A 458,968-nucleotide genomic window follows, 5' to 3' on the forward strand; every position below is an offset into this window, starting at 1 on the left:
CGCGCACTGCATCCCTGCCCGATATGCACTGCGCGATTTCGAATCGATCAGTCGACGCGCGCGCGATAGCGAACGAAGGCCGTCGAGCCCGGCGCGAATGACGCGGCGTAGCTCCAGCGAACCGCGCGGTACTCGTCAGGCTTCGCGGGTTGCACCGCGCCGTCGTGAGTCGACGTGAGCGCAGCGGCAGCCTTGAATTCCTTGCCGTCGACCGAGTAAGTGATATCGGTGCCCGTTCCCATCGCCGAGCTGGCGACATAGGTCATGTGCTCAGGCACGGGGTTCGCGATAACGACGTGCTCAACCGCTTTCGCGCACGTGTTCTTCGCCGTGATGGTCCAGACGACTTCACTGCCCGGCACCGGCTTGTCGAGCGGTACGAGACGCGTCGCCTTCTTCCCCTGCTCGTTGACGTACTGCTGCTCGCTCTCCGCGGTCGTCGTGAGCTCGATGCAGTTCTGCGCCCTGGCCGACGCCGACAGACACAACCCCAGCGTGACGGCCGCCATCAGTCCCTTCTGGCTCACGGCTCGCCGTTCGTCGCTCGTAGCTCTGCTCTTCATCTCGTTTCTCCTCTTCAATTGATCGTCACGGCGAACCGAATCGTCTGCGGCCCAGACGCCTGGGTGAGATCGCCGAGGTGGATGCGCACCTGTGAATCCGGTGCCGAAACGAACTCACCGACATCGCCGTCCGCGATGTCGCTGAGCACGGTACTGTTGAGTGCGAGCGTTCCCGGCACGTACGTCGTGTACGCGGGAATGGTGTCGCTGAAGATTGCGTCTGGCGCGGTGCCGCTGCCGTTCACGCTGACGACGATCTGGTAGTCGATGCGCGCCCCCGCTACTGGGCGCGAGCCTCCTGCCGGATCGACGATGGTCTGCGTCTTGACGGCGGCGACCTGCATTCTCGCGGCAACGTATTCGCCGAACACGATGCCTTGTGCCCCGCTCGTACCGACGAGTGCATCGACGCCGCCATCTCCTTGCGTCGCGAACAGCGATCCTGGTGTTCCCGTACCGGTACGCGCACGTGCAGTGAGCTGGCTTCGGCCGCGCGCTGTGTTCGCGACGTTTGCGGGAATGTCGTTGATCACCAGCACGCGAACGGCGGTATCAGGCGCGAGTGCCGGGTCATTGCTGCCGGCGACGTAGAGCGTGTCGGGAGGCGACAGGTCGTTGCTCGCATCGGTATCGAAGTAGATGTCGACGAGCGTCGGATCGAAGTCGTCGCCCACGATGCCGGCGCTCATCGCACCGAGATCGAACGTCTCCGTGCCGTTGCCGGTGTTCGTGATCGTGAAGACCAGTCCCCGGCGGGTCTCCCCGGCGGACACCGGAGTCGTCCCGCTGACTGTCACGACGACATCGAGAATCTCAGCGACGATCACCGTGACCGTGTTGGATGTCGCGGTCAGCGTCGGACCGCCAAACGTGTAGGTGGCCTGCGCTGTGCCCTGGATGCTGGTGCCGGCGTTGGTGCCAGCTGCGCGCACGGCAGCCGGAGCGGCGATGAACACCGCAACGAGCAGCCCAGCGAACAACCACGACCATCGCGAATGAACCACCAGAATCCTCCCCACTAGCCGGATCGGCCGGAGGCGACGATTCGATGGCTTCTTCCGTTCGCGTATGCGTCGGCTGCTACCCCTTGTGAATCGCCCCGGCAATCCCTGATGGCGCCGGATTCTGGTTAAGGGAATGACTGCCTTTGTGAGTGGGGTCGCACTTTGTCCGGCCCAGGCTCAAGTTTTGGAACGAACTGCCGAGCCCATCGCGCTTTAGGGCACGTTTCGAATGCGCTTACGCTCATCGCTCGAGCGGTTCTGAGAACTGGTTCGCGCTGCATTGTGTGTCGCATGCACGCCGATGCGCGTGATGCGCGCACACGAGACATAACATCGACGGTCTTCCGTCGCTTTCGCCATAACGGGCCGATTGGCGACGTGCATCGCGGACTCGGACGACGATCGACATAAGCGCGTCAATTTGTGAACGGTTCGGGGTGCGCCTGAGGGAAACGCTCAATAGGCTCCGCGCAATCCGGAATCTGCAGGATCATTCGTGCGCTCACCGTTCGCATCGCTTCTGATCTGTGTCCATTGCGCTGCCCTCGCCCTGCTGGGCTCGGCTGCGCATGCGGCAACGATCAGCGGGCGCGTGTTCGAGGACGTGAGTTATGGCGGCGGTGCCGGGCGTTCGCTCGCGGACGCCAGCGGTGTCGGCATCAACGGCGTTCGCGTCGAGCTGTACATACAGAGCGGCGCGAACTTCAACTACTCCACCGCGGCGACGACAGCGACGATCGCTGCGAATCCCGGCAGCTATTCGTTCACGGGCCTTTCGGCGGGCACTTATCGCGTTCGTGTCGTGAACGGCACGATCGATTCCTCGCGCGGTGGTTGCACCGCGAACTGCGTACCGGTGCAGACGTATCGTACCGACGCCAGCACGGGTACGGCGGCACCGGTGACGAATCGCGTCGGCGGTGAGAATCCTCTTCTTAGCGACGCACCGAACCGGACATCCGGCAATCTCGGCGCGCAGACCTCTGGTACGCAGACACCCCAATCCCTCGCGCCGGTCGCGCTGAGCTCCAGCTCCGCCGCGCTCGTCGTCGGCAATGTCGACTTCGGTTTCAACTTCAGCACGATCGTCAACACGAACGATCTGGCGAACTGCACACCTTCGGGGTCGTCGAGTTCCTTCTTCCCCTGCCAGGGAACGCTGCGCCAGTTTCTGATCAACTCCGATGTGCTCGGTGCGCTGGCTTCCCAGGCTGGCTCGGGGCAACTCGGCGGTGGCGCGACTTCATTGCCCGGGGGCAGCGAGTCGAGCATCTTCATGATTCCGTCGAGTCAGCTGACGAGCGGTGTCGCTGTCATCGCTCTCGCGGCGGCCCTGCCTGTCATCGATCGATCGAATGTTCGTCTGGATGCGACGACGCAGACAGTCAACATCGGCAACACCAACTCTGGCGTGTCCGGCACCGGCGGTATGGTCGGTGCGCTGAGCACGGCTTTTCCGCAGTTCGTTCGTCCGGAAGTGCAGATCGCTGACGCCACCTTCACACTGACGGGCAGCAACCAGGCGGTTCATGGCTTCGCGTTGCCGCGAGGCTCGATCGCCGTGTCCGGCGCGAACGCCATCGTTCGCGACAACTTCGTCGGTGTCGCGGCGAATGGCACAACGGACTCCGGCGACGCCATGGCGATCGTCTTCACCGGTGCGAATGCACAGATTCGCAGCAACTACGCAGCAGCCAACAATTCCGTGATCCGGGGCAACAGTCCCGGCGCGGGCTCGACTGTCAGTTTCAACGAAGTCATCCGCTCGTCTGTCACGCCCGGCAACACCTTCGACGGCATTCTTCTGATCGGCACCGCGACCGGCGTTCGCATCGAGAACAATCTCGCCCGCAACCAACCCGGTGCCGGCATCGAACTCGGCTTCGAAGGCGGCACGATGAGCAGCATCGTGATCACCAACAACACGGTTCGTCAGAACGGCTTCTCCGGATCGGGAGCTACACCGACGACGACACCGAGCGCGGAGCCCATCGGCATCGCGGCCTGGAACTACGTCGGCAGCAACGTAGAAATCTCACTGAACGTCATCGAAGAGAACGCGGGTCCCGGACTTCTGCTGAGCGACGTATCGAACACGCGCATTACGCGCAATCGCTTCGGCAACAATCGCGGCCTCGCGATCGATCTCAACGCGAACGACGCCGATCCGAACAGCGTCGGCAGCGGCCCGGGGCCGACGCTCAACGACACGAACGACTCCGACAGCGGCGCGAACGACCTGCTGAACTTCCCCGTAATCACCGCGGCGACGATCGCCAACGGCGAGTTCTCGCTCGCCGGCTTCGCTCAGCCCGGGGCAGCGATCGAGCTGTACGTCGCACAGCCCGACCCGACCGGCTTCGGCGAGGGACTCACCCATATAGGCACGTTCACCGAAGGCGTCGGCGATCTCGACAACGGCACCGGCAGCTATTCAGGGGCGATCAACGGCGTGAACCAGGGAGGCGATACCACGAACCGGTTTCTCTTCCGCGGTTCAGTTCCGGCAGGTATGACGGGCGGCCTCGTGCTGACGAGCACGGCGACACTGAGCGGGCGAACATCGGAGTTCGGCGGCAATGTCACAGTGACGACCGGCCCCAATCTCGTGACGCTGAAGACCGTGCAGGTCGATGCCGACCCGATCAACAACACAACCAATCCCAAGAGCATTCCAGGTGCGACCCAGCGCTACACGATCCGGCTGACCAACCAGGGCCCGGGAACCGTCGACAACAACACGGTGGAGATCGTCGACGCGATTCCGACGAATACGCTGTTCTGCAATCTCGCCGCGCCCGTCACGTTCACCAATGGCTCGCCCGTGAGCGGCCTGTCGTTCACATTCGCGACTCTCGGCAGCACGACGGACGACGTGGATTTCTCCAGCACCACGAGCGGCAATCCGGTCTGGAACTACACACCGGTCGCAAATGCCAACGGCTGCGACGCTGCGGTTCGCTACGTCAGAATCCGCCCCCGGGGCACGATGGCGGGCAGCAGCGGTTCGGGAAATCCTTACTTTGAAGTGCAGTTCAGGGTGAGGGTGCAGTGACGGAGGGTCTGGTGTCGGGTCGGCTCTCGTTGTGGGTCCGGCTTTAGCCGGACGTAATCGCCGGCAGGCGATGCTTCGCATGACGTCCGGCTAAAGCCGGACCCACAGCCGGAGTCGGCCACTGCCTCGTCATTCTTCCCCTCCCCGCCCATCGGGTATAGGCTAGCCCTCATCGATCCAGATGCGATGTCAACGAACATCGCACGATTGCGAGACGGGGGCGTGCGTAACGGTGGAACCGACCGATACCAGGAATCCTGACTACTTTCATCGCGTCGTCGATTGCCAATGGGCCTGTCCGGCCCACACCGACGTTCCCGAATACATCCGGCTCATCGCATTGGGAAAATTCACGGAGGCCTATATGGTCAACCGTGAGTCCAATGTTTTCCCCGGCATTCTCGGGCGGGTTTGCGACCGGCCCTGCGAACCGGCATGCCGGCGCGGACGCGTCGAGGAAAAGCCCGTCGCCATCTGCCGCCTGAAACGCGTTGCAGCGGATCACCGCGACGACGTCACGCAGTTCCTGCCTCGAGCCCCGCGACAGAAGAACGGCAAGCGCGTCGCCTGCATCGGTGCCGGTCCCGCGTCGCTCACCGTCGCGAACGACCTCATGCCGCTGGGCTATGACGTCACCATCTTCGAAAAGTGGGGAACGCCCGGCGGACTGATGCGCACGAACATTCCGTCGTTCCGCCTGCCCGCGAGCGTGCTGGCCGAAGAAATCGGCTACATCGTGGACATGGGCGTCGATCTTCGACTGGGGACACCGATCGAAAGTCTCAAAGCGCTGCTCGACTCGCGTGAGTTCGACGCCGTGTTCGTCGGCAGCGGTGCGCCAAAGGGCAAGGATCTGAGCCTCCCCGGCCGTCATGAAACCCAGGCAGTCGAAGACCATATCCACATCGGCATCGACTGGCTCGAATCCGTCGCCTTCGATCACATCAAGAGCATCGGCAAGCGGGTGTTGATCATCGGTGTCGGCAACACTGCCATGGACTGCTGCCGCTCTTCGCTGCGGCTCGGGGCCACCGAAGTGAAAGTGATGGCACGCAAGCCTCGCAACTTCTTCAAGGCTTCCGACTGGGAGCTCGAGGATGCGGAAGACGAGAACGTCGAGATCGTGATCAATCATGCGCCGAAGTCGTTCGTCGTCGAGAACGGCAAGCTCACGGGCATGATGTTCGACCGGATGGAGTACCAGCTCGACGGCAACAAGATCCTCTCGGAGAAGGTCGCGGGTGAAGTCTTCTTCCCCTGCGATGACGTGATTCTCGCGATCGGCCAGGAGAATGCCTTTCCCTGGATCGAGAACGATCTCGGCGTGGAGTTCGACAAGTGGCATGTGCCCAAAGTCGACAAGCTCACGTTCCAGTCATCGCGGCCCGATGTCTTCTTCGGTGGCGATGCGGCCTTCGGGCCGAAGAACATCATCTGGGCGGTCGAGCATGGTCACCAGGCGGCTATTTCGCTGCATCGATTCCTGCAGGGACAAAGCGTGCGCGAACGTCTGCCGGCGCTCCTCAATCTCTCCAGCCGCAAGATGGGCCTGCACGAGTGGTCGTACAAGAACGACTACAACCCGGTCGAGCGTCGGCTCATGCCGCACGTCGATCTCAAGGAGCGCTTCAAGAAGATCAACATCGAAGTGGAACTCGGCTTCAATGCCGAGCAGGCGGCTGCCGAAGTGCAGCGCTGCCTGAACTGCGACGTTCAAACGGTGTTCGACGCCAAGCTGTGCATCGAATGCGATGCGTGCATCGATATCTGCCCCGTCGATTGCCTGACGATGACTGCGAACCGGCCGGAAGAAGAACTGCGGCAGCACCTCAAGGCGCCGTCGCGCAACAAGACCCAGCCGCTGTTCGTGTCCTCTGCCTTGAAACATACAGCCCGCGTGATGGTCAAAGACGAAGACCTGTGCGTGCATTGCGGTCTATGCGCCGAGCGCTGCCCGACTGCCGCCTGGGACATGCAGAAGTCGACCATCAGTATCCCGCACGCGAGCGATGAGAGTCCTTCATGCACACCACCGCAAACGCTCAAGATCGCGTAAACGACTTCGTCCTCAAGCTCGCGAACGTCAATGGAACCGGCTCGGCCAGCGCGAATACGCTGCTGATGAAGTCCATGTTCCGGATGGGCATTCCGGTCATGGGCAAGAACTACTTCCCCTCGAACATCCAGGGCCTGCCGACCTGGTACGAGATCCGCGTCACCCGCGAGGCCTACGTCGCGCGATCCGGTCGCATCGACATCATGGTGGCGATGAATGCGGAGACGTATCAGCGCGACGTGCGCGAAGTGGATCCCGGCGGCTACCTGATCTACGACTCCAGCTGGCCGCGGCCGACGCTGCTGAAGCGGGACGACATCACAATTCTCGGCGTACCGCTCGCTCGCATGTGCAACGAGACGTTCAAGGGCGTGCGGGCCAGGATCTTGCTGAAGAACATCATGTACTCCGGCGTGCTCGCCGCACTGCTGGAGATCGATCTGGACGTAATGCGCGCGTTGCTGGCTGAGAGTTACTCGAGCAAAAAGTCGCTGCTCGACTCCAACACGCAGGCGCTCGAAATCGGCTACAACTACGCGCGCGAGCACTTCCCCTGTCCACTGCCGACGCGTGTCGCGCGCATGGACAAGACAGCGAATCACATTCTGATAGACGGCAATACGGCTGCGGCCCTCGGGTGTCTGTACGCAGGCGCGACCGTCGGCGCCTGGTATCCGATTACGCCTTCCACGTCCGTGATGGATGCCTTCAAGAGTTTCTGCCAGAAATGGCGGGTCGATCCCGAGACGGGCAAGAACAACTATCTCATCGTCCAGGCCGAGGACGAGCTCGCCGCGATCGGCGCGGTGATCGGCGCTTCATGGAACGGGGCGCGTGCATTCACGCCAACGAGCGGTCCCGGCATTTCGCTGATGAACGAGTTCATCGGCCTCGCCTACTACGCCGAGATCCCCGCAGTGCTGTTCGACATCCAACGTGTCGGCCCCTCGACGGGCATGCCGACACGGACTCAACAGGGCGACATCATGCTTGCTGCCTACGCGTCGCACGGCGATACGCGTCATGTGCTGCTCTTCCCCGCGAATCCAGAGGAATGCTTCCACCAGGCCATCGATGCCTTCGATCTCGCCGAGCGCCTGCAGACTCCTGTGTTCGTGCTGTCGGATCTCGACATCGGCATGAACGACTGGATGTGCCCGGTGCTCGACTGGGACGAGTCCTACAAGCCCGATCGCGGCAAAGTGCTGACGAAAGCGCAGATCGAGAACCTGCCGACGAAGTTTCATCGCTATCTCGATCTCGATGAAGACGCGATTCCCTATCGCACCCTGCCCGGGGTCCATCCGAAGGGCGCGTACTTCACTCGCGGTTCCGGCCACAACCAGTACGGCGGTTACACCGAAGACGCAGCGGAGTATCAGATCGTCCTGGATCGACTCCGTCGCAAGTTCGAGCGTGCGAAGTCACTGGTTCCGAAAGCCCTCATCGACGCCAGCGGCAACCAGGCCGCGATCGTGTCGGTCGGCAGCAGCGACGGCGCCGTCCGCGAAGCGCTCGACATCCTCAAGTCCCGCGGCGTCACGCTCGACTACATGCGTATCCGGGCGTTCCCGTTCGGCCCGGACGTCGAGAAGTTCCTCGCGTCCCACTCGCTGCTCTTCATCGTCGAACAGAATCGCGACGCCCAGCTGCGCAGCCTGCTGACCCTGGAAACCCCGATCGAGAAGCACAAACTGCGATCGATCCTCCACTACAGCGGCCTGCCGATCTCATCGAGCTGCATCGTGGATGGAGTGCTCGCCGAGCTCGGGAATGAGAAGCGGCTGGTGAACAGCGGCTGAGGACTGTGATGTTCCGCCTCCGTCATTCCGTGACTACTTCTGTCATTCCCGCTTTCGCGGGGATGACGGAACTCGCCTTCCTGGTCTTCTCTCGCCAACCGCTAACCGCCAACCGCTAACCGCTAACCGCTTCTCTCCTATGTCCTTCATCACCAAACCCAAAATCACCCACCCCGGCCTGCCGAAAAACGACATCGGCCTGACCCGGCGCGACTATGAAGGCGGCATGTCGACGTTGTGCGCCGGTTGTGGCCACGACTCCGTGACCGCAGCAGTCATCGAAGCGGTGTGGGGCCTGTCGATACGACCGGAGCAGCTGGCAAAACTCTCAGGTATCGGCTGCTCGTCGAAGACCACGGCCTATTTCGACAGCGGCGGTCACGGCTTCAACGGCGTTCACGGGCGCATGCCATCGATCGCAACGGGCGCGGCAGCGGCGAATCGCGATCTGTACTACGTCGGCATCTCCGGCGATGGCGACACGCTCTCGATCGGCTTCGGGCAGTTCGCGCACGCGATCCGCCGCAATGTGAACATGCTTTATCTCATCGAGAACAACGGCGTGTACGGCCTCACGAAGGGTCAGTTCTCCGCATCCGCCGACATCGGCTCGAAAGCGAAGCGCGGCGAGGAGAACAAGCAGCCGCCCGTCGACCCGGTGATGACTGCGCTCATGCTCGGCGCGACTTTCGTTGCCCGCAGTTTCTCCGGCGACAAGGAACAGCTCGTGCCGCTGATCAAGGCGGGACTGCGGCACAACGGATTCGCGCTGATCGATGTGCTGTCACCCTGTGTCACGTTCAACGATCACGAGGGATCGACGAAGAGCTACGAGTTCGTTCGCGACCACTACGATGAAGTCGTCCACGCCGACTTCGTTCCGCCCGCCACGGAGATTACGGCGCAGTATGCTGAAGGCCACGCGCTGCCGGTGACGTTGCACGACGGCAGCCGCATCCTCCTGCGCAAACTCGATCCTTCCTATGACCCGACCGACCGCACCCGTGCCATCGGCTATCTTCGCGAGAAGCTGCAGCAGGGAGAGCACGTCACAGGATTGATCTACGTCGACCAGAGCAGCAGCGATTTCCACGCCGTCAACAACACCACCGCGACGCCGCTCAACCAGATGGCGTACGAGAAGCTGACGCCGGGAAGGAAGGGGATGGAGAAGATCATGGGGCGGTATCGCTGACGTCGATTCACCGCCGCCGTACACTGTCCCCTCCGCCACACAGGACTGATCATGGACCGCAGGACTTCTATCTCGCTGATGACTGTTGGACTGGCTGCGGCAGGGGTCAGTACAACAGCAACTGCCCACGACAGCGGCGGAGTAAAGCTGATGGTTCTCTATGGTCATCCACCGAACGCCGAGGAATTCGAGAAGTACTACCTCGGCGTCCACATGCCGCTGGTCGCTGCCATGAAGGGCGCGCGCAGAATGGAAGCGGCCAGGTGTCTGCCCCAAGCTGATGGTTCCCCGCCGGCGTTCTACCGGGTGTTCGAGGCGTGGTTTGACAGCCCTGAACAGATGGCGGCTGTGTTCGATACGCCCGAGGGAAAAAAGGTGCGCGCGGACGTCCCCAACTTCGCTTCGGGAACCACCGTTACACGACTGGTCTGCAAGCTGGACTGAGCTGGAGGGCGTGCGTCCTCGTTAGACCTCGCCGGTATGTATCTCGCAGTCGTCACGGCACTGATGCTGGTGCTCGCAGTAGGGTCAATTGGGTTAGAGTCCTTCGTTGTCCTGCTCCTTTGACTCCCGTGAGCAACACGAATCTGAGCGTCGGTGCACGAGCAGCGTCCGGTGAACACACCTGCCGGCTCCTGCTTCGTCCGATTGGCGACATTCCAGGTGGACTCTGGTCCTGGTGGGTCTATGTCGATGGAAATGTGCACTCGAGGGGGCCGGGATCGCTGCGAAAGGATCCCGCCCATTGGTACGCATCCTTGTGTCCGGGCCCTCATCGTCTGGTGATCCGGAATGCACCTGGGACGGCCAACAGGATGGAGTCGAACGTCCTTGAGTTCCTCATCGAGGATCAAACCGAGATTGTTGTTGACGTGCGCTTCACGACGGAAGGAATACGGCTGAACTTTGCACAGGAAGGGATGTTGTCATCCACGGAGTAGTTCCGGACACTGTGCGTGCTCGCGCAGCGAATACCAGTAGATCAGCGCAGGCGACGCGCGGAGTGCAGGCGCCTGAGCACAAACGTTGGATATGACCAGTATGGAACGCGATCCTTCATTCGCCCGAGAGCTGTTGCTTCATGCGGAGCTGTCCGAGACGCTCCAGACTATCGAGATCGTCGTCTGGCTGATCTTTGCTCTGCTGCTGATCTCGAGAGTCCTTGCTTACATGGACGCGCGGAAGAAACAAGCGGAGAAAGAAAACACGGGTGTCGAATGGGGTACGCAGGTCGAGAGAGCCTACGACCGTGGGCGATATCAGGAGGCACTGGAGATCCTGGCCACCAGTGAACTGGTCTACCCAGGCTCCGCGCTCATCAAGTTCTGGCAGGGTCGGTGTCATTTTCGACTCGAAGCCTGGGAGAAGGCGGCGGAGAAGTTTCAGGAGTCCTGTCGCCTCGAGCCCTACTACCGCAAATCCGTGAAGGACTATATGGCCTTCATCGAGCTGAACGAACTTGTGCCCGGCGTTGAAGGCTATCTGGACAAGTAGCCGGAATGGACGCCACAGCGACGGCGCTGTGCGTCCGCCGCTCTGATTCGCAAGCAGAGAGAACCGGCCGTCCGCCGCTCGAAGTAGAATCGCGGGCAATCCCTGACAAGCGGACCAAGCCCGCACGCGGCGTGACGGAGGTGTAAGTGACGCATTCTCTCCTGGTGCCTGTCTTTGCCGCTTCGGTACTTCTCGCCTCGTGCAGCTCAACGAACGTCGCGCCTTCGCCTGATCCACGAGCGGAGTTGCTCGCCCTCCATGAGGAGGCCATGCGGGCTCATCGCGAGTCGAGCGCTGATCTGCTTCTGCGAGCAGACGCGCCTGACTATGTCTCCGCCAACCGGGGCCAGATCACGCAACCCAGTCTCGACGTGCGCCGGGAACGCTTCCGGCAGTACCTGGGAACGACTCGCTTCTCTGAGTACATCGATGTTGTTCCACCGATAGTGCGCGTATCCGACGATGGCAGCCTGGGCTGGGTCATCGTGCAAGTCCGGGCGACGGGAGTGCAAACCACGCAGGAGGGCGGCTCCAAACCGCTGGCGTTTGAATCAGCCTGGATAGAATTGTATGAACGCCGTGAAGGCAGTTGGTATCGGATCGGCAATGTCTCCAACTTCAGGCCCTAGACCCTCGAGCGGGTAGCACCATCGATGAGGGTCGACATTCCAGCGATCTACGAGAGCCTTCGCCCGATCCTGGTCGGGGTCCTCGGCAAGCGCACGGGAAATTCATAGCGGTATGTTCCCCGAACTCGACACTCCTCGGCTGCGGCTGACCCGCATCCACCCGGAAGATGCGAACGCCGTGTTCGAGTTGTTCTCGGACCCGAAAGTCGTGGAGTACTACGACCTCGAGCCTTTCTCCGCCATTGCCGAAGCAGAAAAGCTCATGGCGCTGTTTGAGTCCAGATACAGCTCGGGCTCGGGTATCCGCTGGGCTATCCGCGAACGCGAATCAGCCGATCTCATCGGCACGTGCGGCTTCAATACCTGGAGCCAGAAGATGCGCAACGGCGTCATCGGCTACGACCTGAGACCGTCGCATTGGGGCCGTGGCATGGTCACTGAAGCCATCGCGGCGATGTTGCATGCGGCTTTCACAGGTACGCTTCCGTGCGGGCCGCTGCACCGCATTCAAGCGGACACGATTCTCGGCAATACTGCCTCGGAGAGAGTCTTGCTGAAGCTTGGCTTCCGGGAAGAAGGCATTCGCCGGCATGCGGCATTCCTTCACGGCGCATACAAGGATATGAAATGCTTTGGGCTGCTTGCAGAGACTTGACCTGACACCTGAATCAGAATCCGTCGAGGGGAGAACCCATGTTCAATCATGTGATGATCGGATCGAACGACATCGAGCGTTCGAAGCGCTTCTATGATGCCGTGCTCGGCACGCTGGGAGCTGGCGAACCGCTGCGCAACACCGCGGCGTCGGGTCACGTGCGCATCTTCTATCGGCACGACGGAAGCACTTTCTGCGTGACTGAGCCCATCAATGGCGAAGAAGCGACGTATGCGAACGGCGGTACGATTGCGTTCAAATGCAGTTCTCCGGAGCAGGTCCGCGCGTTTCATGACACGGCGATTGCACACGGCGGCGCATCGATCGAAGACCCGCCGGGGCTGCGCGAAGGTGGTCTCGGCGCAATGCATCTCGCGTACGTGCGTGACCCGGACGGCAACAAGCTTTGCGCGATCTATCGCGTCAAGAAGGATCGCTGAGCTACTGCCCATCGCCTCATGACGAGCAAACACGACCTGATCCTGTTCGACCTCGACGGAACGCTGAGCGACCCGCTGGTCGGCTTTGCACGTTCCATGAACTACGCGCTCTCGCACTTCGGGCATGCGTCACTCGAGCTGTCGGCCTGCTCCGCCTACATCGGGCCGCCCCTCGAGGCGTCGTTCACGGCGATTACAGGAGTCACCTCGTCGAACCGGATCAGGGAGCTGATCGACAAGTATCGCGAACGTTACTCTGATATTGGCTTCTCGGAGAACACTCTCTACCCAGGTATCCAGGAAGCGATAAGGGAACTCGCAGAGTCGAATGTTCCTCTTGCCGTGTGCACGAGCAAGAGAAAGGACTTCGCGGAACGCATCCTCACGATGTTCGGACTTCGCGAGTACTTCATCTTCGTGAGCGGTGGTGATGTCGGCATCGAGAAGTGGCAGCAGATCGAGGGCATGTTGAAGCAAGGATCCGCCAGCGCGTCGAGCGTCATGGTGGGCGATCGATCCGTCGATATCACGTCCGCTCGCAGGAATGGCCTCTACTCCGGAGGCGTTCTCTGGGGCCATGGGTCGCGCACCGAGCTGGAGGACGAGCGGCCGAACTACTTGTTCTCTTCTCCGGCCGAGTTAGTGTCGCTCGTGTCGACTGACATTTGTCACGTTGGACTCTGATGCCGCGAAAGCGAAACCCGGTAGGTGTTGCCGCGGGGAGGCTGATCCTCGCCATCCAGAAGGAGCTGGAAGAATCCGTGAGCGAAACTGATGCGCGCCTCGCTCGCCAGGCCATGGATCGCGCCCATGTCCTGCTTCAGGCTTCTCAAAGCGCAGTCGTGTTCAATCTCCTCGATGGACGATCGGTTGAGGAGTACCTCGACGCGGCCTGGGTGGCAGCGCATCCAGCGGTCAAACTTGGCATCGAGGCGTTCGTGTCCGCGTTGAACGCGCATGAGGGCGTGTGAACAGCCGGCACGTTTGACCCCAGTGAGCTGACTAGAGCGTTAGCCACCATTTTGGGGAGGACTCATGCGCATCGTCAGCCATCACACTCTGGGGACCTGGGCTCTCGCGTTGGCCGCCACTTTCATCGCGGGCTGTGCCACCACCTATCAATCGCCGAGGCAACGGCTCTGGAAGAGCAGCGCGCCACTACCTGGTCAAGCCGGGCGGCCATGGATAGTGCGCGGTTGAAGACTGAAGCGGAGTCATTTCGTAAACTGCTTGCAGAGTTCGAGAAGCTGTGGAAAGGAGTCGTTGAGAATGAGGCTGGCAGGATCAGTAGCTGACGCTAGCTGGGCTGGACGGTCATCCGCTGCCGGCGCCGCGCTGCTGCTCGTGCTCCTGGGGTGCATCGCACAAGCTTCCGATGTCGATCTTGCTGCTTCAGCCATACCTGAAGAGGAATGCAACGCGTCCTCGCCTTGCCAACCGGCGAGCTTCCTGAAGTTCGGATCGTGGGTTCTCCAAAGCGCCAAGCTGATCGCCCGCTGCGACGGCTACCAGGCGATCGCCGTGCATGCGAATGGAACGGATATGCTGTTCCTGGATGAATCTGCCCGACCGGCGCCAGGCGCGACTCGCGCAGCTGAGCAGGGTATGCCGTTCGGTGAGTTCAACGAATATCACGCTGCCTATGACATCGAGTCAGTGTCCTGCGACGTGCTCGATCAGGGCAAAGTGAAGATCTCAGGAACGGCGTCGAACCATCATGACGACTCGAAGTTTCAGTTTCGTATCGTCGCCGACACGACGCGGCGCACTTACACGTATGAGGACACCACAGGACGAAGCAGCGCGGCGTATCGCTCGAACGAGCGGTGATGCCTCATGCGTGAACGCGCGGGTCGGGAGCAGGCTCGCCAGCACTTCAACGAAAGGATCGAGGTTACCCGATGCTCAAACGACTGCTGCTGATCATGACGATACTCATCTCGTGTGTCGGGTGCGATCAGGCCACCAAATCCATTGCGCGGACGCATTTGTCCGAAACACGGGCTGTGTCGCTCATGGGTGGCAGCGTCCGGCTTCAGCTCGCGAAGAACTACGGTGCATTTCTGAGCATTGGCGCGTCGATGCATGAAGACACGCGAAGCGCGATCTTGTCCGCCGGCGTAGCGACGATGCTTGTCGTGATGTTCGTGTACTGCCTCATCTCGACGCCCGGCAATCCACTGGTCGTGCCGGCATTGGCGATGGTCATCGGCGGTGGAGTGAGCAACCTCATCGATCGGCTGCTCCACGGGGGTTACGTGGTGGACTTCCTGAATCTCGGCGTGGGCTCGATCAGGACGGGCATATTCAACGTCGCTGATGTCTTCATCATGAGCGGCGTGTTGCTCCTGGTCGCGGGCGATTGGCTCACCAAGGGAATGCTGAAAAAGCACGTATGAGGACAAGCCAGGCTTGCACCGACCGTCGCGGGCAAACAATCTCGGCTGGAGCCAACGCTCGCATTCTCGTCATCCCCGATTGGCTGACACACGACGTTGCCACCGATGACGTTGCACGCCTGAAGGCGGCGGAAGGAACGGTCATGCGCATCCTCGAAATCGATACGCACGGCTATGTGTGGTTCGGGACGGACAATCTGGGTCGCTGGTTCTGTCTTCGACCCGAGGAAGTAGAGGTCGTGGCGTGACGCGCTCGCCGAACCGCGCTGTACGCAGCACGGACTGCACCGCGCTGGCCTGAGCGATGGGGCTCGATACTGTCGAACTGGTGATGGCAGTGGAGGATCATTTCCAGATCGAGATCCCTGACGACATCGCCACGACCCTCGATACGGTCGGGCTATTACACAAGTTCTTGGTATCGCAACTTCAGCGCAGGAGCCTTCTGCCCGTCGATCGGGCCAGAGTGTTCTGCGAGCTGCGCGACATCATCTGCCGTCAGTCTGGTGTCGAGCCCGAGAAAGTTGTGCCGGAAGCCTACTTCGTAAGAGATCTGCTTCTCGACTAGACGGCCTGAGAAAGACGAAACGTCGGACCGCGTGCAACTGCGAAAAAATGGGAGAGCAAGCCATGAAACGCGACAAATGGTTTGAGGCGAAATGGCGATATCTGCGGCGGTTCGGGCCGCTGGCGATCGCGGGACTGGTTGTGGCTGTGATCGGGTTTGCCATCAGTGCCCAATGGTTGGTGGCGATCGGCTTCCTGCTCACTGTGCCGTGGTTCCTCTGGGTCGTGCTGATCCCTATCTATCACTGGAAGGATCGCTATATTGGCGAGCGGACGACGCTCTGGGGCGCGCTCCTGGTCATCGAAACGTCTGGCTGGATGAAGATCGTGTACTGGTTTCGCCATGTGCTGCCGGACCGGAAGCGGGCCGGGAGATATGCGAATGTGGATTGAGCTCAGACGCCATGGATACCTTCGGAGATGGACATGGAATACGCATCGGCACTCGTGAAACTGAAGCCGGGATCGGATGACAAACTGGAGGAGTGGCGCCGCACGATCGCCTCACGACTCGAAGAGGCCGCAGCGACTTTGAAGGACGAGGACGTAAGCGTCGAGTCCTACTTCACTCTCGAGATCAACGGCGAGAAACACTTGCTCTGGTACCTGCGTGCGAAGTCGATCAGGCGCGTCTTCGAGCTGTCACGCCAGCTGAAGCACCCCATCGACAAATTCCACTACGAAATGATGGAGGCGATCACTGCTTCGGTGACCATGGCGAAGCCGCTGATCGACATTCCGCGTGACGCAGAGACATAGCGCGCGTGGGCGGACCGATAAATGCTGAAGCGTGGTATCGCTTGGCGTAAGGCATCCGATATTCGAGGAAAAGTCCGATGAAACGCACCTGGACGATCATTGGCGTCGCGGATGTGGCTCGCAGCTTCCGTTGGTATCAATCGCTGTTCGGGCAACCGCTGACTGCACCCGCGCATGATTTCTTCGGGCAGGTCCTGGATGCGGACGGGACGGTCCTGCTGTGCCTGCATCAATGGGGATCGCACGACCATCCGACCTTGAGCAGTCCTGATGTTGCCCAGCCGGGAAATGGTCTGCTGCTGTTCTTTCGCGTGGATGACTTCGCCGAAGCACTGAACAGGTCCCGGTCGCTTGCGGCGGCCCTCGAACTGGAACCGCAGCTGAATCCCAGCACTGGTACGAGAGAGTTCGCCCTGCGCGATCCGGACGGTTACTACGTCATGGTGAGTGCGCTGGCCGAGGGCTGATGTCGCCCAGCGTCATCGAGCGGTCATGCCTGCACGCCGAGTTCCCCTTGATCTCCACGCACTGAGCGGCCACGTCGAGCTGTTCCGGATTTCCGGGTCGGCGAAACGCGATGCCTCTGTCGAACGCTGGCTCGTCGGAGAGCCGACCGAGTTGCGATCCCTCGCAAAGCAGTGGTTCACCAGGATGCGTCGTTGCGGTGACGATGTCCGGGAAGGCATGCATGATGGCTGCCCCGTCGCCTGTGTCGAAGACGCTCCGTTCTGCTACGTCGATTCATTCACGCGGCACGTCAACGTCGGCTTCTTCTACGGCGCGATGCTCGAAGACGCCTCGGACCTCCTGGAGGGCGCAGGCAAGCGCATGCGGCATGTGAAGCTCAAAGCCGATCGTGAAGTGGATGTCGCAGCGCTGGGGAATCTGATCACGGCTGCGTATCTCGATCTCAAAGCGCGCCTGGCCGCGGAGCGCGATTCCACGACCGGGTAACATCAGCAGACGCCGAGATGGCCGCTTTGACCACGTGAGCCCGTCTCTAGAGTCGCGTACATGAGGAAACCAGATGAGCAGTCAGCGTATCCAGTCGATCCTGTCGATCTTTACGAGCCGCCTCGATACGTTGGGACACTTGCTTGTCAGAGCCGAGGAAACCTTCAAGGAGGCTTCATTCCTGCAACGTCGGCTCGCACCCGACATGGCGCCCTTCGGGACCCAGATCGCCTACACCTGCAACCAGCCCCGCAACTTCGCGCTCTGGGCACAAGGCAGGCCAGCAGACAACCTCGATCCCGACGTAGTGAGCATCGAGCAGGCGCGAATCTTCGTTCGCGAGACTCAGGCGCTGCTCGCGCAAGTTTCCTCGGAGGACTCGAAACTCGCTGAGCGGACGCGGATCGATCTCGCCCCGGGCCTCTACGCGCAGATGACGGGCCACGAATACGTCGACGATTTCCTGGTCCCGAACTTCTATTTCCACCTGGTCACCGCCTACGGCATTCTCAGAATGAGCGGAGTCGCGATCGGCAAGCGGGACTACATGCAGCACCTGCTGCCCTTGGTGAGGCAGGCCTAGGATCGATGGCGGGAGTGAACTCTTCCTTCGACAGTCTGCCGCGCGACTTCCCCGGCGGACGCCTTCGCAGGCTGCGAACGACCGATCTCGCCGCTTTCCAGGGTTACCGACAGATTCCCGACCTCGGTCGGTATCAGGGCTGGTCAGTGATGACCGATGCGGAGGCAACCGCATTCCTTGCAGAGATGAGCGCGGCGCCGATATTCACACCGGGCGAGTGGCTGCAACTTGGCATCGCCGAGCCCGAATCCGATGTTCTCATCGGGGACATCGGCATCCATGTCTCCGCCGACGGATTCACGGGGGAAATCGGTTTCACTCTTCAGCCCTCCGCACAGGGCCACGGAATCGCAACGGCTGCAGTACACGCAGCGTTGCAGATAGTGTTTGCAGCAACACCCGTTCAACGCGTTCTGGGCATCACTGACAGCAGGAATTCCGCGAGCGCTCGCCTGCTGGAGCGCACGGGCTTCAAACTTCAGGAGAGTCGCGGCGCGATGTTCCGCGGCGAGTCCTGCATCGAACAAGTGTACGTGCTGGCACGTGGCCGTCACTGACCACGGAACGGACTATCTACTCTATTCCTCGAACGAGCATTCATCCTCATGTCAAAGCTTCCCGAACGCGTCTACTTCGCGCTTGCCATCGTCGGCCTTGGGCTGACCTGGTACTTCAATTTTCTTTTCTTCGCGGGTGGCGGGAGCATCGCTCCTGACTCGTTCCTGCCCAGCGCGTTCGCGAATCCGTTGACCGCGTCGATCACCCTCGACGTGTACTGGTCGGCGCTGGTGTTCTCGATCTGGATCGTTACCGAGCGAAGCGCGCCGCTGGCGCCGGCACCGTGGATCTTCGTCGTGTTGTGCTTCGGTATCGGGCTGGCGTTTGCGCTTCCGTTGTATCTGGGGCGTCACGCGCAGCTGCGGCGTGTTGGAGCCGTAGCGTCCTAGCCGCCCCGGAGGATTTCCTCTTGCTGTGGGTCCGGCTTTAGCCGGACGGGATCCAAGGCATGGACTCCCGAGTGCGCGGGAGTGACGGAAGCAGAAATATTCATGATGTACTCTCGTCGCCCTTCGTGAGCGGAGCAACGCAGATTGAGCGCGGATATCACCGGGAGCGCAGAAGCAAGCGAGACGTCCGTCTCCTTCCGCGAGGCCCTGCGCTTCTGGGCCAAGCTCGGCTTCATCAGCTTCGGTGGACCCGCGGGCCAGATTGCGATCATGCATCGCGAACTGGTGGAGCTGAAACACTGGATCAGTGAAGAGCGATTCCTGCACGCACTGAATTTCTGCATGCTGCTGCCGGGTCCGGAGGCACAGCAACTCGCGACGTATATTGGCTGGCTGAAGCATGGGACGCGGGGCGGTATCGCGGCCGGTGTGCTCTTCGTGCTGCCCGGCTTCCTGTTGATCACGCTGATCAGCGTGCTGTACGTGAAGTTCCATTCCGTCGGCCCGGTCGAAGGCATCCTGTTCGGCTTGAAGGCCGCGGTGCTGGCCGTCGTGATCGAAGCGGTTGTGCGCATCGGGAGACGCGCTCTCAGGAATCGGTGCAGCTGGATCGTCGCTGGCCTGGCATTCCTTGGCATCTTTGTCTTTGCCGTCCCCTTCCCCGCCATCGTCTTCGCAGCTGCCATCGCCGGCTTTGCGCTGCATCGATGGCGACCGCAGTGGATCGCCGCTGATGCTTCCGCACCGGGGCCAACGATGCCAGTCGCACTCGCATCGCCCGGCCGAACGCTGCGCGTGCTGGTCGTGTGCATCACGCTGTGGGCAGCGCCTCTTCTCATCATTTACTCAGTGTTGGGAAGCTCCCACGTATTGATGCTCGAAGGACTCTTCTTCAGCAAGATGGCGGTCGTCACCTTCGGTGGCGCGTACGCGGTGCTTGCCTATGTGGCGCAGGAGGCCGTGACGGGTTATCGCTGGTTGTCGGCCGACGACATGCTGCAAGGCCTCGCGCTTGCAGAGACGACGCCTGGCCCATTGATTCTCGTGCTCACATTCGTCGGCTTTCTCGGCGCCTTCAATCATGCCGCACCCTTCGATCCGATCGTCGCCGGACTGCTTGGCGCATTCCTGACGACCTGGGTGACGTTCGTTCCGTGCTTCCTGTGGATCTTCCTCGGCGCTCCTCACATCGAGGGATTGCGTCGACGCCGTGCATTGTCTTCCGCACTCGCGATGGTCACGGCGGCCGTCGTGGGCGTCATCCTGAATCTCGCGATCTGGTTCGGCCTGCATGCGCTGTTCGGCAGCGTGCGAACGTGGAAGGGCTTCGGCATGACGGTTGCCTTGCCCGATGCTGCGTCGGTCGATCTCGCGGCCGTTGCCATTGCGGCGGCATCGGCAGTTGCCTTGTTGCGTCTGAGAGCTCCGATGCTGCTCGTCCTTGCAGCCAGCGCGGGCACCGGACTCATTCTCAAAGGCGGATAGGCACGCTCTCACGCGCGATGGCGTACACTCGATCGCATGGACAGTCAGTTCTGGATCGATCGCTGGGCGCGAAAAGAAATCGGCTTTCATCAGCGCGACTTCAATGGCTACCTGCGGAAGTACTGGCCATCACTGACCGTACCGCCCGCCGCGACGGTCTTCGTTCCTCTGTGCGGCAAGAGCCTCGACATGCACTGGCTGCATGAACGAGGTCATCCGGTCATCGGCATCGAGATCGCGAAGGAGGCCGTGGCGGATTTCTTCAAAGAATGGGGAGTCGACGCCCAGGTCACGCAATCCGGTCGATTCGAAAGCTGGCAAGCCGGAAAGATCACGATCCTGTGCGGCGATTTCTTCGATCTCACAGCTGCCGAGCTCGGTGATGTCCGCGCTGTGTTCGATCGCGCAGCGCTGATCGCGCTGCCGCCGTCGCTTCGCGAGGCTTATGCAAAGAAGCTGTGCGAAGTTCTTCCTCCCGGCACCGAGACCCTCCTGGTCACGGCGGACTATCCGCAACAGCAGATGTCAGGCCCGCCCTTCGCAGTGAGCGATGCGGAAGTGAGGAAGCTCTTCGCGGAAAGCAATATCCAGCAGCTGGACGATGTCGACGTGACGGACCTGCCCGACAACGCACGCTTCCGTCAGCGCGGCCTGACACGGCTCGTCGAACGGATCTATCGACTCGATTGATCACGGACAACAGCGCGACGCGAACCCATGAACGCGATCGCCGACGTTTGATGCGATAAGGGCGCCGTCCTGATCGGCGCAGAACAACAAGGGAGGATGATCCATGTCCGCACTTCGCATGGTGGCCGCTTCGCTGATCGCAGTCGTCGCGATCCCCGCGTGGGCAGTCGATGTTCCGGTGACTGCGCGCATCGATGAGGTAAAGGTCTACAGTGAAGGCGCGTCCGTCACCCGCAGATCCCAGATCACCATCCCGGCGGGAACGAATCGCCTGGTCTTCACCGGCTTGCCGGCGAGCATCGATACCGACACATTGCGGATCGCAGTCGCGAACCGCGACGTACGCCTCGGCGCGATCGAGGTCGAGCGCATCACCGACAAGGAGTTCGTGAATGCGCAGGAGCGGGAAATGCGCGAGCGCCTGCAGAAGCTGAACGATCAGGTCGCGGCCCTCCAGGACGACATCGCGACGGCCGAAACGCAACTCAAACTGATCGATTCGCTGGCGACGACGCCTGCCGGCACAGGCTCGAAGGCGGCTGTCGATGCAACCGCCCTCTCTTCCGTGCTGACGACGATGTCGACTTCGGCGGCCGCAGCGCGCAGCAAAGTCCGAGAGGCAAAGCTGCGCCAGCGCGAGATCAACAAGGACATCGAGAAGACGAACGCGGACCTGCAGAAGATCGCGACAGCTCGCAAGCAGACGTATGAGGTGCGCGCGTTCATCGAATCGCCGGCTGCTGTCGACGCTGCGGTCTCCGTCGAGTACGCAATGGAAGATGCTGAGTGGTCGTGGGTCTACGAGGCGAGACTCGACACCGTCGCGAAGCGAGTGACACTGTCGCGGCAGGCTTCCGTCGAGCAATCGAGCGGCGAGGACTGGAAGAATGCGACATTGACGCTGACTACCGCACGGCCCTCCGAGGACGCGGCGACGCCAGAAGTAGCATCGCTGTTTCTCGACCTCGCGGAGAAGGAAGCAAATCGGCGTCGGGCAGCGGCGCCTGCATCCGATGAAATGCAGGAGATTGTCGTGACGGGCACTCACCAACTGCACCGCGCGCCCGTAACGATTATCCAGACCGACTATCTTGCCGAGTACCGCATTCCCGGCCGCGTCACGCTCGATTCCGACGGCGAGCCGCGACTCTATCCCGTCGCGGAAGAGCAAGTGGATGTGACGCTTCGTGCCCGCATCGTCCCCACCGCAAGCCAGTCCGCGTTCCTGGAAGCTTTGTTCCGGTACGAAGGCAGTGCGCCGATCCAGGGCGGCGAATTGCAGCTCTATCGCGATGGCGCATTCGTCGGCAGAGCGTCCATCGAGTCGATGCTGCCGGGGGAGGACGTCCATCTTCCGTTCGGAGCCGACGAGCGCATCCAGGTCGTCGTGCGCGACGAGCCAAAGCAGTCGGGCGACCGCGGCCTCGTCAGCAAAACCCGTGTCGACGAACACAAACAGCGCTTCGAGATCACGAACTATCACTCGATGCCCATCGCCCTCGAAGTCGTCGATCGGATTCCGGTCGCGCAGAACAAGGACATTCGTGTCGAAGCGCTGAAAGGCGCAACAGACCCCACGACCCGCGATCTCGACGGGCAGTCCGGCGTGATGTTGTGGCAGATCACCGCGCAGCCGCGGCAGACGGCAACGATCCGGCACTACTATTCCGTCCGCTATCCGGCGGATCAGATCCTGTCGCGGCACGAATGACCGCATCGATTTTGTCGGCTGGCGTCACGTCCGATCGTCTTTGAGCGGCACCCCCAGCTCAAGAGGCCCTGCAATGCTGTACTCGATACTGATCTACGGCTCCGAGGATCGTGCCGCGGCCTGGACGGAGGCAGAGGAAAAGGAAGTCATGGATCGTCATGCCGCGCTGCGCGCTCAACTGCAATCGCAGGGGCGATTGGGACCCGTGATGCGGCTGGTGCCGCAGAAGGCCCGCACGGTTCGGCGCGGGCGCCCCACCAGCGAGATCACCGACGGACCGTACACCGAGACCAAGGAACAGCTGATGGGCTTGTATGTGATCGAGTGCGCTTCTTTCGAGGAAGCGCTGGCTGCCGTGAAACAGCTGGATTTCGACACGGGCGTGTTTGAGATTACACCGCTCGTTTACATGGATCCGGGCGCGTTGCCTGCCGTCACGCCGTAGCGCACGTCTGTCACTCAGGCGGGAGTCCATGCTTTGGCCCAGATGGATCCCCGCCCGCGCGGGGATGACGGAATTTCCCTTTCGGGATCACGTCCGGCTAAAGCCGGACCCACGGTACCTCGCCACAAGTAATACCATTGGCGCGAAGTGGCTTTGTGGGTGGGGATCGATGTCGATGAAGTCTGTCGCTCGTGCATGGCTGGCGTTCCTGTTGGTGTGGGTGCTCTCCTTCACCTCCTCTCAAACAGTAGCCGCCGCGTCTGCGAACACGCCTGCCCAAGCCATCCGCAACGACATCGACCTGTCGACCGAACGCATTCGCGATCCCTGCATCCTGGTCGATCGCGCATCGGGCACGTATTACATGGTCGCGACGAGCGATCGCGTCGGGCCGAACGGGCGCCCTGCGGTCGTGGCTTTCACCAGCAAGGATCTGAAGCGCTGGGCCGGCCCGCACGTCGTCTTCGAAATCCCTGAAGGGTTCTGGGCACAGAAAAGCATCTGGGCGCCCGAGCTTCACCACTACAACGGCAAGTACTATCTCTTCGCGACGTTCAGCAGCGACGAGTTGCTCCCCGAGCAGTGGCGCGACTGGCTGCCTCGCGTGAAGCGCGGCACGCAAGTGCTCGTGGCGGATTCTCCGCTCGGTCCCTTCAAGCCGTTCGCGAATGAATCGACGCTGCCGGCGGACATGATGACGCTCGATGGAACGCTGTGGGAGGAGGACGGCGTTCCCTACATGGTGTTCGCTCACGAATGGGTTCAGGTGAAGGACGGCACCATCGAATACGTGCCGATGAGAAAGGATCTGTCCGCGATCGCTGGCGAACCGAAGCGGCTCTTTCACGGCTCCGACGCACCGTGGGTAAGGAAGAACCTGGAGTTCGGATCGACGGTCACTGATGCGCCGTGGCTGTATCGCACGCGCACGGGCAAGCTGCTGATGCTCTGGTCGAGCTTCGGCACGGGGAACTACACGGTCGGTATCGCGACTTCGCAGTCAGGCAAGCTCGCTGGACCGTGGGTGCAGCAGGCGGAGCCGCTGTACTCGAAAGACGGCGGACATCCGATGCTTTTTCAGCGGCTTGATGGCCAGCTGATGATGATCCTGCACAGTCCGAACAAGCTGCGAGAGCGCGCATTGTTGTTCGAGGTCGCGGACCTCGGTGACACGCTGCGCCTCGAATCCTCGAAGTAGCACCACGAGCCTTAATACGATTCACGACGCCCGCGTTGATTCCGTGCGAATGACGAACTCTCTTAGGTGATCGCGCGTTGGGATACGTGCCGTGTCGCGGCACTTGGCCAATCACCGGAGGCGCTATGAACAAAGACACTCTTCAAGGCAACTTCACCCAGTTGAAGGGCAAGATCAAACAGCAGTGGGGCAAGCTCACTGACGATGAGATCGATCAGATGGAAGGTCACGCTGAAATCCTCGCCGGCAAGCTCCAGGAGCGCTACGGACTGGAACGCGAGGAAGCTGAGAAGCAGGCTAAGGAATTCCGCAAGACCAACAACTGGAACTGAGGCCGGCGCCCGAGTGGCGCTGCCTCAGGCGCGAGAGACACCCACGGATGGGTGTCCGCGCTTTGCACAACGATCGCATCGAGCATAGCCGAGCTGTTTGCGCATCCGATCCATCGAATCTTCTGGGTCGGCGTTCAACCGACTCCCCCGAGTGAAAGTGCCAGGAGATCGCCATGGCTGACATCAAGACGTTCACCACCACCCGTGGCGACGGCGGCGAGACGCATCAGCAAGTCCCGAAGCAGAGCAGCCATGATGCCGAAGGGCATCTGACGACGGACCAGGGCATCCGGATATCCGACAATCAGAACAGCCTGCGCTCCGGCGTTCGTGGCCCGACACTACTGGAGGACTTCGTCCTTCGGGAGAAGATCTTTCACTTCGATCACGAGCGCATTCCCGAACGCATCGTCCACGCACGCGGTAGCGGAGCGCATGGCTACTTCGAGACCTACGAATCCCTCTCCGATCTCACGCGAGCAGACCTGTTTCAAAAAGCTGGGCAGAAAACACCGGCCTTCGTCCGCTTCTCGACGGTGGCCGGTGGCGCCGGCTCGGTGGACACGCCGCGCGACGTGCGTGGGTTTGCCGTGAAGTTCTACACGGCGGCGGGCAACTTCGATCTCGTAGGCAACAATATCCCGGTGTTCTTCATCCAGGACGCGATGAAGTTCCCGGACCTGGTTCACTCCGTGAAGATGGAGTCCGATCGAGCCTTTCCGCAGGCAGCGAGCGCACACGACACCTTCTGGGATTTCGCGTCGCTGATGCCTGAAACTACCCACATGCTGATGTGGGCGATGTCCGATCGGACGCTGCCGCGGTCACTACGGACCATGCAGGGTTTCGGGGTTCACACATTCAAGCTGGTGAACGCCAGGGGCGGGGTGACATTCGTGAAATTTCACTGGAAGCCTCTCCTCGGAGTGCAGTCGACGCTGTGGGATGAGGCGCTCAAGCTCCAGGCAGCCGACAACGACTTCCATCGCCGTGATCTCTGGAACGCCATCGCGAAAGGCGACTTCCCTGAGTATGAGCTCGGCATTCAGACGTTCGACCAGAAGTTCGCCGACAGCCTGCCCTACGATGTCCTCGACGCCACCAAGATCATTCCGGAAGAACTGCGACCTGTGCGCCCCATTGGCAAACTCGTGCTCAATCGCAACCCGGACAACTTCTTCGCCGAGACCGAACAGGTCGCGTTCTGTCCAGCCAATATCGTTCCCGGCATCGACTTCACGAACGACCCGCTGCTGCAGGGCCGCCTCTTCAGTTATCTGGATACGCAGAAGTCGCGCCTCGGGACTGCCAACTTCCATCAGTTGCCGATCAATGCGCCGAAATGTCCGGTCATGAATTTCCAGCGGGACGGTCAGATGCAGATGAACGTCCCTACGGGTCGTGCCAACTATGAGCCCAACAGCCTCGGAGCTCATGGCGAAGACGGCGGACCACGAGAGTGCCCCGTCACAGGCTTCGTCTCTCACCGCGGCCGCGCCGAGGCGGATGAGCAAGGGGACAAGCTGCGGGTGCGCGCTGAACTTTTCGCCGATCACTACAGCCAGGCGCGTTTGTTCTGGCGATCATTGACCGACAACGAGCGCGCTCACGTCGCGTCCGCTTTCGTTTTCGAACTCTCCAAAGTGAAACTCGAGCAGATCCCCAGCCGTATGGTCGCGAACCTGCGCAACGTCGATGACGAGCTGGCGCAGCGGGTCGCGGACGGTTTGGGAATCGACTTGCCCCGGATGGCAAAGCCCGCACGCGAACCCATCGATCTCGATCCCAGCCCCGCACTCTCGATCCAGAGGAACATGATCGAAACGCTGAAAGGACGCAGCGTCGGGATCCTCTACGCGGACGGTTCCGACGGTGGGTCAGTCCAGCGCGTCGTCAAGGCCGTCAAGGATGCCGGTGGCACACCGGTCCTGATCGCACCAAAAATTGGCGGTGCCGAACTGTCCGACGGCAAGACACTCAAAGCCGACGGTCAGTTGGCAGGCACACCTTCCCAGACCGTTGACGCAGTCGCCATCGTCCTGTCCGAAGCGGGCTGCGCCGCGCTGATGAATGAGAGCGCCGCCGTACAGTTTGTCGCGGACGCCTTCGTACATCTCAAGGCGATCGGCGCGAGCATCGAGGCGAGACCATTGCTGGACAAAGCTGGTGTCGTTGCCGATGCGGGCGTATTGGGACTGGACAGGGCCTTCATAGCAGCGGCGAAGAAGCGCTTCTGGGAACGCGAGCCGCAAGTTCGAACATTGGCTTGAGCAGGAATCCCGAAGCGCTCAGTGCATGTGCAATCCGCCGTTCACCGAGAAGTCGGCGCCCGTTGCGAAGCCTGACTCATCTGACGCCAGCCACGCGACCATCGATGCGATCTCATCGGGCTCGCCGAGACGCTTCACTGGGATCGTACTGACGATCTTATCGAGCACTTCGGGGCGGATGGCGCGAACCATCGATGTGCCGATGTAGCCGGGCGATACGGTGTTCACCGTCACGCCCTTGCCCGCGACTTCCTGCGCGAGCGCCATCGTGAAGCCGTGAATGCCCGCTTTCGCGGTCGAGTAATTGGTCTGTCCGAACTGACCCTTCTGGCCGTTCACCGACGAGATGTTGATGATGCGGCCCCAGCGCCGCTCGAGCATGCCTTCGATGACCTGCTTAGTGACGTTGAACATGCTGTTGAGATTGGTGCCGATGACGTTCTCCCAATCCGCGCGCGACATCCTGTGGAACACAGAATCGCGCGTGATGCCGGCGTTGTTCACCAGCACATCGACGTGACCCACCTCGGCTTTCACTTTATCGAATGCCGCCTGTGTCGAATCCCAATCGGCGACGTTGCCCTCGGAGGCCACGATGTCATGGCCCTGCGCGCGCATTTCGGCGAGCCAGCTTTCTTTGCGCGCTGAATTGGGACCGCAGCCTGCGACTACGCGATAACCATCGCTCGCGAGACGTCTGCAGATTGCCGTGCCGATGCCGCCCATGCCCCCGGTGACGTATGCGATGCGCTGAACCATGCCGATGAACTCCGCGTGCGATTCCAGACCCCATGCGGAAGCTGCGACTCGCTCGCGTCCGTACCTTCCAGGGAGAGGGGATGGCCGCGGATTCGCGGCCGGCGCGCATCATACTTCGGTCGGGGACGCGGGTCGTGACGATCTGCTATTGCAATGCAGCGCGGTCCGTCATCCACCCTGAAGCAATCGCCGGAGTTTCAACAGAACGGCATCGGGCCGGTGGTACAGCTCGCGCCGGCTTACGATGACGATCCGATAGCCGAGCGATTCGAGAAACTTCGCCCTCGCCTGCGCCTCGGTCGCCGGCCGCGTCAGATCGACGACCAGCGCGTGCTCCGCGCAGACGTGATCGACAACGAAGGGACCGATCTCGCACTGGTTAGCGAAGCGGTAACTTCGCAGGCTTCGTGCCCGCAACAGTTGGGTGAGAGCCTCCTCGGAAGAATGGGCCGCGCGTTCGCGGACGAGGAGTTCAGTTCTGGGTCGATGTCGCAGTACGCCGGTGAGCATGCGGGGGAGAGTAGCCCCGTCGACGCGGCTGGGGATGCGGGAAAACTGGGATCAAACTAGAGAAAAGGACGCGAGTTTCACACGGAGTTCACGGAGTGCACGGAGGAACTCATTCTCGATCGTTCTTTTCTCTCCGTGAACTGCGTGATCTCCGTGTGAAATTCCGGAATCCGGCCGGCGCTTCTGTCACTCCCACGCGCGCCGGGTAGCGCCAGCCCACAATGCACACACCGGAGAAGAGCCCAGGCTCATCACGCGCCCTACGCGCCGATGACCCGAACCGTTCTGAATGCATCGCGGGTCGCGCGCCCACCGCAGCGCGTAGACGACCGGATCCATGCTCGATCCCATCAGGTTGTTCAGATGCTGCTGCCAGCGCTTCTTCGTGGTCATGATCGACTCCACAAGCCCAATCCTGTTCACCTTCGCAACGCCGTTCGGGCGAAGACGGTTCCTTCGTCCCTTGGTCAATCCATCGGCCTGACGAAGGGAGGGTTGAGGACAGCCCCCGATTCGTCTGGATTCGACGACAGAATCTGCGACCCACGTCGCACGGGGCGGCGCGGAACTTCAGAGAACCGCTGCCACTGGGGATGGGACCGCGGTTTGAGACGCAGGTTCAGCGATTGCTTGTCTGCTCTTACCGACGTGCTTAATCTAGCCGCAGAACAAGCACAATTTCAGCGGGTCGCACGATTGAACCAGGACGCAATCGCAGCGCTTATCGAGAAGCAATATGCAGGACTCCTTTCGTTGCTGCGCCGGAAACTCCGGGACGAGCAGCTGGCGCAGGATGCCCTGAATCAGGCCCTTGTGACCTCGCTCGAGCATGTGCAGGCGGGGCGAGTCGCCGACCCCTCGCTCATTGCCGGCTACGTGTTCCAGGTCGCCATGAACCAGATGCGCAACCATCGCCGCAAGATGGTCGAGCGCGCGGAGCGGCGGGCCGATCCGGAGATCGTCGATACCCTCCCCGACCTGCACACTTCGGCGGATAGCGAGATCGAGCCGGCCATGGCGGGCAAGGTACGGTCGGTGATCCAGTCGCTCCCGACCGCTCGCGACCGGGAGATCGTCAAGCGCTTCTATCTGGACGAGGAAGATAAGGACTCGATCTGCCGCGATCTGGGTCTGTCCGCGCTGCATTTCGACAAGGTGGTGTTCCGCGCCCGCCAGCGCATGCGAGCGCTGCTCGAGGCGGGCGGCATCCGGAAGCTGGATGTCTTTCCCAAGATTCTGCTGTGCCTGGCCGGATGACACTGGAGCGAAAGACCGGTGCGACGTCGGAGTCCTTTACAACAGATACCTTGCGGGGATGGGCAGCTTCCGAGGTGGTACACGAAGAGACAGGCGTACTGAAAGCTGATGGACCGTAAATACATCGATGATCATCACGTCGTGGCCCGGTACCTCGCCGACCAGCTGCCAGACGACGAACGCGCAGCCTTCGAGACGTACTATCTCGCGCACCCGGAAATCGTCCGGGAACTCGAGGCGACGGCCCGCTTCAAGGTCGGCCTCGGCCAGCTGCGGGAATCCGGCGAGCTGACCACCCTGCTGCAACACAAGCCCTGGTTTCGGCAGGAACGCTATCAGGCGCTCGCGGCATCCGTCGCCCTCGTTGCGATCGCGCTTTTTCTGTTCATCGGCCGCGCCCCTTCGCTTCAGCCGGTGCTCGTTGCTTCCGCAACGGCCCTGACGGACCGCCTGGGCGATCCGCTCGCGGTTGCGGCCAGCTACGACGTCATCCGTATGCGCAGCGCTTCCTCCGATCCCGACACCTATATCGAACTGCCCGCGTCCGCGCAGGTGATCCCGTTGCGCGTCGAGCCTCAGTTCGAAGCGCGGCCGGCCAGATATCGAATCAGGCTGCTCTCCGTCGGCAATCACGACTCGCTGTATGACGTCGGAACGATCGCGGGACTGACACCAGATCCATCCGATGGCTATATCTCCGTGTATCTGAACTCCGCGAGACTCGTGCACGGGCGCTACGCACTGATCCTTGCGGGCGATGCCGGCACCAGCGCGGAGAACGACGAGAGCTCGTTCCTCATTCAAGTCATCGATGGCACGCCATGAATGCCGCTCATGACCTGGTGCGCGCTGCTCCACGATCGGGCGAATAGAACGCGTCGAATCGTTTTCACGCTCGCTTCCTTCGACCTTCGTCGTGCACGTGACTGCATCGCAGCACGTCGCGCTCGCTTGCTCATTCTTTCGTGCGCGCCGCGAAGGGCTGCGGCTATGATCCGTGCCCCGCGTTCCGGCGAAATCACACACAGGGCATTTCCATGCAGTTCGAACACACAGAGAAAGTGAAGACGCTGATCGCGCGTCTCGAAGCGTTCTTCGAAGAACACATCTATCCGAACGAGCAGGCGGTTTCCGAATTCGTGAGGGGCCGCGAAGGCAAGGCGCGCTGGGAGCCGATTCCGATCGTCGAGAGCCTGAAGCCGAAGGCACGCGCCGCCGGCCTGTGGAACATGTTCCTGCCGCACTCCGACAGCGGTGCGGGTCTGACGAATCTCGAGTACTCGCCTCTGTGCGAGATCATGGGCCGTGTCGGCTGGTCGGGCGAAGTGTTCAACTGCTCCGCGCCCGACACCGGAAACATGGAGATTCTCGATCGCTTCGCCAGCGCCGCAAACAAGGAACGCTGGCTGAAGCCGCTGCTCAACGGTGAGATCCGTTCTGCGTTCTGCATGACCGAGCCGGCCGTCGCATCCTCCGACGCAACGAACATTTCCACGCGAATCGAACGCGACGGCGACTCCTATGTGATCAACGGCCGCAAGTGGTGGTCGTCGGGTGCGGGCGATACGCGCTGCGAAATCCTCGTCGTCATGGGCAAGAGCAATCCCGATGCGCCGAAGCACCAGCAGCAGTCGCAGATCCTCGTTCCAATGAAGACGCCTGGTGTGAAGGTGTTGCGCCAGTTGCCGGTGTTCGGCTTCGACGATGCTCCGCACGGCCATTCGGAGATCGTGTTCGAGAACGTGCGCGTCCCCGCGGACAACATCCTGCTCGGCGAAGGCCGCGGCTTCGAGATCGCACAGGCGCGCCTCGGGCCGGGCCGCATCCACCACTGCATGCGCAACATCGGTGTCGCTGAGCGTGTTCTGGAGAAAACGTGCAAGCGCCTGCTGTCGCGTGTCGCGTTCGGCAAGCCGATCGCGGATCAGTCGATCTGGCTCGAGCGCATCGCGAACTGCCGTGTCCAGATCGATCAGGCGCGCCTGCTCGTGCTGAATGCCGCCGACAAGATGGATCGACTCGGCAACAAGGCCGCGCGTCGCGAGATCGCGATGATCAAGGTTGCTGCACCGGCAATGCTGAACTTCGTCGTCGACTGGGCGATCCAGGCGCATGGTGCTGCCGGCGTAACGACGGACTTCGGCCTGGGTCACGTCGCGGCGAGCGCTCGCACAATGCGCATCGTCGACGGCCCGGATGAAGTCCATCGCAACCAGATCGGCAAGATGGAACTGGAAAAGTACAAACCCGCGAAGCAATAAGAGCCGAGAAAGGAGCCATCATGGCCGTTTCATCTTTGTTTGATCTGAAGGGCAAAGTCGCTGTCGTCACCGGCGCAACGCGCGGGATCGGGCTCGCGATTGCCGAACGAATGGCGGAGCACGGCGCGAAAGTCGTGGTCAGCAGCCGCAAGCTCGATGTCTGCGAGGAAGTCGTCAAAGGCATCAAGGCCAAGGGCGGCGAAGCGTTCGCGCACGCGTGCAACATCGGACGTAAGGAGGATCTGCAGGGTCTGGTGAATGCGACGATCCAGAAATGGGGCGGCATCGATGTGCTGGTCTGCAACGCCGCGGTGAATCCCTACTTCGGCCCGTCCATCGACATGCCGGATGACGCGTACGACAAGGTCATGAACTCCAACGTCCGCAGCAACTTCTGGCTGTGCAACATGGTGCTGCCGCAGATGGCGCAGCGCGGCGGCGGCTCGATCATCGTGATCTCGTCGATCGCAGGCTTGCTCGGCTCGCCGGCGCTCGGCGTCTACGGCATCTCAAAGGCGGCTGACATGGCGCTCGTGCGCAACCTCGCCGTCGAATGGGGTCCGAAGAACGTTCGCGCGAACTGCATCGCGCCGGGATTGGTGCGCACCGACTTTGCGAAGGCACTCTGGGAGAACCCGGAAACGTACGCGCACACCGTCAAGGCTTACCCGCTGCGTCGCATCGGTGAACCGGATGAAATCGCGGGCGCCGCGCTGTTCCTCGCGGGCCCGAGCGGGTCGTTCATGACGGGGCAGACGATCGTGATCGATGGCGGTGGAGTGATCGGGCGGGGATGAGAATCCGTCACTCCCGCGCACGCGGGAGTCCATGGCTTTGACGCTGATCGATGCAGATGGATTCCCGCGTGCGCGGGAATGACGGAATCCTCCCATGACCGACCCCACCCCAACTGGCGGCAGCGCCGTCCTCGTCCCCGTCCTCGAGAACAACCGCTTCGACGAGGACCTGTTGACGCGCTACCTCTCCCAGCGCGTCGACGGCTTCCGCGGCGAATGTCTCATTCGCCAGTTTCAGGGCGGCTTCTCCAATCCGACGTTTCATCTGCAGACCTCAGATCGTGCGTTCGTTCTTCGCAAGAAGCCGCCGGGGCAGCTGTTGCCATCGGCGCACGCCGTCGATCGCGAGTACAAGGTGATGAAGGCGTTGCAGGATACGGACGTGCCTGTGCCTCGTGTGCATCTGCTCTGCGAGGACGAGAGTGTCATCGGCACGATGTTTTACGTGATGGACTACGTCGAAGGACGCGTCTACACCGATCGCTTGCTGCCGGGCTGCTCCGCTGAGCAGCGAACGCAGATGTACGACGCGATGAACGATGTGCTCGCGAAACTGCATCGCGTGGACTATCGCGCGGTCGGACTCGATGACTTCGGCAAACCCAGCGGCTACGTGGCGCGCCAGGTCGCGCGCTGGTCGAAACAGTATCTGGCCTCGGCGATCGATGACACGCCGGCGATGAATCACCTGATGGAGTGGCTGCCCAAGCACTTGCCTTCGCAGGATGAGGCGACGATCGCGCACGGCGACTACCGTATCGGCAACCTGCTGTTTCATCCCACGCAGCCGCGCGTCGTCGCCGTGCTCGACTGGGAGCTGTCGACGATCGGCCATCCGCTCGGCGACCTGGCGTACTGCTGCAGCGCCTATCACCTTCCGGCAAGCAGTGGCCGCGGATTCGATGGCAATGACATCCAGGCGCTCGGCATTCCGACGGAAGCCCAGTTCCTGGAGGACTATCGTCGTCGCAGTGGCCGCGCCAACATCCCCGACTGGACGTTCTTCATCGTGTTCTCGCTGTTCCGCTCCGCCGGCATTCTCGCCGGCGTTTATCGGCGCAGCGTCGACGGCCAGGGTGTGGATGCACGCATGGCGCAGGCGAAAGCGGCGTATCAGGACATTGCAGCGAGGGCGTGGGAGATAGCGGAAGGAAGCTAGCTGGCCGGATGGCTGTTAGCCGGTGGCCAGAGATTCCGTCACTCCCGCGAGCGGGAGTCCACCTGAAGCAAAGGCATGGATTCCCGCCTTCGCGGGAATGACGTGTCAGGATGCTTCGCATGACGTCCGACTGAAGTCGGACCCACAGCAAGATGCGCCAGGCAGGCTCGCTCTGCGTCTGGCCAGTGACCAGCAGCCAGTCGCCAGCGGCCGCCTAGCCCTTGCTTCTTGGCACGAAGAAGAAGTCGCCCACTTCATGCCCAGCACCCTTGATCGATTTGAACTCGGGCTTCTGCACGAACTTGTTGGTTGCTGCAGCGACTTCCACGCGCTTGCTCAGACGGCTGAAGAGTTCGGGGCTCGAGAGAATGCCCGTGTTCGCTTCCAGCTCGTCGATGAATGCGCGAGCGAATACTGAGTTGCCACCGCCGCCGACATCGAGCACGGGAGCATCGCCGCCGGAAGTCAGCAGCAATCGCGCACGCTTCGGCAACTTGTAGGCGACGTAGTCCTTCGAGTAGCTGACCTTGTCGTTCATGAACAGATAACTCGGATCGGTCGAGAGCAATCCGGCATAGCAGGAGTCCGCAACCACCAGCACGCGCTTCGCCGGCAGACGACCGAGGTGGCCCGTGATCTGCTCATTCGGCACCCAGAAAGTGTCTTTCGGCGGAGCGTCCGCATTGACGGGCAGCCAGTAGCCGGCTTGTGCCTTGCCGCTGCCGCCGGCCAGTCTCTCGCCGTGACCTGCGTAGTAGATCAGCAGGTTGTCTTCGGGCTTCAGCACGGAGTTCAGGTCGTTGAGCGCCTTGAGCATCTGCACGTCGTCGGCGTCCTCGAGGATCTGCACATTGAAGCCGTATTTCTCCGCGAGGACGCGCGCGGCGCGCTGCACGTCCTGCTTCGGGGTCTGCAGACTCTCGACGGCCTGGTAGTTCTGGTTGCCGATGACGATTGCATAGTAGCGACCGAACTTCATGCCCGAAAGCGTGCGCTCATCGGCCACTGCCGGCAGCGGGGTGAGCTGCGTGCGCGTCTGCGGCGAACGCGTCGTCGGAATGCCTGCGAGGCGCTCCGCGCTCTTCTTCTTTTCAGCTTCGAGCTGCGCGATCCACTTCTTCAGTGCCTCGACTTCCTTGCTGTTGTCGGCCGTCTGTTGTGCAACGGGCTTCTTCGCGAGCTGCTCCTGGAGATCCTTCAGCTGCTTCTGCAGCAGCCCGAGCTGCGAGTCGCGCTCGCCGATCGCGGTTTCGAGTTCTTTGCGAAGCTCGTCCTGCTCGCGCTGCGCGGCGGACGTATAGATGAGACTGTCTTCGGACAGGCCCGATGCCTGCCGATACAGGTTGAGCGCCTTGAGCTGATCCTGCTGCACGCCCAAACCCTGCTCGTAAAGCGTGCCGAGATTGAAGATCGCGCGCGAGTAACCTTTGTCCGCAGCCTTCTGATACCACTCGGCGGCCTTCACGTAGTCCGGCTCGACGCCCATGCCGCGCTCGTAGATTTCACCGACGTTCGTCATCGCCTCGACGTCGCCGGTTTGCGCGGTGTCCATCCAGATGCGCAAGGCGGACTTGATGTCTGCGCGATCGTAAGCAACGTACTCGCCGCCGCGAATCGAACACTCCGATGCCGTGGTGCGGATGGGACGACGCTGAGTGAGGTATGTGGAGTTGCCGAGCTGGCGCACCTGGCCCGGCAGCAGGCAATCGACGATCTCGAGATCCGAGCGCTTGACCATGCCTTTGGTGGCCGCCGCTTTGTCCGAGGGCGTCGCCGCAGAGGCGACGACGAGAACGGCGGGCGCGAGCGTTACCACCGCGCGGAGCAGGAAATTCGTGAAGCGAGTCGGTCTCATCGAAGCCTCGTTCCCGTATGAGGATTACGTAAACCGGATGGCCCGGACTGGGCGCGGAGCCAGGTCCGTGACTGTCGACGTATTCGACGCCGATTGGCCAGCGATTTCAATGGAGACTGTGATCCAGGTCGCGCGTCATTGTCCTTTGGGACAGGCTGGCGATGAGCTGTGAGCGATGAGCAACGAGCCAGAACCAGAATGCAATTGGCTCATCGCTCGCAGCTCACAGCCAGCACGCCGCTGATTGACTTTGACCCCGCCGCAGGCGGCAATGGCAGGATGCTTCATCGACTTCTCCTCATTCCGATCGCACTGCTCCTTCATGCATGTGCGAGCCCCTCGCAACTCGTCGACCGCATCGCCAGCAAAGCCGAGCTTTCCCGCAGCGTAGTGATCGGTACCGGCTACCGGCACGTCGTGTACGCGAACGCGATCGCGACGACCGCAAGCGAAACAGTCTTCGTCTATATCGAAGGCGACGGTCGTCCCTGGAGGGGCACGCGGCCGGCGGCGGATCCGACGACTCGCAAACCTGTCGCACTGCAGCTGCTCGCGGAGACCCGCTTTCCGGGAATCTATGTGAGTCGTCCGTGCTACCAGGAAATGAACGACCCGGGATGCACGCCTTCCTCCTGGACCGACGCGCGCTACTCGGAGGCCATCGTGAGCAGCATGGCCAGCGCAATCGGCAAGGCATCCGGCGGCCGGAAACTCGTTCTGGTGGGCTACAGCGGCGGGGGCACACTCGCTCTGCTGCTCGCCGAACGGCTCGCTGACGTGCAGGGCGTGATCACGATCGGCGCCAACCTGGATACCGATGCGTGGACGACCAAACGCAACTTCCTGCCGCTCGCCGGTTCGATCAATCCCGCGATGAGCCAGCAGGCTCATCCGTGGCCGGAGATCCACCTGCAGGGTCAGCACGACATCATCGTTCCGCCTTCAACGACCGAACGCTACTTCGAAAGTTACCCCAGGGCCCAGCGCGAGCAGGTCGATGGGTTCGATCATGTGTGTTGTTGGGTGGAGGAATGGCGGCGGATGATCGAGGAAGCTGTTAGCCGGCTAGCCGCCAGCGGGTAGCCAGAGAACAGCGCAGCGATGCTGCTCGTCTTCATGTGGGTCCGGCTTCAGCCGGACGTCATGCCGAAGGCATGTCTCGTTGCCCGCCAGGGCAAGATCCGCAAACCAAGATCGCTGTCGCGATGACGTCCGGCTGAAGCCGGACCCACAGCCTGAGCCTCTGGCTAGCTAGCGGGCTAGCCGGCTTCTTGCTCCCACCGCCACATCGGGAAAATCCGAGAACACCGCATCGATCCCGAGTGCATAGAACTGCTGGTATTCATTCACCGGATCGTTGGCGTACTGCTTCGCGAGCGTCGCGGGCTCGCTGCGGAATGTGTAGGTGTGGACCTTGAGCCCCGCCTCGTGCGCCTGCTCGATGACGGTCGTCTGCAGCAGCGTGTCCTGCTGCACGTCGCGAAGGATCTGGCGTTTCCATGGCCCGATGGCAGTCGCATATTCCGCTACATCGCTGAACTGGCGCGGGACAGTGCCGCCTCGATCGTCCCGGTACTGCGGGATCTTCACTTCGATGACGCGCGTACCTGCAGTGTCGTAAACGAGCGCTCCATCATCCAGGAGCTGCACGAGCGGCAGTTTCGTCTTCGGCCGCAGGTACTGCAGGTTCGCGCTCTCGAAGGATTGAATGAACACCGGCCCGCCGGCGCGATCGAGCCCATGGCGGCGCAATGCGTCGAGGAGGCGGTCTTCGAGCGGTAGCTCCAGTGCGAGGTGATACGCGGGATGCTTCGTTTCCGGATAGACGCCGATGATTCTTCCGCGAGCCACGCTCTCCCGCTTTGCCAGCTCCAGAATTTCGTCGAACGTCGGAATCTGGAAGCGGCCATCGTATTCCTTCGATCGTGCGGGGTTCGACTGCACGGCCCGCAGCGACTTGATCTCCGCCAGCGTGAAATCGCTCGCGAAGAAAGCCGTCACCTGTGTGCCATCGAGATCGCGGGTCGAACGGCGCGCGGCGAACGCCGGTCGCGAACCAACGTCGGTCGTCGTGTCGAGCATCGGCTCGTGCCGCGCGATCAGATGTCCGTCTTTCGTTGCAACGAGATCCGGCTCGATGAAATCCGCCCCCTGCTCGATCGCGAGCAGGTACGACTCGAGCGTGTGCTCAGGCCGGTAACCCGACGCACCGCGATGTGCGATCACGAGCGGCGGCGCGCCATCCAGTGTTCGCCACTTCACGGGAGATTCACTCATGGCGACGGCGCTGAAGAGCCAGAGGCCGATCGCGATGCAGAGGCATGCTCGCATGCATGGGATATACAGAGAATCGGTGAAGGATTGGTTACGCGATCAGTCCACGAAAAAGTCCGGCAGGAACTCCTTGTTGCCCGGCGTCATCGCGTACTGATCGAGATTCGTTCCCGCCAGCACTTCATCGTCGATGAAGAAATTGCCGGTGGTTTCGCGCGCATCGCGCGTGAGCACCGCGTGCGCGGCATCCGCCATGATCTCCGGTTTGCGGCCGAGCTTGGGATTGGCCATGGGGATCACGTTGAGCGCGGCGGTTGCGATGACAGTGCGGGGCCAGAGCGCGTTCACGCCGATGCCGAACTGCTTCAGCTCGCCGGCCATGCCGAGCACGCACATGCTCATGCCGAACTTCGCCATCGTGTAAGCGACATGCGGCGCAAACCACCGCGTCTTCATGCTCAGCGGCGGTGAGAGATTCAGGATGTGCGGATTTCGGCCCGCCTGCGCGGACTGCTTCAGATACGGAATGCAGGCCTGCGAACACGCGAAGGTTCCGCGCACATTCACACCGAACATGAGATCGAAGCGCTTCATCGCCGTTTCCATCGTACCGGTCAGTTGGATGGCGCTGGCGTTGTTGACGAGGATGTCCACGCCGCCGAAATGCTCGGCGGTCTTCTTCACCGCTTCCGCGACTGCGTTCTCATCGCGGATGTCGACCTGCATGGGCAGTGCTTTGCCGCCCGCGGCTTCGATCTCCGCGGCTGCTGTGTGAATGGTGCCCGGCAGCTTCGGGTTCGGCTGATCCGTCTTGGAGGCAATGGCGATGTTGGCCCCGTCGCGGGCTGCGCGCAGAGCAATGGCGAGGCCGATGCCTCGGGAGGCGCCGGTGATGAAGAGAGTCTTTCCTTTGAGGGACATGGTCGCTCCGAAGGCCCTGCGGCTCGAGATGGGAAAGCTCGCAACCTACGCGCTTTCGTTTGGCATCGGCAATAGGGGCCGTTGCTTCCCGTCAGGGCCCGGCGAAGGCGGTCCAGGCGGTTCGCAGGATCAGCGCACTGACGACCACGATAAAGATCTTCCGCACCAGGACGCTGCCTCCGCGCAGCGCGAGCCGGGTTCCGGCCAGCGAACCGGCCACGTTGCAGATCGCCATGCCGAGCCCGACGTGCCAAAGCACATAACCGCGCGATGCGAAGTACGTGAGGGCCGCGGCGTTGGTCGCTACGTTCAGGACTCGGGCACACGCGGCTGCATTCAGAAAGTCAAATCCGTACAGGCGCACGAACACGAACATGAGGAAGCTGCCGGTGCCGGGTCCGAAGAATCCGTCATAGAAGCCGATTCCGGCGATCAGCAGTGCGCCGTGGAAATGATGGCGTCCTTCGAACGCCCGCGGTGCGTGATCGGCGCCGAGGTCCTTGCGTCGAATCAGGTAGATGAGAACGGCCACCAGCATGAGTGGGACCAGCGGCCGGAAGATCTCCGGCGCGACCCGAGTGGCAACCCACGCACCGAATAGCGAGGTGACGAGCACAGCCGCTGCAAGCGGAAGCAATGCGCGCCAGGGAATCGTGATCCGGCGGGCAAACCGCGCTACCGCGCTGGCCGTCCCGAAAATGCCGGAGAACTTGCTCGTGCCGAGCAGGTAAGGCGGCGGGACGTTGGGATAGACACCGAACAGCGCCGGCAACTGGATCAGACCACCGCCGCCCACCATCGAATCGATGAGTCCGGCACCGAAAGCGGCCACGAGCACGAGGGCCAGATCGGGGAAGGCGGACAGGTCGCTGATGGCGATCACATCGAAAAGCCGTGGGAGCAGGATTGTTCCGCTTCGCGAAAGCAATGGAAAGGTACAGTTGCGACGCAGGATCAACGACACGTCGGCTTCGATACCGCGTGTATCATCCGGACGCGAACGACACTCGCGCGAATCAAGCGCGACCATCCAGAAACGCGAAGGGGGATCCCATGCGAATCGCTCGATGCCACTGGCTCGCGGGCTTGCTGCTCGGTGCATTGCTGCCGGCAGCAGTTGCGATGGCGGCCGATACGCCCAAGGACATCTGGAACGACGTCGAACATCGCTACGCCGACTCCAGCGGTGTGCGCATCCACTACGCCGCTCTCGGCCAGGGACCCTTGGTGGTGATGATCCACGGCTTTCCGGACTTCTGGTATTCGTGGCGCGACCAGATGCAGGCGCTGGCGGCGAGCCAGTTCCGCGTTGTTGCAATCGACCAGCGCGGTTACAACCTCTCCGATAAACCGAAAGGTGTCGAAAGCTATCTGATGCCCAGGCTCGTCGACGATGTCGCTGCCGTCATCAAGGCAGAGCAGCAACCGAATGCAATCGTCGTTGGCCACGACTGGGGCGGCGCCGTCGCATGGAATGTCGCGATGAGCAAACCGGAGATCGTGCGACTGCTGGTGATTCTGAACCTGCCGCATCCCGCCGGTATCGGCCGCGAGATCGCAACGAACCCGGAACAGAAGAAGAACAGCGCATACGCTTTCAATTTCCAGAAGCCCGATGCGCACAAGCAGCTCACCGCGGAAGGACTCGCGCAGTGGGTGAAGAACCCGGCGGCACGCGTTCGCTATGTCGAAGCGTTCAAGCTCTCGGACTTCGAATCGATGCTCAACTACTACAAGGCCAACTATCCGCGACCCGACGCACCACCCGCGGCCACACCGCCCTCCTTTCCAAAAGTGAAGGCGCCGGTGCTCATGGTCCATGGCCTCGACGACAAGGCGCTCCTGCCCGGAGCATTGAGCGGCACATGGAACTGGGTCGAGAAGGATCTGACGCTGGTGACGATCCCGGGAGCGGGGCACTTCGTGCAGCAGGATGCAGCAGGAATGGTGAGCGAGACGATGGTGGATTGGCTGAGAAGAAGAGAGCCTGCTAGCCGGCTAGCTACTAGCCGGTAGCCAGAGGAGAGAGGAAGGAAACGGCTTCGTTGGCACCAAATGAAAAACGGCGCCGCAGTCACCCGCGGCGCCGTTCCTATTTCTGGCTAGCCGGCTAGCTGGCTACCAGCTAGCTGACTTCCTCAAAGCAATCCCGTGCGCCTCACGGCGCACGGGATTCTTCTCCCAACGATCAACTGGCCTATTAGTTGACCGTCTTGCTTGCAACGTTCGAGAGCGAGCTCTCGGCACCGCCCGACGTCAACGACTTCACTGCGAAGTAGTACGTCGCCGGCGACAGGTTCTCGATCACGTACGTCGACACGCTCGGGTTGTTGACCTGCACGGTCTGGTTCAACGAGTTCGAGCTCGTGCCGTAGTAGATACGGTAGCCGCTCAGATTGGTGAGCGACGAGCCGTCCGTGTTACGGGTCGGCGGCGTCCACGAGAGCGACGCAGTGCCGTTCGCCGTTGCGGTCACACTGATCGAGAAGGCCGACAGCGAAGCGGATGCTTTGCCATCGCTCACCTTGATCACGATGTTCGAGTACGTTCCGACCTGAGCGGCCGTCGGCGTGCCCGAGAGGCGACCGGTCGAAGCGCTGAACGTGGCCCACGACGGCTTGTTCGTGATGGTGAAGGTCAGCGAGTCGCCGTTGGCGTCGCTCGCGCTCGGCGTGAACGAATAGGCGCTGCCTGCCTTGATCGACGTCGTCGGCGTGCCGCTGATGCGCGGTGCCGTGTTAGACGAACCGGAGGACTTCACCTGGATCGTGAATGCCGGCAGCGATGCCGTCACCTTGCCGTCGCTCACCTTGATGACGATGTTCGAATACGTGCCCACGTGGCTGCTCGTCGGCGAACCCGACAGCTGGCCGGTGGACGTGCTGAAAGTCGCCCACGACGGACGGTTCGTGATCGTGAAGCCGAGCGAGTTGCCGTCCGGATCGGAAGCGGTCGGCCGGAAGCTGTAGGAACTGCCCACCGTCACCGACGTCGCCGGAGAACCTGAGATCGTCGGCGCACGATTCGAGCCGGACGACGACTTCACGGCGATCGAGAAGCGCGGCAGCGCTTTGGCATTCACGCCGTCCCACGCATAGATCTCGATGCTGGAGGAAGTACCCGCGCTCCTCGGCGTGCCGCTCAGCTTGCCGGTCGTGCGACTGAAAGTCGCCCACGACGGCTGGTTGCGGATACCGAAGCTCACGTACTTGCCTTCCGGATCGCGAGCCGAAGGCGTGAACGAATAAGCCTGACCGACGGTTGCTGTCGTCGACGGCGTGCCCGAGATCACGGGAGGTTTGTTGATTGCGGCATTGGCCAGGGGCATGAAGCCAGCGGCAGCGATGAACGCAAGAAGGAACCGTTGCACGCTGCCCGGTACGGTGCGCTGTGCGATAGACATGGAAGCGACCTCATCGTCTCAAGGACGCAGCCAGTCGCGGTGATCGGCTCCTGAAGGCTGCTGCGGAACTGCAGCAGCGGTTCGGGAGTTGCAGGGGACGTGATCGATACCGCAGCAGCGTGCACGCGCACGCCGATGGTGTTTCGGTAGCCCCGCCATCCTGCGCAACACTGCGCTGGACCGGTGGCTTTGCGTCCCCATCTCACGACGGGTTTGCCCTTTTCAAAACACGAAAGCTTCGCCAACCAACGAAGCACTCTTTGGTCCATGCAGGCGATTTGCGGCGAAGGTCCAGTGTTCCTTCGCGCCCGTGCAACCCGCTTGGTTGCGACGGCCGTCGTCTTTACCCCATCACTCCTGCATCTTCGTGAGATGCGCGCTGAACGTAGTGACGATCGGTTGCCTGCTTGGCGAGCGCGAGTAGACAAAGAAAAGCGTTATGTCGCAAATGTCTGAGTAGCCCGACAGACGGCTGAATTTTTTTCCGTCGCGTGCAGGACGCTTGACGGTGAATCGCGACAAGGTGTCTGAATCAGCAGGAATATCGATGTTCGGCAATTTCGCGCGTGCAGCGTCGTGCATGAAATCGATGCGCACTCAGGGAGTGTCTGATAAAAATTGCCGCGTGCAACTGAAGAAAAGATCACACGGCATGAATGTTCGCCGCGGGTGCGGTTACGAATCGGTCTGAAGGGATTCGTTGTATCGCGCGCAACTTCCTGCACGCGAGTCATCGCATTCGTCAGCCGAGAATCGCCTCGCGTCGATACAGACGGGTCGCGATCCAGATCAGGATGAGCCCCAGACCCAGAGTCGTTGCCACTGAGATCGCGACGTGAAGGGGATCGATGCCGTCGCCGCGCATCAGATCGGTCGCCAGCAGATGCTGGCTGAGACTCGGGATCGCCATGAGATTCGCGGTGGGCCGCGTGCCGTTCATCACGGCGAACATGATCGGCGCGAGCGGCACCATGAGCACGACGGACAACCATGTCTGCGCTTCGCGATTGCTGCGCGTAAACGACGCGACAACGGTCATGAGCCCAGCACCGAGCGGCACGAACGCGACCATCACGCCGAAGATCGCCAGCACGATCTTCGGGCCGAAGTTCGCCGACATGCCCAGCGCCTCCAGGGGCACGAACGACAGCGCGATGGCGGTCGCGACCAACGTCAGCAACAGCGACACGGCCATGAAGGCGCAGGTCGCCAGAATCTTCCCGACGATGAGCTGCGCGCGAGTGACCGGCAGTGACAGCAACGGCTCGAGCGAACCTCGTTCGCGTTCGCCGGCCGTGGTATCGATCGCCAGATAGAAGCCGCCTACCAGCATCGACATCAGGCAGAAGTAGGTCATCATGCCGAGGATCAGCACCGAGCGACCCGCCGGCGTCGCAACGTCGATGCCGCGCACTTCCACAGGCGTCATGACTTCCGGACCGATGCCACGCGCCAGCAGTCGCAGTGCCGCTGATTGCCGCCCATAGGCATCGAGGAGCCTTCTCGCACGTTCCGTCGTTCCGCCGGCCCGTGTATTCGCCGTATCCAGGACAAGATTCAGGGGCGCCGGTTCGCCGCGAGCGAGTTTCTCGCCATATGCGTCGGGCACGATGAGCACGAAGTTGTAGTCGCCGGAGCGCACTTTGGCGACTGCGTCGTCCGGGCCAAACGCCACGGATTCGATCTCGGCCCCGTGCTCGACGAGGAACTGCATCAGATTCGGTGCGCGCTCGGCACCGATCACCGGCAGCTTCAGCGGTTGCTCCTGATCGCGAACGGCGCGATTCGACGCGATGGTCGTCGTGAGCGCAAACAGCGCGGGGGCCAGCAGCACGCCGAAGAAGAAAGCGGAAAGCACCACGCGTCGGTCGCGCAGGTTCTCGAGCACTTCCTTGAGGAACACGGTGCCGAGGATGCTCATGCCGCATCCTCGGCAGCAGCCGCTGCCCGCACGAAGGCTTCCTCGAGATCGTTGGTTCCGAGTGCGGCGAGAATCTGCTCCGGTGTTCCCTGAGCTACGACACGCCCGCGCGCGATGATCACGATGTCGTCGCACAACGCGGCGACTTCCTGCATGACGTGACTGGAGAACAGCACACAACAACCGCTTTGCTTCAGTTCACGGATCATTTCGCGAAGCATGCGCACCGCGTTGACGTCGAGTCCGTTCGTCGGCTCATCGAGGATGACCGTCTTCGGCCGATGGATCAGTGCGCGGGCGAGAGCGACTTTCAATCGCTCACCCTGCGAGTAGCCCTTCGCGCGCCGGGAAGCGACGGCACTGATCCCCAACCGCTCGATCATCGCGTCGCACGCGTTCCTGAGCTCACTGCCTCTCAGGCCATGGAGTTTGCCGTAGTACTCGATGTTCTCGCGCCCGGTGAGCTGCACATAGAGTCCGCTCGAATGCGGCAGAACGCCAAGCGACTGCCGCACTGACAACGATTGCGTGGTGCAGTCATGTCCGTTCACGGTGGCTGAGCCGCTGTCGGCACGCATCACGGTGCTCAGAATGCGCAACGTCGTGGACTTGCCCGCTCCGTTGTGACCGAGCAGTCCCGTGATCCGACCGTCAGCCGCCGTGAAGGAAACATCATCGAGCGCCTGCACGGCACCGAAGTGTTTGCGGAGATTGGAGACGCGGATCATGGCCCCGCCCCCGTGAACGACAGCATGAACGGCGCAGGCTTCACACCGTCCAGGCACTTGGTCTCCACTGCCGTTGTGCCGCCACGTACGAATGCCGCCAACACGCGCGGCATGCACCCCGTGGCGAACTGGCCATGGCCCTGCCCCGCCAGCACAAGGTGCCGGCCGTTGGGATACGACGCGAGTGCACGCTGGCCGTACTCAGCAGGAGTCACGGGATCGTTGCTGCCCGAAAGAATCAGCACCGGCGCATCGCTCTTGAGCGGCGCGTTGAAATCGTCGTCGACGATGCCTCGCGGCCAGATATCGCAGACCGCACGCATGCCCACCATGAAGCTCGCTCCGAGGTAGGTTGCATCCAGCGATGCGGTCGAGACTTTCTCCAGGTCCCAGCGCGGAGCATCCTCGCTGCAGACGACAGCGAAGTGCATTCCATAAGAGAGCGCCTGCTCCATCGATCGCTTTACCATCATGTACTGCGCGACCATCGGCTCAGGCTGCTGCGCTGTCTGTGCCTGATGAATAAGAAGAGGCAGCAGCGATGCCGTCTCGTCGCTGTAGGTCAGCAGCCGGACGGCGGCATTGAGTTGCATCGGACCGAAGGAGGTCTGTTGCACTTGCGCGGTGAGCGGATCCGGCAGCTTCACCTGCAACGGCTGTCGTTGCAGTCGAGCGCGCAGCGCATCGAACTGCTCTTTCACGCTCGGGAAAGCCTTCGCGCAAAGCTTGTCATCCGCACAGTGCTGAAATACCGAGTCGAGCGCGTTCTGCGCGCGCAGGGCGATATCGGGACCGAGTGCCAGATCCACCGGAACGGCACCATCGAGAATCGCCGCGCGTACGCGCGACGGATAGCGACGCAGATAGTGCTGAGCGACCCGAGTGCCATACGACACCGAGTAGATCGAGAACGCCTCGTAGCCCAGGGCGGCGCGAACATCGTCGAGATCGCGTACAGCGACGCTCGTCGTATAGAAGCGAGGATCGCCCTGCAGCGTCGCAAGGCACTGGCGAGCGGCATCCTGCAGTTGCTGCGAGGCAGTGGTAAGAATTTCCGCGTCGTCGTCGAACGCGCAGTTCAACGCGTTGGACTGGCCGGTGCCGCGCTGATCGACGAGCACGATGTCGCGATCACGACGGATCGCCGCGAACGCCCCGCTTGCCGACGCATACACGTCGTTCGCTGCCTGACCCGGGCCGCCTGCAAGAATCACCAGAGCGTCTTTCTCCGGCTGCAATCGCAATGCAGGGATGACGGTCACACGCAATCTGATCCCGCGGCTGGCCGGATCGTCCCGATTCTCCGGCACCTCCATCCATCCGCAGCGGGCTGACGCAGTACCGCCCATCGCGCCGTCGATGCCGCATTCGGTCCAGTCAATCGGTCCGGCCGCGCCCGCTGCAAAACCGGAGGCGAGCAGCAGGCCTGCCGCGGCGCAAGAGAAAGCGGTATGGAATCGTCGACGTTTCTTCATGTTCGCCGGAGTACTTTCGACGCGTCGCAATGGTAGTCAGTAATGCCTGACCCTCGCTACTGGTGATTCTTTCGCCGAGCCGTTGGAACCAAGCGATGGGGTCATGGTCTTGTGCTGGCAGCGACACGCGGCTGAAGATACAGTCGCCGCGATTTCCAAGGGTCATTCTTCTCACCACGGAGTCCGCTCATGCGATTCATCAACGTGATTGCCGGTCTGGCGCTCGCGGCCGCGCCGCTGTCGGGAGCACTGGCGAAAGACGAGGCACTGGCCAAGGCCGTTGCGTCGCCCCATCGCACATCGACGCTGGTCGAACGCGACAAGGCCCGCAAGCCGCAGGAGGAACTCGAGTTCTTCGGCATCCGGCCCAACATGACAGTCGTCGAAATCGCACCAGGCGGCGGTTACTGGACCGAGATCCTGGCACCGTATCTGCACGACAAGGGCACGCTCTATATCGCGATCGCTCCCCGCGCCGCGAGCGAACGCGCCGCGACGCAGTACGACAACTGGAAGAAGAAAATCGACGAGAACGCGATCTACGGCAAAGTGAAGATCAGCGAGCTCGGCGGCGGCTCGTACAACATCGCCCCGGAGGGCTCCGCCGACATGGTCGTGACCTTCCGCAACGTCCACAACTGGATGGGTCAGGGAACGGCCGACCAGGTCTTCGCTTCGTTCTTCAAGGCGCTGAAGTCAGGCGGCGTGCTCGGCGTCGAGGAGCATCGGGCAAGCAACGACAAGCCGCAGGATCCGAAGGCGCAGAACGGCTACGTGCGCGAGGACTACACGATCGCGCTCGCCGAGAAGGCCGGCTTCAAGTACGTCGGCAAGTCCGAAATCCTGGCCAATCCGAAGGACACGAAGGACTGGGCACGTGGCGTCTGGACGCTGCCTCCGACCCTGGCGCTTGGCGATCAGGACCGCGAGAAGTACATTGCGATCGGCGAGGCGGACAACTTCGTGCTGAAGTTCGTGAAGCCCTGATGAAGCGTTGACGGTTGACGGTCGGAGAAAGAAGCCTGCTTCTGACCGTCGACAGTCCACCGTCAACCGGTTGCAGGAGGTCTCAATGCAAGACGACGTCAAAAAGTACCTCTGGTGGGGCATCCCCATCATTGTCGTGGCCGGCCTGGGAGCCGCGCTGTACTACGGGCGCAAGCACAAGGAAGCGCCCGTCGTTGCCGAGCAGGTGCGGACCGAGCCGGTCGCAACGGCACCCGATCAGCCGAGCAATCATCCGATCGACGCACCCTCAGCCGACAAGCCGCTGCCGTCCCTTGGCGAAAGCGACTCGGCCCTGCAGGAATCGCTCGCCGAAGTCTTTGGCCGGCCGCTCGAGCAGTTCCTCGTGCCGAAGAACATCGTTCGCCACGTCGTCGTCACCGTCGACAATCTCCCGCGCAAGAAGACGGCGATCCAGATGTGGCCGCTGCATCCGACCGGGGGGTTGCCACTGGTCGAAGGCCAGGACGATGCGCTCACACTGAGCGCACAGAATTCGACGCGCTACGCAACGCTGATGGCGATCGTACGCAACACCGACACACGCCAGGTGGCGGCGCTCTACAAGCGCTACTACCCGCTGTTCCAGGAGGCCTACACCGAGCTGGGCTACCCCGACGCTTACTTCAACAACAGGCTGGTCGAAGTCATCGACCATCTGTTGCAGACGCCGGAGGTCACGGGGCCCATCAAGCTCACGCAGCCCGGCGTCTTCTATCAGTATGCCGACCCGACACTCGAAGAACTCTCGGCGGGCCAGAAGCTGCTCATCCGCATGGGCAGCGAGAACGCATCGACGCTGAAGATGAAGCTGCGCGAATTGCGGCGAGAGGTAGCGAAGAGAGAGTGATGGACGGGTGTCATCCCCGCGCAGGCGGGTATTCATCTTTTTTCCAGTAGCGAGGGACGATGAGCAAAGCCCTCCTGACAATTGGCTTCCTGGCCGTGGGCTGCGCCACGGCAGCCGTGCATTTCCACGGCAAGATGAGCGACGCACAGACGCGCGTTCAGGAACTCGAAACACGCATCGCTGAACTCGAACGCACTGCAGGCAAACCCCGGCCTGCTCCCTTCGATGCGACCGCATCAGTACCGGCCGCCGAAGATGCGCCGGTCGCTCCCCCGCCGCCCGTTGCCAGTGCTCCGTCCCTCGTCGAGGCGAAACCCACAGCCGCCGATCCGGAGCGCAGGCAGGCCCGCGAGATGTTCATGCGCGAGCAGAAGATGCTGCTCAACGATCCCGAATACCGGGAGGCGATGCGAACGCGACATCGCATGAGCCTGAATCAGAACTACCCGGATCTCGCGGCGGACCTGGGCCTGACCCAGGAACAGACGGACGAGTTCATGGACCTGCTTGCCGATCAGCAGCTGCGCGCGACGAGCGGACTCGATCTCGCCGACGTCGACGGGTCCGATCCCGGTCGCCGCGAGCTTCTCCAGGCGAAGCTCGAGGAGCGCCGTCGCATGGACCAGGCCGAGCGGTTGCAGGTTCTCGGCGCGGATGGGATGCAGCGCTGGGAGGACTATCAGAAAACGATGGGCGCCCGCTTGCGGGTAAGCCAGCTCGACACCGCTTTCCAATCCGCCGGCATGCCGCTCTCCGATGATCAGCGCTCCCAGCTCAGGACTGCTTTGTCTGAACGCGAAAGACAGCGCGACGTTCGCGGATCGATGTTCGCGTCGAATGAGAGACCCACCTCTGAACAGATGACTCAGATGCGCGAGCAACAACTCGAACGAACGGAGCAGGAATTCGCCCGTTCGCGTGCCGCGGTCTCGCACATTCTCTCGACCGAGCAGATGCAGATTTACCAGCGCATGCACGAATCCGAGCTGACCTTGCAGCGGGCACAGCTGCGGCTGCAGCGCGCCAATGCCCAGTCCATGCAACGCGAAGGGTCCTAGTACCCGCCAGTGGCTGCTGAGTAAACGAACGTAAAGAAGCCGCTGCGCCGGTCTCCGCTCAGTACACTGCGGGGGCATGAAATTGCACCGCCTCATCCTCGCTTCCGGCACTGCGTCGCTCGGCGTGCTGTCGAGCGGCGCGTTCTCGAATACGCCTGCCCGCCCCGCCGATCAGATCTATCAAACCTATTGCGCGGTCTGTCATGCGACCGGCTGGAATGGCGCTCCCATCAACGGCATCAAGGACGATTGGGAATCACGCGCCGCCGCGGGCTTCGATTCAATGCTCAGGAACGTGAAGCAGGGTCTGAACACGATGCCGCCGATGGGCACCTGCATGGATTGCTCCGATGCGGAGTTGCAGGCGGCGATCGAAGAAATGATGAAGTTCTGAAGAAGAACGAGGGGGCCCGATGCGACACCGATCATTCGCACTACTCATCTGCGCGTGCGCGCTGCCCACGACAGCCTTCCCCGATACCGAATGGCGCTACTACGGCGGCAGCGCGGGCAGCGACAAATATTCGCCGGTGGCTCAGATCGACGCGTCGAACGTGAAACACCTCCAGCCGGCGTGGAGCTGGGTGAGTCCGGACGATGCGCTCGTGCCGACAGTAACGAAAGAGCGCCCCGGCTTCTTCAAGCCAACGCCCCTCATGATCGGCGGGGTGCTCTACACGAGCACCGGATTCAGTCAGGTCGCCGCGATCGACGCCGGCAGCGGCAAGACGATCTGGACGTTCGATCCGCAGGCGTATCTCGCCGGACGCAGGCCGGCGAACTCCGGCTGGCAGCATCGGGGCGTCGCGTATTGGGAAGGCCGCGTCGGCAATCGCACCGAGCGTCGCATCCTGATCGCAACGGGTACGGGCGAACTGATCGCGCTCGATGCGACCAGCGGTGCGCTGATCGATTCCTTCGGCAGGAACGGTCGCGTCGATGTGCAGGCCGCGCTGATTCGCCGCGAAGAGGATCGTCGCTTCGTCGGTTTCAATGCGCCGCCGATGATCGTGAATGACGTCGTCGTCCTCGGCTGTACGGTCTTCGATCGTCCCACCGCGCCGCAGATGCCCGCCGGACACATTCAGGCTTTCGACGTGCGCACCGGTGCTCCGAAGTGGATTTTCCACACCGTGCCCCAGGACAAGGAGCCCGGCGTCGAAACGTGGGGCAATGAGTCGTGGAAGTACTCCGGCAACACGAACGCGTGGGCGCCGATGAGCGCCGATCCCGAGCTCGGACTCGTGTATGTACCGGTCGGCACACCGACCAATGATTACTTCGGCGGCGATCGGCCCGGCAACAATCTCTACGCTGAGAGCCTGCTTGCTCTCGACGCCAGGACCGGCAAGCTCGCCTGGCATTTCCAGGGTGTGCATCACGGTCTGTGGGACTACGACTTCCCCGCGGCACCGACGCTCGCGGATATCACTGTCGACGGCAAGCGCATCAAAGCGATCGCGCAGATCAGCAAGCAGGGCTTCACGTATGTCTTCGATCGCGCGACCGGCAAGCCGGTATGGCCGATCGAGGAACGCGCGGTTCCTCAATCCACCGTTCCTGGCGAGAAGACCGCGGCGACGCAGCCCTTTCCGACGAAGCCGCCGCCTTTCGCCCGCCAGGGAATCACGACCGACGATCTCATCGACTTCACTCCGGAATTGCGGGCCGAGGCGATCAGGATCGCGAGCGAGTACACGATGGGCCCGCTCTTCACGCCGCCCACGATCGTTGGCGAGAACGGAAAGAAAGGCGTGTTGCAGGTACCGAGCGCCGCGGGCGGCGCGAACTGGGGCGGTTCGGCGTTCGATCCAGAACTCGGCTACCTGTATCTCGAGTCCGCGAACATCCTGTCGATGGCCGCTGTCGTAAAGGGCGATCCGGCGCGTCACAAGACGGCGTATCTGATCCAGAACCCGGTCGGCCCCTCAGGTCCGCAGGGATTGCCGTTGCTGAAGCCGCCTTATGGTGTCGTCACGGCAATCGATCTCAACAAGGGTGAGATCGCATGGCAGGTGGCACACGGCGACGGCCCACGCGATCACCCGTTGCTCAAGGCTCTGAACCTGCCGCCGCTCGGCGCATCGAGCCACACGTTCCTTTCGAGCGGCGGCCCGCTCGTAACGAAGTCGCTGTTGTTCGTGAACCAGGTGCAGACACGCAGCGACGGCCCGGGTTACTCCACGACCGAGTTCTTCATGCGGGCGTTCGACAAGAAAACCGGTGCCGTCGTGTGGGAACACAAAATGAAGGAGCCGCCGTTCGGCACGCCGATGACGTACGAGCTCAAAGGCAAGCAGTACGTCGTCGTTTCGACGGGTGGCGCGGGCGCGCCGGGGAAGCTGGTGGCGTTCGCGCTGCCGTGAGAAAAGAGGCAGAAGGATTCTCCACGGGGTAGGAGAAAAACAGTGAGAGAACGAGACCCTCTTCCTCAATGATCCGTTTCGTTTGTCTTACCCCGTGATCCCCGTGTACCCCGTGGAAAATCCTCTTCCACTCTTCCTTCCTCACTTCTTCCCACGCCGCAGCTCCGTCAACCGCTCCTCGAGGTACGACCCTGCCGTACAGCGATCGGACAGCACGACCTCCGGTCGCGGATGCAGGAACAGCGGCAACGATATGCGCGAGCGCCGTCGTGCTTCACCCGTAGGGTTCACGACGCGATGCGTCGTCGAACGGTAGTAGCCGCCCGATGCTTCCTGCAGCATATCGCCGAGATTGATGATCAGCGAACCCGGGTCGCAGGGAATGTCGACCCACTGCCCGCTCGAATCGAGCAACTGCAGGCCGCGCTCGTTCGAGGCCGGCAGCACCGTCAGCAGATTGATGTCCTCGTGCGCAGCCGCTCGCATCGCATCGTCGGTGCCATCGGGCAGCGGCGGGTAGCGCAGGATGCGCAGCAACGTATCCGGGCTGTTCGTGATCATCTGCGACAACGGCATGCGGAAACGCGAGCGGACTTCCGCGGGCGTGTGGCGCTCGACCCATTCGAGCAGTTCCGCCGCGAGCGTGCTGGCGAGCTGGAAATAGCGGCGCGCCGCATCCGACACTTCGGCCGGATATCGGCCCCATTCGTAGATGTGAAAGTATTCCTTCAGATCGCGGCGCGCATTTCCTTTCGCAGTCTCGGCGATCGCCTCCGAGAAGAACCCTTCACGACCCGCGCCTTCGACCAGGTAACTGAATTTCGCGTCGGTTCCGAAGAACGCGAGCCATTCGCGCATGATCTCTTCGATGAGCGAGTACGGCACCGGGTGATCGCGCAGCACGCCGAACCCCGTGCGTCGCAGCGATTCGGTGAACAACGCGGGTGCTTCAGGATCGGTGTAGGAAACGGCGACTAGAACAGGTTCCATGACGATTCCCTCTACGCGCCGAGCAGACCGCGGAGTCCGCGGCGGAACTGACTGACATCGACGCGCATCGCAATGCGCCAGTCGTGAAATCCTTCCGGACGTTGCTGCTGGGCCCCGCTCAGCTTCGCGAATGCGAGCGCCCTGAAGTCGACGATTGTCGCTCCCCAGCCGGGGCCCTGCGAAGTATCGATGGCCAGCGGCAGCAGTGGCGCCTCGACGATGAGATCTGGCGTCGAGAGTGCCATGACTGCGAGCAGGTCATGACAAGGGCATTGCGGCGCAGTGAAGGTCGAGCCGTACGTCCGGTAGAAACGCAGCGGCGCATCGAGAAAACGGGCTGCATGCGTCCGGTGCTGCGCGAGCAAATCGAACTCGGACTGAGTGAGCGTCGCCGCGTGAGTGACGTCGAGCCCGATCATCAACGGCGGATTCGTCCAGCCAGCGGCAACAACCATCGCCGCAGCCACCGGATCGCTCGCCACATTCGATTCGCCCGCAGGCAAAGCGTTGCCGCCCTCGCGCGCCGATCCCGCCATCGCAATGAGTTCGCGCACCTGGCCCGCCCAATCGGGATGACGCTCTACCGTGCGTGCGAGATTCGTCAGCGGTCCGATCGACACGACAGAAACGACGCCGGGCCGCGCCGCGCACAACCGGTACAGCAAACCATCGGCCGCTTCGAGTTTCGGTGTGGAAGCCGACTCGCCGGTCGTGGTGTCGCCGAGACCATCAGCGCCGTGAATGAAATCCGTGGAACGCAGCTTCGGAACGGGCCCGAGACGCGGGCCGCCGCCGACACCGACAGGGATATTGCTGCGACCCGCAGCCGCGAGCACCTTGAGCACGTTGCGTGCTGCAATCGCGGCGGGCACGACACCATCCACCGCAGTGACCGCAATCAGATCGATGCCCGGATCAGTGAGTGCCCACCACAACGCAGCCGCATCATCGACACCGCCATCGGTATCGATGATCACAGGCCGTGCAGTTGCTGAGCTCATTGGCAATCGGCTTCCTTGAGAGGGGAACGCTACGTGCCCTTGGCCTGTCATTCCCGCGAAAGCGGGAATCCGCGCCTTTCATCAGGATGGATCCCCGCTTTCGCGGGGATGACGGACGCCGAAGTTTACTTGCGCCGTCGGCATCGTGCAGCCGCACTCCTCTCTGGCTAGCCGGCTACCAGCTAGTGGCTAGCCGGCTTCTGCGTCAGCGATTGCCCGATCTTCCCTGATTCCTCGCCTGCCAGTTTCCGCCATCACGACGATTGCCATTGCGTCCCTGCTGCTGTCCCTGCCCCTGCTGGCCGCTACGCTGATTGCCATTGCCGCGGAAATCGCGCTGCTGCGAATTTCCGGAAGGCCGTCCGTCCCTCTGTCCGCCTCCCTGCGAATTGCCCTGCGGGCGACCCTGGCCGCGACGGCCCGATCGGTGACCGCCGTCGTTGGGACGTTGCGGCTGCTGCGGACGTGACTGCCGACGCGGATCTTGGTGCGGCGCGTATTCCTGCGATTCACGAGGAGCGACGCTGCGTCCGACCGGCGGTTCGGAAATCTGCGGGAGCTGGAGCTGCGGCACACGCTTGCCCAGCACGCGCTCGATGTCCTTGAGCAATCCCGACTCATCCGCCGAGACGAGCGACAGTGCAGCGCCGGTTGCGCCGGCACGGCCCGTGCGGCCGATACGATGCACGTAATCTTCCGGAACGTTCGGCAGTTCGTAGTTCACTACGTGCGGCAGCTCTTTGATATCGAGGCCGCGAGCAGCGACCTCTGTCGCCACGAGCGCGCGAATGTTGAATCCCTTGAAGTCCGCGAGCGCCTTCGTGCGCGCCGACTGACTTTTGTTGCCGTGGATCGCGGCCGCTTCGATGCCGTCGTCCTGCAACTGCTTGGTGAGGCGATTCGCACCGTGCTTCGTACGCGTGAATACGAGCACCTGCGACCAGTCGCCTTCGCGAATCAGGTGCGACAGCAATGCGCGCTTGCGATCCTTCTGCACGAGGTAGACGTTCTGCTCGACCGTGTCGACGGCCGCATTGCGACGTGCGACTTCGATCTCGACAGGCTGCTTGAGCAGGCCCTGCGCGAGCCGGCGAATGTCGTCCGAATACGTTGCCGAGAACAACAGGTTCTGGCGCTGCGAGGGCAGCAGCTTGATCACGCGACGGATGTCCGCGATGAATCCCATGTCGAGCATGCGATCGGCTTCATCGAGCACGAGCACCTGGACCTGCTTGAGATCCACGTTGCCCTGACCCGCGTGATCGAGGAGTCGACCCGGTGTCGCGACGAGGATGTCGGCACCGCGACGCAGCGCATCGATCTGGGGATTGATGCTCACTCCGCCGAAAATCGTGAGCGTGCGAAGGTTCAGGTACTTGCCGTAGCTCTTGATGCTGTCGGCGACCTGCGCTGCCAGTTCGCGCGTCGGCACGAGCACGACGGCCCGCGGTGAACGCGATGGATTCTGCGCGGCGTGAAGACGCTGCAGCAGCGGCAGTGTGAAACCGGCGGTCTTGCCGGTACCGGTCTGGGAACCGGCCAGGATGTCGCGCCCCGCGAGGATTTCCGGGATGACGCGCGCCTGAACGGGCGTGGGCTGCGTGTAGTTACGATCCGCGAGCGCACGGGTGAGTTCGGGCAGGAGCCCGAGAGAAGCAAATGGCATGACTTAAGGATTCCTCTACCGCACCTGCTCGCGAGCCGAAGCGTCGCGGGTCCAGTAAAGGCGGGAGACAAGTTCGAGACGGCCAGTGGGCCGTGAAATTCTCGACAAATGAACGAGCTGACCGGACGGCAGCTTGTATAGGCGGCGCGGACTCTACAGGGAATCGGAAAGGAATGCACTGAGGCATTCGCTCATACCGGAACATTTCCTACCGTCCGGGCATTTTTGGCACTGCTCAAGAATGCCGGCGCTGCTGTCGCGGCCCCCGGCAATGCAAGGTGCATCCGTTCGCCGGCGCGGCGGACCGGGGCATCGGGTCGGATTCATTCAGGCGGGTACGAACAACGCGATCAGTCGGCGAGGCAGCTGGAATGCGAGGCATCGCCGCTAACTAGTGCAAGCGACCATGTCATCGGTGCTGAAAACGCAACTGCCGCTCGATACTTGTGCCCAGGAGCCGATCCGGATTCCGGGGACGATCCAGCCTCACGGCGCGCTGATCGTCTGCCATCCGCAAAGCCTGACCGTGTTGCAGGCGAGCGTGAATTGCTCCGAGATCCTCGGCTGCGACGCACACATCATCGATCGACCGCTGCGCGAGATCTTCGGAGCTTCGCTGGCTGAAGAAGTCCGCCGCTGGCTCGACTCCCAGGACATCACTCTGCTGCGCACCACTTCGAGCGGCGCGAAGACGCTGCAGGTGCTCGGCCATCGAACGGCGCAAGGCATCATTCTCGAGTTCGAGGAACCGCCAGCGACGGAGAATGAAACGATCGGAGCGCTGTATCCGCGCATCGGCCGCTTCATGGACCAGCTGCAGGATCTGTCAGGCATTCAGGAAGCCTGCGCCGTGGCCGCGCGTGAATTCCGTCGCGTCAGCGGCTTCAACCGCATTCTCATCTATCGGTTCGATGCGGAATGGAATGGCGAAGTGCTCGCCGAAGACAGCGACGGTGTGCTGCCTTCGTATCTCGGGCTGCGATTTCCCGCATCCGACATTCCCGCGCAGGCGCGCGAGCTCTATCGCACCAACCGCTTGCGCCTGATTCCCGACGCGAACTACACGCCTGTGCCCGTTCATCCGAGCGCAAATCCTCTCGACAAGGCCTCGCTCGATCTGAGCCTCGCAGCGCTGCGCAGCGTCTCCCCCGTGCATCTGCAGTACATGCGAAACATGGGAACGCTCGCTTCCATGTCGATCTCGATCCTCGTCGAAGGGCGGCTCTGGGGACTGGTGTCGTGTCACAACGCGCAGCCGCGGCGAGTCAACGCGCAGATGCGGACTGCGTGCGATCTGCTGGGCACGATGCTCAGTCACCAGATCGCGTCGCGCGAACACAGTTCCTATGCGGCCGACCGCATCAGGCTCAAGCACCTGGAAGCGCAGCTGCTGGTCCATCTCACGACGGCGGAGTCGCCCTCTCGCGCGCTCGCGAGCCAGGGCCGGTTGTGGATGAACCTGACCGACGCGGCAGGCGCTGCCGTCATCACCGGCAACGAAGTCTTCGCATCCGGCGAGACACCTTCCGGGGACCGGCTGCGCAGCCTCGCTGACTGGATCGAAACGCAACACGGCGGCGATCAGTTCGTGACAGCCAATCTCGGCCAGCAGCAACCGGAGTTCGCGGACATTGCCGACGTGGCTAGCGGCGTGCTTGCCGTGTCGATCTCGCAGCTCCACCGCAGCTTCATTTTATGGTTCCGGCCGGAAGTGGTGCGCACCGTGCATTGGGCAGGTGATCCGCAGAAGGCCGTGCCGTCGACGACCGAACCGCTACGGCCGAGACACTCGTTCGCGAGCTGGGCCGAGCAGCAGCGATTGCGGGCGGAACCGTGGAGTCGCGCTCACATCGATGCCGCTCTCGATTTTCGCTCCGCGATGATCAACATCGTGCTACGACGTGCGGAAGAGCACGCCGCGCTGACCAGCCAGCTTCAGCGTACGAATCGCGAGCTCGAGTCGTTCTCGTACTCGATCAGCCACGATCTGCGTGCTCCATTCCGGCACATCGTCGGCTACACGCAATTGCTGCGGGATCGGGAAAAGAACCTGAGCGAGAAGGCGCAGCACTATCTCGAGAGCATCAATGAAGCGGCTGCCACAGCAGGCCAGCTCGTCGATGACCTGCTGAGCTTCTCGCATCTGGGACGCACTTCGCTCGCTCACGGCAACGTGGACATGAACAAGCTGCTGCAGGAAGTCCTGCGCACGGTCGAACCCGACATCCGCGAACGCCAGGTCGTATGGCAGCTCGAACGGCTTCCGTCCGCGTGGGGCGACGCAGCGATGCTGCGCCAGGCGCTGGTGAATCTGATCGGCAACGCAATCAAATACAGCCGTGACCGGACGCCCGCGACGATCAGCGTGCGCGGCGACGGCAACGAACGCGAATGCATCTACGAAGTCCGCGACAACGGCGTGGGCTTCGACATGCGGTACGTGCACAAACTGTTCGGCGTGTTCCAGCGCCTGCACCGGATGGAGGATTTCGAAGGCACCGGTATCGGTCTTGCCCTGACGAAACGCATCGTCGAACGCCACGGCGGCTGGATCAGCGCCGAGGGCGAAGTCGACCGCGGTGCCTGTTTCCGCTTTGCAATCCCAAGTCGGAAGGAGAGTTGAGCAATGGCTGACTTGCGACCGATCCTGCTGGTCGAAGACAACCCGAAAGACATCGAGCTGACGCTCGCCGCGCTCGCGAAATGTCAGCTCGCGAATTCCATCGTGCTGACCCGCGATGGCGCCGAAGCGCTGGACTACATCTATCGCCGCGGCGCTCATGCGGATCGCTACCCCGGTGATCCCGCAGTGGTGCTGCTCGACCTGAAGTTGCCGAAGGTCGACGGACTCGAGGTCCTCGAGCGGCTGAAGGGTGACGCGGACCATCGCCAGATTCCTGTCGTCATGCTGACGTCATCGCGGGAGGAAAGTGACCTCGTGCGCAGCTACGAGCTCGGCGTGAATGCGTTCGTGGTGAAGCCGGTCGATTTCAACGCGTTCTTCGAAGCGATCCAGGATCTCGGCATGTTCTGGGGCGTCCTGAACGAACCGCCGCCGCGCGGGCGCCATGGCAGCTGAAGCTCTCAATCTGCAGCGGCCGCTGCGCGTCCTCCTGCTGGAAGACAGCGACATCGACGCCGAGCTGCTGCTCGGCCATTTGTCGAAGGCTGGCATCGGCTGCGATCTCGAGCGCGCGACCAATCGCGAAGAGTTCCTGAACGCACTGCGTCCGGCGGAACTCGACATCATTCTCGCCGACTACTCGCTGCCGGATTTCGATGGCCTCACCGCACTCGACATGGTGCGCGAGCAGAGCCCGGATCTGCCGTTCATTTTTGTCTCCGGCGTCGTCGGCGAAGAGTTCGCCATCAATGCACTGCGTCGCGGCGCGACCGACTACGTGATGAAGCGAGGCCTGAACCGTCTCCCCGCCGCCGTCGATCGCGCCATCTCGGAAGCCCGCGAGAAGCAGGATCGCCTTCGCGCCGAACAGGCATTGCGGGTCAGCGAGTCGAGCACGCAGCTCGCGCTCGATGCAGCAGGGCTCGGCAAATGGGAGTACGACCCCGTTGCGGATACGTTGCACTGGGACGCGCGCTGCCGTGAGCTCTTCGGTCTCTCCACGTCAGAGAGCGTGGATCATGACCGCTTCTTCGCCCAGTGCCATGCGCTCGACCGTGAGCGCATCGAACGCGCATTGCGAGTTGCCATGGCGCCTGGCAGCACCGGCGAAGTCGCCGAAGAATGCCGGGTGATGCGCAGGACGGACGGCGACGAACGCTGGCTGTCGCTGGTCGGGCGCGCCTTCTTCGAAGACGGTGCCTGCACACGCTTTGTCGGCGTGGTTGCGGACATCACGCAACGCAAGCACCAGGAAGCCGACCTCCAGGAGCTCAACCAGACGCTCAAGGCGCGCGTCGCGCACCAGATCGCGGAACGTGACTACTTGTGGCAGCTGTCGCGGGATCTGCTTGCAGTGACAGATGCGGCCGGCGTACTGATCGAAATCAACCCGGCCTGGGAGTCGGCGCTCGGCTATCGACTGGATGCTGTGCCCGGCCGGCAGCTCGAATCATTCGTTCATCCGGACGATCTGTTCATCACTCGCGAAGCGATCGTGCGCACGATGCACGAGACGCTGCGACCGTTCGAGTGCCGCATGCGATCGGCCAATGGCACGTATCGCTCGATCTCGTGGTCCGCGACGCCGGGCCATGCCGGTATCTATCTGGTTGGTCGCGATGTAACCGAGGATCGCGAGGCGCAAGCCCGGCTTGCCCAGACCCAGGAAGCGTTACGGCAATCGCAGAAGATGGAAGCGGTGGGCCAGCTCACCGGAGGCGTTGCGCACGACTTCAACAACCTCCTGCAGATCGTCGTCGGCAATCTCGAAACGCTGCAGCGCAAGCTGCCCACGGAGTTGCCGCGTCTGCGCCGGGCAGCGGACCACGCAATGGCTGGCGCGCGACGTGCAGCGAACCTGACACAGCATCTGTTGGCGTTTTCGCGCCGCCAGCCGCTCGACCCGCGACCCGTTGCGATCAATCAGCTCGTCGAGAACATCTCCGAGATGCTGCGGCGAACGCTCGGCGAGCTCATCGAAGTTCACACCGAAATGGACACCGAGCTGTGGCTGGCCGAGATCGACGAGAACCAGCTCGAAGTAGCGCTCCTCAATCTCGCCGTCAATGCACGCGACGCCATGTCCGAAGGCGGCCGGCTGTCGATCGAAACGTTCAACGTCGATTTCAACGCGCTGCCCAACCTCTTCGATGCGGAGATCAGCGAAGGCGACTTCGTCGTGCTGCGAGTGCTCGATACGGGCAGCGGCATGACGCCGGAAGTGCTCGCGCATGCGTTCGAGCCGTTCTACACCACGAAGGGCATCGGCCAGGGGACCGGGCTCGGGCTCTCGCAGGTCTACGGATTCGTAACGCAATCCGGCGGCCAGGTGCGCATCACTTCGCAGGCCGGACTCGGAACGCAGATCACCATGTACTTCCCGCGCTATACGGGACCGATCGCGACAGCGGACGGGCCCATCGCAGCGACTGAGGATGAACAGCAAGTCACCGGCACGATCCTCGTCGTCGAAGACGATCCGGACGTGCGCGGCTACACCGTGGAAACCGTACGTGAGCTCGGCTACGAAGTGCTCGAAGCCCGCGATGGTCCCAGTGCATTGAAAGTGCTGAATCACGCGCCGCGAGGCACGGTGGACCTGCTCTTCACCGACGTCGTGCTTCCCGGTGGAATGGATGGCCAGCAGCTCGCCCGCGCCGCATCCGAACAGCATCCGTCGCTGAAGGTGCTGTTCGCGTCGGGCTATCCACGCGATGCCATCGTGCATCACGGCCGGCTCGATCCAGGCGTGCAGCTGATTCCGAAGCCGTTCGTGCAGGACGAGCTCGCTGCCCGCCTGCGACAGGTTCTCGATGACAACTCCGGCAATCGCTGAAATGAACGAACCCCACTCGCGTCGCAGCACCCTGAAGCAGGCCACCGATCATCTGCATCGCGAGCTCGACGGTATCGCATCGGGCTACGAACTGCGCGATGCCGATCACTACGCGGCGTTTCTCGAAGCGAGCGCGGGCCCCCTGATCGCACTCGAGCGCGTGCTCGAGTCCGCGGGAGTTGCCCAGTTGCTGCCCGATTGGTCGGAACGGCGGCGCGCTGACCTGCTGCTCGATGACCTGCGCCGCCTGGGGCGGCAGGCCACACCGCCGGTGCTGCGTCGTGCATCGCCGTCGCCATCGGAGATGTTCGGCGTTCTCTACGTGCTCGAAGGCTCCAGGCTTGGCGCACGGTGGCTCTATGCGCGTGTGTGCAGCAGCCCGGATGCGAAGGTCAGTGAAGCGCGCAGCTACCTCGCGGCTCACAATCCGTCGCTATGGCGTTCATTCCTCGAGATCCTCGAGTCGTCGCCGCACGCAACGGATGCGCAGGGAATGATCTCGGGCGCGCGCTATGCGTTCGTGTTGTTTCAGCGTTCGCTGGTGACGTTTGCGCCGGAGATCCCGAAGGGAAATTCCGTCACTCCCGCGTATGCGGGAGTCCATCCGGATCCGAGGCATGGACTCCCGCGTGCGCGGGAGTGACGGATGCTTCGCATAGCGCCCGGCTAGAGCCGGACCCTCGGCTGCTCACCGCTCGCAGCTCAGAGCCGGCGCCGCCAGGCGCCCCAGTATCCCTTCCAGCACCCGCCCCACTGCCAACAACTGCCTGTCCGCCCCAGTCACCGCAGCGAACTCCATTCCCACCGGCAGGCCACGCACCGTACCCGCAGGGAGCACGAGACTGGCGAGGCTCGCGACGCTGCCGAGTGCCGTATTCCTACCCATGACCTTGCGAATGGGCATCCGCTCTCCGGCCACCTCGAGTTCGAAGTTGTCGCCCAGGGGCGGCGGCGGTACCAGGATCGGCGGAAACGCGAGCGCGTCGATACGTTGCTCGGCGAAGAAGCCCTGCATGTCCGCGCGCAGCGCATCGCGCTGGCGAAGGGCCACTTCGTAGACCTCGTGACCTGGCGGCGCGGTTGTCTGGTAAAAAATCTTCAGATTGGGACTCATCTGATCGAGCAGTTGCTCGAACGAAATGCCGGTCGCCTGCTCGCGCAGGTACTTCGACATGCTGAGCATGTTCTCGTAGCCGATGATGATGCTCGCCGCTGTCAGCGCATGCTGCGCACTGGCCGGCAACTTCACATCGACGATCGATACGCCCGCTTCGCGCAAGCGTTGCAACGCCTGGTGAATCACGCGTTCGACCTCGCTATCGAGGCCGCCGAGAAGATCCGGCGCGACCCCCAGGCGCACATCGCCCGGCAAGCGAGTGGCCATCGACGAGAAGTCTCCCGTCACGACGCTGTCGAACAGTGTGAGATCCGCAACAGATCGCGCGAGTGGTCCAACCTGATCGAATTTGTCGAGCGTCAGCGCCATGATGCCCTGACCGGAATAGCGGCCGTAGGAAGGCCGGAAGCCCGCGATGCCGCACATGCTGGCAGGCACGCGGATCGAACCCAGCGTGTCCTCTGCAACAGCCAGTGGCGCGATGCGCGCCGCAACCGCAGCGCCGGAGCCGCCGCTGCTCCCACCCGGCACATGATCGACGTTGTGAGGATTGCGTACGGCACCGAAAGCGCCGTTGTTGCTCGTGTAACCGCGCGACAGTTCGTGGAGATTGGTCTTCCCCATGACGATCGCGCCGTGCGCCAGCAACGGCTTCAGTACCGCTGCATCGTCGAGTGGCCGGAAATCACGAAGAGCCCGCGTGCCGTTGGATGTCGGCAGCGAGGCTGTATCGACACTGTCCTTGACCGGAATCGGCAGGCCATGCAGCGCACCGCACGGCCGTCCGCCCGCTCGCGCGATATCGTGAGCACGAGCTGCTTCGAGGACCTGCTGAGCGTCGAGGGTTCGGAAGGCGTTAAGCGATTCCAGTCTGTGGGCCTGCGCTAGCAGTGCGTTTGCGTATCTCTCCGCGGAGACTTCACCGCGACTCATCGCCGCGACCGCGGCAGTTGCGTCGAGCTCGATCAGGCTGGCATCTTCGTTGCGCATGGTCCCGCTGAACTCCACGACCGCTCGTGACGAATCGTACGCCTTCCACTCAATGCCATGAACTCCACTTCAGACATCTTCGAGCCTGGATCCGCCGTTCGCATCGGCACATTGGCCGATATCAACGACGTCATCGGCAGCGCAATGAGCCAGGGCGGCCTGCTGCTGACCGAAGCGAATCTGACACCAGCCTTTCTGACGCTGCAGACGCGACTGGCCGGCGAACTGCTGCAGAAGTGCGTGAACTATGGAATCCGCATGGCGCTGGTGATGCCCGATCCCGCGGCGCATGGAGCACGCTGGGCAGAGCTTGCGCTCGAGCATCGCGTGCACCCGGTGATCAGGATGGTGGGGACGAGGGAGGAGGCGGTGCGGTGGCTGGTGGAACGAGCGTGAGCTCATCGTGGGTGCGGCATCTGGCTGTGGGTCCAGCCAAAGCCGGACCCACAGCCGGAACCGGATGGATTCCCGCTTTCGCGGGAATGACTCACAGCCGGAGCCTACTTCCGTGCCTGCGCCATGATCGCGAGCGGCCGGCCTTCCGGGTCCTTGAAGAATGCCATCCATTCCTCGGTGCCGTCGGCGTGCCTGTGGATCATGTGAGGCGCGGCGTCGAACTGGATGCCCCGTTCACCCAGTTCGCGATGGGCTGCCTGGATGTCCGGCACGCGAAGATACAGGATCGACTCGTCTGCCTTGACGCCGTGCTGGTCCGTCAGCATCAGTCGCGTGCCACCGCAATCGAAGAACGCGAGATGGCCGAACGTGTAGAGGTGCGGCAGGCCTAGCGTGCGACCGTACCAGTCGCTTGCTTCGCGAATGTCCCGGACCGTTCTTGCGATCTGCCCGATCGGACCGAGTTGCAGCGGTGCTTCCACGGGAATCTCCTTTGCAAGCGCACTGTCGCGCGGTGCACGGAACCAGCGGCGCATCTCGCTGCGGTCCGCGACACCAAGTTTCTCGCGAATGTTTCGAGCGTGATACTTCACTGCGTCGACGCTGACGCCCTGCCGCTTCGCGACGGCACGCTGAGTCATGCCATGCTGGATCGCATGCAGCGTGTGCCATTCCTTCGGCGTCAGCACGTCATCGTGAGCCGGGCGACCGCGGCGGGGACGCTTGTTCATGCGGCGATGCTAACGCCGGACGCTCTCATTTTCCCTACCCCGACGCCTTCTTCGTGGCCAGCGCGATCGGCAGGCCGACCAGGAACATGTGCACGAACAGGTTGATCGCAAAGAAGAGCGGCCGGAACACGAACGGATGCGGATACGCCGACAGCGGCAGCACGACCTGCGTCATGAACGGATACAGGATCGCACCGTAGATCAGGCCGGACACCACAGGCCGGCGAACGAGGAAGTCGAACCTGCGGCTGATGAGATAGAAGGCCGCGGCCATCATGAATGCGATGAGAAAGTGCAGCACGAAGCCCAGCACGGCAGTCGACGCACCTCCTTCATAGGCTCCCGGTCCGAGCAGGCCCGTTGCCACCGACTGCAGCAACCGCATCGGCGGCGTGCCCCGGAAAGCCGAGATCAGGATGGCGTAGGTGATATCGAGCGATCCCGCGATACCACCGCCAGCGAAAATGGCGAACAGTGCGGGATTCTTCCGTGTCTCACTATTCATGCCATCTCCTGGGTCACGCTCAGCCAGAGCCGGAGTTTCACACGGAGCTCACGGAGACCACGGAGAAGGAATTTTTCTCTCTCCGGAAACCTCCGTGAACTCCGTGAGCTCCGTGTGAAACTCCGGCTCTGTGAAACTCCGTCTCTGTGAATCTTCAGGCCTTCCGCCGGTACTGCACGAACGGCGAAAGAGTCGCGACTTTGTTGTAGAGCGCTTGCGCGGTGTGATTGTCATTCTCGGTATGCCAGTACACGCGCTTCACGCCGCGCGCATCGGCGGCTCGATAGACTGCTTCGATCAGCGCACGACCGGCACCAAGTCCGCGGACCGCCGGATCGACGAACAGGTCTTCGAGGTAGCAGTAGCCCTCGACGGACCAGGTCGACAGGTGGAAATGATAGTGGACGATCCCGATCACGCGATCGTCGCCATCGAGGGCGACGAATCCGTAGGGCTGCACCGACGGATCGATCAGCCGCTGCCACGTCGACTCCGTGATGTGAGCCGGAAGCTCGTAGCGGTAGAACTTGAGATAGCCGGCCCACAGCTCATCCCAGCGGGCGCGATCTGTGGCGCGCAGTTCACGAATTCGGGTCGCAGTCATCAGTGTTCCCAGCATCGGATTAGCGTGAAGGCATCGGATTCTGCGGCGGCTGCCCGCGCCGCACAACCTCGGCGCGCGTTTCGAAGACGCTTTGCGACAAACGCCCGTTTCGTAGCCCGCCAAACGCAGGCATGATCGGAGTTTCGTTCTACATGGAACGGTGGCTCCCGCATGACGCGCAATTCTTCCGGCCACATCCGCCTCACGTCGCATTCTTCCGGCGGACGGCCTAACAACTTCCCGATCACGTGGGGGGCACCGACCGCTCGCGAGCGTGGTCCCGTGATCGGCTCGATCGGCGGTAGTGCGGATCGCAACGTGATCGGCGCGCACGGCGGCGCGTATTCGATCTACCGTGCGCTCGCAGTCTCCGCCGGCGCATTGAAAGCAGGCATGCGTCCCGACCTGAAGGATACGGACCCCATCGTGCCGGTCGGCCCGCATCCGCAATGGGTCGGGAAGGAGAAGATCGTATCGCTCGATCCCTGGGGCCATCGCATCACCGAGGACTTCCGCGAAGAGATCGAACGCGGCGTCGACATTCGCCCGACGATCGCCATCACGAAGGCGCGACTGACATTGCCCGAGGTTCGCGAGGCGATCGCTGCCGGACGACTGCAGCAGGACGGAACGATCGTGCGCGACAACGCCGAAGTCGCGGTGATCAAGGCGGCGATAGAGCCCGTTTGGTATCTGCCGGGCGTGGCCGAACGCTTCGGCGTGAAAGAGTCGACGCTCCGGCGCACGCTGTTCGAACAGACGGGAGGCATGTATCCGGAGCTCGTGACGAGGCGCGACTTGCAGGTCTTCCTGCCGCCCATCGGCGGCATGACTCTATACATCTTCGGCGATCCGGCGGCGATTCACGACCCCGGACGGCGGCTCACCTGTCGAATCCACGACGAATGCAACGGTTCCGACGTGTTCGGCTCCGACATCTGCACGTGCCGGCCGTATCTCACTCACGGCATCGAGGAATGCATTCGCGAAGCGCAGGCGGGCGGCGCGGGGCTGATCGTCTACAACCGCAAGGAAGGTCGCGCACTCGGCGAGGTCACCAAGTTCCTTGTCTACAACGCGCGCAAACGTCAGCCGGGCGGCGACCAGGCATCGACGTACTTCGCGCGAACCGAATGCGTCGCGGGCGTGCAGGACGCCCGCTTTCAGCAGTTGATGCCCGATGTGCTCTACTGGCTCGGGATCACGCGCATCAACCGGCTCGTGTCGATGTCGAACATGAAGTACGACGCCCTGGTTGCAGCCGGCATCTCCGTCGATACGCGTGTGCCGATTCCGCCCGGACTCATTCCGCAGGATGCGAATGTGGAGATGGAAGCGAAGAAGGCCGCGGGCTACTTCGCGACCGACGAGGTCCCGCGCGATCCGGCGGAAGTCGTTGGGCGGGATCTGAAGGATTACTGAGACTTCGACTGTGAAAGCGACTGGAGCGAGACTCGCCTTTGGCGATGACGTCCGGCTAAAGCCGGACCCACAACCAGAGGCGGGCCACGGTTCTGGGTCGGACTCTGGCTGTGGGTCCGACTTCAGTCGGACGTCATCGCCGAAGGCGACGCTTCGCCTGGACTTACCCTCAGAAGCAGCCGGTGATCGGTGACTCACAAACAATCAGCACGTGAACTTCTTTCTGCCGCAGCGGTGCGTGACGCGGCGCGGCGCATGCTCCGGCATGCGCGAGAAGAACGGCTCATAGACTGGACTGTCGACGATGCACGCCTCGCACCCACTGCGGACTTCGTTGCCCGTGTGATCCGTGAACGTTACCCGACACTCGATGTCCCGTTTCACGCACGCTGGCGCCACTTCGTTTTCTCGGGACGAGATCTGTGGCGCGAGATCGAGTCGACTCATTCATGGCCTGATACCGCAGCGCGGGCACGCGCGGCGTTCGACCTCGCGATCACATCTGTGCTGCTCGATGCGGGCGCAGGTCCGGGCTGGCGATATCGCGATGCATTGACGGGCATCGAAGCCGCACGCTCCGAAGGTCTCGCGCTTGCGAGCCTGCGATGGTTCGCCGCGGGCGGTATGTCAGAGGCGGCGGACGATGCGTTGCGCGCCGATGCACATTCGCTGAAGAAGCTCGACGCCTCCGCGCTCCATGCCGCCTTTCAGGTCGATGCGACCAATCCTCTCGCCGGTGCCGAAGGGCGTGCGCAGCTGCTGAATCGGCTGGGGGCCGCTGCCGAGTCTCGACCCGATTTGTTTGCAACTGCGGATGTTCCGCGCCCGGGCGGGTTGTTCGATGCATTGGTCGCGCGGGCGGTGAACCGATCGCTGCCGGCATCGATGATCCTCGATGTGCTGCTCGACGCACTCGGCCCGATCTGGCGGAACCGACCGGCGCTGGAAGGAGTCTCGCTCGGCGATTGCTGGCCGCATCCGCAGGGTGGCTTCGTGCCGCTGCACAAATTGTCGCAATGGCTCGCCTATTCGCTCATCGAGCCGCTGCAGGCAGCAGGCATCGCTGTGCACGACATCGACGGACTCACGGGGCTCGCCGAGTATCGCAACGGCGGACTCTTTTTGGACATGGGCGCCCTCGTGCCGCGAGATGCGGACGCGATGACGGCGACTCACCAGGTCTCCGATCCCTTCGTCGTGGGCTGGCGCTCGCTGACCGTCGCGCTGCTGGATGAGCTCGCTCCGCTCGTGCGTTCGCGGCTGGGCGTCAGCGATGAAGCCTTCCCGCTCGCCAAACTGCTCGAAGGCGGCACCTGGGCCGCAGGTCGCGTGATCGCTCGCGAGCGACGCGCCGACGGCGGTCCACCTTTACGAATCGTCAGCGATGGAACGGTGTTCTGATGAATAACGTGACTGTGGTGGATCATCCGCTGGTGCAGCACAAGCTCGCACTGATGCGCGACAAGGACACCTCGACGAAGAGCTTCCGGCAGCTGACGCGCGAGATTGCGACTCTGCTGTGCTACGAAGTCACGCGCGATCTGTCGCTCGATGAGGTCGAGATCGAAACGCCGATCGCCGCGATGACCGCGCGGATGCTGTCCGGAAAGAAGCTCGTATTCGCACCGATCCTGCGTGCCGGCATGGGCTTGCTCGAAGGCATGCTCGAGCTCGTCCCCTCCGCTCGCGTCTCGCACATCGGCCTCTATCGCGACCCGGAAACGCTGGACGCCGTGGAGTACTACTTCAAAGCCCCGACGGACCTGCCCGACCGCCTCGTGATTACGATCGATCCCATGCTCGCGACCGGCAACACTGCGGTCGCCGCCATCGATCGATTGAAGGAACACGGTGCCGTCGACCTGCGCTACGTCTGCCTGCTCGCGACACCCACTGGACTAGCGAACCTGCAGCAACATCACCCGAATGTCCGCGTCTGGACCGCGGCAATCGACCACGGACTCAACGATCACGGCTACATCGTGCCGGGACTGGGAGATGCGGGGGATCGGTTGTATGGGACGAGATGAGCGAGCTGTGAGCGATGAGCGGCGAGCGAGACAAGAACAAGATTCGCCGGAGCGGCTCTGACCCTGACCCTGACTCTGGCTCGTAGCTCATCATCGCTCGTAGTTTCCTAGCTCATCACTTCCCCCAGCGGCAGCATCCCCTGCTGCAACTCAATCTGGCTCTGCCCCGCTGTGATCTTCTTGAACTCCGCGCGGCTCACGGACACGTAGCGATCATTGCCGCCGATCTCGACCTGGGGCCCCTCCGTCACGGCGCGGCCGTTGTCGTCCACGCGGACGACCATCGTCGCTTTGCGGCCGGTGTGGCAGATGGTTTTCAGCTCGACGAGATTGTCCGCCCATGCGAGCAGGTATCTGCTGCCTTCGAAGAGCTCGCCGCGGAAATCCGTCCGCAGGCCGTAGGCGAGCACGGGAATATTGAGGACATCGACGATATCGCTGAGCTGCCACACCTGGGCTTTGTTCAGGAACTGCGATTCGTCGACGAGGACGCAGTGCAGTGGGCCGCTGTGTTCGCGATCTTCGCGCACGATGGCGAGCAGATCGTCATCCGCACCGAACATGCGCCCGCGCGCGGAAATGCCGATACGGGATTTCACCGTGCCCGCCCCGAAGCGATCGTCGAGCCGCGGCGTCAGGATCAGCGTGCGCATGCCGCGCTCGTGATAGTTGTGCGCGCTCTGCAGCAGGTTGGTGGTCTTACCTGCATTCATCGTCGAATAGTAGAAGTACAGTTTGGCCATCGCGAGTTCGCCTCGATGTATGCCGACAGAGTACCTAGAAGAGGTCGGATTTCACACGGAGGCCACGGAGATCACGGAAATGCGAGCCCCGGAACGAGGTCGGAGCCGGGCTGCGGAGAGGATTTCCCGATGCCTTCTGCTCCGTGTTCCCCGTGAGCTCCGTGTGAAACCTCTTCTGCCGACTGCCACGTTCATGTGACACTTGGGCGAACTGGCACGCACAACAATCACACCTACATGACAGACATCCTCCGGGGTCTGCTGGGCCTGGCCGTTCTGCTCGCGATCGCCTACGCGCTCTCCATGAATCGAGGCGCGATCCGGCCGCGAGTCGTGTTTGCGGCGCTTGCGACGCAGATCGTGATCGGAGCGCTCGTGCTGTTCGTTCCCTGGGGCCGGGTTGCGCTCGCGGCGGCCGCGACGGGCGTGGGACACGTCATCGATTACGGCAACAAGGGCATCGAGTTCCTGTTCGGCGGGCTCGTGACCGCTCGGATGTTCGAAGTATTCGGTGACACTGGCTTCGTGTTCGCGTTCCGGGTACTGACCGCGATCATCTACGTGTCGGCACTGATCGCCGTGCTGTATCACCTGGGGATCATGCGCTGGATCGTGCTCGGCCTCGGCCTGCTGTTCCAGAAGCTGATCGGCGTCAGCAAGATCGAATCCTTCTCGGCCGTCACCACGATTTTCCTCGGGCAAAGCGAAATGCCGGCGGTGCTGAAGCCCTTCGCGAAGCAACTGCGCGGGCCGGAACTGTTCGCGATCATGAGCAGCGGCATGGCAGCCATCGCGGGCTCGCTGCTGGCGGGTTATTCGGGGCTGGGCGTGAAGCTGGAATACCTGCTCGCGGCCTCGTTCATGGCCATCCCCGGGGGATTGCTGTTCGCGAAGATCATCTGTCCGAGCACGGAGCCGAGCACGGTCCAGTTCGACAACATCCAGTTCGACGAGCATCCTTCGACGAACGTGATCGAGGCGGCAGCGTCGGGCGCGGCTGTCGGCATGCGCGTTGCGGTGAACGTAGGTGCCATGCTCGTCGCCTTCATCGGCCTGATCGCCCTGCTGAATGCGATGGTAGGCGGCGTGATGGGCTGGTTCGGTTATCCGGCGCTGAATCTCGAGACCCTGCTGGGCTACGCCTTCGCGCCCATCGCGTGGCTGATCGGCGTGCCGTGGGAGCACGCCGGCATCGCGGGCAACTTCATCGGCCAGAAGTTGATCCTCAACGAGTTCGTCGCGTACGTCTCGTTCGCGCCGTTCCTGAAAGATCCCGCCAGCGTCGTCGCCGCGGGACTCACGGTGCTCGATCCGAAAACGCTCGTCATCATTTCGTTCGCGCTCTGCGGCTTCGCGAACTTCTCCTCGATCGCGATCCTCGCGGGCGGCTTCGGTGCCGTGGCGCCCGAGCTGCGCCCGCAAGTCGCCCGATATGGCCTGCGCGTCGTCGCTGCCGCGACATTGTCGAACCTGGCGAGCGCGACGATCGCCGGCATCTTCCTCGGAGTGAGTCAGTGAAGACGATTCCGACCAAAGCGCTGGTCCGCGCCGCCAGGCACGCGCGCAAGCGCGCTTATGCGCCGTATTCCGGGTTCAAGGTCGGTGCTGCCGTCAGAACGCGGAACGGAAAAATTTTTGGCGGATGCAACGTCGAAAATGCGTCTTACGGTTTATGCAACTGCGCGGAACGCACCGCCCTCTTCTCGGCCATCGCCGCTGGATACAAGCGCGGCGACTTTACGCATCTCGCCGTCGTGGCGGCTACGGACGAACCTTGCGCGCCGTGTGGCGCATGCCGGCAGGTGATGTTCGAGCTCGGCGGCCCGAACCTGATCGTGGTGCAGTCGAATCTGAAGGGTGCGACGACTACCGCGAAGATGGATCAACTGCTGCCCAGTGCATTCGGTCCCGACTCGCTCACCTGAGCCGTACGGTCTGCACGGCGCGTCGCTCGCAACCGTATACATCTCTCGCCGCGGAGTGACCGCTCACATGTTGGTCGCGAGCAACAATCGCTGCGCGCTGCCGATTTGTCGCCGCGCCTGCGCCCATCCTTGCACTTTCATGACAGGGACTTTTGCCCCAACAGGATGCGTTTTGCGGTAGGGTACGCCCCGCGCGAAGCGATTCTGGCCACTTTCGATACGTCGCCGTCGCGCCTTCACCACGTAAACCCTTGAGATGAGCGCACGGATCGCCTTGTCATGAAGTTTGCATATGAGTGATGTGCAATTACAACGCGGCACGGCAAGACCCGTGACGCACAAAATCCATTCGCAGGTTCTCTGGAGGTTTGCCATGACGACGCCCCCCGGCATCGCTCGTGTTTCTGTTTCGACCGTTGGGTCGCGTATCGCATTTGTAGTCGCCGCGCTCGCCGCACCCTGTGGCGCCGCGTTTGCGCAGTCGACAGCCACGCGGATCGAGGAAGGCACGCTGACAGAGGTCGTCGTCTCCGCGACGCGAGTTCAGGGCACTGGCCTGATCCAGGCCGAAACCGCCCCCAAGGCGCGCACCACCGTCAGCGACGAATACATCGAGACGCAGATGGCGGGGCAGAGCGTGATCAACTCGCTCAACCTCGTTCCCGGCGTCAACTTCACCAACTCGGATCCCTACGGTTCGAGCGGCGGCAACCTGCGCATGCGCAGCTTCGACGGCAATCGTATTTCGCTGATGCTCGATGGCATCCAGCTGAACGACACCGGCAACTACGCCATGTACACGAACCAGCAGCTCGATCCGGAGATCATCGAGCGCGTCGCCGTGAACATGGGAACGACCGACGTCGACAGCCCGACGGCATCCGCAACGGGCGGCACGATCAACATCATCAGCGTACGGCCGAAGCACGATCCGGGCATGGCGGCGCAGGCTTCCTTCGGCAGCGACAGCTATCAGCGCTACTACCTGCGCGGTGACACTGGCGCGTTCGGTCCGTGGGATACCGAAGCACTGCTCGCGGTCTCCTACCAGCAGTACGACAAGTTCAAGGGCCCCGGCGAACTGGAGAAGACCCAGATCAATGGCCGCATCTATCAGGACCTGGGTGACGGCGACTTCATCAGCCTCGCCTTCCACGGCAACAAAAATCGCAACAACTTCTATCGCAACCTGAGCAAGGCCGAAATCGCAGCGAACGGCTACGATTTCGACAACGATCCGACGTGCACGCGGCCCGCACCGGGCGCCGGCGCGCAGAACGAAGCGACATCCGCCACCGGAACGACATCGCTCTGCACGAACTACTACAACGTGCGCAGCAATCCGTCGGACACGGCCAACATCCGCATGCAGTCGAGCTTCGGCCTGACCGACTCGCTGACCCTCACCGTCGATCCGTCGTTCCAGTACACGCTGGCCAACGGCGGCGGCATCACGGTGTTCGCGGAGAATGATCGGCGCCTGATCGGCACGGCGACGGGCGGCACGGATCTCAACGGCGACGGCGACCTGCTCGACCGCGTCAGCCTCTTCACGCCGAACAACACCAACACGCGCCGCTACAGCCTCAACTCGTCGCTGATCTGGGAGCTGAACGACACGAACATGCTGCGCCTCGGCTACACGCTCGACTACGGCAAGCATCGTCAGACCGGCCAGCACGGTCCGCTGCAGGCCGACGGCGATCCGGAGAACGTGTTTGCCGGCCGCCAGGGCCAGGCGATTCCGACTGCAGATGGCTCACAGCTGCGTGGCCGCGATCGCTACACGGTTGCGGAGTTGAACCAGGTATCGCTGAGCTACTCCGGCCGGTTGATGGACGAGAAGTTGCGCCTCAGCCTCGGCCTGCGCGCGCCGTTCTTCGAGCGCGAGCTGAACCAGTATTGCTTCACGCAGGTGTCCAACGGCACGCAGTACTGCACGACGCAGGTCCCCAATGCGGCGAATGCCCAGGGCTATGTGACCTTCCCGGGCGGCGGCACGACGACCTATCTCGCTCCGTACGATCGCACGGTGAAGTACGACAAGGTGCTCCCGAACGTGGGCCTGTCCTACGAGTTCGTGCCGGGCAACACCGTCTATACCAGCTACGCCAAGGGCTTCTCGGCGCCGCGCACCGACAACCTGTACAACGTGCAGATCCAGAACGTCGAGCCGGAGACGACCGATTCCATCGAGCTCGGCTATCGATATACGGGCAGCACGCTGATCGCCACCGCGGCCGCGTGGACCACGGATTTCCACAATCGCATCGTGTCCTCGTTCGATCCTGAGCTGGGCTACAGCGTGGATCGCAACGTCGGCGATGTGGATCTCTACGGCTTCGACGCTTCGCTGGGCTTCGACATCATCGAGAATCTGTCGCTGTACGGTTCCGCTTCGTACATTCACAGCGAAGTGCAGAACGACGTGCTGATCAGCCCCACCGTGGTCCTGCCGACGGAAGGCATGGAGCTCGTCGAGACGCCTGAATGGACGCTCGGCACCCGGCTGCAATACAAGATCGGCGGTGCCACCCTCGGCTTGCAGGGCAAATATGTCGCCGAGCGCTACGCCACGGACATCAACGATGAATCCGCACCGTCGTACACGGTGTTCGACGCCGATGCGCGCTACGACTTCGAGATGTTCGGCATGTCGTCGTTCATCCAGTTGAACGTGATCAACGTCGCCGACAAGGACTACCTGGGCAGCGTTGCGACGAGCCGCTTCGCATCGGCCACATCGCCGTTCGGTTCGGTGACACAGCCGCCGCTGTACTCGGTTGGTTCGCCTCGCACCTTCCAGGTGACGGTGAACGCGTCGTTCTGATGGAGTGCTGCTTGCGGCGGTCCGCGAGGATCGCCGCAAGCGCATTGTGCAGGTCGGCTACGCCGTCAGATTTCGGTACAGATGGATTCCCGCGTGCGCGGGAATGACGTCCGACTAAAGTCGGACCCACAGCAAGAATGCCGGATCATGCTTCGCTAACGCGAAGCATCCACCACGGGTTGGTACTTGCGGAAGTATTCGCTGCTCTCGAGAAGGTTGTTCGCGACGCTGTGGCGCATCTCCGTATCTTCCCCCGCCAGCCGCAACATCTCGTCGGCGGCACGACGCAGTCCCTTCACGGCGTCACGATTTCGCGGATGAAGGGCATACGCCGTGGCGTATTGGGTGACGGATTGCTCTATGGCCGGCGTCATTCCCTGCTTGTAGAACGCCCATTCCTTTTCGCCATCCTGCAGCGCCGCCGTTATCTGCTGCTGCGTCTCGGCCGGCAACTGCGCAAACGGAATCGCCGGGCTCGTCTCGAGATAGTTCTGGTACCAGAAGTATCCTGACGCGATTGCGAGCACGACCGCGGCCGCGAGCGACATCTTCTGCAGCATCGTGACGCCGCGGAAGAGCTTGAGGAATTCGCCCGCATCCTTCGGACGTTGTTTGCGATCGAAGGAAAGACAGCGCTCCAGCGCCTTCGCTTCGCGCAGCTTCAGCCCCTTCAGCGGTGGCGGCTTGATGCCGAGCTTGCGTGCTGAAGGCGCGCCGTGACGCTGATAGGGGTGATAGCCCGTGAGCAGTTCGTAGCCAATGATGCCGAGCGCGTACATGTCGTCCGCCGGATGCGGATCGACGCCGTCGATCATTTCATCGGTGGCGTACGCCTCGGTGTAGGCGCCCAGGCTGCCGGCGTCGAACACGTCCTTGTTCTCCGGCGTGACGGAGCTCGGCACGGCACGCGCGATACCGAAATCGAGAATCTTCGCCGTACCGTCTTCGGCAATGAATACGTTGCCCGGCTTCAGGTCCGAGTGAACGATGCCTTTGCGATGCGCGTACGCCAGACCTTCGGCGATGCCACGAATGATCGGCATCGCGATCTCCCGCTTGATGCCTTTGCCGCGTGCCTCGCGCACGATCGATTCGAGCGAGCGGCCCTTCAGCAGCTCCATCGTCATGTAGACGGTCTCGCCGTCGCGATCGAAGTCGAAGACAGTGACTACGTTCGGATGAGCGAGCGTCTGCGCCTTGCGTGCCTCGCGCTGCAGGGCGATGAACGATTGCGGATGCCGTTCGAAGTCCGCGTTCAGCACTTTCAGCGCGACGCGCGGATTCGGATCCTGGGCTTCTTCCTTGCGACGATCGATGGCGCCGAACACGAGGCCCATGCCGCCCTTGCCGAGCAGCATTTCGAGCACGAACCGTTTCTTCACGATCGAGCCAGGCTTGAGCTCGCCGCGACGCGGCTCGTCGGCCTCGTCCAGCGTCTGCACGAGACGCTCGCTGATGACCTCGGTCTTGTCGCTCGAATACTTGAGCGTTGCGGCGTAAGGGCTCAGTCCCTGGGTATCGACGTCAGCTTTCAGCGTGCGGGCGGCCGTCGGCGGAAACTGCTTCTGCGTTCTCACCGTCTCGTCCGCGTCGACAGCGCGCGTCGCGCTCGCACGGGTCTCGTCGGCGTCGGTGACCTCGATGCGGAGGGTGTCCGAAGGCGTCTGCAGCGTCTTGTCCGCCGCCGAGCGCATCTCCGTCGCGTCATCTTCGGTGGGCGCCGGGCGCACCAGCGTCTTGGCGACAAGTGGCTGCGCCATGCTGACCGTCCTTTCGACGGGCAAAACCTCGGTGGGCGAATGAACTTCGGTAGCGGAGTGAACGGCCGTGGGCGACGAAACCGCGGTGGGTTGCCGCATCGACGTTGCATCCGGATCGACGAGGGTCGAGTCCCCCATCGCCACCGTCTTGTCGGCTTCGACCTGCCGGATGGCGCGATCGATCGCGGCAAGCGCTGCGCGGGCCGCGGGATGCGGCAGTCGTCCGGCTGCGACGTCGGTCTGAACACGGGCAATGATCGCCGAACGCTGAAGCGGATTGGCGCGCGCAACGGCCTCGAGCTGCGCGGACGCGGCTTCCACAGTCAGTTGACCGCTCGCGAGCCCTGCAAGAATCTGATCGAGGGTTGAAGCCACTGCGCTGCGCTCTCCAAGGCCGATTGGTCGCCCGCCCGATCTCTTTTCAGCGGCTTCCCGCATCCGGCCGGTTGTTGTCTATCCCGCTTCGATCACGACGATCGTGACGTTGTCGCGCGCGCCCGCGGCGAGCGTCGCATCGAGCATAGCCTGAGCGGCCTCATGAACCGTGCCCTGCCCAAGCAGCCTCGCAATCTGCTCCGAGGACAACTCGCGCGTCAATCCGTCGGAACACAGCAGGTAGCGATCTCCCAGCCGGACGCGCTCGCGACGAACGTCGAGAACCAGGATGTCCTCCCCGCCCACGGCACGCATGATCGAGTGGTCTTCGTCGAGGTCGGTTTCGATATCCGCGAAGCGCGCGGCGATCTGCGCGGCCCAAGTGTGATCGACGGTCAGTTGGGCCAGCGTGCCGTGGCGCAATCGATAAGCGCGACTATCACCGGCCCACAGGATCGCGCACGACGTACGCTTCGCAACGAAGGCAACGACTGTGCTGCCGCTCTGCACCGGATTGATGGGGCGGACCGCTGCCGCATAGAGCACCGAATTGACGTGGCTCATGCGTCGCTGGATGTCGGTGACCGTCGCATCCATCGTGTCGCCGAACTTGAAGTTCGCGAGCGCCTCGCAGACCTTGCGGCTCGCGACATCACCTTCCATGTGGCCGCCCATGCCATCGGCGACGGCCCACAGATTCACGGCGGGACGGTCGACGAAGGCATCCTGGTTGGAGTTACGGACACGACCGGCGTGCGTGATCGCGGCCGAAACGTATTCGGGATGGATGTCTTCCTCGACGAGGGTATCTTCGAGCAATGCCGGTTTCCTTGAGCGTTGCCGGCGCTTAGCGGCGACCGCGCGACTTCAGTCGCTCGATCTGCTCTTCGTACGCTTTGGCGAATTCAGCGGCGAACAGCGTCTGAAAGCTCGTCTCGGCGTCCTTGGCGAGATCGGCATATTTGTCGCGATACAGGTCCCAGTAGCGCAGCTTGGCCGGCACGCCCAGGATCGAGCCCTTCTTCATCTGTCGATCGAAATCGTCCTGCAGGCGATTCGGATCGAACTTCGCGAGCATCGTTTCGAAAGCCAGGCGCATTGCGCTGAGCACGGCGGTCTGGTGATCGCGAACATCCTGCAACGCTTCCGCGAATGCCTCGGTCGGCTCGAGATAGGCGGAGTTCTGCCGCACCAGCAGGTTGTGGAACGCGTCGTCGGTGTTGGCCGAAAATTTGAGCGGGTTGTTGTTCGACGCTTTGAAGGTCGTGCTGCGAATGTGCAGCTCGTCCTTCAGCTGTTCGCGCGAACGCAGCACTTCCATCAGGCCGCCGACGGCCACACGCAGAATCTCGCCGCACGTTTGCGCGAGCTCGTCGGAGGGCTCGACGCCCTGCACCCCTGCGGCTGCAAGCAATTGCGCAAGCTGGCCGGAATCCTCGCTCTGCGCGGCATTCCGTGCGGGAGCCACGGACTTCTTCGGCGCACTCTGCGGCCTTTCTGGAATCGCGCGCGATGCCGGGCGCTCGTGCTGCGGCCGCGCTGCAACGACTTTCGGCTTCGGCGGTGGAGGCGGCTCGGGTGCCGACATCTCGCTCGCGCCGAACCATTGAGTCTCGTTCTTCGATTTCGGTGCCGCGGGCGGATCCGACATCTCGCTCATGCGGAACCACTGCGTTTCATTCGCGCGGCCCTCATCCGGACGATGGCGCGCCGGCATCGCTGCCGTCCGATCTTCCTCACCGGGCAGCGGGTCCGCGGATTCGATGAGCTCTTCGGGAGCCGGCATGCGCGGCGGCGGGCTGTCGCGCCGATCGGGCTTGCGCGGGCTGCGCTCGGCATGTCCCTGAAGAACCGCGAGCGGATCGTTCTTGGCCGCTTCGGCCACCGGCTCGTTCTCGATCGACACGGCGATCTGGTACGCGTCGATGAAGAGCACGTCGCCGTTCTTGAGTTGGTGCGCCTGGGTCCGCGAAAGCCGTGAGTCCGGCGAGTTGACGAAAACACCGTTCGTGCTGGTGTCCTCGACGAAGAAACGTCCGTTGAGATAGCGAATCAGCGCGTGCCGGCCCGAGACGTAAGGATCCGGAAAAACCCAGTCATTGTCGGGGAGGCGACCGATGGTGCCGCCAATGGCGTTGAACACCTTGCGCTTGGCGGCGCCGAGGTTCTGAGCCTGTTGCCCCATTACTTCCAATGTCAGGATCATGCGGGCTTACTAAACGAATATGGCTGGGCTTTCAACATGACGTCCGGATGCCACCTGGAAATCGAAAACCTGCCGGAACAAACGTTTTAAGGGGGTTCTATTGTTCGTTGCAGCGACCGGTCCGATGCAATGGACTAAAGCCGCAAGCGTGGCAGTATCGACTACAGCCGCGGCGCAATAATGCGCCCCAGCCCACAATTCATGCGGAGAAAGCCTGATGCCCCGACGCCCGAACCCGGTCCTGTCCCTGGCCGGCCTGGTCCTGGCCTGCTTTGTGGCGGGCGTCACATTCGGCGATGAGGCCCCAGGAAACCAGAGCGCAAGTGAGGCCACGCAGAGCCAGACCACGGAGGGCTACATCAACGCACCGCTGGCCGAGGTCTGGAGGATCTTCACGACCGCTGACGGGCTGCGTACAGCCGGTGTAGGACAGGCGGAGGTGGACCTGAGGGTGGGCGGCTCGATCCGCTCCCATGACGACCCCAGAGCGAAGCTGGGCGATCCGGAAACATGGGTCCGGGAGATCCTGGCCTACGACCCCCAGCGCATGCTGGCCTCCCACATACGACAGGCGCCGGCCCGTTTTCCCTACCGGAACGAGCTGGGCAATGTCTGGACGGTCACTTACTTCACCGCGTCGGGCGAGGACATGACCCACGTGAAGATCGTGGTCCTCGGCTATCGACCGGATGCGGCTTCGCAGGCCCTGAGGCAGTCGCTCGCGGAGGCGAATCGCCGTACCCTCGATACCGTGGCGAAGCGGTACTGGCCGAAGTGCAAACTGTGCACGACCGAACCGGCTGCCGACGCAGAAAAATAGACGGATTCCCGATATCAGCGGGCCTGGCACCATGGATCGCAAGTACATACAGAACGAGCACATCGTCGACCGCTACCTCGCGGGCGAGCTCACCGTCCGCGAAGCGCGCGACTTCGAGAAGTTCTGTCTCGAACATCCCGATTTCCTCAACAGCCTGCCGATCCCGGTGCGGCTGAAGGCGCGGCTGTCCCGGCGACCGCTCGAGGAAAGCGAAACCGGCATGTTCCCCGCCATTCCGTCGAGCGCGACGCGCGCCGCACTCGCTGCGAGCGATGAGGGCTTCGACGTTGACGAAGAGCAGGAGAAATGGGAGCGCAGCTCATCGAGCAGCGGCGGTGGCGTCAGTCGCACCGTGGTGATCGCGATGGGTGTGGCGTTGATCGCCGCGATCGGCGGCCTGATTGCTTACGCAATGCACGCCGGCGCGCTGTCGGACAAGCTGAAGCAGGCGCAGCGCGAACTGAAGGTGACGGAGATGCAGGCGCCGGCAAGCAAGCAGGCGTATCGCGTTCAACTCGCCCAATCGAAGCCGGGCCGCCCGACGCTGAGCCTGGGCTGGATGCAGCCGCCGCAGATGCTGGATCTGATCGTGCCCGTCGTCGAAGAGCCCTACGGCACGTTCCAGATCACGATCGACAAAGCCGACGGCACGCGCGTGATGCAGATCCATCGCATCGCCCGGGACTCCAACAAGGAGATCCGCCTCGGATTGAACTCGTCCGCCTTCGGGCCCGGCGACTATGTACTGAAGTTCGAGGGCTACACCTGGAAGGGCCAGTTGCAGCCGGCGGGATGGGTGGTTCTCGGGCTGGAGTGACAGCGCATCAGCCGCCTCTGAGGGTCGCAATCGGCGGATGATTCACCACCGATCTCGCCGCCCACGTCCCGCTCAATCCAACGAGCAACGCACCGCTGGCAAGACCGACGAGCCACACGAGCGGGTTCAAGGTGTACTTCAGATTGAACAGCTCTGTCGCGAGGAAATAGCCTGCGGCTGAAGCGCCGAACGCAGCCAGCGTTCCTGCGAGAAGACCGAGTGTCGTGAACTCCGCCGCCACGCCCTGGAGCACCGTCATGCGGCTCGCGCCCAGTGTGCGCAACATCGCGCTTTCATAGCGGCGTTCGTCGCGGGTCGACTGAATTGCCGCCAGCAGCACGGTGACGCCCGCGAGGAGCGTGAAGCCGAATACGTACTGGACCGCGAGCGTCGCTTTGTCCATCACGCCACGTACTTGCGCGAGGATCGCTTCGAGATCGATCGCAACGACTTCCGGAAACTGCCGGATGAAATCGTTGAGGATCGCGCGCTGGCCGGTGGGGATGTGCACGCTCGTGATCAACGTGCCGGTCGCCGCATCGAGCACGCCGGGCGAGAACACCATGAAGAAGTTGGGGCGGAAAGAATCCCACTTCACTTCGCGGAAGCTCGTGACTCTCGCTTTGACCGTCTCGCCGGCGACGTCGTAAGTCAGCTCGTCGCCGAGCTTGAGTCCCAGTGAGTTGGCGAGCTCGATCTCGACGGAAACCTGGGGGTCGGTCGTCGCATCGGTCCACCAGGTGCCCGCGACGATGCGGTTGTCCGTCTGCAGATCCTTGGCCCAGGTCAGATTGGCCTCGCGATCCAGGAAGTCGCGTCCGCGTTCATCCTTGATCGTCATGTTCGCGGTGTCGTCCTTGTTGATGCCTGTCAGTCGCGCACGAATCATCGGCACGAGCTGCGGCACCGCGACGTTGCGATCCGCCATGAACTGCTGGATCGCCGGCGCTTGGTCGGGGCGGATGTTGATCATGAAATGATTCGGCGCATCAGCGGGCAGGCTCGCGCGCCAGTCCTGCATCAGATCGTTGCGGACGAGCGCGAGCAGCAACAGCACCATGAGACCCAGTCCGAACGCGACGATCTGAATGATGCTGTCGCGGCCACGTCGCGCGATGTTCGCCATGCCGTAGCGCCATGCGACCCCAACACTGCCACGCAAGCCGCCAAGGACTCGCACGAGCAGCCAGCCGGCTGCGATCAGTACTGCGAACGTCGCTGCCGTCGCGGCGAGGACGTAGACAAGCAGCTTCGCATCGCGCAGCAGCCACGCGAGCAAGCCGACGAGTGCACCGATGGCCATGCCATACACAGTGATGTAGCGCAGGGGTGGCGGCTCGAGGTTGCGACGAAGCACGCGTGCCGGCGGAACGCTGCGCAATTGCAGCAACGGCGGCAATGCGAATCCCACCAGCATCAGAACCGACGTCATCAGACCGAGCCACATCGCATCGAGTGTCGGCGGCGGCAGGACGCCGCGCACGAGGTCCTTCACCAGGATCGCGATGCCAGCCTGAGCACCGAAGCCGATGGCGGTCCCGATCGCACCCGCGAGCAGGCCGATCATCAGCAGCTCGAGCACGCTGATCTGAAGCACGAGCGACTGCGGTGCGCCCATGCTCTTCATCAACGCCGCCGTGTCGAGATGCCGGACGACATAGCGTCGCGCCGCGATTGCGACGGCGATGGCCGCGAGCAGGATCGTGACAAGCGCGGACAGATTCAGGAAGCGACCGGCGCGATCGATGGCGGATCGGATCTGGGGACTCGCCTCCTCCAGGTCGACGATGCGCTCGCCGGCCTTCCGCCGCGTTTCGAGCTCCTGCTTGAGCGTCTTGATCGCGTTCGCATCCCCGGCGAACAACGCTGCGTAGGAGATCCGGCTTCCGGGCTGCACGAGACCCGTGGCGGGCAGATCCTCCATCCGCATCAGCATCGATGGCGCGAGATCGACGAACCCGGCGCCCTGGTCGGGGCGGTAATCGAGGATCTTCGTGATCGTGAACTCGGCGCTGCCGACGGTGATGCGATCACCCACGTTTGCGTTCAGCTGAGCAAGCATTCGCACCTCGGGCCACACCTCGCGCTCGCCCGGCATCGCATCGACTTCGTGCGCCTCGCCGAACGGAACGTCCGTGACCTTTACCCGACCGCGCAATGGGTATTTCGACGTCACTGCACGCAGCGCCGTCAGCGCCGTGTCGTCGCCTTTCAGCACGACACTCGGGAATGTTGCGAGCTCGGCGGTTACGAGCCCCCGCGAAGTCGCGAGCTCGAAGTACTCGCGATCGATCGGATTCGGCGATCGCACGCGCAGGTCCGCCGCAAGCACTTCACCCGCCTGCTGATCCACGGCGCCGCTTACGCGACTCGTGAAGAAGCCGACTGCCGTCAACGCCGACACGGCGACGAGCAGCGCGAGCGCGAGCACACCCAGCTCACCGGACTTGGCATCGCGGATCAGCGCCAGAAATGCGAGTCGTAGTGCTTTCATGTTCAGGCACGGATTCTTCGGAATGAAGAATCTCCACGGGGTACACGGGGAGCACGGGGCACTTCAGGAGATGACATCTTTCCGGTTCCGACCCCAGTGTTCCCCGTGTACCCCGTGGAAATTCCGAAACTCTTCAAGCCGCTGGCACGATGCGTCCCGCATCGATCCTGATCGTCCTGCCGCACCGACGCGCGATTGCAGGATCGTGCGTCACGACGACGAGCGTCGTCTGCGCGGCGCGGTTGAGATCGAACAGCAACTCGATGATGCGTTCACCCGTCGCTGCGTCGAGATTGCCGGTGGGCTCGTCGGCGAACAGCAGGGCCGGACGAGTCACGAAGGCGCGGGCGATCGCAACGCGTTGCTGCTCGCCGCCGGAAAGCTGCCGCGGATAGTGTTCTCGGCGAGCGGCGAGATTGACCTTGGCCAGTACGTCGGCGGCGGCTTCACGCGCGTTGCGCTGGCCGGCGAGCTCCAGCGGCAGCATCACGTTCTCGATCGCGGTGAGCGAGGGAACCAAGTGAAAGCTCTGGAACACAAATCCAACGTGACGAGCCCGAACCGCGGCGCGCCCATCTTCGTTCAGTGCGGTGAGCTCCGCGCCATTGAGCCAGACCTGCCCGCTCGAGGGTTCATCCAGACCCGCAAGCAGCGCCAGCAGCGTCGACTTTCCGGCACCAGAGGCGCCGATGATGGCGACGGTTTCTCCCGCTGCTATCGCCAGGTCGACTTCTGCCAGAATGGTCAGCGTCCCTTCGGGGCTGCTAACCTGCTTCGTGATTCGTTGTGCTCTGAGAACCGTGTCCGCAATGCTCATGCTGATTTTGAACGAGGCCGTTTGCGAAAGATGACTGGGGGTCAACTGTTACTTAGGTGCGCGGTCGCGATTTGGTTCGCACTCGTGCCGGGTGTCTTCGTGCAGGCGGCGGCGGACGCGGGTCCACAGCCTGTGATTCTCATCGTGGGGGACAGCCTCAGCGCCGGGTACGGCATCAGCGTCGACACCACGTGGGTGGCCCTGCTGCAGAAGCGCCTGTCCAGGGAAGGGTACGGTTATCGGGTGGTGAATGCCAGCGTGAGCGGCGAGACCACGGGCGGTGCCCGGACCCGGCTCGGGCGCGCACTCGAACTGCACAAGCCGGCACTCGTCATCCTCGAGCTCGGCGGCAACGACGGCCTGCGTGGTTTGCCGCTCAAACAGGTGCAGGGTAATTTTGCTGCGATGCTGGAGCAGGTCCGGGCCGCCAAGGCGCAATCTGTGCTCATCGCCATGCGCATTCCGTCCAACTACGGACCCGCTTATACCGAGCGCTTCCATGCGATCTACGGTGAGCTCGCGAAGATCTACTCCGTGCCCGTCGTGGACGGCTTCATGGAGAGCGTCGCGCTGAACGACAAGCTCATGCAGGCCGACGGCATTCATCCGAACGCGCAGGCGCAACCCATCCTGCTCGATGTCATATGGCCAACGCTCGAGCGCCAGCTCAAGAAATAGACGACGCCCTCGGGGGAACCATGAACAAGATCTGGCTCAAGAACTATCCCGCCGGTGTGCCCGCGCAGATCAATCCAGACGAATACCCGTCGCTCCAGGAGCTCATCGGCGAAGCGTGCCGCCAGTTCGCCGACCTGCCGGCCTATACGAGCATGGGGCGGACGCTCACCTACGGCGAGTACGCAAAGCAGGCAGAGTATTTCGCGGCCTGGCTGCAGCAGGGCGCCGGCCTGAAAAAGGGCGACCGGATCGCGCTGATGCTGCCGAACGTCCTGCAGTACCCCATCGCACTGTACGGAGCGATGCTCGCGGGACTGACGATCGTCAACACCAATCCGCTGTACACCGCCCGCGAGCTCGAGCATCAGCTCGTCGACTCCGGCGCGAAGGCGATCCTGATCCTCGAGAACTTCGCGCACACGCTCGATGAGGTCATCGAGCGCACGAATGTCGAAACGGTGATCACGACCGCGGTCGGCGATCGCCTGGGCTGGCCGAAGTCGGCGCTCGTGAATCTCGTGGTGCGTCATGTGCGCAAGCAGGTACCGAACTGGGAACTGCCCGGCTCGGTCCCTTTCAATTCGGCGCTCGAGCAGGGGCGCTACCTGCAGCTGACGCCAGTGCCGCTGACTCATGAAGACATCGCATTCCTGCAATACACGGGTGGCACGACCGGAGTTGCAAAGGGTGCGATGCTGACTCATCGCAACATGGTCGCGAACGTCCTGCAGTCAGCTGCGTGGATCGGCTCCGAAGCGCGGCCCGGCAAGGATGTCGTCATCACAGCGCTGCCGCTGTATCACATCTTCGCACTCACGGCGAACTGGATGGTCTTCGTGAAGTTCGGCGCGCACGGCATCCTCATCGCGAATCCGCGCGACTTCCCGTCGTTCGTGAAGGAGCTGAAGAAGTATCGCTTCAGCTACATGAGCGGTGTGAACACGCTTTTCAATGCGCTGCTGAACACGCCGGGATTCGAAAGCGTCGACTTCAGCGAGCTTCGCATCACGCTGGGGGGTGGCATGGCGGTGCAGAAGTCCGTTGCCGAACACTGGAAGAAGGTGACGGGCAACGTTCTGACCCAGGCGTGGGGTCTGACGGAGACATCGCCGGGTGCCTGCATCAATCCCTTCGGCATGGACTTCAATGGCTCGATCGGGCTGCCGATTCCTTCGACTGAGATCAGCATCCGCGACGACGACGGCAAGGAACTCGGCATCGGCGAGATCGGCGAGATCTGCGTGCGCGGACCCCAGGTCATGCGCGGTTATTGGAATCGCCCGGATGAGACGGCGAAGGTGATGATCGAGGAAGGACTCCTGCGCACGGGCGACATCGGACGGATAGACGACGAAGGTTTCGTCTACATCGAAGACCGCAAGAAGGACATGATCCTGGTCTCGGGCTTCAACGTGTATCCGAATGAAGTCGAAAGCGTCGCCGCGACCCATCCCGGTGTTCTCGAAGTCGCTGCGGTTGCGCAGCCGGACGAGCGATCCGGTGAAGTCGTCGCACTGTTCGTCGTTCGCAAGGATCCGAATCTGACCGAGCAGCAGCTGATCGATCATTGCAGGGCCGAGCTGACGGGCTACAAGGTGCCCAAGCACGTGTACTTCAGGAATGAGCTGCCGAAGACGAATGTGGGGAAGATCCTGCGCCGGGCATTGCGGGATGAGCTGCCGAAGGCGCCGAAGTAACACATAGACGTGAGCAGGCTGCGCGCCTCTTGCTGTAGGAAAGTACCCCCCGCGATCGGGTCACTCAGCGGTGATACTTCGGACTCAGCTCGTGCACGGCCGCGATCATCGCGCCGGCGTGCTCCGGGTTGATGGCCGGGTGAATCCCGTGGCCGAGATTGAAGACGTGCCCGTGCCCGTGCCCGTAGCTCTCCAGGACGCGGCCTACGTTTTCGCGGATCGTGGCGGGCGATGCGTAGAGCACGCTCGGATCGAGATTTCCCTGTAGTGCTTTTTGGTCGTTGACCGCGCGACGCGCGGTCGCGAGATCTGTTGTCCAGTCGACGCCCAGTGCATCGCAACCTGTCTGCGCCATCTCCGGCAACCACGCCCCACCGCCCTTCGTGAACAGGATAACCGGTACGCGCCGGCCCTCTCGCTCGCGCGTGAGCCCATCGACGATCTGTGCCATGTACTGCAGCGAGAATTCCCGATACAGCGCGGGCGTGAGCACTCCACCCCACGTATCGAAGATCATGACCGCTTGCGCGCCGGCCTCGATCTGCGCGTTCAGGTAGACGCGAGTCGAATCCGCGAGCAGCTTCAGCAATCGATGCAGTGTCTGAGGCTCCTCGAACATCATCGCTTTGATGCGGGCGAACTCGCGCGAGCTGCCGCCTTCGACGATGTAGGTACCGACCGTCCACGGACTGCCCGCGAAGCCGATCAGCGGCACGCGGCCCGCAAGCTCGCGCCGGATGAGGCTGACCGCATCGATCACGTAGCGCAGCTGTGTCGCCGGATCAGGGACGGCGAGCTTCGCAACATCCGCGGCGGAACGAACCGGTCGCTCGATGCGCGGTCCCTCTCCCGTCTCGAACTGAAGGCCAAGCCCCAGTGCGTGCGGAATCGTGAGGATATCGGAGAAGAGAATCGCCGCATCGAGCGGATAACGGGCGAGCGGCTGCAACGTGACCTCGCAGGCCAGCTCCGGTGTCATGCACAGCTTGAGGAAGCTTCCCGCCCGCTCGCGAGTAGCGCGGTACTCAGGGAGATAGCGCCCCGCCTGGCGCATCATCCAGACCGGCGTGCGGTCGACAGGCTGGCGCAACAGCGCGCGCAGGAAGACATCGTTCTTGAGATTCGTCATCGCATGTATCTCTGTCAGCTTCGCTTCGCCGGATCGAACAGGCGTTCGTACTCGACGATCGCGTAGCGGTCCGTCATGCCGGCAATGTAGTCGGCCACAGCACGGGCACGACCCGCATCTCCGGATTGCGCTTCCATGTCGCGCGCCGACTCGGCGTGCTCGGAGGGGAGCAGCTCCGGCCGCTTGAAGAAAGTATCGAACAAGCCCCGAATGACGGTGCTCGCCTTGTTCGTCATGCGCAGCACGCGATAGTGACGATAGACGTGATCGCGCAGATGCCGCTTCAGCTCGAGATGCTCGGCCCGCACGGCCTCGCTGAATCCAATGAGCGCGGTCGAATGATGGCGCACCGCGTCGACGTCGGCGGGCGCAGCTTCGCCGATCGCCGCTGACGATGTTTCGATCAGGTCCGTGACGACGTAGTTGATCATTCGCCGTACGACCTCGTGAATCAGGCGGCGATCGCTGACCTCAGGGTACGTCGCCAGGACGACATCGTGCTGGCGGCGGAAGACCGGCACTTCCCGCAGCTGTTCGATCGTGAGCAGCTGCGCGCGCAGACCATCGTCGAGATCGTGATTGTTGTAGGCGATCTCGTCCGCCAGGTTCGCTATCTGCGCTTCCAGCGACGGCTGCTCGCGACGGAGAAAGCGCTCGCCGACGTCGCCGAGCAACCGCGCATTATTGACGGAGCAGTGTTTGAGAATGCCCTCGCGCGTCTCGAACGTCAGATTCAGGCCGGGAAAAGCGGCGTAGCGCTCTTCGAGCTCATCGACGACGCGCAACGATTGGAGGTTGTGCTCGAAGCCACCGTAGTCGCGCATGCAATCGTTCAGTGCATCCTGCCCCGCGTGCCCGAACGGCGTGTGACCAAGATCGTGAGCAAGGCAGATCGCCTCGACCAGCGTCTCGTTCAACTGCAATGCGCGGGCGATCGTGCGGGCGATCTGCGCGACCTCGATCGAATGCGTCAGGCGCGTGCGGTACAGGTCGCCCTCGTGATTGACGAACACCTGCGTCTTGTAGACCAGGCGACGGAACGCGGTCGAATGAATGATGCGATCGCGGTCGCGCTGGAATTCGCCGCGAAACGACGGCGCAGGCTCCTTGAACCGGCGGCCCCGGGATTTCTCGTCGGAGGCGGCCCAGGCCGCGAGCTGCGTCGGTGTGGAATTCATGACCTGGCGATTCAGCCGAAGTGTTGCTTGAGCGTAGCTTCGAGCACTTCGTTTGGATAGTCGCTCACGATGTCGGCCTGGCCGAGCCGTCGCAGCAGCACCAGGCGCAGCTTGCGATCGAGCACTTTCTTGTCCATGCCCATGAGCTGGCGACCTTCGGCAGCGCCGATGCGAGGCGATTGCGTGGGCAACCCGAAGCGCGTGAGCAACTTGACCGTGCGGTCTCTGTCCGCGGCGGCGAGCCAGCCGAGTGCGGACGACATATCGGCCGCCATGACCATGCCGGCCGCGACTGCCTCGCCGTGCAGCCAGTTGCCGTAGCCCATGGCCGTTTCGATGGCGTGGCCGAACGTATGCCCGAGATTGAGGATTGCCCGCAATCCCTGTTCTCGCTCGTCGACACCTACTACTTCGGCTTTGATCTCGCACGACCGGCGGATCGCATGGATCAGCGCCGCATCAGCGCGCGAGAGCAGCGCTTCGACGTTGGCTTCCAGCCAGTCGAAGAACGCCGGGTCATAGATGAGCCCGTATTTGACGACTTCCGCGATGCCGGCGCGGTACTCGCGATCAGGCAACGTGGCCAGCGTCGAGGTATCGGCGATCACACAGCGCGGCTGATAGAACGCGCCGATCATGTTCTTGCCCTTCGGGTGATTGACGGCCGTCTTGCCGCCCACCGACGAATCGACCTGCGCCAGCAGCGTCGTCGGCACCTGCACGTAGTCGATACCGCGTTGATAACTGGCGGCTGCGAATCCCGCCATGTCGCCAACGACACCTCCACCGAGCGCGACGACTGCCGCATCTCGGTTCATCCGCGCGTCCATCAGCGCATCGAGAATCCGCGCATAGCTGTCGAGCGTCTTGAACTCCTCGCCATCGGGCAATGCCAGCGAAACGACCCGCTTGCCATCGAGAGCAGTCGTGAGCTTCGGGAGATAGAGCGACGCGATCGTCTCGTTCGTGACCACGAGGACATCCCGTGCGGTAACGTGCGAGCGCAGGAGCGAGGGATCGCTCAGCAGTCCCGGGCCGATCAGGATCGGATAGCTGCGGTCGCCCAGCTCGATGTCGACCTGTTCATGGCGTTGGGTCACGTCAGCACCGGGTCGCGAAGCAACTGCACGATTTCGTCGGCCACTGTGCGAACGTGGCGACCGTCGGTTTCCACTGTGATCGACGCGAGAGATTCATAGAGCGGAGCGCGTTGGGCCATGAGCTCCCGCAGACGGGTTTCCGGATCGTCGGTGTAGAGCAGCGGCCGCTGGCGGCCGTGACGCGTGCGCTCGAGCTGCTGGGCGATACCGGTCTTGAGATAGACGACGCGCCCCCGCTGCGCCAGGCAGGTGCGGTTCTGGTCGCGCAGAACAGCCCCGCCGCCCGTCGCCACGACCACGTTCTGCAGCTGGGTCAGGGAGTCGATCACCTCGCATTCGCGGTCACGGAATCCCGCCTCGCCTTCCTTTTCGAAGATGTACGGGATATCGACGCCGGTGCGGCGTTCGATCTCGACGTCACTGTCGTAAAAGCTCAAATGCAGCAGTCGCGCGAGCTGACGCCCGACGGCGGTTTTGCCGGAGCCCATCGGGCCGATGAGATAGACGTTGGAAATTTCGGACATACCAAAACAAAAGCGGCCGCATCACTGCGGCCGCTTATTGTCTGTCCAACGACTTGCGCGTGGCAAATCTTCGATCAGTACAGGTTCGTGCCCTCGCGCAGGATGCGCGGCGTCACGAAGATCAGCAGCTCGTCCTTGTTGTCGGTCTTCGAGGTCGACTTGAACAGGTAGCCCAGGCCCGGGATGTCACCCAGCCACGGCACTTTCTGTTCGACATCGCGACGTTCGGTCTCGAGGATGCCGCCGAGCACGACGGTCTGGCCGTCGTTGACCAGCACCTGGGTCGTGATCTCGCGCGTATCGATGCTGGGCACGAAGCCGCCCGTCGCGCTCGGAACCACCTGACCCACGCTGTCCTTGGCAACCACGAGGTCCAGGATCACGCGGTTGTCCGGAGTGATCTGCGGGGTCACCTTGAGGCTCAGGACGGCCTTCTTGAAAGTCGTCGTCGTGGCGCCGCTGGACGATGATTCCTGGTACGGAATTTCGACGCCCTGCTCGATGGACGCTTCACGCTGGTTGGCGGTCACGAGCGTCGGCTGCGAAACGATTTCGCCGCGGCCTTCGGCCTGCGCTGCCGACAGTTCGAGGTCGACGATGAAGTCCGAATCGAGGAAGGTCAGCGCCAGTGCGCCGGCCGGGTTTGCGACCGGCAGGTTCACCATGTAGCGCTCCGCGGCTTCGCCGATCGCGAGACCACCACGCGGATCGTTGGCGCCGGGGAACAGCACTGCCGTATCCGGAGCATCGAGGCCGCGATTGCTGATGAAGCCCTGGCCGTCGCTGCCGCCGACGTCCGTCGTCGTGGCGTTGACGCCGAACCGCACACCGAGGTCGCGGCTGAAGTCGTCGTTCACGATCACGATACGGGCTTCGATACGCACCTGGCGCACCGGGATATCCAGGGTCGCGACGAGGCGGCGGATGTCAGCCAGGCGATCAGACGTGTCCTGCAGCAGGAGCGTGTTGGTGCGCTCGTCGATCGTCACGCTGCCGCGCGGCGACAGGAGCGAGTTGTTGTTGCCGGACTTGATCAGGGCGGCGAGGTCGCCGGCCTTTGCATAGTTCACCTGCAGGAACTCGCTGCGCAGTGGTGCCAGCTCCTGGACTTCCTTGCGGGCCGCCAGGATTTCCTTCTCGCGGGCAGCGATTTCGGCGGCGGGGCCGACGAGCATCACGTTGCCTTCGCGGCGCATGTCGAGGCCCTTCGTGCGCATCACGATATCGAGGGCCTGATCCCACGGAACGTTCTGCAGGCGCAGCGTGACGTTGCCGGAGACCGTATCGGAAATGACCATGTTCTGGCCGCTGGTGTCAGCCAGCAGCTGCAGCACGGCGCGCGTCTCGATGTCCTGGAAGTTCAGCGTCAGGCGCTCACCCGTGTATTCCTTCTTCTCCTGCAGCTCGGGCGGGAGCTTCACGACCGGCTTCACTTCGATCGTGTAGACGTTGTCCGACTGGTAAGCGAGCTGCTCGTAGTCGCCCGTTGCAGCGATGACCAGGCGTGTGCCGTCACCTACCCGGAGTGCGTCCACGGAGTTGACCGGCGTCGCGAAGTCCACGACATCGAGGCGCTGCATCAGCGCTTCGGGCAACGTGGTCTTGGCGAAGTTGACGACGATGCGGCCGCCTTCCTGGCGCAGGTCGGCAGGCACCTTGGCGTCCGTCAGTTCGACGATGACGCGGCCCGAACCGTCCGAACCGCGGCGGAAATCGATGTTGTTCACGGCGCGGATGCCGCTCACGCCAGCTGCCGGACGGGTCGGAGCCACTGCCTGCGCCGTGGCGCTCGGGGAGTTGATCGAACCGCTGCGGCCCGGTGCGAGCGTGACCGTGATCGAGTTGCCTTGAACGCGCGTCTCGTAAGGAACGAGGCTGTCGACGTTAAGAACGACGCGGGTGCGGCCGTTGGCCTCCGCTACGTTTACCGTGTCGAGCGCACCCTGTTTCACGTCGATGCGACGCGACGACATGGCGACTGACGTGTCGGGCAGATCGAGCGCGATGCGCGCCGGATTGTCGACCGTGAACGTGAGCGGCTGCGGAGCGGTGTCGCTCAGACGCAGAGTCACCTCCACCTTGTTGCCGGCGAGGACGTTGGCCCGAATGTCTTCGAGACGATTCGAGCCCTGTGCCAGCGCGCTCTGGGCGGCTGCCAGGCCGAGCAGGACGCACGCGAGCCTGCGCAGGAACGCTGGGACTTCAGCCGTTGCAAGGCCGGCGCGAAGCGAAGATAGCGACAACATTCTTGATTTCTCCCTGAGACTCATTCGGTGAGCGCGAGCGCAGCCGGCCGCTCGATGTACCCGCCGACGCCGTCGGGCACGATCTCGATGACTGAAATTCGGGTGCCAGTAATGGAAATGACGCGACCGTCGTTCTGCCCCATGTAGTTTCCCGGCAGCACGCGGTGGACCAGTCCGTCCTTGCCTTGTACGAGTCCATAGTTCTTGCCGTCGAGCGCGAGCGTTCCGACCATCTTCATGCTGTCGATGGGGAACTGCTCCAGGAATTCCCGCGGACGCTTCGAATCCGGACGGATCGAGTTGGCGTCGGTCTGAGGAGCAGTCGGAACGAACGGCGAGCGCAGGCCGCCCGCGCTGTACGCGAAGGTTTCGTAAGGTTTGATCTCCGGCAGCGGCTCGATGCGCTCGCCGGGCTTGGCCTTGATCTCGGCGACTTTCTGCTGCAACTCATCCAGGTCGCCCGAGCATCCGCTCAGCCCCATGAGAATCGCGGCAGTGAGAAGTAACTTGTTGTGCGTCATGAGTGTGGCGCCTGTGATGTCCTTCGGTTACTTCTTTTTCTTCTTCGAGCTTTTCTTGCTCGCAGTTTCCGCCGGCTTCAATGCGGCCTGCTCTTCGTCGTCGAGATAGCGATACGTCTTCGCAGTCACGTCGAGCTGTAGCTGATCGGTGCCGCGTTCCCTGCCGACGGGGGCGATCGTCACGTTGTGCAGCGTCACGATGCGCGGGAGCGCCGCAATGCCGCTCACGAAAGCACCAATCGAGTGGAAGTTGCCGGTGAGGCGCATCCTGATCGGCAGCTCGGCATAGAAGTCCTTGTTCACCTGCGCGCCCGGCTGGAACAGCTTCTGGTCCAGACCCGCGCCGGCGCCCTGTTGGGAAATGTCGGTCAGCAGGTTCGGGACCTCGGTCTTGTTCGGCAGCTTTCGCAGCATGGCGCCGAAGGAGCGCTCGATTTCCTGCAACTGCGCCTTGTAGGCATCAAGGTTCGCGGCCTTGCGCGCCTTCTGCTCGAAGGTGGATGTCAGCGTGACCTCCTCGGCGCGCGCGCGATCGAGATCGGGCTTCTTCGACTTCCACACGAGGAAATAGACCATCAGGCACGCGGCAAGGATGAAGATGACGCCGATCGCGCCGAATCGGAAAGTCGCTGGCCAGCGGCCGACGTCGTTCGGATCGAGATTGCGGATGTCGTCCAGCACGTTGCTCATTTACCGGCCTCCTCGCGCGCCGGCGCGCGGTGCTGGCTCTGCGGCGTCAGCAGACGCCTTGAGATTGGGACTTTCCTGCGATGCGTTGAGCGTGAAATCCGATCCCGAGTCGCCGCTGCCCTTCGTCTCGAGGATGTCGAGCGCCGGATCGGCAAGCCAGTCCGAACCATCGAGGTTGCGCATGTAGTTCGAAACGCGCGAGCTCGACTGAGCCACGCCTTTCAACTGGATCTTGCGATTGTTCTGCGTGATCGACGTGAGATAGACGCCGTCAGGCAGCGTCTTCGCAATCTGGTCGAACAGGTGCACGACTTCGGCTCGGCTGCTTTCGAGCTGCTCGATGACCTGCATGCGCGCCACGAGGCGCTGCTTTTCCTGATCGAGGGCGAGGATTTCCGCGATCTGCTTGTCGAGCTTCGCGGTCTCGTCCTTGAGGTACTGGTTGCGCTCGTTCTGGCTGCTGATCGCGGAACTCATCTGCAAGTTCACGGCGAACGCGATCGCACCGGCGAATACGAGTGCGCCCACGGCGCCGACGCCGAATTCCTGGCGGCGCTGCTTGCGCTCGGCTTCACGCCACGGCAGTAGGTTGATTCTTGGCATATCAGTCGAAGCTCCGGAGCGCGAGGCCGCAGGCGGTCAGCAAGGCAGTGGCGTCCTTTTTCACGGATTGCGCCTTCGCCTTCTGGCTGACCTTCATCTGTCCGAGCGGATCGCCGCGCTGTGCGTCGATACCGACACGGCTCTGGATCATCTCCGCAGCGCCAGGAATGTTGGCGCAGCCGCCGCAGATCAGGATCTGTTCCGGCTGTTCGCGTCCTGCGCCCGAGGCGAGGAAGAACTGCAGCGAACGGCTGACCTGCTGACACATGTCATCGATGAACGGGCCGAGCACTTCGGTTTCATAGTTGCCGGGCAGTCCGCCTTCTTTCTTGGCGCGACCGGCTTCTTCCATGCTCAGGCCGTAGGTGCGCATCACTTCTTCGGTCAGCTGCTGACCGCCGAAAGCGAAGTCGCGGGTATAGATCACTTTGAGATCGCGCAGCACGCTGAACGTGGTGCTGCTGGCGCCGAAGTCGACGACCGCGAGCACGCGTCCCAAGCCGCCATCCGGCATCTGATGCGTGAGCAGGCGGCAGGCGTTTTCGAGCGCGAAGGCTTCGACGTCGACGATGCGGGCGGTCAGTCCGGCCGCCGCACAGGCCGCGATGCGCTGCTCGACGTTCTCCGAGCGCGTGGCGACCAGCAGGACATCGACCATTTCCGGATCTTTTTCCGACGGGCCGATCACTTCGTAATCGAAGCTCACTTCCTCCATCGGGAAGGGGATGTACTGGTCGGCCTGCATTTCGACCTGGCCCTCGAGCTCGTTTTCAGTGAGCGTCCGGGGCATCTGAATGACTTTGGTGATCGCTGCATCGCCGCTGATCGCGACGGCTGCTTCGCGGGCCCGCGCGCCTGAGCGCTTCACGGCACGCTTGATGGCATCGCCCACGGCGTTGGCATCGACGATCGCCTTCTCGTTGATCGAGTTCGGCGGAGTGGGCTCGGCGGCATAGGACTCCACTCGATACTGCCCACCGCTCATGCTGAGTTCGATCAGCTTGACCGAGGACGTGGTGATGTCCAGGCCCAGCAAGGGTCGCGATTTGGCTGTAAAGAGCACGCTAGTTCCCTTTGTCCATCAGATACTTAGGGGATGATCTGAGATTGCGCACGAAACACGGGTCGCAAATATATACAGCCGTGCGTTAAGTTGAATGTGAGGAGTCTCACGAAATACCATCGAGGCGAATGTGGAAGATTGTCGCGGTTATGTCGTTCTGACCCGGCCCGGCTGAGCTGTGTACGACAGCGGAACGAACGTAAACGCCGACGATCAAGGACTTGGAAGCGCGCTGAAGGACACCGCCAATGAATTGTCATTGTTGTACGGTGTGGAACGACCGGGCCTCCTCACTGCCTTAGCCCGTATCATCCCCCCGGCGACCCCGCTGTCCTGAGCCAGGACTCCCAAGAGCCCGAACCCGTAGACCGGAAGCTTTGCGTCCTCACCTTTCGATGAGTTTGCCCACTTGATCAGCGGCTACTATTGCATAGCCACCTTTTTGGTAGCAAGGACTTAGGTTCATTTGTTGTGATGCGACATTACCTTCCGGCCCCGCTTCGCTTCGGACTCGCCGCGCTCACCCTGGCCATCGCGGCGGCGGTGCTCGGCCTCTGCGGCGCCTATCAATATCTGCAGCCCGCACTGCCCGACGTCGCGGCGATCCGGGATATCCGGCTGCAAGTGCCGCTGCGTGTGTACAGCCGTGACGGCAAGCTGATCGCGCAGTTCGGCGAGCAGCGCCGCATCCCGCTCTCGTTCGAAGCGCTGCCGAAACAGATGGTCAACGCGGTGCTCGCGGCCGAGGACGACCGGTTCTTCCAGCACAGCGGCGTCGACTACCCCGGCCTCGCACGCGCGATCGTTCGCCACCTCATTTCCGGCGAGAAGGGCGAAGGCGGCAGCACGATCACGATGCAGCTGACGCGCGGCATCTTCCTCAGCCCGGAGAAGAGCTATCGCCGCAAGCTGCAGGAAATCTTTCTCACGCTGCGCATCGAGCAGCAGTTCAGCAAGCAGGAAATCCTGGCGCTGTACATGAACAAGATGTTCCTCGGTCAGCGCGCGTACGGTGTAGGCGCAGCATCCGAGGTGTACTTCGGCAAGACGGTCGATCAGCTCGACCTGCCGCAGATCGCGCTCATCGCGGGCACGTTCCGTCTGCCCTCGCGTGACAATCCCGTCGCGAATCCCGAACTCGCGAAGCATCGTCGCAGTTACGTGCTGCGACGCATGCGCGAGAAGAACTTCATCACCGCGGAAGAACAGCAGGCGGCGGATGCCTCGCCCGTCGAATCGAAGTTGCATGGGCCGGCGGTCGAAGTGGAAGCGCCCTACATCGCGGAGATGGTCCGCGCCGATCTCTACAACCGCCTCGGAACGGACGCATACACCGCAGGCTACGAGGTGGTGACGACGCTCGACAGCCGCCTGCAATCTTCCGCTGTTCGCTCTGTTCGTGCTGCGCTCGTCGAATACGATCAACGTCACGGCTATCGAGGTCCGTCGGGCCGCGTAACGGTGCCGGCGCAATCGAATGAAACGGAATGGTCGAAGCTGCTGGAGGATTTCCCCGAACGTGGCGGCCTGCATCCGGCGCTGATTCGCTCAGTCGAAGAACGAAGTGTGGTCGCGTGGTCGCGGGCGCACGGCCGGATCAATCTGCCGTGGACGGGACTCAGCTGGGCTCGTGCACCGCTGCCGGACGGCGGCGTTGGCCCCGCTCTGCAGCGAGCTTCCGACGTGCTTTCGGTCGGCGACATCGTCTACGTCGCGCAGGAACGCTCAGGCAGCTGGCGAATGGTTCAGGTGCCCGAAGCTCAGGGCGCCTTCGTTGCGATGGACCCGCAGGACGGCGGTATTTCCGCGCTCGTCGGCGGCTTCGACTATTTCTCGAGCAACTTCAATCGGGCCGTGCAGGCCAAGCGCCAGCCGGGATCGGCATTCAAACCGTTCCTCTACTCCGCTGCGCTCGAACATGGATTCACGCCGGCAAGCGTGATCAACGATGCGCCGCTCGTGATCGAGGATCCTTCGCTCGAAGCTGCGTGGCGACCGCAGAACAACACGCGCGAGTTCCGCGGACCGATGCGACTGCGCGAAGCGCTCGTCCGTTCGCGAAACCTCGTCTCGATTCGCGTCATGCACGCACTCGGTCCGGCCTACACGACGAAGTACATCGAGCGCTTCGGTTTTCCGGCGGAAAGCCTGCCGCGCAATCTGACGCTCGCACTTGGGACGGCGCAGGTGTCTCCGCTCGACATGGCGAGCGCTTATTCCGTCTTCGCCAACGGCGGCTATCGCGTCACGCCGTACTACATCGATCGCATCCTCGGCCCGGACGGCGGCACCGTGTACGAGTCGCAGCCGCGCATCGTCTGTCGCGAATGCGTCGAGCCGCCGCCCGATCCGAACGAGATGATCAACGTCAGCGCTGATGCGCCTGCTCCGGCGACGGTCGACGAGCGCAGCTGGGGCGGGTTGAGCTATCTGCCCGAGAAGCTCATCGCGCCACCGTCGATTTCTCCGCAGAACGATTTCCTGATGACCGACATGATGGCTGACGTTGTACGCCGGGGTACCGCCGTGCGCGCCATGCAGCTCAAGCGCAGCGATCTTGCGGGCAAGACGGGCACGACGAACGATCGTCGCGATGCCTGGTTCTGCGGCTACAACTCGCAGCTCGTCGGCGCCGCCTGGGTCGGTTTCGACCAGGAGCGTTCCCTCGGCCCGGGTGAAGAAGGCAGCCGCACGGCGCTCCCAATGTGGATCTATTTCATGAACGATGCGTTGCAAGGAGTGCCGGAGCTGCGACGCCCGCCGCCTCCGGGGCTCGTGACGATGCGCATCTCCGCCGATTCAGGCCTCGCGGCACGACCCGGCGAACCGAATGCCATCTTCGAGACCTTCATGGCTGGGCATCTGCCCGCGGAAGCGCAGGGCGAGGGCAATCCTGGCGACGGCACATCGCCAAGCGAACAAAGTAGTGACGAGCCGATCTTCTGACAGGTACTCTCGGTTCGTAAGCTCCGATCTGCTTTGCTGCGAGGATCGGAGCCCGACAGCATCGTGACGATGTGGCTGCTGCGGGAGGCGACATGAGCAAAAGAATGAATCCGCGTGCGGAGCAGCTGCGACAGGCGCTCGCGCAGGAAGCAGCCCGGATCATGTCGGAGCAAGGCATCGACGATTATCGCCTCGCGAAGCGCAAGGCAGCGGAGCGGTTGGGCGCCACGGATATCGCGGTGCTGCCCAAGAACACGGAGATCGAAGCCGCGCTCGCCGCGCATCAGCGGCTCTTCGAATCCGATCGACACTCCTCCGTCCTCGAGTCCGCGCGCAAGACGGCGCTGCAGGCGATGAAGTTGCTGAAGCAGTACGAGCCGCGGCTGGTGGGGCCGGTGCTCAGTGGCACCGCCTCCGCGCATTCAGAAGTGAACCTGCACCTCTTCGCCGATGGCGCCGAGACCGTCGCGCTCCATCTGATGGACCAGGGCATCCCGCACGAAATCCTGGAGCGACGGCTTCGATACGAGCCCGATCGCCTGGTGACGTATCCGGTGGTGCGATTCGTTGCCGGCAATCGCGAGATCGATGCGGTCGTGTTTCCCGTGAACGGCATTCGCCAATCGCCGGCGAGCCCGGTCGATGGCAAACCGATGCGTCGCGCTGATCGCGCCGAAGTGGAATCGCTGCTGAATGCCGATCCGCAGCCCGCGGGAGCAGGCTGGCTGTCCTGAGAAAAGACTGGAGTCCCGCGGTCTCTTACCGCTTGCTCATCTCGATGTAGTCACGACGTGCCGGACCCGTGTAGAGCTGACGGGGACGGCTGATCTTCATCGCCGGATCCGCAATCATCTCCTGCCAGTGCGCGACCCAGCCCACGGTGCGGGCGATCGCGAACATCACGGTGAACATCGACTGCGGAATGCCGATCGCGCTGTAGATGATGCCCGAGTAGAAATCCACGTTCGGATACAGCTTGCGCTCGACGAAGTACTCGTCCTTGAGTGCGATCTCTTCGAGCTTCAGCGCGAGCTCGAACAGCGGGTTGTCAGACTTGCCGAGCTTCGCGAGCACCTTGTGGCACATCGCGCGGATGATCGTCGCGCGCGGATCGAAGTTCTTGTAGACGCGATGACCGAAGCCCATGAGGCGGAAGTTGTCGTTCTTGTCCTTCGCCTTCGCGAGGAACTTCGGCACGTTCTCGACGGTGCCGATCTGCTCGAGCATCGCGAGCACCGCTTCGTTGGCACCGCCGTGAGCGGGACCCCACAGCGCGGAGATGCCCGAGGAAATCGCGGCGTACGGATTCGCGCCCGTGCTGCCCGCGAGACGAACGGTCGACGTGCTGGCGTTCTGCTCGTGATCCGCGTGCAGGATGAACAACAGATCGAGCGCCTGAGCCTGAACCGGATCGACGTTGTACTGTTCGCACGGCACGGCGAAGAACATGTGCAGCAGGTTCGAACAGTAGTCGAGATCATTGCGCGGATAGATGAACGGCTGGCCCAGTGAATGCTTGTAGGCCGCGGCTGCAATCGTTGGAATCTTCGCGATGATCCGGTGCGCGAAGATCTCCCGATGGCGCGGGTTATGGATGTCCATCGAGTCGTGATAGAACGCGGCCATCGAAGCGACGACGCCCGACAGCATCGCCATCGGATGCGCGTTGTACTGGAAGCCGTTGAAGAATCGCAGCAGCGATTCGTTGATCATCGTGTGATATTGGATCGCGTGCGTGAATTCGCCGATCTGATCGTTCGTCGGCAGCTCACCGTTGATCAGCAGATAGGCGACTTCGAGGAAGTTGCTCTTCTCCGCGAGCTGCTCGATCGGAATGCCCCGGTGCAGCAGGACGCCTTCGTCGCCGTCGATGAACGTGATCTTGCTCTCGCAGGCCGCGGTCGCCATGAACCCCGGGTCGAAGGTGAAGAGGCCGTGATCCTTGTGGAGATTCGCGACGCTGAGAACGTCAGGACCGAGCGTGCCGCTTCGCACTGCAGCGATCGATTTCTTGCCGGTGGAGAGGTCGGTCAGCTCGAACTTTTTCTCAGACATTTGCTTCGATTCCAGAACGCGAATGGGCGGCGCCAGGGCTTACGATTTTTGCAAGTGCAAACGGGAGGCGGAGACTTACACGAGCCCGCCGGCGAATCAAGCAGGGCGGCCCCGCCGGGGCCGCGCCATCCGCTGCTGGAATTTACTGAACGATCTTCAGCAACTGCCCGGTCTTCGGTTCCTTGTCCGGGTAGAGGTCGTTCAGCAGCCGCAGCTGCTGCGCTGGATACTTCTTGACGGGCGAATTCTTGGCCAACTCCTCGATCGATATGTTCGAGTTCACCCGGACCGTACGTATTTTGTATGGCTCCGCGAGGGCGAATTCATTGTCCTTCAAACGTCGGAAGGTCTTCGCGGTCGACATGAAGAGTGCGTCAGCAGTCGGCACATTCCCGGTCCCACGGCTCGCTCCCGCGAATATGTAAGCCAGGTTGTTGTAGTAGATGACCACGTAGCGGGCGGGCACGACCCCGAAGTCTGTTTTCGCGGAGCGGACCACGGCCGTGTAGCCCTGCAGTCCATTCACCTCGATCGCTTCACCCTGTCCCGCGTTCGAGCCGGACAGCAGGCGCGACAGAAATTCCTTCGGTCCCATGTTCGGCGGCGGCGCCTGGGTCTGCATCTGCAGAACGCTGTCCTTCTTTGGTGCAACCGCCATCACGCGGCGCGCCTGGTTCTCGACGGTCCAACCGGAGGGGAAGGCCACGGTGAAGCCGAAATTGGCGTGGTAGAACCGGTTGCCTTTCAGCACACCCTGCGCGCGGCTCGTGCCGACGGGCAGGCCTTCGATCATCTTCAGATAGCGCTCGCGACCCGGATCGACCTTGTCGCCTTCGCCCTTCAGCTTCTCCGCGGACTGCACCACTTCCCGCAGACGCTGGTCGTTGTCGGGATGCGTGGAGAACACGCCGTGATAGATGCGCGGCTCACGGTTCTCCTCGCGGGCACGCGCCATTTCGAACATCTCCTGGTTCTTGAGCAACCGGACCACGTCGATCATGTGCTCGGGTGCCAGTCCGGTTTTCTGCAGGTATTCCGCGCCGAGACGATCCGCTTCGAGTTCGTTGTCGCGGCCGTAACCACGAATGAGAGCGGCACCGGCGTAGCTGGCGAGGCCGGCGATGTCACCGCTGCCCGTGAAAATACCGACAGCCGCAGCACCGATGTTCGAGAGCGTCGACTGCGTCTGCTGCTTCACGGGATGCCGGGCCGTGATGTGGCCGACTTCATGACCGAGCACCGCGGCAAGCTCTGCCTCGGAGTTGAGGTAGTTCATGATGCCGCGAGTGATGTAGACGTAGCCGCCGCCGGTCGTGAACGCGTTGATCTCCTCGCTGTCCAGCACGGTGAACGTGTATTTCAACTCCGGCCGCTCGCCGGCTTTGGCGACTCGCTGGCCGACGTCGTTCACGTACTGCTGCAGGCGGATGTCGTCATAGGGCCCGCCGAACTGCTGCAGCATGAGCGGATGCACCTGCGCCGCCTTCTTCACCTCGGATTCCTCCGACGAAAAGACGAGATCGGGCCGGCCGCTGACGGGGTTCGTCGCGCACGACCCGAGCGTCATGACCGACGCAACGGCGAACAGTGCAGCGCGTGCAAGACGACTTGGTGACATGACGGCGACCCGCGGGTTGGAAGGCACCGGCGTTTTATAAACCGGTGTTCGAGGCCGTCACAAGCAGGGCGAGGGCTTTGCGATTCGCGCAGCGTGCGCGGTTGAAATGGCGGGAAAGTTCAGCGCAGGTTCAGCCGCCTTGCGGCCAAACGAAAAGGGCGCCGAAGCGCCCTTTCGTGTTCGATTGCTCGTCGGATCGCGCGACGCTCGGGCGTCGCGGCGGGATCAGCGGGCGTACTTCTTGCGGAACTTGTCGACGCGGCCGCCGGTGTCCACGATCTTCTGCTTGCCCGTGTAGAAGGGGTGGCAGTTCGAGCAGACTTCGATCTGCAGATCATGGCCGAGCGTCGAGCGCGTGACGAACGCGTTCCCGCAGCTGCAGGTCACGTTGGTGTCTTTGTACTCAGGATGAATTGCGGCTTTCATGATCCCATCGGGCGGTGCTCCGCCCCCTCGAAAAAAGGCGCGCAGTGTAGCGGCGCGCATTACAGGTCGCAAGGTAAATAGCGGCTCGATTGGCGAATTCAAGGACCCGGTCCGGGCGGCCTCCAGGTTATCCACAAAAGTTGTGGATAAGTCTGTGGATGGACCGATGCCGCAGGTGCAGCGTAAGCCACGGAAACGCCGCATCGTCACATTGGTTAAAATTTAGCCACCCATTTTCTAGTTGTTATATCAATGAGTTGCGTCTGTCATTTTACTTAGTGCTTGTAATGTCGTCATCAACGTGGCGCTGGCTCTGAGAAGGTTCCCGCGTGTGCATAACCCGCTTGTCACGTCCCCGGAAAAGCGGGTTACGTAAAAGGAAATTTGTGCGCCAGTTCACGAACTTGCGTGCTGGTTCAGACGACAGCAGGAGCCGATCCGGCCTCCGGCCCCGGGTTAGTCGGGCAGGAACAGACCGTGCAGCTCGTTGAGAAAGCGGGCGCCGAAATCCGTCGGCTTCCAGAAACCGGGGCTGACTTCCTCGAGCAGGCGCTTCTCGCCAGCGAGCTTGAGCGGCTGCGCAATCGCTGAGCGCGGCAAGCCCGTGCGCAACTCGAAGTGCGCGAGATCGAATCCGTCACGCAGTCTCAGCGCGTTGAGCATGTACTCGAAGGGCAATTCCGCAGCGGCAACGATCCGTCGCTCCACCAGGCGATCGGCAACAGCTCGCGACAGATACTCGCGCGGCTGACGATGCCGGGTGGTGCGTTCGACCGCACCCGCGTTAGTGAGCTTGCCGTGCGCGCCCGCACCCACGCCGATGTAGTCGCCGAATGTCCAGTAGTTCAGGTTGTGGGTGCAGCGTGAGCCAGCCTGCGCATAGGCCGAGACCTCGTACTGCTGGTAACCATGCGCGGCGAGGAGCGCCTGGCAATCCACCTGCATGTCCCAGGTCGCATCGTGATCCGGCAACGGCGGCGGCCGGTGATAGAACACGGTGCCCGGCTCGAGCGTGAGCTGATAGTGCGACAGATGACGCGGCCGCAGTTCGATCGCGGAACGCAGATCGGCCAGCGCTTCCTCGCGCGTCTGCTCCGGCAGGCCATACATGAGGTCGAGATTGAAATTTTCGAGCCCGGCCTGGGACAGCTCGTCGACGGCGCGAGCGATGTCATCGGTGCCGTGAATGCGTCCGAGAACCTTGAGGTGGCGGTCGTTGAAGCTCTGCGCACCCAGCGAGACTCGCGTGACGCCAGCGTCGCGATAGCCGCGAAATCGCCCGTGTTCGATCGTGCCGGGGTTCGCTTCGAGCGTGACCTCCAATCGACCGGTATCGCCGAATCGCGCCGCCACGCCTTCGAGGAAGCGACCGATTTCTTCCGGACTGAACAGGCTGGGCGTGCCCCCGCCGAAGAAGATCGACTCGAGCCGACGCCCGGCGACGACACTCAGATCGTGATCGAGATCTTCGAGAATCGCCTTCACGTAGTCGCGCTGCGGAATCTGATCGGGCGCGGTGTGCGAGTTGAAATCGCAGTACGGACACTTCCGCACGCACCACGGCAGATGCACATAGAGTGCGAGAGGAGGCGGCTGCAACACGGCGACCATCGTCAGATACCGTCGGAATCCGCGCCGGGATCCCGCTGCAGCTCCGCGACCAGCATTCGCAGCGCCTTGCCGCGATGACTGAGCAGATTCTTCTCGATGGCTGACAGCTCGGCGGCCGTCACGCCGGGTTTCACTTCGAAAATCGAGTCGTAGCCGAAACCACCCTCACCGCGCGGCGAATCGATGATCACACCTTCCCAGCTCGCCTGGCATATCACCGGTGATGCGTCGGTGTCCCATCGCATGAAGGCGAGCGCGCATCGATAACGCGCCGTGCGCTTTTCCGGTGGAACATCGCGCAGCTCATGCAGCAGTTTTTCGAGATTCTGCGTGTCGTTCGCGCCTTCGACCGCGTAGCGAGCGGAGTAGATGCCCGGCGCACCGCGCAATGCGTCGACCTCGATTCCTGAATCGTCGGCTATCGCAGGCAGACCCGACACGCGCGCCGCGTGACGTGCCTTGAGGATCGCGTTCTCGACGAACGACAGGCCGGTCTCATCGGCTGCCACACTCGTGAAGTGCGACTGCGGCAGCACTTCGACGCCGAGCGGTGCGAGCAACGCCTGAAGCTCACGGATTTTGCCGGCGTTGCCGGTTGCGAGGACGATGCGATTGGAGGCCATGAGCAGTGAGCCGCGAGCGTTGAGCCGGAGCGCTCAATCCTCGTTGAGTGCTTCCATCTGTTTTGCGAGCAACTGGCCGATGCCGTTTGCCGCGAGATTGAGCAATGCATCGAGCTCTTCGCGGCGAAACGCGTGGCCCTCCGCCGTGCCCTGGACTTCGATGAATCCGCCGCCGTTGTTCATGACGACATTCATGTCAGTCTCGGCGTCGGAGTCCTCGACGTAGTCGAGATCGAGCACCGGTACGCCTGCCCAGATACCGACGGAAACAGCAGCGACCTGGCCGTGAATCGGGCTTTCGCGCAGGACCCGCTTCTGGATGAGCGTGTTCACCGCATCGACCAGCGCCACGTAGCCGCCGGTAATCGAGGCCGTGCGCGTGCCGCCGTCCGCTTGCAGCACATCGCAATCGATCGTGATCGTGCGTTCGCCCAGCGCCTTCAGATCGACGACGGCTCGCAGCGCGCGGCCGATGAGACGCTGAATCTCCAGCGTGCGCCCGCCTTGTTTGCCTGTCGCCGCCTCTCGTCTTGCACGAGTGTGCGTCGCACGCGGCAGCATTCCGTATTCAGCCGTCACCCAGCCGCTGCCGCTGTTACGCAGGAATCCAGGAACGGTCTCTTCGACGCTCGCCGTGCACAACACGCGGGTATCGCCGAATTCCACCAGCACCGAACCTTCGGCGTGCCGGGTAAATTTTCGAGTGATGCGAACGGGCCGGAGCTGATCGCCCGTGCGGCCGCTGGGACGTGGTTTCATGTGGGGTCTCGAGGATTACGAATCGCGGGGGGTCGATGCGCCGCCGAATGGACGCATTGTCCATCCGCCATCCGCTATCCGCCATCCGCTTCTTTAGTTGCCGTTCCAGCGCAGAACGGCGGCTGTGGAGTTGTCGCTGAACGGGGCGGAAGCCTGAACAGCCCGGCGCCCGAGGGCTTCGAGCCATGCCCGCAGGTTCTCGGGGTCACTCTTGAAGAAAGCGGCGATGTCGCTGTCCTTCAGATTCGCCCAGATGCCGTCCGAGCACAGCAGGAGCACATCGCCCGACTGCAAAGCCTGGCGCCCGCTGATCGTCATTTCCGGAACCGCGGGATCTCCGCCCAGGCAGCATTCCACGAAATTGCGCATCGGATGCGTGGGAATCTCTTCTTCCGTGATCTTGCCTTCGCGCAGCAACAGCTCGACGTGGCTGTGGTCGCGGGTGCGTGTGTGAACGGCGCCGTTGCGGATCCAGTAGACCCGGCTGTCGCCGACATGAGCCCAGTAGGCAGCACCTTCCTGGACCAGGCAGATCGCGATCGTCGCTCGCGGGCGTGCATCGATGCTCTGGCCGCTGCCGAGCCGGGCCACATCGTCATGCGCCTTGCTCAGGGAGAGATGAAGGAAGCCGAGCGGGTCGAACAGCGGATGCTGCGACTGATGGAAGGAATCCAGCAGGCTCTTGAGCGCCGTGTCCGCCGCGCGACTGCCATCGGAATGGCCGCCCATTCCGTCGATCACGATCAGCAGCGCCGCCTTGTCGGTTGCCGCCACGGTGACGCGATCCTGGTTGTCCTCACGATCGCCGATCAGGCTTACTTCTGCGTGCTCAATCCGCAAGCGCGGGCTCCGGCCAAGAAGGCGGTTTGAAGCTGTTACACTTGGCGCCGCTTTATACACTGGCAAACGCTACCGCGTAAGACAGCTTTTGCCTTAATTCCCTCAGATCCCTCAGGAATTTTCGTCCAATGATTCGCAGCATGACAGGCTTCGCACGCCGCGAACGGCAGGGCCCGTGGGGCACGCTCGTCTGTGAACTGCGCACTGTCAATCACCGTTACCTTGAGATCTCGCTGCGCCTGCCCGACGACCTCAAGGCACTCGACAACGACGTGCGTCAAACCATTACGGCCGCGCTGCGTCGGGGCAAAGTCGACGCCAACCTCTATCTCAAATCGAGCGCCGGCACACAGCAATCCATCGAGATCGACACGGCGCTGCTCGATCAGCTCGCCGCTCGCGTGACAGAAGTGCGCTCGCGCCTCGCCGATACGGCGCAGCCGAATGCACTCGACCTGTTGCGCTGGCCCGGTGTGATTCGCAATGCGGATATCGATGCGAAACCCGTGCTGGCTGCGGCACTCGATGTTCTGAAAGAGGCCCTCACCGAACTCAACGACACGCGTCATCGTGAAGGCCAGCGCATCCGCGAGCTGCTGCTGAGCCGCTGCGTCGCGATGCGCGCCCAGGTGCAGAACGTGAAGACGCGCCTGCCGGAAATCTCGCAGCGCCTGCGCGATCGTATCGTCGAGCGGATCGCGCAGCTCGGCGTGACGCCCGACCAGGAACGACTCGAACAGGAACTCGTCCTGTACACGCACAAGATGGACGTGGACGAGGAAATGGACCGGCTCACCGCTCACCTCGACGAGGTCACCGGCGTCCTCGATTCTTCCGAACCCGCGGGACGGCGACTCGACTTCCTCATGCAGGAGCTCAATCGCGAAGCCAACACGCTTTCGTCGAAATCGCAGGACACCGAGACGACTCGGGCCGCGGTCGACATGAAGGTGATGATCGAGCAGATGCGGGAGCAGGTTCAGAATGTTGAATGAGAAGTGATCGGCGGTTGGCGGTTAGTGCGGATTCGGAAGCGCAAAGAGATGGGAAGCCAGGGGAAACTTTTTGTGGTTGCTGCGCCGTCGGGGGCGGGCAAGACGTCGCTCGTGAGGGCGTTGATGAAGCGCGTGCCCGATCTGCGGTTCTCGATTTCGTATACGACGCGCAGGCAGCGTGAGACCGAGAAGCACGAGCACGACTACTTCTTTGTCACGAGGGAACAGTTTCAGCAAAGGATCGATGCGGGTGACTTTCTCGAGCATGCGCAGGTGTTCGACAACTTCTACGGCACTTCACGTTCACAGGTGCAGGGCATCCTCGATTCGGGGCACAACGTGCTGCTGGAGATCGACTGGCAGGGAGCGCGGCAGATCCGTCGCGCGATGCCGCAGTCGCAATCGATCTTCATCCTGCCGCCTTCGCGGGCCGAGCTCGAGCGCCGGCTGCGGGATCGCAAGACCGACTCGGACGAGGTCATCGCCCGCCGGTTGCGCGATTCGATCGCGGACATGTCGCATTGGAACGAATTCGACTACGTAGTCGTTAACGATGACTTTGAACGGGCGGTGAACGACCTGCAGGCCATCGTCGAGGATCGGGGCGATGCTTTCCGCGCAACCCGATCCGAGCTGCAAACGCTGGTCCGTTCGCTGCTGGGTTAACCGCAACAGCATTTTTCGCCGGCGCGCACGATACTTCGTGATGCGCTGAACTCGCGGCCTCGCCATCGGACCAAGGTTACGACGGCGGTGCATCGTGCAACGCCGGTCGGAATCTTTCGATAAGGACCACGAGACATGAGCTGCACTCTGAACAACAGACTCCTTCGCAATGCCTTCCCCTGGTTGGGACTCACGCTGTGCGCATTCATCGTGCCGGCGGGTGCGTTCGCAGCCGAGGAGGCCAAACCACGCACGGTCGCTGTGTCGGGCCAGGGCGAAGTCCAGGCGGAACCCGACAAGGCCATCGTCACGCTCGGGGTGGAGTCGCGCAAACCGCGTCTCGAAGATGCCCGGGCGGAAGTGACGAAGACCGTCGAAGCCGTCCTCAAGCTGACCCGCGATCTGAAGATCGATCAGAAGAATGTGCGTGCGACGCGGATCAACGTGCAGCCGGAGTACAACTGGGACAACAACGCGCGCGAGCGCAACCTGATCGGCTACTACGTGTCGCGACAGGTCGAAGTCGATCTGCGCGATCTCGAGAAGCTGGGCACGCTGCTGGAGAAGTCCACGGATCTCGGCGTGAACCAGATGGGCGATCCGCGCCTCGATTCGAGCAAGCGCCGTGACCTCGAGCGCAGCGCACTCGCCAAGGCTGTCGAAGATGCGCGCCTGAATGCCGAGACGGTGGCCAAGGCTGCGGGTGCACGACTCGGCCCTGCCCGCACGATCTCCGCCAGCTCGGGCTTCGTCCCCGCGCCTGTCATGGAGCGCATGCAGAAGATGGCCATGTCCGCTGATTCGGGCGGCGCATCGCAGACATACCAGAGCGGCCAGATGACGTTCACCGGCAACGTCCAGGTCGAATACGACCTGATCGTCGGCCCGTGATCACGTTGTGATCGCATGAACGCCGGGCGCATTTCGATTCGGGCAGCACGCATCTCAGGCGTACTGCTCGCGTTGAATGCGCTCGTCGTCTACGGCATAGATATTCCGAAGCCGGCGGAGGCAGCTCCGCCGGCGGCACCTCCGCCCGCAAGCGTCGACGTGGCGCCGAGCGATGAGACTGCGTTCTACGAACGCCTCCAGTACGTCACGCACAAGCGCAACCTCGTCGGCCTCGGCATGGACGACGCGACGCTCAAATCGCTGGCCCTGGGATCGCCGGATACCACGATCGCCAGCCTGAGCTCGCGCAGCACCGGCGGCGACGTGAATGCGACCATCGCGCTCGTGCGCATCCAGCACTGGTGCAATCGCGTGTCTTCCGCCCGTCCAGGTAACGCGCAGGCGCAGGTGCAGAGACTCGCGTCGGTTCTGCCCGCGGAGCGGTTACCGAAGATGGCGGGTGTCTTCGCGGCCGAGCGCGCATACCAGGAAAAAGCCCGCGCCGGTTGCAGCAAGGCGCCGTTCGACTATCAGGGAATCGAGTCACGCCTGCGCGGCGCTGCGGAAGCAGGCGACCCCGCGAGCGCCACGGAACTCGCGCAGTTCGTCCGTGATCCTGCGAAACGCGAAGCGTTCCTCGAACAAGCCGCCGAGAAAAACTATCCGCCCGCGATGTATGCGCTCGCGACCAACCGGCTCGCAGCCGTGCAACGCAATCGATCGACCGAGAACGTGTCCTCGATCCGACTGTTGCTGAAACAGGCGGGACGCACGTTGCCGCGCGCGAAGGTCGATCTCGCGAATTGCATGGCGACGGGATGCGACGGTCATCCGGCGGATGGTCCTGGCGCCGCGCCGTTCGGCCTGGATGCGGCACGCGATGGCGAGCCGCTGGCTTTCACTTCGATGCTGCGCATGCCGTGGAGCGGCCGGCTCAACCGTGTGCAGATGCTGGGCTGGCAGTACTTCGGCAATCGTCTGAACGAAGAGGGCTGCACCGGCGACGGCTACGTCCAGAACGCGGTCGTCTTCGCGCAGTCGATCTCGATGCTCGAGAAAGGCGTACCGCCGAGCATGCTGCAGGAAGCCGCCGCGCAAGCAGAAACGCTCTGGCAGCAAAGCAGCGAGCGGGCGAAACGGGAACAGGGATGTGGTTGAAGAAGCTGTGAGCGATGAGCTGCGAGCGGTGAGCCGGAGGGCGGAACGGCGCGAACTCCTAGCTCCGGCTCACAGCTCGTAGCTCACAGCTCGTAGCTCACAGCTCGCCGCCTCTGCCTATGCCGCCACTCGATCAACGAGCAGAATCGTTCCATCCACTCCGGTGACCCTGGCCTTCGCCCCCGCCGGCAGATTCGGTCCCCGAACCGACCAGTCGCGATTGCCGAGACGGATCTTGCCCTGGCCGTTCTGCAGTGCCTGCTCCAGCACCACGACCTGACCAATGTGGCTGTGGCCCGTGCGATGGCTCGCGAGCGGGCTATCGAGCTCGCGTTGCCGCGCCCGGTACTGCATCCAGAAGTACACGGCGAAAACAGTCGTGGCGAAGATCGCAAACCAGATCATGGGGGTCCGTCAGGCAAAGCATCCGAAGGGTACGCAACCGCAGCGTAGCAAGCCCTGCAACCGGGAAACGATGAAGACAATCACAAACTTGCGACGTAACCCGCCGCGAACTTTACGGAATCCGAGCATCGGATCGAGGGGGCGCCAACGAGGTCAGCGGGCTTCCCTCAACCGGGGTCCGAGTCATCCCGCTCGCTGGGACCGGGCCGCTGCCGACTGGCGCTTCAGATGAACCAGCAAGAGCGAAATCGCAGCGGGGGTGACGCCCGGCACGCGGGCCGCCTGACCGATCGTCGATGGCCGCACGTCCCGCAGACGCTGCCGCACTTCGGTCGAAAGGCCGCGGACCTGCTCGAAATCCAGGCTAGCGGGCAGATGCGTCTCCTCGTGGCGGCGCTGCCGTTCGATCTCGTCCTGCTGGCGGTCGATGTAGCCCGTGTATTTGGCCTGCACTTCGAGCTGCTGCGTCACTTGTTCAATCAGGCGCTCATCCGCCTCGGGCAGCTTCATCCATTCCGGGCGGTCGACGCAGGGCAATTGCGCAAGCGCGCCGTACGACACTTCCGGCCGTCGCAGCAACGCATAAGCATGTGCTTCGCGCGGGAGCGCGGCGCCGAGCAGATCGATCGCCTGCGCTTCGGTGATCTGGTGCGGATGAATCACAGCGTCGTCGAGGCGCTGGGTCTCCTGCGCGATCAGCTCGCGCTTGCGTTCGAAGAACGTCCAGCGCTCGTCGTCGACGAGGCCCAGCTCGCGGCCCTTCTGCGTGAGGCGCAGATCGGCATTGTCTTCGCGCAGCAGCAAGCGGTACTCCGCGCGACTCGTGAACATGCGATAGGGCTCGCTCGTGCCCCGAGTGATCAGGTCGTCGACCAGCACGCCGATATACGCTTCATCGCGACGCGGCGACCAGGCTTCGCGTTCCTGAACCTGCAGCGACGCGTTGATGCCCGCGAGAATTCCCTGGGCCGCGGCTTCTTCGTAGCCTGTCGTGCCGTTGATCTGGCCGGCGAAGAACAATCCGCCGATGAACTTGGTTTCCAGGCTCGCCCGCAGGTCGCGCGGATCGAAGTAGTCGTACTCGATCGCGTAGCCGGGCCGCGTGATGTGCGCGTTCTCGAAGCCTCTGATCGAGCGCACCAGATCGAACTGCACGTCGAACGGCAGGCTCGTCGAAATGCCGTTCGGATAGATCTCGTGCGTCGTGAGCCCTTCCGGCTCGATGAAAATCTGATGCGAGGTCTTGTCCGCGAAACGATGGACCTTGTCTTCCACTGACGGGCAGTAGCGCGGACCGACGCCTTCGATCACACCCGTGAACATCGGCGAGCGATCGCAGCCCGCACGGATGATCTCGTGCGTGCGTTCATTGGTCGAGGTGATGTGACACGCGATCTGGCGCGGATGCTCGCTGCGTGTGCCCAGATAGGAAAACACAGGCGTTGGCGTATCGCCCGGCTGCTCGAGCAATCCTTCGTAGTTGATCGTGCGGCCATCGATGCGTGGCGGCGTACCCGTCTTCAGGCGTCCAACGCGGAACGGCAGTGCACGAAGCTTCTCCGCGAGCCGGTTCGACGGCGGATCGCCTGCGCGACCGCCCTGGTAATTCGTGAGGCCCACATGAATCTTTCCGCCGAGGAACGTGCCGACAGTGAGCACGACGGCGCGGGCACGAAACTCGATGCCCGTCTGCGTGATGACGCCGTGAACGCGATCCCCTTCGATGACGAGATCGGCCACTTCCTGCTGGAACAACGTGAGATTCGGCTGGTTCTCCAGCATCGAGCGAATCGCAGCCTTGTACAGCACTCGATCCGCTTGCGCGCGAGTGGCCCGCACCGCCGGCCCTTTGCTCGCATTCAGCGTACGAAACTGAATACCACCGCGATCCGCCGCGCGCGCCATGGCACCGCCCAGCGCATCGATTTCCTTTACGAGGTGACCCTTGCCGATCCCGCCGATCGCCGGATTGCAGCTCATCTGCCCCAGCGTCTCGATGCTCTGCGTCAGCAGCAGCGTGCGCGATCCCATCCGGGCAGCGGCAAGCGCAGCCTCGGTCCCGGCATGGCCGCCGCCGATGACGATGACGTCGAAATGGGAGGGGAAAAGCATGGGATAGAAGCGGTTAGCGGTTGGCGGTTGGCGGTTAGGCCGGAAAAAGAGGCGGGTATTCTAGGGCAGGTGGGGTGAGGGCCAAAATGAGGCGGAGCCGTAGGGACGGACTCCGCCGGCTCAGCGGGTACTCCGGCTAGTCACTTAGCCGATTCTGTCTCATGCCTGACGCGTTTGAGCAGGGCGAAGGACATGGCGACCAGCACGCCTACGCCGAGGATCAGCACGCCCCACAGGACGAACAGGCGTACTGGGGTCTTCTGGGGCAGGGGTTTGAACGCTACTTCGCCGCCCAGGGTATGGGGGGCACCGACACTGCCCTCGCCGATCATCTGGGACAGGTCCTTCTCGCTCACTCCCGCCAGAAGGCTGCCGCATTGCTGGATTGGCGCCGGCTCGGCGCGACGGCTGCCGAACGCCAGCGTGTAGGGCGAAGCGCCTTGTGCCAGGAATCGGACCTTTGCCGGCCGGTAGCCCAGTTCGAGGGATGGAGCGCGTGTGAGCGCCTGCGACGCGTCGGAGTAGACGACGCGCCAGTAGCGGTCGTGGTCGCCATCGATTTCCGCCGGCGGACTCGTGCGTCGCTCGCTTTCGGTCACGATCGAGTAGAACTCCCCGCTCCATCGATCCCGCCACGCGGCCTTCTCGTCCGCCCGGCTCTGAAGACTCACTCGCACCGAGGCGTTGTCGTGCGGTAGTACGAGTCGCGCGTAAGTCACCGGTGCGATGCGAGCCGCATCGAAGAGCAGCTCACCCGCATTGCCCGAGGCCACGGGATTCGCGTTGAACCACACTGGCTCCACCGACTGCGGTTGCTGCATCACTTCCGCGATGACCGCCGCGAGCTGCAGCGAAGGGCCGTCATCGGTGCGCACGACGCGCAGATACTGATAAGTCTGCAACGGCAGCGGGATGACCTTGCGCTGCAGTTGCTGGCCGTCTCGCGTCACACGCAACAGCGTCGTCGATGGAACGACGGATCGCCATTGATCGAGATCTTCGCTCGCCTCGATGCGCACGCTCGCCTGTGATGCGCCGTCCGGGCTCATCCAGTCGAACTCGATCGAGCGCAGCATGCCGCTCACGCTTCGGGCATCGATCACATGAGCCCATGTCTGCGTCTCGCCGGTCGTCGAGGGCGTCGCACCCTCTTCCTGCACGCGAACCTGCGTGCCCGAGGAGGTTTCCACTTCCACGGTCGCACCGTTCCCGCTGCCCGGTGCCGCTGCCTGCAGATCGAAGACCGGCAACGACGCGTTCATGATCACGGGCTGCACAGTTGCTGGCGATGCGCAGAATGCATGCGGCACCGCGGTGCCCTCGGCATTGAACACACGTACGTCGCCGAGATCGTCGCGAGTCGCCGTCTGGTACACGAAATCCGGCACCAGCACCTCAACAAGAGGCCGGCCTTCGTAGCTGAAGATGTCGACGCCCTGTGCGTAGTCGTCGGGCACTGGCGCCGCATTCGCACCAGCGCACAGCAGAGTGAAAGCAAGCAAGCCGACTTTCGATGTCATCGCGAGCGTCCTTTGATCTTTTCTATTCTCAGTCGCTGGGACGGATTGCAGGATCATTCAGTCGCCTCCCGACTCTCTCTCCTCGGCGGCAGCGGGGCGAAATAGCCCGTCACCAGGAACAGCACGCCGACGCTGAGGAACGACGCAATGCGGGCGATGGTGCCGATGCTCGAGAGATCGACAGCGAACAGCTTCACCACCACGACGGCCATCAGCCCCGCGCCGACGATCCACACGTAGCGCCACTTCTGGCGCGCGGCGACGGTCATGGCCGCGAAACCCAGCAATCCCCAGAAGATCGACAGCGACGCCTGGACGAGCGTCGAGTTGAGAATTCCAGTCAGCGTGGCCGGTGCGCCGAAGTTGTGATGCAGCGAACGAATCAGCGCCGCGTTCAGCCACAGGAAAACCAGTGCTGCGATCACGACGACCGGGCCTCGTTCATCGCTCCAGAGTTTCCCGCGTTCCAGGTGCCCGAGCGAAGTCCACCACAAGCCGATCGCGGCGAGACACAGCGCCACGCTCACATCGAGCGGATTCGCGAGCGGAATGTACGGCAGCCAGCCGGGGTCACCGATGTTCGTGAGATTCACGAACACGATCCACGCACTCACTACGACCACCAGCGGAATGGCAACGACGATGCGATAGGTCGATTCGTTCTGCGCCAGCGGCCACGGCGGAGCGAGCTGTTTGCGGCCCAGGAGCGCAAGCAATATCGCCGGCGCAAGCCCCCACGGCAGCACCGGCCAGACGCCGCTCGTGTGGTATTCGACCTGCCAGCTGACTTCCCATGCGGCTATCAGCGCGAGTGCCCAGAACGCACCGGCGTGCAGAGCCTGCTCGCCGATCCGCTGCGCATCGAGTCGGTCGCGATTGAGAAGGAACAACAATCCGTATTGGACCGCTAACAGCAGCAGCCAGCCGGATTCGCCCCATTCGCCGAACGGATGCCCGACGTGAGTCGCGTAGAGAAGGCAGAAGAGCGCTCCCAGCGCCGGCAGATACAGCGCGAAGGTTTGCGGCAGCGACCAACGGGCCTTGATGCCGATGAACGCCAGCAGCGCCGCAGTGAACGCCACGTAGATAAGCGTGCTGCCCATCACCGCGGTGGGCAGATAGCGGTCGATCTCATGCAGGCCGCCGAACAACCACCAGGCCAGCGCCCAGACCGCGAACAGCACTTCCGCACCGGCTTCGTAGACAGCCTGGCGTTCGCGATTGCGATGCCACCAGTAGCTGCTGAGCAAGCCTGATACCGCAAGCATCAGCGCGCCGAGATAGATGCTGTTGAACACGGCTTGCGTGCTCGTGAAGCGCGCCAGCCCCACGAAGAAGCCCAGTCCACCCACGATCTGGAGCAGCGCACCGAAGGCGCGTGGCAACCGGCGTTCCTGCCTCACGCCCAGCCAGAGCAATCCGACGCCCTCGACTGCCCACATCGCAGCAGTCGTCCGGGTGTCGAATGCGAGCGGGATCGCGAGGCTGGCGAAGACGACGCCCAGTGCGGCGAACGATTCGACCAGCAACCGGAACGTGTCGCGTCGCGTGCGCCACAACGTCCAGCCGAGAATCAAATAGAAGAACCCGAGAATCAAAGCGCTCCAGGCCAGCGCGTACTCGATCTTCGACACCAGCGTCGCATGCAGGGTGAATGCAACGACGGGCAGGCCGAACACCAGCGAGCCCGAGACGTAGCCCTTCAGGTTCGGCGGCTGACGCACGCAGTTGAGGATCGACACCGCGACATACATCAGGAAGAAGAGGATCAGGAAGAAATCAGTGGTGAAGAGATCGTTCGCCTCGTAGCCCGATGCTCGCCACAGGCCTGTGATCGTGAACGTGAACACGAAGCCGAGCACGTTGAGTACACGCCAGGTCCGGAACCACGCCACGGCGAACACGCCGAGATTCAGGATCGCGTAGTACGTGAACAGTGCGACGTGATTGCCGCTGCCGGTCGACACCATGATCGGCGCAAGGAATCCGCCCGCAGTACCGATGACCGCCAGCGCGAGTGCATTCTGCGCGACGGCCAGGATTGCGGCTGCCAGCGCGATCACGATCAGCAGGCCGAGGGCCAGGCTGAGTGGAATCAATCCATAAAGCCGGCTCGCGGCGAAAACCGTCAGATACAGACCGGCGACCGCACCGCCCTGAAGAAGCTGCGCATACGCCGGGCGTTTCTCGCGCAGGCGCCAGCCGAAGCCGAGCAGAACGAAGGCGCCGATCGCGAGACCGACGAATCGCAGCTCGATCGGAAACAGGCTGTTCTCCGCGGCGTACTTCGCGAGGAAGGCAGCTCCGAAAAAGAGAATGACGATGCCGATGCGGGCAAGCGGATTACCGCCTTTGAACCAGCGAATGAAATCGTTGATGCGCTCCTCGACGAACGAGGGCGGCGGCGGAGGCCTCGGTGTAGCGACAGGCCTCGCCGTAGGTGCGGGCGTCGTCGCTGCGACGCTCGCCGCGGGTGCGGGTTGAGCGGCGGGCGCGGGCATCACAGGTGAAACAGCTGTGTCGGACGCCTTGTCGAAGATCGGGGCACGACGCGGCTCGCTCGGACGCGGAGGCGCTTCCTGATGCGGCTGCTGTACCGGTTGCCTTGCTTTAGGCTCGCCCTCGAGCTCCGCGAGCCGCTCCGATTGCAGCTTCGTCACGGTACGCAGGTGCATCACCTGCGCCAGCAGGGCGCCGAGCATTGCGCCGATGATGAAGCCGGCGAAATCCTCCTGGATGCCCCCCACGAAGACGCCGAACACCAACGCCAGTACGAATGTCATTCCTTTCGATGAAGGCTTCTTGTCGGCCTGCATGTCGCCGCGTCCTCGCGTTGTTCTTCTAGGAGAGCAGTGTCACACAGAGCGCTCGGCGGAAGGAAATCCCGGCGGGCGGTATCAGGAGCCGATACGGAGAAGCTTGTGTCTTGCGACCCGCGGAGAGTGAATCACGCGGCCAGGGCAACCTGGACCCGATTGCGGCCAAACCGCTTCGCTGCGTACACCGCGGTATCCGCATGGGCGATCAGATGCTCGCCCCAGACGCCGAGCATGTCGCTCGTCGCGATGCCGATGCTGCAGGTGAGCTTGACCGGCTCGCCATAGCCTTCGACGCGAACTTCGGAGACGCGCTTGCGAATGCGCTCAGCGATCGGTTCGGCGGCCGATGCGTCCGCGCTGCTCAGGATCACGACGAACTCTTCGCCGCCATAACGGCCGACCACATCGGATTGCCGCAGCTCGGCCTGGATCGGCGCGATGATCGCGCGCAGGCACGCATCTCCCGCGAGATGTCCGTAGGAATCGTTGATCTGCTTGAAGTGATCGAGATCGATGAAGAGCAATGCGATCGGCAGGCCTCGCGCTTGTGCGCGCAGGCACGCGGCATCGAGGCGTTCGACGAGCGACCGGCGATTCAGGACACCGGTGAGCGGATCGGTCTGCGCACGCCGCTCCGCATCGCTCAGGGCCAGGCGCTGTTCGCGCAGTTTGTCCGCGACGCCCAATGCGATCAGCACCGCTGCGGCCACCATCGACAACGGCAGGCCATAGTAGAGCAGCCACTCCGCCCCTTCCGGATCGGTGACGAGCAGGCGGATCGACGTTGCGATCGTGAACGCTTCGAGCAATCCCCACGCAACGAGGAACCATCCCGCTGCCCGACTGCTCCTTCGCCACGCCAGGAACGCAACGACGAGCGTGAACACAGCAGCGAACAGGAACACGAGATTGCCGATCGCCGCCACGATCCCGCCGAGCCCGATGAGCTGAGCGAGGTTCGCGAACGCCAGCACGAAGAAGGTGCCGGCAAGCCACCCGAACGCAGTGTAAGCGCGCGGCAGGAATCGCTTCAGATCGGCGATCTCACGGACGAACAAGCACGCGACCGCGCCGCTCACCGCTGCAGTCACGTTCCATGTGTAACTCTGCACCGGCAAGAGCAACGACAGGCCTGGCCATTCGAATGCCTGTCCCGACAGGAACGCCATGTAGAGCGCCTGCAGCGAAAACAGCGACGCATAGAGCGCGAGCAGCTTGTCGGACAGCACGAACCAGATCAGGAAACCGGCGAGCGCCATCGCCATCAGGCCGCCGAACGTGATTGCAATCATGCGCGCGTGCTCGGCACCGCGGGCGAGCGTTGCGTCCAGCGTCGAGGCAGTGATGTGAAAGCCTTCCGAGCCCCGGCCTTGCGGATCCACTCTCAGATACAGCGCCCGCTGTCTGCTCAGCCCGTCGGGAAGAATGAAGACCGCTTCATGGGCCCCGCGGAAACCGGGCAGCGAGGTGGCTTGCGGCAGCGACGACACCTTGCCGTCGCGCTCGGACAAGAGCCGAAGGTGGAGATGCCGGCCCTTGTGAATGTTGAGCGTTGCGACCGCGTCAGGCGCGTAGTCGCTCGCCGGAACGAGCTTCAGCCAGAAGACGCCGCCGCCCTTGCGGGCTTCGCGATAGTCAAACGGCTTGAAATGGCTGTCGAGTGCGCCGCGCGCGACATCGTCGGCGCTGCGGTCTCCCGCTGCGTCGAGCATCTGAAGCTGGAATTCGGGTACGGAATCCGCGAACACAGTCGGGGACAGACCCGCGGCGAGGCATAACAGCCATACCGCAAGCAGGTGACGCACAGTTGCCTCCGGCGCGATGCCGCCGGGTCGCCCAACCCGTCGCGAATCGCGGCGCAGGAAAGTAGCGTACGGTGCGATTTCGGGCGAAGGCAAGACGTCAGGGTGTACGGGATTACCCATTGCACGCCGGGCGGCTTTGTGGTGACAGAATGCACCAGCACGGTGCCAGAACGGCCGGCCCCTACGTATATAAATGAATGGTCTCGCCCCCGGCGACCATCTGGACCGGCTTCTCGAAGCGCAGGCCCAGCTTCTCGAGCACGCGGATCGAGCCGCTGTTGTGCGGCGATACGATGGCAACGATTTTCCGCAGCCCAAGCTGCAGGCGGCCGTAGTCCATCACGGCCAGCGCCGCTTCGGTCGCGTAGCCCTTCGACCAGTACGCCGGCAGATAGGCGAATCCCACGTCGATCGCCTTCAGCGCCTCGCGGTTGATGAGCCCGCAGGTGCCGATCGGCTCCCCGGTCTGCCTGATCTCAACCATGTAGTGCCCGTAGCCGTTGCGCTCATAGCTCGCGATGTGACTGTCGAGCAGGAATTGGCGCGCTTGGTCGAGCGTTCGTACACCCTTGTCGCCGATGTTGGCGAAGAACGACGGATCGTTGAGCAGCGTCAGCATGAACGGCGCGTCGTCGACAGTGAGACGGCGCAGGATCAGACGCGGAGTTTCGAGAACGACGACGGCAGGCGGGCGAGAGAGATCGGATGTGCTCATGCCCAATCGTACGATGGCGCTGTTTGGGACGGAAATCCGCTTGCGGCGTGCACGCCCGCAATGCTATTTAGGTGCCTCCATTCTCACTGCAACCAGAGGGAGGCATCGATGAACACACCCATGCGCCTTCCGCACGTGGCCGGCACTCATTGAAGTCCGCGGGCCCGGGCGGGTCCGACACGTGTAGCTGACTCCGCTCACGCGGAGCGTATCCCTGGTTTGACAATGGAGCGGCGCGAGACTCGCGTCGGATCATCATGACGAGTTCGAAAGCCGAAGGCGCCAACGTCCTTCGCAAAGTCCTGTTCTTCACGTTTCGCCTGTGGAGCCGCCGCAAGGGGCTCACCGCAGCGATCGCTCTCGCGATGTCGTTCGCGACCCTGACGGAAATCTTCGTTCCGGTGTACGCGGGTCGGCTGATCGACGCGCTCGCGGGCGGCCCTGCGCAGGCGGACGCCGCCATGCTCGCTTTCGCCGCGATGGCTGCTCTGGGCCTGGTGATGGTGGGATTGCGCCACCTTGCATGGTGGTGCGTGGTACCACTGACGCTCAGCCTGATGAGCGAGGTCGCGCGCGATGCTTTCCACCGCGTGCAACGCTTCTCGACCGATTGGCATGCGAACAGCTTCGCGGGCTCGATCGTGCGCAAGATCACTCGAGGCATGTGGGCGCTCGATACGCTCGATGACGTTCTCCTGCTCGCGCTGTTGCCCTCGCTCGTCGTTCTCGTCGGCACGGTCGTGCTGCTTGGGATGCGCTGGCCTTTGATGGGCGTGGTGATGGCACTGGGTTCCATCGCGTACGTCGCAGTCACAGTCACTCTGGCGACCCGTGTCATCGCACCGGCCTCGCGGCTGTCGAATGCTCAGGACACGCGCATGGGCGGGGTGCTCGCGGATGCCCTTGGCTCGAACGCAGTCGTCAAAGCGTTCGGAGCGGAGCATCGGGAAGATGCCCGACTGGCGCGTGTGGTCGACAAGTGGTCGCGCCGTACCTGGCGTACCTGGATGCGTCACACGTGGAGCGGCAGCGGTCAGCTTCTGCTCCTGTGGGTCGTTCGCACAGCAGTGACTGCAACGGCGTTGTGGCTGTGGTGGAAAGGCCAGGCGACGCCGGGAGAGATCACGTACGTGCTCACGACCTACTTTGTGGTGCACGGCTACCTGCGCGAGATCGGCCAGCACGTGCATCACCTGCAGCGTGCGGTAAACGAGATGGAAGAGATGGTTCGTCTCTTCGATCAACCGCTGGGCGTCGCGGATGCGCCAGGTGCAAAACCGCTGCGTATCTCGGCAGGCGAAGTGCGCTTCGATCACGTGACTTTCGCTTACGCGGGTCATCACGTGCCGTTGTATCGCGATCTGACCGTGCGGATCGCCGCGGGTCAGCGCGTCGGTCTCGTCGGTCACTCCGGATCGGGCAAGACGACGTTCGTGAAGCTGATCCAGCGGCTGTACGACGTGAAGGACGGCCACGTGCTCATCGATGGCCAGGACGTTTCGCATGCGACGCAGGAGTCGCTGCGCACGCAGATCGCGATCGTGCAGCAGGAGCCGATCCTGTTTCATCGCAGCCTGGCGGAGAACATCGCGTACGCGCGACCGGACGCCACGCTGGCGCAGATCCAGCGCGCAGCCCGACTGGCGAACGCGCATGACTTCATCGAGCGCTTGCCTCGTGGCTATCAGACACTCGTGGGCGAACGTGGGGTGAAGCTGTCGGGCGGCGAGCGCCAGCGCGTCGCGCTCGCCCGTGCCTTCCTGGCGGATGCTCCCATCCTCATCCTCGATGAAGCGACGTCGAGTCTCGACTCGGAGTCCGAAGCGCTGATCCAGCAGGCGATGGAACGACTGATGGCGGGACGCACGTCGATCATCATTGCGCATCGCCTGTCGACGGTGCGCGCGGTGGATCGCATCCTCGTATTCGAACACGGACGCATCGTCGAAGACGGTGATCACGAGACGCTGCTCGAACGGCCGAACGGGCATTACCGGAGGTTGTTCGACCGGCAGTCGGGGGCGTTTGTGGGAGCAGAGGAGATGATTGGTTAGGAGGGGCCTCCTGGCCCTGTTGTCATTCCCGCGAAAGCGGGAATCCATGCTTCGGCAGGATGGATCCCCGCGTGTGCGGGGATGACGAGGGGTTAACGCTTCCGCCTGAAGCTCAGCGAGAACCCCTTCTCCTTCCCATCCGTCACCGCGACTTTCATCGTGTCCGCGCTCGTCGCGACGTACTCGAGGCGTTTCGGAAAGTCATGCGAAGCGTTCTCGAACACGAGCCGCTGCGGCTCGCACACGATGAGCTCGAACGCGATCGGCAAGCGGTTGTGCGCGACCTTCGAGATGTAGAACACGCCTTTCTCCATCCGCGCCAGCCGCAACGACTCACCGTCGATCTGCTTCCCGCCCTTCAGCGTCACGCCTTTGCCCTCGAAAGTCGCGTCGCTCAGCTGCCTCCAGGTTTCCGTGAAGGTCTTGTCGCCGTCGCGGCTTTCCCATTCGCCCAGCAACCAGTGGGCGACCTGCAATGAATCGCATGCGGCGGCGCCTGCCGTGTTCGAGAGCAGTACGCAGAACGTAAACGCGGCAATCGTTCGGAAAGCGGCTCGAATCATTTGTTTCTCCCTGTGCGCGGAGCCTACGACTGCATACGACGACCCGGCAATTCATTTCATCGCAGGCGGTTTGACTCCCGTCACGCGCTACGCCACTCTCGATCGCATCCAGAATTCGAATCGCGTCCTTCCCTCCGCGATCCAGCCTCGAGGTTTCCCGGTGCGTTTCATGCAACGTCTTCTTGCCGTCTTCGCTGTATTGCTCACCTTTACGGCGTTCGCCGCCGAGCCGGCTCGCCGGCCGCTCAACGCCGATGACATCAATGCGCTGCACGCTGTCGACGATCCGCAACTCTCGCCCGATGGCGATTGGGTCGCCTACACCGTTCGCACCGCCAACCTGGAAAAGGACAAGCGCACGACCCACGTCTGGATGACGAGTTGGGACGGCAAGCGCCAGATCCAGCTCACGAACTCCAAGGAGAGCGAACACACACCGCGCTGGAGCCCCGACGGGCGCTACGTCAGTTTCCTGTCGGCTCGAGGCGGGGAGGACGATCCCGATCAGCTCTGGCTGATGGATCGCAGCGGCGGCGAAGCGCAGGTCGTCACGTCGTTCAAGGGCGATGTCCTCGACTATGAATGGTCGCCCGACGGCAAGCGCATCGTGCTGGTGGTGATGGATGAAGATCCCTCAAGCGCGGCCGAAGCCAAGGACAAGACGGCGCCGCCGATCGTCATCGATCGCTTCTATTTCAAGGAGGACGAGACGGGCTATCTCGGCGCGCTTCGTCGGCACCTCTATCTCTTCGATGTCGCCACCCGCAAGACCGAAGCCCTGACTTCCGGTCGATTCGACGAAAGCTGGGCGACCTGGTCGCCGGATGGATCGCAGATTGCGTTCGTCAGCAAGCGCGGCCCGGATCCGGATCGCAGCAACGACAACGGTCTCTATGTCATCGCGCCGCGTGCCGGCAGCGAAGCGCGGCTCGTGACGACATTCCACGGCGATGCGGGCGATTCCGGTTGGATGACGACGCCTTCCTGGCGACCCGACGGTCGCTCCATCGTCCTGACCGTGGCGCGCGATCCGAAGCTCATCTATTACGCGAAGCAGGATCTCATGACCGTCTCGCTCGACGGCACCACGCGAGTGCTCACGAGCAATATCGATCGCAATCTGATTGCGCCGCGCTGGTCGCAGGACGGCAAGTCGATCTACGCGTTCATCGAAGACGATCGCAACCAGCACCTCGTGCGACTCGATCCGGCGACCGGCAAGCTCGATCGGATTCTCGAGGGCCGACGCGAAACGACGGCATTCGACCTCGGACCGAAGAATCGCATCGCGATCCTGGACAGCACGGTCGATCGTCCCGACGAAGTGTTTGCCGTCGAAAGCGGCAAGGCACGTGCACTCACTTCACACAACGATGCGTGGCTGAAGAGTGTGACGCTGGCTCGCACCGAGGAAGTGACCGTCCAGTCGAAGGACGGAACGCAGATCAGTGGCTTCATCGTGACACCGCCGGACTATGTCGCAGGGCGCCGCTATCCGACGATCCTGCAGATTCACGGCGGCCCTGTTTCGCAGTACGCGAATTCATTCATGCCGATGTGGCAGATCTTCGCCTCGCAAGGCTTTGTGGTCGTCGCAACGAATCCGCGCGGCAGTTCGGGACGCGGTGAGGCGTTCGCCGCCGCGATCTGGGCCGAGTGGGGCGGCAAGGACACCGATGACGTTCTTGCTGTGGTCGACTACGCCGTCAGCAAAGGGATCGCGGATCCGGCGCGGCTCGGCGTCGGCGGATGGAGCTACGGCGGCATTCTCACGAATTTCGTCATCACCAAGGATTCGCGCTTCAAGGCAGCAACGAGCGGTGCATCGATCGGCAACGCGCTCGCTGGCTACGGCACCGACATGTATGTGCGCGAGTACGAAGCGGAGCTCGGCACACCCTGGAAGAACCTCGACAACTATCTGCGCAATGCCTATCCGTTGCTGCATGCGGATCGGATCAAGACGCCGACGCTGTTCCTGTGCGGCGAAGCGGACTTCAACGTTCCTCTGCTGAACTCGGAGCAGATGTATCAGGCGCTGCGCAGCACCGGCATCGATACGCAGCTCATCATTTATCCCGGCCAGCATCATGGCTTGAGCAAGCCGAGCTACCTGAAGGATCGGATGCAGCGCTACCTGGGCTGGTTCGGCAAGTATCTGCGCGGCACGGAGTAATTTGTCGGACGGCGCCTACACCTCAACGATCGCCAAAGATCGGTACAAGTCCGAGGAACCGAAGCCTCGGGTGAGGTGTATTGAATGCAAACGAAGCAGCGGGCTTCGGTGTGTTTCGCGCGCGTATGTCAGATCCAACCACCGGGCAGACCAACTCAAAGGGGAACCACCTGCCGGCGAGTGCTGCCGCGTCCGATCCTGCAACAGTGCGACTGAGCGATCTGAAGATCGAGGCAACCGCCGACAGCGAGCCCATTACACAGGGTATCAATTCTCAGGGAATCAACGGCCAGGGCACTGACGGCGCAGCGAAGGAGAACGCCGACCTGCCGCCGCCTTCGATTGATGCGGTGCGCGAAATCGGCATGGCCACCGTGCTCAGCCGTCGCTACCTGATCGAACGGGCGATCGGCGCTGGCGGCACCTCGACCATCTTCAGCGCGCTCGATCGCCACCGCCTGCATGGCAACAGCGCCGATGCAATGGTCGCGGTGAAGGTCCTGCTTCCGGCGTATCGCTCGGATGACACGCGCATCCAGCGCCTCATCCGCGAGTTCCGCTACATGCAGCGACTCACGCACCCCGGCATCGCGCGAGTGTTCGATCTCGATTGCGACGACGGCGTGTGGTTCATGACGATGGAGCTGTTGCACGGCGAATCGCTGAGCCGGCGTCTGCATCATCAGCCGGAGAAGCGACTGGAGACGCAGGAAGCGCTGCGCATCCTGATCGAATGCAGCGAAGCGCTCCTTTGCGCTCATGAACACGGCGTCGTCCACGGCGACCTGAAGCCCGGCAATGTGTTCATCGATACGCGTGGCGCCGCGCACTTGCTCGACTTCGGCTCGGTTCCCGAGCAATCGGGGATGATCGTTCCCCTCCACGAAAGATTCGCGACACCGGCCTACGCCAGCCCGCAGATCCTGGAGGGCGAGATTGCGGAAGTGCGCGACGACCTGTTCAGCCTCGGGTGCCTCGCCTATCAGATCCTCAGCGGCCAGCATCCGTTCGCTCTCAAGTCCTCCCTCGACGTACGCGACGAGGGTGCGCGATTGACGTGGCTTCCGAGCATCCCCGCGCGTCATTTCGGCGTCATCGCGCGAATGCTTTCGTGGGAGCGGGACGAACGTCCCGCCAGCGCAAGGGAGTTCGTAGACTCCCTCAACGCCGCACAAGTACGTGCCAAGGCTGCGTATGCTCGTCAGCCTCGCACGCCGGAACCGGAGTATTCAGAGCCGGCTGCTGCAAGCGATGAGTCGTCGGCCGCTGATCCGTCGCCGTCGGCGCAACGCGAACATGAGTCAGAGTCGAAGCAACGCGAGAAGCGCCCGGCGACGTCGGAAGACATCGCGCGAGCGTTCGCGCAATTCGCGGGTGTCGTACCGGACAGCTGGGTCAGCCCAGATGAAAATCCGGCGCGGGTTGCATCGACAGCGGCTTCGGAGGAGGACCAGCCACGGGTGCGTTGGGGCAAGACGATTCCGCACGAACTGATCGATCCCAAGCCTCGCATCGACGGCTTTCAACCATCGGCCGCATCGCCTCCTGTCGGCGAACCCGAGACGATGGAAACGGAGCCGACGGAGGAGGTTCCAGAGCAGCCCCTCGCGAAACCGACCTGGCGCCATCGACTCTCGTGGTTGTCGCTGCGCCCCCGAACGCGCGAACGCATCGAGCCCGTTGTCGCCGCTGTGGTGGCGGAACCAATCAGCGAACCGCCGTCGATCGAGTCCGACAGCGAGCCGCAGGAAGAAGAGCCGCGGTCGGCGCCAACGCCCGAGCTGCAATGGCGCGGAGCGTGGCCTTCGAGCTGGGCAGCAATTGCAACACGGCTGCGGCAACTGCGACCGGCAACGAGCTTCCGGGTACGCAATGCGGCGCTCGCCTCAGCAACGCGGTCCGCTGCTCAACCGCGAAGCTCCGGGGCTCTGCCCGTTGCTCCCTCGTCCTGGATGCCGCAGGTCCGGATGGAGCAGCGCTTGTCCGTGCACTGGCCCGATCTGCATCTGATTCCTTCAGCGGCGTCGGAGCCGATCGTTCGATTCGACACGCGACTGCTGCCACAACCTCTTGTTGTCGCTGCAGCGGCCAGCCGGCGGGGGCCAGCGCCAGAACAGGCGGCGCCCATCGAGGAAACGCTGTCGACGCTCGAACCGGTTGTTGCTCTCGAACCATTCGTCGGACCGCGTCGCCCAAGTCGCGGTCGCAGAATCTTGTCCGCCGCAGCGGTCCAGGCACAGCGGTCGGGCACTCGCGTCCGCGATGGCTGGCGCACCGCCAGCGCGAGCACAGCAAGGATCGCCGCCTCGATTTCGGTGCCTCGAATTCCCTGGCGCCGCACGGTCGAGATGTGGCCCCACTGGCGTGAACTGCGCAGGAGTATCGGCTCGCTCTCCATCCAGCCGCGGCCGCAGTGGCGCGAAGCGATGCCGGTGTTGACGATCGCCGGCATCGCATTCTTCGCCGTGTTATTGCTGCAGCTATCCAGCGAAGTGCGATCGGATTTCAGTCTGCTTGCCGAACGCGAGCGGCAAAGCGAAGCGCGCCTGGCAGCGCTCGCGGACATGGAGATTTCCATCATCGAACCTGAGATCGTTGCATCGGCGGCGCCTGTCTTGCCGACCGCCGCTGTTGAACCCTCGCTGCCAGCCGCGTCCGGCGTGGTTTCGTTTCAATCGCGACGGGTGATCGTCGTTCATGGTCAGCAGATGGCTGCAATCAATCTGCTGCGAGAGCGCTCGACCGCGGGTGCCGCGCCCGTTCGATGGAGCATCGCACCCGGCACGGCAAAACCAGGCGTCGACTACGAGCTGCCGACACTTCAAACGGCGCGTTTCAACGACGGCCAGGACGTGCGCACGTTGTTCATTCCGATCAAGCCGTCGAGTTCGACCCGGGAACGACGCTTCACCATCAGGCTGCGAAAGACACCCGGAGCGCCAGCGTTCGGAGAGATTACGGAGACCGAAGTGGTGCTGAGAGGCAGCGCGGTGGTGTCGGTGGCGGCAAGATGACAGGAAACCCCTCGCGAGCTGGCTGTTAGCCAGCCAGAGAAGGAAGGCAGAGCATCCTGTTCTGGCTAGTGGCCAGCAGGCTAATGGCTAGCGGCTTCTGAGCTACGATCGCTGCATGGCGAGCGACAATCGGATTCTCATCGGTACCGCTTCCTGGACCGACGCGACCCTGCTCAAGAGCGGCAAGTTCTATCCCCGTGAAGTGAAGACTGCCGAGGCACGGCTTCGCTACTACTCCGCAGAGTTTCCGATCGTCGAGGTCGACAGCACTTACTACGCGATGCCGTCTGTTACGAACGCAGCGCTGTGGGCGGAGCGCACGCCCGACGACTTCGTGTTCAACATCAAAGTGTTTCGCCTCTTCACGCAGCACCAGACCGATCCAAAGGTGCTGCCTCCGAACGTGCGCGTCATGCTCGGCGAGTCGCAGTCCCGTCAGCTCTACTACAACGACCTTGGCGCAGAACTTCAGGATGAGCTGTGGCGGCAGTTCCACCTCTCGCTCGAGCCTCTGCGCAGTGCCGGCAAGCTGGGCGCGTTGCTGTTTCAGTTTCCAAAGTGGTTCCTGCCGAACCGCGGCAGCCGCGTCTACATGGAGCAGATTCGCCAGCGTCTCCCGGACCACACGATCGCGCTCGAGTTTCGCCACGAATCCTGGTTCGAGGGCAGACAACGCGACTCGATCCTGGCATTCGAACGCGAACTCGGCTTCTGCAACGTCATCGTGGACGAACCGCAACTCCCCGGCTCGATCCCGACGGTCTGGGAAGCCACGCTCCCCGGACTCGCCATGGTCCGGATGCACGGCCGCAACGCGGACACCTGGAATCTGAAGGGCCTCAAAGCCGCATCCGACCGATTCAACTACGACTACCGCGACGAAGAGCTGCGCGACTTCATCACTCCTGTCCGCCACCTCGGCGAGCAGGCCGAGAACGTCCACATGATCTTCAACAACAACATGGAGGATCAGGGCATCCGCAACGCCCGAACCATGCTCCGCCTCCTCTCGGATTCCCCCTAACCGCCAACCGCCAACCGCGAACCGCTGGCGTTATATACAGTCCCCGCTATCATCCCCGGGATGAACGCCCAGCTCGAAACCTCGCCCTCCTTCGGCCACCGCCTGAACGCAGAGCAATTGCGCGCCGCAACCCATGGCGCAGCGAATAGCCGCGGGGTCAGCGCCGGGCCATTGCTCATCATCGCCGGCGCCGGCACGGGCAAGACCAATACGCTCGCGCATCGCGTTGCGCATTTGCTCCTCAATCGGGTTTCGCCCGAGCGGATCCTGTTGCTCACGTTCACGCGACGCGCAGCGCAGGAAATGCTGCGACGCGCCGAGCTGATCGCCAACGAGACACTGCGGTCGCGGCCGACGATTTCCTTTCCGCCGAACGCAGCACGGCAACTCTGGTCCGGGACTTTTCACGCCATCGGCAATCGACTGTTGCGTGAACATGCGCACTCCCTGGGACTCGATCCCGCGTTCTCCGTGATCGATCGCGGCGATGCCGCGGATCTCATGGATTTTCTGCGCCAGGAACTTGGACTCACGAAAAAGGAGAAGCGCTTTCCGCGCAAGGACACCTGTCTTGCGATCTATTCGCACCGCGTGAATACACGCAATCCGCTGCAGAAGACGCTCGACGATATGTTCCCCTGGTGCAGCGAATGGGCTGAGGACCTGACGCGCCTCTATCGCAGATACGTCGAGACGAAGCAGGCGCAACAGCTCCTGGACTACGACGACCTGCTTCTCTACTGGCATGTGCTCGTGCAGGAGCCGCAGCTTGCCCGGGAAGTCGGCGACCGGTTCGATCATGTTCTGGTGGATGAATACCAGGATACGAACACGCTGCAGTCCGAGATCCTGCTCGCCATGAAACCCGAGGGCGCCGGTGTGTGTGTCGTCGGTGACGATGCCCAGGCAATCTATTCGTTCCGGGCCGCGACGGTGGACAACATCCTGGAGTTTCCGCAGCGGTTCTCGCCGCAGGCCGAGATCGTCACGCTCGAGCAGAACTATCGGTCCGTTCAGCCTGTGCTCGACGCAGCGAATGCGCTGATGCGCGATGCGGATCGGCAGTATCAGAAGGAGCTGCGTTCGGGGCATCGCTCACAACGCAAACCTCAGTACGTCACCGTCGAGGACGATCAGGCGCAGGCGTCCTACATCGTCGAGCAGATCCTGGCTGCACGAGAGCAGGGAACGTTGCTGCGCAAGCAGGCTGTACTCATGCGCAACTCGCATCACAGCGACGTCCTCGAACTGGAGCTCGTCCGGCGCAATATTCCCTATGCGAAGTACGGCGGACTCAAGTTCCTCGAGGCCGCGCATGTGAAGGATGTGCTCGCCGTGCTGCGCTGGCTCGACAATCCGCGCAATCGATTGGCCGCATTCCGTGTGCTGCAGCTCCTGCCGGGCTTCGGTCCGGCCCACGCCGATCGTTGCCTCAAAGTGTTCGAAGCGAGCGGCTACGCATTCGAAACCCTCGCGAAGTACCAGGTGCCTTCAGCCGCGAGCGAATGCTGGCCGAGCCTGATGTCGCTGATGGAGAAACTTAGCGGAACCACCGAATGGGCTGGCCAGATGCAGCAAGTGCGGCAATGGTATGAACCGCATCTGATGCGGCTCTACGACGCAGCGCCGGTTCGTGCGGGCGACGTCGATCAGCTCGAGAAAATTGCAACACAGTATGAAAGCCGCGAACGGTTCCTCACCGAGCTGACGCTCGATCCGCCTCAGGTCAGCAGCGATCTCTCCCGCGATCCGCTGCTCGACGAGGACTATCTCATTCTTTCCACGGTTCATTCGGCCAAGGGCCAGGAATGGGACAACGTATTCGTGCTGAATGTCGCCGACGGCAACTTCCCGAATGAACACGCAACGGGCAAGCCGGAAGCTATCGAGGAAGAGCGCCGCCTGCTCTACGTTGCGATGACGCGAGCCAAATTCGACCTGCACCTCATTGCGCCGCTGCGCTACTACGTCACGCAGCAGAGTCGCACTGGCGACAAGCACGTTTACGGCGCGCGCAGCCGCTTCATGACCGAAGATCTGTTGCGGAACTTTGAAATGAAGTCGTGGCCGCTGGCGACGGGGCGCGACGCTGGGCAGACGCAGTCGAAAGCGAAGATCGATGCGGGGCAGAAGTTGCGGGCGATGTGGGATTGAGAAGCCAGCTAGCGGGCCAGTACGGCGTCGATCTCCTGCTCGAACTCCTTCGCTCGCTCGTGGCCGACATGCATTTCGCCGATCGCGTCGGCTGCGATGCGGCCGTCAGGGCCGATGAGATAGAACGCCGGCCAGTAGAGATTCTTCATCGCGTTCCAGTACGAGTAGTCGGTGTCGAGCATGACGGGATGCGTGATGCCGAACTTCTCGACGGCCGCACGCACGTTCGCTGCGGAACGTTCCTGCGGCAACTCCGGTGTGTGCACGCTGATGACCACCAGTCCCTTGTCGGCGTAGCGCTCCTGCACACTCTTCACCCACGGAATCGAGCGCAGACAGTTGACGCATTCGAACGCCCAGAACTCCACCAGCACAGGCTTGCCTTTCAGATTTCTCAGGCGCAGCGGCTGCGAGTTGATCCAGTCCGCCGATCCGATATGCGTGAACTCCGGCGCGAGCGGCGCTCGTGCTTCCGCACTCGACAACGAAAGCGTGAGGAGAGCCATGAGCAACAACAGACGCATGTGCGAGCCCTGCAATGGTTCGATTCAATGAGGAAGACCGGCACAACCAAGGGTTTGTGACGGTCACCCTGACATTGTGGGCGCGGGATTGCGAACACAAGCGGCGGAGGTGGACACGATTGGCGGGTCCAAAGGGAGATGGATCCCCGCTTTCGCGGGGATGACGGTCCTTCGTTTCGTGCCGAGGCGTGGATCCCCGCTTTCGCGGGGATGACGTCGCTCGTATCCTCGCGACGTCAGCCTCTTGCGACGAAGCTGTCGATGATTCGTCCCAGTACGACCATCGGCACGCCGCCGCTCTTGACGACTGTGTCGTTGAACTGGCGCAGGTCGAACTTCGCGCCAAGCGACTTCTGCGCGCCGGCCCGCAGACGGTTGATCTCGCTGTGACCGACTTTGTAGCCGCACGCCTGGCCCGGCCATGCGCAGTAGCGATCCACTTCGCTGGTGACTTCTTCGACGCTCGAACCGTTCGTGGTCGCGAACCACTGGATCGCCTGCTCACGCGTCCAGCGCTTCGCGTGCAGGCCGGTATCGACGACGAGCCGGCAGGCGCGGAAAGCGATTGATTGCAGATAACCGAGGCGGCCGAACGGATCGTTGTCGTACACACCAAGCTCGTTCGCGAGCTGTTCGGCGTAAAGCGCCCAACCTTCCGAATACGCGTTGAACGCGAGGAGCGAACGGAAGAGCGGCATCTTGAACGTGTACTCGCCCTGCCACACGTGACCCGGAATCGATTCGTGGTACGTGAGCGTCGGCAGGTTGTACTTTGTCCAGATGGCGAGCGTATGCAGGTTGATCCAGAACTTGCCCGGCACCTTGCCGTCGATCGTGCCTGCGCCGCCGTACGCACCGGGAGCGCCGGGCTCGACCTCCGGAGGCATGCGCTTGATCTCGAGATTGCCCGGAACGAGCGTTGCGAATGCACGCGGCAACCGCTTTCGCATGTCCGCAACGCGCTCGTTGAGGAACTTCATCAGCTGCGCGCGGCCTTCGTCGCTCTCGGGGAAGCGGAACCGTTCCTGCTTGCCGAGCGCCGTCATCCGCTCGCCGACGGTGCCTTGCGTGAGGCCCTGCGCTTTCAGGATCGAGTCCATTTCCGATTGCAGCGCACGCAGTTCTTCCTGGCCGCGATCGTGAATCTGTTCCGGCGTCATCTGCGTCGTCGTCGCCGCCTTCAGCGTCCACGCGTAGTAAGCCTCGCCTTGCGGCAGCTTCCAGACACCTGCGTCGCTCGTGGCACGCTTGCGGTGCGCCTCAAGCTCAACGAACTGACGATTGAGGGCTGGCGAAACCTTGTCCGCGGCGATCTTCGACGCCTTCGCTGCGTAGTCGCCCGGCATCGCCTTCGTGCGCTTCGCCAATGCAGCAATCATCGACCAGTCCGACGGCTTGCCGTCGCGGGCGATCTTGAGTTGTCGCAGCGTCTTGTCGAGCAGGAAGTCCGGAGCGATCACGCCTTGCGCAGCGGCCGAGTGCAGACGTGCGGTCTCGCCATCGAGCTGACCCGCGTAGGCTTCCAGGCGAGCGAGGTACGCGTCGGCGTCTTCACGCGTGACGATCGTGTGCTGCTCCTCGAGCATCCCGGGGATCTCGAGAAAAGCGCCCGTGTTTTGCGCGACGACGTAGGGCGCATTGCGCCACGACCAGCTCAGATTGAGCAGCGCAACGTCACCGTAGGGAAACTTGAATCCTTCCGAAGCGAACTCGTGCGCCGTGCGCATCACATCGACATTGATGCGGGTGGCTTCGCTGAGACTCTTCGTGTCGATCGCTTTCAGGCGAGCGAGCCGATTCGCGACGCGTTGCGCGACTACTTGCTGACCAGCGGCGGACCGATCGGCGAGCTTCGCCTTCAGAGGAGCCCGCAGTCCGTTGTCGATACCCAGTCCCGTCGCGCTCTCGGGGTAATCGACCAGGAGTTCCTCGGCGAAGTCAGCCAGCAGCTTTTCCACCGACGCGTTGCTGTCCGCGGCAACTGCGGGCGCTGGCAGGTTCGCGGCAGCGATGGCGGCGCCCGTGCCCACGATGAATTCGCGGCGGCTGGTGGTCATCGAGAGAGCTCCTTCGATTCGGGAGCGCAATCATAGCCCCCGGACTCCGCCAAAGTGCGCCGGGACGGCCGCCAACGAAAAGAATTGCAATAGCCGACCCGCTGCGATTGCCCGAAGAGCTCGCGCTGCGCACGATTTGACCGGTCAACAGAAGAATGGCGCTCTTTCTACTAGGGGGATCCATGCGCAAGACAGCAGGATGGTCGCGTCGCGATGTTCTGGTGGGCGGCTCGGCGGCGATCGCGGGCTCGACGATGAGCCTGTTCGTGCCGCGTGCGGCCCGGGCAATCACCGAAGCGGAGATGTTCCCAACGGTCGAAACCCAGTACGGCAAAGTCCGCGGTGTCGAATGGAACGGCATCAAGACGTTCAAGGGCATCCGCTACGGTGCCTCGACCGCGGGCGCGAATCGATACCTGCCGCCCCGCGAACCGGCTTCGTGGACCGGTGTCTTCGATGCCTTCGACTATGGGCAGATCGCGCCGCAAACGCCGACCGATCGTCGCAGCCATTATTCAGGCCTGATCCTGTGGGATCGGCAGCCGGGCGGGATCGGCGAAGACTGTCTGGTATTGAATCTCTGGACGCCGAGCATCAACGACAACGCGAAGCGTGCGGTGCTCGTCGTGTTTCACGGCGGCGGTTTCGCCAGCGGTTCCGGCAACACGATCGGTTTCGATGGCGACCAGGCGGCGCGCTATGACGATGTCGTCGTCGTGAGCGTGAACCATCGCTTGTCTTCATTCGGCTTTCTTGGGCTCGGCGAGCTGGGTGCACCGCCCGAATTCAAGTACGCGGGCGTTGCCGGCGCACTCGATATGGTCGCCTCGCTGCGCTGGGTGAAGCAGAACATCGGCCGCTTCGGTGGCGATCCGGATCGCGTCATGGTCTTCGGTCAATCGGGCGGCGGCGCGAAGACCAGCACACTGCTCGCGATGCCCGGTGCGAAGGGACTCTTTCAGCGCGCGGGCGTGCAGAGTGGATCGGCGCTGCGTCTCATGACACAGGAAGCGGCCGTAACATCGGCGGAGAAGTTGCTCAACGTGCTTGGCATCGGCAAGGGCAACATCCGCGACTTGCAGAAACTGCCCTTCACGCAGTTGCTTGCGGCTCAAGCTACGGCTCAATCGGGATTCTCCCCCGTGATCGGCACCGACGCGTTGCCCCATCATCCGTTCGATCCGGTCGCGCCGCCGGAATCGGCCAACGTTCCGATCATCGTTGGCTACACACTCGACGATGCCGCGCTCAGCATGACGAACTTCGATCTCACCGAAGAGGGGCTGAAGGAACAGATCGGCAAGCAGCTCGGGCCGCAGGCGGATCGCGTCTACAAGATGTATCGCGATGCATTCCCGTCGGTGACGCCGTACCTGATCCAGGCACGCATCGCGACTGACCGGCGTTTCCGTCGCAGCGCGATCAAACAGGCCGAGCTGAAGGCGGCGCAGGGAACGGCACCTGTCTATTTCTACACGTGGGAATGGCCAGTCCCTGCATTCGACGGCAAATTCGGTGCGGTGCATGGCGTCGACGTGGGCGCCGCCATCCACGATTTCCGCGGCGCGATCAATGGCAGCGGCAGCAAGGATGGCAAGCAGCTCGTGGAGAGATTCGCCGCCGTGTGGACAGGCTTTGCGAAGGAGGGCGTACCGAAATCCGCACTCACCCCTGCATGGCCCGCTTACGATGCCGACAAGCGTGCCACGATGATCTTCGACGTCGACACCCGTGTCGCGAACGATCACCGGCGCGAGTTCCGCCTGCTGTGGGACGAGCTTGGCGCGACGACGGCGGGCGCTTAGTGCGCAGGCTCTGAACTCCTACTTGTGGGTCCGGCTTCAGCCGGACGTCATGCGAAGCATGCCTTCGGCGTGCGGCTAAAGTCGGACCCACAGCGGGAACCCCATCGTTACAGCAACGACGACGGCAGCGTCAGACCAGGACGCTCGTTGTCCCAGACGATGCTCATGATCTTCCACTGGCCACCCTCGTGGATGACGGTGAAGAAGTTCACGCCCCGGCCGTGACGCGTTTCCGTCGGGGATTTCCAGGTGAACTCATAAACGCTCGTGAGGCGAGCGACGTTACCGAAGATCAACGCCTCGTGAGTGAGCTCGACTTCCGAGAAGCGGACCTCCTGCAACAGCGATTCGACATTCGCGACGTACTCATCGAACGACATGATCTTCGCGAAGGGAGCGCCCGCTGCATCGAGCCCGGTGCGGACCACTCGCGCGTCCGTATGGTAGTAGTGCCGGATGCCCTGCCAATCGCGTTTTCCCGGCGCGGCGGAAACGACGGCATACAAGGCTCGCGTCATGTCGCGGAAATCGGTCGGTGCTGTCACGGTGATCAGGCTCCGGGCTGTCGGTTCTACACTATGCCGTGCGTCCTCCGGTCAGAGGTTAGAACAGCATGAAGCGAGCCCGCATCGTATTCGCGATCAGCACCGTGTTCTGCGCGACGATCTGCGTCGCGGCGGAGAGCATGCCTGCCGCGCCCCCCATTCAGACCGAGGATGTCGAGCGCTTCTTCCGCATCTACGAAGCAACCGAGGGTCGACCCACAGCCGAGGTGCTTCAGCGCGACTATCTGGATGCAGGATCGGAAGGATTGCATCAGCTCGCAAAGCTGCGGAATGTCACCGGCGTCCGCATCGCCGACATGATCGCCAAGAATCCGGCGATGTACGACAAGGCCCGCGAGTGCATGAAGGTGCTGCCACGCGTTCGCGAGCGGCTCACGGTCGCCCTAGGCTCGCTGGTGCGCCTGTATCCGCAGGCGCGAACACCACCGGTGACGATCGTCGTCGGGCGCGGTAAACCCGTGGGCGTCGCGGGTCCCGCGACGGGCATTCAGATCGGCCTGGAAGCGCTGTGCGCGACGGAATGGCTGAATCCCAATGTCGAGGATCGATTCGTGTTCGTGATCGCACACGAATACATTCACGTGCAGCAGTCAGCCGAGCTGGCCGAAAAGGCGAAGCCGACGGTTCTCGAGCTGTCGTTGCTGGAAGGGGCGGCGGAATTTGCTGCCGAACTGATCGCGGGTCGCGTTGCGTACTCGCAGGTCATGGCGTCGACAGCAGGCCGCGAGAAGGAGATCGAGACCGCATTCGTGGCCGAGATGGACAGCACGGATCTCTCCAACTGGCTGTACAACGGCACCGTCGAGAAGCCCGGCGATCTCGGGTACTGGGTCGGCTATCGGATCGCGCGAAGCTATTACCAGCACGCGACGGACAAACAGCAGGCGTTTCGGGAGATCCTGGAGATGGGCGATGCGAAGGCGTTGCTGGGGAAGAGTGGGTGGCGGCCGGGGATGAAGCTGTAGGCTCACCCCGTCATTCCCGCGCACGCGGGAATCCATCTTGCTCAAGGCATGGACTCCCGCGTGCGCGGGAGTAACGAAGTGGCCTAATCCTCGGGCCTCCGCCACAACCACACTGCAACGATGAACATCACTGCGGGTGCGCCGAATCGCAACCACGGCGATGTCACCGTGAATTGCAGAAAGACGGTACTCGCCGTCATCGCAAGCGTTGCGAAAATCTTTGCCCTGCGTGGCACGACTCCGCGCTCACGCCACGCCCGAATGTGGGGACCGTGAGTCGGATGGGCCAGGAGTCGCTGTTCGAGCGCGGGCCAGCCTCGCCCCGCAGCCCATGCCGCGAGGATGACGAACGGAACGGTCGGCAACACCGGCACAGCAATACCGATAACGCCGAGTGCCAGCGCAAGCACTGCACCGAGTCGCCAGAGAACGATCTGCGTCTGCCGGAGCATCCTGTTAGCGAGAATTCTTCTGTGAGTTCGACCTTGTGGGCGAACACCATACCAGCACTGCGCGCGGATTCCTTCGCCGCACGAAACACGCCATTTCGTTGACGAGGGATGGAGCCGCTCCCTACATTCACGACGCCAGCGGTGCCTGCTTTCGCGCAGGCTTGAAAGGGAATCCGGTGCGGTCTTTGACCTACTCCGGAGCTGCCCCGCAGCGGTAATCGGGAACGACCGGCGCCATCGCACTGGATCATGAGATCCGGGAAGCGGCGTCCAGTAGATCAACGATCCATTCGATCGTCCGCCCGTGAGTCCGAAGACCTGCCGCGGCCGTCACTGTCGGAATCGACAGCGGCGCACGGCTGTCGGGCTCTCTCGGGCGGAGCTGGCGGAACGCATGCGACATCCAGTCGCTGCGCTCTCCCTGCATTTTCCTGTGAAAGACCGATCCTGCTCGCGGGAGCGGAAGGCCACGATGCGCGCGTCGCTGGCAAGGCTCTCCGGCGGCATTGCGTCGTCGTGCCTTCACGTTCTCCGGGCGTTCTTTCCGGAGCAACGATCGTGTCAGTACGTTCGACCAATCTAGGCTTTCCGCGCATCGGCGCGCGACGTGAACTCAAGCAGGCGCTCGAACAGCATTGGAAGGGTGCGCTGTCCTTCCATCAGCTCGAGCAGATCGGAGCGCAACTGCGTGAGCGCCACTGGCGACTGCAGCAGGCACGCGGTCTCGATCACATCCCTTCGAACGACTTCTCATTCTACGATCACATCCTCGACCTGAGCTGCACGCTCGGTTGCGTGCCGCGCCGATACGGCTGGACCGGTGGGCCCGTCGATGCCGCCACTTACTTCGCAATGGCGCGCGGTCGCCAGATCGGTCGCGACGATGTCGTAGCGATGGAGATGTCGAAGTGGTTCGACACCAACTATCACTACCTCGTGCCGGAGTTCGGGCCCGACCAGACGTTTCGTCTCGCGTCGACCAAGGTCTTCGATGAGTACGCTCATGCGCGCAGCCTCGGCATCCAGACTCGCCCTGCAATCGTCGGTCCGCTGACGTACGCAATGATCGGCAAGACGGTGGACGGCGCTGACTACTGCCGCAGCTCGCTCATACCCGGCCTCGTCCCGGTGTACGCGGAGATCTTCGAACGCCTGCGATCGATGGGCGCGGACTGGGTGCAGATCGATGAGCCGGCGCTCTCGCTGGATCTGCCGCTGCCTTACCGGGAAGCGTGTACTGCGGCGTACGCGCAGTTGGCGACAGCCGCGCCCGGCTTGAGGATTCTGCTCGCGACCTACTTCGACAGTCTGCGCGACAATGCGCCGCTCGCCTTCTCGCTGCCTGTCGATGCTGTTCATATCGACCTGTGCCGGGGTTCGGGCCAGGCGAACACGGAGTCAAACGATCTCGAGCGCCTGCTGGAGGAAGCGCTCGCGCTCGTGGGGAGCAAGACGCTCTCGCTCGGACTCATCGATGGCCGCAATATCTGGAGGAACGACCTCGCCGCCTCCCTCAAGCACATCGAGTGGGCAGTTGCGCGACTCGGGGCGGATCGGGTGATGATCGCGCCGAGCTGTTCGCTGCTTCATACGCCGGTTGACCTCGAGGGTGAGGATCAGCTGGATCGCCAGGTCAAACGCTGGCTCGCCTTCGCCATCCAGAAGCTGGACGAGATCGCCACTCTGGCTAAGGGCGTGAATCGCGGGCGAGTGAGCATCGCTGCGGCACTGGCGGAAAGCGATGCCGTTGTCGAAGACCGCCGCACATCGGCACGAATTCACGACCCTCGCGTACAGCAGCGGTTGCGGGACATTGCTCCGTCGATGAAAGCGCGATCTTCATCGTTCGTGGAGCGCAATCCGGTGCAGCGCTCAGTGCTGAACCTGCCGCTGCTGCCGACAACGACGATCGGCTCGTTCCCGCAGACTGCCGTGATTCGCAAGGCCCGCGCGGCCTTCAAGCGCGGCGAGATGGATGAGGCAGAGTATCGGGACCAGATGCGAGCGGAGATCCGCGACGCAATCGATCGTCAGCATCGCCTCGGGCTCGACGTACTCGTGCACGGTGAGGCCGAGCGCAACGACATGGTGGAATACTTCGGCGAGCAGCTCGAAGGCTTCGCCTTCACGGGGAACGGCTGGGTTCAGTCGTACGGCTCGCGCTGTGTCAAACCGCCGATCATTTTCGGCGACGTTTCACGGCCGCGACCGATGACAGTCGAATGGACGACGTACGCGCAGAGCCTGACCAGGAAGGTCATGAAAGGCATGCTCAGCGGGCCGATCACGATTCTGCAGTGGTCGTTCGTGCGGGACGATCAGCCTCGCCGCATGACATCGCGGCAGATCGCGCTCGCGATCCGCGACGAAGTAGCCGACCTCGAGCGTGCTGGCATCCGCATCATTCAGATCGACGAAGCCGCATTGCGCGAAGGCCTGCCGCTGAGGCGCGCCGACTGGAAGCGATGGCTCGATGGAGCCGTCGATGATTTCCGACTGGCTGCCTGCGCGGTCGAGGACAGGACCCAGATCCACACGCACATGTGCTATTCCGAGTTCAACGACATCATGCCCGCGATTGCCGCGATGGATGCGGATGTCATTTCGATCGAGACTTCACGCTCTCACATGCAACTGCTCGATGCCTTCGTCGACTGGCGCTATCCGAACGAGATCGGCCCGGGTGTTTATGACATCCACTCCGCTCGCGTACCCACGGTCGATGAGATGGTTGCACTGCTTCGCAAAGCCCGCAGCGTGCTGACGGACGAGCAGCTCTGGATCAATCCGGATTGCGGCCTGAAGACGCGGGACTGGCCGGAAGTCGAGCAGGCGCTGGCGAACATGGTGGCGGCCGCGGAAGTGGTCAGGAAGGAGAGCTCTACAGCTCCAGCTCAACTTTTCCCGGCGAGCGCTCGACGATGACTTTTCCGTCCGCGGGGGACAGCTTGTACGTGAGATAGCAGACCGTGCGTGGATCTGTGAGAACGGACGGTGTGAACACTGCGACGACTTCTGATTTCTCGTGACGAGCCGAGTACGTGATCACACCGGGCATGCCGGCATCGCGCAGCTCCGCGCCTACGGACTGACAGTAGGAGTAGTTGTCGGAATGGAGCAGGTCGGGCTCAGTGCGGATTCGCGCGCGTAGATCGACGAGCAGCGCGTTGCATCGGATCAGATGCACGCGCCGCTCCTGGATGATCGGATCTTTGCTTTGCGCAGCAACCTCCGATGCCAGCGTGTTCTTGCGGAAGTGATGCACCGTTTCGCGAATCGATGTCTCGACGCAAGCAGCGCCGTACCACACCCCGTAGCGACCGGCTGAATAGCGGGAGCGCGAGGGATGCTCGAAGGGCCACTGGATGGCCGCGGCGATCGAGTCATTGATCGCCGCATCCTCGAAGGGCCGATGAATGATCGCCGGCTCCTGGTAGGGTTGCTTCGTGGTGAGCTCGTGGCGCACGAGCACTTGCGCATCGCGCGGATCGTCGACGAGGTCGGCGAACAGATCGATGCTCTTGCGCAGACTGACGATGTTGCGATGCCAGTCGCGTTGCGAATCCCGGGTGACTCGCAGTTCAGCGTCCCTGCCCCCGGTCATTCAGCCGCCGCGCATCCGATCGAGCGTGCCGCGAACCATGAGCAGGCCGGCGAAACCGAAACGGCGCACGACTTCCGTCGGCGTCGCGCCATCGAAGTTCGTGTTCGGCGAACCCATCCAGCCGCTCACGAGGTCCGGGTTGTGCGGATAGAGCAGCTTGAGCGACTTGTGAACACCGAGCAGGTGACCGACGCGTTCGAGGAGATCGCGGTTCGCCGCGAGCGCCTCGCCTCGTGCATAGCGTTGCAGTGCAATCCGATTGCTTTCGTTGAGACCCAGCAGCATGAGCTGGTCCGCGGCGGAGAGTTGCCACAGCTCGAAGAGCTTGGTGACGGCCCGAGCCAGGATCACCCTTTCATCGCGGGTCCGGGCCGGGTTACGAAGGTCGGCGTGCTGAGCATGCATGGAGGCAGCTCCCGTGTTAATTCACACGAGTAGGAATATAAATCACACACCGGTGGACTTTCAAGCCGGCAATCCGCAGGGAACCTGTCCTGACGGGCTTGCTTATGTGAAATAACTCATTCCAGCCGGGCCCCTGTGGCCATCAATGCATCCCGGCGCTCCCGGGGTCCGGGCGGCGTCCATTGATACATCCAGGTTTCCGTCAGCGGCTGGCCGTTCTTCTTGAGGAACAGCCGCAGGTCGATCGGGTCGGTGCTCTCGTCGGTGAGCCTGACGTCGAACATGGCCCGGAAACCGTCGATGGACCGCAACGGCCGGGCCGAGGTGATCTCGACCTGCCCGCGCGATGCACTGATCACGGGCTCCACGGTCGCGCCGGGAAGAATGGTCGCAAGCTCGCCGCCGTGGAAATCAATTGCGAATCGACCCGAGTAATAGCGACGCGGCTGACCGATGACGCCACCGATCCCGGTGCGCGTCGCCACGACGCGAGCGAGTGCCGACGAAAACGGTGTCTGCGTCGCCCAGTGCATGCGATACGCGAACAGCAGTTCACTCCCAGGCTGCAGCTTCGCGGCTGGATTCCAGAAGGCGACGATGTTGTCGTGCGTTTCATCCGGCGTTGGCAACTCGACGAGTTGCACCGCGCCCTTGCCCCACGCTCCTTTCGGTTCGATCCAGAGACTCGGGCGACGATCGTAGAACGCGCCATCGTCCTGGTAGTGCTCGAACACGCGATCCCGCTGCATGAGGCCGAAGCCGCGAGGATTCTCGTCCATGTACGAGCTCACCCGCACGCCCTGCGGGTTCACGACGGGGCGCCAGATCCATTCGCCGTTGCCCGTGAGAATCGACAGGCCATCGGAATCATGAATCTCGGGACGCCAGTCGTTGCTCATGCGTCGATCGTTCTCACCGCACTGGAACATGCTGGTGAGCGGTGCGATGCCTACGCGCTCGACGGGCTTGCGCGGATAGATCGCGGCGTCGACTTCCATGACCTGCGGCGATCCGGGTGTCACTTCGAAACGGTATGCACCTGCCGCGCTCGGTGAATCGAGCATTGCGTAGATCACGACGGTCCGCGCGTTCGAGGGCGGGCGCTCGAACCAGAACGACGTGAAGCGCGGGAACTCCTCGGGACCATTGATCGCAGTATCGAACGCGAGGGCGCGCGCAGAGATTCCATACTGCCGCGTGTCGTTGCTGATCGCACGAAAATAGCTTGCGCCCAGGAACGACATGACATCGGAGGCCCAGTTCGTCTGCGCCTGGATGTGAAAGCCCGCGTAGCTGAGATCGGCCGGTAGATCACGTGCCGTGATGCCGCTGCGTCCAAAATCGTAGTCCGCCGCGCGATAGAGCAGCTCGCGAGCCTCGCCATTCACGACTTCGTGCATGCGCACCGGTTCTTTGAAGGTGCGGCCGAGGTGATAGAACTGTACGCGAAAGCCGCCATCAGTATCGGCCCAGAGCGCGCGCTCGGGACGGAAGCGAAGCGACTGATACTGGTCGTAGTCGAGCCGCTGCAATTTCTCCGGCGCGAGTCTTCGAGGCGGCTCGTACGCGCTCGCAGCCAATGCACGAGCCTGACCTTTCAGCACGGCGTAGCTGAATGTCGCCGGTCGCGATTGCGCGGCGAGAAGGTGGGCAGTGGGCGAAACGGCGGAAAGCAGGAGGGCGGACTTGAGCAGGTCGCGGCGGTGAATCATCAGCAAGTGTCTTCGTGCGGCGGATAGGGGCGCGGATGGATATCCGCGAAGGGCAATAACCGCCACGGAGATGAAAGGTTCCCATCGCTTCGGTCGATCGACGAAGTTGTCGGGTGCTCGACGCCATGACGCGACAGTGATGTTGCGAACCCCTACTTCTCGCCGAATTCCTTCAAGTGCGACAACAACACGAGCACATCCTGTCGGTGAGTGGCCTTCGCGGTCAGCTTCGCGTAGTCGTTCAGCAGACGGGATGCCTCATTCAAGTGCAGCATGGCCAGGTTGTACTTCGCCTGCTCGTTGCGCGGATCGAGCCTCGTGGCAATTTCGAACCGCTCTCTTGCAGAGGAAACGTCGCCTTTGCGGTAAGCCAGAGCGCCGAGTCGCAGATGTCCCGGAACGAACCTCGGGTTCGCGGCGACCAGTCGCTCGTACTGCTGACGGGCGACATCGAACTTGCCGGATTGATAGTTGAGATCCGCCTGACGCGCGAGTTGCATGAGCTGCACACGCTCGCGATTCGGCGAACTGCTGCAGCTGGCGAGCAGTGCCAGCGCGGACAGCAGGAGCATTCGCGCGAAGATCGCCGTTCGGCCTCGACAGCTCACGACGCGTTCCGCAAGTTGAGTCGCAGCATGTCGCCCGCGTGGAGGTCGAATGCGCCAGCTCTTCCGGCCGCCAGTTCGAGCACGGCCTGAGTACCGCTCGGCGCGAGCGCGAGACAGTTGGGCCGGAGCCCATGAGCGATCTTCAGAATCCGTCCCTGGCCGTCGAGAAAGAGCGCATCGATGGGAAACCGCATGCACAGTGTGTGCACGCTGCCGCCCGGCTGCAGTAACAGCCCGTGATCGAGCGGCAGATCGCAATGGCCCAGCAATCCGACGAGCCGCCGGAAGAAGGTGCTCGCGATACACACATGATGCGCAATGGTGACGCCGCGATCTGATTCGACCGTTCCGGATTTCATGTGCATCCTCAGAAGATGTCGAACGCACCGGCCTCGATCAGTTGAATCACGATCGGAAAACCGATGATGATGAACGTGATCGGAAACAGCAGCGCGATCAGCGGGAACAACATCTTGACCGGCGCCTGATTCGCCAGCTTCTCGGCGCGCAGGAACCGTTCCTGTCGTCGCTGGCGGGCCTGATCGGCGAGAACATCACCCAGCGACCCACCGGTTTCCTCGGCCTGCGTCACTGACGCAACAAAGTTCGTCACTGCCGGGATCACGACGCGCGACGCGAGATGATCCAATGCGGCGCGGCGCGTCATGCCGGTGCGCGTCTCGCGCAGGTACCGCGAGAACTCCTGCCGCACGGGACCTTCGCGAAGCTGATCGATGGCTTGCTCCGCGGCGGCTGTGAACGTGAGACCCGCCTTCATCGCCAGGACGAGCACGTCGAGAAAGAAGGGAAACTCCTTCTCGAAGCGGCGCTGTCGTCGTCGGGTGGCATCGCGCAACCACAGATGGGGATACACGTAGGCGAAAGGGGCAACGCTGGCAGCTACGGCGATAAAGAAGGGATCGCGCACATCGAGTACGAAGATCACGCAGAGCGCGCCGGTAAGCCCTGCCACGAAAGTGAGACGTCGGACCACCAGAAACTCAGCGGGCGTGATGACATAGGCGAAACCCGCCGCATTGAGTTGTGTCTGCAGGACGTCGCGCTTGTGACCGGGCAGCGATTGATCCACTTCCGCGGCATACCAGCGGAAGGCTGGGCGCATCAGGCGCAGCAACAGAGGCAGTTCGTCACGCCAGGCTGCATCCCGATCCGCTGACTCCTTCGCATGACGTCGCAATGCGAGCGGCAGCAGCAGGAGCAGGCTGCATGCGAGGGCGGTGAAGGCTGGTGCGAGATAGGGCGACATGGTCGGATGGGATCGGCACTCAGACATCGATGTTCACAATCTTGCGGATCATCCACGCAGCGATGGCCATCATCACCGCAATCACGGCGAGCACGATCCAGCCGTACCACTGCGTGAAGAGCAGGCTCATCCGCTCTGGCTGCTGCTGATACAGAACGAAGCCGATGAAGATCGGCAGCATGCCGACGACCCAGCCCTGGGCGCGCCCCATCGAGGTCAGGGCATCGATCTTCCCCTCCATGTGTGCTTTCTCCTGCAGCGTGCGGGCGAGTGCTTCAAGCGTGTCCGCGAGATTGCCGCCGACCCGCCGCGATACATTGATCGCCGTGTTCATGAGATCGAGCTCCGGGGAATCGATGCGACCCCGCATCTCCGAGAGTGATTGCGCGAGAGGTCGTCCGATCCGATATTCGGCCAGTACGATCGTGAACTCCTGGGCGAGAGGAGCAGGCTGACGGGTGGAGAGCAGCTCGAGCCCCTTGGTCAGATTCGAGCCCGCACGAAGCGCCGATGACAGCGCGAGGAGGGCGTCCGGCAGCTGATACACGAAGGTTCGTGTGCGACGTCGCGCGAAGTAAGCCACAGCAAGGCGGGGTGCCACGACCGCAAATACCGTTCCCAGCAGTGCGCCCATGACCCCCATCAATCCATAGCCCGTCGACCCGAGGAGCGCCGTGAGCAGAAGGCTGCTGAGGAACAATCTCCCGGCATCGGCGACAACGAAGTTCTGCCGGAGGCTCGCTGTAGCGCGGAGGACGAAAGCGTTCTGGTAACTGACTGCCGCGCGACGCAACGCAAGCGTTGTCAGCAGCACGCTGAGGCAGACGCAGATGACCGCAGCAAGCCTCGCGCCCAACCCGCTTGCCGACAGCAGCGTGTTCATGCGAGTCCCCTTTGCGAAGCCGAAGCAGTTGCAAAGATCGATCGGTCGAGCGGGACACCCGCCTCGGCCAGCGCCTCATAGAACCGAGGCGCCTGGCCGCAACCGCGAAATGTTCCGACGATCTCACCGTTCGACCCGACACCTTGCTGTTTGAAAGCGAACAAGGGCTGCGTCAGGATGACGTCGCCTTCCATGCCATCGATCTCGATGATCGATGTGACGCGCCGACGCCCGTCGCTGAAGCGCGTCTGCTGGACGATGATGTCGACGGCTGATGCGATCTGCTCTCGGATCGCACGTACCGGCAGGTCCATGCCTGCCATCAACACCATCACTTCGAGGCGCGAAAGCAGATCACGGGGTGAGTTCGCATGCCCGGTCGTCATCGAACCGTCGTGTCCGGTGTTCATGGCCTGCAGCATGTCGAGTGCTTCGCCACCACGGCACTCGCCGACGATGATTCGATCCGGACGCATGCGCAGCGCGTTCCGCACCAGATCGCGGATCGTGATCTCGCCTCGGCCTTCCACGTTCGGCGGGCGTGCTTCGAGCGAGAGCACGTGAGGCTGTGCGAGCCGCAGCTCCGCCGCATCCTCGATCGTAACGATCCGTTCGCTGGCGCAGATCGATTCCGACAGAGCGTTGAGAAACGTGGTCTTGCCAGACCCCGTGCCACCTGAGACCAGAATATTCTTGCGATAGCGCACGCAGACCCGCAGGAACTCGCACATCGGTGGCGTAAGCGAACCCAGCTCGACCAGGCGATCCATCGACAACCGCTGGCGCGAGAACTTCCGGATCGTGAGGATCGGGCCTACCAGCGACAACGGCGGAATGATCGCGTTTACTCGTGACCCGTCGGGCAGTCGCGCATCCACCATCGGTACACCCTCATCGATGCGACGACCGAGGGGCGTGACGATCCGCTCGATCACGCGCATGAGTGATTCGTCGTTCGTGAATCGAGCTTGCGTTACGGCCAGCTGGCCGCGCCTTTCGATGTAGACCTGGCCTGGACCGTTCACCATCACTTCGGACACGGATTCATCCGACAGGAAGGGTTCGATGGGTCCATAGCCCATGATCTCCGCCGTCATCTCCGCGACAAATCGGGAGCGGTCGAGGTCGGGCGGCAGGGCCACGGCGCCGGATTCGATGATCGACTCGATCGCTTGCCGTGCTTCCCGGCGCAGATCCGCGCTCGCGAGTGTGTTGAGCGCAGTCCGGCGAAACAGGTCGAGCTCGCGCAGAACGAGCCGCTGCAGCTCCTCCTGCAGGACGCGCAACGATGCCACCGGCTCTGTGCATGATCGATCCGAGGCCACGGACGTGAGCGCCGCTGTCCGTATCACGACCGTCGTCTCCCCCTCCGTCACGGGCCTCTCGTCGATGAGGCTGCGCACGATCTTCAGTTCACAATCGCCGATCGAGAATGTGTCGCCGCCTCGCGCGGGCGCCGTGTCGGAAACGACAACGCCGTTGCGGCGAACAGAATCCGCGGCGCCGATATCGGTAAGAAGCGCTGCGTCCTCGGCGATACTGAGGAGGGCATGGCGCCGCGCCACGGAATCGTGACGCAAGCGAATGTCAGCACCGAATCCGCGGCCAATGCTGTAGCGGCCGACGTCGATCTGCCGCGTCTGCACAGGGCAGCCGGGAACTTGCAGCTGGATTTCGAGCACGGTCATCCCTGAGTGATGATTGTGAGTGCTGAGAATTGATCAGGCGTCAGTCCATCAACTTGAACTTGAGTGCCTCTTGCGACTTCTGCCTGAGCGACTCGTAGTGCTGCACGCCCGATCGGACCGCATCGGAATCCGTCGTGATGATCTGAGGCATCACGAGTACGACGAGCTCCGTTTCTCCGCGACGGAACTGGCGCGACTTGAACAGCTCACCGAGGATCGGGATCTGACCGAGGCCCGGCACTTTGACGACCGTCTTTGCATCCTCAGTGCTGAAAAGGCCGGCGATGACCATCGCCTCGCCGGACTGCACGTTCATCTCGGTGTTGGTCTTGCGCGTAGCGAATCCGGGAATGCCCAGCACTTCGATGCCCTTGTCCACGCTGCTGACTTCGACGTTGACCTTCGTGCGGATCAGGCCCGTCTCGTTGGTGCGCGGTTCGACATTCAGGATGATCCCGAACTCCTTGAAGATCACGTTGAGCGCGCCATCCTGGTTCTGGACCGGGATCGGTACTTCACCGCCGACGAGGAAATCTGCCTGACCACCGTCGATACACGTCAGTGTCGGCTCCGCCAGCAGTCGCGCATCGCCGCTGTTGACCAGCATGCGGATCACGGACTCCGCCGCAGTCGTCAGTGCGAAGTAGTTGTTCGAGGTCCCCAGCTCCAGCGGAAGCCCGTCGATGCCGTCGACGCCTGGAGGCACGATCCGGTAGTACGGATTGCTCACGAACTCCGACAAGGTCCCGAAGACTGGTCCGGGCACCACGTCCGCCCAGTCGATGCCGATGTCCTTCAGCGCTGACTTTTTGACTTCGATCAGCTTGGCCTTGATGAGGATCGTCGACTTCTGCTGGAGCGCCTCGCGTGGCACGAGCGCGGGTTCGGGAATGCCGAGGACTTTGACGAGGTAAGCGACACTGGAACCGTCGCGACTCCAGATCCGCAGATCCGTGAGCCCTTCTTGCTTGCCGAGCACGAGAATCTCCTGCGTATCGTCGAAGACTTTGATGTCGATGATCGCACCGTCGCCGGCAGCCACACGCCTCACGTTCGGATAGCGCATCAGCAAACTCTGGCCCGTGGGCAGGCTGAGCACACTGACCGGTGCGGTCTCGAGCGACGAGTCCGCGCGAACCATGGCACACGCGAGGAGATTCATGGCAAGAGGCGCGAGCACGCATTGTGATGAGTGCGGGTGATGCATCTCAGCCACCGCCCAGGATGATCTCGACGCGCTGTCTGGCGGGCGCAACCTTCGCTACCCGGTCGCCATGGATCAGCGAACGCTTGGTGATGCGTGCAATCTGGATCGATTGCTCATCCCGCGGCTGACGCAGCATGACGGTAATACGGCCGGCATCCTGTGCAAGCGTGATGCGCGCGGCGTTGTCCGGCGTAACAGACACGGTGACAGTGTTGAACTGGCGCGCGGGGCTCTTTTGATCGAGATACGCAGCATTGGTGAGCGTTCGAATACCCGTCGCGATCACTGGAACGTCGACGAGCAGCGGCATCGTGATGGCTTCGCTGCCGCTCGTCGTGGTGAAGAGAATATCGATGCGATCGCCCGGCGAGAGCATGCCGGAGATCGAGGCTTCGTCGTCGACCGGGAATGTCAGCGCTCGCATTCCGGGCGCGAGCTGCGACGAGAATCCCGCTGCAACATCCCGCGCCAGATGCGATTGCAGCACGGGCTCGCCGCTGCGCATGCCATGCGCCAGCACGCGCCCCGCCACATCGTTCCAATGACTTGCGAGGATGGCATCGGAGTGCAGGAAGTTGCGCGGTATCTCGCGAACCGCCACCGTCTGGCTCGAGAGGAACACACCAGGTCGCAGATCAGCGTTGGCGACTACCACTCGCAAGGGCTCATAGCGGGCATCGAGTTCCGATCGCCGTGCATTCACGGTGCCCTCTATATACCCATTGGCGAAGTACGCTGCCGCACCCCCGGCACCGAGCGCACCGACAACCATGAGCGTGGTGATCACGCTGCCTTTCATGGACTCATCCTCCCTGCATGGAACGCGTTCAGAACGGCACCATCAGTGCCCACGAGAACTCGGTGTGGTATTCCTGGATCAGGCGCAATACCGCGGGCGCGCCTTGCCATACAGCCATCAGTCCAAGCAGCACCGCGAGATACTCGGCTGCTCCCCAACCGCGCTGCTGTGTCTTGAAGGCTGCGAACGGTGCGATCACGATTTTCTCCACACGACAACGATGGCCGTCCTGGCCCGCTCGCTGCTATCCGGCTGAAACGTGACCAGTGCCTGTTGCGAACCGTACTGGGCTTCGATTACGACGCCGCGTCCCCGGCGCTCCATCGATTGCTGCCGCAGAATCTGCCAGCCTGCGCGCAGAAGCTCACCCGCGAACGCCTCCGCTTCGACGACCACCGTTCGTTGGCTCACGAAGCTCAGGTGCTCCGCCTCGATGCCTGCGTCTTCGTACTCCTGGCGACTCACCACTTGCGCGGTCGGAGGATGCGGGAACGCTGTTCGCCCCGGCGCAGTTGCGCTCTCAGGCAAGCCGCTCACCGTGATCGTCCCTTCGCATCCTCCGATCGTCGCGCGTGCCTCGATCGTGATGACGTGACTCACCGAACGGATTGCCAGCAGTCGATGAGTCCCGTTGGCCGTGCGGCGAAACTCACTGCGCCCCCAGCGGTGCGCCAGCGACTCGTAGTGGTCGAAGACGCGATCGGGATCGAGCCGCGATTGAAACGTCTTGAGCGTCATCGGCAATCCATTCATCCGCATGCTCGCGGCAACCCACTGGGCCTCACCCTGGGGTGGAGCCGGAACATCCGGCAGCGCTGCCGTGAGCTTCGCCAACATGCCGGCGTGCGACATCGGCATGAAGGCACAGCCGGCAAGCGACAGCATCAATAGCCGGGAGAGATGCTCGACCGATCCGCGCGCGGGCTTGTCGTTCTTCGATCTCATCGTTGTTCGACGTAGGCCGCAGGCAAATCGGATGATCGCGGACGCAGATCCGGTTCCCAGCCGAACTGACCCTCGCCGTACAAGGGCCGGCCTTTGCCGAGCGCCTGAAGTGCGATCGGTCGACCGGGCAGTTCGAACTGCTCCACGAGCTCGTTGACCGTGACTTCGTCGACGCGATGCCGCAGCTGCCGCTCGTCTCGAGCAGTCCAGGTGTCACTGAGGATCGCGCCGCGGGCTGTATGAACGACTTGTGATCGATCTCGGGCCTGCACATGAATGCGCTCACCGAGCGTCATCGGTCGACCAGCGAGCTCCCGCAATACCGGGCGGATACCGATCGCCACAGACGTCCCCGCATACGCGCGGCGGTTGAGGCTCAGGCTGTCGAGCCGCAGCAACCGCTGCAGTTCGCCGAGCAAGCCGTCGCCATAGGCGATCGCCGGCACGAACAGAACCCCGACATCGACCGGCGCGGGTTGGTCACTCGACTGATGCTCGATGGGAGCGCCTTCGTCGTTGTGATCGAGCAGGCGACGACGTTGCAGATCACGCCACAACGTGTTCTCCGTGACACCTTCGTCGCGGAGTTGTTCCACTGCCGTCAGCCCTGCGAGCGGATTGCCCAGAGTGCGATCCCGAGCTTCGAGCACGATGTCGTCCTCGCTCTTGCGATTCGATGTGCCGTCGCTGCGCCAGACCGTTCGCTCCCACAACGCGTAGCGCGCGGTATCAAATGTCTTGTGCTTGATGTCGAGCTGCTTTCCGAGCATCGGGATAGCGACGATGAACGGCGAGAGCGCGAGCAGAGACACGATGGTCTCCGCCATCGCATTCCCGCACTGAGTTCGCCAATGGCTGGCGCGGCTGCGTTTCATAGCCCGATCCCGGATTCGATCGGCACGAGTCGCGCATCCCAGAAGGGATTGAACAGGTTCGCATGCTCGCGTCGATTGGAACCCAGCGCTGCGAACGCGCTTCCCGTCGGACGGCGGAACGACACCTCCGCCATAGCAGCCACTGCGAGCGGTGACTCATTGGTGGCCAGTCCGAACTTGTCATGCGTGGCGACCCGCGACTGCTCCTTCGTCGCGAGCGCACCGATGCTCAGTACCGCGGCACTGGGGCGCCCCGCCACGTTGTAATACGACGGAACACCCTGGTAGTCCGAATCGAACTCGGAGGCGCGTGCTGTGCTGACTCGATCGCCGACACGCCTCCAGCTTCGCCACCCGAACACACCCAGGGTTCGATACTGCAGCTGATCGCGGGCTTGCCAGTCGGCGCCGTCTTCACTCTGTGATGTCGACGTGGAGCCCTGCTTGCGGATCTGGGCAGCGACGAGATTCTCCCGCCAGCCGCGCTCACCTGAAATCCAGCGGCGCAAGTCCGCGTTGGCTGCGAAACTCGTAGTGATGAGCTGGTTCACCGCGCCGCTGTCGTTGCTCGCTGTGTACCGCTCGACGAACGTCGGCACGTTGACGAGCTGCATCAGCACTTGCGCTTCGATCACGCGGCGCAGCGCGTCCGGCATCGCGCCGATCGCATCGCGGTCATTGATCCTGACATCGGGGTCCCACCGGCGCGCCGTCTGTTCCATCAGGTCGTTGAGATTGTTCAATGCCAGCGAGGCCTGCACCTCGACCTGCGCCGCGCGAAAATGGGTGTTCCAGCCGTCTATCGCGGGCACGAGCACTTGCGCGCCCTGCTCGGTGATCTCGCGGACTTCCTCGGCGACCTCTTCCACTGTGCTGACGTACTGGCCGACGTAGGGGATGTAGCGGGTGATCCTGTCCACATGCTGGATCGACTCATGGATGTAGCGGATCCAGCTGACGTACGAGACGAGGTGTCCGACGGCAGCATGATTGGCCACCATCGCGCGATTCGTGTACGCCATGAAGTTGAGATGGCGCGCCGTCCAGACTGCGCCACTGTAAGCAGCGGCGTCCGCGGCGTTCGCGACCTGAGACTTCTCCGTCACCTTCTGAGCCGTGTTGTACATCAGCACGAGCACCGCGCTCGCGATCAGCACACCGAACAGGGCGACCGGTGCAATCTGGCCGAGCTGGGGATGTCGCTCACGAAATGAAGTGCCTGAGGTGCGCGGGTCTGCCATGAACTCTCCTGGCGCTGCGCTCTGCCGAAAAAAGCCCTCCCCGCTTTCAGGGAGGGAATCGGGGAAACAGCGCTGCGAGTCGTGCCTAGGGGTTGCCACCTCCGCCGCCAGAATTCGTCTGCTGGTTGTACGTTGCGAGACTGTCTGCCTGCGCGGCGCGGGTCTGGGCTGTCGTCGCCGAGGATTGCGCGTCCTGGATATCCTGCGAGCCCGATTGCCCCGACATTTCCATGCTCATGCCGGCCATCTGGTTCTGCAGCGTGTCGCCGAACGCGGCGAACAGACCGATGCCGGCGACGGCCACGAGCGCCGTGATGATGATGTACTCACTCATGCCCTGGCCTCGCTGGTGTACAGCGCAAGCCTCCCTGTCCTGCCGAATCATGATGTCCTCCTTGACCGTGGCGCGTTGCTCAACGGTGCCGACCGTTGTGAGGCAAGCGTAGGCCGCCCGCGCCGGGACTCGACGGCCAATTTCTCTCCCGTTGATCCAGAAACGCATTCCGGTTGACGTCGCCCGTGCGGCATCGGTTATCGTCTCGCGATCCACTCTCCTGGAGCACAACAATGAAACCGATGAACCTCGTCGCAACGTTGCTCGCCGGCCTGGCGATCAGCTGCGTTGCGGGCGGAGCGGAAGAGCGTCCGATCGTTCTGAAGGCGAGTCATCTCTTCGACAGCAAGTCGGGCCGGCTGACCGATGGCGGTGTCGTCGTGATCCAGGGCGACCGCATCACCGCCATCGGTGGTGGCGCTACGCTTCCGGCGAATGCCCAGGTGATCGATCTCGGCAACGCGACGCTGCTGCCGGGCTTCATCGATGCGCACGTGCACCTCGGCAGCGAGCTGCAGAAGGATTTCTTCCGCGCGTTTCATACCAACATGTTTCGCTTTCCGGTCGAGCAGTCGCACTACGCAGCGCTGTATGCGAAGCGCACGCTCGATGCGGGCTTCACGACCGTGCGCAATCTCGGCGCATCCGATTTCGTCGACATCGGCCTGCGCAATGCGATCAATGCCGGTGTAACGCCCGGGCCGCGCATGATCACTGCCGCGCACTCGGTGGGTTCGACTGCCGGGCATTGCGACAACAGCCCCTTTCCGCCGGATCTCATCGAGCCTTCGGGCCCGATCGACGGTGTCTGCAACGGCGCCGACGAATGCCGGGCCGCCGTTCGCTATCAGATGAAGTGGGGCGCCGACGTCATCAAGATCTGTGCGTCGGGCGGCGTGTTGTCGGAGGCCGATCCGGTCGACGTGCCGCAGCTCACGACGGAAGAGCTCACCGCGATCATGTCCGAGGCGCACGCATGGAAGAAGAAGGTGGCCGCTCACAGCCACGGCGATGTCGCCGCGAAGCTGGCGATCGATGCCGGCGTCGACTCGATCGAGCATGCCAGCTTCCTGACCGAGCAGACGCTGCAGCTCATGAAGAGCAAGGGAACGTACCTGGTGCCCACCCGCCTCGCGGTCTATTGGGTGAACAAGGAAGCCGCGAACCTCCCGCCCGCGATCGCCGAAAAGGCACGGGCCGCGTACGCCGCGCATGAAAAGATGTTCCGCAGCGCACTAAAGATCGGGGTACCGATCGCGTTCGGTACCGACAGCGGCGTTTCTCCGCACGGCATGAATGCGAAGGAATTCGCATTGCTCACGGAAATCGGCATGACGCCGGCCGCGGCGCTGATCTCCGGTACCCGCGAATCCGCGAAGCTGCTCGGTGTCGACGCCGAAGTGGGCACACTCGAGACCGGCAAGTCCGCGGACATTGTCGCGGTTCCCGGCAACGTCCTCGAGAACATCGCGGCGACCGAAGCCCCGCTCTTCGTGATGAAGCGCGGCCAGATCGTCAAGCAACCCTGATCGCCCAGCAACCCGAGGCTGCCGATGAAGCTGCGTGCAATTGAATGGGCAATGCTCGCGCACTGTTGCGCGAGCCTGCTGCACTTCGCCCACAACGGCGTGTTCGTCGATGAGTATCCGAACCTGCCTGCATCGATCACGATCCCAGTCATCATCTGGACGTGGCTCGGCATCACTGCCATCGGCGTCGTTGGTTACATCGTGCTGAGGACAGGTCGAGAGATTGCGGGACTCGGGCTCATCGCCGCATACGCGGCATTCGGCTTCGACGGGTTTGCTCACTACAGTCTCGCGGCGATGGCCGCGCATACGGTCATGATGAACGTGACCATTTGGTCGGAGGCGATCACAGCGGTTGTGTTGCTACTCGTGGTGGGGAAGCGGTCGTTGAGGGTGTTTCACTCGCCGGTGGTGCGCTGAGAAATCCCCGGGGGGAAAGCCGGACCACAGGCGGAGGCTCCTATAGCAATGCGTTCGCTATCGGCACCGTAACGAACGCCAGCAGGATGCCAATCCCGAGCACCGTGTTCGCCAGCGTCGGCTCGAGATCGTTCTGAGTCGCCAGGATCGTCGCGGAGATCATCGGGGCCATCGCTGACTGCAGGACGGCGATCGTGAGGATCGCTCCTTCTACATGCAGCAACGAACCGGCGAGCCAGACGATCAGCGGCACCAGCAGCAGCTTCCAGCCCAGGCCCAGAGCAATCGCTCCCAGCTGACCCTTGCCGAAATGCAGTTTGAACTGCAGGCCGACCGAGAACAGCGCCAACGGCACCAGCGTCGCACCGATCCGCGCCAGGATTTCGTCGATCATCGTCGGCCAGCCGCCAGCCAGTGCAACGCAGATTCCTGCGAGCAGTGACATGAACGGTGGAAAGAACAGCACGCGGCGAACGATCGCGATCGGCGCGACGCTTTTGCCCGAGTACAGCGCCGCGACGATCGTGCCGCCGACGCCGAGCGCGAGGAACGTGCCGACCTGGTCGCCGAACAGAGCGAGCTTCAATCCTTCTTCGCCGCGCAGCGCTTCCACCATCGGGAAGCCGATGAAGGAAGTGTTGCCGAGACCGCAGACCAACGTCAGCGCACCGATGCGTCCCCGCGACCAATGCAGCGCCTTGCCGATGAGCGTGAAGAATCCCCAGGCGCCGAGGAACACGAACCACATCGCGGCAACGAGGAACCACAGATGCCAGTCGAGCCGCAGTTTCGGAATGAGATTCAGCACGAGCGCCGAGAACGCCACATTGATGACCCACCAGTTGAGACTGGGTGCGAGCGCCGCCGGCGGATTGGCAAAGCGGGCCACGAGCCAGCCCAGCAGCAGACACAATGCAAGAAGCAGCAGCGCGGACATGCAGCGTCGGTATTCGCGAGTGGACAGAAGCGGAGGCGCAGTCTATGGATGCCGGGATTCGCGCGTCCAGTCGCTGCGCGCCGCTGTCATTGGCTGCAGGAGATTGTCATGACCGTCCGCTACGAGATCTCGGGAACGACGGCGATCGTTGCTATCGATCGGCCCGCGCAGCGAAATGCCGTGGATCAGGAAACCGCCAGGCAACTCGCGGACGCGTTCCGGGCCTTCGACGCCGACGACGGCCTGCACGTGGCGATCCTGACAGGCTCTCAAGGTCACTTCTGCGCTGGCGCGGACCTCAAGGCGTACGCGGCAGGCGACCGCCGCAAGATCAGCGAACACGGCGATGGACCGATGGGCCCGACGCGCATGCGGTTGTCGAAGCCGGTGATCGCCGCGGTCGAGGGTTATGCGGTTGCCGGCGGCTGCGAGCTCGCCCTCTGGTGCGATCTGCGTGTTGCTTCCGAAACTGCCATCTTCGGCATCTTCTGTCGCCGCTTCGGCGTGCCGCTCATCGATCTCGGTACGGTGCGACTGCCGCGATTGATCGGACACAGCCGAGCGATGGATCTGATTCTCACGGGTCGCGAAGTGCATGCGCAGGAGGCGCTGGATATCGGTCTCGCGAATCGCCTCGTCCCGGCAGGCGACGCTCTCCGGGCAGCCCAGCAGCTCGCTTCACAGATCGCCGCGTTTCCGCAGAGCTGCATGCGCAACGATCGACGGTCGGCCATCGAGCAGTGGGGGCTCGATGAAGAAGGCGCGATGCGCAACGAGCTGCGACATGGGCTGGCAACCATCGAGTCGGGCGAATCCCGCTCCGGCGCCGCTGCCTTCGCTGCTGGTGCAGGAAGGCACGGAGGCGAACGCGGCAAGCCGTAGCGAGGCGCCAGAATCGCTATCAGGCCTCCAGCGTCGCAGAAGCCCGATAGACCGTCGCGATCGATACCGATGGCGTCCCCGCCGGCATCACCTTGGCCAGCACGGCTTCACGATGAACCTCATCGCGGGCGAGCCGCGTCAGCAGTGCAGAAGTTTCCGGACCGCTGAGACCGCGCGTGCGAACGGTGGCGAAGCATCGGCCCGGCCGCAGCAGCGCTTCGTCGATATCGCTGACGTTCGGCAGGTTCGTGGTGAAGATGATCTTCCTTCCCTGCGCGCGCACCACGCCATCCGCGATCGCCAGGAAGCGGTGCAGATCATGGTTGCCGTTGTTTCGCGCCAGCAGCAGGTGATCGGCATCCTCGATGACGAACGCGTCGTGCGAGCCGGTGATGAAGTCGACGAAGATTTCGTCGTTCTCCAGCGCCCGCTTGTCTCCCGTGTACATCACGTTCGCGCTCTTGTGCCGGCGCTTCGACATCTCGCCAAGAATCGCACGCACGAGCCGCGTCTTGCCGGTGCCCGGCGGCCCGAGCAGGATCAGCACCGTCTCGCTTGCATCGAGATAGCGACGAATGAAATTCTGCACCGGTTCCCGCAACGTCGGGTAGGCCTCATCGTAGATGGGCTCGACCGCGAGCTCATCGAACGAGGCGCTGCTCAGGCCCGAGCGGCTGTTCATGAAGTGCCAGTCGATCGTGAACATCTGGCTCGGTGAGTAGCGCTCACCGACGAGACGGAACAACGTATCACGCACTTCGTCCGCACGCGCCTTGCTCTCTGCCCAGATGCCGAAGGAGCAAGAGCAGTACTCCGCCTTGCGCCTGCCCTCCGCCTGCACGAAGACGCCCGGGCCGTCGAGCAACAGCGTTCCCTCGTCCATTCGCAACGCCGTCATACCCATGTGAAGCGCGAGATCGTCGAAGACGTCCTCGACCTTGCGACGGGTCGCGCATCGCACGGAGCGGCATATCGGGTAGCGCGCCGCAACGTTCTCGAGCGCACGAATCGCCCGCGTCTTGAGTACCGTATCCCCGAGATCGTAGAGCTCGTGGTGGAACGAGAGCCCCGCAGACAGAGAACGGCGGTCCTCCCGGCCGCACTCCGGATTCAGATTGTCGATGTCCATGTTGTTATCAGCCCTTGATGCAGATCACTTGCTTCAGCGTGTGAGCGACCTCGACCAGGTCGGTCTGGTTCGCCATCACCTCATCGATGTTCTTGTACGCCGCCGGGATCTCGTCCACGACGCCTCCGTCCTTGCGGCACTCCACCCCTTCGGTCTGCTTGGCCAGATCGAAGCGGTTGAAGCGTCGCTTCGCTTCCGTGCGACTCATGCGCCGGCCCGCTCCATGGGAACAGGAGCAGAACGACTCGGCATTGCCTTTGCCGCGGACGATGTACGAGCGAGCGCCCATGCTGCCCGGGATGATGCCGAGCTGGCCGTCGCGCGCACTGATCGCGCCCTTGCGGGTGATGAACAGCTTCTCGCCGAAATGCTGTTCGATCGCCACGTAGTTGTGATGGCAGTTGATCGCCTCGCCGTCCGTCCTGAACGGCGGAAGATGCTTCGCCAGCGCGTCCAGCACGAGCTTCATCATCATCGTGCGATTGAGCAGCGCGTAGTCCTGCGCCCAATCGACGGCTTCGACGTAGTCGTCGAACAGATCCGACCCCTCGCTGAAGTACGAAAGATCGCGGTCCGGCAGGTTCACCTGGTGACGGCGCATGTCCTTGCGCGCGGCTTCGATGAAGTAGCGCCCGAAGACATTGCCGATCCCTCGCGATCCCGAGTGCAGCATCACCCACACGCGCTGCGCCTCGTCGACACACAGTTCGATGAAGTGATTGCCGCCGCCCAGCGAGCCCAGCTGGCAGATCCACGTGCGCGCGAACTGGCGCTGCATCTTCATGATGCCGCCGTGCTTCTTCACGACGCTGTCGAGCCGATCACTCAGCGTGCGCGCCTGCCGCGCATGAGCGCTGCCGTGGACCTTGTCGGATTCGTGCTGATTGAATCCGACCGGTACCGCGCGCTCTATTTCACTGCGGATCTTCGCGAGATTGTCGGGAAGATCGGCGGCGGTGAGCGTCAGGCGCACGGCATTCATGCCGCAGCCGATGTCGACACCGACGGCCGCGGGAATAATGGCCTGCTTCGTTGCAATCACGCTGCCCACGGTCGCGCCGATGCCGTGATGCACATCGGGCATCGCAGCGACATGGCCGAACACGATCGGCAGTTGCGCGACATTGATCAGTTGCTGCATGGCGTCGTGCTCGATGTCTTTCGTGAAGACTTTGACGGGCACCCGGCCTTTGTTGAGAGTCAGTTGTACTGGCATGACAGAAAAATAGCCTTCTTGCGGCCAGCTGCTAACGGCTAGTCGCTGGTTTGCTGGCCCGCCAAAGACAAAACCCCTGGCAGGTTTCCCCGCCAGGGGTTTCGTGGAGCCATTCTGTCGCCAGAAGCGGCTTGTACACCTGACTTGGGGAGCGGACGCGCTCGTCCCAAGTCATCTCGTGAGAACTTTACGGCGCGTTGTTCAACTTGGTTTCGAGATTGTGCGGTGCAGACATTGTTGGCTCCAAGGCCGGGTTGAAGTATCCGGGGGCGCGCATGTTACTCAGCTTCGCCGATGAGTCAACCGGTAATTGACGATAGTCGTCCGGCGAATCGCGTTCAGGCGGGAGCGCCGAGCCGCGGCGCAGCGTTGCTGTGCGCTGAAATCACGTTCAGCAACTCGCGAGACACGCGCTCGTCGATCTCCGCGGCATGAGAGAGCTGTACGGGATATCTCACGACCGCTTCCACGCCATCCGGCGAGAAGCGCAGCTGGACCTGCGGCTGTGGGTCACCGGTTTCGTTCGACGAGGCGGCCTTCTGGATTTCCTGGCTCTGCCGCACGATGTCGTCACGGTAGTCGTTGAGCACGTCGTTCACTGCAGCCACCAGCTCATCCTTGATCACCGCGTAGTCGGCGCCCGGCGGGAGACTCAACGTAACGTCGTGCCACGCGAGGTTCACGCCCGCGATCTGTTTGAACAGGCCGCCCGATGCCTGGAAGATCACGGAATTCGCGAAAGCAACGACGCGGCCAGTCGGCGCTTGCAGCCCCTGACCGCCGAGCTCCATCAGATGCAGTCTCACCAGGCCCAGCTCGATGACTTCGCCGGTCACGCTACCGATCTGCACTCGATCACCGACGCGAATGCCGTACTTGCCGATGAGGAAGAAGTAGCCCACGACCGACACGAGCACGCTCTGCATGGCCACAGCCAGACCGGCCGTGATCAGGCCCGCGAAGGTTGCGAGCGAACCGAGCTCCGTCGCGAACGTCGATGCGGCGATGGCGACGACGAGGCACCAGATGACGATTCGTCTCAGCAGCAGGAAGCGTGAGCGCCGACGTGCATCGTGTACGTACCGGAAGACGGCGCGCTGCCACAGCTCGGCGGCACCGAACACGATCGCAAGCAACGCGGCGAAGAACAGAACTCGCATGCCGAGCGCTTTCAGTGCTTCGTAGTACTGGCGCTCCGTCGCGTCGCGCCAGCTCTTGAGGTTGTGGCGATACTGATCCAGAAGCACGCCGGCGCGGCTCAACGGGGTCAGCATCGACGAGGTCTGCTTGAACAGCCACGCGAGCGTGTCGTACTGATCGCGCATGGTCTTCAGGGTTGCGCTGTCGGTGTTGTCGGATTGCGCACCGAGCGCGTCGCCGCGTGCCGTCAAAGCTTTCAACTGCTCGAGGGGCGGGTTGCGGATCTGGGTGAACACTTCCTGCAGGTCCGCGGTGCGCTGATCGATCGCATCGATCGTTCGCATCTTTCCGGAAAGGCGGAAGACCGCAGCGGTCAGGTCCCAGATTCCGAACTGGCTGAACGACAGTGTTCCCGGCGTCGGAGTCGGCGCACTGGCCGCGGCAGCCGTCGCTGCGGCGGGCGTCGCGGCGCTCATGGAAGGAATCGAAGCGGCAATGGCGTCGATATGGGCCTTGAGCGTGTTCGCGCCAAACCCGCCGGCATCATTCTCGTGCTCGAACTGTTCCATGCTCGAGAGATAGTTGCGTCGCGCATTGAGCAGATCGAGTTCACGCTGGAGCACCGACACGCGGGTCGATGCGTTCTCTCTGTCATCGGCGGATGCGAGTTGACGCTTGGCTGCGTCCAGTTCGGCCTGCACCGACTGACGCTGCTCATCCAGGCGCCGCTGAATGCGGGCCAATGTCTGTGATCCCGAGTCCGTGTTCTGCTGCGCCTTGGCGCCCTCTTCGCTGCTGATGAGTTCGGCGTTCGCGCGCGCGATCTCGAAGGCGAGCGTCATGACTTTGTCCGCCGTCTGGCGATTGGCGTAGAGGATCAACAGGTCACTCGGCTGTGTCGACGCCTGCTGCTGCATGCCGAGCGTGCGATACCAGTCGACCGTTTCATCGAGCAGCTGGACGACCTGTTCGATCGTCATCACCGTCCGCGAATCCGCTGGCGCAGGCGGAGTTGGTGCCGTTTCTTCGGCAGCATGAACGCCGAGCGTCAGCAGCGCGATGGCGACGAGCAGTAACGGTTTTGCGGACATGGGCGATCCAGAGCAGACGGAAGCGCCGTATTCTGGCCTAAACAGTGACGGTCCGGGACATCGGTATTGTCGCTGGCGACCGACCTGCGCCTATGCGGAGGGCTGCTCCTCGTGCCGCCGCCGAGCCAGAAGCAATTGAAGCCGCACGCAATGCCGGGCTGCGAAGGCCCGGGCCTCGACCTCGTAGACATTGAACCAATAGCCGCGACGGAGAGACTCGACCAGGTACCGCCAGATCGTCAGCTTGCGCGGTTGCCATTGGCGAAGCACATGGAAGTACTCGTGGAGCAGAAGGTCCGGATCGCTCCAGAAATCCGCGGCCGAACCTCTCAGGAGAATGCGACCGCGCCGTGTTGTCGCGCGTGCGCCTGGATGCAGTGACGCATACAAGGAATGCTCGATGACGCGAACGTGCTCGACGCGCTCACCGAAGATGTCGCCCAGCGATCGGGCGATCACGGAAGGAGCGGCAACGCGGCGGCCGATGATCACGGCTGTCGGAGACTCGCTAGGCAGCGACGATATCGACAGTCAGTTCGCGCGGACAGCGGAGCGAATTGCTGACCAGGCAGTTTTGTTCTGCTTTTTCCAGCGCGTGCTGATATGCGTCGCGTTTGTCCAGCGTCGGTACGGTGAGCTTCGCGTGCAAGCGCATATGCGTGAACTGCGTGACGCCCTCGACTCGATCGAGCGTCCCGTCGACGGAGCACTCGAGCCGCTGCCATTCCAGCTTGGCGATGCGGGCCACCACCTTGAACGTCAGCAGGAAGCAGCTCGCTGCCGCACCGACCAGCAACGATTCTGGCGACCATTGGTCACCCGGCCCGTCGAACTCACGGGGCGAAGCTGAATGCAGATCCGGAAGCCCTTCTGCCTGAACGAGCGGCGATGCGTCCGATGTGACGCTCGCTACAACAGGATACGAATGGGGAAACGGCTTCAGAGTGTCATCCTCTGCGCGCCGCGGTTCGGCGCGTATCTATACCGAGAACGTTATACATCGGACAGCTTCCTGCATAGGCCGTCAGCAACGGAATGAAACCCAGGATACCCAACCATCGGATCGGCGCGGGCACGAGGAGCAGGAAGGCGAAGAACCCGATACCCATCGCCAGCCGCACGATGCGATCCGCGTTGCCGATGTTTTGTGTCATGAAAGTCTCCAGCAGGCCTGGTGGAGAGTTTTCCGCACGGGAGGATGAACGCGAATGCGGAGATCCTCGTAGGATCTCCGTAGGGCCGGCGGCGGGTTCAATCCCAATGCCGCGACACGGGCCAGGACGTGCGGGCTCCTGGCTGCTTCTTCAACTACGGGAATCCCCTGAACTTCGGTGAGCTCACCGTATTCCGGTCGCCGAACGATCATGCGAGCGTGATCTCGCAACGGCGGTTGCGCCGTTCAGAGGAGACCAGAATGAACGAATTCGTCGTCCCGGCAATGCAGGTCACTTTCCGCCACACCGATCACTCCGAAGCGCTCGAAGCGCGCATCCGCGAGCTCGCAGGCAAGCTGATCCGATTCCACGATCGCATCACCTCCTGCCGCGTCGTCGTCGACGGCCCGTCGCACAGCGAGCGTCATCGCGAGTTCGCCGTCTCGCTCGATGTGCTCTTTCCTGGAGGCGCGATCCACGCGAACAGCGGGCGGGCGTCGAGATCGGAACACTCCGATCCCTACATTGCGGCCAGGGATGCGTTTGAGAATGCGAAGCGGCAGTTGGTGAGCTGAAGGCTACTTGCCGATACAGAAACTCGAGAAAATTCTCCCCAACAGATCATCGGAGCTGAACTCTCCGGTGATCTCCGCAAGCGACTGCTGAGCCAGCCGCAGCTCTTCGGCCATCAGCTCGCCTGCGCGGCTTTCGGTGAGCTGGCGATGCGCTTCCTGCAGATGACGCTGGGTGTCTTTCAACGCTTCGAGATGGCGCCGGCGGGCGGATAGCGTGCCGCCTTCCGTTGCCTGATAGCCGACGCAGGCCTTCAGGTGTTCGCGCAGAAGGTCGATGCCCTCGCCGGTTGTCGCGGACAGGTACAGGCGCGGCGGTTGTGTTTCCTGAGTGCGTACGCTGCCGCCCGCGATATCGAGTTTGTTGAAGATCCAGGTGACGGGGACGTTCGTGGGCAACACGGAGGTCTCACGGCGAATCTCCTCGTCGTCCGCGCTGCGTGTCGCGTCGATGACGTACAGAATCCGGTCGGCACGCGACATCTCGACGTGTGCGCGACGGATACCCTCGGATTCGACTACATCAGCTTCCTCTCGCAGCCCAGCTGTATCCGCGATGTGAAGCGGCATGCCGTCGATGTGAATGCGCTCACGCAACACGTCGCGAGTTGTGCCAGGAATATCCGTGACGATCGCAGCATCGTAGCCCGCGAGGCGATTCAGCAAACTCGATTTGCCGGCGTTCGGTCGGCCCGCGATGACGACCGTCATGCCCTCGCGAAGCAGTGTGCCTTGCCGGGCGGTGCTGATGATCTGCCCGCAAAGCTCGAGCGTTCGATCGATGCGGTCGCGCAGCGCGGTGTCGGCAAGGAAGTCGATTTCTTCTTCCGGGAAATCGATCGCCGCTTCCACATGCATGCGGGCCTCGGTTACTGCTTCGGTCAGCGAATGAACGACGTCTGAGAATTCACCTTGCAGCGAACGCAACGCGGCACGCGCTGCCTGAGCGGAACCGCTGTCGATCAGATCCGCGATCGCTTCGGCCTGGGTGAGATCGATCTTGTCGTTGAGAAATGCGCGGCGGCTGAATTCACCGGGCTGCGCGATGCGCGCGCCGAGTTGCACGACACGCGCGAGCAGCATGTCGAGAACAATGTCGCCGCCATGCCCTTGCAGCTCGAGCACGTCTTCGCCGGTGAACGAAGCGGGTGCGGGGAAGTAGAGCGCGATACCGCCATCCAGCATTTCGCCATCAGCGTCGCGGAAGATACGAAGCGCGGCATGTCGAGGGGACGGCAGGTCGCCGAGCAATTCGGTCGCGATGCTGATGACCCTCGGACCTGATACGCGCACGACGCCGATGCCACCGCGGCCAGCGGCCGTGGCGACAGCAGCAATCGTGTCGGAGTCTGAGAGGTGTGCGGTCACGGCAGCGCTGATGTGGCTGGATCAAAGTGTAGCCACATCAGCATCTGACCGTCAGTCGCAGGCTCAACCGCTCTTCTTGGCGGCGTCCTCGGCGGCGACGAGCTTGTTGATGCGCCACTGCTGCGCGATCGACAGGAGCGTGTTCGTCAGCCAGTAGAGGACGAGACCGGCGGGGAACCAGGCCATGGTCCCGGCCATGATGATGGGCATGAAGGAGAAGATCTTCGCCTGGATCGGATCGGCGCTCGGCATCGGCTGCAGCTTGAACTGCGCGAACATCGCGACGCCCATCAGCACGGGCAGGATGAAGAACGGATCGCGCGTCGACAGATCGGTGATCCAGCCGAAGAACGGCGCCTGGCGCATCTCGACGCTTTCGAGCAGCACCCAGTAGAAGGCGAGGAAGAACGGAATCTGGATCAGGATCGGCAGGCATCCGGCGAGCGGGTTGATCTTCTCGCGCTTGTAGATCTCCATCATCTGCCGACCAAGCTGTTCGCGATCGTCCTTGTAGCGTTCCTGAATCGCCTTGATGCGGGGCGCGACGTTGCGCATCTTCGCCATCGAGCGGCCGCTCGCCGCGGTCAGCTTGTAGAAGACGAGCTTGATCAGGAAAGTCACGATGATGATCGCGAGGCCCCAGTTCTTGACGAAGCCATGGACCTGGTCGAGCAGCCAGAACAGCGGCTGCGCAATGATCGTCAGCTTGCCGTAGTCGGCCGTGAGTTCGAGTTTGGGTCCGGTGGTTTCGAGCTGCTGCTGGAGCTTCGGGCCGACGAACAACGTTTCCGTGAAAGCGCCGGTGGCACCCGCGGCAACAGTCTGCAGCGGCCCGCGATAAGAAAGCACGTAGTCGTTATCGGCGTCGACGCTCAGCTGATAGTCATAGGCCGCGCCCGCCGGCGGCACCGCCGCGGCGACGAAATGATGCTGCAGCGCTGCGACCCAGCCGCCGGTGATCGCGTTCTTGTAGTTGCGATCCTCGGCATCTTCGACATCGAGCTTGCGATAGGCCTTGCCGTCGTAGATGGCCGGGCCGCGATACGCGTAGGTCTCGACCTTGAAGTACGAACGCTCGACGTGTTCGTAGTGGCGGATGAGCTGAACGTAAGAAGCCGCGCGCCAGTCCGTCGCCGTCGCATTGTTGACGTCGTACTTGAGATCGATGCGATAGCTGCCCGGCTTGAAGACGTAGGTCTTCGTCACCGTGAGCCCCAGGCCGTCGGTCCATGTCAGCGGAACTTCGAGCTGGGTGTCGCCGGCGCTGAGTCGATATTCGTTGGCCGCAGCCTGATACGTCACTGCATGCGTCGGCTCGCTGCGCTGATCCGCGGCTCGTAGCCCGGAACGCGCGACATAGAGAGCGGCGCCGCCGGTATCGAAGAGTCGCACCGGAACACCCGGCTCATTCTTGACCTTCGGATACTTGAGCAGATCGGCGCGCTGCAGTTCGCCGCCGCGAGTGCTGATCTGCATATCGAGCACGTCAGTGACGACACGAATCGTCGGAGCTGCGGCAGCTGCGGCGGGCGCTTCAGGTCCGGCGACAGCGGGAGCCTGCGTGCTTGGTGCTGCGGGTGCGCCATCAGCGGCCGGCAGATCAGGCAGCGCTTCAGGCGCGGCTGGTTGTCCTGGTGCAGCCGGAGCTGTGACCTGAGCAGCGGGTGCGGGCGGCGGCGCGTAGTCACGCTGCCATGCGATGTAGTTCAGCCACAGCACGAGACCGAGAGCCGCCCACACAAAGAGTCTTTGGTTTTCCATGAGTGAATCGATTCCGGTCAGTGCGGCAGATGCGATGCGCAGCTCGTGTGGCTGGCGGCTTCGCAGGATGCGGGTTCAGACGTATTGGTATTGGAAGATCCGGCACGCGTCGAAGCGGGCACGGGATCGTAGCCGCCTGGATGCCAAGGATGACATCTCAGGATGCGCCGCGCGGCAAGATAAGTTCCCTTCATGGCGCCGTGGGCTTCGATCGCTTCTTCGGCGTAGCACGAACAGCTCGGATAGAAGCGGCAGTTCGGACCGAGCATCGGACTGATGAGATAGCGATAGCCGCGGATCAGCGCTTTCAGGACGATGCGCATGCGCGAACTACGGCCCGCCAATGCTTTTCGAGACTGCGCGCGATGGCGGGATTGTCCGCGTCGCGAGCCCCGCTGCGTGCATTGACGACGATGTCGACCGCGGGAAAGTCATGTTGATGCAGCCGGAACGATTCCCTGACGAGGCGCTTGATTCGATTGCGGCGGACCGCGCCCCCTATGATTCGGGCGGCGACGGATAAACCAAGTCGAGCCGTGGATCCCCCGTTCGGTCGCGCGAAGACGGCGAACATTGCATCGGCGGAACGTCTCGCATCTTTGTAGACGCGATCGAAGTCCGACTTATTGTGGAGACGTTGCGCCGGGGTAAATGGCCGGGCGGGTGCTTGCAAGAACAGCTTCGAACAGCGTGACGCCGGAGGCGGCGTCAGACGGTGAGGCGCTTGCGGCCCTTCGCGCGGCGACGGGAAAGCACCAGGCGACCGGCGCGGGTTGCCATGCGCGCACGGAAACCGTGAGTGCGGGCGCGATGAATCTTGCTGGGGTTGTAAGTGCGCTTCATGCTGCAATCTCGTGGCGCGAAAGTCGCGCTAAAACAAGCACATGGTGGGCCGAAAAGAAGGGCGGCAAAGGTACGCAGCGCCTCAGGTGATGTCAAGCGCGCGGTCGCTGAATTTCCGGGTGATTCACTGACTTTCGAGCTGTGGATAACTCGCGGCGCATCGGTATAGACTCGCGGCCTCTCGCGCCCCCGCTATGGAACGACTCGGCGCAGACCCATTTCATTGACGTTCTTGATCGACCGGTATCTTGGGGACGAGGTCCGGTGGGGGCGAAACCGTGCAGGGTTCGTTGTGGCATCACTGTCTTCGGCAACTGGAATCAGAGTTGCCCGAGCAGCAGTTCAATACCTGGATCCGGCCGCTGCAAGCGGTCGAGGAAGGCCGCGTCTTGCGGTTGCTGGCCCCGAATCGTTTCGTGGTCGACTGGGTGAATGCCAATGTCGCCCAGCGCATCTCCGAGCTCGTCGAACCGCTCTCGTCGCCCCCGGGATTGAGCATCATTGTCGAAGTTGGCTCCCGGATCGTCGCTAGTCCCATCAGTTCGACGCCTGTTGCCCCCAAGGGGTTCACGCGCGAGCCGCCCTCGGTGCTGGGAAGCCGGCTGAATCCGGATTTCACGTTCACGAATTTCGTCGAGGGCAAGAGCAACCAGCTCGCCCGCGCCGCAGCTCATCAGGTCGCGGAAAACCCTGGCCGCGCGTACAACCCGCTGTTCATCTACGGCGGCGTCGGCCTGGGCAAGACCCACCTCATGCACGCGGTTGGTAACGTCATTCGAGGCCGGAGCGATCGGGCCCGGGTGGCTTACGTGCACTCGGAGCGGTTCGTGAGCGACATGGTGAAGGCGCTCCAGCACAACACCATCAACGACTTCAAAGCCGCTTACCGCTCGCTCGATGCCCTCCTGATCGACGACATTCAGTTCTTCGCGAACAAGGATCGCTCCCAGGAAGAGTTCTTCCATACCTTCAACGCGCTGTTCGAAGGTCAGCAGCAGATCATCCTCACGTGCGATCGCTACCCGAAGGAAGTCGATGGTCTGGAGGAGCGGCTGAAGTCGCGCTTCGGCTGGGGCCTGACGGTTGCCATCGAGCCGCCCGAGCTCGAAACCTGCGTGGCGATTCTGATGAGCAAGGCCGCGGGCTCCGGAATCGAGTTGCCCGAGGAAGTCGCGTTCTTCATCGCTAAGCGGATCCGCTCGAACGTTCGTGAGCTGGAGGGTGCGCTGCGCAGAGTCGTGGCGAACTCGCAATTCACTGGCCGGCCGATCACGATGGATTTCGTGAAAGAAGCCCTGCGCGATCTGCTCGCGTTGCAGGATCGCCTCGTCACGATTGATAACATCCAGAAAACCGTCGCGGAGTACTACAAAATCCGGGTGGCGGATCTGCTCTCCAAACGCAGGAGCCGATCTATCGCGCGACCGCGTCAGCTGGCGATGGCTCTGGCGAAGGAGCTGACCAGCCACAGCTTGCCGGAGATCGGCGATGCTTTCGGGGGTCGGGACCACACGACCGTGATGCACGCGTGCCGCGTGATCAAGGAGTTGCGTGAGTCGCAGACACGGACGAACGAGGACTATCAAAACCTGTTGAGAACCCTGGCAGGTTGATTGTGGAAAACTTGTGAGCGTCGTGAGGATTCTTTTAATCCACAGGTGCTCAACAGCTTTGGGACAAACTGTTCGAGGCCTTATAGGCGGAGTTATTGAGAGCACAAGCTCCTGATTCGAAAGGGTGCGATTCGCTTATCCACAGAGTTGGGCGATCTCAATAATCATCATAAGTTTTAAATATCTAAATCATTAAATCTTTAAGACTCCACAGGTGAAGCGATGAAGTTCAGTGCTGGACGCGAAGCGATACTGGCTCCCCTGCAAGCAGTGATCGGCGTGGTCGAACGGCGGCAGACCATGCCCATTCTGGCGAACGTCCTGATCACGGGACGCGGGGATGAGTTGTCGCTGACCGCGACGGATCTGGAAGTCGAGCTCGTGGCAAAAACGAAGGTCACCCTGCAGCAAGCAGGTGAGATCACCGTTCCCGCTCGCAAGCTGCTCGACATCGTTCGCGCGTTGCCGGACCAGGCAACGGTGACGATTACGCTGGAAGGCGAGCGCGTCACCGTAAAGTCCGGCAAGAGCCGCTTCACGCTGACCACGCTGCCCGCGTCGGACTTCCCCTCCATCGAAGATATCCGTGCGGATCAGTCCTTCACGATCGGTCAGGCGGCGCTCAAGCGCCTGCTCGACAAGACGCATTTCTCGATGGCGCAGCAGGACGTCCGCTACTACCTGAACGGCATGTTGATGGAAATTGCTGGGAAAGTGCTGCGAACGGTCGCGACTGACGGACATCGACTGGCATACTGCGAAGCAGAGCTGGAGAAGGACGGGGGCAACACGCAGCAGGTCATCGTTCCTCGCAAAGGCGTCCTGGAGCTGCAGCGTCTGCTCGGCGCAGAGGGTACGGTGGAGCTCGCGGTGGGAACGAATCACGTTCGCGCCAGCATTGGCGAAATTCGCTTCACTTCGAAGCTCATTGACGGTCGTTTCCCGGAATACGGCCGGGTAATTCCGAACAATCCTCCCAAGCAGGTCAAGGCAGATCGCGACGCGTTGCGCGCGGCGCTCCAGCGAGCGGCCATTCTCTCGAATGAGAAGTACCGCGGCATTCGCCTGGCAGTGAAGGAGAACGCGCTGGTCCTGCAGTCTCACAACCCAGAGCAGGAAGAGGCCGAGGAAGAGATCGAAGTGAACTATGGCGGGGAGGAAGTCGAGATCGGCTTCAACGTGAACTATCTCCTCGACGCGTTGGCGGCAGTGGATGGCAACGAGGTTCAGCTTGGCCTGACTGACGCGAACAACAGCTGCCTGCTGACTTCGCCCGCCGTCGCCTCCGCCAAGTATGTGGTCATGCCGATGCGGCTGTAATCGGAAGGGCGGTGCTGGCCGGAATCGACATCGAGAACTTCCGCTGCATCGCACAGGCGCATCTGGAGTTCGATTCGCGAGGGACCGGCATCCTCGGTAATAACGGCTCGGGCAAGACGAGCTTGTTGGAAGCGATCTTCTTTCTGGGGCACGGACGCTCCCTACGCACGAATACCCGCGAGAAGCTTCTCAAGCGCGGAGCTGATTTTTTCCGCGTTGTTGGACGCCTCGAGACGCCGCGCGGCAAGTTGGTCGCCGGCGCCGAGTACACAAATGGCCAGACCCGATCCCGGCTGGCTGGCCAGGGGATCTCCAGCCTTTCGGAGATCGCCGAAGTTCTTCCCATCCAGTTGATCGACCCGAGCGTGCACCGCTTGGTTGAGGAGGGCTCTGCCCGCCGTCGGCGACTGCTCGACTGGGGAGTGTTCCACGTGAAACATGAGTTCCTGGTTTCATGGAGGCGGTACCAGCGGGCACTGCTGCAACGGAATGCGGCCCTGCGAGCCGGCGAAGGCCTGGCCGTCATCTCTGCATGGGAGAAGGAGATGGCCGAATGCGGTTCCGTCGTTGACCAGGAGCGTGCGGAATACGCGAGCAGGCTGAAGCCAATCTTCGAGGAGCTGGCATCCAGCCTCCTGCCGAACCGAGCTTCCTTTGACTATCGCCGCGGGTGGTCCGTGGATGAGTCACTGGCCGAATCGCTCGCATCCAAGCGGTCCCGGGACCTCCAGCTACGGACGACATCCACTGGGCCGCACAGGGCGGACCTTACCTTCAAGACGGAGGGGGTATTGGCTCGAGATCTCGTGTCGAGGGGTCAGCAGAAGATGCTGGCGTGCGCGTTCATCCTGGCTCAGGTCCGCCTGCGAGCCGAGACGGCCCCGACGCCGACCTGCCTGTTGCTGGACGATCCGGCTGCCGAGCTGGATGTGGATAATTTGGGGAAACTTCTTCGGGCGATCGAATCCGTGCCGTCTCAACTGATCGTCACATCGGTCACGGAAGCAGGGCTACGCGGCGTGAATATCCACAAAGTGTTTCACGTGGAACAAGGCGAATTCACCCCAATGCTATAATTCCGCCGTCCCAGATCCAGGTTGCACCATGGCAGATTCCGACGTCTACGACTCAAGCAAAATCAAGGTTTTGAAGGGCCTCGATGCCGTCCGGAAACGCCCCGGAATGTACATCGGTGACACCGATGACGGTACGGGTCTCCACCACATGGTCTTCGAGGTGGTGGACAACTCCATCGATGAAGCGCTGGCCGGTCACTGCTCGAATATCACCGTCACGGTGCATGCCGACCAGTCCGTCACCGTGGCCGATGACGGCCGTGGAATACCTGTGGATATCCATCCGGAGGAGGGCAGATCGGCCGCCGAGGTCATCATGACCATCCTCCACGCGGGCGGTAAGTTCGACGACTCTTCCTACAAGGTCTCCGGCGGTTTGCACGGCGTCGGGGTCTCGGTGGTCAACGCGCTGTCCGAGTACCTGCTCCTGACGATCCATCGCGAATCGAAGCTCTACAACCAGGAATACCGGCTGGGCGACCCCCAGGCACCGCTAGCGGAGACCGGGGTCACCGATAAGCGCGGCACGATCATCCGGTTCAAGCCGAGCGCCCAGATCTTCACGAACATCGAGTTCGACTACAACATTCTGGCCAAGCGCCTTCGCGAGTTGTCGTTCCTGAACTCGGGCGTTCGCATCGAGCTCATCGATGAGCGCGACGACAAGCGGGAAGTCTTCCAGTACGAAGGCGGCATCAGCGAGTTCGTCCGCTATCTGAATCGCAATCAGACGCCGATCCACGAATCGATCATCTGGTTCAGGAGCCAGCAGGACGCCGTCACCGTCGAGTTGGGACTGCAGTGGAACGACTCCTACCAGGAGAGCATGTACTCCTACACCAACAACATCCCGCAGAAGGACGGCGGCACGCACCTCGCGGGCTTCCGCAGCGCGCTGACCCGCACGCTGAATCACTACGTCGAAGAGCGGTACGCCGCGAAAGACAAGGTCGCGACCACAGGCGATGACGCGCGCGAAGGTCTGACCGCGATTCTTTCCGTGAAGATGCCCGATCCGAAGTTCTCCTCGCAGACCAAGGACAAGCTGGTCTCGTCCGAGATCAAAGGCATCGTGGAAGCCACGGTCGCCGCGAAGCTCGAAGAATTCCTTCTTGAGCATCCGGCCCAGGCCAAGGCGGTCGCTTCAAAGATCGTGGAAGCCGCGCGTGCGCGCGAGGCCGCCCGCAAGGCTCGCGAAATGACTCGCCGCAAGGGCGCGCTTGATCTCGCTGGGCTTCCCGGCAAGCTGGCGGATTGCCAGGAGAAGGATCCGGCGCTCTCCGAGATCTTCCTGGTCGAGGGTGATTCCGCAGGCGGCTCGGCCAAGCAGGGCCGCGATCGACGCACTCAGGCGATCCTGCCGCTGAAGGGCAAGATCCTGAACGTCGAGAAGGCTCGCTTCGACAAGATGCTGTCGTCGGCCGAAGTCGGAACGCTGATTACCGCCCTGGGTTGCGGCATCGGCGCTGACGACTTCAATCCCGACAAGCTGCGTTATCACCGCATCATCGTGATGACGGATGCCGACGTCGACGGCTCGCATATCCGCACCCTGCTGCTGACTTTCTTCTATCGCCAGATGCCGCAGCTGATCGAGCGCGGACACATCTACATCGCTCAGCCGCCGCTCTACAAACTCAAGAAGGGCAAGACCGAGCACTACGTGAAGGACGACACGGAGCTCAACGCGATGCTGCTCAACCACGCGTTGGAAGACGCGCGCCTGCATCCCGGCGCCAACCAGACGCCGCTCATGGGTTCAGCACTCGAAACGTTGGCGCGGCGCTGGATGGAAGTTTCCGCGATCATCCGTCGCTCCTCCCGCCGATACGATCAGCGTGTGCTCGAGCAACTGCTCTACACGCCCGAAGTCACGGTCGCGAATCACGACAGCCTCGAATGGCTCACCGATTGGGGCCGCCTCTTCGAAACGCAGTTGAACCTGCATGATGATGCCGGCCGTAAGTATCGCGTTCGCGTTCTCTCGGGTACCGACGGCGGAGCACCGAAACTTCTCGTTGCTCGCACGGAGCACGGCTCGACGAGCGAGAAGCACATTCATCGTGAGTTCTTCGAATCCGCGGAGTATCGCCGGATTGCGGAGTTGGGCCGCACGCTTTCAGGGCTGCTGCAGCCCGATGCGTACGTTGCTCGTGGCGATCTGCGCAACGACGTGGGCAGCTTCAAGCAGGCGATCGAATGGCTGCTCGAGCAAGCTCGCAAGGGCCAGACGATCCAGCGCTACAAGGGACTGGGCGAGATGAATCCCGATCAGCTCTGGGAAACGACCATCGACCCCAACTCGCGCCGGTTGATCCAGGTGCGTATCGAGGACGCTCTGGCCGCCAACGATATCTTCGCCACGCTCATGGGCGATCAGGTCGAGCCGCGCCGTGACTTCATCGAGCGCAACGCCCTGGCGGTCGCGAATCTCGATATTTAGTTTTATTAATTAATAGAGCGGTCTCAACGTCTGAATAAGCGCGAGCCCTACAGATAAATTGTACGAACTAGCTCGCCTTCGTCATGGAGGCGAGCTTTGCCTCGATCCAGGTCCGGACTTCCTCGTTGAGCTCGCGGGGATCACGTCCGGCAGCGTCGATCGGCGGACCAATCGCTACCTGAATCACCCCCGGCTTCTTGACCCAGCCGCGCCGCGGCCAGAACAGGCCCGCGTTGTGGGCCACCGGGATGATCTTGCAGCCAGCCCGCGACGCAAGCAGAGCACCACTCACCCCGTACTTACGCTTCTCTCCAGCCGCAACGCGAGTGCCTTCCGGGAAGACCAGGACCCACAGTCCGCTAGCCAGGCGCTCCTTGCCCTGCTCCACCACCTGGTTGACGGCCGATGCGCCCGCGCTGCGATTGATCGCGATCGGTCGCAGGAAGTGGAGAGCCCAGCCCACGAGCGGGATCCACATGAGCTCCCGCTTCAGCACCCAGGACTGCGGCGGGAAAATCCCCGCCTGGGCGATCGTTTCCCATGCGGACGAATGCTTCCACATCGAGACGTGCGCGCCCGGAATGATGTTCTCCGTTCCCTCGACCCGATAGCTGAGTCCGCAGCAGACCTTCAGCACCCACAGCTGCGTGTGCGACCAGCTGTTCGCAACGCGATAAAGCTGTTTGCTGGGAAGCCAGCTGAGCAGCAGCACGATGACGGCATAGATCGCGGTCCCGACAAACAGCCAGGTTGTGTAGACCAGCGATCGCAACAACTGCACGCGCAATTCCTCTTTGCTTCAGCCGGGCAGCCTGGAGAGATCCGCGATCTGCAGGAACACGCTGCGCAACCGCGACAGTAATGCCAGCCGGTTAGCACGTACTTCAGCATCGTCCGCCATGACCATGACGCCGTCGAAGAAGCGATCAACATCCTCGCGCAGACCAGCGAGGTGCGTGAGCGCCGCTGCGTACTCGCGCCGTGCGAGCAATGGATTCACGCCGCGCTCGGTCGCGATGACGTGCTCGAACAACGCGCGCTCAGCGGGGTCCTGCAAACGATCGGTCGAAACCGCGCCGGACACGGCCTCGGGAACTTTGCGCAGGATGTTCGCAATCCGCTTGTTGGCTGCCGACAGGGCTTGCGCCTCGGGCAGCGCCAGGAAGGACTTCAGTGCGTCGAGTCGTAGATCGATGTCGAGAGGTGAATGCGAGCGGCTGCCGAGCACCGCATCGAACATCTCGGTAGTGACACCCTGATCAGTCGCTTCGAGATATGAACCGCGCAACCGCTCCATGAGGTACGCCCAGATCTCCTCAACCGTTTCGGCGGGCGCGGGGATCGGCTGCTGCGCGACTGCCGTTTCGACCAGTTGATACAGGTCGATATCCAGCTTGCGCTCGACGCAGATTCGCAGCACGCCGAGCGCGGCGCGACGCAGGCCGAACGGATCGCGCGTGCCAGACGGCTTCTGGCCGATGCTGAAGATGCCGGCGATCGTATCGAGCTTGTCCGCCATCGACACCGCGATGCCCGTCGGCGTTTGCGGCAACTGATCGCCCGAGAATCGAGGCCAGTACTGTTCAGCGAGTGCCGCCGCGACCTCGGTGGGTTCACCGTCATGCGTCGCGTAGTACCGGCCCATCAATCCCTGAAGTTCGGGAAACTCGCCCACCATCGCGGTGAGCAGATCGCACTTGGAGAGCTTCGCGGCGCGCTGGGCCAGAGCCGCGTCGCCCCGAATGATGCTTGCGATATGAGACGCCAGCGCTTCGACACGGGTGGCCTTGTCGAACAGCGAGCCGAGCTTGCTCTGGAAGGTCACGGCCCTCAGCGCTTCGCAACGGTCTTCGAGACGCTGCTTGCGATCCGTCTCCCAGAAGAACGCGGCGTCCGCCAGGCGCGGCCGAACTACCCGTTCATTGCCGTCACGGACCTTGTCCGGATCGCGGCTCTCGATGTTCGCCACCGTGATGAATGCGTTGATCAACTTTCCATCGGGGCCGCGCACCGGGAAGTAGCGTTGATGCTCCTGCATGGTCGCGATCAGGACTTCCGGCGGCAGGTCCAGGAATCTCGCATCGAAGCGACCGGCGAGCGGGACGGGCCACTCGACGAGCGACGCCACTTCATCCAGCAGCGCCGGCTCGATCACCGCGGTGCCGCCGAGCGACTCGGCGATCGTGTTGACGCCGGTCCGGATCGATTCACGTCGCTGCGACGCATCGACTACGACGCGGCCTTTTTCAATGAGCGTCTCGGGATATTTGGCCGGGCTCGAAATCGCGATGGGCTGCGGCGCGTGAAACCGATGTCCTCGAGACTGCTTGCCGGCGGCAATGCCCAGAACGGTGGCTTCGACGACAGTCGAACCGAACAACATCACGATCCAGTGCACCGGCCGGACGAACTCCTGCTCGCCCGCGCCCCAGCGCATCCGCTTCGCGATCGGCAGCTCATTCAGCGACGTCGACACGATGCCCGGCAGCAGCGACGTCGTCGGTTCGCCCTTCTTCACGCCGACAAACTGCAGCACCTTGCCCTTCGGCCCGTCGACCTGCTGAAGCTGATCGAGGGTCACACCGCAGGACGCCGCGAATCCCAGGGCAGCCTTCGTCGGCTGGCCCGATGCGTCGAACGCGTTTGCCACCGCGGGCCCCTGCCGTTTGATCTCCTGATCCGGCTGGTGATCGGCCAGGGCGCCGACGCGAACGGCGAGGCGCCGAGGCGTAGCGAACCATTCGACCTCGCCGTGCTTCACGCCACTGGTGCCGAGCCCTTTCACGACGCCATCCGCAAAGGCCTGCGCCAGATTGAAGAGAGACTTCGGCGGCAGTTCTTCAGTACCGATCTCGACGAGAAAATCGCGCTTGCTCATGTCCGTCATGCTCCCGCTGCCGTACGCGCGAGCATCGGGAAGCCCAGCGCCTCGCGGGATTTGTAGTAGGTCTCGGCGACGCGCTTCGCCAGCGCGCGCACTCTCAATATGTATCCCTGGCGTTCCGTCACCGAGATCGCCTTGCGTGCGTCCAGAAGATTGAACGTGTGCGATGTCTTGAGCATCTGCTCATACGCGGGCAGAGCGAGCCCCTTCTCGAGCAGCATCTCGCACGCGCTCTCGTGCTCCTTGAAATGACGGAACAGCAGGTCCGTGTCGGCAAACTCGAAGTTGTACTTGGACTGCTCCACTTCGTTCTGGTGATACACGTCTCCATAGGTGACGCGTCCGAAGGGTCCGTCCGACCACACGATGTCGAAGATGCTCTCGACACCCTGCAGGTACATCGCGAGCCGCTCGAGACCGTAAGTGATCTCGCCCATGACGGGCCGGCAGTCGAGACCGCCGACCTGCTGGAAGTACGTGAACTGCGTGACCTCCATGCCGTTCAGCCAGATCTCCCAACCCAAGCCCCACGCGCCCAGCGTTGGCGATTCCCAGTTGTCTTCGACGAGCCGGATGTCGTGCGTCAGCGGATCGAATCCCAGACTGGCGAGCGAGCCGAGATAGAGATCGATGATGTTGTCGGGCGAGGGCTTCAGAACGACTTGGAACTGGTAGTAGTGCTGGAGGCGGAACGGGTTGTCGCCATAGCGGCCGTCTGTCGGGCGCCGGGACGGCTGCACATAGGCGGCGCTCCACGGTTCGGGGCCGACGGCTCGCAGCAGGGTCGCCGTATGGAAAGTGCCCGCGCCCATTTCCATGTCGTACGGCTGGAGGATGACGCACCCCTGCTTCGCCCAGTACGCCTGCAGGGCAAAGATCAGATCCTGGAAAGTCTTGGGAACGTCGGCTTTGGGGGCGGCCATGCAGGATCCTGGGCGGGCGGTTTGCCGTTCGCCGCGAAAAGGGCGGCTTCTGGCGCGAAAAGCGCGCGAGTATAGCGGCTCAGCCGGGCGGCTCACGAGCGGCGCTGATGCCCGGACGCGATGCCTGCGGGAGACCGGCCTGAGCCCATACGCACATTATCGGTGCATATGGTAGAAAATACGCACTATCATGGTGCCTATGCGGCGCCACGCCGGCGATCAACTCCGTCAAATCCAACGACTTGCGCCATGACGGTGCGATGGCATGGTTCCTGCAATTTTCGGGGCCCAGACTTCAATAAACCTACGGCGTCGTAACAGCGAGCGAGCCGGGGTCACTCAATCTCGCTGTTTACCGGAGGAGATCTCATGACGACGTCCGCTGAAGTCCTCAGCATGTTGAAAGAAAAGGAAGTCACCTTTGTTGACTTGCGCTTTACGGACACGCGCGGCAAGGAACAGCACGTAACCGTGCCCGCGCACACGATCGACGCGGGATTCTTCGACGACGGCAAGATGTTCGACGGGTCGTCCATCGCCGGCTGGAAGGGAATCAACGAGTCGGACATGGTCCTCATGCCGGACCCCACCACGGCCGTTCTGGATCCGTTCTTCGAAGAGAAGACGCTGATCATCCGCTGCGACGTCCTTGAACCCTCCACGATGCAGGGCTATGAGCGCGATCCGCGTTCCATCGGCAAGCGCGCCGAGGCCTATCTCAAGGCTTCAGGGATCGGCGAAAAGGCGCTGTTCGGCCCCGAAAACGAATTCTTCATTTTCGACAACGTGCGCTACGGCACGAACATGCAGGGCTCCTTCTTCGACATCGAATCCATCGAAGCCGCCTGGAGCTCGGGCAAGAATTACGAAGATGGCAACAAGGCTCACCGGCCCGGCGTGAAGGGCGGCTACTTCCCCGTCCCGCCGGTCGACTCGTTCCAGGATCTGCGTTCGGCGATGTGCCTCGCGCTCGAAGAGCTGGGCATGAAGGTCGAAGTGCATCACCACGAAGTCGCGACCGCCGGCCAGTGCGAAATCGGCGTGAACGCCAATACGCTGGTGCGCAAGGCCGATGAAGTGCAGATGCTCAAGTACGCGATCCACAACGTGGCTCACGCGTACGGCAAGACCGTGACGTTCATGCCGAAACCCCTGGTCGGCGACAACGGCAGCGGCATGCATGTTCACCAGTCGATCTCGAAGGACGGCAAGCCGCTCTTCGCGGGCGACAAATACGCCGGTCTGTCGGACCTGGCGCTCTACTACATCGGCGGCATCATCAAGCACGCCAAGGCGATCAACGCATTCACGAACGCCAGCACCAACAGCTACAAGCGCCTGGTGCCGGGTTTCGAAGCTCCGGTCATGCTGGCGTACTCCGCCCGTAACCGTTCTGCCTCCATCCGTATTCCGTGGGTTGCGAACCCCAAGGGTCGCCGCATCGAAGTGCGCTTCCCGGATTCGACGGCGAATCCGTACCTCGCGTTCTCCGCGATGCTCATGGCGGGTCTCGACGGCATCCAGAACAAGATCCATCCCGGCGAAGCCGCGGACAAGGATCTGTACGACCTGCCGCCGGAAGAAGCCAAGAACATTCCGGAAGTGTGTTACTCGCTGGAACAGGCCCTGGAAGCGCTCGACAAGGACCGCGCGTTCCTCAAGGCCGGCGGCGTGTTCACCGACGATGTGATCGACGCCTACATCGCGCTGAAGATGCAGGAAGTCACCAAGGTGCGTATGTCCACGCACCCGCTGGAATTCGAGTTGTACTACAGCGTCTGAGGTCGCGGACGCCGGGCTTTCCCGCCCGGCGTCCCTTCCCTCGTACTGCTGCGGTGACGGTGTTCACACTCTGCCGTCGCCGTTTTTGTCAGGCCGGAGCGAAGCGGATATGCTCGATCCCCATGCGCACTACGCTGTTGCTACTCGCCTTGCTCGCGGGCCCCGTGCTCGCCGCACAGACAGTGTGGAAGTGGGTGGACAGCAACGGTGTGACTCACTATGCCGATCGCCCGGTTCCCGGCGCGACCCGGGTCGAGCTGGCTACCGGCACCTCCCGGAGCGATTCAAGCACCCCCAGTTACACCGCTCCCTCGTCGAGCAGCTCCGAGTCGAACGATCCCGGCGAAGGCTACGCGACGCTCGAGATCACGAGCCCGGCGGACGACGAGACCCTCGTGAATACCGGTGGGACCGCGACGGTTCAGGTCAACATGCAGCCCGACCTGCTGTCCGGCCACTTGATCTTTCTCCAGCTCGACGGCCGCATCCTCCAGGACTATCCGCGCAATACGACGACGTTCAATTTGCGAGAAGTGCCGCGTGGCACGCACACCGTGGTTGCGGTCATCACGACCAGCACCGGTCAGCGCGTCCAGAGCAGTCCGCCCATCACGTTCCATGTGCGGCAGGAATCGGGAGCCCAGGCTCCGGTCGGTCCGTCGCTGCGCCCGCCGCCGAAGCCGCAACCGCGCGCCGGCAACAAGATGCCTACGTCGCAGCCGACCTATGCTGCGCTGAATCCGGTGCGCACCGCACCGATCGATCCGAAGACCAACAAGCCGGTCGTCACCAAGCCAGCGACCAGCAAGCCAACGCCGCCCAAAGCGCCGCAAGGCAAGTAGCCCTCCTCTCGCCCTCCATGCGCGAAGCGGCAACAGCCGCGTTCGCGTTCGTCCCTCTCGCTCGAGTCGGCGGGAGGTGACACCGCTTCATGGTCGCCCATCCTGCAAGTTTTCCGAAAGGCGCCGTGGCCGATCCCGATCGCATTCTTGATGGGCTGAGCACGAGCATCCTGATCGTGGATCAGGCGCAGGCGCTGCTCTATCTGAACGTCGCCGCCGAGACGCTCTTCGGCGTCAGCCGCAACCAGGTGCGCGGACGGCCGCTCGCGGAATTGCTCGTCGACTCCGCCGCTCTCTCCGAAGTGATCGACCGCGCGGTCGAAACGTGGCGACCGATCTCTCGCCGCGAACTTGCGCTGCGCTCCGTCTATGGCGACACCGAGCTCACTGTCGACTGCAATGTCGCTCCCTACGAAGAAGCAGGCACGCCTGCAGCCGTGCTGATCGAGATCAGCGATGGAACTCAGCATCAGCGCATCACGCGCGAGAACGCCCTCCTCACACAGATCGGCGGCAGCCGCGCGATGATTCGCCAGCTCGCGCACGAGATCAAAAATCCCCTCGGCGGATTGCGCGGTGCGGCCCAGTTGCTCGAACGCCAGCTGGCTGACGCCGCGATGCGCGAATACACGTCAGTGATCATCAGTGAGGCGGATCGTCTCGCGACACTCGTCGACACGCTGCTGGGCCCCGGCCATCACCCGCGCAAGGAGTCCGTGAACATCCACGAGCTCCTGCAACATGTCGGTCATCTGCTTGCCGCGGATGCGCCGCCTAATGTGTCGATCGAGCGCGACTACGATCCCAGTCTGCCGCCGCTGCTGCTCGATCGTCATCAGATCATCCAGGCCATGCTGAATCTCGGTCGCAACGCCGTGCAGGCGATCTCGCAGAACAAGTCCGCCGGCGGAAAGATCACTCTGCGCACGCGTGTGTTGACGAACGAGAACATCGGCACGCGTCGCTATCGACTCGTCGCGTGCGTGCAGTTCGAAGACACCGGCCCGGGTGTTCCCGAACATCTGCGCGACACCTTGTTCTATCCGCTCGTCACGGGTCGTCCCGACGGCACCGGCCTGGGTCTCGCCGTCGCGCAGGACCTGGTCAGTCGTCACGACGGACTGATCGAATTCGAAAGCCGCCCCGGTCTCACCACCTTCACCATCCTCCTGCCATTCCATGCTCCAGATGCCCGCAAAGCCTCTTAATGTCTGGCTCGTCGACGACGATGCTTCCATCCGCTGGGTGCTCGAGCGCGCGCTGCGCCAGGGTGGCATGGCGCCCACAGCGTTCGACCACGCGGACTCCGCGTTGGCTGCGCTACGCAGAGACAGGCCCGACGTACTCATCACCGACATCCGCATGCCCGGGCGCAGCGGTCTCGAACTGCTGACCGAGATCCACGACAGTCAGCCGCAACTCCCGGTCATCGTCATGACCGCGCACTCCGATCTCGACAGCGCGGTGGCCGCGTATCAAGGCGGAGCGTTCGAATATCTGCCGAAGCCCTTCGATATCGACCAGGCCGTCGATCTCGTGCGCCGCGCCGCGCAACAGAAGGAGCGCGTCGAAGAAGTCAGCACGGAGTCGCGCCGCATTCCGGAAATGCTCGGACAGGCGCCGGCGATGCAGGAAGTGTTTCGCGCGATCGGGCGCCTCTCGCGCTCGAGCATGACCGTGCTGATCACCGGCGAATCCGGTACCGGCAAAGAGCTGGTCGCACGGGCGCTGCATCGGCACAGCCCGCGCGCGAACAAGGCGTTCATTGCGCTGAACACATCTGCGTTCACTGCCGATCTGCTGGAGTCCGAACTGTTCGGCCATGAGAAGGGTTCGTTCACGGGCGCGGATGCATTGCGTCGCGGACGCTTCGAACAGGCCGACGGCGGCACCCTGTTCCTCGACGAGATCGGCGACATGTCGCCGCAGTTGCAGACCCGGCTGCTTCGCGTGCTCGCTGAAGGCGAGTTCTATCGCGTCGGCGGACAAGTACCCGTGCGTGTCGACGTGCGGGTTATCGCGGCAACACATCAGGCACTCGAAGATCGCGTCAAGCAGAACCTCTTCCGCGAAGATCTGCTGCACCGACTGAACGTGATCCGCATCGAAGTGCCGCCTCTGCGTCAGCGCCGCGAAGACATCCCGGAACTGATCCTTCACTATCTCGAAGCGGCAGCCATCGAACTCGGCGTCGAGTCGAAGACGCTGTCACCGGAAGCCATGGCGGTGCTGTCGACCTTCGACTGGCCGGGTAATGTTCGCCAGCTCGTGAATACTTGCCGCCGCCTGACTGTCACGGCGCCGGGTCGCGAGATCAAGTCGGAAGACATTCCCACGGATCTCGGCGGGGCGCCGGGACCGGCGAAGCTGCAGGACGAATGGACGCGACAGCTGACGAGTTGGGCGGAGAAGCGGCTCGCTGCCGGCGAAACGCCGCTGCTCGACGATGCAATGCCGGAGTTCGAGCGCACGCTCATTCGCGCAGCGCTGCGCAAAGCGGAAGGCGGCCGTCAGGAAGCGGCGCGGCTGCTCGGATGGGGTCGCAACACGCTCACCCGCAAGCTCAAAGAGCTGGCGATGGATGATGAGTGAACCAATCGCTGACCGCCGGGAATAGTCATCCGGCGGTCGCGCGCTTCTCCTGCTGCAGGGGCGGATGCGATGACGATGTGCCGATCAGATCGGACACGCTCCGCATGCCGTTGCGGGACAAGTAGTCCGCGATGCCCTGATTGATTTTCGGGCAGACGAGCGGGTCGTAGAAGAGCGCCGTGCCCACGCCGACGGCCGTAGCGCCAGCGATGATGAATTCCAGTGCATCGTTGGCGGAACAGATGCCGCCCTGCCCGATGATCGGAACGTTGTGCTTACGGGCAACTTCGTACACCTGATGCACTTTCAGCAGGGCGATCGGCTTGATCGCCGGGCCGGACAGTCCGCCCTGCACATTGCCGATGATCGGGCGACGCGTGTTCACGTCGATCGCCATTCCCATCACGGTGTTGATCACCGCAAGCGCATCGGTCCCGGCTTCGATGCAGTGCCTCGCGTTCTCGCGGATGTCCGTCTGATTCGGTGAGAGTTTTGTGATCAGCGGCTTCTTCGTCACCGCGCGACAGGCAGCGACGACGCGCGCGGACATCTCGGGATAATTGCCGAACTGCACGCCGCCTTCCTTGATGTTCGGACACGAGATGTTGATCTCGATCGCGTCGATCGGCGAATCCTCGAAGCGCCGCGTCACTTCGACGTAGTCCTCGATCGTCGAACCGCAGACGTTCGCGATGAAGCGCGTCTCGCTGAAATCGAGGGTCGGCAGGATCTTCGTGACGACGTGCTCGACACCGGGATTCTGCAGGCCGATCGCGTTCAGCATGCCCATCGGCGTCTCGTACACGCGGTGCGGCGGATTGCCGAGACGCGGTTCGCGAGTCGTGCCCTTCAGCACGATCCCCCCGGCGTGACGATTGGAGAATCCTTCAACGCGCGTGTATTCCTCGCCGAACCCGACGCAGCCCGACAACAGGACGATCGGTGAGTCGAACTTGAGGCCGCAGAAGTCGATGGGAAGCATGAGAAGGGGATAGCGGATAGCGGAGGGTGGCTAGTGGTGAATAGTGTAAGGAGGGAAGTGCTCCGCCGGTAGCCGGAGCTGCTTCGGGTGGCTTGCCGCGCAGCGATTCTGCACTATCCGCCATCCGCTATCCGCCATTCACTTCTGCAATGTTCCACATCATCCTGTATCAGCCTGAGATTCCGCCGAACACCGGCAACGTCATCCGCATGAGTGCCAACGCGGGGGCCCGGCTGCATCTGATTCGACCGATTGCCTTCGACCTGAGTGAGAAGGCGGTGCGGCGGGCGGGCATGGACTACGCGGAGCTGGCGCATGTCGAGCAATGGGATTCGCTCGGACAGTGTCTGACGGGCCTGAACTCACCCCGCTGGTTTGCGATCTCGACTCGAGGCGTGACCCGCTACGATCAGCCGCGGTTCGCGGAAGGCGACGCATTCGTCTTCGGGCCGGAGACGCGAGGATTGCCGCAGGAGATTCTCGAATTGTGCGAAGCGACACGCCGCCTGCGCATTCCGATGCGACCCGACAATCGCAGCCTGAATCTCTCGAACGCAGTGGCGGTGGTGACTTACGAGGCCTGGCGCCAGCTCGGATTCAAAGGCGCGGAGAAGATTTGAGGCTAGCCGCTTTCCGGCTTCAGCGCCCTGCTCATCAGCTCTTTGACAGCGTCCTTCGGCGCGACGCCTTCGTGGACGACGCGGTAGATCTGTTCGGAGATCGGCATCTCGACGTTCGAACGCATCGCAACTTCCCGCACCGCGCGGGCCGCGAGAACGCCTTCCACAACCTGCCCGATCGCCTTCTGCGCGGCGTCGATCCGCTCGCCGGCGGCGAGCGCGAGGCCGAAGCGACGATTGCGTGACTGGTTGTCCGTGCAGGTGAGCACGAGATCGCCGAGACCGGCGAGTCCCATGAACGTTTCCTTTCGGGCGCCGAGCGCGACGCCCAGTCTCGTCATTTCGACGAGGCCCCGGGTGATGAGCGCGATCCGGGTATTCGCGCCGAAACCGAGCCCGTCGGAAAGGCCGGCGCCGATGGCGAGCACGTTCTTGATGGCGCCACCGATTTCCACACCGATCACATCGGTCGATGTGTATGCGCGAAAGTTGAGCCCGGAAATTCGCTGCGCGAGCTCGCGGGCGAATACCTGGTCCTCGGCTGCGATGGTCATCGCGGTCGGCAGACCGGCACCGACTTCGCGTGCGAACGTCGGACCGGAAATCACAGCCGTAGGCACGTCGGAGCCGAGCACCTGACCCGCGACCTGGTGAGGAAGCAAACCCGTGGACAGCTCGAAACCCTTCGTCGCCCACGCAAGACGCATCCGGGCATGACGATGCGGCGCGATCTCCATGAGGAGGCCGCGCAGTGCATGACTGGGAACAGAGACGACGACGTCCCGATGCGTGCGCAGAACCGTCGCGAGGTCCGGCTCGATGCTCAGTGCATCAGGAAAACGCGCATCTGGGAGATAGCGCGCATTGCAACGCTCGCGTGCCAGTTCATCGAGATGGGAACGGTCCCGGCCCCACAGCGTGGTCTGGCAGCCGGTGCGGGCGAACTGGATCGCAAGCGCGGTGCCCCATGAACCGGCACCGAGCACTGCGATCCTGTCGCCAGCAGACGCCGGCGAGCCTTCTGTCTCCGGCGTGCTGCTCATCGCGGACCGCGTCGCAACGGCCTTAGTTGACCGCGCCCGCGGCGCCAGCAGCCTGCTGCTGGGCAGCCTGTGCCGCGGCCTGGGTGAAGAGAACTTCGAAATTCACCGGCGGCAGCAGGAACGGCGGGAAACCGCCCTTCGTCAGCAGGTCGGAAATGACCTGGCGCGCGTACGGCAGCAGGTAGTTCGGGCAGAAGATGCCGAGCAGGCGCTGCGCATCGGCGGCCGGCACATTGCGCATGCCGAAGGCTCCGGCCTGCTGTGCCTCGACGAGCCACACAGTCTTGTCCGCGGCCTTTGCTTCGACACGCACCGTGAGCACGACTTCCTTCATGTCGCCGCCCAGGTCGTTCACCGAAGTGTTGAGGTTCAGGTTGATCGTCGGATTCGCCGAGTTCGGCGCCACGCGCGGGCCGATCGGCGCTTCGAACGAAACGTCCTTCAGATAAACGGCCTGCGGGGCGAACTGCGGCGCATTCGGATCGACCTGCCCGTTGGTGGCCGAGGGGGGAACTTCGTCAACCATGATCGTGAGTCCTCGAGTCTACGTTTGAATAATCGTTCGCTGCGGATCGCGAACCTTTCGGAATCAGGATGTCTGCGCGAGCAGTGCGTCGAGTTCGCCCGAGCGGTCCAGCGCGGCCAGATCGTCGTATCCCCCGACATGTCTTTCGCCGATGAAGATCTGCGGCACCGTGCGGCGCCCGCCGCTGCGCTTCATCATCGTCTCGCGTTCGCGGTAGTCTTCGTCGACCTTGATCTCCTGCACCGCGACGCCTTTGCGTTCGAGCAGGTTGCGCGCCCGCTGACAGTAACCGCAGAACGCGGTCGAGTACATGACAACGGGAGCAGCGCTCATGACTGCTTTGCGTCCTTCTTGCCCTTCACGAGCGGCAGGTTTTCCTGGCGCCAGGTGCGCAGGCCGCCGCGGAGGGTCGCAACCTTGCTGAAGCCCAGCGTGCGCAATGCCTTGACCGCGCTCGCCGAGGCGAAGCCGTTCTCGCAGATCACGATGACGGGCTTCTCTTTGAACTTTTTCAGGCTCTCGCCGGCCCGTTCCGCCACTTCCTTCGCGGGAATGTTCCGGGAGTCGATGATGTGGCCGGTTTCGTATTCACCGGCGTCGCGGACGTCCAGCACGAGCGCGCCGCTGTTCGCGAGCCGCACCGCGTCCCCGGTAGCAATCAGCGACGAGCCCTTGGCGCGCTCACGGATCTCGATCACGATCGCGAGAACGGCGAGAATCGCAGCCGCTGCGATCAGAAAGGGATGATTGGTGGTGTATTCGAGAAAACGACTCATTGCTGCAGATCATCCGGCGCCGGTGTCGCGCGAACACGAATATGGGGGCGAAGCGCTTTTTTGGAAGGTGCCCGTCCCAGGACGCGCCTTCCGCGCCGTGCAAAGCCCCGCCCAAAAAAGGGCGCAAAGTATAGCAGCGCCGGCCCGACCGATACCCGCGGAGGCTGCGTTGGCGGCCTCCTCCGAGGCCCTGTCATAACAATGCGGGCCGGAGGGAAGGGTTTGCATCCACTGGCGGCACGACTGGTCATCTTCTGGATGACGCTGCTGCTGGGCAGTGGGGTCCTGGCTGCGGCGGATCCCGCGGCCAAGGAGGCGGAGCTCAAGCAGGTCCGAACCCGGATCGAGTCCATCCGCAAGTCCATTCATGCGGATGCCGAGAAGCGCGACGCACTGGCTGTCGAAGTCCGGAAGGCCGAACTGAATGTGCAATCGGCCCGCGAACGGCTTCAGGCCGTACGCGAACAGCGTGTCGCGGCCCAACAGCGCCTGCAGTCGCTGGAAAAAGAGCGGGCCGAAACCCAGCGCAGCATCGATGCCGAACGCGATGCGCTTGCGGGTGAGCTGCGCGTCGCGTACGTAAATGGCCGCCAGGAACAGCTGAAGTTGCTGCTGAACCAGCGCGATCCCGCGCAGCTCGGCCGCATGATGGCGTGGTACAGCTATTTCGGCCGGGCACGCGCCGAGCGGATTACTTCGATCAACGAACATCTCGCCCATCTCGACCTGCTGGCCGAGAACATCACGGAAGAAACGCGGAAACTGCAGGCGCTGGAGGCCGAGCAATCGAAGGAAGTCTCGTCGCTCGCGGGGGCGCGCGACACCCGCAAGCAGACGCTCGCCAAGGTCCAATCGACGCTGCGTAACCGCAGCGATCAGCTCGCCAAGGCCCAGCGCGAGGCGGCCGCGCTCGAAAAGCTGGTCGAGCAACTGCGCCGCGCGATCGAAGAATTCCCCGACCTCGGCGATCAACCTTTCGCCCGGGCGCGCGGTCGCCTGCCGTGGCCAGTGAAAGGGTCCGTCCTGGCGCGATTCGGCCAGCTGCGGTCGGGCGGGCCGCTCAAGTGGCAGGGAATGGTGATCGGTGCCGATCGCGGCTCCCAGGTGCGCGCCCCCTTCCCGGGGCGCGTTGTATACGCTGACTGGCTCCCGGGCCTCGGCCTGCTGATCGTGCTCGATCACGGGGGCGGCTTCATGAGCCTCTACGGCCACAACGAACAGCTCTACCGGCGTGTCGGCGACCGGGTTGCCGCGGGTGACCCGTTGGCTGCCGTCGGGGACGCCGCCGGTTTCGGCAAACCGGGCCTGTATCTGGAGATCCGGAAGGGGCGGCAGGCGCTCGATCCGGCTCCCTGGCTCGCGAAGCCGTGAGAATGGCTCGCGAAGCCGTGAGAATGGCTCGCGAAGCCGTGAGAAAGCGCTGACAAGCGCAACCGACCTCATGGGCGGCTGCCCGAAATCCCTCGGGAATTCGCGGGTCCAAGCCCCCGCAAAGACGCCCGGAAAAATCCCAGGATAGTGACTGAAGTCACGGGACGCACCGCATCCCGATGCGGCAATATGTCATCACCGCTTTGGGGCTCAAAACTGCGGCCGACTTCAAGGAAGCCCCGAGATCACAGGAAGATGATCAGATTTCACGCGGAGATGAAATAAGCCCTTCAACGGGGCGGGAAGCGCACACCGATGGCGACGATTCTCGACGACGATGACACGATCGAAGCGCAATCGCTGTCGACGTCGCTCGACCCTTACGGCCAGCTGATGAAGATGCTGATGCCGCGTGCGCTGTGCATCGCAATCTACGATCGCATGGCGACGCCGCTGTGGCTCTCGGATGGTTGCGAAGGTCCCGATCTGCCGCAGCTCGTCGAAGAAGCGCTCAACTCCGCCCGCAGCGCCGAACCCGATCCTTCCGAACGCGATGGCTTCGCGCGATCGTGGGAAGGCGATACCGCTTACGTTTTCATTCTGCGCGAAGGCAACGAGCTGCTCGGTGCCGTCGCGCTGTCCTGCCGCGACAGCGGCTCCGGCGGGCGACCGTTCTCGCTGATGCTCGGCTTGCTGCGTCCGGCGCTGCAGGTTCTGAACCGCGAGCTCGTCAGCCAGTACAACATCGGCGACCTGCAGAAAAATCTCACGCTGCGCGATGGCGACCTCGCGCTGCTCCTCGATGCCAACGGCTCGGCCGAAGGCGACGGCGATGATTTCGATCAGCTGCTGCGCAATTGCGTAACGCACCTGGACGGATCGCTTGGCGCATTGTTCGTGCCCGACAAGAAGATCGCGTTGTCCTATTCGGCAGCGGCCTCGCATCGCCGCAACGACAACGAGTTGCTCGATCGCACCCAGCGTCACCTCTTTGCGTGGGCCCAGGTGCAGCGTCGCACACTGACACTGAACAAGGCGCCGCCGAACAGCCCGCTCGGACCCCTGCCCTACAAGATCCTCGCGTGCCCGATCCGATACGGCACCCAGCCTGTGTCGGGCATCCTGCTTCTGTTCCGCCCGCACTCGGCAGCGGATTTCGATCTGCGCCAGGCGCGCATTCTCGAAATGATGGCGCGTCGCATCGCGTACGTGCTGCAGAACGCTTACGACCCGGCGACGGGCCTGCTCACACGACCTGCTTTCGAACAGCGCGCGCTTGCGACGCTGGCCGCGGGCGACCGACAGCATTGCGTGGGCTATGCCGACGTCGATCGCTTGCACGTGATCAACGACAACTACGGCATGCACGTCGGCGATCAGGTGCTCGAGCGGATCGCCGAAGCGATTCGCACGAATCTGCGGCCACAGATCCTGGCGTCACGAGTTTCGGGCGATCGCTTTGCCCTGTTTTTCCCGAATGCTTCGCTGCAGGAAGCTGAAGCCTTCCTGAGCACGGTCTGCCGTGCCGTCGGAGCCCTCGACTTCCGTCATGAAGGCCAGCGCATCGCGATTTCGGTGAGCTCCGGCCTCGCGATCGTTCCGCAGACGCGCTTCCCGCTTTCGCATGCACTCGCAACGGCCGAAGTTGCGTGCAAGGCGGCGAAAGATCGCGGCCGCGGTCGCGTAGAAACGTATCAGGAGCCGATCGAGGAGCCGGTTCACCAGGAAGTCGCCGCACCGATTCCTGAACTGGTCGACGAAGAGTTGCCGGAGATCGAAGTCGCTCACCATGAGCCGACGACGCCGTTGGGCGAACTGCGCGATGCCATCGCGAATGATCGCTTCCGCATGGAAGCTCAGCCGATCGTCACGCTGGACTCCCAGAACTCGCCGCGGCGCTTCGAGCTGCTGTTGCGCATGATCGACGGCGCCGGTGAGAGCATTGCACCGAACAAGTTCTTCGCCTCGGCGGAGCGCCACCAGATCGCGACGGACATCGATCGCTGGGTCGTGCAGTACGCGCTCGAGATCCTGTCGTCGGCGGCGCCGGCCCTGCAGGGGCTGGGCGCGCATTTCTCCATCAATCTTTCCGGCCAGTCTGTCGCAGCCGAAGACTTCCCGGGCTTCCTCGCGGCGAAGCTGCGTGAGTACGAGCTGCCGCCCGGCCTGCTTTCCTTTGAAATCTCCGAGACCGCCGCTGTTGCGAACATCGTGCGCGCGGAAACACTCATTCGGCGCGTGCAGGATCTCGGGCACGGCATCGCGCTCGACGATTTCGGACGCGGCCTTTCCTCGCTCAACTATCTCAAGTCGCTGCCTGTCTCCGATCTGAAGATCGACGGTGCGCTCGTGCGCACCCTTGCGACCAATGCGCGCTCGCAACAGACAGTGAAGGCGATCGTGCAGCTCGCCCGGTCGATGCAGCTCAAGACGACGGCAGAAAGCGTCGAGAGCGAAGCGATCCTTTCGTCGGTCGCGGGGCTGGGCGTCGACTACGTGCAGGGCTTTGCGATTGGACGGCCGCGGGCACTGGAAACCGTGCTTCAGGAGCTGTTGCGCGGCGCGCCAGGCCTGACCCGGGTGTCCGGTTCGCCGCTGATGTCGCGCCTGGCAGGTTGATTGTTCTACTGGGTCGATTCTGGCGCGATTTCAGGGAATACCTGTAGCCGGTAGCCGCCGTTGTCCCGACCCGGCGCTTGTACTATGGAAGTCAGGGCGACGTGCCTAAAGTTCGTTTCTTTCGCCTCAAGTTCGATTCGTAAGGGGTCCCGCAGGGATTTTTTGCTGATGAGCCGACTCTCCAAGCCATTCCGCGCACTGCTGCTCGTTGGGACTGGTGTGATGCTAGGCACGGGTCTCTCCGTTGGCCGCAGCGTCAAGGCTGAGCGCGAGATTCCGCCGCCGCCCAAGGCGACGGCCGAACAATCCGTGCCGTGGAGAGATGCACGCTTGCTGGCCGAAGTGCTCGAACTCGTCCGCAAGGACTACGTCGATGACATCTCCGATCAGGCCCTGATCGAAGCTGCGATCCGCGGTCTCGTTTCGGATCTCGATCCTCATTCCTCTTTCCTCGATCCCCAGGAGCTCGACGAAATCCGCATCAGCACCGCGGGCGAGTACTCGGGTGTGGGCATCGAAGTCGCTCTCGAGAACGGTGCCGTCAGCGTCGTGTCGCCGATCGAAGGTGGACCGGCCGAACGCGCGGGCGTGCTCGCAGGCGATCAGATCGTCGCGGTCGATGAAGTCCCCGTCAGCCTGGAGAACCTCAACGACACCATCGATCGGATGCGCGGCAAACCCGGCTCGACGGTGAAGATCACGATCGCGCGCAGCGAGATGCCGCAGCGCCTCGAGTTCACGCTGGCACGCGCGAACGTCCAGGTGCACAGCGTCAAACAGACGCTGCTCGAACCGGGATATGGCTACATCCAGATTTCGCATTTCAGCGAGAGCACGACGCCGGATGTGCAGAGGGCGCTGGCCAAGCTGAAGCAGCAGAGCGGCAGCGATCTGCGCGGACTCGTGCTGGACCTTCGCGACAACCCGGGCGGTCTGCTCGAAGCGGCGATCGGCGTATCGGACGTATTCCTCGAAGACGGCGTGATCGTCACCGCGAGCGGTCGTGCCGCCGACGCGCAGTTCGAAATGGACGCACAGCCGGGCGACGACATGAACGGCGCTCCCGTCGTTGTGCTCGTGAACGGCGGCTCGGCATCGGCGTCCGAGATCGTTGCCGGCGCACTCAAGGATCATCACCGCGCGAAGATCGTGGGTCAGCAGACTTACGGCAAGGGCTCGGTGCAGACCGTGATGCCGCTTTCCGACGGTCATGCGATCAAGCTCACGACGTCGCGGTACTACACGCCCTCCGGCGTTTCGATTCACAAAGTGGGCATCACGCCCGATGTCGTCATCGATGCGAAAGATGTCGCCAAGCGCGAAGGCGCGGTCGCGACGAGAGATCCGGCCTCCGACTACGAGCTGCGCCTGGCGCTCGACGTGTTGAAGGACGATTCCAAAAATTCCAACGGCCCGATCCGTCAGAGCCGATTGCCTTGAGGTTGCATGCGATCTTCGAGCAGCGCGACGAATGCCACGACCGGCTTCGCCAGCACGGCGCTGCTCTGGCTTGAGATCCTTGCGCTCGCGATCGGCGTCCTGCAGTTCGCGTTTGCTCCGAACACGGTTCAACAGCCTCTCGTTGTCGCCCTCGCGCTCGCCTTCCTGACTACCACCATCCTCATCGTGCGAACGGTGCCCGCGTTGCAGCGGCCCGCGTCGCGCCAGCATTGGATCGGCATCGTTTCCTGCGTCGTTTACGTCACGCTGGTTGCCGCAGCCACTGGTGCCGCTCACAGCGCGCTCGTCGCGCTCTATCTGATCCCGCTCGCCGCCATTGCACTCGCGTTCGGTCGCTGGTGGCTCGTTGCGCTGCTCGCACTCGTCATCGCGGGGCTGGGCATGTTGCTCGGCGCACTGACGCCCGGCGTCGCCATCCACAGTCCCGAGTTCGGGATGCTGATGCTGAGCAAGTTGTTGCCGGGCGTTGCGGTTGCGCTGATTCTCGGCGCGCTGATCGAACAGATGCAGACGGCCGTGCAGCGGATTTCAGATCTCGCCGCGAGCGATCCGCTGACGGGCTTGCTCAACGTGCGGTCGTTCGAAGACGTTCTGCAGCAGGAACATCGCAAGGCCGAGAGGTTCGGCCGTCCGTACACGCTGGTGATGGTCGACGTCGACAATCTCGCTGTCGTCAACGAATCGCTCGGGCACGATGCGGGCAGCCAGGTGATCGTTTCCGTGGCCGCCGCAATCGGCCGTTCGATTCGCGCATCCGACGTCGCGGCGCGGGTCGGCGGCGACGAATTCATCGTGCTCCTGAGCGAAACAGACGGCCCGACCGGCGGCCTCATCGCCCAGCGCATTCGCAACAACATCTACTCGAGCACGATTTCCGTCGCCAACCGGCTGATCCGCGCGAACGCGAGCGTCGGCACCGCGACGTTCCCGGAGGATCACCTGTATCCGAAGGAACTCATGATGCTCGTGGGTCAGCGCATGCAGCAGGATCGGGAGTTGCGTGCGGCGCAGGCGAAGTAGGGATCGCGTCGTCATCCCCGCGTACGCGGGGATCCATCTTTTGTTCAAGAATGGATTCCCGCCTTCGCGGGAATGACGGACAGCCTCAGCCGCCTGCGATCAGCGACCGGATCGCCCCCACCAGCGTCCCCACCAGGAACACGAAGATCGGGATGAACGTGAGCAGGAAGCCGAGCGACCGGCTCTTCGGATCACGGATGTAAGTGATCGCATAGACCGTTCGCCCGATGAGGAAAAGAGAGCCGATCCCGGCGGCCCACACCGGATTCCAGTAGTACGCATAGATCCACATCGACGGTACGAATAACAGCAGCTGCTCGGCGGTGTTCATATGGACGCGAAACCACCGGTCGAACATCTCATGACCCGTCGTGGCAGGCGCGGCGACGCCATAACGCTTGCGTGCCCGTCCCACCAGTATTCCCAGCAGCAGGAATTGAATGAGCGCGAGCGCAGTGACAATTGCGACGTAGTCCATGGGATCCCTCGTGAAGGCAGCCGTTGTAGTTTAGGTATGGCCGTGGGGAAGATTAGCCGAACGACCAGCGCGTGGGTATCGACACCACGCGACCAATGGTCGTTTGGGACGAAGGAATGATCCCGCTGGGATGAGGAGCGCGGAGCGAGTATCTTTCGCACCGCGAAGGTGCGGTGCCTTCCGCCATCGTATACAAGCGAGGCAGCACGATCATGACGGTCGAATCGCGATTGCAGTATCTGAGTGGCTTCGCGAACCACTTCGCCACCGAAGCACGCGCGGGTGCGCTGCCCGTGGGCCGCAACTCGCCGCAACGCGCCGCGTTCGGTTTGTATGCCGAGCAGTTCTCCGGCACGGCTTTCACTGCACCGCGCCACGCGAACCGCCGTTCCTGGCTCTATAGGATTCGACCAGCGGCGATGCACGGTGCATTCGAACGCATCACGGACGGCCTCGTGACGAACAGCTTCGATGAAGTCGAAACGTCGCCGAGTCAGCTGCGTTGGAGTCCGCTGCCTTTTCCGACGCAGCCGACGGATTTCGTCCAGGGCCTCACGACAGCCGGCGGCAACGGTTCGCCTGATGCGCAGAGCGGCTGCGCGATCTACTGGTACGTCGCGAATCGCTCGATGCAGGATCGCTTCTTCTACGACGCCGACGGTGAATTGTTGATCGTGCCGCAGCAGGGTCGCCTGCGCCTCGCCACCGAGCTCGGTGTCATCGAGATCGAGCCGCAGGAGATCGCAGTGATCCCACGCGGCCTGCGATTCCGCGTCGAGCTGCCCGACGGCCAGGCACGTGGTTACGTCTGCGAGAATTTCGGCGCGCCGTTTCGCCTTCCGGATCTCGGACCCATCGGGTCGAACGGTCTCGCGAATCCGCGCGATTTCGAATCGCCCGTTGCGTGGTACGAAGATCGCGAGGGCGATTTCGAGCTGGTCGCGAAGTTCCTCGGCCATCTCTGGGCGGCACGCATCGATCATTCGCCACTCGACGTCGTCGCCTGGCACGGCAACAACGCGCCCTACAAGTACGATCTGCGGCGCTTCAACACGATCGGCTCGATCAGCTTCGACCATCCCGATCCGTCCATCTTCCTCGTGCTGCAATCGCCCAGTGACACGCCCGGCGTCGACACGATCGACTTCGTGATCTTTCCGCCTCGCTGGCTGACGATGGAAGACACGTTCCGTCCGCCCTGGTTTCATCGCAACATCGCCAGCGAGTTCATGGGCCTGATCACCGGCATCTACGATGCGAAGGCCGAAGGCTTTGCACCGGGCGGTGCATCGCTTCACAACTGCATGAGCGGCCATGGGCCCGATGCAACGACGTTCGAACGTGCCAGCGCTGCGGACACGACCACGCCGCACAAGGTGAGCGACACGATGGCGTTCATGTTCGAAACGCGCCAGGTCATCCGGCCGACGCGTCATGCGCTCGCGCTTCCGCAACTCCAGTCCGACTACGCGCAGTGCTGGCACGGGCTGCGCAAGAACTTCCGTCCATGACATTGAACGACACACACGATCCGGCTCTGACGAGCTGGGTGGATTCCGCGAATCGCGCGGATGCGGATTTCCCGATCCAGAATCTGCCCTTTGCCGTCTTTCGACGTCGAGGCACGCAGGAAGCGTTTCGCGTCGGCGTCGCTATCGGCGACCAGATCGTGGATGTGCACGCGCTGCGAACGTTGCGCGTCATCACAGGAACGGCGAGCGATGCGCTCGAAGCAGCGCATGGCTCGACGCTCAATCGCTTCATGTCCGCTGGTGCGAGCGCATGGACGACATTGCGTGCCGCACTGGTGGGCATGCTGCGTGGCGACTCGTCTCACCGCGCAGCTGTCGAACCGACACTGGTGCCGCAGGCAATCGCGGAATACGCGTTGCCCGCGACGATCGGCGACTACACGGATTTCTATGCATCCGTTCATCACGCGACCGCGGTGGGCCGGCTCTTTCGCCCCGACAACCCACTGCTGCCGAACTACAAGTGGGTGCCGATCGCGTATCACGGCCGCTCATCGTCGATCTCGGTGTCCGGGGGTTCCGTGCGTCGTCCTCATGGACAACTGCTCGCGCCGGGCGCCGACAAGCCGCAGCTCGGACCGAGTCGCCGGCTCGACTATGAATTCGAAGTCGGCACGTTCATCGGTGTCGGCAACACGCTCGGGTCGCCGATCGCGATCGAGTCCGCCGAACAGCATGTCTTCGGGCTGTGCCTGCTCAACGACTGGTCCGCGCGCGACATTCAGGCGTGGGAATATCAGCCGCTCGGGCCGTTCCTCGCGAAGAACTTCGCGACGACGATCTCGCCCTGGATCGTGACGATGGAAGCGCTCGCGCCGTTTCGCACTTCCTGGCAACGGGCTGCCGAGGATCCGCAGCCACTGCCGTATCTCGATAGCCCGTCGCTTCGCAGTGGCGGTGCCATCGACATGGAACTCGAAGCGTTCCTCGAAACCAAGCGCATGCGCTCCGACAGCCGCCCGCCGCATCGTCTCTCACGTTCGAACTTCAGGCACTCGTACTGGACAGTCGGGCAGATGGTGGCGCATCACACGATCAACGGCTGCAATCTCTCAGCGGGCGATCTGCTCGGCAGCGGCACGCAATCGGGCCCACAGCCGGAAGAAGCAGGTTCGCTTCTCGAATTGACCAGCGGCGGCAAACTGCCTGTGCAGCTCCCGGCTGGCGAAACACGCACGTTTCTCGAAGACGGCGACAGCGTCATCTTCCGCGCCTGGTGCGAACGCGCTGGTCAGCGAAGGATCGGTTTCGGCGAAGCCAGGGCAACGATCAGCGGCTAGGCGCTCAATCCGCCGGAACATCGGCAATGAACGAACAGGGAAGAATCGATCCGCCGAAGCTGCCCGTCGCCCGGGTGATCGTGACCGCCCTCTGGCATTGCTGGAAATCGAGCCGGGCAATCCTCGCCGTCATGGTCCTGCCTGCGCTCGTCGTCGCGCTCGTGACATTCCTGATGTTCAGGAGCAGCGCATTGCCAGATGCTCCTGTGAGATGGGTGGCCCGCGGCATTCAGGTATTCGTATTGATCTTCGCAGCGGTGTCCTGTCACCGCGTGATCCTGCTGGGGCCTGAGTCGGTTCCCCGCTGGGGAGTCACCGGCTGGCATCGGCGCGAATGGGGATTCGTACTGCTTGCGCTGATCGTCGGGATTGCCTCGACCGCGTCATCGCTGGCCGGAGGCATTGCGGCCTCGATCGTGCTGATGATCCCCGTCAACCTGCTCGATGTGGCTTCGCAAAGCTGGATGATCTGGTGCACGGAGGCTTCCACGCTGATCGTGGGTGCCTACGTCATGGGCAGACTTTCGCTTGCGCTGCCCGCGATGGCCGTGGACGAGCCGATCAATCTCAGAGATGCGTGGCGACTGTCGAGCGGAAATGCAGTACGGCTCATGGTACTGGTCGCGGTCATCCCATGGCTGCTGCGATTCGCTGAGTCGCAGCTTGCCGCCATGTTTCAGTCGCCGGCGGATTACTGGACCGTAAGTACCGCTCTCTATCTGCTGCTTACGCCCTTGGAGATCGCGCTACTGTCCGTGTCGTACCGGGCGCTCAGGCCTGCTGCTTGAACGAGGCGAGCGAAGCCGGCGGCGGCAACCCAACTCATGCATCATCGACGTACTTGTCCACTCACGAACCGAGGGTCCTTCCATGACTGGCTTCATCCTTCGTTGCGCGATCGTGGCGCTGGGCTTGTGGTTCGCGACGAAAGTGCTGTCGGGGTTGCAGTTCGATACGGCTACGACGTTGCTCATCGCTGCGCTGCTGCTTGGCGTCGTGAACGCAATCATCCGCCCGATCGCCATCGTGCTGACGTTGCCGCTCACGCTCGTGACGCTGGGACTGTTCCTGATCGTGATCAACGCCGCGATGCTGGGTTTGGTCGCTCTGTTACTGAGCGGCTTCGCGATCAGCGGCTTCTGGACAGCGGTGGCTGCGTCGCTGATTGTCAGTGTCACTTCGTGGATTGCGTCCGGGCTGATCGGGAACAACGGGCGGATCGAAGTGATCAAGGGGAAATAGAACGAAAGCCAGCCAGCTGTTAGCCGGCTAGCAAGTAGCCAGAAGCGCTGTGGGTCCGGGTGAAGCCGGACCCACAACAAGAAACAGCCGCCGCCGACTAGTTGCTAACGGTGCCCTTCGCTCCGGACGCGCGGAACAGCAGCCAGCCTACGATGGCCAGGACCACCAGGCCAACGAACTGGTTGAAGTGGAACTGCTCCGGCAGTGCGAGGACGTCGGCTCGTTCGCTCAGCACGATCGGGATCGCGATGGCGATGCCCATCAGCGCTTCGCCGGTGATCAGGCCTGCGGAGAACAGCACGCCGGGACGGTGAACGCGGTCACGCAGCGATTCATCGTGAGTACCCACCACGCCGTGGCGCTTCTCGACGAAGTACGCGAGCAGTCCGCCGAGGAAGATCGGCACCATCAGCTCGAGCGGCAGATAGATACCGATAGCCGCTGCGAGCACCGGCACGCGGAAGCTGGAGTTGCGCGACTTCAGCCAGTTGTCGAAGGCGATCACGATCGCTCCGATCACGCCGCCGGCGATGATCATGTCCCAGGGTAATTTGCCGCCGAACAGTCCCTGCGCAACCGAAGCCATCAGTGTGGCCTGCGGCGCCTGCAGGGAGCCGGGGCGAGTCGGATCACCGATGCCGTACGCTTGCGCCAGCAGGTTCAGCACCGGCGCCATGATGAGCGCGCAGGAGAACGCGCCGATGCCCAGCATCACCTGCTGCTTCCACGGTGTCGCGCCGACGAGATAACCGGCCTTGAGATCCTGGAGATTGTCGCCGCCGACCGCAGCTGCGCAGCAGACCACTGCACCGATCATGATTGCGGCCACTGCGCCGATCTTCGAATCGCTGCCCAGCAGCAGCATCAAAACGGACGATGCAAACAGGATGGTGGCTATGGTGATGCCGGACACCGGGTTGTTCGACGAACCGACGAGACCCGCGAGATAGGCGGACACCGATACGAACAGGAAGCCGGCGACGATCATGATGATCGTCATCGGGATGCTCACGCCCCAGTTCTGAACGATCGCCTGGTACAAGCCGGCCAGCGGCAGCACGAACAGCATCAGGGCGATCAGCATCCACTTCATCGGCAGATCGCGTTCGGTCTCGGCGAGATTCGCGCCCGCACCCTTGCGGGCTGCTGCGATTCCGCTCCGGATGCCCGACAGCAGCGACCGGCGCAGCGAGAACAGCGTCCAGATGCCGCCGACCAGCATCGTGCCCACACCGAGGTACCGGATGCGATCGCCGCGGATGATCGCCGCCGCTTCTGCCGCAGTCTTGCCGATCACTTTGGCCGCAACTTCCGGATCGCCGTTGAGCAGGAACGCGTAATAGAACGGAATCGCGATGTTGTAAGCGAGGATGCTGCCGGAGAGGACGACGATGCCGATGTTGAGCCCGACGATGTAACCCACGCCGAGCAGCGCGGGCGACAGGCCCGTGCCCATGTAGCCGAGATACTTGCCGAAGAAGCCGGCGCCGGCTGCATTGTCAGGGATCATGCGCAAGCCGCTTTCCGCAGCCAGCTTGACCAGCGCGCCGATGCCCGCGGAGAGGCCCAGGATCTTCAGGCCCGGGCCCGGATTCTCACCGGCCTTGAGAACTTCCGCCGCTGCTTTGCCCTCGGGGAACGGCAGCGGCTGCTCGACGATCATCGAGCGGCGCAGCGGCACCGAGAACAACACGCCGAGCAGGCCACCGAGACCGGCAATCGCCAGCACCCAGGAGTATTTGAAGTCCTGCCAGTAGTTGAGAATGATCAGCGCCGGAATGGTGAAGATCACCCCGGCGGCGATGGACGAGCCCGCCGACGCGCCGGTCTGCACGATGTTGTTCTCGAGAATCGTGCCGCCGCCCAGCAACCTCAGAACGCCCATCGACACCACCGCTGCCGGGATCGCTGTTGCGATCGTCAGCCCCGCGAACAGACCGAGGTACGTGTTCGCCGCCGCGAGGACCATCGCGAGGATGATGGAGAGGATGATCGCGCGCGGCGTGAGTTGGGCCACGGGAGGTGTTGAGTTCATGGGTGATCCGATGATCCTGTGATCGTGGTGCGCCCCGACGCGCTGAGTGTTCTTCCTTTCGATTCTGCCATGATCACCGGATCACTCGATCACAGGATCACGCTGCGGGTGTCACCACCCGCAACTCTGCCCCTTGTTCTGCTCTTCCAGCCAGGCCAGGAGCGGTCCGAAGTATTCCGTAATCGCTGACGCGTCCATATCGCGGGTTCCCGTCAGTTTCTCCAGCGTGTCCTGCCACGGCTGGCTCTGGCCGAGCGCCAGCATCTCGCGGAAGCGCTTGCCTGCTTCGGCGTTGCCGTAGACCGAGCACTCGCTCAGTGGACCCTTGTGGCCGGCGGCATCACACAGCGCCTTGTGGAACTGGAACTGCAGGATGAACGACAGGAAGTAGCGCGTGTACGGCGTGTTGCCCGGGATGTGATATTTCGCACCCGGATCGAAATCCTCTTCGCTGCGCGGCACCGGTGCGGAGACACCCTGGTACTGCTCTCGCAGCTGCCACCATGCGGCGTTGTAGTTCTCGGGCTTCACCTCGCCGGAGAACACTTTCCAGCGCCACTCGTCGATCATCTTGCCGAACGGCAGGAACGCGATCTTGTCGAGCGCGAGCTTCATCTGCGTGTTGATCGTCGCTTCGTGACTCTGCTTCACCGGTCCCGCGAGGCCGATGCTGTGCAGGTACGCCGGCGTCATCGACAGATTCACCGTATCGCCGATCGCTTCGTGGAAGCCGTCGTGCGCGCCGCTCTGGAACAGGTACGGCTGATCCTTGTACGAGAGGTAGTAAAAGACGTGGCCGAGCTCGTGATACACCGTCATCAGGTGTTCCTGCGTCGGCTCGATGCACTGCTTGATGCGCACGTCCTCGTAGCTGTCCATCGACCATGCGCTCGCATGGCACTGAACGTCGCGATCGCGAGGCTGCTTGAGGAGTGAACGTTCCCAGAATGTCTGCGGCAGCTTCGGGAAGCCGAGCGAGACGTAGAAGTTCTCGGCCGACTGCGTGATTTTCACCGGGTCATACTTCTGCTTCACCAGCGCGTTGGTGACGTTGAGATCCGACACGCCGGGATACGGCTCGACCAGCGGATAGATCTCCGCCCACTGTTGCGCCCACATGTTGCCCAGCAGGTGCGCCGGAATCGGCTTGCCGTTCGGCACGCGTTCGGCGCCGTAAGTCTTCTGCAGCTTGCCGCGCACGTAGCAATGAAGCTGGCCGTAGAGCGGCTTCACCTGATCCCACAGGCGCGCGGCTTCTTTAGTGAAATCATCGGGCGGCATGTCGTAACCGGAGCGCCACATCGCGCCGAGATCCGAGTAGCCCAGCTCTCGCGAGCCTTCATTCGCGAGCTCGACGAAACGAACGTATTCCTTGCGGATCGGACGTGCCGTCGAATGCCAGCCGGTCCACGCATCGGTCAGTTCATCGTAGTTGCGGCTCTTCGCCATGATCTCGACGAGCTGGCCCTGGTCCTTGCACGACTCGGGACCTTGCGGGCAGTACTTCGCGGCGCCGTAGAGGCCTTCCATCTTCGATGTCGTCGCCGTGAGTTCGGCACGCTTCGCCGGATCCTTCGGCGCGGGTGCTGCGACGGCGAGCTTCAGCAAAGAGATCGAACGCGCGGTCGAGGGATCGAGTTGCTCGCTGGCGTACGCCTTCGACTGCTCGACAGCGTTGCCGAAGTATTCGAGGTAACGCTCGTTCGCCTTGGCGTTCAGGAACTCGGTGTCGGGATTGATGAACGTCGCATAGGCGAACCCTGCCGCTGCGAGCTCCTTGCCTTCCTCCTTCATTTCGTTGTTCACGCGAGCGACGAACTCGGTGGCGGATTCCTTCGGCGCCTGCGCTTCGACGGGGGCCTTGCTGCAGCCAGCGGCTGCGAGCAGCGCGATCGAAATCGCGCCGCTGAGGGTGAGACTCTTCTTCATCATGTTTACCCGGATCGTTTGTTACTTCACGCCGACCATGAGCTTCTTGACCGGCCTCGACAGCAGGAGGAGCACGACGCCCGCCGCACAGATGAAGATGACGAACTTCATGAACTGGCCCGGCATCGCCTGGACGTTGGTGGTTTCGAAAATCCCCGAGAGCAGGCCCGCGGACAGGTTGCCGAGCGAAGTGGCCAGGAACCACACGCCCATCATCTGGGAAACGAAGCGAGCCGGCGCGAGCTTGGTGACGTAGCTCAGGCCAACCGGGCTCAGGCACAGCTCACCGTAGGTGTGCAGCAGGTACGTGAGAATCAGCAGGTACGGCATCGCCTTGCCGCCATCCGACACGATGTTCGCGGCCCACACCATGAACACGAATCCGAGGCCGAGCATGATCAGGCCGAGGCCGAATTTCGCGGGCGCTGACGGATCGAGATTGCGCTTCGCGAGCGCCACCCAGAGCATCGAGAACGGTACGGCGAAGATCAGGATGAACATCGAGTTGAACGACTGGAACCAGGTCGTCGGGATTTCCCAGTTGCCGAGCCAGCCGATGGTGCGATCGACGTAGCGCTCGGCGAACAGGTTCAGCGATGCGCCCGTCTGTTCGAAGCCGGCCCAGAACAGCATGCAGCCGATGAACAGGAACAGGATCACGGCCATGCGCTTGCGCTCGGTCGTGTCGAGGCCCGCGAACAGGAAGATGTAAGCGAAGTAGCCGATGGCGACCGCAAAGAGAACAAAGCCCGTGGTCTGCGCGAGGGTGAGCGGATCGATCGTGTAGACGCCGGCGACCGCGAGCAGGTAGGCGACCAGGATGACGCCGACCATCGCGCCAACGATCATCCAGCTGTGCTTGCGATTCGAGGCGCTGTGTTCGCCGTGCGCGCCAGACATCTGCATTCCGGCATTGCCAAGGTAGTGCCCGAAGACCTTGAAGAAGATCAGCCCCATGATCATGAAGACAGCGCCCGCGGCGAACGCGACGTTCCAGCCGTAGGCCACACCCAGCAGTCCGGTCACGATGGGACCGAGAAAGCCGCCGATGTTGATGCCCATGTAGAAGATCGTGAAGCCGGCATCGCGGCGGCCACCGCCTTCCGGATACAGGTCGGCCACCATTGCGCTGACGTTCGGCTTGAGCATGCCGACGCCGCAGGTGATCACGATCAACCCACCGAAGAACGTCGACGGTGTGGAGCCCAGCGCAAGCAGCGCATTGCCGATCACGATGAGGACGCCGCCGTGCCACACCGCACGCCGTGCGCCGATGAGCCGGTCGGCGATCCAGCCGCCGGGCAGGCACAGGATGTAGGACGCGGAGATGTAGAGGCCGTAGATGGCGCTGGCGGTCTTGTCATCGAAGCCGAAACCGCCGCGCGCGGAATCGGCCAGGAACAGGATCAGCAACGCACGCATGCCGTAGTAGGTGAACCGTTCCCCCATCTCAGTGAGGAACAGTGTTGCCAGTCCGCGCGGGTGGCCGAAGATCTGCGGGCCCTGGGTGGAATCAGGCGTCGTCTGCGTCGGCTGGTTCATTATTGGCGAGGCTCCACGGACCCGGTTGGGACGCTCGAGCGCTGCGGCGCCGGCATCTGTTTAAGAGTTTTTGGATGTCAGCAGTGTGACAGCCGGGGGTGGAGTCTCACCGATATTCTCGGGCCGCGGCAAGGAGGCAAAGCCCGTGAACACCGCTGTCGTGCGTGTATACACGACCGATGAGAATGACCGGCCGCTCAGGTTGAGCACGTACGGGAAGAAAGCGGATTTCCCGCGGTCGGCAGGTCACTTCGAGAGGATCGCGCGGAATCGCGATCCAGCGGGAATCAGCCGTTCGCTTCCTGCTCCGCACGCTGCCGGGCGAGGCGGTTCTTCAGCAGGAGGCGGGCCATCACGATGCCGCCTTCGTAGAGGATGTACATGGGCACTGCCATGAACGATTGCGACAACGCATCGGGCGGCGTGAGGAACGCGGCGACGATGAAAATGCCGAGCACGACGTAACCGCGATTGCTCGTCATCGTTTCGATTTTCACGAGTCCGGTCGCCGCGAGCAGGACGGTGGCAATCGGAATCTCGAACGCGATGCCGAACGCGAAGAACAGCAGCAAGACGAAGTCGAGATAGTTCGACATGTCCGTCATGACTTGCACGCCGGTGGGTGCCGCGCTGGTCAGGAACGCGAACATGAGCGGGAACACGACGAAGTACGCGAACGCGACACCGGTATAAAACAGCACGATGCTCGAAACCACGAGCGGTACGGCGAAGCGCTTTTCATGCTTGTAAAGCCCGGGCGCGACGAATGCCCACGCCTGGTAGAGGACGTAAGGCATTGCGAGGAACAGCGCTGCGAGCAGCGCGAGTTTCAGCGGTGCCATGAACGGCGCGACGATGCTCGTGGCGATCATCGAAGTGCCTTGCGGCATTTTTTCGATGAGTGGCGTCGCGACGAGCGTGAACAGTTCATCCGAGTAGAGCGCGCACGGAATGAACACGACGAACACCGCGATCAGCGCGCGCAGCAGGCGATCGCGCAGCTCGATCAGATGCGAGATCAGCGAGCCTTCGGCGAGCGACTCGCGCTCCTGGTCGGCGCCACTCATTGCACGTTTTTCGTCGTCGGCGCTTCGTCCGCGGGAGGCGCGGGCTCGATGCCGGAGACATGTTTGTCGAGATCGAGACCCGGGCCGGAATGCGCGGGCGGTGCGGGCTCAGCCGCGGATTCCGCCGTCGGACCCGGCGTGGGCTCGATGGGATCGTTATAGGGCGGAGGATTGCCCGCCGACTGCCCGTAGCTCGTAGGCGGCGTGTTCTCCGATGCCGCGGGCGTGCTGTCCGGTGCCGCCCCTGGGTTCATCGGGCGCGAACGCGAAAGTTCATCCAGCGTCACTTCCTGTTCGAGCTGCGTGCGCAGCTGACGCGCCATGGCGCGCGCACGACCGGTCCAGCGGCCGACCTTCTGCGCGAGGCCGGGGAGTTTCTCGGGGCCGAGGACCAGCAGGGCCAGGCCGAGGATCAGGACAATCTCGGTGAAGCCAACTTCGAACATGGATAGCTTTCGGACTTGGGGTCCGGGACAAACCGGACGGAAGGGGCCCGACGACAGCCAGGCCCACGACGATCAGGCATTCTTGCTGCCGGACTTCGAGGCCGGCGTCGAATCGAAATCAGCATCCTTCTGGGCGGGCGCCGACAACTGCTTGTTGTCCTCTTCCTCGCCTTCGTTCATTGCCTTCTTGAAGCCTTTGACCGCACCGCCGAGGTCCGAGCCGATGCTCTTCAGACGCTTGGCGCCGAAGATGACGAGCGCGATCGCAAGGATGATCAGCAGCTCACGAAAACCGATACCCATTGCAATTCTCCGGGTGAAAACGCCGGCGGATCATACGCCGCGCCGGCAGACTATGAACGTGTCGTGTAGCAGACTTCACGTTCCCCGACACCTTACACCATCCACATTACATCGCCGTCACGGGCTCCACGCGTAGCCAGAAGGTGACAGGGCCGTCATTGATCAGGGACACGGCCATGTCCGCGCCGAACACGCCGGTTTGGACCACAGGATGGGTATTGCGTGCCCGTGAAACGAGGTAAGCGAAAAGCCTCTGTCCCTCTTCGGGCGCCGCTGCGGGAGTGAACCCCGGCCTGGTGCCCTTGCGGGTATCGGCCGCCAGCGTGAACTGCGAAACCAGCAGCAGGCCGCCGCCCACGTCCTGGACGCTGCGATTCATCCGGCCCTCGTCGTCGGGGAAAACACGGTACGTCAGGAGCCGCTCCAGCAACCGATCCGCCTGCTCCTCTTGGTCCCCGCGCTCCACCGCGACCAGAACGAGCAACCCCCGGTCGATCTTCCCGACCACCTCGCCGGCCACCGCCACGTCGGCCCGGCTCACTCTTTGTAGGAGTCCAATCATGGGCGGAGGATGGCATGTATTCGCTCGCATGCCGAGACGCTCCCCTAGTGCCAGGCAGGCGACACCTAGACCCACCAATGCTCGTGAAGAGCGTCAGAAGCGAAAGGAATTTCCCACACCTGCCTATGGATACTCGAACAATCCCAAGCAGTCGCCTGGCACCAAGGTCGGGAAGCCATTCTGGCCCGCAGCCAGTCGCCAGCTGCCCATCCGAGCCTCATAAGTGGCGGATAACAGCAAAATTTGGCGAAAAAATTAGCAGAGAGTGGCATCTTGAAGACCCACCTCCCGTCACCTCTCCCCTTATGTCCCATTCCTCCCTCGCCCATTAGGAACCGCCAACAACTCACTGAGCAGTCAAATATTCTTCGCCGCGCTGTCACCTGATCGTCACCGGCGGGGCCGACCCTGCGCGCCAAGATCGGCCACTCGCGAGGTGCGGCATGAGCCCCAATCCGCCCAAACCGGTGTTTCAGTTCCGCAGCGTCTTCATCTCGGACGTCCATCTCGGCTTTCGCGGCTGCAGCGCGGCGTACCTGCTCGATTTCCTGCGCTCGATCGAGACCGAGAACCTCTATCTCGTCGGCGACATCGTCGACATGTGGAGCCTGAAGAAATCCTTCTTCTGGCCGCAGGAGCACAACGACGTCATCCGCACGATTCTCGGTAAGGCAAAGCGCGGCACGCGCGTCATCTACATTCCGGGAAATCACGACAGCGTGTTCCGTGATTACGACGGAATGGTCTTCGGCAACGTGGAGATCCGGCGCGAGGCGGTGCACGAGACGGCCGACGGCCGTCGCTTCGTCGTGCTGCACGGAGACGAGTTCGACAGCGTCATCAAGGCGAGCCCGCTGCTCGAAGCAGCCGGCAATCGCGCCTACGCATTCGTGCTCCAGCTCAATCGCCTCGTGAACTTCTTCCGTCGCCGCTTCGGCTTTCCTTACTGGTCCATCGCTGCGTATCTCAAGCACAAGGTGAAGAACGCGGTGAAGTACATCGCGAACTTCGAGCAGGCGCTGGCCGACGAAGCGAAGCGTCGCGGAGTCGACGGCATGATCTGCGGTCACATTCATCGCGCCGAGATCACAGAGATCGATGGCGTGCTCTACTGCAACGACGGCGACTGGGTCGAGAGCTGCACCACGCTCACCGAAGACTTCAACGGTCGTCTCGCGTTGATGCGCTGGACGGAAACGCGCGAAGTCGTAGCGCATAGCGAAGTCATCGTGCCGATAGCGACCCCGCAGCCGCGCGCCGCGTGAAGATCGCAATCGTCACCGACGCCTGGTTTCCCCAGACCAACGGCGTCGTCAAAACGCTTTCCACGACCGCGGAACAATTGCGCGGCTTCGGTCACGACGTCTGCGTGATCGAGCCCGGTCAGTTCCGCACGTTTCCATGCCCGACGTATCCCGAAATTCGCCTGGCCTGGTTTCCGTACCGCCTGATCGATCGACTGCTTCGTGAGTTCGCTCCGGATGCGGTCCATATCGCAACCGAAGGGACATTGGGCGCGGCCGCGCGTCGGTGGTGTCGCAAGCAGCACATGCCTTTCACCACGTCGTATCACACACAGTTTCCCGAATACATTCGCGCGCGTGCACCGATCCCGCTGGCGATCAGCTATGCGCACTTGCGTGGTTTTCACGGTGGCGCTCGTCGCACGATGGTTGCCACGCCGGCGTTGCAGCGACAGCTCGAGGCGCGCGGCTTCCGCAATCTGGTCCGCTGGACTCGCGGCGTCGATGTCGATCTCTTCCGGCCCCGACCCAAGGAATATCTCTCCCTGCCGCGGCCGATTGCCGTCTATGTCGGGCGCGTCGCCGTCGAGAAGAACATCGAAGCGTTCCTGCGCATGGAATGGAAGGGCAGCAAACTGATCGTGGGCGATGGACCCGCGCGAAAGACTCTGCAGGAGAAATATCCGAACGCGACGTTCGTCGGCTTCAAGTACGGAGAGGAACTGGCGAGTCACGTCGCCGCGTCCGACGTCTTCGTGTTCCCCAGTCGCACCGATACGTTCGGACTCGTGCTGCTCGAGGCGATGGCATGCGGAGTTCCAGTCGCGGCGTATCCCGTAACGGGCCCGATCGACGTCGTGTTGCAAGGTGAAACCGGCGTGCTCGACGACGATCTGGCGATCGCGGCCGTAGAAGCATTGACGCTCGATCCGCAGGAATGCCGCGACTACGCACTCGCGCACACCTGGGAAGCGGCGACTCAACAATTCCTCACGAATCTCGCTCCGCGACCCGCGCTAGAGTCGGTCGTCGCAGCGACGAAACCTCTGTCACAGAACGCACAGCCAGCGCAGCGCTGACCCTGACGGAAGTCGGGTCGGCGACCTGACTCCCGGGCGATTGAGGCGTCGAAGCGACGTGCCGAGAACTGGCAGCACCTCACAGGGGACATCGCCATGCGAAACACAATGGATCGCCGCGTCTTTCTCGGCCGCACACTCGGCGTCGCCGCGTCGTCGCTGCTGCTGCCTTCGTTCTTCCATCGAGGCGCCTTCGCTGCATCGCCTGGTGCAGTGGTCGAAACATACGCGGGCAAGATTCGCGGCAGCGTGGTCAACGGCATTCATGTCTTCAAAGGCGTTCCGTACGGTGCCTCCACGACCGGCGCGAACCGCTTCATGCCCCCGAAGAAGCCGGCGCCTTGGACAGGCGTGAGGGACACACTCGAGTACGGATTCAGCTCGCCGCAACGCGACCCGGACCAGAAGCAGGGCGGTGCGCTGGCCGGTGCAGGCGCATTGATCGGCGACCTTAGCGGTCTGCCCGAGAGCGAAGACTGCCTCGTACTGAACATCTGGACGCCTGCCGTGAACGCTGGCGGCAAACGCCCCGTCATGTTCTGGTGTCACGGCGGCGGTTTCACCAGCGGCTCCGGATCGTCTCCCGGCTATGACGGAACGAATCTGTGCCTGCGCGGCGATGTGGTCGTCGTCGGCATCAATCATCGTCTCAACGCCGTGGGCTTCACGCACCTGGGCGATGTTGCCGGCGCCGAGTTCGCCCAGTCGGGCAACGTCGGCATGCTCGACATCGTTCACGCATTGCAATGGGTCAAGGAGAACATCGCGCAGTTCGGCGGCGATCCGGACACGGTGATGGCGTTCGGTGAATCAGGCGGCGGCCGCAAGGTGTCGATGCTGCAGGCAATGCCGGCAGCACAGGGTCTGTATCACCGCGCGATCATCCAGAGCGGGCCGGGCATCCGCATGATGACGCGCGAGAATGCTAACAGGACGACAGAGCTGCTGCTGGCGGAGCTCAGTATCCAGAAGGCGAAGGCGCGTGAGCTGCAGGGCGTGCCGATCGACGTCCTCATGCGCGCATATCACAAGGTTTCGCGCGATCCGCAGGCGATGGCTGCATCGGCGACGGGATTCTTTGCGCCCTTCGTGGACGGTGACGTCCTGCCCGCGCATCCGTTCGATCCGGTCGCACCTGCGATGTCCGCGGATATTCCATTGATGATCGGCTCGAATGCGACCGAAGCGACGCTGTTCCATGCCGGCGATCCAACCGCGTTCAATCTGGATGAAGCGGGGATGAAGCAGCGAGTGCAGCGACTACTGCGTGACAAGGCCGACGATGTGATCGCGGCGTACAAGGTGGCGAATCCGGGGGCGACGCCCTCGGATCTGTTCTTCCTCATCGAAACTGACCAGCGCTACGGAGTGCCGACGAAGGTGCTCGCTTCACGCAAAGCCGCGCTCAAACGGGGTCCGTGCTACGTGTATCGGTTCGACAAGACAACACCGGTCGCGGGCGGAAAGCTCAAGACGCCTCACGCGCTGGAAATTTCGTACGCGTTCGACAACACCACCAGCTCGGCACGGTTCACTGGAGGCGGTGCGGATGCGAAAGCACTTGCAGACAAGATGAGCGATGCGTGGATCGCGTTCGCCCGGACCGGCAATCCTAATGTGGCGAAGCTGCCTAGCTGGCCGGCCTATGACGCGGCGGAGCGGGCTACGATGCTTTTCAACGACGAGAGCAGGGTGGTGAAGGATCCGGGGAAGGAAACGCGCCTGGTGATGGAGAAGGCATTGGGGCTGGCGTGATGCGGCTTGCCGTCATTCCCGCGTAGGCGGGAATCCATCTTGATAAAGGCTTGGATTCCCGCGTTCGCGGGAATGACAGACTTCAGCGAAGCTGTTCCGCCCTCATCTGCGCGTCCCGCGCTTCGGTGTTCTTTCCTCTCGCCCGATACGACTCCGCGATGAGGCTCCATGCAGACGATTGCGCGCGCGGCGCATTCGCCGCCATCGACAATGCCTTGCGGCCCATGTTCTCCGCCTGGACGTAGTTGCCTTCGGCCTGACGCACTTTGCCGAGCTCGATCCACAACAGCGAGTTGTCGGGTTCGATGCGAAGCGCGCGCTCGATCGATGACGCCGCGACGGCGAAATTCTTCGATGCCAGCTGTGTCTGCGCCTGGCCGACGAGCGCACGCGACGCGGGGCTGAGCACCGGCTCGCGGACGACCGGGCCAGGCAATGGTTGCGGCTCTTCAATCGTAGGCGGCGTCGGAGCCGGCTGAGTTTCAACCGTGGGCGGCGCCTGCGTGGGCGGTACCGTCGTCGAAGGCGTCGTGGGTTGATAAGGCTTCGGCACTGCGCATGCGCCGAGCATCAGCGCCAGGACACCCGCGATTACAATTCTGTTCATCACCGGATAATACCTTGCCACCACTCCTTCGCGCGCTCGCCGATCTCCCCGAACACATTCGCTTCGCAGCCCGGTTTCATCGGCAGCTGTGTGCCCTGCGGCACCGCGATGACGACGAGCTCCTCGCCGCAGCCCGGCTTGGCGCCGTAGCCCGTCAGATATTCGATGTAGGTTTCCTGCAGACCCTCGGGCATCGGCATGCTGAGCGGTGTCGTGCTGATCGAACCCATCAGGCGCGACCACACGGCCAGCGATCCCGACGAGCCCGTCAATCCGGTCGGTGTGTTGTCGTCGTAGCCGATCCACACGACGGCGAGGTGGCTGCCCGAAAAACCGGCGAACCAGCTGTCGCGATAGTCAGACGACGTGCCGCTCTTCCCCGCAACGACCAGACCCGAAGGCAGATTCACACGCGCAGCGGCACCCGTGCCTCGCTCCATGACTTGTACGAGCATCTGGTTGACCTGGTACATGGCCTGCGGCGTCGCGACTGGCGTCACTTCCAGCGCGAAGGACTTGAGCGGCTTGCCTTCCGCGTCGAGCACGGATCGCACTGCGCGCAGCGGCGTATTGAAGCCGCCGCTAGCGAAGGCGTTGTAGAGCTGCGCGACTTCGAGCGGTGAGACGTCGAGCGAACCGAGCAGCACCGAAGGCAGCTGCGGCGGCTCTTCCTGGAGGCCGAGCACTTTGAATTCCTGGATCACCTTCGGCAGACCGACATCCATCCCCAGGCGCACTGTTGCAAGATTCATCGATTGCGCGAGCGCGCGCACGAGCGGAACCGGGCCATAGAACTCTTCCGAGTAGTTCTGCGGTTGCCAGGTCTTGCCCTTCGACAGCTTCACCTCGACCGGCCCGTCTTCGACGATCGAAGCCGCCGTGAAGTTGCCCGTCTCCATCGCGGCAAGATAGATCACCGGTTTGACGAGCGAGCCGATCGAGCGCTTTGCATCGAGTGCGCGATTGAAGCCCTCGAACGTGGCCTGTCGTCCGCCGACCATCGCGACGACTTCGCCGTTCTGCGGCGCTGTCACCACGACGACGCCTTCCAGTGGTTCGGGCTTCTTTTTCTTCTTCGCCTTTTCGAGGCGGTCGAGCTCCTGCGTCAGCGATTTCTCCGCGCGCGCCTGCACCAGCGGATCCAGCGTCGAGAAGATTCGAAGTCCCGCTTCGGTGAGATCCTCTTCGCGATAGTCGCGGCGCAGGGTGCGGCGAACGAGATCGAGGAACGCAGGGTAGTAGCTACCTGCCTGCGTGCCGGCGCGCACTACACCGAGCGGCTGCTTCATCGCCCGCTCGGCCGCCTTCGCATCGATGACCTTGTGCTCGGTCATTAGCTTCAGGATCAGGTCACGCCGTGCCTTCACGCGATCGGGATGCCGGCGCGGATCGTAATAGGAAGGCCCGCGCACGATTGCCACCAGCACCGCGACTTCCTGCAACTGCAGTTCGGCGAGCGGCTTGCCGAAATAGAACTGGCTCGCGAGTCCGAAGCCGTGAATGGCGCGCCGGCCGTCCTGCCCGAGATAGATCTCGTTGATATAGGCGTTCAGAAGGTCCGCTTTCTCGAAGTGCACTTCGAGCAGCATCGCCATCATCGCCTCTTCGATCTTGCGGCCCAGCGTGCGGCGATTGTCCAGGAAGTAACTCTTCACCAACTGCTGCGTGAGCGTCGAACCGCCCTGCTCGATCTGGCCCGCGCGCACGTTGACCCATGCGGCACGAACGATGGCGCTGAAGTTGACGCCGTGATGCGTATCGAACTTCCGGTCTTCGACGACTTTCAGCGCGGCCGGCAACAGGGGCGGCACTTCCTCCGGCGTGACGACGGCACGGTCTTCGCCATGAATCGGGAAGATGCTGCCGATGAGCAACGGGTCCATGCGGAAGATCGGCACGTCCTCGGCGCCGCTTGCGATCGACTCGATCGCGTTCGCGCCGGCCGTGACGCTTAGCGCCTGCGATTCCTGGATCGCATCGGGAAACTGGAAGCGCCGGCTGACGAAATCGATGCGCGAGCCTCGGCGTCGATAGCTGCCGGGTTCCTTCGGTGCATCGACGCGGTGATAGCCGAGCCGTCGCAGCTCTTGCTCGAATGCGTCCGCACCGAACGTCTGGCCGACATAGAGCTCAGTGGGCTGCGCGTATACCTGGGCCGGCAGCGTCCAGCGGCGGCCCTCGAACTGCGCGGTCACGATGCGATCGAGATACAGGATCCACGCCAGCAGCGCGATCAGGGCGACCCCGGCGACCAGCGCGCTGCCCACCAGGATCTGGCGCCGGAACTTCTTCAGCGTCGAACGGAATTTCGTGAGCTTCGGCATTACGTGTGGGTATTTTCAGGCTGACGCTTAAGCGGCCGCCGGGGACAAAGGTTCCGGCCGTGCTCGCCCGATCGCAAGATCGTGCCAGCGGATTCTGGCGAAAAGGTGGCGAATTCTGGTGTGACCGGGAAGCAGGGGCAAGCGTTCCCGGGAAGGCTCGAGCCCTCTTCTATCTCCTCCAGAACGTCGGCGAGATCAGCACCAGCAGCGGGAACACTTCCAGTCGTCCCAGCAGCATGGCGAGCACACAGATCCACTTGCCCGTATCCGTGAGACTCGTGAAGTTCGTGGCTACTTCGCCCAGGCCGGTGCCGGTGTTCGTCATGCAGGCGGCAATGGCGGAGAACGCCGTGACCTGGTCTTCGCCGGTGGCTAGCAGCGCCACCATCAGGATGCCGAACGCGATCACGTACACCGCGAAGAAGCCCCACACTGCATCGATCACGCGCATGTCCATCGGCTTGCGGCCGAGCTTCACCGGCAGTTCCGCGCTCGGGTGCACGAGCTGATTCACTTCGCGCTGACCCTGCTTGAGGATCAGCAGCCAGCGCACGATCTTCATGCCGCCGGAGGTCGATCCGGCGCAACCGCCGATGAATGCCGAGAGAATGATGATGACCGGCAACGCACCGGGCCAATGCGTGAAGTTGTCGGTGACGAAGCCCGATGTCGTTTGCATCGACACCGCCTGGAACAGCGCGAGCCGCAGCGCTTCGCCGGGCTCGTGAGCGAAACGGGTGTACCACAGCACCAGCGTGTAGAGCGCGACGCTGACGAACAGGATCCGCATGAATGCACCGAATTCCGGGTCCCGCAGGTAATCGCTCAGGCGCCGATGACGCCAGGCGAGGAAGTGCAGCGAGAAGTTCACGCCGCCGATGAACATGAAGATCACCGCGATCATCTCGATCACGGCGTTGTCGTAGTAGCCGATGCTTGCGTCGTGAGTCGAGTTGCCGCCGGTCGACACCGTCGTGAATGCATGCGCGACGGCATCGAACGGCGTCATGCCCGCCGCCCAGTAGGCGAGTCCGCAGGCTACGGTGAGGGCGAGATAGATGATCCACAGTGCCTTCGCTGTTTCAGTGATGCGCGGCGTGAGTTTGGAATCCTTCACTGGCCCGGGCGTTTCAGCGCGCAGCAGCTGCATGCCACCGACGCCCAGCATCGGCAGCAGCGCGACGGCGAGAACGACGATACCGATACCGCCCAGCCATTCGATCTGACTGCGGTAGTACAGCACCGACGGCGGCAGATCGTGCAGCGTCGGAAAGATGATCGCGCCCGTCGTCGTGAAGCCCGAGATCGCCTCGAACACCGCATCGGTGATCGTCATGTCGAGCTCGCTCGACAACAGCAGCGGCACCGAGCCGGCAATGCCGAGCACGACCCAGAACAGCGCGACGACAAGGAATCCATCGCGCAGCCGCAACTCCCGCACGCGCTTGCGCACCGGCCACCACGCAATCACTCCGAACACGAGCAACGCGACGAACGCGTCGAAGAACGGCTGCCAGTTCCCATCACCGAAGTGCAGCGACACGCCGATCGGCGGCAGCATGGTGAGGCTGAACAACATCAGCAGCATGCCGAGGATTCGCTGGACGACGAGGAAGTTCATGGGAAGAAGCCGCGAGCTATGAGCTGCGAGCGATGAGCCGGAGGGAAGCCCCCGGTTCTATTGCGGACGCCTGCATCTGCCGACGCTTCCATTCTTCACTCTGGCTCGCAGCTCGCAGCTCATCGCCCGTCGCTGTCTCCCTCATCTCCCCGCCCTCTTAGGCACATCAAACAGCCTTTCAACGGCCTCAATGTGCCTCCGATCCGTCAGAAACATGATCACGTGATCGTCGCGGTGGATCATCGTGTCGTGGTGGGCGATGAGGACTTCGTCGCCGCGGACGACGGCGCCGATGGTCGTGCCTTCGGGCAGCGGGATGTCTTCGATGCGCCGGCCGATGACGCGGCCTTCGCCCTGCGTGCCATGGGCGACCGCTTCGATGGCTTCGGCAGCGCCGCGGCGGAGTGAATGCACGCGCACGACGTCACCGCGACGAACGTGGGCGAGCAGTGAGCCGATGGTGACTTGCTGGGGAGAGAGCGCGACGTCGATCGTGCCGCTCTCGACCAGCTCCGCGTAGGCAGGGCGATTGATGAGCGCCATCACCTTGTGACAACCGAGCCGCTTCGCGAGCATCGCGGAGAGAATGTTGGCTTCCTCGGCGTTCGTGACGGCGACGAAGACGTCGGCGCTGTCGATGTTCTCTTCGAGGAGCAGGTCCTCATCGGCCGCGTCGCCATTGAGGACGATCGTGTTGCTGAGCTGTTCGGAGATACGTCGCGCACGGCGCTGGTCGCGCTCGATCAGCTTGACCTGGTGCTCGGCCTCGAGCGTCTGCGCGAGGCGGAAGCCGATGTTCCCTCCGCCCGCGATGACGACGCGCCGCACGGGATCCTCGAGGCGCTGCATCTCGTTCATCACCAGCCGGATGTCTTCGCGGGCCGCGATGAAGAAAACTTCGTCGCCGTGCTCGACGATCGTCTCACCGTGCGGCTTGACGCTGCGGCCGCCGCGATAGATCGCAGCGACGCGGGCATCGCGACCAGGAATGTGAGTCTGCAGCTGCTTCAGCTGCTGTCCTACCAGCGCGCCGCCTTTCAATGCCTTGACGCCGACCAGTCGCACGCGACCATCGGCGAAATCGAGCACCTGCAGGGCGCCCGGATATCGAATCAGCTTCACGACGTGATCGGTCACCAGCTGTTCGGGACTGATCGTGACGTCGACGGCGAAGGCGCGATCCTCGTCGGCAAATAGCTTCGAATGCCGCGTGTAGTCGGCCGACCGGATGCGAGCGATGCGCGTGGCATCGCGATTGAAGAGTGTGCGCACGATCTGGCAAGCGACCATGTTCACTTCGTCGCTGTTGGTCAGTGCGACGAAAACATCGGCATCCCTGGCACCCGCGGCCTCGAGCGTCGTCGGATACGCCCCGTTGCCGGAGAGCGTGCGGATGTCGAGACGATCCTGCAGATCCCGCAGCAGCTCGTCGTTGGTGTCGACGACCGTGACCTCGTTCGCTTCTTCGCGTGCAAGGTGCGTCGCTGCCGTGCGGCCGACCTGGCCGGCGCCGAGGATGATGATCTTCATAGGAAGCGGGGGAGCCGGTAGCGGGTAGCTGCTAGCCAGGGAAGATTGGGACGGCGGCGCATGATGGACTCTTGTTCTTGGTTCTGGCTAGCGGCTCATCGCTCGCTGCTTCGCGGCTCGCTCATACCGGCTCCAGATTCGCATACCCCAGCACCAGCGTCTTCATGCCGTGGCGTTCGAAGTTGATCTGGATGTGCGCATTGGAGCCGTCGCCTTCGACGTTGAATACGACGCCCTCCCCGAACTTCTGGTGGCGCACGCGCTGGCCCAGGCGAATGCCGCCGGGACGCTCTTCTTCCATCCGTCCGCTGCCCGACGATCTCGGAACATAGACCGGGCGCGATACCTGGATGCGCGGGCGGATCTCTTCGATGAACTCCGGCGGGATTTCCTTGATGAAACGCGACGGGGTGCCGTACGTATCGGTGCCGTGCAGGCGACGTTGCTCGGCATAGCTCATGAAGAGCTGCTTCATGGCGCGGGTCGTGCCCACGTAGCACAGACGTCGCTCTTCTTCGAGGCCGCCGACATCGGTGATCGATCGCTGGCTCGGGAACAGGCCGTCTTCCATGCCGCACATGAACACGATCGGGAACTCGAGGCCCTTTGCCGAGTGCAGCGTCATCATCTGCACGCCGTCTTCCCATTCGTCCGCCTGGTCTTCACCGGATTCGAGGACGGCGTGCGAGAGGAAGTTGGCGAGGGCCGGCATCTGCGCCGCCTCGTCTGGCTCGAAGCCGCGCGCAGCGGTGACCAATTCTTCGAGGTTCTCGACTTTCGCTTCGCCGCGATCGCCCTTGTCCTGCTTGTAGTACGCGACCAGGCCGGTGGCATTGATCACGTGATCGACCTGTTCGTGCAGCGGCAGGTTGCGCGTCTGCTGATCGAGCTGTTCTATCAGCACCAGGAAGCCGTGCAGGCTCTGGCCGAGTCGGTTGCCGAGCTCGCTGATGCATGCGCCTGCTGCCTGCCACATCGAGCAGGCATTCGCACGGGCGTAGTTGCGCACGGTATCGAGCGTCTTCGTGCCGATGCCGCGAGCGGGAAGGTTGACGATGCGTTCGAACGAAGCGTCATCGACGCGGTTGAAGATCAGCCGCAGGTATGCGAGCGCGTCCTTGATTTCCGCGCGCTCGAAGAATCGCAGGCCGCCGTAGACGCGATACGGAATGCGCGCAGCGAGCAACGCTTCTTCGAACGTTCGCGACTGCGCGTTGGAGCGATACAGGATCGCGCAATCAGAGCGCCGGCCGCCCTTGAGCGTCCAGTCACGCACGCGATTGACGACGAAGTCGGCCTCGTCGCGCTCATTGAACGCCGCATAGAGCCGCACGGGTTCACCGCGCTCGCCGCTCGTCCAGAGATTCTTGCCGAGGCGGCCGGTATTGTTGCTGATGAGCGCGTTCGCCGCTTCGAGAATGTTGCCGGTCGAACGATAGTTCTGTTCGAGCCGGAAGAGCTGCACACCGGGAAAGTCACGGCGGTACTGCTGCAGGTTCTCGACCTTGGCGCCGCGCCAGCGATAGATCGACTGATCGTCGTCGCCCACCGCGAACGGCACGCCCGTCGGGCCGACGAGGAGCTTCAGCCAGTCGTACTGGATCGTGTTGGTGTCCTGGAACTCGTCCACCAGCACGTGACGGAAGCGATTGCGATAGTGCGAAAGCACGTCGGGCCGATCGCGCAGCAGCTCATAGGCACGCAGCAGGAGCTCGGCGAAGTCGACGCTGCCGCTGCGATCGCACTGTTCCTGGTAGAGCTCGTACAGCTTGATGAACTGGCGGCGATTCGGATCGCCCTCGTCCTTCAGGTCCTTCGCGCGCAGGCCTTCATCCTTGCGGGCGTTGATGAACCACATGACCTCTTTCGGCACCCATCGCGACTCATCGAGCTCGAGTGACTTGATGATCTTGCGGATCGCCCGCAGCTGGTCGTCGGAGTCGATGATCTGGAAGGCCTGCGGCAAGTTGGTTTCGCGCCAATGCAGCCGCAGCAACCGATGGGCGATGCCATGGAAGGTGCCGATCCAGAGCGGCGCACTCGGCACGCCCAGCATCGATTCGATGCGGCCGCGCATTTCGCCCGCCGCTTTGTTGGTGAACGTGACGGCCAGAATGCCGTGCGGCGACACGTGCTCGACCTGCACGAGCCAGGCGACACGATGCGTCAGCACACGAGTCTTGCCGCTGCCCGCGCCGGCGAGAACCAGCGTCGGGGCAAGCGGCGCCGAGACCGCGGCGCGCTGTTCGTCGTTCAAGCCGGCAAGAAGGTGGGGAGCATCCATCGATTGGGCAGAGTCCGAAGAGAAGAGCCGAAGAGGGTTTCACACGCAGGTCACGGAGTTCACGGAGATTCAGGACCGGACGCGGTCGTGAGCCCGATTGCAGACTTCCTGCCTCCGTGTGCTCCGTGAACTCCGTGTGAAATCCGTTTCTCCGAAAGGGGGCGATTGTAGCTCGCCCGGACGGGCGTCACGAGTCGGACGGCCCGTGATTTGTTGGCGGAGGCCGCGGAGGGCGCGCTATTCTGTCGCAAACGACAACGATAGCGCTCGCGGCCCTTTTCTGGGAGGTTTGCAATGGCTCGCCGCCGGATCTCGTATCTGTCAGGGTTTGCCATCGGCCTTGCGCTCGTGGCGGCCGCCGGCTGCGGACGCAAGGAGAATGACGACGGCGGCACGCCACCGTCCCCACCCGCACCGTCGACCGCTGCCCCCGTTGCTGCAGAGCTTTCCTCCGGACCCGTCAATGAGCCTGCGGAATCGGGCCTCGCCATCAAACGCGCCATCGCCACGGCTGACGGCGATCATGCGATCGTGCGCGGCTGCGATGACAACGCTGATCTCTGGCTGATCGATGAGGGAGACGGCACTCTCACGCAGTTGCTGACCCAAGATGCGCAGTCGCTCTATATCGAAGCGTACGGAGAACGCAGCGCTGTTCCCGATGATCTGACTGCGGCGCGCGGACAGGCCGGCGTGTTCGTCCTCGAGCAATTGCTCTACGCGGGAGCGAGCGGCGAGGGCCGCGGTTGCAGCGCACCGGCGGCGGACTACGTCGTCACGGCGCGAGGCAATGAGCCTTTCTGGGCCGCAACGGTGACGACGACGGGCATGGTCTGGAAACAGCCGTCCGCACCGACGCAGATCACGCTCGGCGAACTGCAGTCGGAAGATGCCGAAGGCACGGTCAGCTATCGCGCCCGCGGCGAGGGTCACGCGCTCGAGCTGTTCGTGGACTTTCAGCCGTGTCGCGATTCGATGTCCGGGGAGTACTTCGCGTTCTCGGCGCGCGCCATCCTCGATGGCAAGGAATTCAAAGGGTGTGGTCGCGTCGGGAAACAGGACGCCCCGTAAACATCCGGCGCTGCCTGCGCTGCGTGTAACGGAACGCAGCGACCACGGCCAACGCGATCAGCGGCTCGGTGATCGACGCATGTCGCTGCGCTAGCCAGAGCTGCAGCAGTTCCGTGCCGATGACCAGCGCGAGCAGGATGCCGGCCGCGAGACGGAACGAGGTCTCCGCGTAGCGCAGCACCCACAGCACCGCCGCGAACAGGAAGATCGTTCCGAAAAAGCCGATCCAGTCGAAAGCCCGCAGCGTCGCCAGGAATCCCTGGTCGAACCAGACCAGGAACGGCCAGAAGTCGAACGCCGCCGATGTTGATTCGAAATGGAACGGCGCGAGGCGCTCGAACACGAAGACCATCAGAACCGCGCCCAGCAGCAGCAATCGTTTCGGGCCGGGTGTCATTCGATACATCAGCACGACCAGCGGCAGCAGAACGATCAGCGCGAGCAATTCCGACGGATCGAATGCCTGGTTTGCAACCACGAGCCGACCGACGAGAACCGCTGCGATCATGAGCAGCAATGCTTCGAGCGTCCGCATGCGGCTGACGAGCGACGACAACGCTTGCGTGATGACGAGCCAGTACGTGAGATAGATGAGCGTCAGGCCGATGTCGATCTGCGGGCGGAACAGCGGCTGCAGCGCAGCCTTCAGCTTCACCAGATCGAAATGCGGCACGAACGGCGCAAGCCGCCACAACAGCCACAACGCGAGCAGGAGCGCAGCCGAAGGATCCCGCTGCGGTTTCTCGGGTCGGCGCGGCAAATGCATCAATCCGCCGATCTTGTCCCACGCGACGCCGCCCGTAGCGCCTACCAGCGCACCGAGCGCATTCAAGGTCAGATCCGTGAGACTCGGCACCCGGATCGAGATGTAGACCTGCGCAACTTCGATCGCGAGCGACAATGCAGAGCCGATGGCCACGGCGAGCACCAGGGCGACACTTCTTCGCACGCGCGTATCGAGCCATAGGAAGAGACAGAATCCGAGCGGCAGATACAGCAGCACGTTGGCGATGCGATCGCCACGGCCAGCCCTCGCCCACGAAAGTTCACGCAGCGCTTCGAGAAGACTGCCGCCCTCGATCGCATCCGGTTTGAAATTGAACGGATACAGCGAGCCGTACGCGATCAGCGCGATCACGGCGAGCAGCAGCCAGAGGATGAGCGGGCGGGAGCGGGGGAGCACGGCGGAAAGGTACTGCATGGCCGGCTGGCCGGCCAGTTACTCCCGGGGCTGCTCGTCGCTCACCGCCTAGATCCTGATCTTCACATAGTGATCCAGCAGCAGTGCCGCGAACAGCAGTGCCAGGTACGTGATCGAGAAGCTGAACGTCCGCATCGGCAGTCGCGCGTCCGTTCGCATCTTGAGCTGCGAGGCTCGCACCAGGAAGAAGCCGCCGAGGACCAGTGCGGCTGCGAGGTAGATCAGGCCGCTCATGCCCGTGAGATACGGCAGCAACGTCACGATCACCAGCAGGATCGTGTAGAGCAGGATGTGCAGTCGGGTGAAGTCGGTGCTGTAGGCGACGGGCAGCATCGGAATGCCAGCCTTCGCATATTCATCGCGGCGGGCGATGGCGAGTGCCCAGAAATGTGGCGGCGTCCACGTGAAGATGATCAGAAACAACAGGAGCGCGTACGGATCGACGTGGCCCGTCACGGCGGTCCAGCCCAGCACCGGCGGAGCAGCGCCCGCGGCACCACCGATGACGATGTTCTGCGGCGTCGCGTGTTTCAGCCACACCGTATAGATGACCGCATAACCGATCAGCGAGCAGAACGTCAGCGTCGCGGTGAGCAGATTCACCCAACCCCACAGCAGCGTCATGGAAATGACGGCAAGGATCGCTGCGTAAGTCAGCGCCTGGCGTTCAGTGACATGTCCTGTCGGCAGCGGACGATTCTTAGTGCGCGCCATCTGCGCATCGAATCGACGGTCGAGGACGTGATTGATCGCGGCAGCCGAAGAAGCCGCGAGACCAATGCCGAGCGTGCCGAACAGCAATGCCGCCGGCGGAGGCAATCCGGGCGCGGCGAGGAACATGCCGACGATCGCGGTGAACACGATCAGCATCACGACCCGCGGCTTGCCGAGTTCGTAGTAGTCGCGCCAGGAGGCGTGCTGAGGGGAGGCCGAAGGTTCCATGTCGCTCAACTAAAGGCGCGACGACAGCGGCCGCAGCAGACGATTGATTCTGACGACGCTGAGCAGCAGCAGCGCTGCGACTCCGTTGTGCGCCGTCGCGAGTATCAGCGGCAGTGCGCGCATCACCATCACTGGGCCGAGGATGAGTTGCACAACGAGGATCGCGCCGATGATTGCACCGGCGACCCGTACCGAAGTATTTCGTCCCTTGCGCCACGCCTGCACGGCCAGCACGCCGAGCATGAGCGCAGTGACAATGGCACCGAGACGGTGAACGAAATGAATCGCAACCCGCGCCGGGTGATCGAGCACGCCGCCTTCATAGTCGATGCCGAGGCCGCGCCAGAGGACGAATGCGTCCTTCATGTCCATCTCGGGCCACGCGACGTTCTGGCATGTCGGGAAATCAGGGCACGCGAGCGCGGCGTAATTGCTGCTGGTCCAGCCGCCCAGTGCAATCTGCAGCACGAGGACGACGAGGCCGGCCAGCGCGAATCGCCGCACGCCCGTTTCCTCCTTCACCCGCGTCCTGCGCTCGGGTTCCATCGCAAGCCAGGTGAGCACGCAGAGCGTGGCGAGACCCCCGAGCAGGTGAAGCACCACGATGAGCGGCTTCAGCAGCAGCGTCACGGTCCACATGCCGAGCAGCCCCTGGAAGATCACGAGCCCGACCAGCGCGATGGGCAGCGCTACGGGCTGATTGGCATCCTTGCGATTGGCGATCGCGAGTCCCGCGAGCACGACGCACAACAGGCCGAGCGTCGATGCGAAATACCGGTGCACCATTTCCTTCACGGCCTTGTGGTACTCGAACGGCCGGTGCGGAAAGGCTTCGTTGATGGCGGCGACGTTCTGAGCGGCCTGATCAGCGGTCAGATGACCGTAGCAGCCGGGCCAGTCCGGACAGCCGAGCCCAGCGGCGCTCAGGCGGACCCAGGCGCCGAGCACGACGACAACCAGGGTGAGCAGCACGCCCGCCAGTGCGAGGCGGCGAAACAGTCTCAGGCGCGAAGTCATGTCGCGGGGGCGCTCCCCGCCGGATCAGGGCTCGGCAGCTGGGCCCGCGGCGAGGCAGGGGATTGAGGGACCATCATGGAACGGGATCGTGTCAGGAAGGCAGACCGGCTTCGGCCGGGAAGTCTTATAGCGGGAGAGGGCCTTCCTGAAAAGGTTTCTGTGGGATTTCGCCGGCCAGATCCGGGCCGGGCGCCGGACGGGTTTGCTGCGCGGTCTCGCGAGCCGCGCCGGGGTCGGAACTCACCAGGCTCGTCACCGCCGGTGCGGCCATTGCCACGACGATGATGATCGGCACGAGCGCCCAGAAAACTTCGGCTGTGGCGTTGCGTGGCCGCTCTGCTTCAGCCGCGGCACGGCGGAACGTCGCGATCGAGTGAATCATGCGCGCGAAGACCGCGGCTGTGACGAGCACACATACCCACAGCGCGGCGCTGGTCAGGCCGGAAGCGGTGATTTCAGTCATGGTGCACGGGCGCGGGCTGGAAGACTTCCTGTCCGAACGACGCGAGTCGCGTCAGGAACGTGTAGTCGCCTTCGATCGCCATGAGTCCGATCAGCACGAGCAAGGCGAGGGGCGGCGTGAGGATCGCGAGCTTGAGTCCGAGCCGCTCCCATTTCATGTGCATGAAGACCGCGATGATGAATCCCGCCTTCAGCAGCATGAAGATGATGATGAGCGTCCAGCGCGTGTAACCCTGCACGCGGAAGTAGTCGACCGCGTACGAGAACGCGCTGAGCACGAACAGCAGTCCCCAGATCCACAGGTAGAGTTTGATCGGATGCTGTTGCCCGTCGCCGCCGTGAGCGGCTGCATGCGCCGCGGGGGCGTGTCCGGAATGAGCAGCGTGGTCCATGGTCACTCCTACCAGAGATAGAAGAACGCGAAGATGAAGACCCAGACGAGATCGACGAAGTGCCAGTACAGGCCGGCCACTTCGACGGTTTCGTAGGTGCCCTTGCGATCGTAGAAGCCGTTGAGCACGCGGATCGCGACGACGGTGAGATAGATCACGCCGCCGCTCACGTGCAGTCCGTGGAAACCGGTGATCATGAAGAATGCGGAACCGAACTGGGCGGCGCCAAACGGATTGCCCCAGGGACGCACGCCTTCCATGATGAGCTTGGTCCATTCGAAGGCCTGCATCCCGACGAAGGTGAGGCCGAGCGCGGCGGTCGCGAACATCAGCATCGCCGTGCGCTTGCGGTCGCGCCGATAGCCGAAGTTCACCGCCATCGCCATCGTGCCGCTGCTCGTGATCAGCACCATCGTCATGATGGCGATGAGCAGCAGCGGAATGCTCTTGCCCGCAACCGTGAGCGCGAACACTTCGCTGGGATTCGGCCATGGCACCGTGGTCGACATCCGCACGTTCATGTAGCCCGTGAGGAAGCACGAGAATATGAAGGTGTCACTCAGCAGGAAGATCCACATCATGGCCTTCCCCCACGGCACGGGGAACGCCTGCTTGTCGGCGGACCAGTCGGCGGTTACGCCGCCCAACCCCTCCGGCATCGTCATCGGCTGCTGGGACATTCTTGATTCCCCTCTTGCTAACCGCTCGCTAACCGCCAACCGCTTCCGGCATCGCACAGTCTGTCGAACACGAACTGACTATCGATCGAGTGCGTCAGCAGCAGCGCGAACACCACCAGCCACACGAAAAGCAGGTAGTGCCAGTAGACAGTGCACAGCTCGACGCTGAGACGAAATTTGCGCGTGAGCTCGAGCGCCTGATCGGTGTGCTGTTCGCCGGCTTGCGCGCGCATCCGCAGCAACATGCGGCCCCAGACGTACATGCCACCGATCACGTGGAGTGCGTGCATCAGCGTGAGCAGATAGAAGAAGGCGACCGCCGGATTGTGGGGCTGGAAGTAGCCCGAGATGATCATCAGTCGCCAGGCCAGGATCTGGCCGACGAGGAACGCAATCGTCATGACACCGGCGACTTTCAGCGCATCGCGCGTACGTTTGCTATCGCCCTTCGACACGTTGGCCCGGGCCCACTGCATCGCGACGCTGCCGAGGATCAGCACCGCTGTGTTGATCCACAGGATCAAAGGCTCGGGAAAAGGCTTCCAGTCCGATGCGACGCCGTTGTGACCCATCCGCATGAAGAACGCGGAAATGAAGAGTGCGAACAGGGACGAGATGACGCCCAGGAAGATCCATAGGCCGATGCGGGCGGGCGGCGTGCGATGCTCAGGATCGACGTCGGCGCCCGCAGGCAATGCCTCCCAGGAACGCGCGCGAAACCGGCTGACGAGCAACAGCCAGACGACGATGCCCGTGAACAATGCCCCGTATGCGACAGTCAGGCTCACGCTTTCACTCCGTGATCGCGACCCGCGGGCACGCTGCCATCAGGCGGCTGGTTCTGCGGAATGAAGTCGTTCGGCGCGCCGGGCACGTTGTAGTCGTAGGCCCAGCGATGAACGACCGGCAGATCCTTGCCCCAGTTGCCATGTTTCGGCGGCGTGTCTGGCGTCTGCCACTCCAGTGACGTTGCACGCCACGGGTTGCCGCCGGCGGGTTTGCCGTGGAAGTACGACCACACGAGATTGAAGAGGAAGATCAGCTGCACCGCGGCGACGAACACGGCCGAGATGCTGATCCACTCGTTCGCGATGTGCACGGACGGCGAAATGAAGTCGATGCTGTCGCTGTAGGCGTAGTAGCGACGCGGCACGCCGAGAATGCCGAGATAGTGCATCGGCAGATAGATCGCGTAGGTGCCGAGGAACGTCGCCCAGAAATGAATCTTGCCGAGCCGCTCATCGAACATGCGGCCCGTGATCTTCGGATACCAGTGATAGATCGCGCCGAAGACCACGAGGATCGGCGATACGCCCATCACCATGTGGAAATGCGCAACGACGAAGTAGGTGCCTGACAGCGGCACATCGACAGTCACGTTGCCGAGGAAGAGGCCTGTGAGGCCGCCGTTGACGAAGGTGAAGATGAAGCCGATGGCGAACAGCATCGGGACCGTGAGATGGACGTCGCCGCGCCAGATCGTGAGCACCCAGTTGTAGACCTTGATGGCGGTCGGGACGGCAATGATCAGCGTCGTCGTCGCGAAGAAGAATCCGAAGTAGGGATTCATGCCGCTGATGTACATGTGGTGGGCCCAGACCACGAAGCTCAGGCAAGCAATGGCGAGGATCGCCCACACCATCATGCGATAGCCGAAGATGTTGCGGCGTGCATGTGTGCTCAGCAGATCGGACACGATGCCGAAGGCGGGCAGCGCAACGATGTAGACCTCCGGGTGACCGAAGAACCAGAACAGATGCTGGAACAGCAGCGGGCTGCCGCCGCTGTGCTTCAGATTCTCTCCCATGGAGCTCACCGCCGGCAGGAAGAAGCTCGTTCCCACGACGCTGTCGAGCGTCATCATGATCGCGGACACGAACAGTGCCGGGAACGCGAGTAGACCGAGGATCGACGCACTGAAGATGCCCCACACCGACAACGGCATGCGCATGAACGTCATGCCGCGGCAGCGGGCCTGCAGCACCGTCGTCACGTAGTTGAGGCCGCCCATCGTGAACGCGACGATGAAGATCGCGAGCGAGGCGAGCATGCAGATGATGCCCCACGTCGCGCCCGGCGTTCCGGGCAGGATCGCTTGCGGCGGATAGAGCGTCCAGCCAGCGCCCGTCGGTCCGCCGGGAACGAACAACCCGGCGACGAGCACGAGCACGGCGAGCAGGTAGAACCAGAAGCTCAGCATATTCATGTACGGGAACACCATGTCCCGCGAACCGAGCATGAGCGGAATGAGATAGTTGCCGAAGCCGCCGAGGAACAGCGCGGTCAGCAGGTAGATCACCATGATCATTCCGTGCATGGTGATGAACTGGTAGTAATGATCCGGCGTGATCAGCTTGAACGTATCGGGGAAGCCCAGCTGCAGCCGCATCAGCACGGACATCACGAGCGCGACGAGGCCGATCGCGATCGCCACGACCGCGTACTGGATCGCGATGACTTTGTGATCCTGACTCCAGATGTACTTCCTGATGAACGACTGCGGATCGTGCAGCTCGTGTTCATGATCGCGGTCGGCAATTGCCACGTAGGCCATGTCGATTCCTCTTGAGCCAGCTAGCAAGCCAGCCCGCTAGCAGGCTAGCTTGCTTCTCAAAGCGTATGAACGTAGTCGAGGACGTCACTGATGGCTTTCTCGTCGGCGAGCACCTTCGCCATCGATGCCATCTGGGCGCCGCGGAAATCCTGCGGATGCTTGCCGCGAATACCTTCGCGGAAGTTCTGCATCTGCCGCTGCATGTACCAGTCGCTCATGTTCGCGAGCCGGGGTGCGTTCGTGGCCCAGATGCCCTGCCCTTGCGTGCCGTGACAGTTCGCGCACGTCGCATACAGAGTCTTGCCGCGCTCGGGATCGCCGAGCACGCTGGCGGGCGGGCGCGCTTCCTCGAGCGATGCGATGTACTCGACGACATCGCGGATCGCAGTGTCGTCGGCCAGCATTGCGGCAAACGGCGCCATCTGCTTGCCGTAGATGTCGTTCTCGTGGGTGCCGCGAACGCCGTTGCGGAAATCGCGCAATTGCTGGGCGAGGTACCACTTGCCCTGCCCGCTCAGCTTCGGCGCGTTGAGCTCACGATTGCCTTCGGCCTGTGCCCCATGGCACGTCGTGCAAGTCGCGAACAGCGTCTTGCCGGTTTCGGCGTTGCCAGTGAGCTCGGCCTGAGTCTTCGAGAAGGTCGGCTGCGCCGCGAGCCAGGTGTCGTAGTCCTTCTGCTCATCGACGACGACGCGTCCGCGCATGGCGAAGTGCGCCATGCCGCAGAGCTGTTCGCACAGCGCGTCGAAAGAACCCGTGCGGGTCGGCGTGAGCCAGAAGTAAGTAACCATTCCCGGGACGACGTCCATCTTCACGCGGAACTGCGGTACCGCGAACTGATGGTTCACGTCCTTCGACCGCAGGAGCATTTTCACGGGCTTGTCGAGCGGCAGGTGCAGTTCCGGACTCGCGACGAGCACGTCGTCCTGACCGGCCTGGTCGCCCGGATCCATGCCGAAGGGATTGTCGATGCTGACGAACCGGATATCGGTCTTGCCGAGTGCTTCATCCTTACCCGGGAGTCGATAGCTCCAGTTCCATTGCTGGCCGAGCACTTCGACCTCAGCAGCTTCGTCGGGGACGGTCACGAACTTCGCCCACACTGACAGCCCCGGCGCGAGCATCGCCGCGATGCCGACCGACGTCACGATCGTGAGCCACCATTCGAGCTTTTTGTTCTCAGGCTCGTAGTGCGCTTTCTCACCGCCTGCGCGATGGCGGTAACGAATGACTGCGTACGCCAGGAACAGGTTCACCGCGACGAACACGATGCCTGTCACCCAGAAGGTGACGTGCACCGTGTCGTCCATCATCTGCCAGTTGGAGGCGATGGGGGTGAACCACCACGGACTCAGGAAGTGAAAGAGAACCGTGCCGATGACCAACAGGATCAGCGCTATCGCAATCGCCATGTTTCATCCCTCTTCTGTGAGCCAGTCCGGGCGAGGACCAACCGGGGATTTCGCTAAACCGTCGTGGATTTGACCTGTGGCTGCGCCTGTGCAGGTTCCGCGACGCGTGCGACCTTGCTGAAGGGATTGATGAAGTGCGAGTCGACGGCGACGAGCTCCGCGTCCGGGTGACGCTCCTTCATCATCCTGCGCACCACCTCTTCCTGATGCTTGCGCACGTAGACGAGGACGAGATACTTCCCGCCCGCAATATCGTCATGGAATCGCGTGAGCTTTTTGTTCTCTGTCGCAATGCCCGTCAGGCCGCCCTCCCAGGCGCCGAAGAGCGTCGCGGCACCGACCAGAATGACGTAGACGAAGGTCGGCACCTGTACGTCGGCGCCGAACGGACGGAAATACATGAGAAGGCCGATACCGATGAGGCCGACGATGAAGCCCAGCGCGGCGCCGATGAAGCCGTCGCGGACGACGTCGAGCGTTTCGAGATAGTTGCTCGAGTGGATGTGCTGCTTCTTGAGCCCCGATTCGTCGCGACTGATGACGTGCAGGTAAAAGTCGCTCACTCCCACCTGGTGCAGATCATCGGAAACGTCCTGCGTGCAGGACAGGCTCGGCGACAGAAAGTACAGGCACTTCATGGCATCCCCCGGCTAGTAATTGTTCAGCGGCTCAGCAAGCACTACCTCGTCGATCGTTCCCAATGCCTTGTCTGCCCATGACGCAGCGCACAATGCACGGTCGCGCGGGGCAGCGGGGGATGTCAGACGGATCTGTCGGAAGACGATGCGGCAGTGCGATCCGGAAGGATATTCACTGCAGCAACCCTGCCAATCCCTCGTTGACAACGCCACGGTTGAGTCGTCCACGGCGAAGTCGATCCGAGTGTCGCACAGGGATTTTTGCTTGGGAAGCGCGGCAAAGCGCTGCCGCCGCCCAGGCCGGGCGGCGGCGGATAGCGGAAAACCGCTACGGATTAACCGATGTGGGACAGCTTCAGCAGCTTCTTGAGGTCTTCCAGCAGGCCCTTCCGGGGCGCCTGGGGGTCATAACTCATCATCAGGTTTCCCAGCGGATCGACGATGTAGATGCGGCCCGTTGTCGCAGTTGCAGCACCGTCGGGGAAGCTCGCGAGCATTTGCTGCCCTGCAGCGCCCTCGGCCTTCGCAGTGATGAGGCCCACGTGCTCGGTGCCTAGATATTGATCGTCGCAGCAGTTGGCCGTCGCCAGGAAAACTCGCTGCACCCGCGTCATGTCGTCGTTGAGCGCGAGGCGCGTCTGACGCATGAGGACAAGCGCTTCGCGGCAGCGCGCATCGCATTGGCCGTCGCCGACGTACACGAGATTCCATTTGCCGTGCAGGCCCTGCGTGTCGAGCTTCTTGCCGTCGGTCGTCTCGAGTTCGACTTGCGGCAGCGGGCGCGCGGGGTGAATGAGATCGCCGCGGTTCGTAGAGCCGGCAGGTCGCCAGTTCAGGCCGAGATAGTGACCGCCGTAGTAGAGGGCGAACGCGAGCAGCAAGGGTCCGAAGAACACGCCCACGAGGATCCACGCCTGGCTGCGTGGACGTCGCCGTGCCGGATCGACCGCGGATTCAGGAGCCTTGGACTCGGTCATCGTCTTTCCTTCGCAAACTGAGAATCACGTAAATCACCAGGGCGGCGGCCGCGAACGCGAACCACTGGACTGCGTAGGCGATGTGCCGCTCGGGTCCGAACGGTAGTCGCACTTCGGTACTGCGCTCGTAGCCGTCGGGCTGATCCGGATCGAGCAGCACTAGTCCTGGCAAGAGCGGACGGTTCAGCGCCTGCTGCGCGGCCTGCGCCGTTGGGAAGTTCATCACTCGCGGCCAAGGCGCGGAGGCGTCGGTCGGTGCTTCGCCGAGCGCCATGCCGGCTCGCGGCAGCGAATCGATTCGACCCGCGATCGTGCGCTCCGCGGTATCAACGCTGATGTCGGGAATCTCGCTGCGCGTAACTCCAGGCTCACGCCAACCCCGGTCGATCAGTATCCAGCCGCCTGACGACAGCTCGATCGGCGTCGCAACGCGATAGCCTGGTCGCCCATGCCGCGACGGCATGTTGTCGAGCAGAATCTGATGCCCATCGTCGTAGCGGCCCTTCAGTCGCACGTGCTGATACTGGGCGAGCGTCGCTGCATTCGCAGCGTCGAGATCCACCGTGGCGTGGGCGCCCGCTTCGTACTGGGCGATGAGTCCGCGCTTCTCCGCTGCTCGACCGAGCTGCCAGAACCCAAGCCAGCTGAAGGCCCCGATTCCTGCGAGCGTCAGCAGGGTCGCGAAGATCGTCGGAGAGAAACGCCGGCTGCCGATGCGCATGCGCACGATATACTTCGGGCCCTTCTTCAGGCCGTACCGCCGACTGTCATGCCCATTTTCAAGATCTTAGTGCTCGTCTGCCTGATCGGCATCGTCTTCAGCCTGGGCTCGGCCATGTATCACATGATGACCGACAAGGGCGATTCGAAAAAAATGGTGAAGGCGCTGACGATCCGTGTCGCGCTGTCGGTCGGTCTGTTCATCCTGCTGCTGATCGCCTGGGCGAATGGGCTGATTCAGCCGCATGGCATTGGCCGGTAGGCCGAGGCGATGTGAACCGATGATCGAGTGATCCGGTGATCCAGCAAGGCAGTCGCTCTTGCGAGATCTCCTGATCACCCGATCACCTCATCACCGGCTCATCAGAGCCAGTAAACAAACACGAACAGAATTAGCCACACCACGTCCACGAAGTGCCAGTACCACGCCACGCCTTCGAACGCGAAGTGGTGGGTCGGAGTGAAGTGGCCCTTCAGGCAGCGGAACCAGATGACCGTCAGCATGATGGCGCCGACGGTCACGTGGAAACCGTGGAAGCCGGTCAGCATGAAGAACGTCGAGCCGTACACGCCGCTGCCGAGCGTCAGGTTGAGCTCGTGGTACGCGTGCATGTATTCCTCGGCCTGCAGCACGATGAACAGGAAGCCGAGCAGGAAGGTCGCCGCAAGGAAGATGTTCAGGACCTTGCGGTTGCCGGCTTTCAGCGCGTGGTGCGCGATCGTGATCGTGACGCCCGACAGCAGCAGGATCGCGGTGTTGATAGCGGGAAGACCGAAAGCCGGGATGACTTCGAAGTCACCGCCGACGTCCGCCGGACCGTTGCTCGGCCACGCATTCTCATAGTCCTTCCACAAGAGCAGGTTCGTGAAAACCTTCACGCCCTCGCCGCCCAGCCAGGGAATCGAGAACTGCCGGGCATAGAAGAGCGCGCCGAAGAAGGCGGCGAAGAACATCACTTCGGAGAAGATGAACCACATCATCCCCATGCGGAAGGAGCGGTCGACGGCCTCGTTGTAGAGGCGGCTCTCGCTCTCCCGGATCACGTCGCCGAACCAGCGGACGAACATGAAGACCACCATCGCAAGTCCAAGGGCGAAGACCCAGGGTCCGGCGTTGACGTGGTTCAGCCAGAGCGCGACGCCGACGACCGTCGTGAACAGCGATACGGATCCGACGATCGGCCACGGGCTGCTGTGGGGAACGTAGTATTTGTCCGACGGCGCGTGTGAAGTTTGTGCGTGAGCCATAGTCGTTGTCGGTTCTCGGTTAGCCAGTCATTTGCAAAAGCCGCTGGCCGGCAGCTATCAGCCGCCAGCAGAAAAAATCAGTTCGCGGCGACCTTCGCCGGCGCGTCGTACATCGAGTACGCGAGTGTCACGCGATCGATGTTTGTCGGCAGCTTCGGGTCGACGATGAAACGTACGGTCATGTCGCGCTCCTCATCGCCGCCAAAGTGCTGCGGCGTGAAGCAGAAACATTCGGTCTTGTGGAAGTACTGCGTCGCCTGCAGCGGCGCCACGCTCGGCACCGCGAGTGCGGTCACTTCCTTCGATCGCAGATTCTTCGCGTGGAACTTCGCCTCGTACAGCCGGCCCGGCTGCACTTTCAGGCTGCCCGCCTCCGGTCGGAATTCCCATTCGCCGTATGTAGGCGCCGCCGAGACGAACTCGACGGTGACCTCGCGATTCTCCACCGGCGCTTCGATGACCTCGGCCGCTTTGGCGAGCTTCGTGCGATCACCATAGCCCGTGACGTCGCAGAGCACGCGATACAACGGCACCAGCGCGAACCCGAACGCGAAGCTGCCTGCGGCGAAGATCCACAGGTTGCGCGTGAGCTTGCGGTTCTGTTGCCTGATCGTGGTCACGTGCTTCTCATCTCGAGTTCAGCACACCCAGCAGAATGAATCCTGCGTAGAACGCGAGCGCCAGCAGCGACGTCCACAGGGCTGTCCTGCGGATGCCGCGCTTGCGATCGGCTTCGTTGATCTCCACGGCCATGGACTACTTCACTTCCGGCGCGACTTCGAAGCTGTGATACGGCGGCGGCGAGCTCAGCGTCCACTCGAGGCCATGCGGCGTCGCGGTGTCCCACACCTTGGCCGATGCCTTCACGCCGCCACGCGCGGTCTGCCACACGATGTAGGCGAACAGCAGCTGCGAGAGACCGAAGCCGAACGCGCCGATCGAGGAGACCATGTTCCAGTCGGCGAACTGCGTCGAGTAATCCGGAATACGACGCGGCATGCCCGCGAGACCCAGGAAGTGCTGCGGGAAGAACAGCACGTTCACGAAGATCGTCGAGAGCCAGAAGTGCCACGTGGCGAGCTTGTTGTTGTACATGTGGCCGGTCCACTTCGGCAGCCAGTAGTACACGGCGGCCATGATGCCGAAAATCGCGCCCGGCACGAGGACGTAGTGGAAGTGCGCCACGACGAAGTACGTGTCGTGATACTGGAAGTCGGCCGGCACGATCGCGAGCATCAGGCCCGAGAAGCCGCCGATCGTGAACAGGAACAGGAAGGACAGCGCGAACAGCATCGGCGGTTCGAAGCTGATCGAGCCCTTGAACATGGTCGCGGTCCAGTTGAACACCTTCACGCCCGTCGGCACGGCGATCAGCATCGTCGCCAGCATGAAGAACAGCTGGCCGGCGAGCGGCATGCCGACCGTGAACATGTGGTGCGCCCACACGATGAACGACAGGAAGGCGATCGAGGCGGTCGCGTACACCATCGCGTCATAGCCGAACAGCGGCTTGCGCGAGAACGTCGGGATGATCTCCGAGACCACGCCGAACGCCGGCAGGATCATGATGTAGACCTCGGGATGCCCGAAGAACCAGAAGATGTGCTGGAACATCACGGGATCGCCGCCGCCGGCTGCTTCGAAGAACGTCGTGCCGAAGTAGTGATCCGTGAGCAGCATCGTCACGGCGCCCGCGAGCACCGGCATCACGGCGACCAGCAGGTACGCAGTGATCAGCCAGCTCCACACGAAGAGCGGCATCTTCAGCAGCGACATGCCAGGTGCGCGCATGTTCATGATCGTCACGACCACGTTGATCGCGCCCATGATCGACGAGGCACCCATCAGGTGGACGGCGAAGATCAGCATCGGGAATGACGTGCCGTTCTGCAGGACCAGCGGCGGATACATCGTCCAGCCGCCTGCCGGTGCGCCGCCCGGGACGAACAGCGTCGAGAGCAGCAGCGTGAATGCGAACGGCATGATCCAGAAGCTGAAGTTGTTCATGCGCGGCAGCGCCATGTCCGGCGCGCCGATCTGCAGCGGCACCATCCAGTTCGCCAGACCGACGAACGCCGGCATCACGGCGCCGAAGATCATGACCAGCGCGTGCATCGTCGTCATCGAGTTGAAGAACATCGGATCGACGAGCTGCAGGCCCGGCTGGAACAGCTCGGCGCGGATGACCAGCGCCATCGTTCCGCCGACGAAGAACATGATCAGGCTGAACACCAGGTACATCGTCCCGATGTCCTTGTGATTCGTCGCGTAGACCCAGCGGCGCCAGCCCTTCTCCGGGCCGTGGTGGTCGTGAGAGTGGTCGTCTGCGTGATGAGCAGCTTCGTGCGTGTGTGCCATGAACTCTTACTCCGCCTTCGCAACGACTTCAGTCGCCGCGCCATCATTGATCTTCTCGACTGCGGCCTGGGCCGGCGCGCTTTCGCCGCCCTGCTGTGCCTTCAGCCATGCTTCGTATTCGGCCTTCGGTCTCACGTCCACGACGACCGGCATGAAGCCGTGGTCGCGGCCGCACAGTTCGGCGCACTGGCCGCGATAGATGCCCGGCTCTTCGGCGTTGAACCACAGTTCATTCACGAAGCCCGGGATCGCGTCCTTCTTCATGCCGAAGGCAGGCACCCACCACGCATGGATCACGTCAGCCGACGTGAGCAGCACGCGGACCTTCGTGTCCTCCGGGACGACGAGTGGCTTGTCGACGTTGAGCAGGTAGTGCTCGACGGTCTGCGGATCGATGCCCGAATCGAGCTGGCGGGCAGCGTCGCTGTCGCGAGCGAGCGTGGAGAAGAAGCTGACCTTCTGATCGAGGTACTCGTACTGCCACTTCCACTGATAGCCGGTCACCTTGATGGTGAGCTCGGAGTTGCGCGTGTCTTCGATGCGGATCAGCGTTTCGGCGGCGGGAATCGCCATGCCGACGAGGATCGCGACGGGAATGATCGTCCAGACGATCTCCGCCCGGGTGCTGTGATCGAACTTGGCCGGGACCGCGCCCTGCGAGTGCCGGAATTTGACGATCGAGTAGATCATCATGCCGAAGACCGCGAACGCGATGATCACGCAGATCCAGAAGATCAGCATGTGCAGCCCGTGGATGTCGCGGCTCAGCTCCGTGACGCCGACGGGCATGTTGAGGTCCCAGGCCGCGAGCGCAGCTCCTACCGGCAAACACGCCATGACACTGGCTGCGACGCTGGCCGCGGCGTATTTCAGAATCTTCGACATTGTCGCCAATGCTCCCATTGCTTCTTTCTGTGGGCGATGCGATTCGCCCGCGATTACGCCCCACAGCCCAGTTTCACCTGAGCGCGGGCGACTCATTCACATTCCCCACCAGTTGCTTGAGACGGACCGCGAGACTGCGACGCTCGTCTTCTGTGAGAAACCTGCCCACTTCGCAGACGCGGCCGTGCGACTCAAGAATGAGTCGACTTGGATGCAGCGCCGTCGGCGGGGCGTGGAGTTTAACCTTCGACCAATGACGAGGAAATACCGAGTGCTGCTCGGATTGCCCGCCGTGCCGCTGGATTACGACGGATTCTTCACTGATCGTGATGGTTTCGCGCTCCTGCCCCTTGCGCATCGAGGCGCGGACCGCCCAGGTCAGCAGGCCAATCTCGAGTCCGGCGAACGGGAGGACGGGCCAGTAGCCCTGCACAGCGAAAAGAGCCGCGACGCCGAAGGTGCTGGCAGCGATCGATGCGATGAAGATCCGCGCCGTCCGGGGCGTGAGCGAGCAACGAGGCGACAACACGAACCGGCGCACCTCATCCCCGGCGATGCCAGGCGAAGGTGGGCTCAACTGGGGCCCCAAGGCGATGCCGGGATTCATCGTGGGTGGGGTGCGAGCGGCGGCCAGCGGAACGGGGCCGCTATGCTAGTCGCCAACCCTCAGGGGCGCAACGCACAAATCCCGGATGGGAAAGGAGTTTTCGGCAGTTGGCGAGGCGGGATGCCTGGTCGTGCCCGGAGGCTCGAGTCGATTCGGCGGGGCAGTTGCCCGGGATGGCAATTCGACCTTGCGGGGAGATCACGCCAGGTTGCTCCCGATGCGCAGTGAAGATTAAATAAACCTGACTACTAGCTCAGTGTCGATAATCAGAAACCGGCTTATTGTTCAAATAAATCTGACTATGGCCCTCGCCGTCCGATGCTGGTCACCGGGACCCGGGTCTCCCCGCGATCGCTCGCCCCGCCTCGCCGCGTCTGCCCCGCCCAGGCGTGGCCATACACGATCTCCAGCGTCACGGGCAGAACGTTCTCTACCAGCGCGCGATCGCAGGCCTCCCGAAGCCGCTGACCAGCGGAGCGCCCCGTGAGATGCCGGGGCCGCCCCTGCGCCTGGTTCGTCGACCCGGTGCGGCGAAGTTCGCCGAAGAGTGTCTCGACGTTCGAGTAAGTAATCGTCAGTCGTTCGGTGTCCATGACGGGCTCGGCGAATCCCGTGCGCACGAGCGCGTCGCCGAGATCGTGCATGTCGATGAAGCGGTGAACATGTGTGCGCTCGTCGACTGCGGCCCACGCACCGCGCAGCTCGCGTAAGGAGTCCGGTCCGAGGCTCGCGAAGGTCAGCAAGCCGTTCGGCCGGAGCACGCGGCGGGATTCCCTGAAAATCGCATCGGGGTCATTGCACCACTGCAGCATCAGGTTGCTGAAGACGAGATCGGCCGATTCGCGCGCCAGCGGCAGTCGCGCGGCGTCGGCTGCCACGCGCTGGAACCGCCGAAACAGGCGCTGCTTCTTGCGCGCTTCCCGCAGCATCGCCGTCGAGAGATCGACAGCAACCACTCGCGCGCGCGGGTAGCGATCCTTGAGCGCGCGACTGCCCTGCCCCGTCGCGGCGCCCAGGTCGAGCACGACGGAGGGATCAAGACGCACGACGTCGAGGCGCTCGATCAGTCGCGAACGGATCTCCGCATGCACGACCGCAGCGGCATCGAAGGTCTTGGCCGCGGCATCGAAGGCGCGGCGCACGGCACGGGGATCGAGGAAGAATTCGTCGACGGAGGGCATGGAGAGCAGGCTAGCTGGGTGGCTGGCTAGCTGGCTAGCCAGAAGCAGTGCAGCCCTGTCTCAATGCTGTGGCTTTCCTGTGGGTTCGGTTTCAGCCGGACGTCATGCGAAGCACGCCTGCGGCGTTACGTCCCGCTGAAGCGGGACCCAGAGCAAGACGAGGCGCAAGGCCCGGTGAGATTACCTGATCACTGCGAGCACGCAGTCGCGTGCGCTGCCTCCCGCACGATTCCCAGCCGCCCGAACAGCGCCAGATCATGATTCTCGTCCGGGTTCTGCGTCGTCAGCAGCTTGTCGCCGTAGAAGATCGAATTCGCGCCGGCGAGGAAGCACAGCGCCTGGGTCTCGTCGCTCATCTCCGATCGGCCGGCCGACAGGCGCACGTACGAGCGCGGCATCAGCAGGCGGGCGACAGCGATTGCGCGCACGAACTCGAGCGCGTCCACTTTCTTCGCGCCGTACATCGGCGTGCCCGGCACCTGCACCAGCTGGTTGATCGGCACGCTTTCCGGATGCTCTGGAAGTGTCGCCAGCGTGTGCAGGAGTTGCACCCGATCGAGCTCGGACTCGCCCATGCCAAGAATGCCGCCGCAGCACACATTGATGCCGGCATCGCGCACCGCCTGCAGCGTATCCAGTCGATCCTGGTACGTGCGTGTCGTGATGATCTGTTTGTAGTACGACTCAGACGTATCGAGATTGTGGTTGTAGTAGTCGAGCCCCGCGTCCTTCAGTTCGCGCGCCTGCTCCGTCGTCAGCATGCCGAGCGTCACGCAGGTCTCCATGCCGAGCTCACGCACGCCCTTGACCATTTCGATGATCTGCGCGAGCTGCTTGGGCTTCGGGCTGCGATACGCCGCTCCCATGCAGAAGCGCGTCGCGCCATTGGCGCGGGCGGTCCGCGCCTTCTCGAGCACCTCTTCGAGATCCATCAGCGGCTCGGACCTGAGGCCGGTTTCGAAGCGGATGCTCTGCGAGCAGTAAGCACAGTCTTCGGGGCAGGCGCCGGTCTTGATGGACAGCAGCGTGCTGACTTGCACACGGTTCGGATCGAAGTTCGCGCGATGCACGCGCTGCGCATGGAACATCAGGTCGGCGAACGGCAGATCGAACAGCGCCCGGACTTCGTCGAGTCGCCAATCGGTGCGCACGACGCCCAGATGATTCAAGTCGATGGGACGATTCAGGTCCAGGGGACGATCCAGGTCGAGCGCGGGCAGGGCAGTCGTCACGTCCGTTTCTCCAGCAGCCAGGCAGGAATGTTTCGCCGCTGAGGCGCCACGCCTCGGCAAAGTCGGCGGCGGGAGTATTTCCAGTGCGCCGATTCGCTGTCAACCAAGGAAAGGAAAAATGGTCGACGTAACATGGGATTCGTGGCGACGCCGGCTCACGCCCTTCATTCAGGCCGTCTGGCCATCCGGCTGCCTGCTGTGCAGTGGTGTCGTCGAGTCGTCGCAGCTCGATCTCTGCGCTGCCTGCCGCAGCGAACTGCCGATGAACGAACCAGCCTGCGCGCGCTGCGCCGACGCTCTCACGGGTTCAGTCGGGTTGCAGCTGACATGCGGCCAGTGTCTGCGGCATCCGCCGCGTTTTGATGCCGCCCGCTGCGTTCTGCGATACGCCTATCCCGTCGATCACCTCGTGCGAGGGCTCAAGTACGGTGGCGCGGTGGCGAACGGCCGCGTGCTGGGGGAACTGCTGGCTTTGCACGTGAGCCAGGGGCGCAACGAACCGCTTCCGTCATTGATGGTGCCGGTGCCGCTGGCTCAGGGTCGCTATCGCAGGCGCGGCTACAACCAGGCCATTGAACTCGGAAGATCGCTCGAGAAACGCCTGCAAGTGCCCTTGCGCTGCGACCTGGTCGTTCGCACACGGGAGACGACGGAACAGGCGGGTCTGAAGAAGAGCGCGCGTCGCAAGAACGTGCGAGGCGCATTTGCACTGACGGGCAAGCTGCCCGCTCATCACATCGCCATCATCGACGACGTAGTGACGACCGGAAGCACCGTCAACGAACTGGCAAGGGTGCTGAAGCGAGCGGGTGCGAGGCGGGTCGAGGTCTGGGCGGCCGCGAGAGCAGGGGGATGACCGCGTTCCTATCTGAACGTGTACTCCAAGGCGATCCCGATAAAGATCGACATCCCGAAGTAATTGTTATTGAGGAACGCCTTGAAACAATCCTCCGGCTTGCGCTCGCGGATCAGGTACTGCTGATACAACGCAAAGATCGCCGCCACCGCGAGCCCCAGCCCGTACCACAGGCTCAGCTCGAGCTCGCGACCGGCGAGCCACAACGCGTAGAGCGTCATGAGCTGCATCACGCCGATGATGAACCGGTCGGCATCGCCGAACAGCAGCGCACTGGAGCGAATGCCGAGCTTGCGATCATCTTCGCGGTCGACCATCGCGTACATCGTGTCGTACGCCATCGTCCACAGCAGCCCGGCGATGAACAGCAGCCACGCCATCCGCGGCGTAGTCCCCGTGTGAGCGGCGTACGCCATGGGCACCGACCACGTGAATGCCGCGCCCAGATAGAACTGCGGCAGGGGGAAGAAACGCTTCATGAACGGGTAAGTCACCAGAAGCGCGGCACCGACCAGCGCCATCTTCTGCGTCAGCTGATCGAGCGTCAGCACCAGACCGATTGCGATCAGGCCGAGGCTGAAGCAAAGCGCGAGCGCTTCGAGCGGATCCAGCTGGCCCGTCACGAGCGGCCGATCGCGCGTGCGTTGCACGTGCCCATCGAAATTCCGATCGGCGTAGTCGTTGATCGCGCAGCCCGCGGAACGAGTGAGCACGGTGCCGAGCACGAACACCAGGAACACATGCGGATCGGGTTTGCCGGCGGACGAAAGCCACAACGCCCACAGCACCGGCCACAGCAGCAGCCAGATGCCGATCGGCTTGTCGAGTCGCAGCAGGCGCGCATACGCCTTGGCTCGCAGGCCGGCGGCCGGAAGTACTTCCGCGAAAAGAATCGTCGACCCTATCCGGTGGCCGAGCCAGCGAACGCGGGAACCGAAATCGGGAGGGGAGGAGGACATGGGGGAAGCTATGAGCTGCGAGCTGTGAGCTGCGAGCCAGAGTTGAAGAGAGCACAGAGATGCTTGCCACGTCGCGTCGATGCATTCCGGCTAGTCGCTCGCAGCTCGTCGCTCATTGCCCACCTCCGCGCATTCTGGCTCATAGCTCGCAGCCCCTCGTCATACCTTCCCAAACTGCTCCCCGCGTCCCGTCCAGCGCCGCAGCAGCGGCGCTATGTTCGCCTCATTCGACGTCAGCATCAATTCCGCTGTCTCCTGCACCTTCGGCAGGAGGTCGGCGTCGCGCATCAGATCGGCGACGCGCATCTGGACGAGGCCGGTCTGCCGCGTGCCCAGCAGTTCGCCGGGCCCGCGCAGTTCGAGATCACGGCGCGAGATCTCGAAGCCGTCGTTGGTCGCACGCATGACGCTCAGGCGTTCGCGGGCGACTTCCGTCAGCGGCGGACGATACAGCAGCACGCAGTTGCTTTCTGCCGAACCTCTGCCGACACGTCCGCGCAGCTGGTGGAGCTGCGCGAGGCCCATGCGTTCGGCGTTCTCGATCACCATCAGGCTGGCGTTCGGAACGTCAACGCCGACTTCGATGACGGTGGTAGCGACGAGCAGGTCGATGCGGCCCGCCTTGAATTCGCTCATCACCGCGTCCTTGTCGCGAGGCGTCATTCGTCCGTGCACGAGGCCGACGCGCAGCTCCGACAGCGCTTCGGCGAGCACGCGTGCGGTTTCTTCCGCTGCCTGCGCTTCGAGCTGCTCCGATTCCTCGACCAGCGGGCAAACCCAGTACGCCTGGCGCTTCTGGCGGCAGGCATCGCGGATGCGCAGCACGACTTCATCGCGCCGGCTTTCGGTGAGCGCGACGGTTTTCACCGGCGTTCGTCCGGGCGGGAGCTCATCGATCACCGAAACATCGAGATCCGCGTACGCCGTCATCGCCAGCGTCCGCGGGATCGGTGTCGCGGTCATGATGAGCTGATGAGGAAAGCGTCCCGATGCGGCGCCCTTCTCCCGTAACAGCAGCCGCTGGTGAACGCCGAAGCGATGCTGCTCGTCGACGATAGCAAGACCAAGCCGCCGGAACTCGACCTGCTCCTGGAACAGGGCGTGCGTCCCGATGACGATCTTTGCATCGCCCGTGGCGATGTCAGCCAACGCACGCGTTCGTGCCGGACCCGTTCGCTTGCCCGTCAGCATCGCGATATCGAGACCGAGAGGTGCGAGCCATGCGGCAAAGTTGCGCCCATGCTGTTCAGCGAGCAGTTCGGTCGGTGCCATCACGGCTGCCTGGAATCCTGACTCGACGGCGCGAACCGCCGCGAGCGCAGCGACAACAGTCTTGCCGCTGCCGACGTCCCCTTGCACGAGGCGCAGCATCGGGCTCGGCTGATTCAGGTCGCGATCGATCTCCCGCCATGCGCGCTGCTGCGCACCCGTGAGTTTGAAAGGCAGCGAGTCGACGAACTTCTGCAACAGCGTTCCCTGTGGCTCGAAGGCCCAGCCCGGATCGCGCTGCACCTCGCGTCGCAGCAGCCGCAGGCTCAGGTGATGTGCGAGCAGTTCCTCGAACGCGAGCCTGCGCTGTGCTGGATGACGATACGTCGAAAGCAGCTCGAGACTCGCATCGGGCGGCGGACGGTGCACGTAGTCGAGTGCATCCCGCAGCGACGGCAGATCCAGCTCCCGCAGAGTCGTCTGCGGCAACCAGTCGCGGATCGTTTCATTCGCCACTTCGAGCAGCGCTTGTGAAGTGAGCTGTCGAAGCCGTCCCTGCTGGACTCCTTCGGTCAGCGGATAGATCGGTGTGAGCGCGGACTCGACCGCGTTCGCGTCCGTCGCAGCGACGCGCCGGTATTCGGGATGCACGATTTCGAATCCGCCCAACCCGCGGCGAATCTCTCCGAAGCAGCGAATGCGCGTACCCCGTGCGAGACCTTGCTGCTGAGCTGACGAGAAGTAAAAGAACCTGAGCGTCATCGAGCCGGAGCCGTCGCTGATCCGGCAAAGCAGCTGGCGCCGTCCGCGAAAGGAAATCTCGGTCAGCTGGACGTCGCCTTCGACCACTGCCCGGTCGCCAAACTGCAGCGACCCGATGGGCACGACGCGCGTCCGATCCTCGTACCGCAGCGGCAGGAGGAAAAGAAGGTCCTGCACGGTGCTGATACCGAGCTTCTGGAGCTTCTGCGCAAGCGCATCGCCGACACCGCGCAGTGCGGTGACGGGACGAAGCTCCGCGGCAGCGGCAGGCTTGGAGGAAATGGCAGTGCTCATGAATCGCCGTCCGTGGCGAGTTTAAACAGGCATGAGGCTCGAGGCGCGAGACTCGAGCCAGAGTTCCCTGCAGCAAATGCGGTCCTTCTGGCTCGAGCCTCGCGCCTCAAGCCTCGTGCCTCCTTCATTCACTCCAGCTCGACCACGCAGTCCATCTCGACGGCGGCACCTTTTGGCAGTGCTGCGACCTGGATGGCGGCGCGAGCGGGATACGGCTCTTTGAAATACTCGGCCATGATCTGGTTCAGCAGCGCGAAGTGGGAAAGGTCGGTCAGGAAGACGTTGAGCTTCGTGACGTTCGCGAACGTGCCGCCCGAGGCGGTGATGATCGCCTTGAGATTGTCGAAGACGCGGCGGATCTGCGCATCCATCGAGGTCGTGACCAGCTGGCCCGTCTTGGGATCGAGCGGAATCTGTCCGGAAACGTAGACGGTGCCGCCAACTTTGACGGCTTGCGAGTAAGTACCGACAGCCGCGGGAGCGTCGGGCGTGGAGATGATGGTGCGGGGCATGAGAAAGACCTCGAAGAAGCGGTGAGCGATGAGCTGCGAGCGGTGAGCCAGAAGCGGACGGGCTGCATTGTCCTGCGGTGCGCGCGTCCTGCCTAGTCAGCGGGGCGTCCGGCTTCTCTGGCTCATCGCTCGCAGCTCGCCGCTACCAGCTCTCTTTTCACGCAAGCACCCGCGTAACCCTCATCACCTCCGGCATCTTCCGGAGATTCTTGATCACCGTCGCGAGCTGCTTCCGGTTGCGCACCTGCAGATCGAAGATCAGGGTCGATGCGTCGCCATCGCGCTCATCGACCGCGACGTGTTCGATATTCGTATCCGTCGATGCGATGTTGGAGGCGATCGCCGCGAGCGCGCCCATGCGATTGGTGACATCGATGCGGATCTCGACGTTGAAGAGGCGATCGAGGTTTGGTTGCCACGCGACCGACAGCCATTTGTCCGGCTGCTTGCGGTAGTTGTGCAGGTTGCCGCAGACCTCGCGATGGATCACGACGCCGCGACCGCTCGACAGGTACGCCATGATCGGATCGTTCGGGATCGGGAAGCAGCAGCGGGCGTACGTGACGACCATGCCTTCAGTGCCTGCAATCGCCAGAGGACCCGATTGCGGCACCGGCTCAGCGGGCGCCTGGGCATCGGCGGGCATGAGCCTGCGCGCAACCAGCGGCGCGAGACGTTCGCCGAGGCCGATGCGCTCGAACAATTCTTCCGCGCTCTTGAGATTGAGCTCAGAGGCCGCGGCCTGGATGCGCTCCTCCGGAATCTTCTTCAGTGCCAGCGCAAGATCGCTGAGCGCCTGGTTGAGGAGCCGCTTGCCGAGCTCGACCGCCTCGGAGTGCTTCAGCCCCTTGAGGTAGTGACGGATGGCCGCACGCGCCTTCGCGGTCACGACGAAGTTCACCCACGCCGGATTCGGAGTCGCGCCCTTCGCGGTGATGATCTCGACCGTCTGACCGTTGCGCAGCGGCGTGCGCAGTGGCACCAGACGACGATCGATCTTCGCAGCGACGCAATGATTGCCGATGTCGGTGTGCACGCTGTAGGCGAAGTCGACCGCGGTGGCGTTGCGCGGCAGGCGACGGATCTCGCCGCGTGGCGTGAACACGTAGACCTTGTCGGGGAAGAGGTCGACCTTGACGCTCTCCATGAACTCTTCGGAGTTGCCGCCGTGCTGCATCTCCATGAGCTGCTGCAGCCACTCGCTCGCGCGATCGCGATACGCGCGGCCCTGGTCTTCGCCGCTCTTGTATTGCCAGTGCGCAGCGATGCCCGCCTCCGCGACGCTGTGCATTTCCTCGGTCCGGATCTGCACTTCGATGGGCATGCCGTTCGGGCCGAACAAGGTCGTGTGCAGCGACTGGTAACCGTTGATGCGCGGGATCGCGATGTAATCCTTGAAGCGGCCGGGCATCGGTCGATACAGGCCATGCACCAGGCCGAGCGCGCGATAGCAGGTGTCGACGCTGTCGACGACGATGCGGAAGCCGAACACGTCGACGATCGAATTGAGCGGCGCGCGCTTGCGACGCATCTTCTGATAGACGCTGTAGAGGTGCTTCTCGCGGCCTTCCACGCGGCCTTTGATGCCTGCCTTCTGCAGGCCGCCTCGCAGGTTGTCGGCGATCTTGCCGACGAACTGCTTCTGGTTCCCGCGCGCCTTTTTCAGCGCGCGTTCGATGATGCGATAGCGACCCGGGTACAGCGACTTGAAGCCGAGGTCCTCGAGCTCCGATTTCACCGAATGAATGCCGAGGCGGTTCGCAATCGGTGCGTAGATCTCGAGCGTTTCACGGGCGATCGTGCGTCGTTTCGCCGGCGGCATCGCGCCGAGCGTGCGCATGTTGTGCGTGCGGTCCGCGAGCTTGACCATGACGACGCGGATATCGCGCACCATGGCGAGCAGCATCTTGCGGAAGGACTCAGCCTGCGCCTCGGCGCGGCTGCGGAACTGGATCTGGTCCAGTTTCGAAACGCCATCGACCAGCTCCGCGACCTCCGCTCCGAAGCGTTCGGCGATCTCTTCCTTCGCGGTTGCGGTGTCTTCAATGACGTCATGCAGGATGGCGGCGACGATCGTCTGCGCATCGAGATGCAGGTCGGCAAGGATGTCAGCGACCGCCACTGGGTGGGCGATGTAGGGCTCGCCGCTCAGGCGCTTCTGGCCGTGATGGGCCTGCGCACCGAATTCATACGCGTCGCGGACGCGGTCGACCTGCGCGGGCGGCAGGTAGGTTTCGAGTTTGTTGAGAAGCTGCGTGACGCCAATCGAACGTCTTCCGGTCGGCAGCAGACCCAGAATGGAAGACGCGTAATCCATGGGGGGAAGCGGTTGGCGGTTGGCGGTTAACGGTTAGTACAGAGGAGAGCACACCCCTCACTTCTTGCCAACCGCTACCCGCTACCCGCTAACCGCTTCTCCGATCAGTCCCCCAGGCCGAGGTGGGGGGCGCGGATTTCGCCGGACATCATCATGTCGGCGTCGGGCATCATTTCCGGAGCAGGACGCTGCTCGACCTCTTCCAGGATTTCCGGGCCGATATGGCCGGCGGCGATTTCCCGCAGGGCCACGACCGTCATCTTGTCGTTTTCGACGTCGACCGTCGGCTCCGCCCCATTGGCGAGCTTGCGGGACCGCTTGGCGGCAACCATGACCAGCTGGAACAGGTTGGGAACGTTCTGCAGACAGTCTTCGACAGTGATACGAGCCATGAAAACCTCGAAACGGGCGGGGTGGCGCCGGGGGCAGGATGCCCGGGCGCGGCGAAAGTATAGCGGCAAGAAGCGGATAGCGGTTAGCGGTTGGCGGTTGGGGGGAGAATTAGGGGAAGGGCTTAAGGCGCGGATCTGCTCGGGTCCGGGTGCGGTCTTCGGCTTTCCCATCCGCCATCCGCTATCCGCTATCTACTTCTTTCCGCTACCATTGCGCCCCCCCGCTGACCGGTAACTCACTGGCCCTCGAGCCGTCAGCGCAGAATTTGCCAAGAAAGTGCGGAGACGAGGAATGAAGTTTCGACCGACCCTGCTGGCGTTCGGCCTGGGTGCAATCGCGATCGCCACGAGCATCGGCGCTCACGCCGAGGGCAATGTAGAGAACGGCAAGAAGCTGGCGTACACCTGCCACGGCTGCCACGGCGTTCCGAACTACAAGAACGCCTTCCCCAGCTACCGCGTGCCGAAGCTCGGCAATCAGAACGCGAAGTACATCGAAGCTGCTTTGAAGGAGTACGCCGACGGCGCGCGTCCGCACGCTACGATGCACTCGCAGGCGACGACCCTCAACGATCAGGACCGCGCGGACATCGCGGCCTATCTGCACGCCGAAGGCGTCAACCCGGAAGTCGAAGTCGTCGGCACGCCGCCGGCAGCCACTCAGACCTGTGTTCAGTGCCATGGGGCAAACGGCGCGAAGGCTTTGTCGGATGAATATCCGGCGCTCGCGGGCCAGTATCCGGACTACATCGTCCAGGCGCTCAAGGATTACAAGAGCGGCAAGCGCAAGAACCCGATCATGGCGGGCATCATCGCCGGGGTGGATGAGAAGGATTTCGAAGCGCTCGCCCACTTCTTCTCGCAGCAGGGCGGCCTCTGCGGCACGGACCAGATCCTCAAGCACGGCAAGTGCGAAAAGAAGTGATCTGACCTGTGACCGGTGACGGGTGACGAACGTTACCCGTCACGGATCACCCGGCACTGGTCACTCCGGCGGCTGTCACCATGGCTCATTCCTTTCGCGCGTTTCGCATCCACCAGGAGAATGGTCGGGTCGCCCCGCGCCTCGAAACCATTTCTCTCGATGATCTGGCCGCGGGCGAGGTCGTCGTCAAAGTCGAATATTCCACGATCAACTACAAGGACGCGCTCGCAGCGACTGGCGCCGGCAAGATCCTGCGTCGTTATCCCCTCGTAGGCGGTATCGACCTCGCCGGCCGCGTCGTGAGTTCGACCGATGCGGCGTTCAAGCCAGGCGATCCGGTTCTCGTCAACGGCTGCGGGCTCTCGGAAACACACGATGGCGGCTACGCGCAGTTCGCGCGAGTGAAGAGCGAATGGGTCGTACCGATTCCTGCCGGTCTCGACGCGTGGCAGTGCATGGCACTGGGAACGGCCGGCTACACCGCTGCTCTCGGCATTCACCGGATGGAACAGAACGGTCAGCAACCCGACCAGGGTGAGATCGTCGTGACCGGCGCCACCGGGGGCGTCGGCAGTCTCGCCATCGACATGCTCGCGGGTCGCGGTTATCGCGCGGTGGCGGTGACGGGCAAATCAAGCGCGGAGGAATACCTGCGATCGCTGGGCGCTGCGCGTGTTCTCCTGCGCGAATCCATCAACCTGGGATCGCGGCCCCTCGAAGAAGCGCAGTGGGCAGGTGCGATCGACAACGTCGGCGGCGATCTGCTCGCCTGGCTGACGCGCACCACGAATTTCTGGGGCAACATCGCGAGCATCGGCATGGCGGGCAGCGGCGAGCTCAAGTCGACCGTGTTCCCTTTCATCTTGCGCGGCGTGAACCTGCTCGGGATCAATTCGGTATTCACGCCCCGTGCGCTGCGGCTTGCCGTCTGGCAGCGGCTGGCATCGGATCTGAAGCCCCGTCATCTCGATCGCATCGTGTCGGCGACGATTGATTTCGATCAGTTGCCCGGCGCCTTCGATGCTTTCATCCAGGGCAAGGTCACCGGTCGCGTCGTGGTGCGGATCGGCGAATGAGCAGCCCGCACTGAACCGCGGCGCGTCTCGCGGAGGAACGACCTTCGCGCGCAACGTTCACTCTCTTCCTGACCGCATGAATCCAGTCACTACACTCATCGAAGGCGCGGCGAAATTCGGCATCGCCCTGAGCGAATCCCAGGGCGCGCGGTTGCTGCGCGTGCTCGATGAGCTCGACGACTGGAATCAGCGCATGAATCTCACCGCCATTCGTGAGCGCCCCGCGCAGATCACCAAGCATCTGCTCGACAGCCTGTCGGTTCAGCCGTTCCTGCGCGGCGAACGAATCTGCGATATCGGCACCGGAGCGGGATTTCCCGGGATTCCGCTCGCAATTGCGTGTCCCGAAAAGCACTTCACGCTCGTCGACTCGACGGCGAAGAAACTGAAGTTCATCGATCATGTGGCGCAGTTGCTCGAACTCGCCAACATCCGCACGGTTCACACCCGCGCGGAAAGCTACAAGCCCGACGAGAGATTCGACGCGGTTCTCTCGCGTGCCGTAGGCCCCGTGGACCAGTTCGTCAAGTGGACCGGACACCTCATTGTCGGCGGCGGGCGACTGCTGGCGATGAAGGGGCGATACCCTGAAGACGAGCTCAAGAAATTGCCCAACGGGTGGAAACTCGCGGCCGTCCATCGACTTGAAGTGCCCGGTCTGGACGAAGAACGGCATCTTGTGGAAATCTGCCGCAGCCACGACAAGATTTAGGGCTGCTGGCCGCTGGCTACTGGCAGCCGGCCAGAATAAAGTCAGCAGATTCTTTGGCAGCGCCCCCATTCGAGAAACTGCAGATGGCTCGCACGTACATACTTCTCTGGCCGATTGCCGGCTGCCAGTAGCCAGCGGCCAATTTCTCATGCACCGCATCCTCGCCATCACCAATCAGAAAGGCGGCGTCGGCAAGACGACGACCAGCGTGAATCTCGCTGCGTCGCTGCAGGCGACGAAGCGGCGCGTGCTGCTGATCGATATCGATCCGCAGGGCAATGCAACGATGGGATGCGGCGTCGACAAGCGCACTGTCCAGAAGACGACGACAGATGTGCTGCTCGGTGAGAGCGACCTCGCCTCAGCGCTGGTGTCGGTGGATTATTCGGACTTCAAGCTGCTGCCCGCGAACCAGGATCTCGTGGCGGCCGAAGTCGAGCTGATGGGCAAGCCGGGTTGTGAGTCGCGATTGCGCGATGCACTGCAGCCCGTGATCGATCAGTTCGATGTCGTGCTGATCGACTGTCCGCCCGCGCTCAACATGCTGACGGTGAATGCGCTCGTCGCCGCCGAGGGCGTGCTGATTCCCATGCAGTGCGAGTACTACGCACTCGAAGGTCTGACGGCGCTCGTGAACACGATCGAGCAGATCCGGTCGGGTCCGAATCCGCAGCTGGAGATTCACGGCATCCTGCGCACCATGTTCGATCCGCGGAACAACCTCGCCAACGAGGTCTCGGCCCAGCTGATCGAGCACTTCAAAGGCAAAGTGTTTCGCACCATCATCCCGCGCAACGTGCGCCTCGCGGAAGCGCCGAGCTTCGGCAAGCCGGCGCTCTATTTCGATCGCGAATCCCGCGGCGCCCTCGCTTATCTCGCGCTGGCCGGCGAAATGATCCGCCGCTCCGAAGGCGAAGAGATGCCGCCGGCGGTGGAGGCGGTGGGGACATGAGGGAGAAGCCGATGAGCGATGAGCGACGAGCGATGACCCAGAGGCTCTCGTGTCCTGTTTTCGTTCTCCGGCTCGTTGCTCGCAGCTACTCGCTTCCCAGCCTCTAACGTATGTCCACCAAACGCCCCAGCCTTGGCCGCGGCCTCGGCGCCTTGCTCGGTCAGCCCGCGCCCGCAGCGGCCAGCGAAGCGCCTGTCGCGCAACTGCGTCCTGACGAGGAGCTCGTCAAACTGCCCGTCGATCTGCTTCAGCGAGGCAAGTATCAGCCGCGCATCGACATGCACATGGAGACGCTGCAGGAGCTGGCGGATTCGATCAAGGCTCAGGGACTGATCCAGCCGATTCTCGTGAGACCGATCGGCGAGCCGGTTGCGGGACAGCCGCGGCGTTACGAGATCATCGCGGGCGAACGCCGCTGGCGTGCCGCGCAGTTGGCCGGGCTGCATGAGATTCCGTCGATCGTGCGGCGCGTGCCGGATGAAGCGGCCGTTGCGATGGCGCTCATCGAGAACATCCAGCGCGAGAATCTCAATCCGCTCGAAGAAGCGCGGGCGCTCGAACGCCTCATCTCCGAGTTCGACATGACTCATGCGACGGCGGCGGAAGCGGTCGGTCGTTCACGCGCTGCCGTTTCGAATCTGCTGCGCCTGCTCGATCTGTGCGACGAAGCCAAAGCGCTCGTTGAACGCGGTGAGCTCGAAATGGGACACGCGCGTGCATTGCTCGGCCTCGAGAACAAGCGCCAGCAGGCTGAAGTCGCCGCGATGGTGGCGAAGAAGAAGCTTTCGGTGCGCGAGACCGAGGCGCTGGTGCGCCGCATGGTGACGGGCGCTGCGAACGAAGCGCCGCCGGCCCCGCGGGTCGATCCGAACATCCGCAAGCTGGAGAGCGATCTGTCGGAAAAACTCGGGGCCAAGGTGCAGGTCCAGCATTCGAGTTCGGGCAAGGGAAAGCTCGTGATCGCGTACCACACGCTCGATGAGCTCGACGGTATCATCGAGCACATTCGTTGACCGCGGACGGCGGCTCAAGACTTCACACCTGCAAGGAGGCTCTCGGGGGAAATGCGCATCGCGCGAGCATCAGACACCGCGAGTGCATCACGAAGAACAATAAGGACTCTCTGCGGCTCGATCGCGCTGTATACAGCGATGACGGTTGCGGCCCACGGCGAAATCGTCGTCGACGGCCGCATCGATGAATCCGAATGGCAGCAGGCCGCGCAATGCAACGGCTGGCTGCGCACCGAACCCTTCGCACGCGACATTCCCCGCTTCGCCAACGATCTGCGCATCGTCGCCACGCCTGAAGGCCTGGCTGCGGCATTCACGATAGATCACCCCGCCAGCGAACGGCGCGTGAGACCGCGCACGCCGCGCGACTCCGAAACGCTCACCGGGGACTCCGTCACGCTGCTGGTCGACTTCGACGCGACCGGCCAGACGGGGTACGAGTTTTCCGTGGGCCTGGGCGGCGGCGTACGCGACGGCATCGTCACCAACCAGAACAGCTTCGATCGCGATTGGGACGGGCGATGGACTCACGCGGTGCGCGAGACACCCGACCAGTGGTTCGTCGAGCTTCTGATTCCCTGGGACACGGTGAGCATGCGGCCGATCGAAGGAGAGTCGCGAACGATCGGCGTGTATGGCAGCCGGTTCTTCTTCGATCGCACCGAGCGCTACGCGTGCCCGGGCATCTCAGCGGATCTCACACCCGCATTCCTCAATGATTTTCAGCGGATCGACATCGCGCAGTTCAAAGTGGCGGCAACGCTCGACTTCACGCCGTACGCCACCGCGATTCGCGACAACCTGACGGATGACGTCGATCTCAAGGCGGGCGCGGATCTGAGCTGGCGGCCTTCGCAGAATCTCTGGCTCACGGCGACGCTCAATCCCGATTTCGGCCAGGTCGAGAGCGACGAGCTGGTCGTCGATTTCTCCGCGATTGAAACCGTGTACACGGACAAGCGTCCGTTCTTCACCGAGAACCAGGACATCTTCGAGCTGAATACGCCGGCCAACGGCCAGCTCATCTATACGCGACGCGTCGGCGGGCCGACGGACGACGGTGTCGAGGGCTCCACCGATATCGATGGCGCCCTCAAGTTCAGCGGAAAGAGTCGCTCGCTTGCATACGGCGCCTTCGTCGCGCAGGAAGACGAGTACGACGAAGACATTGGCCGGCTGTTCGCGGCCGCGCGCTTTGCATGGCTCGACCAGGGCAAGCGCGTCGGCTATCTCGGAACGTGGACCGATCATCCGCTGATCGATCGGGACGCGGCGATCAACTCGGTGGACTACGACCTCACGCCGAACGACTGGTGGCGCATCGCGGGCCAGGTCATCCGCTCGGATATTTCCACCGCGGGTGAGAGCGAGACGGGCTATGAAGCCTGGGTGCAGGCGGATCTCAACCGCACTTCTTCGCTCACGCATACGGTGCGGTTTCTCTACATCGACGAAGATTTCGATCTGAACGATCTCGGCTACATGGAACGCAACTCGCTGCGCCAGGCCGAGTGGGATACGAATCGCAGCGTCACAGGCCGGGCGGGCGGTCGCATCAACGGCGAAACGCAGCGGCTGTATCTCGTCTATCGCGAGAACGATGGCGGCGAGCGACTGCAATCGCGCCTCCAGCTCTCGCGCGATGTGATCTACAACAGCAAGTGGCGCGCGTACGAAGAACTGCGCGTGATTCCGAACGGAGTCGACGACCTCATCTCGCGCGGCAATGGACCGGTCCAGATCGATACGCGCTACAGCGCCTATACCGATTTCACGTCGCCGCGAATCGGCAACTGGCAGTACATCGTGGGTGCGTATCTGTTTCAGCAGGGCGTCGAGGACTACTCCGGGCGAATGCAGTTCGTCACGGTCTGGTATCCGACCGACAAACTGACGCTGCGACTCGATGTCCTGCCCGAATACACGGACGACTGGTTGCTGTGGGAGGAGGGCAATCTGTTCGGCACGTATCGGGGCCGCAGGCTCGACTTCGATTTCCGCCTGGACTGGATCCCGGTCCCGCGACACGAGCTGCGCATCCGCTGGCAATGGATCGGAATCGACGCCGACCCCCGTCAGGCGTGGCGCAGCGACGCCAATGGCGATCTTCGGCCCGTAACCCCGCTGGCTGTCGAGGCCGTGGCTCCGATCACGAACCCCGCCGATTCGGCCGTCGTGCCGTTCACCGTGAACAACCTCGGACTGCAGATCCGGTATCGGTACGAGCTGGCGCCGCAGTCCGACCTGTACCTGGTCTATGCACGTGGCGGATTTGGCCTGACCAACGATGACGATCGCCGCATCCGCGATCTCTTCCACGACATGGGCGACCTGCGCGATGCCGATCAATTCCTGATCAAGGTCAGCTATCGCCTGTAAGGAATGCGCGCGCTGGCGTTGCGCCCCGGCCCTTTTTCCCTGCCGCAACCGGGTCTTAGCGGCCCGCTACGCAGATCGCACTTCGCGGCAGAAACATCCGTGTTTTGTCGTATCCCGACTCGCCTCCATTTTCTTGAAGCACTGCAAAACGCTGCGTATAATCCGCCGCCTTTTCCGGGCGGGGCAGATTGTCGCTCCCGCCGGAACAGCAGAATTTTCAAATGCCACACGTAGCCGGGATACCGGCATTCGCAGTGGCATTTTTGTTGCCCGCTGATCGTAACGGCGTGCGGCGCGAGGCGACCGAAGAGAGATGGGCCCAAAAAATGGGCCGATGACCAAGTCGTGAGCAATTCTCTAGGTCGCACCGCCGGGCAGTCGCTGAAGATCCTGTGGTGGCAGCTCGCATGGATTGCCGCAGCGGCCCTGGTGAGCGGCGTCATTTTTGGCGCGCGGGCCGGATGGTCGGTGCTGGCGGGCGGCGGTATCGCGAGTGTGTGGACGGCCTACATGGCGTTCACGCTCTACCGCCACAGTCTGAATCGAGGCGCGAGCCTGAGCGCGCTGACATTCGTGACGGCCTGGCTGTTGAAGATGGCGTTCACGATCGGCCTGCTCGTGATCGCGTTTCGTTCCAGGGTGCTCGTGCCCCTGGGGTTGATTGCAGGTTTGTTCGTGGCGCTGCTGGCGTACTGGGTATGGCTGGCTTTCGGACTCTCGCAGCGCAAGCCGGCCGCAAGCGGTTCGGCGGATCGGGGAAAAGGGTAAATCATGCTGAAGCTGTCGATCGCAAGTGAGGGCGGACACGAATCCGGCGGCATGTCGGAATACATTTCCCATCACCTGACCTATCTCTCGAACCAGGTTCAGGGCGCCCTCTTCGACATCAACGTCCTGCATCTCGACACGATCTTCTTCTCGATTCTCTGCGGTCTGCTGTTCCTGATCCCGTTCTACCTCGCCGCGCGCCGCTCAACCGCGGGTGTGCCCGGCCGTTTCCAGGCGTTCGTGGAAATGCTGGTCGAGTTCGTCGAGGAACAGGCCAAGGGAATGGTTCACGGCAAGCTCACGTACATCGCGCCGCTGGCGCTTTCGGTGTTCGTCTGGGTCGCCCTGATGAACGCCATCGACCTGCTCCCGGTCGACCTGCTGCCCTGGATCGCGCACAACGTTTTCCACATCGATTACCTGCGGCCGCTGCCGACCGCGGACCTCAACGGCACGTTCGGCATCGCGATCGGTGTGCTGCTGCTGGTCTTCTACTACAACATCAAGATCAAGGGTGTCGGCGGCTTCGCGCACCAGTGGATCACGGCCCCGTTCGGCAACGTCAAGCTGTCGGCCAATCCGCTGACCTGGGTCGGCTTTCTGCTGCTCGCGGTCGTGAACATCCTCTTCACGATCATCGAGTACGTCGGCGCCACCTTCTCACACGGCATGCGCTTGTTCGGCAACATGTACGCCGGCGAGCTCATCTTCTTCCTCATCGCCGGTCTTGGCGGCACCGCCACCGTGCTCGGTATCGCAATGCATCTGGTCATGGGCTCGGTGTGGGCGCTCTTCCACATCCTGATCGTGCTGCTGCAGGCGTTCATTTTCATGATGCTGGCGCTGGTCTACATCGGCCAGGCGCACGAGCATCACTAAGGGTTTCGTTTCATCACTGGTCGTTTGGTTGGTTTTTTCCGGAGAACTCTCATGACAGACGTAGCATTTGTCGCCCTGGCTTGCGGTTTGATCATCGGCATCGGCGCGCTGGGCGCGTGCATTGGCGTCGGCATCATGGCTGCCAAGTACATCGAATCGTCGGCCCGTCAGCCCGAGCTCATGAACGTGCTGCAGACCAAGGTCTTCCTGCTCCTCGGCCTGATCGACGCGTCCTTCATCATCGGCGTCGGTATCGCTCTGTGGTTCGCGACTGCCAATCCGTTCGCGAGCTGAAGTCATTCGGCGCGCCGCACCGCGTGCGCGCTGACCGCAGATCGATTCGAAGCGTAGGCAGTTACTTCCATGAATCTGAACGCAACACTGTTCGTGCAGCTGGCCGTGTTCTTCGTCCTGTCCTGGGTGACGATGAAGTTCATCTGGCCGCCGTTGATCACGGCCATCGATGAGCGCCGCAAGAAGATCGCCGACGGTCTCGCGTCCGCCGAAAAGGCGGACAAGAGTCTCGCCGAAGCGAAAGCGAACGCGACGCAGGTGCTGAAGGAAGCGCACGCCCAGGCGGGCAAGATCGTCGAGCAGGCAAACCGCCGCTCGAACGAGCTCGTCGAGGAAGCGCGCGGCACCGCCCTCGCGGAAGGCCAGCGCCTCATCGCCGATGCGCGTGAACAGGTCGTGCTCGACTCCAACCGGGCTCGCGCCCAGTTGAGCAAGGAAGTCGCGGCGATCGCTGTCAGCGGTGCGAGCAAGCTCCTCGGCCGGGAGATCGATGCCCGCGCCCATGCGGACCTGCTCGACAAGCTGGCGCTCGAAATCGAACGCGGCTGACGCACCGGAGCATCGATGGCTGAGAAAGTCACAATCGCCCGGCCTTACGCCCGCGCCGCCTTCGGGTACGCGCAGGACCAGAAGGCTTTCGCGAAATGGTCCGACCTGCTTGGAAAGGCTTCGGCGGTAGTCGCCGATCCGCAGGTCGCGCGGTTGCTGTCGAGCCCGCGTGTCACACCCGCGCAGCTCGTCGATCTGATCGGCGAGATCGCAGGTGGAGCGCTCGACGAGCACGGCAGGAATTTCCTCGACACGCTGGCGCAGAACCGCCGGTTGGGGTTCCTGCCGGAAATCGCGGCGATCTACGAAACGCTGCGCGCCGAAGTCGAGAACATCGCCGATGTGCAGATCACGTCGGCGGTTGCCCTCAGCGACGTCCAGCGTGACCGCCTCGCCCAGGCGCTGCGCAAGCGCATGAAGCGTGAAGTGCGGTTGCATTGCGATGTCGATCCTTCGCTGATCGCCGGCGCGATCGTGCGTTCGGGCGACCTGGTGATCGACGGCTCGCTGAAGGCGGGACTCGACCGCCTGGCCTCGAGCATCGCTCAGTAGCAGAGAGAAACGAATTCAGGAGGGACGGCGCGGGCCGGACCTTCATCAAGGTAGCGGACCGGAGCAGCAGTAATGTCCATCAAGGCATCTGAAATCAGCGATCTGATCAAGGCGCGCATCGAGAAGTTCTCGAGTGCGACCGAAGAGCGCAACGTCGGTACCGTCGTCACGGTCACGGACGGTATCGTGCGCATCCATGGCCTCGCCGACGTGAAGTACGGCGAAATGCTTGAATTCCCCGGCGGCAGCACGGGCCTCGCACTGAATCTCGAACAGGATTCCGTCGGCGCCGTCGTCCTCGGCGAATACAAGCACATCGCTGAAGGCGCAACGGTGAAGACCACCGGCCGCATTCTCGAAGTGCCGGTCGGCGAAGCGCTGCTCGGCCGCGTCGTGGACTCGCTGGGTAATCCGATCGACGGCAAGGGCCCGATCGCCGCGACCCAGAAGGCTCCGATCGAACGCGTCGCCCCGGGCGTCGTGTTCCGCAAGTCGGTCAGCCAGCCGGTGCAGACGGGGTACAAGGCCGTCGACGCCATGGTCCCTGTCGGCCGCGGCCAGCGCGAGCTGATCATCGGTGACCGCCAGACCGGCAAGACCGCGCTCGCCATCGACACGATCATCAATCAGAAGGCGTCGGGCATTAAGTGCATCTACGTCGCGATCGGCCAGAAGCAGTCGTCGATCGCCAACGTCGTGCGCAAGCTCGAAGAACACGATGCGATGAAGCACACGATCATCGTGGCCGCATCCGCTTCGACGCCTGCCTCGCTGCAGTACCTCGCGCCTTACGCGGGCTGCACGATGGGTGAGTACTTCATGGACCAGGGCGAAGACGCCCTCATCATCTATGACGACTTGACCAAGCAGGCATGGGCGTATCGCCAGATCTCCCTGCTGCTGCGTCGTCCGCCGGGTCGCGAAGCGTATCCGGGCGACGTGTTCTACCTGCACTCGCGCCTGCTCGAGCGTTCCGCCCGCGTGAACGAAGAGTATGTCGAGAAGAAGACCAACGGCCGCGTGAAGGGCAAGACCGGTTCGCTGACGGGCCTGCCGATCATCGAAACCCAGGCGGGTGACGTCACGGCGTTCGTTCCGACCAACGTGATCTCGATCACCGACGGTCAGATCTTCCTCGAAGGCGACCTGTTCAACGCCGGTATCCGTCCCGCGATGAACGCGGGCATCTCGGTGTCGCGCGTCGGTGGTGCCGCACAGACCGGCATCATCAAGAAGCTGGGCGGCGGTATTCGTCTTGCCCTCGCGCAGTATCGCGAGCTCGCGGCGTTCTCGCAGTTCGCCTCGGACCTCGACGAAGCGACCCGCCGTCAGCTCGAGCGCGGTCAGCGCACGACGGAGCTGATGAAGCAGAAGCAGTACTCGCCGATGTCCGTCGCCGAGATGGCGTTGTCGCTCTACGCGGTAAACAACGGCTTCCTCGACAAGGTCGAGCTGAAGAAGGTCGGCGCGTTCGAAGCGGCGCTGCAGGCATTCGCCAAGACCAACTACAAGCAGTTGATCGACGGCATCAATGCCAAGCCGGAGCTCAGCAAGGACGTCGAAGCCGGCCTGAAGAAGCTCTGCGAAGAGTTTGTGACGACGGGAACCTACTGAGGCCGAAGTGACTGGCGGATAGCGGATAGTGACTAGTCAGAACAAGATTCCGATGTTCGACCCATCCGCCATCCGCTATCCGCTATCCGCTTCTGGACTTTAAAAATGCCCGGCATCAAAGAAATCCGCATCAAGATCGCGAGCTTCAAGAGCACGCAGAAAATCACCAAGGCCATGAAGATGGTCGCGGCGAGCAAGATGCGTCGTGCGCAGGAGCGCATGAGCGCGACACGTCCGTACTCGGAGAAGATCCGTCGCGTGATCGGCCATCTGCGGCACGCGAATCCTGACTTCAAGCATCCGTTCCTGGTGGAGCGTCCGGCCAAGTCGGTCGGCTTCATCATCATCTCGACCGATCGCGGTCTGTGCGGCGGTCTGAACGTCAACCTGTTCAAGACGACGCTCGCGGCGATCCGCGACTGGCAGAAGCAGGGTGTCGACGTATCGGTCTGCCTGATCGGTGCGAAGGCCGTGAACTTCTTCCGCCGCCTGAGCAACGTCAAGACGCTCGCGACCGTGACGCATCTCGGCGATCGCCCGCACGTGGCGGACCTCATCGGCACGGTGAAGGTCATGCTGGACCTGTACCGCGAAGGCAAGCTCGATCGTCTGTTCGTCGTGAACAACGTCCTCGTCAACACCATGACCCAGAAGCCGACCGTGCGTCAGCTCCTGCCGGTGGCGGGCGAAGAATCCGAGGACAACAAGCTGCAGAAGTTGTGGGACTACATCTATGAGCCGTCGGCAGCCGAGCTGCTCGACGGTGTGCTGATGCGCTACATCGAATCGCAGGTCTACCAGGGCGCCGTCGAGAACGTCGCCTGCGAAATGGCAGCCCGCATGGTGGCGATGCAGAGCGCGACCGACAACGCCGGCAAGCTGATCGAAGAACTTCAGTTGATCTACAACAAGGCCCGCCAGGCCTCGATCACGAAGGAGATCAGTGAAATCGTGGGCGGCGCGGCGGCAGTCTGAGATTGAGAGGCGAGCAGCGAGCGATGAGCTGCGAGCCAGATGAAGAATTCGGAAATCACTATCGGGCAAATTGAAAGTGCAGTGATTGGTGCGGAAGCGGCTCTAGCTCACGGCTCGTGGCTCACAGCTTCCCAGCTTCTCCTGCGAGGAACTCGCAATGTCTACCGGCAAGATTGTTCAGATCATCGGCGCTGTCATCGACGTGGAATTTCCGCGCGAGCAGATTCCGAAGGTGTATGAAGCGCTGAAGCTCGAAGAGGGCGGTCTGACGCTCGAAGTGCAGCAGCAGCTCGGCGATGGCGTCGTGCGCACGATCGCCATGGGCGTGTCGGAAGGCTTGCAGCGCGGCCTCAAGGTGAAGGCCACGGGCGCTCCGATCTCCGTGCCGGTCGGCAAGGCGACCCTCGGCCGCATCATGGACGTCCTCGGCGATCCGCAGGACGAACGCGGTCCGGTCAACGCCGAAAATCATTGGCCGATCCATCGCCCGGCGCCGTCGTACGACGAACAGGCCGGCGGCCAGGATCTGCTCGAAACCGGCATCAAGGTCATCGACCTGCTCGTGCCGTTCGCGAAGGGCGGCAAGATCGGTCTGTTCGGCGGCGCAGGCGTGGGCAAGACCGTCACGATGCTCGAGCTGATCAACAACATCGCGAAGGCGCACTCGGGTCTGTCGGTGTTCGCCGGCGTCGGCGAGCGCACCCGCGAAGGCAACGACTTCTATCACGAGATGTCGGAAGCCGGCGTCATCAACCTGCAGAACCTGCCGGAGTCGAAGGTGGCGATGGTGTACGGCCAGATGAACGAGCCGCCGGGCAACCGCCTGCGCGTCGCGCTCACGGGTCTCACGATGGCCGAATACTTCCGCGACGAAAAGAACGAACAGGGCAAGGGCCGCGACGTACTGCTGTTCATCGACAACATCTACCGTTACACGCTGGCCGGCACCGAAGTGTCCGCGCTGCTCGGCCGTATGCCGTCAGCTGTGGGTTACCAGCCGACGCTGGCTGAAGAAATGGGCGTGCTGCAGGAGCGCATCACCTCGACGAAGACCGGCTCGATCACCTCGATCCAGGCCGTCTACGTTCCGGCCGACGACTTGACCGACCCGTCGCCGGCAACGACCTTCGCCCACCTCGACGCGACCGTCGTGCTCGATCGTCAGATCGCCGCGCTGGGTATCTTCCCGGCCGTGAACCCGCTCGATTCCACCAGCCGTCAGCTCGACCCGCTGGTCATCGGCGAAGAGCACTACAACGTCGCCCGCGGCGTGCAGGCCGTGCTGCAGCGTTACAAGGAACTGCAGGACATCATCGCGATTCTCGGCATGGACGAGCTGTCGGAAGAGGACAAGCTCACCGTGTCCCGCGCCCGCAAGATCCAGCGCTTCCTGTCGCAGCCGTTCCATGTCGCCGAAGTGTTCACGGGCAACCCCGGCAAGCTCGTCCCGCTGAAGGACACGATCCGCAGCTTCAAGGGCATCCTGTCGGGCGAGTACGATCACCTGCCGGAGCAGGCGTTCTACATGGTCGGCACGATCGAAGAAGCGACCGAGAAGGCGAAGACGCTGCAGTAGCGGATAGCGGTTGGCGGTTAGCGGTTAGTTCGGAACGGATACTGAAACAGTTCCTGCTAATCTCCACCGCCAACCTACCGCTGCTTCTGGGCCAACCGCTAACCGCTAACCGTTAACCCCTTCTCCTTATGGCCACAATTCACGTCGACATCGTCAGCGCCGAAGGCGAGATCTTCTCGGGCGAAGCCTCGATGGTTTTCGCGCCTGCCGTCATGGGCGAGATCGGTATTGCGCCCCGTCACGCGCCGTTGCTGACGACGCTCAAGCCGGGCGAAGTCCGTGTGCAGACGCCGGCGGGCGAAGAGCAGTTCTTCTACGTCTCCGGCGGGGCGATCGAGATTCAGCCGCACGTCGTCACGGTGCTCGCTGACACGGCATTGCGCGCCAGGGACCTGGACGAAGCTGCTGCACTGAGCGCGAAGCAGCGTGCCGAAGAAGCCCTCCGCAACCGCGGCGATGTCATCGACAGTGCGAAAGCGCAGGCTGAACTGGTTCGCGCGACGGCACAGCTCAAGATGCTCGACAAGCTGCGCAAGATTAAGCAGTGAGGAGTCGGCTGCGCTGGCGGCCATGAGCGGCGAGCGGGTAGCAAACGAGCCAGAATGAGAACGCGCCTAAGGGCGCGTTTTCGTTTGTGCGGTAGCTTCCTTTGCAGGCCACGGCTTCGCTACTAGACTCGACTCTCTCGTATCGACGGCCTCGGCTCCGAACTCCGGCTCACCGCTCGCAGCTTCCATAAGGTTCCCCCATGCCCCTCTCCATCGTCATTCTCGCGGCCGGCCAGGGAAAGCGGATGAAGTCCGACCTGCCGAAGGTACTGCAGCCGCTCGCCGGTCGGCCGCTTTTGTCGCATGTGCTCGAGACGGCAAAGTCGCTTGACGCGGACGCGATTCATGTCGTGTATGGCCACGGGGGCGATCGGGTTCGCGAGCAGCTGAAGCACGAACCGGTGAGCTGGGTGTTGCAGGCCGAGCAGCTGGGCACCGGTCATGCGGTCGCCCAGGCGATGCCGGCGATTCCCGATGATCACAAAGTGCTGATCCTCTATGGGGACGTGCCGCTCATCCGCAAAGACTCGCTGCAGAAGCTGCTCGATGGCAGCAGCGAAAAATCACTGGGACTGCTCACGGTCATCCTCGCTGACCCGACCGGCTATGGCCGCATCGTGCGCGACAACGCGGGCAATGTCGTTCGCATCGTCGAGCAGAAGGATGCGAACACGAAGGAGCGCGCGATCAACGAAGGCAACAGCGGCCTCATGGCGATGCCCGCGGGATTGCTGCGCAAATGGCTTGCCGCGCTGAGGAACGACAATTCGCAGGGCGAGTACTACCTCACCGACGTCATCGTCATGGCCGTGCGCGAAGGCTTGAAGATCGCCGCTGTCGTCGCGCCGTCGGAAACCGAAGTGCTTGGTGTGAACGACAAGGTGCAGCTCGCGCAGCTCGAAGGCGCTTTGCGGGCGCAACGTGCCGCTGAGCTGATGCTTCAGGGCGTTACGCTGGCTGATCCTGCGCGTATCGATATTCGCGGCAACGTAACCGTGGGCCGCGATGTATTCATCGACGTCAACGTCGTGATGGTCGGCGATGTCGCCTTGGGCGATCGCGTCCGCATCGGGCCGAACAACTACCTCAAGGATTGCCGGATCGACGCGGACACGGAAATTCATCCGAACTGTGTCGTGGACCGCGCGACGATCGGGCCGCGGAACCTGATCGGTCCGTTCGCCCGGATCCGTCCGGAGAGCGTTCTCCACGAGGACGTCCACATCGGTAACTTCGTTGAAGTGAAGAAGAGCGATATCGGCGCCGGCAGCAAGGCGAATCACCTGACCTATCTCGGTGACGCCACTGTCGGACGGAAGGTCAATGTCGGGGCCGGAACGGTCACCGTAAATTACGATGGGGTGAACAAGCACCGCACCGAGATCGGTGACGGCGCGTTCGTCGGGTCCGGCTCGATGCTGGTCGCTCCGCTCAAGGTCGGCGCGAATGCCAATACCGGGGCCGGCTCGACGATCACCAAGGATGCGCCGGAAGGCAAACTGACCCTCGCCCGGGCCCGCCAGGTCACGATTGACGGCTGGCGGCGGCCGGAAAAGAAGGGTTCCTAGGAAGTCGCTTCCCCTACGAGCGGGATTCCAGGGGCCTTCCGCGTTCGCAGCAATGTGACCGCCCCGGCAATTCGGGACGGACGGGTCCTGTACAATCGCGACGCCCCGAAATCGGCCCTTTTTTTCAGAATTTTCAGCTGAGTTCTCATCCATGTGCGGAATCGTCGGCGCCATCGCTGATCGCAACATCGTCCCCATCCTGATCGAGGGCCTGCGACGGCTCGAGTATCGCGGCTACGACTCGGCCGGCGTTGCCGTGCTGAATTCGTCCGGGCACCTGCGCCGTCTGCGGACGGTGGGCAAGGTCAAGATGCTCCAGGACGCCATCGTCGAAACGCCGACCGACGGGCAACTCGGTATCGCGCATACGCGATGGGCGACTCACGGCGTTCCGTCGGAGCGCAACGCTCATCCGCATATCTCGCGCGACGGCATCGCGATCGTGCACAACGGCATCATCGAGAACCACGAAGAGCTGCGCGAAGAGCTGACCAGTCTCGGCTACACGTTCACTTCGGAGACGGATACCGAAGTCATCGCTCACCGCATTCATCACCACAAGCAGAAGCTCGGCGACATCTTCCGCGCGGTTCGCGCGACGGTGGCCGAACTCGAAGGCGCATATGCGCTTGCCGTGGTGTCCGAAGACAGCCCGGATCGAATCATCCTCGCCCGTGCCGGATGCCCCGTCGTCATCGGCGTCGGCAACAACGAGAATTTCGTTGCGTCGGACGTCTCCGCACTGTTGCCCGTCACGCGCAAGTTCATCTTCCTCGACGAAGGGGATGTTGCGGAGATCCGTCGCCAGGACGTGCGCGTTCTCGATGCCGAAGGCAACACAGCCCATCGCGAAGTTCGCGAAAGCGCGCTCTCCGCCGACGCCGCGGAGAAGGGCGATTATCCGCATTTCATGCTGAAGGAAATCTTCGAGCAGCCTCGCGCCGTTGCGCAGACGCTCGAGGAGCGCGTCGCTGGCGGCAAACTGCTCGAAGCTGCGTTCGGTCCGCTCGCTACGGAAATCTTCCGTCGTACTGAAGCCGTGCAGATCGTCGCTTGCGGCACGAGCTATCACGCCGGTGCGGTCGCGAAGTACTACATCGAACAGATCGCGCGCCTGCCTTGCTGGGTCGAGATCGCGAGCGAGTATCGCTATCGCAATCCGGTCGTGCCGAAGAACACGCTTTTCGTCACCATTTCCCAGTCGGGCGAAACCGCCGACACGCTCGCGGCGCTGCGCATGGCGAAGCAGTCCGGCTATCTCTCATCGCTGTCGATCTGCAATGTGCCCGAGAGCTCGCTCGTGCGCGAATCGGAGCTGGTGCTGCTCACGCGTGCCGGCCCGGAAATCGGTGTCGCATCCACGAAGGCTTTCACCACGCAGCTGACGGCACTTGGCATGCTGGTCGTCGCGCTCGCCAAGCATCACGGTGCGGACGCGGAACGCGAGCGCGGCCTGGTGCAGCGGCTGATCGAGATTCCTGGCCTCATCGAGAAGACGCTGCATCTCGAGCCCACGATCAAGGAACTTGCAAAGCGATTCGCGGACAAGCATCACGCGCTGTTCCTCGGCCGCGGCCAGATGCATCCGATCGCGATGGAAGGCGCGCTAAAGCTCAAGGAAATTTCGTACATCCACGCCGAGGCTTATGCGGCCGGTGAGCTCAAGCACGGACCGCTCGCGCTCGTCGATGCCGACATGCCCGTTATCACGGTTGCTCCGAACAACGACCTGCTCGAGAAGCTGAAGTCGAACCTGCAGGAAGTGCGGGCGCGCGGCGGCGAGCTGTACGTGTTCGCCGATCCCGACTCTGGCATGCAATCGTCCGACGGCGTCACGATCATCACGATGCCGAAGCACGTCAGTCATTTCCAGGCGGCAGCGGTCTACAGCATCCCGTTGCAGTTGCTCTCCTATCACTGCGCGATCCTGCGAGGCACCGACGTCGATCAGCCGCGCAACCTCGCCAAGTCGGTCACGGTGGAGTGACGACGCGCGTCGTCTGGCTCTCGCGCGCGATGTCGCGCTGGCGCTGGGTTCCGTGGATTCTCCTGCTGCCCTCATGGGCAGCAGCGACTGATCTGGGAGGCGTCTGGTCGGCACCGATCAGTCCCGGATCCAACGCCGTCAATCGCGCGGTGATCGTCGACGCGGGTGATCGCCTCTATTTCCACTACGTCTGCGATGGTTCGCACCGATGCGAAGTCTTCGGCATCGCGCAGAAGCGCTCATCGCCAACGGGCAGCGTCCATGTGTTCAGGAACGACGAGCAGCACTGGTTCTATCCGGGCTACGAAGGCTACGGTCTTGAAGAGAACCGAGACTGTGAAGTCTCGTTTCAGCTCGATGGTCTCGTCCTGCGAGTCCGTTCCTCCGGCAACTGCAACAGCTTCTGCGGCATGCGCGCCAGCATCGGCGGCGACCTGCGCAAAGTCCCGGAAGACAAACTGAACGTCCGTGCCGGGGAACTGCCTTCCGGCTGAGCCCGTAGTCGAAAACTTCCTGTCCATCGCAGCACGGACTCGGCGATAATCCGCCCCTTCGACCGCCGCGCGGGCGACCGTTTGCTCCGGGCACGATTGCCACTACTCCTGGGTCCTTTATGGAAATCGCACAAGACAGCGTCGTCTCGATTCACTACACGCTCACGAACGACCAGGGCGAGACCCTCGACTCGTCCGCGGGCAGCGATCCGCTCAGCTACCTGCAGGGTCACGGCAATCTGATTCCGGGGCTGGAGAAAGAACTCCTCGGCAAGAAGGCCGGCGACAAGCTGAAGGTAAAGATCGCGCCGGCTGACGCCTACGGCGAGTTCGACAAATCGCTGATCCAGCAGGTGCCGCTGCGCTCGTTCAAGGGCGTCGGCAAAGTCCAGGTGGGTATGCAGTTCCAGGTGCCGTCCGCTGCGGGTCCCCGCATCGTCACGGTGACCAAAGTCGTCGGCGACATGGTGACCGTCGATGGGAATCACGCGCTCGCCGGCCAGACCCTCAACTTCGATGTCGAGGTCACTGAAGTGCGCGAAGCGACTGCCGAAGAACTCGAACACGGCCATGTGCACGGGCCTGGCGGCCATCATCACCACTGATCGACCCGTGAGGCAGTGAGCTCTCTCATTGCCTCCATCGCACCGCACGCGTGCGACAGCAAGTCTCTCTGCACCACGAGAGTCATCGTTGCTGCCCTGTCGATCCAAGGTTTCCGACATTTCCCCGTCATAGCAGCCGCCTAGAATCGGTCGGCCTGCTGGCACAGTCCGTGCTTGTTCAGGCGGGTATTCCCGATTCGCCGGAGGCATTTCATGCAAGGTCACCCTGGCATTCCTTCGACGGCCAAATCCCCGCGCAAAGCTGCCGCGGAGTCACCGGCCAAACCCAAGACGACGATTCGCGCCCGCAAGAAAACGCCCGTCGCTGAACCCGAAGTCGCGGTGCTCGCGCTGCATCCGACGCCGGACGAGGTCAACCAGTTGATCGCGACCACGGCGTACTACTTTGCTGCAGAGCGCAATTTCGAGTCGGGCCATGAGCTCGACGACTGGCTGAAGGCAGAGCAGCTCGTACAGGGTCAGCTTCCTCGCTGAGCGTTCGCCGGCCCCCGCTGCTGCGGGATGCCGAAATTGCGCCCGCCGCGCATTGAGCCAATCCTCTCGCGAAGGAGGGTCCCTCATGTTGCGCGTCAGCTATCTTCTCGCATTGAAAGGCAAGGACGTCTGGTCGGTCGATCCCGACACCCCCGTCCTCGAAGCGATCCGGCTCATGGCCGATCGACACATCGGCGCACTTCCGGTCGTTCGTGGCCGGGAGCTGCTCGGTATCGTGTCCGAGCGTGACTACGCGCGGAAAGTGATCCTCATGGGCCGTTCAAGCGCCGATACCCCGGTGCGCGACATCATGACGTCGCCCGTGACGACGATTTCTCCCGATGAAGCCGTGCACAACTGCATGGAAATCATGACGCAGAAGCGCATTCGCCATCTGCCGGTGGTCGACCGCACCGGCCTCGTCGGAATGATCTCGATCGGCGACCTGGTCAAGGCCGTCATCGAGGAACAGCAACAGACCATCGACCACCTGGAGCGCTACATAGCCAGCTAGCTTCCCCCTCCCGTTGCCAAATCATCGGCGGCGACACCGCAATGCTTGCGGAACTCTGTCATGTTGACTTACTGTAAGGCCGCCATACAATGATCGTCGGCCATTCGCCTGGTCGTATCGATCAATAAATCAGATTCAAAACGTCGGGGGACGTCATGATGGAACCGAATCGTCCCGAGTCTCGCCGACAGGCGGGATTCGCTGCCACGCTGTTTGCTCTCTCAACCGTCTCCGCAATTCCCGCTGCGGCCACCGGTGCCGAAGCCGGCGCATCCGCGGCCTCACTCGAGGAAATCATCGTTACTGCGCGACGTCGCGAAGAGTCGCTGCAGGACACACCCATTGCGATCTCCGCATTCTCGGCTGCCGCGCTCGAACGCCAGCAGATCGTGAGTACGGAAGATCTCGATCAGATTGCGCCCAACCTGCAGTTCGCGAGCTATGGACCGCTGACCGGCAACAACTCCGCCGCTCAGATCTACATTCGCGGCATCGGTCAGAGCGACGGTTCATCGGGTGTCGATCCCGGCGTCGGTCTCTATATCGATGAGGTCTACATGGGTCGCTCCGTGGGCGGCGTCATGGACTTTCGCGACATCGCGAATGTGCAGATTCTGCGCGGCCCGCAGGGGACGCTCTTCGGTCGCAACACCATCGGCGGCGCGGTTCTGTTGACGACGACCCTGCCGGGGAATGAGTTCGGCGGAACGGCCCGCGTCGGAATCGGCGATGACAATCTTCGCGAAGGGTTCCTCGCCGTGGATGTGCCGATGGGCGACACGCTCGCTGCGCGCATCTCCGCGGGCGCACGCCAGCGTGATGGCTACGTCACCCGAGTGTTCGACGGCATGGACCTGGGCGACGAAGACAGCTACACGCTCCAGTCGTCACTTCGCTGGCTGCCCACGGACACCGTCACACTGACTTTGCGCGGCGACTACACGAAGGAGGACGAGAACGGCTCGCCCTTCGTGTTCGAAACGATCAATGGCCGGCAGGCGTTTCCAGCCGCGATCAGCCGCGGATCGGGCTGTCCCGGCGCTACGTTCCCACCGCCGTTCGTCCCACCCAACGTCGTCGACACGCGTTGCGCGAACGATGCCACGTGGAGACTCGGCGAATACACCAACGGCGGCAGCGCACCCGCGGAAAGCCAACTCGAGAACTGGGGCCTCTCGGCCGTTCTCAACTGGCAGATCAGCGACGCGCTGACGCTCAAATCCATCAGTGCCTATCGCGAGCTGTCGTGGAGCGGCAGTCGCGATGCAGACAACACAGGCCTGCTCGTTCTCCACACGGACTACGCGAGCGATGGCGATCAGTGGAGCCAGGAGCTTCAGGCGCTCGTCGACGCAGGACCTGTCAAAGGCGTCGTGGGCCTCTTCTACTTCGAAGAGTCGATCGACGACTTCCTGCAGGTCCCGTTCGCCGCGCCGCCTCCGCTCGTTGCGTCCGGTGCGATCCCAGGCTCGCGCGACTATCAGCGAGCCTTCATCAACAACGACAACTGGGCGCTATTCACGCAGTGGTCGTACGACATCACGGATGCCCTGAGCCTGACGGCCGGTGTTCGCTACACGGAAGAGACCAAGGGAATCGAGATCATCTCGTTCACTACGACGCCGCTGACTGCGCCAACGGTGATCCCGACCACGCTCAACACGCCCGGAGTCGCAGGCCCCGGGTTGAACATCATTCCCGAGCCGTTCGAGAACAAGTACGAATCCACGACGGGCTCGGCCAGCATCGAGTATCGCTGGAACGACGCAGTCATGACGTACTTCAGCTGGTCGCAGGGCTTCAAGAGCGGCGGCTTCAACCAGCGCTACAACCTCGCGCCTCCGGGCAATCTGCCGGTGGCCTTCGATGAAGAAACCGCCGAAACGTTCGAGCTCGGATTCAAGTCGGAATTCGGCGGCAGCGTGCGCCTGAACGCCGCGATCTTCTCGACCGACTACGACGACATGCAGCTCACCTACCGCCTCGGCATCGTCCCGCTGCTGTTCAATGCAGGCAAGTCATCGATCGAAGGCGGCGAGATCGAGCTGACCTACGCACCGGGCCGGCTCATCATCGAAGGCAGCGTCGGCTACCTCGACAACAAGTTCGATGAAATCGCCGTCGTGCCCGGAACGAGCCAGACAGTCGGACCCAACAATCGATTGCCTTTCACGCCGGAGTGGCAGGGCAGCCTGGGCATTGGCTATGACTTCGAGATCGGCAACGCCACGCTCACTCCGCGCGTGAATGTGTCGTACACCGACTCGCAGTACTTCGACGCCGCGAACTCCGTCGAAGTCGCGCAACTCGAGGACGTCACGCTGCTGAACGCGATGCTGACCCTGGAGCTGAATGCCTGGAAGATTCGCGGCGGCGTCAACAACGTCACCGACGAGACCTACCGGGTTGCCGGCAATTCTTCGTACAGCACGTCGGCGGGATATGCGGAAGTGATCTACTCGCGGCCGCGCAACTGGTTCTTGTCAGCGAGCTTCGACTTCTAAAGACAGCGACGACGGTCGAGATCCGGCCGTCGTCGCTTCATCACTGGCATTAGCCTCTGGCCGATGCCACCGGCATCGAATCATCCAGCAGGTTGCGCTGAAGCGCCCGATTCACCGCGCTCAGCACCGCAAGCAGCGAAGCCGTCACGATGTTCTCGTGGATGCCGACGCCGAACAGCGTCGTCCGTGCTGGCGTCGTGATCTCCACGCAGGACATCGCGCGCGCATTGCTGCCCGTGCCGATCGAATGCTCTTCGAACGAAAGCACATCGAAGCGGAAACCCAGCGCATCGACGAGCGCATCGATAGGACCGTTGCCTTCGCCATTGAGCAGGGCGCCCTGACCGTTGCACTTCAGCTTGATCGCAAGCTTCTGGATTTCGGGATGAGCCTGCGTCGTTGTCAGCTGGTGCGAGACATAGCCGTACGCGCCGCTCTGCTCGAGATATTCCTTCTGGAACATCGCCCAGATCTGATCCGACAGCAGTTCCTTGCCGGTCGCATCCGTCACTGCCTGAACGGCCTGGCTGAACTCGATCTGCAGGCGCCGCGGCATCGAGACACCGTAGTCGCGTTCCATGAGGTAGGCGATACCGCCCTTGCCCGACTGACTGTTCACGCGAATGACGGACTCGTACGTGCGACCGAGGTCACGCGGGTCGATCGGGAGGTACGGCACTTCCCAGGTATCCGATTCCTTGCGGGCCGCGAAGCCCTTCTTGATCGCATCCTGGTGCGAACCAGAGAACGCCGTGAAGACCAGATCACCGACGTATGGGTGACGCGGATGAATTGGCAGCTGATTGCACTGCTCAACGCAGCGCGCGGCTTCGTTGATGTTCGAGAAGTCGAGATTCGGATGAACGCCCTGCGTGTAGAGATTCATCGCCAGCGTGACGACGTCGACGTTGCCGGTGCGTTCGCCATTGCCGAAGAGCGTGCCTTCGACGCGATCGGCGCCAGCCATGACCGCCAGCTCAGCCGCGGCTACCGCCGTGCCGCGGTCGTTGTGCGGATGCACCGACAGCACGATCGATTCGCGATTCGCGATGTTGCGGCCGAACCATTCGATCTGGTCCGCATACACATTCGGCGTCGCCATCTCCACCGTGGCCGGCAGGTTCAGGATGACCTTGTGGTCCGGGGTCGGCTGCCATACGCCCGTCACGGCGTTGCAGATCTCGACTGCGAAATCGAGCTCCGTGCCAGTGAAGCTCTCCGGGCTGTACTCGAAGTACCACTCGGTCTTCGGTTGTTTGCGTGCCTGCTCGATCACGCACTTCGCGCCCTGCACCGCGATGTCGATGATGCCGGCGCGGTCGAGACCGAATACGACCCGGCGCTGCACGGTCGAAGTCGAGTTGTAGAGATGAACGATGGCGCGCTTGGCGCCGCGCAGCGATTCGAAGGTGCGCTCGATCAGTTCGGCGCGCGCCTGCGTCAGGACCTGAATCGTCACGTCATCGGGAATCAGGTTGCGCTCGATGAGCTCGCGCACGAAATCGAAATCGGTCTGCGACGCGGCAGGGAAACCGACTTCGATCTCCTTGAATCCGGTCTTGATCAGCAGGTCGAACATGCGCCGCTTGCGGGCGGCGTCCATCGGTTCGATGAGTGCCTGATTGCCGTCACGCAGGTCGACGCTGCACCACAGCGGCGCTGCGGTGATGACCTTGTTCGGCCAGGTACGGTCCTTGATATCGATCGGTGCGAACGAACGATACTTGGCGGAGGGTTCCTTCATCATGACTTTGGATTCCTGTGGGGCCAGACTTTGCGCGCCGTCGGGTCGTTGACCGCGATCAGTCGCCATGAAAACTCGATCTTTTTTGGAGAGCGCCCTTCGGCAGGCGCCGCTTTACAGAGTTTTTGCGTCTAGCGACGCAGGTGCAGGCGCGCACGCAGCAGCAGGCCGCCACGAAGGGGCAGGGCCGGAATATGCTGGTGAATGCGCATGGCCTGAATCTAGCAGCACCTTCCGGCCGATTGCAAGGCGCCGGATCGCGCCCGCAGCCCCCCGGCGGCGCGCAAATACCGGTTTTTTCTCAGGAACCGGGCGGGGTCGCGCGGTGTTGGGGTATTGAGTGGCGGTAACCGTGTCCGAAGGGGTCCCAGTCCGGTTTCAGAAGGAGTCCCTGCGGACATAGGTTTCATGCGAATCAATCTCACATCGACGATCCTGCTCCTCATCGCCCTGTTTCCAAGAGCGCAGGCTGCGGATTTCCAGATCGTGTGGGTCGTCGTGGGCGATGCCGCATCCTCGGCCGGCGATCAGCCTGCACAGGCAGGTCGGCACCTGTTCATGGCGTCGGACCTCGCCGACTTCGCGCTCAAGAGGGTGGCGATTTCCCGGGTCGAAACCGATCCGGCCGTGATCGCGCTGAACGTCGGCGAGCGGTTTTGTCTGACGTCGCTGAAAATCATCGCTTCGCAGCAGGACCGTTCGATCGTCAAGCGCGCACCGCTTTCCGTCAGCGTGCGGCAGGATCAGCGCGACGCCATGGGCCTCGAGCGTCGCAAGAATGACATTTGCGTTCATCCCGATACGGCGGGCGAGTATCCGATTCGCTTCACGAGCCTGCTGCCGGCGAATGACGGGTCGACGCGAGGTGCGCAGATCTTCGTGAGAGTTCAGGCCCCTGTAATGCCGGGAGACAGCGAACGCGCGAACGACGCAGGATCAGCCGCGAGGAATCCCGAGAAGGCCGAGCCAGTCGCGAGAACGGTCGCCGACCGCAAGAAAGTGCGGATTCAATAGTCCCTCGCGCGCGTTGTAGCGGAACGGCTGCCCCTGAAGATCGAGTACCGCGCCGCCCGCGGCATCCAGCACCGCATGCGCCGCGGCCGTGTCCCATTCGCTCGTTGGACCGAAGCGCGGATAGAAGTCAGCGCTGCCTTCCGCGACCAGGCAGAACTTCAACGAGCTTCCAATACTGAGCAGCGTGTGCGGACCAAGCTTGTCCACGTACGCATCGAGTGAGCCCGCGCTCGCGTGTGAGCGGCTGCCGACGATACGCAGCGGCTGTGCAGGAGGCGTTTGCACACGGATCCGCTCGGGCGACTGGGACCCAGTCTGCCGCAGCGCGCCCGTCGAGATCGAACCGAGATACGTCGTGTCTTTCACCGGCACGTGCACGACGCCGAGGATCGGTTCGTGGCGCTCGATCAGCGCGATGTTCACCGTGAACTCGCCGTTCCGAGAAACGAATTCCTTGGTGCCATCGAGCGGATCGACGAGCCAGTAGCGTTGCCACTGTCGTCGCGTCTCGAACGGAATGTCGCTCGCTTCTTCCGAGAGAACCGGAATATCCGGTGTCAGCGCCTCGAGCCCCTCCACGATCACGCGATGGGCGCGAAGGTCCGCTTGCGTCAGCGGCGACTGATCCGCCTTGCTGGTGACATCGAAAGGCTGGCGATAGACGTCGAGAATCTCGATGCCCGCGCTCCTGGCGATATCGACGACTGCGCTCAGCAGAACGGAGAGGTCATCGTTGCTCATCGGCATCGCCGCTTATCGACTCACAGTCCTGACAGGTCGTCCGCAGGGTAGAGCATGCCGGAGTCGCGCAGCGTCTGCAGGATCTGCTCGGCCGCCTGCTCCGGTGAGAACAGCGCCGTCCGCAGATGGATCTCGGCGTTCTCGGGGGGCTCATACGGCGAATCGATACCAGTGAAGTTCTTCAGTTCGCCGCGCCGCGCTTTCCTGTAAAGGCCCTTGGGATCGCGCTTCTCCGCTTCTTCGATCGGCGTATCGACGAACACTTCGAAGAACTCGCCCGACTGCATGAGCTCCCGGGCCAGCCGGCGCTCGGAACGGAACGGCGAAATGAACGAGACCAGGACGATCAGGCCCGCGTCGACCATGAGCCTGGAGACTTCGGCCACGCGACGGATGTTCTCGACGCGATCGACATCCGTGAAGCCCAGGTCCTTGTTTAGTCCGTGGCGGACGTTGTCGCCATCGAGGGTGTACGTGTGACGGCCGATCGCGTGCAGGCGCTTCTCGACCAGGTTGGCTACCGTCGACTTGCCCGCACCGGAAAGGCCCGTGAACCACAGTACGCACGCCTTCTGGCCTTTCAGCGACGCGCGAGCCGTCTTGTTGACGTCGAGCGCCTGCCAGTGAATGTTCTCCGCGCGTCTCAATGCGAAGTTGATGAGTCCGGCGCCAACCGTGTCGTTCGACAGCTTGTCGATCAGGATGAAACCACCCATCTCGCGATTGTCGGCGTACGCATCGAATGCAATCGGACGATCGAGGCTCAAGTTGCACACGCCGATCTCGTTGATCTCGAGCTGCTTGGCCGCGAGGTGTTCGAGTGTGTTGACGTTCACCTTGTACTTCGGCGTCGTGATGCTGCCGGTAACGGTTCGCGTCCCGATCTTGATCACGTAGGGCCGGCCCGGAAGCATCGGCTCGTCGTGCATCCAGATGATCGTCGCCTGGAACTGGTCGGCGACACCCGGCGGCGAATCGGCTGCGGCGATCACGTCGCCACGGCTGATATCGATCTCATCAGTCAGCGTGAGCGTGACCGACTGGCCAGCGACAGCCTGCTCCAGATCGCCATCGTGCGTCACGATGCGCGACACCTGGCTGGTCCTGCCTGAGGGGAGCGCACGGATCGACTGACCGGCGCGAATCACACCTGTCGCGATCGTGCCCGCGAAGCCCCGGAAATCCTGGTTCGGTCGGTTGACCCATTGCACGGGCAGACGAAACGGCTGCTGCTGCAGGTCGTCCTCGATCTCGACGGCTTCGAGATAACCCATCAGCGTCGGCCCCTGGTACCAGGGCATGCGGGTGCTGCCTTCGAGGATGTTGTCGCCTCGCAGCGCCGAGAGCGGAATCGGCTTGATTTCAGTGAGCCCGATCTGCTTCGCGAAGTCGCGGTACTCGCCGACGATCGTGTCGAAGATCTCCTGCGAGAACTCGACGAGGTCCATCTTGTTGATCGCGAGAACGACGTGTTTGATGCCGAGCAACGACACGATGAAGCTGTGACGGCGCGTCTGGGTCAGCACACCCCGACGAGCATCGATCAGGATCACGGCAACATCCGCTGTCGATGCGCCGGTGACCATGTTGCGCGTGTACTGCTCATGTCCCGGCGTATCCGCCACGATGAACTTGCGTCGGTCGGTCGAGAAGAACCGATACGCGACGTCGATGGTGATGCCTTGCTCACGCTCCGCGGCAAGCCCGTCCACCAGCAACGCAAAATCGAGATCGCCCCCCTGCGTTCCGACCTTCTTCGAATCGCTCTCGAGCGCCGCGAGCTGATCCTCGAAGATCATCTTCGATTCATAGAGCAATCGCCCGATCAGCGTCGACTTGCCGTCATCCACACTGCCGCAGGTGATGAAGCGCAACAGGCTCTTGTGCTCGTGCGCCTTGAGGTACGCCTGGATGTCGGTGGCGATGAGGTCGGATTTGTGGGACATCAGAAATATCCCTCCTGCTTCTTCTTCTCCATCGACGCGGCGCTGTCGTGATCGATCATGCGGCCTTGTCGTTCGGAGCTCGTGGTCAGCAGCATTTCCTGGATGATCGCCGGCAGGGTGTCGGCGCGGCTCTCGATTGCGCCGGTCAGCGGGTAGCAGCCCAGGGTGCGGAAGCGGACCCATTTCGTATCGGGCTTTTCGCCGGGCGCGAGCGGCATGCGCTCGTCGTCGACCATGATCAACGCACCGTCGCGTTTCACGACGGGTCGTGGCGCGGAGAAGTACAGCGGCACGATCGGAATCTTTTCCAGGAAGATGTACTGCCAGATATCGAGCTCGGTCCAGTTCGACAACGGGAACACGCGCAGGCTTTCGCCCGAGTGTTTGCGTGCGTTGTAGAGGCGCCAGAGCTCTGGACGCTGGCGTTTCGGATCCCAGCGATGCTGCGCCGAACGGAAAGAGAACACGCGTTCCTTGGCGCGGGATTTTTCCTCGTCGCGTCGTGCGCCGCCGAAGGCCGCGTCGAAACCGTATTTGTCGAGTGCCTGCTTGAGGCCCTGGGTCTTCATCACATCCGTATGGACGGCTGATCCGTGCGTGAACGGACCGATGCCGCGAGCCAGGCCGTCAGGATTGGTGTGGACCAGCAATTCCAGACCGAGCTTCGCCACCATCTCTTCGCGGAAGGCGATCATTTCCCGGAATTTCCAGGTCGTGTCGACGTGCAGCAGGGGGAACGGCGGCTTGGCGGGATAGAACGCCTTCATGGCCAGGTGCAGCATCACTGAGCTGTCCTTGCCGATGGAGTACAGCATCACAGGCCGCTCGCACTCGGCCACGACTTCGCGAAGGATGTGGATGCTCTCGGCTTCCAGGCGCTGCAGGTGCGTCAGTCGGGCGGGCGAAAGGGTCATGTCTTATCGATGCTTCAACGGCAATGGGCTTGAACGGCGATGGCGCCGGTTACGGCCTGGTCACAGGGGCAGCGATTGTGCTCGAACGGCGCAAAGCTGCATATCGCAGTCCAGACCGAGCACAGCACGGAACGTTATAAGCGCGCCGCGGTCATTCGATCGGCGGAATTCGCCGTCGATTCAGGGACCTGCGGGTTACGATCGGTAACACTTCTTTTCCCCCTGTAACTGCGGACTTGTTCATGATCCGCCCGCATCAGCGCCCCAGGTCATCCAGGTGGGCCATTTGAGCGGCCCTCGAGCGGGGCGGTAGTCGAGGAGGGGATCGTTTGCTGGATTCGCTGAAATCCCTGGCTTTTCGCGGCGGCACCCTGTTGCTGGCCGGCCTCCTGACGGCATGCGCCGTCGGGCCGGACTACCGCGAACCGGAAGTCCCCGTCCCGGATACCTGGCATTCGCCGCAGCCGTCGGATGCCCGTGTCGAGGGGCCCGACTCGCCGACGCTGGCGAGCTGGTGGACGGTCCTCAACGACCCCACGCTCAACCAGCTGATTGACCAGGCGCTGGCCGAGAACAAGACCGTGCGGCAGGCAAGTGCCCGCGTCATCGAAGCCCGGGCGCGGCGGGGCATTGCCGCCGCGTCCCTCTGGCCGGCCGTCGATGCGTCGGCCGGCGCCACGCGCTCGGACTCCGACGTCAGCACCGGCCCGAACGAAAACTATGACGCTGGCCTCGACGCGGGTTGGGAAATCGATCTGTTCGGCGGCAAGCGTCGCTCGCTGGAAGCCGCCACTGCCTCGCTCGCAGCCACCGAAGCGGATCTGCGCGATGTGCTGATCACGCTGCTCGGCGATGTCGCCCTCAACTACGTCAATGTCCGCACGGCGCAGGCACGTCTCACGTATGCCGAGCGCAATCTCGAGTCCCAGCGCGAAGTCGTCGACATCACCGGCTGGCGCGCCGAAGCGGGTCTCGCGACTGTGCTCGATGTCGAACAGGCCAAGAGCAGCTACGCGCAGACGCTCGCGGCGTTGCCTTCGCTCGAGTCGAGTCTCGAAGCGTCGAAGAACCGACTGGCTGTGCTGACGGGCCAGACTCCGGGCGCGCTCGAAGCCGTCCTGAATGAACGCAAACCGATTCCCGTCGCGCCGACGCAAGTCGTATCGAGCGTGCCGGCCGACGTGTTGCGGCGCCGACCCGATATTCGCAGTGCCGAACGCGCACTCGCGGCTCAGACCGCGCAGGTCGGCGTTGCGACTGCCGAGCTGTATCCCAGCCTCACTCTTGGCGGCTCGATCGGCGTGACGGCCGGCAGCGCAAGCGACCTGCTCTCCGATGGTCTGCAGTCGAGTCGCTATGGCCTGACACTCAACATGCCCATCTTCCGCGCCGGCGCACTGCGCCAGAACATCAAGGCGCAGAACGCGGTCGTCGATCAGGCGCTCGCCGCGTACGAAGCGACGGTGCTCGGAGCTTATGAAGAAGTCGAGAACGCGCTGACCGACTGGGTGAATGAACAGCGACGCCATGCGGCGCTGATCGACGCCGCGACGAGCGCGCGGCTGGCGAGCGAACTCGCGCTGACGCAGTACAACTCCGGACTGGTCGATTTCCAGACCGTGCTCACCGCGGACCGGCAACTGATCTCTTCCGAGGACTCGCTCGCCGTCAGCGATGGCGAGCTCACCTCCAATCTCATCCGCCTTTACAAGGCGCTGGGCGGCGGCTGGTCCGTCTATCCGGCGCAATGAGAACAGATATGGAAAGCACGCATCGCTTTGCTTCGGGTTCGCGAGAGGTACTGTCGTGAGCACGACCGAAACCACACCTTCATCCGAAGTCGCCGAAACCCTGGCGCTGGACGGCCAGCGGGACCCCGCGCCGTGGCGACGCTGGGTGAAATGGGGCGTGCTTGCGCTGGTTCTGCTGGGCGCGGCGTATTTCTTTTTCGGGCGCGCGGGCACGGCTCAGACCAAGTACGTGACTCAGGAAGTAACCCAGGGCGAACTCACCGTCACGGTTACCGCGACGGGCAATCTCGAACCGCGCAACCAGGTCGATATCGGCGTCGAGCTCTCCGGCACCGTGCGCAATGTTCTCGTCGATGTGAACGACGTCGTGAAGAAGGGGCAGCTCCTCGCCCAGCTCGATACGACTCGTCTGAATGCGCAGCTGCTTCAGGCCCGCAGCTCGCTCGCCTCGGCCGAAGCTCGCGTACTGCAGGCGATCGCGAGCGAGAAGGAAGCGACAGCGAACTATCAGCGCCTGTTGAAAGTGCGCGAGCTGAGCAACAACAAGATTCCTTCGCAGCAGGATCTCGACGTAGCTGAAGCCGCGGTGGCGCGCGCGGATGGAGAACAGGCGGCCGCCAAGGCCTCCGTCTCGCAAGCGCGCGGCAGCCTCGAAACGGTGTTGACAGACCTGGCCAAGGCGGAGATCCGCTCGCCCATCAACGGCGTGGTGCTCGTGAGATCGGTCGAGCCCGGCCAGACCGTTGCCTCGTCGCTGCAGGCGCCCGTGTTGTTCACACTCGCGGAAGACCTGAAGAAGATGGAACTTCACGTCGCCGTGGACGAAGCGGACGTCGGATCGGTCCAGAACGGCCAGCAGGCCACGTTCACAGTCGACGCGTTCCCTTCGCGCCGGTTCTCCGCGCACATCACGCAGGTTCACTTCGCTTCGAGCAACACGCAGAAGAGCTCGTCGTCGACTTCGCAGGCCAGCGCGACTTCGACCGGCGTCGTCACCTACGAAACGGTGCTGGAAGTCGACAATTCCGAGTTGCTGCTTCGTCCGGGCATGACCGCGACGGCGGAGATCGTGACCACGAATATCACCGACGCGCTCCTGATACCGAATGCGGCGCTGCGCTTCACGCCGGAGGGTGTCGATGTTCCGGGCGCGCCCGCTGCACAGCAGCGCAGCGCACTATCGGCAATCATGCCGCAGATGGGTCGCCGGCCGAACTTCGGCCAGCAGCAGGGCGGCGGCAATCGCCGCATGGGCCGCGCGTGGATTCTCGAGGACGGCAAGCCTGCGATGGTGATGTTCCGGCCGGGTGCGACCGACGGTCGCGTGACTCAGGTGCTGCCGATCGGCGAGATGCCGAACGCGAACCGCATGAACAACGCACCGCCTGAAGTCGTCGAGCGGATGAAGAAGGCGATGGAGCGCAAGCTCGAGGCCGGCACGGCCGTCATCGTCGACGCCGAAACGCCGCAGAAGTCATGACCGGTATGCCCTCCGCGCCGCAGCCCGTAATCGACCTGTCGCAGGTGACCAAGGTCTACGGTCACGGCGCAGGCGAAGTCCGCGCGCTGCGCGGTATCGATCTGCGGATCTTTCCGGGCGAGTTCGTCGCGGTGATGGGGCCGAGCGGTGGCGGCAAGTCCACGTGCATGAACATTCTCGGCTGTCTCGACACGCCGACCAGCGGTACCTATCGCTTTCTCGGCGTGCCCGTCGGTGAGATGACCGCGGATCAGCGGGCGTTGCTGCGGCGAAACTACCTCGGCTTCGTTTTCCAGGGATTCAATCTGCTCAGCCGCACGAGTGCGCTCGAAAACGTCGAGCTGCCGTTGATCTATCGGCATGTGCCCAAGGAAGAGCGGCACGAACGTGCGCGAAAGGCGCTGCGCGAAGTGGGGCTCACCGGCCGCGAATCGCACGTGCCGAGCGAACTCTCGGGCGGTCAACAGCAGCGTGTCGCGATTGCGCGTGCAATCGTGTCGGAGCCGAAGGTGCTGTTCGCGGACGAGCCCACCGGCAATCTCGATACGGCGACCAGCGCCGAGATCATGAAGGTGCTGACAGCACTGAACGAAGAGCGCGGCATCACCATCGCCATGGTTACGCACGAGCCCGACATCGCTGCCTGGACCCGCCGTATCGTCCGGTTTCGCGACGGCACGATCGAGAGCGATGAGGCGAATGCGCCAGTGAGGACGGGGGCATGAGAACGCAGGCGCGAGGCTTGAGCCGCGAGGCGCGAGCCAGAACGAGAGGGTACGGATTCTCAGGCTCACGCCTCACGCCTCAAGCCTCGTGCCTTCTGGTATCCCCATGTTCCTGAACGCCATCGTCCTCGCCCTGCGAGAAATCCGCCGCAACGTGCTGCGCTCGTCGCTCACGATCCTCGGCATCGTCATCGGCGTGGCCGCCGTGATCACGATGGTGACGATCGGCGAAGGCGCGACGGCTCAGGTGCAGGCAGATATCAGCAAGCTCGGCACGAACCTGCTGCAGGTGTTTCGCGGCCAGGGATTCGGCGGGCCTGGTGGCGCGCGCATGGCGGCGCCGCCTTTCGAGATGGCAGATGTGCAGGCCATCGAGAACGAGATCTCCGGAGTCGCGGCTGTTGCGCCGTCGTCCAACAGCGGTGCGCAAGCGATCTACGGCAACAACAACTGGCAGACCCAGATCACCGGCACGAACGACAAGTTCCTGCAGGTTCGCGACTGGGCGCTGGCTTCGGGTCGAAACTTCTCGGAGTCGGAGCTCAGGGCCGGAGCGTCGGTCTGCATGATCGGCAACACGGTACGGCGTGAGCTGTTCGAGAATCAGGATCCGGTGGGCGCCACCATCCGGCTGGGCAAACTGTCGTGCAACGTCATCGGCCTGCTCGAGCCGAAGGGCCAGTCGGGCTTCGGCCAGGACCAGGACGATCTCGTCGTGATTCCGTTGCGCACACTGCAGCGGCGCATGGCCGGCAATTCGGACGTCGGTGCAATTCTCGTCTCGGCTCGCGATGGCGTGTCGACGGAGAAGATGCAGAAGGACATCGAAACGCTGATGCGTGAGCGCCGCAAGATCCGCTCGGGTGCAACAGACAATTTCAATGTTCGCGATCTGAAGGAAGTCGCCAGTGCGTTCACGAGCTCGACGCGCGTCCTCACCGCGCTGTTGGGTGCGGTGGCCGCTGTCAGCCTCATCGTGGGCGGCGTCGGCATCATGAACATCATGCTGGTGTCGGTGACTGAGCGAACACGCGAGATCGGCACTCGCCTCGCAGTCGGGGCAATGGCACGCGATGTGCTGTTGCAGTTCCTGATCGAAGCGGTCGTGCTCGCCGCGCTTGGCGGACTCATCGGCATCATCCTGGGCCTGACCGCGGGCGCCGCTGCGACACATGCGTTCAAAGTGCCGTTCGTCCTGAATCCGTCGATCGTCATCCTGTCGTTCACGTTTTCTGCCGCCGTGGGAATCGTGTTTGGATACTTCCCGGCGCAGCGGGCAGCGCAGCTGGATCCGATTGAAGCGTTGCGGCATGAGTAGGAAGGCCAGCTAGCCGGCTAGTCAGCTAGCCAGAAACTCCGTCACTCCCGCGAAGGCGGGAGTCCACGCTTGTGCCGGATGGATTCCCGCTTTCGCGGGAATGACCCCTTGATTCCTTGTTCTGGCTTCCCCGATTGTTTTCCCTCACTTGTTCGTCTCACCGAAATGCCGCTGAATCTGGCGGCACCACGGAGACCTGCATGAAGTCGCTTTCAGCTCCCCTGTTCCCGTTGGCTCTGCTCTTCCTGAGTGGTTGCTCGACGCTGCCCAACGGTCGCGGTTGGGGAGAGAACGCCACGATCGCGCCGGGCTGGGAGCGCGTTCGGGAGTCCGCGGTGAACGCCGCGAAGGATCCGTGGGTGTGGGGGCCGCTGATCGGTGCCGCTGCATTTCAGATCGATGATTGGGATCGCCGTACTTCCGATTGGGCACGCGAGCACACGCCTGTGTTCGGGTCGGAGAAGAATGCCGAAGACTGGAGCGATCACCTCCGCGACGCATCCGTGCTGGCGCACTACGTTACGGTCGCCGCGACGCCCAGTGGTCCGGACGCGGGAGACTGGTTTGCCAACAAGGTAAAGGGGACGCTTGTTGGCATTGCCGCAGTGAGCAGCACCGTCGTCGTGACCAACGGCCTCAAGAGTGCGACGGACCGCGAGCGGCCGAATGGCGACGACAGCGCGAGTTTCCCGTCGGGCCATACGTCTTCGTCGGCCGTTCACACACGGCTCGCTTCGCGCAATCTGCGCTCCATGGACATGAGTTCAGGCTGGCGGCGCACGTTCGATGTCGGCCTGACGGCGATGACGGTCGGCACTTCCTGGGCCCGCATCGAAGCAGGCTGGCACTATCCCTCCGACACGCTCGTCGGCATGGCGATCGGAAATTTCCTCGCCTCGTTCTTCAATGACGCTTTCCTCGGCCTCGAGAATGAAACGCAGTCGCTCGCCCTGAGCGCTGTAGAGGACGGCGCGCTCATGCAATGGCACTGGCGATTCTGACCCTGCCATCCGCTGTCATGGTCTGCCGCTATGCTGGGGCTTCAACAATACGAAGGAGCGAGTCATGGCTGACGAGAATCCCAGCATCCTGTCGCACGTTTCGATCGGCACGAACAACTTCGACCGCGCGCGGGACTTCTACGACCGGGTGCTGCCCACGCTGGGCTGCAAGAGAGTGATGGAGCATCCCGGAGCGGTCGCCTACGGCAAGCTCTATCCGGAATTCTGGGTGCAGACGCCGATCGACGGCAAAGCGGCCGCCGTCGGCAACGGCACGCACTTCGGTTTCGTGGCGCCCAGCAAGGAGGCGGTTCATGCGTTCTACGACGCCGCGATCGCGGCGGGTGCGAGAGGCGACGGTGCGCCGGGACCCCGTGAAGAGTACGGTGCCCCGTACTACGGCTGCTTCCTGCGGGATCTCGACGGCCACAAGATCGAAGCTGCGTTCTGGGATTTCTCGATGCAGGTTTGACGCGCCCGCACATGGCTGCAAGCTGTCACACCCGTGTACGCGGGCGTCCATCCGGTCCGCCAGATGGATTCCCGCTTGCGCGGGAATGACACTAGGCCTGAAAAATCACGGAAATTGTGACGTCTTCAACACTGGCACCGAGGCACGGTGCCGTGTAATCCCTGCGCCCGACCCGTCGGGCATCACCATAAATCATTTGGGAGAGGGATGATGACGCTTCACAGGACGATCCGTCTTGCTCTGGGACTGAGCCTCGCAATGGCCCTTTCCACGGCAGCAACAGCACAAGAGGCCAATTGGTACGTCGGCATCCAGGGCGGGCAGTCGAAGGCCGACCTGGACCAGGACGAGTTCGACGCTCTCACCGTCGACGTCTTCTCGCAGTTCGGCAACTTTGTCGGCGGCGACTCGTCGCTCGATGACGGCGACACCACCTGGTCGATCTTCGGCGGCTTCCGTGTCAATCAATACATCGCGTTCGAGGCCGGGTACCTCGATCTCGGATCGCCGAGCTATCGCGCGGACGTGAGCTTCGAGCCGTTCGGCGTGCCGCCGGCCATCGATGCGTTCATGGATATCGAGTTCAATGCGACGGGATTCACGACCGCGTTCATCGGCAGCCTGCCGCTCGGCGAGATGTTCGACCTCCATGGTCGTCTCGGCATCTTCTTCTCCGAGACCGAGTTGAAGCTTCGCGTCGGCGATGACCAGGGCAGCGAGGGAGACAAGCTCTCCGGCGACGACACTGACATCTTCTACGGCGCCGGCGCGGCGATGCACTTCGGCCCGAGCTGGTCGGTGAGTCTCGACTATCAGCTCTACAAGGATGTGGGCAACGAAGACGAGACGGGCGAAACGGACGTGGATTCGGTCACGCTCGCAGCGATCTATCGCTTCTGACCGGGAACAGCGGCGGAGTTCTCGAGCGGATTCCGCCGCTGCATCCGGGCGTTCAGAACATCACGTCCCTCACGCGATCCATCGGCGGCATCGCGTCGAACTGCTCCAGGCCATCGCGAATGTCGAACCACGCGGCCTTCGAGCTCACATAAATGTTGATTCCCGGCTTGAGCGGCAGAGGCGTATCGAGCGCGCCGGCTGGAACGATATAGCGTTTGATCGGCGCAAACGCGGCGGGAAGCTTGCTGCCGCAGTCAGTGCAGAAGCTCGTCGTGAAGATCTGCGCGTCCGGGACTTTGTACGAGCGAATCTTCTGCGCACCGCGCGTCCAGCGGAGGTGCTCCAATCGGACGAAGAAGTTCGTCCCATGCGCGGCGCCGCGGCTCTTGCGGCATCTCGAACAGTGACAGTTCACCAGGTTGCGCGGCTGCTCATCGATCTCGAAAGCGACCGCACCGCAAAGACAACTGCCGTGCAGTGTCGGGTCCGTCGTTTCGGCGGCAGGATTATGGGGAGCCGAGACTGCCTGGCCGTAGCCGGGCGGATACTCATCGAAGCGCCGCAGGTCGTCGTGGATCTCGCACATCGGCGACTTGGAGCTGACGAAGATGTGCGCTCTGGGCCTCGCGTCGAGATCATCGGCCAGCGTGCCGGCGGGACAGATCGCCACTTCGCCAGAGACATCAGGCAACACCGAACCGCAATGCGCGCAGAAGGGCCGCTCGAAGGTTGCGGAAGAACGATAGTGAACGACAGCGTCCTCGCCCTGCAGCCAACGAAAGTTGCTGCGCTCCACGCCGACTGTCGTGCCGAACAACGAACCATGGTGCTTGCGGCACATGGAGCAGTGGCAGTGAGTCATCCATTTATAGGGGCCGGCGATCTCGTAACGAACCGCGCCGCACAGACAGGAGCCGGTAGTCATGCATATCCCCCTTTTTCGCTGATCTGATCTGATGGGACCGGAACATCCTCGTCATGAGGATGTGGCATCCTGCCACCAGTCACTGCGGGAGGCGACCCGTGTCACGCAAGAATGCCCACAAGAACGCTCAATGGAGTCGTCGAGATCTGCTAGGCGGCCTGGGTGCGACCCTCGCGCTCACGAGCATTCCTGCGCGGCTGCTGCATGCCGCAGACTCGCTACGCTTTCGCGACAGCCCTTTCACGTTGGGCGTCGCGTCCGGGTATCCAACTTCGAGCTCCGTCGTCCTTTGGACGCGCCTTGCCCCGGCGCCGTTGCAGCCCGGCGCTGGACTGCCAGCGGACTCCGTCGTCCCAGTGACCTGGGAAGTGGCGACGGACGATCGCATGAAGCAGATCGTGCAGACCGGCGTCGACTATGCGACGAGCGAATGGGCGCACTCGATTCACGCCGAGCCTTCACAGCTCGAGCCCGGCCGGGACTACTGGTATCGATTCACCGCCGGCGGAGTGCGCAGCCCGATCGGACATACTCGCACTGCACCGCGCGGCGACGCTGACAACACAAAGTTGCGCATCGCCGTTGCGTCCTGCCAGCAGTACGAACACGGCTACTACGTTGCGTATCGTCACATGCTCGATGACGACCTCGATCTGGTCGTGCATGTCGGCGACTACATCTACGAAGGCAGCTGGGGAAAGAATCGCATCCGCCATCACAATGCGCCGGAAGCGATCACGGCCGATGATTACCGGATTCGCCATGCGCTGTATCGCGGCGAGAAGGAGCTGCAGGATGCTCATGCCGCATGCCCATGGCTGGTGACCTGGGACGATCACGAAGTGGAGAACGACTACGCCGGCTCGGTTTCCGAGGACGACGATGAGCCGCAGTGGTTCCTCGCGCGCCGCGCCGCGGCCTATCGCGCTTACTACGAGCACATGCCATTGCCTCGTCGCGCTGCTCCGTTTGGCTCGGACATGCGATTGTTCGCGCAGCGCAGCTTCGGTCAACTCGCGAATGTAGTGATGCTGGATTCGCGGCAGTATCGCTCGCCGCTCGCATGCACCGCGCCAGCGAGGCGGAATTCCCGCTCGGTGAATTGCCCCGAACTGCATGAAGACTCCCGGACGAAGCTCGGTGTCGTCCAAGAGCACTGGGCCAGGTATCAGATGGCTTCGAGCCGCACGCGCTGGAACGTCTTCGCTCAGGGCACAGTGATGGCCTACGTCGACGAACAGCAGGGACCCGGCGAGCTGTTCTGGAACGACGGCTGGAACGGCTATCCGGCGGCACGCAAGCGCCTGATGGAATCGATCGCGCAGACGCAAGTGAGCAATCCGGTGCTTCTCGGCGGCGACATTCATTCCTTCATCGCCGCGAACCATCATCGGGTACCGGCGGATCGAACCTCTCCCGTGACAGCCAGCGAGTTCGTAACGACATCGATCACGTCAGAGGCGATCTCCCAGGCATCGCTCGATGCGCGCCGGCCCGAGAATCCCAATCTCGTATTCGCCAACAGCGAAAGGCGCGGCTACCTGCTGCTCGACCTTTCGCGCGAGCGGCTGCGCGCGGATCTCATCACCATGAATTCCGTGACGGATCGCAATGCGGGCCGCTCGACGCAGGCCTCCTTCGTCGTGGAGAACGGGCAGGCGGGGATCAAAGAGGCTTGAGGCTCGAGCCCTCTTGCTCAGGGCAATCGCTGATCTCAGTGGACGCGGGAACCGGTATCCTTACGTCCCCGCCCGACGCGTTCATTCTCTCGCCATGACCCTGACCAAGATCTCCGAGCACCGCTGCTTCGACGGCACGCAGGTCTTTTACTCCCACGAGTCCGTCGAATGTCGGACGGAGATGCGCTTCTCGGTCTTCGTGCCGCCGCAGGCGCAGAGTCAGCCGGTGCCTGTTCTCTACTACCTCGCGGGTCTCACGTGTACCGAAGAGACTTTCATGATCAAGGCAGGCGCGCAGCGCGTGGCCGCGCAGCTCGGTCTCATGCTGGTGGCACCCGACACGAGTCCGCGCAAAGCCAGGTTGCCGGGCGACGATGCGAGTTGGGATTTCGGCCTCGGCGCCGGCTTCTATGTCGATGCGACTGCAGCGCCATGGTCGCAGCACTACCGGATGTACAGCTACGTGACGCGCGAACTGCCGGAAGTCATCGCGTCGCTCGGGAAATCCCGCGCCGATCGTCAGGGAATCTTCGGTCATTCGATGGGAGGTCACGGAGCACTGGTCTGCGCGCTGCGCAATCCGGACCAGTATCGGTCGGTCTCCGCGTTTGCGCCGATCGCGGCGCCGATGCAATGCCCGTGGGGCCAGAAGGCATTCACCGGATATCTCGGTGCCGACCACGGAGCATGGTCGCAATACGATGCCAGCGCGCTCGTCGCAAGGCAGCGCTATGAAAGGCCGATCCTCGTCGACCAGGGTACTGCCGACAAATTTCTCACGGAGCAGTTGAAACCCGAGTTGCTCGAAGCGGCATGCCGTCAGTCGGGTACGACCCTGCGGCTGCGGCACCAGGCCGGCTACGATCACGGTTACTACTTCATCTCGACGTTCATGGAAGATCATCTGCGGCATCATGCGCAGCATCTGTGAGTACCGGTTGCGGACCTCTCCATGACTGAGGCACGCCCTTCCCGCGTGCCAGGCTGGCTGGTGCTCGTCGGCGCAATGTCGGCGATCGGTCCGTTCACGATCGACATGTATCTGCCGGGCTTTCCGGCGATCGAGCGCGAGCTGGCCGAAGACGGCGTCGAGCGCACGATGGCGGCGTATCTCGTGGGCATCACCGTCGGCCAGCTGATCTATGGTCCGATCAGCGATCGTTTCGGGCGCAAGCCGCCGCTGTACTTCGGCTTCGTGCTCTACGCGCTCGGCGCGATCGGCTGCGCACTCGCAACGAGCATGACCATGCTGATCGTTCTACGCGTGCTGCAGGCACTGGGTGCCTGCGCGGGCCTCGTCATCGGAAGAGCGATCGTGCGCGATCGCTGCCAGCCGCACGAAGCGGCACGAGCCTTCGCGACGCTCATGGCGATCATTGCGCTCGGTCCCATTCTCGCGCCGATTCTAGGCGGCTGGGTCGTGAGCGCGACCGGATGGCGCGGCGTATTCGTGTTTCAGGCGGTGCTCGGCGCGTCGATGCTGATTGCGATGCATGTACTGCTGAAGGAGTCGCGGCCCACCACAGCGATCGCAACGCTGCATCCGGGTGAGATCGCGCGTCGCTATTGGCACCTGGCTCGCGATCCCGGGCTCGTCGGCTACTCGATGGTCGCCGGCTTCGGCATGGGCGTGATGTTCTGCTACGTCACCGGCTCGCCGATCGTCATGTCGCAGGCATTTCAACTGACGCCCGACGAATTCGGGTGGATGCTGGGTCTGAACGGACTCGCATTCATGGCGGCGAGCCGTCTCAACGTGATGGCGCTCAATCGGCGCGGTCCTGCTGAAGTGCTCAACGAAGCGGTGGTCTGGCCCGTCGTCGTAGGAACCGTGTTCTTTCTGCTCGCGCTGCTGTTGTCGTTGCCGCTCTGGGGCGTGATCGTCGCGCAGCTTCTCTATTTCGTGAGCACGGCGAGAATCATGCCGCATACCAGTGCGCTTGCTCTCGCGCCGTACGGACAAGAGGCGGGAATCGCGTCGGCCTTGATGGGATCGCTGCAGTCCTTCGTCGCCACGCTCGCGGGCATTGCCGTCGCTGTCTTCAACGACGGCACCCTGCACACGCTGGCGCTGCTGATGCTCGGCGGCTCAATCCTGAGCTTTGGCAGTTATCGCTGGGCGAAATGGGTGGCAGGCCGGAACTAGGAGCTTGACACGAAGGTCACGCAGCCCACGGAACTCCGTGTGCAACTCCGACTTCTTTCTAAGTCCAGCCAGCCAGCCGCGTCTCCATCGTGATGTCGGCTTTGAGAACGCGCGACACCGGGCATCCGGCCTTAGCGGCTTCCGCGAACTTCTGGAACTCCGGCGGCGTCATGTTCGGGATCTTCGCGCGCACCTTGAGATGCACGGCGGTGATCGTGAATCCCGCATCCGTCTTGAGCAGCGTGACCGCCGCTTCGGTTTCGATGGACTCCGGCGTCTTGCCTTCGTTGCCCAGCTGCGCTGACAGCGCCATCGAGAAGCACCCAGCGTGCGCCGCCGCGATGAGCTCCTCCGGATTCGTGCCCTTGCCGTCCTCGAACCGGGTGCTGAACGAATACTGCGTATTCTCGAGCACGCCGCTCTCCGTCGAGATCGATCCCTTGCCGTCTTTCAGACCGCCGTTCCAGACTGCCGTCGCTGTGCGTTTCATGTGAGTACCTCTGTTGGAAACGGAATCAGGAGGAAGAGTTTCACACGGGGTGTGGAACTCCGATGCTCATGCCTCGCGGACTTCGATGGTATGCGTCAGTGTTGCGGTCTTGCCGAACATCGCGGACGCGGAGCAGTATTTTTCTTCCGAAAGCTTCACGGCGCGTTCGACCTTCCTCGGATCGAGATTGCGGCCGGTCACGACGTAGTGCATGCGCACGTTGACGAACACTTTCGGATCGGTCTCGGCGCGATCGCCATCGAGCTCGACGACGCAGTCGGTGACATCTTCACGGCCGCGCCGCAGGATCAGCATCACATCGAACGCCGAACAGCCGCCGAGTCCGAGCAGCATCATTTCCATCGGCCGAAAACCCATGTTGCGGCCACCCGCATCCGGCGCGCCGTCGATCACGGCGGAGTGGCCCGAGCCGGACTCGCCGACGAACATGACGTCCTGGATCCATTTGATACGTGCTTTCATGGGGAAGCTGAGTCGCTGTCAAATTCCGCCAAAGCACAAATATTTGATCTCCATATACTCCTCCAGCCCGTATTTCGATCCTTCGCGCCCGATGCCGCTTTCCTTCACTCCGCCGAAGGGCGCCACTTCCGTCGAGATGATGCCTTCGTTGATGCCGACGATGCCGCTCTCGAGGGCTTCGGCGACACGCCATACGCGCTGGATGTTGCGGCTGTAGAAGTAACTGGCGAGACCGAACTCGGTCGCGTTCGCGAGGCGGATCACTTCGTCGTCGCTGTCGAACTTCATCAGCGGCGCGACCGGGCCGAACGTTTCTTCGCGCATCGCGAGCATGTCGGCTGTGACGCCGGTGAGCACGGTCGGAACGTAGAACGTACCGGGGCCTTCGACGCGCTTGCCGCCGAACAGGACTTTCGCGCCCTTGCCGACGGCGTCGGCAACGTGCTCCTCGACTTTCTTCACTGCCTTCTCTTCGATCAGCGGGCCGATCTTCGTGTCCTTGTCGAGGCCGTCGCCGATCTTCATCGCCTTCACGGTTTCAGCGAGCTTTTCGGCGAAGCGATCGTAGACGCCGCCCTGGACGTAGATGCGGTTGGCGCAAACGCAGGTCTGGCCGGCATTGCGGTACTTCGATGCCATGGCGCCCGCGACGGCCGCATCGAGATCGGCGTCGTCGAACACGATGAAGGGCGCGTTGCCGCCGAGTTCCAGCGAGACCTTCGTGACGTTGGCGGAGCACTGCGACATGAGCAGCTTGCCGACGCCAGTGGAGCCCGTGAAGCTGAGCTTGCGCACGATCGGGTTGCCGGTCAGCTCGGCACCGATGGGTTTCGAATCGCCGGTCACGACCGAGACCACACCATCGGGAATACCGGCGCGCTGCGCTAGAACGCACATCGCCAGCGCCGAGTACGGAGTGAGTTCCGACGGCTTGATCACCATCGTGCAGCCAGCGGCGAGTGCGGGTCCGACCTTGCGCGCGATCATCGCGGCCGGGAAGTTCCACGGCGTGATCGCAGCAGTGACGCCGATCGGCTGCTTCAGCACGACGATGCGCTTGTCGCGGCCGTGACCTGGAATCACATCGCCGTAGGCACGCTTGCCTTCTTCACCGAACCACTCGATGAAGGAAGCGGCGTAAGCGATCTCGCCGCGGCTTTCGAAAAGCGGCTTGCCCTGTTCGACGGTCATCAGGATGGCGAGGTCTTCCTGGTTCGCCATCATGAGATCGAACCACTTGCGCAGGATCTGCGCGCGTTCTTTCGCCGTGCGCGCACGCCAGTCCGGCAGCGCCTTGTTCGCGGCGTCGATCGCGCGACGAGTCGCATCGGCGCCGAGATTCGGCACGGTGCCGACCAGCTTGCCGTTCGCGGGATTGAAGACCTGCTTGACCTTGCCGTCCGGCGCATCTTCCCAACGGCCGGCGACGAACGCCTGCTGGCGAAACAGGGTCATGTCCTGCAGCGGCGGCTGCTGAGTCTGGGGAAGGGCTGCCATGGGAAGTCTCCGCGGGATCGGGGACGAGAGTCTAGGAACGGCCGACTACTCCGTCCAGCCTGTGAAGAGAGGATTTTCCACGGGGAACACGGGGTGCACGAGGGAGGAATTGGAACGACGCACTGGAGGCGTCTGACAACTCCGGTTTCAGTCATCCACGAGCTGCTGCCCCGGAAAGAGCGTCTCATTGAAGCCGAAGTTGCGCAGGTCGCGGATGCGCATCGGATAGAGGATTCCGAGCAGATGATCGACTTCGTGCTGTACGACGCGCGCGTGAAAGTCCGTCACCGTGCGGTCGATCGGCTTGCCGTACTGGTCGAACCCCCGATACCGCAGCTGCTTGTGACGTGGGACGAGTCCCCTCATGCCCGGAACCGACAGGCAGCCTTCCCAGCCATCCTCCATCGTGTCGCCGATGGGAGCGAGCTCGGGGTTGATGAGTACCGTGTAAGGCACTTCTTCGGCCTGCGGATAGCGAGGGTTCCTGCCCACGCCGAAGATGACCACCTGGAGCGACACACCGATCTGCGGTGCAGCGAGCCCGGCGCCGTTCAACGACGCCATCGTGTCATGCATGTCGACGAGCAGCGCATGCAGCTCGGGGGTGTCGAACTGCTGGACCGGCTGCGCGACCGACAGCAGCACGGGGTCACCCATCTTCAGAACGGGACGAATCATAAAGAAGAAGTAGATAGCGGATAGCGGATGGCGGATAGTTCGGAGACGGGAGGATTGTGTTGTTCGGCTTAATCGCCCGCAAGGCCGCGATCGAACTCCTCACTGAAGCTACTCGGCCACCTATTCACCACTATCCGCCATCCGCTATCCGCTATCTACTTCCATGTCTCTTCATGTTCTAGTTCTCGCTGCAGGGGCTTCGACCCGGCTCGGCCAGCCGAAGCAGTCGGTGAAGCTGGGTGGGCGGCCGGTTCTGCACGGCGTCGTCTCGGCGGCGGTGTCGCTGGCGGGGCATGCGGTGACCGTCGTCCTTGGCGCGCATGCCGCGGAATTGTCACGATTGCTGGCGCATTCTCCGGCTTCCGTGATCGTGAACCGGCACTGGGAAGAAGGGCTGGCGTCGTCCATCCGACATGGGATCGGTGCACTGCCGTCGGCCGCGGACGCGGTACTGATCCTGCTGGGCGATCAGGTCGCGGTGACGGCGGATGATCTCAAGCGGCTGGCGGCGGCGTGGAAAGAGCAGGACGGGGTCATCGCGGCTGCGACCTACGACCAGCACGTCGGCGTCCCGGCCATCTTCCCGCGATTGTTCTTCAACGAGCTGGGCGATCTCAGGGGCGATCAAGGGGCGCGGCGCGTCATCGAACGCAACAACTTCCGTCTCGTGCGCGTGCCCATGCCGAATGCGGCCATCGATCTCGACACACCAGAAGACCTGGCAGCGCTGACGCTGCGTTTCAACAAAACAGAAGAGCACAAACTCCAATGAGAGTTCTGATCATCCTCGGCTTGATCGCCATCGTGGTCGCAGTCATCTGGATGCGAGCACGCCGCCGCTGATTCGTCGCGGTGGGCGGAACGCCTACAGCGATGCATTGCTCGCGAGCGCGGCCGAAACTATCCGTCCGCCCGATCGTTATTCTCCTGACCGCGCCTACGAGACCGCGGCGTCAGGAGAATCCTCATGAGTTCAATTTCGGAATGGCTGAGCCATTTCTGGCCGGTACTGATGCTGATCGCGCTGGCCATCGCACTCACCGTCTTCGTATTCCGTCGCCGGCTCTTCGAACGCGGTTATCGCAAGGGAGAGGCAAAGGATCCTTCGCAGGTGAAGCGGGAGAATCCGCCGGATGAGTGGAGCAGGAGTCATTGAGGTAATCCGTCATTCCCGCGTTGCGGGAATGACGAAGGGTTACTCCGCTACCTCCGCCCCTCGCTCCTCCAGCAACGCCCTCAGCACCGACCGATGACACCGAACCTCATCCTGGCAATAACAGCCAACTGAAAAATCCGTCTGATGCGACAGCGCCGCGAGCGCATCCAGCACGCGGGCAACGTCAGGTGATTTCATTTCCGCGCGATAGCGTCGGGTGAAGGCTTTCCAGCTGCGATCGTCCTTGGCACCGAGTGCCTGCTTCAGCAGCGGCTCGCTCGGCGCGAGATTGGGCAACCACACATCGTAGAAGTCGCGCGAAGCGTACTCAGTCTTCGGGACGCCGCGAGGCGGGCGGCGCACGGTGCCGAATCGAATCCCTTCTTTCGTGCGTCGCGGACTTCCGAGTCGAACGATGTGAATGGTCACGAGAAAACTCCGCCGAGAGGTTCGGCGGAGTTTCAGGCTACTGCATGATGACTACAAGCGCGGCGCGACTTCGGCGCTGGCCGCCGCTCGCTGCAGTTCGGGAATCGCGACCTCCGGTCGGGCGCGACGTGTCCGCTGCGAGCGGTAGGCACCGGGCGGCATCTTGCGACGACGACGGAAGGCTTTCGCAAACGCCGTCTCCGACAGGTAGCCGACCTTGCTTGCGATGCGTGCAACTGGCTCACGCGATTCGCGCAACAGCTTCGCCGCGAGATCCATGCGCCAGCGCGTCACATACGCCAGCGGCGGCTGGCCAACGAGATCCATGAACCGCTTTGCGAATGCGGCGCGGGACATCGCAGCCTGGCGGGCCAGCGATTCCACAGTCCACGGCGCTTGCGGCGATTCATGAATCAGCGAGAGTGCCTTGCGGATCTGCGGATCGCGCAACGCTCCCAGCCAGCCTGCAGCACCTTCCGGCTGATCACGCAGCCAGACGCGCAGGATGTAAACGAAGAGCGTGTCGATGAGTCGCGGCAACACGAGCTCCGCACCTGCATCGCGACGAGTTGCTTCGAGCGACAGCAGCCTGAGCAGCAACTGCAGCTCTACATCTTCCTCCGCGCGACTGGCGCGCAGCACGATCAATGAAGGCAGCAGCGACAGCAACGGATGCGCGCCTTCCGGCGAGAAGCCGTCAGTCGAGAAGCTGTAGCCCGCGCACTGAATCACTGTCGATTCCGCGCCTTCGGCGCGACCGCGCAGCGATGGCACAACGTTGTTGTGAGCGCGTGCAATGGCTTGTGCAACAGGCTCCGGCTCGCGAGGCTCACGCTCCGAAGACAGAACGTGTTTGCGTCCGCCGGCGAGCAGAACGATGTCGCCGGTATTCAGCCGAACAGGCTCTTCATCACCGACGCGCAGCCACGCTGTGCCGCGTCTGACGATGTGGACGGCCGATTCTTTCGGCGCGTCGATCAGAATCGCCCAGGGAGCAACGAACTCGCGCGAACCGAGCGTGCTCGTGGCAAGGCTCGTAACACTCAATACATTCGAAAGTACGTCCATGGCTTGAACCGTCGTTTGAGGGGCCGTGGGAAAAGGGTCCGTGAGAGGACGGTCATAGCCTACGCTTCGCGCACGGGAGGCTGTCCAGAGCAGAAAGGATGCGCTGTAGAAATTGATTGTTGCAGCCATTTCATCAATCGGTCGAACGTCGTTTTTTTGCAGACGAACGGCGCATGGTTCGAGCGTCCCGAACATGTCGCCAACCCTGCGCGCCGACTACTGTTGCCTCGTCAAAAAGCAACCGCCGGCACGAGGTCCGACCCATGAAGCTCTACTACTCGCCGGGAGCCTGTTCGCTGGCTCCGCACATTGCGCTGATCGAAGCGGGTCTCGAATTCGACAGGGAGCAGGTCGATCTGCGTGCACATCGGACGGCTTCCGGATCGGAGCTCGGGCAGGTTCACGGCAAGAACTACGTTCCCATTCTGGAGCTCGACAACGGTGAGTGTCTGACGGAAGGGCCGGTCATCCTTCAGTACATCGCCGACCTGCAGCCGGACGCCGGGCTGATCTTCCGGCCCGGGACGATGGCGCGATATCGGGTGCAGGAATGGCTGTGCTTCGTCGCGAGTGAATTGCACAAACCGTTCATTCCACTGCTGACCCGGGATCGCTCGTCGTCGGACTGGCAGCAATGGGCGACGGCCACGCTGGGCCGGCGCTTCGAATGGATCAGCGGTCAGCTCTGGGAACGGCCGTGGGTGGCCGGCGATCACTACACCGTTGCGGACACGTATCTGTTCGTCGTGACCCGCTGGAGCGCGGCGGTGGGAATCGATCTGTCGCCGTGGCCGATCCTGCGGGACTACCAGGCGCGGATCGCGAATCGGCCGGGGGTGGTGGAAGCGATGAAGGCGGAGGGGCTGGTTCAAGCGGCGGCGGCGTGAATTCCGTCACTCCCGCGCGGCTCTGTCACTCCCGCGTACGCGGGAGTCCATCTGCATTTAAGACATGGATTCCCGCTTTCGCGGGAATGACACCGCTCGTGTCTTGCTGTGGGTCCGGCTTCAGCCGGACGTCATCGCGATAGCGAAAGAGGCCTTCGGCCTGACGTCCCACTGAAGTGGGACCCACAGGTTCAGCGCCGCGTCACCGCCACATCGAGTTTTTCCAGCGCCTCGAGCAGCAACGGTTCGGTGTAGGGCTTCGCCAGAATTGCGACCGCGCCGTCATTCGCAAACCGGTCCCGCAGTTCCCGCTCGCTGCGGCCGCTGGCGATCACGATCGGCAGTTTCACATTCAGCCCGCGCAACTCCGCGGCAATTTCGTCGCCAGGGCGGTCCGGCAAACCGAGGTCGATCACGGCGGCGCTCAGATCGCTGGCCCGTGCGTGGTAGTGCTTCAGGGCTTCGGCGCCGCTGGCGGCCTGGACAACTTCGAAGCCGGCTTCCTCGAGGACATCGACGGCGAACATCCGGACTAGTACTTCGTCCTCGACGATGAGCACGCAGCGCACCGGCGCGCTGGAAGGGTCGTCTGCCATAGGTTCCTTGGTTGTTCTCTGCGCGGGTTCTTGCCGCTGCCGCTGTTAGTAATCCGTCCCACGTCGAGCATGGGTGCACGCGAATTACGCCACAACGGCGGCAACCCCGCACGTCAGATATTCACCGTCTGTTATCGGTAAAGAACGCACAGCGGCGCGCCGGCGTTCCCTCCACAGGCCATTGAACGGAATACGAGAATTCTTCCAACGTAATGGAACCGCTGACAGTTCCCAGCCGTTGTCCCCGCTACGCTGGAGTCTGTAGCGAGTTCGGGTCCGGAGGGGGACTCGCACGAGAGCAAGCTCTGAGGCCGCAGCAAAAGAGACTGAAAATCCAAGCGGGAGATCAACGTGGTCCTGGCAGCGAACGATGCGGCGAATCTGCAGCGCCGCGACATTCTCAAGGCGTTGCGGGCACTCAAGCGAGGCGATTTTTCGGTCCGGCTGCCGGATGACCTGTCCGACATCGATGGTGAAATTGCCAGTACATTCAATGAGGTAGTCGAGCTCAACGACTCGATGGCGCGGGAGTTCGAGCGCCTGAGCGCCATGGTCGGCCGCGACGGCAAACTGTCCGAACGCGCCAAGCTTCACGGTGCGACCGGGAGCTGGGCGAACTGCGTCGACTCCATCAACGGCCTCGTGAGCGACATGGCGTTCCCGCTCTCCGAAGTCGCGCGCGTGATCGGCGCGGTCGCGAAAGGCAATCTCTCCCAGGCCGTCAATCTCGAGATCGACGGCCGTCCGATGCGCGGCGAGTACCTGCGCATCAGTACCGTCGTGAACACGATGGTCGACCAGCTCAATTCCTTCGCTTCCGAAGTGACGCGCGTGGCGCGCGAAGTGGGTACCGAGGGCAAGCTCGGCGGTCAGGCGAACGTGCGCGGCGTGGCCGGCACCTGGAAGGACCTGACCGATAGCGTGAACCACATGGCCGCCAACCTCACCGGCCAGGTCCGAAACATCGCCGAAGTGACGACGGCCGTGGCGAGCGGGAACCTGTCGAAGAAGATCACGGTCGACGTCAAAGGCGAAATTCTCGAGCTGAAGAACACCATCAACACGATGGTGGACCAGCTCAACTCGTTCGCCTCCGAAGTGACACGCGTGGCGCGCGAAGTGGGTACCGAAGGCAAGCTCGGTGGTCAGGCAAAGGTGGAAGGCGTCGGTGGTACGTGGAAGGACCTCACCGACAACGTGAACCTGATGGCTGCGAACCTCACCGGCCAGGTCCGAAACATCGCTGAAGTGACGACGGCCGTGGCGAGCGGCAACCTGTCGAAAAAGATCACGGTCGACGTCAAAGGCGAAATTCTCGAGTTGAAGAACACCATCAACGTGATGGTGGACCAGCTCAACTCGTTCGCCTCCGAAGTGACGCGCGTGGCGCGCGAAGTGGGTACCGAAGGCAAGCTCGGCGGTCAGGCGCGAGTGGAGGGTGTAGCCGGTACCTGGAAGGACCTCACCGACAACGTGAACCTGATGGCTGCGAACCTCACCGGTCAGGTCCGCAACATTGCCGACGTCACCACGGCCGTGGCGAGCGGCAACCTGTCGAAGAAGATCACGGTCGACGTCAAAGGCGAAATTCTCGAGCTGAAGAACACCATCAACACGATGGTGGACCAGCTCAACTCGTTCGCCTCCGAAGTGACACGCGTGGCGCGCGAAGTGGGCACCGAAGGCAAGCTCGGTGGCCAGGCAAACGTGAAGGGCGTGGCCGGTACGTGGAAGGACCTCACGGATAACGTGAACCTGATGGCCGCGAACCTGACGGGCCAGGTCCGCAACATCGCTGACGTCACCACCGCCGTCGCCAGCGGCAATCTGTCGAAGAAGGTGACCGTCGACGTCAAAGGCGAAATTCTCGAGCTGAAGAACACCGTCAACGTGATGGTGGACCAGCTCAACTCGTTCGCGTCCGAAGTGACGCGCGTGGCGCGCGAAGTGGGTACCGAAGGCAAGCTGGGCGGACAGGCGCGAGTGGAAGGTGTAGGCGGTACCTGGAAGGACCTCACCGACAACGTGAACCTCATGGCTGCCAACCTCACCGGCCAGGTGCGTGGCATCGCAGAGGTCGTGACCGGCGTCGCGAACGGCGACCTGACCCGCAAGCTGGTCGTGGAAGCGAAGGGCGAAATCGCGGCGCTCGCCAACACCATCAACGGCATGATCGGCACGCTCGCAACGTTCGCCGACCAGGTGACGAACGTCGCTCGCGAAGTGGGTACTGAGGGCGCGCTCGGCGGCCAGGCCAGCGTGCCAGGCGCGGCAGGCTTGTGGCGCGACCTGACTGATAACGTGAATCAGCTCGCCGCGAACCTCACCACACAGGTGCGCGCCATCGCGGAAGTCGCGACGGCAGTGACGAAGGGCGATCTCACACGGTTCATCACGGTGGAAGCCTCGGGCGAAGTGGCCGCGCTCAAGGACAACATCAACGAGATGATCCGGAATCTCAAGGACACCACGCAGAAGAACACCGAGCAGGACTGGCTGAAGACCAACATCGCCCGCTTCACCCGCCTGCTGCAGGGCCAGCGCGATATCCGTCACGTGTCGAACCTGATCCTGTCGCAGCTGGTTCCGCTTGTGAATGCGCAGCAGGCGCTGTTCTATCTGACCAGGCCGACCGAGCAAGGCACGGTGCTGGAGCTCGTTGCAAGTTACGCGGCTCCGCATCGTCCCCGTCCACCCCAGCGCCTGCATCTCGGCGACGGGCTGATCGGGCAATGCGCGGTCGAGAAGCGCAGCATGCTGCTGAACGATGCGCCGCACGCCTACATGCACATCAGTTCGGGTCTCGGTCACTCGAAGCCGATCAGCCTCATCGTGTTGCCAGCCTTGTTCGAAGGCGAGGTGAAAGCTGTCCTCGAACTCGGCTCATTCGAGCGCTTCAGCACGATCCACACGCTGTTCCTCGATCAGCTGATGGAAAGCATCGGTATCGTGCTCAACACGCTGGCCGCGAACATGCAGACGGAAGCGCTCCTCGCCCAGTCGCAGCTGCTCACGCGCGAGCTGCAGAGCCAGCAGGACGAGCTCAAGAACACCAACGATCGTCTCGAGCAGCAGGCGACCACGCTGCAGCGCTCGGAAGACATGCTGCGTTCGCAACAGGAAGAGCTGCGGGCCAAGAACGAAGAGCTGGTGGAAAAGGCGAACCTGCTGTCGTGGCAGAACAAGCAGGTGGAAGCGAAGAACCAGGAAGTCGAGCGCGCGAAGGAGCTGCTGGAAGAGAAAGCCGAACAGCTCGCGCTCACCTCGAAGTACAAGTCAGAGTTCCTTGCGAACATGTCGCATGAACTGCGCACGCCGCTCAACAGCCTGCTGATCCTCTCGAAGCTGCTCGCCGACAACGCCGATTCAAACCTGACCGGCAAGCAGATCGAGTTCGCGCAGACGATCAATCGCGCCGGCACCGAACTGCTCGCGCTGATCAACGACATTCTCGACCTGTCGAAGATCGAGTCCGGCACAGTCACGCTCGACGTCGGCACCGTGGAGTTCGCGGAAGTCGTCGACAACCTGCAGCGCGGCTTCGAGCAGATCGCCAGCAACCGAAAGCTGAGCTTCCGCATCGAGATCGACTCGACGCTCCCGCCCGCAATGACGACGGACGAGAAGCGCCTGCAGCAGATTCTCAAGAACCTGCTCTCGAACGCGTTCAAGTTCACGCACGAAGGCGGCGTCGAGCTCTCGATCCAACGCGCCCGCTCGGGGTGGAACCCGGCGAATTCCGTGCTCAGCAACGCATCGGCGGTCGTTGCCTATTCGGTAACCGATACCGGCATCGGCATCCCGAGCGACAAGCTGCGCGTGATCTTCGAAGCCTTCCAGCAGGCGGACGGAACGACCAGCCGCAAATACGGCGGCACGGGCCTCGGTCTGTCGATCAGCCGCGAGATCTGCCGCATGCTCGGCGGCGAAATCACTGTCGCGTCGACCCCCAACCATGGCAGCTCCTTCACCTTGTACCTGCCGCTGATGTTCGATATGGCCTGGAAGCCCGCCACGCACGTCGTGCACTCGCAGCCGGCGCCCGTAGTGCAGCCCGTTGCGATCGCCGATTCCGCGCCGCTGCTGATTGCCGCGGAGCTGACGGACGATCGACAGAGCATCGCGCAGGGCGACCCGGTGCTGCTCATCATCGAAGACGACGTGAAGTTCGCGCAGATCCTGGTCGATCTGGCGCACGACCGCGGCTTCAAGGCCGTGGTGTCGTCGACAGGAAGCGGCGCGTTGCCGCTGGTGCGCCGATTCAATCCGTCACTCATTACGCTCGACATCCGTCTGCCCGACATGGATGGTTGGCGCCTGCTCGACATTCTCAAGCGCACCGCGGAAACGCGGCACATCCCCATCCACATCATCTCGGTCCAGGATCCGCGCGAACGCGGTACGCAGATGGGTGCGTTCTCGGTGCTCGAGAAGCCGGTCGATCGGGCAATGCTGCAGCAGGCGCTGGGCAGGACCGAAGAATTCCTGGCGCGTCCGACCAAGGAGCTGCTGCTGATCGAGGACGACGACCTGCAATACAGCGAGATCGCCAAGCTGATCGGCAACGGTGACGTCCAGCTCACGCGGGTGTGTACGGGACGCGAGGCTCTCGAGGTGCTGCAGACCCGGACTTTCGATTGCGTCGTGCTCGATCTCGTGCTGCCCGACATGGATGGGGTGAGCCTGATCGAAGTGATCCGGCGCGATCCCGCGCAGCGCCTGCCCGTCATCATTCATACCGCGAAGGATCTGAGCCCGGAGGACGAGGCGAAGCTGCGCAAGCTCGCGGAGTCCTTCATCACCAAGGGACCGGAATCTCCGCAGCAGCTCTTCGACGAGACGGCGCTGTTCCTGCACCGCGAAGTCGAGAACATGCCGCCCGAGCAACGGCGCATCATCGAACGGGCGCGGCGGCGCGAACCGGGCCTGGCGGGCCGCAAGGTGCTGATCGTCGACGACGATATCCGCAACATCTTCTCGCTGACCGGCGTGCTCGAGCAGCACGACATCCAGGTGCTGCACGCGGAGAACGGCCGCGATGGCATCGATATGCTCGAAGACGCGCCCGACATCGACATGGTGCTGATGGACGTGATGATGCCGGACATGGATGGCTACGAAACCATGCGCCAGATCCGCTCGCGCGAGCAGTTCCGCAAGCTGCCCATGATCGCGATCACGGCGAAGGCCATGAAGGGTGACCGGGAAAAGTGCATCGAGGCCGGGGCTTCCGAGTATCTGTCGAAGCCCGTGGACGTCGATCAGCTGGTCTCCATGATGCGTGTCTGGTTGCGCCGTGTCTGATCCCGCAACGGCATGAACGCAGATCCAGCGACAACGACGTCGGAGCCCTTGCCGGACGTGCGCCCGGCGCAGCCGACCATCCTGATCGTCGACGACGAGGCGAAGAATCGCTATGCCCTGGTACAGGTGCTCGCGGAGCTCGATGCCAATGTCGTCGAGGTCGCGTCGGGTGAAGACGCACTGCGGTTCCTTCTGCGCGAGGACTGCGCGGTCATCCTGCTCGACGCGAACATGCCCGGCCTCGATGGCTACACGACGGCGGAGCTGATCCGTCATCGCGATCGGTCGCGGCACATCCCGATCATCTTCGTCAGCGCCATCGACAAGACGGATCAGCATGTCCGGCACGCCTATGCGCTCGGCGCGGTCGATTACGTGTTCAAGCCCGTCGATCCGGTGATCCTGCGCTCCAAGGTGTCGGTGCTGGTCGATCTCTTCAAGAAGAGCGCTGAAGCACAGCGCGTGGCGCAGATCGAACGGCTGCTGCTGGAGGAAAATTTCCGCATCCGCCAGGAGAAGCTGGAAGCCGAACGGCAGCTGCGGCAGAGCGAAGTACAGCAGGCGCTCATCCTGCGTTCATTACCGATCGCCGTGTACAGCAGCGACTTGCACGCCGGCCTCGCCGGTCCGCGCTTCATCGGCGAGGACATCGCGAAGCTCCTCGGTTATTCGAGCGCGCAGTTCGGGTCGGAACCGGCGCTGTGGGTGTCGAGAATCCACGAAGAGGACCGGTCGCGCGTCCTGGCCAGTCTGGATGCGATCGTGCACGAAGGCGTGATGAGCAGCGAATACCGATGGCTCTGCGCCGACGGCACGGAACGATTCTTTCTCGATCAGGCAGTGCTCGTCGGTGACGATGCCGAGCAGGGGCGCAGCATCTTCGGCGTCTGTCTCGACGTCACCGAGCGGCGGCAGGCCGAGCAGCAGCTGTTCCAGTCGCAGAAGATGGAAGCGGTCGGTCAGCTCACCGGGGGCATCGCCCACGACTTCAACAACATGCTGACGGTCGTCATCGGCAATCTCGATGCGCTGACCCGCTCGCTCAAGGGGGCGGGCAAGAACTTCGATCGCGTCCAGATGGCGCTGATCGGCGCGCTCAGCTGCGCGGAACTGACGCAGCGACTGCTCGCGTTCGCGCGCCGACAGCCGCTGCAACCAAAGACAGTCAATCTGGGTCAGATCAGCCGCAACGTATCGAAGCTCCTCGGTCGCACGCTCGGCGAAGGCGTCAGCATCGACCTGCTTGCGGATGAGGATCTCTGGCTCGTCCTGGCCGATCCCGCGCAAGTCGAGTCGTCGCTGCTCAACCTTGCTGTGAACGCACGCGACGCGATGACCGACGGCGGCAAGCTGCGTATCGAAGCCCGCAACGTCCGCTTGGAGCGTCATGAGGATGAAGTGCCGCCGGGCGAATTCGTGATGCTGGCGGTGACGGACAACGGTTCAGGCATGACGCGCGAGGTTCTGAGCCGCGCCGTCGAGCCGTTCTTCACGACAAAGAAGATCGGTCACGGCACGGGACTCGGCCTGAGCATGGTATACGGCTTCGCGAAGCAGTCCGGCGGCCACATGCACATCGACAGCGCGCCGGGTCGTGGGACGAGCGTACGGTTGTATCTGCCGCGAGTGATCGGCGCGGCCGCAGCCGACGCCATCGTTACGACACCGCACGCCGATGACTTCTCGGGTCAGGATCGAACGGTGCTGCTGGTCGAGGACGACGCCGGCGTTCGCGCGGTGACGGCGGCGTTGTTACGAGACCGGCAATTCCTGGTAATCGAAGCGGACAATGCCGTGCGCGCGCTCGAGATCATCGATCGCGAACCCGGGATCGACCTGCTCTTTACGGACGTCGTGATGCCGGGCGGGATGGACGGCTTCCAGCTCGGCAAGATGGCCCGCGAACGCCGGCCCGCGCTCCCCGTCCTCTACGCGACGGGCTATGCCGCGTCATTCAGCGCGTCCGAACAGCATGCCGACGTGCTGGCCAAGCCGTACCGGGAGCGCGACCTGCTGACCAAGCTGCGAACGCTGTTACCGCAAGGGGTGGAGGCGGGGGCTGCGGCGTCCTAGATCCCGTCACTCCCGCGCAAGCGGGAGTCCATGCCTTCAGAGAAAGATGGATTCCCGCGTACGCGGGAATGACCAGCAGAAAGCCTTATCCCGCCGCCTTCTCCGGCAGCGCCACGGAGAATTCGAGCACTTCCTGGCCGTCTTCCTTCTCCACGCTGATCTGCACGGCTTCGGGATCGACGTTCACGTACTTGCGGATCACCTCGAGTACCTCGCGCCGCAGCAGCGGCAGGTAGTCGGGTGCGCCACGCGAACTGCGTTCCTGCGCGACGATGATGCGCAGGCGCTCCTTGGCCAGGCTGGCCGTCGGAGGCGTACGACGAAAGAGATCGAGTAGTCCCATGTCAGCCTCCGAACATGCGGGCGAAGAAGCCCTTCTTCGGTTCTTCGAGGAAGCGCAGCGGCAGCGTCTCGCCCAGGAGCCGGCCCACCGAATCGTCGTACGCGCGCGCCACGTCGCTGTCCGGATTCAGGATGACGGGCGTTCCGGCATTGGAGGCCGACAGCACATCGGGCGATTCGGGAACCACGCCGATCACATCCAGCCCCAGGATTTCTTTCACGTCATCGACACTCATCATCTCGCCGATCGCGACGCGCTTCGGGCTGTAGCGCGTGAGGAGGAGATGCTCCTGCACTTTGCTTTCGCCCTTCTCGGCCCGCTGGGTCTTGCTCGCGAGCAGGCCCAGGATCCGGTCGGAGTCACGCACCGAGGAGACTTCCGGGTTCACCACGACGATGGCGCGGTCGGCGTAGTACATCGCGAGATGCGCACCCTTCTCGATACCCGCCGGCGAATCGCAGACGATGTAGTCGAAGCCGTCGGCGATGAGCTCATCGAGCACCCGGCGCACGCCCTCGGTCGTGAGAGCGTCCTTGTCCCGGGTCTGCGAAGCGGCAAGCACGAAGAGCGTCTCGATCCGCTTGTCCTTGATCAGCGCCTGCTTGAGCGTGCAGTCGCCCTGGATCACGTTCACGAAGTCGTACACGACGCGCCGCTCGCAACCCATGATGAGGTCGAGGTTGCGCAGGCCGATGTCGAAATCGATGACGGCAACTTTCTTGCCGCGGCGGGCGAGGCCGCAGGCCACACTGGCCGACGTCGTGGTTTTGCCCACGCCGCCTTTGCCGGACGTGACAACGATGATCTCAGTCAAGGTCTGGGTCTCCTGAAAGACGTTTTGAGAACAAAGAGTTTCACACGGAGTCCACGCAGATCACGGAGGCCGGAGACTCCGTGATCTCCGTGTGAAATCCGGTTCCGGCAAGACATTTAACCGCCGATCCGTTCGAAACGCAGATCGTCGCCATCCAGCCACGCCTGCACCGGCTTGCCGGCCAGCTCCGGGGGAATGGTTTCGAAAACGCGGAAGACGCCGGCGATGGAGACGAGCTCCGCATGGAAGGCCTGGCAGAAGACCCGCGCCGTCACTTCGCCGCGTGCACCGGCCATCGCACGGCCGCGCAGCGTCCCGTAGATGTGGACACAGCCGTCGGCCATGACTTCGGCGCCCGCGCCGACGACGGTCGTCACAATGAGATCGCGATTACGCGCATACACGCGCTGTCCCGAGCGGACCGGCTGGTGCTGCATCAGTGTCGGCAGCGACGGTTCGACGACGGGCGGCGGTGGAGGCGGAGCGATCGATTGAACGGCGGTGGGCCGTTGAGCCGGCGCCTTGCTCTGCGCGCGGAACTGGGTGAGTACGGGCAGATCGAGCGATCGCGCGAGGGTATTGATCGCTTCGGTACCGTCGAAGGCGACGCCGACCGGCAACAGTCCGACCTGGCGGATCGCGTCGAACAGTTCGCGCGCCAGCGCTTCATCCGGCTGGGATTCCAGCGCGCTCAGGTCGAGGCAGGCCGCGGCGCGCTCGAACAATTGCGGCGCGGCGGCGATTCTCGCCGACAATTCATCCTGGATCGCCTTCCTGTCGGTGCTGCGCACGCGCAGCTGAACCAGACCCACCTGACCGAAGCGGACTTCACACGCAGTATCGATTGCGCTGGATACGGCTTTGTTATTCAAGAGCCTGACTTTCTCGGCAGACGTTCTTAAGAGGACGGCGGAAGGCGCAGGTCGCGGCGCGCTGCGCGGAGTGTAGCCGTTGCATGCGCTCGATGCAGGTCCGAATGCGGGAGGGTTTGCGCCCGCCTCGTGCGGCGGATTCCCCTGCAGGATGCGCGAGGTACGCGCCGCTACCGGTGAGCGCGGCAAATCTGATGTAATCGCTGCCCACTTTTCTGCGCAGCTCACCGCCGATGAACAAGCCCCGCACCGCCATTGCGCCCACCCGCGAGGAAAACTACGCCGAGTGGTACCAGCAGGTCATCCGCGCCGCCGATCTCGCCGAGAATTCAGCCGTCCGCGGCTGCATGGTGATCAAGCCCTGGGGCTACGCGCTGTGGGAGAACATGCAGCGCGTCCTCGACGACATGTTCAAGGCGACGGGCCACCAGAACGCCTACTTCCCGCTGTTCATTCCGTTGTCCTTCATGCAGAAGGAGGCAGCGCACGTGGACGGGTTCGCCAAGGAATGCGCAGTCGTCACCCATCACCGGCTCGAAGCCGGCCCGGACGGCAAGCTCGTTCCCGCCGGCGAGCTGGATGAGCCGCTGATCGTCCGGCCGACGTCGGAGACGATCATTGGCGACGCGTTCTCGCGCTGGGTGCAGAGCTATCGCGATCTGCCGCTGCTCATCAACCAGTGGGCGAACGTCGTGCGCTGGGAAATGCGCACGCGCATGTTCCTGCGGACCACCGAGTTCCTCTGGCAGGAGGGTCATACGGCGCACGCAACGCGCGAGGATGCCATCGCTGAAACGATGCGGATGCTCGACGTCTACGCGACATTCGTCGAGGAATGGATGGCGGTGCCCGTGATCAAGGGCGAGAAGACCGCCGGCGAGCGCTTCCCCGGTGCCGACAATACCTACTGCATCGAAGCCATGATGCAGGACCGCAAGGCGTTGCAGGCGGGAACGAGCCACTTCCTCGGCCAGAACTTCGCGAAGGCGAGCGAGATCCAGTTCCTCGATCAGAACGGCACGCGCCAGTACGCGTGGACCACGAGCTGGGGCGTGTCGACGCGCTTGATCGGCAGCCTGATCATGACGCACTCGGATGACGACGGCCTCGTGCTGCCGCCGAAGATCGCGCCTGCCCAGATCGTGATCGTGCCGATCTACCGTTCCGATGACGAACGCCCGCGCGTGATCGAATATTGCCAGCGCGTCGCACAGGAACTGCGTGCGCAGCGTTACGCGGATCGCCCGGTCAGCGTCATCGTCGATGAGCGCGACGAGCGCGGCGGAGAGAAAGTCTGGCAGTGGATCAAGAAGGGTGTGCCGGTGCGGCTCGAGATCGGTCCGCGCGACATGGAAAAGGATTCGCTGTTCGTCGGCCGCCGCGACAAGGGTCACAAGGACAAGCAGAGCATCGCCCGCGGCGAGTTCGTGGCGAACGTCGCCGCGACCCTCCAGTCGATCCAGGATTCCCTGTTCGCCCGTGCCCGCCAGTTCCGCGAACAGCACCTGCAGCGCATCGACACGAAAGAAGAGTTCTACCGCTTCTTCACCGCCCCCCCGGCGCCGGAGAACGCACCGACGCCGATCCATGGCGGCTTCGCCCTGACCCACTTCAGCGGCGACGTCGATCTCGAACGCAGGATCAAGGACGATCTCGGCGTCACCGTCCGCTGCATCCCGCTCGAAAAGAGCGAAGCCGGCACCTGCCCCTTCACGGGCAAGCCGAGCGCGCAGAGGGTGGTTTGGGCGAAGGCATACTGACGGCAAGCGACGAGCGGCGAGCAATGAGCAGCGAGCCAGAAGGGAAGCGGCTTTCTTCTTCCGGCTCGTAGCTCGCAGCTTACCGCTCGTCGGCTCCTCCATGTCCCCTCCCTCCCGCGCCTTCCTCCAGATCCACTTCTGCGTGGTTCTGTGGGGATTCACGGCGATCCTGGGCAAGCTGATCACCCTGCCCGCCGTCACTCTCGTGTGGTGGCGCATGGTTCTGGTCACCGGTGCGCTGCTGCTCATCGGGCGATTCTGGGCGGGACTCAGGCACCTGCCGCGCAAGTTGATCTGGATCTACGCCGGTACCGGCGTCATCGTGGCATTGCACTGGGTTACTTTCTACGAATCAGTGAAGCTCGCGAATGCTTCGGTGGCAGCTACCTGCATGGGGCTCACGCCGGTCTTCGTGGCGTTCGTCGAGCCCTGGATCGCGCGCAGAAAGTTCGATGCACGCGAGCTGATCTTCGGTCTCGCGGTGATTCCGGGCGTGATGCTGGTCGTGGGCGGCACGCCGACCGGGATGCGCACTGGCATCGCGGTGGGGGCAGTCTCGTCTTTTCTCGTCGCTGTCTTCGGTTCGCTGAACAAGCGCTACATCGGCGACAGCGATGCGTTGAGCGTCACGGGTATCGAGATGGGGGCGGGCGCGATTGCGATGACGTTGCTGGTCCCGCTCATCATGGCCGAGAGCCAGGCGTTCGTGCTGCCGTCACAGAGCGATGCGATGTACCTGGTGCTCCTCGCAATCGGCTGCACCTTGCTGCCATTCGCGTTGTCACTCGTCGCGCTGCGCCAGTTGAGCGCCTTCAGCACCGCGCTCGCGATCAACATGGAACCCGTGTACGCGATCGTGCTCGCCATCCTGCTGCTGGGAGAGCAGCGCCAGCTCGATCCGGCGTTCTACCTGGGCGTCGCGATCATCGTCGGCGTCGTGTTCAGCCACCCCCTGTTCGTACGCAGGAAGCCTCCTCCTGTTGCGGTCCCGCCCTGAGAAGGGAGAAGAGTCCCCTCTAGGGCCGACGCTGCAGGAGCTGGTCAACCCGGTCGCGATAAGAACGGCTCAGCTTGATCTCCTGACCATCCTCCAGCGTCAGGAAGTATTCCCCGTTCGTGTGCGGACGCAGGCGGCGGACGCGCTTCACGTTCACGATCGTCGAGCGATGCACGCGCTGGAAGATTTTCGGGTCCAGGATCGCGGCGAGGGATTTCATCGTCTCGCGCAGGACGTAGGTGCGGCCTTCCGCGTGCACGCACATGTAATCGCCGGCTGCGTCGATCCAGTCGATGGTCGCGACATTCAGTCGGACCGTCTCGCTGTCGTCGCGGATCGGCAGGATCTCCGCGTAGCGCTGTTCCTGCACCGGCTCGAGTTGTTCCCGCAGTGTCTGTTCATCGATCGAGCCTGCACCACGCGTGGCGGCGAGCAGGCTCATGAGCTTCTCACGCTGCGCGAGTGCATTGCGCTGGGCCCAGTGTTCGCGCACGCGATCGAGAGCCTGGGCGAAGCGGGCGTCGTTGATGGGTTTGAGCAGATAGTCGAGCGCGTGTGCTTCGAAGGCGTCGAGTGCGTAACGATCGTAGGCCGTGACGAACACGATCATCGGCATCGATTCCTGCGGGACGCGGGCCAGCACGTCGAAACCCGACAGGCCCGGCATCTGGATGTCGAGGAACATGAGATCCGGTTGCTCGGCATCGATGACGCTCAGGGCTTCGCGCCCGTTGACACACTGGGCGATGAGTTCGATGTCCGGGTGACTCTGCAGCCGCAGCTCGATGCCGCGGCGGGCCAGTTCTTCGTCGTCGACTACGATGGCGCGGATGGTTGAACTCATGACGCTCGTCTCGAAAACTGTCTCTCTTTCATAGCGCCGGCGCGAACGCCGGGGCCCGTTCCGCCGGGAACTCCAGCGACACCTTCAGTCCCGGATTCGTGCCCGCGACCGCGACGTGCCCTCGTTCGCCGTATAGCACCTGCAATCGCTCGCGCGTATTACGGATGCCCACGCCGCGGCCATTCGTCAGCCGGCTCGGGTCGACCAGGCCCGGACCATCGTCGCCGACCGACAGTTGCAGGGTGGTGCCATTCACCCGGGCGGACACGCAGATGTGACCACCTTCCTCGCGTGGTGAGATCGCGTACTTGATGGCATTCTCGATCAGCGGCTGCAGCATGAGGCTCGGCATCAGGATGTTCGTCGCTTCCTCGTCGATGTCGTGACGTACCGTCAGGCGCGAGCCGAACCGCATCTTCTCGATGTTGAGATACAGGTTCAGCGCTTCGAGCTCCTGGGCGACGGTGACTTTCTTCATCGGGTCCTGATCCAGCGTGTAGCGCAGGAACTCGGACAGCCCCGAAACCGCGGAGTTGGCGACCGAGTTGCGGTTGTCGATGATCAGGGTGGAGATCGCATTCAGCGTGTTGAACAGGAAATGCGGATTGAGCTGGTAACGCAGCATCTTCAACTGCGCTTCCTGCGCGAGCGCGGAAGCACGCAGCGCGCTCTCGCGCTGCAGCTGCATCGATTCGTAGTACTTGAAGCCGAAGTAGAGCCCCATCCAGCACGCGAACAGGTACGTCGCGGTCATCGCACCGCTCAGGTACTCGTACCAGTGGACCATCGGCCAGTCCGACTCGACATATTTCTCGTAAGCGATGTTGATGATCACGCGCCAGATGAGCGCGGTGCCGTATGCCGCCGCGAGCGCGGAGCTGATGAGAACCGCAGGCGGCTTCGTCCACAGATAGCGGCCGAGATAGCGCAATGGCGCGCTCAGCAGGAACCCGGAGATCGTCGCGACGACGATGACGTTCTGGTACTGCGCCGCTTTGCCATACAGCAGAAAGCCGAGGTACTGCGAGATCGCGTAGCTGCTCCAGCCGATGATGTGCAGCGACCAGAACGCCAGGTCACGATTCTTCTTGAACAAGTGGGCGGTACTCATGACCTGTCCCGGCCAGTCCGGCCTTGTGGATGAAACTGCAGCTTAAGCACTCGCTCTTTCCGCCCCCGACGCCTCGTCGCCCCCGCGGCACGTTTTGTCGCAATGAATGCTATCCGAAACCCGACCGTCATGTCGTTTGCGCTCTTTCTGCAACGTGAGCCTGTAACTATCCCGCTCGCCGTCGTGTCCTGATCCTCGAGAGGCGATGGCCTGGCCGCATCGACTGCATCGATACGGGGCAACTCGCCTGCGGACACTCGACTAGCGGCCCGCGGACATCAGCGGACACCGAAGCGGACGCAGGCGAGTCGCCGAGGCGATGGGCGAGCACGACGAGCCGAAGAAACTCCGTTCGTGCGGGCGATCAAATCTCACGTAGCCGTTGCAACCATTTTCGCGGCGGCTGCATCTCAAGTTCGAACGCGCGCGCCGATGAGCATCACTACGGAATCAGGAACGGAGAAACATCATGTCATTCAAGTCAACGGTCACTTCCACAATCGCGAGCGTCATCGGCGTTGCAGCATTCTCATTGGTTGCGGCCAGCGCGCAGGCAGCGGAATCCCCCGCTCCGCGGATCACGGTGCAGCTCGCTGACTTCGATCTTTCGAAGTCGAAAGATGCGAAAGCGCTCTACACGCGTCTGCGCAGCGCGGCTCGCGGCGTCTGCAGCTCGATCGACGGCAACGATCTGCGCAGTCGTCGCGACAACCTCGAGTGCAAGCAGTCCGCCCTCGACAACGCCGTCGACGAAGTGGGCAACGCTCAGCTGAGCGCGCTGCATCGCTCTGAATCCGGCATCCGCATCGCATCGCGCAACGCGTCCGATCGCAGCTGATGCGCCTCGAATCCCCGATCGTGCCCGCGATCGGGTCGCCACCGGCGAGATCACCGAGCTGCGAATCGGTGTTCTCGCCGGATGGTGCCTCCTGATCATTCCGTTCGCGCCGGCGGCGTCTTCGGCACGCCGAGCCGGCTCTCGCGGATCGTGATGTAGAGCGTCGAGACGATGATGATCGATGCGCCGATCATCGTGAGCGTGTTCGGGATGTCGCCGAACAGCACGTAGCCGAGAGCGACCGCGAAGATCAGCCGCGTGTAATCGACGGGTGCCATCACGGCCGCGTCGCCCTCCGCCATGCCTTTGATGTAAGTCCATTGCGTGATCGTGCCTAGCACGCCCATCGTCGCGAGCAACGCCAGATCGACGGTCGTCGGCCAGCGCCATACGAACAGTGCGGGCGGCACGGCCAGCACGAATCCCAGCACCGCGGACCATGCCATGAGCGTCGTCGATGTGTGATCGCGTGTCATGAACTTCATGCCCGTGACCGTCAGCGCAACGAGCAGCGCCGATGCGAGTGCCGCGAGGACAGGAGCTTCCATCTCACCGTGCGCGGCGGGCTGCAACATCAACAACGCGCCGAGAAAGCCGACGACTGTCGCCGCGATGCGTCGCGGGCCGACCGCCTCCTTCAGGACGAAGGCGGCGAGCGGCACGAGCCACAGTGTCCGGGTGAACGACAATGCATTCGCATCGGCGAGCGGCAGCTTCGAATAGGCGTAGAACGCCAGGATCATTCCCATCGTCCCCGCCAGTGCGCGAAAGAGCAGGATTCCGGGGCGCGACGTCCGCAGCGCGCCGGACGGATTGCGAATGATGATCGGCAGCATCACTACCAGACCAAAGGCCTGCCGATAGAAGGTCTGCAGCGTCGCGGGATAGTCCTCGCCCAGGAGCTTGATGAGCATCGTCATCACCGTAAAGGCGACGGCCGACAGCAGCATCCACAGCGCGCCGCGAGCATTCGGAGGCAGGCGGCGATAGGCGGCGGAGAGGGTGCTCACATTCTTCTTGCGATACGGAAGGCGACGACCGTGCCGCCGCACGGTTGCGACTGTATCAGCAGAAGAGAGGATCGTGGGCTCCGCGGCTCACGACCGCAGAGCGGGAGAAATCAGAAGCGCGTTCCGAACAATCCCACGACCCCGATGAGGATCAGGTAGATCGCGACGATGTAGTTGAGCAGTCGCGGCAGGATCAGGATGAGGATGCCGGCAATGAGTGCTGCGAGAGGGCCGATGCTGATGCCAATGTTCATGGAAGGAGGCCTCGTTATAGGAGACACACTCGTACGCGGCGATGGTGGGGAAGGTTCCGGGACCGGTCGGCTGCCGGCTTCTGGCCGCTGGCCAGAGAGCAGGAACGATTAACTGGCCAGCTGCTTCTGGAGCCACGAAGAAATTGCACCGATCTCTTCCATGCACACTGAATGCTCCATCGGGTAGGCCTGCCAGTCGATCGCGTAGTTGAGCTTCTGCAGCAGGTCGCGTGAGGCGACGCCCATCGCGGCCGGGACGACCTGGTCGTAGGTGCCGTGGCACATCAGGATCGGAATGTCGCGATTCGCCCCCGACGCTTCGGATGCGACGGAGCTTTGCAGCGGCAGATACGTCGACAGTGCCATGATGCCGGCCAGTCGCTGCGGATAGCGCAGCGCCGTGTGGAGCGCGATGGCGCCACCCTGCGAAAACCCGGCGATGACGATGCGGTTCGCGCCGATGCCGGCTGCAACCTGCTCTTCGATGTACTTGCCGACGACCTGTGCCGATTCGCGAATGCCCGCGTCGTCCTCGACGCGGCTACCGCCGCCCAGGCTCTTGATGTCGTACCAGGCGCGCATCACGTAACCGTTGTTGATCGTCACCGGCCGCTGGCGCGCATGCGGAAAGATGAAGCGGACGGGCAGCGTCGCGGGCAGCTTCAACTCCTCGACGACCGGCACGAAGTCATAGCCATCCGCGCCCAGTCCGTGCAGCCAGATGACCGCGGCGGTCGGGGCCGCGGAGGGATCGAGGATGACGTGGGATTCGGATTCGGTGGCGGAGTAGGGCATGGTCGGAGGGTGACGCGTGATGGGTGACGATTGCCGCGAGCGAGAATAGCAGACACGATCCTGCCGGCCGAAACGTCACCCGTCACCCGTCACCTTCTCTGCCTTCAACACTTCAGCCACCGCCTCGCCCAGCGCCGCGCTGTCGAACGGCTTGCGCAGCAGCGAAATCGCGCCGAGCATCGATTCGATCGTGGCGCTGTCGGCGTAGCCGGAAACCATCAGAATCCGCAAGTCTTTGCGGCGCTGCTGTGCTCCACGTGCGACTTCGGCGCCGTTCATGCCCGGCATCGCGAAGTCGACAATCAGCAGATCGAAAGGCTGCGCATCGAGCAGCTCGAGTGCCCCTGCGCCGTTGTCGATATCGGTGACGCGATAGCCGAGCAGGCGCAGCGACTCCGTGATGAAGCGGCGCACCTGGCGATCGTCATCCACGATGAGGATGGAAACATCCCGCACGTCGCGAGGCGTCGGTACGGTCGGCGGATGGCTTCGCGCATGAGCGATGTATCCGGAGACGGAAGGGTTGGCGGCGGCGGGGAGCACCATCCGGATAGTCGTGCCTTGCGCGACTGCGCTGTCGATGAACAAAGTGCCGCCTGACTCGCGCATCACGCCATAAACCTGCGACAGGCCGAGACCTGTGCCATGACCGACGCGCTTCGTCGTGAAGAACGGTTCGATCGCGCGTGCACGGATCTCGTCGGGCATGCCGCTGCCGGTATCCGAAACGCGAATCTCCACGTAGGGACGTCGTTGCAGTTCGCGCAGATCGAGATCGACCACGCGATGTGTCGAGATGGACAGCGATCCGCCGGCGGGCATGGCATCGCGGGCATTGACGATGAGATTGAGCAGCGCGAGCTCGAGCTGATTGGCATCGCTCATCACATAGCGCGCGTCGGGACCGACGCTGATGCGCACAGAGATGGCGGGTCCCGCGGACTGGCGCAGCAGCGCGCCCATGCCATCGAGTAGTTGATCGAGATCCACTGTCGCGAGCTGCATGCGCTGGCTGCGTGAGAACGCCAGCAGTTGTGACGTCACTTTCGCTCCGCGCCGGGCAGCCTCGAGCGCGTTGTCGGCGAGGCGCTGGAGTCTCTCGTTGCCCTCGACCCGGTTCCGGATCATGTCGAGGTTGCCGATGATCGCGGTCAGCAGGTTGTTGAAGTCGTGCGCGATGCCGCCGGTGAGCTGGCCGACTGCCTCCATCTTCTGGGACTGGCGCAACGCTTCGTCGGCCCGGCGCCGCTCCGCCATGTCGCGCAGCACGAGCAGAACCAGGATTGCCGCGAGCGCCGCGCTGCCCAATCCCGCGATACCGGCAACGACGAACGACCACGAGGTGGGAGTGTCGATCAGCGTCGATGCAACGGCAACGTGGGCGGACCAGCCAGACCAGGGTGATGTCTGGAAAGCGGTGTAGTTGCGGAACCCCTCGTATGTCACGCCCCTGTAGAAGCCGCTCAATCCGGTGCTGGCCGCATCGCGCAGGACCTGCGTCGCCGGCTGGCCGACGCGCTTGGCATAGTCATGCGTGCGCGCGACGAAGTTGCCGTGTCGATCGACAACGGCGGCGATCGTGGACTTGGGCACCTGCGAGAGCAGGATGTCCTGGAAAACAGTGGCCCGGACGGAGGCGACGAGAACGAACCTGACCGTGCCGTCGCGACGCACCGGCACATAGACGTGCACGACGGGTTCTTCTTCCATCGTGATGCCGCCGATCACGGGCTCCATCGTCGAAGCCAGTCGCTGCGCGCTTTCGGTTCCGGGAAGCGCGGCTGGATGGGGCGGGGCGAAATCCCGGGCGACGTTGAAGATCTCCTGCGCATGCTCGAGATCGTAGATGCGCAGCGTCAGCCAATGCGGATTGGCGGCGAGCGTGCGCTGCAGACGAGGGTGAAAGTTGGTCCAGTCGAGCGACTCGAAGTAGACGGACGAGCTGAGCATGTTCAACGCACGAACGTCGCCGCGCAGGCTGGCCTCGCTGAGGTTCACGACCGTGGAGCTGCGGCGCAGGGTCTCGGTCTCGATCTGGGAGCGTTCGGCCCGCAGGAAATAGAAGGCGCCCACGGCCCCGAACACGATGGTCGGCAACGTTGCCGCGACCCCGAGGGCAATCAGGGAACGCCGAAAGAACTTCATTTATGCTTGTTGTCCGCTCGAACGCCGCAGCGGCGAACGCGCGGGATCGTCTCACTTCGCGCGGGGCGTTGCCAATCCCCGTGGGCGACAACGGTGCAGTGAGTCGGCGATCTGGGGGGGTTCGGCCCATGTTATCGGCCGGGTTATCGGCCGGGTTATCGGCCGGCGGATCGCGAAGGAGAAAATCACTCCGGGAGCGGCATCCTTACCGCACTTGAGCTCAGGGGGGATTGATCTCGAGTGCGCTTCCCGGAGTGAGAAGAAGAATTACAAGAAACGTTCTTCCAGGCAGTCGATCAGCGTGCGCTGAGCACCGTCGTCTGAGCGAGTGCGGTCGAGCTGTACGGCTTGCCGTTCAGCGAGAGCACGACACCCGAACGATCGACGACGCAAGTCGCCTTGGCGACCTTCTTGCCGCTCGTCTTGCCGGTGGCAGTGAGCGCGATGCGATAAGCGCGGGCGTGCTGATCGAGCGGGCTCGCGGCCGACTCGTTCTTCTGCACGGTGTAGGGACGTTCCTTCTCGAGGCTCGAGCTGACGAATGCATTGACGCATGCATCCATCGCGGCGTCCGAGTGAGCGCCGACCGCGTCGGCTTGCGTCACGAGCGGTGCTGCAAAGAGGGGCAGCAGCGCGACGAGAAGAGTCTTTCTGGTGCGGGTACGAATCGTGGCAGTGTTCATGGCGGCATCCTTGAAGCGTGGCGAAGAGGGCAGAGCGGTTGAATCGGGCACGGTTTCAATTTACGAACCGCGTGTGCTCCCGACAAACGATATGAATTCACGCTCGGATGAATTTCGCTCACGTGCCGCCGGACAAAAATTCACCGGCGCTTAACGAAGCGTAAACATGCGCGCGGCACACTTGACCGAATCAGCTTTTCTTTGCTGATTCAGGCGCGAATGACACGCAGGGAATACCGAGGGAATGCGCTGAGAGCGCTGTGACCGGAATCAGATGTGTGTGACGTGCGTCACGCTGCGATCCGGAACTCGTTGAGCAGCCACTGAGTGAGCGCGCGCACGTCGGGACGATTCGCATCCTCGCGACGCAGGAGAAGGAAGTAGCTCTCGCCCGTCTGCAGCTCCGTGCTGAACAGGCGCACGAGCGATCCTTGCTCGAAGCGGTCATTGCCGATGCGCGAAGCGACGAGTGCGACGCCAACGCCATGCTCCGCGGCTTCGGCAGCGGCGGCCATCGTGTCGAAGCGCACGATCTTCTTCGGACGCAGGCGCGTGCCGAGCGATTCGGCCCAGCGCTCCCAGCCATCGCGACGCGCTTCGTGAACGATCAGCGTGTGCTGGTTCAGATCCTCGACCGTATTGATCGGTGTCCGCAGCAGCAGTGAAGGCGAGCAGGCGGGCACGAACGCCTGCGAGAAGAGCTTGTGGCAATCGAGACCGGAGTCCGGCGTAGCGTTCACTACGATCGATACATCCGCATCGGACGGATGCGTCTGCATCGGCGCGAGAGCGGTGTTGATATGAATGTCTGTGTCGGGTTGCGCTTCGAGCAGCGCGGGCAGCTTCGGCAGCAGCAGCTCAGTCGCGAAGAACGGCGGCATGTGCAGACGGACGACGCCGCGGCCGTAGCGGGCCTTGAGCTGTTCCGTCACCGATTCGAGGCGCGAGAACATCGAATCGATGTGCTGCAGATAATGTTCGCCGGCTTCCGTGAGCGTGAGCGAATGCGGTCCGCGATCGAACAGCGGTACACCGAGCTGCTCCTCGAGCGCCTTGATCTGGTGACTCACGGCCGAGGGCGTGATGAACAATTCCTCCGCGGCCGCCTTGAAGCTCAGGCGGGCAGCGGCGACCTGGAAGGTCTTCAGAAATTTCAATGAAGGTAGACGCATATCCCTTTGACGACGACTCGCGACGACAGATCCACTTTCTCTCTTGCGCAGGCTGAACCGTTTCGCCGCAAACCGGACGCGACGGTGTCGCCCAATGACAAAATTTCACCGCTCGCGCGGGCCTGGTTGCACCGCCCGCGCGGGGCCTGGTTGAACGAATCCGGATGGTTGAGCGCAGCGGCGGCAGCGCTTGGATGACTGACACTGAGACAGATCACTCAGGGTCCGGTTCAGCGGTCCGAGAGCATCTGGCTGTGTGCCGATCACCCCCGGACGTATGCCGTCGGTTTCGTTCGGGGTTTCCCCGAATGCACGCGACGGCGCTTTCAACGATGCAGATTTCCTTACCCTGGACAAAGCAAGTCCCGTGCCGACATGCGGAAGGCCGGTTTTCCGCCTTTCCGCTCGCGCCGAAGCAGCGTTGCTGCTCCAGCCGGGACAACGCATCCCTCGACACCGCACTTATACAGTGCGGCGCTGCGTGCGATTAACGCAAATATCCATGACAACAAAACGGGCGGCGATGGGACCGTTTCGTTACGTCTTGCCGTTCGCCACCTTCGCATAGGTCAGCGGTACAGCCGCCTCGGGCGAAAGCACGCGAAACGTAAAACTCTCCTGCAGATAGAGCAGGACGGACGTGCTCGTGTGGTCGAGATAGCCGATGGAGAAGTCCTGGCCGACCGACAGTTCGAAGTCGCCGCCCCGCAGGCTCATCACGACGGCACCATCGGCGGCGGGTGCCCACACGATGGGACCATCGAGCAATTCGCGTACGTGATCGATGACGGGATAGCCGCGAGACGTGCTGCGCGTAAGCCCGGTGTAGCAGCGAGGACCGAGCGCGATGCCGTAGGGACCGTTCACTCCTTCGCTGCGCAGACGATGAGTCGCTTCGGCGACGACGTCCGGATAGGCCTCGAACGAATCCGGGATCGTGAGGCTCTGTGGTGCCGACGCACGGAAGATGCCGTCGATGCGCGCCGCATCGTAGCCCTGAAAAATAGCTCGATCCTCGGCCACAGCGGCGGCGCGTGCAGCGTTGCGCACGGAATCGAGATCAGGATCCTTCGCACCGCGCGCTACGGCTTCGAGCTCTTCGCGCTGCACTTCGAACGGAATGCGAATTTCGACCATCGGCTGTACGAGGCGCACTCTCGATGCGACGCCTTCCTGAATCGGTGGCGACAATTTCTCCGCACGCCCGAGAGAGACAGCTGCGGTGTCCCAGCCCAGCGGACCATTGAAGTCGACGAGCTGGCGAGCCGCGAGCAGCACTTTCAGCGTGCGGCTGGCCTCCGCATCGATTTCCTTCCAGGCATCGGCCGAGATCGGGGCGAGTGGGCGTAACAAATCGTTCATGAGCGCGACTCCAGCTACTTGCGCAGGCTGCCGATGTCGAGGCAGCCGTCGTTGTCGGCTCCGTCGCCGGATCCGTGCTCCGCTTCGTGCTCGATCTCCAGCAACGGCTTCTCCGTGAAGAGATACGTGCGCAGGTGCTCATCGAGCTTCGGGTCGTGACGCCGCAGCCATTCGAGCACCATCGCCGCGTGTTCTTTTTCCTCGTCACGATTGTGCGCGAGGATCTGGCGCAGCTGCGCGTCATCGGACGCATCGATACGCTGGTCGTACCAGTCGACTGCCTCGAGCTCTTCCATCAGCGACGCGACCGCCCGATGCCGATCGATCGTTTCCTTTTTCAGTCGATCCGCATCCTCATGCAACCCGGCACTGCTGGCAGTCATGGAAGGACTCCGTGAAGGAAGTAGGTAGTCGCCATTCGCAATGATGGCGTAGGGATGTACTGCAACTCTGTACGCATAGGACGAAGCGGTTGGCGGTTAGCGGTTGGCGGTTAGTTCGGACGAGAAGACGGGGGAACAAGCCACGAGCCGCTCCGGTTCCGAACCAACCGCCAACCGCCAACCGCTTTTCTTTGCTTGCCACCATCAGATCCATAAACTATTAGTGGGTGGTGTTCGAGCTCATGTTCACGCATCCGTTGTGGGCCTGGCGAACCGGCACATTTGCCCTTGCAAGCGGATGGCCACGCTGGATGCTGGCGGCTGCGTTCATCATCGGCGTCGCAGTGATTGCGGCGACGCTCTGGCGCAACCGGCCGCTTGGTGCAGCGAAGCTGGCCACGATCGGCGTTCTGCAGGCGGCCTTGCTCGCGTTGCTCCTGGGCATGCTCTGGCGGCCCGTACTGCACGTCGAACGGGTTCGCGACCGGGAGAACGTCCTGGCGATCGCCATCGATACGTCGGGCAGCATGGCCTACGACGACATGGTCGACGGCGACGGCGCTCGTTCGCGTCTGCAGCGCGCGGCGGCAGCACTGGACGAAGATGCGCTTGCCGCATTGCAGAGAAGCTTCGAAGTCCGGCTGTTCAGTTTCGCCGGCAAGGCAGAGTCGCTGCCGACCCTGCAGGCGATGCCGCCACCAGGAGCACAGACCCGCATCGGCGATTCGCTGATCCAGTTGCTGCAGACTGCCGGCAGCGTCCCGCTCGCCGGCATCGTCCTGATGACCGATGGCGCGGAAAATGGCGAGACGCTGAGCGAAGAACAGCTCGCGGCGATTGCGTCCTATGGCGTTCCGGTTCACACCGTCGGGGTCGGTGCCGAGAAGATCCCGGCCGATCTCGAGCTCGAACAAGTCCGTGTCGCACAGGTTGCGCCGGCGGGTGCAACGGTGACCGCTTCGGTTCGCGTCCGCCACGATGCGGGCGGCGAGAGTCGTCTGCGCGTTTACGATCAGGAGAAACTGCTGGCGGCGCGCGAGATCGTGCTGCCCGCGAGCTCATCGGTCAGCACGCACACCATCGAATTTCCGGCGGGCGATCCGGGCACGCACGACCTGCGATTCGCGCTCGACGGTCTCGAAGGCGAACCGGATCTCATCAACAATTCACGCGCGCATGTGCTGAATGTGCCCGCGGCCCGCCGTCGCATTCTCTATGTCGAAGGCGAGCCGCGATGGGAATACAAGTTCCTGCGCCGCGCGATCGAACCCGAGCGATCGTTGCGGCTGACGAGCGCCGTGCGCACGACGCCGAACAAATATTTCCGCCAGGGAGTGAGCTCGGGCACCGAGTTGCCCGATGGATTCCCGTCCGATCTTGCCGAACTGTTTTCGTACGACGCGCTGATCATCGGCAGCTTCGATTCGGCCAGCCTGTCGACGCAGCAGCATCAGATGCTGCGCCAGTTCGTTGATCGGCGCGGCGGCAGCGTGCTGATGCTGGCAGGGCGAAACGGACTCTCGGCCGGCGGCTGGGACCGCACGGCCCTGGCGCAAACGTTGCCGACCCAGCTGCCGCAACGACAGCCACAGAGTTTCATTCAGCGGGTGGCGCTCGCGCGACCCACGCTGTACGCCACTGAATCCCCGATCACGCGCCTCCATGTCGATCCCGCCCGCAATGCGGAGTTGTGGCAGACCCTGCCGAGGCTGGCTGACTTTCAGGCGCTTGGCCGATTGAAGCCGGGTGCGATCGTTCTGCTCGAAGCAGGTGTCGAGCGGGGGGCGACGCCCCTGTTGGTATGGCAACGGTTCGGTCAGGGAGCAACCTACCTGCTCGGCACCGCGAGCACGCTGCGCTGGCAGCTGAGTACGGAGCCGGCTGATCAGCGTCACGAATTGTTCTGGCGGCAGCTCGCTCATGCGCTGGCCGATGGCGCGCCGCCCCGGGCGTCCCTGACGAGCGAGCGGTCCGTGTACAACGACGAGCGCCAGGTGCACCTGGAAGCGCAGTTGCGCAATGCGCGCTTCGAACCGATCGACGGCGCGCAGGTCGAACTTCTGGTTGCGCCGGAACGCGACGAGCCGTACAGCGTTGCAATGCAGCCCTCGCAGTCCGGCGAAGGACGTTATGTCGCCAGTTTCGACGCGCCCGCGACCGGCCTGTATCGAATCGATATGACTGCCCGCACCCCGGAAGGCGAGCTGGAAACAGCCACCGCCTACGTCCGTCGCAACGACGGATTGCTGGAGCACTACGGCGTGCGCCAGAACCGTCCCGTGCTCGAGCGCATCGCTTCGGTCACCGGCGGCCGTTACTGGAAACTCACCGACCTGGATCAACTCGCCGCCGCCATCCCCTATTCGAAGGCGGGTATCGTCGAGCGGCAGACGCTCGATCTGTGGAATCTGCCGATTGTGTTTCTGGTCTTGCTGGCGCTGAAGCTCAGCGAATGGCTGCTGCGGCTAAGGTGGGGACGGCTGTGAAGAGATGGGCGACTGGCGACCGGCTGCTGGCTGCTGGCAAGGCGCGGGCCGCCAGCACTCAGTGGTTTTTCGCGGGCGCCGTCCTGCTAGCGAGTGGAGTCAGTGCGGATACGTATTCGCTGGTCGTCAGTGGGCTCGGTGGCGAGCCGGGCTATGAGCAGCGGTTCAGCGAACAGGCTGAGAAGATCGCGGCCGCGTCGCGCAATCTCACGGGCAGCGAAGCGACGACGACATTGCTGACGGGGGCGAAAGCCGATCGCGAGTCCGTGAGGCGCGAGCTGCGTTCGCTCGCTGCGAAGGCCGGGCCCGACGATGAAGTGATCATCACGCTCATCGGTCACGGAACGTTCGACGGCGAACAGTACCGGTTCAATCTGCCGGGTCCGGATCTCACCGCTGCCGAACTGGGCACGTTGTTCGATGCGCTTCGGGCACGGCGCCAGTTGATCGTGAATGCAACGAGCGCGAGCGGCGCCGTCGTCGACAGCTGGAAGCGTGAGCAGCGCCTCGTCATCACGGCTACGAAGAGCGGCGGCGAACGAACTGCGACACGCTTTGCCGAGCACTGGGTCAGTGCCCTCACGAGTCTCGAAGCCGACACCAACAAGGACGACATCATCACGGCCACCGAGGCGTTCGAGTACGCCACGCGCAAGGTGACGGAGTCGTTCAAGTCCGATGCGCTCCTCGCCACTGAGCACTCGCGTCTTTCCGGCGAGAACGCGGGGCGATTCCAGGTTGCGCGCATGGGCACGGCGGCTCGCGTGACATCCGATCCCGCGATGAACGAGATGTATGCGCAGCGCGTACGCATCGAGCGCGAACTGGATGCGGTGAAGGAGCGCAAGGCGTCGATGGTTGTGGACGCGTACTACGACGAGCTCGAAGGCGTGCTCGTCAGGCTCGCGCAACTGCAGCGGCAGATCGATGCGAAGCAACCGGCGGGGAGGGAATAGCGATGCGCGCCCTCCTTTCCACCATTCCGGTCGTGTGCTTCCTCGCACTGCCCCTCGCAAGTCTCGCGCAATCCATCGACTACGACCCGCGCCGTCCCGATGAGCTCAAGTCATGCGACGACCATGAGTACCGCGGCCGCGAAGGTGATGCACAGGAATGCTACACGCGCGTGCTCAACGGCCCGTACACAGCCGTTACCCGTGCAGAGGCGGCATGGCGGCTTGGCGATCTGCAGCGGGCGAATCGATTGTTCCGCGATGCTGTCCGAGGCAATCAGCGATTGATTCATGCACGCGTGCGCTGGGCGCGACTCTTTGTCGAAACGCATCAGTACGCCGATGCGCAAACGCTGCTTCGCGAAGCGCTCGAGCTTTCTCCCAGCGACGTGTACGGACGCCTGGCGCTTGCCCATCTTTACGCCGAACGCTTCGATGGTCAGGCGAAAGCAATCGTCGAGCAGGTCCTGGGCGAAGACGATCGCAACTACGAGGCTCACTTGCTGGCAGCCCGCATGCTCCTCGAAGAGGGCCAGCTCGACGAGGCAGATGCATCGCTCGACCGCGCAGCGAAGAGCACACCGGACGGACTACCGCCGCTGGAGTTGTACTCCGCTCGTGCCACGCTCGATCTCGCCCGCGGACGCGACAGCGCGACGATGGTGAAGAACACTTGGGTAACGCGCGCACTCAACTACAACCCGCGCTACGGTATGGTCTTCGACGATCTCGCGCATTTCGAAGTCATGCGCCGCCGGTATCGCGAGGCGACGCCGCTGCTGCGCAAGGCGATCGAAGTCCAGCCCGATCTCTGGTCAGCGCATGCCGACCTCGGCGCCAACCTGCTGCGTCAGGGCCAGATCGAGGAGGCGCGACAGCATCTGCAGACCGCGTACAGCGGCGATCCGTACAGCCCGACGATCGTCAATACACTGCGCCTGCTGGATCGCGTCGATGAAGTGGACGTGTCGTCGAACAAGTTCACGCTGCCGGCAAGCGGCGAGACGGCCTCGACGGATGTCGAGATCCTGCTGCGATTGAATCGCAAGGAAGCCGGGGCGCTGCATCCCTATGTGCTCGAGCTCGCGCGCGACAGCGTCATCACATTCTCGCGTCGCTACGGCTATCGGCCGACCGAGCCGCTCACCGTCGAGCTCTACCCGAATCACGATGACTTCGCGGTTCGCGTTGCGGCGCTCCCGGGCATCGGACTGCTCGGCGTCACCTTCGGACCGCTTGTCGTGATGGACAGCCCATCCGGCCGTGCGAGCGGCGATTTTCACTGGGGCACGACGCTGTGGCACGAGATGGCGCACGTGTTCACGCTGTCGATGACGGACAACCGGGTACCCCGCTGGTTGAGCGAAGGTGTTTCCGTCTTCGAGGAATGGCGGACCGGACCGGTGCCCGGTGTCGTTGTGCCGCCGGAGGCGATCGCTGCGCTGCGCGCGAAGAAATTCCTGTCCGTTGCCGATCTCGACTCCGGTTTCATCCGGCCGCAGTACCCCGACCAGGTCCAGGTTTCCTATATGCAGGCAGGGCTCATCTGCCTGTTCATCGAACAGCGCTGGGGGTTCGAGCAGTTGCCCGTACTGTTGCGGCAGTTCAATCGCGAGATCTCCACGAAGGATGCGATCGAGGCAACGTTCAAGGTGCCGGTGAAGGAGTTCGACGAGCAGTTCGATGCCTTCGTCCGCCAGCGCTACTCGACGGCGCTCGCCCGTTTCGACGAGTGGCAGCGCGCGGCGACGCTTGCACGCAAATCGGTCGAAGGCGAGCAATGGCAGGCTGTCATCGATTCAGCGCGCACAGCCATCGCGATCTTCCCGGAGGATATTGCCTCCGACAGCCCCTATCTGCTGCTCGCGAAGTCGCTCGACAAGACAGGCCAGCGTGAGCAGGCCATCGATGCGCTCACCCGCTATCGCCAGGCCGGTGGCTGGGATCCCCATGCGCTACGCCAGCTCGCTGAGTGGCTCGAGGCAGCCGGGCAATCGATGGCTGCAACGGAAGCACTCGCTGCGGTGAACTACGGTGATCCGCTCAACTCGCAGCAGCACCTGAAGCTCGGCGAGCAGTGGCTCGAGGCTGGCCGCGCTGAAGATTCGTTGCGTGAATTCGAAGTGCTGCTCGCGCTCGACGCACACGATCCGGCGACAGCCCATTTCGGAATGGCCCGGGCTTTCCGGGCACAAGGCGATCTCCAGGCGAGTCGGCGCCATCTGCTCGACGCCCTGGAAACCGCACCCCACTACAAGCCCGCGCAGTCCTTGCTGCTGCAGATGATCGAGGAGCGACAGGAATGAAATTGTCGACGCACGAATCCCCTCCGCAAGGCTCGCCTGGCGAACTGCAACCGGATGCCGCCGCGCTGGTGGGAACGTTTCACGAACGACTCGCCGCGATCCGCACCGAGGTCCGCAAAGTGATCGTCGGACAGGACGAAGTCGTCGAGCACCTGCTGCTGACACTGTTGATCGGAGGTCATTGTCTGATCACCGGCATGCCGGGCACCGCAAAGACGCTGCTCGTGCGCACGCTCGCTGAAGCGCTCGGACTCACGTTCAAGCGTGTGCAGTTCACGCCGGATCTCATGCCGACGGACATCACCGGTACCGACATCATCGAGGAGGACATCACGACTGGCCATCGGCGCTGGACGTTCGTGCCGGGTCCGCTGTTCACGAACGTGCTGCTCGCGGACGAGATCAACCGCACGCCGCCCAAGACACAGGCCGCGCTGCTGGAAGCGATGCAGGAGCACTCGGTGACTGTGCGCGGCACGACGCATTTACTGACACCGCCGTTCTTCGTGCTCGCGACCCAGAACCCGATCGAGCTGGAAGGAACGTATCCGCTGCCCGAGGCGCAACTCGATCGCTTCGTGTTCAACGTGCTGCTCGATTACCTCGCCGTCGAGGATGAAGTGGAAGTCGTCGATCGCAACACGACCCGCATGAAACCGCCGCCCATCCAGGCGTGCACCAATGCGGAGGAGATCATCAGCTTCCAGTGGCTGGTGCGGCAGGTTCCGGTGTCTTCGCAGATCACACGTCGTGCCGTCGAAATGATTCGGGCGACGCGCCCCGCCGAGTCGAATGCTCCGGAGAGCGTGCGTCGGTACGTTCGCTACGGCGCCAGCGTGCGTGCGACGCAGTTTCTGTGTCTCGCAGCGAAGGCGCGCGCATTGATGCAGAACCGCTATCACGTCACCGAAGACGACCTGCGGGTCCTCGCGCTGCCCGTGCTGCGCCATCGTGTGCTCACCAACTACCAGGCGGAGTCAGACGGCAGGAGCGTGGACGACGTCCTGAAGGAAGTGATCGCCCGATGAGTGCTGCGTCCCATCTCCTGCCGCCCGCCACGCTCGCGAGTCTTGCGAATCTCGAGCTGATCGCGCGCACCGCGGTGCACGGGTTCCTGATGGGATTGCATCGTTCACCGCAGTTCGGCTTCAGCCAGGAATTTCGGGAATACCGCGCCTACACCGAAGGCGACGATCCGCGATTCGTCGACTGGAATGTCTATGCGCGCACTGATCGCACGTACATCCGGCGTTATGAAGGCGAAACGAACACGCGATTGATGATTCTCCTCGACGCAAGCGCATCGATGGGATACGCCTCGCGACCGGGCGACGTCAGCAAGCTGCAGTACGCGAAGTACATCGCCGCCGCACTCGCTTACCTGGCTTCACGGCAGCACGACCCGGTCGGTCTCATCGTGTTCGATGAGAAGCTGCGGCAGGTCCGGCCCGCGACGAGCCGCAGCGGCAACCTGCAAACCATCATCCACACGATCGACGCTGTCACTCCGGGCGGCGGGACGGATCTCGAGGCCAGCTTCCAGACCTTCCGCGAGCATCTCTCGCGCCGCAGCCTCATCGCGCTCATCTCGGATCTCTACTGCGAACCTGCCGCAATGATGCGTGCGGTGCAGCCGCTCACCAGCCAGGGGCATGACGTGATGGTCCTGCAGGTGCTCGACCCCCAGGAGATCATGCCTCGATGGCAGGAATCCGTGCTGCTCGAGGATGTCGAGACCCGCGCCAGCCTGAATGTGTCGCCCGAGTTCCTGGAGCGTCGCTATCAACAGCGTCTGCAGGCGCATCTCGATGGATTGCGTTCGACGGCTGCCAGCGTCGGTGCGAGCTACGCCCTCCTGCCGAGTGATCAGCCGCTCAACGATGCACTGCGCCGTTACTTGCTCTTTCGCCAACGTCGTCACTGAACCCCGATGTTCCTCGCGCCCGCATTTCTCGCCGGATTGCTCGCCATAGCGCTGCCGCTGTGGCTGCACCGCGTCGCGCGCGCGAATCCGACGAGACACCCATTCGCATCCCTGATGCTCCTGGAAGCAAGCGAGACACAACGAACCGCGAAGCGTACGTTGCGCTACTGGTTGCTGCTTGCGTTGCGAATCCTGTTGCTCGTGTTGCTGGCGTTGGCGTTCGCAGGCCCGCTGGTGTCACCGCGCGCAGTGCCCGTAGTGAATCCGGATGCGCGACTGCATGCGATCGTGATGGATACGTCGTTGTCGATGCGGCACGGCGAGCGCTGGCAGCGTGCGATCGACGTGGCGGGCAGCGTCATCGACGCAGCGAAGCCCGGCGATCAGTTGTTGCTCGTGGAAGCCGGTGGGCGTCGCATCGATGTCGTGCACAACGCCGTGCCGGTGGGCGAGAGCGACAAAGTCCGCATGGCGCTACGGACGATTCAGCCGGGCGTCGATCGTCTCGACTACGGCTTGCTGATGTCGACTGCGTCCGGGTGGCTCGGCACGACACGCCTGCCGGTCGAGCTGCACCTGATCTCGGATCTGCAGCAATCAGCGGGCCCGTTGAGATTCGCCGATCTCGAGCCGCCGGCCGGCACGAAGCCCGTTTTCCATGACATCGGTGAGCCGAACGCGGCCAACACCTACATAGACGGCATCGAGCGGCCCGCCGCCGAGACGCTGGCCGTGAACGTGAAGACGAGCGCGACCAGCATCCAGCGCCGCGAAGCCGTCCTCTTCGTCGATGGCAGCGAAGTCGCCCGCCGTTCATTCCAGATCGGACCCGCGGTGACGGCAGCGAGCATGCACGAAGGTGAAGGCAATCCACCGCCGGATCTGCTTTCACAGTCGACGCAGTCCCAGGATCTGGCGCTGGCGAGCGCGCAGGTGCAACTCCCGCTGCCGCCGCCGACGCCCAGCGTGCGGCGGATGGAAGTGCGGCTGGAGCCGCAGGATGCATTGCCGCAGGACGATCGCCACTACGCGATTCTTCAGCATGCCGATCCGCGTGTCCTGGTGCTGTCGCGCAATCGGGAAGCAGATGATGCCGTGTATGCAGCGGCGGCCATCGGTTCGCTCACGACGCCGCGCCTCGTGACCGAGCAGCGCAACACGCAGGAAGTCGAGAATCGGGGTTTGCAGAATTACGCGGCGGTCGTCGTGACCGACGTGAATGCGTTGAGCAGTGCGGCGAACACGAGGATCACCGACTACGTGCGCGCAGGCGGCGCTGCGCTTGTCATGCTGGGGCCCGGGGCGGCAGAACGCAGCGTGGGCTTGCTGGCCGACCTGCCCGTCCGCAACGTGGTTACTCAGCCGACACGAGTCGCACAAGTCGATACGAGCCACCCCGCGCTGCGGCAGGCGGAGGGCTGGCAGGACATTCACTTTTTGCGTCACCTGCAGATCACGCCGGCTGCAAGCGACAAGGTGCTGATCGAACTTCAGGACGGCGAGCCGCTGCTGATCGAACGCGCCCTGGGGGCTGGCCGCCTGCTCGTGCTGGCGACGCCGCTGGCTCGTGACTGGAACGACTTCGCAACGCATCCCCTGTTCGTCAACTTCATGTCACAGGCAACGACCTGGCTGACGGGTGCCGGTGCATCGACCACGAGCTCGCGTGTCGGCGCCGTCGTCCCAACCGGATTGACCGCGACGCATGGCGGGCAGATATTCGATCCAGAAGGCCGGCGCGTGCTGAATCTCAATGACACCGCGAGCGCCGACCGGTTGATTCCCACGCTCGCGGGGTTTTACGAGATCCGCAGCGACGGCGGTGTCAGGTGGCTCGCAGTGAATACCGACATTCGCGAATCAAATCTGGCGCGCATGAGCGAGGCGAGCTTACAACGCTGGCAGAGCATGCAGCGCGCGGCGCCCATACCGGTGAGCCCTGAAAGCGAGGCCCCGGTTGAGGCCCCGCGAATCGCGATCGGCTACTGGGTGCTGCTGCTTTTCGCTTTGTTGTTCGTCGCAGAGATCCTTTATGGGAATCACGCGCTCGCCGTCCGGCGTGAGGTGCCCCGATGAGCGCTCGCGAACGACTCGAGCAATATCTCCAGCAACTGCAGCGCCGGATTCGCGCACACATATATGTGCGAGCTGGTGCGGTGATTGCGGGTGTCGCACTGGTGATCGTGCTGGCGACTGTGTGGCTGCTTCACCGGGACGGGTTTGCTGGGCAGTGGGCTTCCATCGGCCGTGTGCTTCTTGCACTGACCGTCATCCTGGTGAGCGCAACGCTGATCGCGATTCCGCTGCATCGGCTGCGACGTGGGAACGGAGCGCGCGAACTGGAGCGGTGGTTGCCAGAACAAGGTGGGCGCATCGAGACGTATCTCGACGCACGCCAGCGCGAGCAAAGTGGTCAGGTGTCACCGTTGGCGGAGTTGCTGGCCAGTGATGCGCTTGCAAAGGATCGCGCGACACCGGTACGAGAAGTCATTCCCGCTTCTCGCCTCTATGCGGCATCAGCGGCCATCGTGGCGGCCGTCGCCATTCTGGGATTCCTGTTGCTCGCAGGTCCGACGTTCTGGGGCTACGGCAGCCGGTATCTGCTGCTCGGCGCCGAACTGCCGCGCGAAGCGGTGCCCGTCCGGCAGATCGACGTGAAGCCGGGCGATGTGACCGTCCGGCGCAACAGCGACCTGACGATTCGCGCAGACGTTCGCGGATTCTCGCCGCAAAGCGCCCAGGTCTTTGTGCGCTTCGCCGACCAGCAGGAGTGGGAACGCGCACCCATGCAGGTCGTCGGCGATGGCGAGAAGTCGCACTGGGAATTCAGGTTGTTCGCGCTGCGCGGACCGCTGCAGTACTACGTCTCCGCCGATGACGGTCGCAACGCCGAGCGCAGCGCCGATCACAACGTCGCCGTCGTCGATCTGCCGAAGATCGAGCGCGTGAAGCTGACTTATCGCTATCCCGAGTGGACCGATCTGCCGGCGCGGACCGAGGACGTGGTGCGTGACATTCGCGCGGTCACGGACACAGAAGTGCAGGTCGAAGTATTCGCCGACGCGCCGCTGCAGGCACCCGCGCTGGTCGTCGACGGCACGCTCGTCGAGATGGAGCCGACGAAGACTGGCGGTACCGGCACGATCGCAGTCGCCCGCCCCGGCAACTATCACGTCAGTTCGCGCGTCGCCGAGGAGCAGGTTGCTCTCACAGACGAGTACCGGATCGACATCGTGAGCGACGAGAAGCCGACCATCGAGATCCGCAAGCCAGGTCGCGACTGGCGTGCAACCAACATCGAAGAAGTGCCGGTCGCCGTGCAGGCCCAGGATGATTTCCGTCTGCAGCAGGTCGAACTGCGCTACTCGGTGAATGGCGGGAAGGAACAGTCGCGCCGCGTTGCATCCGGCTCGAAGCAGGCAGACGTGGAGTCGCTGCTGCGGATGGAGGAGCTCGGGCCGTCGGCATCCGGTGGAGAATCACAACTGCTGGCACCGGGCGATCTCGTTTCCTATTACGCGGTGGCCAAGGATCGCAAGCAGATCGTCGAAACCGATCTGTTCGTTGTGCAGGTGCAGCCGTTCGAGCGTCGCTTCCGTGAAGGACAGGGCGGCGGTGGAGGCGGTGGCGACGACGCGGCGGGTGAGCAGGGCGCGATCTCCGAACGGCAACGGGAAATCCTGCTCGCAACCTGGAATACGCAGCGCTCCGCCCGCACGAACTCGCGATCGCGCGCGCAGCTCGAGGACAGCGCGAAAATGCTCGCGGAGTTGCAACTCAAGCTGGCCACTCAGGCGCGCACACTGTCGGAACGAACACGGGCGCGCGCATCGATCGATCAGGACCCCCTCATCCGGCAGTTCGTCGAGAGTCTCGAAGCCGCCGTAAAGGCGATGGAGCCGGCGGCGAAGCACCTGACCGATTTCGAGCTCGAATCCGCGATTCCGGCCGAGCAGCAGGCGCTGCAGCAACTTCTTCGCGCGGAAACGGCATTCCGCGACGTGCAGGTCGCGATGCAGCGCGATCAATCGGGCGGCGGCGGGCAGCAGGCGGAACGCAACTTCACGGAGATGTTCGAGCTCGAAATGGATGTCGACAAGAATCACTACGAGACGCAGTCACAGCTTTCGCAGCGCAACGAGCGCGAGGAACTGGACGACGCCTTGCGCAAGCTCAAAGAGCTCGCCGAGCGGCAGGAACGGCTGGCGCAGCAGGCAAATCGTGCGGCGCAGTCTCGCGAACAGCGCTGGCAACAGGAGCAGTTACGACGTGAAGCAGAGGATCTGCGGCGGCGACTGGAGGAACTGACGCGCTCTCAGAACTCACAACAGTCGGCGCGCAACAGCGAGAGCACTTCGGCTCAGGAACAGTCAGAGACGGGACAGTCGCAAACGAGCCAGTCGCAAACCGGCCAGTCCCAGAACGGCCAGTCCCAGAACGGCCAGTCGGGATCGACCTCTTCAGCCGCGCTGCAGTCGATGCGCGAGGCGCTCGATGAAATGCGCGCTGCCAATCGCGACTCCGATCCGCGCTCCGCCCAGGAAGCCAGTCGCAATCTGCGGCGGGCACTCGACCAGTTGGAGCAGCAGCCGCGAGGCGATTCGATGGCGGACGAAGTCGATCGGCTGGCGGATCGCGCGCAGAAGCTCGTCGGCGAGCAGCGATCGGTCGAGGCGGAGCTGTACGACGCGCTCGGCGATGCGATGGGATCGGCGCGTCAACGCGGGCAACTGCAGCCTGCACGGTCGCAACGGCTGGTCGAACGCAAACAGCAGATGGCCGACGAGGTGAACGACATCCAGCGTGAGATGCGCGAGGCATTGAACGATCACAGCGGGCGCAATCCCCAGTCGGCCAAGCGTCTGGGCGATACCCTCGGCGAGCTCGAAGGCGCCAACCTGGTTCACCGGCTCGAGCGCAGCGCTGCGGAGATTCGCTACGGTAGGGCGCGCGATGCAGCGCCCCGCGAGGGATTGATTGCCGAGGCATTGGAGACGCTCGAACGCGATCTGCGTGTGATCTCTCGCGTCGCCGCGAACGAAGCGCAAGGACAACAGCAGGCGGCGGATCCACAGCAACTGCTCGCTGAGCTAGGCGACCTGCGTCGCGCACTTCGCGACGCGGAATCGCAGCGGGGCAATAGCAGCGCTCAGCAGAATGGTGCTCAACAAGGCAGCCAGGGCGATGCAAACGGTCAGAGCGGAGAATCGTCGGGCGGCCAGGGCAACGGCACCGATCGAACACGCAATGGCCTGAGCGCCTGGGATCCGTCGAACACACGGCAAGGTACGAGCGGCACCAACACACCCACACTCGAAACGGGCGCTGGCCAGTTCCGGTCGCGGGAAGCAGCAGAAATCGGGCAGCGCATCGAGGCAATGGCGAATCAGCCGGGCCTCGCGCTGCCGCAGGATGAGATCAGCGCACTGCGACGCATGGCTCGCGAAGCAAGGGGCTTGAATGGCCGATCGCTGGGCGCGCAACTGGATGCGCTGTCGAAACTCGTGGATCGACTCGAGCTAGCGACGCTCGCATCGATCGAGAAATCGCGCAATGCACCATCGGCGCATACGTCGGCATCGATTCCGGACGACGCAGAGTATCGGGAAGCAGTCGCGGAGTATTACCGGCGCGTCGGCGGAAACTGCACGAACGCAGAGGGTGCGCGGCCGTGTTGAGACCGCAGGTGCGAAAAGTCGCCGGCTACCTTTCGGTCCTGCTGGTTGCGGCGCTCGCCGCGGCCGATACGGATCTTCCCGGCGATGGCGGCCGCTCCGGCGAAACCCCTGATCTCTCGAAGCTCAATTTCGTCCGGGCGATCTACAACAGCGAAGGCGGCATGGGCGAGGCGTACTACGTCTATGACGGCCGCTTCTGGGCGCGCTGGGAAACGGACTTTCCCGAGGGCGACGACAACTTCAGCCGTCGACTTTCCACCCTGACCCGCATCGACGTGAACCCCAAGGCGGCGAGCCGCCTGCTCACCGCGCCGGACCTGGGCGACTTCCCGATGCTGTACATGTCCGACCCCGGCTACATGATCCTCTCGCGGCAGGAGATCGAAGCGTTCGCGCGCTATCTCGCCAACGGCGGTTTCGTGTGGGTCGATGATTTCTGGGGCGATGCCGAATGGCAGCAGTTCGCCACGGTGATGCGTGAAGTGCTCCCCGGCCGCGAATGGCGTGTGCTGACTCCGGAGCATCCGATCTTCCACACCGTCTTCGACCTGAAGGAAATGCCGCAGATTCCAGCCCTGCCCTTCGCGAGTCCGGGCGGCGACACCGCAGAACCCGCAGGCGCCCACAAGTACCCCGCTGGTTCTCTCCGCGATCCCCAGATGCGCGCCTGGGTCGACGATGATGGCCGCCTCATGGTCGTTGCCACGCACAACACCGACATCGGCGACGGATGGGAACGCGAAGCCTACGGCGAGTGGTACTTCGAAACTTTCTCCACGCGCTCCTACATGATGGGGGTGAATGTGGTGACGTATGCGATGACGCATTGAGAGGCCGCGAGCTGTGAGCTGGTAGCCAGAGGGGCTCCGCTTCTCCTATTCTGGCTCGCCGCTCACAGCTCGTCGCTCATCGCCTCCCCTCATGTCCGTCGTCAGCCTTCGCAAATACAAACAAAAACGTGCCGAGGGCAAGACGCTCTGCACTTCGGGGTTTCACAAGTGGGAACTGCTGAACGAGCGCCGCTTCGACGTGAAGCAGGGGAAGCTCGTCAGCACCGAGCGGTGCAAGCGTTGTGGAGTGGAAAGGACTAAGCAGACGTAGGGGAAGCCAGCTAGTCGGCTAGCGAGCTAGCCGCCAGCCCCAGGCCAATTTGCTGCAGCCGCTTTTTGTCTCTGGCCAATGGCCAGCCGGCTATTCTGGCTAGCTGGCCGGCATCATGTGATCCGCTTCCCGTTTAGACAGGTTTAGAGTTCATTCAGGTGCGCGGATGTAAGAGAGTGGCGTCTGGTCGGGAATAACAAGATTTCAGGAACCGTCAGGAGAACGGAATGATCATCGGATTGAATCGCACGGCCCGGGTATCGATGACCTGCCTGGCCCTCATGACTCTGGCTGCTTGCGGCGGGCAGAGCGACAGCCAGAGAGACGGCGGCAGCAACGGGGGCGGCAACGGGACGGTGTCCTATACGGCCGGCATTTTTCAGCCCTACAAGGGATTGGCCAACCGGTGCACGACGGCAGCCGAGGAGAACAACTGGCTGCGCTCCTGGATCAACGACACCTACCTCTGGTACCGCGAGGTGCCGGACCTGAATCCGAATTCGTACTCCGATCCGCTCGACTATTTCGACCGGCTGAGGACCGCGGAGACGACACCGTCAGGAGCAGACAAGGACAAGTTCCATTTCTGGTATCCCACGGACGAGTGGGAACGCCTGTCTCAATCGGGCATATCGGCGGGCTACGGCGCGCAGTTCGCGTTGCTGGCGGCGACCCCGCCCCGTGACGTTCGCGTGGCCTACGTCGATCCGGGAACCCCGGCCGCGAACGCCGGCCTGCAGCGCGGCGATATGATCATTGCGATCGACGGCGCGGATGCGATCAACGGCAACACGGACGCGATCGTCGATACCCTCAATGCCGGCCTGTTCCCCGAGGGCACCGGCGAGACCCATCAGATCCGGTTGCGCAGCAACGACGGTAGCGAGCGCACGGTGTCGCTGACCTCCGCGAACGTCACGTCGACCCCCGTGCAGAATGTGAAAGTCATCGACCAGGGCGTGCGTGTCGGTTACCTCCTGTTCAACGATCACATCGCGACGGCGGAGCAGCAGCTCATCACTGCGATCAATACGCTGAATTCAGGCGCGGGCGTCGATGAGCTCGTGCTCGACATCCGCTACAACGGCGGTGGCTACCTCTACATCGCCAGCGAGCTTGCGTACATGATCGCGGGTTCGTCGCGGACGAGCGGCCAGACGTTCGAGCGCCTTACGTTCAACGACAAGTATCCGAACAACGATGCGGTGACGGGCCAGGCGCTGCAGCCCATCCCGTTCTTCTCGACCTCCGACAGCAACGCTCCGCTTCCCTCGCTGAACCTCAACCGCGTGTTCGTGCTGACAGGCGCGGGAACCTGCTCGGCCAGCGAATCGATCATGAACGGCCTTCGGGGCGTCGGTGTCGAGGTCATCCAGATTGGCGGGACGACGTGCGGCAAGCCGTATGGCTTCTACGCCACCGACAACTGCGACACGACGTACTTCGCGATTCAGTTCAAAGGCGTGAACGATGCGGGATTCGGTGACTACACCGATGGCTTCTCTCCGCAGAACACCGTGACGGCGCCCGGCACGACGATTCCAGGATGCTCGGTGCGCGACGACTTCATGCGTCAGCTGGGTGATCCGACGGAAGGTCGTCTTGCCGCGGCGCTTGGCTACATCGGCGGCGGAATGTGCCCAGCACCTCCCAGCGGACCTGTCGGTGTGACAAAGCAGGGAATGCCAGGCGCTGATGCCGACGCCGTGCTGCTGCGATCGCCGCTGCGTGAGAATCGTATTCTCGGCCGTCCCGGCGCATGAAGCGGATCGCCGCGATCGGCGCAGCTCTGATCGTGACCGCGTGTGCGCAGTCGCCCTCGAAGGCGGATGCGCCCGCGGTCATTGTCGAAGCATCGGCGCAGAGTCGCGCTGAGTTGCTATCGACGGTGCAAAAGGCCCTCGGTGTCAGCTCGATCACGCTCGCCGACGACGCCCTGACCCAATCGAGCACGCTCTTTGTCGAGCGTGCATCCGATGCAGGCGGCCGTCCCCTCGACGGCCGCAATCTGGGTCGGCCTGAGCGGTTCGATCTCATCAAGTCCGCCGACCACTGCGTGCTCATTTACGAGCGCACAGGCGAGCGCCACGAACTGACGAGCACGCGTTGCCACCCGACGGGCTGATTGCCGGCCGCCGCCGGAACTCCCGCTTTCCCTATTGAGTTGTCATTGCTTCAGGCAGCGAGGGACAGGGCATGGCCTCCAGAAGCAAAGCCGGCGCGAAAGCCACCAGCAACGGATGGAAGACCTGCAGTCGCGGGCACAAGTATCGCGGCGCGGGGCCTTGTCCCGTCTGCTGGCCCGGCGGCGCGAGGAAGAGAAGCCCCAAGACCTGACCAGCCGATACCTTCCCGGTCCGGGATCGCCATGAGTGCTACTCTGCGCGCAGACTTCGCGCGGCGGCGATCATCCGGAGAGATATTGTGGGAATCGGATTCTGGCTGAAGCGACTGGTGCTGTCGTTCGTCGTCGCGTTTGCAATCCTGGTCGCCGCGCAGTTGCTCAAAGGTGCTTCATCCAACGCAGCGATCTCGCACGGCTTGTTGTGGGGAGTACTCACGGCCGCGGTCTTCACCGGGTCGGGCTACATTCGCTATCGCCGCAATCCAGCATGCATGGTGCCGGCGGCCGGACGAAAGCAAGGCGGCGAATCAGATCAGTCGTCGGATCGGTAGCAACTCATGTCGACTCTGGAGCGCGCCATTGCCATCGCCGCCGCGGCACACGCGGGCCAGCTCGACAAGTCCGGCCAGCCCTACATCCTTCATCCGATCCGGGTCATGCTGCCACCCGGCGAATCGAGGCTGGACGCGGCGAAGCGAGCGGCGGCGAATCCGATCGCCCGCACGGTGAAGCTCGCCGACAACTCAGAGAACATGGATCTGTCGAGGATCGCGAATCCGACGCAGAAGGATCATGAGCGGCTCGAAGAGTACAAGCGCGTTCGCGAAGTTCTTCTGGCTCCATGAGCGGCGCCGCCGTTCGAATCCGGGATGAGATCCGCGCCGACCAGGCGGCGATCGAAACAGTCACGGAAGCAGCGTTCAGGAACGCACCGCATGCCGGTCACACCGAGCAATTCATCGTCAACGCACTCCGCGCCGCGGGCAAGCTCTCCCTCTCCCTCGTCGCGGAGATCGATGATGAGATCGTCGGGCACGTCGCGGTTTCGCCGGTCTCCATTTCCGACGGCACGCCGAGCTGGTTCGGGCTGGGGCCGATTTCGGTGGTGCCCCGGCATCAAGGCCACGGCATTGGCTCGTCGCTCATGAACGAAGCACTTCGCCGGCTTCGTGAGTCCGGTGCTTCCGGCTGCGTACTCGTCGGCAATCCAGCCTACTACCGTCGCTTTGGGTTCCGCGCCGAACCGAACCTCGTCTATCCCGGCTTGCCACCCGAGTACTTTCAGGCGATCGCGTTCACCTCGGCGCTGCCGCGCGGCACGGTGTCGTACCACGAGGCATTCGGCGCCACGAGTTGAAGGCCAAAGCACAAGCCGCGAGCTCCCGTCATGATCACGAAACTGAACGCCGCCGGCTTCCGGCTCGCCGCTCATCGCTCACCGCTCGTTATCAGCTGATACTTCACCACATACAGATCCATGCCGCGCGATCCAGGACGCTGCGCGGAAAACGTAAATCGACCCTGCCCTGACCAGTCGAGCATCGGGCCATACGTATCCTTGTCAGGCATGTTGATGCTCGGCGGCAGAAGGCGACCGACGTCGTATCGTCCATCGCGCAGCGTGGCGACGAACAGGTCGACGCGATCGGTGCGGAAATCCCCCGCGCGAGCGAAGACGAGTGTGCGTCCGTCGGCGAGCAGCGTCGCGTCGAATTCATCGCCGCCCGTGTTGATCTCGCCGGGCAGACGTTCGGCGACTTCGAATCGATCGCTGCGATGACGTGAGCGGAAGAGATCCTGCCGGCCGGCACCGCCCGCACGGTCACTCGAGAAGATCAGCGTCGAACTGTCGGCGGACAGCATCGGCGCGAACTCGTTGCCGTTGCTGTTCACCTCCGGGCCGAGATGTTCGACCGCACCGAACCCGTTATGCGTGAAGCGCACTCGGTACACATCATCGCCACCGTGGCCGCCGGCGCGATCGGAACAGAAGTAGACGAACGCGCCGTCCGCGGAGAACGCCGGATCGAAGTCGCGCCCCGGAGAATTGAAGGGCACGGGTGTCGCCGTCGACCAATGATCGTTCGATCGGTGGGAGATCCAGATGTCGTAGCCACCAGCTCCGCCGGGCCTGTCACGACTGAACCACAGAGCGGTGCGGCCGTCCGGGCTCAAGGTCAGTCGCACTTCGGAGTACTGCGTCGACGCGATGTCCGGCGCGAATGCTTCGGCGTCGCCGACGATCTCGAGCGTTGCGGCATTCGCCGACGCGGATGCGATGAGGGTGATTCCCGCAAGAAGCAGGGAACGAGTACGTGCCATGGATTTTCCTGTTGCTATGGATGGACACCCGCTTTCGCGGGTGAGGATCAGCGCGTGTAGTCGCTCACCCAGTTCGTTTCCCATGTGACACCGCCGTCGACGGAGCCCGATTGCTCCCAGCGCGCGGAGTGTGAAGTGTGCGTCCACAGGACGCGGGTCTGAACGCGGCGGCCCTGTGACATCTCTTCGCCCATGAACGTGCCGACGCCGTTGGAGAATCCGCCACGCACGGGAGAACCGATCACCGAAGGATTGCGGCCGTCGAGCCACCAGCTCGACCACTGCCTGCTCGCAGCGTCGAACGTGCGGAAGCCGATGCCCCGAACCGTTCCGCTCGGAAATTCCATGGCGTTGTCACCCACGTTGGCGTGGCCTCCGAGCACGGGCCAGTTCACGAATGTGCCGTCGCAGGTTTCCCATTCGCCGCTGTTCGCGAATCGCTGCTTCAGCTTGCGATGCCGGACTTTCCAGCGCCCCACGAGAAAATCGAAATCCTTCGGCGCATCGGCGAGCGACGGCAACGGCGTCGGTGTCGACGCTGTGCGCGTGAAGTAGTTGCGCCAGTTCACTTCCCACGTTGCGCCTTCATCGGTCGAGAATGCCTGCTCCCACCACGGACGGGAACTATGAATGTCCTGCCAGCGAAAACGCATCACGATCGGACGGCCCTTGAGCACATCCCGACCGAGAAACGTGCCGTGGTCGCCTTCGAAGCCGCCGACGACCGGCACATCGATGCTCGTCGGGTCGCGCCCGTCGATCCACCAGATCGACCACTTGCCGGTTGCGGGATCGAACGCGCGCAAGGTCACTCCGCGATATGTGCCGCCCGGCAACTCGACGATGTTGTCGTCGATCGTCCCCAGGCCATTCAACGTCAGCCACAGCGCGCTCTTGCCGCCGAACTCTTCCCACTCGTTGCTGCCGACGAGTCGATCTTTCAGTCGACGATGGAAGACGTCCCAGTTCCCGACCAGCCATCGCCAGTCGCGTGAGTGATCGACCGGGCCCGCGAACACGGGGATTCCGATCGCAAGCGCGCTGCCAGCGAGCGTCGCGCGTGTAATGAAATGACGACGGGTGAGGCAGGCAGGCGATTCGTGCTGCATGAAAAATCCATGGCGGGTGAAGGTGCCGCGATGATCGCGTTGCTGCCGGCGTTGACCATTCGAAGATCGGCCGGCAGGCTAAGGCCGACTTATGGTCAGCGATCGACGCTTTCCTTCCCTGGCATCCATCCGCGCCTTCGAGGCGGCGGCTCGCCTGGGCAGCTTCGCCAAGGCAGCCGAAGAGCTCGACACCACGGCGGCGTCGGTGAGCTATCACGTTCGCCAGCTCGAGAAGCAGGTGGGTGTCCCGCTGTTCGTGCGGCATCCCAACCAGGTCGTCCTCACGGAGTCCGGCGAGATTGTGGCGCGCGAGGCGATGAACGCATTCGCGGCACTCCGCGCCAGCTTCATCCGCGCAGTCGACGCGGACGAATCGCGTCTCTCGTTGACGACATTGCCCACGCTCGGCACGAGCTGGCTGACGCCGAAACTCGGCCGCTTTCGCACCAGGCATCCCGCCATCCTGCTTGGACTCGACGTGTCAGCTGTTCCGGAGGATCTGACGGCCGGTCGTTTCGACGCGGCGATCCGCAACGGTCACGGACGCTGGCCCGGGCTGCATGCAGTCGAGCTGCTGCCCAGCATTTTCATGCCGCTTTGCACCCCGGCGCTCAAGGAAGCCGCAAGGCTCATCGCCGACGCGCCTGAGCAAGTGCAGGTGCCGCTGCTGGGCCGGCCGGATTGGTGGACGATGTGGTATCGGGCGCTGGGCAAGGCGGATGCGATTCCGGCCGAGCGCTTCGGGACCCAGCTTGCCGCGGAGCATCTCGATATCGCGGCGGCCATCGCCGGTCATGGGATCGCGATCGGCTCCCCGATCCTTTTTCATCACGAGCTTGCTTCCGGACGGCTGGTGCCCGCGCATGACTTCGTCGCGAGCGACGGGCGCGCCTTCTGGTTCTGTTACCCCGCCGCCCGGCACAGCAGCCGCAAGATCACGCTGTTCCGCGACTGGCTGGGCGAGGAAGCTTCAAACGACCGCAACACTGCCCGCGCCTTCATTCGTGCCGCTGTCGCCGTTCAGCCTTGAGACAGCCTGCGTCGGTATGATCTGATCCGTCCGGGGCGGATGGGCGAAGACATGACGGCGGCACTTCTCATCATCGATATGCAGCAGGCGCTTTGCGCGGGCCGCTATGCCGCGTTCGATGCGGCGGGATTGATTCAGCGCATCAACGCCGTTGCGGCGAAGGCGCGCTCCGCCGCAATTCCCGTCGTGCTGATTCAGCACGAGGAAGATGATGAACTGCTGCGATTCGAATCGGCAGGCTGGCAGATCGCCGAGGGGCTCACCACGACAGCAACGGACCTGCGCGTGCGCAAGGCGACTCCCAACTCGTTTCATCGCACGCCGCTGCAGGAAGTGCTGCAGTCACGACGCATCGATCGTGTGATCGTGTGCGGTTTGCAGAGCGATTACTGCGTCGACACGACGGTGCGCCAGGCGCTCGCCCTGGGCTACGAGGTGACGCTCATTTCGGATGGACACTCGACGGTCGACAATGAAGTCCTGAGTGCCGTGCAGATCATCGCGCACCACAACACGACGCTGAAGAACATGAACAGCTTCGGCCAGCGAACGACGCTGGTCCGCGCGAACGATCTGACCATCTGAGATCGACGCTCATGGAAATCGCAGGTCGCTGTCACTGCGGAAACATTTCCTTCCTGTTCACCATTACGCCCGATCCGATCGAGATTGCGGCGCGGGCGTGTTCCTGTTCCTTTTGCGTGAAGCACGGCGGCGTCTGGACGTCGTCTCCCTCGGGATCGCTGTCGGTCACCGTGAGGTCGCCAGCGCAGGTATCGCGATACTCGTTCGGTACGCGCACCGCCGACTTCCATGTGTGCACGGCCTGCGGCGTCGTGCCGCTCGTCACCAGTCGCATCGAAGACCGCGAGTACGCGGTCGTCAGTGTGAATGCATTCGAAGGCGTTCCGGAATCGATGCTTCGTCGCGCGTCCGCGTCTTTCGACGGTGAAGGGCAGGGCGAAAGGCTTGAGCGTCGTGCGCGCAACTGGATTCCGGACGTCACCTACGCGAGTTCGTGAGACGTCTGTCCGTCGTGCTGTGGGCCGGCTTCTGCCGGACGTAATCCCCAAGGGATGCTTCGCATGACGTCCGACTAAAGTCGGACCCACAACAAGAACAGCACCACCGGCTGAACGTGCTGCTCCCGCCGCGGGCGATGCTCGCCTTCGCCGTCGATCTGCGCAATGATGATCCGATGGAGCGTCTGCAGCGGAGCATCTCATGCAGCCAGTGAGTGCGGTGTTGTTCGTCATGGATCTGAGACGCGTCGCGACGTTCTACGAACAGGCGCTCGGCATGACGTGCATGAGACGTGACGAAGACCACGCGCAGTTCGATTGCGAGGGATTTTCTTTCATCGTTCACCAGATCCCCAAAGCCATGCTCCGCGGCGCAACGTCAGGAGCAACCGAGCGTCGTACTCAGGCGGCGCTGCGATTGGACTTTCCGGTGCCAAGCATCGAAGCGAGCCGTCGAATCGCGCGCGCACTCGGGGGCGACGTCGACGCCTCGCCGCCGCCGTGGGCCGATGCGAACGCCGGCCTGTTCCTGGGCAATGACCCTGAAGGCAACGTGTTCCTGCTGAAGCAGGCGTAACGCGCATGTTCGCGAAAGCGCTGTTCGCATTTCTCGCCATGCCGGGCATCGTGGCGTTCGCAGTTCCGGCGATATGGATGTGGCGTGCGAATCGCTGGACGGTCATTCACCCGGCGGGCTTCATCGTACTGATCGTGGGAACACTGGGATTGCTCTGGTGCGTGCGCGATTTCTACGTGAGGGGCAAGGGGACGCTGGCTCCGTGGTCGCCACCGAAGAACCTGGTCGTTATCGGGCTGTATCGCTACAGCCGCAATCCCATGTATGTCAGCGTGGTCTCGATCCTGCTGGGCTGGGCACTGACGTTCGATTCATCCGGCGTGCTGATCTACGCGCTCGCCGTCGCTTTGGCGTTCCATCTTCGCGTCGTTTATGGCGAAGAACCCTGGCTTGCGCGCACGCATGGAGATCACTGGCACGGATATGTGCGGGCTGTACCACGCTGGATCGGGTTCACGCGGTCGCATCAGTAGCGTGTAAGATTCCTGGCATGACGAGCGACGGGAGTCGGAGCATGCGCGGCTGGTTACTTGCAGCGGTCCTTGCAACGTGCGCGCACGCGGCGCAGGCCGATGAAACGATTCGTTGCGGAAAGTGGGTCGTGAATTCGTCTCTCACCGTGGGCGAGCTTCTCAACAAGTGCGGCGAGCCCGCGGCGAAGGAACGAAAGGAAGAAGACGTCTGGACCCGGAACGTCAATGGCGGCAGCTATCGTTCTGGAACCACGGTCGTCGAGTACTGGACGTACGATCGCGGCTCGCGGGCCGCGCCGATCCGCGTGAAGATCGTCGACAACAAGATCCGCTCGATCGAACGCATTCTCTGATGACGCCCGATGCGCCTGCGGCGCTGCCGATGGGATACAACGTTCAGATCGTCGCGGTGCAGGTCGGTGCCGATGAGTATCGGCTGCGGATCCTTGCGGACAAGCAGCAGTACTACGATCCCGATGGCGCGGCGGAGCGAGCCGGCATTTCCTCCGCGACGTGGCCGATCTTCGGAATGATCTGGCCGGTCGGCATCGCGCTCGCCTACGAGATGACGCAATTCCCGATCGACGGCAAACGGATCATCGAAGTCGGTTGCGGGACGGCCCTGTCGAGTCTGGTGCTGAGCCGGCGCGGCGCCGATATCACTGCGAGCGACAATCACCCGCTCGCGGAAGAATTCCTGCGCCATAACGCAGGGCTCAATGCAGTGCCGCCGGTTCCTTATCGCCAGGCGCCCTGGGGTGAGGAAAATCCGGACCTCGGCCGGTTCGATCTGATCATTGGTGGGGACGTGCTGTACGAACCAGATCATGCGGCATTGCTGGCCGGGTTCATTTCCAGGCATGCGCAGCCCGCCGCGGAAGTGCTCGTCGCAGACCCTGGGCGCGGGTATCGCGGCCAGTTCAGCAAACGGCTGGCTGCGGAGGGATTCGCGCGGACCGAGATGCCCTGTCGCGCCGGCGGCGCCGAGATTGAGTCTAAAGGCAGAATCCTGCGGTTTACGCGCACCGCAGTGTGATCCGTGACGTTGGATTTGCGGGGCGGATAGCTCATGCTCCCGCAGCCTGCCGCCAGGGACGCGGCCGCACCGGGTTACCCGCTCTCAGCGCCTTTATTCAGCTTTTGCCGATGATTCTGGATGGCTATCGCCGCCACTAACGCATCCCTGTCGCGTCCTTTCTCGCACTGGTCAGTCGCGGGCCTCTGGCTCGTGGGCCTGATCGCGTACGGCGTTCTCGTATGGCTGCTGGATGACGTCACGACGCGAGCAGTCAACGACGGCGCGTGGACGCTCGCCTCCGCGGCTGCAGCTTGGTCCTGCTTCATCACAGCGCGGCAATTGCCTTCGTCATCCGCACGCGCGTGGTGGCTGTTCGGTACGGGTTGCCTGTGCTGGTTCATCGGCCAGCTCCTCTGGAACTACAACCGCTGGATGCTCGGCATCGACATGCCGTTCGAGAGCATCGGCCAGATTTTCTACCTGCTCTTCCCGCTGCTGGCGATCGGCGCGATCAGCCAGCTGCCGGAATCGCATCACGGCTCGCCGATCATGCCCAAGCAGCTCGGCAACGTTGCGCTGGTGCTGTGCTGTCTTGCCGTCACGGTCGTCCTTGGGCTGATCGAGCCCGCGATTCAATCCAATGTGCCGCGGTACTACCTGTGGCTGGGCGGCGGTCGCAGCGTGTTCGTCGCGGCGACGTTCCTCTACGCGCTGTACACGCTGTGGACTTATCGCTGGAGCGCGATGTGGACGGTCGTACTCAAGATCGTCGTGGCGGCGGGCGTGTATGCCGTCGGCAACCTGATCTATCTGCACGCATTGTTCACGCGCACCTATCTGCCGGATGACTTGATCAATGTCAGCTGGCTGCTGGTATTCGCGTTCCTCTCCTGGGCTGCGGTGGAGCGGCACTGGTCGCACCTGAATCCGCGCGAGCTTCCGCCGGCGCGACTACTGATGCAGGAGCGCTGGATCGAGGCTGTCATTCCGGCGCTGCTGATCATCATCATGGTGATCGTCGCTGTCTCCAGTCACGCCACGCTGACGACGCGCGTCCTTACATGGACGGCAGTACTGTTCATCATCTTCGCGATCGTTCTCGGTGTCCGCGAAGCGCTGGTGCAGAACGATACGCAGCGCCTGAACAACGATCTGATGGATTCGAACCGGCGGCTGAATGAAGCGAATGCCGATCTGCGCGAAAGCGAGAAGCGTTATCGCGATCTGAACACGGTGCTGGAGAAGCGCGTCGCTGAACGAACGGCGCAGCTCGAGCGCGCCTACGGCGAGCTGGAAGGTTTCTCGTATGCTGTTGCACACGATCTGAAATCGCCATTGCGGGCCATCGACGGATTCGCGCACCTGCTGCGTGAGGAAGTGAATGACATGTCGCCGCAGGGCGATGCTCATCTGCGTCGTATCCGCAGCGGTGTGCTGAGAATGTCCTCGCTGATCGACGATCTGCTGTCCTACGCGAGCATCGAACGTCGCGACCTCCATGCCACCGATGTCGATGTCCCGGAGCTGGTGCAGTCGGTGCTGGAGGGCTGCGCGGAGGAGATCCAGCGCCGCAATATCAAAGTAGAGCTCGAGATCGAGCCTCTGATCGTGTTCCTCGATGCCGAAGGGTTGGCGCTCGCCGTTCGCAATCTCATCGGCAATGCGATCAAGTACTCGACGAGTGTCGAGTCACCGACGCTGACTGTCCGCGCTGTGCGCACGGAACATGGGGCGCGATTGACCGTAGCCGACAACGGTATCGGCTTCGACATGCAGTACCACGACACCATCTTCAAGATCTTCCAGCGCCTGCATCGCGAGGATCAGTATCCGGGCACGGGCATCGGACTCGCGCTGGTGCGCAAGGCGGTCGAACGAATCGGCGGTCGAGTCTGGGCGGAGAGCGCGATCGGTCGTGGCGCGACGTTCTTTATTGAACTGCCGCAGCGCGTGATCAGATCCTGAGCACTCAGATCCCTCGTGCGCCCCACGCCTCCGCGACACGCGCAGACGTCGGCTTCCGATCGAGCACAACCACAACGGCGATCACGCCAGCAGCGGCGAGTATCGTGCCGATACTGAAAGCCGGTGGATAGCCAAACGCATCCGCGATGGCTGCGGCGCTGAACGTGCCGGCGCTGTTGACCAGCACAAAAATGCTGGCGAGCAACGTGTAGTCCGTACCTGCATGCTCAGGATCGGACGCATCCATCATCAACGTGAAGAGAGCGACTGTTGCCATCGTGCCGATGAGGCCTTCCGCGATCGTCGCCGTCCACAACAGCGTAATCCCGCCCACACCAAGCGCTGCGACGACGTACAGAACGAAGGTCGCCGCCTGTGCAAGGCCGGTGACGAGGATCGCAGTGCGACGGTTCACGCGCATCGCATACCAGCCGCCGATCAATGCGCCCAGCAGACTCGTGGAAGAACCCACGATGCCCTTCATCACACCGATCGTTTCGTTGCTCAGGCCGGAGTCCTTGAGGAAAGGGTTCAGGATATTCGAGACCATCGCATCGCCGAAGCGATAGCAGAAGATCAGGCCGGCGATCGTGAGCATGCCAGGCGCGGCCAGCCGCCTGGCCCAGCCGATGGAAAGCGATCGAAAGGAGGGCGGTGCCGCCGTGCCCGGCCGGACATCGCGCAGCGGCAGGACGGGCAGCATCGTCAATGCAAGCAATCCGGCGATGCAGAGGAAGGTGACGGACCAGCCCGTCTTCGCGAACACGATGAGCAGCACTCCGCCGCCGAGAATCATGCCGATTCGATAGGCACCCACCTGGATCGCGTTGGCTCCGCCACGCTCGTGACTGTCGAGCATCCGCACGGCGAGTCCATCGGTGATCACATCCTGCGAGGCGGCAATGATGTTGAACGCAAAGGCCGCGACGAGAATGACGACGAGCCCGTGGTCGAGGTTCAGCTGGGTCAGCAGCAACGCCGCCGCAATCGACGCAATCTGGAAAGTGAGCAACCACGCGCGAGCCGTGCCTCGATGATCCAGATAAGGCGCCCACAGGAATTTCAGTGCCCACGGCAAGTACAGCAGACTCAGTGCACTGATTGCCTTCAGCGAGTAGCCGGCTTCGCGCAGCAGCACCGGCAGCGCCTGTGTAAAGAATCCATAAGGCAGCCCCTGCGCGAGATAGAGCGCAACGAGTAGGGCAATCTTGTGACCGCGACTGAGCGTCGTCGGAGGATTCTCGGACATGGCGTGCGGTGGCAGACTCTTCGAACGACACACGGAAAGAGACGCAGGGGGAATTATGGCAGGCAGGCTCGATGGAAAAGTAGCGATCGTTACCGGGGCAACGAGCGGCATCGGCGAAGCGACCGCGCGACGATTCGCCGAGGAGGGCGCGACCCTGATCCTGGCCGGTCGTACCGTCGACAAGGGTGAGGCGCTGGCGAAGGAACTCGGCGGTCGCGCCCTGTTCCAGAGAGCCGACATTCTTCGCGAGGCGGATATTGCTGCGCTCGTGAACACGGCCTCGGAGCGCTTCGGCCGTCTCGACATCCTGTTCAACAACGCAGGTGCGCCGACGCCTGGTACGTTCGATGACGTTACCGAAGCGCAGTTCACGTACGCGATGCAGTTGCTCGTCGGCAGCGTCGTGTTCGGCATCAAGCATGCGGCGCGTTTGATGAAGCCCCAGAAGAGCGGCAGCATCATCAACAACGCGAGTATCGCCGGTCACCGCTACGGACAGGGGCAGATGCTCTACTCGGCGGCGAAGGCCGCCGTTGCTCATCTCACCCGCATCGCCGGCGTTGATCTCGGTCAGTACGGGATTCGCGTGAACGCAATCTCGCCGGGCGCGATCGCCACGCCGATCTTCTGGGGCGGATCAGCCCGGGCCAATACGCTGAGCGACGAAGAGAATCAGCGCAAGCTCGCGAAGCTCGAACACAATCTCGCACACGCGACCCCCCTCCCTCGCAGCGGCCATGCGCTGGACATCGCGAACGCAGCGCTGTTCCTCGCGAGCGACGAGGGCAGCTACGTCAACTCGCACGATCTCGTCGTGGATGGTGGGCGGATCTCGCAGTTCCATGAGAGGCCAGTAGGTCAGCAGGGCTAGGAGTTCAGATGAAGAGTTTCCACGGGGAGCACGGGGACACATGGGGCGGAGCACACGAGCTCAACTGAAGTACTTGATGCTCCGTGGATAAATCTCCGCCCCGTGCACCCCGTGGCCACCCCGTTCATGCCCCGTGGAGATTCTTTGTTTTCGTCTACTCACTCACCTGCACCAGCAACTTCCCGAAGTTGTTTCCCTTGAACAACCCCATGAACGCTTCCGGTGCGTTCTCGAGGCCCTTCGTGATGTCTTCGCGATACTTGATCCGGCGCTCGCGGATCCAGATGCTCATGTCGTTGATGAACGCGGCCTGGCGGTTGTAGTAGGTCGAGATGATGAAGCCCTGAACCTTGATCTGCTTGACGAGGAACGTGGCCATCAGTTGCGAGCTGCGATCCGGGCCGGCCGGCAGGCTCGTGGCGTTGTACTGGGCGATCAGACCGCACAACGGGATGCGAGCGTGCGTGTTCAGCAGCGGCAGAACCGCGTCCCACACAGCGCCGCCGACGTTCTCGAAGTAGACGTCGATGCCCTTCGGGCACGCCTGCTTCAGGAGACCCGGCATGTTCGCGTCGCGGTGATCGATGCAGGCGTCGAAGCCGAGTTCCTTCACGGCGTACTCGCACTTCTCCGGTCCGCCGGCAATGCCCACAGCCCGTAGTCCCTTGATCTTCGCGATCTGGCCGACGACTGAGCCGACGGCACCGGTCGCCGCGGCGACAACGAGCGTCTCCCCAGCCTTGGGTGTACCGAGATCCAGTGTGCCGACATACGCGGTAAGTCCCGGCATGCCGAGCACGCCGAGCGCATAGGAAGGCTTCGGAATACGAGGGTCGAGCGGCGTGATGCCCATGCCGGTGGAGACTTGATACTCCTGCCAGCCGCTGAAGGAATTGACCAGGTCGCCTTCCTTGAAGCGGGAGTTGCGCGAGGCGACGATGCGACTGACGGTACCGCCGATCATCACCTGATCCAGCTCAGTGGACGCTGCGTACGATGCGGCTTCGCTCATGCGGCCGCGCATGTAGGGATCGAGGGAGAGATAGACGGTCTGGAGCAGCATCTCCCCATCTTTCAGCGCCGCGATGGGCACTTCCTCCAGGCGGAAATCCGCCGGTGTCGGCTCGCCCTGCGGGCGCTTCGCCAGCACGATGCGCCGATTGACCTTCGGCGTCTCAGCCCCCAGTGCCGCGCCCGCAAGCAGCGTTGCACCAACAACAGCACTACCCGATGCGATGAACTCTCTGCGCGTGGACATGCGGATCCCCCTGGTCGGCCGAGTTGTTGTGGCCGGAGGGTAGCATTCTTGTGGAGGGAGTTACTCCGTGTTTACTGCGCCGTCCATCCCCCATCGATCGTGATGCTCTGCCCGGTGATGTTCCGGGCCGCATCGCTCAGCAGAAACTCGACCGTTCCCGTGAGCTCTTCGAGGCTGATGAACTGCCGCTTCGGCATGGGCTTGAGCATGATCTCATCGACGACTTGCGCCGGGCTCATGCCGTGAGTCGCGGCCAAAGAGGCGATCTGCGCGTCGACCAGCGGCGTCTTCACGTAGCTCGGACAGACGGTGTTGATCGTGATGTCGTTGTTGCCGGTCTCCAGCGCGATCGATTTGCTGAAACCGATCAAGCCGTGTTTCGCGGCGACATAGGCGCTCTTGAACGGTGATGCGATGAGGCCGTGGATCGAGCCGATGTTCACGATCCTGCCGTAGTTGCGCGCCCGCATCGCGGGAAGGACAGCGCGAGTCAGCAGGGCAGCGCCGGTCAGCATCACTGCAATCAATTGCTGCCACTTCTCAGGGGGGAACTGTTCGAGTGGCGAGACGTGCTGCAGACCGGCGTTGTTGATCAGGACCGCGGGAGGATCATCGGCGACGCTGGCAATGGCAGCTTCGATCTGCTTCGCATCAGCCACGTCGAACGCGAGCGTTCGCACACCGGCAATGCTCTGCTGCAACCGGTCGAGCGATTCGCGATGCAGATCGCACGCGATGACTCGCTGACCGGTCGCAACGAAGCGCTGGGTAAGTGCCAGGCCGATGCCGCTCGCAGCGCCGGTGATGAGAATGGTTCGGGACATCACATCAATACTTGTACGTCGCCGTGAACGCGACGGTGCGCGGTGCGCCGTAGAAGCCGATCTGCGGTGCGCCCTGTGCGGGAACGACGCCGAACTCGTAGCCTGCGACGCGATACTCTTCGTCGAGGATGTTCTTGCCGTCGACCGCGAAGCGCCATGCGCCGCTTGCCGTCGTGTACGACACGCCGAGATCCAGGATGTCGTAGTTCGGCTGAACGGTCGGCGATTCCACCGGCGCAACCAATGTCGTCGCGACGTGAGTCTTCGAGCGGTACTGGTAGCCCGCGTGCGCCGTGATTTCGCCGGCGTTGAGCGCCCACTCGTAAGTGGCGCCGAAGAAGCCCGTCCATTCCGGCGAATTCAACGGCTCGCTGATCGAGCTGATGTCGCGCGTGCCATTGGGCTGGCAGGCCGGCACCACGACGACCGCGGGGTTACAGCTGAAGATGAACTCTTCGAACTCCGCGTCGAGGTAGCCGACGTTCAACGCGAGCGTGAGGCCGGCAACCGGACGCCACATCGTCTCGAGCTCGACACCCTGGTTCAGCTGCTTGCCGGCGTTGAGCACTGCCGTTGCGTTGGTCGGGATGCCGTTGAGGAGCTGGAACTGCTGAGTCGTGACCTGCACGTCCTCATAGGGCGTGTAGAAGATCGTCAGGTTCAACTGCAGCGTATCGTCGAGCAGCGTGGACTTGATGCCCGCCTCGTAGTTGTTCGCGATCTCCGAGTCGTAGCCGTCGCTCGTCTGCGGGTACAGCGCCTGGTTGCCGCGCATGTCGAAGCCGCCGCTCTTGAAGCCCTGGCTGTAACCGATGTACGCGAGCACATCGTCGCTGACTTTGAAGTCGACGCCGATACGCGGCGAGACATCCGAGAAGGTGCGACTGCTGGTGTAGTTCGAACTCGGCGGACCGAAGGCAGTGAAGCCCGGCGGCACGTTGTTCTGATCGAACAACGTTCCATTGTTGGGAAGCCGGCCGAGGTACTGCTGCACGAACACGAGGGCCGTCTTGTCGTCCTCGTTCCAGCGCGCGCCGGCGTTGAGGTTCAAGCGATCCGTCACTGCCCAGGTCGTGTCGAAGTAGACCGAGATGCTGTCCGTATCGACCGAGCCCTTCGTCAGCGACGTCAGGTTCAGCGCGCCCAGCGAAGCGTCGAATGCGCCGCTTGCAGTGCCGGTGAAGTAGTACACGCCCGCAACACCCTTCAGGCGGTCGCCGGTGTACGTGAGCTGCACTTCACCGCTGGTCTGATCGTCGGCGTACTGCGCGGGCACCTGGAAGTAGTTGCCGGCCAGCTCTTCGAAGTCGATGAACTGGTTGCCTTCGCCTTCGCGATACGCGCCGACGATCTTCAGATCGAACGCGTCGCCGAGCGACTGCGTGTAGGTAGCGGAAACACCCTTGGTTTCGAATTGATCCTGATCGACCGGCATGTCGGTGCGCTGGTCGTAGCGATCGTCGAGGCGTGGCTGCACGATGTCGTTCAGGCGCTGACCACCGGCGGCATTCGAGTCGTCCTTGATGTAGTCGGCGAGCACTTTCAGGCGGCTGTCATCGCCCCAGAGGAACGTTGCGTTCGCGCGAGCGGCGAGCACGTCCTTGTCGGAGACATCCTGGCCGGGACGAGTGAAGAGACGCGTGCTGCCGTCGTCGACGATTTCGCCGTAACCATCGCGCTGCAGGTACGCAACCGCTGCCCCGAGGTAGAAATGATCGGCGACGATGGGTGCGGACCCGCTCAGCTTGGTATCGAGCTGGTTGTAGCTGCCAGCCGTCACGGATGCATTCAGCGCAGGGTCGCCGACGATGTCGCGGGTGACGTACTTGATCGCGCCTGCGATCGTGTTCTTCCCGTACAGCGTGCCCTGCGGGCCGCGCAGCACCTCGATGCGATCGACGTCGTACACGTCGAGCAGCGCGCCCTGCGGACGGGCGATGTAGACGTCGTCGAGGTAGATGCCGACGCCGGGCTCGAAGCCCCAGAGCGGATCGTTCTGACCGACGCCGCGGATGTACGCGTTGATCGTGCTGCTCGTGGCACGGCCCGCGGCGATCTTGATGTTCGGTGCGTAGGCCGTCATGTCTTCGAGCGTGCGCACGTTCTGAGTCAGGAGTTGATCGGCAGTCAGTGCGGTGATGGCGACCGGCACATCCTGCAGGCTTTCCTCGCGGCGGCGCGCAGTGACGACTACGCTCTCGATCGCGAGTTCGTTGACCGCGGATGCATCGTTTGCCTGCGCCAGGGCAGGAGTCGATGCGACTGAGGCGAGCACTGCGGCGACGGCGCAGGACAAGGAAGTACGCAAAGCGATAGCGGACATGCTGATTCCCCCGGGTACCAGAACAGATCGGTGATATGTCATCGCATTAATTCATCAGGCGATGATTTATGCGGCAGATTGCTCCGGCGGCGGGCTCGCTGTCAAATATTCATTGTCCGATGAAATATTTTGCAGTGCCGCGAGCGCCGCCGGACCGCGAGGTCTGTTACAAAGGATTTGCCCGCTGCACCGGCGCGGTGCTTTCATTGCGGTGCGTCGGCGAGGGCAGGCCGGCGAAACGGGAGAAAAGGTGAAGACTGCAGTGAAGAAGAAGCCGGGGCGACCGCGGACGGCCGCCAGGGCGACGGGGCGGAAGCGGGGTCGGCCACCAGGCCGGCCGTCACGCACCGACGTCCCCTTGGATACGCGCGAACGCATTCTCGATGCGGCGGAGGCGCAGTTCTCCGCTCACGGATTCTGGGGCGTGACGATCCGTGAAGTGGCCGAGGAGGCCAAAGTCGACACGGCCCTGCTGCATTACTACTTCAACACGAAGCGCGGCCTGTTCGATTCGGTCTTCTCACGACGCGCCGAGATCATGAACCGCGAGCGCATCGACTCGATCGATGCGTACGAGAAAGCCCACGGCGCGAACATGACCGTCGAGGGTGTCATCAACGCGTTCCTGCAGCCCACTCACGATCTCGCCGCGCAGGGCGATCCGGGCTGGCACAACTACTTCGCGCTCGTCGCCCAGGTGAACAACACACCCGCGTGGGGCGGCGAGACGATGGGCAAGACATTCGATCGCGTCATCCACCGGCTGCTCGATGCGCTGCGCAAAGTGCTCCCCGACACGGATGAGAAGGACCTGTTCTGGAGCTATCACTTCCTGTCGGGCGCACTCACGCTGACGCTGTCACAGACAGGTCGCATCGATCGACTGTCGAATGGCCTGTGCAAATCGAGCGACTTCACCGCGATCCACTCGCGCATGGTGCCGTTCATCGCGAGCGGCTTCGAGCGGCTGTGCCGGGCCCGGGCGGCGTCGAAGAGCAGGAAGTAGGAGGAAGAAAGATTCTCCACGGGGTACACGGGGAGCACCGGATCCCCGTGTCCCCCGTGGAAAATCTCTTTCTTGATCTGTTGCCCTACCTCAGCGTCGGCACCTGAACCTCCGCGACGCGACGATCCTTGAGCAGCACGCTGCCGCCAAGGAAACCTGACGAGCCGATCTCCATCGCATACAGCAACTGGCGTGTGCCGGAGTCGGCGGCGCCACGCATTGATGTCGGTGGGCCCAGGAGTCCGAGCACCTCCAGTTCCGTCATGCCCGGGCGGACGCGTTTCCAGGCGTCTGCGTTCAGCCATTCGGTGGAGGGTGCAGGCGCGGCGGAAGACGACGGCGCCGAACTGGGCCGATCACCGGCGCGGCTCGCCCGTTGCTGCAGTTCGTTCAGCTGCCGGGACAGGTCCTGCACCTGCCTTTCGATATTTCGCATGTCCTGCTCGAGCTTCATGACCTTGAAGTCATCGGCGGCTGCGGCGGGTATGCGGGTCAGCGCCGCGGGCACAAGGAGCAGCATCAGCAACGCAACGTGGGACTGGCGCATGGGGACTCCGGACACTTTGCTCGACGTAGCGGACACTTCGGGGCGGACGCTTCTGGCCATCCCATGGCCTGACCTTCGACGAGTCGTGATCGCGGCGCGATCAGTGACACCCCCGAACATTGATCGGCATCGCCGACGCGGGCAAGTTGTCTGCTACCCGGCCGGCCGCTAGGCTTGCCCGCTGCCGAAAGAAACCGACTTATCGCCACAACTCGCGATCGAGTGTTCCGGATCCTGGAGTATCCAACGATGAAATTTTCGCGTGCCGCCCTGGGCAGCGCAGCCGCCCTGATGGTTCTCGCTGCCTGCTCGCGTTCGCCCCAGACCTCGCCGACACCTGCCGAAACTCCGCCCCCGAAAGCCGTCATCGGCGCCTGGGGATTCGATCTCGACGGCATGGACCGGAGCATCAAGCCGGGCGATGACTTCTACAAGTTCGCGAACGGGAAGTGGCTGACGTCGAACACGATCCCGCCGGATCTCAGCTCGTGGGGCGCCTTCACGAAGCTCGCCCTCGAGGCCGAAGAACACGTGCAGGAGATCATCAAGACGCTGCCGGCGAATGCACCCGCGGGCAGTGCCGAGCAGAAAGTCCACGACTTCTATGAGTCGTATCTCGATGTCGGCGCCATCGACAAGCTCGGCCTGGAGCCGGCCCGGCCCGCGCTGAACGATATCGCGGCCGCGAAGACGCATGCGGATATCGCGAAGCTGATGGGCCGCCCGGATCTCGGCCTCGACACACCCATCAACGTGTCGGTCACGATCGACGACAAGAATCCCGATCGTTACATCGTCGGCATCGGCCAGAGCGGCCTGAGCCTTCCCGAGCGCGACTATTACCTGAAGGACGATCCGGCGTTGAAGGAGATCCGTGCAAAGTACGTCGCGCACGTCGAGCGCATGCTCGCGCTGGCCAAAGAACCGGAACCGGCGAATCAGGCCAAGGCCATCCTCGACCTGGAAACACAGATCGCGAAGCGTCACTGGCCGGTGGCGAAGCGTCGTGAGCGCGAGCTGACGTACAACCTGCGCACTCGCGAACAGCTCGATACGCTCGCGCGCAGCTATCCCTGGAAGGATCTGCTGGGCGCAGCCGGCTTCGATGATCAGAAGGAATTCATCGTCGCGGAGCTCGACGCCGTCGAGGCGCTGGGCAAGTGGTTCACCACGGTGCCCGTGCAGCACTGGCAGAGCTACCTCAAGTACAACTACCTCGTCACTCACGGCGCCGTTCTGCCGCAGGCGATCGACGACGAGCGTTTCGATTTCTACAACCGCACGTTGAACGGACAGCAGCAGAAGCGCGAACGCTGGAAGCGCGCGGTGCAGACGCTCGATGGCGCTGTCGGTGAAGTGCTCGGTCAGCTCTACGTGAAGAAGTATTTCCCGCCGGAATCGAAGGAGAAGATGGTCGAGCTGGTGGAAAACCTGCGTCGCGCCTACGGCCAGCGCATCGACAACCTTCCGTGGATGACGGCGGAGACGAAGAAACTGGCGAAGGAAAAGCTCGCGACGTTCCGCCCGAAGATCGGCTATCCCGACAAGTGGCGGGACTACAGCAAGCTCGAAATACGCGCTGGCGACGCGTTCGGCAACGCGGTGCGTGCGCGCGTATTCAACGCGGAGTTCGATCGTGAGCGCCTCGGTCGTCCGACCGACAAGGACGAATGGTTCATGACGCCGCAGACCGTCAACGCGTATTACAACCCGCTCTTCAACGAGATCGTGTTTCCCGCGGCGATTCTGCAGGCCCCGTACTTCGATCCCAACGCCGACGCAGCGATCAACTACGGCGGCATCGGCGGCGTGATCGGTCACGAGATGGGTCACGGCTTCGACGACCAGGGTGCGAAGTCCGATGCACGCGGCATCCTGCGTACGTGGTGGAAACCCGAAGACGAAACAGCGTTCAAGAAACTCGTCGACGCACTCGTCGGCCAGTACGACCAGTTCGAAGCGCTTCCCGGCCTGAAGTTGAACGGGCGCCTGACGGTCGGTGAGAACATCGGCGACCTCGGCGGCCTCACCGTCGCGCTCGAGGCCTATCACCTTTCGCTGGGCGGCCAGCAAGCTCCGACGCTCGATGGCTTCACCGGCGAACAGCGCTTCTTCATGTCATGGGCCCAGGCATGGCGTGAACTTGCCCGTGACGAATCACTGCGCAACAAAGTGATGAGCGATCCTCACAGCCCCGCTGTCTTCCGCGTGCAAGGCGTCGTCCGCAACATGGACGCCTGGTACACCGCCTTCGACGTAAAGCCGGAAGACAAGATGTATCTGGAGCCGGAGAAGAGGGTGAGGATCTGGTGAGAAGCTTCTCACCCAAACACCGCAAACAACTGCCGCGTCAGCGCCACCGGCTTTCCGTCGGGGGCGTTGAGCACTCCCGTCTGATTCACGTAGCCATCGCCGGCAGCGTCGAGGTCGGTGTCGATGCGCCACCACGCATCGGGCGGAAAATCGAAGCGGTGGTCGAAGAACTCCAGAGTCCACACTAGAGAGCTCGAAGGCGCGGGGGCGAGGAACATCGACATCGCGGGGGTGGGAATGCAGTCGATCAGTGCGACGACGTGCGATTCAGTCAGCGGTGTTGGATCACGATGGCGGATGAATGCTTTCGTCGGTGTACGTGGGGAGCCTGAGAAGGGCTTCGCGCCCTGCACCCACCGCACGGCGAAATGCTGAAGGAACTGCGGTGCGCCGTCCTTGAACTGGACTTCGCGAGCTTCATCGACACCGCGTGGCGCAGGTGTCGGCTCGGGCTTCAGCTTCACCGCTGAAGCGCGTGGGCCGCCGTACACACCCACCACTGTCGCCGCGACCTGTCCTCCATCCAGCACATCGCAGTGTGCAATCGTCACTGCCTTGCCGACTCGCAGCACACGCGCATTGATCTGCCACGTGCCCGCTGTGGCCGGGCCCACGAACGTTGTCTGCAACGAACGCAACAATCGATCCTGCGGCACCAGCTTTCGCAGCACCTCGTTGCCGACGGCCGCGATCAATCCACCGAACATCGCACGACCCTGGCCCCAGTCGTCGGTCACCGTCACCTGGAACGTCGAGCCGTCACCACGAATCGTCTGGAGAATCTCGGAGAGTGTCATGAGCGCAGCGGAGCAATTGAACGAGCACGCAGAGTAACCGTCCTGCGAAGGACACTCCACTGGCGAAACGTCAGCCGGTTCGTCTGTTCCGCTACGCGAGGCGGAGGGTGCTGATTCAAGCGTCGTTTGCGCGCGCCTTCGGCCGGGGTGAACGTGGGGCAATTGTTGCGCCTGGGTAGCGATCCGTTACCGGCTGATACAAATCGCGGGCATTTCCCGCTTACGGCTTACAAAGCCGCGACAGCTTTCGCGTGGGTCGGTCCCTAGCATCTCCTGCATGGTTGAAGCATCGCCGATTCACCAGGAGGTGAAATGAAGACTCCCATCGAACCCGCCAAGACGGTACCGCGCACGCTGATTGCTGCGGGTGCACTCCTCGGCTTCCTCGCGACGGCGTCGACAACTGCTTTCGCCAGCGATCTCGGACTGTATATCGGCGCATCGTTCGTGCAGACGAAGTTCGAGCACGACTGGAACGAGCTTCCCGCTGGGCTGACGGTCCGCGACGTGGATGACGAGGATCAGGGCTTCAAAGTGCTGTTCGGCTGGCGGCCGATTCCGTGGTTCGCGCTTGAAGCGAGCTATGCCGACCTCGGCGCGGCGAGCGGCAATACCAACGCCGTGTGCCTCGCGGTGCTGGGCTACCCGTGTCCGACCCGACTGTCGGCTGATGTTCAGTCCGCGCAACTCGCGGCGTTGGGCCTGTGGCCGGTCGGCGATTTCGATCTCTTTGCGCGTGCCGGCATTCAGCGATGGGAAGCGGATGCGGAGATCGGCGACGCCGTAACGGTGATCGCTCGCGCCAGGGAAGACGACACGGACCTCGTCTATGGTGTAGGTGCGCAGTATCGATACAAGCGTGTCGCCGTGCGGCTCGAGTTCGAACATCTCGAGCTGGAGGAGTCTGAAGCGGAGGCGGTGTCGATGGGAGTGATGTACAGCTTCTGAAGAAGCCAGCTAGCCGCTAGCTGTTAGCCGGCTAGCCAGAGTGTTGTCTTTCTGTGGGTCCGACTTCAGCCGGACGTCATGCGAAGCATCCCTTCGGCTTACGTCCGGCCAAAGCCGGGCCCACAACAAGACGCGAGCGTCCGATCTCGTCTGGCTAACGGCTAGCTGGCTAGCCGGCTAGCCGGCTAGCCCGAGCTTGAATCAGCCCCATCCCGCCCGCATCTCCCAGGTCTCAACTCTCCGCCGAGGCCTCCCCCATGCCTGCTCCCCTCAAGATCGACTTCGTCTCCGACGTTTCCTGCCCCTGGTGTGTCATCGGGTTGCGGGGGCTCGAGCAGGCGCTCGAGCGCATCGGCGGCGAGGTTGCCGCGGACATTCATTTCCAGCCGTTCGAGCTGAATCCGCAGATGGCGGTCGAAGGCGAGGACATCGCTGAGCACATCGCACGGAAATACGGTTCGTCGCCGGACCAGCTGGCGCGCAATCAGGAAGCGATTCGCGCTCGTGGGGCGGCGCTGGGCTTTACGTTCAACATGGAGAAGCGTGCGCGCATCTACAACACGTTCGACGCACATCGGCTGCTGCACTGGGCCGAAGCCGAAGATCGTCAGCATGAGCTGAAGCGTGCGCTGTTCGCGACGTACTTCACCGAGGGGCGCAATCCCAGTGATCGCGAAGTACTCATCGACGCCGCGAAGGAAGCGGGTCTCGATCCGGCGAAGGCGCGCGAAGTCCTCGAGTCAGATCGCTACGCGAAGGAAGTTCGCGATCGTGAGCAGTTCTATCAGCGTAGCGGCATTCACGCCGTGCCTTCGGTGATCATCAACGATCAGTACCTGATCCAGGGCGGTCAGCCCGTCGAGGTTTTCGAGCAGGCGTTGCGGAAGATTGCCGCGGAGAGCCAGAGCGCTGCGGCGACCTGAGCGAGGATCGTCATTCCCGCGCAGGCGGGAATCCATCTGGGGTTTGGCGCGCTCGGTCAGCAAGGATGGATCCCCGCTTTCGCGGGGATGACGTCCGGCGGTGTCAGCCGATCAATTCCCCCGCACGCGTCAGCGACAGCCACTCTTCTTCGCTCGGAAACCCGTCCACCGCGAATCGTGCCGGGAATTCGCTCGTCGCTCTCATGCGATGACCGCAGGTCGCAATCAGCGCGGACCACGGCACGAGCAGAAGGTTGTGTGAGCCGTCCGGCTTCGGTCGGCCCAACGCGACCAGATCCGTTTCGGGCAGCAGCGTCGCGACACCTTCGGTCCAGGTCGACCAGCTCCAGAGCCCTCCGTCGCCTTCCCGTTTGCTCATCAGCGAGTACGTCGCTACGAACACATCCTCACCGAGATGTTCCTGCAGCGCGGTCTGCTGGTCGCTGTAGGTCACGGCCATGCTGATGCGCTGAACCGACTGGTGAAGGTCCTGCGTATCGCCCTGGGGAACGAACTCGATCCACTCACCATTCCTTCGTTGCAGGAGCGTCCCCGACAACGGCCACGGCGCTTCGCGCAACGATCGGTCAGCGTGCGCCAGCAGGCTGCGAATAGCGGCATCGTCTGATCCGTCGCAACTCAGCAGCACGCCGCGATTCGCAGGCATCACTACCGCGGTAGCTGCGAAGGGCAGTGCATCGATGACCGCGTCGACGAGCAGGAAGCTTTCTTCGTATGAGACCGCGGAGACGATCTGGTAGACACCATCGCCGAGCAGCTGCCAGTGCGGACGCTCCAGGGCGCGAAGGTTCTGCAGTGCCTTCATCCTGATCGAATCCGCTGTCTGGCCCCATGTGTCGAGAAGCGTCTCGTCGACGTGAGCGAGCGCGTGGCCGTGATCGAAGACCAGTCGCAAATGAATGTCCGCGCACAGGGGCCAGCTGACGGTCCGCTGCAGCGGCATCTTCCCGCTTCGCGATGAAATCTCGAGGGAGACCCGGTCATAGACCGACCGAACCACCGGATAGATGTGCTGCGACGCCATGCCCCAGAGCTTGGGGATCTCTTTCGCGCCGGCTTCCAGCATGGATTCGTACTTGAGGAGCAGGTGCTTCCGGTCCGCGCGCCGCGCGTTCAGGTACTCGAGAAACATGTTCGTGAGATTGATCGTCGCTCCACGCGGATGATGGAGTGCCGCCTTCTCGACGTCGTATCGCCATTGATCGTCGAGCGACCTCGCCCGGTTCAGCAGGACACGGGCGAAGTCCTCGAGCCTGGGCTTCATGCCCAGGAGTTCGCGCCAGCTCAGCATTAGAGAGGCCTCCAGATCCCGCAGATGATGCGGGTGTCCGGATCATAGCGCCTGGAGCATGACGACGAGCCCGCGGCAATGCCGATCTGAGGCTTCGATCACCGTCCCGCGGAGGAGGCACAGGCCGGAGGCCAGGTCCGGTCCGGTTCGGGGACAAGGTCGATCAGAAACAGCTCGCCGGATCGTTCGCCGTCCGCTTGCGCGAACAGCAATCGATCGGCATTCGGCGACAGCAGCGGTCCGACCTGGAAAACATTCTCGCGGGCCGGGATCTGGCCGCGATCGATCCATGAGCCCCGATCGAACGTGTAGCGATACAGATGCGATCGCTTGTCCCGGTTCGCGACCACGATGAGCGTCTTCTGGTCGCGGGAGATGTCGGCTTCGTACTCGCTCGCCGCGCTGTTCACCGCAGGGCCGAGGTTCTCGACTTTCCACTTGCCTGTCGCATCGTCGCTCGCGACGTAGATGTCCATCAATCCGTGACCGCCTGGACGATCCGAGCCGAAGTACAGTCGTCCATCGGTCGTCATCCGGGGAAGCAGCTCGACGTCGAGCGAATTGACGGGTTCAGGCAGTCGCCTCGCCGTCACGAAGCTGCCATCGGCTTCGCGATCGACGGACCAGATATCGAAGTCGTCCTCCTTGTCGCCCTGGCGCGCCGAGATGAAGTACAGGCGCTCGCCGTCCGCGGTGACGAATGGGTCGGCCTCCAGGATGTTGTCGTCCGCGGCGAACAGCGGCTTTCGCGGAGCACTCCATCGGCCGTCGCGGCAGGACGACCAGAGCAGCCGATAGCGACTGAAAGCCGCGTCGCTCGACATGAAGAACATTTCGCGCCCGTCGGGCGTGAATGTCGCCGACGACTCGTACCGATCCGTGGCGATCGCTTCCGGCGTCCAGCGTACGGGTAGCGATTCGCCCGCATGCGCAATCAGCGCGACACAGCAGCTGGCGGTGGCGACACCAGGAGGAAGCCGAAAAGTGCCTCTGCGCATGCCCATCGTCCTCATGAGGAACGGCGCGCAGTGTGCCGGCTTGGAAGTGGCGGATGCACTGCTCACAATGCCGGTGTTGCCGTCATTGTGGCGGTGCCGGAGTTTCGATGGACGCCACGAATCGCCAGATCCTCGACCTGTTGCAGAACGACGCGCGAGCGCCCATCAAGACGATTGCCGCGAAAGTCGGGCTCGCTCGCAGTTCCGTGCGGGAGCGCATAGCGCGAATGGAAGCTGCGGGCATCATTCGCGGCTACCGCGTCGAGCTCGGCAGTGAAGCGACTGCGCAGACGGCGGTGCAAGCCATCATGCTGCTGCGCTTCGACAAGACCCCGGTGCCGCGCACGATTGCGAAGATCACCGCAAATCCCGAGGTCGTACGATGTGTCTCCGTGGGAGGCGACATCGATGTCGCCGTGGAAGCGCACATCGCCAGCGTCGAGGCGCTCAATCGGCTGCGCGACGAGGTCGCCGGCTACCCGCACGTCATCGATGTCACGACGATGCTCATCCTCAAACGCGAGAAGGGCTGAATCGCGTCCGGATCACTCCTCGGCATGAATGGCGATGGACTGAATGCTCGACGGCACCACCTGGTAGCTGTAAGGCACGAAGAGACCCAGCTCCAGCAATCCGACACGCACCCATCGCACCGGTCGATCGATACCGGTGGTGACGATCCTGTAGTCCTCGCCCAGCGCGGCCGCCACTTTCTTCGCGTCGGCGGCGAAGAGCGCGATGATTTCGTCGCGGTAGCGGTTCGGCGAGACGATGCTGATGTCCACACTGCCGTCGGGGTCGAGCGTCGTTCGCCCCACGATCTTGATGCCCGCCGTGAAATCCTTGAGCTTGCTGATCAGCGCCTGACCATTGGCGCCGGTCGCCGGAATGCGCGTCTTGACGCTGATGAGCGTCGTGTTCGTATCCGGACGATCACCCGGCCTCAGAACGACTGTCGCCGAATCAACCTTGAGCGGAATGACGAGATCGTTCTCGTCGATCACGCTCAGCTCGATACTGCCGTCACGGCTGGCGTTCGCGAGCGCATTACGCAAGGTCGCGTATATCTCTTCCTTTCTTGCGGGCGCTTCGCGCGTGTCGTTGCGGATGTTGACCTGCAGCAGCAGGAAGTCCCCGGTCTTGCGCAGGAATGTGCCTGGCATCGATCCGCCTTCGCTCAGGCTGCCGGTGACGACGACTTCTTCCAGCCCCTGACCCAGCGATGGCGCCGAAGCACCGAGCAGGCAAAGCGTAAGCAGAAAGCTCCTGAGCAAGAGGACGCGAGGGCTCATGACGACTCCTTGTTCTGGTTGTTCGTAGCTGATCGTTCGTCGACGCACGAGATGTACTCCCACGATCGGGAGTTCGTCAACGCGTTGTCCGAAGTTCCGCTTTTGAGTCCGACACTCTGACTAGCCGGCTAGCTGGCTGGCCTCACAACAGCTTCGTCCCATTCGGCACTGCCCGCTCCGGCATCGCGAGCACCACTCGCCCCTCTTCATCGTGGAAGCCGGTCACGAGCACTTCGGAACGGAACGGCCCGATCTGCTTCGGCGGAAAATTCACGACCGCGACGACCTGGCGGCCGACGAGACTCTCCTTCGAGTACAGCGCGGTAATCTGCGCGCTCGACATCTTGATGCCGATCCGCGGCCCGAAATCGACACGAAGCTTCCACGCGGGCTTGCGCGCTTCGGGAAAGTCGAAGACTTCCAGGATGGTGCCGATGCGCAGTTCGACTTTGAGGAAGTCGGGCCATTCGATGGGAAGCATGATGGGTGACGGGTGACACGTGACGATACAGATCATGCCAGAGCTCTCTGGCGCTGACTCCATGCATCGTTCTGTCACCCGTCGCTAGTCACCCTTCCTGGTGATCCAGCGCCTCCACATTCGCCTTCCCCGGCGCAACCATCGGCAGGACGTGCTCGTCAGCCGCGATCGGCACTCTGATGAGCATGGGGCCTTCGCCATGCAGAGCACGGGCAAGCGTGCCGTGAGGAGCAGGGCAGGACTCGAGATCGATCGCGGGGATACCGAAGGCGCGCGCGATAGCGACGAAATCGCCGGGCTGGTTGAACTGCGAAGCGACCAGCCGTTTGCCGTAGAAGAGCGTCTGCTGCTGACGCACGAGCCCGAGGGCCGCATTGTCGAGGAGCACGATCTTCACTTTGAGGCCGAGCTCGCTCAGGGTGGCGAGCTCCTGGATGTTCATGAGCAGACTGCCGTCGCCCGTGAAGCAGATGACGGTTGCATCGGGCCGGACGAGTGCGGCGCCGATGGCGGCGGGCAGGCCGAATCCCATCGTGCCCAGACCCCCTGAAGTGAGCCAGCGATCAGGGCGCTGGAAGGGATAGGCCTGCGCCACCCACATCTGGTGCTGGCCCACATCGGTCGTGACGATGGCATCCACCGGAGCGACTGCACCCACGGCGCGAATGATGCCGTACGGCGAGCACACCTTCTCGATGCCGGGAGTCCGCAGCGGATGGCTTTGTCTCAAGGCGCGGATGCGGGCGAGCCACTGGGGACGATGCTGGTAGTGCGCCCGTGCGATGAGTTCGTTCAGCGCGCCGCCCGCATCGGATTCGATCGCCAGCGTGGGTTTGCGGATCTTGCCGAACTCGCGGGGATCGATGTCGATGTGAATGACCTGTGCCTGGGATGCGAAGCGGTCGGTTCGTCCGGTAGCTCGATCGTCGAAGCGGGCACCGATGCTGATCAGCAAATCGCACTCATCGATGACGTGATTCGTAAAGCGCGCGCCGTGCATGCCGAGCATGCCCATGCTCAGGGGGTGGTCCGTCGGCAGCGCGCCGAGCGCCATCAGCGTGGTCGTGACGGGTGCCTGGATCAGTTCCGCGAGCTCGCGAAGGAGATGGTGAGCGCGTGCTTTGACGACACCGCCGCCGATGTAGAGCACCGGTCGCTGGGCGGCTTCGATCATTTGCCACGCAGTGTCGAAGTGGGAAGTGTTCGTGGAGGGCGTTGCGGTGGCGGGGATCTGTTCTCGGGTTTCCGGCGCTGCATGGAGTGCGGGAGCAGTGCATCTCTGGAACTGCACGTCTTTGGGAACATCGATGAGCACGGGTCCGGGACGCCCGCTCTCGGCAATTCGAAATGCCTCGGGAATCAGGTCCCACAGTTCATTCGCATCCCGGACGAGGAAGCACGCCTTGGTGACCGGACTCACCATCGCCGTCGTCGGCACTTCCTGGAATGCGTCGGTGCCGATCAGCTGTTGTGGCACCTGGCCTGCGATGCACACGAGCGGAATCGAGTCGAGTTTCGCGTCGGCAATCGCGGTGATGATGTTGGTGACGCCTGGCCCTGACGTCGCAAAGCACACGCCAGCACGCTGCGTAATTCGCGCCATGCCCTGCGCGATGAATCCCGCGGCCTGCTCATGTCGCGCGAGGATGTGCAGCAGCTTTGTCGAGCGACCGAGCGCTTCGTAGAGCGGCAGCAGCGCACCGCCGGGAATTCCCGCGACGATACGAACGCCCTGCTGTTCGAGCAGATGGATGATGAGATCGGCACCGGTGAAGGTCATGACAGGTTCCAGGTGAGGAACCCCGTGAAGACGTCGCCGGTGGAGAAAAGAAAAACCCCCTGCCGGCTTGCACCTGCAGGGGGTTCGTTTGTGATTCAAAGGCCCCTAAGGCGCAGCGGTGACTACTCCGTTAATGACTACTACTACGACGTTTACGACCACAGCCGCGCCTGCGATACGAATCGCACTGGCGGCGGGCAGTCGGGAAAGCGTAGAGGTCAAAGGGTCAGGCCACGTTGGGGGACGGCTGGAATATAGCCAGCGGCGGGTAGCCAGGGCAAGCGGGGCGACGGAGCGGAGCCTCTTCTTGTGGGTCCGGCTTTAGCCGGACGTCATCGCGAAGCGATCCCGGAATGCCGCGCACAGCGCGGTGCCTGCGGCATGACGTCCGGCTGAAGCCGGACCCACAAAGGGAAAAAGATCGACTCCCGCGTTCGCGGGAGTGACGGATGCGTCACCCCACCTTCTGGCGGGCCCCCGGTTCCCTCGGCGCCGGCCCCACATAGAGCGCCGCCGGCCGAATGATCCTGTTGTCCTGCCGCTGCTCGACAATGTGAGCCAGCCAGCCGAATGCGCGGGAGGCGGCGAAGGTGGCGGTGAAGTATTCCTTCGCGATGCCGAGCGAGAGACACAGCACGCCTTTGTAGAACTCCATGTTGGCGCGCAGGGCACGACGCTTGGCGCTCGTCTGTTCGACGAACGCGGCTTCGACGGCGCTCAATGTGTTGAGCAGTCGGCGATTCGTGAACTCGGTCGCGCTGCGCTCCGCCATCGCCTTGAGGATTTTCGCGCGAGGGTCGACGACGCGATACTCGCGATGACCCATGCCGAGCACTTTGCGACCAGTCGCCAGGCACTGTGTGACGAAAGCTCGGGCGTGCTGCGGTTCGCCGACTTCCATCGCCATTTCAAGCGCGCCCTGATCGGCGGCGCCGTGAAGCGGCCCATACAACGCACCCATCGCTGCAGCGAGTGCCGAAGCCGGTGGTGCAAGCGTCGACGTGACGACGCGCGCCGTGAACGTACTCGCGTTGAAGCCATGGTCGAGCTGCAGCACCTGCATCACTTCGAATGCTTCGACAGCTTCCGCCGACGGCAGCTTGCCGGTGAGCAACTGCAGGTAGCGTTCACCATAGCGACGCGACACTGGGTAAGCAGGCTCCGGGTGATCTTCGAGCGCGGCATTGATCAGCGCGAGTGCGGCAGGAATGCGGGCAGCGACGAGGAGGCCTTCTTCTTCTTCGTCGGTGCGGCCGAGTCGCTGCGCCGGGGGTTCGAGCGCGAGGATCGGTGCGATGGCCTGGAGTGTGACCATCGGGTGAGCGCCGTTGCGTGCCAGCACACGCAGTGTTGCCGCGACTTCGGCAGGCAGGCGACCCGCGTGCCAAAGATAGTCTTCGACTTCGTTGAGGCGGCGCGGATCGGGCAGATCGCCGAACACGACCAGGTGCATGACTTCGGCGAAGCGGTAGTTGACCAGCGACTCGATCGGGTAGCCGCGGTAGTACAGCGCCCCGGCTTCGCCATCGACCAGTGACGTCGACGTCGTATCGGCAATGACGCCTTCGAGACCCTTATGAACTTCTGCGGACGCTGTCATGACACGCTCCAGGCACCGGTTGGCATGGGCGAAAGTAGCGCTGCTGGCGGCGCGCGGGGATGCCCTGGGATCGATCCCGCTATCAGGCCAGCCGATGTGATCGGAATGGCTGATGCGGCTATCAGGTGGAGCGATGCCGGGGAGAAGGGCGGGAGGCCCTGCAGCGAATCCCCTAGGCAGACGTACCTGTTCAACTTCAGGCCATCCCCGCCGATACCCCTGAATATCCCTGCGTGCAGCGCCCCTCCATGCCATCCACCGATCCTCTCCATCTCACCCATGTCCAGGCCGATCGGCTGATGACCGGCATCCTTTGGGCACTGCTGGCCTTCTCGTTCTGTCTCGCCCCCTGGCATCAGACCTGGGGCGCGGCACTCCTGGTCGCGATTCCGGCTGCGGTGGTGCCGACGTTCCTTGCCTATGCGATGCCCGGATCCCTGCTGACCCGGCTCTGCGTCGCCGCGTCGCTGATGGTGTTCTGCGCGCTGAACATCCATCAGGCGTACGGCATGATCGAGCTGCACTTCGGCATCTTCGTGCTGCTGGCGTTCCTGCTGTGCTATCGCGACTGGCGTCCCATCGTCATGGCCGCCGGCGTGGCCGCTGTTCATCATCTCTCGTTCAACTACATGCAGCAGGCCGGTTTCGGCGTGAACTGCTTTACGACGCCCGGACTCGGCATCGTTCTCGCTCACGCGGCCTACGTCGTCGTCGAGACCGCGGTGCTTTCGTATCTCGCCGTCGTGCTGCGCCGCGAAGGCCTGCAGTCCTCGGAGTTGCAGCACATGATCGAGCGCATGACGGCGCAGAACGGCAAAGTCGACCTGCTGTCGCAGAACGATGCGAGCCACAGCGATGCAGGTCGTGCGTTCGGGGGAATCGTGGCGCGCGTGCGCAATGTCGTGTCGTCGATCGCCTCCGGCACCGATACGGTTGCCGATGCCGCGAATGCAATGGCCACCGGTTCCGAAGAGCTTGCGCAGCGCACACAAGTGCAGGCGACTGCGCTTTCACGCACGACTCAGGCACTCGGGCAGCTCACGACCATCGTTCGCGGCAACGCCGATCAGGTGAAGCAGGCGAACTCGCTGGTGGAATCGGCTGTCGATGTTGCGGCCCGCGGCGGCAAGGTCGTCTCGCAGGTCGTGAACACGATGGGCGAGATCAGCCGTTCTTCCGCGCGCATCTCTGACATCACGAGCGTGATCGACGAGATCGCGTTCCAGACGAACCTGCTCGCGTTGAATGCGGCGGTCGAAGCCGCGCGCGCAGGCGATCAAGGCCGAGGCTTCGCTGTCGTTGCGGCGGAAGTTCGCAGCCTTGCCCAGCGCAGCGCGACTGCGGCGAAGGAGATCAAGACACTGATCGAAACCTCGGTCGAGAGCGTCAGCAAAGGCAATGCGCTCGTCGACGAAGCCGGCGTGACGATCGCCGAAGTCGTGAAGAGCGTCGAGCGTGTCACTCAGATCGTTCAGGGCTTCCATCGCGCCGCCCGCGACCAGAGCTCGGGCCTCGATGAGGTCAACAATGCCGTTTCGCAGATGGAAGAGGTCGCGCAGCAGAACGAGTCTCTGGTCTCCTCGATGGCGCAGTCGGCGGAACGCCTGCGCGAACAGGGCAGCGAGCTGATGCATGCCGTCTCGATGTTCGAGCTCGGGCAGGGGTCGGGTCCCGTCGTGGCCAGCCGTCCGTTCGATCCGCCGGCGGTGCTGGCGAGGGTTGCCTGAACTGAAGGATTTCCTTCGGCCTGCGCCGGACGCCCCTTGCATCGATCCCGATCCGAGCGACAATCCCCGGGATGCAGATCGAGCGCAACGAAATCCGCTGTTTTCACGCCGTCGTCGAAGCCGGCGGCTTCAGCCGCGCGGCGGAGCGCCTCGACCTCTCGCAATCGGCTGTCAGCCAGGCCATTGCCAATCTCGAACATCGCCTCGGAGCCGTGCTGCTTCGCCGCGGCAGTCCGCCGCAGCTGACGGAGGCCGGCATCCGGATGCTCCGGTTCGCCGAGGCAATGATGAACGAGGAGCGCGAGACGCTTGCCGATATTGCCCAGATCAAGTCCGGTGCCCGCTCGACGCTGTCGCTTGCGTTGTCTCCCGCGGCGAACGCTCGCTTCGGCGTGTCGCTGTTGAAGGAATTCTCCGAGCGTAATCCGCTGACGCGCTTCAAGATCGCCGTCACGCCGAGTCGCGAGATCGTCTACGGCGTTTCAGACGGACGCTGGGAGCTGGGCTTCGGTCCGCTGCAGCATTCGATGCCGGACTACTTCGCGTTCCACGCGTGCTTCTCGGAGACCCGCCGGCTCATGATTGCCGCCGATCATCCGAGCCGGGATGCTTTGCGCCGCGATCCGCAGGAAACGCTGCGCACCTTGCCGCTGATCACATCCTTCCTCGACGACATCGCCCGTCGCCCGAGCGGCGATCGCCTGCGCAACGCATTCGCTTCCGTCTGGGAAGTGAGCCACATGGACCTGCGGCTCGCGCTCGTTGCCGAAGGCAAAGGGCTGACGTACCTCTCCGATCTGGTCACGAACACCCCTGCAAATCTCGTCCCGATCGAAGGCTTGCCCTTCTCGAGCATCGACCGCCAGGTCGGCGTCTACTACCTCAAGCACCAGCCGATGTCACAGGCCGGCGCCCGGTTCGTGGCGCTGTGTCGCGAGCGGTGGGGGTTTTAGAGGAAGAGTTGAGAGTTTCACACGGAGATCACGGAGATATTCAGAGCAGGACACAGAATCCGCGGGTCGGAGCCTTTAGGACCGTGGCCGAGACAGGCGAGGAACCTCTCTCTACATTGTCTTCCTCCGTGATCTCCGTGATCTCCGTGAACTCCGTGTGAAATCCGATTCCGTTTCCGTTTCCGACGCCCTACGCGACTGCGTGCACCGGATCAAAGATCACATAGCGGTTCTTCCCGCCGGACTTCGCGCGATAGAGCGCCTGGTCGGCGTGCCGGTACATCGTCTCGAAGCTGACGTGGGGCGGTGAGGTGACGCAGATGCCGATCGAGACGCCGAACGTGGCGCGATCGAGGGATTCGCTGCTCTCGCGCACCCGAGCGAGAATGCGGCGAGCGATTTCGGTCGCCGCGTCGAGATCGCAGCCTGTTGCGAACACGAGGAACTCGTCTCCACCCAGGCGTGCGCAGACATCGGCGTCGCGAACGCTCGCGCGCATCGCATTCGCTACTTTGATGAGGAAGCTGTCGCCGGCTGCGTGACCGTGGTTGTCGTTGATGCCCTTGAGATCGTCGACATCCACCAGGATGGCTGCATAGCTCGAAGCACCGGTCGCGAGTGCGCGATGGATCGATGTCATCGCGCCGCGGCGATTCAGCAGTTGCGTGAGCTCATCGTGCATCGAGATCTGGTACTGCTCGTCGATGCGGTGATTCACGTGGTGGTCGTAGCGCGCCGCAAGGTAGCCGATCAGCACCGCCATCAGCAGGGCGGCGATGAGCGTGCCGATCGAGATGCTGCGGAATCGGGCTTCCTGGGCCAGGTAGTACTGCAGATCGAAGTCGACACCGACGAAACCGCTGTAGCGACCCTGGCTGTCGTAGATCGGCGCGTGACCCGAGAGAAAGTAACCGTACTCGTCGCGCAGGAAGCGGGGGTAGACATAGGTGTGGCCCGATGCGATCTGCTGCAGCCAGTCGGGGTCGGGTTCCTTGTCGAGCGTTTCGAACGCTTCCATGTAAGCCGACGCGCGCAGGTTGTGCGGGGTCTTCAGATCGTCCGAAGCGGCCGTATCCACGACGAAGAACGTTTTTCCTTCACGCTCGACCATCGTGTAGACGTAGAACATCTCGGGATTCGCCGAGTGGAACCGCACGAGCGGAGCGAGAGTGCGTGCGTACAACTCCGGCGTGTAGTTCGCCGGGTCGAGCAACTGGCGATGGAGATCGCCATCGACGACGCTCGCGGCCAGCTGCGCGACCTGCGCCACGTGCGAACGCAGCACTTCGAGCCGCGCCTGCTTCGACAGCCACTGCGGGATCGCGACGATGGCCACCAGCACGAGTGCGGCGGCAACGGTCACGAGCCAGAAAGTGCGCGGCGTGAATTGGCGGAAATCGGGCTTCATTCGGTCAAGTCATTGGCGCGATCGGGATCCACGCATGCGGCAGGCATTGTTGCACAAGTTGTTGCGACCGCAGAGCGAAACAGATTGCAGGTGCCGGGCGGAGAGGCCGCAGTTTGCTGCATAACGCCGCTGCCCGCTGCATGAACTTTCTTCAGCGCCTCTTCCGCGCCGGCCCGGCGACCCTCATCATGCACCGACCGGCTGTTCCTGATCGGCTTCCAGCACCAGGCCAGCTTCCAAGACCAATATCAGATAACCGAAGTTCCGGAGAGACTCATGAATCCTGTACGCAGATTGTTCGCCGCTTCCCTCGCGACGCTCGCTCTGGCCGCCACGGGCGCATTCGCCGCCGACGCGAACGTCACCGGCGAGTGGACGATGACCGTGGAGACGCAGGCAGGCACGGGCAGTCCGCATTTCAGCCTCAAGCAGGAAGGCACGAACGTGACCGGCCACTACAAGGGCCAGCTCGGCGAAGCACCCGTCACCGGCACGGTCAAGGGCAACGAAGTCACGCTCAAGTATTCGGTCAACGCACAGGGCGCCGACCTCACCGTGACCTACACCGGAACGGTCGAAGGCGACACGATGAAGGGCAAAGTGTCGCTGGGAGAATTTGGTGACGGGACGTTCACGGGGAAGAAGGGCTGAGAGCCAGCTGGCCGGCTAGCCAGACTAAGAAGAGCTACTGTCTCTTCCTCTCGTTCTGGCTAGCCGGCTTCCTTACTCCGCCCCTCTCCATCTGTGCTTCAACGCCAGCTCCAGCGTACTGCCGCGGCGGAGTCGCAACGACCGTTCGCGCTGCTCTCGTTCCTTGCGTAGTTCGGGCCAGCGCTCCAGGTAAGCAGCGAGGACGTTGCGGTCCGGCGAGTAGCGGCTGAATGCATCTGCATTCGCGCCGCGCAATGCAATAGCGCCGTTGTAGCCGCCGAATCCCTGGGTCGCGCAGATGGCGCCGCCATCGCGATTGCCGATGACGGGCGCGGCGTCGAGCACGAAGTTCTCCGCGACATCGCTCAGGTCAGGATCGCGATGGCGGAGCGTCGGCACACCGACAGCTCGTTGGCCGAGCAGGTACTGGATAGCCTGCGCCGTTCCCTTGAGGCCCGTTTCGCCCATCGTGTGACCGTCGCCCACCGCTTTTGGTGTGCCGACAGTGATCTTCGGCAGCGGCGCCTTGCGGCCTTGTCGTTCCGCGGCTGCCGCGAGTGCGTTGGCGGCAGTCGTGAGATCGGTCTTCGAGTTCGTGCGCGTGCCGGTGGCGTGAGCGACGAGATACTGGAAATCGGCGACGCCGTAGCCATGGGCGCGCCACGCGATGTCGAGTGCATGGAGAAGCGCGTTCTCGCCTCCGAAGCCCACGCCCGCGAAATGTGCCTTGCCGCCGGCTTCACCGCTCTGGCCCCAGCCGACGATGATCGATGAGATGTCGAGGAAATTGCGCAAGGCGAAGTCGAGCGTAGTGACGAGCACGCCCGAGCCGCCTTCGCCGACGACGGTTCCGTTCGCATCGACATCGAACGGGGCGAGACAGTCCGACACAGCGCGATGCTCGCCGGCGGCGCGCGATGCATTCAATGCATCGAGCTTGCCTCGCGTCATCAACGCACCCGAGCCGAAGGCGTCGAGGATCTGCCAGTGCGGACGAGTCGCTGCATCCGCGGCGGTCCACAGCACGATCTGCGGACGACGATAGCCCGGGTAGTCGAGCACCATCTGCGGTGCGACTTCCGAGAACGCGATGGAGCTCGACGCGCACGCACCGACGACATTCAGCGGCGTCTGCGGGACGCGCGTGAATCCGCTGGGCGTGCGCAGCGAATCGAGCAGCGCCGGATTCTTGAGCGACTTGCTGAGCGGGTATGACGGCGCAAGCATCGTAGAGATCAGCGCCGGGCCGTGCGAGGCGAGCGAGTTGGCCAGTCGCATCGCGAATTTGTCGCGCAGCTTGTCGGACTGCGCGTCGATCGCGCCGGCTGCACGCAGTTCGCCGAGCGCGTCCATGCCCTGGAACGCGGTCGCAGCGGCGACACGGAATCCGTAAGGGTCCGTCAGCAGCTCCGAGAGCGACACGGGAAGCGCGGCGAGTGCGCCGAGGCCGGCGTACAGGAACAACTGCGACTGCAACGACGGACCGAGTCGCGGATCGTCGTCGAACAGCCCATACATGTCCTTGAGCGCCGAATCCCGGACTTCCCGATAACTGAGTCCGGCCTGCCGTCGCAGTCCGCCGCTCTCGAGATCGTGAGGCAGGCTGGCCGCGATGTCAGTGACCACCGTGGAACCGAGCGCAGTGAGCTCGTCGATGTGGCGAATGCCCAGGTTCGCTCGCAGCTGCTGCCCGTGCCGCGTCTCAATGTCTTTGAGAGAGGCCGCCTGGCCAGCTTCTTCGCCCTGCGTCCAGCGGAAGGAGGCGCGGTCGCCCGTCGGATCGACATCGACCAGGCCGGCATCGAAGGCTGCGTACCCGATGAACTCGGGAGAACCGCACACGCGCGCGCTGTAAGTCTCGGTGCTGCCGACGGCAGACATCGAGCAGGGGGTTCCGATCGTGACGAGAACTTTATCGGCCGTGAGCACTGGCATTCCGCAGTTGAATTCGCAGGCCCGAAGGATACAACGGAAGGGAGGTTTTCACTCCTGTGGGTTCCGCGGGCGGGCTCTCGCTGGTGAGCCGGACTCCCGGCGTCATTCCCGCGCAAAAGACATGGATTCCCGCTTGCGCGGGAATGACAGCCGCCGCCCCAAGTCCGCGAAACGACTTGGCGGCCTCAGCCGCTGAGCTTCTCCATCAGGCGATCGACCTCGCTAGCGCTGCCGAGCACGACCGGCACCCGCTGGTGAATGTCCGTGGGCTGCACGTCGAGGATGCGCTGGCCGGGCCCGGACATGGCCTTGCCGCCGGCCTGCTCGACGAGGAACGCCATCGGATTGGCTTCGTACATGAGGCGCAGCTTTCCCTTCGGCGCCTTCTTCGTCGGCGGGTACATGAATACGCCGCCCTGGAGCAAGATCCGGTGAACGTCGGCCACCATCGCGCCCACGTAGCGGCTCGAGTAGCCCTGCTCCTGTGCCCAGGTCAGATAGTGCTGATAGCCCTCCGGGAAACTGAGCCGGTTGCCTTCGTTCACGGAGTAGCACTTGTTGGTCGCCGGCATCTTCAGTCCCTGCGCTACACGGATGAAAGCGCCGTAAGCAGGATCGAGCACGAACATGTCGACGCCGAGACCGATCGTGAGCACGAACACCGTCGATGAGCCGTACAGCACGTAGCCCGCCGCAACTTGTTCCGCGCCGGCCTGCAACAGCGAGCCACGTGCATCGCGCTGGCGTCGATCCTTGCGCAGGATGCTGAAGATCGTGCCCACCGAGCCGCAGACATCGAGATTGGAAGAGCCGTCGAGCGGATCGAAGAGCACGCAGTATTTGCGTTCCGCCGAGTCGTCCTCGCGCAGGATCACGGGTTCTTCGTTCTCTTCCGAAGCGACGATCGCGACGCCTTCGCGTCCGCCGAGCGTGCGCAGCAGAATCTCATTCGCGATCACATCCAGCTTCTGCTGCTGCTCGCCTTGCACGTTCTGATTGCCGACGGTGCCGAGCACATCGTCGAGCCGTGCGCGCCGCACGTGAGCGGAGATCATCTTCGCGGAAATTGCCAGCGCGGAAAGAATCCACGAGAACTGCCCGGTCGCTTCAGGATGGCGCGCCTGCTGCTGAAGGATGTGTGCCTGCAGCGTGACGATGTCGGCGGATTGAGTCGGAACGGGAGACAGGGGCGCAGCAGTCATTCGATCTATCCATGGACGGGGAGACGGTCAGGATAGCAGGGTGACGGGTCCGGATGTCCGGACAAGAACCGAGATTTTCCACGGGGCACACGGGGAGATTCCGGTGCTTGTGATATTTACGCCGCTGCAGTTTCCCGGCTGCGTCGCTGCACGCGGAAGGTTCCGGTGCGCAGCGTTTCGTACTCGCGATCCATGACGACTGTGCGATTGCGGCCGCGTTCCTTCGCGGTGTAGAGCGCTTCGTCAGCGAGCTGGATGAGGCCTTCGACGCGACGTTCCGGTTGCGGCTCGACACAGGCTGCGCCGATGCTGAACGTCACGAGCTGATTGTCCGTGAATGCCGGGTGCGCGATCGCGAGATTCGCGAGGCTGGCATGCAGTTCGCGGCACAGTTCCTCGACGCGATCGCGTCGTGTGTCGTAGAGCAGAATTGCAAACTCTTCGCCGCCGTAGCGCGCGGTGAGATCGAGCGGCCGGCGCGATGCGCGGTTGAGCACACCCGCGACCTTGACGAGACACGCATCGCCCGCCTGGTGGCCGCCGTAGTCGTTGAAAGCTTTGAAGTGATCGATGTCGATCATCAGCAGTGCGATCGGTGCGTTCGCGCGAGCAGCCTGCTGCCACATGCGGGCTGCATGCTCGTCGAACATGCGGCGGTTGTGGATGCCGGTGAGCGCATCGCGATTGAGCGACTCGCTCATGATCTGCGTCGACAGGTAACTGTGACGCACGGACTTCTGCAGCGAGTAGTGCACGGCAGCGCCGAGCGCAGCCGCGAACAACAGGATCACGAGATCGAACGTACGCTGGCCGCTGTCGAGCCCACCCAGATAGCCGCCCAGGGCGTACATCACGACCACCAGGGCCACAGTACGCACCGCCTGCGCCTGCACCATGCCGAACACGAAATAGGGGGCAAGCGTGAGCAGCGGCATCATCGCGTTCAGCGAGTAGCCCTGCCGATGCATGAATGCGTCCATCACTACGAAGCACAGTGCGTGCACCGGCAGCACCACTTGCGCGACAGGCGTGAACCAGCGCGTATATAGATGAGTATAGGTAGCGATCAGCAGCGCGATGCAGCTCGGCAACAGGACGCCGAAACGCATGAGATCGAACAGCGACTGATCCCGAGGGGCGACGAGCGCTGCACGCAGATCGCTGAACGGGCCGCCCGCCAGCATCGCGATGAGCAGGGCCGCAACGGGAATCCAGATGACGCTGCGGATGCGCGACCGCACGTTCTCGCTGTACCAGCGACGGAATTGTCCTTCGAGCGAGCCTTCGAAACGCAGCGAAGGGAAGATCCGCGAGAAGAATCGCCCGAACGCAGTGCGACGCTGCCGGACCGGTTTCGAACCGGAACGGGCGGCGGCTTTGTCGGCGTTGGGGAGGGAATCAGGCATCTTGTACGACTGCGATGCGGATCGGCAGTCATACGTTACCTTGCCCGATCATCCGGAATCCTGATTACCGTCACAGGACCGTGCGAACTGCGTCACAAAACCGACGAAGATCCGCCGATGCCACGGGCGTGTTACGTGCGGGAGCCGCAGGTTTTCCCGGACCTGGCGCAGGGGTTCCTACGGGGCTCTCAGTCGGGCGTACCCGGCCAGCAACCCGGCTGCGCTCGCCATCTCTTCGACGTCATCGAACATTGGCACGCCCGCACGCTCGATCGCGGTGAACCACGTCTGCTTCTGCTGCAAGGTTCCCATCATCGAGTGCAGCACCGGGATCGGCGCCGCATGCACCGTTCTCGCCAGCGCCTCGATCACCGGAGCGGCGTCGACCATGAACGGCACGACATGAGTCATCAGGATTGCATCGAACGCGGAGCCGGCATGCTGCAGGCTTTGCGCCAACGTCAGGCCGAATCGATCCTCGCGCGCGTCGGCAAGAAGATCGATCGGATTCGCGATCGCGGCTTCGGGTGGGAGCAGTACGCGAAGACTCTCCGCAAGCGAGTCAGGCAACGCTGCCAGTCGCAGCCCTTCGCGCTCGCATCGATCGGCGGCCAGCACGCCGGGTCCACCGCTGTTGGAAAGAATCAGCACCCGCGAACCGATCCCCTGCGGGTAGTACGCGAGCGCTTTCGCAGCGATGAGCATCTGTCGCAAGCTCTTGACGCGCACGATGCCGGCGCGTCGACAGAGCTCTTCGGCTGCGTCGTCGCTGAGCGCAGTCGAACCTGTGTGACGTTTCGCGGCTGCCGCGCCTGCGGAAGTCGTGCCGCCGATCAATCCGACGACAGGCTTGCGAGCCGTGATCGGTTGCAATGCTTCGACGAACTCGTGCGGATCGCCGACGGATTCGGCGTAGAACGCGGCGACGCTGCAATGCGAGTGACTGGCGAGCCCTGAGATGAAATCGATCAATCCCAGGTGCATGCCGTTGCCGATCGACACGACGCTGCCGACCGGGATCTGCATCGAGTGACTGCTCGCAATGACTTCCTCGGCGATGGCACCCGATTGCGATACGAACGCAACTCCAGGTCGTGTCGCATCGATGCCGCGAAACGGCAGGTCCTTGAAGAACGTGCCGGCAAAGCGCCGCCGCGGATCGAGGATGTTGATGAGGCCGGCGCAGTTCGGCCCCATGATCAGCACGTCATGCGAGGCGGCGAAAGCCCGCAGCTCAGCATCGCGCGCCTTTCCTTCCGCACCCGCCTCCTGAAAGCCGCCGGGCAGCACGAGGAAGTTGCGGTGCCCGGAAGCGACGCCTTCGCGAATCACGCCTAGGATCAGATCGGGCCTCACCGCGACGACGGCGAGATCGCACGCCGGCGCCACTTCCGCCAGCGACCGCATCGCGACCAGAGTCAGAACCTGGCCGCCTTTCGGATTGACCGGCACGACGCGTCCGTCGAATCCGCTGGCGATGAGATTCCTGAGCACGGCTCCGCCGGCACTCGTTTCGCGCTCCGCCGCGCCAGCAATGGCGACGCTGCAAGGTTGCAGGATCTGCTGCAGGCGTCCGGCATCAGGTCGCATGGGAGCGTCTCGGATTCATGTCGATACAGACTCCCCGCTCGCATCGCCCCGGTCAAATCAGATTCCGTGATGACGGGCATCGCCGCCGCCGATGGCGGTTTTCCCCGCTGTGGCAGCCTCGGGTGTGGGCTATCCTGCGCGGCGGCTCAGGCAAGGAGATCTCCCATGCGTCGACTGGCTCGATGGCTGCTGATCGGATGCGCGCTGTTCGGCTTCAATGCCTTCGCGCAGGACCCGGTGCAGGGTGTTTTCGTCAATGCGAATACCAGCCAGGAGGTCATCGACAAGGCCATCGATGCCGGCATCGAGAAGATGAACTTCATCAAGCGGCCGATTGCGCGCAGCCGTCTGAAGAAGACGAATCCGCTGTATGAGCGGATCGAGGTCGGCAACGATGGATCGCAGATCAGCGTGCGCTTCGATGCGGGCAAGCCGGTCGTGATGCCCGCGAACGGCAGCACCGTGAAATGGACTCGCGACGACGGTGAAGTGTTCGATGTCAGCGCGCTTGCGACTGGCTCGAAGCTGCAGCAGACGTTCAAAGCAGAGGACGGCCAGCGCGTGAACGAGTTCGACGTTGCAGCGGATGGCACGCTGACGCTCCGTGTCACGCTCACGAGCCCACAACTGCCGGCCCCGGTAAGGTATGTGCTGACATACAAGCGCGGCTGAGGCGACCAGTGAATGGTTCTGTCCTGACCAGTCACTATCCGCTATCCGCCATCTACTTCTCCTTCACCGGTTCGGCGCCGCGATTCACCGGTATTCATCTATCAAGACGAGACGGCCGCGAGCATGATCGGGCCAAGCAGGTCCCGTTCCGGGGGTTCCATGAGTTCTCGTTTTGTCGCCGCCGCGGCCGGGTTGTCCGCCATCGCGCTGCTGGCCGGGTGCGATCACAAGTCCGAGTTCAGTACCGGTCCCGTCCGTACCGAAACCCGCAATGTCGGTGAGTTCGATTCCATCGAGGTGAATGGTGCGACGCGACTCGAAATCACCGTCGGTGCGCCGGCGTCAGTGGTGGTCGAAGGGCGCGAACGGTTTCTCGAACGCCTGGACACCGAGGTGCACGGCGACACGCTGCGCATCAAGACACGCAAGAAGGACTGGGTGTCGATCGGCACGAGTCCGCGGCTGATCGTGAGAGTCACCCTGCCCACGCTCAAGGAACTCGAGGTCGAAGGCGGTAACGACATCGAGCTCACCGGCTTCAACGGAGGCACCACGAAGATTCGTCTGGAAGGCGCCGCCAACCTCAAGGGCTCGGGCCGCCTCGATGAGCTCAGCATTTTCATGGCCGGTGCGGGCCACGCGGATCTCGACAACATCATCGCAGGCACCGCCAACGTGACTGTCGCAGGCGTCGGCAGCGTCACGGTCCATCCGGTCGATACGCTCGACGCCCGCATGAACGGCGTAGGTGCCATCTTCTACAGCGGCAGCCCCCGCAACGTGAACACTCGAGTGAACGGCCTCGGCACCATCGGCCAGCGCGATGCCAAGCGTGCCGCGCCGGACCATGGACCGCAGGCACCTGTCGACCCCGATTCGCTCCAGCCGGAATACGACGATCGCGCGGCGGATGAGGGAAAGACGGAAGTGATCTGAGGGCTAACCGTCATTCCCGCGAAAGCGGGAATCCATCTGGACCCAAGACATGGATTCCCGCTTTCGCGGGAATGACGACCCCTCACTCATGCCAACTGCGTCAGTGTCACCGGCACTTGCCTTCGCAGCAGCACGCTCTGTGCCTGCCACTGCTCAGCAGGCTCCAGCTGCTCCAGGAAGGTCACATCGCCGCTGGCGAATACAGCGACAGGGACGCCGTCGCGGTACACCAGCCGATTCCCCGTCAGCGAGGGCAACCGCGCACCCGGCGTGAGGATGCCGATCAGATTCAGTGGATCGGCGGCCGAGAGCGAAATCAGTTCGCTGTTGCCCGGCTTGCGACGCGCTTCGCGCAGCAACCCGATCGCTTCAGGCAACGCGAACTGTTCGCCCGAGAAACCCGCAACGAATCGGCCGCCGCGGATCTCACCGCGCGCTTCCAATCGCCGCAGGCACAACAGGATCTGGCGCCACGGCGGCAGCCAGCCCGATTCGCGCTCGAGCAGTTTCCAGAACACGACGCCCCAGCGGCGCAACAGCGAGCGGCAAACGTGTTCGATCGCATCCGCTTCCAAGGCCTGAGGCGTGAGGCTCGAGGATTGAGCGGAGGCTCCGGGCTCGTGCCTCGTGCCTCGCGCCTCGTGCCGTCTCTTGACCAACGTCCATCGACCCGCATCCTGCATCCCAAAGATCGCGATCCGGCGCTTGCGTCGTGCATCGCGAGCATTCGGGCGCCGTCGGTCCGAGGGGACAAGCAACGCGCGCAGGCCGCCGAAGCTGTCGGAGTTCACGAGGCCGAGCGCAACCAGTTCACCGAGCGCATCCTCGACCTGGTTCGGCAGAAGTCCCGCACTCTCGACGATCTCGTCGAAGAACGAAGCGCCGTGCGCCTGGATGAAATCGGCGACCTGCTGGGCCTTCGGAGTGAGCTGTACGCGGTCGCTGGGTTCGACGAAGCTCGACCAGATCCGGACGTTGCGGCGAGCGAGCAGTGCGATGGGTGTCGAGCGCACTGGCGCCGCGCCGCGCTCGGAATCACCGCTGCGAGTTGCGAGCCGCGTCCACACGATTCGGCCCGCGAGGCATTGCTCGTCGAGCCATGCCGGCTCGTACTCCGCGATGCGTGCCGGCAGCACTTCGGTTTCCCATGCGCTTGCGGGAGCTTCGAAGCCCTCGAGTTGCGCGAGCACTGCGGGAACTGCGTCAGGTCCCTGCATCCGCGTTGCTGGCGTGACGCGTTGCCAATCGAACAGGAAGCGCAGGAAATCACGAGCGAGCACCGGCTCGATCTCCGCGCGCAGACGTTTGACCGTGTAGCGATGGATGCGGGCGAGAAGACGGCGATCGCACCACTGTTGCGACGCGTGACCAGTCACAGGTGACTGGTCGAACTGTCCGCGCATGGCGGTGCCCTCCGCTTCGAGGGCGAGCAGCGCGGCATCGATATCCTTCATCGACGCGCCGAGGCAATCAGCGATTTCGCGAGCCGTCGTGGGGCCGAGGCCCTCGAGCCGCCCGCGGACCACTTCGACGAACGCGTCTTCCTTCGGCCAGGATTTCGCGTATGCCGCGGGAATCGCAGCGCGTTGCGCGTCATCGAGAGAGCCCAGTGCTGCATCGAACAGCGGCAAGCGTTCGACCGCGACGAAAATGCCCGCGGCTCCGCTCGACAACCGCTCGACCCTGCGCTTCGTGATCAGCTCCTGCATCAACCCCGGCCACACCGGATTGCGCTGAGCTTCATCCGAGGTGATGAAAGTCAGCCACAACAACGCATCGTGGAGCTCGTCGACAGAGCCCGCATCGGGCCAAGCTTCCGCGCGCACGCGGGCGATGGCGTCCGGATCGAGCTTGCCGATGTCCGAAGCGGACTGAGGATCGAGCCAGCGACGACTCGCGACCGCCTGGGTGCGGCGTTCTTCCAGTGGCGCATCGTCGAGATACGCATAGGGCCGCGCGGACAGGACTTCGAGCGCGAGCGGCGATGGCTCCGTCAGATCGCGAGCTTCGACGGCGATCTCTCCGCTCAGCAACCCACGCAGCAAACGTTCGAAGCCGTCGATGTCCATGGCGTCTTCGAGGCAATCGCGCACGGTCTGCTGAACCAGCGGATGATCGGGAACTTCGATGTCACCGACGATGTTCTCGCCGCAGGCAACCTGGTCGGGGAAAACAGATGCGAGCAGATCTTCGGCATTCATGCGCGCGAGCGCGGGTGGTACTTTCTTGCCACCACGGAATCGCGGCAACGCGAGCGCGATCGAAGCATCCCACCGCCAGCGCGTCGTAAACATCGGCGCGTCGAGCAGCGCCTGGATGAGCAGTTCGCGCGCAGTGTTCGGATGCAGATAACGAGCGACATCGATGAGCTCGAAACTGTGAGCCGTCGTGAGCGACAGGATGATCGTGTCTTCCGTTGCCGCCGCCTGCAGCTCGAAGTTGAAGCTGCGGCAGAACCGCTTGCGCAGCGTCAGGCCCCATGCACGGTTGATACGATTGCCGAACGGCGAATGAATGACGAGCTGCATGCCGCCCGCTTCGTCGAAGAAGCGTTCGAAGACGATTCGCTCCTGCGTCGGCAAGCAGCCCAGGGCTGCGTGACCGGCGGCGAGATAGTCGAAGATCTGTGTGGCCGCCGGTTCTGGCAGGCCCAGCGTGTCTTCGAGCCAGGTACGGGCGGAGGCCTCGAGCCTCCGCTCAAACTCCTTCCGCAACCGCGACACTGCAACGGACAGCTCGTTCGTCCTGCCCGGTGCCTCGCCGAGCCAGAACGGAATCGACGGTGGTTCGCCGTGTGCATCCTCGACGCGCACCATGCTGCGTTCGACGCGAAGAATCCGGTAGGACTGGTTGCCGAGCTGGAAGATGTCGCCCTGCAGGCTCTCGACAGCGAAGTCCTCGTTGACCGTGCCGACGAGCGTGCCTTCCGGTTCGAGCATGACCTGGTAGTCCGCTGTGTCCGGAATCGCACCGCCGGAGGTGATCGCAGTCAGTCGCGCTCCCTTGCGGCCGCGCACGAGATGATTCACCGCATCGTGATAGATCAGCGCGCCGTGACGACCACGACGTGTCGTGTAGCCCTCGGCAAGCATCTGCAGCACGCGATCGAATACCCCGCGATCGAGATCGCGATAGGGATATGCGCGGCGGATGAGGGCGAACAATTCGTTCTCGCTGCACTCACGGGCCGCCGCTTCGGCGACGATCTGCTGCGAGAGCACGTCGATCGGACCTTCGGGAATCTTCAGGCGATCGAGCTCGCCGCGCTGGACCGCTTCGAGCAGCGCCGTGCACTCGACGAGATCGTCGCGCGACAGGGGGAACAAGCGACCTTTAGGCGTGCCGCCCACCGCGTGGCCTGATCGACCGACGCGCTGGAGGAATGCGTTGATCGAGCGGGGCGAGCTCAACTGACATACCAGGTCGACATCCCCGATATCGATACCGAGCTCGAGCGAAGCAGTGGCTACGAGCGCCTGCAGTTCGCCGCGCTTGAGCCGCTGCTCCGCATTCAGCCGCCGTTCCTTCGCGAGGCTCCCGTGATGAGCTGTGACGTTTTCTTCGCCGAGTCGTTCCGAAAGATGTCGCGCGAGTCGCTCAGCCAGCCGCCGAGTATTCACGAACACGAGCGTGCTTCGATGCTGACGAATCAGAGCCGCCAGCCGATCGTAGATCTGCGTCCACACTTCGCCCGACATCACCGCTTCGAGCGGTGCGTCGGGCAGTTCGATCGCGAGATCGCGCTGGCGGATGTGGCCGCTGTCGACGAGAGCGCAGGCAGAGGAGGCCTCGTGCCCTCCCGTAAGAAATTTCGCCACCTCCTCGATCGGCCTCTGCGTCGCCGACAACCCGATGCGCCGCAGACTGCGTCCGGTCAACGCTTCGAGCCGCTCCAGCGATACCGCAAGGTGGCTGCCGCGCTTGCTGTTCGCGACCGCGTGGATTTCGTCGACGATCACCGTGCCGACCGTCGAGAGCATCTCGCGACCCGAGGCCGAGCCGAGCAGGATGTAGAGCGACTCCGGTGTCGTGACGACGATGTGCGGCGGCTTGCGGCGCACCTGGGCGCGCTCGCTCTGCGGCGTATCGCCGGTGCGGACCCAAGAACGGATCTCGACATCGCGGATCGTGTGTTCGCCGAGGTGCGCACGAATTCCCGCGAGCGGTGCTTCGAGATTCTTGTGGATGTCGTTCGAGAGCGCCTTGAGCGGCGATACGTACACGACTCGTGTTTCGTCGGGCAATCCCCACTGGCTTCCTTCGCGCACCAGTTCGTCGATCACCGCGAGGAATGCAGCGAGCGTTTTGCCCGAGCCCGTCGGCGCGGCGATGAGTACGTGCTTTCCTGACTGAATCGCGGGCCATGCGTCGGCCTGCGCCGGCGTCGGTCCGGAGAACGTCCGATCGAACCAGGCAGCGACGGCGGGATGAAAAAGATGCGAAGTGCTCATAGGGGAAAGGCCAGCATACTCCTGCCGTCAAGCACCCAACCAGCATCGTGGCCGCGCGCGCGATTTCGCAAGAAACTGTCATGTTTCCTTTGTGCGCCGGCCCTCTCGGTGAGAGTGCTTCGGCAGCGGTAAGACACTCCCTGCAACGCGTTCGGTACCGGAAAAATCTGACAGTTTCGCGTGAAGCGCATTCGCGCACCGCTACCGATGCATGCCTATGGTGGGCTCATGTACTAGAGCCGCCGTCGCGGCCGATGCGTCACCGTGGTGCTGATCTCTTTTCATTCATCGCTCAGGTCGTGGCGAAGCGCGTTCCTGCTCGCATGCGTTCTCTGTGTGAGCGCCTGCGGCGGCGGAAGCGGTGGCCAGGATTCACCAGCAGGTGGAGAAGCATCGCAACCCACCGTACCTGCGCCATCGGGCGAAGGCGCCGGCAGTAATCCGCAGGACCCGGAGATGCCGGAGGAAGGGGGCGGCACGATTCCTCCGCCGCAACCTCCGGATGAGCCCGCGCCAGTCGATCCCGCGCCAGCCGACCCTGATGACGCCTGGCAGCCGCCGACGGATGCAGCATCGCGTGCGCGCGATGCAATGCGGTTTCTGAACCAGGCCACGTTCGGCGCAACGAAAGCCGACCTGGCGGAAGTGCAGACCATCGGATATGCGGCGTTCCTCGACAAGCAGTTCGCCCTGCCGCGCACGGGCTACAGAGGCTTCACGCATCTGCGCACGAGCGCCCCGGCCGATTGCCGTGCCGACGCGAGCGCGAAAGGAAGTCCCCAGAACATTTGCGCCCGCGATCACTACACGCTGTTCGAAGTGCAGCGGCAGTTCTTCGCGAATGCACTGACGGGCAGTGATCAGCTCCGCCAGCGCGTGGCGTTCGCGCTTTCACAGATCTTTGTCGTGTCGGGTACCGAGATCACTCACGCGGCCGCGATGGCGACATACCAGAACCTGCTGCTCGATCACGCTTTCGGCAACTACCGCGATCTGTTCGAGGCCGTCACGTTGAATCCGGCGATGGGTGCGTATCTCGACATGGTCAACAACCCGAAGGGTACGGCGTCGCGACAGGCGAATGAAAACTACGCCCGCGAATGCCTGCAGCTCTTCTCCATTGGCACTCAGATGCTCGATCGCGACGGCAGCGTGCGCATCGGTTCGAACGGTCTGCCGATCGCGGCATATGACCAGGGCGACGTCAGTGCACTCGCTCAGGTGTTCACGGGCTGGACGTTCGGGCCGATCGACGGCGCAGCGTCGCAGTGGAACAATCCCTCGAACTACATCGATCCGATGGTGGCCGTCGAGGCGCAGCACGATGTCGAGCGCAAAGTTCTGCTCAACGATGTCGTGCTGCCGGCGGGCCAGAGTGCGCAGCAGGATCTCGAGGCGGCGCTCGACGCGATCTTCGAGCATCCGAACGTGGGGCCCTTCATCGCGCAGCGACTCATTCAGCACCTGGTGACGAGCAATCCGACGCCCGGGTATGTCGCACGCGTAACGGCGACATTCGATGACAACGGCAGCGGTGTGCGAGGCGACCTGAGAGCAGTCGTCCGGGCGATCCTGCTCGATCCAGAAGCCAGAGGCAGCCGGGAAGACGAGTACGACTTCGGACGACTGAAGGATCCGGCGCTGTTCATGACGGGATTCCTGCGCGGCTTGGGAGGAACATCGGACGGCGTCTATCTGCGCGCACAGGCCTCGCTGATGGGGCAGAACATCTTCACGCCGCCCTCCGTGTTCAACTACTACTCACCGTCGAATGTCGTCCGAGGCACTCACTTGCTGGGGCCGGAGTTCGGCATCTACGACAGCAATCGCGCGCTGCTGCGCGCTGAGTTCGCCTATCAGCTGCTCTTCGCTGGCGGCGAAGAACCGCTGGATACGGTGGCGAACAGTACCGGCACGCATCTCGAGCTTACGGCAATGGCAGGGCTCGCGAACGATGCGCCGCGATTGCTCGATGAGCTCGATCAGAGATTGATGGGTCGACGCCTTTCCGCGACAGCCCGCCAGATCGTCACCAGTGCGCTCGACGCGTCCGGCGATGCTGAGAATCGTACGCGAACCGCCGCCTATTTGATCGCCGTTTCTCCGCAATTCCAGGTACAGCGATGAAGCGACGTGATTTCCTGCACGGGATCGGCATGGCGGGCGGCGCTTGTCTGTTGTCGCAACTCGGTGCGCTGCGGGCGTTTGCGGCCGGTGGCGACGGTTACAAGGCACTCGTCTGCATCTTTCTCAATGGGGGCAACGACTCGAACAATACGATCGTGCCTCTCGACGCCACGAACTACTCGCGCTACGCACAGGCTCGCGGTGTGCTCGCACTGCCGAAAGAGAATCTCGCGGGCATGGCGCTGCCGGACGGCTCGATTCCGTATGGCCTTCACCCATCGCTCGACGGACTCGTCCCAGTCTGGGAAGCAGGCCAGCTCGCCGTGCTGTTCAATGTTGGAATGCTGCAGAGGCCGCTGACCGTCGCGGAGTACAAGGCCGGAACGGACAGCAGCGTGCAGATTCCCGGACTGTTTTCGCACGCTGATCAGGTCCGGCAGTGGCAAAGCTCGAGCGCAGGCGCGTCGGGCACCACGGGTTGGGGTGGTCGTCTCATGGATGCGATTGGAAGCAGCAGCGGCGGCATGCCGGGGCTGATCTCGGTCGCCGGAGCGAGCCGCTTCGGCATGGGCGTGAAGTCGGAAGCGATCGTCGTGCCGACCTCGGGGCTGCTCGCGCTGAGCGGGGACGACGGTAGTGCTGCGTCACGGGCCCGGCTCGCCGCATGGGCGCAGTTGCACGCGATCGACAAAGACTCGCAGCTCGTTACGGCTGCGCAGGACGTCAGCGGTTTCACGCTCGAGAAGCGGGGCGTCATCAACGAAGCCCTCTCGACACCGGCGCCAGTCACGAAGGCGGCCTTCGCGGGTCTCGGCACCAGCATCGCAAAGCAGCTCGCGGTCGCTTCCAAGCTCATCGAGCATCGCTACTCGCACGGCACCCGACGTCAGGTCTTCTATGCTTCGCTCGGAGGCTTCGACACGCATGCTTCCCAGCTGGGAAAGCAAAGCTCGTTGCTGCGCGAGCTGGGGGCCGCACTGTCCGCGTTCAATACTGCGATCAACGGGATGGGCGCCGGAGCCGAAGTCACGACGTTCACGCACTCGGAGTTTTCGCGAACACTGCGCGCCAATACATCAGGCGGGACGGATCACGCGTGGGGCGGGCATCACTTCATCATGGGAGGCGCCGTGCAGGGCCGGGCCTTTCACGGAACGTTCCCGGATCTGCGATTGAAAGGACCGGACGATGCCGATTGGCTCGGCCGTTGGGTGCCGACGACTTCCGTCGATCAGTACGCCGCGACGCTTGCTCGCTGGTTTGGCGTAGCAGCACCGCAGTTGTCCGCGGTGCTGCCCAACCTGACCAACTTCACTCAGCCCACGCTAGCGATGATGCGCGACTGACCTTGTCTCAGCGCGTCGATGCTTCGCGCGGCAGCGGACGGAATCCACCGCCCAGTGCCTTGTACATCGCAAGCAGGGCCGTCGCCGTCTGGGTTTCGCTCTGCGCGAGACGATCTTCCGCTTCGAGCATCGTGCGTTCTGCATCGAGCACCGTCAGGAAGTCAGCGACGCCGCTGTCAAACCGGGCTCGCGCAAGTCGCGCTGCATCGGCGGAAGCCGTCGCGCTCGATTCGAGGTGCTGCTGTTTCACTCGCGACTTCGCGTAGTCGGTCAGGCTCGCATCCGTTTCCTCGAGTGCGCGCAGCACAGTCTGCTCATAGCGAGCGAGTGCGCCATCAGCCGCAGCTTCCTTCTGCTTGATGCGCTGGTGAACGCGGCCGAGATCGAACGCTGCCCATTGAATGCTGGGCCCGAACGCGAACGACTCGCTTGCCGCATTTCCCAGATCGCCCGAAGAGATCGCATCGAAGCCCCAGCGGCCTACGAAAGAGATGCGCGGGAACAGATCGCCGACAGCGACCCCGATCTGTGCAGTCGCACTCGCCAGTTCACGCTCCGCGAGTCGAATGTCCGGCCGCCGGCGCAGCAACGCTTCCGGAGTGCCGATGCTGTATGTCTGCGGCAATGCGGGCAGCGGCGCAGTCGTGCTCAACGAACCAAGCAAACTCTCCGGTGATTTGCCGGTGAGCACTCCGAGACGCAGGATCGAGCGAGTCACACCGGCTTCAAGATCGGGAATCGTGGCGAGCGTCGCGCTGAGCTGCGCCTGCGCCCGCGAGACGTCGAGTTGCGTTCCCCGGCCAGCATCCAGGCGGGCCTGCGTGATGCGCAGCGACTCTTCCTGGTTGGTCGAGTTGCGACGCGCGACTTCGAGACGCTGCTGTGAGCCGCGCAGGTCAAAATAGCTGCGAGCCACTTCCGCCGTCACGCTGACCTGCGTGTTGTAGAAGCCGGCCTCAGCCGCCTGAACCAATGCCGACTGGGCTTCGTAATTGCGACGGACGCGACCGAAGAAGTCGAGCTCCCAGAACGCATCGAACGAAGCCTGGTAGTAGTCCTGATCCCGATCCGCACCCGCGAACGCCTGGCGCTCGCTGACGCGTGTGTCGACGCGGCCCGCGTCGGCAGTCACCGTCGGCGCGAAGTCGAGTCTTGCTTCACCGCGAATCGCCCGCGCTTCACGAAGGTGGGTCATCGCGATCCGGATGTCGTGATTGGCGCGCAGCGCATCCTCGATGAGCCCGTTCAGCGTTTCATCGTTGAACGTCTTCCAGAAGTCCTGTTCCACGTCCGCCGCGGAGGTCCGCACATCCGAAACGCTCACGAACTGATCCGACGCCGCCACCTTCGGCTCACGATAGTCCGGCCCGACCGCGCACGCGGCGAGAATCGCCGCCGAAATCAGCACAAACGCCGTCTTCATGACTCTCTTCCCTCTCTTCTGCGGCTCGCTGCCCACAGCTCGCGGCTCATTGCTCTCTTCACGCATGTGAAACTCCCTCGACAACCGCTGCGGGCGTATGCGACTTGAGCTTCTTCTCTTTCGCCAGGGCACGCAGCAACACATAGAAGACTGGTGTCAGGAACAGGCCGAAGAACGTTACGCCCAGCATGCCGCTGAACACAGCGACACCGATTGCGTGACGCATCTCCGCGCCTGCACCCGACGAGACGACCAGCGGCACGACACCCATGATGAAAGCGATGGATGTCATGAGGATCGGACGCAGTCGCAGCCGCGCCGCCTCGAGTGCCGCAGCGACCGGCGCGACGCCGGCCAGCTCGCGATCTTTCGCGAATTCGACGATCAGGATGGCGTTCTTGCTCGCCAGCCCCACCAGCACGAAGAACGCGATCTGGGTGAAGATGTTGTTGTCGCCGCCCGAGATCCACACGCCGGCGATCGCGGACAGCAGCGCCATCGGCACGATCAGCACGATCGCGAGCGGCAGCGTCCAGCTCTCATAGAGCGCGGCGAGCACGAGGACGACCAGCAACACGCACAGCGGGAAGACGAACACGGAGCTGTTACCCGCGATCACCTCCTGGTACGTGAGATCGGTCCACTCGTACTTCACGCCGTTCGGCAGGTTCTCATCGAGGATCTTCTCCATCACGGCTTTCGCCTGGCCCGTCGAATAGCCCGGTGCCGGTCCGCCGTTGATGTCCGCCGTGAGGTAACCGTTGTAGCGGAACACACGATCCGGCCCGTAGGTCTCGGACACGCGGATGATCGAACCGAGCGGCAGCATTTCGCCGTTCTCGTTGCGCGTCTGCAGCCGCAGGATGTCTTCGGCCTTCGAGCGATACGGCGAATCCGCCTGCGCGATGACCTGGTACGTGCGGCCGAACCGATTGAAGTCGTTCACGTAGACCGAGCCGAGGTACGCCTGCAGTGTTTCGAAGACGTCGTTCAACGCTACGCCATGCTCTTTCGCCTTGACGCGATTCACGTCGGCCTGAACCTGCGGCACGCTGACCTCGTAGGTCGAGAACACGCCGGCCAGCTCAGGCGCCTGACGGGCCTTTGCCACGACAGCCTGGGTCGCGCGATAGAGCTCGTCGTAGCCGACGTCGTTGCGATCCTCGACCTGCAGCTTGAAGCCGCCGATCGTGCCGAGGCCCTGCACGGCCGGCGGCGGGAACACGACGATCTGCGCTTCCTGGATCGAGCTGAACGCGCCGTTGAGCTGGTTCGCGATGTTGAGTCCGTACTGTTCCTTCGATTCGCGCTTGTCGAAATCGTCGAGCGCGACGAACACGATCGCGGAGTTCGGGCTGTTCGTGAAGCCGGCGATGGACAGGCCCGGGAACTGCACGGTGTTCACGACACCCGGTGTCTTGAGCGCGATGTCGCTCACCTGGCGCACGACCTGCTCGGTGCGATCGAGCGACGCCGCGTTCGGCAGCTGGATCATCGTGACGAGGTACTGCTTGTCCTGAACGGGGATGAAGCCCTTCGGCACGATCTGGAACATTGCGTACGTCAGTACCAGCAGGCCCGCGAAGATGCTCATCGCGATCGACTTGTGGGCGAGCACGCCACGGACGCCGCCGACGTAGCGTTCGCCTGAGCGATCGAAGAGCCGGTTGAACCCGCGGAAGAATCCGCCGAATACGCGATTCATGCCGCGGGTCAGCGCATCGGGCTGGGCGCCATGGGGCTTGAGCAGCAGCGCCGCGAGGGCCGGGCTCAGCGTGAGCGAGTTGATCGCGGAAATGACGGTCGAGATCGCAATCGTCAGCGCGAACTGCTTGTAGAACTGCCCCGTGAGTCCCGTGATGAACGCGATCGGCGCGAACACAGCGACGAGGACCAGCGCGATCGCGATGATCGGGCCGCTCACTTCCTGCATCGCTTTGTAAGTCGCTTCGCGCGGCGACAAGCCCGCCTCGATGTTGCGCTCGACGTTCTCGACGACGACGATCGCATCGTCGACGACGATACCGATGGCCAGGACCAGGCCGAACAGCGACAGCGCGTTGATCGAGAAGCCGAACGCCAGCATCAGCGCGAACGTGCCGATGATGGAAACAGGGACAGCGAGCAACGGGATGATCGATGCGCGCCACGTCTGCAGGAACACGATCACCACGATGACGACCAGGATCAGCGCTTCCACCAGCGTTTCGATCACGGCCTTGATGGAGTCGCGCACGAAGATCGTCGGGTCGTAGACGATTTCGTACTTCACGCCCTCCGGGAAGTTCTGGCTAAGTTCCGCCATCGTCTTGCGGACGGCGTCGGAGAGCTCGAGTGCGTTCGCACCGGGCGCCTGTGAAATCGGAATCGCAACGGCCGGCTGATTGCTGAGCAGGGCGCGCAGCGAATACTGGCCGACACCGAGCTCGATGCGGGCAATGTCCTTGAGCGTCGTGACGGAGCCGTCGGGCAGCGTCTTGACGATGATGTCGCCGAATTCCTGCTCGGTGATCAGGCGGCCCGAGGTCGTGACGTTGAGCTGATAGTCGGAGTTGCCGGGATTCGGCTGCGCGCCGATCTGACCGGCCGCAACCTGCACGTTCTGTTCGCGGATCGCTTTGACGACGTCGCTCGGAATCAGTCCCCGGCTGGCGAGACGATCCGGATCGAGCCAGACGCGCATCGAGTAATCGCCCGAGCCGAAGAGACGCACGTCACCCGTGCCGGGCAGGCGCGCGAGCACATCGCGAACCTGCAGCGTTGCGTAATTGCGCAGATAGGCGGTGTCGTAGCGATTGTCCGGCGAGGTCAGGTGCACGACCATCAGCAGGTCGGGCGAGCTCTTGAGCGTCGTCACACCGAGGCGACGAACATCTTCCGGCAATCGCGGCAATGCCTGCGCAACGCGATTCTGTACCTGCACCTGCGCGCTATCGACGTTCGTGCCGAGGCGGAAGGTCACCGTGAGGATCATCGAGCCGTCGCTGGTGGCGAGCGAGGACATGTAGAGCATGTTCTCGACGCCGTTGATTTCCTGCTCGAGCGGCGCCGCGACCGTTTCGGCGATGACCTTCGGATTCGCGCCCGGATACTGGGCGCGCACCACGACCGACGGGGGCACGACTTCCGGATACTGGCTGATCGGCAGCTGCCACATGGCGATTGCGCCGACCAGGAAGATGATGATCGACAGGACCGCCGCGAAGATCGGGCGGTCGATGAAGAAGCGGGAGAGGTTCATGGGGGAAGACCAGTGACGTGTGACGGGTAACCAGTGACGAGAAGCGGCTGACGGGGACTGCCGAGGTCGTTACCCGTCACCCATCACTCGTCACGTACCGCGGTTGCTTGCATATTTCGCTTCGGTAGCAATCTGTCGCGCATCCATCGCTACCAGTTCCGGCTTCACCACAACGCCCGGATGCACGCGCTGCAGGCCGTTGACGACGACGTTCTCGCCGGGCGCGAGGCCCTGCTGGACGATGCGCAGGCCATCGTTCAAGCGGCCGATCTTCACGGCGCGATAGGTGACCTTGTTGTCCGCGTCGACGACGTAGACGAACTTCTGGCTCTGGTCGGTGCCGACCGCACGGTCGTCGACGAGAACGGCCGGATATGAGTTGTGGCCGAGCAGCTTCACGCGGGCGAAGAGGCCCGGTGTGAAATAGCCATCCTTGTTCGAGAACGAAGCGCGGGCGCGGATCGTGCCGGTGCGCGGATCGATGCGGTTGTCGACGAAGACCATCGTGCCCGTGTGCGGATAGCCGTCCTCGTTCGCGAGGCCCATCTGCACCGGGTTCGCGGCGTCGCGCGAGCTGGCACGCTCACCCCGGCGCGCGAGTTCGGTGTACTTCAGGTAAACCTGTTCGTCGCCTTCGAACGAGACGTAGATCGGATCGATCGACACGACCGTCGTGAGCAGCGGAGCAGTTCCGGCGCCGGCCGTGACGAGATTGCCTGCCGTCACTTCGGCTTTGCTGACACGGCCCGAGATCGGTGCGGTGACGCGAGTGAATTCGAGGTCGAGACGGGCCGATTCGACGGCAGCTTGTGCAGCCGCGACCGTGGCGTCTGCCTCACGAGCGCCGTTGACACGCTGGTCATACTCTTCCTGTGACACGGCCTTGATCGCGAGCAGCTTTTCGCTGCGCGCGATGTCGTTGCGAGCGAGCTCGGCGCGAGCCTTCGCCCGCGTGAGTTCCGCTGCGGCTTTGTCGAGCGCGGCGCGATACGGACGCGGATCGATGACGAACAGCAGGTCACCCTGGCGGACCGTGCTGCCTTCGGTGAAGTTGACGCTTTCGATGTAGCCCGTGACGCGGGGGCGGATTTCCACCGATTCCACCGCTTCGACGCGACCGGTGAACTCATCCCACTCGGTCACGTCGCGCTGCAGAGCCGCGGCGACGGTGACAGGGGTTCCCTGAGCGGGGCCTGAGGGAGTTGCCTCGCTGCTGCAGCCTGACAGCACGAACGTGCTGGCAACGGCCAGAGGCAGAGCGACGGCGATCGTCGGAAACAGACGCAGCGACTTGAACATGTGAACTCCCAAACCCATCAGGCGGCCAGATTCTTCGTAGGGAGCCACTGTAGGGACGCGGGCGGTCCGGACAAATCCGGCTGGGCGCACGACATTCATGAAGAGCCGTCAGGAATACTTTTTCTCATGTCGTCATGAAGTAAGGCGATGAGCCAGGGACTTGCCGGAATTGCCGGCGATTTGCCTGTGCAACCAGGCACTTCCGCCTTTACGTGACGCGCGTCGTGTAGTGCAATCCGTGACGCATTCGTAACAATAGCCACAACGAAACCGTCACATAGACGTCAGGGGATTCCATGATCGTCGTCCATCACCTGAACAACTCGCGGTCGCAGCGCGTGCTGTGGATGCTCGAAGAACTGGGGCTCGACTATGAGATCCGCCGGTACGAGCGCAATGCGAAGACGATGCTGGCGCCGCCAGAACTGAAGCAGGTCCATCCCCTGGGCAAATCCCCGGTGATTACGGATGGACCGCTGACGCTCGCGGAGTCGGGGGCGATCATCGAGTACCTCGTGGGCCGATACGGTGCGGGAAGACTTGCTCCCGCGGCCGGAACGCTCGAACACGTGCGCTACCTGTACTGGTTGCACTACGCCGAGGGTTCGATGATGCCGCCGCTGCTCATGCGGCTCGTCTTCAATCGTCTCGCGAACGGACCGATGCCGTTCTTCATCAAGCTGATCGCACGCAAGATCGCGCAGACGGCCAACGACACCTTCGTCGAGCCGAATCTGAAACTGCATCTCGACTATCTCGAAGGCGAGCTCGGCAACAACGAGTGGTTCGCGGGCAAGGAATTCTCAGCGGCGGATATCCAGATGAGCTTCCCGCTCGAAGCAGCACGCCAGCGCGCAGGACTCAACGAGAGCCGGCCCCGGCTGATGAATTTCCTGCAGCGGATACATGGGAGGCCCGCTTACCTGAAGGCGCTGGAGCGGGGAGGGAAGTACGATTTGCTGAAGTGAGCCAGGAGGAGACCGGAGAAGATTTTCCACGGGGAGCACGGGGTTTCACGGGGGCCGGGCATATATATACGGAAGGGCTCAGCGATCGTTGTCGCGCTGGTCGTCATTTCAAGCTCGCGCTTTCAGACTCTTTTCTGCCCCGTGCTCCCCGTGTCCCCCGTGGAAAATCCTTCCGTTCTTTTCCTGCCGCGCTCCCTCAGTCCCAGGCTCGCATCAGATTGTGGAACAGCTTGACCCCGCCTTCTCGCTTCGGCGAGTAAGGGCCGGAGCGATACGCCCTCGATCCGATGTTCCTCTGCACGATCTCGCAGATGCCGGCGTCTTCCGCCTGCACTTCCTCGCTGAACTGGATGAGCTTGTCCCAGTGGATCTTCGCTTCGGGACTCAGGGCTGAATCGAGGGCGAACCAGTCGAAGCGGACGACGGTGTTGTCGGCGTCGATGGGGATCACGACGTTCGTCTGCATCTGGCCTTCGTAGATGTTCAGCATGATGTTCGGGAAGAGCCAGTAATAGACGGCTTCTCGATTGCTGTTGCTGCCGCTGCCGTAGAGCGTCGCGGTACCTTCGCGAACCGGGGCGTACTGGAGCACGAAGCGTTCGCCGAGCTCGGTGATGTACTGGCGATAGTCGATCTCCCGATTCAGCGACGGGTGCACCAGCGGGATGTGGTAACCCTCGAGATAGTTGTCGACGTAGACCTTCCAGTTGGCTTTCACCGGATACTCGCGCGTCATGACGTACTGCATCTGATCGATGTCGAGTCGTGCGCAGCGCTCGGCGACGCCGGGGAACAACGTGTCGAAGGGCGGCGTGTCCCGATCGAGTGCCGCGAAGATCACGGGTCCGAAAACGTGCACCGCTACCGGCTCCAACCGGATGCGCGAGATATCGAGATCCGCGCCGTCCATTTCCGTCGTGCGCAGCAACTGACCTGAAAGATCGTAGGTCCAGCCGTGATAGCGGCAGACGAGGCGCTGGGCGTGGCCGCAGCCGAGTGCAACCGGGCCCGCGCGATGGCGGCAGACATTGAAGAAGCCGCGGATCGTGCCGTTGTCGTTCACGAACACCAGCGGCTCGCGACCGACGTGAGAGGTGAAGTAGTCGCCGTGCTTCGGTAGTTGCGCGACGTGTCCGACGATCTGCCACGAACGGCCGAGGACATCCTGTTCGGAGCGCAGACGACCAGGGTCGGTATAGAAGGCGGCGGCAGGGGTTTGCATGCGCCGATTGTAATTCAGGAAACGGCACCGCCGTGATCGAGCGATCCCGCGATCCGGCCCCGGGGTGTATCCCGCGGCGGGCTATTTGACCCGGATCTGCAGCTCTTTCAGCCGATAGTCCACGATCAGCGTATGCAGGGTGCCGAGGATATCCATGCCGACCAGCAGGGCAGGCTCCTCTTCGAGGCCCCACAGCTTGAAGACGTGGATGTCGCCGTAGATCACGTCGACGTCGGTGATGACGAGATCGCCGAGGCTGATCCGCCGTGTGTAGATCGCGTCCCCTTCCTGAACCACGTCGGTCATGCCGATCACGGCAGTCTTCGATGGCGCGGCGTGCAGGCGCTTGCGGCGAAGCAACTCTGCCCGCAGTGCGTTGTTGCCGAGCGTGCGCTGCGCGCCGGTGTCGATCACGGCGTGAATCTTCACGCCATCGACGCGGCCAGTGGCGAGCAGCAGGCGCTTGAACCGGACCTTGACCGGTAGCCGCACGAACGCATTCGAGGGACGCTGGCCGCGAGAGTCCGAGATCTGGAAGCGGTCATTCGCGAAGTCGACCGTGATGCGCTTGTCCTCGAATCCTTCCATGCCGAGGATCCCGTCCGCGCCGCCCATGACGCTCGGCATCATCGGCAGGTCGACGTCTTCCTGGATCAGGTCGCCTGTTTCGAAGCGGTCGATCTCAACGGTCGGCACGATGAGCGAGCCTGTCACACCGGTCAGCTTGACGTGACGTTCGTTCACCTGGAGACCCAGCAGCTGAGCGACTCGCGTGGTGATCACGGACTGATTGGCTCCCGTATCGACAGTCATGCGGAAGGGACCCTGGCCATTGATCATGACGGGCGCCATGACCCGGCCGATGCGATCAGGTCGCGTCGGTGTGGCGTAAAGATGATCGGACTCGGGGGAGAGCGAAGGAAAGGGGAGCACAATCGGATCGGGCGCACGCGCGATGTTCGACGCATGCGCGGCGGTCCATGTCATGGCCGCGGCCAAACATGCTGCGATGCTGATCGGTGCTCGATGCGTCATGGCCTTGCCGCAACGCCTCCAACGGTTCCTTTGCCGACGTTGCGATGAAGTGTCGCACAACGGCAGCGCGCCGGATGCAGTCAGTGCAAGAACAGCGACTTAATGCACATTCAGCGCTCCAGTTGTCGTGTCAACAGGTCGGCCGACGTCCTCGCCGGATCCTGGGGATAGAGCCGATCGAAATCGCGCAGCAGCGCCCGCGCTGTAGGCCGATCGCCCGCATCGCGAGCCAGGCCGGCCAGTTGCAACAGGTCGCTGCTGGTGGGCGGGCGGAAGTCCGGATCGGTTTTCAGTCGCGCGCGAACGAGGTCGAGTGCTTCGCCGTTGCGGCGTGCAGCCAGCAGTTTCGGCACGAGCTCGCGGGCCAGTCGATTCGCGAGCCTCGGGTCGGGCCAGCGTGCGGTGCTTTCGTAGAGCCATTGCGTCTGCGTGAGTGGATCGCCGCTCGCGATCTCCGTCATGACCGTCTGCCACGCATTGTGATGTGAGCCGCCGCGCCATTGCGCATAGATCCGGTCGACGAGCTGTTTACGTTCACTCTCCCGATGTGCTGCATCGTCGAGCTCGACGGTATCGGGTTCCCACGCGTCTTCTACGCCCAGCGCATCGCCGTTCTCACGCACCAGTCCGCCGATCAGGCTGAAGGCGGCGAGCCACAGATACATCAGGATGGCCAGCCGCAAACCGAGCAGCAGCGAAGTCGAGGCGACGAACGATCCCACCAGCACCATTGCAACGATGCCCGTGACCGTCAGCCAGTAGTCGCCGCCGATGCGAGCGATCAGGCGGACGGCGATCCCCGGATGCAGGGCCTGGAGCGTGCTCCCCGTGATCGACTGGATGGCCAGCATGGCCGGCAGCACGGTCGCCGCGGCCAGTCCGAGGACGGCAGCCAGCCATGGGCCGAACCAGTAGTCGCCCGCCTGCGAGGTGAAAAAGATCACCAGCACGAAAGCCAGCAGCACCAGGGACCGCTGGCCGCTGACCGGGTTCATCATTTCGATCGACAGCACCGGGGGCTCGGCATTACCGACAACGCTGTCGAGAAGGACGAAGGCGTAGTTGAAGAAGCCCGCCAGCAGGATGAAGCCGAGCCAGAGCCCGAGCAGGCTGGCCTTGGCTGCCAGCCAGAGCAGGAGGCTGAAGATGATGATGACGAGGAGCGGCGCGGTGCTGAGCGGCACCGAGAGGAACCGGAGAGCGACACGAGGCTGCATTGCCTGTCCTTATCCCGGGCGGATTGGACTCAATATAGCCGCTGGATGGCCCCGGGCGCAGGATTGACACACCGCGGGAACGCCGTTTTCGCTGTCGCCCTGCTGCGATGCGCGATTCGTCCGGGTATCCTGTGCCGGCCCGCACAGAAGCGTTTTTCGGATTCGATCCCACCGGTTTATGAAGAAGCGTCGCGAAGCACTGGCCAGGCAGAATTTTCCCGGCGCCGCTGCTGTTCGTCATGAGCAGATGCTCGATGCGGCCGCCCGGCACCTGAATGCCAGCGGCGTATCGCTCACTTCCCTGAGCGATATCGCCGAAAGCCTCGGCGTCTCGCGCGCAACGCTCTACCAGTACATCGAGGATCGCGAGGACCTGGTCTTCCAGTGCTACCGGCGCTCCTGCGAAGTCATGGCCCGGCATCTCGGCGAAGCCATCCGCCTCGGCTCCGACGCCACGCAGGTCGTCTCGATCTTCGTCGATCGCATGCTCGATCCGACGCGCCCCGAAACGGCGACGCGCGCGGAGATCGCGGTGCTGAATCAGGAACGGCACGAAATCATTCAGGGCCTCTACGACGCGATCATCACGCGTCTTGCAAGCGTGCTCGAAGCGGGAGCGCAGGCCGGCGTGATGCGCCGCTGCGACGCGCACATCAACGCGAACACGATCATCAGTCTCGTCACCTGGGTGCCGCTGATGCACTACTGGGCGCCGGCATCGCGCAGCTATCCCGCCGAGCGTTTTTCCGAAGCACTCAAGAGTGCGATTCTCGACGGCATTGCCATCGAGAAGCAGGTGATGCCGCCGTACCAGGCGATCGACCTGTCGCCGCTCATCGCGCGTGTCGTCGGCGTGTTCGATCGCGATGCCGTGGTCGATGCGAAGCGCGAGACGCTGCTGGCGATCGCGTCGCGCCTGTTCAACAGCAAGGGCATCGATTCGACCTCGCTGGAGGAGATCGCGGGCCACGTCGGTGCGACCAAGCGCACGCTGTATCACCATCTCGGTGACAAGCAGACGCTGCTCGCTCGCTGTTATGCACGGGCGTTCCGCATCTTCCTGTTCATCATGGAACGCATGACGGACTACTCGGGCACGCGCGCGCAGGCACTGGCCGCGGCGTTCCATGCGTTGTCGAAAGCCTACCTGCGCGATGACCTGTCGCCGCTCGCACCGCTCGTCGGTCACGAGGCGCTGAAGGGCGAAACTCAGGCGCAGATGGAACCGCAGGCGGCAGCCCTGACCGAGGGCTATCTGAATGCGCTCAACATCGGCTGCACGGAAGGCACGCTGAAGGTCGACGACGTAACCGCGCAACTCATGCTACTGCCGGGCTTCGTGAGCTGGCTCGTGAAGGACACGGGAACGCACGCGGAGGATCGTGTCGAGCACATCGCTCGCGAGATCAGCGCGCTTTTGTGCCTTGGTCTTCGCAGGACCTGAAGCCGGACCGGAGTTTCACACGGAGTTCACGGAGTGCACGGAGGGCAAGAAAAGCAAACAAAGTTTCTGATCTCCGTGCTCTCCGTGAACTCCGTGTGAAATCTCGCTCCTACTTCCCCTGCAGATAGTCCGTCGCCACCGCGAGCATCGCGCGCATGCCGGTCTGCATTCCGGCTTCATCCACATAGAACAGCGGTGAATGATTGAACGCGACGGTTGCCGGGTCCTTGTCCGGCGGCGTGATGCCGACCCAGAAGAAGAACGCGGGGACCTGCAGCCCGTAGAACGAGAAGTCTTCGGCAGTAGTCTGCAAGGTGATGAGACGAACGCCGTCCTTGCCCGCCACGCGTTCCAGCGATGGCAGCGAACGCTGCGTCAGCGCTGCGTGATTGATCACCGGCGGGATTGCGCTGTCGCGAACGGTGAGGGTCGCGGTGGCGCCATTCGCCGCGGCGATGCTCTGCACGGTGCGATCCATGCGTTTGATGATGTCCGTGCGCATGGCGGGATCAAACGTGCGCAGCGTGCCGATCATCTCGACGTTGTCGGGAATGATGTTGAAGCGGATGCCGCCCTTGATCGCACCGATGCTGATGACGGCAGGCACTTCGGTGATGTCGATCTGGCGGCTGACGATCGTCTGCAGGCCTGACACGATCTGTGAAGCAGTGACGACGGGATCGACCCCGCCCCAGGGGCGCGAGCCGTGCGTCTGCCGTCCCTGCACGTTGATCGTGAAGGCGTCGGAGCCCGCCATCATCGGGCCGGGTCGATAGCCGATCACGCCGGTGGGCAAAGATGCGATCACGTGAAGGCCGAACACGGCTTCGGGCTTTGCGATATCGAACAGGCCTTCCGCGAGCATGCGTCGCGCGCCGCCCGTCTCGCCTTCAGGTGCGCCTTCTTCCGCCGGCTGGAAAATGAAAAGGATCTGACCCCGCAGCTGCTGACGTCGGCTGCTCAGGATCTCCGCGACGCCGAGCAGCATCGCTGTGTGCGAATCGTGTCCGCACGCGTGCATCACGCCAACAGTTTCGCCGCGAAACTGCGTCGTGACTTTCGACTTGAAGGGCAGGTCGACCTGCTCGGTGACGGGCAGCGCATCCATGTCGGCGCGCAGCGCGATCGTCGGACCAGGCTGACCACCGCGCAGCAGCGCTGCAACGCCGGTGAGTCCGATGCCCGTCTTGGTTTCGAGTCCCATCGCGCGCAGCCGCTTCGCAACGACTTCGGCCGTGCGCACTTCGCGATTGCTCAGTTCGGGATGCTGGTGAAAATCGCGGCGCCATTCGATGACTTTCGGTTCGATCGCCCTGACCGCTGCGTCGAGTTCCGTTGCTGTCAGGTCGGCATGAGTTGTGGCGGAGAGACTGGCGAGGGCGAGGAGCAGGGCACAACGAAAGCGGCGCGAAATCATGCAGGACTCCGGAAAGGTCGACGAGCCAGTGTAACCGATGCCCACCGATCAAGGGGTTACGCGACGGTCTTGCCAGCAGGTCCGAGGCTGTATAACCATACAGGCTGTATATGGAGCCAGACATGATTTCCCTGACGATTTCGAGGAGCCGTGCCATGTTCACCGATCCGCTGAACCTGATCGACCAGACGATCGACAATCTCGAGACGCTGACGGTGCTGTTCGAAGACGAATCCGACGAACGCACCCATCGCGCGTCCGACTATTCCCTCAACATGCAGCGCTGCCGCGACGCCCAGCGCGCCATCGCCATGCTGCTGCCGAAGCTGCGCGCCGCGCGACTGACGCAGTTGCCGCAGGTGCATGGGCAGATTTGTTTCAACTGCGATTGAAACGCGCCAACGTCATTCCCGCGCCCGCGGGAATCCATTCCGGTCGAGCAGATGGACACCCGCTTTCGCGGGTGTGACGGCCGGCTCCGTGATATGCCTTCATCCCCCGAAGGCACTAAACTCCGGCGCTGATCACCTCACCGGATCAGTCGCATGCTCCGAATCGCCGCCCTTCTTTTCGCCTCGTGCCTGTCGCTCGCTCACGCCGCCGACTATCCCGCAGCCCGCGAGGCCGACTACGTCCTTCGCGACTTCAAGTTCGCATCGGGTGAGAAACTCCCCGAGCTGCGCCTGCACTATCGAACGATCGGGACACTTCAGCGCGACGCCAACGGCCGCGCGCTGAACGCAGTGCTGATCCTTCACGGCACGGGCGGCAGCGGCGCGCAGTTCCTGCGCCCGGATTTTGCGGATGAGTTGTTCGTGCCTGGCGGTGTCCTCGATGCGACCCGATACTTCATTGTGCTCCCCGACAATGTCGGCCACGGCGGGTCAAGCAAGCCCAGCGACGGATTGCGTGCGAAGTTCCCACGCTACGGCTATCGCGACATGATCGTGTCGCAGCAGCGACTGCTGGCCGAGGGGCTGGGCATCGACCATCTGCGGCTCGTGATGGGAACGTCGATGGGCGGCATGCACAGCTGGTTGTGGGGCGAGATGTATCCCCAGTTCGTGGATGCGCTGTTGCCGCTCGCGAGTCTTCCCACGCAGATCTCGGGCCGCAATCGGGTCTGGCGTCGCGTGATCATCGACGCGATCCGCGATGATCCGCAGTGGCACAATGGCAACTACACCGCGCAGCCACAGAGTCTGCGCACGGCACAGCAGATGTTGTTCCTGATGGGGAGCAATCCCATAGTGCGCCAGCAGTCGATGCCGACGCTGTCGGCCAGCGACCAGGTGCTCGATGCTTCGGTCAGAACTTCGATGCAGACCACGGATGCGAACGATGTGCTCTATCAGCTCGAAGCATCGTGGGACTACGACCCGGGTCCTGCACTGGAGAAGATCGCTGCACCGCTGCTCGCGATCAACTTTGCGGACGACCTCATCAATCCGCCCGAGCTTGGAATTCTCGAGCGCGAGATCAAGCGCGTACCGCGCGGTCGCGCAATCACGATCCCGCTGAGCGACGAGACACGCGGACATGGAACGCATACCATCGCGAAGGTGTGGCAGGGTGAACTGCGGGAGCTGCTGCGGAGCAGTGAACCGAAGACTCCATGACCACGCGCGGCTGCAATTCTTGCTGTGGGTCCGGCTTTAGCCGGACGTCATCCGACTGGATGCTTCGCATAGCGTCCGGCTAAAGCCGGACCCACAGGAAGAGCGAGCGCTTCAAGCGCAGACCAAGAACAACACACGCCTTCCATGAGACCGGGCCTTTGACCTCACAAGCCTCCTCCCCCGACAGCACCCTCATCCGCGGCATCGGACGCTGGGACTTTGTCGCCCTCTTCATCAATTCCATCGTCGGTGCAGGCATCTTCGGGTTGCCGTCGCGCGTTGATGCGCTCATCGGTCCTTACAGCATCCTTGCCTATCTTCTTTGCGCGGTGCTGGTGCTGCTGATCATCTGGTGCTTCGCGGAGGCGGGCAGCCGCTTCACCGGGACGGGTGGGCCGTATCTGTACGCGACCGAAGCATTCGGTCCGACGGTCGGTTTCCAGATCGGGTGGCTGATGTGGCTTTCGCGCGTGGCTTCATTCGCTGCGCTGTCGAACCTGTTCATCAACTATCTCGGGCACTTCTGGCCCGATGCGGTGATGCCGGTACCGAGGGCCGTGCTGCTGACGTCGATCACGATGCTGTTCGCGGTCATCAACGTCACGGGTGTGCGCAATGGCGCGCTGCTCGCGGACCTGTTCACGATCGGCAAGATCGTTCCGCTCATCCTGTTCGTCGCGGCGGGGTTGTTCTTCGTGCAGCCGGCGAACTTCGAAGTCACCGACGTGCATGTCGACTACACGTCGTTCTCCGCCGCGGTGTTCCTGCTGGTTTTCGCGTTCACTGGCTTCGAAGCGGCGGTGATTCCGGGAGGCGAGATCAAGGATCCGCAACGCACGCTGCCGTTCGGAGCGATGGTCGCTTTCGCCATCATTGCGCCGCTCTACATTCTGATTCAGATCGTGTGCACGGGAACGCTGCCGGGGCTCGACCAGTCGGAGCGTCCGCTGGCCGATTCGGCCTCGAGCTTCCTGGGGAATGCGGGTGGAGCGCTCATGGCGGCGACGGCGCTCGTGTCGATTGCAGGCACACTCAACGGACTCATGCTCGCGGCGCCGCGCATCCTGTTCGCGATGGCGGAGCGCGGTCAGTTGCCGTCAGCGCTCAGCCAGCCGCAGCCGCGCTTTCGTACGCCGCACATCGCCATCGTGGCGACCGCTGCAGTCATGCTGGCGTTTACTCTGGCAGGAACCTTCGTCGGACTCGTCGCGATTGCGACACTTGCGCGGCTCACAACTTTCGCCGCGACCTGCGCGGCGGTGCCGAAGCTGCGCCGAATGCATCCCGATCAACCCGCAGCCTTCGTCGTGCCGGGCGGCATGATCTCCGTCGTGCTCGCGTTGCTGCTGATCGCCTGGCTGCTGACGAGCAGCTCGCTTCAGGAAACGATCACGGTATCGGTTGTGCTGCTGGTTGGCCTCGCGATTCAGTTCGCGATGCAGCGCCGTTAGCACTCGGCGCGCGCGAAGCGGCAGCCAGCCCCGGCGCATCGGTCTGCGGGAACAGGCCGCTCACGAAATCGATGAATGCGCGGATCTTCGCCGTCGGCTGTCGATGCTGCGGATAGACAACGGACACGGGCCAGTACGCGCCGTCATTCCAGTCCTCGAGCACAGGCTGCAACAGCCCGGCAGCGATCTGCGCTTCGACCGTGAAATCGAGGCTGCGAACAAAGCCTGCGCCGCTGACGGCTGCTGCAACAGCAGACTCAGGGTCGCTGAACGACAGGCGTCCTGCCGGCGTCAGCGTCAGCTCCACATCGCCTTTCTTGTACATCCATTCCCGGACCTGGTTGTTGCCCGGCTTGAACATCTGCAGGCAGTGTTCCGGCTTCAATTCGGTCGGATCGCGAGGAAGGCCGTGGCGCTCGATGAATTCAGGCGATGCGCAGGTCACGCCACGCAGCTGGCCGATGCGGCGGGCGATGAGGCTCGAATCGCTCAGGTGACCCACACGCAGGGCAGCATCGATGCCCTCCTGCACGAGATCGATCACCCGGTCGTTCATGCTCATCTGCACGCTGATTTCAGGGTACTGCGCAATGAAACGCGGCAGCGCAGGGACGATGATGCGCCTGCCCAGAGACACCGGGACGTCGACCCGCAGGCGACCGCGCGGAATACCCCGCGATTCGGAAACCTCGCTTTCGGCATGATCGAGCTGGCTCAGGGCTTCGCGACAGCGTTCGTAGAAAGCCGCGCCGACATCGGTCAGGCTCAGGGAACGGGTCGTGCGATTCAGCAAGCGCGCGCCAAGACGCTCTTCGAGCCGGCTGACCGCCTTGCTGATCGCCGAGGGGGACATTCCCAGGGTCTGGGCGGCGGCCACGAAGCTGTGGGCTTCGACCACACGAACATAAGCAACAATGTCGCTGAAGTTATTCAATCAGCCGATTCCCCAACTTAGCAGGCGTCCTTTAATGGTCTGCATTGTAGGCCGGGGATTCATGAAGTCAGCGCACCATACTATTCGCCTGTCCCGGCGTTTACCCGGACAGGCCGCGCCCTTAATGTATCCGCCAGATCGAGAATTCGGACCACAATCTTTGCCCTTCGTGCGTTTTTCGGAGATCAGATGCTGCTCGTAACTGGAGCCACGGGGAATGTAGGCCAGGCGGTCCTCGCCGGACTGGCCGGTAAACCCGTCGCCGTACGCGCCCTGGTGCGCGATCCCGCCAAGTTGCGTGTCTCCGCCGACAATATCGAGGTCGTGCGCGGCGATTTCTCCGACGATAGCAGCCTGCAAAGGGCTCTTGAAGGCGTCGACGCGGCGTTCCTCGCGTCAGGTTTCTCGCCCCGGATGGCCGAATTGCACGGTCGTTTCGTGGCCGCGGCCAAGAAGGCCGGCGTTCCCCGGCTGGTTCAACTCTCAGGGGTCGGTGCCAACGCAGGCCTGTGCTGCGCTCGCGCCCTGCGGTGGCTGGGCCAGGTCGAAGGCAGTTCCCAGGCCAGCGGCATCCAGGTGACGCACCTGCGTCCCACCTTCTTCATGCAGAACCTGCTTCAGTTCGCGCCCGCGGTTGCAGCCCAGAATGTGATCGCCGGACCTTTCCGCACGAGTAAGTGGACGTTCGTCGATGCGCGCGACGTGGGCGCGGTAGGCGCCATCGCTCTGCTCGATCCGACCCACTCAGGCCGGACCTATACGGTCACCGGCAGCGAATCCATCACGTACGACGAAGTGGCCAGCCGCATGAGCCATGTGCTCGGCAAGCCGATCCGCTACGTCGATATCACCGCGAACGAGGCCCGGGGCCGACTGCAGGCCGCTGGCGCGGCGCCGGTGATGATCGAAGCAACTCTCGAGCTCTGGGATGCCTGCGCGTCCAACCTGATCAATGTCGCCCCGACGGATGTGGTGAAAGATGTGACGGGGCAGGAACCGCGATCATTCGATGATTTCCTGCGGGATCACAGGCACGCGTTTACTTGACCTCATCCCTGCACCGGCGCTGACACCGCGAGCTCCACCGTCCTCTTGTCATTGTCCACTGTCGTCAGCGTGACTGGCCGACGCCACACGCGGGCAATGTATTCGAGAACCTTGCGGCCGCGTTCCGGGTCGAGGCCTCGTCCGTCAGTGGCGTGGTCGTGAATCAATTCGAGTTTGCCGTCGACGTGGATGCGCGCTGCGCTCACCGTAGGCGCTCCGAATCCGTATTTGGGCGCGAGCAGTGCGTCGTGCAGCAGGGGCAGGTCGGTCTCCTGCACAGTCATCGTTCCATTCGCCGGCCCCTTGAAATGGAAGAGCTTCAGCTCTTTCGCAAGATCGAAAGTCAGGTGATTGCGCACGAATGCGAAGTCGTCGTCCTCGCACATGATCTTGCGTGCGCCCTCGAGGCCACGTTCCTCCACGATGTTTTCCCAGATCGAGAAACCGAGGTGATACGGATTGGTCTGCAGGGCGACGTTCTCGCCGCTCGCTGTCGGTCTCACAACGTCGGAGTGACACTTGATCGCGTCGACATAAGCGGACTGCGGCAGGAAATCCGCTTCACGTAGCAGCCGTGCATGCCAGAAGGAGGCCCATCCTTCATTCATGATCTGGCACGCGAACACCGGATAGAAATAGAACGACTCTTCGCGCACGGCGAGGAAGATGTCGCGCTCCCATGGCTCGAGATCGGGTGCGTAGTTCGCGATGAACCACAGCAGGTCCTTCTCAGGATGCGGTGGGACTGGCGCACGCTTCGGCGCGCCGGTCGGCTTCGGTCGCGCAGTATCTGGTCCGAGCGACGCATAGCGCCGAGCGAAGTCGTTGTCAGGAATCTGCGAGGGCTCCGGCATGAGGTCCGCGTACCGCGACCGCCGCACACCCGCGTCGATATCGATGTGCTGCTCGAGCGACAGTGCAGCATCGAGCACGAGTTCGACGCGCTCGAGCCCATGTTCCTGGATCGCTACGCCGATCTGCCGCGCATGCGCGGCGGCCTGCTCGACGATGTGTTCGCCCACCTGCGCCTGGCTGCGGCGAAAGAGCATGTTGTTGCTCGAGAAGTCCGCGTGCCCGAGAACGTGCGCCGTCACGAGCACGTTCTCCGCATAGCTGTTGCTTTTCGCGAGGTAGGCGCGCCCCGGATTGCCCGGGAACACGACTTCGAAGAGTCGCGACAATCCCATGCGATGCTGGATCAGCTGGTAGATGTACCGGACACCGAACGACCAGTGCGGCATTCGCACCGGCAGACCGTAGATCGCAATCTCGGTCATGAAGCTTTCCGGCACGACTTCGAACTCGACCGGGTCGTACCGCATGCCCTGACTGCGGGCCAGCTGCTCGATGCGGGTGATGTGGGATTGCCAGTCTTCGGGCATGGGAGATTACCTTGGCTGCGAGCTGCGAGCGGCGAGCAATGAGCCAGAAAGGGAAACGTTCGGTCGCCGCGGAAAGCTCCGGTGTTCTGGCTCGCGGCTCACAGCTAGTCGCTCGCCGCTGCCTTGCCGAAGAAATGTCTCACCGCTCCCCAGATATCGTCCGTGCTGTTCGCGCGGTAGGCGCCGATGTTGCTTTCTTCGCGCGACAGTTCGTTGAAGAGCTTGCCGATCTCGCTGTCGGGCACGGTGCCTGCGAGCGGAGCGACTTCGAGAAAGCCCGCGTAGTTGCAGAGGTCGGTCAGTTCCCCGAGGGCTTGCTGTGCCTGCGGCTGATCGGACGGGAAGTTCTCGCCGTCGGATGCGTAGAACAAGTAGACGTTGTACTGCGCCGGGCTGAAGCGTTCCTCGATGACTTCGCGAACCTTCTTCAGACCCGCGGAGGCGACGGTGCCGCCAGTGCCGCTCACGCGGAAGAATTCCTCTTCCTGGAACTCCCACGCGTCGGAGGTGTGAGCAACGAACACGAGATCGAGATGCCGGTACTGGCGGCGCAGGCCCTGGATCGCCCAGAAGAAGAAGGTCTTTGCAATCTGCCGCTCGCGCTCGCCCATGCTGCCCGAGACATCGAGCAGCAGGATCACGACCGCTTGAGTGGCGGGCTGCTCGCGTTTCGCGAGCTGGCGGAAACGCAGATCGTCATCGGTGAAGGAGGGCGAATCGGCGCCTTGTGCCGATTGAACTCCGCGACGCTTGATCGATTCCTTCATCGAGCGCCGGCGATCGAGGCGTGAACGCGCGCCGCGTCGATCCCAGCCCTCGCGGGTCCAGTCGTCCTCGCGCGACTTGCCGGCTCTCGCTTCGAGATTGGGAAGCTGCATTTCTTCCCACAACCAGTCGACGATGTCGTCGATGCGGAATTCCAGCGTGTACTGGATGCCGCCTTCTTCGTTGCCGCCCTGGCCACGCTGATCGCTGTCCTGCTGCTGCGGCCGGCCGATGCGATCGCCGGGCTTCGCCTGTCCCTGGCCGACACCTTCCTGCTCGTTCGGAGGACGCAGTTTGAATCGATAGTGCTCGAGCATTCGCACCGGCACACGCACGGTGCTCGCGCCGCCCGTCAGGACATCGGCGCCTGCGACGATCTGCGGCAGATGCTGGCGCACGGCGTCGCGCACTTTTTCGTTGTGCCGCAGCCAGTCGCGCGCGCCGCGCGAGAACAAGTCATACCATCCGGCGTCGCCCGGATTCGATCCCGGCTTGCCGCCAGGATCCGTCGAAGTGGGGTCGCTCATGTCGGTCTCGAAACCCCCAAAGTGATCTGTGCTACTCCTGCGCCAGCAACGTCGTCACGTAGCTGAGGGCCTCCTTGGCACTATGCTCGTCATAACCGTATTCGCCGGTCAGTCGTTCCTGGACGGCGGAAATCTTCTTGCGGGCCTCATCGTCAGGCCGTGCGGCGGAAGTCACCAGTCGCAGCACGTCGCGGCGCTCTTCGAACAGGTACTGCTCGATTGCTTCGCGCATGCGTGAGTGACTGTTGAGCGTGAACTTCTCGTGCGCCTTGTAGGCAACCATCGCCTTGCGCACGACTTCCTGGCGGAACGTGAGCTTGCCGGAGTCCGATACCTTGATCTTGTCCTCGACCGAACGCAGGAAACGCTCGTCAGCGGGACGCGACTCGCCTGTGATCGGATCGGTGACCTCGCGGTGATCGAGGGAAGCCTCGACTTCGTCGAGGTACTTGTCGAGCAGCTGCTGCGCTTCGTCTTCGAACGAAGCGAACAGGGCACGGTGCACGTCTTCCTTCACCCAGCGGTTGTAGAAGTCCTTGCGCGCGAGCACGAGATAGTCGATCCACAGTTTCTTCGCCTTTGCGTCCATGCGCGCGTCGTTCTCGATCGAGTCCTTGAGCGCCAGCAGTACTTCCATGCTGGTGAGGCTCTTCTTGTCGCTGCGCGTGATGGCGTTGGAAATCGAGTTCACGATGAAGCGCGGGCTGACACCCGTCAGTCCTTCCTCGGGTGCTTCCGACCGCAGGCGCGTCACTTCGCTTTCGGCGAAGCCTTCGACTGCTTCGCCCGCGTACAGGCGAACCTTCTTCGACAGGTCGAGTCCTTCGCGTTCCGGTTTTATGAGCCGTGTAAGAACTGCAAAAACCGATGCGAGTCGCAGGGCATGCGGATCGAGGTGCACATCGCGGAAGGCAGGCGCAGCCGAGACGAGCTTGGTGTAGATGCGTGCCTCCTCGTTGTAAGAGAGCGTGTAGGGCACCCGCACGATGACCATGCGGTCGAGCAGCGCCTCGTTCTCTTTTTCCTGCAGGAACTTGTGGAATTCCGCGAGGTTGGTGTGCGCGAGAATCGTTTCGTCGAGATAGATGAGCGGGAAGCGCGAGACTTTGACGTTCTTCTCCTGCGTCAGCGTGAGCAGGAGGTAAAGGAACTCGCGCTTCACCTTCAGGATTTCGATCATCTCCAGCACGCCGCGGCTCGCGGCGTAGACGGCGCCCGACCACGACCACGCACGCGGATCGCCTTCGTCGCCGAACTGCGCGACCTTCGAGAGATCGACCGAACCGACGAGATCAGCAAGATCGGCCGTCGTCGGGTCGTGCGGCGCGTAGGTGCCCACGCCGACGCGTGAAGCTTCGGATAGGAAGACGCGTTCGACCGGCATGCGAAGGAAGTCGCCTTCGAATTCGCGTTCGAGTCGATCGCGTGCCCAGGGGCTCAGTTCCCCACGGATTTCCACGCCATACGTATCGCGGAACTCCGCGCGCAGGCTGGCAGGAATCAGGTTGAGCGGCGACTCGTGCATGGGCGAGCCCTGCAACGCGTACATCGCTCCTTCATCGGTCAGGCTGTATTCCTCGAGGCCCCGCTTGAGCAGGATCGCCATCGTCGATTTGCCGCCGGACGGGGGTCCCAGCAGCAGCAGCAGGCGACGGCCAACGTCCGAACCTGCCGCGGAAGCTTTGAAGTAGTCGACGACGCGGCCGAGCGGTTCGTCTATGCCATAGAGCTCGCGCTTGAAGAGCTCCTTCGCGCCCGCGGTTTCTCCGGGGCCGTTGCCGTTCGCATCGGGCCGTCCATACCAGTTGAGCATGTCCCACAGATACTCGTGACTGGTGCGTGCGAGTTGTCGCGAGTTGTTGGGGATGACGGTGCGAAGAAATTCGCCGAAGGTGCCGGACCAGTGCTGCGCACGGTGGAACCGGCTGTAGGCGCTCAAGGATTCAACGAAGCTCTCGCCGCGTTGCGAGGCGGACCCGCGCTGCGGGTTGGCCATCGGGCTGTCTGACATCGAACCGCCCTCCACTGAAAATGTATCAATGCACTGAACGAAGTGAACTCAACGTGTCGACGCTGCTAAGCGTTGGACCGCGGTCGCCGCCACATGTCACATCGTTCGACCATCCTCATCGAGTACCGAAGGTCGTTCGCAAAACCTCGTAAGCAGCATACGCCCGGAGTCATCGTGGGCCGCCACTGTGCGAACCCGCAATGGTCTATAGGACCAAGACTGATCCATGGGGGAACATGTTCCCTTGGCGTGTGCGCCAAGGCAGTGCGCCGCATCGGGCGCGAGAATCCAGGAGAGATCGACAGCGGGAGTGTCAGAGCACGACCACGACTCGCTGCAACAGGAGCCGGATCGCGCAACGTTGCGCATGCCACGAGTGTGCGTGCGAAACATGAGTGCCTGATTACTCCCTTCCTGACGATCTTGCAATGCGATTCATTGCTGAGTGTGTTGCACGGCACATGCCAGCACGTTCGAACCGAACGCTTGGCTTGCGTCGGTGTCACATTCAGATTCGATTCAGAGAAGTTCAGTGTGTGATTTCGGTCACACGGTGCGGCGCGAATGCGCGGCTGGCAGGAAATCCGACGCGTGACTGCGTCGGACGTGGAGTCATCGACAGATTGAAGATGTCCCGACAGGCGTCAGGAGAGAGACGTGGGCGCCCTCTCAAAAGAGAGGGCGCTTGCCTTGGGGTCAGGCCGCTGCGTTGATTGGCGTGGCCGACAGCGTGATTTCAAGCGCTTCTTTGACCACGTCTTCGACATGTTCGCAGAAGACGAACTTGAGATCGTCGCGAACGCTCTGTGGCACGTCTTCGAGATCCTTCCGGTTTCTCGCCGGCAACAGGACTCGCCGGATGCCAGCGCGATGCGCCGCGACTGTCTTCTCCTTCACGCCGCCGATCGGCAACACCAGCCCTCGCAGGCTGATCTCGCCGGTCATCGCCAGATCGTTGGCCACAGTCCTGCCTGTCAGCAGCGAAACCAGCGCCGTGTACATCGCTGTCCCGGCACTCGGGCCGTCCTTCGGGATCGCACCGGCGGGTACGTGGATATGCACATCGCTCTTGCGCAGAAGCGCAGGATCGATGCCCAGACGTTCGGCCTGCGACTTCACCAGCGACAGTGCAGCCTGTGCACTCTCCTTCATCACGTCGCCGAGCTGACCCGTGAGGATCAGGTGGCCGCTGCCCGGCACGCGCGTCGCCTCGATGAAGAGGATGTCGCCACCGACCGGCGTCCACGCGAGCCCCGTCGCCACACCCGGCACACTCGTCCGCATCGCCACTTCGCTTTCGAAGCGCGGTGCACCGAGGATCGAACGAACCTTCTCGACATCGACTGTCTGCTGGGTCGCACTGCCGTCCGCAATCTTCACCGCGACGTTTCGCAGTACGGCGCCGATCTGGCGTTCGAGGTTGCGGCAACCCGCTTCTCGCGTGTAGTCGCGCGCAATCTGCAGCAATGCTTCGTCCGTCACGCCCGCCTGTTCCGGCTTGAGGCCGTTCGCTTCGAGCTGACGCTTCACGAGATAGCGTCTCGCGATCTGGACCTTCTCGTCCTCCGTGTAGCCCGTGAGCTCGATGATCTCCATGCGATCCCGCAGCGGGCCAGGGATCGTGTCGAGCATGTTGGCCGTCGCGATGAACATGACCTTCGACAGATCGAAGGGCAGGCCCAGGTAGTTGTCGCGGAACGTGTTGTTCTGTTCCGGATCCAGCACCTCGAGCAGCGCCGACGACGGATCGCCATGGATGCCGGCACCGAGCTTGTCGATCTCGTCGAGCATGATCACCGGGTTGCGCGTGCCGGCCTTCTTCACCGCCTGCACGATGTTGCCCGGCAGCGCTCCTATATATGTGCGCCGGTGGCCACGGATCTCGGCCTCGTCATGCACGCCGCCCAGGCTCACGCGGGCGAACTTCGTGCCGACTGCGCGCGCGATGCTCTGGCCGAGCGAGGTCTTGCCCACGCCCGGCGGTCCGACGAAGCACAGGATCGGACTGCGACCCTGCGGATTCAGCTTGCGCACCGCGAGGTACTCGATGATGCGGCGCTTGATCTTCTCGAGGCCGTAGTGATCCTCATCGAGCACGCGACGCGCGTGTTGGATGTCGATCGACTCGTTGTCGAGCTTCGACCACGGCAGCTGGATCATCAGGTCGATCCACGTGCGCAGCATCGAGTACTCGGCGCTCGCATCCGACATGCGTTCCAGACGCTTCAGTTCCTTGCGGGCCTGCTCGAGGGCTTCCTCGGGCATGCCGGCCTTGTCGATGGCTTCGCGCAACTCCGCGATCTCGTTGCCCGACTCGCCGTCTTCGCCCAGCTCCTTGCGGATCTGGCGCAGCTGCTCGCGGAGCAACACTTCCTTCTGCCGCTCGTCGATGGCGTCGCGCGTCTGTTCTTCGAGCTGACGCTGCAGGCGCAGTACTTCGATCCGCTTCTGCAGCAGCTCGCTTACGCGATCGAGGCGTGTGCGCAGATCGAGCGTCTCGAGGAGCTGCTGCTTCTCCGGTGCTTTCACATCCATGAAGCTTGCAACCAGATCGACCAGCGTCGCAGGCGATTCGACGGCCTGGATCGCATTCGCGAGCTCAGCCGGCGCCTGCGGCAGCAGCGAGACTGCTTCCGAGGCCTGGCGCTTCAGGTTGAGCGCGCGCGCTTCCACTTCGTTCGAGTGCGTCGGCGCGTCGGGCAGGTATTCCACCCGCGCCATCATGAAGGGCATGCCTTCCTGGAAATCGAGCACACGGAAACGCTTCTCGCCCTGGACGACGAGGTGATGCGTGCTGTCGGCCGACGTCACATAGCGGACAATGCTCGCGACGGTGCCGTAGCGATAGAGGTCCGAAGCCCCTGGATTCTGGGTCTCGGGATCTTTCTGCAGCAGGAAGCCGATCTTGCGATTCGCACGCACGGCTTCCTGCGCCGCGGCGAGCGAGCGTTCGCGGTTGATGGCCACCGGCAGCACGGTGCCGGGGAACAGCACCATGTTGCGCACGGGCAGGATGAGCAGCATGTCATCCGTCACCGTGGCGGTTTTGAGGTTCTGGTCTTGCGCGGAATCGGTCATGTCAGCTCCCACTCAATAACGTGTGAGGCGAAGAATCAGGCAGCCGTCCACGCAGGCCTGCTCCCTCAACTCGTAGTGTCCCTGCGGCAATGCGATACGCCGCTCGAACCGCCCGTAAGGAATCTCCAGCTGATGAACCGCCGTCGTGCGCTCATTCACCGGTAACGCGCGAATCGCCGCAACGTGCAGCGAGCCGTTGTCGATGCGTACGCGCACGTTCTCCGGCGCGACGCCGGGCAACGCGATGGTGATCTCGACTTCGTGACCGCTCGCCACGAGATCGACCGGCGGCTCCCACCGCGGCTGGGATTCGGCGATGTGCCCGAAGCGGAAGAACTGCCGTTGCAGGCGCTGCGCCTGTTCCAGCATTTCGCAGGCTTCGGCCCACATCCACGACTGGGGTTTACGGATGGCCATGTCTCGAACCTTGCAGGGACATGGAGCGGACTTGGGGGCGGGGGGGAGGCAATCAAGAGGAAGCTGCGGGCGACGAGCGGTGAGCTGCGAGCGATGAGCCAGAGGGCGTGCCGCGAAGTAAAACCGCTGACGCAAGAGGGTAAGATCTTCCCTTCCTACTTCTGGCTCATCGCTCGCCGCTCATAGCCCTTCCTCATGTCCACCCGCTTCGACCCATCCTTCTACCGCCGCTTCTACAAGAATCCCCGCACTCGCGTGACAACTCGCGAAGAGATGTCGAGGCGAGCGAACGCCATCGCGGGCCTCATGCGGTATCTGGAGCTGCCCGTGAAATCCATCCTGGATGCGGGCTGCGGGCTCGGGCTGATGAGGGCGAGTCTGCTGCGGTCATTTCCCGGTGCGACCTACACAGGTATTGAGGTGAGCGAGCATCTTTGCAAGCAGTACGGCTGGACGCAGGCATCGCTTGCAGCCTATCGACCAGCGCGGCGTTTCGATCTCATCGTCTGCTACGACGTGCTCCAGTACCTGACCGACCGCGAATCCGTCCGTGCACTCGCGAATCTGGGACGGCTATGTCGTCGCGGTCTGTATTTCCACGCTCCTACACACGAGGACTGGGCAGACAACGCCGACCTCTCGTGCAGCGACAGTGACATTCAGCTGCGGGAGGCCAATTGGTACCGTGAGAGGCTCGATCGCAACTTCAGCCACGTGGGCTTTGGGCTGCACGTGAGGCGAGGGGTGGCGTTCGCGCAGTGGGAGATGGAGAAGCCGGCAGAGAAGAGGCTGTGAGCGGCGAGCGCTGAGCTGCGAGCCAGAGACGAGGCCGCGAGCTACGAGTGGTGAGAGGAGGCTATGAGCCAAACCCCTCTGGCTCACCGCTCACAGCTCGCAGCTCATTGCTTCTTCCAGAACGGATCCTCATCCGAATTCTCCCCCCACCTCCCGACCAGCGTATCGATGAAGCTGCGCACCTTCGCGGTCTGGTGTTTGCGGTGGGGATAGACGATGAAGATGCCCAGGGCGCCGGCGTCGTAGTCGGTCAGCAAAGGAACGAGGCGGCCGGTGCGCAGTTCGTCGCTGACATTGAAGGTGGGTTGAAGGACGACGCCCTGGCCCTGCAGGGCTGCGAGTTTCAGGAGCTCGTTGCTGCTCGCGCGCAGGCTGCCCGCCGCCTTTACGACGGAGACGCGTCCTTCCTTCGACAGTCGCCATTCTCCGGCCAGAGTCGGGTCGCTGAAGGCCAGGCAGTTGTGGTGGACCAGGTTCTCCGGGATCTGCGGCGTACCGTGCGCCTCCAGATACGCAGGCGCTGCACAGACGACGAGGTTCGAAGTCGCGAGCTTGCGGGCGACGAGATTCGTGCGCAGCTGGTTCGTGATGCGCACGGCAAGATCGAATCCTTCCTCGATCAGGTCGACGAGGTGATTGCTCACCGACACATCGATGCGCACATCCGGATACTCGCGCGAGTATTCGAGCAGCACCGGTCCCAGATGATTCACGCCGAAATCTGTCGAGACGCTCATGCGCAGCGATCCGCGCGGCGTAGAGCTCTGCGCGCCTGCGATCGCTTCGGCTTCATCGAGATCCTCGAGCAGCTGGACGCAGCGCTGGTAGTAGGCGTGGCCGGAATCCGTGAGGCTCAGCGAGTGTGTCGAACGGTTTAACAGTCGCGATCCGAGCGATTGCTCGAGGTGACTGATGTACTTGGTCACCATCGGTGCCGACACGCCCATGCGTCGCGCCGCTTCCGCGAAACTGCCGGATTCGACGACGCGCACCAGCGCCTGCATACACGTGAACTTGTCCATTCTTGCTTTCCCGCCACCGCGTCGGCTGTCGAAATCGTACCCCAATCACCGCCTGGACTTCAGTTGGCCACGCTGCCCCTGGTGGCCACAGGCACTCCCGATCGAAAAAAACGGCGAAAAACAGGGCTTTTCTTCCCTCACTATCGATAGTGCCTGGGCCAGACCTTCCTCGGTAGGCGCCGATTCATACGGACGCGATGCTATCGATCGTGCGGATAGCGCGTTCATCGCTGCGCACCGGATTCATGTGCCGACGTTCATCAATGTCATTCCGCTGCCCGCGTTTATCCGCGCGCCGCAGTCGGAGACAGTAGTACCCGGCAAGACAAATGAATCCGACGAAGGCGACGTCACGTAATGACTGACGTTGGTGCTTGGCACAGGCAGATTGCATGGGAACTCGAATCAAAGAGGTTATTACGACGGTGATCCTGGTGACAGCAACGTGGCTGTCAGCAGCGATTCCTGCACGCGCGCAGTCGGCGAGCGAACAGAACGTTGACCAGGGTGTCAGCGGCGTTCGCGTACAAATCGATAACGATTTGTTCGCCGGTGGCGAGAACGACCGCGACTACACTGGCGGCTTCGCCGTCACGATTTCAGGTGATGCGGCGCGCGACGGTCTGCTGTCGCTGGATCCGCTGCTGGGCCGCATCGATGGCTTGTTTACGCGGCCGCACTCCGTGCACTACGCGCGGCAGTTCGGACTGATTGCGTTCACGCCGGCCGACATCACGTCGTCGCAGCCGCTGCACGACGATCGTCCGTACGCGAGCCTGTTGTTCATGTCGAACGGTCGCGTGAACGTCGATACAGATGGCCGCGGTGCGTGGTCGAGCAGCATGACGGTGGGTGTGCTGGGCCTGTCGATGACGAGCGATCTGCATTCCGCGGTTCATGAACTCGTCGGCTCGGAGCCGCCCGCGGGTTACGACAACCAGATTTCCGCTGGCGGTGAGCCCACGGCGCGCTACACGCTCGCTCGTCACCATCTGTGGATCGCGAATCCGTCGGCCACGATGGATGTGAAGACGACCGTGCAGGGCAGCGTCGGCTACCTGACGGAAACGAGCGCCGCGATCTCGATGCGCATCGGACGCTTCAATACGCCGTGGTGGAGCTTTGCGCCGGAACTGACGGATTACATCGGTGCGCCGGTCCCCGTGGCCGAACGGACGAATCCAGCACCGGAGTTCTATCTCTTCACGGGTGCCCGGGTGAAAGCTCGCGCTTACAACGCCTTCCTGCAGGGCCAGTTTCGCGACAGCGCGGTGGAGTACTCGTACTCGCAGATCGAACCGATCGTCGCCGAAGTCTGGATCGGCGTCGTGACGCAGCTCTTCGAGCAGACCCAGATCAGTTACACGCTCAACTACCAGACCGCTGAATTGCGCGAGGGCAAGGGTGCTCGCGACGCGTTCTGGGGAGGAGTGCAGGTGAGTCACAACTTTTAGGTGATCACCCCGGATCGCAGTTTCTTGTTTGTTCGTGTTGTTCCTCGATCCCCAACCTGGCCCGCCTCATGGCGGGCTTTTTTTTTGTCACCGTCCCTTGCGCGCCCCGGGCATCTTCACTCCCTTCAATCCCGTGTGCTGCGTTCTGAACTTTTGCGGCTTCCTTGCAGCCGGCGCAGTTGTCGGTGCCGATCGCCGGCCTTCCGGCGCATCTCCGGTACCCGCTGGCTGCCAGATCGGAACGAGATGCTGCTTGCCGTTGCCGATGAGATCGGCGCGACCCATGCGGCGCAGGGCTTCGCGAAGCATCGGCCAGTTGTTCGCGTCGTGATAGCGAAGGAAGGCTTTGTGCAGGCGGCGCACTTTCAGGCCCTTCGGGATGGCGACGTTCTCACTCGAGTGCGTGACCTTCTTCAGCGGGTTCTTGCCGGAGTGCCACATCGCCGTGGCGGTGGCCATCGGAGACGGCAGGAACGCCTGCACCTGGTCGGCGCGGAAACCGTTCTTCTTCAGCCAGACGGCGAGCTCGAGCATGTCTTCATCCGTGGTGCCCGGGTGCGCGGCGATGAAGTACGGAATCAGGTACTGCTCCTTGCCGGCTTCCTTCGAGTACTTCTCGAACAGCTCCTTGAACTTGTAGTAGGTGCCGACGCCCGGCTTCATCATCTTCGACAGCGGGCCTTCGCCGATCGCTTCGGGCGCGATCTTGAGATAGCCGCCGACGTGATGCTGGACGAGTTCCTTCACGTACTCGGGCGACTCGACCGCCAGGTCGTAGCGCACGCCTGATCCGATCAGGATCTTCTTGATGCCCGGCAACGTCCGTGCGCGCTGATACAGCTTGATCAGCGGTGTGTGGTCCGTGTTGAGGTTCGGGCAGATGCCCGGATAGACGCACGACGGGCGACGGCAGGCCGACTCGATCTTCGGCGACTTGCAGGCCAGGCGATACATGTTCGCCGTCGGTCCGCCGAGATCGGAGATGACACCCGTGAATCCCGGGACGCTGTCGCGGATCTCCTCGATCTCCTTGATGATCGAATTCTCCGACCGGTTCTGGATGATCCGGCCTTCGTGCTCGGTGATCGAACAGAACGTGCAGCCGCCGAAGCAGCCGCGCTGGATCGCGATCGAGAAACGGATCATCTCGTACGCCGGAATCTTCGCGCTCTCATAGAACGGATGCGGCACGCGCCGGTACGGCAGCTCGTAGATCGCATCCATCTCTTTCATCGCGAGCGGAATCGGCGGCGGATTCAGCCACACGTCGATGTTGCCGTGACGCTGCACCAGGGCTCGCGCATTCCCCGGATTCGATTCGAGATGCAGGATGCGCGAAGCATGAGCGTAGAGGATCGGATCGTTCGACACGGCGTCGAACGAGGGCATGCGGATGACGGAGGAGCCTCGGTCGGAGGTCGGCACCTGGCGGTAGAGTTTCACGACCTTCACGGCAGCGGACTGCGTGCTGGAGCACGGAGGAGGCGATGAGCTGCGAGCTGCGAGCGGTGAGCCGGAATCGGAGGAGCCGGCTGGGTTCCCATTCTGGCTCGCCGCTCTCTGCTTCGTCGTATCCAGATACGGATCTACCGGCGGATTCAGCTTCCCCGGCTCATCGATCGTCGCCGAATCGATCTCCGTCCAGCCCTCGGGCGTCGCTCTCCTGGCGAATGCCGTGCCGCGCAGATCGGTGAGGTCTTCGATCTTCTCGCCCTTCGCGAGGCGGTGGGCGATCTCGACGATCTGCCGTTCGCCGTTGCCGTAGACGAGCAGGTCGGCCTTCGCATCGAGCAGCACGGAGCGGCGGACTTTCTCGGACCAGTAGTCGAAGTGGGCGATGCGCCGCAGGCTGGCTTCGATGCCGCCGACGACGATGGGCACTTCGCCGAAAGCTTCGCGCACGCGCTGCGAATAAACGATGACGGAACGATCGGGGCGCTTTCCGCCCTGGCCGCCCGGCGTGTACGCGTCGTCGCTGCGGATGCGGCGATCCGAGGTGTAGCGGTTCACCATCGAATCCATGTTGCCGCCGGTGATGCCGAAGAAGAGATTCGGCTTGCCGAGGCGCTCGAAGTCGGCGGTCGACTGCCAATCGGGCTGGGCAATGATGCCGACGCGGAAGCCCTGCGCTTCGAGCACGCGGCCGATGATCGCCATGCCGAAGCTCGGATGATCGACGTAGGCGTCACCGGTGACGACGATGATGTCGCAGCTGTCCCAGCCGAGCGCCTCCATCTCCTCCCGGGTCATGGGCAGGAACGGAGCCGTCCCGAACCGGGACGCCCAGTACTTGCGATAGGAGAAGAGTTCGCGGGCGGGGAGCATGGAAGTGGCTGATGTGCCGGTAATTTGCTGGCAACTGGCCAGCGGGGAGGGGGCGAATGATAGCCCAGGCCGTGGGTCCCGTGCCTGCGGCGATCCCGCACACGGACGAAGCTGGATTTCCTGAACGGGCGGCGTCTGACAGACCAACCACCCCTCCGGGTGGGCAGGCATTTGCTGAAGGCCGGGTCAGCTCCAACCCTGACGAGAGGGCATCTGGGAGACACGGGTCCCGGACTGAGAACTGTGCACCTTCAGGCCCCGGCCGGGGTGCCGCTAAGGGATTGCGTCGCCACAAAGGGGTGGACCGCCGTCATTGTCCCGGAAGAGCCCAACCATGAAGTTCAAACAACGCATCTGGATGCTGCCCATCATGACGGCCGTCATCGTGGCCGTCGGTCTGTTCGTCAGCTCCCAGATGACCTCGCGTACCTCGGCCGCTCTCGTGCGGGTCGAGAAAGTCCAGTATCCGACTGTGGAAGCGCTGCGCACGCTGCGTTCGCACGTCACCAGCATCGAAGAGTCCCTGCAGCGCGCCGTCGCGGAAGGCGATCAGGAAGCGTTGACCGGTGCCGAGCAGCAAGCGCAGGGAGCGCGCCAGGCACTGAAGGATCTCGCTGCGGTGGACACCGAGAGCCGGCGCGACGAACAGTTGCAGCAGGCGTTCGACGACTACTACAGCGCGGCGACTGCGGCGACGCACATCATGCTCGGCACAGGGACCGGCGATGCCGGCACCGCGATCGGCAAGATGCAGCAGAATTCCGAAGTGCTGAAGACTGCGCTCACGAAGGCGCAGGAAGACGCGATCGGCGAATTCCGTTCGCTGCTCACCAGTGGTACCGAAAACATTCAGCGCAGCCTGATCGTCAGCCTGGTCATGGCTGTCGTGATGATCCTCGCGCTCGGCATCGGTTCGTGGATCCTGATCGGCAGCGTCTTCCGCAGCCTCGGCGGTGAGCCGGAACTGGCGGCCGACACCGTTCGCTCGATCGCCGGCGGCGATTTCACGACGTCCGTGCGTCTGCAGCCGGGCGACGATTCGAGCTTGCTGCATGGCATTGAAACGCTGCGGCAGAAGCTCGGCACGCTGATTCGCGACGTGCGCACGACGTCGGGTACTGTCGACAACGCGGCTGCCGACATCAATTCGAGCATCGATCGTCTCAACGTGCGCACCTCCGAGCAGGCCGCGAGCCTGGAAGAGACGGCATCGAGCATGGAAGAGATGACGGTGTCCGTGAAGCGCAATGCCGAGAACGCGCGCCATGCAAGCCAGCTAGCCGCCGAAGCGCGCGATCGCGCCGAGCGCGGCGGCTCCGTTGCAACGCGTGCTGTCTCCGCGATGAGCGAGATCAACGAGTCGAGCCGTCGCATCGCCGACATCATCGGCGTGATCGACGAGATCGCGTTCCAGACGAACTTGCTGGCGCTGAACGCTGCTGTCGAAGCCGCGCGTGCCGGCGAGCAGGGCCGCGGCTTCGCGGTCGTCGCATCGGAAGTCCGCAATCTCGCGCAGCGCAGTGCGACTGCGGCGCGTGAGATCAAGGAGCTCATTCAGGACAGCGTCACGAAGGTCCAGGACGGATCGAAGCTCGTCGACGAATCCGGCAAGCACCTGCACGACATCGTCGCCGCCGCGAAGAAGGTCGCCGACATCATCGGCGAGATTTCCGAAGCGAGCTCGCAGCAGGCGAACGGCCTCGGCCAGGTCAACAACGCCATCATGCAGATGGACGAGATGACCCAACAGAACGCCGCGATGGCGGAAGAGACTTCCTCGGTGTCGCAGTCGATGAAGGGCCAGGCCAGGTCGCTCACGGATCTGATCGCCGTGTTCCGCGTCGAAGGCGGCGCTTCGGCGCCGCGCCCCGTAGTCGCTGCCGCGCCGGTGCAAAAGGCGCCGGTTGCTGCCGCGGCCCCGTCGGCTCCTGCTGCGAAGAAGGTGGCGGGGGCGGATTGGCAGGAGTTCTGAGGGAACTGGATGTCATTCCCGCGTAAGCGGGAATCCATGCCTTTCATCGGATGGATCCCCGCTTGCGCGGGGATGACGGGCACCTCTCAAGTGCTGGTCGGAGCAGGGAGCATCTTCTTCCTTCTCGCCGCGCTCACCGTCGATACGTACGGTGACTTCGTGTCGAAGAATCGCCAGGGCTTCTTTGCCCATTCGCCGGCGTAGTCCACGCCGATGCGCGTGCTCCGTGCAATCGAAGGCTTTCGATAGACATCTCGCGTGGGACGCTCGATCCAGAGCGTGCCGCCCGTCAAGTCGGTGCCCGTGAGGGCTCGATCGATCTGCAACGCGCGGCAAAGCAGGCCAGGACCATGCGTCGTGTCGGTGATTCCGGCGACGGGCTCGAGTCCACGAATGAGGACGGCGTGCGGAACGCCGTCCGCGGCCGTTACCACGTTCATGCAGTTCCAGAATCCATAGATGAGGTAGACGTACGCATGTCCCGGCGGACCGAACATCACTTCGGTTCGTTTCGTGCGACCGCGTGAGGAGTGCGCTGCGAGGTCGTGCGGACCCTTGTAGGCCTCGGTCTCGACGATGCGGCCCACCTGGCGCCCGTGCACACCGACGCGTACGAGATGCAGCCCGATCAGTTCACGAGCGACTGTGAGCGTCTCGCGCGCGTAAAAAGAGCGGGGGAGCTTGCGGGAAGACATGGGGGAGTATGAGGAGAAAGCTGGTTAGCCTGCTAGCCGTTAGCCAGCTAGCCAGAGACACGCATGCGTGGTGGCGCTACGTCATTCCCGCGCACGCGGAATCCGTCCGGAGCAAGGCATGGACTCCCGCTTTCGCGGGAGTGACGAAGCACCCACAACCAGATGCTCGCCCTTCCGGGTCGGGCTACCGGCCAGCTGGCTAGTGGCTAGCCAGCTCTGTCTTCATCACATCGATCTCCGCAATGTCCGCATCCATGTCGACGCTGCGCAGCTTGATGCGCATGAAATCGAGCGAGTCGCCGTGCTCCTGGTAATGGAAGACGCAGTTGCGTGGTTCATCGCGGGCGGCTCGGGGAAGCACGAATTCATTGAAAGCCGTTTCCTCTACCAGCGGGCCGCAGCTGACCGCCGTGCCGCCGAAATCCACGGCGATCTGTACCGCCACGCTGCCATCTTCCATGCGCAACACCCGTTTGAGCGTGATGCGGAATCGCGGTGGTGTCGGTACTGGAGCGGGAACGTTCTCCAGTACGTCGATGTGTTCGCCGGGAGCGAGCCGCACGAGCTTGCGGAGTCGATCGACGCGTTGCGAATCGGCGAGCCGTACGGTGGGCACGTCGCGATGAGCAGCGGGCTTGGGGACGGGGACGCGTTCGCGGTGCATGCCGGCATAGGCCGATCGGCGATCCCTGCGCAGATACGCGGCGATGACGACGATCGTCCCGAGCAAAGCGATCGCGAGCCCCGCGAGACGGGGAAGATCGTTGATCAGCGATGCAGTGAGCGCGGACATGATTTTCCGTTAACGGCAGCGACGCGGTTCCATGCTGTGACGGACCCTGCGATTCCGTGCGATAGCCTCAAGTGCCTGACAGGGGACTGCGAGTTTCGCCCAAAGATTGCAGGTGGGAAGTCGACTGGGTCACAGGTGGAGAGCCGGGGCAGGGCGATGAGCAACGAGCGATGAGCGATGAGCCAGAGAGGAGTCCTTCCGTCCGGGCATGCCTCGCGTCTTCCCTCAGAAGACCCCCAGCGCCAGCCCCGCGGCCATCACCTGGCCCAGTTCGGCACAGCGCTGCATCGCTTCGCCGTCGACCTCGCCTTTCACGATGACGGGTTCGGCGACCTTCTTCCATTGGTAGCCGAGCGCGATGCGCTCGATCGATGTCACTGCGCCAGTGCCGTCATTGCCCGCACTGACGAAGATCGCGTAGGGCAGGCCTTCGACCTTGCCCTCGACGGGGTAGAAGGTGCGGTCCATGAAGTCCTTCACCGCCCCCGACATGTACCCGAAGTGTTCGGGGGTTCCGATGAGAAGCGCCTCAGCCCAGAGCAGATCTTCCGCATCGGCGTCCAGCGCAGGCTGGGCCCGCAACTCCACGGGTTCACCCGACTGGAGAATGCCCATCGTCACGGCCTGAACCATCTGCAGCGTCCTGCCGCCGGCGTGGCCGCCATAGATGAGGAGGATCCGTTTCGCACTGGCTGCCATGCAGTCACTGTACGCGAGCAGGGGTCAGCGAGACACCTCAGCCGGCGGAGAAGATGAAGAGTTTCCACGGGGAACACGGGGTGCACGGGGGAAGAAATTCCGCTCCCAAGCCTCTCTTGTTTTCCCCCTGATCCCCGTGTCCCCCGTGGAAATTTTCTGTTCTGAACCTGTCGGCAATCGCAGCGCAGGTGGACTACTGCACATAACGAAACTGAGGACTGCGTTCAGGGCCGACGAGCCGTCTGTGACGCAGGTCATCTCCCCGCGCTTCCTTGCTCCACTCCCCTAACGCGGATGCAGGTCGTTCCATGCGAGCAGGTTCGGGCGATGCCGCGTAAGGCCAAGCCCGGTGCCCGCCGATACAGCGGGTACTGCGAGCAAAGGGGCTCGCTTCAACGAGTCATCGGAGTCACCAATGCGATTCAGAATTTCCACGATCGCGCTTGCCGTGGCGGCATCTTTGCCCGCACTGGCTTCCGCGGTCGATTTCTCATACAGCGGTTTCTCGACCGCCGCGTACGCGCAGAGCGATACGGATCTCGCCCAGGTCGGCTACATCGGCCAGCCTGACGGCATCGATTCGGACGGCACCTTCACCACCGACTCCAAGCTCGGCGTGCAGGTCACTGCGAAGTTCAACGACCAGTTCTCCGCGACGGTGCAGGGTGTGGCTTACGCCGATCTGACCGCCGACTGGGAACCGCACCTCGACTGGGCGTACGTCCGCTATCAGCCGACGTCGAACCTGAGCGCCCGCGTCGGTTACCTGCGCGCTCCGACGTTCATGTACTCGGACTCGGTGTTCATCGGTTACGCGAACAGCTGGGTGCGTCCGCCGATGGAAGTTTACGGTCTGTCGCCTGCCTACCAGTTGCGTGGCGTGGATCTCTCGTGGCGTAACAATCTCGGCCCCGTCGCCGTCACCGTGCAGCCTTACTACGGCGACAGCAAGCTGGATGCCGGCGATCCGGCCATGGAAATCGAAGTTTCCGAATGGGCTGGCATGGCGGTCACCGGTGAAGTCGGTTCCTTCATGTTCCGTGCCGGCTATGCCTCGATCGAACTCGGCACGACCACTGAACAGCTGGTCGGTCCGATCACCACGCTGCGCAGCATGGCCGCGCTCGGATGCACGGGTTGCGCCGTCGATGCGAATGCTCTCGATCTCGATGGAACGAAGATCAAGAACATCAACGTCGGTGTTCAGTACGACAACGGCACGAGCATCGCGATCGCCGAAGTGGCGCAGCGCGACACCGACTCGTACGTCACGGTCGCCATGAACTCGGCCTACGTGACCTACGGTCATCGCTTCGGCAGCTTCATGCCTTACGGCACGATTGCCGCCGCACGTCGCGATGACAGCAACATGAGCTCGGCGATTCCTGCCGGCTCGCCGTTCTCCCCGCTCGCTGCTGTCGCGAACAGCACGCTGGCCGGCGGCAACGACGACCAGGATTCGTACACGCTCGGCGTTCGTTACGAAGTGCCCAGCTTCTCCGTCCTCAAGGGCGCGATCGTGAAGCTGCAGTACGATCACATCGAAGCGAAGGAAGGCAACGGCATGTTCATCAACGTGCAGCCTGGCTTCGACGGCGATACGGACATGATCAGCGCATCGTTCGACTTCATTTTCTAATCGGAGAAGAACCATGCGTAGCGTTATTGCAGGTCTGACACTCGCGCTGGCTGCCGTCAGCGCGAATGCCGACATCGTCGTGATCGTCAACCCGAAGAACCCCGCGGCTGCGTTGAGCGCGGATCAGGTGTCGGCGATCTATCTCGGCACCGCCACCACGTTCCCCGATGGCAGCGGCGTCGCACTCGCCGACCAGCCGGAAGCTGCCGGCATCCGCGGTGACTTCTACCAGAAGGCAACCGGCCGTTCGGCTGCCCAGGTGAAGGCCACGTGGGCGCGCATCACTTTCACGGGCAAGGGCACTCCGCCCAAGGAACTGAAGAGCGATGCTGACGTGAAGGCATTCGTCGCTGGCGATGCCAAGGCGATCGGCTACATCGACTCGTCCGCAGTGGACGGATCGGTGAAGGTGGCGCTGAAGCTGTAAGAAGCGATGAGCGGCGAGCGGTGAGCGATGAGCCAGAGCGTCCTTCAGGATTCTGGCTCGTTGCTCACAGCTCGCAGCCCTCTGCGCCTCCACCTTTCTTGACCGCAACCTCCCCCACGCGACCCCGCTAGATACCTCTGCGCCCTCCTTCAGGGTCCGCCGTAATTCGCGTGATTCGTCTCGAAGTTCCGGTCTTTGCTCCTCAAGGGACTGCTGCGCTGCTCCGATAGCCGGCACGTGAACGACGCCGTGTCGTTCATGCTTTTTCTTAAGGATCAGGAGCAGAGTTTCATGCGATTCCGCACTTCCCTCATCGCGCTCGCCGTCGCAGCTGTACTGCCGTCAGTCAGCTCCGCCGTGGAGTTTTCCTACAACGGCTTCACGACCGCCGGCTATTCCGAGCTCGACGAGGATGGCGTCGTGTTCAAGACGACGAACGACATGGACGGAATCGATTCCTCCGGCACGTTCGAGTACGACTCGATCATCGGTCTGCAGGGCACGGTCAAGTTCAGCGACGAATGGTCGTTCACCGCGCAGGGCGTGGTGAAGCGTGAAACTGACGGTGACTTCGGTCCGAGCGTCGACTGGGCCTACCTGAAGTGGCAGCCCGTGTCGAACCTCGCCGTGCGCGCAGGTCTCACGCGCCCGCCGACATTCATGTTCTCCGACTCGATCTACGTCGGCTACTCGAACATCTGGGTGCGCCCGCCGCTGGAAGTCTACGGAATCTCTCCGGTGTACCAGCTCGCTGGTGTCGACGCCCTGTGGCGCACGAACCTCGGACCGGTCCGCCTCACCGTGCAGCCGTACTACGGCAACTCGGAGCTCAAGCTGCCGAACACGACGACAGGCGAAGGTGAATACAAGCTCGATGTGAAGGACTGGTACGGCGTCGCGCTCACCGGCGAGTACGGTTCGTTCACGGGCCGCGTTGGCTACGGCGACAAGCAGTACGACGACGAGCATCCGGGCCTCGCGACGCTGAAGACGTCGCTCACGGCACTCGGCTACGCGGATCTCGCGAACCGCCTCGGCATGGATGGCAACAAGTCGCCGATCCTCAACCTCGGTCTGCAGTACGACAACGGTACGCAGTTCGCGGTGGCCGAGTATGCGCATCGCGGCACGGATTCGATCACGGTGCCGGAACTGAGCGGCTCCTACTTCACGTTCGGCAATCGCTTCGGTTCGTTCACGCCATACGCAACGGTCGCGATGCTCAACGTCGACAGCGCGCGCAGCAACGAGGAAATTCAGATCGCCAGCGCACCGGCGCCGCTGCGTCCGGCGCTGACTGCGCTCGACGCCTCGATCGATGGACTCGCGTCGGCGGTCAGCGATCAGAACACTTACTCGCTGGGCCTGCGCTACGACGTGCCTTCGTTCTCCGTGCTGAAGGGCGCGGTCGTGAAGGCGCAGATCGATCACGTCGAGCCGAAGGACGGCGGCAAGGGCTTCTTCTCCGCGGCACCGGCCGGCTTCAGCGATTCGGTCAACATCTACAGTCTCACGTTCGACTTCATTTTCTGATCGAGAGGGAAGCACTCCATGCGTATTGCGAAGACTCATTCATGGTTGCTCGCCTCTCTGCTCGGCCTCGGCTCGATGAGCGCGAGCGCCGACATCGTGGTGATCGTCAACCCGAAGAACCCGGCAGCGAACCTCACGGCGGAGCAGGTGTCCGCGATGTACCTCGGTACTTCCGCGACGTTTCCCGACGGCGGCGCGCTGGCGCTCGCGGACCAGCCGGAATCCGCCGGCATCCGCGGTGACTTCTACCAGAAGGCAACCGGTCGTTCGGCTGCCCAGGTGAAGGCCACGTGGGCGCGCATCACTTTCACGGGCAAGGGCACTCCGCCCAAGGAACTGAAGAGCGATGCTGACGTGAAGGCATTCGTCGCTGGCGATGCCAAGGCGATCGGCTATATCGACTCGTCCGCGGTGGACGGATCGGTGAAGGTGGCGCTGAAGCTGTAAGAAGCGATGAGCGGCGAGCTGTGAGCGATGAGCCAGAGTCTCAAGAATTCTGGCTCGTAGCTCGTAGCTCGTAGCTCGCAGCTCGTAGCTGGCTCGGCGGCCCGTCGCGCCCGCCGGCGCTTTCATCCGTTCCACGATTGTCACGCGATTTCCCGGTGATACAGTCTCGCGCTGTCTCGATCACCGGAGTTGCGATGTATACATTCTCGCGTAACGGCACGCTCGTCGCGGCGTTGCTGACCACACTCTCCATCGCGGGCTGCAAGGGCAAGGATCCAACGCCCGCCCCCGAACCGCAGGCGGCTCGCGAAGTCGTCAGTGCCGAGGCAAAGACTGCAGCGACACAGATCACCGCGGATTTCCTGCGCACGCACATCACGACGTTCTCCTCGGACGAATTCGAGGGACGCGGTCCTGCGACCGCGGGTGACACCAAGGCGCGCGACTATCTCGTCGATCAGCTGAAGCAGCTCGGCTTCGAGCCGGGTGGTGCGGATGGCAACTACCAGCAGACGTTCGACGTCGTCGGCGTCGAAGCGCGGATGCCCAAGCAATGGACCTTCGCGAAGGACGGTAAGAAGGCCTCCTTCAAGTGGTGGGATCAGTACATCGCGGGCAGCGGTGTGCAGAGCGACAAGGCCTCGATCAAGGACGCGGAAGTCGTGTTCGTCGGCTATGGCATTCAGGCGCCGGAATACGGCTGGGACGATTTCAAGGGCCAGGACCTGAAGGGCAAAGTGCTGCTGATGCTGAACAACGATCCGGATTGGGATCCGGCGATGTTCGCAGGCAACACGCGCCTCTATTACGGCCGCTGGATCTACAAGTACGAGAGCGCGGCGCGCCAGGGCGCGGCCGGTGCAATCATCATTCACACCACGCCTTCCGCGGGCTATCCGTTCCAGGTCGTGCAGAGCTCGTGGTCGGGTGAGCAGGTCGAGCTGCCCGCAGGCAGCGAGCCGCGCCTGCAGGCGAAAGCCTGGCTGACCGAAGATGCCGCCCGCGAACTCGTGAAGCTGGCGGGCAATGACCTCGACAAGCTCGTCGAGTCGGCGAAGTCGAAGGACTTCACGCCCGTGTCGCTCGGCGTGAAGACGTCGCTCGACTTCACCAACAAGATCAACCGCTCGACCACGGCCAACGTATACGGCGTGCTGAAGGGCAGCGATCCGCAGCTGGCCGACGAATGGGTGGTCTACAGCGCGCATCACGATCACATCGGCGTCGGCGAACCCGATGCCACGGGCGACAAGATCTACAACGGCGCGATGGACAATGCGTCGGGTGTCGCTGAAGTGCTCGCCATCGGCAAATCGTTCAAGGCAATGCCGGCCGCTCCGCGCCGCTCGGTGATGCTGCTGTTCGTCGCCGCGGAAGAGCAGGGCCTGCTCGGCTCGAAGTATTTCGCCGAGCATCCGACCATGCCGGCCGGCAAGATCGCCGCGAACATCAACTACGACAGCGGCAATATCTGGGGCCGCACCAAGGACGTGACCTACATCGGCAAGGGCAAGTCATCGCTCGATGCGACGCTCGAAGCCGTGGCCGCAACGCAGGATCGCGTCGTGAAGGCCGATCAGTTCCCGGATCGCGGCAGCTTCTACCGCTCCGACCAGTTCAACTTCGCGAAGATCGGCGTGCCCGCGCTGTACTTCGGCAGCGGCACCGATTTCATCGGCCAGCCCGCGGGCTGGGGTCGCGAGCAGCGCGAGAAGTACGAAGCGACGAGCTATCACCAGCAGTCCGATGAGATCAATGACAGCTGGAACTTCGACGGCATGATCGAAGATGCCCAGCTCGGCTTCTGGACGGGCCTGAACATCGCCAACGCGGATGCGATGCCCACGTGGGTGCCGGGCGATGAGTTCGAAGCGGCGCGCACCAAGGCCCTGCAGGCGGCTGAGTAAGCACCGGCTGTGAGCGGCGAGCGATGAGCTGGATCCGCAAGGCTCTGGCTCGTCGCTCGCACTCAAACCGGCTTGATCACATACCCCGCTCTCGGGAAGTGCACAGCGAGCTCGCCGACCTGCTCGTCGGCGCGCCTCACGACGACTTCCTCGGCCGACAGCGACAGCAGCTCGCCTTCCACCGGATCTTTCCCGGCGTCGTCCGGAATGACCTGGATCTTCATGCCAGGCTTGCGACCCATCGAATCGTTGGCATCGGCTTGAGGCTGCGTTGCCGGGGAAGCTGCCTTCGCAATGGCGAGGGCTTCCTTCGAATCCATCTCGGTTCGCGTGCCGTGACCGAGTGCCTCCATGCGATCCATCCAGGCGAGCAGCTTCGGGAATTCCGGCAGCGGAGCGACGGCGCCCAGGTTGCTGCGAATGAACCAGCACGGGTTGTAAAGAGCGCAGTCGACCAGTGTCGGATCATCGCCCTGCAGGAACGGGCGGCTATCGTGGAGCATCGACGCGAACCACACGAGCTGCATGCGCAACTGATCGACCAGCATGGGCCGCGCTGCACGGATGCGGTCCAGGTTCATTTCACGGCCCGTCATCTTCGCGCGATCCTCGAGCAGTCCCGGAGCGAGCTGGGCGAAGTCGCGCGCGCCGAAGACGATGCCAACCGCGGGAGAGAACAGGTTCCGGTCGATCATGAACGCCAGGGCATTCGCTGTGCCCGCGTCCGTGCCCCGGTAGAAGCTGCGCTCGGGAAAACGTCGTTCGATCTCGCGCAGGATGCACTGCGTATCGCAGTAGATATCGGCACCGATCTGCATGACCGGCGTCTTGCGATATCCGCCCGTCAACGGCATCAGGTCAGGTTTCGGCATGATCATCGGGATGAGCACCGAGCGCCAGGCAAGCCCTTTCAGGCCGAGGGCGATGCGGACTTTCTCCGCGAAAGGAGAGGTGGGGTAGTGGTGCAGGATGAGGGTGGACATTGGCGATCCTTCGGAAGCAAGTCTGACTTTCAGGCCAGAAAACACTGTGAGCCCGGCGCTATGATGCGGGTCTCGGCGATGCATGCAATGACTTCTTCGGTAAAGCGGGCGGTATCCACCATGCAGGCGAATTTGGTTCTGATCGCGGGCATCACCGCGGCTTCGATGCTTGCTGGTTGTGGGAAGCAACCAGCGCCGCCGGTGCCCGCGGCAGTGACGCTGGCTGCGGCTCCTTACAAAGCAGGTTCGCTCGCGATCCAGTGCGGCACGCTCATTGACGGCGTAAGTGATGCGCCTCGACAGGAGGTGACGATCGCGATTCGCGAGGGACGCATCGCGTCGGTCGATGCCGGCTACAGCAAGCCAACGGACCTGCCGCTGCTCGATCTGCGGGGCTACACGTGCCTGCCCGGGTTGATCGAGATGCACGATCACATCACCGAAACGTCGAACGACACGACGGACATGAGCATCTATCTGCGACGCCAGGACGAAGAGCAGTGGCTGCTCTCACGCTCACAGGCGGAAGCGACGCTGCTCGCGGGATTCACGACGGTCCGCAATGTCGGTGTGTATCGATCGTGGGCGGATCGCGAGCTGCGTGATGCCATCAACGATGGCAAGACGGCCGGACCGCGAATGCAGGTGAGCGGCTTCTATCTCACGATTCCCGAAGGCGGCGGCGACCTCATCGTGCCCAACGTGCCAATGGCGGAGATCCCGGCGGAATTTCGTGCAGGTGTTGCGCGCGGTCCCGAAGAGTTCAAACGCAAGGCACAGATCGCAATCGACGGCGGCGCCGATGTGCTGAAGGTGATCGCATCAGGCGCCGTGCTCGCTTACGGCGGCGTGCCGGGTGAACCGGAGATGACGCCGGAAGAAATCCGTGCCGTCGTCGAAGTTGCCCATGCGGCTGGCAAGAAAGTCGCGGCTCATGCGCATGGCGCCCGCTCCATCAAGGAAGCGATCCTCGCGGGCGCCGATACGATCGAGCATGCCTCACTCATCGATGACGAGGCGATCGCGCTGGCGAAGGAACGCGGCGTCGCATTGTCGATGGATGTCTACAACGGCGACTACATCGACACCGAAGGTCGCAAGCAGGGTTGGCCGGAAGAATTCCTGCGCAAGAATGTCGAGACCACCGAGGCGCAGCGGCAAGGCTTCGCGAAGGCTCACGCCGCCGGAGTCGCGATCGTCTATGGGACGGATGCCGGGGTTTATCCGCACGGATTCAACGCTCGTCAGTTCCCGATCATGGTTCAGCGCGGCATGACGCCGATGGAAGCGATCAGGTCGGCGACCTCGATCGCGGCGAAGTACATGGGCTGGGAAGATCGCGTCGGTTCGATCGCGCCAGGCAAGTTCGGCGACATCGTGGCACTGAAGATGAATCCGCTCGAAGACATCTCGCAACTGCAGGATGTGCAGGTCGTGATCAAGGATGGGCTGGCGTTCAAGATGCCGGCGCAGGTGCAGTGACGCCGAGTGTGCCAGGCGGACTCGCAGAAGAAGGGTGAGCCCGCGTGTGAAATCCCTGACGCTTGTTTACTATCCTCCAGCATCGCGCGGCGGAGGCCTCGCTGACATCGCGGTTTCGCCGGCAGGACGTCGATCCGGACCGTCTGTATCGGGAATCCCCATGAGAAGAACGACTCGTTCGTGCCTTGCCGTTGCTATCGCCGCGCTCACCTGGGCAGCAGGTCCTGCCAACGCGAAGCCCGTCAAACCCGTGCTGCATGGTCAGCATTGGGTCGCCGTCACGGGCAAGCCTCTGGCCGCAACCGCGGGCGCGAGAATCTTCATGAAGGGCGGCAACGCTGTGGATGCGGCGTGCGCGATGATCGCGGCCACATCGACGATGTGGGACACGCTCGGATGGGGAGGCGAAACGCAGGCGCTCATCTACAACCCGCACACGAAGAAGGTCATCGGCGTGAACGCTCTCGGGGTTGCTCCGACGGGCGCGACGCCGGAGTTCTTCAAGGGCAAGGGCTACGAGTATCCGCCGGAGTTCGGTCCGCTTGCGGCAGTCACACCGGGAACGCCGGGCGGCATCATGGTGATGCTGGCCGAGTACGGCAAACTCAGCCTCGCTGAAGTGCTTGCGCCCTCGATCGACATGGCGGATGGCTATCCGATCGAAGAACAGGCCGCGAATACGATGGAGCGCTGGAAGGACGAGCTGCGCAAGTGGCCGGAGTCGCGCAAGACGTTCCTCGTTCACGAGAACGATCCCGCCTACAAGGGCCGGGCTGCACCAGAAGCCGGAGAGATTTTCCGCCAGCCCGAGCTCGCAGCGACATTGCGCAAGCTCGTCGAGACCGAAGCGGCGGCGCTGAAGGCCGGCAAGTCGCGCAAGGACGCGATCATGGCCGCGTACGATCGCTTCTACAAAGGCGACATCGCGAAGGAATTCAGCCGCGGCGCGCGTGAGCTCGGCGGATTGCACACGGAACAGGATCTCGCGAACTGGCGAGTGCATCTCGAAGAGCCTGTGACGACGAACTATCGCGGCGTAGACGTCTACAAGCTCACGCACTGGGTTCAGGGGCCGGCGATGCTGCAGGCGCTGAACATTCTCGAGAACTTCGACCTGAAGTCGATGGGCTACAACAGCTCACGCTACATCCACACGGTGTACCAGGCGATGAATCTCGCGTTCGCCGATCGCGACTTTTACTACGGTGACCCGGCCTTTCCGCCCGAGGAGCCGATCAAGGGCCTGCTGTCGAAGGACTACGCGAAAGAGCGTGCGAAGCTCATTCGCGACGATCGCAATGACATGGACGCGAAGCCAGGCGATCCCTATCCCTTCCAGAAGGGCAGGAATCCCTACACGGATCTGCTGCAGCAGTGGCACACCGTGAAGCCGCGGGTCGACAAGGCGGCGCCCAATCAGTGGAGCCCGGTGAGTCCGACGGCGATGGCTGAGTTCGATCGCACCTTCCGTCTCGGAACGACGAGTGTCGAAGCCGCCGACAAGGAAGGTTGGGTCGTTTCGGTCACCCCGAGCGGCGGCTGGATTCCAGCCGTGATCGCAGGCAAGACAGGTATCGGCATGAGCCAGCGCATGCAGAGCTTCGTGCTCGACCCGGCGGAGAATCCGTTCAATGTCGTCGCACCAGGCAAGCGTCCCCGCGCTACGCTGACGCCGTCGCTCGCATTGAAGGACGGCAAGCCACTGCTGGCTTTCGCAGTCCAGGGCGGCGATACGCAGGACCAGAACCTGCTGCAGTTCTTCCTGAACTTCGTCGAGTTCGGGATGAATGTGCAGGAGTCGGCCGAAGGCGCCAACATCACGAGCTACCAGATGCGCGATTCGTTCGGCGCCCACGAATCGTTCCCCGGCCGGCTCACGCTGACGAACTCGATCCCGGCATGGGTTCGCGCCGACTTGCAGAAAAAGGGCTACAAGCTGGAGTTCGTCGAGAACAACTCCGGCCCCGTGACCGCAATCTTCCTCGACCAGAAGCGGGGGACGATGGCCGGCGCCGCCGCGTGGTACGGCGAGGACTACGGCATCGCGTGGTGAGGTAGTCTTGGCAAGCTGCTCCACCGTGGTGCGGGAGTGCGTTAGAACGCCCGCGCCGCGTGCGCCGACTGCGCAATTTCACGTCTTCGAACAATAACTTCGGCAGCCTTGACGCTGCGCGTCAAATCTGTGACAAGGAGCGCGCTGAACGCGGGCGGGAGGCTGCTATCTAGGCCGCCTTTTCGATCCGATCACGCACGCTCGAGCATGAAGTCTTCCGCGACCAAGAAAGACGCCGCCCCGGAAATCGTGAGTAACGACAGCCTGGTTCAGTCCCGTTTGCCCGCCAGAACCGGAACCGCTTCGCGGGATCCGGCTGCGGCGCCGGGCAAGACGCTCGCTGAGCTGCTGGCGACGGACGCGAATGATGCGCCGGCCTTCGATACGACCGTCATCAGCGGCGAGACGGCGCGCATGTTCAAGACGCTGCTCGGCAATCTCGACGGCATGGTCTATCGCTGCCGCGACGATGAGAACTGGACGATGGAGTTCGTCAGCGAAGGCTGCCGCCGGCTGACGGGCTACGACGCAAGCGACCTGCTGCTCAACAATCGCCTCTCGTACGAATCGCTTACGCATCCCGACGATCGCCGCCGCATCCGCGAAGAGATCACGAACGGCTTGCAGCTGCTGCAGCGCTTCGATACGGAGTACCGGATCATGCACGCCAGCGGCGAAGTGCGCTGGGTGTGGGAACGTGGCGCCGGCGTCTACAGCGAAGCCGGTGACCTGATTGCGATCGAAGGCATCATTCAGGACATCACCGAACGAAAATCCTCGAGCCAGGCGCTGCGCGAAGCCGAGCGGCGCTACTACAGCCTGTTCGAGAATGCGATCGAAGGCATTTTCCGCACGACGCTCGACGGTCAGTATCTCGATGCGAACCCGGCGCTCGCGCGAATCTACGGATTCGAATCGGCGCAGGAGCTCATCGCCAAGCTCAAGGACATTCGTCACCAGCTCTACGTGGATCCGTCGCGTCGCGACGAGTTCATGAGGCTCATCAAGGCGCGCGGCGTCGTCGCCAATTTCGAAGCGCAGATCTATCGCAAGAACGGCGAAGTGATCTGGATCTCCGAGAACGCACGCGCGGTGCACAATCCCGATGGCCACGTCATTTGCTACGAAGGCACCGTCGAAGACATTACCGAGCGCAAGCTCTACCAGGCCCGCATCGAACAGCAGGCGAACTACGATACGCTGACGGGTCTGGCGAATCGTTCGCTGCTCCACGACCGTCTGCAGCAGGCGATTCTCTCGGCCGCGAACTACGGTACACGCCTCGCGGTGGTGTTCGTCGATCTGGATCGGTTCAAGTTCATCAACGACAGTCTCGGTCATCATGTCGGCGACGAGCTTCTGCGTGCGATGGCGGAACGCCTGAAGCAAAGCGTGCGCGAGAGCGACACGGTTGCGCGGCTGGGCGGCGACGAATTCGTTCTCCTGATCAACGGGCAGCGCGATCCGGACGCAGTTGCGGTCGTGCTTGAACGCATGCTCTCTGATATTTCGCAGCCGTGGACGATTCCTCAGGGCGACTTCAACGTGACCTGCAGCATCGGTGTCGCGCTCTATCCGGACGACGGCGATACGGCGGAGACGTTGCTCAAGCATGCGGACACGGCGATGTATCGTGCGAAGGAAAAGGGCCGCAACAATTTCCAGTTCTTCACGGCCGAGCTGAACGCGCTGATCACGCAGCGTCTCGAGCTCGAGAACAAGCTGCGCCGTGCGCTCGAGCGACAGCAGTTCGAACTGCACTACCAGCCGCGCATCGATATGCAGTCACGAAAGATCGTAGCGGCAGAAGCGCTCATTCGCTGGCAGGTGTCCGAGCACGAGATCGTGCCGCCCTCGCGCTTCATTCCGATCGCCGAAGAGATCGGCTTGATTGCGCCGATCGGCAAGTGGGTACTGCGTACGGCATGCGAACAGAACAAGGCCTGGCAGGATGCCGGCATACCGCCCTTCGTCATGTCGGTGAACGTGTCGGCGCGCCAGTTTCGGCAGGAGAACTTCGTGCAGATCGTGGCCGACGTACTTCGGGAAACAGCGCTCGACGCCTGTTACCTCGAGATCGAGCTTACAGAGAGCGCCGTGATGCACGACGCGGAGCAGTTCATCGCGATGCTGGGCGAGCTGAACGATCTCGGCGTCCAGATCGCCCTCGATGACTTCGGCACCGGCTACTCGAGCCTGAGCTATCTGAAGCGCTTGCCGGTCGATCGCCTCAAAGTCGATCGCTCGTTCGTGCAGGACATCGCGACCGACGCGGATGACGCCACCATCGTCCGTACGATCGTCGCGCTGGGCCACAACCTGGGACTGAAAGTCGTCGCCGAAGGCGTCGAGAACGAGCAGCAGCTGGAGTTCCTTCGCGACAACCAGTGCGATGAACTGCAGGGCTACTACTTTGCGAAGCCGATGTCGGCGAGCGATTTCGCTCACGCCGTGTTCGGATCGACGGAGTAGAACCCGTCGTCATTCCCGCGAAAGCGGGCATCCATCCGGTCGATCAAGATGGACTCCCGCTTTCGCGGGAGTGACGGCAACGCTGCTACGGCGCGCCCAGCTCGAACTTCGCCAGCTCCCCCGACGCCGACGACGGCGCAATCCACACATGGAATTCACCGGGTTCGGCGCGCCATAGGTTGTCGAGCCCCACGAACTCCAGGTCGCGACGGGTGAGCTGGAAGCTCACCTCGCTTTCTTCGCCAGCGGCCAGCCGGATCTTGCGGAAGCCTTTCAGTTCTCGCACCGGCCGGGTCAGGCTCGCAACAGGATCGCGGATATAAAGCTGCACGAGCTCGGTTCCTTCGCGCGAACCGGCGTTCCTGATCTTCGCCTTCACCGTCAGCTGCCCATCCCAGGGCAGCGTGGTCGCCGACACTCCGGTATCCGTGTACGTGAACTTCGAGTAGCCGAGGCCATGGCCGAACGGATAGAGCGCTTCGTTGAATGTCTCGCGATACTTCGTCTTGAACTCGGGCTTCTCGATGTCCTGGACGGGGCGCCCCGTCGATCGATGGTTGTAATAGTAGGGCTGCTGCCCCGATTCATGGGGGAAGCTCACGGGCAGGCGGCCCGAAGGATTGAAATCGCCGAACAATACGTCGGTGATCGCGTTGCCGCTTTCGGAGCCCAGGAACCAGTTGAGCACGATTGCATCCGCGTTGCGCACAGCGCCATGCAACGCAAGTGCGCGACCGGTGCTGAGCAGCACGACAACCGGCTTGCCTGTCGCGGCGACGGCTTCCGCGAGCTTCTGCTGCGGTGCCGGCACGATGATGTCCGTGCGCGACTGCGCCTCGCCGCTCATGTCTTCGCCTTCGCCGATCGCGAGCAGCACGACATCGGCTTTGCGTGCGGCAGCCACAGCCGCAGCGATGCCACGCGGAATCTCTTTTTCGATCTCCGCGCCTTTGACCACGGTGACGTTCTTCACGCCAGCGAGTGCGAGGCCTTCCTTGAGCGTGATCGATTCGCTGTCCCTGCCGAAGATCGTCCACGGACCGAAGAGATTGCTCTTGTCGTCGCCGAGCGGGCCAATCAATGCGATTCGCGTGGATTTCCTCAGCGGCAGCAGGTTGCCCTCGTTTCGCAGCAATACGATCGATTCGCGCGCCGCTTCACGAGCGAGCGCCCGATGCGCGGGTGTGCCGACATCAAGCGTCTCGCGGCTGCTGTCGAGCGAGCGATAGGGATTGTCGAAGAGGCCCAGTGCCTTCTTGATCCGCAGCACCCGGCGAACGGATTCATCGACGACGGACATCGGCAACTCGCCTGACGCAACCAGTTTCGGCAGCTGGCTCGCGTAGATGCCGCTTTGCATGCTCATGTCGACACCCGCGTCGAGCGCGATCCTCGCCGCTTGACGTTCGTTGGCGGCGTAACCATGAAGGATCAATTCGTAGTCCGCTGTGTAGTCGGAAACCACGAAGCCCTTGAATCCCCACTCTCCGCGCAGCAGATCCGTCATCAGCCAGCGATTGCCGGAGGCGGGGACACCGTTGATGTCGTTGAACGAGCTCATCGTCGATAGCGCGCCGGCATCGAACGCGGCTTTGAACGGAGGCAGATGAACTTCGCGCAGCGTCTGGCTGGCGATTTCGACGCTGTTGTAGTCCATGCCGCCGCTCACTGCGCCGTAGGCAGCGAAATGCTTCGGCGTGGCGAGCACCGTGTTGTTCGCCTTCAGGTCTGATCCCTGGAAGCCGCGAACGCGTGCGGCAGCGAACAGCTTGCCGAGATACACATCTTCGCCCGCGCCTTCGGCAACGCGGCCCCAGCGCTGATCGCGTGCGATGTCGACCATAGGTGCGAACGTCCAGTGCAATCCGGACGCGGATGCTTCGATCGCGGCGACGCGCGCTGTCTTCTCCGCAAGCCCGGGATCGAAGCTCGATGCTTCTCCCAGCGGGATCGGAAAGACCGTGCGGAATCCGTGGATCACATCGGCGCCGAAGAGCAGGGGAATCTTCAGGCGCGACTCTTCGACCGCAATGCGCTGTGTGGAGCGACCCGCGGCGGCACCGTTACTGCTCATGAGCGAGCCGACGCGACCGGCACGAATCTCCGCGAGCAGTTCATCGATCTTGCGGCGATTGAACTCCGGGTTGACGCCGTCCGGCGGCGCTCGCGATTCATCGGCCAGGATGGTGAGCTGACCCGCCTTCTCCTCGATCGTCATGCGCGCGATGAGCGCCTCGATCTGCGGATCCAGGTCCTGCGCGCTCACTACTGGTACGGCTGCGAGGGCGAGGAGTGCGAAGGCAGGGCGGAAGGCTCGAAAACCCATTCAGTCGGTCTCCAGGGCATTGGCGAGCGCGTGACCATACCTGCCCCGCGCCCGCTTGGAAACCGACAGGCGGTCGCCAAGGTTCCGTTGCATGGCGCCGTCGCAGTGGTACATTGGTACCAAGTTACCGAGGTACGAATCATGACGGCCATCGCCCGAACGCAGACCGGCGTGCGCATCGAAAGCCGGATCCTCAATGTGCTCAAGGCGCTCTGTGCGCTGAAGGGCATGACACTAGGGGATCTGCTGGAGGGGATCGTCCTCCACGCCTTCGACGGCAAGAGCGCGTTCAGCGACCAGACCCTGGCGCAGATCGCCGACCTGAAGCGCATTTACGGACTGGATCTGTCCGCCGAGGACAGCCACAAGCTCGTGGAAGCCGAATCCCAGGGCAGCAGCAAAAAGGCCGGCAAGACGGCCCGGAGGGTACGACGATGAATGCAGCAGTCGAGTCACTCCACGATCGCGACGCGCAACTCCAGGCCTTCGAAGCCTGCACCTTGCCCCCTGCGCAGTTCTCGCATCGATTGCACCTGTCGTTCGGCTGGCAATATCTGCAGCGATACGGCTTTCCGGCGGGCGCCGGAGCATTCTGTGAGCGGCTCAGAGCGTACGTGACAGCCGTCGGGGCGGCGGCGAAGTATCACGAAACCATCACCTGGGCGTATCTGGCGTTGATGAACGAGGAGCGCGTGCTGCGCTCGACGCCCGGGGAGTCCTTCGATTCCATGATCCTGCGCCGACCGGACCTGCTGGACCATCGAAGCGGTGCGCTGGCTCAATGCTATTCGCTCGATCAGCTCGACGTAGATGCCGCGCGTCGTGTGTTCGTGCTGCCACGGGCGAGCTGAGTCCAACGGCGCATTGCGGGATTTGCCGATCCGCGGAGCGGGTCATCGATTACACTGCGCACCGGCATGAGGAATGTGCGCCTGTAATGTCCGAGTCCCTCGACCGGTCTGTCGAGTTGAGTGCTGGCGAATCCGAGAGACGCCAGCGCTTCGAGGCGCTGTGCCTGCCGTTCAGGACGGACCTGTACCGCTTCGTCTTCTGGCTGTGCCGCAACCGGTCGCTCACCGAGGACGTGATGCAGGAGACGCTGCTGCGTGCCTGGCGCTCCATCGGGTCGCTGGGCGAAGAGAAGGCCGTCCGGTCGTGGTTGTTCACGATCGCGCGGCGCGAGCTCGCCCGCACGTTCGAACGCAAACAGCTCGAGACCATCGACCTCGACACCGCTCTCGAATCGGGAGACGCGGCATTGATCGCGGACAGCAGCACTGAAGTGAACGATATGCGCGCCGCGCTCCTCCAGCTCGATGAGTCGTATCGCGAACCCCTGATGATGCAGGTCCTGTTCGGTTATTCCACAGAGGAGATCGCCACGCACATGGAGCTCAGCGTGCCGGCCGTGCTGACGCGGCTGTACCGGGCGCGCCACTTGCTGCGAAAGAAGATGCTGGGCGAAGCCCCGGATGAGAGTCGTGACGATGAACTGCCTTGAGTTCCGCCGGACCGTAGGCGCGGAGCCGCATTCCGCGGCGCCGGAAATTGCGCAACACGCTGCGCAGTGTCCGGCGTGCGCCCGCTACTGGCGCGAGATGCAGCAGATGGACTCGCTCATCCATCGCGCGTTCGCGATCGACGCGGATACCGTTGCGCGCCCTGATGCGTCGCGCCGGCGCGCATTGCGCTTTGGCCTGGCTGCGAGCGTGATGCTGGCCATCGCGATGGCCGTTCTCTGGATCGCGTATCCGAGAGATACGCTGGCCGAGGAAGTCGTCCAGCACGCACTGCACGAACCCGGCTCTCTGCGGACGACCCCGGATCGCGTCAGCGAAATGGAATTTGTCGATGTCCTCGCGCGATCCGGTCTGAGGTTGCGCCCCGGCTTCGACGGCCGCGTTTCCTACGCGACGAACTGTCCCTTCCGCGGCCGCGAAGTCCCGCACTTCGTCGTGCAGACATCACAGGGACCCGCGACAGTGATGCTGCTGACGGAAGAGAAGGCGGTGTGGAAGCCTCAGCATTTCGACGAGGAAGGTTTCCGCGGCGTCATCATGCCCGCACCGCGCGGCGTGCTCGCTGTGCTGGGTCAGGACGTGCCGGTGGATCAGGTGGCGCAACAGGTGCTCGCGGCAGTGGAGTATGCGCCGGCGATGCAGTGGTGAGGGTGACGGAACTCGTCATTCCCGCGAAAGCGGGAATCCACTCCGCTCCCAGCCAGATGGACTCCCGCGTTCGCGGGAGTGACGGCATCGCGCCATCTCATCACGCGGCGGCTACTTCCCCTTCACCCGCGGCCTCCCTCGCTCGATCCAGCTCGCCCACCAACTCCGCAACGGCAGGAATATTCCCGTCCCGCTCGATCATCGTCGAGACATTCGGAAAGCGTGTGAAGGCCTTGCGATACAGGTCCCACACAGCTTCCGGCACCGGTTGATCGTGCGTGTCGATGAGGTACTCGCCCTGCCGCTGGTGCCCGGCGAGATGCATCTGTCTCACGCGCTGGGCAGGGATTGCCGCGAGAAAGGTATCTGCATCGAATTCATGATTCACGCTGCTGACGTAGATGTTGTTGACGTCGAGCAGCAAGTCGCAATCGGCCTCAGCCGTCAGAGCGGCGAGAAATTCCCATTCCTGCATCTGCGAGTGCGTGTAGGTCACGTAGCTCGATACGTTCTCGAGCAGTATGCGGCGGCCCAGAAAGTCCTGAACCTGCTTCACGCGCCGCGCGACATGCAGCAATGCTTCCTCGGTGTAAGGAAGCGGCATCAGATCATGCAGGTTGACGCCATCGACAGCCGTCCAACACAAGTGATCCGAGATCCATTCGGGCTCGACACGCTGAGCCAGTGCCTTCAGGTCGCGCAGGTACTGCATATCCAGCGGATCCACGCTGCCGATCGACATCGACACTCCGTGCATCACGAGCGGATAGCGTTCGCGGAATCGATCCAGGAAGTGCAGGGGACGTCCGCCCGGCACCATGTAGTTCTCACTGATGATCTCGAACCAGTCGACCGCCGGCCGATCGCGCAGAATCTCGATGTAATGATCCGGCCGCAGCCCCAGTCCAAAACCCAGCGACGTTGTAGATGCTCTATTCGACACTGTGCTCGCGCTCCGGTCCGGAAGCGCGCGATAGCGCCTCTTCACCAACCGCTAACCGCTAACCGCCAACCGCTTCCTCCAAAGCCTACACGCTGCAGTCGAAGACTGCAGCTTCCGTAGCCCCGGCCTCGCCGGCTCAGGACTTCTTCTTCTCCGCGGCAGCCTTCGCCTTCGCCGCGTCGCACTCCGCCTTGGTCAGCGAGAGGTATCCATGTCCCTTGCAGCTGTTCTGGCCCTGACAGGAATTCTGTGCGGTCGCACAAGCCGATGTGCCCTTGCACGAATTCACACCCTCGCACTTCACCTTGGCTTCGTCGGCCGCAGCGGCGGGCAGGGTGGTGAGCGTGCCGAACAGCATGGCGGCAGCAGTCGCGATAGCGGCGCCGGAGACCTTCGTTGAATGCTTCATATGAATACCTTCCTGTATCGGATGACCAGAGAATGAAACGCAGGACGACGAAATCATCGTCCTCGCGCATCAGACCGGCCGTTGCGCCAATTCATTACATCGTGATCGATCCGTTGACGGTGCAATAAGTGCTCGAGTCCGCCGGTCTCCTGCGACAACCGACCGAGGAGAACGAAATGACGATCGCAGCACGAATGGCCTGGATCAATGCACGGACACAGCCGCTCGAACGATTCGCGCCGCTGCTCGCTCTCGTCACTCGGCTCTACGTGAGCTGGGTGTTCCTGAAGTCGGGTTGGCTCAAGCTGTCGGACTGGGACAGCACACAGTTCCTCTTCCGTGAGGAGTATCGAGTCCCGCTGTTGCCTCCGGACCTCGCCGCGGTCGTGGGAACCGCCGGGGAACTCCTGTTCCCGCTCTTGTTGATCTTCGGCATCTGCGGTCGACTGAGTGCCCTCGGCTTGCAGGCCGTCAATGTGCTTGCCGTCGTCTCGTACTCCCATGTGTTGCTGCAGGAGGGCTTCGAGGCCGCAATCGCGCAACACTACCTGTGGGGCTTCATGCTGCTGGTGCTGATGGTGTACGGGCCGGGCAGGTGGTCGATGGACGGTGTAGTCTCTGACCACCGATTCGCCACCGTGGCCAGAGAATGAACCAATACATCGGCGCCATCGACCAGGGGACCACCAGCAGCCGCTTCATCATTTTCGACGCAGCCGGTCGCGTCATCGCGTGTGCGCAGAAGGAGCATCAGCAGATCTATCCGCAGCCCGGATGGGTCGAGCACTCGCCGCTCGAGATTCTTCGCAGTACCGACGCCGTCATCGCGGAAGCGCTGGTTGCCGCCAACCTCACTGCGCGAGACATCGCATGTGTCGGGATCACGAATCAGCGCGAGACGAGCGTGCTCTGGGATCGCGAGACCGGCGAACCGCTTCACAATGCGCTCGTCTGGCAGGACACGCGTGTCGATGCGCTCGTGGCCTATTTCACTGCGCAGAGCGGCAAAGATGCATTCCGCGACCGGACAGGTTTGCCGCTCGCGAGCTATTTCAGCGGCTTGAAGCTTCGCTGGTTGCTCGACAATGTTCCTGGCGCGCGTGCGAAGGCCGAGCGCGGAGAGTTGCGCTTCGGGACGATCGACAGCTGGCTCGTATCGCATCTCACGCGCAGCCAGCACATTACGGATGTGACGAACGCGAGCCGCACGCAACTCATGAATCTTTCGTCGCTCTCGTGGGACGAGGAGATGCTGAAGGTCTTCAAGATTCCCGCGAGCGTCCTGCCGCGGATCGTTTCATCGAGCGAAGTCTACGCGGAGATCGCGCATGGTCCTCTGAAGGGTGTGCCGATCGCGGGCATTCTCGGTGACCAGCAGGCGGCGCTCGTAGGGCAGACGTGCTTCGAGGCGGGCGAGGCCAAGAATACGTATGGCACCGGCTGCTTCATGCTGATGAATACGGGCACACGGCCCGTGCCGTCCGCTGCGGGACTCGTAACGACCGTCGCCTACAAGCTGGGCCAGCAACCTGCTCACTATGCGCTCGAGGGCTCGATCGCGATCTCGGGCGCCCTGGTGCAATGGCTGCGTGACAATCTCGGGCTCATTCACCAGAGCAGCGAGATCGAACCACTCGCTGCCAGCGTCGCGGACAACGGTGACGTCTACATCGTTCCCGCGTTCTCCGGTCTCTACGCGCCGTACTGGAAAGAACATGCTCGCGGCGTGATCGCAGGACTCACGCGATACGCCACCAAGGCGCACATCGCTCGCGCAGCACTCGAAGCTACTGCTTATCAGACGCGCGATGTGCTCGCTGCCATGGAGCAGGACTCGGGCATTCGTCTCGCTGAGCTGCGCGTCGACGGCGGCATGGTCGTCAACGAGTTGCTGATGCAATTCCAGGCCGACATTCTCGACGTCACCGTCGTGCGCCCCCGCGTCACTGAAACCACCGCTCTGGGCGCCGCCTACGCCGCAGGACTGGCGACCGGTTACTGGAAGGACACGAGCGACCTCAAGCGCAACTGGGGCATCGAGCGTCGGTGGGAGCCAGCAATGGCCAAGGAGCAGCGCAGCCGCTTGTATGCCTCGTGGCAGAAGGCGGTGGCGCGGGCGGTGAATTGGGTGGAGTGAGCGATGAGCAACGAGCGATGAGCGACGAGGCAGAATGGGACGAGGCTGCTTCTGGCTCGCAGCTCGTCGCTCACCGCTCGTAGCCTGGCCTCAGTGGCGGCCGAAGGCCGCCACCGAGTAGCATACTCGTATGTTCACCGGCATCGTTCAGGGTCTCGGCCGTATCGACAGCGTCAAGCGTCTGTCGGGTCTCGTCATCTTCGACATCGAGCTGCCTGCCGGCGCGGAAGTCGGGCTGGAGATTGGCGCGAGCGTCTCGGTTGAAGGGGTGTGCCTGACGGTGACGACGACGCGCGGTCGGCGCGCGACGTTCGATGTGATGCAGGAAACGCTGACGCGCACGACGCTCGGTGAGTTGAACGACGGTGATCCGGTCAACATCGAGCGCGCAGCTCGTGACGGTGCGGAGATTGGCGGCCATCCGCTGTCAGGTCACGTGGACTGCGTGGTTCGCGTCGCGCAGGTCCAGACGCCCGAGAACAATCGCGTCCTCACACTCGAAGTTCCGGCACCGTGGATTCGCTACGTCTTCACCAAAGGCTACATCGCCCTGAACGGTGCGAGCCTGACGGTCGCGAGTGTCGACAAGCACGCGTCGACGTTCACGGTCTGGCTGATTCCGGAAACGCTCCGCATGACGACGTTCGGCGCCAGGTCGCAGGGCTCGCGCATCAACATGGAAATCGAAAGGAGCACGCAGGTAACCGTCGATACGATCCGCGATTTCCTCGAAGAACGCCTGGGTCCGCTGCTGCCGAGGTTCGAGGGGATTGCCGATGAACTCGTGGATCTTGCCGGAGAGAAAGATTTCACACGGGGATCACAGAGATCACAGAGTGCACAGAGCGAGAATGAAAGCTGAAGCTTCTCCCTTCTTTATCTTGCTAACCGCCAACCGCTAACCGCCAGTCACTTCCTCCGTGCCCTACACCGCTGCCCTTTTCGATTTCGACGGCACGCTGACGCCGTCGCTGCCTCTCTGGATCGCCGCGTACCAGTTCGCGCTAGAACGCCACGGTATCGCCGCCACCGACGAGGAGGTGCTGCGACGCTGCTTCTTTCGCGATCTGTCGGCCGTGGCCGCGGATTTCGGCGGATTCACGGTCGAGGAGTTCCAGCCGAATCTCGACGACGGTCTGAAGACCGCGTTCCTGCGAGCCGAATTGTTTCCGCAGGCGCGCCAGCTCGTTGCGCACTGTCGCGATCACGGGCTGAAGACGGCTCTCGTTACGTCATCACCGCGCTACATCGTGATCGACGTGCTCGATCGGCTGGAACTGAGTGCGCTGTTCGACTTCGTGATCTGCGGGGGCGATGTCGAGAACTACAAGCCGCATCCCGAGCCGGTGCTCGCGACGCTCACCGCTCTGCGGTGCGAGGCGGCGCAGGCGATCATGATCGGCGATTCACACGTGGATATTCTTGCGGGCAGGGCTGCCGGAACGCGCACGGCGCTGTTCCTGCCGCACGATCATCATCGGTTCCACAGCACCGAGCGCCTGCACGCATCGCAGCCGGACCACATCTTCGCGGATCACACGGAGCTGCCGGAATTGCTGGAGCTGCCGCGGATGCGGAGCTAGCGCTCCCGTCATTCCCGCGCACGCGGGAATCCATCCGGACAAAGCATGGACACCCGCTTTCGCGGGTGTGACGAACCCGGGCTTACGGCCTCTCCTGAGTCGTCCCCGCATTCCCCTCGGGCACGTCAGTGTCGCCGGAATGAAACTCCTTCTTTCCATGTGCTTCCCCGCCCGACGTGCCTGACATTCCTTCCGTGCGAAGCCACTGCACTACGAGCTTGCTGCGTGCTTCGGAAACCCCGAGCCGCTGCAGGGCGTAGTCCGTCATTTCCAGCGCGAGCTCGAGCTCTCCCATCACGACGCGATCGACACCCTGACGGATGAGGTAGTCATACTCACCCGCGCTGTGAGTGCGAACGACCACCGCGATACTCGGGTTCCGGCGTCGCGCCAGTTCGAGAATGCGCCGCGTGTAAAGACCATCCGGCGTCGCGATCACCAGCAACCGGGCCTTGTCGATGCGAGCCGCGTCGAGCACACCATGCGCAGTAGCGTTTCCGAATACGACCGTGACTTTCTGGCCGCGCAGCAGCTCGACGAGGCGGTGATTGGACTCGATCGCGACGAATTCGAGTCCCTGTGCCGCCAGCGCTTCGCCAACGACGCTGCCGACGCGACCGTATCCCACGATGATTGCGTGATCGTGCAAATGCGCGGTCGAAACCTCCGGCGGCAGCGGATCAATGGGCTTTCTCCCCAGCGACAACAGGCGCTGCACGCGAGGATGCTCGTCGATCCAGCGTGACAGGGGCGCGACCGTCGAGAACGCGAATGGGTTGAGCGTGATCGAGAGCAGGGCGCCGGCGAGGATCAGGTCACGCCCTTCGGGTGGCAACAGATTCAAGGAGACGCCCAGCGCCACCAGGATGAACGAGAACTCTCCGATCTGCGCGAGGCTGGCCGAGATCGTCAATGCGGTCCGCGACGTATAGCCGAACGCCATGACGATCACGCAGGCGGCGAGGCTCTTGCCCACGAGGATGACGAACATCACGCCGAGCAGATCCAGCGGCCGCTCGATGATCACCGAAGGATCGAACAACATGCCGACGGACACGAAGAACAGCACGGCGAACGCATCCTGCAGCGGCAGGGAATTCTCCGCGGCCTGGTGACTAAGCTCGCTCTCGGCGAGAACGACACCGCCGAAGAACGCGCCCAGCGCGAACGACACGTCGAACAATGCTGCTGATCCGTACGCGATCCCCAGCGCGATCGCGAGGACGGCGAGCGTGAAGAGTTCGCGCGAGCCCGTATTCGCGATCTGGCCGAGCAGCCACGGGACGACCCGACGGCCAACGACGAGCATGAAGGCGAAGAACATCGCCACCTTGAACGCCGTCAGCATCAGGCTCTGCACGATATCGCCAGTGCGCAGCGCTTCGCCTTGCGTCGCGGCGGCGAGTGCGGGGAGAAACACCAGAGCCAGCACCATCGCGAGGTCTTCGACGACCAGCCAGCCGACGGCAATGCGACCATCCTGGGTATCGAGTTCCTGTCGCTGTTCGAGCGCGCGCAACAGCACGACAGTACTGGCGACTGACATGGCGAGGCCGAAAACCAGACCCGCGGCGATGTTCCATCCCCACCACCACGCGAGCGCGGCGCCGATTGCCGTTGCGACTGCGATCTGTGCGACAGCACCGGGCAGAGCGATCTTCCGGACCTGCTTCAACGTATCGAGCGAGAAATGCAGGCCGACGCCGAACATCAGCAGGATCACGCCGATCTCAGCGAGCTCCGATGCGAGTGAAGCGTCAGCGACGAACCCGGGCGTGAAGGGGCCGACGGCAATACCCGCCACCAGATAGCCAAGAAGCGGCGGCAGCCGCAGGCGTGCGGCAATGAAGCCGAGCAGCATGGCTGTCGCGAAGCCGACAGCGATCAGTGCAAGCAGTTTGGTTTCGTGGGGCATCGGGCAGATCCGGTTCCTGCCGGATCATTGCCCGAAGAGCGCCGTTCGCACAACACGCCGGACGTCCGGCGTGGACTGCGATTGCTACGGACGTACTACTCGCCGCTCGCCCGCGCCAGGGGAGGAAGGTCGTCGTGGCGTCGGACTGCCGGTGCCGGCGTTGCGATGCGTACGGGTGCACGCGACGCAGGAGCAGCGAAGGCCCGGTTACGGTCATCATTGTGGCCCGTGCGGAAGAAGGCGATCTGGGAAACGAGCGCCTGGGCCTGCTGCTCGATCGACTTGCTGGTTGCCGTCGATTCCTCGACCAGCGCGGCATTCTGCTGCGTCATGGTGTCCATCTGGGTGACCGCGTTGTTCACCTGCTCGATGCCGGCTGCCTGCTCTTCGCTGGCCGCAGTGATTTCAGCCACGATGTCAGCGACCTTCCGGACGCTCGTGATGATGTCCGTCAGCGCCTTGCCGGACTGATCCACGAGATCGGAGCCATCGCGCACCTTGTCGACGGATTCGGTGATGAGGCCCTTGATCTCCTTGGCTGCCGTGGCAGAGCGCTGTGCCAGGTTGCGAACTTCGCTGGCGACGACCGCGAAGCCGCGGCCCTGTTCGCCCGCGCGAGCCGCTTCGACAGCGGCATTCAGCGCCAGCAGGTTCGTCTGAAAGGCGATCTCGTCGATGACGCCGATGATGTCGGCGATCTTGTTGCTGGACGAATTGATCTCGGTCATCGCGTTCACGGCACGCTGCACGATCTGTCCGCCGTTCTCGGCCTGCGAGCGCATCTCGGTCACGCGCTGTGCCGTCTGGCGTGCATTGTCGGCGTTCTGTTTCACCGTGATCGTCATCTCTTCCATGCTCGCCGCGGTCTCTTCGAGAGCGGACGCCTGCTCCTGCGTGCGCTGACTCAGATCGTCGTTGCCCTGGCTGAGCTGCGAAGTTCCGCTGCGCACCGAGTTGGCCGCGCGACGGACCTGGGAAACGATGTCGAGCAGATGATCGCGCATGCTGCGCATCGTCGCGATCAGGCTGGAATCGTCGTTGGCGCGCGATTCGATCCGCACATCGAGCTGGCCGGCCGCGATGCTGCGTGCGATCTCCGCTGCGTAGTGAGGTTCGCCTCCCAGCTGCAGGACGAGGCTGCGGGTGATGAGCCAGGCGGCGACGCTGCCCGTGACCAGCGCGAGCAGGCTGAGCAGGATCAGCATGAAGCTGCCGGATCGGTATTCCTCGGCGGAGACCTTGCTGTCGTCTTCCACGACTTTCGCTTCGAACTCGATCAGCTTGTCGAGTGCCTCGATGTTCGCGATCTGCAGCGGCCGGGCATCTTCGAGTAGCACGGTCCGGGCGGAGGCCATGTCGCCGGACTCCACCAGCGAGAGAAACCGGTGTTCGCTCGGCAGATAAGCGGCTCTTGCATCGAGCACTTCCTGCAGATGGGCCTTGCCCTCCGCCAGCGTGATGGACGCCTGCAGCTTCTCCATCGCTTCCTTGCGCTTCAGCTCGTCTTCGTGAATGGCGTCGAGCTGCGCGCGAATTTCGCTGGGATCGCTGAGCAACAGGATGTTGCGCATCTTGAGGCCCGTGTCCTGCAGGTGGGTTTGCCACTCATACGAGGTCACGAGATTCGGAACGCGGTGATCGGCGAGCGTATCGACCGCTGTGTGCAGGCCCGCGAGCCTGAAAATGCCCAGGCCCGCAATCGCTGCGAGCAGCAGCAGCACGAGACCGAAGCCCAGGCCAAGCCGCGTGCTGACCTTCATCTGCGAATGAACCATGATCGCCCTCGGATGATCGATGTAATGAAATGACCGGCCACGGTGACCGATCGACATCGAATTTCCGGTGGCGCTTGGCCTTGCCGATGCCTCATGCCCTTATCGGCGTTCGCCTTACACGCTTGAGCAGTGATTTGTGAGGACGATCACGATTCCGGGCGCGGACCTGCCCGTGTGTGAGGGTGATGCATCGCCAGGCGAACGACTCTTGTTGTGGGTCCGGCTTTAGCCGGACGTAACCGCCGCAGGCGGTGCCTCGCTGACGCGAGGAAGCTGCCTTCGGCATTACGTCCGGCTGAAGCCGGACCCACAACAAGATGGGCTTCTGCTAGCGGGTGACGCTCAGCACCGTCAGCTGCGCCACACCTCCTCCTGGCGTCGGCCAATCGATGGACTGCGCCGGACTCATGCCGATCAACGCGGCACCGATCGGCGTCAGGATCGAGATCCGGTTGCTGTCGATGTCGGCTTCGCGCGGATAGACGAGCGTCACCGTGTGCGTGCGGTTCGTCGCTGCGTCGCTGTAAGTCACCTGCGATCCCATGCGAACGACGTGCGGTGCGCACGCTTCGTCCGGTACGAGATGCGCCCGGCTCAGTTCTTCCACCAGATAGCCGGCGACGGGAACATCGCGTTCGAACGCTTGCTCCGCGATCCGCAACAGGCGTTCGTGTTCGCTGGCAGGAATGACGATGCGCGGACGCGCGGGCGGCTTGTCGGTGCGGCGAATAGGCATGATGTCTGACTCCAAAGGCAGTTCGCGTCGAAATGACGCAGAGCCCGCAGGCATCCATCGGGACGCGCGGGGATCGTGATCTGTGGGGAAAGCCCGGTGGTGTCCCCGGGCAAAGAGCGAACGAACGCTATGCCCGGGGTGCGATGCCCTGGATCAGGTGACCCGCGTGGTGCAGGCCTCGTGCGAAAGTGAAATGCGCGTTCATGATCCAGAGCATTGCGAATGCACGCGGGTAAATCAAGCCAGGAACCTTCGCCGAACGATCTGGCGATGCGTTGGTGCGCTGCCGCGATGCTTCAGAAGCCCTTCATTCAGGCAATGTCTGATGCCTGTTTCTGCAGGCTTTCGTCGAGTTTCCCAAGCTGAGAAACGTGTCACGCGCTCATCGCCGCAGCCGTGAATTCCAGCCTTTCGCCGCAGGTGCACGCCGGGCATTGTTCGGGGTGCAATTGCAACGAGGGCCCGCAACGGGCTGGGTCGTGGTCACAGAAGCAGCACATCACGAGGAGAGTCGTTTACCGCGCGGCGCCGGCCCGCTGCTCGGTGCCTCGGCCGTGCTTGTGATCGGCTTCTTCGTCGCCGCAACGCTCGCCGCGGATCCCTCGACCAAAAATATCCTCGATTGCACTCACTGGACGATTGCGTACTGTACAGCGGCGATCGCGGCGTGGATGGGCGTGCGGACATCGACGCCTGCCGACAGACCGGCCCGTCGTTGGTTCGCCATCGGCCTCACGCTGTCCGCGATGGGTCAGATCGTCTACAACTTCTTCGACTACATGAGCCGCGATCTCGCCCGTGAGGTGATGGATGCGCTCTTCCTGAGTTTCGGTGTGTGCTGCGTGCTCGGGCTGATGTCGGTCCTGCGGCAGCATCGCAAGTTCAACCGCCGCCAGTTCCTGCTCGACGTGATCTCTCTGGCGCTGGGCGTGCTCATCCTCACGCTCTCGCTGTATCTGCCCCGCCGCGGCAGCACCGACATGCTGCAGCTGGTTGTGACGATCTTCTATCCCGTCTGTTTCCTCACGCCGTTCTGCATGGGGCTCGTGCTTGCACCGACGCTGCGCATCCGCCTCGACCGGAGCTGGATGATCTTCCTCGGCGGGCTGCTCACGAACGGTGTGGCCTGGATGATCTGGAATGCGTCGATCATCGCGGAGATCCTCCCGCTCGGCGCCAGCGTCAATGTCGTGTTTTCGCTGGTCACGCTGCTGATCGGTTACGCCGCCGCAACATGGCGAACGGAACGTCGCAGCGACGTCGCCTGGCACCGTACGTGCGAAGCGTTCCTGCGGCTCATCCCGCTCGTCGTCGTGGGCTCGACGGTGGTTGGCGTCGTGTTCACGTGGACGCTGCCGAGCGTACCGGATGCTGTACAGATGGTCGTAGTTGGCGGCGGCGCTCTCATCGTGCTCCTGGCCGTGGCGCGACAGAACCTGCTGCTGGTCGAGCACGACCGGCTGGTCGTAGTCGAACAGGCGCTCAGTGCCCGCACTCTCGAGCTGGAGGCCAGCAACGCGACGCTGGAAGGCACCAACCGGCAACTCGTCGAAGCCACCGGGCGTGCAAACGAGCTCGCGCATGCAGCGCAGGCCGCGAGCCGCGCGAAGAGCGAGTTCCTCGCCAATATGAGTCACGAGATCCGCACACCGATGAACGGCGTCATCGGGATGACGGATCTGCTGCTGGACAGCTCGCTCGATCAGCGCCAGCGCGAACACGCACAGACCATTCGCAACAGTGCCGGTGCGCTGCTGACGATCATCAACGAGATTCTGGATTTCTCGAAGATCGAAGCCGGCAAGCTCGAGGTGGAGAAGGTTCCTCTGGCGCTGCTGGACTTGCTCGCCGATGTCGAGCGGCTCATGAGCCTTCAGGCCGCGAACAAGGGATTGTCGTTCCGACTGGAGTTCGCAGCGGGCATTCCTGCGCACGTTCGCGGCGATCCGGTGCGTCTGCGCCAGGTACTGCTGAATCTCTGCGGCAACGCGATCAAATTCACGAATGCTGGCAGCGTCGAGCTGAAAGCGACTCTTCTGCAGTCCAATACCGATGATGCCCTGCTGCGCATTTCCGTGAAGGACACTGGAGTGGGTATTCCGAGTGATCGTCTGCACCTGCTGTTCGAGCCATTCACTCAGGTCGATGCATCGACGACGCGTCGTTACGGCGGTACGGGCCTGGGATTGTCGATCGTGAAGCGGCTCGTCGAGTTGATGGGCGGCGAAGTCGGTGTCGAGAGCGAGCCGGGCAAGGGCTCGACGTTCTGGTTCACGGTGCGCATGCCGATCGAAGAGTCGAAACCCGCGCAGCCGAAATCGCTGCCGGCACGAAGTGCTCCTGAGCGGGGACATGCTCGAATCCTGCTCGCGGAAGACAACCTGGTGAACGAGAAAGTCGCGCTGCGCACGCTGGAAAGGCTGGGCTACAGCGCTCATGCGGTTCGCAACGGGATGGATGCAGTCGCTGCGTGGGCGTCCGGCAGCTTCGAGCTGATCCTCATGGACTGCCAGATGCCCGAGCTCGATGGCTACGAAGCCACTCGCGAGATCCGTAGACGCGAAGCCGGCAGAACGCACATTCCGATCGTCGCGCTCACCGCGAATGCAATGAAGGACGACGACCGCAAGTGCATCGAGGCGGGCATGGACGACTACCTCACCAAGCCGCTCGATCGGAATCTGCTCTCGCAGTGTCTGCAGCGGCATCTGTCGGAGAGCGGTCACGTGCGCGCGACGGTCAGCGGCTGACCCAAGCCACTGGCAGCACGGATGCCGTCATTCCCGCGCACGCGCGAATCCATTCCGGATAAGCCTGATGCACGTGGAGCACAAGACGGCAGGCGCGACAGCATCCGTCGCCGTAGCCTGATGATCGCCGGTCGCAGCACGATCGGTTGATTCGCAACGACTGGAGACGGTCTCCCGGTAGACTGTTCCGATCTCCATGCGGACACTCGCCATGCGAACTCTTCGATTGGCCGGATCGATGCTCATCCTGTTAGGCACACAGTCGTGCACGTCGGGTGCTCCACGCGAAGCGACGCGTGAGTGCGAGTTCTGTCCGGAGATGGTCGTGGTGCCGCACGGCGTGGGAATCGTAGGGGCGAGTGCGACCGATCGCTTCCGCAACCCGGATGAGCTGCCCGAGCGCCGATTTCAGATCAGCGAAAGCTTCGCGGTGAGTCGATACGAAGTCACACGTGCGCAATACGAGGCGTTCGTCCGTGCGACGGGTCAGGAGATTCGCGGCGAGTGTCTCACCGATCGCGCCGAACGCGGCAAATGGGTGATGGATGAGACTACTACCTTTCGCGACCCCGGCTTTTCGCAGACAGATGACCATCCCGCGGCATGCGTGAACTGGGATGAGGCCAAGGCGTACATCGCGTGGCTGAATACCCGGACACAAGGCGGCTACCGGATGCTGACGGAGGTCGAGTGGGAATACCTCGCGCGAGCTGGCACGACTCGGAACGACATCTATCCATGGGGAAACGAGGAGTCCCAGGGCTGCGATTCCGCGAATGGATTCGATCAGACCACGTTGACCAAGTACGCCGGCATCGACACCTCCGGTTACAAGACGTTCGATCCGCTCAGCTGCAGGGATGGATGGTTGAACACGGCGCCCGTTGGTTCGCTCGCCGCGAACGCCTTCGGTGTCTACGACCTGATCGGAAACGTGGCCGAGTGGGTAGAGGACTGCACCACACCGTCCCATGAATCGTTGTCCGAGTCGGGTGCGCCGCCTGCGATCGAAGGTGCCTGCGCACGGCGCGTCACGAAAGGAGGTTCATGGGGAACACTGGCGCACAATCTGCGCATCGCAGAGCGAATTCCCTATCCCGCAACCCATCGCGACGACTCGATCGGAATTCGCGTCGCCAGAACGTTGCGATGAGCGATCTGGCGTACAGTCAGGCGCTCAGTGATCACGTTGCGGACCCTGTGGCGTCACATCCTTGAGCTTCCGGATGATCGGCTGAATGAACGGCCGGAAGATCCATCGCAACAGCCAGCCGGGCAGAAACCGGCCGCGTTCCTCGAGGGCGACGCGGGCGCGAGGATGATCCAGCAATCGCGGCATCAGTGGCACGTAACCGCGATCGTCGACGCGCAGCTCGAAGCCGGCGAGGTGCTTCGCACTCTTGTAGCCGTAGTGCGCCGGTGCGATGAGTCTGATCGGTGCGCCGTGCTCGATGCTGAGCGGCTGATCGTTGAGACGATCCGCGATGAGCACTTCAGTTGCCAGCAGATCGGAGAGCGGCAGCGCCGTCCGATAACCGTCCTGGCAACGCAGCACGACTAACCCGATTTTCGCCGAGTTCGTCAGGCGTGGGACAACCCATTTCTCCCAGACATCCTTGAAGAGAAATCCCGTCCACTTCAGATCACGGTGACTCCATCCCGCCGCGCAATGGAAGTCCGAGGTAAGGCTCACTCGCGGCAACGTGGCGAGCTCTGCCGCAGTCAGTACGATGCCTTGGTCAATCGCACCGGCAATCGAGAGTCGAATCTCCTGCTTGATCGGTCGCATCGCGAAGACCGCACCCCCGAAACGGGGGAACTCGTCGATCGCGCGTTGTCCGGGAGGCAGCGGTCGGTTCGTCGATGCATCGTGAATCGCTTGCATGGAAGCAGACTGCATGACCACAGCGGGTTCCTCAACTCGAGGAAATCAGTGAAACAGCAGAAGGAAGTGAAAGGAGTGAATCGTGCGAAACGGCGCAGAGGACGCGGAGACCGGTCTGATGGCGTCAGGACATGACCATGAGCGTGTACGCAATCCCCGCGACGTACAGCGTCCCGAACACATGCTTGTTGTACCGCGCGAGCCATAGCGGCAGATAGATATCGAAGTTGTCGCGACGATCGGAGGTGTAACGAGCCGCGATCGCCGTGAGCGGGCAACGCATTCCGTTGAATGCGAGGACCAGAACCTCGATGAAGACAAAGCCGATCAGCGCCCAGGCAGCGCGCAAACGCAGGTGCGCGAACACAGGAATCGCAATGATGGATCCCGCGAACACTGCCCATGCAGCCGTGTGAACCAGCTTCACGCGGCGTAGCTGGCGCAGCGCGGTTGAGTCGTCCCGGATCGTCATTTTCAATTGTCAGACATATAAAAACATGCGAACGTTGGCCGATCTGCTGGCTTGGCCGGGGGCGTTCGGGAATGAAAGCGTGGATCATGGGTGCGGCGTTCGCAATGGGCGCCGCCATTTCGCTCGCGCAGCCGCAGACCTGGATGCCAGACAACGGCGACGGCACGTTCACGAACCCGATCTTCTACGACGAGTTCTCCGATCCGGACATGATCCGCGTCGGGGACTATTTCTATCTCACCGGCACCACGATGCATTCGATGCCGGGCCTTCCGGTGCTGCGCTCCAGGGACCTCGTCAACTGGGAGTTCGTGTCCTACGCAGTGCAGGCGCTCGATCTCGGGCCCGCGTTCCGTCTCGAGGACGGCAAGAACATCTACGGCCAGGGCCAGTGGGCGCCGTCCTTCCGCTACCACAAGGGGACGTTCTACATCTTCAGCAACGTGAACCGCGAGATGACGCAGTTCTACACGGCAACGAATCCCGCCGGGCCGTGGCAGCACAAGTCGATGAAGCGATCGCTGCACGATCTGTCGGTGCTGTTCGATGACGACGGCAAGGCGTACGCGATCTGGGGTTATCGCTCGATCCAGTTCGCGCGGCTCACGGATGATCTGACCGACATCGTTCCGGGAACGCAGCGCGAGATCATTCCTGAGAACGCGGGCATGGGCGAAGGCGTGCACTTCTACAAGATCGACGGCAAGTACTTCATCATCAGCGCATGGTACGACCAGCGCATGCGCATGCCCGCCGCGCGTGCCGATCGGCCCGAAGGGCCGTACGAAGTGAACCAGGCCATCAGCATCGACGAGGATTTCGGGCTCGCGCAGGGTTATCGCCTTGCGGACATGAGAGGCACGAAGCCGCCGTACGACATTCGCCCTGGTGATCCGCATGCGACCGGAAAGCTTTCGCTGCATCAGGGGGGCATCATCCAGACGCCGCTCGGCGAGTGGTGGGGCTATTCGATGATCGACTACAACTCGGTCGGTCGCCTGACGTCGCTCTCGCCGATCACGTGGAAAGAAGGCTGGCCCTACTTCGGATTGCCCGGAAACCTCACGCGCACACCGCGTACATGGGTAAAGCCAAGAACCAGCGAGCCGCAGCCGATCAGCGTTCCCTACGTGCGCAACGACGACTTCTCGGGCGCGTCGCTGCCTCCGATCTGGCAGTGGAATCACGTGCCCGTGAACGATGCCTGGTCGCTGAGTGAGCGCAAGGGACACCTGCGCCTCAAGTCGTTGCCGGCGACGAGCCTGTGGGATGCGCGCAATACGCTGACGCAGCGCTCGATCGGTCCGATCTCATCGCCGAGCACGATTCTCGACACGTCATCAATGAAGGACGGCGACGTCGCCGGGCTCGCGCTGTTCAACCGGCCTTATGCGTGGATCGGCGTCGAGCGTACGAGGGGCAAGACCAGTCTCGTGCAGTTCGATGAGCAGACCAATCGCAGCTCGCGAATCGATCTTCCGGCGTCGCGAGTGTGGCTGCGTGCGGATTGCGACTTCCTGAAGGAGAAGGCGACGTTCTCCTACTCGATCGACGGCAAGGTATTCCGGCCGTTCGGCGAGCCGCTCACGCTCGTGTTCCAGCTCATGACGTTCCAGGGCGTGCGCTATGCCTTGTTCAACTACAACACATCGGGTCAGCGAGGCGGCGCAGCGGACTTCGATGCGTTCACGGTCGATCAACCGTTCCCGCGTGGATTGATGCGTCCGATTCCATACGCCAAGCGAGTCCGCTTCACAGCGCACGATCGCAAGTACGGGCTGAGTGCGACGGCCGGCGGACTCGCCGCAGGCTCGCCTACAGCATTCGATGTGATCGACATGAAACTCGGCCGAGTCGCGCTCAAATCAGAACATGGCTTTGTCAGTGTCGGCAGCAACACCGACGTGCTGATGATGGAGGGTTCTCCTGGCGATGCGGAGACATTCCAGTGGATCGAAACGCCGACCGGTGAACTGGTGCTGATGTCGCTGCGAACGCATCGGTTCCTGCGCATCGATCCGAAGTCGCAACGCCTGACGGCGGATAGCCAGACGCCGCTGCCGGATAACAGCGACGGGGTAAGGTTTGAGTGGGTGGAGGAGTGAATGCCAGCCGCGCGTCACTCCCGCGCAAGCGGGAGTCCATGCCTTGTTCCGGATGGATTCCCGCGTCCGCGGGAATGACGGATGAGCTGCCCCTCAGAACGTCACCGTGAACCCCAGCGAAATCGTATCCAGGTCCGCCTGATCCAGCTCCGCATAGTTCACATCGAACGCCCGCTGATACTCGAGCCGTAGCGCGTAGATGTCCGCGAATCTGTAAGCGGCACCCGCTCCGAGCATGTAGGTCGTGTCGGATTGACTCACGTTGAAGAGCTGATCGTCGTCGATCCATCGCCGCAGCTTGCTGCTCAGATATGCGAAGGACGCGCGGCCGTAGAGCTCGAAGCGATAGCCCACGGGCAGAATCGCCAGCGCCGATATCTGCATGCCACGCGACTCGGCCGCAACTTTGTACCGGAATGTTCGAGGAGGCGTACCAGGCGGATCGTAAGCAAAGTTACCCGTGCTCTGTTCGTGATAGACGAACTCGCCCATGTCGACGAAGCCGCCTTCGAGAGCCCAGTGGTCCGTGAAGCGATATCCGCCGAAGAAGCCATAGACGGCGTCCTTCGTGTCCAGTCCGGAGTCGAACTCGGTTCGAACAAAGAGATACTCGTCGTAGAACTCTTGTGTGTCTTCGTCGAACACACCGATGTCCAGAGCGCTGCTTCCCTGACCGTAGTAGGCTCCGATATAGAAGCCAGGCTCAGCCGCGGACGCCAGTCCTGGCATTCCCAGCAGCACTGCGCAGATCGCGCCGGCACGGCTCCATCGCCCGATGTTCCGGATCATGAGTACGCCTTCCCGGTTGAGCTCGGGCCCAATGGTAGGCGCAGTGGCCGGCCAATGCATGCCGTTGTCGTTTCAACCGTGACGGTGTCATTGATGTGCCCCTCAGAACGGCAAAGGGCGCAGGTCAGGCTCGACCCAGGAACGACGCGCCGACACTGAGAACAGCAGCGATCGCGACCAGTGCGTCAGCAGCCAGTCCGAGCGGCCATACTCGGCGTGAAGCATTTCCCGCAGCGATTCGTGCAACGGCTTTGTCGGTCTCGCTGCAAGCCACGCACGTGCCGCGCGAAGTGAGGCGAGCGTGATCGTCTCGTGATACCCGGTCGTATCCGTGTTGGCGACGCCCGTCGCTTCGTTGTAGCGCCGGATCAGGTCCGGCATGTCGTGCAAGGCGTCGAGGCTCGGATGCCGAAGGATCCAGAAGGCCGCGGCGAAGTGCCCGGCGTGGGTCCATTCCGATTTCGGCAACGTACGCTCGTAGAACGCGCGGCCGTGGGCATCGATATCAGCATCGCAGTCGAAAGATTTCATGATGAGCTCCTGTGGTAGTGATGACCACGACGGAACTCAGTTGCCCCGCCGATGGCGGGGTTGCGAAGAGAGAGTCGGAAGTTACGAGAGGAAGAAACGGTTCTCAGCTTCCGGACGCACGCACGCAACCCGTCCGTTTGTCACGGCGGGCTTGTTGTTGAGGGCGTGTGGTGCGCGAAAGCATGGAGGGACTATAGGAGGAGCACTGGCGGCAGGTCAATGTCGAGAACGGCACGATTGGGAGAGACTGCCCGGGTCCGGCGCCGGTAGCATTGTGCGACCGCATACTCGGTAACCGATATGACATTCCGCATCCTGGTGATCCTGCTTCTCATCGCGCTGCAGGGCGCATGTGCCACTTCTCCCAGCGACGAGTCGACTGCCACGTCGCAGCAGGAGATTGCCGAAGCCACCCAAGCCTGGCAGACCGCGTTCAACAGCCGCGACCCTGCACGCATCACCGCGATGTATGCGCCGGATGCTGTCTTCTGGGGAACGACGATGAAGTCGATCGCGACCCACCCGGACGCTGTCGCCGAATACTTCAAGGCTGCCGGCAGCCGACCGAACACACGCGTGGTATTCGAGGAACAGCACATCCGCGTCTACGGGGACGTGGCGATCAACAGCGGTACCTATACGTTCAAAGACGTTCGCGATGGGCAGGCTACGGCGAACCTGTCTCGCTACACCCTGGTGTTTCGCAAGCGGCAGGGCACCTGGTTGATCGTCGATCACCATTCGTCGCGAATGCCAACCTAGTGGTGCCGCAGCATGGGCAACAAATACATCGTCGTCTCATTGTCTACTGCATTGTGTCTTCTGCTGGGATGCATCGGCGACCAGCCGAAGCAGGGAGCGCGAGACGCACAGCAGCAGTTCTGGTCAAACCTTGGTGAGTTGTGCGGCAAGGCTTTCGCCGGTGGATCGTGAGTCTCGCGCCGCGCGAACGCTTCAGTTACGCGCTCGTGCGCCCGGGGCGAGAGTTCCGCGTCGACTTCGATCTGACGAAGCCTGTTGAGGCGCCGCCGGCGCCGTGGGGTACATGAACTCGGACGCAGTGCGGGTAATGCACGGATTGGTTGATCACAATCCGCTGCCACTGCTCTATAACCCGAGGGCGAGCTCCAGCGCGTCGTCTGCGCGAACTGAAATGTCCGGCACCACACCCACGCCTTCCAGGCGTCCACCTCTGATCGAGTAGTAGTCCGCGATCGGCACACGCAGGTGGAAGCCGCCTGGAATGTCGAACAGTTTCGACGACAGGCAGATCCCGGGTGTCTTCTCGCCGACTATCTTGGCGCGACCTGTCGACTGCAATGCGTCGGCTGCGATCTCGGCGGCGCTGATGGATCGCGCACTCGCAAGCACGATTACCGGCCCTTGGAAATGGGGCTGCATCGGTTCGATGCGATAGCTGGTCAGCGGTCGCGTCATCACGTCGGCCTGGAAGCTACTCACGGAGTAACCCAGCCACGGCCTGGCGGAGGAGAAGTCGTCGGGGCCCGGAGGCCGTTTGTGATCGTCATACCATGAGGCCGTTACGAACACGCCCAAGTCGATTGGCTTCTCGATCAAGTGTCCGACGAGCGGCACGACCGCGAACGCGCCGCCAGTATTGCGACGCAGGTCGATGATCAGCCTTCCAGCTTTGCGGGAAACGATCTCACCGTAGGCGGCGTCGATGGCTTTGATCGTGTCGACACCATTCATCGTGTTGACGGTCAGAATCGCTGTCGAGTCTCGCCACGCCAGAGACACCGCGTCAGGACCCGCTTGCGACGTGTCGAGGCGCGCAATCCGGTCGGCAGCAGGCTCCTCTGCCTTCCGTAGTCCCACATGGGAGAACGGTGCGTCTCGCCAGATCGCACCGAAGCCTTTGATGAACTCGTCGTCGGACGTTGCCCTCTCGCCCAGAGCGATCGTGTCCCGTTCGATTCGACGAAACGCGTCGCTGTCGAGCTCGGCGGGGCGAAAGTGGCTGGCGCGGATCGTCTTGTTGATCGCAGCAGCAGTGTCGCGAAAGGCGCCGGCCTGCGCCGGGGTTCCGTGCGCCGTACCGGACGTCAGCCAGCAAACAGCGACGATCAGGAGGGCTCGACTCATGGGATGTGGACCATCAGGCCGGATGGCGTATGGATGCGCGTAATGGGCCGAGCGTTTGAATCAGCGCTGCTGCTGCGGGCTAATGGCTAGCCGGCTAGCGGGCTTCCTCCTCCTACCTCACCAACGCCACTTCCATCTCCCTGCTGTCCGCTCTCCCTCTGTCATCCACCGCACGCACGATGTACTTGCCTGAATGCTCGGGATTCCACCCGATCGCGATGCCAGGCGCTGCGGTCCCCACGTAGCTCTCATCCACGAACCAATGCAGTCGCCTTACGTCACTGTCCGCGTTCGCAGCGAGCGGAATCGACTCGTCGCCGACGCGTTGCGCACGAACGGTGTAAGTCGCCGCGATCACCGGTGAGGTGATGCGCGGCGGTGTGCCGCTCGGTACGTCGCGTTGGCAATCAGCGGGAGCGGGAGGGCGACGACGCGGCATGCCGGCTTGTGCGAAGAGCTGGAGCAACTCCGTCGGCCAGTACTCGAAGACTTCGCTGCGCGTCGTGGCAGCATTGTAAGGGGGGCATGCCTGCTCACCGGTGCGGGTGTCGATCCAGATGCGGCGATGGATCTGGCTCACGCGGATCGGCGAAACGCCGGGGATGTACCACGTGCTCGTGATCTGCGGGCAATCCGCGTTGGGCAGATCACCGGAGGCGCTGCAGACATCGACGCGTTCGAGTCGGGGCGGTTGGCGGAAGATCGGTTCGGTGAGAGTCGCATCGCTGCCTGCAATGGCATCGGTCAGACGGAAGAGCAGCGGCGCTGCGGCCTGCACTCCGACGAACGCTGGATTGCCGTGGCCGTCGAAGTTGCCGACCCACACGACGAGCACATAAGGGCCGAACACTCCGGCGGTCCACGCATCGCGGAATCCCCAGGACGTTCCGGTCTTCCAGGCGACACGCAGACGGTCCTGTTTACGCGTGAACGGATCATCCGGCCGCGGCGCGCTGCGAAGCATTTCGAGCGTCATGAAGCTCGCCTCTTCGGAGAGCAGGCGCAGACCCGGCGTAGCGGGGTCATCAGCGGAGTAGCGGAGCGGCGCGATCTGCCCGCGATTCGCGAGCATCGCGTAGAGCATCGCGGCTTCCTCCATCGTCACTTCGCCTCCGCCCAGCGCGAGCGCGAGACCATAGTGCTGCTCCGACGCCATTCGCGAAATGCCGGCACCTTTCAGGAACTGATAGAAGCTCGGTTGGGCGAGCTGCGCCGACAGCGCAATCGCAGGGATGTTGCGCGACCGTGCAAGTGCGTCGGTAGCCGTGATCGGTCCGACGAAGCGGCCATCGAAATTCTCGGGGCTGAAGGGGCCGAAGGATTGCGGTGCGTCCTTCAGTACTGTCAGTGGATGTATGTAGCCCTGATCGATCGCGAGGGCGTAGATAAAGGGTTTCAATGCGGAACCGGGCGAACGCTTTGCGAGCGTTCCGTTCACTTGTCCCTGGATCGCGGCGGAACTGAAGTCGGCGGAGCCCACCATCGCGCGTACTGACATGTCGCGTGTGTCGACGAGCAATGCGGACGCATTGTTGATACCGATCGCTTGATGCTCGCGGACGTAGTTCGTGATGACGCGCTCGGTCAGGCGCTGGAGCGGTAGGTCGAGCGTGGTCCAACCTTCCTCATTCCCGCGTACGCGGGAATCCGTCCCCCCGGATCGGATGGACTCCCGCTTTCGCGGGAGTGACGGAAGCACTACGTCTCTCGCCAGCACCGCATTCACAAAATGCGGTGCCGCGAAGGGCAGGTCGCTCAATCGCCCATAGCGCAGCGGGAGTGACACATATTGATGTGTCGAATCGGCGGCCGGGTGCTCCTCCTGCCAGCGCGCAAACAATCGCTCGCGAGCAGCGAGCAGCTCCGGAGGCTCATCGCGCGATGGATCGCGACGCGCGGGCGACTGAGGGATCAGGACCAGAGTCAGCGATTCGGCCAGCGTCAGCTTGCCGGCGGGCTTTCCGAAATAGATGAGGCTCGCCGTGCCAACGCCCTGGACGTTGCCGCCGTAAGGCATGAGGTTGAGATGCGCTTCGAGCAGGTCGTGCTTCGAGTACTGCAGTTCGAGTTGCACAGCGCGAGCGATCTGTACGAGCTTGCCGCCGATCGTGCGTGTGTTGAGGTCGTACTTGAGCCGCGCCAGCTGCATCGTGATCGTCGAACCGCCGACGCGAGTGCCACCTGTGTAGGTCGTGAAAGCGGCACGAATGATCGCGGCGGGATTCACGCCGAGATGCCCGTAGAAATGCCGATCCTCGTGGAGGAGCAGCGCGTCGACAAGTTCCGGCGAAACCTGTTCGAGCGGTGTCCAGAGACGGTACTGCTGATCCGAGGCAAGTGTCAGTCGCAGCAGCCGGCCTTTGCGGTCGAAGATCGCGGTGGAGGAGGGGATCTGTGCGGAGAGCGGATCTCGTGGCCAGGCGTGGATCGCCGCAATCGAGGCAAGGGCGATGATTGCGCCTGCGATTGCAGCGGTGAGACGTCTTGTGAGCTTGTCCGAGAGCATGCTGGATCGATCGATTTGCCTTCGGTGACACCTAAAGACATCGCCTGTCGGCGATTACGTCCGGCTGAAGCCGGACCCACAACAAGAGGCGCAGCGTTCGTCCCCCTCGGCGATCGCGTCCGGCTGAAGCCGGACCCACGGTCGGAGAGGAACGCGTCCTGCCGAAGCCTCTCCCTGTGGGTTCGACTTCAGTCGAACGTCATGCGAAGCATCGCCGTCCGGCGATCGGGTATCCGTCACTCCCGCGTACGCGGAAGTCCATGCCTCTATTCGGATGGATTCCCGCTTTCGCGGGAATGACATCTCGGGGGTCACGGCCGCGACA

Annotated in this window: 405 protein-coding genes, 1 pseudogene and 3 riboswitches (1 of these 409 running past the window's edge); of the genes and pseudogenes, 202 read left to right on the top strand and 204 right to left on the bottom strand. The window is 62.9% G+C overall.

Going from position 1 to position 458,968, the window contains the following annotated elements; translation table 11 throughout:
• Positions 1-47: 47 nt before the first annotated feature.
• Entirely contained in the window at positions 48-563 is a 516-nt protein-coding gene (locus HNQ60_RS08780; RefSeq protein ID WP_184330756.1) for a DUF11 domain-containing protein, read from the bottom strand.
• Between the two features lie 14 nt (positions 564-577).
• On the bottom strand, positions 578-1,567 hold the full coding sequence (locus tag HNQ60_RS28070) for a hypothetical protein (protein WP_184330758.1): 990 nt from the start codon (positions 1,565-1,567) through the stop codon (positions 578-580).
• A 496-nt stretch (positions 1,568-2,063) separates the two neighbouring features.
• Here HNQ60_RS28070 and HNQ60_RS08790 point away from each other — a divergent pair, with 496 nt between their 5' ends.
• The 28 genes and pseudogenes from HNQ60_RS08790 (at position 2,064) to HNQ60_RS08925 (ending at position 27,233) form a co-directional block, all read left to right on the top strand.
• On the top strand, positions 2,064-4,622 hold the full coding sequence (locus tag HNQ60_RS08790) for an SdrD B-like domain-containing protein (protein ID WP_184330760.1): 2,559 nt from the start codon (positions 2,064-2,066) through the stop codon (positions 4,620-4,622).
• 232 nt (positions 4,623-4,854) lie between these two features.
• The gene (locus HNQ60_RS08795) at positions 4,855-6,678 is read left to right on the top strand and encodes an FAD-dependent oxidoreductase (RefSeq protein ID WP_184330762.1); all 1,824 of its coding nucleotides are present in this window, start codon (positions 4,855-4,857) and stop codon (positions 6,676-6,678) included.
• Positions 6,645-8,480 (top strand): 2-oxoacid:acceptor oxidoreductase subunit alpha, encoded by a 1,836-nt coding sequence (locus tag HNQ60_RS08800; RefSeq protein WP_184330764.1) that lies wholly within the window; start codon positions 6,645-6,647, stop codon positions 8,478-8,480. Before HNQ60_RS08795 ends, HNQ60_RS08800 begins: the two co-directional genes overlap by 34 nt.
• 139 nt (positions 8,481-8,619) lie before the next feature.
• Complete coding sequence (locus tag HNQ60_RS08805) at positions 8,620-9,675, top strand: 2-oxoacid:ferredoxin oxidoreductase subunit beta (protein WP_184330766.1); 1,056 nt, start codon at positions 8,620-8,622, stop codon at positions 9,673-9,675.
• A 51-nt stretch (positions 9,676-9,726) separates the two neighbouring features.
• On the top strand, positions 9,727-10,119 hold the full coding sequence (locus HNQ60_RS08810) for an EthD family reductase (protein ID WP_184330768.1): 393 nt from the start codon (positions 9,727-9,729) through the stop codon (positions 10,117-10,119).
• Positions 10,120-10,716: 597 nt separating this feature from the next.
• Positions 10,717-11,169 (top strand): tetratricopeptide repeat protein, encoded by a 453-nt coding sequence (locus HNQ60_RS08815; RefSeq protein WP_221304104.1) that lies wholly within the window; start codon positions 10,717-10,719, stop codon positions 11,167-11,169.
• A 146-nt stretch (positions 11,170-11,315) separates the two neighbouring features.
• Complete coding sequence (locus tag HNQ60_RS08820; RefSeq protein WP_184330772.1) at positions 11,316-11,798, top strand: hypothetical protein; 483 nt, start codon at positions 11,316-11,318, stop codon at positions 11,796-11,798.
• A gap of 112 nt (positions 11,799-11,910) precedes the next feature.
• A complete protein-coding gene (locus HNQ60_RS08825) occupies positions 11,911-12,453 on the top strand; it encodes a GNAT family N-acetyltransferase (RefSeq protein WP_184330774.1) in 543 nt (180 codons plus the stop codon).
• 38 nt (positions 12,454-12,491) lie between these two features.
• Positions 12,492-12,893, top strand: coding sequence for a VOC family protein (locus HNQ60_RS08830; protein WP_184330776.1), 402 nt, complete (start codon positions 12,492-12,494; stop codon positions 12,891-12,893).
• A gap of 18 nt (positions 12,894-12,911) precedes the next feature.
• The gene (locus tag HNQ60_RS08835; RefSeq protein ID WP_184330778.1) at positions 12,912-13,577 is read left to right on the top strand and encodes an HAD family hydrolase; all 666 of its coding nucleotides are present in this window, start codon (positions 12,912-12,914) and stop codon (positions 13,575-13,577) included.
• Positions 13,577-13,864, top strand: coding sequence for a hypothetical protein (locus HNQ60_RS08840; protein ID WP_184330780.1), 288 nt, complete (start codon positions 13,577-13,579; stop codon positions 13,862-13,864). The genes HNQ60_RS08835 and HNQ60_RS08840 overlap by 1 nt, the downstream gene beginning before the upstream one ends.
• 298 nt (positions 13,865-14,162) lie before the next feature.
• Positions 14,163-14,723 carry a hypothetical protein gene (locus HNQ60_RS08845; RefSeq protein ID WP_184330782.1) on the top strand — a complete coding sequence of 187 codons (561 nt, stop codon included), beginning with the start codon at positions 14,163-14,165 and terminating at the stop codon, positions 14,721-14,723.
• Between the two features lie 71 nt (positions 14,724-14,794).
• Complete coding sequence (gene lspA / locus HNQ60_RS08850) at positions 14,795-15,292, top strand: signal peptidase II (RefSeq protein WP_184330784.1); 498 nt, start codon at positions 14,795-14,797, stop codon at positions 15,290-15,292.
• Positions 15,293-15,593: 301 nt separating this feature from the next.
• Positions 15,594-15,710 (top strand): annotated as a pseudogene (locus tag HNQ60_RS27455) (acyl carrier protein); the annotation flags it as partial.
• A gap of 212 nt (positions 15,711-15,922) precedes the next feature.
• Positions 15,923-16,252 (top strand): hypothetical protein, encoded by a 330-nt coding sequence (locus tag HNQ60_RS08860; RefSeq protein ID WP_184330786.1) that lies wholly within the window; start codon positions 15,923-15,925, stop codon positions 16,250-16,252.
• Positions 16,253-16,285: 33 nt separating this feature from the next.
• Positions 16,286-16,618, top strand: coding sequence for a DUF6176 family protein (locus tag HNQ60_RS08865; protein WP_184330788.1), 333 nt, complete (start codon positions 16,286-16,288; stop codon positions 16,616-16,618).
• Positions 16,619-16,695: 77 nt separating this feature from the next.
• Entirely contained in the window at positions 16,696-17,085 is a 390-nt protein-coding gene (locus HNQ60_RS08870; RefSeq protein WP_184330790.1) for a VOC family protein, read from the top strand.
• Between the two features lie 25 nt (positions 17,086-17,110).
• Positions 17,111-17,572, top strand: coding sequence for a DUF1801 domain-containing protein (locus tag HNQ60_RS08875; RefSeq protein ID WP_184330791.1), 462 nt, complete (start codon positions 17,111-17,113; stop codon positions 17,570-17,572).
• Between the two features lie 73 nt (positions 17,573-17,645).
• Positions 17,646-18,155, top strand: coding sequence for a DUF1993 domain-containing protein (locus tag HNQ60_RS08880; RefSeq protein ID WP_184330793.1), 510 nt, complete (start codon positions 17,646-17,648; stop codon positions 18,153-18,155).
• Between the two features lie 14 nt (positions 18,156-18,169).
• Positions 18,170-18,712 carry a GNAT family N-acetyltransferase gene (locus tag HNQ60_RS08885; RefSeq protein WP_184330795.1) on the top strand — a complete coding sequence of 181 codons (543 nt, stop codon included), beginning with the start codon at positions 18,170-18,172 and terminating at the stop codon, positions 18,710-18,712.
• 48 nt (positions 18,713-18,760) lie between these two features.
• Positions 18,761-19,102, top strand: a complete 342-nt coding sequence (locus HNQ60_RS08890) for a DUF2834 domain-containing protein (RefSeq protein ID WP_184330797.1) — start codon at positions 18,761-18,763, stop codon at positions 19,100-19,102.
• A 144-nt stretch (positions 19,103-19,246) separates the two neighbouring features.
• The gene (gene chrA / locus HNQ60_RS08895) at positions 19,247-20,587 is read left to right on the top strand and encodes a chromate efflux transporter (protein WP_221304106.1); all 1,341 of its coding nucleotides are present in this window, start codon (positions 19,247-19,249) and stop codon (positions 20,585-20,587) included.
• A 36-nt stretch (positions 20,588-20,623) separates the two neighbouring features.
• Positions 20,624-21,277: a thiopurine S-methyltransferase gene (locus tag HNQ60_RS08900; protein ID WP_184330799.1), complete on the top strand. Its 654-nt coding sequence runs from the start codon at positions 20,624-20,626 to the stop codon at positions 21,275-21,277.
• A 103-nt stretch (positions 21,278-21,380) separates the two neighbouring features.
• A complete protein-coding gene (locus HNQ60_RS08905) occupies positions 21,381-22,988 on the top strand; it encodes a mucoidy inhibitor MuiA family protein (protein ID WP_184330801.1) in 1,608 nt (535 codons plus the stop codon).
• A gap of 73 nt (positions 22,989-23,061) precedes the next feature.
• Positions 23,062-23,433: a YciI family protein gene (locus tag HNQ60_RS08910; protein WP_184330803.1), complete on the top strand. Its 372-nt coding sequence runs from the start codon at positions 23,062-23,064 to the stop codon at positions 23,431-23,433.
• A 175-nt stretch (positions 23,434-23,608) separates the two neighbouring features.
• Entirely contained in the window at positions 23,609-24,631 is a 1,023-nt protein-coding gene (locus HNQ60_RS08915; RefSeq protein WP_184330805.1) for a glycoside hydrolase family 43 protein, read from the top strand.
• A gap of 125 nt (positions 24,632-24,756) precedes the next feature.
• A complete protein-coding gene (locus HNQ60_RS08920; RefSeq protein ID WP_184330807.1) occupies positions 24,757-24,963 on the top strand; it encodes a CsbD family protein in 207 nt (68 codons plus the stop codon).
• Positions 24,964-25,136: 173 nt separating this feature from the next.
• Complete coding sequence (locus tag HNQ60_RS08925; RefSeq protein WP_184330809.1) at positions 25,137-27,233, top strand: catalase; 2,097 nt, start codon at positions 25,137-25,139, stop codon at positions 27,231-27,233.
• Between the two features lie 18 nt (positions 27,234-27,251).
• Here the strand turns inward: HNQ60_RS08925 and HNQ60_RS08930 are convergent, their stop codons facing one another.
• From HNQ60_RS08930 to HNQ60_RS08940, 3 genes are all read right to left on the bottom strand, one after another.
• The gene (locus tag HNQ60_RS08930) at positions 27,252-27,992 is read right to left on the bottom strand and encodes a 3-ketoacyl-ACP reductase (RefSeq protein ID WP_184330811.1); all 741 of its coding nucleotides are present in this window, start codon (positions 27,990-27,992) and stop codon (positions 27,252-27,254) included.
• A 168-nt stretch (positions 27,993-28,160) separates the two neighbouring features.
• The gene (locus HNQ60_RS08935; protein ID WP_281382702.1) at positions 28,161-28,502 is read right to left on the bottom strand and encodes a DUF559 domain-containing protein; all 342 of its coding nucleotides are present in this window, start codon (positions 28,500-28,502) and stop codon (positions 28,161-28,163) included.
• Between the two features lie 186 nt (positions 28,503-28,688).
• Positions 28,689-28,895, bottom strand: coding sequence for a hypothetical protein (locus HNQ60_RS08940; protein ID WP_184330815.1), 207 nt, complete (start codon positions 28,893-28,895; stop codon positions 28,689-28,691).
• Positions 28,896-29,198: 303 nt separating this feature from the next.
• On the opposite strand from HNQ60_RS08940, the gene HNQ60_RS08945 reads away from it, so the two are divergent.
• The 5 genes from HNQ60_RS08945 to HNQ60_RS08965 all read left to right on the top strand — a co-directional run bounded on the left by HNQ60_RS08945 (position 29,199) and on the right by HNQ60_RS08965 (position 33,976).
• On the top strand, positions 29,199-29,759 hold the full coding sequence (locus tag HNQ60_RS08945) for an RNA polymerase sigma factor (RefSeq protein WP_184330817.1): 561 nt from the start codon (positions 29,199-29,201) through the stop codon (positions 29,757-29,759).
• A 108-nt stretch (positions 29,760-29,867) separates the two neighbouring features.
• The gene (locus tag HNQ60_RS08950) at positions 29,868-30,584 is read left to right on the top strand and encodes a hypothetical protein (RefSeq protein ID WP_184330819.1); all 717 of its coding nucleotides are present in this window, start codon (positions 29,868-29,870) and stop codon (positions 30,582-30,584) included.
• Between the two features lie 212 nt (positions 30,585-30,796).
• Positions 30,797-32,020, top strand: a complete 1,224-nt coding sequence (locus HNQ60_RS08955) for an acyl-CoA dehydrogenase family protein (protein WP_184330820.1) — start codon at positions 30,797-30,799, stop codon at positions 32,018-32,020.
• A 20-nt stretch (positions 32,021-32,040) separates the two neighbouring features.
• Positions 32,041-32,817: an SDR family NAD(P)-dependent oxidoreductase gene (locus HNQ60_RS08960; protein WP_184330821.1), complete on the top strand. Its 777-nt coding sequence runs from the start codon at positions 32,041-32,043 to the stop codon at positions 32,815-32,817.
• Between the two features lie 94 nt (positions 32,818-32,911).
• Complete coding sequence (locus HNQ60_RS08965) at positions 32,912-33,976, top strand: phosphotransferase family protein (RefSeq protein WP_184330823.1); 1,065 nt, start codon at positions 32,912-32,914, stop codon at positions 33,974-33,976.
• Between the two features lie 214 nt (positions 33,977-34,190).
• On the opposite strand, the gene HNQ60_RS08970 is transcribed toward HNQ60_RS08965, so the two are convergent.
• Positions 34,191-35,831 (bottom strand): caspase family protein, encoded by a 1,641-nt coding sequence (locus HNQ60_RS08970; RefSeq protein WP_184330825.1) that lies wholly within the window; start codon positions 35,829-35,831, stop codon positions 34,191-34,193.
• Between the two features lie 198 nt (positions 35,832-36,029).
• Between HNQ60_RS08970 and HNQ60_RS08975 the strand changes: the two genes are divergently transcribed.
• The gene (locus HNQ60_RS08975; RefSeq protein WP_221304107.1) at positions 36,030-36,914 is read left to right on the top strand and encodes an alpha/beta fold hydrolase; all 885 of its coding nucleotides are present in this window, start codon (positions 36,030-36,032) and stop codon (positions 36,912-36,914) included.
• A gap of 168 nt (positions 36,915-37,082) precedes the next feature.
• Here HNQ60_RS08975 and HNQ60_RS08980 read toward each other — a convergent pair whose 3' ends face one another.
• The 3 genes from HNQ60_RS08980 to HNQ60_RS08990 form a co-directional block, all read right to left on the bottom strand.
• Positions 37,083-38,162 carry a glycerophosphodiester phosphodiesterase gene (locus tag HNQ60_RS08980; protein WP_184330829.1) on the bottom strand — a complete coding sequence of 360 codons (1,080 nt, stop codon included), beginning with the start codon at positions 38,160-38,162 and terminating at the stop codon, positions 37,083-37,085.
• Positions 38,163-38,204: 42 nt separating this feature from the next.
• Positions 38,205-39,026, bottom strand: coding sequence for an SDR family oxidoreductase (locus tag HNQ60_RS08985; RefSeq protein WP_184330831.1), 822 nt, complete (start codon positions 39,024-39,026; stop codon positions 38,205-38,207).
• A gap of 91 nt (positions 39,027-39,117) precedes the next feature.
• The gene (locus HNQ60_RS08990) at positions 39,118-39,990 is read right to left on the bottom strand and encodes a sulfite exporter TauE/SafE family protein (protein WP_322096854.1); all 873 of its coding nucleotides are present in this window, start codon (positions 39,988-39,990) and stop codon (positions 39,118-39,120) included.
• 89 nt (positions 39,991-40,079) lie between these two features.
• Here HNQ60_RS08990 and HNQ60_RS08995 point away from each other — a divergent pair, with 89 nt between their 5' ends.
• A complete protein-coding gene (locus HNQ60_RS08995) occupies positions 40,080-41,042 on the top strand; it encodes an alpha/beta fold hydrolase (protein WP_221304108.1) in 963 nt (320 codons plus the stop codon).
• 184 nt (positions 41,043-41,226) lie between these two features.
• Here HNQ60_RS08995 and HNQ60_RS09000 read toward each other — a convergent pair whose 3' ends face one another.
• The 5 genes from HNQ60_RS09000 to HNQ60_RS09020 form a co-directional block, all read right to left on the bottom strand.
• Positions 41,227-42,429 carry a fibronectin type III domain-containing protein gene (locus tag HNQ60_RS09000; protein WP_184330835.1) on the bottom strand — a complete coding sequence of 401 codons (1,203 nt, stop codon included), beginning with the start codon at positions 42,427-42,429 and terminating at the stop codon, positions 41,227-41,229.
• Between the two features lie 142 nt (positions 42,430-42,571).
• A riboswitch (cyclic di-GMP riboswitch) is annotated at positions 42,572-42,657 on the bottom strand.
• A gap of 123 nt (positions 42,658-42,780) precedes the next feature.
• Positions 42,781-43,026 carry a hypothetical protein gene (locus tag HNQ60_RS09005; protein ID WP_184330837.1) on the bottom strand — a complete coding sequence of 82 codons (246 nt, stop codon included), beginning with the start codon at positions 43,024-43,026 and terminating at the stop codon, positions 42,781-42,783.
• Between the two features lie 145 nt (positions 43,027-43,171).
• Positions 43,172-44,350 (bottom strand): ABC transporter permease, encoded by a 1,179-nt coding sequence (locus HNQ60_RS09010; protein ID WP_184330839.1) that lies wholly within the window; start codon positions 44,348-44,350, stop codon positions 43,172-43,174.
• On the bottom strand, positions 44,347-45,078 hold the full coding sequence (locus HNQ60_RS09015; RefSeq protein ID WP_184330841.1) for an ABC transporter ATP-binding protein: 732 nt from the start codon (positions 45,076-45,078) through the stop codon (positions 44,347-44,349). The genes HNQ60_RS09010 and HNQ60_RS09015 overlap by 4 nt, the downstream gene beginning before the upstream one ends.
• A complete protein-coding gene (locus tag HNQ60_RS09020; protein WP_184330843.1) occupies positions 45,075-46,553 on the bottom strand; it encodes an alpha/beta hydrolase in 1,479 nt (492 codons plus the stop codon). Before HNQ60_RS09020 ends, HNQ60_RS09015 begins: the two co-directional genes overlap by 4 nt.
• A 189-nt stretch (positions 46,554-46,742) precedes the next feature.
• Here HNQ60_RS09020 and HNQ60_RS09025 point away from each other — a divergent pair, with 189 nt between their 5' ends.
• From HNQ60_RS09025 to HNQ60_RS09045, 5 genes are all read left to right on the top strand, one after another.
• On the top strand, positions 46,743-47,540 hold the full coding sequence (locus HNQ60_RS09025) for a class I SAM-dependent methyltransferase (protein WP_184330845.1): 798 nt from the start codon (positions 46,743-46,745) through the stop codon (positions 47,538-47,540).
• A gap of 85 nt (positions 47,541-47,625) precedes the next feature.
• Positions 47,626-48,408, top strand: coding sequence for a DUF3014 domain-containing protein (locus HNQ60_RS09030; protein ID WP_184330847.1), 783 nt, complete (start codon positions 47,626-47,628; stop codon positions 48,406-48,408).
• Positions 48,409-48,467: 59 nt separating this feature from the next.
• Positions 48,468-49,466: a hypothetical protein gene (locus HNQ60_RS09035; protein WP_184330849.1), complete on the top strand. Its 999-nt coding sequence runs from the start codon at positions 48,468-48,470 to the stop codon at positions 49,464-49,466.
• Between the two features lie 76 nt (positions 49,467-49,542).
• On the top strand, positions 49,543-49,860 hold the full coding sequence (locus tag HNQ60_RS09040) for a c-type cytochrome (RefSeq protein ID WP_184330851.1): 318 nt from the start codon (positions 49,543-49,545) through the stop codon (positions 49,858-49,860).
• Between the two features lie 19 nt (positions 49,861-49,879).
• Positions 49,880-51,832 carry a pyrroloquinoline quinone-dependent dehydrogenase gene (locus HNQ60_RS09045; RefSeq protein ID WP_184330853.1) on the top strand — a complete coding sequence of 651 codons (1,953 nt, stop codon included), beginning with the start codon at positions 49,880-49,882 and terminating at the stop codon, positions 51,830-51,832.
• Between the two features lie 141 nt (positions 51,833-51,973).
• On the opposite strand, the gene HNQ60_RS09050 is transcribed toward HNQ60_RS09045, so the two are convergent.
• The 3 genes from HNQ60_RS09050 to HNQ60_RS09060 all read right to left on the bottom strand — a co-directional run bounded on the left by HNQ60_RS09050 (position 51,974) and on the right by HNQ60_RS09060 (position 55,489).
• Positions 51,974-52,822, bottom strand: coding sequence for an isopenicillin N synthase family oxygenase (locus HNQ60_RS09050; protein WP_184330855.1), 849 nt, complete (start codon positions 52,820-52,822; stop codon positions 51,974-51,976).
• Between the two features lie 11 nt (positions 52,823-52,833).
• The gene (locus HNQ60_RS09055) at positions 52,834-53,823 is read right to left on the bottom strand and encodes a nucleoside hydrolase (RefSeq protein WP_184330857.1); all 990 of its coding nucleotides are present in this window, start codon (positions 53,821-53,823) and stop codon (positions 52,834-52,836) included.
• Positions 53,824-54,028: 205 nt separating this feature from the next.
• Complete coding sequence (locus HNQ60_RS09060) at positions 54,029-55,489, bottom strand: DEAD/DEAH box helicase (RefSeq protein ID WP_184330859.1); 1,461 nt, start codon at positions 55,487-55,489, stop codon at positions 54,029-54,031.
• Positions 55,490-55,895: 406 nt separating this feature from the next.
• Between HNQ60_RS09060 and HNQ60_RS09065 the strand changes: the two genes are divergently transcribed.
• Genes HNQ60_RS09065 through HNQ60_RS09080 form a run of 4 tightly spaced genes read left to right on the top strand, consistent with a single transcriptional unit; the run spans position 55,896 to position 61,591 of the window.
• Complete coding sequence (locus tag HNQ60_RS09065) at positions 55,896-58,112, top strand: ATP-binding protein (protein ID WP_184330861.1); 2,217 nt, start codon at positions 55,896-55,898, stop codon at positions 58,110-58,112.
• 3 nt (positions 58,113-58,115) lie between these two features.
• Positions 58,116-58,568 carry a response regulator gene (locus HNQ60_RS09070; protein WP_184330863.1) on the top strand — a complete coding sequence of 151 codons (453 nt, stop codon included), beginning with the start codon at positions 58,116-58,118 and terminating at the stop codon, positions 58,566-58,568.
• Positions 58,558-60,948, top strand: coding sequence for a hybrid sensor histidine kinase/response regulator (locus tag HNQ60_RS09075; protein WP_184330865.1), 2,391 nt, complete (start codon positions 58,558-58,560; stop codon positions 60,946-60,948). Before HNQ60_RS09070 ends, HNQ60_RS09075 begins: the two co-directional genes overlap by 11 nt.
• 1 nt (position 60,949) lies before the next feature.
• On the top strand, positions 60,950-61,591 hold the full coding sequence (locus HNQ60_RS09080) for a biliverdin-producing heme oxygenase (protein ID WP_184330867.1): 642 nt from the start codon (positions 60,950-60,952) through the stop codon (positions 61,589-61,591).
• Positions 61,592-61,636: 45 nt separating this feature from the next.
• Here HNQ60_RS09080 and HNQ60_RS09085 read toward each other — a convergent pair whose 3' ends face one another.
• Complete coding sequence (locus tag HNQ60_RS09085) at positions 61,637-63,055, bottom strand: amidase family protein (RefSeq protein ID WP_184330869.1); 1,419 nt, start codon at positions 63,053-63,055, stop codon at positions 61,637-61,639.
• A gap of 57 nt (positions 63,056-63,112) precedes the next feature.
• On the opposite strand from HNQ60_RS09085, the gene HNQ60_RS09090 reads away from it, so the two are divergent.
• Entirely contained in the window at positions 63,113-63,451 is a 339-nt protein-coding gene (locus tag HNQ60_RS09090) for a DUF4180 domain-containing protein (RefSeq protein ID WP_184330871.1), read from the top strand.
• A gap of 104 nt (positions 63,452-63,555) precedes the next feature.
• Here the strand turns inward: HNQ60_RS09090 and HNQ60_RS09095 are convergent, their stop codons facing one another.
• The 3 genes from HNQ60_RS09095 to HNQ60_RS09105 all read right to left on the bottom strand — a co-directional run bounded on the left by HNQ60_RS09095 (position 63,556) and on the right by HNQ60_RS09105 (position 65,291).
• The gene (locus HNQ60_RS09095) at positions 63,556-64,182 is read right to left on the bottom strand and encodes a VOC family protein (RefSeq protein ID WP_184330873.1); all 627 of its coding nucleotides are present in this window, start codon (positions 64,180-64,182) and stop codon (positions 63,556-63,558) included.
• A 34-nt stretch (positions 64,183-64,216) separates the two neighbouring features.
• Positions 64,217-64,687 (bottom strand): hypothetical protein, encoded by a 471-nt coding sequence (locus HNQ60_RS09100; protein ID WP_184330875.1) that lies wholly within the window; start codon positions 64,685-64,687, stop codon positions 64,217-64,219.
• A gap of 154 nt (positions 64,688-64,841) precedes the next feature.
• Positions 64,842-65,291, bottom strand: coding sequence for a GNAT family N-acetyltransferase (locus HNQ60_RS09105; protein WP_184330877.1), 450 nt, complete (start codon positions 65,289-65,291; stop codon positions 64,842-64,844).
• 171 nt (positions 65,292-65,462) lie between these two features.
• Between HNQ60_RS09105 and HNQ60_RS09110 the strand changes: the two genes are divergently transcribed.
• The 3 genes from HNQ60_RS09110 (at position 65,463) to upp (ending at position 68,743) form a co-directional block, all read left to right on the top strand.
• Positions 65,463-66,713, top strand: coding sequence for a GTP cyclohydrolase II (locus HNQ60_RS09110; RefSeq protein WP_184330879.1), 1,251 nt, complete (start codon positions 65,463-65,465; stop codon positions 66,711-66,713).
• 189 nt (positions 66,714-66,902) lie between these two features.
• The gene (locus HNQ60_RS09115; RefSeq protein ID WP_322096855.1) at positions 66,903-68,114 is read left to right on the top strand and encodes a DUF1688 family protein; all 1,212 of its coding nucleotides are present in this window, start codon (positions 66,903-66,905) and stop codon (positions 68,112-68,114) included.
• The gene (upp, locus tag HNQ60_RS09120; protein WP_184330883.1) at positions 68,114-68,743 is read left to right on the top strand and encodes a uracil phosphoribosyltransferase; all 630 of its coding nucleotides are present in this window, start codon (positions 68,114-68,116) and stop codon (positions 68,741-68,743) included. The genes HNQ60_RS09115 and upp overlap by 1 nt, the downstream gene beginning before the upstream one ends.
• A 107-nt stretch (positions 68,744-68,850) precedes the next feature.
• On the opposite strand, the gene HNQ60_RS09125 is transcribed toward upp, so the two are convergent.
• The gene (locus HNQ60_RS09125; RefSeq protein WP_184330885.1) at positions 68,851-69,486 is read right to left on the bottom strand and encodes a thymidine kinase; all 636 of its coding nucleotides are present in this window, start codon (positions 69,484-69,486) and stop codon (positions 68,851-68,853) included.
• A gap of 237 nt (positions 69,487-69,723) precedes the next feature.
• Here HNQ60_RS09125 and HNQ60_RS09130 point away from each other — a divergent pair, with 237 nt between their 5' ends.
• From HNQ60_RS09130 to HNQ60_RS09140, 3 genes are all read left to right on the top strand, one after another.
• Positions 69,724-71,004 carry a NupC/NupG family nucleoside CNT transporter gene (locus HNQ60_RS09130; RefSeq protein WP_184330887.1) on the top strand — a complete coding sequence of 427 codons (1,281 nt, stop codon included), beginning with the start codon at positions 69,724-69,726 and terminating at the stop codon, positions 71,002-71,004.
• Positions 71,005-71,009: 5 nt separating this feature from the next.
• Positions 71,010-71,411: a cytidine deaminase gene (locus HNQ60_RS09135; protein ID WP_407676440.1), complete on the top strand. Its 402-nt coding sequence runs from the start codon at positions 71,010-71,012 to the stop codon at positions 71,409-71,411.
• Between the two features lie 373 nt (positions 71,412-71,784).
• Positions 71,785-74,241, top strand: a complete 2,457-nt coding sequence (locus tag HNQ60_RS09140) for a TonB-dependent receptor (protein WP_184330891.1) — start codon at positions 71,785-71,787, stop codon at positions 74,239-74,241.
• Between the two features lie 155 nt (positions 74,242-74,396).
• Here HNQ60_RS09140 and HNQ60_RS28075 read toward each other — a convergent pair whose 3' ends face one another.
• The 3 genes from HNQ60_RS28075 to tagH all read right to left on the bottom strand — a co-directional run bounded on the left by HNQ60_RS28075 (position 74,397) and on the right by tagH (position 78,582).
• Positions 74,397-76,376, bottom strand: a complete 1,980-nt coding sequence (locus tag HNQ60_RS28075) for a serine/threonine-protein kinase (protein WP_184330893.1) — start codon at positions 76,374-76,376, stop codon at positions 74,397-74,399.
• Positions 76,377-76,454: 78 nt separating this feature from the next.
• Positions 76,455-77,195: a PP2C family protein-serine/threonine phosphatase gene (locus HNQ60_RS09150; RefSeq protein ID WP_184330895.1), complete on the bottom strand. Its 741-nt coding sequence runs from the start codon at positions 77,193-77,195 to the stop codon at positions 76,455-76,457.
• Positions 77,196-77,223: 28 nt separating this feature from the next.
• Positions 77,224-78,582 carry a type VI secretion system-associated FHA domain protein TagH gene (gene tagH, locus HNQ60_RS09155; protein ID WP_184330897.1) on the bottom strand — a complete coding sequence of 453 codons (1,359 nt, stop codon included), beginning with the start codon at positions 78,580-78,582 and terminating at the stop codon, positions 77,224-77,226.
• 217 nt (positions 78,583-78,799) lie between these two features.
• Between tagH and HNQ60_RS09160 the strand changes: the two genes are divergently transcribed.
• Positions 78,800-79,402 (top strand): SRPBCC family protein, encoded by a 603-nt coding sequence (locus HNQ60_RS09160; protein ID WP_184330899.1) that lies wholly within the window; start codon positions 78,800-78,802, stop codon positions 79,400-79,402.
• Between the two features lie 31 nt (positions 79,403-79,433).
• Positions 79,434-80,219 (top strand): hypothetical protein, encoded by a 786-nt coding sequence (locus HNQ60_RS09165; protein ID WP_184330901.1) that lies wholly within the window; start codon positions 79,434-79,436, stop codon positions 80,217-80,219.
• Positions 80,220-80,226: 7 nt separating this feature from the next.
• On the opposite strand, the gene HNQ60_RS09170 is transcribed toward HNQ60_RS09165, so the two are convergent.
• Positions 80,227-82,713, bottom strand: coding sequence for an ABC transporter permease (locus tag HNQ60_RS09170; RefSeq protein WP_184330903.1), 2,487 nt, complete (start codon positions 82,711-82,713; stop codon positions 80,227-80,229).
• Between the two features lie 133 nt (positions 82,714-82,846).
• Complete coding sequence (locus HNQ60_RS09175; RefSeq protein WP_184330905.1) at positions 82,847-83,530, bottom strand: ABC transporter ATP-binding protein; 684 nt, start codon at positions 83,528-83,530, stop codon at positions 82,847-82,849.
• A gap of 84 nt (positions 83,531-83,614) precedes the next feature.
• Here HNQ60_RS09175 and HNQ60_RS09180 point away from each other — a divergent pair, with 84 nt between their 5' ends.
• Positions 83,615-84,208, top strand: a complete 594-nt coding sequence (locus HNQ60_RS09180; protein WP_221304109.1) for an arylesterase — start codon at positions 83,615-83,617, stop codon at positions 84,206-84,208.
• A 20-nt stretch (positions 84,209-84,228) separates the two neighbouring features.
• Positions 84,229-85,905, top strand: coding sequence for an AMP-binding protein (locus HNQ60_RS09185; RefSeq protein ID WP_184330908.1), 1,677 nt, complete (start codon positions 84,229-84,231; stop codon positions 85,903-85,905).
• A gap of 64 nt (positions 85,906-85,969) precedes the next feature.
• On the opposite strand, the gene hemE is transcribed toward HNQ60_RS09185, so the two are convergent.
• The 9 genes from hemE to HNQ60_RS09230 form a co-directional block, all read right to left on the bottom strand.
• Complete coding sequence (gene hemE / locus HNQ60_RS09190; protein ID WP_184330910.1) at positions 85,970-87,034, bottom strand: uroporphyrinogen decarboxylase; 1,065 nt, start codon at positions 87,032-87,034, stop codon at positions 85,970-85,972.
• 14 nt (positions 87,035-87,048) lie between these two features.
• Positions 87,049-88,212 carry a deoxyguanosinetriphosphate triphosphohydrolase gene (locus HNQ60_RS09195; protein ID WP_184330912.1) on the bottom strand — a complete coding sequence of 388 codons (1,164 nt, stop codon included), beginning with the start codon at positions 88,210-88,212 and terminating at the stop codon, positions 87,049-87,051.
• 11 nt (positions 88,213-88,223) lie between these two features.
• On the bottom strand, positions 88,224-89,312 hold the full coding sequence (gene aroB, locus HNQ60_RS09200) for a 3-dehydroquinate synthase (RefSeq protein ID WP_184330914.1): 1,089 nt from the start codon (positions 89,310-89,312) through the stop codon (positions 88,224-88,226).
• Entirely contained in the window at positions 89,309-89,836 is a 528-nt protein-coding gene (aroK, locus tag HNQ60_RS09205; protein WP_184330916.1) for a shikimate kinase AroK, read from the bottom strand. Before aroK ends, aroB begins: the two co-directional genes overlap by 4 nt.
• Positions 89,837-89,910: 74 nt before the next feature.
• Complete coding sequence (gene pilQ, locus HNQ60_RS09210) at positions 89,911-92,082, bottom strand: type IV pilus secretin PilQ (protein WP_184330921.1); 2,172 nt, start codon at positions 92,080-92,082, stop codon at positions 89,911-89,913.
• A 20-nt stretch (positions 92,083-92,102) separates the two neighbouring features.
• Positions 92,103-92,603: a pilus assembly protein PilP gene (locus HNQ60_RS09215; protein ID WP_184330923.1), complete on the bottom strand. Its 501-nt coding sequence runs from the start codon at positions 92,601-92,603 to the stop codon at positions 92,103-92,105.
• Between the two features lie 27 nt (positions 92,604-92,630).
• On the bottom strand, positions 92,631-93,293 hold the full coding sequence (locus HNQ60_RS09220) for a type IV pilus inner membrane component PilO (RefSeq protein WP_184330925.1): 663 nt from the start codon (positions 93,291-93,293) through the stop codon (positions 92,631-92,633).
• Positions 93,294-93,896: a PilN domain-containing protein gene (locus HNQ60_RS09225; RefSeq protein WP_184330927.1), complete on the bottom strand. Its 603-nt coding sequence runs from the start codon at positions 93,894-93,896 to the stop codon at positions 93,294-93,296.
• 1 nt (position 93,897) lies between these two features.
• Positions 93,898-94,959: a pilus assembly protein PilM gene (locus HNQ60_RS09230; protein WP_322096856.1), complete on the bottom strand. Its 1,062-nt coding sequence runs from the start codon at positions 94,957-94,959 to the stop codon at positions 93,898-93,900.
• A gap of 315 nt (positions 94,960-95,274) precedes the next feature.
• A riboswitch (cyclic di-GMP riboswitch) is annotated at positions 95,275-95,375 on the bottom strand.
• A 58-nt stretch (positions 95,376-95,433) separates the two neighbouring features.
• Here HNQ60_RS09230 and HNQ60_RS09235 point away from each other — a divergent pair.
• Together HNQ60_RS09235 and HNQ60_RS09240 are read left to right on the top strand one after the other, a co-directional pair.
• Entirely contained in the window at positions 95,434-97,905 is a 2,472-nt protein-coding gene (locus tag HNQ60_RS09235; protein WP_184330929.1) for a penicillin-binding protein 1A, read from the top strand.
• Positions 97,906-97,997: 92 nt separating this feature from the next.
• Positions 97,998-98,639, top strand: a complete 642-nt coding sequence (locus tag HNQ60_RS09240; RefSeq protein WP_184330931.1) for a hypothetical protein — start codon at positions 97,998-98,000, stop codon at positions 98,637-98,639.
• Positions 98,640-98,664: 25 nt separating this feature from the next.
• Here HNQ60_RS09240 and HNQ60_RS09245 read toward each other — a convergent pair whose 3' ends face one another.
• From HNQ60_RS09245 to HNQ60_RS09275, 7 genes are all read right to left on the bottom strand, one after another.
• On the bottom strand, positions 98,665-99,960 hold the full coding sequence (locus tag HNQ60_RS09245) for a citrate synthase (protein ID WP_184330933.1): 1,296 nt from the start codon (positions 99,958-99,960) through the stop codon (positions 98,665-98,667).
• 142 nt (positions 99,961-100,102) lie between these two features.
• Positions 100,103-101,578: a M48 family metalloprotease gene (locus HNQ60_RS09250; protein ID WP_184330935.1), complete on the bottom strand. Its 1,476-nt coding sequence runs from the start codon at positions 101,576-101,578 to the stop codon at positions 100,103-100,105.
• 225 nt (positions 101,579-101,803) lie between these two features.
• Positions 101,804-102,004, bottom strand: a complete 201-nt coding sequence (gene rpmE, locus HNQ60_RS09255) for a 50S ribosomal protein L31 (RefSeq protein WP_184330937.1) — start codon at positions 102,002-102,004, stop codon at positions 101,804-101,806.
• 456 nt (positions 102,005-102,460) lie between these two features.
• The gene (gene hemW, locus HNQ60_RS09260) at positions 102,461-103,615 is read right to left on the bottom strand and encodes a radical SAM family heme chaperone HemW (protein WP_184330939.1); all 1,155 of its coding nucleotides are present in this window, start codon (positions 103,613-103,615) and stop codon (positions 102,461-102,463) included.
• A gap of 2 nt (positions 103,616-103,617) precedes the next feature.
• Positions 103,618-104,238, bottom strand: a complete 621-nt coding sequence (gene rdgB / locus HNQ60_RS09265; protein WP_184330941.1) for an RdgB/HAM1 family non-canonical purine NTP pyrophosphatase — start codon at positions 104,236-104,238, stop codon at positions 103,618-103,620.
• 33 nt (positions 104,239-104,271) lie between these two features.
• On the bottom strand, positions 104,272-104,997 hold the full coding sequence (gene rph / locus HNQ60_RS09270) for a ribonuclease PH (RefSeq protein WP_184330943.1): 726 nt from the start codon (positions 104,995-104,997) through the stop codon (positions 104,272-104,274).
• A 93-nt stretch (positions 104,998-105,090) separates the two neighbouring features.
• Positions 105,091-105,837 carry a PP2C family protein-serine/threonine phosphatase gene (locus tag HNQ60_RS09275; protein WP_184330944.1) on the bottom strand — a complete coding sequence of 249 codons (747 nt, stop codon included), beginning with the start codon at positions 105,835-105,837 and terminating at the stop codon, positions 105,091-105,093.
• A 128-nt stretch (positions 105,838-105,965) separates the two neighbouring features.
• Here HNQ60_RS09275 and HNQ60_RS09280 point away from each other — a divergent pair, with 128 nt between their 5' ends.
• From HNQ60_RS09280 to HNQ60_RS09295, 4 genes are all read left to right on the top strand, one after another.
• Positions 105,966-106,832, top strand: coding sequence for a YicC/YloC family endoribonuclease (locus tag HNQ60_RS09280; protein ID WP_184330946.1), 867 nt, complete (start codon positions 105,966-105,968; stop codon positions 106,830-106,832).
• A gap of 48 nt (positions 106,833-106,880) precedes the next feature.
• The gene (gene gmk / locus HNQ60_RS09285; protein WP_184330948.1) at positions 106,881-107,498 is read left to right on the top strand and encodes a guanylate kinase; all 618 of its coding nucleotides are present in this window, start codon (positions 106,881-106,883) and stop codon (positions 107,496-107,498) included.
• 135 nt (positions 107,499-107,633) lie between these two features.
• On the top strand, positions 107,634-108,389 hold the full coding sequence (locus tag HNQ60_RS09290; protein WP_184330950.1) for an SIMPL domain-containing protein: 756 nt from the start codon (positions 107,634-107,636) through the stop codon (positions 108,387-108,389).
• A 15-nt stretch (positions 108,390-108,404) separates the two neighbouring features.
• Positions 108,405-109,547 (top strand): SEL1-like repeat protein, encoded by a 1,143-nt coding sequence (locus HNQ60_RS09295; RefSeq protein WP_184330952.1) that lies wholly within the window; start codon positions 108,405-108,407, stop codon positions 109,545-109,547.
• A 117-nt stretch (positions 109,548-109,664) separates the two neighbouring features.
• Here the strand turns inward: HNQ60_RS09295 and HNQ60_RS09300 are convergent, their stop codons facing one another.
• The 6 genes from HNQ60_RS09300 to HNQ60_RS09325 form a co-directional block, all read right to left on the bottom strand.
• Positions 109,665-109,952 carry an NfeD family protein gene (locus HNQ60_RS09300; RefSeq protein ID WP_184330954.1) on the bottom strand — a complete coding sequence of 96 codons (288 nt, stop codon included), beginning with the start codon at positions 109,950-109,952 and terminating at the stop codon, positions 109,665-109,667.
• Positions 109,953-110,135: 183 nt separating this feature from the next.
• The gene (gene mnmG, locus HNQ60_RS09305) at positions 110,136-112,064 is read right to left on the bottom strand and encodes a tRNA uridine-5-carboxymethylaminomethyl(34) synthesis enzyme MnmG (RefSeq protein ID WP_184330956.1); all 1,929 of its coding nucleotides are present in this window, start codon (positions 112,062-112,064) and stop codon (positions 110,136-110,138) included.
• Between the two features lie 140 nt (positions 112,065-112,204).
• Positions 112,205-113,584 (bottom strand): DUF3999 domain-containing protein, encoded by a 1,380-nt coding sequence (locus HNQ60_RS09310; RefSeq protein WP_184330958.1) that lies wholly within the window; start codon positions 113,582-113,584, stop codon positions 112,205-112,207.
• A 53-nt stretch (positions 113,585-113,637) separates the two neighbouring features.
• The gene (locus HNQ60_RS09315) at positions 113,638-116,400 is read right to left on the bottom strand and encodes a DUF2339 domain-containing protein (protein ID WP_184330960.1); all 2,763 of its coding nucleotides are present in this window, start codon (positions 116,398-116,400) and stop codon (positions 113,638-113,640) included.
• Positions 116,401-116,531: 131 nt separating this feature from the next.
• Positions 116,532-118,208: a sensor domain-containing diguanylate cyclase gene (locus tag HNQ60_RS09320; RefSeq protein ID WP_184330961.1), complete on the bottom strand. Its 1,677-nt coding sequence runs from the start codon at positions 118,206-118,208 to the stop codon at positions 116,532-116,534.
• Positions 118,209-118,389: 181 nt separating this feature from the next.
• The gene (locus tag HNQ60_RS09325) at positions 118,390-118,923 is read right to left on the bottom strand and encodes a GNAT family N-acetyltransferase (RefSeq protein WP_184330963.1); all 534 of its coding nucleotides are present in this window, start codon (positions 118,921-118,923) and stop codon (positions 118,390-118,392) included.
• A 257-nt stretch (positions 118,924-119,180) separates the two neighbouring features.
• On the opposite strand from HNQ60_RS09325, the gene HNQ60_RS09330 reads away from it, so the two are divergent.
• Positions 119,181-120,977 (top strand): ABC transporter ATP-binding protein, encoded by a 1,797-nt coding sequence (locus tag HNQ60_RS09330; protein ID WP_184330965.1) that lies wholly within the window; start codon positions 119,181-119,183, stop codon positions 120,975-120,977.
• Positions 120,978-121,069: 92 nt separating this feature from the next.
• On the opposite strand, the gene HNQ60_RS09335 is transcribed toward HNQ60_RS09330, so the two are convergent.
• The gene (locus HNQ60_RS09335; protein WP_184330967.1) at positions 121,070-121,540 is read right to left on the bottom strand and encodes a DUF6265 family protein; all 471 of its coding nucleotides are present in this window, start codon (positions 121,538-121,540) and stop codon (positions 121,070-121,072) included.
• Positions 121,541-121,709: 169 nt separating this feature from the next.
• Here HNQ60_RS09335 and HNQ60_RS09340 point away from each other — a divergent pair, with 169 nt between their 5' ends.
• The 4 genes from HNQ60_RS09340 (at position 121,710) to HNQ60_RS09355 (ending at position 129,908) form a co-directional block, all read left to right on the top strand.
• Complete coding sequence (locus HNQ60_RS09340) at positions 121,710-123,716, top strand: S9 family peptidase (protein ID WP_184330969.1); 2,007 nt, start codon at positions 121,710-121,712, stop codon at positions 123,714-123,716.
• 125 nt (positions 123,717-123,841) lie between these two features.
• Complete coding sequence (locus tag HNQ60_RS09345; RefSeq protein ID WP_184330971.1) at positions 123,842-126,730, top strand: protein kinase domain-containing protein; 2,889 nt, start codon at positions 123,842-123,844, stop codon at positions 126,728-126,730.
• A gap of 115 nt (positions 126,731-126,845) precedes the next feature.
• Complete coding sequence (locus HNQ60_RS09350; RefSeq protein WP_184330973.1) at positions 126,846-127,754, top strand: DUF72 domain-containing protein; 909 nt, start codon at positions 126,846-126,848, stop codon at positions 127,752-127,754.
• A 60-nt stretch (positions 127,755-127,814) separates the two neighbouring features.
• Positions 127,815-129,908: an ATP-dependent helicase gene (locus HNQ60_RS09355; protein ID WP_184330975.1), complete on the top strand. Its 2,094-nt coding sequence runs from the start codon at positions 127,815-127,817 to the stop codon at positions 129,906-129,908.
• Positions 129,909-129,916: 8 nt separating this feature from the next.
• Here the strand turns inward: HNQ60_RS09355 and HNQ60_RS09360 are convergent, their stop codons facing one another.
• Positions 129,917-130,432, bottom strand: a complete 516-nt coding sequence (locus HNQ60_RS09360) for a redoxin family protein (protein ID WP_184330977.1) — start codon at positions 130,430-130,432, stop codon at positions 129,917-129,919.
• 236 nt (positions 130,433-130,668) lie between these two features.
• Positions 130,669-132,489, bottom strand: a complete 1,821-nt coding sequence (locus tag HNQ60_RS09365) for a DUF885 domain-containing protein (RefSeq protein WP_184330979.1) — start codon at positions 132,487-132,489, stop codon at positions 130,669-130,671.
• 182 nt (positions 132,490-132,671) lie between these two features.
• Here HNQ60_RS09365 and HNQ60_RS09370 point away from each other — a divergent pair, with 182 nt between their 5' ends.
• Positions 132,672-134,294 (top strand): carboxylesterase/lipase family protein, encoded by a 1,623-nt coding sequence (locus HNQ60_RS09370; protein ID WP_184330981.1) that lies wholly within the window; start codon positions 132,672-132,674, stop codon positions 134,292-134,294.
• 107 nt (positions 134,295-134,401) lie between these two features.
• On the opposite strand, the gene HNQ60_RS09375 is transcribed toward HNQ60_RS09370, so the two are convergent.
• Positions 134,402-134,839, bottom strand: coding sequence for a nuclear transport factor 2 family protein (locus HNQ60_RS09375; protein ID WP_184330983.1), 438 nt, complete (start codon positions 134,837-134,839; stop codon positions 134,402-134,404).
• 68 nt (positions 134,840-134,907) lie between these two features.
• Here HNQ60_RS09375 and HNQ60_RS09380 point away from each other — a divergent pair, with 68 nt between their 5' ends.
• Entirely contained in the window at positions 134,908-135,825 is a 918-nt protein-coding gene (locus HNQ60_RS09380; RefSeq protein ID WP_184330985.1) for a DUF2268 domain-containing putative Zn-dependent protease, read from the top strand.
• 83 nt (positions 135,826-135,908) lie between these two features.
• Here the strand turns inward: HNQ60_RS09380 and HNQ60_RS09385 are convergent, their stop codons facing one another.
• Positions 135,909-136,277 carry a YbaN family protein gene (locus HNQ60_RS09385; RefSeq protein WP_184330986.1) on the bottom strand — a complete coding sequence of 123 codons (369 nt, stop codon included), beginning with the start codon at positions 136,275-136,277 and terminating at the stop codon, positions 135,909-135,911.
• Positions 136,278-136,399: 122 nt separating this feature from the next.
• Positions 136,400-136,617, top strand: a riboswitch (cobalamin riboswitch).
• Positions 136,618-136,835: 218 nt separating this feature from the next.
• Between HNQ60_RS09385 and metE the strand changes: the two genes are divergently transcribed.
• Complete coding sequence (gene metE / locus HNQ60_RS09390; RefSeq protein ID WP_184330988.1) at positions 136,836-139,202, top strand: 5-methyltetrahydropteroyltriglutamate--homocysteine S-methyltransferase; 2,367 nt, start codon at positions 136,836-136,838, stop codon at positions 139,200-139,202.
• Here metE and HNQ60_RS09395 read toward each other — a convergent pair.
• The 15 genes from HNQ60_RS09395 to HNQ60_RS09465 all read right to left on the bottom strand — a co-directional run bounded on the left by HNQ60_RS09395 (position 139,159) and on the right by HNQ60_RS09465 (position 151,845).
• Positions 139,159-139,881: an RES family NAD+ phosphorylase gene (locus tag HNQ60_RS09395; RefSeq protein WP_184330990.1), complete on the bottom strand. Its 723-nt coding sequence runs from the start codon at positions 139,879-139,881 to the stop codon at positions 139,159-139,161. The two genes, metE and HNQ60_RS09395, sit on opposite strands and share 44 nt — an antisense overlap.
• Entirely contained in the window at positions 139,882-140,286 is a 405-nt protein-coding gene (locus tag HNQ60_RS09400) for an MbcA/ParS/Xre antitoxin family protein (protein ID WP_184330991.1), read from the bottom strand.
• Positions 140,287-140,402: 116 nt separating this feature from the next.
• Positions 140,403-141,998, bottom strand: coding sequence for a glucan biosynthesis protein (locus tag HNQ60_RS09405; protein ID WP_184330993.1), 1,596 nt, complete (start codon positions 141,996-141,998; stop codon positions 140,403-140,405).
• A gap of 152 nt (positions 141,999-142,150) precedes the next feature.
• Positions 142,151-142,606, bottom strand: coding sequence for a tetratricopeptide repeat protein (locus HNQ60_RS09410; RefSeq protein ID WP_184330995.1), 456 nt, complete (start codon positions 142,604-142,606; stop codon positions 142,151-142,153).
• Positions 142,603-142,965: a DUF192 domain-containing protein gene (locus HNQ60_RS09415; protein ID WP_184330997.1), complete on the bottom strand. Its 363-nt coding sequence runs from the start codon at positions 142,963-142,965 to the stop codon at positions 142,603-142,605. The genes HNQ60_RS09410 and HNQ60_RS09415 overlap by 4 nt, the downstream gene beginning before the upstream one ends.
• Positions 142,966-142,973: 8 nt before the next feature.
• Complete coding sequence (locus HNQ60_RS09420) at positions 142,974-143,873, bottom strand: type II secretion system F family protein (protein ID WP_184330999.1); 900 nt, start codon at positions 143,871-143,873, stop codon at positions 142,974-142,976.
• Between the two features lie 19 nt (positions 143,874-143,892).
• Positions 143,893-144,756, bottom strand: a complete 864-nt coding sequence (locus HNQ60_RS09425; protein WP_184331001.1) for a type II secretion system F family protein — start codon at positions 144,754-144,756, stop codon at positions 143,893-143,895.
• Complete coding sequence (locus tag HNQ60_RS09430) at positions 144,753-146,444, bottom strand: ATPase, T2SS/T4P/T4SS family (RefSeq protein WP_184331004.1); 1,692 nt, start codon at positions 146,442-146,444, stop codon at positions 144,753-144,755. The genes HNQ60_RS09425 and HNQ60_RS09430 overlap by 4 nt, the downstream gene beginning before the upstream one ends.
• A 40-nt stretch (positions 146,445-146,484) precedes the next feature.
• Positions 146,485-147,606: a type II and III secretion system protein family protein gene (locus HNQ60_RS09435; RefSeq protein WP_184331006.1), complete on the bottom strand. Its 1,122-nt coding sequence runs from the start codon at positions 147,604-147,606 to the stop codon at positions 146,485-146,487.
• A 46-nt stretch (positions 147,607-147,652) separates the two neighbouring features.
• Complete coding sequence (gene cpaB, locus HNQ60_RS09440) at positions 147,653-148,450, bottom strand: Flp pilus assembly protein CpaB (protein ID WP_184331009.1); 798 nt, start codon at positions 148,448-148,450, stop codon at positions 147,653-147,655.
• 28 nt (positions 148,451-148,478) lie between these two features.
• Positions 148,479-148,649 carry a hypothetical protein gene (locus HNQ60_RS09445; protein ID WP_184331011.1) on the bottom strand — a complete coding sequence of 57 codons (171 nt, stop codon included), beginning with the start codon at positions 148,647-148,649 and terminating at the stop codon, positions 148,479-148,481.
• Positions 148,646-149,395: a hypothetical protein gene (locus HNQ60_RS09450; protein WP_184331013.1), complete on the bottom strand. Its 750-nt coding sequence runs from the start codon at positions 149,393-149,395 to the stop codon at positions 148,646-148,648. Before HNQ60_RS09450 ends, HNQ60_RS09445 begins: the two co-directional genes overlap by 4 nt.
• Positions 149,392-150,270, bottom strand: a complete 879-nt coding sequence (locus HNQ60_RS09455) for a hypothetical protein (protein ID WP_184331015.1) — start codon at positions 150,268-150,270, stop codon at positions 149,392-149,394. The genes HNQ60_RS09450 and HNQ60_RS09455 overlap by 4 nt, the downstream gene beginning before the upstream one ends.
• On the bottom strand, positions 150,267-151,511 hold the full coding sequence (locus HNQ60_RS09460) for a pilus assembly protein TadG-related protein (protein WP_184331017.1): 1,245 nt from the start codon (positions 151,509-151,511) through the stop codon (positions 150,267-150,269). Before HNQ60_RS09460 ends, HNQ60_RS09455 begins: the two co-directional genes overlap by 4 nt.
• Before the next feature lie 85 nt (positions 151,512-151,596).
• Complete coding sequence (locus HNQ60_RS09465; protein WP_221304112.1) at positions 151,597-151,845, bottom strand: Flp family type IVb pilin; 249 nt, start codon at positions 151,843-151,845, stop codon at positions 151,597-151,599.
• Positions 151,846-152,078: 233 nt separating this feature from the next.
• Between HNQ60_RS09465 and HNQ60_RS09470 the strand changes: the two genes are divergently transcribed.
• Positions 152,079-153,374 (top strand): metal-dependent hydrolase family protein, encoded by a 1,296-nt coding sequence (locus tag HNQ60_RS09470; protein ID WP_184331021.1) that lies wholly within the window; start codon positions 152,079-152,081, stop codon positions 153,372-153,374.
• Positions 153,375-153,398: 24 nt separating this feature from the next.
• Positions 153,399-153,794 carry a hypothetical protein gene (locus HNQ60_RS09475; protein WP_184331023.1) on the top strand — a complete coding sequence of 132 codons (396 nt, stop codon included), beginning with the start codon at positions 153,399-153,401 and terminating at the stop codon, positions 153,792-153,794.
• Between the two features lie 40 nt (positions 153,795-153,834).
• Here HNQ60_RS09475 and HNQ60_RS09480 read toward each other — a convergent pair whose 3' ends face one another.
• Positions 153,835-154,731, bottom strand: a complete 897-nt coding sequence (locus tag HNQ60_RS09480) for an AEC family transporter (protein ID WP_184331025.1) — start codon at positions 154,729-154,731, stop codon at positions 153,835-153,837.
• Between the two features lie 108 nt (positions 154,732-154,839).
• Between HNQ60_RS09480 and HNQ60_RS09485 the strand changes: the two genes are divergently transcribed.
• Positions 154,840-155,613 (top strand): crotonase/enoyl-CoA hydratase family protein, encoded by a 774-nt coding sequence (locus tag HNQ60_RS09485; protein ID WP_184331027.1) that lies wholly within the window; start codon positions 154,840-154,842, stop codon positions 155,611-155,613.
• 19 nt (positions 155,614-155,632) lie between these two features.
• On the opposite strand, the gene HNQ60_RS09490 is transcribed toward HNQ60_RS09485, so the two are convergent.
• The 6 genes from HNQ60_RS09490 to HNQ60_RS09515 form a co-directional block, all read right to left on the bottom strand.
• Positions 155,633-156,742: an ATP-binding protein gene (locus tag HNQ60_RS09490; RefSeq protein ID WP_184331029.1), complete on the bottom strand. Its 1,110-nt coding sequence runs from the start codon at positions 156,740-156,742 to the stop codon at positions 155,633-155,635.
• A 7-nt stretch (positions 156,743-156,749) separates the two neighbouring features.
• A complete protein-coding gene (locus HNQ60_RS09495) occupies positions 156,750-157,958 on the bottom strand; it encodes an RtcB family protein (RefSeq protein WP_184331031.1) in 1,209 nt (402 codons plus the stop codon).
• 338 nt (positions 157,959-158,296) lie between these two features.
• Positions 158,297-160,189 carry a mechanosensitive ion channel family protein gene (locus HNQ60_RS09500; protein WP_184331033.1) on the bottom strand — a complete coding sequence of 631 codons (1,893 nt, stop codon included), beginning with the start codon at positions 160,187-160,189 and terminating at the stop codon, positions 158,297-158,299.
• A 90-nt stretch (positions 160,190-160,279) separates the two neighbouring features.
• On the bottom strand, positions 160,280-160,681 hold the full coding sequence (locus HNQ60_RS09505; protein ID WP_184331035.1) for a DUF4157 domain-containing protein: 402 nt from the start codon (positions 160,679-160,681) through the stop codon (positions 160,280-160,282).
• Between the two features lie 16 nt (positions 160,682-160,697).
• Positions 160,698-161,168, bottom strand: coding sequence for an OsmC family protein (locus HNQ60_RS09510; protein WP_322096864.1), 471 nt, complete (start codon positions 161,166-161,168; stop codon positions 160,698-160,700).
• Positions 161,137-161,343 (bottom strand): YgaP family membrane protein, encoded by a 207-nt coding sequence (locus tag HNQ60_RS09515; RefSeq protein WP_184331040.1) that lies wholly within the window; start codon positions 161,341-161,343, stop codon positions 161,137-161,139. The genes HNQ60_RS09510 and HNQ60_RS09515 overlap by 32 nt, the downstream gene beginning before the upstream one ends.
• A 260-nt stretch (positions 161,344-161,603) precedes the next feature.
• On the opposite strand from HNQ60_RS09515, the gene HNQ60_RS09520 reads away from it, so the two are divergent.
• Complete coding sequence (locus tag HNQ60_RS09520; RefSeq protein WP_184331042.1) at positions 161,604-161,918, top strand: HPF/RaiA family ribosome-associated protein; 315 nt, start codon at positions 161,604-161,606, stop codon at positions 161,916-161,918.
• Between the two features lie 3 nt (positions 161,919-161,921).
• Here the strand turns inward: HNQ60_RS09520 and mnmE are convergent, their stop codons facing one another.
• The 5 genes from mnmE to rpmH all read right to left on the bottom strand — a co-directional run bounded on the left by mnmE (position 161,922) and on the right by rpmH (position 165,887).
• On the bottom strand, positions 161,922-163,283 hold the full coding sequence (gene mnmE, locus HNQ60_RS09525) for a tRNA uridine-5-carboxymethylaminomethyl(34) synthesis GTPase MnmE (protein ID WP_184331043.1): 1,362 nt from the start codon (positions 163,281-163,283) through the stop codon (positions 161,922-161,924).
• Positions 163,284-163,346: 63 nt separating this feature from the next.
• On the bottom strand, positions 163,347-165,044 hold the full coding sequence (gene yidC / locus HNQ60_RS09530) for a membrane protein insertase YidC (RefSeq protein ID WP_184331045.1): 1,698 nt from the start codon (positions 165,042-165,044) through the stop codon (positions 163,347-163,349).
• 17 nt (positions 165,045-165,061) lie between these two features.
• Positions 165,062-165,367 carry a membrane protein insertion efficiency factor YidD gene (gene yidD / locus HNQ60_RS09535; RefSeq protein WP_184331047.1) on the bottom strand — a complete coding sequence of 102 codons (306 nt, stop codon included), beginning with the start codon at positions 165,365-165,367 and terminating at the stop codon, positions 165,062-165,064.
• The gene (rnpA, locus tag HNQ60_RS28290; protein ID WP_184331049.1) at positions 165,352-165,717 is read right to left on the bottom strand and encodes a ribonuclease P protein component; all 366 of its coding nucleotides are present in this window, start codon (positions 165,715-165,717) and stop codon (positions 165,352-165,354) included. Before rnpA ends, yidD begins: the two co-directional genes overlap by 16 nt.
• Before the next feature lie 35 nt (positions 165,718-165,752).
• Positions 165,753-165,887, bottom strand: coding sequence for a 50S ribosomal protein L34 (rpmH, locus tag HNQ60_RS09545; RefSeq protein ID WP_184331051.1), 135 nt, complete (start codon positions 165,885-165,887; stop codon positions 165,753-165,755).
• Positions 165,888-166,165: 278 nt separating this feature from the next.
• On the opposite strand from rpmH, the gene dnaA reads away from it, so the two are divergent.
• The 4 genes from dnaA (at position 166,166) to gyrB (ending at position 172,339) form a co-directional block, all read left to right on the top strand.
• Positions 166,166-167,500, top strand: coding sequence for a chromosomal replication initiator protein DnaA (gene dnaA, locus HNQ60_RS09550; protein WP_184331053.1), 1,335 nt, complete (start codon positions 166,166-166,168; stop codon positions 167,498-167,500).
• Between the two features lie 222 nt (positions 167,501-167,722).
• The gene (gene dnaN / locus HNQ60_RS09555) at positions 167,723-168,820 is read left to right on the top strand and encodes a DNA polymerase III subunit beta (RefSeq protein ID WP_184331055.1); all 1,098 of its coding nucleotides are present in this window, start codon (positions 167,723-167,725) and stop codon (positions 168,818-168,820) included.
• Positions 168,821-168,831: 11 nt separating this feature from the next.
• Positions 168,832-169,896 carry a DNA replication/repair protein RecF gene (recF, locus tag HNQ60_RS09560; RefSeq protein WP_184331057.1) on the top strand — a complete coding sequence of 355 codons (1,065 nt, stop codon included), beginning with the start codon at positions 168,832-168,834 and terminating at the stop codon, positions 169,894-169,896.
• Positions 169,897-169,924: 28 nt separating this feature from the next.
• Entirely contained in the window at positions 169,925-172,339 is a 2,415-nt protein-coding gene (gyrB, locus tag HNQ60_RS09565; RefSeq protein WP_184331059.1) for a DNA topoisomerase (ATP-hydrolyzing) subunit B, read from the top strand.
• Positions 172,340-172,406: 67 nt separating this feature from the next.
• On the opposite strand, the gene HNQ60_RS09570 is transcribed toward gyrB, so the two are convergent.
• From HNQ60_RS09570 to glyQ, 3 genes are read right to left on the bottom strand one after another with little or no spacing between them, the layout of a single operon-like run.
• On the bottom strand, positions 172,407-173,120 hold the full coding sequence (locus tag HNQ60_RS09570; RefSeq protein ID WP_184331061.1) for a lysophospholipid acyltransferase family protein: 714 nt from the start codon (positions 173,118-173,120) through the stop codon (positions 172,407-172,409).
• 18 nt (positions 173,121-173,138) lie between these two features.
• Complete coding sequence (glyS, locus tag HNQ60_RS09575) at positions 173,139-175,217, bottom strand: glycine--tRNA ligase subunit beta (protein ID WP_184331062.1); 2,079 nt, start codon at positions 175,215-175,217, stop codon at positions 173,139-173,141.
• A 5-nt stretch (positions 175,218-175,222) separates the two neighbouring features.
• A complete protein-coding gene (glyQ, locus tag HNQ60_RS09580; RefSeq protein ID WP_184331064.1) occupies positions 175,223-176,146 on the bottom strand; it encodes a glycine--tRNA ligase subunit alpha in 924 nt (307 codons plus the stop codon).
• A gap of 369 nt (positions 176,147-176,515) precedes the next feature.
• Between glyQ and glnA the strand changes: the two genes are divergently transcribed.
• From glnA to ntrC, 4 genes are all read left to right on the top strand, one after another.
• Entirely contained in the window at positions 176,516-177,928 is a 1,413-nt protein-coding gene (gene glnA / locus HNQ60_RS09585) for a glutamate--ammonia ligase (RefSeq protein ID WP_221304113.1), read from the top strand.
• A 122-nt stretch (positions 177,929-178,050) separates the two neighbouring features.
• Complete coding sequence (locus HNQ60_RS09590; protein ID WP_184331066.1) at positions 178,051-178,770, top strand: DUF4124 domain-containing protein; 720 nt, start codon at positions 178,051-178,053, stop codon at positions 178,768-178,770.
• A gap of 89 nt (positions 178,771-178,859) precedes the next feature.
• Complete coding sequence (gene glnL / locus HNQ60_RS09595) at positions 178,860-179,978, top strand: nitrogen regulation protein NR(II) (protein WP_184331068.1); 1,119 nt, start codon at positions 178,860-178,862, stop codon at positions 179,976-179,978.
• Positions 179,959-181,362, top strand: coding sequence for a nitrogen regulation protein NR(I) (gene ntrC, locus HNQ60_RS09600; protein WP_184331831.1), 1,404 nt, complete (start codon positions 179,959-179,961; stop codon positions 181,360-181,362). Before glnL ends, ntrC begins: the two co-directional genes overlap by 20 nt.
• A 25-nt stretch (positions 181,363-181,387) precedes the next feature.
• Here ntrC and HNQ60_RS09605 read toward each other — a convergent pair whose 3' ends face one another.
• Positions 181,388-182,344 (bottom strand): dihydroorotate dehydrogenase, encoded by a 957-nt coding sequence (locus tag HNQ60_RS09605; RefSeq protein WP_184331070.1) that lies wholly within the window; start codon positions 182,342-182,344, stop codon positions 181,388-181,390.
• A 149-nt stretch (positions 182,345-182,493) separates the two neighbouring features.
• Here HNQ60_RS09605 and HNQ60_RS09610 point away from each other — a divergent pair, with 149 nt between their 5' ends.
• Entirely contained in the window at positions 182,494-182,964 is a 471-nt protein-coding gene (locus tag HNQ60_RS09610) for a tRNA (cytidine(34)-2'-O)-methyltransferase (protein ID WP_184331073.1), read from the top strand.
• Between the two features lie 2 nt (positions 182,965-182,966).
• Here the strand turns inward: HNQ60_RS09610 and HNQ60_RS09615 are convergent, their stop codons facing one another.
• The 4 genes from HNQ60_RS09615 to HNQ60_RS09630 form a co-directional block, all read right to left on the bottom strand.
• Positions 182,967-184,007, bottom strand: a complete 1,041-nt coding sequence (locus HNQ60_RS09615) for an NAD(P)H-dependent glycerol-3-phosphate dehydrogenase (RefSeq protein ID WP_184331075.1) — start codon at positions 184,005-184,007, stop codon at positions 182,967-182,969.
• A gap of 22 nt (positions 184,008-184,029) precedes the next feature.
• Positions 184,030-184,533, bottom strand: a complete 504-nt coding sequence (gene secB, locus HNQ60_RS09620; protein ID WP_184331077.1) for a protein-export chaperone SecB — start codon at positions 184,531-184,533, stop codon at positions 184,030-184,032.
• Positions 184,534-184,596: 63 nt separating this feature from the next.
• Positions 184,597-184,866, bottom strand: coding sequence for a glutaredoxin 3 (gene grxC / locus HNQ60_RS09625; RefSeq protein ID WP_184331079.1), 270 nt, complete (start codon positions 184,864-184,866; stop codon positions 184,597-184,599).
• Complete coding sequence (locus HNQ60_RS09630; protein WP_184331081.1) at positions 184,863-185,309, bottom strand: rhodanese-like domain-containing protein; 447 nt, start codon at positions 185,307-185,309, stop codon at positions 184,863-184,865. The genes grxC and HNQ60_RS09630 overlap by 4 nt, the downstream gene beginning before the upstream one ends.
• A gap of 222 nt (positions 185,310-185,531) precedes the next feature.
• On the opposite strand from HNQ60_RS09630, the gene HNQ60_RS09635 reads away from it, so the two are divergent.
• The 4 genes from HNQ60_RS09635 to HNQ60_RS09650 all read left to right on the top strand — a co-directional run bounded on the left by HNQ60_RS09635 (position 185,532) and on the right by HNQ60_RS09650 (position 191,780).
• Entirely contained in the window at positions 185,532-186,680 is a 1,149-nt protein-coding gene (locus HNQ60_RS09635; RefSeq protein ID WP_184331083.1) for a murein hydrolase activator EnvC family protein, read from the top strand.
• A 315-nt stretch (positions 186,681-186,995) separates the two neighbouring features.
• A complete protein-coding gene (locus tag HNQ60_RS09640; RefSeq protein ID WP_184331085.1) occupies positions 186,996-189,299 on the top strand; it encodes an EAL domain-containing protein in 2,304 nt (767 codons plus the stop codon).
• Positions 189,300-189,467: 168 nt separating this feature from the next.
• The gene (locus tag HNQ60_RS09645; RefSeq protein ID WP_184331087.1) at positions 189,468-190,739 is read left to right on the top strand and encodes a S41 family peptidase; all 1,272 of its coding nucleotides are present in this window, start codon (positions 189,468-189,470) and stop codon (positions 190,737-190,739) included.
• 6 nt (positions 190,740-190,745) lie between these two features.
• Positions 190,746-191,780, top strand: coding sequence for a GGDEF domain-containing protein (locus tag HNQ60_RS09650; RefSeq protein WP_184331089.1), 1,035 nt, complete (start codon positions 190,746-190,748; stop codon positions 191,778-191,780).
• Positions 191,781-191,865: 85 nt separating this feature from the next.
• Here HNQ60_RS09650 and HNQ60_RS09655 read toward each other — a convergent pair whose 3' ends face one another.
• Positions 191,866-192,258 (bottom strand): MAPEG family protein, encoded by a 393-nt coding sequence (locus tag HNQ60_RS09655; protein WP_184331091.1) that lies wholly within the window; start codon positions 192,256-192,258, stop codon positions 191,866-191,868.
• Between the two features lie 212 nt (positions 192,259-192,470).
• Here HNQ60_RS09655 and hmgA point away from each other — a divergent pair, with 212 nt between their 5' ends.
• The 4 genes from hmgA (at position 192,471) to HNQ60_RS09675 (ending at position 196,312) form a co-directional block, all read left to right on the top strand.
• Positions 192,471-193,769 (top strand): homogentisate 1,2-dioxygenase, encoded by a 1,299-nt coding sequence (gene hmgA, locus HNQ60_RS09660; protein ID WP_184331833.1) that lies wholly within the window; start codon positions 192,471-192,473, stop codon positions 193,767-193,769.
• On the top strand, positions 193,766-195,070 hold the full coding sequence (fahA, locus tag HNQ60_RS09665; protein ID WP_184331093.1) for a fumarylacetoacetase: 1,305 nt from the start codon (positions 193,766-193,768) through the stop codon (positions 195,068-195,070). Before hmgA ends, fahA begins: the two co-directional genes overlap by 4 nt.
• Positions 195,071-195,096: 26 nt before the next feature.
• Entirely contained in the window at positions 195,097-195,858 is a 762-nt protein-coding gene (locus HNQ60_RS09670; RefSeq protein ID WP_184331094.1) for a hypothetical protein, read from the top strand.
• A gap of 82 nt (positions 195,859-195,940) precedes the next feature.
• Positions 195,941-196,312, top strand: coding sequence for a phage holin family protein (locus tag HNQ60_RS09675; protein WP_184331096.1), 372 nt, complete (start codon positions 195,941-195,943; stop codon positions 196,310-196,312).
• Between the two features lie 97 nt (positions 196,313-196,409).
• On the opposite strand, the gene HNQ60_RS09680 is transcribed toward HNQ60_RS09675, so the two are convergent.
• From HNQ60_RS09680 to dtd, 7 genes are all read right to left on the bottom strand, one after another.
• The gene (locus tag HNQ60_RS09680) at positions 196,410-198,347 is read right to left on the bottom strand and encodes an OPT family oligopeptide transporter (RefSeq protein ID WP_184331098.1); all 1,938 of its coding nucleotides are present in this window, start codon (positions 198,345-198,347) and stop codon (positions 196,410-196,412) included.
• A 111-nt stretch (positions 198,348-198,458) separates the two neighbouring features.
• A complete protein-coding gene (locus HNQ60_RS09685) occupies positions 198,459-200,279 on the bottom strand; it encodes a M2 family metallopeptidase (protein WP_184331100.1) in 1,821 nt (606 codons plus the stop codon).
• An 18-nt stretch (positions 200,280-200,297) separates the two neighbouring features.
• Positions 200,298-201,818 (bottom strand): peptide MFS transporter, encoded by a 1,521-nt coding sequence (locus HNQ60_RS09690; protein WP_184331102.1) that lies wholly within the window; start codon positions 201,816-201,818, stop codon positions 200,298-200,300.
• A gap of 287 nt (positions 201,819-202,105) precedes the next feature.
• Positions 202,106-202,885, bottom strand: coding sequence for a twin-arginine translocase subunit TatC (tatC, locus tag HNQ60_RS09695; protein WP_184331104.1), 780 nt, complete (start codon positions 202,883-202,885; stop codon positions 202,106-202,108).
• On the bottom strand, positions 202,882-203,331 hold the full coding sequence (tatB, locus tag HNQ60_RS09700) for a Sec-independent protein translocase protein TatB (protein ID WP_184331105.1): 450 nt from the start codon (positions 203,329-203,331) through the stop codon (positions 202,882-202,884). Before tatB ends, tatC begins: the two co-directional genes overlap by 4 nt.
• Before the next feature lie 72 nt (positions 203,332-203,403).
• Entirely contained in the window at positions 203,404-203,634 is a 231-nt protein-coding gene (locus HNQ60_RS09705; protein WP_184331107.1) for a Sec-independent protein translocase subunit TatA, read from the bottom strand.
• 106 nt (positions 203,635-203,740) lie between these two features.
• Complete coding sequence (gene dtd / locus HNQ60_RS09710) at positions 203,741-204,196, bottom strand: D-aminoacyl-tRNA deacylase (protein WP_184331109.1); 456 nt, start codon at positions 204,194-204,196, stop codon at positions 203,741-203,743.
• A 443-nt stretch (positions 204,197-204,639) separates the two neighbouring features.
• Between dtd and HNQ60_RS09715 the strand changes: the two genes are divergently transcribed.
• The 3 genes from HNQ60_RS09715 (at position 204,640) to HNQ60_RS09725 (ending at position 208,274) form a co-directional block, all read left to right on the top strand.
• A complete protein-coding gene (locus tag HNQ60_RS09715; RefSeq protein WP_184331111.1) occupies positions 204,640-205,461 on the top strand; it encodes a UDP-2,3-diacylglucosamine diphosphatase in 822 nt (273 codons plus the stop codon).
• Complete coding sequence (locus HNQ60_RS28080) at positions 205,458-206,519, top strand: glycosyltransferase family 4 protein (protein WP_184331113.1); 1,062 nt, start codon at positions 205,458-205,460, stop codon at positions 206,517-206,519. The genes HNQ60_RS09715 and HNQ60_RS28080 overlap by 4 nt, the downstream gene beginning before the upstream one ends.
• 96 nt (positions 206,520-206,615) lie before the next feature.
• A complete protein-coding gene (locus tag HNQ60_RS09725) occupies positions 206,616-208,274 on the top strand; it encodes a carboxylesterase/lipase family protein (protein ID WP_221304114.1) in 1,659 nt (552 codons plus the stop codon).
• An 82-nt stretch (positions 208,275-208,356) separates the two neighbouring features.
• Here HNQ60_RS09725 and HNQ60_RS09730 read toward each other — a convergent pair whose 3' ends face one another.
• From HNQ60_RS09730 to uvrD, 5 genes are all read right to left on the bottom strand, one after another.
• The gene (locus tag HNQ60_RS09730; protein WP_184331115.1) at positions 208,357-208,881 is read right to left on the bottom strand and encodes a tetratricopeptide repeat protein; all 525 of its coding nucleotides are present in this window, start codon (positions 208,879-208,881) and stop codon (positions 208,357-208,359) included.
• Complete coding sequence (gene mrcB, locus HNQ60_RS09735; RefSeq protein WP_184331117.1) at positions 208,881-211,205, bottom strand: penicillin-binding protein 1B; 2,325 nt, start codon at positions 211,203-211,205, stop codon at positions 208,881-208,883. The genes HNQ60_RS09730 and mrcB overlap by 1 nt, the downstream gene beginning before the upstream one ends.
• A gap of 169 nt (positions 211,206-211,374) precedes the next feature.
• On the bottom strand, positions 211,375-212,826 hold the full coding sequence (locus HNQ60_RS09740) for a TrkH family potassium uptake protein (protein ID WP_184331119.1): 1,452 nt from the start codon (positions 212,824-212,826) through the stop codon (positions 211,375-211,377).
• A gap of 141 nt (positions 212,827-212,967) precedes the next feature.
• Positions 212,968-214,356 carry a Trk system potassium transporter TrkA gene (gene trkA, locus HNQ60_RS09745; protein ID WP_184331120.1) on the bottom strand — a complete coding sequence of 463 codons (1,389 nt, stop codon included), beginning with the start codon at positions 214,354-214,356 and terminating at the stop codon, positions 212,968-212,970.
• A 121-nt stretch (positions 214,357-214,477) separates the two neighbouring features.
• Positions 214,478-216,640 (bottom strand): DNA helicase II, encoded by a 2,163-nt coding sequence (uvrD, locus tag HNQ60_RS09750; RefSeq protein WP_184331122.1) that lies wholly within the window; start codon positions 216,638-216,640, stop codon positions 214,478-214,480.
• A 294-nt stretch (positions 216,641-216,934) separates the two neighbouring features.
• On the opposite strand from uvrD, the gene HNQ60_RS09755 reads away from it, so the two are divergent.
• Positions 216,935-217,711 carry a COG3650 family protein gene (locus HNQ60_RS09755; RefSeq protein WP_184331123.1) on the top strand — a complete coding sequence of 259 codons (777 nt, stop codon included), beginning with the start codon at positions 216,935-216,937 and terminating at the stop codon, positions 217,709-217,711.
• On the opposite strand, the gene HNQ60_RS09760 is transcribed toward HNQ60_RS09755, so the two are convergent.
• The 12 genes from HNQ60_RS09760 to HNQ60_RS09815 form a co-directional block, all read right to left on the bottom strand.
• The gene (locus HNQ60_RS09760; RefSeq protein ID WP_184331125.1) at positions 217,671-218,912 is read right to left on the bottom strand and encodes a VanZ family protein; all 1,242 of its coding nucleotides are present in this window, start codon (positions 218,910-218,912) and stop codon (positions 217,671-217,673) included. The two genes, HNQ60_RS09755 and HNQ60_RS09760, sit on opposite strands and share 41 nt — an antisense overlap.
• 48 nt (positions 218,913-218,960) lie before the next feature.
• Complete coding sequence (locus tag HNQ60_RS09765; RefSeq protein WP_184331127.1) at positions 218,961-219,854, bottom strand: heme o synthase; 894 nt, start codon at positions 219,852-219,854, stop codon at positions 218,961-218,963.
• Between the two features lie 9 nt (positions 219,855-219,863).
• A complete protein-coding gene (locus HNQ60_RS09770) occupies positions 219,864-220,871 on the bottom strand; it encodes a COX15/CtaA family protein (RefSeq protein WP_184331129.1) in 1,008 nt (335 codons plus the stop codon).
• Positions 220,872-220,995: 124 nt separating this feature from the next.
• A complete protein-coding gene (locus tag HNQ60_RS09775) occupies positions 220,996-221,334 on the bottom strand; it encodes a cytochrome c oxidase subunit II transmembrane domain-containing protein (RefSeq protein WP_184331132.1) in 339 nt (112 codons plus the stop codon).
• On the bottom strand, positions 221,327-221,725 hold the full coding sequence (locus tag HNQ60_RS09780; RefSeq protein WP_184331134.1) for a cytochrome C oxidase subunit IV family protein: 399 nt from the start codon (positions 221,723-221,725) through the stop codon (positions 221,327-221,329). Before HNQ60_RS09780 ends, HNQ60_RS09775 begins: the two co-directional genes overlap by 8 nt.
• Positions 221,726-221,733: 8 nt before the next feature.
• Positions 221,734-222,405 (bottom strand): heme-copper oxidase subunit III family protein, encoded by a 672-nt coding sequence (locus HNQ60_RS09785; protein WP_184331136.1) that lies wholly within the window; start codon positions 222,403-222,405, stop codon positions 221,734-221,736.
• Between the two features lie 17 nt (positions 222,406-222,422).
• The gene (locus tag HNQ60_RS09790; RefSeq protein ID WP_184331138.1) at positions 222,423-223,193 is read right to left on the bottom strand and encodes a cytochrome c oxidase subunit 3; all 771 of its coding nucleotides are present in this window, start codon (positions 223,191-223,193) and stop codon (positions 222,423-222,425) included.
• On the bottom strand, positions 223,190-224,959 hold the full coding sequence (locus HNQ60_RS09795) for a cytochrome c oxidase subunit I (protein WP_184331140.1): 1,770 nt from the start codon (positions 224,957-224,959) through the stop codon (positions 223,190-223,192). Before HNQ60_RS09795 ends, HNQ60_RS09790 begins: the two co-directional genes overlap by 4 nt.
• 56 nt (positions 224,960-225,015) lie before the next feature.
• Positions 225,016-226,371, bottom strand: coding sequence for a c-type cytochrome (locus tag HNQ60_RS09800; protein WP_184331142.1), 1,356 nt, complete (start codon positions 226,369-226,371; stop codon positions 225,016-225,018).
• Between the two features lie 53 nt (positions 226,372-226,424).
• Positions 226,425-227,009 (bottom strand): hypothetical protein, encoded by a 585-nt coding sequence (locus HNQ60_RS09805; protein WP_184331144.1) that lies wholly within the window; start codon positions 227,007-227,009, stop codon positions 226,425-226,427.
• A 335-nt stretch (positions 227,010-227,344) separates the two neighbouring features.
• A complete protein-coding gene (locus HNQ60_RS09810; RefSeq protein ID WP_184331146.1) occupies positions 227,345-227,986 on the bottom strand; it encodes an SCO family protein in 642 nt (213 codons plus the stop codon).
• The gene (locus HNQ60_RS09815; RefSeq protein WP_246433558.1) at positions 227,964-228,707 is read right to left on the bottom strand and encodes an SURF1 family protein; all 744 of its coding nucleotides are present in this window, start codon (positions 228,705-228,707) and stop codon (positions 227,964-227,966) included. The genes HNQ60_RS09810 and HNQ60_RS09815 overlap by 23 nt, the downstream gene beginning before the upstream one ends.
• Before the next feature lie 48 nt (positions 228,708-228,755).
• Between HNQ60_RS09815 and HNQ60_RS09820 the strand changes: the two genes are divergently transcribed.
• A complete protein-coding gene (locus HNQ60_RS09820) occupies positions 228,756-228,968 on the top strand; it encodes a twin transmembrane helix small protein (protein ID WP_184331151.1) in 213 nt (70 codons plus the stop codon).
• Between the two features lie 101 nt (positions 228,969-229,069).
• Here HNQ60_RS09820 and HNQ60_RS09825 read toward each other — a convergent pair whose 3' ends face one another.
• From HNQ60_RS09825 to bioB, 8 genes are all read right to left on the bottom strand, one after another.
• Positions 229,070-229,954: a cytochrome c oxidase subunit 3 gene (locus tag HNQ60_RS09825; protein ID WP_184331153.1), complete on the bottom strand. Its 885-nt coding sequence runs from the start codon at positions 229,952-229,954 to the stop codon at positions 229,070-229,072.
• A 77-nt stretch (positions 229,955-230,031) separates the two neighbouring features.
• The gene (locus tag HNQ60_RS09830; protein ID WP_221304115.1) at positions 230,032-230,574 is read right to left on the bottom strand and encodes a cytochrome c oxidase assembly protein; all 543 of its coding nucleotides are present in this window, start codon (positions 230,572-230,574) and stop codon (positions 230,032-230,034) included.
• 7 nt (positions 230,575-230,581) lie between these two features.
• On the bottom strand, positions 230,582-230,707 hold the full coding sequence (locus HNQ60_RS27855; protein ID WP_281382706.1) for a hypothetical protein: 126 nt from the start codon (positions 230,705-230,707) through the stop codon (positions 230,582-230,584).
• A 3-nt stretch (positions 230,708-230,710) separates the two neighbouring features.
• Positions 230,711-232,312 (bottom strand): cytochrome c oxidase subunit I, encoded by a 1,602-nt coding sequence (gene ctaD, locus HNQ60_RS09835; protein WP_184331155.1) that lies wholly within the window; start codon positions 232,310-232,312, stop codon positions 230,711-230,713.
• A 6-nt stretch (positions 232,313-232,318) separates the two neighbouring features.
• Positions 232,319-233,197, bottom strand: a complete 879-nt coding sequence (gene coxB, locus HNQ60_RS09840; RefSeq protein ID WP_184331157.1) for a cytochrome c oxidase subunit II — start codon at positions 233,195-233,197, stop codon at positions 232,319-232,321.
• 73 nt (positions 233,198-233,270) lie between these two features.
• Entirely contained in the window at positions 233,271-233,804 is a 534-nt protein-coding gene (locus HNQ60_RS09845) for a DUF2244 domain-containing protein (RefSeq protein WP_184331158.1), read from the bottom strand.
• A gap of 299 nt (positions 233,805-234,103) precedes the next feature.
• Positions 234,104-234,985: a malonyl-ACP O-methyltransferase BioC gene (gene bioC / locus HNQ60_RS09850; protein ID WP_184331160.1), complete on the bottom strand. Its 882-nt coding sequence runs from the start codon at positions 234,983-234,985 to the stop codon at positions 234,104-234,106.
• A 188-nt stretch (positions 234,986-235,173) separates the two neighbouring features.
• Positions 235,174-236,145, bottom strand: a complete 972-nt coding sequence (gene bioB / locus HNQ60_RS09855; RefSeq protein ID WP_184331839.1) for a biotin synthase BioB — start codon at positions 236,143-236,145, stop codon at positions 235,174-235,176.
• Positions 236,146-236,335: 190 nt separating this feature from the next.
• Here bioB and HNQ60_RS09860 point away from each other — a divergent pair, with 190 nt between their 5' ends.
• Positions 236,336-237,073, top strand: coding sequence for a ComF family protein (locus HNQ60_RS09860; RefSeq protein ID WP_184331162.1), 738 nt, complete (start codon positions 236,336-236,338; stop codon positions 237,071-237,073).
• Between the two features lie 8 nt (positions 237,074-237,081).
• On the opposite strand, the gene ubiA is transcribed toward HNQ60_RS09860, so the two are convergent.
• From ubiA to rpoZ, 5 genes are all read right to left on the bottom strand, one after another.
• Positions 237,082-238,032, bottom strand: coding sequence for a 4-hydroxybenzoate octaprenyltransferase (gene ubiA / locus HNQ60_RS09865; RefSeq protein WP_184331164.1), 951 nt, complete (start codon positions 238,030-238,032; stop codon positions 237,082-237,084).
• A 159-nt stretch (positions 238,033-238,191) separates the two neighbouring features.
• Positions 238,192-240,297, bottom strand: coding sequence for an ATP-dependent DNA helicase RecG (recG, locus tag HNQ60_RS09870; RefSeq protein ID WP_184331166.1), 2,106 nt, complete (start codon positions 240,295-240,297; stop codon positions 238,192-238,194).
• Positions 240,298-240,425: 128 nt separating this feature from the next.
• Positions 240,426-240,809 (bottom strand): RidA family protein, encoded by a 384-nt coding sequence (locus tag HNQ60_RS09875; RefSeq protein WP_184331168.1) that lies wholly within the window; start codon positions 240,807-240,809, stop codon positions 240,426-240,428.
• Positions 240,810-240,966: 157 nt separating this feature from the next.
• A complete protein-coding gene (gene spoT, locus HNQ60_RS09880) occupies positions 240,967-243,126 on the bottom strand; it encodes a bifunctional GTP diphosphokinase/guanosine-3',5'-bis pyrophosphate 3'-pyrophosphohydrolase (RefSeq protein ID WP_184331170.1) in 2,160 nt (719 codons plus the stop codon).
• 104 nt (positions 243,127-243,230) lie between these two features.
• Complete coding sequence (rpoZ, locus tag HNQ60_RS09885) at positions 243,231-243,518, bottom strand: DNA-directed RNA polymerase subunit omega (RefSeq protein ID WP_184331172.1); 288 nt, start codon at positions 243,516-243,518, stop codon at positions 243,231-243,233.
• 292 nt (positions 243,519-243,810) lie between these two features.
• Between rpoZ and HNQ60_RS09890 the strand changes: the two genes are divergently transcribed.
• The 22 genes from HNQ60_RS09890 (at position 243,811) to HNQ60_RS09995 (ending at position 266,497) form a co-directional block, all read left to right on the top strand.
• Complete coding sequence (locus HNQ60_RS09890) at positions 243,811-244,443, top strand: c-type cytochrome (RefSeq protein WP_184331174.1); 633 nt, start codon at positions 243,811-243,813, stop codon at positions 244,441-244,443.
• Between the two features lie 80 nt (positions 244,444-244,523).
• Positions 244,524-245,519, top strand: coding sequence for an oxidoreductase (locus HNQ60_RS09895; protein ID WP_184331176.1), 996 nt, complete (start codon positions 244,524-244,526; stop codon positions 245,517-245,519).
• A gap of 76 nt (positions 245,520-245,595) precedes the next feature.
• Positions 245,596-246,231, top strand: a complete 636-nt coding sequence (gene rsmG / locus HNQ60_RS09900) for a 16S rRNA (guanine(527)-N(7))-methyltransferase RsmG (protein ID WP_184331178.1) — start codon at positions 245,596-245,598, stop codon at positions 246,229-246,231.
• 148 nt (positions 246,232-246,379) lie between these two features.
• Positions 246,380-247,183, top strand: a complete 804-nt coding sequence (locus HNQ60_RS09905) for a ParA family protein (RefSeq protein WP_184331180.1) — start codon at positions 246,380-246,382, stop codon at positions 247,181-247,183.
• Between the two features lie 110 nt (positions 247,184-247,293).
• On the top strand, positions 247,294-248,196 hold the full coding sequence (locus tag HNQ60_RS09910; RefSeq protein WP_184331182.1) for a ParB/RepB/Spo0J family partition protein: 903 nt from the start codon (positions 247,294-247,296) through the stop codon (positions 248,194-248,196).
• 138 nt (positions 248,197-248,334) lie between these two features.
• Positions 248,335-250,575: a DUF5916 domain-containing protein gene (locus HNQ60_RS09915; protein WP_184331184.1), complete on the top strand. Its 2,241-nt coding sequence runs from the start codon at positions 248,335-248,337 to the stop codon at positions 250,573-250,575.
• Positions 250,576-250,920: 345 nt separating this feature from the next.
• Complete coding sequence (locus HNQ60_RS09920) at positions 250,921-251,343, top strand: ATP synthase subunit I (RefSeq protein ID WP_184331186.1); 423 nt, start codon at positions 250,921-250,923, stop codon at positions 251,341-251,343.
• An 18-nt stretch (positions 251,344-251,361) separates the two neighbouring features.
• Positions 251,362-252,222, top strand: a complete 861-nt coding sequence (atpB, locus tag HNQ60_RS09925) for a F0F1 ATP synthase subunit A (RefSeq protein ID WP_407676441.1) — start codon at positions 251,362-251,364, stop codon at positions 252,220-252,222.
• 51 nt (positions 252,223-252,273) lie between these two features.
• Positions 252,274-252,516 carry a F0F1 ATP synthase subunit C gene (gene atpE / locus HNQ60_RS09930; protein ID WP_184331189.1) on the top strand — a complete coding sequence of 81 codons (243 nt, stop codon included), beginning with the start codon at positions 252,274-252,276 and terminating at the stop codon, positions 252,514-252,516.
• Positions 252,517-252,585: 69 nt separating this feature from the next.
• A complete protein-coding gene (locus tag HNQ60_RS09935) occupies positions 252,586-253,065 on the top strand; it encodes a F0F1 ATP synthase subunit B (RefSeq protein WP_184331191.1) in 480 nt (159 codons plus the stop codon).
• A gap of 15 nt (positions 253,066-253,080) precedes the next feature.
• Positions 253,081-253,617, top strand: a complete 537-nt coding sequence (locus HNQ60_RS09940) for a F0F1 ATP synthase subunit delta (RefSeq protein WP_184331192.1) — start codon at positions 253,081-253,083, stop codon at positions 253,615-253,617.
• Positions 253,618-253,689: 72 nt separating this feature from the next.
• A complete protein-coding gene (atpA, locus tag HNQ60_RS09945) occupies positions 253,690-255,231 on the top strand; it encodes a F0F1 ATP synthase subunit alpha (RefSeq protein WP_184331194.1) in 1,542 nt (513 codons plus the stop codon).
• Between the two features lie 105 nt (positions 255,232-255,336).
• Complete coding sequence (gene atpG, locus HNQ60_RS09950) at positions 255,337-256,206, top strand: F0F1 ATP synthase subunit gamma (protein WP_184331196.1); 870 nt, start codon at positions 255,337-255,339, stop codon at positions 256,204-256,206.
• Positions 256,207-256,363: 157 nt separating this feature from the next.
• A complete protein-coding gene (gene atpD, locus HNQ60_RS09955) occupies positions 256,364-257,782 on the top strand; it encodes a F0F1 ATP synthase subunit beta (RefSeq protein ID WP_184331198.1) in 1,419 nt (472 codons plus the stop codon).
• 128 nt (positions 257,783-257,910) lie between these two features.
• Entirely contained in the window at positions 257,911-258,330 is a 420-nt protein-coding gene (locus HNQ60_RS09960; protein ID WP_184331200.1) for a F0F1 ATP synthase subunit epsilon, read from the top strand.
• A 200-nt stretch (positions 258,331-258,530) separates the two neighbouring features.
• Complete coding sequence (gene glmU, locus HNQ60_RS09965; protein WP_184331202.1) at positions 258,531-259,898, top strand: bifunctional UDP-N-acetylglucosamine diphosphorylase/glucosamine-1-phosphate N-acetyltransferase GlmU; 1,368 nt, start codon at positions 258,531-258,533, stop codon at positions 259,896-259,898.
• A gap of 151 nt (positions 259,899-260,049) precedes the next feature.
• Positions 260,050-261,885, top strand: coding sequence for a glutamine--fructose-6-phosphate transaminase (isomerizing) (gene glmS, locus HNQ60_RS09970; protein WP_184331204.1), 1,836 nt, complete (start codon positions 260,050-260,052; stop codon positions 261,883-261,885).
• Complete coding sequence (locus tag HNQ60_RS09975; RefSeq protein ID WP_184331206.1) at positions 261,882-262,379, top strand: hypothetical protein; 498 nt, start codon at positions 261,882-261,884, stop codon at positions 262,377-262,379. The genes glmS and HNQ60_RS09975 overlap by 4 nt, the downstream gene beginning before the upstream one ends.
• A gap of 119 nt (positions 262,380-262,498) precedes the next feature.
• A complete protein-coding gene (gene slyD / locus HNQ60_RS09980; RefSeq protein WP_184331208.1) occupies positions 262,499-262,984 on the top strand; it encodes a peptidylprolyl isomerase in 486 nt (161 codons plus the stop codon).
• A gap of 213 nt (positions 262,985-263,197) precedes the next feature.
• Positions 263,198-263,479, top strand: coding sequence for a DUF2934 domain-containing protein (locus HNQ60_RS09985; RefSeq protein ID WP_184331210.1), 282 nt, complete (start codon positions 263,198-263,200; stop codon positions 263,477-263,479).
• A gap of 85 nt (positions 263,480-263,564) precedes the next feature.
• Entirely contained in the window at positions 263,565-263,993 is a 429-nt protein-coding gene (locus tag HNQ60_RS09990) for a CBS domain-containing protein (RefSeq protein WP_184331212.1), read from the top strand.
• 155 nt (positions 263,994-264,148) lie between these two features.
• Positions 264,149-266,497, top strand: a complete 2,349-nt coding sequence (locus HNQ60_RS09995) for a TonB-dependent receptor (RefSeq protein ID WP_184331214.1) — start codon at positions 264,149-264,151, stop codon at positions 266,495-266,497.
• Between the two features lie 49 nt (positions 266,498-266,546).
• Here the strand turns inward: HNQ60_RS09995 and leuA are convergent, their stop codons facing one another.
• A complete protein-coding gene (gene leuA / locus HNQ60_RS10000; protein ID WP_184331216.1) occupies positions 266,547-268,244 on the bottom strand; it encodes a 2-isopropylmalate synthase in 1,698 nt (565 codons plus the stop codon).
• A 405-nt stretch (positions 268,245-268,649) separates the two neighbouring features.
• Here leuA and HNQ60_RS10005 point away from each other — a divergent pair, with 405 nt between their 5' ends.
• Positions 268,650-269,255: a hypothetical protein gene (locus HNQ60_RS10005; RefSeq protein ID WP_184331218.1), complete on the top strand. Its 606-nt coding sequence runs from the start codon at positions 268,650-268,652 to the stop codon at positions 269,253-269,255.
• Here HNQ60_RS10005 and cysQ read toward each other — a convergent pair.
• From cysQ to cysD, 3 genes are read right to left on the bottom strand one after another with little or no spacing between them, the layout of a single operon-like run.
• A complete protein-coding gene (gene cysQ / locus HNQ60_RS10010; RefSeq protein ID WP_184331220.1) occupies positions 269,178-270,002 on the bottom strand; it encodes a 3'(2'),5'-bisphosphate nucleotidase CysQ in 825 nt (274 codons plus the stop codon). The two genes, HNQ60_RS10005 and cysQ, sit on opposite strands and share 78 nt — an antisense overlap.
• A gap of 14 nt (positions 270,003-270,016) precedes the next feature.
• Positions 270,017-271,942, bottom strand: coding sequence for a sulfate adenylyltransferase subunit CysN (gene cysN / locus HNQ60_RS10015; protein WP_184331223.1), 1,926 nt, complete (start codon positions 271,940-271,942; stop codon positions 270,017-270,019).
• Positions 271,942-272,856, bottom strand: coding sequence for a sulfate adenylyltransferase subunit CysD (gene cysD, locus HNQ60_RS10020; protein ID WP_184331225.1), 915 nt, complete (start codon positions 272,854-272,856; stop codon positions 271,942-271,944). Before cysD ends, cysN begins: the two co-directional genes overlap by 1 nt.
• 329 nt (positions 272,857-273,185) lie before the next feature.
• On the opposite strand from cysD, the gene HNQ60_RS10025 reads away from it, so the two are divergent.
• The 7 genes from HNQ60_RS10025 to HNQ60_RS10055 all read left to right on the top strand — a co-directional run bounded on the left by HNQ60_RS10025 (position 273,186) and on the right by HNQ60_RS10055 (position 280,503).
• The gene (locus HNQ60_RS10025; RefSeq protein WP_184331227.1) at positions 273,186-274,607 is read left to right on the top strand and encodes an efflux transporter outer membrane subunit; all 1,422 of its coding nucleotides are present in this window, start codon (positions 273,186-273,188) and stop codon (positions 274,605-274,607) included.
• 55 nt (positions 274,608-274,662) lie between these two features.
• Positions 274,663-276,087 carry an efflux RND transporter periplasmic adaptor subunit gene (locus tag HNQ60_RS10030; RefSeq protein ID WP_184331229.1) on the top strand — a complete coding sequence of 475 codons (1,425 nt, stop codon included), beginning with the start codon at positions 274,663-274,665 and terminating at the stop codon, positions 276,085-276,087.
• Positions 276,088-276,092: 5 nt separating this feature from the next.
• Complete coding sequence (locus HNQ60_RS10035; protein WP_184331841.1) at positions 276,093-276,812, top strand: ABC transporter ATP-binding protein; 720 nt, start codon at positions 276,093-276,095, stop codon at positions 276,810-276,812.
• A 106-nt stretch (positions 276,813-276,918) separates the two neighbouring features.
• Positions 276,919-278,130, top strand: coding sequence for an ABC transporter permease (locus tag HNQ60_RS10040; RefSeq protein ID WP_184331231.1), 1,212 nt, complete (start codon positions 276,919-276,921; stop codon positions 278,128-278,130).
• 200 nt (positions 278,131-278,330) lie between these two features.
• Entirely contained in the window at positions 278,331-279,131 is an 801-nt protein-coding gene (locus HNQ60_RS10045; protein WP_184331233.1) for a phosphatase PAP2 family protein, read from the top strand.
• A gap of 64 nt (positions 279,132-279,195) precedes the next feature.
• The gene (locus HNQ60_RS10050; protein WP_184331235.1) at positions 279,196-279,603 is read left to right on the top strand and encodes a VOC family protein; all 408 of its coding nucleotides are present in this window, start codon (positions 279,196-279,198) and stop codon (positions 279,601-279,603) included.
• 210 nt (positions 279,604-279,813) lie between these two features.
• The gene (locus HNQ60_RS10055) at positions 279,814-280,503 is read left to right on the top strand and encodes an outer membrane beta-barrel protein (RefSeq protein ID WP_184331237.1); all 690 of its coding nucleotides are present in this window, start codon (positions 279,814-279,816) and stop codon (positions 280,501-280,503) included.
• Positions 280,504-280,555: 52 nt separating this feature from the next.
• Here the strand turns inward: HNQ60_RS10055 and HNQ60_RS10060 are convergent, their stop codons facing one another.
• Positions 280,556-281,428, bottom strand: coding sequence for a GFA family protein (locus HNQ60_RS10060; protein WP_184331239.1), 873 nt, complete (start codon positions 281,426-281,428; stop codon positions 280,556-280,558).
• 98 nt (positions 281,429-281,526) lie between these two features.
• On the opposite strand from HNQ60_RS10060, the gene HNQ60_RS10065 reads away from it, so the two are divergent.
• From HNQ60_RS10065 to HNQ60_RS10075, 3 genes are all read left to right on the top strand, one after another.
• Complete coding sequence (locus HNQ60_RS10065) at positions 281,527-283,107, top strand: alkaline phosphatase D family protein (protein ID WP_184331241.1); 1,581 nt, start codon at positions 281,527-281,529, stop codon at positions 283,105-283,107.
• 94 nt (positions 283,108-283,201) lie between these two features.
• The gene (fghA, locus tag HNQ60_RS10070) at positions 283,202-284,038 is read left to right on the top strand and encodes an S-formylglutathione hydrolase (protein WP_246433498.1); all 837 of its coding nucleotides are present in this window, start codon (positions 283,202-283,204) and stop codon (positions 284,036-284,038) included.
• Positions 284,039-284,059: 21 nt separating this feature from the next.
• Positions 284,060-285,253, top strand: coding sequence for a multidrug effflux MFS transporter (locus HNQ60_RS10075; protein WP_184331243.1), 1,194 nt, complete (start codon positions 284,060-284,062; stop codon positions 285,251-285,253).
• Between the two features lie 58 nt (positions 285,254-285,311).
• Here HNQ60_RS10075 and HNQ60_RS10080 read toward each other — a convergent pair whose 3' ends face one another.
• From HNQ60_RS10080 to def, 4 genes are all read right to left on the bottom strand, one after another.
• Entirely contained in the window at positions 285,312-285,743 is a 432-nt protein-coding gene (locus HNQ60_RS10080; RefSeq protein WP_184331245.1) for an OsmC family protein, read from the bottom strand.
• A 66-nt stretch (positions 285,744-285,809) separates the two neighbouring features.
• Positions 285,810-286,226, bottom strand: a complete 417-nt coding sequence (locus tag HNQ60_RS10085; RefSeq protein ID WP_184331246.1) for an OsmC family protein — start codon at positions 286,224-286,226, stop codon at positions 285,810-285,812.
• Between the two features lie 18 nt (positions 286,227-286,244).
• Positions 286,245-287,723: an NADP-dependent succinate-semialdehyde dehydrogenase gene (gene gabD, locus HNQ60_RS10090; RefSeq protein WP_184331248.1), complete on the bottom strand. Its 1,479-nt coding sequence runs from the start codon at positions 287,721-287,723 to the stop codon at positions 286,245-286,247.
• 147 nt (positions 287,724-287,870) lie between these two features.
• Positions 287,871-288,401 (bottom strand): peptide deformylase, encoded by a 531-nt coding sequence (gene def / locus HNQ60_RS10095; protein ID WP_184331250.1) that lies wholly within the window; start codon positions 288,399-288,401, stop codon positions 287,871-287,873.
• Positions 288,402-288,564: 163 nt separating this feature from the next.
• On the opposite strand from def, the gene HNQ60_RS10100 reads away from it, so the two are divergent.
• Positions 288,565-289,173, top strand: a complete 609-nt coding sequence (locus tag HNQ60_RS10100) for a nucleotidyltransferase family protein (RefSeq protein ID WP_184331252.1) — start codon at positions 288,565-288,567, stop codon at positions 289,171-289,173.
• Between the two features lie 195 nt (positions 289,174-289,368).
• The gene (locus HNQ60_RS10105; RefSeq protein WP_184331255.1) at positions 289,369-289,557 is read left to right on the top strand and encodes a hypothetical protein; all 189 of its coding nucleotides are present in this window, start codon (positions 289,369-289,371) and stop codon (positions 289,555-289,557) included.
• A gap of 39 nt (positions 289,558-289,596) precedes the next feature.
• Here the strand turns inward: HNQ60_RS10105 and HNQ60_RS10110 are convergent, their stop codons facing one another.
• Complete coding sequence (locus HNQ60_RS10110) at positions 289,597-289,986, bottom strand: DUF488 domain-containing protein (RefSeq protein WP_184331257.1); 390 nt, start codon at positions 289,984-289,986, stop codon at positions 289,597-289,599.
• Between the two features lie 51 nt (positions 289,987-290,037).
• Positions 290,038-291,054: an AraC family transcriptional regulator gene (locus tag HNQ60_RS10115; RefSeq protein WP_184331259.1), complete on the bottom strand. Its 1,017-nt coding sequence runs from the start codon at positions 291,052-291,054 to the stop codon at positions 290,038-290,040.
• 263 nt (positions 291,055-291,317) lie between these two features.
• Between HNQ60_RS10115 and gstA the strand changes: the two genes are divergently transcribed.
• Positions 291,318-291,941: a glutathione transferase GstA gene (gene gstA / locus HNQ60_RS10120; protein ID WP_184331260.1), complete on the top strand. Its 624-nt coding sequence runs from the start codon at positions 291,318-291,320 to the stop codon at positions 291,939-291,941.
• 191 nt (positions 291,942-292,132) lie between these two features.
• Here gstA and HNQ60_RS10125 read toward each other — a convergent pair whose 3' ends face one another.
• On the bottom strand, positions 292,133-292,537 hold the full coding sequence (locus tag HNQ60_RS10125) for a response regulator (RefSeq protein WP_184331262.1): 405 nt from the start codon (positions 292,535-292,537) through the stop codon (positions 292,133-292,135).
• A gap of 351 nt (positions 292,538-292,888) precedes the next feature.
• On the opposite strand from HNQ60_RS10125, the gene HNQ60_RS10130 reads away from it, so the two are divergent.
• Both HNQ60_RS10130 and HNQ60_RS10135 read left to right on the top strand, forming a co-directional pair.
• Positions 292,889-297,841, top strand: coding sequence for a response regulator (locus HNQ60_RS10130; protein ID WP_221304118.1), 4,953 nt, complete (start codon positions 292,889-292,891; stop codon positions 297,839-297,841).
• A 12-nt stretch (positions 297,842-297,853) separates the two neighbouring features.
• A complete protein-coding gene (locus HNQ60_RS10135; RefSeq protein ID WP_184331264.1) occupies positions 297,854-299,914 on the top strand; it encodes a response regulator in 2,061 nt (686 codons plus the stop codon).
• 85 nt (positions 299,915-299,999) lie between these two features.
• Here HNQ60_RS10135 and minE read toward each other — a convergent pair whose 3' ends face one another.
• The 3 genes from minE to minC all read right to left on the bottom strand — a co-directional run bounded on the left by minE (position 300,000) and on the right by minC (position 301,943).
• Entirely contained in the window at positions 300,000-300,257 is a 258-nt protein-coding gene (minE, locus tag HNQ60_RS10140; protein ID WP_184331266.1) for a cell division topological specificity factor MinE, read from the bottom strand.
• A 1-nt stretch (position 300,258) separates the two neighbouring features.
• The gene (minD, locus tag HNQ60_RS10145) at positions 300,259-301,071 is read right to left on the bottom strand and encodes a septum site-determining protein MinD (protein WP_184331268.1); all 813 of its coding nucleotides are present in this window, start codon (positions 301,069-301,071) and stop codon (positions 300,259-300,261) included.
• A gap of 116 nt (positions 301,072-301,187) precedes the next feature.
• Positions 301,188-301,943 (bottom strand): septum site-determining protein MinC, encoded by a 756-nt coding sequence (minC, locus tag HNQ60_RS10150; RefSeq protein WP_184331270.1) that lies wholly within the window; start codon positions 301,941-301,943, stop codon positions 301,188-301,190.
• Between the two features lie 233 nt (positions 301,944-302,176).
• Here minC and proS point away from each other — a divergent pair, with 233 nt between their 5' ends.
• Positions 302,177-303,703: a proline--tRNA ligase gene (gene proS, locus HNQ60_RS10155; protein WP_184331272.1), complete on the top strand. Its 1,527-nt coding sequence runs from the start codon at positions 302,177-302,179 to the stop codon at positions 303,701-303,703.
• A gap of 100 nt (positions 303,704-303,803) precedes the next feature.
• Positions 303,804-304,700: a DMT family transporter gene (locus HNQ60_RS10160; protein ID WP_184331274.1), complete on the top strand. Its 897-nt coding sequence runs from the start codon at positions 303,804-303,806 to the stop codon at positions 304,698-304,700.
• Between the two features lie 19 nt (positions 304,701-304,719).
• Here HNQ60_RS10160 and HNQ60_RS10165 read toward each other — a convergent pair whose 3' ends face one another.
• Together HNQ60_RS10165 and HNQ60_RS10170 are read right to left on the bottom strand one after the other, a co-directional pair.
• On the bottom strand, positions 304,720-305,544 hold the full coding sequence (locus HNQ60_RS10165) for a LytR/AlgR family response regulator transcription factor (protein ID WP_184331276.1): 825 nt from the start codon (positions 305,542-305,544) through the stop codon (positions 304,720-304,722).
• A 28-nt stretch (positions 305,545-305,572) separates the two neighbouring features.
• Complete coding sequence (locus HNQ60_RS10170; RefSeq protein WP_184331278.1) at positions 305,573-306,655, bottom strand: sensor histidine kinase; 1,083 nt, start codon at positions 306,653-306,655, stop codon at positions 305,573-305,575.
• Between the two features lie 469 nt (positions 306,656-307,124).
• Here HNQ60_RS10170 and HNQ60_RS10175 point away from each other — a divergent pair, with 469 nt between their 5' ends.
• On the top strand, positions 307,125-307,493 hold the full coding sequence (locus tag HNQ60_RS10175; protein ID WP_184331279.1) for a UrcA family protein: 369 nt from the start codon (positions 307,125-307,127) through the stop codon (positions 307,491-307,493).
• A gap of 95 nt (positions 307,494-307,588) precedes the next feature.
• Here HNQ60_RS10175 and HNQ60_RS10180 read toward each other — a convergent pair whose 3' ends face one another.
• From HNQ60_RS10180 to HNQ60_RS10215, 8 genes are all read right to left on the bottom strand, one after another.
• Positions 307,589-308,503, bottom strand: coding sequence for a DMT family transporter (locus tag HNQ60_RS10180; protein WP_221304119.1), 915 nt, complete (start codon positions 308,501-308,503; stop codon positions 307,589-307,591).
• Positions 308,504-308,613: 110 nt separating this feature from the next.
• Complete coding sequence (locus HNQ60_RS10185) at positions 308,614-308,757, bottom strand: DUF3096 domain-containing protein (RefSeq protein ID WP_184331281.1); 144 nt, start codon at positions 308,755-308,757, stop codon at positions 308,614-308,616.
• Between the two features lie 108 nt (positions 308,758-308,865).
• Complete coding sequence (locus tag HNQ60_RS10190; RefSeq protein ID WP_184331283.1) at positions 308,866-309,552, bottom strand: alpha/beta hydrolase; 687 nt, start codon at positions 309,550-309,552, stop codon at positions 308,866-308,868.
• Positions 309,553-309,627: 75 nt separating this feature from the next.
• Positions 309,628-311,697: a response regulator gene (locus HNQ60_RS10195; protein WP_184331285.1), complete on the bottom strand. Its 2,070-nt coding sequence runs from the start codon at positions 311,695-311,697 to the stop codon at positions 309,628-309,630.
• Positions 311,698-311,993: 296 nt separating this feature from the next.
• Entirely contained in the window at positions 311,994-312,380 is a 387-nt protein-coding gene (locus tag HNQ60_RS10200) for a hypothetical protein (RefSeq protein ID WP_184331287.1), read from the bottom strand.
• 290 nt (positions 312,381-312,670) lie between these two features.
• Positions 312,671-313,537: a LysR substrate-binding domain-containing protein gene (locus HNQ60_RS10205; RefSeq protein ID WP_184331289.1), complete on the bottom strand. Its 867-nt coding sequence runs from the start codon at positions 313,535-313,537 to the stop codon at positions 312,671-312,673.
• Between the two features lie 552 nt (positions 313,538-314,089).
• Positions 314,090-314,914 (bottom strand): family 1 encapsulin nanocompartment shell protein, encoded by an 825-nt coding sequence (locus tag HNQ60_RS10210; protein WP_184331291.1) that lies wholly within the window; start codon positions 314,912-314,914, stop codon positions 314,090-314,092.
• A 14-nt stretch (positions 314,915-314,928) separates the two neighbouring features.
• Positions 314,929-315,297, bottom strand: a complete 369-nt coding sequence (locus HNQ60_RS10215; RefSeq protein ID WP_184331293.1) for an encapsulin-associated ferritin-like protein — start codon at positions 315,295-315,297, stop codon at positions 314,929-314,931.
• A gap of 242 nt (positions 315,298-315,539) precedes the next feature.
• On the opposite strand from HNQ60_RS10215, the gene HNQ60_RS10220 reads away from it, so the two are divergent.
• From HNQ60_RS10220 to HNQ60_RS10280, 13 genes are all read left to right on the top strand, one after another.
• Complete coding sequence (locus HNQ60_RS10220) at positions 315,540-317,783, top strand: hypothetical protein (RefSeq protein ID WP_184331295.1); 2,244 nt, start codon at positions 315,540-315,542, stop codon at positions 317,781-317,783.
• A complete protein-coding gene (locus HNQ60_RS10225; RefSeq protein ID WP_184331297.1) occupies positions 317,750-318,739 on the top strand; it encodes a C13 family peptidase in 990 nt (329 codons plus the stop codon). Before HNQ60_RS10220 ends, HNQ60_RS10225 begins: the two co-directional genes overlap by 34 nt.
• Before the next feature lie 2 nt (positions 318,740-318,741).
• Positions 318,742-321,042: a tetratricopeptide repeat protein gene (locus HNQ60_RS10230; RefSeq protein ID WP_184331299.1), complete on the top strand. Its 2,301-nt coding sequence runs from the start codon at positions 318,742-318,744 to the stop codon at positions 321,040-321,042.
• A complete protein-coding gene (locus tag HNQ60_RS10235; protein WP_184331301.1) occupies positions 321,039-322,070 on the top strand; it encodes an AAA family ATPase in 1,032 nt (343 codons plus the stop codon). The genes HNQ60_RS10230 and HNQ60_RS10235 overlap by 4 nt, the downstream gene beginning before the upstream one ends.
• Positions 322,067-322,966 (top strand): DUF58 domain-containing protein, encoded by a 900-nt coding sequence (locus HNQ60_RS10240; protein ID WP_184331303.1) that lies wholly within the window; start codon positions 322,067-322,069, stop codon positions 322,964-322,966. The genes HNQ60_RS10235 and HNQ60_RS10240 overlap by 4 nt, the downstream gene beginning before the upstream one ends.
• Before the next feature lie 6 nt (positions 322,967-322,972).
• On the top strand, positions 322,973-325,042 hold the full coding sequence (locus HNQ60_RS10245) for a vWA domain-containing protein (protein ID WP_184331305.1): 2,070 nt from the start codon (positions 322,973-322,975) through the stop codon (positions 325,040-325,042).
• Complete coding sequence (locus HNQ60_RS10250) at positions 325,039-328,644, top strand: coiled-coil domain-containing protein (RefSeq protein WP_184331307.1); 3,606 nt, start codon at positions 325,039-325,041, stop codon at positions 328,642-328,644. The genes HNQ60_RS10245 and HNQ60_RS10250 overlap by 4 nt, the downstream gene beginning before the upstream one ends.
• Before the next feature lie 8 nt (positions 328,645-328,652).
• Complete coding sequence (locus HNQ60_RS10255; RefSeq protein ID WP_184331309.1) at positions 328,653-329,474, top strand: DUF4159 domain-containing protein; 822 nt, start codon at positions 328,653-328,655, stop codon at positions 329,472-329,474.
• Between the two features lie 498 nt (positions 329,475-329,972).
• Entirely contained in the window at positions 329,973-331,508 is a 1,536-nt protein-coding gene (locus HNQ60_RS10260) for a S41 family peptidase (protein WP_184331311.1), read from the top strand.
• On the top strand, positions 331,505-331,870 hold the full coding sequence (locus tag HNQ60_RS10265; protein ID WP_184331313.1) for a hypothetical protein: 366 nt from the start codon (positions 331,505-331,507) through the stop codon (positions 331,868-331,870). The genes HNQ60_RS10260 and HNQ60_RS10265 overlap by 4 nt, the downstream gene beginning before the upstream one ends.
• A 299-nt stretch (positions 331,871-332,169) precedes the next feature.
• Positions 332,170-332,421 (top strand): hypothetical protein, encoded by a 252-nt coding sequence (locus HNQ60_RS10270; protein WP_184331315.1) that lies wholly within the window; start codon positions 332,170-332,172, stop codon positions 332,419-332,421.
• A gap of 6 nt (positions 332,422-332,427) precedes the next feature.
• The gene (locus tag HNQ60_RS10275) at positions 332,428-332,715 is read left to right on the top strand and encodes a hypothetical protein (RefSeq protein WP_184331317.1); all 288 of its coding nucleotides are present in this window, start codon (positions 332,428-332,430) and stop codon (positions 332,713-332,715) included.
• Positions 332,712-333,227, top strand: a complete 516-nt coding sequence (locus HNQ60_RS10280; protein ID WP_184331318.1) for a GNAT family N-acetyltransferase — start codon at positions 332,712-332,714, stop codon at positions 333,225-333,227. The genes HNQ60_RS10275 and HNQ60_RS10280 overlap by 4 nt, the downstream gene beginning before the upstream one ends.
• 71 nt (positions 333,228-333,298) lie before the next feature.
• Here the strand turns inward: HNQ60_RS10280 and HNQ60_RS10285 are convergent, their stop codons facing one another.
• Positions 333,299-334,192: a TolB family protein gene (locus HNQ60_RS10285; protein WP_184331320.1), complete on the bottom strand. Its 894-nt coding sequence runs from the start codon at positions 334,190-334,192 to the stop codon at positions 333,299-333,301.
• 47 nt (positions 334,193-334,239) lie between these two features.
• A complete protein-coding gene (locus HNQ60_RS10290; RefSeq protein ID WP_184331322.1) occupies positions 334,240-335,301 on the bottom strand; it encodes a twin-arginine translocation signal domain-containing protein in 1,062 nt (353 codons plus the stop codon).
• Between the two features lie 91 nt (positions 335,302-335,392).
• Here HNQ60_RS10290 and HNQ60_RS10295 point away from each other — a divergent pair, with 91 nt between their 5' ends.
• The 8 genes from HNQ60_RS10295 (at position 335,393) to HNQ60_RS10330 (ending at position 341,386) form a co-directional block, all read left to right on the top strand.
• Positions 335,393-336,331: a LysR substrate-binding domain-containing protein gene (locus tag HNQ60_RS10295; protein ID WP_184331324.1), complete on the top strand. Its 939-nt coding sequence runs from the start codon at positions 335,393-335,395 to the stop codon at positions 336,329-336,331.
• Positions 336,332-336,382: 51 nt separating this feature from the next.
• Complete coding sequence (locus tag HNQ60_RS10300; protein WP_184331326.1) at positions 336,383-336,916, top strand: cysteine hydrolase family protein; 534 nt, start codon at positions 336,383-336,385, stop codon at positions 336,914-336,916.
• A gap of 11 nt (positions 336,917-336,927) precedes the next feature.
• Positions 336,928-337,353 carry a GFA family protein gene (locus HNQ60_RS10305; protein ID WP_184331328.1) on the top strand — a complete coding sequence of 142 codons (426 nt, stop codon included), beginning with the start codon at positions 336,928-336,930 and terminating at the stop codon, positions 337,351-337,353.
• A 202-nt stretch (positions 337,354-337,555) separates the two neighbouring features.
• The gene (locus HNQ60_RS10310; RefSeq protein WP_184331330.1) at positions 337,556-337,930 is read left to right on the top strand and encodes a VOC family protein; all 375 of its coding nucleotides are present in this window, start codon (positions 337,556-337,558) and stop codon (positions 337,928-337,930) included.
• A 5-nt stretch (positions 337,931-337,935) separates the two neighbouring features.
• Positions 337,936-338,403, top strand: coding sequence for a methyltransferase family protein (locus HNQ60_RS10315; protein WP_184331332.1), 468 nt, complete (start codon positions 337,936-337,938; stop codon positions 338,401-338,403).
• Positions 338,404-338,444: 41 nt separating this feature from the next.
• The gene (locus HNQ60_RS10320; RefSeq protein WP_184331334.1) at positions 338,445-338,756 is read left to right on the top strand and encodes a DUF2845 domain-containing protein; all 312 of its coding nucleotides are present in this window, start codon (positions 338,445-338,447) and stop codon (positions 338,754-338,756) included.
• Positions 338,756-339,439, top strand: a complete 684-nt coding sequence (locus HNQ60_RS10325; protein WP_221304120.1) for a class I SAM-dependent methyltransferase — start codon at positions 338,756-338,758, stop codon at positions 339,437-339,439. Before HNQ60_RS10320 ends, HNQ60_RS10325 begins: the two co-directional genes overlap by 1 nt.
• Before the next feature lie 120 nt (positions 339,440-339,559).
• Positions 339,560-341,386 (top strand): sensor histidine kinase, encoded by a 1,827-nt coding sequence (locus HNQ60_RS10330; protein ID WP_184331336.1) that lies wholly within the window; start codon positions 339,560-339,562, stop codon positions 341,384-341,386.
• 4 nt (positions 341,387-341,390) lie between these two features.
• Here HNQ60_RS10330 and HNQ60_RS10335 read toward each other — a convergent pair whose 3' ends face one another.
• Entirely contained in the window at positions 341,391-342,635 is a 1,245-nt protein-coding gene (locus tag HNQ60_RS10335) for an MFS transporter (protein WP_184331338.1), read from the bottom strand.
• Positions 342,636-342,690: 55 nt separating this feature from the next.
• Here HNQ60_RS10335 and HNQ60_RS10340 point away from each other — a divergent pair, with 55 nt between their 5' ends.
• Positions 342,691-343,506 carry an SDR family NAD(P)-dependent oxidoreductase gene (locus tag HNQ60_RS10340; RefSeq protein WP_184331340.1) on the top strand — a complete coding sequence of 272 codons (816 nt, stop codon included), beginning with the start codon at positions 342,691-342,693 and terminating at the stop codon, positions 343,504-343,506.
• Positions 343,507-343,660: 154 nt separating this feature from the next.
• Here the strand turns inward: HNQ60_RS10340 and HNQ60_RS10345 are convergent, their stop codons facing one another.
• The 3 genes from HNQ60_RS10345 to HNQ60_RS10355 all read right to left on the bottom strand — a co-directional run bounded on the left by HNQ60_RS10345 (position 343,661) and on the right by HNQ60_RS10355 (position 347,911).
• A complete protein-coding gene (locus tag HNQ60_RS10345) occupies positions 343,661-344,764 on the bottom strand; it encodes an NADP-dependent oxidoreductase (protein WP_246433499.1) in 1,104 nt (367 codons plus the stop codon).
• Between the two features lie 71 nt (positions 344,765-344,835).
• Positions 344,836-345,588: a 3-hydroxybutyrate dehydrogenase gene (locus tag HNQ60_RS10350; protein ID WP_184331341.1), complete on the bottom strand. Its 753-nt coding sequence runs from the start codon at positions 345,586-345,588 to the stop codon at positions 344,836-344,838.
• A gap of 4 nt (positions 345,589-345,592) precedes the next feature.
• Positions 345,593-347,911, bottom strand: a complete 2,319-nt coding sequence (locus tag HNQ60_RS10355; RefSeq protein WP_184331343.1) for a TonB-dependent receptor — start codon at positions 347,909-347,911, stop codon at positions 345,593-345,595.
• Between the two features lie 358 nt (positions 347,912-348,269).
• Here HNQ60_RS10355 and HNQ60_RS10360 point away from each other — a divergent pair, with 358 nt between their 5' ends.
• Complete coding sequence (locus HNQ60_RS10360) at positions 348,270-348,917, top strand: TetR/AcrR family transcriptional regulator (RefSeq protein WP_221304121.1); 648 nt, start codon at positions 348,270-348,272, stop codon at positions 348,915-348,917.
• A gap of 85 nt (positions 348,918-349,002) precedes the next feature.
• On the opposite strand, the gene HNQ60_RS10365 is transcribed toward HNQ60_RS10360, so the two are convergent.
• Positions 349,003-349,464, bottom strand: coding sequence for a hypothetical protein (locus tag HNQ60_RS10365; RefSeq protein ID WP_184331347.1), 462 nt, complete (start codon positions 349,462-349,464; stop codon positions 349,003-349,005).
• Positions 349,465-349,713: 249 nt separating this feature from the next.
• Between HNQ60_RS10365 and HNQ60_RS10370 the strand changes: the two genes are divergently transcribed.
• Positions 349,714-351,777, top strand: a complete 2,064-nt coding sequence (locus HNQ60_RS10370; protein WP_184331349.1) for a M13 family metallopeptidase — start codon at positions 349,714-349,716, stop codon at positions 351,775-351,777.
• Positions 351,778-351,785: 8 nt separating this feature from the next.
• Here HNQ60_RS10370 and HNQ60_RS10375 read toward each other — a convergent pair whose 3' ends face one another.
• On the bottom strand, positions 351,786-352,574 hold the full coding sequence (locus HNQ60_RS10375) for an acyl-CoA thioesterase (RefSeq protein WP_184331351.1): 789 nt from the start codon (positions 352,572-352,574) through the stop codon (positions 351,786-351,788).
• Positions 352,575-352,886: 312 nt separating this feature from the next.
• Here HNQ60_RS10375 and HNQ60_RS10380 point away from each other — a divergent pair, with 312 nt between their 5' ends.
• Together HNQ60_RS10380 and HNQ60_RS10385 are read left to right on the top strand one after the other, a co-directional pair.
• Entirely contained in the window at positions 352,887-353,522 is a 636-nt protein-coding gene (locus tag HNQ60_RS10380) for an outer membrane beta-barrel protein (RefSeq protein WP_184331353.1), read from the top strand.
• Between the two features lie 257 nt (positions 353,523-353,779).
• Positions 353,780-354,445: a DsbA family oxidoreductase gene (locus HNQ60_RS10385; RefSeq protein WP_184331356.1), complete on the top strand. Its 666-nt coding sequence runs from the start codon at positions 353,780-353,782 to the stop codon at positions 354,443-354,445.
• Between the two features lie 103 nt (positions 354,446-354,548).
• Here the strand turns inward: HNQ60_RS10385 and HNQ60_RS10390 are convergent, their stop codons facing one another.
• Together HNQ60_RS10390 and HNQ60_RS10395 are read right to left on the bottom strand one after the other, a co-directional pair.
• Positions 354,549-355,757, bottom strand: coding sequence for a DUF1444 family protein (locus HNQ60_RS10390; RefSeq protein ID WP_184331358.1), 1,209 nt, complete (start codon positions 355,755-355,757; stop codon positions 354,549-354,551).
• 98 nt (positions 355,758-355,855) lie between these two features.
• Positions 355,856-356,755 carry a TolB family protein gene (locus HNQ60_RS10395; protein WP_184331360.1) on the bottom strand — a complete coding sequence of 300 codons (900 nt, stop codon included), beginning with the start codon at positions 356,753-356,755 and terminating at the stop codon, positions 355,856-355,858.
• Between the two features lie 107 nt (positions 356,756-356,862).
• Between HNQ60_RS10395 and HNQ60_RS10400 the strand changes: the two genes are divergently transcribed.
• Entirely contained in the window at positions 356,863-357,288 is a 426-nt protein-coding gene (locus tag HNQ60_RS10400) for an Lrp/AsnC family transcriptional regulator (protein WP_184331362.1), read from the top strand.
• A gap of 12 nt (positions 357,289-357,300) precedes the next feature.
• Here the strand turns inward: HNQ60_RS10400 and HNQ60_RS10405 are convergent, their stop codons facing one another.
• The 4 genes from HNQ60_RS10405 to HNQ60_RS10420 form a co-directional block, all read right to left on the bottom strand.
• Positions 357,301-358,047 (bottom strand): hypothetical protein, encoded by a 747-nt coding sequence (locus HNQ60_RS10405; RefSeq protein ID WP_184331364.1) that lies wholly within the window; start codon positions 358,045-358,047, stop codon positions 357,301-357,303.
• A gap of 142 nt (positions 358,048-358,189) precedes the next feature.
• Positions 358,190-358,528, bottom strand: coding sequence for a tRNA-binding protein (locus tag HNQ60_RS10410; RefSeq protein ID WP_184331853.1), 339 nt, complete (start codon positions 358,526-358,528; stop codon positions 358,190-358,192).
• Between the two features lie 88 nt (positions 358,529-358,616).
• Entirely contained in the window at positions 358,617-360,308 is a 1,692-nt protein-coding gene (gene ilvB, locus HNQ60_RS10415) for a biosynthetic-type acetolactate synthase large subunit (protein WP_184331366.1), read from the bottom strand.
• 454 nt (positions 360,309-360,762) lie between these two features.
• Positions 360,763-361,908, bottom strand: a complete 1,146-nt coding sequence (locus tag HNQ60_RS10420) for a citrate/2-methylcitrate synthase (RefSeq protein ID WP_184331368.1) — start codon at positions 361,906-361,908, stop codon at positions 360,763-360,765.
• A 248-nt stretch (positions 361,909-362,156) separates the two neighbouring features.
• Between HNQ60_RS10420 and HNQ60_RS27860 the strand changes: the two genes are divergently transcribed.
• Both HNQ60_RS27860 and HNQ60_RS10430 read left to right on the top strand, forming a co-directional pair.
• Positions 362,157-363,635: a methyl-accepting chemotaxis protein gene (locus HNQ60_RS27860; RefSeq protein WP_184331370.1), complete on the top strand. Its 1,479-nt coding sequence runs from the start codon at positions 362,157-362,159 to the stop codon at positions 363,633-363,635.
• A gap of 71 nt (positions 363,636-363,706) precedes the next feature.
• A complete protein-coding gene (locus HNQ60_RS10430) occupies positions 363,707-364,588 on the top strand; it encodes a LysR family transcriptional regulator (protein WP_184331372.1) in 882 nt (293 codons plus the stop codon).
• Between the two features lie 190 nt (positions 364,589-364,778).
• Here the strand turns inward: HNQ60_RS10430 and HNQ60_RS10435 are convergent, their stop codons facing one another.
• On the bottom strand, positions 364,779-365,996 hold the full coding sequence (locus HNQ60_RS10435; RefSeq protein ID WP_184331374.1) for a GGDEF domain-containing protein: 1,218 nt from the start codon (positions 365,994-365,996) through the stop codon (positions 364,779-364,781).
• 276 nt (positions 365,997-366,272) lie between these two features.
• On the opposite strand from HNQ60_RS10435, the gene HNQ60_RS10440 reads away from it, so the two are divergent.
• Positions 366,273-366,647 carry a hypothetical protein gene (locus tag HNQ60_RS10440; RefSeq protein ID WP_184331376.1) on the top strand — a complete coding sequence of 125 codons (375 nt, stop codon included), beginning with the start codon at positions 366,273-366,275 and terminating at the stop codon, positions 366,645-366,647.
• Positions 366,648-366,719: 72 nt separating this feature from the next.
• Here HNQ60_RS10440 and HNQ60_RS10445 read toward each other — a convergent pair whose 3' ends face one another.
• From HNQ60_RS10445 to HNQ60_RS10460, 4 genes are all read right to left on the bottom strand, one after another.
• The gene (locus HNQ60_RS10445) at positions 366,720-368,528 is read right to left on the bottom strand and encodes a beta-ketoacyl-[acyl-carrier-protein] synthase family protein (RefSeq protein ID WP_184331378.1); all 1,809 of its coding nucleotides are present in this window, start codon (positions 368,526-368,528) and stop codon (positions 366,720-366,722) included.
• Positions 368,529-368,767: 239 nt separating this feature from the next.
• Entirely contained in the window at positions 368,768-369,784 is a 1,017-nt protein-coding gene (gene fbp, locus HNQ60_RS10450; RefSeq protein WP_184331380.1) for a class 1 fructose-bisphosphatase, read from the bottom strand.
• 116 nt (positions 369,785-369,900) lie between these two features.
• Positions 369,901-371,190 carry a GGDEF domain-containing protein gene (locus HNQ60_RS10455; RefSeq protein ID WP_184331382.1) on the bottom strand — a complete coding sequence of 430 codons (1,290 nt, stop codon included), beginning with the start codon at positions 371,188-371,190 and terminating at the stop codon, positions 369,901-369,903.
• A gap of 177 nt (positions 371,191-371,367) precedes the next feature.
• Positions 371,368-372,780, bottom strand: a complete 1,413-nt coding sequence (locus tag HNQ60_RS10460; RefSeq protein ID WP_184331384.1) for a CoA-binding protein — start codon at positions 372,778-372,780, stop codon at positions 371,368-371,370.
• Positions 372,781-372,945: 165 nt separating this feature from the next.
• On the opposite strand from HNQ60_RS10460, the gene HNQ60_RS10465 reads away from it, so the two are divergent.
• Complete coding sequence (locus tag HNQ60_RS10465; protein WP_184331386.1) at positions 372,946-373,452, top strand: hypothetical protein; 507 nt, start codon at positions 372,946-372,948, stop codon at positions 373,450-373,452.
• A gap of 159 nt (positions 373,453-373,611) precedes the next feature.
• Positions 373,612-374,388 (top strand): head GIN domain-containing protein, encoded by a 777-nt coding sequence (locus tag HNQ60_RS10470; RefSeq protein ID WP_184331388.1) that lies wholly within the window; start codon positions 373,612-373,614, stop codon positions 374,386-374,388.
• A gap of 86 nt (positions 374,389-374,474) precedes the next feature.
• Here the strand turns inward: HNQ60_RS10470 and HNQ60_RS10475 are convergent, their stop codons facing one another.
• Complete coding sequence (locus tag HNQ60_RS10475; protein WP_184331390.1) at positions 374,475-378,839, bottom strand: DEAD/DEAH box helicase; 4,365 nt, start codon at positions 378,837-378,839, stop codon at positions 374,475-374,477.
• Positions 378,840-379,295: 456 nt separating this feature from the next.
• On the opposite strand from HNQ60_RS10475, the gene HNQ60_RS10480 reads away from it, so the two are divergent.
• Together HNQ60_RS10480 and HNQ60_RS10485 are read left to right on the top strand one after the other, a co-directional pair.
• The gene (locus HNQ60_RS10480; RefSeq protein WP_184331392.1) at positions 379,296-380,966 is read left to right on the top strand and encodes a DUF1800 domain-containing protein; all 1,671 of its coding nucleotides are present in this window, start codon (positions 379,296-379,298) and stop codon (positions 380,964-380,966) included.
• Entirely contained in the window at positions 380,963-382,312 is a 1,350-nt protein-coding gene (locus tag HNQ60_RS10485; RefSeq protein WP_184331394.1) for a DUF1501 domain-containing protein, read from the top strand. Before HNQ60_RS10480 ends, HNQ60_RS10485 begins: the two co-directional genes overlap by 4 nt.
• 7 nt (positions 382,313-382,319) lie before the next feature.
• Here the strand turns inward: HNQ60_RS10485 and HNQ60_RS10490 are convergent, their stop codons facing one another.
• From HNQ60_RS10490 to HNQ60_RS10500, 3 genes are all read right to left on the bottom strand, one after another.
• Positions 382,320-383,735 carry an efflux transporter outer membrane subunit gene (locus tag HNQ60_RS10490; RefSeq protein WP_184331396.1) on the bottom strand — a complete coding sequence of 472 codons (1,416 nt, stop codon included), beginning with the start codon at positions 383,733-383,735 and terminating at the stop codon, positions 382,320-382,322.
• Between the two features lie 58 nt (positions 383,736-383,793).
• Entirely contained in the window at positions 383,794-386,976 is a 3,183-nt protein-coding gene (locus tag HNQ60_RS10495) for an efflux RND transporter permease subunit (RefSeq protein ID WP_184331397.1), read from the bottom strand.
• A 90-nt stretch (positions 386,977-387,066) separates the two neighbouring features.
• A complete protein-coding gene (locus tag HNQ60_RS10500) occupies positions 387,067-388,275 on the bottom strand; it encodes an efflux RND transporter periplasmic adaptor subunit (RefSeq protein WP_184331399.1) in 1,209 nt (402 codons plus the stop codon).
• Positions 388,276-388,571: 296 nt separating this feature from the next.
• Between HNQ60_RS10500 and HNQ60_RS10505 the strand changes: the two genes are divergently transcribed.
• Positions 388,572-389,243 (top strand): glutathione S-transferase family protein, encoded by a 672-nt coding sequence (locus HNQ60_RS10505; RefSeq protein ID WP_184331401.1) that lies wholly within the window; start codon positions 388,572-388,574, stop codon positions 389,241-389,243.
• Between the two features lie 196 nt (positions 389,244-389,439).
• Here the strand turns inward: HNQ60_RS10505 and HNQ60_RS10510 are convergent, their stop codons facing one another.
• From HNQ60_RS10510 to HNQ60_RS10520, 3 genes are all read right to left on the bottom strand, one after another.
• Positions 389,440-390,465: an aromatic ring-hydroxylating oxygenase subunit alpha gene (locus tag HNQ60_RS10510; protein WP_184331403.1), complete on the bottom strand. Its 1,026-nt coding sequence runs from the start codon at positions 390,463-390,465 to the stop codon at positions 389,440-389,442.
• Positions 390,466-390,546: 81 nt separating this feature from the next.
• Entirely contained in the window at positions 390,547-391,452 is a 906-nt protein-coding gene (locus HNQ60_RS10515; protein ID WP_184331405.1) for an aspartyl protease family protein, read from the bottom strand.
• 158 nt (positions 391,453-391,610) lie between these two features.
• Positions 391,611-392,717, bottom strand: coding sequence for a hypothetical protein (locus HNQ60_RS10520; protein WP_184331407.1), 1,107 nt, complete (start codon positions 392,715-392,717; stop codon positions 391,611-391,613).
• A 178-nt stretch (positions 392,718-392,895) separates the two neighbouring features.
• Here HNQ60_RS10520 and HNQ60_RS10525 point away from each other — a divergent pair, with 178 nt between their 5' ends.
• Entirely contained in the window at positions 392,896-394,161 is a 1,266-nt protein-coding gene (locus tag HNQ60_RS10525; RefSeq protein WP_184331409.1) for a TetR/AcrR family transcriptional regulator, read from the top strand.
• A 109-nt stretch (positions 394,162-394,270) separates the two neighbouring features.
• Here HNQ60_RS10525 and HNQ60_RS10530 read toward each other — a convergent pair whose 3' ends face one another.
• Positions 394,271-395,578, bottom strand: coding sequence for an amidohydrolase (locus tag HNQ60_RS10530; protein ID WP_184331410.1), 1,308 nt, complete (start codon positions 395,576-395,578; stop codon positions 394,271-394,273).
• Between the two features lie 155 nt (positions 395,579-395,733).
• On the opposite strand from HNQ60_RS10530, the gene HNQ60_RS10535 reads away from it, so the two are divergent.
• From HNQ60_RS10535 to HNQ60_RS10545, 3 genes are all read left to right on the top strand, one after another.
• Entirely contained in the window at positions 395,734-395,970 is a 237-nt protein-coding gene (locus HNQ60_RS10535; protein ID WP_184331412.1) for a hypothetical protein, read from the top strand.
• Between the two features lie 153 nt (positions 395,971-396,123).
• A complete protein-coding gene (locus tag HNQ60_RS10540; RefSeq protein ID WP_184331414.1) occupies positions 396,124-397,197 on the top strand; it encodes an alpha/beta fold hydrolase in 1,074 nt (357 codons plus the stop codon).
• A 158-nt stretch (positions 397,198-397,355) separates the two neighbouring features.
• Positions 397,356-398,648, top strand: a complete 1,293-nt coding sequence (locus tag HNQ60_RS10545; RefSeq protein ID WP_184331416.1) for an APC family permease — start codon at positions 397,356-397,358, stop codon at positions 398,646-398,648.
• On the opposite strand, the gene HNQ60_RS10550 is transcribed toward HNQ60_RS10545, so the two are convergent.
• On the bottom strand, positions 398,587-399,582 hold the full coding sequence (locus HNQ60_RS10550) for a LysR family transcriptional regulator (protein WP_184331418.1): 996 nt from the start codon (positions 399,580-399,582) through the stop codon (positions 398,587-398,589). The genes HNQ60_RS10545 and HNQ60_RS10550 overlap by 62 nt on opposite strands.
• A 189-nt stretch (positions 399,583-399,771) precedes the next feature.
• On the opposite strand from HNQ60_RS10550, the gene HNQ60_RS10555 reads away from it, so the two are divergent.
• Positions 399,772-400,629, top strand: coding sequence for an SDR family oxidoreductase (locus tag HNQ60_RS10555; protein ID WP_184331420.1), 858 nt, complete (start codon positions 399,772-399,774; stop codon positions 400,627-400,629).
• A 2-nt stretch (positions 400,630-400,631) separates the two neighbouring features.
• Here the strand turns inward: HNQ60_RS10555 and HNQ60_RS10560 are convergent, their stop codons facing one another.
• The 5 genes from HNQ60_RS10560 to HNQ60_RS10580 form a co-directional block, all read right to left on the bottom strand.
• On the bottom strand, positions 400,632-402,011 hold the full coding sequence (locus tag HNQ60_RS10560) for a SpoVR family protein (RefSeq protein ID WP_184331422.1): 1,380 nt from the start codon (positions 402,009-402,011) through the stop codon (positions 400,632-400,634).
• A 104-nt stretch (positions 402,012-402,115) separates the two neighbouring features.
• A complete protein-coding gene (locus HNQ60_RS10565; protein WP_184331424.1) occupies positions 402,116-403,303 on the bottom strand; it encodes a DUF444 family protein in 1,188 nt (395 codons plus the stop codon).
• Between the two features lie 31 nt (positions 403,304-403,334).
• A complete protein-coding gene (locus tag HNQ60_RS10570; RefSeq protein ID WP_221304123.1) occupies positions 403,335-405,314 on the bottom strand; it encodes a PrkA family serine protein kinase in 1,980 nt (659 codons plus the stop codon).
• A gap of 696 nt (positions 405,315-406,010) precedes the next feature.
• Entirely contained in the window at positions 406,011-408,392 is a 2,382-nt protein-coding gene (lon, locus tag HNQ60_RS10575) for an endopeptidase La (RefSeq protein ID WP_184331426.1), read from the bottom strand.
• A 12-nt stretch (positions 408,393-408,404) separates the two neighbouring features.
• The gene (locus tag HNQ60_RS10580) at positions 408,405-408,809 is read right to left on the bottom strand and encodes an Hsp20/alpha crystallin family protein (protein WP_184331428.1); all 405 of its coding nucleotides are present in this window, start codon (positions 408,807-408,809) and stop codon (positions 408,405-408,407) included.
• A 195-nt stretch (positions 408,810-409,004) separates the two neighbouring features.
• Here HNQ60_RS10580 and HNQ60_RS10585 point away from each other — a divergent pair, with 195 nt between their 5' ends.
• Positions 409,005-409,604, top strand: coding sequence for a class I SAM-dependent methyltransferase (locus tag HNQ60_RS10585; RefSeq protein ID WP_184331430.1), 600 nt, complete (start codon positions 409,005-409,007; stop codon positions 409,602-409,604).
• Positions 409,605-409,708: 104 nt separating this feature from the next.
• Here HNQ60_RS10585 and HNQ60_RS10590 read toward each other — a convergent pair whose 3' ends face one another.
• Positions 409,709-410,626, bottom strand: coding sequence for a LysR family transcriptional regulator (locus tag HNQ60_RS10590; protein ID WP_184331432.1), 918 nt, complete (start codon positions 410,624-410,626; stop codon positions 409,709-409,711).
• Here HNQ60_RS10590 and HNQ60_RS10595 point away from each other — a divergent pair.
• Complete coding sequence (locus HNQ60_RS10595; RefSeq protein ID WP_184331434.1) at positions 410,619-410,984, top strand: hypothetical protein; 366 nt, start codon at positions 410,619-410,621, stop codon at positions 410,982-410,984. The two genes, HNQ60_RS10590 and HNQ60_RS10595, sit on opposite strands and share 8 nt — an antisense overlap.
• 34 nt (positions 410,985-411,018) lie before the next feature.
• Entirely contained in the window at positions 411,019-412,080 is a 1,062-nt protein-coding gene (locus HNQ60_RS10600) for a lipid A deacylase LpxR family protein (RefSeq protein WP_184331436.1), read from the top strand.
• Between the two features lie 87 nt (positions 412,081-412,167).
• On the opposite strand, the gene HNQ60_RS10605 is transcribed toward HNQ60_RS10600, so the two are convergent.
• Positions 412,168-414,405 carry a YgiQ family radical SAM protein gene (locus HNQ60_RS10605; RefSeq protein ID WP_184331438.1) on the bottom strand — a complete coding sequence of 746 codons (2,238 nt, stop codon included), beginning with the start codon at positions 414,403-414,405 and terminating at the stop codon, positions 412,168-412,170.
• Between the two features lie 334 nt (positions 414,406-414,739).
• Here HNQ60_RS10605 and HNQ60_RS10610 point away from each other — a divergent pair, with 334 nt between their 5' ends.
• Positions 414,740-416,377, top strand: coding sequence for a methyl-accepting chemotaxis protein (locus HNQ60_RS10610; protein ID WP_184331440.1), 1,638 nt, complete (start codon positions 414,740-414,742; stop codon positions 416,375-416,377).
• An 86-nt stretch (positions 416,378-416,463) separates the two neighbouring features.
• Here the strand turns inward: HNQ60_RS10610 and HNQ60_RS10615 are convergent, their stop codons facing one another.
• From HNQ60_RS10615 to HNQ60_RS10625, 3 genes are all read right to left on the bottom strand, one after another.
• Positions 416,464-417,072 carry a DNA-3-methyladenine glycosylase gene (locus HNQ60_RS10615; RefSeq protein WP_184331442.1) on the bottom strand — a complete coding sequence of 203 codons (609 nt, stop codon included), beginning with the start codon at positions 417,070-417,072 and terminating at the stop codon, positions 416,464-416,466.
• A 199-nt stretch (positions 417,073-417,271) separates the two neighbouring features.
• On the bottom strand, positions 417,272-417,865 hold the full coding sequence (locus HNQ60_RS10620; RefSeq protein WP_184331444.1) for a hypothetical protein: 594 nt from the start codon (positions 417,863-417,865) through the stop codon (positions 417,272-417,274).
• 225 nt (positions 417,866-418,090) lie between these two features.
• A complete protein-coding gene (locus tag HNQ60_RS10625; RefSeq protein WP_184331446.1) occupies positions 418,091-418,564 on the bottom strand; it encodes a flavodoxin family protein in 474 nt (157 codons plus the stop codon).
• Between the two features lie 415 nt (positions 418,565-418,979).
• On the opposite strand from HNQ60_RS10625, the gene HNQ60_RS10630 reads away from it, so the two are divergent.
• From HNQ60_RS10630 to HNQ60_RS10650, 5 genes are all read left to right on the top strand, one after another.
• Entirely contained in the window at positions 418,980-420,203 is a 1,224-nt protein-coding gene (locus HNQ60_RS10630) for a hypothetical protein (protein WP_184331448.1), read from the top strand.
• Positions 420,204-420,216: 13 nt separating this feature from the next.
• Complete coding sequence (locus HNQ60_RS10635; RefSeq protein WP_184331450.1) at positions 420,217-420,630, top strand: type 2 periplasmic-binding domain-containing protein; 414 nt, start codon at positions 420,217-420,219, stop codon at positions 420,628-420,630.
• Positions 420,631-420,921: 291 nt separating this feature from the next.
• A complete protein-coding gene (locus HNQ60_RS10640; RefSeq protein ID WP_184331451.1) occupies positions 420,922-422,163 on the top strand; it encodes a porin in 1,242 nt (413 codons plus the stop codon).
• 18 nt (positions 422,164-422,181) lie between these two features.
• Positions 422,182-422,610 carry a type 2 periplasmic-binding domain-containing protein gene (locus HNQ60_RS10645; RefSeq protein ID WP_221304124.1) on the top strand — a complete coding sequence of 143 codons (429 nt, stop codon included), beginning with the start codon at positions 422,182-422,184 and terminating at the stop codon, positions 422,608-422,610.
• A gap of 194 nt (positions 422,611-422,804) precedes the next feature.
• Positions 422,805-424,517: a M28 family peptidase gene (locus tag HNQ60_RS10650; RefSeq protein ID WP_184331453.1), complete on the top strand. Its 1,713-nt coding sequence runs from the start codon at positions 422,805-422,807 to the stop codon at positions 424,515-424,517.
• Between the two features lie 62 nt (positions 424,518-424,579).
• Here the strand turns inward: HNQ60_RS10650 and HNQ60_RS10655 are convergent, their stop codons facing one another.
• Complete coding sequence (locus HNQ60_RS10655) at positions 424,580-425,500, bottom strand: glutathione S-transferase family protein (protein WP_184331455.1); 921 nt, start codon at positions 425,498-425,500, stop codon at positions 424,580-424,582.
• Between the two features lie 87 nt (positions 425,501-425,587).
• On the opposite strand from HNQ60_RS10655, the gene HNQ60_RS10660 reads away from it, so the two are divergent.
• From HNQ60_RS10660 to HNQ60_RS10670, 3 genes are all read left to right on the top strand, one after another.
• A complete protein-coding gene (locus HNQ60_RS10660) occupies positions 425,588-426,982 on the top strand; it encodes a metal-dependent hydrolase family protein (protein WP_221304125.1) in 1,395 nt (464 codons plus the stop codon).
• A 160-nt stretch (positions 426,983-427,142) separates the two neighbouring features.
• Positions 427,143-429,035 (top strand): gamma-glutamyltransferase family protein, encoded by a 1,893-nt coding sequence (locus HNQ60_RS10665; protein ID WP_184331457.1) that lies wholly within the window; start codon positions 427,143-427,145, stop codon positions 429,033-429,035.
• Between the two features lie 207 nt (positions 429,036-429,242).
• The gene (locus tag HNQ60_RS10670) at positions 429,243-431,507 is read left to right on the top strand and encodes a putative bifunctional diguanylate cyclase/phosphodiesterase (protein ID WP_221304126.1); all 2,265 of its coding nucleotides are present in this window, start codon (positions 429,243-429,245) and stop codon (positions 431,505-431,507) included.
• 85 nt (positions 431,508-431,592) lie between these two features.
• Here the strand turns inward: HNQ60_RS10670 and bglX are convergent, their stop codons facing one another.
• Positions 431,593-433,833: a beta-glucosidase BglX gene (gene bglX / locus HNQ60_RS10675; protein ID WP_184331459.1), complete on the bottom strand. Its 2,241-nt coding sequence runs from the start codon at positions 433,831-433,833 to the stop codon at positions 431,593-431,595.
• A gap of 141 nt (positions 433,834-433,974) precedes the next feature.
• On the opposite strand from bglX, the gene HNQ60_RS10680 reads away from it, so the two are divergent.
• From HNQ60_RS10680 to HNQ60_RS10695, 4 genes are all read left to right on the top strand, one after another.
• Positions 433,975-434,271, top strand: coding sequence for a hypothetical protein (locus tag HNQ60_RS10680; protein ID WP_184331461.1), 297 nt, complete (start codon positions 433,975-433,977; stop codon positions 434,269-434,271).
• Entirely contained in the window at positions 434,268-434,684 is a 417-nt protein-coding gene (locus tag HNQ60_RS10685) for a hypothetical protein (RefSeq protein ID WP_184331463.1), read from the top strand. Before HNQ60_RS10680 ends, HNQ60_RS10685 begins: the two co-directional genes overlap by 4 nt.
• An 86-nt stretch (positions 434,685-434,770) precedes the next feature.
• Positions 434,771-435,334 carry a sigma-70 family RNA polymerase sigma factor gene (locus tag HNQ60_RS10690; protein WP_184331465.1) on the top strand — a complete coding sequence of 188 codons (564 nt, stop codon included), beginning with the start codon at positions 434,771-434,773 and terminating at the stop codon, positions 435,332-435,334.
• Positions 435,321-436,001, top strand: a complete 681-nt coding sequence (locus tag HNQ60_RS10695) for a DUF3379 family protein (protein WP_184331467.1) — start codon at positions 435,321-435,323, stop codon at positions 435,999-436,001. The genes HNQ60_RS10690 and HNQ60_RS10695 overlap by 14 nt, the downstream gene beginning before the upstream one ends.
• Positions 436,002-436,101: 100 nt before the next feature.
• Here the strand turns inward: HNQ60_RS10695 and bufB are convergent, their stop codons facing one another.
• Both bufB and bufA2 read right to left on the bottom strand, forming a co-directional pair.
• Positions 436,102-436,944, bottom strand: a complete 843-nt coding sequence (gene bufB / locus HNQ60_RS10700; RefSeq protein WP_184331469.1) for an MNIO family bufferin maturase — start codon at positions 436,942-436,944, stop codon at positions 436,102-436,104.
• Positions 436,945-437,080: 136 nt separating this feature from the next.
• Positions 437,081-437,353, bottom strand: a complete 273-nt coding sequence (bufA2, locus tag HNQ60_RS10705; protein ID WP_184331471.1) for a BufA2 family periplasmic bufferin-type metallophore — start codon at positions 437,351-437,353, stop codon at positions 437,081-437,083.
• A 176-nt stretch (positions 437,354-437,529) separates the two neighbouring features.
• Between bufA2 and HNQ60_RS10710 the strand changes: the two genes are divergently transcribed.
• From HNQ60_RS10710 to HNQ60_RS10725, 4 genes are all read left to right on the top strand, one after another.
• Positions 437,530-438,006 carry a DoxX family protein gene (locus HNQ60_RS10710; protein WP_184331474.1) on the top strand — a complete coding sequence of 159 codons (477 nt, stop codon included), beginning with the start codon at positions 437,530-437,532 and terminating at the stop codon, positions 438,004-438,006.
• A complete protein-coding gene (gene glpK, locus HNQ60_RS10715; protein WP_184331476.1) occupies positions 438,003-439,490 on the top strand; it encodes a glycerol kinase GlpK in 1,488 nt (495 codons plus the stop codon). Before HNQ60_RS10710 ends, glpK begins: the two co-directional genes overlap by 4 nt.
• Before the next feature lie 130 nt (positions 439,491-439,620).
• Entirely contained in the window at positions 439,621-440,352 is a 732-nt protein-coding gene (locus tag HNQ60_RS10720; protein ID WP_184331478.1) for a riboflavin synthase subunit alpha, read from the top strand.
• Between the two features lie 58 nt (positions 440,353-440,410).
• Positions 440,411-441,073: an HAD family hydrolase gene (locus HNQ60_RS10725; RefSeq protein WP_184331480.1), complete on the top strand. Its 663-nt coding sequence runs from the start codon at positions 440,411-440,413 to the stop codon at positions 441,071-441,073.
• A gap of 82 nt (positions 441,074-441,155) precedes the next feature.
• Here HNQ60_RS10725 and ybaL read toward each other — a convergent pair whose 3' ends face one another.
• The 3 genes from ybaL to rnk form a co-directional block, all read right to left on the bottom strand.
• Positions 441,156-442,988 (bottom strand): YbaL family putative K(+) efflux transporter, encoded by a 1,833-nt coding sequence (gene ybaL, locus HNQ60_RS10730; RefSeq protein ID WP_184331482.1) that lies wholly within the window; start codon positions 442,986-442,988, stop codon positions 441,156-441,158.
• 95 nt (positions 442,989-443,083) lie between these two features.
• Entirely contained in the window at positions 443,084-444,820 is a 1,737-nt protein-coding gene (locus HNQ60_RS27865; RefSeq protein ID WP_184331484.1) for a methyl-accepting chemotaxis protein, read from the bottom strand.
• A 271-nt stretch (positions 444,821-445,091) separates the two neighbouring features.
• A complete protein-coding gene (rnk, locus tag HNQ60_RS10740) occupies positions 445,092-445,499 on the bottom strand; it encodes a nucleoside diphosphate kinase regulator (protein WP_184331485.1) in 408 nt (135 codons plus the stop codon).
• Positions 445,500-445,978: 479 nt separating this feature from the next.
• On the opposite strand from rnk, the gene HNQ60_RS28085 reads away from it, so the two are divergent.
• Together HNQ60_RS28085 and HNQ60_RS10750 are read left to right on the top strand one after the other, a co-directional pair.
• Positions 445,979-448,249, top strand: coding sequence for an ATP-binding protein (locus HNQ60_RS28085; RefSeq protein ID WP_184331487.1), 2,271 nt, complete (start codon positions 445,979-445,981; stop codon positions 448,247-448,249).
• A gap of 211 nt (positions 448,250-448,460) precedes the next feature.
• Positions 448,461-449,402, top strand: coding sequence for a formylglycine-generating enzyme family protein (locus HNQ60_RS10750; RefSeq protein ID WP_184331489.1), 942 nt, complete (start codon positions 448,461-448,463; stop codon positions 449,400-449,402).
• A gap of 24 nt (positions 449,403-449,426) precedes the next feature.
• On the opposite strand, the gene HNQ60_RS10755 is transcribed toward HNQ60_RS10750, so the two are convergent.
• On the bottom strand, positions 449,427-450,149 hold the full coding sequence (locus HNQ60_RS10755; RefSeq protein ID WP_184331491.1) for a molybdopterin-dependent oxidoreductase: 723 nt from the start codon (positions 450,147-450,149) through the stop codon (positions 449,427-449,429).
• Positions 450,150-450,258: 109 nt separating this feature from the next.
• Positions 450,259-450,606: a hypothetical protein gene (locus HNQ60_RS10760; RefSeq protein ID WP_184331493.1), complete on the bottom strand. Its 348-nt coding sequence runs from the start codon at positions 450,604-450,606 to the stop codon at positions 450,259-450,261.
• 71 nt (positions 450,607-450,677) lie between these two features.
• On the opposite strand from HNQ60_RS10760, the gene HNQ60_RS10765 reads away from it, so the two are divergent.
• Positions 450,678-452,711 carry a glycoside hydrolase family 43 protein gene (locus tag HNQ60_RS10765; RefSeq protein ID WP_221304127.1) on the top strand — a complete coding sequence of 678 codons (2,034 nt, stop codon included), beginning with the start codon at positions 450,678-450,680 and terminating at the stop codon, positions 452,709-452,711.
• 93 nt (positions 452,712-452,804) lie between these two features.
• Here HNQ60_RS10765 and HNQ60_RS10770 read toward each other — a convergent pair whose 3' ends face one another.
• On the bottom strand, positions 452,805-453,500 hold the full coding sequence (locus HNQ60_RS10770; RefSeq protein ID WP_184331495.1) for an outer membrane beta-barrel protein: 696 nt from the start codon (positions 453,498-453,500) through the stop codon (positions 452,805-452,807).
• 102 nt (positions 453,501-453,602) lie between these two features.
• Positions 453,603-454,031: a hypothetical protein gene (locus tag HNQ60_RS10775; protein WP_184331497.1), complete on the bottom strand. Its 429-nt coding sequence runs from the start codon at positions 454,029-454,031 to the stop codon at positions 453,603-453,605.
• Positions 454,032-454,331: 300 nt separating this feature from the next.
• On the opposite strand from HNQ60_RS10775, the gene HNQ60_RS10780 reads away from it, so the two are divergent.
• Together HNQ60_RS10780 and HNQ60_RS10785 are read left to right on the top strand one after the other, a co-directional pair.
• Complete coding sequence (locus tag HNQ60_RS10780) at positions 454,332-454,793, top strand: SgcJ/EcaC family oxidoreductase (RefSeq protein ID WP_184331499.1); 462 nt, start codon at positions 454,332-454,334, stop codon at positions 454,791-454,793.
• Between the two features lie 12 nt (positions 454,794-454,805).
• On the top strand, positions 454,806-454,964 hold the full coding sequence (locus HNQ60_RS10785) for a hypothetical protein (RefSeq protein WP_184331501.1): 159 nt from the start codon (positions 454,806-454,808) through the stop codon (positions 454,962-454,964).
• Between the two features lie 174 nt (positions 454,965-455,138).
• On the opposite strand, the gene HNQ60_RS10790 is transcribed toward HNQ60_RS10785, so the two are convergent.
• The 3 genes from HNQ60_RS10790 to HNQ60_RS10800 all read right to left on the bottom strand — a co-directional run.
• Positions 455,139-456,137, bottom strand: coding sequence for a S41 family peptidase (locus HNQ60_RS10790; RefSeq protein WP_184331503.1), 999 nt, complete (start codon positions 456,135-456,137; stop codon positions 455,139-455,141).
• Positions 456,138-456,249: 112 nt separating this feature from the next.
• Positions 456,250-458,643 carry a penicillin-binding protein 1C gene (gene pbpC, locus HNQ60_RS10795; RefSeq protein ID WP_184331505.1) on the bottom strand — a complete coding sequence of 798 codons (2,394 nt, stop codon included), beginning with the start codon at positions 458,641-458,643 and terminating at the stop codon, positions 456,250-456,252.
• 311 nt (positions 458,644-458,954) lie between these two features.
• Positions 458,955-458,968: the final stretch of an alpha-2-macroglobulin gene (locus HNQ60_RS10800; RefSeq protein WP_184331507.1), read on the bottom strand. It continues 5,884 nt past the right edge of the window; the window shows 14 of its 5,898 coding nt (coding positions 5,885-5,898); its start codon lies beyond the right edge, outside the window — the gene reads right to left on this strand; it ends in the stop codon at positions 458,955-458,957.

The organism is Povalibacter uvarum, from assembly GCF_014202975.1.
In the GTDB taxonomy this organism is placed as follows: domain Bacteria; phylum Pseudomonadota; class Gammaproteobacteria; order Steroidobacterales; family Steroidobacteraceae; genus Steroidobacter; species Steroidobacter uvarum.

What these genes read in the sequence shown, in the direction of transcription:
- HNQ60_RS08780 (WP_184330756.1), bottom strand. Translation starts at nt 563, where the DNA reads ATGAAGAGCAGAGCTACGAGCGACGAACGGCGAGCCGTGAGCCAGAAG.
- HNQ60_RS08800 (WP_184330764.1), top strand. Translation starts at nt 6,645, where the DNA reads ATGCACACCACCGCAAACGCTCAAGATCGCGTAAACGACTTCGTCCTC.
- HNQ60_RS08805 (WP_184330766.1), top strand. Translation starts at nt 8,620, where the DNA reads ATGTCCTTCATCACCAAACCCAAAATCACCCACCCCGGCCTGCCGAAA.
- HNQ60_RS08810 (WP_184330768.1), top strand. Translation starts at nt 9,727, where the DNA reads ATGGACCGCAGGACTTCTATCTCGCTGATGACTGTTGGACTGGCTGCG.
- HNQ60_RS08815 (WP_221304104.1), top strand. Translation starts at nt 10,717, where the DNA reads ATGGAACGCGATCCTTCATTCGCCCGAGAGCTGTTGCTTCATGCGGAG.
- HNQ60_RS08825 (WP_184330774.1), top strand. Translation starts at nt 11,911, where the DNA reads ATGTTCCCCGAACTCGACACTCCTCGGCTGCGGCTGACCCGCATCCAC.
- HNQ60_RS08830 (WP_184330776.1), top strand. Translation starts at nt 12,492, where the DNA reads ATGTTCAATCATGTGATGATCGGATCGAACGACATCGAGCGTTCGAAG.
- HNQ60_RS08835 (WP_184330778.1), top strand. Translation starts at nt 12,912, where the DNA reads ATGACGAGCAAACACGACCTGATCCTGTTCGACCTCGACGGAACGCTG.
- HNQ60_RS08840 (WP_184330780.1), top strand. Translation starts at nt 13,577, where the DNA reads ATGCCGCGAAAGCGAAACCCGGTAGGTGTTGCCGCGGGGAGGCTGATC.
- HNQ60_RS08845 (WP_184330782.1), top strand. Translation starts at nt 14,163, where the DNA reads ATGAGGCTGGCAGGATCAGTAGCTGACGCTAGCTGGGCTGGACGGTCA.
- lspA (WP_184330784.1), top strand. Translation starts at nt 14,795, where the DNA reads ATGCTCAAACGACTGCTGCTGATCATGACGATACTCATCTCGTGTGTC.
- HNQ60_RS08860 (WP_184330786.1), top strand. Translation starts at nt 15,923, where the DNA reads ATGAAACGCGACAAATGGTTTGAGGCGAAATGGCGATATCTGCGGCGG.
- HNQ60_RS08865 (WP_184330788.1), top strand. Translation starts at nt 16,286, where the DNA reads ATGGAATACGCATCGGCACTCGTGAAACTGAAGCCGGGATCGGATGAC.
- HNQ60_RS08870 (WP_184330790.1), top strand. Translation starts at nt 16,696, where the DNA reads ATGAAACGCACCTGGACGATCATTGGCGTCGCGGATGTGGCTCGCAGC.
- HNQ60_RS08875 (WP_184330791.1), top strand. Translation starts at nt 17,111, where the DNA reads ATGCCTGCACGCCGAGTTCCCCTTGATCTCCACGCACTGAGCGGCCAC.
- HNQ60_RS08880 (WP_184330793.1), top strand. Translation starts at nt 17,646, where the DNA reads ATGAGCAGTCAGCGTATCCAGTCGATCCTGTCGATCTTTACGAGCCGC.
- HNQ60_RS08890 (WP_184330797.1), top strand. Translation starts at nt 18,761, where the DNA reads ATGTCAAAGCTTCCCGAACGCGTCTACTTCGCGCTTGCCATCGTCGGC.
- HNQ60_RS08900 (WP_184330799.1), top strand. Translation starts at nt 20,624, where the DNA reads ATGGACAGTCAGTTCTGGATCGATCGCTGGGCGCGAAAAGAAATCGGC.
- HNQ60_RS08905 (WP_184330801.1), top strand. Translation starts at nt 21,381, where the DNA reads ATGTCCGCACTTCGCATGGTGGCCGCTTCGCTGATCGCAGTCGTCGCG.
- HNQ60_RS08910 (WP_184330803.1), top strand. Translation starts at nt 23,062, where the DNA reads ATGCTGTACTCGATACTGATCTACGGCTCCGAGGATCGTGCCGCGGCC.
- HNQ60_RS08915 (WP_184330805.1), top strand. Translation starts at nt 23,609, where the DNA reads ATGAAGTCTGTCGCTCGTGCATGGCTGGCGTTCCTGTTGGTGTGGGTG.
- HNQ60_RS08920 (WP_184330807.1), top strand. Translation starts at nt 24,757, where the DNA reads ATGAACAAAGACACTCTTCAAGGCAACTTCACCCAGTTGAAGGGCAAG.
- HNQ60_RS08925 (WP_184330809.1), top strand. Translation starts at nt 25,137, where the DNA reads ATGGCTGACATCAAGACGTTCACCACCACCCGTGGCGACGGCGGCGAG.
- HNQ60_RS08930 (WP_184330811.1), bottom strand. Translation starts at nt 27,992, where the DNA reads ATGGTTCAGCGCATCGCATACGTCACCGGGGGCATGGGCGGCATCGGC.
- HNQ60_RS08935 (WP_281382702.1), bottom strand. Translation starts at nt 28,502, where the DNA reads ATGCTCACCGGCGTACTGCGACATCGACCCAGAACTGAACTCCTCGTC.
- HNQ60_RS08940 (WP_184330815.1), bottom strand. Translation starts at nt 28,895, where the DNA reads ATGACCACGAAGAAGCGCTGGCAGCAGCATCTGAACAACCTGATGGGA.
- HNQ60_RS08950 (WP_184330819.1), top strand. Translation starts at nt 29,868, where the DNA reads ATGGACCGTAAATACATCGATGATCATCACGTCGTGGCCCGGTACCTC.
- HNQ60_RS08955 (WP_184330820.1), top strand. Translation starts at nt 30,797, where the DNA reads ATGCAGTTCGAACACACAGAGAAAGTGAAGACGCTGATCGCGCGTCTC.
- HNQ60_RS08960 (WP_184330821.1), top strand. Translation starts at nt 32,041, where the DNA reads ATGGCCGTTTCATCTTTGTTTGATCTGAAGGGCAAAGTCGCTGTCGTC.
- HNQ60_RS08965 (WP_184330823.1), top strand. Translation starts at nt 32,912, where the DNA reads ATGACCGACCCCACCCCAACTGGCGGCAGCGCCGTCCTCGTCCCCGTC.
- HNQ60_RS08970 (WP_184330825.1), bottom strand. Translation starts at nt 35,831, where the DNA reads ATGAGACCGACTCGCTTCACGAATTTCCTGCTCCGCGCGGTGGTAACG.
- HNQ60_RS08975 (WP_221304107.1), top strand. Translation starts at nt 36,030, where the DNA reads ATGCAATTGGCTCATCGCTCGCAGCTCACAGCCAGCACGCCGCTGATT.
- HNQ60_RS08980 (WP_184330829.1), bottom strand. Translation starts at nt 38,162, where the DNA reads ATGCGAGCATGCCTCTGCATCGCGATCGGCCTCTGGCTCTTCAGCGCC.
- HNQ60_RS08985 (WP_184330831.1), bottom strand. Translation starts at nt 39,026, where the DNA reads ATGTCCCTCAAAGGAAAGACTCTCTTCATCACCGGCGCCTCCCGAGGC.
- HNQ60_RS08995 (WP_221304108.1), top strand. Translation starts at nt 40,080, where the DNA reads ATGCGAATCGCTCGATGCCACTGGCTCGCGGGCTTGCTGCTCGGTGCA.
- HNQ60_RS09000 (WP_184330835.1), bottom strand. Translation starts at nt 42,429, where the DNA reads ATGTCTATCGCACAGCGCACCGTACCGGGCAGCGTGCAACGGTTCCTT.
- HNQ60_RS09010 (WP_184330839.1), bottom strand. Translation starts at nt 44,350, where the DNA reads ATGAGCATCCTCGGCACCGTGTTCCTCAAGGAAGTGCTCGAGAACCTG.
- HNQ60_RS09015 (WP_184330841.1), bottom strand. Translation starts at nt 45,078, where the DNA reads ATGATCCGCGTCTCCAATCTCCGCAAACACTTCGGTGCCGTGCAGGCG.
- HNQ60_RS09020 (WP_184330843.1), bottom strand. Translation starts at nt 46,553, where the DNA reads ATGAAGAAACGTCGACGATTCCATACCGCTTTCTCTTGCGCCGCGGCA.
- HNQ60_RS09025 (WP_184330845.1), top strand. Translation starts at nt 46,743, where the DNA reads ATGCGATTCATCAACGTGATTGCCGGTCTGGCGCTCGCGGCCGCGCCG.
- HNQ60_RS09030 (WP_184330847.1), top strand. Translation starts at nt 47,626, where the DNA reads ATGCAAGACGACGTCAAAAAGTACCTCTGGTGGGGCATCCCCATCATT.
- HNQ60_RS09035 (WP_184330849.1), top strand. Translation starts at nt 48,468, where the DNA reads ATGAGCAAAGCCCTCCTGACAATTGGCTTCCTGGCCGTGGGCTGCGCC.
- HNQ60_RS09040 (WP_184330851.1), top strand. Translation starts at nt 49,543, where the DNA reads ATGAAATTGCACCGCCTCATCCTCGCTTCCGGCACTGCGTCGCTCGGC.
- HNQ60_RS09045 (WP_184330853.1), top strand. Translation starts at nt 49,880, where the DNA reads ATGCGACACCGATCATTCGCACTACTCATCTGCGCGTGCGCGCTGCCC.
- HNQ60_RS09050 (WP_184330855.1), bottom strand. Translation starts at nt 52,822, where the DNA reads ATGGAACCTGTTCTAGTCGCCGTTTCCTACACCGATCCTGAAGCACCC.
- HNQ60_RS09055 (WP_184330857.1), bottom strand. Translation starts at nt 53,823, where the DNA reads ATGAGCTCAGCAACTGCACGGCCTGTGATCATCGATACCGATGGCGGT.
- HNQ60_RS09060 (WP_184330859.1), bottom strand. Translation starts at nt 55,489, where the DNA reads ATGCCATTTGCTTCTCTCGGGCTCCTGCCCGAACTCACCCGTGCGCTC.
- HNQ60_RS09065 (WP_184330861.1), top strand. Translation starts at nt 55,896, where the DNA reads ATGTCATCGGTGCTGAAAACGCAACTGCCGCTCGATACTTGTGCCCAG.
- HNQ60_RS09070 (WP_184330863.1), top strand. Translation starts at nt 58,116, where the DNA reads ATGGCTGACTTGCGACCGATCCTGCTGGTCGAAGACAACCCGAAAGAC.
- HNQ60_RS09075 (WP_184330865.1), top strand. Translation starts at nt 58,558, where the DNA reads ATGGCAGCTGAAGCTCTCAATCTGCAGCGGCCGCTGCGCGTCCTCCTG.
- HNQ60_RS09080 (WP_184330867.1), top strand. Translation starts at nt 60,950, where the DNA reads ATGAACGAACCCCACTCGCGTCGCAGCACCCTGAAGCAGGCCACCGAT.
- HNQ60_RS09085 (WP_184330869.1), bottom strand. Translation starts at nt 63,055, where the DNA reads ATGCGCAACGAAGATGCCAGCCTGATCGAGCTCGACGCAACTGCCGCG.
- HNQ60_RS09090 (WP_184330871.1), top strand. Translation starts at nt 63,113, where the DNA reads ATGAACTCCACTTCAGACATCTTCGAGCCTGGATCCGCCGTTCGCATC.
- HNQ60_RS09095 (WP_184330873.1), bottom strand. Translation starts at nt 64,182, where the DNA reads ATGAACAAGCGTCCCCGCCGCGGTCGCCCGGCTCACGATGACGTGCTG.
- HNQ60_RS09100 (WP_184330875.1), bottom strand. Translation starts at nt 64,687, where the DNA reads ATGAATAGTGAGACACGGAAGAATCCCGCACTGTTCGCCATTTTCGCT.
- HNQ60_RS09105 (WP_184330877.1), bottom strand. Translation starts at nt 65,291, where the DNA reads ATGACTGCGACCCGAATTCGTGAACTGCGCGCCACAGATCGCGCCCGC.
- HNQ60_RS09110 (WP_184330879.1), top strand. Translation starts at nt 65,463, where the DNA reads ATGACGCGCAATTCTTCCGGCCACATCCGCCTCACGTCGCATTCTTCC.
- upp (WP_184330883.1), top strand. Translation starts at nt 68,114, where the DNA reads ATGAATAACGTGACTGTGGTGGATCATCCGCTGGTGCAGCACAAGCTC.
- HNQ60_RS09125 (WP_184330885.1), bottom strand. Translation starts at nt 69,486, where the DNA reads ATGGCCAAACTGTACTTCTACTATTCGACGATGAATGCAGGTAAGACC.
- HNQ60_RS09130 (WP_184330887.1), top strand. Translation starts at nt 69,724, where the DNA reads ATGACAGACATCCTCCGGGGTCTGCTGGGCCTGGCCGTTCTGCTCGCG.
- HNQ60_RS09140 (WP_184330891.1), top strand. Translation starts at nt 71,785, where the DNA reads ATGACGACGCCCCCCGGCATCGCTCGTGTTTCTGTTTCGACCGTTGGG.
- tagH (WP_184330897.1), bottom strand. Translation starts at nt 78,582, where the DNA reads ATGATCCTGACATTGGAAGTAATGGGGCAACAGGCTCAGAACCTCGGC.
- HNQ60_RS09160 (WP_184330899.1), top strand. Translation starts at nt 78,800, where the DNA reads ATGCCCCGACGCCCGAACCCGGTCCTGTCCCTGGCCGGCCTGGTCCTG.
- HNQ60_RS09165 (WP_184330901.1), top strand. Translation starts at nt 79,434, where the DNA reads ATGGATCGCAAGTACATACAGAACGAGCACATCGTCGACCGCTACCTC.
- HNQ60_RS09170 (WP_184330903.1), bottom strand. Translation starts at nt 82,713, where the DNA reads ATGAAAGCACTACGACTCGCATTTCTGGCGCTGATCCGCGATGCCAAG.
- HNQ60_RS09175 (WP_184330905.1), bottom strand. Translation starts at nt 83,530, where the DNA reads ATGAGCATTGCGGACACGGTTCTCAGAGCACAACGAATCACGAAGCAG.
- HNQ60_RS09185 (WP_184330908.1), top strand. Translation starts at nt 84,229, where the DNA reads ATGAACAAGATCTGGCTCAAGAACTATCCCGCCGGTGTGCCCGCGCAG.
- hemE (WP_184330910.1), bottom strand. Translation starts at nt 87,034, where the DNA reads ATGACGAATCTCAAGAACGATGTCTTCCTGCGCGCGCTGTTGCGCCAG.
- HNQ60_RS09195 (WP_184330912.1), bottom strand. Translation starts at nt 88,212, where the DNA reads ATGAATTCCACACCGACGCAGCTCGCGGCCTGGGCCGCCTCCGACGAG.
- aroK (WP_184330916.1), bottom strand. Translation starts at nt 89,836, where the DNA reads ATGTCCGAAATTTCCAACGTCTATCTCATCGGCCCGATGGGCTCCGGC.
- pilQ (WP_184330921.1), bottom strand. Translation starts at nt 92,082, where the DNA reads ATGTTGTCGCTATCTTCGCTTCGCGCCGGCCTTGCAACGGCTGAAGTC.
- HNQ60_RS09215 (WP_184330923.1), bottom strand. Translation starts at nt 92,603, where the DNA reads ATGACGCACAACAAGTTACTTCTCACTGCCGCGATTCTCATGGGGCTG.
- HNQ60_RS09220 (WP_184330925.1), bottom strand. Translation starts at nt 93,293, where the DNA reads ATGAGCAACGTGCTGGACGACATCCGCAATCTCGATCCGAACGACGTC.
- HNQ60_RS09225 (WP_184330927.1), bottom strand. Translation starts at nt 93,896, where the DNA reads ATGCCAAGAATCAACCTACTGCCGTGGCGTGAAGCCGAGCGCAAGCAG.
- HNQ60_RS09235 (WP_184330929.1), top strand. Translation starts at nt 95,434, where the DNA reads ATGCGACATTACCTTCCGGCCCCGCTTCGCTTCGGACTCGCCGCGCTC.
- HNQ60_RS09240 (WP_184330931.1), top strand. Translation starts at nt 97,998, where the DNA reads ATGAGCAAAAGAATGAATCCGCGTGCGGAGCAGCTGCGACAGGCGCTC.
- HNQ60_RS09245 (WP_184330933.1), bottom strand. Translation starts at nt 99,960, where the DNA reads ATGTCTGAGAAAAAGTTCGAGCTGACCGACCTCTCCACCGGCAAGAAA.
- HNQ60_RS09250 (WP_184330935.1), bottom strand. Translation starts at nt 101,578, where the DNA reads ATGTCACCAAGTCGTCTTGCACGCGCTGCACTGTTCGCCGTTGCGTCG.
- rpmE (WP_184330937.1), bottom strand. Translation starts at nt 102,004, where the DNA reads ATGAAAGCCGCAATTCATCCTGAGTACAAAGACACCAACGTGACCTGC.
- hemW (WP_184330939.1), bottom strand. Translation starts at nt 103,615, where the DNA reads ATGGTCGCCGTGTTGCAGCCGCCTCCTCTCGCACTCTATGTGCATCTG.
- rdgB (WP_184330941.1), bottom strand. Translation starts at nt 104,238, where the DNA reads ATGGCCTCCAATCGCATCGTCCTCGCAACCGGCAACGCCGGCAAAATC.
- rph (WP_184330943.1), bottom strand. Translation starts at nt 104,997, where the DNA reads ATGAAACCACGTCCCAGCGGCCGCACGGGCGATCAGCTCCGGCCCGTT.
- HNQ60_RS09280 (WP_184330946.1), top strand. Translation starts at nt 105,966, where the DNA reads ATGATTCGCAGCATGACAGGCTTCGCACGCCGCGAACGGCAGGGCCCG.
- gmk (WP_184330948.1), top strand. Translation starts at nt 106,881, where the DNA reads ATGGGAAGCCAGGGGAAACTTTTTGTGGTTGCTGCGCCGTCGGGGGCG.
- HNQ60_RS09290 (WP_184330950.1), top strand. Translation starts at nt 107,634, where the DNA reads ATGAGCTGCACTCTGAACAACAGACTCCTTCGCAATGCCTTCCCCTGG.
- HNQ60_RS09295 (WP_184330952.1), top strand. Translation starts at nt 108,405, where the DNA reads ATGAACGCCGGGCGCATTTCGATTCGGGCAGCACGCATCTCAGGCGTA.
- HNQ60_RS09300 (WP_184330954.1), bottom strand. Translation starts at nt 109,952, where the DNA reads ATGATCTGGTTTGCGATCTTCGCCACGACTGTTTTCGCCGTGTACTTC.
- mnmG (WP_184330956.1), bottom strand. Translation starts at nt 112,064, where the DNA reads ATGCTTTTCCCCTCCCATTTCGACGTCATCGTCATCGGCGGCGGCCAT.
- HNQ60_RS09310 (WP_184330958.1), bottom strand. Translation starts at nt 113,584, where the DNA reads ATGACATCGAAAGTCGGCTTGCTTGCTTTCACTCTGCTGTGCGCTGGT.
- HNQ60_RS09315 (WP_184330960.1), bottom strand. Translation starts at nt 116,400, where the DNA reads ATGCAGGCCGACAAGAAGCCTTCATCGAAAGGAATGACATTCGTACTG.
- HNQ60_RS09325 (WP_184330963.1), bottom strand. Translation starts at nt 118,923, where the DNA reads ATGAGCACATCCGATCTCTCTCGCCCGCCTGCCGTCGTCGTTCTCGAA.
- HNQ60_RS09330 (WP_184330965.1), top strand. Translation starts at nt 119,181, where the DNA reads ATGACGAGTTCGAAAGCCGAAGGCGCCAACGTCCTTCGCAAAGTCCTG.
- HNQ60_RS09335 (WP_184330967.1), bottom strand. Translation starts at nt 121,540, where the DNA reads ATGATTCGAGCCGCTTTCCGAACGATTGCCGCGTTTACGTTCTGCGTA.
- HNQ60_RS09340 (WP_184330969.1), top strand. Translation starts at nt 121,710, where the DNA reads ATGCAACGTCTTCTTGCCGTCTTCGCTGTATTGCTCACCTTTACGGCG.
- HNQ60_RS09345 (WP_184330971.1), top strand. Translation starts at nt 123,842, where the DNA reads ATGTCAGATCCAACCACCGGGCAGACCAACTCAAAGGGGAACCACCTG.
- HNQ60_RS09350 (WP_184330973.1), top strand. Translation starts at nt 126,846, where the DNA reads ATGGCGAGCGACAATCGGATTCTCATCGGTACCGCTTCCTGGACCGAC.
- HNQ60_RS09355 (WP_184330975.1), top strand. Translation starts at nt 127,815, where the DNA reads ATGAACGCCCAGCTCGAAACCTCGCCCTCCTTCGGCCACCGCCTGAAC.
- HNQ60_RS09360 (WP_184330977.1), bottom strand. Translation starts at nt 130,432, where the DNA reads ATGCGTCTGTTGTTGCTCATGGCTCTCCTCACGCTTTCGTTGTCGAGT.
- HNQ60_RS09365 (WP_184330979.1), bottom strand. Translation starts at nt 132,489, where the DNA reads ATGACCACCAGCCGCCGCGAATTCATCGTGGGCACGGGCGCCGCCATC.
- HNQ60_RS09370 (WP_184330981.1), top strand. Translation starts at nt 132,672, where the DNA reads ATGCGCAAGACAGCAGGATGGTCGCGTCGCGATGTTCTGGTGGGCGGC.
- HNQ60_RS09380 (WP_184330985.1), top strand. Translation starts at nt 134,908, where the DNA reads ATGAAGCGAGCCCGCATCGTATTCGCGATCAGCACCGTGTTCTGCGCG.
- HNQ60_RS09385 (WP_184330986.1), bottom strand. Translation starts at nt 136,277, where the DNA reads ATGCTCCGGCAGACGCAGATCGTTCTCTGGCGACTCGGTGCAGTGCTT.
- HNQ60_RS09395 (WP_184330990.1), bottom strand. Translation starts at nt 139,881, where the DNA reads ATGACCGGGGGCAGGGACGCTGAACTGCGAGTCACCCGGGATTCGCAA.
- HNQ60_RS09400 (WP_184330991.1), bottom strand. Translation starts at nt 140,286, where the DNA reads ATGCATGCTCAGCACGCCGACCTTCGTAACCCGGCCCGGACCCGCGAT.
- HNQ60_RS09405 (WP_184330993.1), bottom strand. Translation starts at nt 141,998, where the DNA reads ATGATTCACCGCCGCGACCTGCTCAAGTCCGCCCTCCTGCTTTCCGCC.
- HNQ60_RS09415 (WP_184330997.1), bottom strand. Translation starts at nt 142,965, where the DNA reads ATGAAATCCGGAACGGTCGAATCAGATCGCGGCGTCACCATTGCGCAT.
- HNQ60_RS09420 (WP_184330999.1), bottom strand. Translation starts at nt 143,873, where the DNA reads ATGTCGCCCTATCTCGCACCAGCCTTCACCGCCCTCGCATGCAGCCTG.
- HNQ60_RS09425 (WP_184331001.1), bottom strand. Translation starts at nt 144,756, where the DNA reads ATGAACACGCTGCTGTCGGCAAGCGGGTTGGGCGCGAGGCTTGCTGCG.
- HNQ60_RS09430 (WP_184331004.1), bottom strand. Translation starts at nt 146,444, where the DNA reads ATGACCGTGCTCGAAATCCAGCTGCAAGTTCCCGGCTGCCCTGTGCAG.
- HNQ60_RS09435 (WP_184331006.1), bottom strand. Translation starts at nt 147,606, where the DNA reads ATGAATCTCCTCGCGTGTGCCATGGTTCGCGCGGACTCGTCGCTCGAG.
- cpaB (WP_184331009.1), bottom strand. Translation starts at nt 148,450, where the DNA reads ATGAAAGGCAGCGTGATCACCACGCTCATGGTTGTCGGTGCGCTCGGT.
- HNQ60_RS09450 (WP_184331013.1), bottom strand. Translation starts at nt 149,395, where the DNA reads ATGAGATCGAAGAACGACAAGCCCGCGCGCGGATCGGTCGAGCATCTC.
- HNQ60_RS09455 (WP_184331015.1), bottom strand. Translation starts at nt 150,270, where the DNA reads ATGAAACGCAGCCGCGCCAGCCATTGGCGAACTCAGTGCGGGAATGCG.
- HNQ60_RS09460 (WP_184331017.1), bottom strand. Translation starts at nt 151,511, where the DNA reads ATGGCAGACCCGCGCACCTCAGGCACTTCATTTCGTGAGCGACATCCC.
- HNQ60_RS09465 (WP_221304112.1), bottom strand. Translation starts at nt 151,845, where the DNA reads ATGAGTGAGTACATCATCATCACGGCGCTCGTGGCCGTCGCCGGCATC.
- HNQ60_RS09470 (WP_184331021.1), top strand. Translation starts at nt 152,079, where the DNA reads ATGAAACCGATGAACCTCGTCGCAACGTTGCTCGCCGGCCTGGCGATC.
- HNQ60_RS09475 (WP_184331023.1), top strand. Translation starts at nt 153,399, where the DNA reads ATGAAGCTGCGTGCAATTGAATGGGCAATGCTCGCGCACTGTTGCGCG.
- HNQ60_RS09480 (WP_184331025.1), bottom strand. Translation starts at nt 154,731, where the DNA reads ATGTCCGCGCTGCTGCTTCTTGCATTGTGTCTGCTGCTGGGCTGGCTC.
- HNQ60_RS09485 (WP_184331027.1), top strand. Translation starts at nt 154,840, where the DNA reads ATGACCGTCCGCTACGAGATCTCGGGAACGACGGCGATCGTTGCTATC.
- HNQ60_RS09490 (WP_184331029.1), bottom strand. Translation starts at nt 156,742, where the DNA reads ATGGACATCGACAATCTGAATCCGGAGTGCGGCCGGGAGGACCGCCGT.
- HNQ60_RS09495 (WP_184331031.1), bottom strand. Translation starts at nt 157,958, where the DNA reads ATGCCAGTACAACTGACTCTCAACAAAGGCCGGGTGCCCGTCAAAGTC.
- HNQ60_RS09500 (WP_184331033.1), bottom strand. Translation starts at nt 160,189, where the DNA reads ATGTCCGCAAAACCGTTACTGCTCGTCGCCATCGCGCTGCTGACGCTC.
- HNQ60_RS09515 (WP_184331040.1), bottom strand. Translation starts at nt 161,343, where the DNA reads ATGACACAAAACATCGGCAACGCGGATCGCATCGTGCGGCTGGCGATG.
- HNQ60_RS09520 (WP_184331042.1), top strand. Translation starts at nt 161,604, where the DNA reads ATGAACGAATTCGTCGTCCCGGCAATGCAGGTCACTTTCCGCCACACC.
- yidC (WP_184331045.1), bottom strand. Translation starts at nt 165,044, where the DNA reads ATGGAAAACCAAAGACTCTTTGTGTGGGCGGCTCTCGGTCTCGTGCTG.
- yidD (WP_184331047.1), bottom strand. Translation starts at nt 165,367, where the DNA reads ATGCGCATCGTCCTGAAAGCGCTGATCCGCGGCTATCGCTATCTCATC.
- rpmH (WP_184331051.1), bottom strand. Translation starts at nt 165,887, where the DNA reads ATGAAGCGCACTTACAACCCCAGCAAGATTCATCGCGCCCGCACTCAC.
- dnaN (WP_184331055.1), top strand. Translation starts at nt 167,723, where the DNA reads ATGAAGTTCAGTGCTGGACGCGAAGCGATACTGGCTCCCCTGCAAGCA.
- gyrB (WP_184331059.1), top strand. Translation starts at nt 169,925, where the DNA reads ATGGCAGATTCCGACGTCTACGACTCAAGCAAAATCAAGGTTTTGAAG.
- glyS (WP_184331062.1), bottom strand. Translation starts at nt 175,217, where the DNA reads ATGAGCAAGCGCGATTTTCTCGTCGAGATCGGTACTGAAGAACTGCCG.
- glyQ (WP_184331064.1), bottom strand. Translation starts at nt 176,146, where the DNA reads ATGGCCGCCCCCAAAGCCGACGTTCCCAAGACTTTCCAGGATCTGATC.
- glnA (WP_221304113.1), top strand. Translation starts at nt 176,516, where the DNA reads ATGACGACGTCCGCTGAAGTCCTCAGCATGTTGAAAGAAAAGGAAGTC.
- HNQ60_RS09590 (WP_184331066.1), top strand. Translation starts at nt 178,051, where the DNA reads ATGCGCACTACGCTGTTGCTACTCGCCTTGCTCGCGGGCCCCGTGCTC.
- glnL (WP_184331068.1), top strand. Translation starts at nt 178,860, where the DNA reads ATGGTCGCCCATCCTGCAAGTTTTCCGAAAGGCGCCGTGGCCGATCCC.
- ntrC (WP_184331831.1), top strand. Translation starts at nt 179,959, where the DNA reads ATGCCCGCAAAGCCTCTTAATGTCTGGCTCGTCGACGACGATGCTTCC.
- HNQ60_RS09605 (WP_184331070.1), bottom strand. Translation starts at nt 182,344, where the DNA reads ATGCTTCCCATCGACTTCTGCGGCCTCAAGTTCGACTCACCGATCGTC.
- HNQ60_RS09610 (WP_184331073.1), top strand. Translation starts at nt 182,494, where the DNA reads ATGTTCCACATCATCCTGTATCAGCCTGAGATTCCGCCGAACACCGGC.
- HNQ60_RS09615 (WP_184331075.1), bottom strand. Translation starts at nt 184,007, where the DNA reads ATGAGCAGCACGCCGGAGACAGAAGGCTCGCCGGCGTCTGCTGGCGAC.
- secB (WP_184331077.1), bottom strand. Translation starts at nt 184,533, where the DNA reads ATGGTTGACGAAGTTCCCCCCTCGGCCACCAACGGGCAGGTCGATCCG.
- grxC (WP_184331079.1), bottom strand. Translation starts at nt 184,866, where the DNA reads ATGAGCGCTGCTCCCGTTGTCATGTACTCGACCGCGTTCTGCGGTTAC.
- HNQ60_RS09630 (WP_184331081.1), bottom strand. Translation starts at nt 185,309, where the DNA reads ATGAGTCGTTTTCTCGAATACACCACCAATCATCCCTTTCTGATCGCA.
- HNQ60_RS09640 (WP_184331085.1), top strand. Translation starts at nt 186,996, where the DNA reads ATGGCGACGATTCTCGACGACGATGACACGATCGAAGCGCAATCGCTG.
- HNQ60_RS09645 (WP_184331087.1), top strand. Translation starts at nt 189,468, where the DNA reads ATGAGCCGACTCTCCAAGCCATTCCGCGCACTGCTGCTCGTTGGGACT.
- HNQ60_RS09650 (WP_184331089.1), top strand. Translation starts at nt 190,746, where the DNA reads ATGCGATCTTCGAGCAGCGCGACGAATGCCACGACCGGCTTCGCCAGC.
- HNQ60_RS09655 (WP_184331091.1), bottom strand. Translation starts at nt 192,258, where the DNA reads ATGGACTACGTCGCAATTGTCACTGCGCTCGCGCTCATTCAATTCCTG.
- hmgA (WP_184331833.1), top strand. Translation starts at nt 192,471, where the DNA reads ATGACGGTCGAATCGCGATTGCAGTATCTGAGTGGCTTCGCGAACCAC.
- fahA (WP_184331093.1), top strand. Translation starts at nt 193,766, where the DNA reads ATGACATTGAACGACACACACGATCCGGCTCTGACGAGCTGGGTGGAT.
- HNQ60_RS09670 (WP_184331094.1), top strand. Translation starts at nt 195,097, where the DNA reads ATGAACGAACAGGGAAGAATCGATCCGCCGAAGCTGCCCGTCGCCCGG.
- HNQ60_RS09675 (WP_184331096.1), top strand. Translation starts at nt 195,941, where the DNA reads ATGACTGGCTTCATCCTTCGTTGCGCGATCGTGGCGCTGGGCTTGTGG.
- HNQ60_RS09680 (WP_184331098.1), bottom strand. Translation starts at nt 198,347, where the DNA reads ATGAACTCAACACCTCCCGTGGCCCAACTCACGCCGCGCGCGATCATC.
- HNQ60_RS09685 (WP_184331100.1), bottom strand. Translation starts at nt 200,279, where the DNA reads ATGATGAAGAAGAGTCTCACCCTCAGCGGCGCGATTTCGATCGCGCTG.
- HNQ60_RS09690 (WP_184331102.1), bottom strand. Translation starts at nt 201,818, where the DNA reads ATGAACCAGCCGACGCAGACGACGCCTGATTCCACCCAGGGCCCGCAG.
- tatC (WP_184331104.1), bottom strand. Translation starts at nt 202,885, where the DNA reads ATGAGTGGCGCCGACCAGGAGCGCGAGTCGCTCGCCGAAGGCTCGCTG.
- tatB (WP_184331105.1), bottom strand. Translation starts at nt 203,331, where the DNA reads ATGTTCGAAGTTGGCTTCACCGAGATTGTCCTGATCCTCGGCCTGGCC.
- HNQ60_RS09705 (WP_184331107.1), bottom strand. Translation starts at nt 203,634, where the DNA reads ATGGGTATCGGTTTTCGTGAGCTGCTGATCATCCTTGCGATCGCGCTC.
- dtd (WP_184331109.1), bottom strand. Translation starts at nt 204,196, where the DNA reads ATGATTGGACTCCTACAAAGAGTGAGCCGGGCCGACGTGGCGGTGGCC.
- HNQ60_RS09715 (WP_184331111.1), top strand. Translation starts at nt 204,640, where the DNA reads ATGAGCCCCAATCCGCCCAAACCGGTGTTTCAGTTCCGCAGCGTCTTC.
- HNQ60_RS09725 (WP_221304114.1), top strand. Translation starts at nt 206,616, where the DNA reads ATGCGAAACACAATGGATCGCCGCGTCTTTCTCGGCCGCACACTCGGC.
- HNQ60_RS09730 (WP_184331115.1), bottom strand. Translation starts at nt 208,881, where the DNA reads ATGAACAGAATTGTAATCGCGGGTGTCCTGGCGCTGATGCTCGGCGCA.
- mrcB (WP_184331117.1), bottom strand. Translation starts at nt 211,205, where the DNA reads ATGCCGAAGCTCACGAAATTCCGTTCGACGCTGAAGAAGTTCCGGCGC.
- HNQ60_RS09740 (WP_184331119.1), bottom strand. Translation starts at nt 212,826, where the DNA reads ATGAACTTCCTCGTCGTCCAGCGAATCCTCGGCATGCTGCTGATGTTG.
- trkA (WP_184331120.1), bottom strand. Translation starts at nt 214,356, where the DNA reads ATGAAGATCATCATCCTCGGCGCCGGCCAGGTCGGCCGCACGGCAGCG.
- uvrD (WP_184331122.1), bottom strand. Translation starts at nt 216,640, where the DNA reads ATGGATGCTCCCCACCTTCTTGCCGGCTTGAACGACGAACAGCGCGCC.
- HNQ60_RS09755 (WP_184331123.1), top strand. Translation starts at nt 216,935, where the DNA reads ATGGCTCGCCGCCGGATCTCGTATCTGTCAGGGTTTGCCATCGGCCTT.
- HNQ60_RS09760 (WP_184331125.1), bottom strand. Translation starts at nt 218,912, where the DNA reads ATGCAGTACCTTTCCGCCGTGCTCCCCCGCTCCCGCCCGCTCATCCTC.
- HNQ60_RS09765 (WP_184331127.1), bottom strand. Translation starts at nt 219,854, where the DNA reads ATGGAACCTTCGGCCTCCCCTCAGCACGCCTCCTGGCGCGACTACTAC.
- HNQ60_RS09770 (WP_184331129.1), bottom strand. Translation starts at nt 220,871, where the DNA reads ATGACTTCGCGCCTGAGACTGTTTCGCCGCCTCGCACTGGCGGGCGTG.
- HNQ60_RS09775 (WP_184331132.1), bottom strand. Translation starts at nt 221,334, where the DNA reads ATGACTGAAATCACCGCTTCCGGCCTGACCAGCGCCGCGCTGTGGGTA.
- HNQ60_RS09780 (WP_184331134.1), bottom strand. Translation starts at nt 221,725, where the DNA reads ATGGACCACGCTGCTCATTCCGGACACGCCCCCGCGGCGCATGCAGCC.
- HNQ60_RS09785 (WP_184331136.1), bottom strand. Translation starts at nt 222,405, where the DNA reads ATGTCCCAGCAGCCGATGACGATGCCGGAGGGGTTGGGCGGCGTAACC.
- HNQ60_RS09795 (WP_184331140.1), bottom strand. Translation starts at nt 224,959, where the DNA reads ATGGCCTACGTGGCAATTGCCGACCGCGATCATGAACACGAGCTGCAC.
- HNQ60_RS09800 (WP_184331142.1), bottom strand. Translation starts at nt 226,371, where the DNA reads ATGGCGATTGCGATAGCGCTGATCCTGTTGGTCATCGGCACGGTTCTC.
- HNQ60_RS09805 (WP_184331144.1), bottom strand. Translation starts at nt 227,009, where the DNA reads ATGAAGTGCCTGTACTTTCTGTCGCCGAGCCTGTCCTGCACGCAGGAC.
- HNQ60_RS09810 (WP_184331146.1), bottom strand. Translation starts at nt 227,986, where the DNA reads ATGACCGAGTCCAAGGCTCCTGAATCCGCGGTCGATCCGGCACGGCGA.
- HNQ60_RS09815 (WP_246433558.1), bottom strand. Translation starts at nt 228,707, where the DNA reads ATGCGCATCGGCAGCCGGCGTTTCTCTCCGACGATCTTCGCGACCCTG.
- HNQ60_RS09820 (WP_184331151.1), top strand. Translation starts at nt 228,756, where the DNA reads ATGCCCATTTTCAAGATCTTAGTGCTCGTCTGCCTGATCGGCATCGTC.
- HNQ60_RS09825 (WP_184331153.1), bottom strand. Translation starts at nt 229,954, where the DNA reads ATGGCTCACGCACAAACTTCACACGCGCCGTCGGACAAATACTACGTT.
- HNQ60_RS27855 (WP_281382706.1), bottom strand. Translation starts at nt 230,707, where the DNA reads ATGGCCGTGGAGATCAACGAAGCCGATCGCAAGCGCGGCATCCGCAGG.
- ctaD (WP_184331155.1), bottom strand. Translation starts at nt 232,312, where the DNA reads ATGGCACACACGCACGAAGCTGCTCATCACGCAGACGACCACTCTCAC.
- coxB (WP_184331157.1), bottom strand. Translation starts at nt 233,197, where the DNA reads ATGTCGAAGATTCTGAAATACGCCGCGGCCAGCGTCGCAGCCAGTGTC.
- HNQ60_RS09845 (WP_184331158.1), bottom strand. Translation starts at nt 233,804, where the DNA reads ATGAATCCCGGCATCGCCTTGGGGCCCCAGTTGAGCCCACCTTCGCCT.
- bioC (WP_184331160.1), bottom strand. Translation starts at nt 234,985, where the DNA reads ATGCCCTCCGTCGACGAATTCTTCCTCGATCCCCGTGCCGTGCGCCGC.
- HNQ60_RS09860 (WP_184331162.1), top strand. Translation starts at nt 236,336, where the DNA reads ATGGTCGACGTAACATGGGATTCGTGGCGACGCCGGCTCACGCCCTTC.
- ubiA (WP_184331164.1), bottom strand. Translation starts at nt 238,032, where the DNA reads ATGTCCTCCTCCCCTCCCGATTTCGGTTCCCGCGTTCGCTGGCTCGGC.
- recG (WP_184331166.1), bottom strand. Translation starts at nt 240,297, where the DNA reads ATGAGCACTGCCATTTCCTCCAAGCCTGCCGCTGCCGCGGAGCTTCGT.
- HNQ60_RS09875 (WP_184331168.1), bottom strand. Translation starts at nt 240,809, where the DNA reads ATGCCCCGCACCATCATCTCCACGCCCGACGCTCCCGCGGCTGTCGGT.
- spoT (WP_184331170.1), bottom strand. Translation starts at nt 243,126, where the DNA reads ATGGATTACGCGTCTTCCATTCTGGGTCTGCTGCCGACCGGAAGACGT.
- rpoZ (WP_184331172.1), bottom strand. Translation starts at nt 243,518, where the DNA reads ATGGCTCGTATCACTGTCGAAGACTGTCTGCAGAACGTTCCCAACCTG.
- HNQ60_RS09890 (WP_184331174.1), top strand. Translation starts at nt 243,811, where the DNA reads ATGAAGTTTCGACCGACCCTGCTGGCGTTCGGCCTGGGTGCAATCGCG.
- HNQ60_RS09895 (WP_184331176.1), top strand. Translation starts at nt 244,524, where the DNA reads ATGGCTCATTCCTTTCGCGCGTTTCGCATCCACCAGGAGAATGGTCGG.
- rsmG (WP_184331178.1), top strand. Translation starts at nt 245,596, where the DNA reads ATGAATCCAGTCACTACACTCATCGAAGGCGCGGCGAAATTCGGCATC.
- HNQ60_RS09905 (WP_184331180.1), top strand. Translation starts at nt 246,380, where the DNA reads ATGCACCGCATCCTCGCCATCACCAATCAGAAAGGCGGCGTCGGCAAG.
- HNQ60_RS09910 (WP_184331182.1), top strand. Translation starts at nt 247,294, where the DNA reads ATGTCCACCAAACGCCCCAGCCTTGGCCGCGGCCTCGGCGCCTTGCTC.
- HNQ60_RS09915 (WP_184331184.1), top strand. Translation starts at nt 248,335, where the DNA reads ATGACGGTTGCGGCCCACGGCGAAATCGTCGTCGACGGCCGCATCGAT.
- atpE (WP_184331189.1), top strand. Translation starts at nt 252,274, where the DNA reads ATGACAGACGTAGCATTTGTCGCCCTGGCTTGCGGTTTGATCATCGGC.
- HNQ60_RS09935 (WP_184331191.1), top strand. Translation starts at nt 252,586, where the DNA reads ATGAATCTGAACGCAACACTGTTCGTGCAGCTGGCCGTGTTCTTCGTC.
- HNQ60_RS09940 (WP_184331192.1), top strand. Translation starts at nt 253,081, where the DNA reads ATGGCTGAGAAAGTCACAATCGCCCGGCCTTACGCCCGCGCCGCCTTC.
- atpA (WP_184331194.1), top strand. Translation starts at nt 253,690, where the DNA reads ATGTCCATCAAGGCATCTGAAATCAGCGATCTGATCAAGGCGCGCATC.
- atpG (WP_184331196.1), top strand. Translation starts at nt 255,337, where the DNA reads ATGCCCGGCATCAAAGAAATCCGCATCAAGATCGCGAGCTTCAAGAGC.
- atpD (WP_184331198.1), top strand. Translation starts at nt 256,364, where the DNA reads ATGTCTACCGGCAAGATTGTTCAGATCATCGGCGCTGTCATCGACGTG.
- HNQ60_RS09960 (WP_184331200.1), top strand. Translation starts at nt 257,911, where the DNA reads ATGGCCACAATTCACGTCGACATCGTCAGCGCCGAAGGCGAGATCTTC.
- glmU (WP_184331202.1), top strand. Translation starts at nt 258,531, where the DNA reads ATGCCCCTCTCCATCGTCATTCTCGCGGCCGGCCAGGGAAAGCGGATG.
- glmS (WP_184331204.1), top strand. Translation starts at nt 260,050, where the DNA reads ATGTGCGGAATCGTCGGCGCCATCGCTGATCGCAACATCGTCCCCATC.
- slyD (WP_184331208.1), top strand. Translation starts at nt 262,499, where the DNA reads ATGGAAATCGCACAAGACAGCGTCGTCTCGATTCACTACACGCTCACG.
- HNQ60_RS09985 (WP_184331210.1), top strand. Translation starts at nt 263,198, where the DNA reads ATGCAAGGTCACCCTGGCATTCCTTCGACGGCCAAATCCCCGCGCAAA.
- HNQ60_RS09990 (WP_184331212.1), top strand. Translation starts at nt 263,565, where the DNA reads ATGTTGCGCGTCAGCTATCTTCTCGCATTGAAAGGCAAGGACGTCTGG.
- HNQ60_RS09995 (WP_184331214.1), top strand. Translation starts at nt 264,149, where the DNA reads ATGATGGAACCGAATCGTCCCGAGTCTCGCCGACAGGCGGGATTCGCT.
- leuA (WP_184331216.1), bottom strand. Translation starts at nt 268,244, where the DNA reads ATGATGAAGGAACCCTCCGCCAAGTATCGTTCGTTCGCACCGATCGAT.
- HNQ60_RS10005 (WP_184331218.1), top strand. Translation starts at nt 268,650, where the DNA reads ATGCGAATCAATCTCACATCGACGATCCTGCTCCTCATCGCCCTGTTT.
- cysQ (WP_184331220.1), bottom strand. Translation starts at nt 270,002, where the DNA reads ATGCCGATGAGCAACGATGACCTCTCCGTTCTGCTGAGCGCAGTCGTC.
- cysN (WP_184331223.1), bottom strand. Translation starts at nt 271,942, where the DNA reads ATGTCCCACAAATCCGACCTCATCGCCACCGACATCCAGGCGTACCTC.
- cysD (WP_184331225.1), bottom strand. Translation starts at nt 272,856, where the DNA reads ATGACCCTTTCGCCCGCCCGACTGACGCACCTGCAGCGCCTGGAAGCC.
- HNQ60_RS10035 (WP_184331841.1), top strand. Translation starts at nt 276,093, where the DNA reads ATGCCCTCCGCGCCGCAGCCCGTAATCGACCTGTCGCAGGTGACCAAG.
- HNQ60_RS10040 (WP_184331231.1), top strand. Translation starts at nt 276,919, where the DNA reads ATGTTCCTGAACGCCATCGTCCTCGCCCTGCGAGAAATCCGCCGCAAC.
- HNQ60_RS10045 (WP_184331233.1), top strand. Translation starts at nt 278,331, where the DNA reads ATGAAGTCGCTTTCAGCTCCCCTGTTCCCGTTGGCTCTGCTCTTCCTG.
- HNQ60_RS10050 (WP_184331235.1), top strand. Translation starts at nt 279,196, where the DNA reads ATGGCTGACGAGAATCCCAGCATCCTGTCGCACGTTTCGATCGGCACG.
- HNQ60_RS10055 (WP_184331237.1), top strand. Translation starts at nt 279,814, where the DNA reads ATGACGCTTCACAGGACGATCCGTCTTGCTCTGGGACTGAGCCTCGCA.
- HNQ60_RS10060 (WP_184331239.1), bottom strand. Translation starts at nt 281,428, where the DNA reads ATGACTACCGGCTCCTGTCTGTGCGGCGCGGTTCGTTACGAGATCGCC.
- fghA (WP_246433498.1), top strand. Translation starts at nt 283,202, where the DNA reads ATGACCCTGACCAAGATCTCCGAGCACCGCTGCTTCGACGGCACGCAG.
- HNQ60_RS10075 (WP_184331243.1), top strand. Translation starts at nt 284,060, where the DNA reads ATGACTGAGGCACGCCCTTCCCGCGTGCCAGGCTGGCTGGTGCTCGTC.
- HNQ60_RS10080 (WP_184331245.1), bottom strand. Translation starts at nt 285,743, where the DNA reads ATGAAACGCACAGCGACGGCAGTCTGGAACGGCGGTCTGAAAGACGGC.
- HNQ60_RS10085 (WP_184331246.1), bottom strand. Translation starts at nt 286,226, where the DNA reads ATGAAAGCACGTATCAAATGGATCCAGGACGTCATGTTCGTCGGCGAG.
- gabD (WP_184331248.1), bottom strand. Translation starts at nt 287,723, where the DNA reads ATGGCAGCCCTTCCCCAGACTCAGCAGCCGCCGCTGCAGGACATGACC.
- def (WP_184331250.1), bottom strand. Translation starts at nt 288,401, where the DNA reads ATGATTCGTCCCGTTCTGAAGATGGGTGACCCCGTGCTGCTGTCGGTC.
- HNQ60_RS10100 (WP_184331252.1), top strand. Translation starts at nt 288,565, where the DNA reads ATGTCTCTTCATGTTCTAGTTCTCGCTGCAGGGGCTTCGACCCGGCTC.
- HNQ60_RS10105 (WP_184331255.1), top strand. Translation starts at nt 289,369, where the DNA reads ATGAGTTCAATTTCGGAATGGCTGAGCCATTTCTGGCCGGTACTGATG.
- HNQ60_RS10115 (WP_184331259.1), bottom strand. Translation starts at nt 291,054, where the DNA reads ATGGACGTACTTTCGAATGTATTGAGTGTTACGAGCCTTGCCACGAGC.
- gstA (WP_184331260.1), top strand. Translation starts at nt 291,318, where the DNA reads ATGAAGCTCTACTACTCGCCGGGAGCCTGTTCGCTGGCTCCGCACATT.
- HNQ60_RS10125 (WP_184331262.1), bottom strand. Translation starts at nt 292,537, where the DNA reads ATGGCAGACGACCCTTCCAGCGCGCCGGTGCGCTGCGTGCTCATCGTC.
- HNQ60_RS10135 (WP_184331264.1), top strand. Translation starts at nt 297,854, where the DNA reads ATGAACGCAGATCCAGCGACAACGACGTCGGAGCCCTTGCCGGACGTG.
- minE (WP_184331266.1), bottom strand. Translation starts at nt 300,257, where the DNA reads ATGGGACTACTCGATCTCTTTCGTCGTACGCCTCCGACGGCCAGCCTG.
- proS (WP_184331272.1), top strand. Translation starts at nt 302,177, where the DNA reads ATGAACAAGCCCCGCACCGCCATTGCGCCCACCCGCGAGGAAAACTAC.
- HNQ60_RS10160 (WP_184331274.1), top strand. Translation starts at nt 303,804, where the DNA reads ATGTCCCCTCCCTCCCGCGCCTTCCTCCAGATCCACTTCTGCGTGGTT.
- HNQ60_RS10165 (WP_184331276.1), bottom strand. Translation starts at nt 305,544, where the DNA reads ATGAGTTCAACCATCCGCGCCATCGTAGTCGACGACGAAGAACTGGCC.
- HNQ60_RS10170 (WP_184331278.1), bottom strand. Translation starts at nt 306,655, where the DNA reads ATGAGTACCGCCCACTTGTTCAAGAAGAATCGTGACCTGGCGTTCTGG.
- HNQ60_RS10175 (WP_184331279.1), top strand. Translation starts at nt 307,125, where the DNA reads ATGTCATTCAAGTCAACGGTCACTTCCACAATCGCGAGCGTCATCGGC.
- HNQ60_RS10185 (WP_184331281.1), bottom strand. Translation starts at nt 308,757, where the DNA reads ATGAACATTGGCATCAGCATCGGCCCTCTCGCAGCACTCATTGCCGGC.
- HNQ60_RS10190 (WP_184331283.1), bottom strand. Translation starts at nt 309,552, where the DNA reads ATGCCCTACTCCGCCACCGAATCCGAATCCCACGTCATCCTCGATCCC.
- HNQ60_RS10195 (WP_184331285.1), bottom strand. Translation starts at nt 311,697, where the DNA reads ATGAAGTTCTTTCGGCGTTCCCTGATTGCCCTCGGGGTCGCGGCAACG.
- HNQ60_RS10200 (WP_184331287.1), bottom strand. Translation starts at nt 312,380, where the DNA reads ATGAACACTGCCACGATTCGTACCCGCACCAGAAAGACTCTTCTCGTC.
- HNQ60_RS10210 (WP_184331291.1), bottom strand. Translation starts at nt 314,914, where the DNA reads ATGAACGATTTGTTACGCCCACTCGCCCCGATCTCGGCCGATGCCTGG.
- HNQ60_RS10215 (WP_184331293.1), bottom strand. Translation starts at nt 315,297, where the DNA reads ATGACTGCCAGCAGTGCCGGGTTGCATGAGGATGCGGATCGACTGAAA.
- HNQ60_RS10220 (WP_184331295.1), top strand. Translation starts at nt 315,540, where the DNA reads ATGTTCACGCATCCGTTGTGGGCCTGGCGAACCGGCACATTTGCCCTT.
- HNQ60_RS10225 (WP_184331297.1), top strand. Translation starts at nt 317,750, where the DNA reads ATGGCTGCTGCGGCTAAGGTGGGGACGGCTGTGAAGAGATGGGCGACT.
- HNQ60_RS10230 (WP_184331299.1), top strand. Translation starts at nt 318,742, where the DNA reads ATGCGCGCCCTCCTTTCCACCATTCCGGTCGTGTGCTTCCTCGCACTG.
- HNQ60_RS10235 (WP_184331301.1), top strand. Translation starts at nt 321,039, where the DNA reads ATGAAATTGTCGACGCACGAATCCCCTCCGCAAGGCTCGCCTGGCGAA.
- HNQ60_RS10240 (WP_184331303.1), top strand. Translation starts at nt 322,067, where the DNA reads ATGAGTGCTGCGTCCCATCTCCTGCCGCCCGCCACGCTCGCGAGTCTT.
- HNQ60_RS10245 (WP_184331305.1), top strand. Translation starts at nt 322,973, where the DNA reads ATGTTCCTCGCGCCCGCATTTCTCGCCGGATTGCTCGCCATAGCGCTG.
- HNQ60_RS10250 (WP_184331307.1), top strand. Translation starts at nt 325,039, where the DNA reads ATGAGCGCTCGCGAACGACTCGAGCAATATCTCCAGCAACTGCAGCGC.
- HNQ60_RS10260 (WP_184331311.1), top strand. Translation starts at nt 329,973, where the DNA reads ATGATCATCGGATTGAATCGCACGGCCCGGGTATCGATGACCTGCCTG.
- HNQ60_RS10265 (WP_184331313.1), top strand. Translation starts at nt 331,505, where the DNA reads ATGAAGCGGATCGCCGCGATCGGCGCAGCTCTGATCGTGACCGCGTGT.
- HNQ60_RS10275 (WP_184331317.1), top strand. Translation starts at nt 332,428, where the DNA reads ATGTCGACTCTGGAGCGCGCCATTGCCATCGCCGCCGCGGCACACGCG.
- HNQ60_RS10280 (WP_184331318.1), top strand. Translation starts at nt 332,712, where the DNA reads ATGAGCGGCGCCGCCGTTCGAATCCGGGATGAGATCCGCGCCGACCAG.
- HNQ60_RS10285 (WP_184331320.1), bottom strand. Translation starts at nt 334,192, where the DNA reads ATGGCACGTACTCGTTCCCTGCTTCTTGCGGGAATCACCCTCATCGCA.
- HNQ60_RS10290 (WP_184331322.1), bottom strand. Translation starts at nt 335,301, where the DNA reads ATGCAGCACGAATCGCCTGCCTGCCTCACCCGTCGTCATTTCATTACA.
- HNQ60_RS10295 (WP_184331324.1), top strand. Translation starts at nt 335,393, where the DNA reads ATGGTCAGCGATCGACGCTTTCCTTCCCTGGCATCCATCCGCGCCTTC.
- HNQ60_RS10300 (WP_184331326.1), top strand. Translation starts at nt 336,383, where the DNA reads ATGACGGCGGCACTTCTCATCATCGATATGCAGCAGGCGCTTTGCGCG.
- HNQ60_RS10305 (WP_184331328.1), top strand. Translation starts at nt 336,928, where the DNA reads ATGGAAATCGCAGGTCGCTGTCACTGCGGAAACATTTCCTTCCTGTTC.
- HNQ60_RS10310 (WP_184331330.1), top strand. Translation starts at nt 337,556, where the DNA reads ATGCAGCCAGTGAGTGCGGTGTTGTTCGTCATGGATCTGAGACGCGTC.
- HNQ60_RS10315 (WP_184331332.1), top strand. Translation starts at nt 337,936, where the DNA reads ATGTTCGCGAAAGCGCTGTTCGCATTTCTCGCCATGCCGGGCATCGTG.
- HNQ60_RS10320 (WP_184331334.1), top strand. Translation starts at nt 338,445, where the DNA reads ATGCGCGGCTGGTTACTTGCAGCGGTCCTTGCAACGTGCGCGCACGCG.
- HNQ60_RS10325 (WP_221304120.1), top strand. Translation starts at nt 338,756, where the DNA reads ATGACGCCCGATGCGCCTGCGGCGCTGCCGATGGGATACAACGTTCAG.
- HNQ60_RS10330 (WP_184331336.1), top strand. Translation starts at nt 339,560, where the DNA reads ATGGCTATCGCCGCCACTAACGCATCCCTGTCGCGTCCTTTCTCGCAC.
- HNQ60_RS10335 (WP_184331338.1), bottom strand. Translation starts at nt 342,635, where the DNA reads ATGTCCGAGAATCCTCCGACGACGCTCAGTCGCGGTCACAAGATTGCC.
- HNQ60_RS10340 (WP_184331340.1), top strand. Translation starts at nt 342,691, where the DNA reads ATGGCAGGCAGGCTCGATGGAAAAGTAGCGATCGTTACCGGGGCAACG.
- HNQ60_RS10345 (WP_246433499.1), bottom strand. Translation starts at nt 344,764, where the DNA reads ATGTCCACGCGCAGAGAGTTCATCGCATCGGGTAGTGCTGTTGTTGGT.
- HNQ60_RS10350 (WP_184331341.1), bottom strand. Translation starts at nt 345,588, where the DNA reads ATGTCCCGAACCATTCTCATCACCGGCGCTGCGAGCGGCATCGGCCTG.
- HNQ60_RS10355 (WP_184331343.1), bottom strand. Translation starts at nt 347,911, where the DNA reads ATGTCCGCTATCGCTTTGCGTACTTCCTTGTCCTGCGCCGTCGCCGCA.
- HNQ60_RS10365 (WP_184331347.1), bottom strand. Translation starts at nt 349,464, where the DNA reads ATGCGCCAGTCCCACGTTGCGTTGCTGATGCTGCTCCTTGTGCCCGCG.
- HNQ60_RS10370 (WP_184331349.1), top strand. Translation starts at nt 349,714, where the DNA reads ATGAAATTTTCGCGTGCCGCCCTGGGCAGCGCAGCCGCCCTGATGGTT.
- HNQ60_RS10375 (WP_184331351.1), bottom strand. Translation starts at nt 352,574, where the DNA reads ATGACACTCTCCGAGATTCTCCAGACGATTCGTGGTGACGGCTCGACG.
- HNQ60_RS10380 (WP_184331353.1), top strand. Translation starts at nt 352,887, where the DNA reads ATGAAGACTCCCATCGAACCCGCCAAGACGGTACCGCGCACGCTGATT.
- HNQ60_RS10385 (WP_184331356.1), top strand. Translation starts at nt 353,780, where the DNA reads ATGCCTGCTCCCCTCAAGATCGACTTCGTCTCCGACGTTTCCTGCCCC.
- HNQ60_RS10390 (WP_184331358.1), bottom strand. Translation starts at nt 355,757, where the DNA reads ATGCTGAGCTGGCGCGAACTCCTGGGCATGAAGCCCAGGCTCGAGGAC.
- HNQ60_RS10395 (WP_184331360.1), bottom strand. Translation starts at nt 356,755, where the DNA reads ATGCGCAGAGGCACTTTTCGGCTTCCTCCTGGTGTCGCCACCGCCAGC.
- HNQ60_RS10400 (WP_184331362.1), top strand. Translation starts at nt 356,863, where the DNA reads ATGGACGCCACGAATCGCCAGATCCTCGACCTGTTGCAGAACGACGCG.
- HNQ60_RS10405 (WP_184331364.1), bottom strand. Translation starts at nt 358,047, where the DNA reads ATGAGCCCTCGCGTCCTCTTGCTCAGGAGCTTTCTGCTTACGCTTTGC.
- HNQ60_RS10410 (WP_184331853.1), bottom strand. Translation starts at nt 358,528, where the DNA reads ATGCTTCCCATCGAATGGCCCGACTTCCTCAAAGTCGAACTGCGCATC.
- ilvB (WP_184331366.1), bottom strand. Translation starts at nt 360,308, where the DNA reads ATGACCTTCACCGGTGCCGATCTCATCATCCATCTGCTCGAACAGCAG.
- HNQ60_RS10420 (WP_184331368.1), bottom strand. Translation starts at nt 361,908, where the DNA reads ATGACAGCGTCCGCAGAAGTTCATAAGGGTCTCGAAGGCGTCATTGCC.
- HNQ60_RS27860 (WP_184331370.1), top strand. Translation starts at nt 362,157, where the DNA reads ATGCCATCCACCGATCCTCTCCATCTCACCCATGTCCAGGCCGATCGG.
- HNQ60_RS10430 (WP_184331372.1), top strand. Translation starts at nt 363,707, where the DNA reads ATGCAGATCGAGCGCAACGAAATCCGCTGTTTTCACGCCGTCGTCGAA.
- HNQ60_RS10435 (WP_184331374.1), bottom strand. Translation starts at nt 365,996, where the DNA reads ATGAAGCCCGATTTCCGCCAATTCACGCCGCGCACTTTCTGGCTCGTG.
- HNQ60_RS10440 (WP_184331376.1), top strand. Translation starts at nt 366,273, where the DNA reads ATGAATCCTGTACGCAGATTGTTCGCCGCTTCCCTCGCGACGCTCGCT.
- HNQ60_RS10445 (WP_184331378.1), bottom strand. Translation starts at nt 368,528, where the DNA reads ATGTCTGCCGTCGGCAGCACCGAGACTTACAGCGCGCGCGTGTGCGGT.
- fbp (WP_184331380.1), bottom strand. Translation starts at nt 369,784, where the DNA reads ATGACTGCTGCGCCCCTGTCTCCCGTTCCGACTCAATCCGCCGACATC.
- HNQ60_RS10455 (WP_184331382.1), bottom strand. Translation starts at nt 371,190, where the DNA reads ATGCCTGATTCCCTCCCCAACGCCGACAAAGCCGCCGCCCGTTCCGGT.
- HNQ60_RS10460 (WP_184331384.1), bottom strand. Translation starts at nt 372,780, where the DNA reads ATGCGACCTGATGCCGGACGCCTGCAGCAGATCCTGCAACCTTGCAGC.
- HNQ60_RS10465 (WP_184331386.1), top strand. Translation starts at nt 372,946, where the DNA reads ATGCGTCGACTGGCTCGATGGCTGCTGATCGGATGCGCGCTGTTCGGC.
- HNQ60_RS10470 (WP_184331388.1), top strand. Translation starts at nt 373,612, where the DNA reads ATGAGTTCTCGTTTTGTCGCCGCCGCGGCCGGGTTGTCCGCCATCGCG.
- HNQ60_RS10475 (WP_184331390.1), bottom strand. Translation starts at nt 378,839, where the DNA reads ATGAGCACTTCGCATCTTTTTCATCCCGCCGTCGCTGCCTGGTTCGAT.
- HNQ60_RS10480 (WP_184331392.1), top strand. Translation starts at nt 379,296, where the DNA reads ATGCCGGAGGAAGGGGGCGGCACGATTCCTCCGCCGCAACCTCCGGAT.
- HNQ60_RS10485 (WP_184331394.1), top strand. Translation starts at nt 380,963, where the DNA reads ATGAAGCGACGTGATTTCCTGCACGGGATCGGCATGGCGGGCGGCGCT.
- HNQ60_RS10490 (WP_184331396.1), bottom strand. Translation starts at nt 383,735, where the DNA reads ATGAAGACGGCGTTTGTGCTGATTTCGGCGGCGATTCTCGCCGCGTGC.
- HNQ60_RS10495 (WP_184331397.1), bottom strand. Translation starts at nt 386,976, where the DNA reads ATGAACCTCTCCCGCTTCTTCATCGACCGCCCGATCTTCGCGGCGGTC.
- HNQ60_RS10500 (WP_184331399.1), bottom strand. Translation starts at nt 388,275, where the DNA reads ATGTTCAAGTCGCTGCGTCTGTTTCCGACGATCGCCGTCGCTCTGCCT.
- HNQ60_RS10505 (WP_184331401.1), top strand. Translation starts at nt 388,572, where the DNA reads ATGATCGTCGTCCATCACCTGAACAACTCGCGGTCGCAGCGCGTGCTG.
- HNQ60_RS10510 (WP_184331403.1), bottom strand. Translation starts at nt 390,465, where the DNA reads ATGCAAACCCCTGCCGCCGCCTTCTATACCGACCCTGGTCGTCTGCGC.
- HNQ60_RS10515 (WP_184331405.1), bottom strand. Translation starts at nt 391,452, where the DNA reads ATGACATGGACCGCCGCGCATGCGTCGAACATCGCGCGTGCGCCCGAT.
- HNQ60_RS10520 (WP_184331407.1), bottom strand. Translation starts at nt 392,717, where the DNA reads ATGCAGCCTCGTGTCGCTCTCCGGTTCCTCTCGGTGCCGCTCAGCACC.
- HNQ60_RS10525 (WP_184331409.1), top strand. Translation starts at nt 392,896, where the DNA reads ATGAAGAAGCGTCGCGAAGCACTGGCCAGGCAGAATTTTCCCGGCGCC.
- HNQ60_RS10530 (WP_184331410.1), bottom strand. Translation starts at nt 395,578, where the DNA reads ATGATTTCGCGCCGCTTTCGTTGTGCCCTGCTCCTCGCCCTCGCCAGT.
- HNQ60_RS10535 (WP_184331412.1), top strand. Translation starts at nt 395,734, where the DNA reads ATGTTCACCGATCCGCTGAACCTGATCGACCAGACGATCGACAATCTC.
- HNQ60_RS10540 (WP_184331414.1), top strand. Translation starts at nt 396,124, where the DNA reads ATGCTCCGAATCGCCGCCCTTCTTTTCGCCTCGTGCCTGTCGCTCGCT.
- HNQ60_RS10555 (WP_184331420.1), top strand. Translation starts at nt 399,772, where the DNA reads ATGCTGCTCGTAACTGGAGCCACGGGGAATGTAGGCCAGGCGGTCCTC.
- HNQ60_RS10560 (WP_184331422.1), bottom strand. Translation starts at nt 402,011, where the DNA reads ATGCCCGAAGACTGGCAATCCCACATCACCCGCATCGAGCAGCTGGCC.
- HNQ60_RS10565 (WP_184331424.1), bottom strand. Translation starts at nt 403,303, where the DNA reads ATGAGCGACCCCACTTCGACGGATCCTGGCGGCAAGCCGGGATCGAAT.
- HNQ60_RS10570 (WP_221304123.1), bottom strand. Translation starts at nt 405,314, where the DNA reads ATGTCAGACAGCCCGATGGCCAACCCGCAGCGCGGGTCCGCCTCGCAA.
- lon (WP_184331426.1), bottom strand. Translation starts at nt 408,392, where the DNA reads ATGACCGATTCCGCGCAAGACCAGAACCTCAAAACCGCCACGGTGACG.
- HNQ60_RS10580 (WP_184331428.1), bottom strand. Translation starts at nt 408,809, where the DNA reads ATGGCCATCCGTAAACCCCAGTCGTGGATGTGGGCCGAAGCCTGCGAA.
- HNQ60_RS10585 (WP_184331430.1), top strand. Translation starts at nt 409,005, where the DNA reads ATGTCCACCCGCTTCGACCCATCCTTCTACCGCCGCTTCTACAAGAAT.
- HNQ60_RS10590 (WP_184331432.1), bottom strand. Translation starts at nt 410,626, where the DNA reads ATGGACAAGTTCACGTGTATGCAGGCGCTGGTGCGCGTCGTCGAATCC.
- HNQ60_RS10600 (WP_184331436.1), top strand. Translation starts at nt 411,019, where the DNA reads ATGGGAACTCGAATCAAAGAGGTTATTACGACGGTGATCCTGGTGACA.
- HNQ60_RS10605 (WP_184331438.1), bottom strand. Translation starts at nt 414,405, where the DNA reads ATGCTCCCCGCCCGCGAACTCTTCTCCTATCGCAAGTACTGGGCGTCC.
- HNQ60_RS10610 (WP_184331440.1), top strand. Translation starts at nt 414,740, where the DNA reads ATGAAGTTCAAACAACGCATCTGGATGCTGCCCATCATGACGGCCGTC.
- HNQ60_RS10615 (WP_184331442.1), bottom strand. Translation starts at nt 417,072, where the DNA reads ATGTCTTCCCGCAAGCTCCCCCGCTCTTTTTACGCGCGCGAGACGCTC.
- HNQ60_RS10620 (WP_184331444.1), bottom strand. Translation starts at nt 417,865, where the DNA reads ATGTCCGCGCTCACTGCATCGCTGATCAACGATCTTCCCCGTCTCGCG.
- HNQ60_RS10625 (WP_184331446.1), bottom strand. Translation starts at nt 418,564, where the DNA reads ATGGCAGCCAGTGCGAAACGGATCCTCCTCATCTATGGCGGCCACGCC.
- HNQ60_RS10630 (WP_184331448.1), top strand. Translation starts at nt 418,980, where the DNA reads ATGCGATTCAGAATTTCCACGATCGCGCTTGCCGTGGCGGCATCTTTG.
- HNQ60_RS10635 (WP_184331450.1), top strand. Translation starts at nt 420,217, where the DNA reads ATGCGTAGCGTTATTGCAGGTCTGACACTCGCGCTGGCTGCCGTCAGC.
- HNQ60_RS10640 (WP_184331451.1), top strand. Translation starts at nt 420,922, where the DNA reads ATGCGATTCCGCACTTCCCTCATCGCGCTCGCCGTCGCAGCTGTACTG.
- HNQ60_RS10645 (WP_221304124.1), top strand. Translation starts at nt 422,182, where the DNA reads ATGCGTATTGCGAAGACTCATTCATGGTTGCTCGCCTCTCTGCTCGGC.
- HNQ60_RS10650 (WP_184331453.1), top strand. Translation starts at nt 422,805, where the DNA reads ATGTATACATTCTCGCGTAACGGCACGCTCGTCGCGGCGTTGCTGACC.
- HNQ60_RS10655 (WP_184331455.1), bottom strand. Translation starts at nt 425,500, where the DNA reads ATGTCCACCCTCATCCTGCACCACTACCCCACCTCTCCTTTCGCGGAG.
- HNQ60_RS10660 (WP_221304125.1), top strand. Translation starts at nt 425,588, where the DNA reads ATGACTTCTTCGGTAAAGCGGGCGGTATCCACCATGCAGGCGAATTTG.
- HNQ60_RS10665 (WP_184331457.1), top strand. Translation starts at nt 427,143, where the DNA reads ATGAGAAGAACGACTCGTTCGTGCCTTGCCGTTGCTATCGCCGCGCTC.
- HNQ60_RS10670 (WP_221304126.1), top strand. Translation starts at nt 429,243, where the DNA reads ATGAAGTCTTCCGCGACCAAGAAAGACGCCGCCCCGGAAATCGTGAGT.
- bglX (WP_184331459.1), bottom strand. Translation starts at nt 433,833, where the DNA reads ATGGGTTTTCGAGCCTTCCGCCCTGCCTTCGCACTCCTCGCCCTCGCA.
- HNQ60_RS10680 (WP_184331461.1), top strand. Translation starts at nt 433,975, where the DNA reads ATGACGGCCATCGCCCGAACGCAGACCGGCGTGCGCATCGAAAGCCGG.
- HNQ60_RS10685 (WP_184331463.1), top strand. Translation starts at nt 434,268, where the DNA reads ATGAATGCAGCAGTCGAGTCACTCCACGATCGCGACGCGCAACTCCAG.
- HNQ60_RS10690 (WP_184331465.1), top strand. Translation starts at nt 434,771, where the DNA reads ATGTCCGAGTCCCTCGACCGGTCTGTCGAGTTGAGTGCTGGCGAATCC.
- HNQ60_RS10695 (WP_184331467.1), top strand. Translation starts at nt 435,321, where the DNA reads ATGAACTGCCTTGAGTTCCGCCGGACCGTAGGCGCGGAGCCGCATTCC.
- bufA2 (WP_184331471.1), bottom strand. Translation starts at nt 437,353, where the DNA reads ATGAAGCATTCAACGAAGGTCTCCGGCGCCGCTATCGCGACTGCTGCC.
- HNQ60_RS10710 (WP_184331474.1), top strand. Translation starts at nt 437,530, where the DNA reads ATGACGATCGCAGCACGAATGGCCTGGATCAATGCACGGACACAGCCG.
- glpK (WP_184331476.1), top strand. Translation starts at nt 438,003, where the DNA reads ATGAACCAATACATCGGCGCCATCGACCAGGGGACCACCAGCAGCCGC.
- HNQ60_RS10720 (WP_184331478.1), top strand. Translation starts at nt 439,621, where the DNA reads ATGTTCACCGGCATCGTTCAGGGTCTCGGCCGTATCGACAGCGTCAAG.
- ybaL (WP_184331482.1), bottom strand. Translation starts at nt 442,988, where the DNA reads ATGCCCCACGAAACCAAACTGCTTGCACTGATCGCTGTCGGCTTCGCG.
- HNQ60_RS27865 (WP_184331484.1), bottom strand. Translation starts at nt 444,820, where the DNA reads ATGTCGATCGGTCACCGTGGCCGGTCATTTCATTACATCGATCATCCG.
- rnk (WP_184331485.1), bottom strand. Translation starts at nt 445,499, where the DNA reads ATGCCTATTCGCCGCACCGACAAGCCGCCCGCGCGTCCGCGCATCGTC.
- HNQ60_RS10750 (WP_184331489.1), top strand. Translation starts at nt 448,461, where the DNA reads ATGCGAACTCTTCGATTGGCCGGATCGATGCTCATCCTGTTAGGCACA.
- HNQ60_RS10755 (WP_184331491.1), bottom strand. Translation starts at nt 450,149, where the DNA reads ATGCAGTCTGCTTCCATGCAAGCGATTCACGATGCATCGACGAACCGA.
- HNQ60_RS10760 (WP_184331493.1), bottom strand. Translation starts at nt 450,606, where the DNA reads ATGACGATCCGGGACGACTCAACCGCGCTGCGCCAGCTACGCCGCGTG.
- HNQ60_RS10765 (WP_221304127.1), top strand. Translation starts at nt 450,678, where the DNA reads ATGAAAGCGTGGATCATGGGTGCGGCGTTCGCAATGGGCGCCGCCATT.
- HNQ60_RS10770 (WP_184331495.1), bottom strand. Translation starts at nt 453,500, where the DNA reads ATGATCCGGAACATCGGGCGATGGAGCCGTGCCGGCGCGATCTGCGCA.
- HNQ60_RS10775 (WP_184331497.1), bottom strand. Translation starts at nt 454,031, where the DNA reads ATGAAATCTTTCGACTGCGATGCTGATATCGATGCCCACGGCCGCGCG.
- HNQ60_RS10780 (WP_184331499.1), top strand. Translation starts at nt 454,332, where the DNA reads ATGACATTCCGCATCCTGGTGATCCTGCTTCTCATCGCGCTGCAGGGC.
- HNQ60_RS10785 (WP_184331501.1), top strand. Translation starts at nt 454,806, where the DNA reads ATGGGCAACAAATACATCGTCGTCTCATTGTCTACTGCATTGTGTCTT.
- HNQ60_RS10790 (WP_184331503.1), bottom strand. Translation starts at nt 456,137, where the DNA reads ATGAGTCGAGCCCTCCTGATCGTCGCTGTTTGCTGGCTGACGTCCGGT.
- pbpC (WP_184331505.1), bottom strand. Translation starts at nt 458,643, where the DNA reads ATGCTCTCGGACAAGCTCACAAGACGTCTCACCGCTGCAATCGCAGGC.